The sequence below is a fragment of the Mycobacterium sp. RTGN5 genome (genome assembly GCF_033804465.1).
Lineage (GTDB): Bacteria > Actinomycetota > Actinomycetes > Mycobacteriales > Mycobacteriaceae > Mycobacterium.
The window spans coordinates 1-331,653 of record NZ_JAPZLA010000007.1 but is presented as its reverse complement, the minus strand read 5'-3'; the positions used below and the strand labels follow the sequence as shown (position 1 = coordinate 331,653).

General features: G+C 66.5%; 333 protein-coding genes, 1 pseudogene and 2 riboswitches. Of the genes and pseudogenes, 152 read left to right on the top strand and 182 right to left on the bottom strand.

Annotated elements, in window-relative coordinates; all coding sequences use genetic code 11:
* Window positions 1-127: 127 nt before the first annotated feature.
* On the bottom strand, window positions 128-1,000 hold the full coding sequence (locus SLQ31_RS27305; RefSeq protein WP_319437291.1) for an SDR family oxidoreductase: 873 nt from the start codon (window positions 998-1,000) through the stop codon (window positions 128-130).
* 78 nt (window positions 1,001-1,078) lie between these two features.
* Here SLQ31_RS27305 and SLQ31_RS27300 point away from each other — a divergent pair, with 78 nt between their 5' ends.
* Window positions 1,079-1,630, top strand: a complete 552-nt coding sequence (locus SLQ31_RS27300) for a TetR family transcriptional regulator (RefSeq protein ID WP_319437290.1) — start codon at window positions 1,079-1,081, stop codon at window positions 1,628-1,630.
* Window positions 1,631-1,660: 30 nt separating this feature from the next.
* Here the strand turns inward: SLQ31_RS27300 and SLQ31_RS27295 are convergent, their stop codons facing one another.
* The 3 genes from SLQ31_RS27295 to SLQ31_RS27285 are packed head-to-tail and all read right to left on the bottom strand — an operon-like array spanning window position 1,661 to window position 5,766.
* Window positions 1,661-2,653 carry an o-succinylbenzoate synthase gene (locus tag SLQ31_RS27295; protein ID WP_413643122.1) on the bottom strand — a complete coding sequence of 331 codons (993 nt, stop codon included), beginning with the start codon at window positions 2,651-2,653 and terminating at the stop codon, window positions 1,661-1,663.
* The gene (locus tag SLQ31_RS27290; protein ID WP_319437289.1) at window positions 2,653-4,218 is read right to left on the bottom strand and encodes a long-chain-fatty-acid--CoA ligase; all 1,566 of its coding nucleotides are present in this window, start codon (window positions 4,216-4,218) and stop codon (window positions 2,653-2,655) included. The genes SLQ31_RS27295 and SLQ31_RS27290 overlap by 1 nt, the downstream gene beginning before the upstream one ends.
* 18 nt (window positions 4,219-4,236) lie before the next feature.
* Window positions 4,237-5,766 carry an MFS transporter gene (locus tag SLQ31_RS27285; RefSeq protein ID WP_319437288.1) on the bottom strand — a complete coding sequence of 510 codons (1,530 nt, stop codon included), beginning with the start codon at window positions 5,764-5,766 and terminating at the stop codon, window positions 4,237-4,239.
* Window positions 5,767-5,853: 87 nt separating this feature from the next.
* Between SLQ31_RS27285 and fadD8 the strand changes: the two genes are divergently transcribed.
* Together fadD8 and SLQ31_RS27275 are read left to right on the top strand one after the other, a co-directional pair.
* On the top strand, window positions 5,854-7,455 hold the full coding sequence (gene fadD8, locus SLQ31_RS27280) for a fatty-acid--CoA ligase FadD8 (RefSeq protein WP_319437287.1): 1,602 nt from the start codon (window positions 5,854-5,856) through the stop codon (window positions 7,453-7,455).
* A 22-nt stretch (window positions 7,456-7,477) separates the two neighbouring features.
* A complete protein-coding gene (locus SLQ31_RS27275) occupies window positions 7,478-8,038 on the top strand; it encodes a hypothetical protein (RefSeq protein ID WP_319437286.1) in 561 nt (186 codons plus the stop codon).
* 82 nt (window positions 8,039-8,120) lie between these two features.
* Here SLQ31_RS27275 and SLQ31_RS27270 read toward each other — a convergent pair whose 3' ends face one another.
* Window positions 8,121-8,723, bottom strand: a complete 603-nt coding sequence (locus SLQ31_RS27270; RefSeq protein WP_319437285.1) for a TetR/AcrR family transcriptional regulator — start codon at window positions 8,721-8,723, stop codon at window positions 8,121-8,123.
* Window positions 8,724-8,839: 116 nt separating this feature from the next.
* On the opposite strand from SLQ31_RS27270, the gene SLQ31_RS27265 reads away from it, so the two are divergent.
* The 9 genes from SLQ31_RS27265 to SLQ31_RS27225 all read left to right on the top strand — a co-directional run bounded on the left by SLQ31_RS27265 (window position 8,840) and on the right by SLQ31_RS27225 (window position 17,024).
* Complete coding sequence (locus tag SLQ31_RS27265; RefSeq protein ID WP_319437284.1) at window positions 8,840-9,976, top strand: spirocyclase AveC family protein; 1,137 nt, start codon at window positions 8,840-8,842, stop codon at window positions 9,974-9,976.
* Window position 9,977: 1 nt separating this feature from the next.
* The gene (locus SLQ31_RS27260) at window positions 9,978-10,778 is read left to right on the top strand and encodes a CbbQ/NirQ/NorQ/GpvN family protein (RefSeq protein ID WP_319437283.1); all 801 of its coding nucleotides are present in this window, start codon (window positions 9,978-9,980) and stop codon (window positions 10,776-10,778) included.
* On the top strand, window positions 10,778-12,448 hold the full coding sequence (locus SLQ31_RS27255) for a nitric oxide reductase activation protein NorD (RefSeq protein WP_319437282.1): 1,671 nt from the start codon (window positions 10,778-10,780) through the stop codon (window positions 12,446-12,448). The genes SLQ31_RS27260 and SLQ31_RS27255 overlap by 1 nt, the downstream gene beginning before the upstream one ends.
* Window positions 12,449-12,473: 25 nt before the next feature.
* Window positions 12,474-13,172 (top strand): HAD-IA family hydrolase, encoded by a 699-nt coding sequence (locus tag SLQ31_RS27250; protein ID WP_319437281.1) that lies wholly within the window; start codon window positions 12,474-12,476, stop codon window positions 13,170-13,172.
* A 16-nt stretch (window positions 13,173-13,188) separates the two neighbouring features.
* On the top strand, window positions 13,189-13,671 hold the full coding sequence (locus SLQ31_RS27245; RefSeq protein ID WP_319437280.1) for a nitroreductase/quinone reductase family protein: 483 nt from the start codon (window positions 13,189-13,191) through the stop codon (window positions 13,669-13,671).
* The gene (locus tag SLQ31_RS27240) at window positions 13,668-14,570 is read left to right on the top strand and encodes a 1,4-dihydroxy-2-naphthoyl-CoA synthase (protein WP_319437279.1); all 903 of its coding nucleotides are present in this window, start codon (window positions 13,668-13,670) and stop codon (window positions 14,568-14,570) included. The genes SLQ31_RS27245 and SLQ31_RS27240 overlap by 4 nt, the downstream gene beginning before the upstream one ends.
* Window positions 14,571-14,726: 156 nt before the next feature.
* Window positions 14,727-15,737: a hypothetical protein gene (locus tag SLQ31_RS27235; RefSeq protein ID WP_319437278.1), complete on the top strand. Its 1,011-nt coding sequence runs from the start codon at window positions 14,727-14,729 to the stop codon at window positions 15,735-15,737.
* A gap of 36 nt (window positions 15,738-15,773) precedes the next feature.
* Entirely contained in the window at window positions 15,774-16,622 is an 849-nt protein-coding gene (locus SLQ31_RS27230; protein ID WP_319437277.1) for an SDR family oxidoreductase, read from the top strand.
* Between the two features lie 15 nt (window positions 16,623-16,637).
* Window positions 16,638-17,024, top strand: coding sequence for a VOC family protein (locus SLQ31_RS27225; protein WP_319437276.1), 387 nt, complete (start codon window positions 16,638-16,640; stop codon window positions 17,022-17,024).
* Between the two features lie 51 nt (window positions 17,025-17,075).
* Here SLQ31_RS27225 and SLQ31_RS27220 read toward each other — a convergent pair whose 3' ends face one another.
* Genes SLQ31_RS27220 through SLQ31_RS27210 form a run of 3 tightly spaced genes read right to left on the bottom strand, consistent with a single transcriptional unit; the run spans window position 17,076 to window position 18,961 of the window.
* A complete protein-coding gene (locus tag SLQ31_RS27220) occupies window positions 17,076-17,387 on the bottom strand; it encodes a DUF3349 domain-containing protein (RefSeq protein WP_319437275.1) in 312 nt (103 codons plus the stop codon).
* A 7-nt stretch (window positions 17,388-17,394) separates the two neighbouring features.
* Window positions 17,395-17,676 carry a hypothetical protein gene (locus tag SLQ31_RS27215; protein ID WP_319437274.1) on the bottom strand — a complete coding sequence of 94 codons (282 nt, stop codon included), beginning with the start codon at window positions 17,674-17,676 and terminating at the stop codon, window positions 17,395-17,397.
* A 28-nt stretch (window positions 17,677-17,704) separates the two neighbouring features.
* On the bottom strand, window positions 17,705-18,961 hold the full coding sequence (locus SLQ31_RS27210) for an inorganic phosphate transporter (RefSeq protein WP_319437273.1): 1,257 nt from the start codon (window positions 18,959-18,961) through the stop codon (window positions 17,705-17,707).
* A 229-nt stretch (window positions 18,962-19,190) separates the two neighbouring features.
* Here SLQ31_RS27210 and SLQ31_RS27205 point away from each other — a divergent pair, with 229 nt between their 5' ends.
* Genes SLQ31_RS27205 through SLQ31_RS27185 form a run of 5 tightly spaced genes read left to right on the top strand, consistent with a single transcriptional unit; the run spans window position 19,191 to window position 23,376 of the window.
* Window positions 19,191-19,493, top strand: coding sequence for a DUF3349 domain-containing protein (locus SLQ31_RS27205; RefSeq protein WP_319437272.1), 303 nt, complete (start codon window positions 19,191-19,193; stop codon window positions 19,491-19,493).
* A 50-nt stretch (window positions 19,494-19,543) separates the two neighbouring features.
* Window positions 19,544-20,689, top strand: coding sequence for an o-succinylbenzoate--CoA ligase (gene menE / locus SLQ31_RS27200; RefSeq protein WP_319437271.1), 1,146 nt, complete (start codon window positions 19,544-19,546; stop codon window positions 20,687-20,689).
* Between the two features lie 41 nt (window positions 20,690-20,730).
* Window positions 20,731-21,603, top strand: a complete 873-nt coding sequence (locus SLQ31_RS27195; protein ID WP_319437270.1) for an alpha/beta fold hydrolase — start codon at window positions 20,731-20,733, stop codon at window positions 21,601-21,603.
* The gene (locus SLQ31_RS27190; protein WP_319437269.1) at window positions 21,600-21,998 is read left to right on the top strand and encodes a TIGR03668 family PPOX class F420-dependent oxidoreductase; all 399 of its coding nucleotides are present in this window, start codon (window positions 21,600-21,602) and stop codon (window positions 21,996-21,998) included. The genes SLQ31_RS27195 and SLQ31_RS27190 overlap by 4 nt, the downstream gene beginning before the upstream one ends.
* Before the next feature lie 22 nt (window positions 21,999-22,020).
* The gene (locus tag SLQ31_RS27185; protein WP_319437268.1) at window positions 22,021-23,376 is read left to right on the top strand and encodes a hypothetical protein; all 1,356 of its coding nucleotides are present in this window, start codon (window positions 22,021-22,023) and stop codon (window positions 23,374-23,376) included.
* A gap of 389 nt (window positions 23,377-23,765) precedes the next feature.
* Here the strand turns inward: SLQ31_RS27185 and SLQ31_RS27180 are convergent, their stop codons facing one another.
* Genes SLQ31_RS27180 through SLQ31_RS27165 form a run of 4 tightly spaced genes read right to left on the bottom strand, consistent with a single transcriptional unit; the run spans window position 23,766 to window position 26,851 of the window.
* The gene (locus tag SLQ31_RS27180) at window positions 23,766-24,869 is read right to left on the bottom strand and encodes a molybdopterin-dependent oxidoreductase (RefSeq protein WP_319437267.1); all 1,104 of its coding nucleotides are present in this window, start codon (window positions 24,867-24,869) and stop codon (window positions 23,766-23,768) included.
* 23 nt (window positions 24,870-24,892) lie between these two features.
* Complete coding sequence (locus SLQ31_RS27175; RefSeq protein WP_319437266.1) at window positions 24,893-25,522, bottom strand: class I SAM-dependent methyltransferase; 630 nt, start codon at window positions 25,520-25,522, stop codon at window positions 24,893-24,895.
* Between the two features lies 1 nt (window position 25,523).
* The gene (locus SLQ31_RS27170; protein ID WP_319437265.1) at window positions 25,524-26,198 is read right to left on the bottom strand and encodes a DUF2064 domain-containing protein; all 675 of its coding nucleotides are present in this window, start codon (window positions 26,196-26,198) and stop codon (window positions 25,524-25,526) included.
* Window positions 26,195-26,851, bottom strand: a complete 657-nt coding sequence (locus SLQ31_RS27165; RefSeq protein ID WP_319437264.1) for a glycosyltransferase family 2 protein — start codon at window positions 26,849-26,851, stop codon at window positions 26,195-26,197. The genes SLQ31_RS27170 and SLQ31_RS27165 overlap by 4 nt, the downstream gene beginning before the upstream one ends.
* Before the next feature lie 91 nt (window positions 26,852-26,942).
* Here SLQ31_RS27165 and SLQ31_RS27160 point away from each other — a divergent pair, with 91 nt between their 5' ends.
* The 3 genes from SLQ31_RS27160 to SLQ31_RS27150 are packed head-to-tail and all read left to right on the top strand — an operon-like array spanning window position 26,943 to window position 29,332.
* Window positions 26,943-27,647: a response regulator transcription factor gene (locus SLQ31_RS27160; protein ID WP_319437263.1), complete on the top strand. Its 705-nt coding sequence runs from the start codon at window positions 26,943-26,945 to the stop codon at window positions 27,645-27,647.
* 10 nt (window positions 27,648-27,657) lie between these two features.
* On the top strand, window positions 27,658-28,656 hold the full coding sequence (locus tag SLQ31_RS27155; RefSeq protein ID WP_319437313.1) for a HAMP domain-containing sensor histidine kinase: 999 nt from the start codon (window positions 27,658-27,660) through the stop codon (window positions 28,654-28,656).
* Between the two features lie 55 nt (window positions 28,657-28,711).
* On the top strand, window positions 28,712-29,332 hold the full coding sequence (locus tag SLQ31_RS27150; RefSeq protein WP_319437262.1) for a TIGR03085 family metal-binding protein: 621 nt from the start codon (window positions 28,712-28,714) through the stop codon (window positions 29,330-29,332).
* Here SLQ31_RS27150 and SLQ31_RS27145 read toward each other — a convergent pair whose 3' ends face one another.
* The 7 genes from SLQ31_RS27145 to SLQ31_RS27115 all read right to left on the bottom strand — a co-directional run bounded on the left by SLQ31_RS27145 (window position 29,333) and on the right by SLQ31_RS27115 (window position 36,086).
* Window positions 29,333-30,457: a nitronate monooxygenase gene (locus tag SLQ31_RS27145; protein WP_319437261.1), complete on the bottom strand. Its 1,125-nt coding sequence runs from the start codon at window positions 30,455-30,457 to the stop codon at window positions 29,333-29,335.
* A 60-nt stretch (window positions 30,458-30,517) separates the two neighbouring features.
* The gene (locus SLQ31_RS27140) at window positions 30,518-31,549 is read right to left on the bottom strand and encodes an NAD-dependent epimerase/dehydratase family protein (protein ID WP_319437260.1); all 1,032 of its coding nucleotides are present in this window, start codon (window positions 31,547-31,549) and stop codon (window positions 30,518-30,520) included.
* Window positions 31,546-32,322, bottom strand: a complete 777-nt coding sequence (locus tag SLQ31_RS27135) for an S-methyl-5'-thioadenosine phosphorylase (RefSeq protein WP_319437259.1) — start codon at window positions 32,320-32,322, stop codon at window positions 31,546-31,548. The genes SLQ31_RS27140 and SLQ31_RS27135 overlap by 4 nt, the downstream gene beginning before the upstream one ends.
* A gap of 41 nt (window positions 32,323-32,363) precedes the next feature.
* Window positions 32,364-32,858 (bottom strand): MarR family winged helix-turn-helix transcriptional regulator, encoded by a 495-nt coding sequence (locus tag SLQ31_RS27130; protein WP_319437258.1) that lies wholly within the window; start codon window positions 32,856-32,858, stop codon window positions 32,364-32,366.
* A gap of 90 nt (window positions 32,859-32,948) precedes the next feature.
* Window positions 32,949-34,046: a hypothetical protein gene (locus SLQ31_RS27125; RefSeq protein ID WP_319437257.1), complete on the bottom strand. Its 1,098-nt coding sequence runs from the start codon at window positions 34,044-34,046 to the stop codon at window positions 32,949-32,951.
* Window positions 34,047-34,554: 508 nt separating this feature from the next.
* Window positions 34,555-35,160, bottom strand: a complete 606-nt coding sequence (locus SLQ31_RS27120; RefSeq protein WP_319437256.1) for a MarR family winged helix-turn-helix transcriptional regulator — start codon at window positions 35,158-35,160, stop codon at window positions 34,555-34,557.
* 8 nt (window positions 35,161-35,168) lie between these two features.
* Window positions 35,169-36,086, bottom strand: a complete 918-nt coding sequence (locus tag SLQ31_RS27115; RefSeq protein WP_319437255.1) for a hypothetical protein — start codon at window positions 36,084-36,086, stop codon at window positions 35,169-35,171.
* 124 nt (window positions 36,087-36,210) lie between these two features.
* On the opposite strand from SLQ31_RS27115, the gene SLQ31_RS27110 reads away from it, so the two are divergent.
* Entirely contained in the window at window positions 36,211-36,531 is a 321-nt protein-coding gene (locus tag SLQ31_RS27110) for a hypothetical protein (RefSeq protein WP_319437254.1), read from the top strand.
* 364 nt (window positions 36,532-36,895) lie between these two features.
* Window positions 36,896-37,765: a 1,4-dihydroxy-2-naphthoate polyprenyltransferase gene (locus tag SLQ31_RS27105; RefSeq protein ID WP_319437312.1), complete on the top strand. Its 870-nt coding sequence runs from the start codon at window positions 36,896-36,898 to the stop codon at window positions 37,763-37,765.
* Here the strand turns inward: SLQ31_RS27105 and SLQ31_RS27100 are convergent.
* Window positions 37,762-38,085 (bottom strand): DUF4229 domain-containing protein, encoded by a 324-nt coding sequence (locus SLQ31_RS27100; RefSeq protein ID WP_319437253.1) that lies wholly within the window; start codon window positions 38,083-38,085, stop codon window positions 37,762-37,764. The genes SLQ31_RS27105 and SLQ31_RS27100 overlap by 4 nt on opposite strands.
* A gap of 47 nt (window positions 38,086-38,132) precedes the next feature.
* Here SLQ31_RS27100 and SLQ31_RS27095 point away from each other — a divergent pair, with 47 nt between their 5' ends.
* Entirely contained in the window at window positions 38,133-38,294 is a 162-nt protein-coding gene (locus tag SLQ31_RS27095) for a hypothetical protein (protein ID WP_319437252.1), read from the top strand.
* Here SLQ31_RS27095 and SLQ31_RS27090 read toward each other — a convergent pair.
* From SLQ31_RS27090 to SLQ31_RS27055, 8 genes are all read right to left on the bottom strand, one after another.
* Window positions 38,291-39,466, bottom strand: coding sequence for an AAA family ATPase (locus SLQ31_RS27090; RefSeq protein ID WP_413643109.1), 1,176 nt, complete (start codon window positions 39,464-39,466; stop codon window positions 38,291-38,293). The genes SLQ31_RS27095 and SLQ31_RS27090 overlap by 4 nt on opposite strands.
* A 71-nt stretch (window positions 39,467-39,537) precedes the next feature.
* A complete protein-coding gene (ccsB, locus tag SLQ31_RS27085; protein WP_319437250.1) occupies window positions 39,538-40,512 on the bottom strand; it encodes a c-type cytochrome biogenesis protein CcsB in 975 nt (324 codons plus the stop codon).
* Window positions 40,509-42,035 carry a cytochrome c biogenesis protein ResB gene (locus tag SLQ31_RS27080; protein ID WP_319437311.1) on the bottom strand — a complete coding sequence of 509 codons (1,527 nt, stop codon included), beginning with the start codon at window positions 42,033-42,035 and terminating at the stop codon, window positions 40,509-40,511. The genes ccsB and SLQ31_RS27080 overlap by 4 nt, the downstream gene beginning before the upstream one ends.
* A 47-nt stretch (window positions 42,036-42,082) precedes the next feature.
* Window positions 42,083-42,862, bottom strand: coding sequence for a cytochrome c biogenesis CcdA family protein (locus SLQ31_RS27075; RefSeq protein ID WP_319437249.1), 780 nt, complete (start codon window positions 42,860-42,862; stop codon window positions 42,083-42,085).
* Window positions 42,859-43,455, bottom strand: coding sequence for a TlpA family protein disulfide reductase (locus tag SLQ31_RS27070; RefSeq protein WP_319437248.1), 597 nt, complete (start codon window positions 43,453-43,455; stop codon window positions 42,859-42,861). Before SLQ31_RS27070 ends, SLQ31_RS27075 begins: the two co-directional genes overlap by 4 nt.
* The gene (locus SLQ31_RS27065; protein ID WP_319437247.1) at window positions 43,452-44,093 is read right to left on the bottom strand and encodes a histidine phosphatase family protein; all 642 of its coding nucleotides are present in this window, start codon (window positions 44,091-44,093) and stop codon (window positions 43,452-43,454) included. Before SLQ31_RS27065 ends, SLQ31_RS27070 begins: the two co-directional genes overlap by 4 nt.
* On the bottom strand, window positions 44,090-45,406 hold the full coding sequence (hemL, locus tag SLQ31_RS27060; RefSeq protein ID WP_319437246.1) for a glutamate-1-semialdehyde 2,1-aminomutase: 1,317 nt from the start codon (window positions 45,404-45,406) through the stop codon (window positions 44,090-44,092). Before hemL ends, SLQ31_RS27065 begins: the two co-directional genes overlap by 4 nt.
* A gap of 130 nt (window positions 45,407-45,536) precedes the next feature.
* Complete coding sequence (locus SLQ31_RS27055; RefSeq protein WP_319437245.1) at window positions 45,537-45,932, bottom strand: nitroreductase/quinone reductase family protein; 396 nt, start codon at window positions 45,930-45,932, stop codon at window positions 45,537-45,539.
* A 22-nt stretch (window positions 45,933-45,954) separates the two neighbouring features.
* Here SLQ31_RS27055 and SLQ31_RS27050 point away from each other — a divergent pair, with 22 nt between their 5' ends.
* The gene (locus SLQ31_RS27050; protein WP_319437244.1) at window positions 45,955-46,335 is read left to right on the top strand and encodes a nitroreductase family deazaflavin-dependent oxidoreductase; all 381 of its coding nucleotides are present in this window, start codon (window positions 45,955-45,957) and stop codon (window positions 46,333-46,335) included.
* On the opposite strand, the gene SLQ31_RS27045 is transcribed toward SLQ31_RS27050, so the two are convergent.
* From SLQ31_RS27045 to SLQ31_RS27035, 3 genes are read right to left on the bottom strand one after another with little or no spacing between them, the layout of a single operon-like run.
* Complete coding sequence (locus SLQ31_RS27045; protein WP_319437243.1) at window positions 46,289-46,678, bottom strand: hypothetical protein; 390 nt, start codon at window positions 46,676-46,678, stop codon at window positions 46,289-46,291. The genes SLQ31_RS27050 and SLQ31_RS27045 overlap by 47 nt on opposite strands.
* Window positions 46,675-47,577: a metallophosphoesterase family protein gene (locus SLQ31_RS27040; protein ID WP_319437310.1), complete on the bottom strand. Its 903-nt coding sequence runs from the start codon at window positions 47,575-47,577 to the stop codon at window positions 46,675-46,677. The genes SLQ31_RS27045 and SLQ31_RS27040 overlap by 4 nt, the downstream gene beginning before the upstream one ends.
* Before the next feature lie 17 nt (window positions 47,578-47,594).
* Entirely contained in the window at window positions 47,595-48,062 is a 468-nt protein-coding gene (locus SLQ31_RS27035; protein WP_319437242.1) for a cupredoxin family copper-binding protein, read from the bottom strand.
* Between the two features lie 126 nt (window positions 48,063-48,188).
* Here SLQ31_RS27035 and SLQ31_RS27030 point away from each other — a divergent pair, with 126 nt between their 5' ends.
* From SLQ31_RS27030 to SLQ31_RS27020, 3 genes are all read left to right on the top strand, one after another.
* Window positions 48,189-48,731, top strand: a complete 543-nt coding sequence (locus tag SLQ31_RS27030; protein ID WP_413643134.1) for an RNA polymerase sigma factor — start codon at window positions 48,189-48,191, stop codon at window positions 48,729-48,731.
* Window positions 48,728-49,441 carry a Rieske (2Fe-2S) protein gene (locus SLQ31_RS27025; RefSeq protein WP_319437241.1) on the top strand — a complete coding sequence of 238 codons (714 nt, stop codon included), beginning with the start codon at window positions 48,728-48,730 and terminating at the stop codon, window positions 49,439-49,441. Before SLQ31_RS27030 ends, SLQ31_RS27025 begins: the two co-directional genes overlap by 4 nt.
* A 97-nt stretch (window positions 49,442-49,538) precedes the next feature.
* Complete coding sequence (locus SLQ31_RS27020; RefSeq protein ID WP_319437316.1) at window positions 49,539-49,763, top strand: hypothetical protein; 225 nt, start codon at window positions 49,539-49,541, stop codon at window positions 49,761-49,763.
* Here SLQ31_RS27020 and SLQ31_RS27015 read toward each other — a convergent pair.
* From SLQ31_RS27015 to SLQ31_RS27000, 4 genes are all read right to left on the bottom strand, one after another.
* Window positions 49,760-50,347 carry a helix-turn-helix domain-containing protein gene (locus SLQ31_RS27015; RefSeq protein WP_319437240.1) on the bottom strand — a complete coding sequence of 196 codons (588 nt, stop codon included), beginning with the start codon at window positions 50,345-50,347 and terminating at the stop codon, window positions 49,760-49,762. The two genes, SLQ31_RS27020 and SLQ31_RS27015, sit on opposite strands and share 4 nt — an antisense overlap.
* Window positions 50,340-51,203 (bottom strand): oxygenase MpaB family protein, encoded by an 864-nt coding sequence (locus SLQ31_RS27010; protein ID WP_319437239.1) that lies wholly within the window; start codon window positions 51,201-51,203, stop codon window positions 50,340-50,342. Before SLQ31_RS27010 ends, SLQ31_RS27015 begins: the two co-directional genes overlap by 8 nt.
* Before the next feature lie 53 nt (window positions 51,204-51,256).
* The gene (locus SLQ31_RS27005; RefSeq protein ID WP_319437238.1) at window positions 51,257-53,362 is read right to left on the bottom strand and encodes a heavy metal translocating P-type ATPase; all 2,106 of its coding nucleotides are present in this window, start codon (window positions 53,360-53,362) and stop codon (window positions 51,257-51,259) included.
* Between the two features lie 169 nt (window positions 53,363-53,531).
* A complete protein-coding gene (locus SLQ31_RS27000) occupies window positions 53,532-54,188 on the bottom strand; it encodes a GOLPH3/VPS74 family protein (RefSeq protein ID WP_319437237.1) in 657 nt (218 codons plus the stop codon).
* A 182-nt stretch (window positions 54,189-54,370) separates the two neighbouring features.
* Between SLQ31_RS27000 and SLQ31_RS26995 the strand changes: the two genes are divergently transcribed.
* The gene (locus SLQ31_RS26995; protein ID WP_319437236.1) at window positions 54,371-55,516 is read left to right on the top strand and encodes an amidohydrolase family protein; all 1,146 of its coding nucleotides are present in this window, start codon (window positions 54,371-54,373) and stop codon (window positions 55,514-55,516) included.
* Here the strand turns inward: SLQ31_RS26995 and SLQ31_RS26990 are convergent.
* The 9 genes from SLQ31_RS26990 to SLQ31_RS26950 form a co-directional block, all read right to left on the bottom strand.
* Window positions 55,473-55,760: a hypothetical protein gene (locus tag SLQ31_RS26990; RefSeq protein ID WP_319437235.1), complete on the bottom strand. Its 288-nt coding sequence runs from the start codon at window positions 55,758-55,760 to the stop codon at window positions 55,473-55,475. The two genes, SLQ31_RS26995 and SLQ31_RS26990, sit on opposite strands and share 44 nt — an antisense overlap.
* A complete protein-coding gene (locus SLQ31_RS26985; RefSeq protein ID WP_319437234.1) occupies window positions 55,757-56,263 on the bottom strand; it encodes a DUF3093 domain-containing protein in 507 nt (168 codons plus the stop codon). Before SLQ31_RS26985 ends, SLQ31_RS26990 begins: the two co-directional genes overlap by 4 nt.
* On the bottom strand, window positions 56,256-56,648 hold the full coding sequence (locus SLQ31_RS26980; RefSeq protein WP_319437233.1) for a hypothetical protein: 393 nt from the start codon (window positions 56,646-56,648) through the stop codon (window positions 56,256-56,258). Before SLQ31_RS26980 ends, SLQ31_RS26985 begins: the two co-directional genes overlap by 8 nt.
* 20 nt (window positions 56,649-56,668) lie before the next feature.
* Window positions 56,669-57,091 carry a hypothetical protein gene (locus SLQ31_RS26975; RefSeq protein ID WP_319437232.1) on the bottom strand — a complete coding sequence of 141 codons (423 nt, stop codon included), beginning with the start codon at window positions 57,089-57,091 and terminating at the stop codon, window positions 56,669-56,671.
* A 61-nt stretch (window positions 57,092-57,152) separates the two neighbouring features.
* Window positions 57,153-58,142 carry a porphobilinogen synthase gene (gene hemB, locus SLQ31_RS26970; RefSeq protein WP_319437231.1) on the bottom strand — a complete coding sequence of 330 codons (990 nt, stop codon included), beginning with the start codon at window positions 58,140-58,142 and terminating at the stop codon, window positions 57,153-57,155.
* Between the two features lie 11 nt (window positions 58,143-58,153).
* Window positions 58,154-59,815 (bottom strand): bifunctional uroporphyrinogen-III C-methyltransferase/uroporphyrinogen-III synthase, encoded by a 1,662-nt coding sequence (locus tag SLQ31_RS26965; RefSeq protein ID WP_319437230.1) that lies wholly within the window; start codon window positions 59,813-59,815, stop codon window positions 58,154-58,156.
* Between the two features lie 4 nt (window positions 59,816-59,819).
* Window positions 59,820-60,791, bottom strand: coding sequence for a hydroxymethylbilane synthase (gene hemC / locus SLQ31_RS26960; protein WP_319437229.1), 972 nt, complete (start codon window positions 60,789-60,791; stop codon window positions 59,820-59,822).
* A gap of 5 nt (window positions 60,792-60,796) precedes the next feature.
* Window positions 60,797-62,164 (bottom strand): glutamyl-tRNA reductase, encoded by a 1,368-nt coding sequence (locus SLQ31_RS26955; protein WP_319437228.1) that lies wholly within the window; start codon window positions 62,162-62,164, stop codon window positions 60,797-60,799.
* Between the two features lie 107 nt (window positions 62,165-62,271).
* Window positions 62,272-62,556 carry a glutaredoxin family protein gene (locus SLQ31_RS26950; protein WP_319437227.1) on the bottom strand — a complete coding sequence of 95 codons (285 nt, stop codon included), beginning with the start codon at window positions 62,554-62,556 and terminating at the stop codon, window positions 62,272-62,274.
* A gap of 53 nt (window positions 62,557-62,609) precedes the next feature.
* Between SLQ31_RS26950 and SLQ31_RS26945 the strand changes: the two genes are divergently transcribed.
* Window positions 62,610-63,539: an HAD-IB family hydrolase gene (locus SLQ31_RS26945; protein WP_319437226.1), complete on the top strand. Its 930-nt coding sequence runs from the start codon at window positions 62,610-62,612 to the stop codon at window positions 63,537-63,539.
* Window positions 63,540-63,567: 28 nt separating this feature from the next.
* On the top strand, window positions 63,568-64,080 hold the full coding sequence (locus tag SLQ31_RS26940) for a MaoC family dehydratase N-terminal domain-containing protein (protein ID WP_319437225.1): 513 nt from the start codon (window positions 63,568-63,570) through the stop codon (window positions 64,078-64,080).
* A gap of 10 nt (window positions 64,081-64,090) precedes the next feature.
* On the opposite strand, the gene SLQ31_RS26935 is transcribed toward SLQ31_RS26940, so the two are convergent.
* The 9 genes from SLQ31_RS26935 to SLQ31_RS26895 all read right to left on the bottom strand — a co-directional run bounded on the left by SLQ31_RS26935 (window position 64,091) and on the right by SLQ31_RS26895 (window position 71,587).
* Window positions 64,091-65,155: a lysophospholipid acyltransferase family protein gene (locus SLQ31_RS26935; RefSeq protein WP_319437224.1), complete on the bottom strand. Its 1,065-nt coding sequence runs from the start codon at window positions 65,153-65,155 to the stop codon at window positions 64,091-64,093.
* 30 nt (window positions 65,156-65,185) lie between these two features.
* Complete coding sequence (locus SLQ31_RS26930) at window positions 65,186-66,259, bottom strand: SDR family oxidoreductase (protein WP_319437223.1); 1,074 nt, start codon at window positions 66,257-66,259, stop codon at window positions 65,186-65,188.
* An 83-nt stretch (window positions 66,260-66,342) separates the two neighbouring features.
* Entirely contained in the window at window positions 66,343-66,444 is a 102-nt protein-coding gene (locus SLQ31_RS26925) for a 30S ribosomal protein bS22 (RefSeq protein WP_003402602.1), read from the bottom strand.
* Window positions 66,445-66,578: 134 nt separating this feature from the next.
* Entirely contained in the window at window positions 66,579-66,842 is a 264-nt protein-coding gene (locus SLQ31_RS26920; protein WP_319437200.1) for a helix-turn-helix domain-containing protein, read from the bottom strand.
* 139 nt (window positions 66,843-66,981) lie between these two features.
* A complete protein-coding gene (gene proC, locus SLQ31_RS26915) occupies window positions 66,982-67,845 on the bottom strand; it encodes a pyrroline-5-carboxylate reductase (protein WP_319437199.1) in 864 nt (287 codons plus the stop codon).
* Between the two features lie 31 nt (window positions 67,846-67,876).
* Window positions 67,877-68,674, bottom strand: coding sequence for a thioesterase family protein (locus SLQ31_RS26910; protein WP_319437198.1), 798 nt, complete (start codon window positions 68,672-68,674; stop codon window positions 67,877-67,879).
* Window positions 68,675-68,689: 15 nt separating this feature from the next.
* Entirely contained in the window at window positions 68,690-69,535 is an 846-nt protein-coding gene (locus SLQ31_RS26905) for a sugar phosphate isomerase/epimerase (RefSeq protein WP_319437197.1), read from the bottom strand.
* A 7-nt stretch (window positions 69,536-69,542) separates the two neighbouring features.
* The gene (locus tag SLQ31_RS26900) at window positions 69,543-70,574 is read right to left on the bottom strand and encodes a hypothetical protein (RefSeq protein WP_319437196.1); all 1,032 of its coding nucleotides are present in this window, start codon (window positions 70,572-70,574) and stop codon (window positions 69,543-69,545) included.
* Entirely contained in the window at window positions 70,571-71,587 is a 1,017-nt protein-coding gene (locus tag SLQ31_RS26895; RefSeq protein WP_319437195.1) for a Ppx/GppA phosphatase family protein, read from the bottom strand. The genes SLQ31_RS26900 and SLQ31_RS26895 overlap by 4 nt, the downstream gene beginning before the upstream one ends.
* Before the next feature lie 95 nt (window positions 71,588-71,682).
* On the opposite strand from SLQ31_RS26895, the gene SLQ31_RS26890 reads away from it, so the two are divergent.
* Both SLQ31_RS26890 and SLQ31_RS26885 read left to right on the top strand, forming a co-directional pair.
* Window positions 71,683-72,459, top strand: coding sequence for a hypothetical protein (locus tag SLQ31_RS26890; RefSeq protein ID WP_319437194.1), 777 nt, complete (start codon window positions 71,683-71,685; stop codon window positions 72,457-72,459).
* Window positions 72,460-72,605: 146 nt separating this feature from the next.
* Window positions 72,606-74,198 (top strand): sugar transferase, encoded by a 1,593-nt coding sequence (locus tag SLQ31_RS26885; RefSeq protein WP_319437193.1) that lies wholly within the window; start codon window positions 72,606-72,608, stop codon window positions 74,196-74,198.
* A gap of 29 nt (window positions 74,199-74,227) precedes the next feature.
* Here SLQ31_RS26885 and regX read toward each other — a convergent pair whose 3' ends face one another.
* The 6 genes from regX to SLQ31_RS26855 all read right to left on the bottom strand — a co-directional run bounded on the left by regX (window position 74,228) and on the right by SLQ31_RS26855 (window position 80,194).
* Window positions 74,228-74,914, bottom strand: coding sequence for a two-component sensory transduction protein RegX (gene regX, locus SLQ31_RS26880; protein WP_319437192.1), 687 nt, complete (start codon window positions 74,912-74,914; stop codon window positions 74,228-74,230).
* Window positions 74,911-76,119, bottom strand: coding sequence for a sensor histidine kinase (locus SLQ31_RS26875; RefSeq protein ID WP_319437191.1), 1,209 nt, complete (start codon window positions 76,117-76,119; stop codon window positions 74,911-74,913). The genes regX and SLQ31_RS26875 overlap by 4 nt, the downstream gene beginning before the upstream one ends.
* Window positions 76,120-76,251: 132 nt before the next feature.
* Window positions 76,252-77,001 carry a phosphoglyceromutase gene (locus SLQ31_RS26870; protein WP_319437190.1) on the bottom strand — a complete coding sequence of 250 codons (750 nt, stop codon included), beginning with the start codon at window positions 76,999-77,001 and terminating at the stop codon, window positions 76,252-76,254.
* 25 nt (window positions 77,002-77,026) lie between these two features.
* Window positions 77,027-77,566, bottom strand: a complete 540-nt coding sequence (locus SLQ31_RS26865; RefSeq protein ID WP_319437189.1) for a YbjN domain-containing protein — start codon at window positions 77,564-77,566, stop codon at window positions 77,027-77,029.
* Window positions 77,563-78,858: a D-inositol-3-phosphate glycosyltransferase gene (gene mshA / locus SLQ31_RS26860; protein WP_319437308.1), complete on the bottom strand. Its 1,296-nt coding sequence runs from the start codon at window positions 78,856-78,858 to the stop codon at window positions 77,563-77,565. Before mshA ends, SLQ31_RS26865 begins: the two co-directional genes overlap by 4 nt.
* Before the next feature lie 52 nt (window positions 78,859-78,910).
* On the bottom strand, window positions 78,911-80,194 hold the full coding sequence (locus tag SLQ31_RS26855; RefSeq protein WP_319437188.1) for an ROK family protein: 1,284 nt from the start codon (window positions 80,192-80,194) through the stop codon (window positions 78,911-78,913).
* A 195-nt stretch (window positions 80,195-80,389) separates the two neighbouring features.
* Here SLQ31_RS26855 and SLQ31_RS26850 point away from each other — a divergent pair, with 195 nt between their 5' ends.
* A complete protein-coding gene (locus SLQ31_RS26850) occupies window positions 80,390-81,139 on the top strand; it encodes an SDR family oxidoreductase (protein ID WP_319437187.1) in 750 nt (249 codons plus the stop codon).
* On the opposite strand, the gene SLQ31_RS26845 is transcribed toward SLQ31_RS26850, so the two are convergent.
* The 4 genes from SLQ31_RS26845 to SLQ31_RS26830 all read right to left on the bottom strand — a co-directional run bounded on the left by SLQ31_RS26845 (window position 81,123) and on the right by SLQ31_RS26830 (window position 85,964).
* Window positions 81,123-82,526, bottom strand: coding sequence for a L,D-transpeptidase (locus SLQ31_RS26845; RefSeq protein WP_319437186.1), 1,404 nt, complete (start codon window positions 82,524-82,526; stop codon window positions 81,123-81,125). The genes SLQ31_RS26850 and SLQ31_RS26845 overlap by 17 nt on opposite strands.
* Window positions 82,527-82,621: 95 nt before the next feature.
* A complete protein-coding gene (locus tag SLQ31_RS26840) occupies window positions 82,622-83,575 on the bottom strand; it encodes a hypothetical protein (RefSeq protein WP_319437185.1) in 954 nt (317 codons plus the stop codon).
* Between the two features lie 233 nt (window positions 83,576-83,808).
* Entirely contained in the window at window positions 83,809-84,756 is a 948-nt protein-coding gene (locus SLQ31_RS26835; RefSeq protein ID WP_319437184.1) for a hypothetical protein, read from the bottom strand.
* A 143-nt stretch (window positions 84,757-84,899) separates the two neighbouring features.
* Window positions 84,900-85,964 (bottom strand): UDP-N-acetylmuramate dehydrogenase, encoded by a 1,065-nt coding sequence (locus SLQ31_RS26830; protein ID WP_319437183.1) that lies wholly within the window; start codon window positions 85,962-85,964, stop codon window positions 84,900-84,902.
* A 26-nt stretch (window positions 85,965-85,990) separates the two neighbouring features.
* Here SLQ31_RS26830 and SLQ31_RS26825 point away from each other — a divergent pair, with 26 nt between their 5' ends.
* Genes SLQ31_RS26825 through SLQ31_RS26805 form a run of 5 tightly spaced genes read left to right on the top strand, consistent with a single transcriptional unit; the run spans window position 85,991 to window position 89,573 of the window.
* Complete coding sequence (locus SLQ31_RS26825) at window positions 85,991-86,497, top strand: DUF2505 domain-containing protein (protein ID WP_319437182.1); 507 nt, start codon at window positions 85,991-85,993, stop codon at window positions 86,495-86,497.
* A 21-nt stretch (window positions 86,498-86,518) separates the two neighbouring features.
* Window positions 86,519-87,031, top strand: a complete 513-nt coding sequence (locus tag SLQ31_RS26820) for a DUF2505 domain-containing protein (protein ID WP_319437181.1) — start codon at window positions 86,519-86,521, stop codon at window positions 87,029-87,031.
* Window positions 87,024-87,806: a class I SAM-dependent methyltransferase gene (locus SLQ31_RS26815; RefSeq protein ID WP_319437307.1), complete on the top strand. Its 783-nt coding sequence runs from the start codon at window positions 87,024-87,026 to the stop codon at window positions 87,804-87,806. The genes SLQ31_RS26820 and SLQ31_RS26815 overlap by 8 nt, the downstream gene beginning before the upstream one ends.
* Window positions 87,807-87,810: 4 nt before the next feature.
* Entirely contained in the window at window positions 87,811-88,632 is an 822-nt protein-coding gene (locus tag SLQ31_RS26810; protein WP_319437180.1) for a carbon-nitrogen hydrolase family protein, read from the top strand.
* Window positions 88,629-89,573 (top strand): DUF2993 domain-containing protein, encoded by a 945-nt coding sequence (locus tag SLQ31_RS26805; RefSeq protein ID WP_319437179.1) that lies wholly within the window; start codon window positions 88,629-88,631, stop codon window positions 89,571-89,573. The genes SLQ31_RS26810 and SLQ31_RS26805 overlap by 4 nt, the downstream gene beginning before the upstream one ends.
* On the opposite strand, the gene deoC is transcribed toward SLQ31_RS26805, so the two are convergent.
* From deoC to SLQ31_RS26775, 6 genes are all read right to left on the bottom strand, one after another.
* Window positions 89,570-90,250, bottom strand: coding sequence for a deoxyribose-phosphate aldolase (gene deoC, locus SLQ31_RS26800; protein WP_319437178.1), 681 nt, complete (start codon window positions 90,248-90,250; stop codon window positions 89,570-89,572). The genes SLQ31_RS26805 and deoC overlap by 4 nt on opposite strands.
* Complete coding sequence (locus SLQ31_RS26795; RefSeq protein ID WP_319437177.1) at window positions 90,250-90,642, bottom strand: DUF2599 domain-containing protein; 393 nt, start codon at window positions 90,640-90,642, stop codon at window positions 90,250-90,252. The genes deoC and SLQ31_RS26795 overlap by 1 nt, the downstream gene beginning before the upstream one ends.
* Window positions 90,643-90,665: 23 nt before the next feature.
* Complete coding sequence (locus SLQ31_RS26790; protein ID WP_413643132.1) at window positions 90,666-90,941, bottom strand: DUF2516 family protein; 276 nt, start codon at window positions 90,939-90,941, stop codon at window positions 90,666-90,668.
* 76 nt (window positions 90,942-91,017) lie between these two features.
* On the bottom strand, window positions 91,018-91,623 hold the full coding sequence (locus tag SLQ31_RS26785; protein WP_319437176.1) for a heparin-binding hemagglutinin: 606 nt from the start codon (window positions 91,621-91,623) through the stop codon (window positions 91,018-91,020).
* An 86-nt stretch (window positions 91,624-91,709) separates the two neighbouring features.
* The gene (locus SLQ31_RS26780; protein WP_319437174.1) at window positions 91,710-92,102 is read right to left on the bottom strand and encodes a helix-turn-helix transcriptional regulator; all 393 of its coding nucleotides are present in this window, start codon (window positions 92,100-92,102) and stop codon (window positions 91,710-91,712) included.
* Window positions 92,103-92,192: 90 nt separating this feature from the next.
* Window positions 92,193-93,527 (bottom strand): DUF445 domain-containing protein, encoded by a 1,335-nt coding sequence (locus SLQ31_RS26775; RefSeq protein ID WP_319437173.1) that lies wholly within the window; start codon window positions 93,525-93,527, stop codon window positions 92,193-92,195.
* Window positions 93,528-93,625: 98 nt separating this feature from the next.
* On the opposite strand from SLQ31_RS26775, the gene SLQ31_RS26770 reads away from it, so the two are divergent.
* A complete protein-coding gene (locus SLQ31_RS26770; RefSeq protein ID WP_319437172.1) occupies window positions 93,626-94,327 on the top strand; it encodes a TetR/AcrR family transcriptional regulator in 702 nt (233 codons plus the stop codon).
* Here the strand turns inward: SLQ31_RS26770 and SLQ31_RS26765 are convergent.
* Entirely contained in the window at window positions 94,320-95,213 is an 894-nt protein-coding gene (locus SLQ31_RS26765) for a DUF4344 domain-containing metallopeptidase (protein WP_413643085.1), read from the bottom strand. The genes SLQ31_RS26770 and SLQ31_RS26765 overlap by 8 nt on opposite strands.
* 447 nt (window positions 95,214-95,660) lie before the next feature.
* On the opposite strand from SLQ31_RS26765, the gene SLQ31_RS26760 reads away from it, so the two are divergent.
* From SLQ31_RS26760 to SLQ31_RS26745, 4 genes are all read left to right on the top strand, one after another.
* On the top strand, window positions 95,661-97,016 hold the full coding sequence (locus tag SLQ31_RS26760) for a hypothetical protein (RefSeq protein ID WP_319437170.1): 1,356 nt from the start codon (window positions 95,661-95,663) through the stop codon (window positions 97,014-97,016).
* Between the two features lie 115 nt (window positions 97,017-97,131).
* Window positions 97,132-97,788, top strand: a complete 657-nt coding sequence (locus tag SLQ31_RS26755) for a TetR/AcrR family transcriptional regulator (protein WP_319437169.1) — start codon at window positions 97,132-97,134, stop codon at window positions 97,786-97,788.
* A gap of 59 nt (window positions 97,789-97,847) precedes the next feature.
* Window positions 97,848-98,969, top strand: coding sequence for a transporter substrate-binding domain-containing protein (locus SLQ31_RS26750; RefSeq protein WP_319437168.1), 1,122 nt, complete (start codon window positions 97,848-97,850; stop codon window positions 98,967-98,969).
* Window positions 98,970-99,002: 33 nt separating this feature from the next.
* Complete coding sequence (locus tag SLQ31_RS26745; RefSeq protein WP_319437167.1) at window positions 99,003-99,860, top strand: polyphosphate kinase 2 family protein; 858 nt, start codon at window positions 99,003-99,005, stop codon at window positions 99,858-99,860.
* A gap of 3 nt (window positions 99,861-99,863) precedes the next feature.
* Here the strand turns inward: SLQ31_RS26745 and SLQ31_RS26740 are convergent, their stop codons facing one another.
* The 4 genes from SLQ31_RS26740 to SLQ31_RS26725 form a co-directional block, all read right to left on the bottom strand.
* A complete protein-coding gene (locus tag SLQ31_RS26740; RefSeq protein ID WP_319437166.1) occupies window positions 99,864-100,739 on the bottom strand; it encodes a cyclopropane mycolic acid synthase family methyltransferase in 876 nt (291 codons plus the stop codon).
* Between the two features lie 171 nt (window positions 100,740-100,910).
* Window positions 100,911-101,765, bottom strand: coding sequence for a 3-hydroxybutyryl-CoA dehydrogenase (locus SLQ31_RS26735; RefSeq protein WP_413643081.1), 855 nt, complete (start codon window positions 101,763-101,765; stop codon window positions 100,911-100,913).
* Window positions 101,766-101,856: 91 nt separating this feature from the next.
* Window positions 101,857-103,143, bottom strand: coding sequence for an isocitrate lyase (aceA, locus tag SLQ31_RS26730; protein WP_319437165.1), 1,287 nt, complete (start codon window positions 103,141-103,143; stop codon window positions 101,857-101,859).
* A gap of 260 nt (window positions 103,144-103,403) precedes the next feature.
* Window positions 103,404-104,225 (bottom strand): acyl-[acyl-carrier-protein] thioesterase, encoded by an 822-nt coding sequence (locus SLQ31_RS26725; protein WP_319437164.1) that lies wholly within the window; start codon window positions 104,223-104,225, stop codon window positions 103,404-103,406.
* Between the two features lie 124 nt (window positions 104,226-104,349).
* On the opposite strand from SLQ31_RS26725, the gene ramB reads away from it, so the two are divergent.
* From ramB to SLQ31_RS26710, 3 genes and pseudogenes are all read left to right on the top strand, one after another.
* Complete coding sequence (gene ramB, locus SLQ31_RS26720; protein WP_319437163.1) at window positions 104,350-105,765, top strand: acetate metabolism transcriptional regulator RamB; 1,416 nt, start codon at window positions 104,350-104,352, stop codon at window positions 105,763-105,765.
* Entirely contained in the window at window positions 105,765-106,301 is a 537-nt protein-coding gene (locus SLQ31_RS26715) for a carboxymuconolactone decarboxylase family protein (RefSeq protein WP_319437162.1), read from the top strand. Before ramB ends, SLQ31_RS26715 begins: the two co-directional genes overlap by 1 nt.
* An 18-nt stretch (window positions 106,302-106,319) precedes the next feature.
* Window positions 106,320-106,391: pseudogene (locus SLQ31_RS26710) on the top strand (hypothetical protein); the annotation flags it as partial.
* Window positions 106,392-106,396: 5 nt separating this feature from the next.
* Here the strand turns inward: SLQ31_RS26710 and SLQ31_RS26705 are convergent.
* The 8 genes from SLQ31_RS26705 to adh form a co-directional block, all read right to left on the bottom strand.
* Window positions 106,397-106,600, bottom strand: a complete 204-nt coding sequence (locus tag SLQ31_RS26705) for a hypothetical protein (protein WP_319437315.1) — start codon at window positions 106,598-106,600, stop codon at window positions 106,397-106,399.
* Window positions 106,601-106,622: 22 nt separating this feature from the next.
* Window positions 106,623-106,874 carry a hypothetical protein gene (locus SLQ31_RS26700; protein ID WP_319437161.1) on the bottom strand — a complete coding sequence of 84 codons (252 nt, stop codon included), beginning with the start codon at window positions 106,872-106,874 and terminating at the stop codon, window positions 106,623-106,625.
* Window positions 106,875-106,986: 112 nt separating this feature from the next.
* Window positions 106,987-107,256: a hypothetical protein gene (locus SLQ31_RS26695; RefSeq protein ID WP_319437160.1), complete on the bottom strand. Its 270-nt coding sequence runs from the start codon at window positions 107,254-107,256 to the stop codon at window positions 106,987-106,989.
* Complete coding sequence (gene lpdA, locus SLQ31_RS26690; RefSeq protein ID WP_319437159.1) at window positions 107,253-108,653, bottom strand: dihydrolipoyl dehydrogenase; 1,401 nt, start codon at window positions 108,651-108,653, stop codon at window positions 107,253-107,255. Before lpdA ends, SLQ31_RS26695 begins: the two co-directional genes overlap by 4 nt.
* A gap of 4 nt (window positions 108,654-108,657) precedes the next feature.
* Window positions 108,658-109,212 (bottom strand): hypothetical protein, encoded by a 555-nt coding sequence (locus SLQ31_RS26685; protein WP_319437158.1) that lies wholly within the window; start codon window positions 109,210-109,212, stop codon window positions 108,658-108,660.
* A complete protein-coding gene (locus SLQ31_RS26680) occupies window positions 109,205-109,483 on the bottom strand; it encodes a putative holin (protein ID WP_319437157.1) in 279 nt (92 codons plus the stop codon). The genes SLQ31_RS26685 and SLQ31_RS26680 overlap by 8 nt, the downstream gene beginning before the upstream one ends.
* A gap of 29 nt (window positions 109,484-109,512) precedes the next feature.
* Entirely contained in the window at window positions 109,513-110,016 is a 504-nt protein-coding gene (locus tag SLQ31_RS26675) for a DUF779 domain-containing protein (RefSeq protein WP_319437156.1), read from the bottom strand.
* On the bottom strand, window positions 110,016-111,536 hold the full coding sequence (adh, locus tag SLQ31_RS26670) for an aldehyde dehydrogenase (RefSeq protein WP_319437155.1): 1,521 nt from the start codon (window positions 111,534-111,536) through the stop codon (window positions 110,016-110,018). Before adh ends, SLQ31_RS26675 begins: the two co-directional genes overlap by 1 nt.
* A 66-nt stretch (window positions 111,537-111,602) precedes the next feature.
* Here adh and SLQ31_RS26665 point away from each other — a divergent pair, with 66 nt between their 5' ends.
* From SLQ31_RS26665 to SLQ31_RS26650, 4 genes are all read left to right on the top strand, one after another.
* Window positions 111,603-113,633, top strand: a complete 2,031-nt coding sequence (locus SLQ31_RS26665; RefSeq protein WP_319437154.1) for a prolyl oligopeptidase family serine peptidase — start codon at window positions 111,603-111,605, stop codon at window positions 113,631-113,633.
* 70 nt (window positions 113,634-113,703) lie between these two features.
* Window positions 113,704-114,003, top strand: a complete 300-nt coding sequence (locus tag SLQ31_RS26660; RefSeq protein WP_319437153.1) for a DUF2563 family protein — start codon at window positions 113,704-113,706, stop codon at window positions 114,001-114,003.
* Window positions 114,000-115,523 carry a hypothetical protein gene (locus SLQ31_RS26655; RefSeq protein WP_319437152.1) on the top strand — a complete coding sequence of 508 codons (1,524 nt, stop codon included), beginning with the start codon at window positions 114,000-114,002 and terminating at the stop codon, window positions 115,521-115,523. The genes SLQ31_RS26660 and SLQ31_RS26655 overlap by 4 nt, the downstream gene beginning before the upstream one ends.
* Window positions 115,520-115,867, top strand: a complete 348-nt coding sequence (locus SLQ31_RS26650; RefSeq protein WP_319437151.1) for a hypothetical protein — start codon at window positions 115,520-115,522, stop codon at window positions 115,865-115,867. The genes SLQ31_RS26655 and SLQ31_RS26650 overlap by 4 nt, the downstream gene beginning before the upstream one ends.
* 1 nt (window position 115,868) lies before the next feature.
* On the opposite strand, the gene SLQ31_RS26645 is transcribed toward SLQ31_RS26650, so the two are convergent.
* Entirely contained in the window at window positions 115,869-116,918 is a 1,050-nt protein-coding gene (locus tag SLQ31_RS26645; protein WP_319437150.1) for a dihydrodipicolinate reductase, read from the bottom strand.
* 84 nt (window positions 116,919-117,002) lie between these two features.
* On the opposite strand from SLQ31_RS26645, the gene SLQ31_RS26640 reads away from it, so the two are divergent.
* Complete coding sequence (locus SLQ31_RS26640) at window positions 117,003-117,899, top strand: crotonase/enoyl-CoA hydratase family protein (RefSeq protein WP_319437149.1); 897 nt, start codon at window positions 117,003-117,005, stop codon at window positions 117,897-117,899.
* On the opposite strand, the gene SLQ31_RS26635 is transcribed toward SLQ31_RS26640, so the two are convergent.
* From SLQ31_RS26635 to SLQ31_RS26605, 7 genes are all read right to left on the bottom strand, one after another.
* Window positions 117,896-118,735: a hypothetical protein gene (locus SLQ31_RS26635; RefSeq protein ID WP_319437148.1), complete on the bottom strand. Its 840-nt coding sequence runs from the start codon at window positions 118,733-118,735 to the stop codon at window positions 117,896-117,898. The two genes, SLQ31_RS26640 and SLQ31_RS26635, sit on opposite strands and share 4 nt — an antisense overlap.
* Window positions 118,736-118,763: 28 nt before the next feature.
* The gene (gene ppk2 / locus SLQ31_RS26630; protein ID WP_319437147.1) at window positions 118,764-119,621 is read right to left on the bottom strand and encodes a polyphosphate kinase 2; all 858 of its coding nucleotides are present in this window, start codon (window positions 119,619-119,621) and stop codon (window positions 118,764-118,766) included.
* Between the two features lie 63 nt (window positions 119,622-119,684).
* Window positions 119,685-120,890, bottom strand: a complete 1,206-nt coding sequence (locus SLQ31_RS26625; RefSeq protein ID WP_319437146.1) for a hypothetical protein — start codon at window positions 120,888-120,890, stop codon at window positions 119,685-119,687.
* Window positions 120,891-121,004: 114 nt separating this feature from the next.
* The gene (locus tag SLQ31_RS26620; protein ID WP_319437145.1) at window positions 121,005-122,015 is read right to left on the bottom strand and encodes a hypothetical protein; all 1,011 of its coding nucleotides are present in this window, start codon (window positions 122,013-122,015) and stop codon (window positions 121,005-121,007) included.
* Window positions 122,016-122,267: 252 nt separating this feature from the next.
* Window positions 122,268-122,765, bottom strand: a complete 498-nt coding sequence (locus SLQ31_RS26615; RefSeq protein WP_319437144.1) for a PA-phosphatase — start codon at window positions 122,763-122,765, stop codon at window positions 122,268-122,270.
* Between the two features lie 44 nt (window positions 122,766-122,809).
* On the bottom strand, window positions 122,810-123,334 hold the full coding sequence (locus tag SLQ31_RS26610) for a mycothiol transferase (RefSeq protein ID WP_319437143.1): 525 nt from the start codon (window positions 123,332-123,334) through the stop codon (window positions 122,810-122,812).
* 10 nt (window positions 123,335-123,344) lie between these two features.
* Window positions 123,345-123,722 (bottom strand): VOC family protein, encoded by a 378-nt coding sequence (locus SLQ31_RS26605; protein ID WP_319437142.1) that lies wholly within the window; start codon window positions 123,720-123,722, stop codon window positions 123,345-123,347.
* Window positions 123,723-123,757: 35 nt separating this feature from the next.
* On the opposite strand from SLQ31_RS26605, the gene SLQ31_RS26600 reads away from it, so the two are divergent.
* On the top strand, window positions 123,758-125,494 hold the full coding sequence (locus tag SLQ31_RS26600) for an N-acyl-D-amino-acid deacylase family protein (protein WP_319437141.1): 1,737 nt from the start codon (window positions 123,758-123,760) through the stop codon (window positions 125,492-125,494).
* Window positions 125,491-126,054, top strand: coding sequence for a carboxymuconolactone decarboxylase family protein (locus SLQ31_RS26595; RefSeq protein ID WP_319437140.1), 564 nt, complete (start codon window positions 125,491-125,493; stop codon window positions 126,052-126,054). The genes SLQ31_RS26600 and SLQ31_RS26595 overlap by 4 nt, the downstream gene beginning before the upstream one ends.
* On the opposite strand, the gene SLQ31_RS26590 is transcribed toward SLQ31_RS26595, so the two are convergent.
* Window positions 126,043-126,867 (bottom strand): SDR family oxidoreductase, encoded by an 825-nt coding sequence (locus SLQ31_RS26590; RefSeq protein ID WP_319437139.1) that lies wholly within the window; start codon window positions 126,865-126,867, stop codon window positions 126,043-126,045. The two genes, SLQ31_RS26595 and SLQ31_RS26590, sit on opposite strands and share 12 nt — an antisense overlap.
* A gap of 125 nt (window positions 126,868-126,992) precedes the next feature.
* On the opposite strand from SLQ31_RS26590, the gene SLQ31_RS26585 reads away from it, so the two are divergent.
* Entirely contained in the window at window positions 126,993-127,358 is a 366-nt protein-coding gene (locus SLQ31_RS26585) for a pyridoxamine 5'-phosphate oxidase family protein (protein WP_319437138.1), read from the top strand.
* A gap of 66 nt (window positions 127,359-127,424) precedes the next feature.
* On the opposite strand, the gene SLQ31_RS26580 is transcribed toward SLQ31_RS26585, so the two are convergent.
* The 4 genes from SLQ31_RS26580 to SLQ31_RS26565 form a co-directional block, all read right to left on the bottom strand.
* Window positions 127,425-128,258 carry a DUF559 domain-containing protein gene (locus SLQ31_RS26580; protein WP_319437137.1) on the bottom strand — a complete coding sequence of 278 codons (834 nt, stop codon included), beginning with the start codon at window positions 128,256-128,258 and terminating at the stop codon, window positions 127,425-127,427.
* 140 nt (window positions 128,259-128,398) lie between these two features.
* On the bottom strand, window positions 128,399-130,024 hold the full coding sequence (gene groL / locus SLQ31_RS26575; protein WP_319437135.1) for a chaperonin GroEL: 1,626 nt from the start codon (window positions 130,022-130,024) through the stop codon (window positions 128,399-128,401).
* A 256-nt stretch (window positions 130,025-130,280) separates the two neighbouring features.
* Entirely contained in the window at window positions 130,281-137,012 is a 6,732-nt protein-coding gene (locus SLQ31_RS26570; RefSeq protein WP_319437134.1) for an Ig-like domain-containing protein, read from the bottom strand.
* Window positions 137,013-137,496: 484 nt separating this feature from the next.
* Complete coding sequence (locus SLQ31_RS26565) at window positions 137,497-138,054, bottom strand: helix-turn-helix domain-containing protein (protein ID WP_319437133.1); 558 nt, start codon at window positions 138,052-138,054, stop codon at window positions 137,497-137,499.
* Between the two features lie 101 nt (window positions 138,055-138,155).
* Here SLQ31_RS26565 and SLQ31_RS26560 point away from each other — a divergent pair, with 101 nt between their 5' ends.
* The 4 genes from SLQ31_RS26560 to SLQ31_RS26545 are packed head-to-tail and all read left to right on the top strand — an operon-like array spanning window position 138,156 to window position 142,610.
* Complete coding sequence (locus SLQ31_RS26560; RefSeq protein WP_319437132.1) at window positions 138,156-139,052, top strand: SDR family NAD(P)-dependent oxidoreductase; 897 nt, start codon at window positions 138,156-138,158, stop codon at window positions 139,050-139,052.
* Window positions 139,053-139,069: 17 nt separating this feature from the next.
* Window positions 139,070-139,588 carry a cupin domain-containing protein gene (locus SLQ31_RS26555; protein WP_319437131.1) on the top strand — a complete coding sequence of 173 codons (519 nt, stop codon included), beginning with the start codon at window positions 139,070-139,072 and terminating at the stop codon, window positions 139,586-139,588.
* A 43-nt stretch (window positions 139,589-139,631) separates the two neighbouring features.
* Window positions 139,632-141,329, top strand: a complete 1,698-nt coding sequence (locus SLQ31_RS26550; RefSeq protein ID WP_319437129.1) for a DEAD/DEAH box helicase — start codon at window positions 139,632-139,634, stop codon at window positions 141,327-141,329.
* 42 nt (window positions 141,330-141,371) lie between these two features.
* Complete coding sequence (locus tag SLQ31_RS26545) at window positions 141,372-142,610, top strand: amidohydrolase (protein ID WP_319437128.1); 1,239 nt, start codon at window positions 141,372-141,374, stop codon at window positions 142,608-142,610.
* Between the two features lie 3 nt (window positions 142,611-142,613).
* On the opposite strand, the gene SLQ31_RS26540 is transcribed toward SLQ31_RS26545, so the two are convergent.
* Both SLQ31_RS26540 and SLQ31_RS26535 read right to left on the bottom strand, forming a co-directional pair.
* Window positions 142,614-143,090, bottom strand: a complete 477-nt coding sequence (locus SLQ31_RS26540; RefSeq protein ID WP_319437127.1) for an SRPBCC family protein — start codon at window positions 143,088-143,090, stop codon at window positions 142,614-142,616.
* Window positions 143,091-143,143: 53 nt separating this feature from the next.
* Entirely contained in the window at window positions 143,144-143,959 is an 816-nt protein-coding gene (locus SLQ31_RS26535; protein ID WP_319437126.1) for an HAD-IIA family hydrolase, read from the bottom strand.
* A gap of 58 nt (window positions 143,960-144,017) precedes the next feature.
* Here SLQ31_RS26535 and SLQ31_RS26530 point away from each other — a divergent pair, with 58 nt between their 5' ends.
* The 5 genes from SLQ31_RS26530 to SLQ31_RS26510 are packed head-to-tail and all read left to right on the top strand — an operon-like array spanning window position 144,018 to window position 149,901.
* Entirely contained in the window at window positions 144,018-144,938 is a 921-nt protein-coding gene (locus SLQ31_RS26530) for an SDR family NAD(P)-dependent oxidoreductase (protein WP_319437125.1), read from the top strand.
* Window positions 144,938-146,161, top strand: a complete 1,224-nt coding sequence (gene glp, locus SLQ31_RS26525) for a gephyrin-like molybdotransferase Glp (protein ID WP_319437124.1) — start codon at window positions 144,938-144,940, stop codon at window positions 146,159-146,161. The genes SLQ31_RS26530 and glp overlap by 1 nt, the downstream gene beginning before the upstream one ends.
* A gap of 25 nt (window positions 146,162-146,186) precedes the next feature.
* Window positions 146,187-146,882: a phosphatidylserine decarboxylase gene (locus tag SLQ31_RS26520; RefSeq protein ID WP_319437123.1), complete on the top strand. Its 696-nt coding sequence runs from the start codon at window positions 146,187-146,189 to the stop codon at window positions 146,880-146,882.
* Window positions 146,879-147,724: a phosphatidylcholine/phosphatidylserine synthase gene (locus SLQ31_RS26515; RefSeq protein WP_319437122.1), complete on the top strand. Its 846-nt coding sequence runs from the start codon at window positions 146,879-146,881 to the stop codon at window positions 147,722-147,724. The genes SLQ31_RS26520 and SLQ31_RS26515 overlap by 4 nt, the downstream gene beginning before the upstream one ends.
* A gap of 2 nt (window positions 147,725-147,726) precedes the next feature.
* Window positions 147,727-149,901, top strand: coding sequence for an AAA family ATPase (locus SLQ31_RS26510; protein ID WP_319437121.1), 2,175 nt, complete (start codon window positions 147,727-147,729; stop codon window positions 149,899-149,901).
* Here SLQ31_RS26510 and SLQ31_RS26505 read toward each other — a convergent pair.
* Window positions 149,898-150,347 carry an SRPBCC family protein gene (locus SLQ31_RS26505; protein WP_319437120.1) on the bottom strand — a complete coding sequence of 150 codons (450 nt, stop codon included), beginning with the start codon at window positions 150,345-150,347 and terminating at the stop codon, window positions 149,898-149,900. The genes SLQ31_RS26510 and SLQ31_RS26505 overlap by 4 nt on opposite strands.
* Window positions 150,348-150,406: 59 nt before the next feature.
* On the opposite strand from SLQ31_RS26505, the gene SLQ31_RS26500 reads away from it, so the two are divergent.
* The gene (locus SLQ31_RS26500) at window positions 150,407-150,820 is read left to right on the top strand and encodes a DUF1707 domain-containing protein (protein WP_319437119.1); all 414 of its coding nucleotides are present in this window, start codon (window positions 150,407-150,409) and stop codon (window positions 150,818-150,820) included.
* On the opposite strand, the gene SLQ31_RS26495 is transcribed toward SLQ31_RS26500, so the two are convergent.
* Entirely contained in the window at window positions 150,808-151,389 is a 582-nt protein-coding gene (locus tag SLQ31_RS26495; protein WP_319437118.1) for a TetR/AcrR family transcriptional regulator, read from the bottom strand. The two genes, SLQ31_RS26500 and SLQ31_RS26495, sit on opposite strands and share 13 nt — an antisense overlap.
* A 21-nt stretch (window positions 151,390-151,410) precedes the next feature.
* Here SLQ31_RS26495 and SLQ31_RS26490 point away from each other — a divergent pair, with 21 nt between their 5' ends.
* From SLQ31_RS26490 to SLQ31_RS26455, 8 genes are all read left to right on the top strand, one after another.
* The gene (locus SLQ31_RS26490) at window positions 151,411-151,803 is read left to right on the top strand and encodes a hypothetical protein (RefSeq protein WP_319437117.1); all 393 of its coding nucleotides are present in this window, start codon (window positions 151,411-151,413) and stop codon (window positions 151,801-151,803) included.
* A gap of 117 nt (window positions 151,804-151,920) precedes the next feature.
* Window positions 151,921-154,815, top strand: coding sequence for a Na+/H+ antiporter subunit A (locus SLQ31_RS26485; RefSeq protein WP_319437116.1), 2,895 nt, complete (start codon window positions 151,921-151,923; stop codon window positions 154,813-154,815).
* Window positions 154,812-155,282, top strand: coding sequence for a Na(+)/H(+) antiporter subunit C (locus SLQ31_RS26480; protein ID WP_319437115.1), 471 nt, complete (start codon window positions 154,812-154,814; stop codon window positions 155,280-155,282). Before SLQ31_RS26485 ends, SLQ31_RS26480 begins: the two co-directional genes overlap by 4 nt.
* Window positions 155,279-156,880: a Na+/H+ antiporter subunit D gene (locus SLQ31_RS26475; protein WP_319437114.1), complete on the top strand. Its 1,602-nt coding sequence runs from the start codon at window positions 155,279-155,281 to the stop codon at window positions 156,878-156,880. Before SLQ31_RS26480 ends, SLQ31_RS26475 begins: the two co-directional genes overlap by 4 nt.
* Window positions 156,877-157,416 carry a Na+/H+ antiporter subunit E gene (locus SLQ31_RS26470; RefSeq protein WP_319437113.1) on the top strand — a complete coding sequence of 180 codons (540 nt, stop codon included), beginning with the start codon at window positions 156,877-156,879 and terminating at the stop codon, window positions 157,414-157,416. Before SLQ31_RS26475 ends, SLQ31_RS26470 begins: the two co-directional genes overlap by 4 nt.
* Window positions 157,413-157,700, top strand: a complete 288-nt coding sequence (locus SLQ31_RS26465) for a monovalent cation/H+ antiporter complex subunit F (RefSeq protein WP_319437112.1) — start codon at window positions 157,413-157,415, stop codon at window positions 157,698-157,700. The genes SLQ31_RS26470 and SLQ31_RS26465 overlap by 4 nt, the downstream gene beginning before the upstream one ends.
* Window positions 157,697-158,044 carry a monovalent cation/H(+) antiporter subunit G gene (mnhG, locus tag SLQ31_RS26460; RefSeq protein ID WP_319437111.1) on the top strand — a complete coding sequence of 116 codons (348 nt, stop codon included), beginning with the start codon at window positions 157,697-157,699 and terminating at the stop codon, window positions 158,042-158,044. The genes SLQ31_RS26465 and mnhG overlap by 4 nt, the downstream gene beginning before the upstream one ends.
* Window positions 158,041-158,946 carry an SAM-dependent methyltransferase gene (locus SLQ31_RS26455; RefSeq protein ID WP_319437110.1) on the top strand — a complete coding sequence of 302 codons (906 nt, stop codon included), beginning with the start codon at window positions 158,041-158,043 and terminating at the stop codon, window positions 158,944-158,946. Before mnhG ends, SLQ31_RS26455 begins: the two co-directional genes overlap by 4 nt.
* A gap of 10 nt (window positions 158,947-158,956) precedes the next feature.
* Here SLQ31_RS26455 and SLQ31_RS26450 read toward each other — a convergent pair whose 3' ends face one another.
* From SLQ31_RS26450 to SLQ31_RS26425, 6 genes are read right to left on the bottom strand one after another with little or no spacing between them, the layout of a single operon-like run.
* Window positions 158,957-159,595: an LON peptidase substrate-binding domain-containing protein gene (locus SLQ31_RS26450; protein WP_319437109.1), complete on the bottom strand. Its 639-nt coding sequence runs from the start codon at window positions 159,593-159,595 to the stop codon at window positions 158,957-158,959.
* A 2-nt stretch (window positions 159,596-159,597) separates the two neighbouring features.
* On the bottom strand, window positions 159,598-159,933 hold the full coding sequence (locus SLQ31_RS26445; protein WP_319437108.1) for a hypothetical protein: 336 nt from the start codon (window positions 159,931-159,933) through the stop codon (window positions 159,598-159,600).
* Window positions 159,934-159,948: 15 nt separating this feature from the next.
* Complete coding sequence (locus SLQ31_RS26440) at window positions 159,949-161,097, bottom strand: glutamate--cysteine ligase (protein ID WP_319437304.1); 1,149 nt, start codon at window positions 161,095-161,097, stop codon at window positions 159,949-159,951.
* Window positions 161,078-161,800, bottom strand: coding sequence for a superoxide dismutase[Cu-Zn] (gene sodC, locus SLQ31_RS26435; RefSeq protein WP_319437107.1), 723 nt, complete (start codon window positions 161,798-161,800; stop codon window positions 161,078-161,080). The genes SLQ31_RS26440 and sodC overlap by 20 nt, the downstream gene beginning before the upstream one ends.
* 10 nt (window positions 161,801-161,810) lie before the next feature.
* A complete protein-coding gene (locus tag SLQ31_RS26430) occupies window positions 161,811-162,272 on the bottom strand; it encodes a LytR C-terminal domain-containing protein (RefSeq protein ID WP_319437106.1) in 462 nt (153 codons plus the stop codon).
* A 40-nt stretch (window positions 162,273-162,312) separates the two neighbouring features.
* Window positions 162,313-162,621, bottom strand: a complete 309-nt coding sequence (locus SLQ31_RS26425) for a DUF3263 domain-containing protein (protein ID WP_319437303.1) — start codon at window positions 162,619-162,621, stop codon at window positions 162,313-162,315.
* A gap of 126 nt (window positions 162,622-162,747) precedes the next feature.
* On the opposite strand from SLQ31_RS26425, the gene SLQ31_RS26420 reads away from it, so the two are divergent.
* The 3 genes from SLQ31_RS26420 to SLQ31_RS26410 are packed head-to-tail and all read left to right on the top strand — an operon-like array spanning window position 162,748 to window position 165,085.
* Window positions 162,748-163,341, top strand: coding sequence for a peptide deformylase (locus tag SLQ31_RS26420; protein WP_319437105.1), 594 nt, complete (start codon window positions 162,748-162,750; stop codon window positions 163,339-163,341).
* Between the two features lie 4 nt (window positions 163,342-163,345).
* The gene (locus SLQ31_RS26415; protein WP_319437104.1) at window positions 163,346-164,251 is read left to right on the top strand and encodes a GNAT family N-acetyltransferase; all 906 of its coding nucleotides are present in this window, start codon (window positions 163,346-163,348) and stop codon (window positions 164,249-164,251) included.
* Window positions 164,252-164,269: 18 nt separating this feature from the next.
* The gene (locus tag SLQ31_RS26410) at window positions 164,270-165,085 is read left to right on the top strand and encodes an exodeoxyribonuclease III (protein ID WP_319437302.1); all 816 of its coding nucleotides are present in this window, start codon (window positions 164,270-164,272) and stop codon (window positions 165,083-165,085) included.
* 5 nt (window positions 165,086-165,090) lie between these two features.
* On the opposite strand, the gene SLQ31_RS26405 is transcribed toward SLQ31_RS26410, so the two are convergent.
* A complete protein-coding gene (locus SLQ31_RS26405) occupies window positions 165,091-166,110 on the bottom strand; it encodes an NADP-dependent oxidoreductase (protein ID WP_319437103.1) in 1,020 nt (339 codons plus the stop codon).
* A 175-nt stretch (window positions 166,111-166,285) separates the two neighbouring features.
* Here SLQ31_RS26405 and SLQ31_RS26400 point away from each other — a divergent pair, with 175 nt between their 5' ends.
* The 5 genes from SLQ31_RS26400 (at window position 166,286) to SLQ31_RS26380 (ending at window position 170,408) form a co-directional block, all read left to right on the top strand.
* Window positions 166,286-167,698 carry a hypothetical protein gene (locus SLQ31_RS26400; RefSeq protein WP_319437102.1) on the top strand — a complete coding sequence of 471 codons (1,413 nt, stop codon included), beginning with the start codon at window positions 166,286-166,288 and terminating at the stop codon, window positions 167,696-167,698.
* A 153-nt stretch (window positions 167,699-167,851) separates the two neighbouring features.
* On the top strand, window positions 167,852-168,727 hold the full coding sequence (locus tag SLQ31_RS26395; protein WP_319437101.1) for a DUF6159 family protein: 876 nt from the start codon (window positions 167,852-167,854) through the stop codon (window positions 168,725-168,727).
* A gap of 87 nt (window positions 168,728-168,814) precedes the next feature.
* Window positions 168,815-169,099: a hypothetical protein gene (locus tag SLQ31_RS26390; protein ID WP_319437100.1), complete on the top strand. Its 285-nt coding sequence runs from the start codon at window positions 168,815-168,817 to the stop codon at window positions 169,097-169,099.
* 34 nt (window positions 169,100-169,133) lie between these two features.
* Window positions 169,134-169,532 (top strand): hypothetical protein, encoded by a 399-nt coding sequence (locus tag SLQ31_RS26385; protein WP_319437099.1) that lies wholly within the window; start codon window positions 169,134-169,136, stop codon window positions 169,530-169,532.
* Between the two features lie 90 nt (window positions 169,533-169,622).
* On the top strand, window positions 169,623-170,408 hold the full coding sequence (locus SLQ31_RS26380) for an alpha/beta hydrolase (protein WP_319437098.1): 786 nt from the start codon (window positions 169,623-169,625) through the stop codon (window positions 170,406-170,408).
* Here the strand turns inward: SLQ31_RS26380 and SLQ31_RS26375 are convergent, their stop codons facing one another.
* A complete protein-coding gene (locus SLQ31_RS26375; protein ID WP_319437301.1) occupies window positions 170,409-172,088 on the bottom strand; it encodes an MFS transporter in 1,680 nt (559 codons plus the stop codon).
* Between the two features lie 242 nt (window positions 172,089-172,330).
* Window positions 172,331-172,439: riboswitch (TPP riboswitch) on the top strand.
* Between SLQ31_RS26375 and thiC the strand changes: the two genes are divergently transcribed.
* From thiC to SLQ31_RS26335, 8 genes are all read left to right on the top strand, one after another.
* Window positions 172,429-174,012 (top strand): phosphomethylpyrimidine synthase ThiC, encoded by a 1,584-nt coding sequence (thiC, locus tag SLQ31_RS26370; protein WP_319437097.1) that lies wholly within the window; start codon window positions 172,429-172,431, stop codon window positions 174,010-174,012. It overlaps the preceding riboswitch by 11 nt.
* Window positions 174,009-174,845: a bifunctional hydroxymethylpyrimidine kinase/phosphomethylpyrimidine kinase gene (gene thiD, locus SLQ31_RS26365; protein ID WP_319437096.1), complete on the top strand. Its 837-nt coding sequence runs from the start codon at window positions 174,009-174,011 to the stop codon at window positions 174,843-174,845. Before thiC ends, thiD begins: the two co-directional genes overlap by 4 nt.
* On the top strand, window positions 174,842-175,459 hold the full coding sequence (locus SLQ31_RS26360) for an alpha/beta fold hydrolase (RefSeq protein WP_319437095.1): 618 nt from the start codon (window positions 174,842-174,844) through the stop codon (window positions 175,457-175,459). Before thiD ends, SLQ31_RS26360 begins: the two co-directional genes overlap by 4 nt.
* Window positions 175,460-175,546: 87 nt before the next feature.
* On the top strand, window positions 175,547-177,031 hold the full coding sequence (locus SLQ31_RS26355) for an NAD(P)/FAD-dependent oxidoreductase (protein WP_319437094.1): 1,485 nt from the start codon (window positions 175,547-175,549) through the stop codon (window positions 177,029-177,031).
* A 37-nt stretch (window positions 177,032-177,068) separates the two neighbouring features.
* Window positions 177,069-177,329, top strand: coding sequence for a hypothetical protein (locus SLQ31_RS26350; RefSeq protein WP_319437093.1), 261 nt, complete (start codon window positions 177,069-177,071; stop codon window positions 177,327-177,329).
* A 192-nt stretch (window positions 177,330-177,521) separates the two neighbouring features.
* Complete coding sequence (locus SLQ31_RS26345) at window positions 177,522-178,739, top strand: APC family permease (protein WP_319437300.1); 1,218 nt, start codon at window positions 177,522-177,524, stop codon at window positions 178,737-178,739.
* A gap of 13 nt (window positions 178,740-178,752) precedes the next feature.
* A complete protein-coding gene (locus tag SLQ31_RS26340; protein WP_319437092.1) occupies window positions 178,753-180,003 on the top strand; it encodes a uracil-xanthine permease family protein in 1,251 nt (416 codons plus the stop codon).
* Window positions 180,003-180,644, top strand: coding sequence for a hypothetical protein (locus SLQ31_RS26335; protein WP_319437091.1), 642 nt, complete (start codon window positions 180,003-180,005; stop codon window positions 180,642-180,644). Before SLQ31_RS26340 ends, SLQ31_RS26335 begins: the two co-directional genes overlap by 1 nt.
* Window positions 180,645-180,723: 79 nt before the next feature.
* On the opposite strand, the gene SLQ31_RS26330 is transcribed toward SLQ31_RS26335, so the two are convergent.
* The gene (locus tag SLQ31_RS26330; protein WP_319437090.1) at window positions 180,724-182,217 is read right to left on the bottom strand and encodes a M28 family metallopeptidase; all 1,494 of its coding nucleotides are present in this window, start codon (window positions 182,215-182,217) and stop codon (window positions 180,724-180,726) included.
* 57 nt (window positions 182,218-182,274) lie between these two features.
* Between SLQ31_RS26330 and SLQ31_RS26325 the strand changes: the two genes are divergently transcribed.
* Window positions 182,275-183,252, top strand: coding sequence for a permease (locus tag SLQ31_RS26325; RefSeq protein ID WP_319437089.1), 978 nt, complete (start codon window positions 182,275-182,277; stop codon window positions 183,250-183,252).
* The gene (locus SLQ31_RS26320; protein ID WP_319437088.1) at window positions 183,249-183,950 is read left to right on the top strand and encodes a TIGR03943 family putative permease subunit; all 702 of its coding nucleotides are present in this window, start codon (window positions 183,249-183,251) and stop codon (window positions 183,948-183,950) included. Before SLQ31_RS26325 ends, SLQ31_RS26320 begins: the two co-directional genes overlap by 4 nt.
* Here SLQ31_RS26320 and SLQ31_RS26315 read toward each other — a convergent pair.
* From SLQ31_RS26315 to thiO, 4 genes are all read right to left on the bottom strand, one after another.
* Complete coding sequence (locus SLQ31_RS26315; protein WP_319437087.1) at window positions 183,941-184,708, bottom strand: SGNH/GDSL hydrolase family protein; 768 nt, start codon at window positions 184,706-184,708, stop codon at window positions 183,941-183,943. The two genes, SLQ31_RS26320 and SLQ31_RS26315, sit on opposite strands and share 10 nt — an antisense overlap.
* On the bottom strand, window positions 184,705-185,463 hold the full coding sequence (locus SLQ31_RS26310) for a thiazole synthase (RefSeq protein ID WP_319437086.1): 759 nt from the start codon (window positions 185,461-185,463) through the stop codon (window positions 184,705-184,707). Before SLQ31_RS26310 ends, SLQ31_RS26315 begins: the two co-directional genes overlap by 4 nt.
* Entirely contained in the window at window positions 185,456-185,653 is a 198-nt protein-coding gene (gene thiS, locus SLQ31_RS26305; protein ID WP_319437085.1) for a sulfur carrier protein ThiS, read from the bottom strand. The genes SLQ31_RS26310 and thiS overlap by 8 nt, the downstream gene beginning before the upstream one ends.
* Window positions 185,650-186,657: a glycine oxidase ThiO gene (gene thiO / locus SLQ31_RS26300; protein WP_319437084.1), complete on the bottom strand. Its 1,008-nt coding sequence runs from the start codon at window positions 186,655-186,657 to the stop codon at window positions 185,650-185,652. Before thiO ends, thiS begins: the two co-directional genes overlap by 4 nt.
* A riboswitch (TPP riboswitch) is annotated at window positions 186,652-186,763 on the bottom strand. (Overlaps the previous gene by 6 nt.)
* 24 nt (window positions 186,764-186,787) lie before the next feature.
* Here thiO and thiE point away from each other — a divergent pair.
* The gene (thiE, locus tag SLQ31_RS26295; protein ID WP_319437083.1) at window positions 186,788-187,453 is read left to right on the top strand and encodes a thiamine phosphate synthase; all 666 of its coding nucleotides are present in this window, start codon (window positions 186,788-186,790) and stop codon (window positions 187,451-187,453) included.
* On the opposite strand, the gene SLQ31_RS26290 is transcribed toward thiE, so the two are convergent.
* The gene (locus SLQ31_RS26290) at window positions 187,454-188,035 is read right to left on the bottom strand and encodes an NUDIX hydrolase (protein WP_319437082.1); all 582 of its coding nucleotides are present in this window, start codon (window positions 188,033-188,035) and stop codon (window positions 187,454-187,456) included.
* A gap of 152 nt (window positions 188,036-188,187) precedes the next feature.
* Here SLQ31_RS26290 and glnX point away from each other — a divergent pair, with 152 nt between their 5' ends.
* From glnX to SLQ31_RS26275, 3 genes are read left to right on the top strand one after another with little or no spacing between them, the layout of a single operon-like run.
* A complete protein-coding gene (glnX, locus tag SLQ31_RS26285; protein WP_319437081.1) occupies window positions 188,188-189,507 on the top strand; it encodes a protein kinase G-activating protein GlnX in 1,320 nt (439 codons plus the stop codon).
* Window positions 189,504-190,475, top strand: coding sequence for a glutamate ABC transporter substrate-binding protein (locus SLQ31_RS26280; RefSeq protein ID WP_319437080.1), 972 nt, complete (start codon window positions 189,504-189,506; stop codon window positions 190,473-190,475). Before glnX ends, SLQ31_RS26280 begins: the two co-directional genes overlap by 4 nt.
* Window positions 190,475-192,730 carry a serine/threonine-protein kinase PknG gene (locus SLQ31_RS26275; protein WP_319437299.1) on the top strand — a complete coding sequence of 752 codons (2,256 nt, stop codon included), beginning with the start codon at window positions 190,475-190,477 and terminating at the stop codon, window positions 192,728-192,730. Before SLQ31_RS26280 ends, SLQ31_RS26275 begins: the two co-directional genes overlap by 1 nt.
* Here SLQ31_RS26275 and SLQ31_RS26270 read toward each other — a convergent pair.
* Genes SLQ31_RS26270 through SLQ31_RS26260 form a run of 3 tightly spaced genes read right to left on the bottom strand, consistent with a single transcriptional unit; the run spans window position 192,727 to window position 194,342 of the window.
* Window positions 192,727-193,521: a cytochrome c oxidase assembly protein gene (locus SLQ31_RS26270; RefSeq protein ID WP_413643052.1), complete on the bottom strand. Its 795-nt coding sequence runs from the start codon at window positions 193,519-193,521 to the stop codon at window positions 192,727-192,729. The two genes, SLQ31_RS26275 and SLQ31_RS26270, sit on opposite strands and share 4 nt — an antisense overlap.
* Before the next feature lie 54 nt (window positions 193,522-193,575).
* Window positions 193,576-194,010, bottom strand: coding sequence for an SRPBCC domain-containing protein (locus SLQ31_RS26265; RefSeq protein WP_319437079.1), 435 nt, complete (start codon window positions 194,008-194,010; stop codon window positions 193,576-193,578).
* The gene (locus SLQ31_RS26260; RefSeq protein ID WP_319437078.1) at window positions 194,007-194,342 is read right to left on the bottom strand and encodes a metalloregulator ArsR/SmtB family transcription factor; all 336 of its coding nucleotides are present in this window, start codon (window positions 194,340-194,342) and stop codon (window positions 194,007-194,009) included. The genes SLQ31_RS26265 and SLQ31_RS26260 overlap by 4 nt, the downstream gene beginning before the upstream one ends.
* A gap of 82 nt (window positions 194,343-194,424) precedes the next feature.
* Here SLQ31_RS26260 and SLQ31_RS26255 point away from each other — a divergent pair, with 82 nt between their 5' ends.
* From SLQ31_RS26255 to SLQ31_RS26245, 3 genes are all read left to right on the top strand, one after another.
* On the top strand, window positions 194,425-195,195 hold the full coding sequence (locus tag SLQ31_RS26255; protein WP_319437077.1) for a DUF899 domain-containing protein: 771 nt from the start codon (window positions 194,425-194,427) through the stop codon (window positions 195,193-195,195).
* A gap of 112 nt (window positions 195,196-195,307) precedes the next feature.
* Window positions 195,308-196,534, top strand: a complete 1,227-nt coding sequence (locus tag SLQ31_RS26250) for a lipase family protein (RefSeq protein WP_319437076.1) — start codon at window positions 195,308-195,310, stop codon at window positions 196,532-196,534.
* Entirely contained in the window at window positions 196,531-197,886 is a 1,356-nt protein-coding gene (locus tag SLQ31_RS26245) for an alpha/beta hydrolase (RefSeq protein ID WP_319437075.1), read from the top strand. Before SLQ31_RS26250 ends, SLQ31_RS26245 begins: the two co-directional genes overlap by 4 nt.
* 15 nt (window positions 197,887-197,901) lie before the next feature.
* Here SLQ31_RS26245 and SLQ31_RS26240 read toward each other — a convergent pair whose 3' ends face one another.
* Both SLQ31_RS26240 and pta read right to left on the bottom strand, forming a co-directional pair.
* Window positions 197,902-199,089 (bottom strand): acetate kinase, encoded by a 1,188-nt coding sequence (locus tag SLQ31_RS26240; RefSeq protein WP_319437074.1) that lies wholly within the window; start codon window positions 199,087-199,089, stop codon window positions 197,902-197,904.
* Entirely contained in the window at window positions 199,089-201,158 is a 2,070-nt protein-coding gene (gene pta / locus SLQ31_RS26235; RefSeq protein ID WP_319437073.1) for a phosphate acetyltransferase, read from the bottom strand. Before pta ends, SLQ31_RS26240 begins: the two co-directional genes overlap by 1 nt.
* 242 nt (window positions 201,159-201,400) lie before the next feature.
* Between pta and SLQ31_RS26230 the strand changes: the two genes are divergently transcribed.
* The 4 genes from SLQ31_RS26230 (at window position 201,401) to SLQ31_RS26215 (ending at window position 208,000) form a co-directional block, all read left to right on the top strand.
* The gene (locus tag SLQ31_RS26230; protein ID WP_319437072.1) at window positions 201,401-202,891 is read left to right on the top strand and encodes a hypothetical protein; all 1,491 of its coding nucleotides are present in this window, start codon (window positions 201,401-201,403) and stop codon (window positions 202,889-202,891) included.
* 68 nt (window positions 202,892-202,959) lie between these two features.
* On the top strand, window positions 202,960-204,315 hold the full coding sequence (locus SLQ31_RS26225; protein ID WP_413643128.1) for a glycosyltransferase family 2 protein: 1,356 nt from the start codon (window positions 202,960-202,962) through the stop codon (window positions 204,313-204,315).
* The gene (locus SLQ31_RS26220; protein ID WP_319437070.1) at window positions 204,312-206,267 is read left to right on the top strand and encodes a hypothetical protein; all 1,956 of its coding nucleotides are present in this window, start codon (window positions 204,312-204,314) and stop codon (window positions 206,265-206,267) included. The genes SLQ31_RS26225 and SLQ31_RS26220 overlap by 4 nt, the downstream gene beginning before the upstream one ends.
* Window positions 206,264-208,000: a glycosyltransferase family 39 protein gene (locus tag SLQ31_RS26215; protein ID WP_319437069.1), complete on the top strand. Its 1,737-nt coding sequence runs from the start codon at window positions 206,264-206,266 to the stop codon at window positions 207,998-208,000. The genes SLQ31_RS26220 and SLQ31_RS26215 overlap by 4 nt, the downstream gene beginning before the upstream one ends.
* A gap of 36 nt (window positions 208,001-208,036) precedes the next feature.
* Here SLQ31_RS26215 and SLQ31_RS26210 read toward each other — a convergent pair whose 3' ends face one another.
* The 4 genes from SLQ31_RS26210 to SLQ31_RS26195 form a co-directional block, all read right to left on the bottom strand.
* On the bottom strand, window positions 208,037-209,002 hold the full coding sequence (locus tag SLQ31_RS26210; RefSeq protein ID WP_319437068.1) for an NAD(P)-dependent oxidoreductase: 966 nt from the start codon (window positions 209,000-209,002) through the stop codon (window positions 208,037-208,039).
* Between the two features lie 50 nt (window positions 209,003-209,052).
* The gene (locus SLQ31_RS26205) at window positions 209,053-210,750 is read right to left on the bottom strand and encodes a GMC family oxidoreductase (RefSeq protein WP_319437067.1); all 1,698 of its coding nucleotides are present in this window, start codon (window positions 210,748-210,750) and stop codon (window positions 209,053-209,055) included.
* Window positions 210,747-211,670 carry an aldo/keto reductase family protein gene (locus SLQ31_RS26200; RefSeq protein ID WP_319437297.1) on the bottom strand — a complete coding sequence of 308 codons (924 nt, stop codon included), beginning with the start codon at window positions 211,668-211,670 and terminating at the stop codon, window positions 210,747-210,749. The genes SLQ31_RS26205 and SLQ31_RS26200 overlap by 4 nt, the downstream gene beginning before the upstream one ends.
* A gap of 176 nt (window positions 211,671-211,846) precedes the next feature.
* Window positions 211,847-213,892, bottom strand: coding sequence for a hypothetical protein (locus tag SLQ31_RS26195; protein WP_319437066.1), 2,046 nt, complete (start codon window positions 213,890-213,892; stop codon window positions 211,847-211,849).
* Window positions 213,893-214,379: 487 nt separating this feature from the next.
* Here SLQ31_RS26195 and SLQ31_RS26190 point away from each other — a divergent pair, with 487 nt between their 5' ends.
* The 4 genes from SLQ31_RS26190 to SLQ31_RS26175 all read left to right on the top strand — a co-directional run bounded on the left by SLQ31_RS26190 (window position 214,380) and on the right by SLQ31_RS26175 (window position 218,394).
* Entirely contained in the window at window positions 214,380-215,747 is a 1,368-nt protein-coding gene (locus tag SLQ31_RS26190; protein WP_319437065.1) for a polysaccharide biosynthesis tyrosine autokinase, read from the top strand.
* 52 nt (window positions 215,748-215,799) lie between these two features.
* Window positions 215,800-216,669 carry a DUF6492 family protein gene (locus tag SLQ31_RS26185; RefSeq protein WP_319437064.1) on the top strand — a complete coding sequence of 290 codons (870 nt, stop codon included), beginning with the start codon at window positions 215,800-215,802 and terminating at the stop codon, window positions 216,667-216,669.
* Between the two features lie 229 nt (window positions 216,670-216,898).
* A complete protein-coding gene (locus tag SLQ31_RS26180) occupies window positions 216,899-217,546 on the top strand; it encodes a WecB/TagA/CpsF family glycosyltransferase (protein WP_319437063.1) in 648 nt (215 codons plus the stop codon).
* On the top strand, window positions 217,543-218,394 hold the full coding sequence (locus SLQ31_RS26175) for a glycosyltransferase family 2 protein (RefSeq protein ID WP_319437062.1): 852 nt from the start codon (window positions 217,543-217,545) through the stop codon (window positions 218,392-218,394). Before SLQ31_RS26180 ends, SLQ31_RS26175 begins: the two co-directional genes overlap by 4 nt.
* 4 nt (window positions 218,395-218,398) lie before the next feature.
* On the opposite strand, the gene SLQ31_RS26170 is transcribed toward SLQ31_RS26175, so the two are convergent.
* Window positions 218,399-219,313, bottom strand: coding sequence for a glycosyltransferase family 2 protein (locus SLQ31_RS26170; protein ID WP_319437061.1), 915 nt, complete (start codon window positions 219,311-219,313; stop codon window positions 218,399-218,401).
* A 131-nt stretch (window positions 219,314-219,444) separates the two neighbouring features.
* Here SLQ31_RS26170 and SLQ31_RS26165 point away from each other — a divergent pair, with 131 nt between their 5' ends.
* From SLQ31_RS26165 to SLQ31_RS26145, 5 genes are all read left to right on the top strand, one after another.
* Window positions 219,445-220,728 (top strand): O-antigen ligase family protein, encoded by a 1,284-nt coding sequence (locus tag SLQ31_RS26165; protein WP_319437060.1) that lies wholly within the window; start codon window positions 219,445-219,447, stop codon window positions 220,726-220,728.
* A gap of 61 nt (window positions 220,729-220,789) precedes the next feature.
* Window positions 220,790-221,845 carry a glycoside hydrolase family 6 protein gene (locus SLQ31_RS26160; RefSeq protein WP_319437059.1) on the top strand — a complete coding sequence of 352 codons (1,056 nt, stop codon included), beginning with the start codon at window positions 220,790-220,792 and terminating at the stop codon, window positions 221,843-221,845.
* A 201-nt stretch (window positions 221,846-222,046) separates the two neighbouring features.
* On the top strand, window positions 222,047-223,582 hold the full coding sequence (locus SLQ31_RS26155) for a lipopolysaccharide biosynthesis protein (RefSeq protein ID WP_319437058.1): 1,536 nt from the start codon (window positions 222,047-222,049) through the stop codon (window positions 223,580-223,582).
* Between the two features lie 79 nt (window positions 223,583-223,661).
* Window positions 223,662-224,744, top strand: coding sequence for a Gfo/Idh/MocA family oxidoreductase (locus SLQ31_RS26150; protein WP_319437057.1), 1,083 nt, complete (start codon window positions 223,662-223,664; stop codon window positions 224,742-224,744).
* The gene (locus tag SLQ31_RS26145; RefSeq protein WP_319437056.1) at window positions 224,741-225,823 is read left to right on the top strand and encodes an NAD(P)-dependent oxidoreductase; all 1,083 of its coding nucleotides are present in this window, start codon (window positions 224,741-224,743) and stop codon (window positions 225,821-225,823) included. The genes SLQ31_RS26150 and SLQ31_RS26145 overlap by 4 nt, the downstream gene beginning before the upstream one ends.
* Before the next feature lie 5 nt (window positions 225,824-225,828).
* Here SLQ31_RS26145 and fgd read toward each other — a convergent pair whose 3' ends face one another.
* Window positions 225,829-226,839, bottom strand: a complete 1,011-nt coding sequence (gene fgd / locus SLQ31_RS26140) for a glucose-6-phosphate dehydrogenase (coenzyme-F420) (protein ID WP_319437055.1) — start codon at window positions 226,837-226,839, stop codon at window positions 225,829-225,831.
* A gap of 76 nt (window positions 226,840-226,915) precedes the next feature.
* Between fgd and SLQ31_RS26135 the strand changes: the two genes are divergently transcribed.
* Window positions 226,916-227,650 carry an MBL fold metallo-hydrolase gene (locus SLQ31_RS26135; RefSeq protein ID WP_319437054.1) on the top strand — a complete coding sequence of 245 codons (735 nt, stop codon included), beginning with the start codon at window positions 226,916-226,918 and terminating at the stop codon, window positions 227,648-227,650.
* Here SLQ31_RS26135 and SLQ31_RS26130 read toward each other — a convergent pair.
* The 4 genes from SLQ31_RS26130 to SLQ31_RS26115 form a co-directional block, all read right to left on the bottom strand.
* Complete coding sequence (locus SLQ31_RS26130; RefSeq protein WP_319437053.1) at window positions 227,632-228,999, bottom strand: NtaA/DmoA family FMN-dependent monooxygenase; 1,368 nt, start codon at window positions 228,997-228,999, stop codon at window positions 227,632-227,634. The genes SLQ31_RS26135 and SLQ31_RS26130 overlap by 19 nt on opposite strands.
* Window positions 228,996-230,108, bottom strand: coding sequence for an LLM class flavin-dependent oxidoreductase (locus SLQ31_RS26125; RefSeq protein ID WP_319437052.1), 1,113 nt, complete (start codon window positions 230,106-230,108; stop codon window positions 228,996-228,998). Before SLQ31_RS26125 ends, SLQ31_RS26130 begins: the two co-directional genes overlap by 4 nt.
* Window positions 230,105-231,208 carry an LLM class flavin-dependent oxidoreductase gene (locus SLQ31_RS26120; protein ID WP_319437051.1) on the bottom strand — a complete coding sequence of 368 codons (1,104 nt, stop codon included), beginning with the start codon at window positions 231,206-231,208 and terminating at the stop codon, window positions 230,105-230,107. The genes SLQ31_RS26125 and SLQ31_RS26120 overlap by 4 nt, the downstream gene beginning before the upstream one ends.
* Before the next feature lie 80 nt (window positions 231,209-231,288).
* Window positions 231,289-231,774, bottom strand: a complete 486-nt coding sequence (locus SLQ31_RS26115; RefSeq protein WP_319437049.1) for a GNAT family N-acetyltransferase — start codon at window positions 231,772-231,774, stop codon at window positions 231,289-231,291.
* A 53-nt stretch (window positions 231,775-231,827) separates the two neighbouring features.
* Between SLQ31_RS26115 and SLQ31_RS26110 the strand changes: the two genes are divergently transcribed.
* Window positions 231,828-232,691 (top strand): SDR family oxidoreductase, encoded by an 864-nt coding sequence (locus tag SLQ31_RS26110; RefSeq protein WP_319437048.1) that lies wholly within the window; start codon window positions 231,828-231,830, stop codon window positions 232,689-232,691.
* A gap of 111 nt (window positions 232,692-232,802) precedes the next feature.
* Window positions 232,803-234,143 (top strand): HNH endonuclease signature motif containing protein, encoded by a 1,341-nt coding sequence (locus tag SLQ31_RS26105; RefSeq protein WP_319437047.1) that lies wholly within the window; start codon window positions 232,803-232,805, stop codon window positions 234,141-234,143.
* Here SLQ31_RS26105 and SLQ31_RS26100 read toward each other — a convergent pair.
* From SLQ31_RS26100 to SLQ31_RS26065, 8 genes are all read right to left on the bottom strand, one after another.
* The gene (locus SLQ31_RS26100) at window positions 234,140-234,583 is read right to left on the bottom strand and encodes a hypothetical protein (protein ID WP_319437046.1); all 444 of its coding nucleotides are present in this window, start codon (window positions 234,581-234,583) and stop codon (window positions 234,140-234,142) included. The genes SLQ31_RS26105 and SLQ31_RS26100 overlap by 4 nt on opposite strands.
* Window positions 234,584-234,585: 2 nt before the next feature.
* Window positions 234,586-235,809, bottom strand: coding sequence for an O-succinylhomoserine sulfhydrylase (locus tag SLQ31_RS26095; RefSeq protein ID WP_319437045.1), 1,224 nt, complete (start codon window positions 235,807-235,809; stop codon window positions 234,586-234,588).
* Window positions 235,806-236,219: a rhodanese-like domain-containing protein gene (locus SLQ31_RS26090; RefSeq protein WP_319437044.1), complete on the bottom strand. Its 414-nt coding sequence runs from the start codon at window positions 236,217-236,219 to the stop codon at window positions 235,806-235,808. Before SLQ31_RS26090 ends, SLQ31_RS26095 begins: the two co-directional genes overlap by 4 nt.
* A 44-nt stretch (window positions 236,220-236,263) precedes the next feature.
* On the bottom strand, window positions 236,264-236,704 hold the full coding sequence (locus SLQ31_RS26085; RefSeq protein ID WP_319437043.1) for a lumazine-binding protein: 441 nt from the start codon (window positions 236,702-236,704) through the stop codon (window positions 236,264-236,266).
* Window positions 236,701-237,879 carry a formate-dependent phosphoribosylglycinamide formyltransferase gene (gene purT / locus SLQ31_RS26080; RefSeq protein ID WP_319437042.1) on the bottom strand — a complete coding sequence of 393 codons (1,179 nt, stop codon included), beginning with the start codon at window positions 237,877-237,879 and terminating at the stop codon, window positions 236,701-236,703. The genes SLQ31_RS26085 and purT overlap by 4 nt, the downstream gene beginning before the upstream one ends.
* Before the next feature lie 21 nt (window positions 237,880-237,900).
* The gene (locus SLQ31_RS26075) at window positions 237,901-239,016 is read right to left on the bottom strand and encodes an AAA family ATPase (protein ID WP_319437041.1); all 1,116 of its coding nucleotides are present in this window, start codon (window positions 239,014-239,016) and stop codon (window positions 237,901-237,903) included.
* Between the two features lie 52 nt (window positions 239,017-239,068).
* Window positions 239,069-240,778 (bottom strand): alkaline phosphatase family protein, encoded by a 1,710-nt coding sequence (locus SLQ31_RS26070; RefSeq protein WP_319437040.1) that lies wholly within the window; start codon window positions 240,776-240,778, stop codon window positions 239,069-239,071.
* A 135-nt stretch (window positions 240,779-240,913) separates the two neighbouring features.
* Window positions 240,914-241,387 (bottom strand): MarR family winged helix-turn-helix transcriptional regulator, encoded by a 474-nt coding sequence (locus tag SLQ31_RS26065; RefSeq protein WP_319437039.1) that lies wholly within the window; start codon window positions 241,385-241,387, stop codon window positions 240,914-240,916.
* 60 nt (window positions 241,388-241,447) lie between these two features.
* On the opposite strand from SLQ31_RS26065, the gene SLQ31_RS26060 reads away from it, so the two are divergent.
* On the top strand, window positions 241,448-243,559 hold the full coding sequence (locus SLQ31_RS26060; RefSeq protein ID WP_319437038.1) for an MMPL family transporter: 2,112 nt from the start codon (window positions 241,448-241,450) through the stop codon (window positions 243,557-243,559).
* Window positions 243,556-244,761, top strand: a complete 1,206-nt coding sequence (locus SLQ31_RS26055; protein WP_319437037.1) for a cytochrome P450 — start codon at window positions 243,556-243,558, stop codon at window positions 244,759-244,761. Before SLQ31_RS26060 ends, SLQ31_RS26055 begins: the two co-directional genes overlap by 4 nt.
* A gap of 3 nt (window positions 244,762-244,764) precedes the next feature.
* Here the strand turns inward: SLQ31_RS26055 and SLQ31_RS26050 are convergent, their stop codons facing one another.
* Genes SLQ31_RS26050 through SLQ31_RS26040 form a run of 3 tightly spaced genes read right to left on the bottom strand, consistent with a single transcriptional unit; the run spans window position 244,765 to window position 247,424 of the window.
* Window positions 244,765-245,445: a hypothetical protein gene (locus SLQ31_RS26050; protein WP_319437036.1), complete on the bottom strand. Its 681-nt coding sequence runs from the start codon at window positions 245,443-245,445 to the stop codon at window positions 244,765-244,767.
* 18 nt (window positions 245,446-245,463) lie between these two features.
* Entirely contained in the window at window positions 245,464-246,129 is a 666-nt protein-coding gene (locus SLQ31_RS26045) for a PaaI family thioesterase (RefSeq protein WP_319437035.1), read from the bottom strand.
* On the bottom strand, window positions 246,126-247,424 hold the full coding sequence (locus SLQ31_RS26040; protein ID WP_319437034.1) for an adenylosuccinate synthase: 1,299 nt from the start codon (window positions 247,422-247,424) through the stop codon (window positions 246,126-246,128). The genes SLQ31_RS26045 and SLQ31_RS26040 overlap by 4 nt, the downstream gene beginning before the upstream one ends.
* A 69-nt stretch (window positions 247,425-247,493) precedes the next feature.
* On the opposite strand from SLQ31_RS26040, the gene SLQ31_RS26035 reads away from it, so the two are divergent.
* The 4 genes from SLQ31_RS26035 to SLQ31_RS26020 all read left to right on the top strand — a co-directional run bounded on the left by SLQ31_RS26035 (window position 247,494) and on the right by SLQ31_RS26020 (window position 251,830).
* The gene (locus tag SLQ31_RS26035) at window positions 247,494-248,102 is read left to right on the top strand and encodes a peptidase M50 (RefSeq protein ID WP_319437033.1); all 609 of its coding nucleotides are present in this window, start codon (window positions 247,494-247,496) and stop codon (window positions 248,100-248,102) included.
* A 36-nt stretch (window positions 248,103-248,138) separates the two neighbouring features.
* Window positions 248,139-248,918 carry a site-2 protease family protein gene (locus SLQ31_RS26030; RefSeq protein ID WP_319437032.1) on the top strand — a complete coding sequence of 260 codons (780 nt, stop codon included), beginning with the start codon at window positions 248,139-248,141 and terminating at the stop codon, window positions 248,916-248,918.
* A gap of 243 nt (window positions 248,919-249,161) precedes the next feature.
* A complete protein-coding gene (locus SLQ31_RS26025) occupies window positions 249,162-250,058 on the top strand; it encodes a cation diffusion facilitator family transporter (protein WP_319437031.1) in 897 nt (298 codons plus the stop codon).
* 5 nt (window positions 250,059-250,063) lie between these two features.
* Entirely contained in the window at window positions 250,064-251,830 is a 1,767-nt protein-coding gene (locus tag SLQ31_RS26020; protein ID WP_319437030.1) for an FUSC family protein, read from the top strand.
* On the opposite strand, the gene SLQ31_RS26015 is transcribed toward SLQ31_RS26020, so the two are convergent.
* Window positions 251,827-252,243: a DUF3151 domain-containing protein gene (locus SLQ31_RS26015; RefSeq protein ID WP_319437029.1), complete on the bottom strand. Its 417-nt coding sequence runs from the start codon at window positions 252,241-252,243 to the stop codon at window positions 251,827-251,829. The genes SLQ31_RS26020 and SLQ31_RS26015 overlap by 4 nt on opposite strands.
* 91 nt (window positions 252,244-252,334) lie before the next feature.
* Between SLQ31_RS26015 and SLQ31_RS26010 the strand changes: the two genes are divergently transcribed.
* Window positions 252,335-253,066, top strand: a complete 732-nt coding sequence (locus SLQ31_RS26010; RefSeq protein WP_319437028.1) for a DUF4878 domain-containing protein — start codon at window positions 252,335-252,337, stop codon at window positions 253,064-253,066.
* A 95-nt stretch (window positions 253,067-253,161) separates the two neighbouring features.
* Window positions 253,162-254,022 carry a type IV toxin-antitoxin system AbiEi family antitoxin domain-containing protein gene (locus SLQ31_RS26005; RefSeq protein ID WP_319437027.1) on the top strand — a complete coding sequence of 287 codons (861 nt, stop codon included), beginning with the start codon at window positions 253,162-253,164 and terminating at the stop codon, window positions 254,020-254,022.
* A gap of 34 nt (window positions 254,023-254,056) precedes the next feature.
* On the opposite strand, the gene fbaA is transcribed toward SLQ31_RS26005, so the two are convergent.
* Window positions 254,057-255,091 (bottom strand): class II fructose-bisphosphate aldolase, encoded by a 1,035-nt coding sequence (gene fbaA, locus SLQ31_RS26000; protein WP_319437026.1) that lies wholly within the window; start codon window positions 255,089-255,091, stop codon window positions 254,057-254,059.
* Between the two features lie 123 nt (window positions 255,092-255,214).
* Between fbaA and SLQ31_RS25995 the strand changes: the two genes are divergently transcribed.
* Both SLQ31_RS25995 and SLQ31_RS25990 read left to right on the top strand, forming a co-directional pair.
* Window positions 255,215-255,880: a VTT domain-containing protein gene (locus SLQ31_RS25995; RefSeq protein ID WP_319437296.1), complete on the top strand. Its 666-nt coding sequence runs from the start codon at window positions 255,215-255,217 to the stop codon at window positions 255,878-255,880.
* 132 nt (window positions 255,881-256,012) lie between these two features.
* Complete coding sequence (locus SLQ31_RS25990; RefSeq protein ID WP_319437025.1) at window positions 256,013-256,243, top strand: hypothetical protein; 231 nt, start codon at window positions 256,013-256,015, stop codon at window positions 256,241-256,243.
* Here the strand turns inward: SLQ31_RS25990 and SLQ31_RS25985 are convergent.
* The 7 genes from SLQ31_RS25985 to SLQ31_RS25955 form a co-directional block, all read right to left on the bottom strand.
* Window positions 256,240-256,614, bottom strand: coding sequence for a heme-binding protein (locus SLQ31_RS25985; protein ID WP_319437024.1), 375 nt, complete (start codon window positions 256,612-256,614; stop codon window positions 256,240-256,242). The two genes, SLQ31_RS25990 and SLQ31_RS25985, sit on opposite strands and share 4 nt — an antisense overlap.
* Before the next feature lie 431 nt (window positions 256,615-257,045).
* The gene (locus SLQ31_RS25980) at window positions 257,046-257,738 is read right to left on the bottom strand and encodes an SRPBCC family protein (protein WP_319437023.1); all 693 of its coding nucleotides are present in this window, start codon (window positions 257,736-257,738) and stop codon (window positions 257,046-257,048) included.
* A 63-nt stretch (window positions 257,739-257,801) separates the two neighbouring features.
* Complete coding sequence (locus tag SLQ31_RS25975) at window positions 257,802-258,974, bottom strand: XdhC/CoxI family protein (RefSeq protein ID WP_319437022.1); 1,173 nt, start codon at window positions 258,972-258,974, stop codon at window positions 257,802-257,804.
* A 17-nt stretch (window positions 258,975-258,991) separates the two neighbouring features.
* Window positions 258,992-259,822 (bottom strand): oxidoreductase, encoded by an 831-nt coding sequence (locus SLQ31_RS25970; RefSeq protein WP_319437021.1) that lies wholly within the window; start codon window positions 259,820-259,822, stop codon window positions 258,992-258,994.
* Between the two features lies 1 nt (window position 259,823).
* A complete protein-coding gene (locus tag SLQ31_RS25965; RefSeq protein ID WP_319437020.1) occupies window positions 259,824-261,071 on the bottom strand; it encodes a hypothetical protein in 1,248 nt (415 codons plus the stop codon).
* A complete protein-coding gene (locus SLQ31_RS25960; RefSeq protein ID WP_319437295.1) occupies window positions 261,068-262,219 on the bottom strand; it encodes a sulfotransferase in 1,152 nt (383 codons plus the stop codon). Before SLQ31_RS25960 ends, SLQ31_RS25965 begins: the two co-directional genes overlap by 4 nt.
* Window positions 262,220-262,246: 27 nt before the next feature.
* Window positions 262,247-262,690 carry a nuclear transport factor 2 family protein gene (locus SLQ31_RS25955; RefSeq protein WP_319437019.1) on the bottom strand — a complete coding sequence of 148 codons (444 nt, stop codon included), beginning with the start codon at window positions 262,688-262,690 and terminating at the stop codon, window positions 262,247-262,249.
* A 61-nt stretch (window positions 262,691-262,751) separates the two neighbouring features.
* Here SLQ31_RS25955 and SLQ31_RS25950 point away from each other — a divergent pair, with 61 nt between their 5' ends.
* Window positions 262,752-263,651 (top strand): SDR family NAD(P)-dependent oxidoreductase, encoded by a 900-nt coding sequence (locus tag SLQ31_RS25950; RefSeq protein ID WP_319437018.1) that lies wholly within the window; start codon window positions 262,752-262,754, stop codon window positions 263,649-263,651.
* Between the two features lie 3 nt (window positions 263,652-263,654).
* Here SLQ31_RS25950 and SLQ31_RS25945 read toward each other — a convergent pair whose 3' ends face one another.
* On the bottom strand, window positions 263,655-264,518 hold the full coding sequence (locus tag SLQ31_RS25945; RefSeq protein ID WP_319437017.1) for a class I SAM-dependent methyltransferase: 864 nt from the start codon (window positions 264,516-264,518) through the stop codon (window positions 263,655-263,657).
* A gap of 107 nt (window positions 264,519-264,625) precedes the next feature.
* Between SLQ31_RS25945 and SLQ31_RS25940 the strand changes: the two genes are divergently transcribed.
* The 3 genes from SLQ31_RS25940 to SLQ31_RS25930 are packed head-to-tail and all read left to right on the top strand — an operon-like array spanning window position 264,626 to window position 268,829.
* A complete protein-coding gene (locus tag SLQ31_RS25940; RefSeq protein ID WP_413643030.1) occupies window positions 264,626-265,993 on the top strand; it encodes a cytochrome P450 in 1,368 nt (455 codons plus the stop codon).
* A 3-nt stretch (window positions 265,994-265,996) separates the two neighbouring features.
* On the top strand, window positions 265,997-268,096 hold the full coding sequence (locus SLQ31_RS25935; protein ID WP_319437016.1) for an Rv1355c family protein: 2,100 nt from the start codon (window positions 265,997-265,999) through the stop codon (window positions 268,094-268,096).
* A gap of 52 nt (window positions 268,097-268,148) precedes the next feature.
* Window positions 268,149-268,829: a class I SAM-dependent methyltransferase gene (locus SLQ31_RS25930; protein WP_319437015.1), complete on the top strand. Its 681-nt coding sequence runs from the start codon at window positions 268,149-268,151 to the stop codon at window positions 268,827-268,829.
* On the opposite strand, the gene nhaA is transcribed toward SLQ31_RS25930, so the two are convergent.
* The 4 genes from nhaA to SLQ31_RS25910 are packed head-to-tail and all read right to left on the bottom strand — an operon-like array spanning window position 268,826 to window position 272,643.
* Entirely contained in the window at window positions 268,826-270,670 is a 1,845-nt protein-coding gene (nhaA, locus tag SLQ31_RS25925; protein ID WP_319437014.1) for a Na+/H+ antiporter NhaA, read from the bottom strand. The genes SLQ31_RS25930 and nhaA overlap by 4 nt on opposite strands.
* Window positions 270,667-271,776, bottom strand: a complete 1,110-nt coding sequence (locus SLQ31_RS25920) for a glycoside hydrolase family 76 protein (protein ID WP_319437013.1) — start codon at window positions 271,774-271,776, stop codon at window positions 270,667-270,669. Before SLQ31_RS25920 ends, nhaA begins: the two co-directional genes overlap by 4 nt.
* Window positions 271,777-271,791: 15 nt before the next feature.
* Window positions 271,792-272,436, bottom strand: coding sequence for an RNA methyltransferase (locus SLQ31_RS25915; RefSeq protein WP_319437012.1), 645 nt, complete (start codon window positions 272,434-272,436; stop codon window positions 271,792-271,794).
* Between the two features lie 3 nt (window positions 272,437-272,439).
* Window positions 272,440-272,643 carry a hypothetical protein gene (locus SLQ31_RS25910; RefSeq protein ID WP_319437011.1) on the bottom strand — a complete coding sequence of 68 codons (204 nt, stop codon included), beginning with the start codon at window positions 272,641-272,643 and terminating at the stop codon, window positions 272,440-272,442.
* A gap of 567 nt (window positions 272,644-273,210) precedes the next feature.
* Between SLQ31_RS25910 and SLQ31_RS25905 the strand changes: the two genes are divergently transcribed.
* Entirely contained in the window at window positions 273,211-273,963 is a 753-nt protein-coding gene (locus SLQ31_RS25905) for a hypothetical protein (protein ID WP_319437010.1), read from the top strand.
* Window positions 273,964-274,020: 57 nt separating this feature from the next.
* Window positions 274,021-275,895, top strand: a complete 1,875-nt coding sequence (locus tag SLQ31_RS25900) for a putative bifunctional diguanylate cyclase/phosphodiesterase (protein ID WP_319437009.1) — start codon at window positions 274,021-274,023, stop codon at window positions 275,893-275,895.
* Window position 275,896: 1 nt separating this feature from the next.
* On the opposite strand, the gene SLQ31_RS25895 is transcribed toward SLQ31_RS25900, so the two are convergent.
* Genes SLQ31_RS25895 through ttfA form a run of 4 tightly spaced genes read right to left on the bottom strand, consistent with a single transcriptional unit; the run spans window position 275,897 to window position 278,805 of the window.
* Complete coding sequence (locus SLQ31_RS25895; RefSeq protein WP_319437008.1) at window positions 275,897-276,667, bottom strand: hypothetical protein; 771 nt, start codon at window positions 276,665-276,667, stop codon at window positions 275,897-275,899.
* Between the two features lie 11 nt (window positions 276,668-276,678).
* A complete protein-coding gene (gene pyrE, locus SLQ31_RS25890; RefSeq protein ID WP_319437007.1) occupies window positions 276,679-277,239 on the bottom strand; it encodes an orotate phosphoribosyltransferase in 561 nt (186 codons plus the stop codon).
* Entirely contained in the window at window positions 277,226-278,002 is a 777-nt protein-coding gene (locus tag SLQ31_RS25885; RefSeq protein ID WP_319437006.1) for an SDR family oxidoreductase, read from the bottom strand. Before SLQ31_RS25885 ends, pyrE begins: the two co-directional genes overlap by 14 nt.
* Before the next feature lie 17 nt (window positions 278,003-278,019).
* Complete coding sequence (gene ttfA, locus SLQ31_RS25880; RefSeq protein ID WP_319437005.1) at window positions 278,020-278,805, bottom strand: trehalose monomycolate transport factor TtfA; 786 nt, start codon at window positions 278,803-278,805, stop codon at window positions 278,020-278,022.
* Window positions 278,806-278,882: 77 nt separating this feature from the next.
* Between ttfA and SLQ31_RS25875 the strand changes: the two genes are divergently transcribed.
* Window positions 278,883-279,698: an enoyl-CoA hydratase/isomerase family protein gene (locus SLQ31_RS25875; RefSeq protein WP_319437004.1), complete on the top strand. Its 816-nt coding sequence runs from the start codon at window positions 278,883-278,885 to the stop codon at window positions 279,696-279,698.
* On the opposite strand, the gene SLQ31_RS25870 is transcribed toward SLQ31_RS25875, so the two are convergent.
* Together SLQ31_RS25870 and SLQ31_RS25865 are read right to left on the bottom strand one after the other, a co-directional pair.
* Complete coding sequence (locus SLQ31_RS25870) at window positions 279,695-281,053, bottom strand: alpha/beta hydrolase domain-containing protein (RefSeq protein ID WP_413643125.1); 1,359 nt, start codon at window positions 281,051-281,053, stop codon at window positions 279,695-279,697. The two genes, SLQ31_RS25875 and SLQ31_RS25870, sit on opposite strands and share 4 nt — an antisense overlap.
* 2 nt (window positions 281,054-281,055) lie before the next feature.
* Entirely contained in the window at window positions 281,056-282,273 is a 1,218-nt protein-coding gene (locus tag SLQ31_RS25865; protein ID WP_319437002.1) for an FAD-dependent monooxygenase, read from the bottom strand.
* Window positions 282,274-282,315: 42 nt separating this feature from the next.
* Here SLQ31_RS25865 and SLQ31_RS25860 point away from each other — a divergent pair, with 42 nt between their 5' ends.
* The gene (locus tag SLQ31_RS25860; RefSeq protein ID WP_319437001.1) at window positions 282,316-282,870 is read left to right on the top strand and encodes a TetR/AcrR family transcriptional regulator; all 555 of its coding nucleotides are present in this window, start codon (window positions 282,316-282,318) and stop codon (window positions 282,868-282,870) included.
* Window positions 282,871-282,916: 46 nt separating this feature from the next.
* Here SLQ31_RS25860 and clpB read toward each other — a convergent pair whose 3' ends face one another.
* The gene (gene clpB, locus SLQ31_RS25855; protein WP_319437000.1) at window positions 282,917-285,463 is read right to left on the bottom strand and encodes an ATP-dependent chaperone ClpB; all 2,547 of its coding nucleotides are present in this window, start codon (window positions 285,461-285,463) and stop codon (window positions 282,917-282,919) included.
* Between the two features lie 176 nt (window positions 285,464-285,639).
* Here clpB and SLQ31_RS25850 point away from each other — a divergent pair, with 176 nt between their 5' ends.
* Window positions 285,640-285,942 carry a hypothetical protein gene (locus tag SLQ31_RS25850; RefSeq protein ID WP_319436999.1) on the top strand — a complete coding sequence of 101 codons (303 nt, stop codon included), beginning with the start codon at window positions 285,640-285,642 and terminating at the stop codon, window positions 285,940-285,942.
* Here the strand turns inward: SLQ31_RS25850 and SLQ31_RS25845 are convergent.
* The gene (locus tag SLQ31_RS25845; protein WP_319436998.1) at window positions 285,939-286,883 is read right to left on the bottom strand and encodes an antibiotic biosynthesis monooxygenase; all 945 of its coding nucleotides are present in this window, start codon (window positions 286,881-286,883) and stop codon (window positions 285,939-285,941) included. The two genes, SLQ31_RS25850 and SLQ31_RS25845, sit on opposite strands and share 4 nt — an antisense overlap.
* A 203-nt stretch (window positions 286,884-287,086) precedes the next feature.
* Window positions 287,087-287,446, bottom strand: coding sequence for a hypothetical protein (locus tag SLQ31_RS25840; protein ID WP_319436997.1), 360 nt, complete (start codon window positions 287,444-287,446; stop codon window positions 287,087-287,089).
* Window positions 287,447-287,465: 19 nt separating this feature from the next.
* Here SLQ31_RS25840 and SLQ31_RS25835 point away from each other — a divergent pair, with 19 nt between their 5' ends.
* The gene (locus SLQ31_RS25835; RefSeq protein ID WP_319436996.1) at window positions 287,466-289,079 is read left to right on the top strand and encodes a hypothetical protein; all 1,614 of its coding nucleotides are present in this window, start codon (window positions 287,466-287,468) and stop codon (window positions 289,077-289,079) included.
* Here the strand turns inward: SLQ31_RS25835 and SLQ31_RS25830 are convergent.
* Entirely contained in the window at window positions 289,076-289,492 is a 417-nt protein-coding gene (locus tag SLQ31_RS25830; protein WP_319436995.1) for a hypothetical protein, read from the bottom strand. The genes SLQ31_RS25835 and SLQ31_RS25830 overlap by 4 nt on opposite strands.
* Window positions 289,493-289,554: 62 nt before the next feature.
* Here SLQ31_RS25830 and SLQ31_RS25825 point away from each other — a divergent pair, with 62 nt between their 5' ends.
* The 4 genes from SLQ31_RS25825 to SLQ31_RS25810 all read left to right on the top strand — a co-directional run bounded on the left by SLQ31_RS25825 (window position 289,555) and on the right by SLQ31_RS25810 (window position 292,656).
* Window positions 289,555-290,223, top strand: a complete 669-nt coding sequence (locus tag SLQ31_RS25825) for a GAP family protein (protein WP_319436994.1) — start codon at window positions 289,555-289,557, stop codon at window positions 290,221-290,223.
* 23 nt (window positions 290,224-290,246) lie between these two features.
* Entirely contained in the window at window positions 290,247-291,419 is a 1,173-nt protein-coding gene (locus SLQ31_RS25820) for an FAD-binding oxidoreductase (protein WP_319436993.1), read from the top strand.
* 70 nt (window positions 291,420-291,489) lie between these two features.
* Window positions 291,490-291,744, top strand: a complete 255-nt coding sequence (locus SLQ31_RS25815; protein WP_319436992.1) for a hypothetical protein — start codon at window positions 291,490-291,492, stop codon at window positions 291,742-291,744.
* Window positions 291,745-291,753: 9 nt separating this feature from the next.
* A complete protein-coding gene (locus tag SLQ31_RS25810; protein WP_319436991.1) occupies window positions 291,754-292,656 on the top strand; it encodes an aldose 1-epimerase in 903 nt (300 codons plus the stop codon).
* 73 nt (window positions 292,657-292,729) lie between these two features.
* On the opposite strand, the gene SLQ31_RS25805 is transcribed toward SLQ31_RS25810, so the two are convergent.
* The 4 genes from SLQ31_RS25805 to dnaK are packed head-to-tail and all read right to left on the bottom strand — an operon-like array spanning window position 292,730 to window position 296,811.
* A complete protein-coding gene (locus SLQ31_RS25805) occupies window positions 292,730-293,107 on the bottom strand; it encodes a heat shock protein transcriptional repressor HspR (protein ID WP_319436990.1) in 378 nt (125 codons plus the stop codon).
* Window positions 293,107-294,291, bottom strand: coding sequence for a molecular chaperone DnaJ (gene dnaJ, locus SLQ31_RS25800; RefSeq protein WP_319436989.1), 1,185 nt, complete (start codon window positions 294,289-294,291; stop codon window positions 293,107-293,109). Before dnaJ ends, SLQ31_RS25805 begins: the two co-directional genes overlap by 1 nt.
* Before the next feature lie 34 nt (window positions 294,292-294,325).
* On the bottom strand, window positions 294,326-294,961 hold the full coding sequence (gene grpE / locus SLQ31_RS25795) for a nucleotide exchange factor GrpE (protein WP_319436988.1): 636 nt from the start codon (window positions 294,959-294,961) through the stop codon (window positions 294,326-294,328).
* On the bottom strand, window positions 294,958-296,811 hold the full coding sequence (dnaK, locus tag SLQ31_RS25790) for a molecular chaperone DnaK (RefSeq protein WP_319436987.1): 1,854 nt from the start codon (window positions 296,809-296,811) through the stop codon (window positions 294,958-294,960). The genes grpE and dnaK overlap by 4 nt, the downstream gene beginning before the upstream one ends.
* Window positions 296,812-297,044: 233 nt before the next feature.
* Here dnaK and SLQ31_RS25785 point away from each other — a divergent pair, with 233 nt between their 5' ends.
* Complete coding sequence (locus SLQ31_RS25785; RefSeq protein WP_319436986.1) at window positions 297,045-298,361, top strand: cytochrome P450; 1,317 nt, start codon at window positions 297,045-297,047, stop codon at window positions 298,359-298,361.
* Window positions 298,362-298,365: 4 nt separating this feature from the next.
* Here the strand turns inward: SLQ31_RS25785 and SLQ31_RS25780 are convergent, their stop codons facing one another.
* The 4 genes from SLQ31_RS25780 to SLQ31_RS25765 are packed head-to-tail and all read right to left on the bottom strand — an operon-like array spanning window position 298,366 to window position 302,048.
* A complete protein-coding gene (locus SLQ31_RS25780; protein ID WP_319436985.1) occupies window positions 298,366-299,826 on the bottom strand; it encodes an NAD(P)/FAD-dependent oxidoreductase in 1,461 nt (486 codons plus the stop codon).
* Window positions 299,827-299,857: 31 nt separating this feature from the next.
* Window positions 299,858-300,286, bottom strand: a complete 429-nt coding sequence (locus SLQ31_RS25775; protein WP_319436984.1) for a VOC family protein — start codon at window positions 300,284-300,286, stop codon at window positions 299,858-299,860.
* 9 nt (window positions 300,287-300,295) lie between these two features.
* Window positions 300,296-301,165: a DUF427 domain-containing protein gene (locus tag SLQ31_RS25770; RefSeq protein WP_319436983.1), complete on the bottom strand. Its 870-nt coding sequence runs from the start codon at window positions 301,163-301,165 to the stop codon at window positions 300,296-300,298.
* 1 nt (window position 301,166) lies between these two features.
* Window positions 301,167-302,048: an alpha/beta hydrolase gene (locus SLQ31_RS25765; RefSeq protein ID WP_319436982.1), complete on the bottom strand. Its 882-nt coding sequence runs from the start codon at window positions 302,046-302,048 to the stop codon at window positions 301,167-301,169.
* A gap of 156 nt (window positions 302,049-302,204) precedes the next feature.
* On the opposite strand from SLQ31_RS25765, the gene SLQ31_RS25760 reads away from it, so the two are divergent.
* Window positions 302,205-302,930 carry an SDR family oxidoreductase gene (locus SLQ31_RS25760; RefSeq protein WP_319436981.1) on the top strand — a complete coding sequence of 242 codons (726 nt, stop codon included), beginning with the start codon at window positions 302,205-302,207 and terminating at the stop codon, window positions 302,928-302,930.
* Window positions 302,931-302,940: 10 nt separating this feature from the next.
* Here SLQ31_RS25760 and SLQ31_RS25755 read toward each other — a convergent pair whose 3' ends face one another.
* Window positions 302,941-303,759, bottom strand: coding sequence for an alpha/beta hydrolase (locus tag SLQ31_RS25755; protein ID WP_319436980.1), 819 nt, complete (start codon window positions 303,757-303,759; stop codon window positions 302,941-302,943).
* 181 nt (window positions 303,760-303,940) lie between these two features.
* Here SLQ31_RS25755 and SLQ31_RS25750 point away from each other — a divergent pair, with 181 nt between their 5' ends.
* Window positions 303,941-306,025: an alpha/beta hydrolase gene (locus tag SLQ31_RS25750; protein WP_319436979.1), complete on the top strand. Its 2,085-nt coding sequence runs from the start codon at window positions 303,941-303,943 to the stop codon at window positions 306,023-306,025.
* A gap of 12 nt (window positions 306,026-306,037) precedes the next feature.
* Here the strand turns inward: SLQ31_RS25750 and SLQ31_RS25745 are convergent, their stop codons facing one another.
* Both SLQ31_RS25745 and SLQ31_RS25740 read right to left on the bottom strand, forming a co-directional pair.
* Window positions 306,038-307,255 (bottom strand): MFS transporter, encoded by a 1,218-nt coding sequence (locus tag SLQ31_RS25745; protein WP_319436978.1) that lies wholly within the window; start codon window positions 307,253-307,255, stop codon window positions 306,038-306,040.
* Between the two features lie 4 nt (window positions 307,256-307,259).
* On the bottom strand, window positions 307,260-308,012 hold the full coding sequence (locus SLQ31_RS25740) for a GAP family protein (RefSeq protein ID WP_319436977.1): 753 nt from the start codon (window positions 308,010-308,012) through the stop codon (window positions 307,260-307,262).
* A 157-nt stretch (window positions 308,013-308,169) separates the two neighbouring features.
* On the opposite strand from SLQ31_RS25740, the gene SLQ31_RS25735 reads away from it, so the two are divergent.
* Window positions 308,170-308,895, top strand: coding sequence for a carbonic anhydrase (locus SLQ31_RS25735; protein WP_319436976.1), 726 nt, complete (start codon window positions 308,170-308,172; stop codon window positions 308,893-308,895).
* Here SLQ31_RS25735 and SLQ31_RS25730 read toward each other — a convergent pair.
* Window positions 308,892-309,914: a TIGR03617 family F420-dependent LLM class oxidoreductase gene (locus tag SLQ31_RS25730; RefSeq protein WP_319436975.1), complete on the bottom strand. Its 1,023-nt coding sequence runs from the start codon at window positions 309,912-309,914 to the stop codon at window positions 308,892-308,894. The two genes, SLQ31_RS25735 and SLQ31_RS25730, sit on opposite strands and share 4 nt — an antisense overlap.
* A 53-nt stretch (window positions 309,915-309,967) precedes the next feature.
* Window positions 309,968-310,276, bottom strand: coding sequence for a hypothetical protein (locus SLQ31_RS25725; RefSeq protein WP_319436974.1), 309 nt, complete (start codon window positions 310,274-310,276; stop codon window positions 309,968-309,970).
* Window positions 310,277-310,283: 7 nt separating this feature from the next.
* On the opposite strand from SLQ31_RS25725, the gene SLQ31_RS25720 reads away from it, so the two are divergent.
* From SLQ31_RS25720 to SLQ31_RS25710, 3 genes are read left to right on the top strand one after another with little or no spacing between them, the layout of a single operon-like run.
* Window positions 310,284-311,606, top strand: a complete 1,323-nt coding sequence (locus tag SLQ31_RS25720) for an alkaline phosphatase family protein (RefSeq protein ID WP_319436973.1) — start codon at window positions 310,284-310,286, stop codon at window positions 311,604-311,606.
* Between the two features lie 36 nt (window positions 311,607-311,642).
* The gene (locus tag SLQ31_RS25715) at window positions 311,643-312,500 is read left to right on the top strand and encodes an SDR family oxidoreductase (protein ID WP_319436972.1); all 858 of its coding nucleotides are present in this window, start codon (window positions 311,643-311,645) and stop codon (window positions 312,498-312,500) included.
* Window positions 312,497-312,922 carry a protease inhibitor I42 family protein gene (locus SLQ31_RS25710; protein ID WP_319436971.1) on the top strand — a complete coding sequence of 142 codons (426 nt, stop codon included), beginning with the start codon at window positions 312,497-312,499 and terminating at the stop codon, window positions 312,920-312,922. The genes SLQ31_RS25715 and SLQ31_RS25710 overlap by 4 nt, the downstream gene beginning before the upstream one ends.
* A gap of 7 nt (window positions 312,923-312,929) precedes the next feature.
* Here the strand turns inward: SLQ31_RS25710 and SLQ31_RS25705 are convergent, their stop codons facing one another.
* Window positions 312,930-314,669 carry an acyl-CoA dehydrogenase family protein gene (locus SLQ31_RS25705; RefSeq protein ID WP_319437293.1) on the bottom strand — a complete coding sequence of 580 codons (1,740 nt, stop codon included), beginning with the start codon at window positions 314,667-314,669 and terminating at the stop codon, window positions 312,930-312,932.
* 155 nt (window positions 314,670-314,824) lie between these two features.
* On the opposite strand from SLQ31_RS25705, the gene SLQ31_RS25700 reads away from it, so the two are divergent.
* Genes SLQ31_RS25700 through SLQ31_RS25685 form a run of 4 tightly spaced genes read left to right on the top strand, consistent with a single transcriptional unit; the run spans window position 314,825 to window position 317,645 of the window.
* Window positions 314,825-315,385, top strand: a complete 561-nt coding sequence (locus SLQ31_RS25700; protein ID WP_413643014.1) for a hypothetical protein — start codon at window positions 314,825-314,827, stop codon at window positions 315,383-315,385.
* A 10-nt stretch (window positions 315,386-315,395) separates the two neighbouring features.
* Window positions 315,396-316,328, top strand: a complete 933-nt coding sequence (locus SLQ31_RS25695; protein ID WP_319436970.1) for an LLM class F420-dependent oxidoreductase — start codon at window positions 315,396-315,398, stop codon at window positions 316,326-316,328.
* Window positions 316,329-316,376: 48 nt separating this feature from the next.
* Window positions 316,377-317,027, top strand: a complete 651-nt coding sequence (locus SLQ31_RS25690; protein ID WP_319436969.1) for a hypothetical protein — start codon at window positions 316,377-316,379, stop codon at window positions 317,025-317,027.
* 18 nt (window positions 317,028-317,045) lie between these two features.
* Window positions 317,046-317,645: a hypothetical protein gene (locus SLQ31_RS25685; RefSeq protein WP_319436968.1), complete on the top strand. Its 600-nt coding sequence runs from the start codon at window positions 317,046-317,048 to the stop codon at window positions 317,643-317,645.
* Here the strand turns inward: SLQ31_RS25685 and SLQ31_RS25680 are convergent.
* Window positions 317,629-319,128, bottom strand: coding sequence for a dynamin-like GTPase family protein (locus tag SLQ31_RS25680; RefSeq protein ID WP_319436967.1), 1,500 nt, complete (start codon window positions 319,126-319,128; stop codon window positions 317,629-317,631). The two genes, SLQ31_RS25685 and SLQ31_RS25680, sit on opposite strands and share 17 nt — an antisense overlap.
* A 57-nt stretch (window positions 319,129-319,185) precedes the next feature.
* Here SLQ31_RS25680 and SLQ31_RS25675 point away from each other — a divergent pair, with 57 nt between their 5' ends.
* Complete coding sequence (locus SLQ31_RS25675; protein ID WP_319436966.1) at window positions 319,186-319,626, top strand: hypothetical protein; 441 nt, start codon at window positions 319,186-319,188, stop codon at window positions 319,624-319,626.
* On the opposite strand, the gene SLQ31_RS25670 is transcribed toward SLQ31_RS25675, so the two are convergent.
* The 3 genes from SLQ31_RS25670 to SLQ31_RS25660 form a co-directional block, all read right to left on the bottom strand.
* Entirely contained in the window at window positions 319,598-321,457 is a 1,860-nt protein-coding gene (locus SLQ31_RS25670) for a dynamin-like GTPase family protein (protein ID WP_319436965.1), read from the bottom strand. The genes SLQ31_RS25675 and SLQ31_RS25670 overlap by 29 nt on opposite strands.
* Window positions 321,458-321,549: 92 nt before the next feature.
* On the bottom strand, window positions 321,550-322,539 hold the full coding sequence (locus SLQ31_RS25665; RefSeq protein WP_319436964.1) for an IniB N-terminal domain-containing protein: 990 nt from the start codon (window positions 322,537-322,539) through the stop codon (window positions 321,550-321,552).
* Window positions 322,540-322,756: 217 nt separating this feature from the next.
* The gene (locus SLQ31_RS25660; protein ID WP_319436963.1) at window positions 322,757-323,317 is read right to left on the bottom strand and encodes an Rv0340 family IniB-related protein; all 561 of its coding nucleotides are present in this window, start codon (window positions 323,315-323,317) and stop codon (window positions 322,757-322,759) included.
* 233 nt (window positions 323,318-323,550) lie between these two features.
* On the opposite strand from SLQ31_RS25660, the gene SLQ31_RS25655 reads away from it, so the two are divergent.
* The 3 genes from SLQ31_RS25655 to SLQ31_RS25645 all read left to right on the top strand — a co-directional run bounded on the left by SLQ31_RS25655 (window position 323,551) and on the right by SLQ31_RS25645 (window position 331,137).
* Entirely contained in the window at window positions 323,551-325,455 is a 1,905-nt protein-coding gene (locus SLQ31_RS25655) for an Hsp70 family protein (protein ID WP_319436962.1), read from the top strand.
* A gap of 7 nt (window positions 325,456-325,462) precedes the next feature.
* The gene (iniR, locus tag SLQ31_RS25650; RefSeq protein WP_319436961.1) at window positions 325,463-327,958 is read left to right on the top strand and encodes an isoniazid response ATPase/transcriptional regulator IniR; all 2,496 of its coding nucleotides are present in this window, start codon (window positions 325,463-325,465) and stop codon (window positions 327,956-327,958) included.
* Window positions 327,959-328,107: 149 nt separating this feature from the next.
* Window positions 328,108-331,137, top strand: a complete 3,030-nt coding sequence (locus SLQ31_RS25645; RefSeq protein WP_319436960.1) for a heterodisulfide reductase-related iron-sulfur binding cluster — start codon at window positions 328,108-328,110, stop codon at window positions 331,135-331,137.
* 51 nt (window positions 331,138-331,188) lie between these two features.
* Here SLQ31_RS25645 and SLQ31_RS25640 read toward each other — a convergent pair.
* Window positions 331,189-331,653: IS30 family transposase (locus tag SLQ31_RS25640; RefSeq protein WP_319436959.1), on the bottom strand; the 465-nt coding region annotated here is incomplete at its 5' end.

Genomic DNA, 331,653 nt, shown 5'->3' with positions numbered 1-331,653 from the left:
GTTTTGTTTGACCCCCCGGGGGTTTTGGCGGCCCCCCCCCCACCCCCAACCACCCCCCCCTCGGGCGCGGCAACGGTTTTGGGGGGGTTAACCCCCCCGCGGGGGGGGTTACCCCCCGCCGAAATCGCTAGAAGTAGTGGGCCTTGAGATCCTCGAGCAGGCCGATGCCGGTGGGCTGCCAGCCGAATCGCTCGCGGGTGAGGGCGCTGCTGGCCGGAATGTCGAGGGCGAAGAAGGCGCCGATCCAGCCGAAGTGGTCCATCGCGTTCTCGGGAGCGACGCTGGTGACCGGCACGCCGAGGTGTCGTCCGATGGTTTCGGCGATGTCCCTGGTGGCGACGCCTTCCTCACCGATCGCGTGGACGACGGCACCGGTCGGTGCTTCGACGGCCAGCCGGAACAGCACTGCGGCGTCGTCGCGGTGGACCGCCGACCAACGGTTGGCGCCGTCACCGACGTAGGCCGCCACACCCTTGTCGCGCGCGACATTGATCAGGGTCGGAACGAAGCCGTAGTCGCCGTTGCCGTGCACCGTGGGGGCGAGTCGCACGATGGAGACCCGCACGCCGCGGTCGGCGAAGGCCAGCGCGGCCGACTCGGAGACTCGGGGCGACTGGGGGTTGGCGGGTTGATCCTCGGTCAGCACCTGGCCCACGGCGTGCCCTGCCGTTCCACTCGTGACGACCAGCGGCCGGCCGGAGTCGGCCAACGTCTCGCCCAGTGCGGTGATGGCCTGGCGATCGAGCGCGCCCGCATCGGTGAAGTTGTCGAAGTCGTGGTGGAACGCCAGGTGGATGACGCCGTCGGCCGCTTTGGCGCCACTGCGCAGACTGTCCAGGTCCGCGAGGTCGCCGCGGTGGACGTCGGCCCCCGCTTTCGCGAGCGCTTCGGCGGACGCATCGGAGCGGGCCAGCCCGACCACCTGATGGCCGGCGGCCAGCAGGTCGGGCACCACCGCCGAGCCAACCCAGCCGGACGCTCCGGTGACGAATAGTTTCATGGGACAACCTCCATGTCAGTCGCTGTCATCAGACTCTAACGGTGATGTCAGCAACTGTCATCCCGCTAAAATTCCCCCATGGGTCGCTGGGAGCCGGATGCACAGGGCCGCCTTCAACAGGCGGCCCTGGCGCTGTACACCGAGCGCGGGTTCGACCAGACGACGGTCGCCGAGATCGCCGAGCGGGCCGGGCTGACCGAGCGCACCTTCTTCCGGTACTTCACCGACAAGCGCGAGGTGCTCTTCGCCGGCCAGCGGCCGCTGCTGGAACAGCTGACGAAAGGTGTTGTCGAGGCGCCTGATTCATCTCCGCTCGATACCGCGAGCGCGGCGCTCGAACAGGGCATGGCCTTCCTGGACGGCCGCCGCGAGGCATCGCGGCTACGCCAGGCTGTCATCGACGCCAACCCGGCACTGCAGGAACGCGAGCTCGCCAAGCGCGCCGCGATGGCCGCAGCACTCGCCGAGGGATTGGTGCGCCGCGGTGTGCCCGAGACGACCGCGCGCCTGACCGCTGAAACCGCCGCGGCGGTGTTCGGGCTGGCGTTCGAGCAGTGGCTCGCCGCCGACGACCACGACCTGGCCTACTTCATGCGCAACTCGATCGCCGAACTCAGGGCTGTGCTCTAACCCGCGTCGAGATCGACGTTCTGCCGCGATCTACTCGCGATTGTTCGGCCATTTGTCGGTTTGGGCGTCGGAGAGGAGTGCGAAGCACTCCTTCGTGCGGGCGATCCACCAGTCGCGGCGCTCGGTCGGCGCGGCGAGCGCAGCGAGGCGCGCCGGATCGGGCGCCACGTCGCCGACGGGCAGACCGCCGTCGACGGGCGTGATGTCGGCGACGTCCTCGACGAACAGCCCGCCGGTGCCCAGCCCGCAGGCATGCTCCAGTCGGGGCAGTGCCCCGGCCGCGGCCAGCCCGGCTGCGATGCCGACCGCGGAGTCCAGCGCACTGGAAACCACCACCGGGATGTCGATTTCGGCGGCGATGGCCAACATCGCGGCAACCCCACCCAGGGGGGCGACCTTGAGCACCGCGATGTCAGCCGCCCGCGCCCGCACCACGGCCAGCGGGTCGGCGGCCTTGCGGATGCTCTCGTCGGCGGCGACCGCGACCGCCACCCGTCGGCGCACCTCGGCCAGTTCGTCCACTGTCTTGCAAGGCTGTTCGAGGTATTCCAGCGGGCCGTCGGCACTGAGCGCGGCCGCGGCGGCCACCGCCTCCTCGACCGTCCACCCACCGTTGGCGTCCACCCGCACCGTCGGGATCACCGCGCGCACGGCATTGACCCGGGCGACGTCGTCGGCCAGCGTCTGCCCCGGCTCGGCCACCTTCACCTTGGCGGTGCGCGCCCCCGGGAAGCGCTCCAGCACCTCGAGCACCTGCGCGGCGGGCACCGCCGGGACCGTCGCGTTGATCGGGATGACGGTGCGTACGACGGGCGGCCTTGTGCCGTAAGCAGATTCGATGCCCGATGCCAGCCAATGGGCGGCCTCGGGTGGTTCGTACTCGACGAACGCGCCGAACTCGCCCCAGCCCGTCGGCCCGTCGATCAGCGCCACCTCGCGAATCATGATGCCGCGGAAGCGCACCCGCATCGGCAGCGCGACCACGTGCAGGCGCTCCAGGAGATCGTCCAGCGGTACCGCCATCAGATCGCGCGGCCGCGGTTCTCCCAGTGCGGTGTGCGCAGCTCACGCTTGAGCAGCTTGCCGGTGGGATTGCGCGGCAGCGCCTCGGAGATCTCCACGCTGCGCGGGCACTTGTAGCGCGCCAACCGCTCCTGGCACCAGGCGATCAGCTCAGCCTCGGAAGTCTCACCACCAGCCGACAATTCGACGACCGCCTTGACCGACTCACCCCACTTGTCGTCCGGGATGCCGAACACCGCGGCATCGAGCACCGCGGGGTGATCGGTCAGCACCCGCTCGACCTCGACGGAGTAGATGTTCTCCCCGCCGGAGATGATCATGTCCTTGAGACGGTCCTCGACGAAAATAAAGCCCTCGTCGTCGACGCGGCCGATGTCACCGGTGCGGAACCAGCCGTCCTCGGTGATCGCTGCGGCGGTGGCCTCCGGCTTGTTGTGATAGCCCTTCATCAACTGCGGTGAGCGGAACCACAATTCGCCGGGCTGGCCAATCGGCACCTCAGCAAGCGTCTCGATGTCGACCACCCGCACCTCCGCCTCATGGGCAGGCTTGCCTGCACTGAGCATCCGCTCCGGGCGGGATTCGTCGCGATGGGCCTCCGGTGGGAGATGCGTGATCGCGCCACACACCTCGGTCAGCCCGTACACCTGGATGAAATCGGTGTCCGGCCACGCCTTGAGCGCCGACTTCAGCAGCGCAGGCGGCATCGGCGAGGCGCCGTAGACGAACGTCCGCAGCCCGCCGAACAACTTCACCGCGTCCTCGCCCGATTCCAGCACCTTGCCCAGCACCGCAGGCACCAGGAACGTGCGGTTGGCGCCCTGCAGCAGCGCACCCGCCAGCGACGCGCCGTCGGCCTCGCGCGTCATGATCGTCGGGATGCCGGCGTGAATGCCGTACTGCACATACGCCGATCCCCCGACGTGGAACAGCGGCATCGCCACCATGTTCTTGTCGTCCGGGCCGAACTCGAACGTGGCCGCGTTGATCGTGTGCGCCAACATATTTCGCTGTGACAGCACGACGCCCTTGGGCCGGCCGGTGGTGCCGGAGGAGTACATGATCAGGCAGGTGTCGTCGGGCTCGACGCCGGCGGCACGACCGGTCGGCGAGGCGGCCGCCACCAGCGCCTCGTACTCGTCACCGTCCGCGCCGTCGGGGGTGACCTCGACGACGTGCTCGACGTGGGTCAGCTTTTCGCGGATGTTGTCGACGGCCCCGATCAGCTCGGAGCCGACGATCAGCAGTTTGGCGCCCGAGTCGTTGAGGACGTAGTCCATCTCCTCGGCGGCCAACCGGAAGTTGATGACTGCGGTCGCCGCGCCGATCGAGGCCGCGGCCAGCTGCAACTCGACGCAGGCCGGGTGGTTCTTGTCCAGGAACGCCACCACGTCACCGCGCCCGATGCCGCGCTCCACCAGGGCACCGGCCAACCGTTGGATCCGGTCGTTCCACTGCGCCCAGGTCCAGCTGCGGCCTAGGTAGTTGACCGCTTCGCCATCGGGCTTGTGGTCAGCCCAGTAGGTCGGCCGGTCGTCGAGAAAACGCGGTTCGGGCGCATACATACCGGCCAGAATGCCACGTCAGGTTGACGGCGAGCCAGCCTTGGGTCGCAGCAGCACCCACGCGACCACGATCGCCACAGCGGGCACCACCGCCATGATGAGGCTCAGGTCGTGGATGGCGGTCAACCAACTCTGGGCCGCCTCCGACACCACCCAGCGGGCCTTGTCCGGGTCGAGGACTTCGGCACCCGCCGCCGGCCCCGGCGCACCGCCGTGCGCGACGCGCAGCGCGTCGCGGGCCGCGTCCTCGCTGATCCCTGAGCCCTCCAGCTTGTGCCGCCCGTCACGCAGGAACAACGTGGTGCCCACCAACGCGAAGAGCGCCGGCCCGAGCGAGTAACTGGCTTGTCCGACAGCGGGTTTCACCGCAGAGATAACGCCACCCAGCTCAGCCGGGGCGCTCGACATCATGATGGTGGACTGCGGCGTCTGCACCACCGCGCCGCCGATCGCGTTCAGTGTCACCGCGACGCCGAGCACGAAAATCGGGGTCTGCGCGTCGAGCAGCACCAGCATCACCATCCCTACCAGCAGGATGGCCAGCCCCGTCACCAGCACCGCACGTTCGCCGAACCGGCCAACGGCGCGGCCCGCCGCCATCGCCGCCAGCGACGCCAGCAGCACCGACGGAATGAGCAGCAGGCCGAGCACTTCGGGAGATTGACCGCGGATGGTGACCAGGTAGTAGGCGAACAGGATGGTCGCGCCGCCCTGCAGGAAGTTGAACGTCGCACCGGCGATCACCGCGGCGTTGAACCGACCGGATCCGAAGATCCGCATGTCCAATGCCGGCGCGGCGGTGCGTCGCTCCCAGAACACGAACGCCACCGCCAGCCCGATCCCGACCAGGATCTGCACCAGCGCGGTGACGTGGAACCCGCCCTGCAGCGAAGTGAGCCCCAGGATCAACAGGATCAGCCCGACCGCGATCAGCAGGATCCCGACGATGTCGAGCTTGCGCTGCCAGCGCAGCGTTTCCGGCACATAGCGCATGGTCAGCGCGAGGGTGACCGCGGCAAGCACCGGGGTGACCAGAAAGCAGGCGCGCCAACCGAAGTGGGACACCAGCCAGCCTCCGACCGCCGGCTGAAAGACGCTCAGTGCATGGCCGGCGCCGAGGTACATCGCGATCGCGACCCCTCGTCGTCCCGCCGGGAACACCGCGTTGATGATGGCGAGCGACAGCCCGAGTACGAAGGCGAACGCAATACCGACACCGGCTCGCGCGAACGTCAGGACCGCGACGTTTGGCGCGACAGCGGCCAGCACACCGAATCCGATCGAGCCGTAACAGCCGATCACGAACATCCGCTTCATGCCATAGGCGTCGCCGAGCGCGCCCGCGCCGAGCACCGCCGCGGCAAGCGTGAGCGTGGCCAGGCAGGCCAAGAAGCTGGCGGTGCTGGGGCTGAAGGCCAAACCCTTGCGCACCTCGGCGAGATTGGCCGACAGGATCGTCGGGTCGGCGGCAGTGATGCTGTAGCCGAGCCCCATCGCCACGATCGTCATGGTCGCCGCGCGCCCGGTGACTTCCTGCTGCTGCGGCATTGGCGAATGCTAGCCGCGGCCGGATCGGGCGCGATGAATAACAGCACCCCTTCCATCAAATCTGGAACACGTTCTAGTGTGGACGCCATGAGTGACGAGCTGCTGCGCCATCCGATTCATTCCGGGCACCTGACGGTCGGCGCGCTGAAGCGCAATAAGACCAAGCCGGTGCTGCATCTGGGTGACACCACGCTGACCGGTGGCGAGCTCGCCGACCGCATCAGCCAGTACATTCAGGCGTTCGAGGCGCTCGGCGCGGGATCCGGCGCGACGGCGGGGCTGCTGTCGCTGAACCGGCCCGAGGTGCTGATGATCATCGGCGCCGGCCAGACCCAGGGGTACCGGCGGGTGGCACTACACCCTCTCGGCTCACTCGACGACCACGCGTACGTGCTCAACGACGCCGGGGTGACGTCGCTGATCATCGATCCCAACCCGATGTTCATCGAACGGGCCCAGGGTCTGCTGGAGAAGGTGCCCGGCCTCAAGCAGGTGCTGACGCTCGGCCCGGTTCCCGAGGCGCTGGGCGATTCCGCGGTGGACCTGATCGCCGAGGCCGCCAAGTACTCGCCGAAGCCGTTGGTGGCGGCCAACCTTGCCCCCGACCACGTCGGCGGTATGGCCTACACCGGCGGCACCACCGGCAAGCCCAAGGGTGTGCTGGGTACCGCGCAGTCGATCACCTCGATGACGACCATCCAGCTCGCCGAGTGGGAGTGGCCGGACAACCCGCGGTTCCTGATGTGCACGCCGCTGTCGCATGCCGGGGCTGCGTTCTTCGTGCCGACCGTCGTCAAGGGCGGCGAGCTGGTGGTGCTGACGAAGTTCGACCCGGCCGAGGTGCTGCGGGTGATCGAGGAGCAGAAGATCACCGCGACGATGCTGGTGCCGTCGATGATCTACGCGCTGATGGATCATCCCGATTCGCAGACCCGCGATCTGTCGTCGCTGGAGACGGTCTACTACGGCGCCTCGGCGATGAACCCGGTGCGGCTGGCCGAGGCGATCCGCCGCTTCGGCCCGATCTTCGCCCAGTACTACGGGCAGTCCGAGGCGCCGATGGTGATCTCGTATCTGGCCAAGAAGGATCACGACGAGAAGCGCCTGACCTCCTGCGGGCGGCCCACGCTGTTCGCCCGCACCGCGCTGCTGGATGCCGACGGCAAGGAAGTGGCCCAAGGCGAGGTCGGCGAGATCTGTGTCTCCGGGCCGCTGCTGAGCGGTGGGTACTGGAATCTGCCGGAGGAGACGGCCAAGGCGTTCAAGGACGGCTGGCTGCACACCGGTGACATGGCGCGCGAGGACGAGGACGGCTTCTGGTTCATCGTCGACCGGGTCAAGGACATGATCGTCACCGGCGGGTTCAACGTGTTCCCCCGCGAGGTGGAAGACGTCGTCGCCGAGCATCCGGCCGTCGCGCAGGTGTGTGTGATCGGCACGCCCGACGAGAAGTGGGGTGAGGCCGTCACCGCGGTGGTCGTGCTGCGACCCGACCACCCCAGCGACGACGACGCGGTGGCGAAGCTGACCGCCGAGATCCAGACGGCGGTCAAGGACCGCAAGGGTTCGGTGCAGGCCCCCAAGCAGGTCATCATCGTCGAATCGGTGCCGGTGACCGCGCTGGGCAAGCCGGACAAGAAGGCGGTGCGGGCGCAGTTCTGGGAAGGGTCTTCTCGAGCCATCGGCTAGCTCGGCGGCGCATACTTGGGTGATGCTGTCCAGGGTCATTCCGCTCGAGTACCTCAAAGAGCGCGACCTGATGTTCTGGCTGCCGCCTGGCGGTCAGGACAACGACGTGTGGGCGGACACCTGGGTGATCCTCGCCGAACTCGAATCAGCCGACGCCGCACCGCTTCTCGCGCTGCTGCACGATGCCGACGTCGGCGCTTACATCGCCAGCCCGAGCGGTCGAAAGGGCGCGACCGCCGCGGGCGTGCAGCTCTACGTGGACCGCGAACAGCACAATCGGGCCACCGATGTGGTGATGCAGTTTCTGCGGGGCAAAAACCAGCCCGTCGTGCCGGCGAAGTCGGCAAAGTCGGCGAAGCCCGCCCCGAAGGTGCGCCCCAAAGCCAAGCAGCCGGCCGCCATCCGCGCTGTATTGACGGTGCTCAAGATCGCGGCGGTCGCCGCATTGATCGCGCTGGGTCTCCTCCTGGCCTACTACCGAGGCCCGTCCCTCTTCCCGGGCGTGCATCCTGCGCATCACCCAGCTCCCGCTTCGAACGCGCCCGGCATGACCCAGCCCACCTGGACCGAGCCCCGACCCTGAGCGATCGTTCGTCGAAAGTAACGCCAGGGCGGCAATCGACGCCGGATCCCGCCGTGGCGTTACGGTCGCGGCGCCCCCGGGATCAGGGGAGTTTGATCGCCGACATGTACATCTCGACTATCGGCTTGTAGAGGTCGACGTCGTCGAGCTCACTGCCGAGAACCACCGAATCGCTGGTTGCGATCAGCACGCCCGCGAACGTCTGCGGTGGAATCAGCAGGGTTGCCCCCAGCCGGTCGAGTCCCTCGACGATGAATGTGGTCAAGCTTTCGAGGACCTCGGCGCGTTTGGCCGCGACCCGTTCGCGTGCATCCGGGTTGCGAAGCAGATACAGGGTGAACTCGTGGCCCAACGCGGCGTGTTCGGCCCCACGATCGGCGCTGAGCTGACGCCACCGCTCGGCGATACCCTCGCGTTCGCGGGCGCCGACCTCCGTTGCCTCGCCTAGCACTTCAGCGAAATTGTCGAAGTAGCGGCGCCAATATCGGTCGCTGACGGCGAGGAACAAGTCCTCCTTGGCGGCGAAGTGTTTGTAGATCGCACCCTTGGTGTAGCCGGCCGCGTAGGCGATGTCATCGAGACTGGCTGCGGTGAAGCCCTTTTCGGCGAACACCTGCTCGGCCGCGTCCAACAGCAGTGAACGGGTGTGTTCGAGACGTCTCTCGCGCGTCCAGCGCTCAGCCATCCCCCGATTCTGCCACGGATCGCAGAAACCGCTTCCAGTATCAGATACCAATGGGTATATTTTCGACGATCTAGTCGCTCAAAGCCATAATCCGCGGTCGAGAAGGGCACGAACCCATGAGTGATCTCTCCAGCAAGACCCAACCGCCGGTCGGCACGGAGGTGGAGAAGAAGGTCCGGCCGGTCGTCATCTGGGCTACCGCCGGTGGCTTGGTGCTGGCGCTGCAGATCTACGTGTGGACCCGCTGGGTCACCGGACCGTACTTCGTCCGGGTGCCTCAGGGGCCCAGCGATCCGCCGATGTACATGAAGACGATGCTGATGGTCAACGCCGCCGCGATGGTCGTCCTTCTGCCGCTGACCATCTACTGGTTTCTCATCCGGCCCTGGGTGCGAGAGCGGCGGTTCACCCTCGACGGATTGCTGTTCGTATCGTGTGCCCTGTTCTTCTTCCAGGATCCGTTCCTGAACTACGTCAACACCTGGTGCACCTACAACACCTGGCTGTGGAACCGTGGCTCCTGGTCGTCGCACGTGCCCGGCTGGGTCTCACCCGAAGCGCCGGGTCGCCAGGTCGCCGAGCCCCTGCTGATCAACGCGACCGGGTACGGCATGGTGATGTTCTTCGCCATCGCCGGGTGCTGGCTGATGCGCCGGCTGAAAAACCGCTGGCCCGGTATGAGCAACCTGAAACTGATCCTCGCCACGTACGCCGCCGCGATCGTCCTCGATTTCGTGATGGAGGCCGGCTTCATGCTTCCCTTCGGGCTTTACACGTATCCCGGTGCTATCCGGTCTGTTTCAGTGTTCGCCAACACCTACCATCAATGGCCGATCTACGAGGGCCTGATGTGGGGCGGGGTGATGACCGCGCTGGCCTGCCTCCGGTTCTTCACCGATGACCGTGGCCGAACCATCGTCGAGCGCGGACTCGACCAGGTGGGTGGCGGATTCGCCAAGCAGCAGTTCATTCGCTTTCTGGCGATCTTCGCCTTCACCAGTTCCGCATTCTTCTTCCTGTACAACGTGCCCGCACAGTGGATCGCCCTGCACTCCGACCCGTGGCCGGCGGATCATCTGAAGCGGTCGTACTTCAACGGCGGAATCTGTGGCGACGGGACCGATGTGCCGTGCCCCGACCCGACCCTGCCGATGCCCACCAAGCGTTCCGGCTACATCGACACCGACGGAAAGCTGATCCTGCCCGAGGGCGCGCAGTTGCCGAAGACGGTGCCGTTCGAGCCGGGGAACTGAGGTGCTGACGAACGACCAAGACCACTGCACTGCACCGTTTTACCGCGCCGTCGGCGACGAGGTCGAGGTGTTTCACGCCGCCGCCCGTCGCGGTGTGCCGGTGCTACTGAAGGGGCCGACCGGATGCGGTAAGACCCGGTTCGTCGAGGCGATGGCGTACGAGCTCGGCCGGGAGTTGATCACCGTCGCGGGCCACGAGGACATGACATCGGCTGACCTGGTCGGCCGATTTCTTCTGAAGGGTGGCGAAACCGTCTGGGCGGACGGGCCGTTGACCCGAGCAGTCCGCGAGGGCGCCATCTGCTACCTCGACGAGATCGTCGAAGCGCGCCAGGACACCACGGTGGTGATCCACCCGCTGGCCGACCATCGCCGCGAACTGTCCATCGATCGCTTGGGCACCACACTGCACGCCGCACCGGGATTTCAGTTGGTCATCTCCTACAACCCCGGGTACCAGAGCGTCCTGAAGAACATCAAGGAGTCCACTCGGCAGCGCTTCGTGTCGATCGAACTCGGCTTCCCGCCCGCGGAAGTCGAGACGGAAGTCATTGTGCACGAGGCAGGTATCGCCGTGACGACGGCGGATGCCCTGGTCAGACTCGGCAATGCGATCCGTGGTCTGGAGGGTTCGCCGCTACGGGAGGCGGCCTCCACCCGCCTGTTGATACTCGCGGGCATCCTCACTGCCGAAGGGCTCCCGCTACGCAAGGCCGTCCGCTCGGCGGTGGTACAGACGCTCTCCGACGACCCCGAAGTCGTTCGCGCGCTGGGCGAACTCGCCGACGCCATAATCGGCTGATGACGGACCCGGGACGGTTTCGGCTTCTGGCAAGTCATATCGCGGGCCGAGCCGTCGACGTCACCGCAGCACCGACCCGTGAGCTCGCCTACACCGACGGCCGGGCGATCTTCGTGTCAGCGGACAGCCATGACGATGAACAGCGCCGAGAAGTGGTTCTACAGAGCGCATTACTGGCGTGTGACAGCCTCGACCGCAGCGTCATGATGGTCCTGCGGGCGCGGCCGCGACCGGCCCGACGCTATCTCGCACTGGAGGGACGCCGCGCACTGGCCGAGCTGGCCAAGCGGGTACCGCTTGCGGCCTCATATTCCGTTGGCGACCCTGAATCTTCCAGTCGTGCCGAGTCGCTCGATATCGCCAAGAGCCGGCGGATGCTGCCCGCACCACCGGACTGGTTCGGACAGCTCAGACCCTGGTCGGTGCTAGGAGCTGTTTCCGAACAGGCGAAGTCGCCTACCGGCACCAAGGATCTGCGGTTGTCATTCGACCCGTCGGACGCCGACGAGGTCGACGAGATCGAGGACGACACCGGACCGACTGAGCGAAGTCTGATCCTTAAACTCTTTGAAGCGCCTGCCTTTTCGTCACGCGCATTGTCAGAGTACATTCGCAAACTCCTAGGCAGCTCGCGGTCGTACGGCGACGATTCGGCCGGCGCGGAACTGGACCTCGGTGCACTGAGACGGGGCCGCGGCACGTCCGCGGGTGCCCGGCCGCTGCCCACCCGCATCCACTTCACCGACGCAGGAAGACCGGGTGCAGCGGTCGGTGTCGGGGGCGCCCTTTACCCGGAGTGGAACGTGCACACCGGTCGCTACAGGCCCGAATGGTCGCGTGTCATCGACTTCCCGCTACCCATCGACACCGACGTCAACCCGCTGATCGTGCGCAAGGACGACGTCCTGCGGCGGCGGCTGGCCCGGATCGGGCTGGGCTTCACAGTGTTTCGTGCCCGTCCGGATGGCGAAGACCTGGACACCGAAGCACTGGTCAACCTGTTCGTCGACCTGCGCTCCGGCTATTCACCGCCAGCCGACGTCTATCTCGAGCGCCGCAAGACGGCCCGCGACCTCGCCGTACTGATCCTGCTGGACACCTCCGGGTCTACGACCGACGTCGACCGCGACGGGATGGCGGTGCACGAGCACCAGCGGCACGCCGCCGCCACCATGACCGCCACGTTGACCGAACTCGGTGACCGGGTCGCGTTGTACGGGTTTCGCTCCAACGGCCGGCAGGCTGTCCACCTGCCCGCCATCAAGACATTCGACGAAGGCTTCGGCGTACGGCAACGAACCCGGCTCGCGAAACTGCAGCCGTCGGGGTACACCCGGCTCGGCGCCGCGGTCCGCGGGGCCGGTGAAATCCTCAAACGGCAGGGGGGAACTCCCAATCGGCTCCTCGTCGTATTGTCCGACGGCTACGCCTACGACGATGGCTACGAGGGCACCTACGCAGAAGCTGATGCCGCCAAAGCGCTTGAGGAGTTGCGGTCCGACGGCGTCGCGTGCCTGTGCCTTGCCGTCGGCGCGGACACCGACGCGGCGGCACTGGGCCGGGTCTTCGGTCCCGCCAGCCATGCCGGCGCGGCCACCCTGCGCGAGCTGAGCCCCCGGATGGACGAGTTGTTCATCTCCGCCCTACGCGAACTGTCGGTGTCGACCTAGAACCGTCTCGTGACAGCATGAACCGGTGGCCCCTATCCGCGCCGTCCTCTTCGACTTCTCCGGCACCCTGTTTCGCCTCGAGGAAGACGACAGCTGGTTCACCGACATGGAACTGATCGACGACGACGGCCGTCGCGCGGTCGATGAGCACATGCAGGCCGAGCTGATGGAACGCCTCACCCATCCGACCGGCGGTTCGGTCACCAGGACCGAGGAGGCCCACCACGCGTGGGTCAACCGCGACCTGGCGCCGGCCCTGCACCGTGAGGCCTACCTCCATGCGCTGCGTGACACCGGCCTGCCCGACCACCATGCCGAAGCGCTGTACCGGCAAGCGATCGATCCGACGTCCTGGGTGCCGTACCCGGACACCGTCGAGGTGTTGCGGTCGCTGAAGGCCCACGGCCTGCACACCGCCATCGTCTCCAATATCGCGTTCGACATCCGCCCGGCGTTGCGCACCGCGGGCGCCGACGACGACGTCGACGAGTTCGTCTTGTCCTTCGAAGTCGGTGTGGTCAAACCCGATCCGCGCATCTTCGAGATCGCGCTGCAGCGTCTCGGCGTCGCCGCGGACGAGACCGTGATGGTCGGCGACAGCCAAGAGAACGACGGTGCCGCTCGCGACGTCGGCTGCGATTTCATCCTGGTCGACCCGCTGCCGGTGGCCGAGCGTCCGACCGGGCTGATCGACGGACTGCGCGATCGCGGTATCGGGCTCTAGGCGTACCTTTTTGGGCATGGCCGACACCGAGCGCATCCGACCGCCCTGGTGGCTCAAGCCGATGAACAAGGTCTTCATGCTGGTGATGCGTCTTGGCATCCCGGTCGGCGGCACCGAAAGCCCGATGGTGCTGACCGTTCCGGGCCGTAAGTCGGGCAAGCCCCGCTCTACGCCGATCACCCCGTTCACCGTCGACGGAAAGCGCTATGTCGTCGGCGGATTCCCGGGTGCCGACTGGGTGCTCAACGCCCGCGCCGCCGACGTCGCCGTCCTCACCCAGGGCAAGCGCCGCGAACAGGTGCACATGGTGGAGCTCTCACCCGATGACGCCCGGCCGATGCTGCGGGCCTTCCCCGACCTGGTCCCCACCGGCGTCGGCTTCATGAAGAAGTCCGGCCTGATCACCGAGGGCATACCGGCGGAATTCGAGGCACTGGCCGGCCGGTGCTCGGTGTTCCGCTTCGACCCCATCACCGAGAATGGAGTTCAAACACCTTGAGCGACAATCCCTTTGACCCGGATCAGTGGCGTGTCGTCGCGGGCTTCGAGGACCTGACTGACATCACCTACCACCGCCACGTATCGGACCCAACGGTGCGGGTGGCGTTCGACCGGCCCGAGGTGCGCAACGCCTTTCGTCCGCACACCGTCGACGAGTTGTACCGCGCCCTGGACCACGCGCGGATGTCGCCTGACGTCGGCGTGGTGCTGTTGACCGGCAACGGGCCGTCGGCCAAGGACGGCGGCTGGGCGTTCTGCTCCGGCGGCGATCAGCGCATCCGTGGCCGCAGCGGCTACCAGTACGCCGAGGGTGAAACCGCCGAGACCGTCGATCCGGCGCGCGCCGGACGGTTGCACATTCTGGAGGTGCAGCGCCTCATCCGGTTCATGCCTAAGGTCGTCATCTGCGTGGTCAACGGGTGGGCGGCCGGCGGCGGGCACAGCCTGCACGTGGTCTGCGACCTGACCCTGGCCAGTCGCGAGCACGCCCGGTTCAAGCAAACCGACGCCGACGTCGGCAGCTTCGACGGCGGGTACGGCAGCGCCTATCTGGCGCGCCAGGTCGGCCAGAAATTTGCCCGCGAGGTCTTCTTTCTGGGCCGCCCGTACACCGCAGAGCAGATGCAGCGCATGGGCGCGGTCAACGAAGTCGTCGACCACGCCGAGCTGGAGAACGTGGCCGTGCAGTGGGCCAAGGAGATCAACGGTAAATCGCCCCAGGCCCAGCGCATGCTGAAATTCGCGTTCAACCTCCTCGACGACGGCCTGGTGGGACAGCAACTGTTCGCCGGCGAGGCCACCCGGCTGGCGTACATGACCGACGAGGCCGTCGAAGGCCGCGACGCGTTCCTGGAGAAGCGCGACCCGGACTGGACCCCGTTTCCCCGGTATTTCTGAGGTCACGCACCTCATTCCCGTGCGGCGCAGGCGCCGAAAATCGACACATATTTTCGACGTGCCCTACCGAAATCGCGCGGCCTGTTTCGCTCGCGTCAATGGCCAGCTATTATCGCCTCAGCAAACGCGCGGTCGCGCATGTAACAGGGGGCAATCGTGGTATCAGCACGAGTTGTAGGTCAGGTCGGCGCGCTCGCGTTCGCCGTCGGCGCGGGTTTCTTCATTACTTCGGGGGTCGACGGCGCGGTCGCGTCTGCAGCGCCCGATTCCAGCCACTCAGGAACCGGCTCCGCCTCGCCACACCGCGCCACATCGTCCGGCCCGCGCCACGCCCCCGCCGCCGCAGCCCCGTCGACCAAATCGGCGTCGGCTATCAACGCGGTGCCAGCAAGCGTGACGACCGCGCTGGCGTCGGCCAAGGCCACCCCCAAGGCGCCGCACCTGCCCACACCGGTCGAGGTGCAGCGGGCCGTCGTCGCGCTGGAACACAACGTCGAAGCGGAGCTGAAGCGCGACGTTGCCGGCCTGACCCGGGCGCTCGGCATCAAGCCCCCGGCGCAGCGGATCTACGGAAACCTGGCGAACTCCAAGTACTGGGCAACACAGAGCGCCGAGAACTGCGTCCTGATGGCCAGCGCCTCGGTGATCGGTCAACTCACGGGAAAGATGCCGACCGAGAAGGCCATCGCCGACCAGGCGACGAGCACCCAGAGCGTCGTCGACCCCAGCAGGAAGATGTACCTGGGCCTGGACACCGAAGACCGCGTCGCGATCGGTGACGCCGAAGAGCTGCTGAAGGTGTACTACAACATCGACGCCGTCACCGTCGACACCTACAAGAAGTCGCAGGGCCTCATCGCGCTGCGGGCCCTGGAGAACGACCTCAAGGCCGGCAAGGCAGTCATGGTCGGCGTCAACGCCAACGCGATCTGGAAGGTGACCGGCGCCACCCCGCCGCCCGGGGCTGTTGCCGAAGCAGCGGATCACCAGATCTCGGTGATCGCTATCAATGCCACCACCAGGACCGTCTACATCAACGACAGCGGAATGGACAAGGGCGGAGTCGCCGTGCCGTTGGCAGTCTTCATGCGCGCATGGCAGGCCGACAGCTACGAGACGACCAGCGCGGTGCTCGCCGAGGCGGCCAGCGCAGCAATCGCCGCGTAATCCTCGGCCGGATTGCCCGGCATAGACTCAGCAGCCGTGAATCCCCTGCGCCGCAAACTGACCGATGCCATCGCCCTCACCGGGATGCGCCCGCCGCTGAGCCTTCCGACCGGCGTCAACATCGATCTGCGCGGCAAGCGGGTGCTGGTGACCGGCGCCTCGTCGGGCATCGGCGCGGCCGGTGCCGAGTTGTTCGCCGCGCAGGGCTGCGATGTCGTCGTGGTCGCGCGGCGGGCGGACCTGCTCGGTGAGGTCGTCGACCGCATCACCGCCGCAGGCGGAGCGGCGAGCGCGATCGCGTGCGACCTCGCCGACCTGGACGCCGTCGACGCATTGGCGGACGACGTCGGTGAGGTCGATATCCTGGTGAACAACGCCGGCCGGTCGATCCGCCGGCCGCTCGCCGAGTCGCTGGACCGCTGGCATGACGTCGAGCGCACGATGACGCTGAATTACTTCTCGCCGCTGCGGCTCATCCGCGGGCTGGCGCCGGCGATGATCGAACGCGGCGACGGCCACATCATCAACGTCGCGACGTGGGGGGTCTTCAGCGAAGCCTCCCCGCTGTTCGGCGTCTACAACGCATCGAAGTGCGCACTCAGCGCGGTCAGCCGGGTCATCGAAACCGAATGGTCGAGCCACGGCGTGCATTCGACGACGTTGTACTACCCGCTGGTGGCCACTCCGATGATCGCGCCGACCAAGGCCTACGACGGGCTGGCCGCACTGACCCCCGAAGAGGCCGGGCAATGGATGATCGACGCTGCCCGGCACCGCCCGGTGCGGATCGCGCCCCGCATGTCCATCGCCGCCCGTGCGCTGGACGTTGTCGCCCCCGGAGCGATCAGCCGGGTGATGAAGCGTCAGCGGCTGCAGCCCAACTGAGGTAAACACAACGACATGGAGATCCTCGCGAGCCGGATGTTGCTTCGGCCAGCGGATTACGCGCGCTCGGTGTCCTTCTACCGCGACGCGCTTGGCTTGGCCATCGCCCGCGAATACACCGGCGGCACTGTGTTCTATGCCGGCCAGTCGCTGATCGAGCTCGCCGGCCACGGCGCACCCGAGCATCCCGATGCCCCGCTTGCGGTCTCGTTGTGGCTGCAGGTCCGCGATCTCTACGCCACCCAGCGGGAGCTAACGGACCGCGGTGTGCCGATCGCCCGTGCGGCCCGCCGCGAACCGTGGGGCCTGCATGAGATGCACGTCAACGATCCCGACGGGCTGACGTTGATCTTCGTGCAGGTCCCCGAGGACCACCCGCTTCGCCGCGATACCCGGGCCTGATTGGGCTTCTCCTCCTCAGGCCCTGGGGGCCTGCATCGTCGGCGCCCGCGACTAGTGCGATTCGAGCGGCCAGCCCACCGCGGCCAGCCGGCCCGCAACCTGGTTCAGCTCTTCGGGATTGGGGTCTTTCTCGATGACGTCGCGGACGGCGTCACGGATCTGATCGTCGGTCACCGGGGTGTCGAAATCGGCTTGGCGCAAGATTGATTGGGCCGCCTTGACGACCTCGTCGTCCGACAGCGACCTCTTCAGCAGGGCCAGCAGCGGGTAGTAGTCCTTGGGCGGAACGCCTTCCGGATAACCCTTGTGCAACCAAGCGAGGACGCTCTCGAGGAAGGGGGGCTGCTGCTGATCGACGGTCATCGCACCCTCACTTCTTGAGCATCGGGAAGAGGTCGACACCGAAGTGATGGATGATCGTCGACCTGGTGATCCAGGCCACGGCCGTCACAATCACGAGGGCGACGAAGAGGAACAGCAGAATCCCCAGGAACTTCAGCGCCGGGTTGGGCTTGTGCACCGAATGGTCGGCTTCCTCGCCGCCGGCGCCAGATGAGTAGGCCAGCATGCCGGTCGCGAAGAGTGCAGGGAGGCCGGCACCGAGGACGAGCCCGACCACCAGCACCTTGAAGACGGCTTCGAAGTACGTCATCTACGTGTCCTTTTGCTTGTAGCGGTGATCAGACCGTGGCGGACGGCTCGGCCGACTTCGTGTCCTTGGCGGCCGCCCGGACCTCCGCGGGAACCACGGAGTTGGTCGAGGTGTCCCAATCGGCGTTGACGTTCGACGAGTCGACCTTCTGCTGCTGGGCGCGCCACCACATGTAGCCCGACAGGCCGACAAGGATGACGAAGATGAGGCCATCGCCCATCAGCTGCGAATCGGTGACGTCCTTGACGACGTAGGACAGCCAGTAGGACAGCGCACCGACCAGGGCGGCGGCCGGCAGGGTGACCAGCCAGGCGACCGCCATGCGCCCGGCCACCGCCCAGCGCACCTCGGCACCCGGCTTGCCGACGCCGCTGCCGAGGATCGAGCCGGTGGCGACGTGCGTGGTGGACAGTGCCATACCGGCCGCACTGGAGCTGAGAATGATTGCGGCCGAGGAGGCTTCGGCGGCGAAGCCCTGCGGCGACTCGATCTCCACCAGGCCCTTGCCCAGCGTGCGGATGACCCGCCAGCCGCCGATGTAGGTGCCAAGGCCGATCGCAAGCGCGCAGCTCAGGATGATCCAGAACGGCAGCCCGTCCTTCTTCACGTCACCGGTCAGGTGGCCCGTGGTGATCAGTGCCAGCGCGATGACACCCATGGTCTTCTGCGCGTCGTTGGTGCCGTGCGCTAGCGCAACCAGTGAGGCGGTCGCGATCTGGCCCCAGCGGAAGCCCTCCTCGCGGCGCTTCACCAGCACCTTCCGGGTGATCCGGTACACCAACCAGGTGCCGGCGGCGGCGACGACGCCGGCGATGACCGGGGCAGCAACAGCAGGGACGAGGACCTTCTGGGTGACCCCGGCCCAGTTGACGCCGCTGGTGCCCAGTGCGGCCAGCCCGGCGCCGATCAGGCCGCCGAACAGCGCGTGCGAAGAGCTGGACGGAATGCCGAACAGCCACGTCAGCAGGTTCCACAGGATGCCGCCGATCAGGCCGGCGAAGATGATGGTCAATCCAGTCGAGGCGTCGATTCCCGGCAGTAGGTGACCGGTTTTGCCGTCCTGCACCTTGAGGACCGACGTCGTCACCGTGACGGCGACCTCGACGGAGAGAAACGCTCCAACCAAGTTGAGGATGCCGGCCAGCAGCACGGCGGTCTTGGGCTTCAGCGCGCCCGTGGCGATCGATGTCGCCATGGCGTTGCCCGTGTCGTGGAACCCGTTGGTGAAATCGAAAGCCAGTGCGGTGGCAATCAGCAACACCAGGATGATCATCTCCGTGCTCATAAGTCAGATTGTGGTGGTTGAGGGGACGCTTTGACCAGCGGCCAAAGGTCCCCGAACTGCGGATTTGCGAACGTCCCGCAGCTGTTCATCGGCAGTTAACCTGAAGGCCGTCCGCGGTTCGTGTGCGCCCGGGGATCAGGGGTACAAGGTTGGGCGCGGCGAGCACGCGCCGATTAGGATTCTTTAAGTCCACTGGGCGCCCCAAACGCGCCGTAAGGGAGATGCCGCGGTGACCAAATTCCTCACCAAGATCGTCGCCTGGATCAAAGCCGGCTACCCCGACGGGGTTCCCGACCCCGACCAGGTGCCGTTGTTTGCCCTGTTGCGCAGGCGGCTGAGCGACGACGAGGTCATCCTGGTTGCCAAGGCGCTGCTCGAACGCGGCGACTTCGACCACATCGATATCGCCGTGCTGATCACCGAGATCACCGATGCGCTGCCCACCCCCGAGGACATCGACCGGGTTCATGACACGCTCGCCGCCGCCGGCTGGCCGCTGGACGACCCCCGTGACAGTGAGGACGTCGAATAACCACTCTGCGAGCGCTCGCCATCCCGCCCGGACCGTCCGCGCAGTCGGTGATGGCCGCCTTGGCAGGCGTCCTCGACGGACGCGACGCGCCCCTGGTTCCCATTCCCGCCGGCGACTTGCGTGAAAGTGAGTTGCTGACAACATCTTTGCGGGTCGGCGAGGAGATCGACGACGACGTCGCACTGGTGGTGCCGACGTCGGGAACCACCGGAACGCCCAAGGGGGCGATGCTCACGCCCGCGGCGCTGATCGCCAGCGCCGCGGCCACCCATGATCGCCTCGGCGGCCCGGGGACGTGGCTACTGGCGCTGCCGGCCCACCACATCGCCGGGATACAGGTGCTGGTGCGCAGCCTGCAGGCCGGCACCGTACCGCTGGAGCTGAACATCGCCGACGGCTTCGATGTCACCGAATTGCCAACGGCCGTCGCGCAACTCGGGTCCGGCCGCCGCTACACCGCGCTGGTCGCCACTCAGCTCGCCAAGGCCCTGCTCGACCCCGAGGCCACCGCGGCACTGGTCGAACTCGACGCGGTGCTGCTCGGTGGCGGCCCCGCTCCCCGAGCAGTCCTGGAGAGTGCGGCGGCCGCGGGTATCGCGGTGGTGCGCACGTATGGCTCCAGCGAAACGGCCGGCGGCTGCGTCTACGACGGCGTGCCGCTGGACGGGGTGACGATCCGGCTCGACGACGGTACCGAGCCTGCCGAGGGACGCATCGTCATCGGCGGCCCGACCCTGGCCCTGGGCTACCGCAACCGGCCGGAGCCAGACCCGTTCGACGAACCCGGCTGGTTTCGGACCGACGACCTGGGCGTTTTCAGCGAGGCGGGCAGCCTCACCGTTCTCGGGCGGGTGGATGAGGCGATCAGCACCGGCGGACTGACGGTGATGCCCGCGCCGGTGGAGACCGTGCTCTCGCGGCATCCGGCGGTGGCCGACTGCGCGGTGTTCGGCCTGGAAGACGACCGGCTCGGCGAGCGGGTGGCCGCGGCGGTGGTCCTCGTCCCCGGTGTGCCTGAACCGACACTCGAGGACATCCGGGAGTACCTGTCACAGTCGCTGGACGCCACCGCCGCACCCCGTGAGCTGCACATTGTCGATGAACTGCCCCGCCGCGGCATCGGAAAACTGGACCGAAGCGCGCTGCGCGAGCGGTTCGCCAACGGCGGTGACCTTCCGGGCGGCTACGGCTGGTGAACAATGGTTTGCATCGCCATATATGAGGGGACAGCAAAATCATGGAAGAGCTGAAGTATCTCGACCTCCACGGCAACCGCGTGGCCTACCTGGACGAAGGCCACGGCGAAGAAGTGATCCTGCTGCTGCACGGCATGGCAGGCAGCTCGCAGACCTGGCGCTCGGTATTGGGTCCGCTATCGCGCAAGTACCGGGTGATCGCCCCTGACCTGCTCGGTCACGGCAGCTCGGCCAAACCACGCAGCGACTACTCGCTGGGTGCGTTCGCGGTGTCGCTGCGCGACCTCCTCGACGAACTCGGGGTCACGCACGTCACCGTCGTGGGGCAGTCGCTGGGCGGCGGGATCGCAATGCAATTCGTCTACCAGCACCCCGACTACTGCCGACGGCTGATCCTGATGAACAGCGGCGGACTGGGGCCGGACGTCGGCTGGACGCTACGACTGCTGTCGGCGCCCGGCGCCGAGCTGATCATGCCGCTCATCGCGCCCCGACCGGTGCTGACCGCCGGTGAGAAAGTGCGGTCGCTGTTCGGCAAGCTGGGCGTTCAGTCGCCCCGTGGCTCGGAGATCTGGAATGCCTACAGTTCCTTCGCCGATGCCGAGACGCGGCAGGCGTTCCTGCGCACGCTGCGCTCCGTGGTCGACTACCGCGGGCAGGCCGTCAGCGCGCTGAACCGGCTGAACGTCGCCAATGTGCCGGTCATGGTGATCTGGGGCGATCACGACGCCATCATTCCCGTCGAACACGCGTATGCCGCGTACGAGGCGCGGCCCGACGTGCGGCTCGAGGTGCTGGCTGGCGTCGGGCACTTCCCGCAGGTTGAGCGGCCCACCGAAGTGGTCGACTTGATCGACGACTTCATCTCCACCAGCACCGGTGCCGACATCGAGCAGCCCGCCACCCAGGTGTGAACGCACCCGACCGCTTCGCCACCGCGAAGATCGCCAGGCTGGCGACCGTCACTCCCGACGGTCCCCCGCATCTGGTGCCGATCGTGTTCGCCGTGGCCGAGGCATGCGTGTACACCGCCGTGGACGGCAAGCCGAAAACCAGCCACAAACTGCGGAGGTTGGCCAACATCGAGGCCAACCCCCGGGTGAGCATCCTGGTCGATCACTACGACGACGACTGGTCGCAGCTGTGGTGGGTACGGGCCGACGGAATAGCGGAAATTCATCACAGCGGTTCGTCGTGCGAACGGGGCTATGAGCTGCTGCGTGCGAAATACCCTCAATATCAATATGTTCCGCTAGACGGCCCAGTGATCGCAGTGGACGTCGATCAGTGGTCGTCCTGGGACGGCTGAGCCGCCCGTACGCTGGAGACTTGTGAGCATCGGTCGCAAGGAAGCGGTCGCGGTCTCCGTCGGCGTGCTGCTGGTGGCCGCGGCGTTCGCCGTTCCGCACCTGCACCTCGGCATCGTCACGCCGCTGATCAACAGCACACCGCAGCAGATCAAGGACTTCGCCGGCACCGCGCCGATTTTCGGCTGGTGGAACGCCCATGTCGGCTGGGGCACGATCCCGGCGATCCTGATCGGCACGGCGGCGGTGGTGTGGGGAGCCTCGACCGCGAAGCGGCTGTCCTGGCGGTGGCTGACGCTGACGGTGTGGGCGACGTCGCTGTCGTGGGCGTTCGCCCTGGCGATGATCGACGGCTGGCAACGCGGGTTCGCCGGCCGCCTGACCGCCCGCCACGAGTACCTCAACCAGGTTCCGACGATCACCGACATCCCCGAAGCTGTCCGCACGTTCTCCAGCCGAATTCTTGATTTCCAACCGAATTCGTGGATCACGCATGTGTCCGGGCACCCACCCGGTGCATTGTTGACGTTCGTCTGGCTGGACCGCATCGGGCTGGGCGGCGGCGCGTGGGCAGGTCTGTGGTGCCTGCTGTTCGGGTCGTCGGCCGCCGCCGCGATCCTGGTGGCCGTGCGGGCCCTCAGCGGCGAAGAGACCGCTCGGCTGGCGGCGCCGTTCGTCGCCGTTGCACCGACCGCGATCTGGATCGCAGTGTCGGCCGACGGTTACTTCGCCGGTGTGGCAGCGTGGGGTATTGCGTTGCTGGCGTTGGCAGTTCGCCGAACCGTGCGCTGGCCGGAGCTGGCCGCCGGTGCAGCCGGTCTGGTGCTGGGCTGGGCGATCTTCCTCAACTATGGGCTGGCGCTGATGGCCCTTCCCGCGGTGGCGGTGTTGATCTGCGCGACGTCCTGGCGGGACGCGGTTCGTGCGCTGGTTCCCGCAGCTCTGGCCGCACTGGCGGTGGTTGGCGCTTTCGTCATCGCCGGATTCTGGTGGTTCGACGGATACACCCTTGTCCAGCAGCGCTATTGGCAGGGGATCGCGCTGAATCGACCGTTCCAGTATTGGAGTTGGGCCAACCTCGCGTCGGTGGTGTGCGCGATCGGGTTGGGCAGCGTCGCGGGCGTGGGCCGGGTGTTCGACATCGCGGCGATCAGGCGGCGCTCCGGACTGCACTTGCTGGTGCTGGCCGCGCTGGCCGCGATCGTGTTCGCTGACCTGTCGATGCTGTCCAAGGCCGAGACGGAACGGATCTGGTTACCGTTCGAGGTCTGGCTGACCGCTGCCGGTGCCCTGCTTCCCGTCCGGGCCCAGCGATGGTGGTTGGGCCTCAACGTGATCGGGGCCCTGGTTCTCAACCACGTCATCCTGACCAACTGGTAGCACCCGGTCACCGATCAGGTAGAGCAGCGTGGCGCCCCAGACGACGCCCAGCGCGATCCAGAAACCGGCTTCGTAGTTGCGGTCCAGCACGGTGAGGTTGTCCAGGTGCAGTCCCGGCTTGTCGTAGACCGGAATCGCCAGCAACACCAGAACAACCGTCAGCAGGGCGGCCACCAGAACCGGCGTCCACCACTTACTCGGAAGCAGGCGCCGCCCGGCGAAGCCGAGTGCCAGGCACACCGGCGCGAACACCGCGTCGTGCAGCAACACCCCGATCAACGCCCACACGACGATGCGAAATATGACATCGGGTGAGTTGTCCGCCACCAGCATGACACCGTAGACGCCCACCGCCAGCCCGAGGGCGACCAGAAACACCCGTGTCGACGTCACACCACCACCTCGATTCTGGACAGCCATTTTGTCTGCAGCACACCGGGTCTCGTCGGCGCGATCAGCCTACATGGGTAGCCGTGGTCGAGGTCCAGGATTTCGCCGTTGAGCTTCAGCGCGATCAGCGTCTGCGAATCCCGGGTGTGACGTGCGGGCAGTACGGTCCGGGAGTACGGTCCCGGTGGTTCCAGCGAGATCATCCGGACATCGGAATCCGGTTTACCGCCGACCTGTTTGAGCAGATCGGCCAGCACAACCCCGGTCCAGCTGGCGGTGGCACTCCAGCCCTCGACGCACGCGATGGGCAGCCGGTGGGTGGTTTGCGGCATCGCCGCGAGCTCGTCGACGGTGAACGCCTTCACGGTGGACCCATTGACCACGGTGAGCCGGTAGTCGGATGATCGCGCGCTGCCCAGTACACCCGCCGCGAACGCCGACCGGTTCACCGGGACGCCCTGGGGGCCGTCGCCCGACCGGGGTGCCAGCAGCGAAACGCGGCGCAACCATGGAATCGTCTGTCCGGCAGTCACTATCGTTGCTACGCCAACGGCCAGTCCGGTTCCGACGAGCACGGCACGCCTACTGGGGCCCTTGCGCGGTTCACCGGTCGGGATCTCCTCGAGTGGCTCGCCGAGGGCCCGGCGGATCACCGGCAATTTAACGCCGATATGCACGATCACCGCGCCGGCCGCCACATAGGCCATCGCGTAGTGGCTGGTGGTGAAGAAGAACTTGAACGCGTACCACTGCGCGATGTTCATAACTCCGGTGGAGAGCTGAAAGATCATGGCGCCCACCAGAACCAGGATCGAAGCCCGTTCGATCTGACGGGTCAGTCCACCGATGATGGGCCGCTCGAACAGCTTGGGGTAGACCGACCACAATTTGACGAGCAGCAGCGGAATCGCGGCGATACCCGAGATCACGTGCAGGCCCTGAGTCAGCTGGTACAGCCAGACGGGTCGGGTCGGCCAGAAGAACCACGGCTGCGGGTGTTGGATGAAATGGCTGATCAAACCCGTCGCGAAGCAGACAGACACCGCAACACCGAGGGCTACCCCGACTCGGGCCGTCACCGCCGTCCCACGTAAGGAAGCCATAGTGGATTTCCCTATCTGCGGCGTTACGCCAGCGTGAGTGTAGCCACGACACGTTCGCCGATCGGGTGGAACCCGACCAACGCCAGACCAACCTCCGCGGCCAATGCGGCCGCACAATCGACACCGACTGAGGCCCACCGGAACCAGGGCCCGACAGTGCGGGAGGATTCCAGTCGAACCCAGCTGGTCCGTACTCCCGCTGTGCTCGGATCGAATTCGACGACACAGTGACCGCCCACGCGCAACAACTCACGGGCCCGCCGCAGGACCCGGCGCGGATCGCCGGACAGACCGACGTTGCCGTCCGCGAGCAGCACCGTCTGCCAACGACCGGTGCCGGGCAGTGGGTCGAACACATCGCGCAGCAGCGCGGGGGCGCCACTGCGCCGGGCCAGGCGTACCGCCGTCGCCGACTGATCGACCCCGAGAGCCGGAATGCCGCGCTGAATCAAATGGGCCACCAATCGCCCTGGGCCACAACCTAAGTCGATCGTCGGCCCGTCGCACAGCGCCACCACACCCGCATCGAACACGGCGTCTGCGCCGTGACCACCGAGCCAGCTGTTCACCGGCAGGCGGTGGCGTTGGCCGTCATCGTGGCGCAGCCAACATCGCTCACCGATCAATGCGCGGTCGTACAGCTGTCCCAACATGTCATATCCCCTTGGTGACTTGCGCGAACCGGCTTGATGCCGAACATTCCGCGCGGACCGGCGGGATGTCGTCGACGGTGTCGACGTCGCGCAGCTCTTCAACGAGGCTCACGGAAATACCCGTGTGCTTCAGCGCGGCGAGCGTTAATGCGCCCGTGTCGGGCAGCGACATCGGCACGTTCCGTACGCAGTTGGCGGTCGCGCCGTCGGCGACTCCGAGCACCCACCATCCGCCGTCCCAGGCCAGTCCGAGCAGCGCCGGCGCAGTCAGCAGCTGCCGGGCACACTCGGCGAGTAGTTCGGGGCGCACCTGCGGGGTGTCCATCCCGATCTGCAGCACCGGCTGGCGTGCGGTCGCCGCGGCATCGGCGTGCGCGTTGGCCAGGCGGTCGGCGAAGCCGTCGCCGCGCTGCCCGATCACGGTGAAGGCGGCGAGCCGGTCGCGAATCTCGCCGGCCCGGCAGGCCTGCTCCACGTCACCGGTCATGGCGACCACTCGGTGGGTAACCGGGGTCGCCGCTGCCGCGTCAAGAGTGTCCAGCAGCGCCGCGGCGGCGATGTCAGCGGCGGCCCGCTCCCCCAGCGTGGCGGCCAACCGGGTCTTGGCCAGCCCGGGCACCGGAGCCTTGGCCACCACCAGCACGGTGACAGCTAACCGGTCCGGGCTTGGCGTCACGAGATGACTTTCCAGAAGTCGACGGCGGCGGTCAGACTTCCTCGCACCGACCCACTGACTTTCGACTTGCCGCCGGTACGCGGCCCGTAGTCGACGTCGACCTCCACCACGCTCCATCCCGCGGCCGCGGCGCGGACCAGCAATTCGAGCGGATACCCCGACCGGCGGTCGGTCACTCCGAGCCTCAGCAAAGCGTCACGGTTGGCCACCCGCATCGGGGCGATGTCATGCACCGGAAGCCGGTGCCGGGTGCGCAGCCGCCAGCACACGGCCGCGGTTCCCAACCGTGCATGCCAGGGCCATTTCAGGCCTCGTACCGGCCGGCGGCGACCGGTCACCAGGTCGGCTCCGCGATCCAGCTCGGCGACCAATCGCGGCAGATCGGCCGGATCCAGCGAACCGTCGCCGTCAAGCACGGCGACGATCGGTGTGCGGGCGGCGACCACCCCGGCGTGTACGGCCGATCCGTAACCGGGCCGGGGCTCGTCGACCACGTCGGCGCCGTGCCGTCGGGCGACCTCGGCAGTCTCGTCGGTGCTGTTGTTGTCGACTACCAGAGGGCGATAACCAGCCGGTATCGCGGCCAGCACGGCCGGCAGCGACTCCGCCTCATTCAGGCAAGGGAGCACCACCGTGACTGGACGCTCGGGCATAGGGCTCAACCTAATGCGGATATACGCACGGGCGGATGACAAAACAATGACATCGACGCTGGTGGAGGACGGTGTTCGTTAACCTTCAGCTATGCCGGTCCGGGTTCTCATCGCCGACGACGACACCGTCGTGCGTGATGTGGTGCGTCGCTATCTCGAGCGGGACGGCCTGGAAGTGACGGTCGCCAACGACGGTGGCGAGGCGCTTCGGGTGCTGAGTACCGAGCGCATCGACGTGGCGGTGCTGGATGTGATGATGCCTGGACCGGACGGTTTGTCGTTGTGCCGGACGCTGCGCCAGGGCGGCGACTTCAGCGTGCCGGTGATCCTGCTGACTGCGCTCGGTGAAGAGGACGACCGCATCGCGGGGCTGGAAGCCGGCGCCGACGACTACGTGACCAAGCCGTTCAGCCCGCGGGAGTTGGCGCTGCGGGTGCGTTCGGTGTTGCGGCGCGCGCCGTCGCCCGCGACGCCGCTCCCGCTGGAGATCACCATGGGTGATCTGACGGTGTCGACCGCGTCGCGCGCCGTCCACATCGCAGGCAAGCCGGTGGGACTGACCAACCGCGAATTCGAGCTGCTGCTGTTCTTCCTCACCCATCCCGACACGGTGTTCTCCCGCGAGCAGTTGCTGCAGCTGGTGTGGCACTGGGAATTCGGCGACTTGTCGACGGTCACGGTGCACGTCAAGCGGTTGCGATCCAAGCTCGGCGAGCAACACCGTCTGCAAACCGTCTGGGGACGTGGCTATCTGTGGCGCTCGGCGGCCGACGGCGGTGACCGTGCCACCGCATGACCTGGCCCGGATGGCGGTCCTGGCACTGGCGTGTTCGCTGCCCGTCGTCGTGATCGGTGCACTCGTCATCCGGCTCGCCCGATCCTGGTCGATGACGGTCACCATGGCGGTGCTGGTGCTGATCCCGACACTGGCCACCCTGACCGGCGTGCTGGGCGCCAGCGGATTCATGATCACCAGTACGTTCGCGTCGATCGCTGTCGTGTTGCTCATCGTGGCGATCGTGACAGTGCCCGCGGCGGTGATGCTGTCCCGCTACCAGGCTCGACGGACGGTGTGGGAAAAGGAGATTCGCGAGGCCGAGCGGGTGGCCGAGCAGTCCAGACGGCAGCTGGTTGCGTTCGTCAGCCACGACTTACGCACCCCCCTGGCCAGCATCCAGGCATTGTCCGAGGCGATCGCCGACGGGGTGGTGAGCGGTGACGAAATTGCTCTGCAAGCCAAACATATTGAGCACGAATCGATCCGGCTCTCCGAAATGGTCGACGATCTGTTCGAGATGTCGAAGATCAACGCCGGTGCGGTCCAGACGCCATACGAGAAGGTGGCGCTTGATGAGGTGATCGACGACGTGATGGCGGCCCATAAGATCGCCGCGGAGCGCGCCGGGGTGAGCCTGGTAGCAGCGGTGCCTGCCGACCCGGTGCCCGTTATCGGTAGCGACCGCGCTCTGGTGCGCGTGTTGTCCAACTTAGTGGCCAACGCGATCGCGCATACCCCGTCGGGCGGAACGGTGACGTTGGCGCTGGGTACCGACGCGGACGGTGTGTGGGCGCGGGTGGACGATACCGGAGTCGGCATCCACGAAGCGGATCTTCCGCGGGTCTTCGACATCGCCTACCGCGGCTCGAATAGCCGTATTCCGCGGGAGGATTCGTCGCTGCCGAGCGGCTCCGGCCTGGGCTTGGCGATCGCGGCCGGGCTGGTCGCGGCGCACCGCGGGACACTGTCGGCGCTCAACACCGCGTCCGGTGCTCGTTTCGAGGTCCGGTTGCCGCTGGCCGAGTAGTCGGTCGGTAGCCTGAACGAGTCGGCAGTCGCCGTCAGCGAAAAGGGAGATCGAGATGTCCGTAGCCCAACGCGAACGCGCAGCCCTGGTCGCCGCCCTACGCGACGTCGGACCCGACGCACCCACCTTGTGCGACGGGTGGGACGCCCGAGACCTCGCCGCGCACTTGATGGTTCGCGAATATCGCGTCGACGCCGCACCGGGCATCCTCATCCCTCGGTTCGCGGGCCACACCGCGCGCGTCCAAGATGACGTGGCCGAGCACACCGAATGGGACGACCTGGTGGGCAAGGTGGCCGCGGGCCCGCCGCTCTATTCGCCGCTCAAGCTTGTCGACTCGGTGGCCAACGTCGCCGAAATGTTCATCCACCACGAGGACATTCGCCGCGCCCAGCCGCACTGGGAACCGCGGAGCCTGGAATCCGACCTGACCGGCAAGCTCCGCCGCACCCTGAAGATGATGGCCCGGCTCACCCTGTCGAAGATGCCCGCACGAGTGCAGCTGCGCACCCCGGACGGTGAGACCGTGCTGATCGCCGGCCACGGCCCGGCGGTCACGGTGACCGGCGCGCCCGAGGAGTTACTGCTGTTCTCGACCGGGCGGCTGGCCCGCGTGGACTACACCGGCGATCCGGAGGTCGTCCGCACCGTGCAGGACGCGCCTAAGGGTTTGTGATCAGTCGCCGAGTGATCTGCTCAACCGCTCGGCGGCGGCGAGGTAGTCCTCGATGAACTCCAAGACCACCTCGCGGGCCGGCTTGACCTTGTTCATCAGGCCCACACCCTGGCCGACGAAGTACGTCGCCAACGCCTGAGCCCCCGGATGGCCGCCCTCGGCCAGCTTGTCGATCCGGCGCAGCACCGGCTCGGCAATCATGTTCTGCAGCGGCAGAGGCAATGGCTGGCGACCGCCCTCATGCGGCGCCCAGGCATCGGTCCAATCCGAAACCAGTTGCCGCGACGGCTTTCCCGTGCGTCCTGCAGACCGGACCGTATCCCGCGACGTCGCGGCCAGGAACTTCTGCACAGTGTGCGGGGCGGTCTCGGCCTCCTCGGTGGTCAGCCACACCGAACCCGTCCAGGCACCTGCGGCACCCAGCGCCACCGACGCGGCCATCTGCCGCCCCGTCACGATCCCGCCGGCCGCCAGCACGGGCACTTCACGAATCGGCTTGATGGCCTCGATCACCTCGGGGATGAGCACCAGCGTGGTCACCTCACCGCAGTGCCCACCGGCCTCGGTGCCCTGCGCGACGATCAGGTCCACGCCCGCGTTGACCTGCTTGATGGCATGCTCCTTGGCGCCGACGAGTGCGGCAACCGGGATGCCGGTCTGCTTGCCGGCTTCGATCATGTAGTCCGGTGGTACGCCAAGTGCGTTAGCCATCAACTTGATCGGATGATCCAGTGCGACTTCGAGCAGGCTCGCGCCGGTGTCCCCGCTCAGCGACGACGCGGCCACCCGCGGCTGGTCGCTGATGTCGATGTCATGTGCGGCCAGCAGCTCGTCGATGAACCCACGAAAGTCTGCGGGGATGCGGTCGGTGAGCTGATCGAACGACAGGCTCTCGCCCTTGCCCTCGAACTTGGCCGGCACGATGATGTCGACGCCGTAGGGCCTCCCCTTGACCTGCTCGTCGATCCAGTTCAGCTCCTGGTGGAGTTGATCGGGGCGGTACGCGGTGCCACCCAGGACACCGAAGCCGCCCGCGTTGGTCACCGCCGCAACGACATCGCGGCAGTGACTGAAGGCGAACAAGGGAAACTCGATGCCGAATTGGTCGCAGATCTCGGTCTTCACGAGCCCAGTATGCGCCGGAATCACGTCTCGACCAACCACCGGGTTGGGAAGTGCTGCCCGCTACCCGCGCAGTGGCGCGAAGGCGAAGTCCCGCAACCCCTGATCCGGGTCGATCGCGGCCCGAAAGCCCAGTGTTTCGCTCGCACGGGCGGGATCGGCGACGATGTGGCGAACATCGCCGCTGCGGTATTGGCCGGTGACCACCGGCGCGGGTCCGCCGCGAGCCTCACAGAGGCGGGTGGCCACCGTCATGATCGAGACCGGCCGGCCGGAGCAGACGTTGGCGGCCAGGAACCCGCCCGCCTCATAGCCGACCGCTGCGACATTGGCGGCCGCGATGTCGTCGACGTGGATGAAGTCCCGCATCTGCCCACCGTCCTCGAAAACCTTTGGTGGCTCGCCCTTTTCCAGGGACGACCGGAAGATCGCGGCCACCCCTGAGTACGGGGTGTCGCGTGGCATGCCGGGGCCGTAGACGTTGTGATAGCGCAGCGCGACGACCGAGCCGCCCGTTGACTCCGCCCACGCCAGCGCGTAGTGCTCCTGGGCGGTCTTACTGGCGGCATACAGGCTGCGCGGGCGCAGCGGCGCGTCCTCACCGACCAGCTGCCAGGCCAGCTCCTCCCCGCCGAGCGGACAGCGATGCTCGAACACCCCGGCGTCGAGATCGGCGCGTGTTCGCGGCAGCGGTTCGACCACACCGTGCACCGGGCACTGGTATCCACCCTGGCCGTACACCACCATCGACGAGGCCAGCACCAACCGCTGCACCCCGGCCGCGAACATCTGCGCCAGCAGCACTGCAGTGCCGTAGTCGTTGTGACCGGCATAGGACGGCGCGTCGGCAGCGTTGACCCCGGCGCCCACCACAGCTGCCTGATGGCAGACGATGTCGATACCGGATAGCAAGCGCGCCAACGCATTCGCGTCACGCATATCGACCGGGTGACAATCGTCGGGCACCGCGGCGTCGGGACCGTGCGCGGCGTCGAGCATGATGTCGGCCGCAACCACCTCGTGCCCGTCGGCAACCAGGGCGGCTCGCACCCGGCTCCCGATGAATCCGGCTGCGCCGGTGAGTAACACTCTCACGGCAGGTCAAACGGTAACTCGACACCTTCGTGTGCGAGGCAATGCGTGCAGACGCGCTCGGAGTCGACCTGGTCGATCGCTTCCAGCACCAGCTTCTTGAACGGCCCCATGTTCTTCTCGAATTCGGCGAACACGTCGACCGCCCGCACGCCGGCCCCGACATCGACACCGGCATCCAGGTCGGTCACCAAAGCTATTGCCGCATAACACATTTCCAATTCGCGCGCCAAAACAGTCTCGGGGTATCCGGTCATATTGATCAGGGTGAACCCTTCGCGCGCGAACCACTGACTCTCGGCGCGGGTGGAGAAGCGCGGCCCCTGCACCACCACCATCGTGCCGCCGTCGACCACCCCGGGCAGGCCGGTGGCCGCAGCGCGCAGCGTCGGGCAGTACGGGTCGGCGAACCCGACATGGATACCGCCGGAATCGAAGTAGGTGTCGTCCCTGCCCCGGGTTCGGTCCACCAGCTGATCGGGCACGACGACGGCGCCGGGCCCCAGCTCCGGCGTGAGACTGCCCACGGCACACGGCCCGAACACCCGTCGCACCCCGAGAGCTCGCAGCGCCCACATGTTGGCCCGGTACGGGACAGTGTGCGGCGAGAACTCGTGACTCAGACCGTGCCGCGGCAGGAAGGCCACCTCGTGCTGGCCGACGCGACCCACGGTGATCGGCGCACTCGGCACGCCATACGGGGTGTCGAGGTTCACGCTGCGCGCATCGGATCCGAAGAACGTATAAAAGCCGCTGCCACCGATGACTCCGAGCATCCGACCATTGTGCTGCATCGAGGTCGGCAACCCTTGTCGCGTCAGCTATCCGGCAGGTCGAGGGACGAATCGGTCGCTTTCAACCTGGTGCCGATCCGCCGGCAGCTGTCACCCAGCGCGATCATCTGACGCCTGCTGAATTCACTGAGAAAGTGCTTCCGCACCAGCCGCGCATAGGTCTCGAGGGCATCGGTCGCCGATGTGAAGCCTTCGCGGGTTATCACCGCCATCACCCTGCGCCCATCCTTGTGGCTGGCACACCGCCGGAGCATCCCCCGGCGCTCGAGACGCTGAGCCTGTTGGGTCAGCGCACTGGGCGTGACCATCAGCATCTCGGCGAGACAGCCCATCTGACTGGGGCCATGGCTCTTCAAGTGCGCCAGCAGTTGGACGTCCGCCAGCGTCAGCCGATGGTGCTCCAACAGTTCGCGGTTGACCACCGCGTGCAACGCCCTGGCGACGAAATCGAATTGGAGCCACGCACTCTCCTCGACGTCATCAAGGCCGAGTCTCTGCTCCGGCCGACCTGTCGACACAGACCCCTCCGCGTGTGTCCACCGATGCCAACTGCGGGCCCCCGGCCATCGGCCGAGGGCCCGCAGTTCACGTTGTCCCCACCGAGTCGGCTACTTCGCCGCCGCGGCACCCTTCTTCGCGCCGTGGCCCTTGGCGGTGGCGTGACCGGTTGTGCTCTTTGCCGCGGAGCGGGATGCCGCCGCCTTCGAAGCGCCCGAGCTATGGGCACCGGAGTTCGTCGATTGAGCAGGCCCGACCTTGTTGCCGGTCCGGTTCGACTGCGCCCGTCCCGTGACCGCCTTGGCGGCCGGCGCGTCTCCCGCCGCGGCCTCGGCCTCGGCGGACACTGCGGCCTGCTTCGACGCGGCCGGCGGAGTTGCCGCGGGCGCGCCCAGTGCCGTGGCAATCGCGCGTGGTAGACCAACCGCAAGCGAGTACAAAAGACCGCCCGATTCAGGCGTGAAGATGCCCGCGAAGCTCGCCTGACTCAAGGTTCCCCCGTTGAGGAAAACGTTGATCGCGTTCGGAACAGCGTCGAATAGGGCCCCGATCGCCGCAGCGGTGTCGCCGGTCCCGAGCGCGTCAATGGCGGCCTGGGCACTGTCGCCGAACGACGAGATCACGCCCTCGATCGGCGAGAGGATGCCGACGACGAGGGGCAACACCGTCTGGACGTTAAACAGCGTGGTGGCCACCGCGGCCAGGTTGTTCGCGATCGTCGGGGGCAGATCCAAAAGCGGGAACAGGGGAAGACCGACTTGCAGGAGCGCGAGGCCGATCACCTGATTGATGGTGGTTGCGGCGTCGGCCGGGTTTCCGTCGGCGAGTTGCTGAAACGCCGTCCTGAGCCCGTTTGGCACAGTGGTGCTCAGGTACGTGTAAAGGCCGTTAACGGCACCGCCCGCCGCGGTGGCAATGGTCTGCCCGTAGCCGATCCAGTTGGTGCCGAGTTGTCGCACAACAGGCGCGGGATCGGAGAGCCAATCTTCACCGATCTGGCCGACGTTGCTCGCCGTGGTGGTGAAGATGTTGATCCACGCGGCGAATGGGTTGTAGGCCGCAGCAAGATCGACGCTGGCTGTGGAGATTGTCGGAACATCGACTTTCCACAGTGGCGAAGCGACCGGCTGGATTGGCGACAACGCGATGGCACCGGCTCCCACCAACGCGACACCGGTTGCGACAGATGACCGCACAGCACTGTGCATGATTACTCCCTTAGGTCACTCACTAGGACGCGGCAAACCTAACTGAGGAAAAGCTGTGAACCTTGACCATTGCCGGAAGTGCTTACGGGTCCGTCAGCAGCCGCTGGACCCGCGCAATCGTCGCCACCATTAGAATCCCTGGTGAGCGGGTTATACGACGCGACCAGCAACGCTATTGAGATGATCGAAATAGTTAAGGAAGCAAAAACCCGATTTGCCCACTGGAACGTGTTCTTCTTTGCGATTTCATTAACTATCGCGGCCGAAACCGGTTGTCTAGCAGTAATTTTAGCCGTCTGTAGTTTGCTGCCATCGCACGCCGCCGACAGGTCGTCATAAACTTTGAATTCAATTCGCTGGTCGCAATCCAGTTAACTCGCTGGTCACGCCTGTAGCCAGTTCCACGATGTCGAATCCTGAGGACGGCTAACTTTTACACAGTTACCCGATCGCCTGGCGCGGCGATCGGCGACCACAATGGCGCACACTCACTTAGCAAACACGGGTGCTAGGCATCTGGGAGGTCGGGACCCGCATCGGTGGCTTTCAACCTGGCATCGACCCGACGGCAGCTGTCACCCAGCGCAATCGTTTGACGCCTGCTCAATTGATCCAGAAAATTCGCGCGTACCAACCGGGCATAGGTTTCCAGCGAGGCTGTCGTCGCTCTGATGCCCTCTTTGGTTATCGTCGCCAGCACCCGACGGCCGTCGTCACTGCTTGGGCCTCGGCCGACCAGTCGCCGCTGCTCGAGACGTTGAATCTGTTGGGTCAACGCACTGGGGGCGACCATCAGCATTTCGGCGAGTGTGCCCATCTGGATCGGGCCGCTGCTCTTCAGATGTGCCAACAGCTGAACATCAGTCAAACTCAACTTGTGGTGTTGCAGCAGACCGCGATTGACGATGGAGTGCAAGGACATCGCGACAGATTCGAACTGCAGCCAGGCGCTTGCCTCGAGCTCGTCGAAGCCGAGGCTCAGATACCGCTGATACGCGGACCGGCGACCATTGCCCGCGTTGGGTTTCCACCCATGCCGCGGCAGCGGGTCCTCTACCCCCGGACACAAGGGGTATTCGGCAGAGGACCCGCTATCCGCATCGTCATGATGCATCGAGTGGTCTACTCGGCTGCGCTCCCGCCGCCGCGCTTCGCGCCGGCATGCGGCCGGGCACTCTTGCCGCCGGTCGCCTTCTTGGCGCCCGGCGACCTCTTGGCACCCGGCGACTTCTTGGCACTGGACTTGCCGTTCGCCTGCGAGGCACCAGTGGTCGACGACGACGTGCCGTCGGTCGAGTCAGTGACATCGGTGGCCCCTGCTGCCTCGATGCTGGTGGCGGGCTTTGCGACCCGCGCCGGCGCGGTCGGTACCGGGGCGCCGATCGCGGTGGCGATCGCCCGCGGAATGGTCACCAACAGCGAGTAGGCGAGGCCGCCGTTTTGGCCACCAGCGTCCGGCGGCGACAGGAGGCCCGGATACCCGTTGCCGTCCAACGTCGTGTAGCCGTTGATGACGGCGGTGACCAGACGCGGCGCAAAGTCGAAGACGGCCTGGGCGGCGGCGGAGTAGTCCTGGACGCCGAGCGCGTCGATGAACTGCTGCGAGGTATCGCCGACCGCCAGGATCACCCCGCTCACCGGCCCGATAACACCGATGACCAGATTGAGCAGCGTGCTGATATCGGTGACGGACTTGACCGCGGCGCTCAGGTTATCGGTGATCTGGCCGGGGATCGTCACGAGATCAAAGGCCGGATAACCGATATTGATGACCGCGCCCACGACGAGATCGGTGATGATCTGCGATGCCGCGATCAGGTTTCCATCGCGAATCTGTTGGGCCGCCGCTTGGAGAGCCTGCGGCGTCGTCGTCGTCAGATAGTCAAATCCGGCTTGAGCCACCCCGCTGAGCGCGGTCGCCGTCGCCTGGCCGTATCCGATCCAGTTCTGTGCGGCCTGACGGGCGACGGGTAGCGGGTCGGAGATCAACGCGGTGCCGAGCACGCCCGCGTTGGTCACAGCCTCGGTAAAGACAGTCACCCAGGGGGCGATGGGGTTGGGCAACGCCGCGAGTTCGACCGCAACGTTCGAAACGGCACCGGGGACAGCGACTCCCGACAACGGCAAAGCGATCGAACCGACTGGCTGAATCGGGGACAACGCGATGGCACTGGCTCCCACCAGCGCTATCCCGGTCGTAACGGTGGAACGCACAGCTATGTGCATGTTTACTCCCGTCAAGGCACTCACTTGGACGCGGCAAACACTAACTGAGCAGATGCTGAGAATCGGCTGCATTCACGGAAGTGCTTACGTCTCCGTCAACACTGAGGGCTACCGTGCAATCGCCGTGGTTCACAGAATCGCTGGTGGGCGAATGAATTCATCATTACCGCAAACAGGATCGGACCTGGATATTATTTTAGGACCGCAAGTAATCGGCTCAAGACTGGAACTTGTTATCGGTGTTGATTTGATTAACTGAACACTTTCACAATCTTGTCACCACCCACCTTCTGCCACCCGCTGCGCCATACATCGAGTTTGCTGAATCACCGTGTTGGTGACATGCCGTCGTGTGAATACGGCTATTTCGGCTAATCGACCTTGGCTATCACCTCAGGTGATATGGCGGCAAAGGCGTCCGTCCCCGGTGAAGTGTTTTTAGCAGCGGCCCGCGCCGCGTGGATCGGGACAGACACCTCGCCTGGCTAATCCATGCCGAACCCTCCGCAGGGACTGGCAGCTACGCATCGTGAGCCAACGCCACGCGGATTCAGCAAATGCCACTCCGCATGGTGCCGTGCACCCCGGAGTCACCAATGACCGTGCGTGCGACGATTGCGGTCATGGCGAGCATCGCGCAGTGGGTCGAGGGAGCCAGGCCCAGAACCCTGCCCAACGCGGTGGCGCCGGTGATCGCCGGCACGGGCGCGGCAGCGTGGTTGCAGAGCGCGGTGTGGTGGAAAGCGCTGCTGGCTCTTGCCGTCTCGCTCGCGCTGATCATCGGCGTCAACTTCGCCAACGACTACTCCGACGGCATTCGCGGCACCGACGACGAGCGCGCCGGGCCGTTGCGTCTGGTCGGCTCCAAGCTCGCGACGCCGCGGGCCGTGCTGACCGCCGCGATCGTCAGCCTCGGTGTTGGCGCGGTCGCCGGGCTGGCACTGGCCATCGTCAGCGCCCCGTGGCTGATCGCGGTCGGCGTGGTCTGTATCGCCGGGGCGTGGCTCTACACCGGCGGCTCGCGGCCCTACGGCTATGCCGGCTTCGGTGAGGTCGCGGTGTTCGTGTTCTTCGGACTCGTCGCGGTGCTGGGCACTCAGTACACCCAGGCGCTACGGGTCGACTGGGTCGGCCTGACCCTGGCCGTCGCGACGGGCGCGCTGTCCTCGGCGGTGCTGGTCGCCAACAATCTGCGCGACATCCCGACCGATCGGGTGGCGGGCAAGGTGACCCTGGCGGTCCGCCTCGGCGATGGCCGCACCCGGGTGTTCTACCAGTCGTTGCTCGGGCTGGCCGGCGTGCTGACGCTGATTCTCATGCTCGCCACACCGTGGTGTGCGGTGGGGTTGGTGGCCGCGCCGCTGGCGCTGCGTGCGGCCGGCCCGGTGCGCCGGGGTCTCGGCGGCCGTGAGCTCATCCCGGTGCTGCGCGATACCGGCCTGGCCATGCTGGTCTGGTCCGTGGCCGTCGCACTAGCCCTGGGGTTTGGTTAGTCGCTTTTCTTGTTGCCGCGCAGCCGGGCCTGCAACTGCTCGCGGTCGCTGCGGCGACGCTCGTCGACCAGGGCGATGCTCGCGGTGGCCCGCTTGCGCAGTGGTGCCAGCACCCAGATCCCCAACGGCAACGCGATCACGATCGCGAATAGCAGGGCAACGATGAGTGGGAACTCGCGGATCCCGATCAGCTGCGCGATGTAGTAGATCGCTGCGGCCAGGGCCACCACCAATGCGATCCGCGCCAACGTGTAGACGGCGACGTCACGCGCAAGGCGACCGGTCGAGCCTGAGGTCTGGTTGTCCGAATTGTCCGACACCGCGCTGAGCCTACCGACGCGCGTATATTCGGACAAAGGAGGTTTTCGTGCTGTACCTGCTCTTAGTCCTGATCATTGCCGCTGCCGTCTATGTCGGATTGCGTGCGATTCGCGCTCAGTCGAACCGGGCGAAGACCAGAGTCGTCGGGCCCGACGATGATCCGGACTTCCTGTGGCGACTCAGCCACGGCGACAACAACCCGCGCTAGCCGAACCGCTCGTTGGTCTCGGCGGCGGGGAACCCGTCGGCCACTACCGCGGCCAGCCGGACCAGAGCGTCCCGCGTCTTCGGCTTCAACCGATCTAGCTCGATCTCGGCACCCTCCTCCAGATGCGGATCGAACGGGACGACGCACACGACGCGGCAGCGCCGCGAGAAGTGGTCGACCACCTTTTGCATGTCGACCTTGCCGGACTGCGGCCGCACCGCGTTGATCACGCACACCGACCGGCGCACCAAGTCTTCGTGGCCATGCGCGTCCAGCCAATCCAGCGTCGCCGACGCACTGCGGGCACCGTCCACCGAACCCGAACTGACCACGATCAGAGTGTCGGCCTGCCTCAGCACCGCTGCCATCGCCGAGTGAAGTAGGCCGGGCCCGCAATCGGTGAGCACCAGGCTGTAGAAGCGCATCAGCACCGCCAGCGCGCGGTCGTAGTCCTCGGCGCTGAACGCCTCGGACACCGTGGGATCGTTCTCCGAGGCCAGCACTTCCAGCCGGCTCGGACCCTGTGAGGTGTAGCCGCGCACGTCGCTGTAGCGCTCGATGCCGTCAGCGTCACGCAACAGGTGACGCACCGTGGCCGGCGTTTCCAGCGGCACCTTCTGGCTCAGCGTGCCGCGGTCGGGATTGGCGTCGACGGCCACCACCCGGTCACCCCGGATCGAGGCGAACGTGCCGCCCAGAGTGGCGGTGATCGTCGTCTTGCCGACCCCGCCCTTCAGCGACAGCACAGCGATCTTGTAGCAGCCGGGCAGCGGGCGGTTCACCTGTGCGGTGAGGGTGTGCTGGCGCGCCGCGCGGGGACCCTCACCGACGTTGATCAGCTTGCCCGACAACACATACAGCCACCGGCGCCAGCCGTCCGACGGCGGCGGCTTGACCTGGCGCAGCAGCGCGCTGGTCGACAAGTCCGGGTACGGCGACGAGGGCACAATCGGCCGGTACGAGACTGGTTCGGCGACGTACTGGTTGAACAGCGGAGCCCCGGCCGGCAGCGGATCCATCGGGATGCCGATGGGCGGCGTCGCGGCCAGCCAGTCCGGTTCGGGCTGCGTCGTCGCAGTCGCTGGATCGGTGAACCGCTGTTCGGTGCGGAACACCGTTGTCGCATCAGTCAATTCGTGGCCCTGACGGGGCGCAGGATTGGACACGGGCACTTCCCCCTGACATCTCGTTTCGGGTCGAGTGGTTTCTCGTGGTGTCCTTCCGACCCTAGCGCAATGTCAGATCAGCCCACTCCGGCGTAGGAGTGCAGCCCGGTCACGACCAGGTTGATGAAAAACAGGTTGAAGACCATCGCGACGAAGCCGACGACGTTGATCCAGGCCGCCTTCTTGTCCCGCCAGCCGGCCGTCGAGCGCGCATGCAGATATGCGGCGTAGACCACCCACGCGATGAACGCGACCGTCTCCTTGGGGTCCCAGCCCCAGTAGCGGCCCCACGCCTCCTCGGCCCAGATGGCACCGAAGATGACGCCGAAGCCGAAGATCGGGAACGCGAAAATCGTGGTGCGGTAAGCGATCCGGTCGAGGGTCTGCGCGTCGGGCAAGCGCTGAACGATCCGCGCGAGCGTGCCGTCCTTGTCGGGCGCGGCCAGCGGCGACATCTTCAGCAGGAACAGGATGCTGGCCACGCCCGCCACCAGGAACACACCTGAACCGAGGCTGACGACCGACACGTGGATCGGCAGCCAGTACGACTGCAGCGCGGGCATCACCGGCGCGGCGTTGGTGTACAACCACTTGCCAGAGACGGCCAGCAGGATCAGCACCGGCAGCAGCACGAACGCCCACAGCGCGCGGTACTGCGGCTTGCGCAGCACGATCGCGGCCGCGATCAGACCGGAGAAGCAGGTCAGGTTGATGAACTCGTACATGTTGCCCCACGGCACCCGGGAGGTGGCCAGCCCGCGCAACACGATGCAGGCGAACAACGCCGCGATGCCGACGTAGACCAGCGACAGGCCGGCCTTGCCGATGCGTTCGTCGGCGGAGCGTCGGGGCTTTTCAACGACGACGCCGGGGCGGTCGCTGTCGGCGGTGACTCCGGCGGAGACCAGCTCCCGAGCCTCGACCTTGCGGCCGCGGCTGTAGGCGAGCTCGACCGCGAGCAACAGCAGTGCGCCGACGAGAATGACGATCGACGACGTGAAGGCCCAGTCCGAGTAACGGGACAGCCCGATATCGATGTGCTCGGTGTTCATACGCCTGCGACCTTCTCCTGTGACGGCTCCGGGAGGTCCGCCAACATCCGTTCGGTGAGCTTCTCGAACTCGCCGCCCCACCCGGAATTATCGGTGCGGGCCAGACCGCCCAGCTCGAGGTTTACCGTACCGGCAGCGCCGCCTGGGCGAATCTTCGCCCACACCCGCCGCCGGCGCACGATCAGCGAGACCACCAGCCCGCCCATCATCGACATGGCGAAGACCAAAACCCACAGCTGACCGGGGTCGTGGGAGACCTGCAGATTGACGAACGGGGTCGCCCCGTCGAACCGCACCACCGTGCCGTCTTCGAGCCGCACCTCTTCGCCCTGGCGCAGGTTGGTGCGCTTGACCTTGGTGAGCCGATTTTGCTCGATGAGCCGCGGGTCCAGGGTGAACAGCGACTGCGGACGACCGGTGTCCAGCCCGGTGTCGCCGCGGTAGATGTCGATGGCTACCGCGGGATCGTTGGCCGCCGGAAAGCTCGACGAGAGCAGAGTGCCGTCGAGCTCGGCGGTGGGGGCGAACAGGCCCATGATCGCCAGCTGATGCTTGCGCCGCTCGGAGGGATCGGGATACATGCCGCCGGGCGGGTCGACGCGGATCACGCCAGAAGACAGCAAGGTGCGCGGGTCGTCGGGCCGCCACTGCAGGGTCTGCGTGCGCTGTTGTCCGTTCGGGAAGGTGACGGTGAACGTCGGGGCATAGCCGTGGCCCTGCATGTACACCCGGTCGCCGCCGATGCGCAGCGGATGGTTGACCTCGAGGCGGTAGGGCCGCCAGGTACCGTCCGCCAGATCGGAGCCGGCCTGGTAGTCGATGTCCGACGCGAACGAGAGGGCCTGCCCGCTGGGCAAATAGTGGGCCTGGAAATCCTTGACCCGCACACACATCGGATACAGCGATGTGCCGTCGACACTGTTGCCCGCGCGGAAGGAGTCGAACGCGGCGGGTGAGGCCGAACAGAAGCCGGGTCCGCCGTTGGCGACGACGATGACGTTGCCTTCGTAGCCGAACAGCTTGCCGGCCGCGATCGCCACCAGCAGGCCCAACAGGGAGAAGTGGAAGACGATGTTGCCGAACTCCCGCAGGTAGCCCTTCTCGGCGGCGATCTCGATGCCCTCGTCGGTGTGGCGGGTGACGCGTCGCCAGCCCTTGAGGCGCTCGGAGATCGTGGCCGCCGTTTCTTCCGCTGTCCCCGAGACTTCGGCGGTGGCGTACTTGGGCAGCCGGGACAGGTTGCGAGGGGCCGGAACCGGCACCGCGCGCAGGGTTTTGGCGTGCTCGATCATCCGCGGGGTCAGACAGCCCACCAGCGAGATGAACAGCAGCACATAGATGGCGGTGAACCAGAAGCTGGAAAACACATCGAAAAGCTGCACGCGGTCCAACCACGGCCCGATGATGTTGTGCTCGGCGATGTACTGGTCCACCTTGGCCTCGTTGAGGCTGCGCTGCGGCAGCAGCGCGCCCGGCACCGCCCCCAGTGCGAGCAGGAACAACAGCACCAGCGCGGTGCCCATCGAGGTCAACGCGCGCCAGAGCGTGCGGATCAGTGCGACGACGGATTTCAAATCGGCAGCCTCACGTCGGAGACGAACGCGTCGCGCACCCAGGAGATGAAGTCGTTCCAGGCCCCGGTGACCAGCGCGAGTCCGACGGCGATCAACAGCACTCCGCCGATGATCTGGATGATCCTGGTGTGGCGGCGCAACCAGCCGAATCCGTTGACCGCCCAGCCCGACCCGAGCGCCAGCAGCACGAACGGGATGCCGAGGCCGACGCAGTAGGCGATCACCAGGGCGACACCGCGGGCGACGCTGGCGCCGTCGGTGGCCGAGGCGACGGTGATCACCCCGGTCAGCGTCGGGCCGAGACACGGTGTCCAGCCCAGCCCGAACACCGCGCCGAGCAGCGGTGCACCCGCCACCCCGGCGAGCCGCAGCGGCGTGAAACGCGCCTGGCGCTGCAGTGCCGGAATGAAGCCGATGAACACCAGGCCCATGACGATGGTCAGGGCCCCACCGATACGTTGCAGCACAATCTGATTGGTGATCAGGGTGGTGGTCATGCCGAGCACCGCCACCGTGCCGAGGACGAACACCGCCGTGAATCCGGCGACGAACAGCAGTGCCGACCCGGCCACCCGCCAGCGCTGCGCCTTGAGCGCTACTCGACCCGTGCGTTCGTCGAGGTCGTCCACTCCCACGACCGCCGCGAGGTAGGACAGGTAACCGGGCACCAGGGGCACCACACACGGCGACGCGAACGACACCAAGCCAGCCAGCACGCAGATCCCCAGGGCCAGCAGCAGCGGGCCCGCGGCGGCGGTCTGTGCGAAACCGGTCATGGCGTAGCTGGTTTCGGCTCAGCTGCCAGCCGCTGCACTACCGGCAGCAGGTCCTCGGCGAGCAGTTCGCGCAGGAACACCGCGGCCACCCGGTGTTCACGGTCGAGGACGACGGTCGACGGGATCACCGTGGCGGGGTACTTGCCGCCGAAGGCGATCATGGTGCGCATCGCCGGGTCATAGATCGACGGGAACGTGACCTTGCGGTCGGTGACGAAGTCCTGGGGGGCGGTGATGTCGTTGTCCCGCACATCGATTCCGAGGAACGCCACACCCAGGTCGCGGGTCTGGTCATAGACCTTCTCCAGCTGCGTGATCTCGGAACGGCACGGCCCACACCACTGGCCCCATACGTTGATGACGACGACTTTTCCGTCGAAGTCCTTCAGCGACACCGTCTTCGACGTGTCCATCAGCTCGGGGCCGGACAGCGGGCCCGGCTTGCCGCGGCTGGCCGGCGGGTCGTAGAAGATGTCGGTCTTGCCGCCGGGGGCGACGAACTCGAAGGTGCCCCCCTGCGCGACGGCGTCGTCACCGGTAGCGCAGCCGGCTAACACCGTCGCCGCCACCAGGAGGACCAACAGCCGCTTCACTGCCCGGCTAGCTCCGAGTATCCCCAGCCGACGTAGTCATCCCCATCGAAGTAGAACGAAGTCAGCGATGCCAGGTTGCACAGCCGGCGGGTCGGAAAGTGGTGCAGCTTTGCGCCGGTCATCTCCCGGCGCAGGGTTTCGACGGGCAGCTGGTGGCTGACGCAGACCGCCTCGTGGCCGGCCCCCTTGACCCGCGCGCGCTCCAGCGCCCGCTTCATCCGCGCGGCGATCTCCCGGTACGGCTCGCCCCAGGACGGCGTGCGCGGGTTGCGCAGGTGCCACCAGTTGCGCGGGTCGCGCAGGGCGCCGTCACCCGGAGAGACCCGTTCACCCTGAAAGACGTTGTGCGACTCGATGAGTTCATCGTCGGTGTCGACGGCCAGGCCGTGATGCGCGGCGATCGGCGCGGCGGTCTCCTGGGCCCGTTCCAGCGGTGAGGCGACCACATAGACGATGTCGCGGGCGGCCAGCCAGGTGGCCACCGCTGCGGCCTGGGCACGGCCGCGTTCGGAGAGGTGGAAGTCCGGCAGGCGACCGTAGAGGATGCCGTCCGGGTTGTGCACCTCGCCGTGGCGCATCACGTGCACGACGGTTCGGCCGCTCGCGGCCGGCCCATTCGCTTGGGTGCGTTCGGTCATGGTTTCGCTTCCGCTGCAGCGCGTGCCGCACCCGGCAGGGCGTCGGCGATCCGGTCGAAGGCGGCATCGTCGAGTACGGCCGAGACGAACCAGGTTTCGAAGGCACTCGGCGGCGCGTAGACGCCGGCGTCGAGCAGGGCGTGGAAGAAGGCCGGGAACCGCCAGGTCTCGCTGGCTTTCGCCGCAGCGAAGTCGATGACCGGCGAGTCGGTGAAGAACACCGACAGAAAGTTGCCGGCCCGCGGAACCTGATGGGCCACACCGGCTTGCGTCAGGGCATCGGTGAGCAGGCCGGCCAACCGGTCGGCATTGGCATCGAGTGCGGCGTAGACCGCGTCGTCGGCGTTGCGCAGGGTGGCCAGCCCGGCGGCCACCGCCACCGGATTGCCCGACAGCGTGCCGGCTTGATACACCGGGCCAAGCGGGGCCAGACGTTCCATCACGTCTTTGCGGCCGCCGAACGCGGCGGCGGGCAGTCCGCCGCTCATCACCTTGCCGAAGGTGAACAGGTCGGCGTCGACGGGATCGAGTCCGTACCAACCGCTTCGGCTCATCCGGAAGCCGGTCATCACCTCGTCGACGATCAGCAGGGCGCCATGCTCGGCGGTGATACGCCGCAGGGCGGCGTTGTAGCCGGGCAGCGGCGGAACGGCACCCATGTTGCCCGGGCAGGCCTCGGTGATCACCGCGGCGATGGTGTCACCGAACTTGCCGAAGGACTCTTCGACGGCGGCGATGTCGTTGTAGGGCAATACGATTGTGTCCGCGGCGGTGGCGCCGGTGACTCCCGGCGAGGACGGTAGGCCCAGGGTGGCGACCCCGGAGCCGGCGTCGGCCAGCAGTGCGTCGACGTGGCCGTGGTAGCAGCCGGAGAATTTGATGACCTTCGAGCGGCCGGTGAAGCCGCGGGCCAGGCGCACCGCGCTCATGGTGGCCTCGGTGCCGGAGTTCACCAATCGCACCCGTTCGACCGGCTTCACCCGGGCGATGATCTCGGTGGCCAGCTCGGTCTCCCCTGGCGTGGGCGCGCCGAACGAGAGGCCGTTGACGGCGGCGCGCTGCACCGCGTCGACGACGGCCGGGTGGGCGTGACCCAGGATCATCGGGCCCCACGAGCACACCAGGTCGATGAAGCGGTTGCCGTCGGCGTCGGTGAGCCAGTACCCCTTGGCCGAGGTGATGTAGCGGGGCGTGCCGCCGACGGAGTTGAAGGCGCGGACCGGGGAGTTCACTCCGCCGGGGATGACCGCGCACGCGTCGGCGAACAGCCTGGCCGACTCCGCGGTCGAGGCGGCCTGATCCGTGCTGCTCATGGCCACCAGTGTCCCAGGCACGTGGGGATGCTCAACTACAGGGTGTAGCAGTTAGCCATCTTGATCGTTTGGGCGCGGTTTCGTGCGGTCAGCGCACGAAACCGCGCCGAAGCGCAGCGGGCGGCCCAGATCACACCGGCTCGAGCCGGAAAACCGGGTGGTCGGCGGGGTCGGGCAGCTTGGCGAAGTACCCGTCGACGGTCTTTCCCGCCTTGATCCGGTAGGCCTGCAGCACCGGCGGGCGGTCGGGTGCCGGCACCTCGGCCGCGGTGAACCTCGCCGCACCCACCTTGGTCTCCAGAATCACCACTGGATTCGCCCGCACGTTCTTCACCCACTGCGACTCCCCCCGGGTGGACACCAGGTAGCGGATGCCGTTGACGTCGACGGTGATCACCGGGATCTTCTGTTCCTGCCCAGTGGTGCGGGCCGTCACCGTGAGCGTCTGGCTGCCCGAGACGCCGGTGGCCATCGCGATCTTGTTGAACACCTTGGCGGTGAACCAGGGCGGCTTGAGGTAGGCCATGTCTTCAGAGTTTGATGGTCTGATGCAACTGCCGCAATGGTTGGCCAATTTCAATCGGCATGTCACCAACCCGGTGCAGCGGCTGTGGGCGGGCTTCATTCCGACCATGGGCATCCTCGAACACGTCGGCCGCCGCTCCGGCGCGCAGTACCGCACCCCTCTGACGGTGTTCACCACCGACGAGGGGGTGGCGATCCTGCTGACCTACGGGCCGAACCGGGACTGGCTGAAGAACATCACCGCCAGTGGCGGAGGCCGCCTCAAACGGTATGGCCGCACCTTCACCGTCAGCAATCCCCGGATGATGACCAAAGCAGAAGCCGCCCCTCATGTTTCGGGCCTCTGGCGGCCGATCTTCACGACGCTGCCGTTCGAGTACGCAGTGTTGTTGACGCGCCCCTGAGCAGCGACCAGGCACACAACACCACCGTGATCGCCTCGGCGAGCACGCTGATCGGCCCGTGGGGCGGCTCCCATCCCCGCTCCACGAATCCCAATACCCCGACCGTGCGCGACATGGCGAAGGCGCCGAGCGCACCGAGGGAGACCAGCAGCGCGCCCGCACGCAACCAGCCGGGACCGCCGAGCGCGATAAGGATCGCCAGCGCCACGGAAACGCTTGTCAGGACCAGAAACCCGGGACCCACCGCAGGGATGTAGCGGTAGCCGTGCAGATACAGATAGCCGTGACTGGCGGCGCTGGCCAGCAGCCCGGCCGCGATGCCGAAGTTGACGAACCGTGTCATTGCAGCGTCTCCTCTTTCAGCGCCAGCATGGACTGGCCGCGGGTGTAGCTGACCTCGCGGATGCCGAGCGCGTCGTGCAACTTGCCGGCCGGCAGGGTGAGCGGCTTGGGTGCCGACCCGTCGCCAGGATGCGGCAGCGGGTAGGCGGTGGTGGTGCCGCTGTAGAACGTGACGTTGTCCTCGGTCTTCGAAAACAGCTGGTGGACATGGCCGTTCAGGCATGTCACCGAGGAGAACCGGCGCAGGTAGCTCAGCGCCTGGGTGGCATCGTCGGTCCCCCACCCCCAGGCGGGGTACATCGCGAAGAGCGGGATGTGACTGAACACGATGATCGGGGTGTCCGACGACAACGGCGCCACATCCTTCTCGATGAACTCCAACTGGTCCGTTCCAAGGTGGCCCAAGCTCTTGAGGTTCAGGGTGTTGACCAGCCCGATGACATGAACTCCGGCGATGTCGAAGCTGTACCAGCCGTCGCCGCGGGTGCCCGCTCCGAACACGGCACGGTACTTCTGGCCGGCGTCGTCGACCGAGTCGTGCTCGCCGGGCACCGTGAAGACATGTGGGGTGTTGAGCCGGCCCATCATCTGGTTGACCTGATCGAACTGGGCCGGGGTGGCCAGATGGGTGAGATCGCCGGTGTGAATGACGAAGTCTGGTGTGTAGCCCAGGTTGTTGATCTGCCGGATGGCCCGCTCGAAGGAGCCGACGACGTCGGGATTGGCGGTGCCGTTGAATCCGATGTGGCTGTCGCTGATCTGCGCGAACCGCAGGGTGGGCCGAGTGGGCGTGGCTGCGGGGGCAGCGGCGACATGGGAGAGCACCTCCCCGCCGACGACGGCCAGGCCCACCGCGGCACCGAACCAGGCGCCGTGCCGCATGAGCTGCCGCCGGCTCATCTGCTGCGGATCGCCGTTCACCGGGTCACCACCACAGTGCCGCGCATGAACGGGTGGATGCTGCAGATGTAATCGAAGCTGCCCGGGCTGGTGAACGTGAAGCTGTAGGTGCCGTTGGCGTCCAGCCCCGGCGAATGGAACGAGCCGTCGTTGGCGACGACGGTGTGCGGTTCTTCGTCCTTGTTGGTCCACGTCACGGTGTCACCGACCTTCACGGTCAGGTTGGGCGGGGTGAACGCGAAGTTGGTGATGTCCACGGCCGTGCCGGCGACCGGCGGGGTCGGGGCGGTCGACGTCGCGGCCGACGGGCCGGACGCCGGCATCGGCCCCATGCCGGGCATGCCCGGCATCCCTGGGATGCCGACCGACGTGCCGCCGTTCGGGCCGAAGTCGACCGTGGGCGCAGGCGCTTTCGTCGGCGCGGAGCACGCGGCGACGCCGACTGCGACCGCGACGCACGCGAGCGCGGTACGGGTGTGGTGCATGAATCTGCCTCCTCGGCTGAACCAAGTCCGCGGCGCGGACCGTCTCATCAAGAGGTAGGGCGACGGTTACACCGACGGCTGTGTAACCCCGCCGCCTATCTCTCACTGATGAGCGGAAGGCAAACGATGATGGCGGCGGAGGACGATCAACGCCCGCGACCAGACCTACGTCTGGTCCCCGATGCGCGCTATCCGGATTGGGAAGCCGTCTACGACGACAACGTGACGTGGGTGTACCGGCTGATTCTGGGCCGGGTCGGGAATCGAGCCGACGCCGAGGATCTGACCTCAGAGGTCTTCCTTGCCGCGATGCGGCCGTTGCGACTGACGGCGAGCATCGCGGAGGTGCGCGCCTACCTGCGGGCCACCGCGCGCACCGTGCTGGCCGCGCACTGGCGGGCCACGTTGGGCACCGAGATCACCACCATCGAGGATCTGCCCGCCACCGTCTTTGGTCCTGCGGCGCCGAGCACTGCACCACAGCGCGTCGCCGCCCTGCTGGACGCGCTGCCTGACAACTACCGACGGGTGCTGGAACTGCGCTTCCTGCAAGGCTGTTCGGTGCGGGACGCGGCCAGTACGCTCGGCGTCAGCGTCGCGAACGCGAAGGTACTGCAGCACCGGGCGCTGCGACTGGCCGCGCAGATCAGCGAGGGGGCACTCCCATGACCCGCCGTGAGCTCCGTCGCTACATCGACGACCTGCTGGCCGGCCGCCAGCCCAAGGGTTTCCACCCTGACGATTTCGAAGCCGCGCAGCTGCGCACCGCGATCGACCTGACCGCCGCCCGCGACGACGCCGCCGAGCCCCGCCCGGAGTTCGTGTCCGGGCTCAAGGCGCGGTTGGCCGCCGAGATGTCGTCAGAACCGCGACCGGCCGATGACGTCGTGGCCCCGCCCAAGACCGGACCGTCGGCCACCCGGCGGCAGGTGATCGTCGGTACCACCGCGGCCGCGACGGCAGCGGTGGCTGCGGTATCCGTCGACCGCCTGGTGCTTCGCCCGACTACCAACGAACCGCAGGTCGCCGAGGCCGACATGGTGCCGGTCGACGGGTCCTGGCAGACCGTGGCGTCCAGTTCAGAAGTGTCTGAGGGGACCATGCACGCGTTCGATCTGGGTTCGGTCAACGGATTCGTCCACCGGGTCAACGGCCGGGTGGAAGCGGTTTCAGGTGTGTGCACCCACCAAGGCTGCAAGCTGTGGTTCGACCAAAGCGTCGACCGACTGCGCTGCCCGTGCCACTCGACGTCGTTCTCGCCGGCCGGAATGGTCATCACCCATGCCCTGCCGATAGCCCCGAAGCCCCTGCCGCACTTCGAGGTTCGCGAGAAGGACGGTGTCGTCGAAGTGCTGGCGCCCCCGACCCAACCGACGTGATAGTGATTTCGGCGCGAAAACCGCCGCTGAGCGAACGTTTCCGCGCCGAAATCGCTGGTGGCGCGTGAAACTGTAACCTCCGCGCATATCTAAAGGTATGTACAGCAACATAATTGGAGCAGCACTCATCAGCGTCGCCCACATCGTGTCCTCGTCCGGGACCGGCTCAGCCCCCGACATCATCAGCCAATTGCAGGGCCAGGGGTACCAGGTGCAACTCAACGGCCAGCCAAGCGGCGGGCTGTCGCAGTGCACCGTCACCGACGTCCATCAGGCAATGCCCACCGCGTACGTGGATCTGGACTGCACCAGCAACGACTAGACCGGCACTGCCCGCAACGCTTCGGGCAGGCTGGGCAAGAAGTGTTTTGTGGCGAAAGCCCTTATATCGTCTGCAGTTTCAATCGGGTCGGGGCCGGGAAGTAGGGCCGCCATGAGCGTGTACCGCCAGATGTTGTCGGCCAGTTCATGGACGGCCTGCGGCCCGATCCGCTCGGCGAAGCCGGGCGGGAAGATGACCTGCAATGCCGACTCGATGCGCTGCACCGCCGCGACATAATGCCGGCGAGCCAACTCCAGCGTCAACGCCGGCTCGTCGAGGACCATCCGGTTGAGCACCCGGTGCCTACGGCCGCGCAGCACCGCCTGCGTGAACGCTTCGACGTAGTAATTCGACTGCGGCCGTTTGGTTTTGAGTTCCTCGGCGATATCGGCGAACAGCCGAGCGTTTTCCCGATCCATCACGGCGGACACCAGGTCGTCCTTGTTGGCGAAGCGGCGATAGATCGTCGTCCGGCTCACCCCGGCCCGACGCGCAACGTCGTCAAGCGCGACCCGTCGGATGCCATGCTGATCGAACTCGACGAGCGCGGCGTCGAGTATCGCTTCGGTCGACAGGTCAGGCATGCCCTGCCTGCACGAAACCCGCTGTGGCGTAGCGGTTGTAGCGGACGTGCATCGGCAGACGATCCCACACCCAGTTGACCGGACGCGAACGCCATAGCGCCGCGAAGCGCTGATAGTTGCGTTCCTTGCGTTCGCTCCAGGGCAGGCCGAGCAACTCGCGGGTGCGCGGCGGCATCCCGCCGGTGGTCAGGAACGCCGCGACGGGGTTGAACACCGGTGCCACCAGCCGCCACACAACCGGGTTGACGCCTTTGGGCCGCGGAAATCCCTTGGTGACATAACCGACGCCGTAGCTTGCAGTCCGGTGCGCGACCAGGACCTGGTCGATCATCCGGTCCCAATACTGCTCGAACGCCGCGTAATCAGCGGGCATCGGGCGATCGCTCACACCGTAGCGGCGGTACCAGGTCTTGGATTCCAGGTACATCTGTTCCTTCTCGGCGCGCGAGAGCCGCTTGACGAAGGTGTCGGCGAAGTACAGGGCCTGGTCGAAGAAGGTCGCGTGCGCCCAGAAGTAGGTGTCGGGATCCAGCGCGTGGTAGCGGCTGCCGTCAGGCATATCGCCCTTGATGTTGTGGTGGAAGTCGCGGACGCCGGTGCCGGCGTTGTCGTCGTCGCTGCCGTAGACCGTCATGAAGATCGGTGGCAGCGACCGCTTGATCCTGGCCGCGGTGTCGGCGAACCATACCGAGTGGTCGAGCACACCCTGGCCCAGCTCCGCCAGCATGTTCTGCAGCACCGCAGGACGCGGTCCGATGAGGAACATCCGGTTGTCGCCGAAATAGCGCCAGACCAGTGACTGCGGGCCCAGCGGCAGGGCATCGGTGGCCGACTGGGATTCGGCAAGCTCCGTCATGTGCAACAGTGTTACAGATTTCGAACTTTGTACCAACGGGTTCGTGACGAGCGTCACGTGAAGCGCTTGAGCCGGAGGCTGTTGGTCACCACCAGCACCGAGGAGAACGCCATCGCGGCGCCGGCGATCATCGGGTTCAGCAGGCCCAGCGCGGCCAGCGGGATCGCCGCCACGTTGTAGCCGAACGCCCAGAACAGGTTCTGCTTGATGATCCGCAGAGTGCGCGACGACAGCCGCAGCGCGGTCGGGACGGTTCGCAGGTCGCCGCGGACCAGCGTGATGTCGCCCGCCTCGATCGCGGCATCGGTGCCGGTACCCATCGCCATGCCGACGTCGGCGGTGGCCAGCGCCACCGAGTCGTTGACCCCATCGCCGACCATCGCGACCTTTCGGCCCTCGGCCTGCAGTCGCTTGATCGCGTCCGCCTTCTCCGACGGCAGCACACCCGCGATGACGTTCTCGGCGGCGATGCCGACCTCAGCCGCCACCCGCGCGGCGACTGCCGGATTGTCACCGGTGAGCAGCATCGGGGTGATCCCCATCCGCTTCAGCTCGGCGATCGCCTCGGCGCTGGTGGGCTTGACCGCGTCGACCAGCCGGATCACGCCGCGCTGGGCGCCATCGGCGGTGACGGCCACACTGGTGCGTCCGTCGTCGTCCGCGGCGCGGGCCACCCGCACGGTCACCCCATCCACGACGCCACTGACCCCGGTCCCGGGATCGTTGGCGAAGTCGCTCACCGCGGGCACCCGCAGACCCCGGTCGCGGGCGGCGGCCACGATCGCGGCGGCCACCGGATGTTCAGAAGCGGACTCGACGGCAGCCGCCCACGCCAGCACGGTCTCCGCGTCGGCGCCGGGCTCGGTCTCGACGGCCGCGACCGCCATGGTGCCGGTGGTGACGGTGCCGGTCTTGTCCAGCACGACGGTGTCGATGCCGGTGACGGTCTCGAGCACCTGTGGCTCCCTGATCACCACCCCGAGCTGAGCGCCGCGACCGGTGCCGACCAGGATCGCGGTCGGCGTCGCCAGGCCCAGCGCACACGGGCAGGCGATGATCAAAACGGCCACCGCGGCGGTGAACGCCGCCGTCACCGGTCCACCGGCCAGCAGCCAGGCAACCAACGTGATGACTGCGATCGCCAGCACCACCGGAACAAACACTGCCGACACCCGGTCGGCCAGCCGCTGAATCGACGCCTTCCCGCCCTGCGCATCGGCGACCATCCGAGCCATCCGGGACAGCTGAGTGTCAGCGCCAACACGGCTGGCGCGCACCAGGATTCGCCCATAGGTGTTCACGGCGCCACCCAGCACCTCGGCACCGACTCCCACATCGGCAGGCACCGACTCCCCCGTCATCGCCGAGGTGTCCAGCGCCGAGGCGCCGTCCACCACCACACCGTCGGTGGCCACCCGCTCACCGGGACGCACCACGATCACGTCACCAACCCGCAACTCGCCCACCGGGATTCGCACCTCGGTGTCGTCGCGCACCACCGTGGCATCCTTGGCGCCCAGGGACAGCAACGCGCGCAGCGCAGCGCCGGCCGACCGCTTGGCTTTACCCTCGGCATACTTGCCGGCCAGCAGGAACACCGTCACCGCCGCCGCGACCTCGAAATAGACGTGACCGTGACCGTGCGCAGCCGCCCCGGTCACCACCGCGTACAGCGACCAGAAGTACGCGGCCAAAGTACCGATGGACACCAGGGTGTCCATCGTCGACGACCCGTGCCGCGCACTGTTCAGCGCCGCCTTGTGAAACGGGTAGCCGCCCCAGAACACGATCGGTGTCGTCAGGGCGAGCACCAGCCACAGCCAGCCGGAGAATTGCCACGGCATCACCATCGACAGGGCCACCACCGGCAACGCCAGCACCGCCGAGCCGATGAGCCGGGGGCGAAGCTGCTCGGTGGGGACGTCGTGGTTCATGTGGTCGTGGGCGGAGTGGTCGACAATCGAGGCGTGGTAGCCGGTGGACTCCACCGCGTGAATGAGATCGCGCTCGGAGACCTGCGGCCCGTGTTCGACGTGCGCACTCTCGACGGCGAAGTTCACCGTGGCGCGCACACCGTCCAGGTCGTTGAGGCTGCGCTCGATCTTCGCCGCGCAAGACGCGCAGCTCATGCCGCTCAACTGAAGGTCGGTCGTCGTCATGCTTTGATGATACCCCTAGGGGGTATGTTGTCCAGTGGTCCGCCGTCTCACCACAACAAGACGCGCAGATCCTCGTCCGGGGTCTCTGGATCCTCTGGTTCCGGCGGCTCAGGGTCCTCGTCGGAAGCACTCGGCTGAGGAACCACCCGCAGGTGCCGGCGCTCGCGGTCTACCATGCTGCTCGATTCTGGATCGCTTCGGCCAAGCCGGAAATGGGCGGAATGGCGTCACGCGCCAGTTGTTGTAGGTGCCGAAGATCGGCAGTGGCGACGTAGTCAGCCAGCCCGGGCAGCCGAGCATGGACTGCCAACAATCCGCACGCCAACAGCCATGGCTCGGCCGGCTCTCCCGCGAGCGCGGTCCGGAGCGCACCGGCGACCTGATCGGCCAGAGCGCCGACCCGGCACGGGTCATAAAGTTCCAGCGTCTCGGCGGGCACAGCAAGAACCGCGCGCCCACCAGCGTGTAACCACCCCTCGGCGATCAGCTGCTCCCGGACCGTGGAAATGGCGCACCCGTGGTGCCCGATGATCAACTGTGCCCAGGTCGCTCGATTGTGGACACCGACCTGGGCGAATGCGGAACGCAATAGCTGATCGTCCGGGCTCGCCGCTTTGCCTGGAACGGGGCGGCCGTCGCGCTCCACCAAATAACCAGTCAGGTAGAGATCGGTCAGCATCGCAGCGCCCAATGCCAGCGCGAACAACCCGGAGTCATGGCGAAAGAAGCGACCCCGTTTGGGATCGAAAGCCAGCAGAAACACCTGCCCATGAAGCGTCGACGGCAACTGGGAGACGTCGGATGACAGACCGGGATTGCTCTCCATGCCCCTCCTCGTCTCCCGTTGTGCGTCGATTCGCGTATCAGGCGACGGCACGATCGCTGACCTGCGACAACTCTCTCGCAAGTCCTGCCAGACGACATACGTAGGCCACTACCTCATTTTTCTCGCAGGCCACGTGCGCTTCGGGGTGGGACAATCGATGCAACGACGAGAAGATGACCGGGATGACACTGACGCACATCGAGCAGCGGTCGGCACCGACCGAACACATCGCCGTGCGGTGCGTGGATTCCGATGTGCACCCGGTGCCGCGGCGCGGGGCACTGATCGACTACATCCCCGAGCCATGGCGCTCGAAGTACTTTCTCTCGCACCCCGTCGGCGACACGATCTACTACGACGCCCCCGACTACGCGCACGCCTACGCCATGCGCACCGATACCTTCCCCGCCGACGGCGAGTTCGCCGGCAGCGACCCTGACCTGGCGTTTCGCCAGCTGATCATGGAGGCCGGCGCCGACATCGCCATCCTGGAACCGCTGGCTCCCGGCGCTCGGCTGGCCGAGGCGGCGCAGGCCGTGGCCATCGCGACGAACCTCTGGATGGACGAACACTGGCTGGACAGCCGCAACAACTGGCATAAGCGCTGGCGCGGCTCGATCTCGGTGGCCATCGAGGACCCCGACGGCGCGGCCCGCGAGATCGAGAAATGGGCCGCTCACCCCTACATGTCACAGATCCTGATCAACGCCGAACCCCGGCCGTCATGGGGCGACCCGAAATACGACCCGATCTGGGCGGCCGCCACCAAACACGACATCACGGTCAGCTGCCACCTTGGCCGCGGCAAGTACGAGACCCTGCCGATCCCGCCTGTCGGCCTGCCCAGCTACAACCACGACTTCATGGTCACCTACTCGCTACTGGCGGCCAACCAGGTGATGAGCCTGATCTTCGACGGAGTCTTCGACCGCTACCCCACCCTGCGCATCGTGTTCGTCGAGCACGCCTTCAGCTGGATCCTGCCGCTGATGTGGCGCATGGACGCCATCTACGAGGCCCGCAAATCCTGGCTCGACATCAAGCGCAAACCATCCGAATACGTCAAGGACCACATCAAGTGGACCACCCAGCCGCTGGACTACCCCGAGGACAAGACCGAACTGCTGCGGGCCTTCGAGTGGATGGAATGCGAGAAGATCCTGCTGTTCTCCTCCGACTACCCGCACTGGACGTTCGACGACCCCCGCTGGCTGGTTAAGCACCTGCCCGAGCACGCCCGCGATGCAGTGATGTGGCGCAACGGCGTGCAGACCTACAAGCTGCCTACGTCGGTTCCGGTGCTGGAAGGCCAGACGCGGGTGTTCTGAGCGTCGCGCCACGCGCGCGCCTGGCCCGCACCAGACCCGCCACGCCCAGCACGGCGAGCACGCCGGCGGCAGTAACCAATACCCAGGTCAGCATCATCAGTGGCGGGTCGTAGGCCACCGATGTCGTCGACGGCTGGCCGTCGGCGACCGGCGAGACGAAGACCACGCTGCGGATCTGCAGGCCGACGATCACCCCGCCGGCCAACGCCAGCGCGGCCAGCACGAGCTGGATGACATGCCTCACTGAACGTCCGCCGTCTTGCCCTCGACCAGCTCGGTGAGCGCGGCCCGCAAGCCCCGGTGGTTGCGCGCCCACGCCTGCGCGGTGCGCTTGCCGGCGAGTTCGACGCCGATGCCGGTTCGGCCGCGGGGCACTCCGGACAATTCGCCCAGCGCTCGCGACGTCTGCCACTTCTCCAGGAGTTCACGGGATTTCACGGAATGCTGCGCCGGGGGGAACACGGCCACGATATCGCTCAAGGCGATGACTTCGGCACCCTCGCGCAAGGCATCGCGGGTCAGCTCGACGCTGGTGTGAATCCGCGCGGCCTTGACCTGTAAGCCCAAAAACCCCGTCACCAGCACCAGGAAGATCAGCGGGACCCAGGGCTGGAAGCCGACCCCGCCCTTGTACTGGATCAGCAGCATCGAGACCGCCGCGACCGGCCCGGCAATCAGCCAGTACCAGCTCGCACCGGTCTCGTAGAAGAGCCGTTCCGGCTGTTCGATCGGTAGATCCTCAGGCATTGGGCTCCGGCGAATCAGCGTTCGACCAGCCGGCCGCCGCGGGCCGGCTCAGGAACATCGCGCCCACGATCAGCGGCAAGACCGACAGCAGCGCAAGGATATGGACGACGCCGAACGCGGCGACCAGTGACACCAGCACGACCACCACGAGCGAGAGCGCCAAAGTGGCGCGCCGAAACCGCGCGTCCCCGGTGCTACGAACCCGCCCAGCCAAAAACGCAATCAACGCGCCGGCAACGACGCAGACGATCCCCGCTCCCCGGAAGACCGCCGGGATGCTCGCGGTCGCGGCGATCAGTCCGCCCCCGATGAGCATCACCGCACCGACCAGCAGCAGCCAAAACGCGGTGTTGAGGGCGCGAGGCCTGGGTTCGGTTGCGGTCATGGTCGGGCCAGCCTATCGGTTCACTTGGTGAAGAACCCTTGCGCGTCCTGACGGTGCAACAGAACGGCGCCGCCGATGATCAGCACCGACCCGATGATGCCGGTGACGGCAAAGATCACCGCCTGCGCGGTCTCCCGCTCGGTACCCAACAGACTGGAGACGGTGTAGATGACGCTGGCCAAGCCGCCACCGGTCAGCACCGTGCGAGTCCAGCGATACCCCGACCGCATCAAGAACAGGAAGGTCAGGACCAGCGCGGCCACCATCAGCGCGAACAGCACGGTGATTCCGATGATCACGACTGAGGCGTGCTTGCTCATGGCGAAGTAGGCGTCGGCGAGATAACCGGCCACCATCAACGGCAGCGCGATCAGCCACAGCCAGAAGGCGGTGTCGACATCCTCCGGCCGCGCGGGAGCCTCGGGCGGCGGTTGGTGGGTCACGCCGCCACCTCGCAAGCGAGGGCGCGGCGTGTCCGCCCGTGGTTCGCTCCGCAAGCGTCGCTCACGCCAGCCAGCCCGCGACGTCGGCGGCCCAATAGGTCAGGACGATGTCCGCGCCGGCGCGCCGGATGCTGGTCAGTGACTCCAGCGCGGCCGCTTGACCATCGATCCAGCCGTTGGCTGCGGCCGCGCTGATCATCGCGTACTCCCCCGATACCTGATAGGCGGCTACGGGTACCGGCGAGATATCGGCGGCCGCGCGCACGATGTCCAGGTAAGCCATGGCGGGTTTGACCATGACGATGTCGGCGCCTTCATCGAGGTCAAGGGTGATCTCGCGCAACGCTTCCCGCGCGTTGCCGCTGTCCTGCTGGTAGGTACGCCGATCACCCTGCAGGCTGGAGCCGACCGCGTCGCGGAACGGGCCGTAGAACGCGGACGCGAATTTCGCGGCATACGCCAGAATCAGGACATCGGTGAACCCCGCCGCGTCGAGCCCGTCGCGGATGGCGGCCACCTGACCATCCATCATGCCGCTCGGGCCGACCACCCGTGCGCCCGATTCTGCTTGCACCACAGCAAGTTTGACGTACTGCGCATTGGTGGCGTCATTATCGACGCGGCCGCGGGCGTCGAGCACACCGCAATGCCCGTGGTCGGTGAACTCGTCGAGACAGGTATCGGCCATCAGCACGGTGTCGTCGCCGAGGTCCTTGGCCAGGTCGCGCAGCGCGACGTTGAGGATCCCGTCGGGGTCCACCCCAACGGACCCCATGGCGTCCTTGTCCGCCTCGCGCGGCACGCCGAACAGCATCAGCCCCCCGACACCGGCACTGACGGCCTGCTCGGCGGCGCGGCGCAGCGATTCGCGGGTGTGCTGGTGAACGCCGGGCATGGACGCTATCGGTCGCGGCTCGTCGATCCCGTCGGCGACGAACATCGGGAGCACCAGCTGCCTTGGCTCCAAAGAGGTTTCGGCTACCAACCGGCGCAGCGCAGGAGTTGAGCGCAGCCGGCGCGGGCGCTGTCGCAGATAATCGGGCAAGGTCATGCCTTATCTGCTTAGCGGCGTCGGCTCTTCTTGCGCGGCGGCGGCAACGCACCCTCGGCACGCAGCCGGGCGGCATGCTCGGCCAGCGCATCGACCAGCGGACCCACGGCGGCCGTCTCGGGCTGAACATCGACCCGCAGGCCGAACTCCGCGGCCGTCTCCGCCGTCTTCGGTCCGATGCACGCCACGATCGTGCGGGCGTGTGGCTTGCCCGCGATGCCGACGAGGTTGCGCACCGTCGAGCTCGAGGTGAAGCACACGGCGTCGAATCCGCCGGTCTTGATCATCTCGCGGGTCTCGGCCGGCGGCGGCGCCGCGCGCACGGTGCGGTAGGCGGTGACATCTTCGATCTCCCAGCCACGATCGCGCAGGCCCTCGGCCAAGGTCTCGGTGGCGATGTCGGCGCGCGGCAGCAACACCCGGTTGACCGGATCGAAAATGCTGTCGTACTCCGGGAATTCGTCGAGCAAGCCCAGCGAGGACTGCTCGCCGGACGGCACCAGCTCGGGGCTCACCCCGAAGGCCCGCACCCGATCGGCCGTCGACTCGCCGACGCAGGCGATCTTCACACCGGAGAAGGCCCGCGCGTCCAGGCCGAACTCACCGAACTTCTCCCACACCGCACGCACCGCGTTGGTGGAGGTGAATACCACCCACTGGTAGCGGCCGTCGACCAAACCCTTGACGGCCCTTTCCATTTGGGCTGGGCTGCGCGGCGGCTCGACGGCGATGGTCGGCACCTCGATGGGCAGGGCGCCATGGCCGACCAGCCGGTCACTCATCTCACCGGCCTGATCCTTGGTGCGCGGCACCAGCACGGTCCAGCCGTACAGGGCCCGGCTCTCCCACCAGTTCAGCTTGGCGCGGTGCGCCACGGTCTTGCCGATGGTGGCCACCAGCGTGCCGGTCAACGGGCCGGCAGGATCGCTGTTGCAGGCCAGGGTGGCGCGGTCGGTCAGCCCGTGCAGGGTGGTCTCGACCGACCGCTGCGCACAGGTGGTGCCGTTGGCGGTGACCACGCAGGGAGTGCCGTCGGACAGGCCGTATTCGATCAGCGTGCGGGCGGCCTCGGGCAGGTGCGAGGCGCTCGCGGTCAGGATCAGCGGACCGGGGGCGGCGGCCAGCGCCGCCCAGTCGACCTCGCCGCGCACATCGGCGACGGTGTGCGCGGACCCCAGCGGCAGACCCGCGTAGGTCGGCACCGCACTGGTGGCAGGCAGGCCGGGCACGATCTCGAACTCGGCATGCGCGCGAGCCACCGCGTTCACCTCGGTGATGACCGAGTCGACCGACAGCGGATCGCCTGCGATCAGGCGCACCACGTCGAAGCCGGTCTTGGCCTCGTTGACGAGGGTTTTGGCCACCTCGACCGGATCGCCCAGCGCGGGGCGGATGTCCGGACCGACGGAGACGACCGGCGGCGCGGTCTCGTCATGGCCTTCGGTTGGTGCGCCGTCCGGCGCCGGCGCGGGGCCGGACGCGGGCGGCAGGTCGGTGCCCACCACCGCGAGCACGGCCTGCGGCACGTCCGGGTCGGTGAATACCAGCGCGGCATTGGCCAACACGGTGCGGGCGCGCGTCGTCAGCAGGTTGGGGTCCCCTGGACCCGCGCCGACGAACGTGATGTGTCCCGGCTTCGCCTTACGTCCCCGACCGCTCACATGCCCAGTCATCGCTTCACTCCCGCTCCACCGCTCCATCGCGGAGTTGTACCGACATAACCTCGCGCGCACCGAGTTCGAACAACTCCGCGGCGACCGAGAGCCCCAGCTCTGCGGGCCGGCCGGGATTGCCGATGCCGGACGCACGAATCACGTCGGATCCGTCTGCTGCCGCCACGCATGCGCGCAGTGACAGCTCGTCGAAGACGCGGCCGTCGTCATCGATGGACTCGACCACTTCCGCGATCGCGCCCACCGGTGCGGAACAACCCGCCTCCAGTTCGGCCAGCAGGGTTCGCTCCGCGGTGACCGCGGCGCGGGTGTCGGGATCGTCCCACTCTCCCAACAGCGCCACGAGCTCGGTGTCGCCGGCGCGGCACTCGACCGCAAGCGCACCTTGGGCCGGCGCTGGCAACATCTGCACCGGCTCCAGCGTCTCAGTGACATCGTCGAGTCGTCCGATGCGGGACAGGCCCGCCCGGGCTACCACGATGGCGTCGAGATCACCACTGCTTACCCTGTTCAACCTGGTATCTAGGTTGCCTCTTAGGGGGCGGATTTCCAAACCGAGACCCAGTGCTCTAAGCTGCGCCGCCCGTCGCACAGAGCTCGTGCCGATCACCGAGCCCACCGGCAACTCCCCCAAAACCATCCCGTCGCGGGCCACCAACGCGTCGCGGGCGTCCTCGCGGCGCGGGATGGCGGCAATGACGAACCGGTCGTCGGGAGCCGTCGGCAAATCCTTGTACGAGTGCACGGCCATGTCCACGCGGCCGTCGGCGATGGCTTCGCGCAGCGCGGCGGTGAACACGCCAACCCCGATCTCGGCGACCGGCTTGTCCGATCGGTCGCCCTCGGTGCTGATGATGACCAGCTCGGCGGGATGCCCTCGCTCGATGAGTTGGTCTCTAACGGTCCCGGCCTGCGTGGTCGCCAGCAGACTGCCCCGGGTACCGATCCGGATTACTGCGTCGTTACTGCCGGCCAACCGTACTACCCGGTGCCGTCGGCTCGGCCTTGATCGAATTCCGTTGTCGCCAGGGGCAATTCACCTGCGGCAACGGCGTCGACGGCCTGTGGATTGAGTTCGAAGAGTTCGCGCAACGCCTCGGCGTACGTGTCGCCACCTGGCGCGCTGGCCAGCTGCTTGACCCGCACCGTCGGGGCGTGCAGCAGCTTGTCGACCACGCGGCGGACGGTACGGGCGACCTCGTCGCGCTGGGAGTCGTCCAGGCCGGGCAGCCGGTTGTCCAGCCGCAACAGCTCGGCCTCGACGACGTCGGCGGCGCGCTGGCGAAGTGCGGTGACAGTCGGGGTGACCTCGGACATCCGCTGGCCGGCCAGGTAGCTGGCAACCTCGGCGGCGACGATCTGGCGGGCGGCTTCGGCGTCGGCGGCGGCGGCCCGGGCGGACGGCTCACGCTGCACCCGGTCCATATCGATGACCGAAACACCGGGCAATCCAGCTACGGCGGGGTCGACGTCGCGGGGCATCCCGAGGTCGCACAGCACCAGCGGCGGGGCGGCCTCGTCGCGACGGGTGCTGGCCAGTGCATTGTGCACGTCGGCCAGCGACACCACCGGGCGGACCGCGCCGGTACAGCTGACGACGACATCGGCCGCCGCCAGTGCGGTCGGCAGATGCTCCAGGGTCAGCGCCGCAGCGGTGGCACCCTGTTGGCGGATGCTCTCGGCCAACCGCTCCGCGCGGGGCAGCGAGCGGTTGACGACGTCGATGTGGGTGACCCCGGCCCGCAACAGGTGCGCAACCGACAGCCCGCCCATCGAACCGGCGCCGACGACGGTGGCGGTACAGCCGGCCAACCCGTCCAGGCGCGAGGCGGCGATGTCCAGTGCGACGGACACCACACTGGCGCCCGCGGAGTCGATCGCGGTCTCGGAATGCACCCGCTTGCCCACCGACAGCGCGCGCTGGGCGAGGTCGTGCAGGATCCGGCCGACGGTCTTGTTGGTCTCGGCATTGGCGTAGGCGCGACGGACCTGGCCGAGTACCTGCTGCTCGCCGATGACCGCGCTGTCCAGGCCGCTCGCGACGGCGAAGAGATGCTCGACGGCGGCCTCGCTGTAGCGGACGTAGGCGTACTTGGTCAGATCGCCCATCGACATCCCGGAGTGATCGGCCAACACCTGGCCGATCGCCGACAGGCCGCCGTGGAAGGCGTCGACCACCGCGTAGACCTCGACCCGATTGCAGGTGGACAGCACCATCGCCTCGGTCACCAGCGGCGAGCGCAACAACTCATCGATGATCTTGACCTGATCGGACTCATCCGTGGACAACTGCTCAAGGACGGATACGGGAGCGCTCCGATGCGACACCCCGAACAGCAGCACGCTCACGGCACGATCACCTGGCCCGCTCCCTTGCTGTCCCGGAATGCTCCGTTAGTGAAACTTACTTCCACGGTAAACGCTGCGCAGGCGGCTGGCCAAATTCCGGGCGCAGTTCACCCGTCGTCTTCGACGACCACACGGCCGAGGGCGAGATCCGTTCTTAGCCTGGGCACGTCTACATCCCAGTAGCTGTGCTCGCGGCCGTCGAGCAGGACGACAGGCAGACGGTCGCCGAATTCGGCACGTAATGCGCTGTCGCCGGCGGCGGCCGCGGCGTCGACGTCGGTGGCGGAGAGCTCGAAATCGAGTTCCGTGGCCAGCTCGGTCAACCGGTCGTAGACCTGCTGGCAGATGGTGCACCCGGCCCGGGTCAACAGCTCGACGTGTGCGCGGCTCACCCGAGCCAGTGTCGCAGTTAGGCCAAGGAAGCGTCGCAGCTAGGGTTGGTCGCATGGTGCCCGGGGACCACGACCAGGAACTCGCGGGCGACGCGAGCGCCGAGCGGGCCGTCGACGAGATGGTCGCCGAGCAGGCCAGCGCTGTGGCACGCGACGCCAGCATCGCCGCGCATCGCGAGCCAGGGCCGATGGCCGCCGACCCGGCCATCCCGCCGCCCGCCGACCTCACCGCGGCGGCGTTCTTCGACGTGGACAACACGTTGGTGCAGGGCTCGTCGCTGGTGCATTTCGGTCGCGGCCTGGCCGCCCGCAAGTACTTCACCTACGCCGACATGGCCAAATTCATCTACGCGCAGGCCAAGTTCCAGCTGACCGGCCGGGAGAACAGCGAGGACGTGGCCGAGGGCAGGCGCAAGGCGCTGGCCTTCATCGAGGGGCGCTCAACCGCCGAACTGATCGCGGTCGGCGAGGAGATTTACGACGACATCATCGCCGACAAGATCTGGCCCGGCACCCGAACACTGGCTCAGATGCATCTGGACGCGGGCCAGCAGGTGTGGTTGGTGACCGCCACGCCCTACGAGCTGGCCGACACGATCGCCCGGCGGCTGGGCTTGACCGGTGCGCTGGGCACCGTCGCCGAATCCGAGAACGGGGTGTTCACCGGCCGGCTGGTGGGCGACATCCTGCATGGCGTCGGCAAGGCGCATGCGGTGCGGCAGCTGGCCGTTCGCGAGGGTCTCAACCTCAAGCGCTGCACCGCGTACTCCGACAGCTACAACGACGTGCCCATGCTGTCTCTGGTCGGAACGGCGGTCGCGATCAACCCCGATGCCCACCTGCGCGAGCTGGCTCGCGAACGCGGGTGGGAGATCCGCGATTTCCGGACCGCGCGCAAGGCGGCGCGCATCGGGGTGCCGTCGGCGCTGGCGCTGGGAGCGGCCGGCGGCGCACTGGCGGCAGCGGTATCGCGTAGACGCTGACCCGGTACCCGCTTGATAGGCTCCCCGGGTGTCAATCGCCAGCGACATCATCGGAACCCACTACCGCTACCCGGACTATTACCTGGTCGGCCGGGAGAAGATCCGCGAGTACGCCAACGCGATCCAGTCGGAAAATGAGATGTACTCCAGCGAGGAAGCGGCCAAGGCCGCCGGGTACGCAGACGTGGTGGCCCCGCTGACCTTTATCGCGATCGCGGGACGCCAGGTTCAGTTGGACATCTTCCGCAACTTCGACGTCGGGATCAATATCGCCCGCGTCATTCACCGCGATCAGAAGATCCGTTTCCACCGGCCGATCGTGGCCGGTGACAAATTGTTCTTTGATTCCTGGCTGGACTCGGTGGTCGAATCATTCGGCACCGTCATCACTGAATTGCGCAGTGAAGTCACCGACGAAGACGGCAAACCGGTGATCACGACCATCGTGACAATGATCGGTGAGGCAGAAGGCGACGAACAGACTAATGCTCAGGTGGCGGCGATCGCCGCGGCGGCGATGGGCAAGCAAACCGCGCGCTGACGCCGACCGCTCAGCCCAAGAACATATTGCGACGCTTGGTCAGCAACTGGTACAGCGTCTGCTGGATGGTCTCGCGCACCTGGTCGGTGAGATCGAAGGTGACCATCGGGTCATCGGCCGCGGATTCGTCATAGTCGGCGGTCTCGATCGGCTCACCAAATGTGATGTGCCACTTGGACGGAAGCGGTATCAGCCCGACCGGACCGGCTAGCGGGAACAGCGGCGTGATCGGGAAGTACGGCAATCCCAGCAGCCGCGCTAGGAGCTTCACGTCGGTGATCATCGGGTAGATCTCTTCGGACCCGACGATCGAGCACGGGATGATCGGCGCCTTGGTTCGCAGCGCCGCCGAGACGAACCCGCCGCGGCCGAATCGCTGCAGCTTATAACGATCTTTGAAGGGCTTGCCCAAGCCCTTGTAGCCCTCGGGGAAGACCGCCGTCAGCTCGCCGCCGACCAGCAGCCGGTGCGCATCGACGGTGGACGCCATGGTGTGGCCGGCCTTGCGGGCGATCGGGCCCATCATCGGCATGTCGAACACCATGTCGGCCGCCAGCAAGCGCAGGTCCCGGTTGTTCGGATGGTGGTCGTGCACCGCCACCGACAACATCAACCCGTCGAACGGCAACGTCCCGGCGTGATTGGCGACGAGGAGGCCGGCACCATTCTTCGGGAGGTTCTCAATGCCGCTGACCTCGACCCGGAACCAATTCTGGAAAAAGAAGCGCAGCAAAGGCATGACGAGTGCGTTGTTGAACTGCGGATCGAAACCGAATTCGTCGACCGAATAATCGCCGGACAGCCGCTTGGATACAAAATTGGCGATCGCCGAAATACGTTGTGCCAGTTCATTGGGAGCCTCGGGAGGGCCACCAATTGTGCTGGTTCCGCGCCGCGCATCGATTTCTCTGACAACGGCGGCAATATCGTCCGCCGACGCGCGCGTGCCGGGGTCGGCCAGTAGCGAGGGATGTCGGCGGGCTGCCTCCGCGCGTTGGGCGGCCCGTCTGGCCGCCGCAGCACGCGTCGAATTTGAGTGCAGCGGAATCACTTTCGCCTTGGAATCACCCGCCACGTCGACTACCTTCTCCCCACCATCGGCTCATCAGCCGCCCCATCGCTGCGCAACGGCGACCGCGCGACTCTCCAGAGAGCGTACCCAGTTCGGGTCGATGATCGGGGTCAAACCTCGGCCACGCACGTAATCGTCGAAGGCCTCTATCGTCGTCCATTTCGGCGCAAAGCCCAACTCGGAGCGCATTCTCGCGGTGTCCATGACGCGCCCGTAATTTAGCCAGTCCATGTGGTCACGGTTGAGGTCGGAACTCCGGCCCGTCCTGCGCAACGAATTCAGCGCCCAAAAGCCGGGATTCGGCAACGGAAGCGCAACGCGGCCGGACCGCCGGATTGCCTGCGACATCATGATCACGCCGTCGGCGCCGATGTTGAACGTTCCTGATTTGCCCGCCATCGTGGCGCGCTCCAGCGCCCCCAGCGCGTCCTGCTCGTGCAAGAGCTGCAGCCGCGCGTCGTGGCCGAGCACGGTGGTCACCACCGGGCCGGCCAGATAGCGCGACAACGCGGTATCCATGGCCGGGCCGATCATGTTGGCCAGCCGCAGGATCGTGACGGCGATATCGGGCCTGCGCCGGCCCAACCCACGCACATAGCCCTCGATGTCGATGCTATCGCGGGCGAAGCCCTCGCCCGGCGGCCGACGGCTGCTGCTGTCCTCGGTGTAGACCACCGGGTCGTGGGCATGCGAGCCGTAGACCTCGGAGGTCGACTTCAGGATCACCCGGCGCACCGATGGCGCCTTCTGACAGGCCGCGAACAGCTGCATGGCGCCCATGACGTTGATTTCCTTCAACGTGGCGCGCCCACCCGAGCGCGGGGCATAAGAAGCTGCCGAGGCGTGAACGACAGTGTCGACTTCACCGTTTCGGATGACCTTGGCGATAAACGGGTTTCGAATATCGGCACGAACGAACTCGGCCCGGCCCATCCGGCGCAGCATGTCCTTGCTCGGCGCGACGGCGTCGACGGCGATGACCTTGTTGATCAACGGGTTCTGCGCCAGCCGTGCGGTCAAGTACCCGCCGAGGAACCGGCACGCCCCGGTGACCAGCACGACCTTCGGGTAGTGCGGGGCTTCGGTGTCGGTACCGCCGGAATCCATCAGGACAGCCTATCGGCCGAGCCTGCGCCCGGCATGGCTCACTATCTGCCGGGCTAGATCTGCGCCAGGGCCCGGCAAGAGAACTACTTGCCGAGTTTTCTGCGCTGGACCCGGGTACGACGCAGCAGCTTGCGGTGCTTCTTCTTCGACATGCGCTTGCGCCGCTTCTTAATGACTGAACCCATAAAATCCGCTACCTAAGTCTTTGCAGTGCCTGCACCAGAGCAGGCTTCTCTATGTCCCGGACACCTTACCTAAGCAGGCATACGGAACGGAAAACGGCCTCCGCGCAACGAGCGCCGGCCACCGATCAGGGCGACTAGCCCGCGTCGAAGTAGGACGTCTCCAGCAAGTCGTGGACGGCCTTGGCGTGCACGCGGAACGAACGACCCACCCGCACCGCCGGCAGCTCGCCGTTGTGCACCAAGCGGTAGACCGTCATCTTGCTGACCCGCATCAGCGCAGCTACTTCGGCGACGGTCAGAAATTGCTGCCTGGCGGCCGGCGGGCTATCGGCGCCACCGGCATCCCGCGCCGATTTTCCAGCCGAATCCCGCGCGGATGGCCCGTTCATAGACGTCATCGCAACCCAATCCGTCAGGCACGGGCAGTTCCAGCGGCTTCCCCACCACTGGCACCCAGCCGTGCATACACGAGGAGAATAGCGTGGCCAATGGGGTTACTGCGACGGGTGTGGGTAGATCCATCAGAAAATAGTTGAACTACTCTGATGTAATTCCTAGCTGCTCAGAGCGTGTTTTCGCGGCGTCGATGGCAGCGGCGACGGCCGCCCGCACCCCACCCCTCTCGAGTTCCCGCAGGCCAGCGGCGGTGGTCCCGCCCGGGGACGTCACCATCGCCCGCAGCCGAGCGGCAGATGTGTCCAGCCCGGTGTCTTCGCCGGCCGCACGCTCACTGTCGAGGCGTTCCAGGAGCATTGCCGCCGATCCGGCCATCGTCTGCACCGCAAGGTCGGTCGCGACCGCTCTACTGAGCCCGTTTGCGACCGCCGCATCGACCACTGCCTCGACGAAAAGGAAGAAATATGCGGGCCCCGAGCCGGAGACCGCCGTGACGGTGTCGAGCTGGCTTTCCGGGACGGTCAACACGTCGCCGATGCATCGGAACACCCCCGCGACGTCGGCGAGCTGCTCAGCCGTGGCAAACCGGCCCGCAGCCAGCGCGCTGACGCCCGCACCGACCAAGGCCGGGGCGTTGGGCATCACCCGTACCACCGGCGAGCCAGCGGGCAGCCGGGCCTCGTAGAAGCCGATCGTCACACCGGCCACGACGGTGACGAAGACCTGTTCGATGGTGTCGCTCTCGGCCTGGGCGGCGGATTCGGAGATCTCGGCGACAACCGATTCGACGTCGGCCGGTTTCACGGCGACGATCACGAACGCCGCGGTTTCCACCGCCTCGGAGACGGTCGCCATCCGGACCGAGTACTTCTCGCTCAGCGCGCGGGCCCGCTCCGGCATCCGCTCCGACACCACGAGGTCTTTGACTTGCCGGCCCGCCCGAAGCAGCCCCGCAAGGATCGCCTCGCCCATACTGCCGCCGCCGATGATCGCGATTCTGGCCATGACGGAAAACCCTAGCGGGCTTGAGCAAGCGCTACTGGGCGGGCACCAACGCCAGTTGGCGGGTCTGCACGATGATGCGCCCCGCGCTGTCGACCACGGTGTGGTCCTCGTCGAACCAGTCCTGGCCGATCTGCGTCGTCGTGCTGGCCACCCGCAGCCAGCCGTCATCGGGCATGCCCCGTAGGTAGGCGGTCATCTGCACCGTGGGAGCCCAGCCCCGGCGGTTCACCGCGTAGCAGACCGGCACCGAGATGTCGCCGCACATCAGCGCGAACAACACGTCAACCGGCCCCTCCTTGGGTCGAACCCAGATCTTGAACACCGGGGCGCCCGCCTCGTTGACCGTCTCGGTCAGCTCCGGACGGATGTCGCAGCCGCGGGCCAGGTTGTTGATCGCCGCCGCGGGATGGCCCGGGCCGATCGGCTCGATATGTGCGGGCGGCTCGACGCTCATCAGCGCCGTCACCGGATTGGCCGACAGCAAGGGCTCGACGTGGTGCTCCGGATCACCGAGCGTGACGACGGTGCGCACACAGATGCGCTCGCCCTGGGACAGCGCCACGTCGACCAGGCCGATGCGACGGCCACGCTTGTGCACGGTCGTGCTCAGCCGTACCGGGCCGGGGTCGGGCGCGGACAGAAAATCCGCCGACACCGCAACCGGTTCGAAGTCCTTCTGCCCATACGCCTCGCGAGCGGCCTTGGCGCACAACGCCAGCATCACGCCGCCGTGGATCTTCGGCCCAATTGTCCAGTGCTCGTTGAGGTTTGCCTCGAAGCCGTTGTCAATCGGCTGTAGCAGCATCGCATCGTCGAACCGGGGGTACATGAATACCTTTCTCGCTCAACGCAACAGGTGCGTGCGCGCGAACTGGAGCGATTCGACCAGCAGCGTCTCCCGCTCGGCCTTTGTGCGCGCACCCGAGGTGGTGACCTCGAGGATCACATGCCCGGTGAAGTCGCTGGCCGCCAACATCTGGCACACCTCCACGGTGGGCTGTGTCCCGCGGCCGGGGACCAGGTGTTCATCGGTCGACGCCCCGTTGCCGTCGCACAGGTGCAGGTGCACCAGACCGGAGCCCATCCGCTCGGCCATCTCCAGGGCGTCGGTGCCCGCCGTCGCGGTATGCGACAGGTCCAGGGTGTAGTGGGCGTGGTCGCCATCGAGTGGGTCATACGACGGCGCGAACGCCGAAATCCCAACGCCGGGACGGCCACCGCGCTTGCGCATCCGCTCGATCGACGGATCCCCTGAACCGAAGAACCGGTCGGTCCGGAACGGGAACATGTTCTCCACCGCGACCAGCACATCGCTGCGGCTCTCCAGTTCGGCAACCTGCTCGCTGAATCCGTCGGCGTAGCGGCGCTGCCACCGGAACGGCGGGTGCACCACCACGGTCTGCGCGCCGAGCCGTTCGGCGGCCTGCACGCTGCGGGTCAGCTTCGGGATGGGGTTGGCTCCCCAGACCCGTTGGGAGATCAACAGACAGGGCGCGTGCACCGACAACACCGGCATGTTGTAGCGGCGAGACAGCTTGGCGATGGCCCCGATGTCCTGGCTGACGGTCTCGGCCCACACCATGAGTTCGACACCGTCGTAACCCAATTCAGCCGCGTACTCGAAAGCGGCCTCGGTCCTCAGTGGATAGACCGAGGCCGTCGACAGACCGACCTTGATTGCGGGGCGCACTGATGAATCAGGTCGATTGCAGCAGCGCCAGCGGCCCGAGTGTGACCAGCGCACCGACCGCGACCGCGATCAGAGTGCTGGCGATGTCCTCGGTTTTCCGGACGATTCGAACGGCCACCACGAGGCCAAGGATGACCAGTACCGACAACACGAGCGCGACGATGTTGTTCCACCGCCACAGCTGGTCGAAAGCAATGAACAGCCCGGCGCCGAACGCGACGGCCAGAATCGATTGGCCGACCACCAGAAGGGCCCGCCACAGAGCGGTGAGCTTGCTCTCGCGGGACAACTCCGCGTCGGCCTCGGCTTCCTCCCGGGTGGCCACCGCCACCGCGCCACCGTCGTGCCCGTCGTCTTGGGCGACGCCGCGCCGAGCCAGATCGTCGGCCACCGTCTGGCCGCTGAACAGCGTGCCACCGGAGGACCGCAGATACGACTGCAACTCGGCGGCCTCGTCGACCTGCTCGTCGGGTGCCAGATCCAGTGCCGGCGCCGCTTCATCGAGTGGGTCGAAGGCCATCTGTTCGGCGTCGGATTCCTCAGCGTCGGATTCCTGAGCGGCCGATCCGTCCGTCGCAGGCTGTTGTTCGGGTCGGCGGACGGGGCGTGGGTCGTAGCTGCGCTCAGGGGTGCGGTCACGGCGTGGGAGCGGGCTGTCCGCGCGCACCGGTGGCGCGTCGAAGGGCAGCGCCGGCGACTGATCTTCGTCTTCGACCGCGGCGGCCGATCCGTTGGTGGCGGGCAGTTCGACCGGCTCGGGAGCGGCTGTCTGCTCATCGAGTGTCTCGTCAACTGCCTCGTCGACCGGTTCCTCGATCGCCTCGACATCGGTCACCTCGACATCGCGCGCGATGGGAATCTCACCGGTCCGAATGATCGGGATCTCCCCGGTCAGTTCGGCGACGGTCACCGCGTCACTGTTACCGCGCCGACGGCGGCGCCGACCCCCGACCGGCGGTGAGCCGATCGTTCCATTCTTGGCGAGCAGCTCGGCGACCGAAATGGGCCGGCTGTTCTCGCTGTCATCTGGTGCAGTCATCGTGTGCCTCTCGATCGGGCGCCAGTCGACCGATCAAAACCCTTGTTTCCAGCATCCCCCACGGAGGTTTCCACCAGGGCAGTTCCGTCAGCTTCGCTGTCGAGTCGGCGCAGGATAATGCCCTCGCGCAGCGCCCACGGACAGATGTCGACCGATTCCAAAGACAGTGCTCGCATGCTTGCCTCCGCCACCAGAGCGCCGGCCACGATCTGTGGCGCTCGCTCGGCACTGACCCCTTCCAACTCGGCACGATCTGTCGCCGTCATCCTAGAGATGAAAGATATGAGCTGCCTCAGACCGTTGGCCGTCAGCGTTCGCTTGACCCTGGGCCCGGCACCCGAGGGCGCCGCACCGGTGAGGCGGGCCAGCGAGCGGAACGTCTTCGACGTCGCCACCGCGAGGTCGGGAAGGCCGGCGTCCAGGACGAACGCGCTGGCCTCGGCGAGCTCGTTGTCCAGCCAATCGCGGAGCATGGCGACCCGGCGACGGCCCGGTGGATCATCGGGAAGCCACTCGCGGGTGAGCCGGCCGGCACCCAGCGGCAGCGACAACGCCACCTCGGGCGCCTCGTCGACCCCGTTGGACAGCTCCAGCGACCCGCCGCCGATGTCGAGGTTGATGATCCGCCCCGCGCTCCAGCCGTACCACCGCCGCACGGCCAGGAAGGTCAGCCGGGACTCGTTGGTACCGGACAGGACCTGGAGGTTCACTCCGGTCTCGGCCAGCACGCGGGCCAGCACGTCCTCGGAATTCTTGGCGTCGCGGACCGCCGACGTGGCGAAGGCCATCAGGTCCGCGCAGCCAGAGCTCGCGGCGATCTTGGCGAATTCGTCGACGGTGTCGATCAGCTTGTCGGCGCCGCGGCGGGTGAGCTTGCCAGAGTCGTCGATCGCCTCAGCGAGGCGCAACGCCGACTTTGTCGAACTCATCGGAGTTGGATGCCCGCCACGGTGTGCATCGACCACCAGCAGATGAACCGTATTGCTGCCCACGTCGAGCACGCCTAATCGCACGTCAACAAAACTAGCGTGACGATGACCGGCTTCACGCGCGACATGGACAAAAGCCAACGAGAAGGCGGAGCGCATGTGGACTACCGTTAGGCGCTGTGACAAGTGGGCACCCTGGCGAAGTTGAGTTGGACTTCCCCCGTGAGTGGGTCGAGTTCTACGACCCGGACGATCCAGAACATCTCATCGCCGCGGACATGACCTGGCTGCTGTCCCACTGGACGTGTGTCTTCGGGACTCCGGCCTGCAAGGGCACGGTCGAAGGCCGCCCTGACGACGGCTGCTGCTCACACGGAGCGTTCCTGTCCGACGACGACGACCGCGCCAATCTCGACGACGCCGTCAAGCAGCTGACCGACGCCGATTGGCAGTTCCGGGACAAGGGTCTGGGCCGCAAGGGCTACCTCGAGAAGGACGAGTACGACGACGAGCCCGCCCTGCGCACCCGCAAATACAAGGGCGCCTGCATCTTCCTCAATCGCCCGGGCTTCCCGGGCGGCATCGGCTGCGCCCTGCACACCAAAGCGCTCAAGCTCGGGGTCGAACCGCTGACGATGAAACCCGAGGTGTGCTGGCAGCTGCCCATCCGGCGTACCCAGGACAGAATCACCCGCCCTGACGGCAGCGAGATCCTCAAGACCCTGATCACCGAGTACGACCGGCGTGGCTGGGGCGAGGGCGGCCTGGACCTGCACTGGTACTGCACAGGCGACCCGGCAGCCCACGTCGGAAAAAAGCAGGTCTGGCAGTCCTACGGCCCCGAACTCACCGCGCTGATCGGTGAGAAGGCGTACGCGGAACTGGCGGCCATGTGCAAACGTCGCGCCGGTTTTCCGCTCCTGGCCATCCATCCGGCCACCCGCGCCGCGCAGTAAGCAGATGCATCTCCTCGATCTCGCGGGGTGGACTCGTCAGCAAATCTGCCGAGCTGTTTATTTGCTAAATCTGCATCACGGCGCGCAAAACACGTGACCAATTTCATCTGACGCAGTGGTTGCCTTGGCGCCCACTCGGAGTTACGGTGCAGTCAATAGCAGTTCTCCGATACCGAAGGCATACTTTCGCTGTGTTGGCCGAGCAATCTGATAACCACATCTCAGTTGGTAACAACTGGGATGCAGATCTTCGCCAAAACTCAACCTCAGCGTTATTTGACGAGAACAGCATCCCCCCGCTTTGGCCCCAGACACGGCCATCACGGCGCGAAGCACAACACGTCCGGCATTCCAAGCGAATGGTCCAGTCCGACGCCGTAATTATTTGCCTGATGTTGGCTGTCGCCACGGTCGTCGTGTTTGCCGGCCAGCCGGATGCCTTGCCGACCTACGCCGTCGGCTCGGCCGCCCTGGCCGCACTGTGGATGGCGGCGCTGGGTCTCAACGGATACCGCGCACGCCGGTTGGTCGGCCGCCGGGTCAGCGAGTACACCAGCGTCACTCTTGCCACCCTCCAGCTGTTTGGCCTGATCGCGATCGGTGCGCTGCTGTTGCACATCGACGTCTCGCGTACGTATCTCGCCGTCGCCTTTCCGGCCGGTCTGATCGGACTGCTGCTGAGTCGTCGCCACTGGCGGCAGGTGGCGGCCGCCGAGCTCAGCCGTGCCGAGCATCAGGTGTCGGTACTCGTTGTGGGTAGCTCAAGATCGGCCACCGACGTTGCCGCCACCTTCGTCCGAGATCCCAGCGCCGGGTACCGCGTCGTCGGGATCTGCACGCCCACCGGACCGACATCGCGCAACCCCAGCATCGACGTGGACGGACAGGCCATCCCCATCGTCGGGATCGACCAGGCCATCGCCGATGCCGTGCGCCGCACCGGGGCGCACACCGTCGCGCTGGCGGCCACCGATCACCTACACCCCACCGAGATCCGGCGGTTGATCTGGGAACTCGACTCCCTTGGCGTGGATCTGATGATTGCCCCGGGGCTCGTCGACATCGCCGAGGATCGGTTGCACAGCCGCCCGGTCGCAGGCATGGCCATGTTCGAGGTGACCAAACCTCAGCACGAAGGGGCGAACTCGGCCGCCAAGCGGGCCTTCGACGTCGTGTTGACCACATTCGCGATGGTCGTGGTCGCCCCGCTGTTTATGCTCGCCGCACTGGCCGTGCGGCTGTCGGGCCCCGGACCGGTTTTCTACGTGTCCGAACGGATCGGACTCAAGGGCACCACATTCAGGATGCTCAAGTTCCGCAGCATGGTCGAGGGCGCCGACGCCGGCACGTCGGCGATGATCGCCGCCGACGGCACCAGCCCGATGTTCTGGAAGGCCAAGGACGATCCTCGGATCACCAAGGTCGGCAAGGTCATCCGGAAATACAGCATCGACGAGCTGCCGCAGCTCATCAACGTGCTGCGCGGTGAGATGAGTGTTGTCGGGCCCCGGCCGCAGGTTCGCCGCGAAGTCGACTCGTACGACTACCTGGTTCGCCGGCGATTGAGCGTCAAGCCCGGCTTGACCGGCCTGTGGCAGATCAGCGGGCGCTCTGACCTCCAAGCCGAGGACGCCGTCCGGCTCGACCTGAGCTACATCGAGAACTGGTCGCCGATCAAGGATCTGGTGATCATCGTCAAGACGATCAAGACCGTTCTGAAGGGCGACGGCGCCTACTAAACCCGGTTGGCGCCGCCACCCTCGCCCGGCTAGCCCTCCAGCTTGTAGCCAAGCCCGCGCACCGTGACCAGGTGCACCGGGTTGGCCGGATCGCCCTCGATCTTCGACCGCAGGCGCTTGACGTGGACGTCGAGGGTCTTGGTGTCCCCCACGTAGTCCGCACCCCATACCCGATCGATGAGCTGGCCGCGGGTGAGCACCCGTCCGCTGTTGCGCATCAAGTACTCCAGCAGATCGAATTCCTTGAGCGGCAACGTAATCGGCTCGCCGTTGACCGTGACGACGTGACGCTCGACGTCCATCCGCACCGGGCCTGCCTCGAGGATCGCGTCGCCGATGCCGGAGTCTTCGGTGTCGGTGCCGCGGCGCAGCACGGCCCGGATGCGGGCGATCAGCTCGCGCGCCGAGTACGGCTTGGTGACGTAGTCATCGGCACCGAGCTCAAGACCGACCACCTTGTCGATCTCGCTGTCGCGTGCGGTGACCATGATCACCGGCACGCTGGAGCGCGCGCGCAGCTGCTTACAGACATCGGTGCCGGTCATTCCCGGCAACATGAGATCCAGCAGCACGATGTCGGCGCCGGATCGGTCGAATTCCGCCAGGGCGGACGGTCCGTCACCCACCACGGTGGCTTCGAATCCCTCCTTGCGAAGCAGGAAAGCCAGCGGGTCGGCCAGCGATTCTTCGTCCTCCACGATCAACACATTGGTCATTGGCGTAGTGCCTCCTGGTCAATGGCCGATTGGTCGGCCGGTTCGTCATCGTCTTTGTTGGGATAGGCGGGAATGGACAGGGTGAACGTCGAGCCGGTCCCCGGCTGGCTCCACAGCCGGATACTGCCGTTGTGGTTGGCCGCCACATGCTTGACGATGGCCAACCCCAGACCAGTGCCGCCAGTGGCACGGGAGCGCGCTTTGTCGACCCGGAAGAATCGTTCGAACACCCGCTCCTGATCGGCGCGGGCGATGCCGATTCCCCGGTCGGTGACCGAGATCTCGATGTTGTCGCCGCGACGGCGGCGGCTGATCGAGACCTTCGAACCATCCGGTGAGTATGCGATCGCATTGGAGATCAGGTTCGCCAGCGCGGTGACCAACAACGATTGATCGCCCAGCACCCGGAACCCGTTCGGCGCATCGGTGGTGACCGTGATGTCGGCGTTGTCGGCTGCCACCTTGTGGCGCGAAATAGCCTCACTGACAACGGAATCCACGTCAACTCCGGCCAAATCCGGCAGCGGCTCCGCGCCCTGCAGACGGGACAGTTCGATCAGCTCACGGACCATATTGGCCAACCGCTGGGATTCGGTGAGGATCTTGCGGCTGAAGTGATGCACGGTATCGGGGTCTTCGGCCGACTCCAGCAGTGCCTCGGCCAGCACGCCCATCGCGGCGACCGGTGTCTTGAGTTCGTGGCTGACGTTGGCCACGAAATCGCGCCGGCTGGCCTCCATGCGAGCCTGCTCGGACTGATCGTCGACGTAGACCACGGCGAATCGGGGATCCTGCTTGCTCAACAGCCGAACATGCCCGCGCACCGACAACCCCGAGCGGCCGGGCGCAGCCCGCTGCGGCTGCTGCGACAGATCGACCTCGACGCCCTCCCCGGTGGCCAGCACCCGCTGGGCCGCGCTCCAGGCCCGCTCGTCGAGCTGCCGATCACGCACGAGGCCGAGCTCCATGGCCCGGTCGTTGACGAACACCACGTCGCGATGCGAGTCGACGACCACCATGCCGATCGGGGCCAACGACACCACGTGCTGCAACATCTGCGAGACGGTGATCCCTGCTTCGGTGAGCGCCCGGCGCTGCCTGCGTTCGAGGATGCGTGGGGTGAGTGCGGCCCCGATTCCGAAACCGAGACCGAGCGCTACCAGCGCCGCGACGGTGACCGATAGTGCCACCGAGACAACACTCACACGCAAAGCGTACGCATTGGGTGAACGTCATCCCAGCAGCGTGCGGCTAATTCGGGCCACGTCACACCGTCAGCACGCATGTATTCCGCCGTCGTTTACCCGGCGTTTGCCAAACCGGGGGCGCAGCAGCCGCTATTTGGCGCCCTGACTGGCCACCGCGGCAGCACCTGCGGCGGCGGCCTCGGGATCCAGGTAGGTACCGCCTGCCACCAGCGGTTTCAGGTCCGCGTCCAGGTCGTAACGCAGCGGGATGCCGGTCGGGATGTTCAGGCCAACGACATCGTCGTCGGACATGCCGTCCAGGTACTTCACCAGCGCACGCAGCGAGTTGCCGTGCGCGACCATCAGCACCGTCTTACCGGCCTGCAGATCCGGGACGATCGTCTCGGTGAAGTAGGGCACGAAGCGGGCGACGACGTCGGCCAGGCACTCGGTCAGCGGTCCCCCGCCGATGTCGGCGTAGCGCGGATCGGTGTCCTGGCTGTAGGTGCTGCCCGCCTCGATCGGCGGTGGGGGCGTGTCGTAGCTGCGTCGCCACAGCATGAACTGCTCCTCGCCGTACTTCTCCTTCGTCGCAGCCTTGTCCAGGCCCTGCAGCGCGCCGTAATGGCGCTCGTTGAGCCGCCAGTCGCGGTGCACGGGAATCCAGAGCCGGTCGGCAGCGTCGAGCGCCAGATGCGCGGTGGTGATCGCGCGCCGCAGCAGCGAGGTGTACAGCACGTCGGGCAGCAGGCCCTGCTCGGCCATCAGCTTCCCGCCGCGGGTTGCCTCCTGCCTGCCGAGGTCAGTGAGGTCAACGTCCACCCAGCCGGTGAACTGGTTCGACTTGTTCCATTCGCTCTGGCCATGGCGCAGCAGGACCAGCGTGGCGGTGTCTCCCATGCCCGAAATCCTCTCACGCCCACGGTCAGTGGTCGCGGCCGTTCCCGTCTACGTTCTCGTTCGCCTCGTCGTCGATCAGATGCTCGAAAGCCGCCAGATTCTTCAGCGATTCACCGCGCGATACCCGCCACGCCCACTCCTTCTGGATGGACGACTTGAAGCCCAGCTCCAGCAAGGTGTTGAAGTCGGCGTCGACGGCCTCGAGTACTTGCCCGAGTATCCGGTCGAGCTCGTCTGCGGTCACCGATTCGAGCGCCATCCGCCCGACCAGGTAGATGTCGCCGGTGTTGTCCAGCGTGTAGGCCACACCGTAGAGCCGGCGGTTGCGCTTGAGCAGGAATCGGTAGACCCCCTGGTGGTTCTCGTCGGGCTGACGGCAGACGAACGCCTCGACGCGCACCGAATGCTCACCGATGCTCAACAGCGTGTTGGTCTTGAGCTTGCGCTCCCCCGGCAGCTCGACGATCAGCCCCGCGAGCCCGCCGTTGGCACCTTCGTGGCGGCTGTAGACCAGGCCGTGCTCGGTCAGCGCATCCTCGATGACCTGCTGAACGTTCGAGCTCATGCCCGCACGCCGCGCCGCATCGACCAGCGCCTGCCGTTGCGCCGGGCCAATGCGTCACCCGCCGCGCGGCGGCGCCGGGCACCGGCGTAGTCGGTGATCGCCCGGCCGTAGCTGTCCAGCAGGCCGTCGACGGTGTTGGCCCAGGAGAAGTGCTGCGCGTGTGCCACCGCGGCGGCCCTGAGCTCGTGGGGGTCGCGCCGCAGCAACCCGGCGATCGCGTCGGCCCACTGGGCGGGGTCATGGTTGGACACCAGTGCCCCGCTGACCCCGTCGGCCACCGCGACCGGCAGCCCGCCCACTGCGGCGGCGACCACCGGTGTGCCGCAGGCCTGCGCCTCGACGGCCACCAGTCCGAACGATTCCGAATAGCTGGGCACCGCAACCAGATCGGCTGCCCGGTAGACGTTGACCAGCTGCTCGCGCGACTGCGGGGGAAGGAAGGTCACCCGGTCTGCAATACCCAATTCGGCGGCAAGACCCACCAAGACGTCGGGTGCCGCCAACCCACTGCCGGACGGACCGCCGGCGACCAGCACCCGAACGCCGGGCAGTTGCGCGGCCGCGCGTAAGAGCACATCGGGTGCCTTCAGCGGCTGGATGCGCCCGACGAAAGCGACCACCCGCTCGTCAGCCCGCAAGCCGAGCGCGGCCCGCGCGGCCCCCCGGTCGCCGGGAGTGAACGTTTCGAGATCGACGCCCGGATAGACCACATCGATCCGCCGGGGGTCGGCATTGTGCAGCAAAATCAATTGGTGGGCTTCATCTTCGGTGTTGACGACCAGCCGGTCGGCCTCGTCGACCACTTGCTGTTCGCCCACCGCGCGCAACGGTGGTTCCGGCGCATCGCCGTCGGCCAGTGCGGCGTTCTTCACCGCGGCCAGCGTGTGGGCGGTGTGTACCAGCGGCACGGTCCAGCGGTCGCGGGCCAGCCAGCCGACCTGACCGGACAGCCAATAGTGCGAATGCACGATGTCGTAGTAGCCGGGCTCGTGGTTGGCCTCGGCGCGCAGTACACCGGCGGTGAACGCACACAACTGAGTCGGCAAGTCGTACTTGTCGAGTCCCTCGAAAGGGCCCGCGACCACATTGCGCACAAGGACGCCAGGCGCGACCCGGACCAGCGGCTCGTCCGACGACGACGTCGCGCGGGTGAAGATCTCCACCTCAACCCCGCGCCGCGCCATGTGCAGCGCGGTCTGCAGTACGTAGACGTTCATCCCGCCGGCATCGCCGGTGCCGGGCTGCGCCAGCGGTGAGGTGTGGACCGACAACACCGCCACCCGACGCGGCATGCCATCGATCGAACTGTCAGTCAGTTCCCGGGCGTACCGCACGCCTCCATCTTTACACCGCGGTGTCGCGGCGGTTCTGCGCCCGTCTCAAAGCGCCGATCGGGTCCGCGTACAGCCCGCCCAGTGACACGATGCCGGCCCCGGCTTCCTGCACCCGGTTGCCGAACGCAGTCACCCGAATGTCGCGGGCCGGCAGCACCGAGCGCTCAGCGAACGCCGCCTCGACCGCCGCCATGCCCTCGGGATACTCGGTGAACGCCTGACCGCCGACGACGAGGTCGTCGGGGTTGAGCATGTCGCGCAACAGCGCCACCGCCCCGCCGAGCACGCGGGCCCGCTCGGCCAGCAGCTCCTGGGCGCCGAGCGCGGCGGGGGTATCAGCCTGCCGGGCGGTACGCAGCAGGGTGGCCATCGAGGCACCGGGGCCGGACGCGGGCACGATGCCGCGCTTGCGGGCCGCGGCCAGCACGGCCTCGTCGCTGACCGTCGATTCCAGTTGTCCACTGCCGCCGAGCAATTCGGAGACCACGGGCAGAGCAGCGATCGTGCCCGGGCCGCTGGATGGGCTGTGCACCCGCCCACCGATCACCAGCGCGAAACCGACTGTCTCGCGGGCGTATACGTACAGGCTGCTCGACGTCGGGGCCGGCGGGCGTCGCAGACCGAGCAGGACCTCGGCACCGGCCATCGCGTCCACGTGGGAAGCCACCGACACCGGCAGGCCCAACGCCTCGGCGAGCACCGGGCCGACCGGGGCCTGCGTCCAGCCCAGTCGGCTGTGGTCGACGTGGCCGGTGACGCTGTCGACCACACCACCGATCGCGACGCCGATCCACAGCGGACGGCGGCGATGCCAGCGGCTCAGGTAGCGGCGGGCGCTGCCGGCCAGGGAGGCCAGTGCGGCAGCCTGTCCGCCGCGCGGTGTCGGGGTCTCGACGGCGTCGAGGGTGCGGCCGAGCAAGTCGGTCGCGACGATGTTGGTGGTCCGCGCGCCGATGTGGACACCGAGCGTCAGGAACGGCTCGTGGTTGACCTCGACGGGAACGCGCGGCCGACCGATCGCGCCGGAGACGGCGAGGTCGGCGCGCTCGCGCAGGATGCCCGCGTCCAGCAGGGCGGTGACCTGGCGGTTCACCGTGGCGATCGACAGGTTGGTGACCTGCGCGATCACATCCCGGCCGATGGCGCCCCGCTGACGTACCGCCGCGAACACCGACGCGGCAGCGGCGTCGGGGATCCGCAGTGACGGGGCCACGATGTGGTGGCGGGTCCGCAACGGATGCGGCCGAGCCGCAGTACGGAGCGGGTCATGGGAGGAAAGTGCGACGGTGCGCATAGGGGGTGTCCTTCTCGAGTCGGAGTGGGGGCTTATGCCACACCTGGCGACTTGAGCGGGACTAAAGAAGAAGTGTCCGGGTCTGTCAGGCGCAGCGAATCGCGTGACAACAACACGCGGTGTGCGCGACCAGACAGCTGGTCAGACTCAAACGGATCACGGGAAGAACTTAGCACAGTTACTAGAGTTGGACAGATGACACTTCCAGACGCCCATTCACGCGTAGCGGTGGTCACCGGTGCGAGCAGCGGTATCGGCGAGGCAACGGCCAAAGCCCTTGCCGTCCTTGGTTTTCACGTCGTCGTGGTAGCCCGGCGGGCGGATCGCCTGCAACGGCTGGCCGACGAGATCGGCGGCACCGCCGTTGTGGCCGACGTCACAGACGATGCCGCCGTCGAAGCCTTGGCCGCGACCCTGACTCGAGTCGATGTGTTGGTCAACAATGCCGGCGGCGCCAAAGGACTGGAGCCGATCGCCGAGGCGGACCTCGAGAATTGGCGCTGGATGTGGGAGACCAATGTCGTCGGGACATTGCGGGTGACAAGGGCATTGCTGCCCAAGCTCGTCGAGTCCGGAGATGGGCTGATCGTCACCGTCACGTCGATCGCCGCCCTGGAGGTCTATGACGGCGGCGGCGGGTACGCCGCCGCCAAACATGCCCAAGGCGCGCTGCACCGGACCCTGCGCGGCGAGCTACTCGGAAAACCGGTGCGGCTCACCGAGATTGCGCCCGGCGCGGTGGAGACGGAGTTCTCCCTGGTGCGCTTCGGCGGTGACGAGCAGCGCGCCGAAAAGGTCTACACCGGCATCACGCCGCTGGTGGCGGCCGACGTCGCCGAGGTGATCGGCTTCGTCGCCTCACGCCCGTCGCACGTGAACCTGGACCAGATCGTCATCCGGCCCCGGGATCAGGCCAGCGCCAGCCGATTCAACCGCCGGTCGTAGCCGTCCGCGTTGTCGTCGGGCTCGACGTCGTCCCAGTCGTCGTCGGGCTCGTCGTTGTCGTGGGACTACTCGACGTCGTCGTAGGACTCGTCGTTGTCGTTGTCGTGGTGGGCGTGCCCGACAGCGTCGGCGCATCGGTCGGGGTGGCCGGCGCACTGCTGGGCATGCTGGTCTCCGGCTTTGTGTCGGACAGCGCCGACATGGACTTCCATTCGTTCCAGTCCACCGCCCAGTCCCAGATGTCGCCGTCGGCGTAGGACAGCTGGATGTCGGTGCCGGTCACCTCGACCGGATCGCCGTAGACGGCGGTGCCGAAGTACTGCTCGGCGTCGCCGGTGGACAGGTTGATGCAGCCGTTGGTGACGTTGGTGTTGCCCTGCGCACCCGACGAGGCCGGGTTGGCGTGGATGAACTCACCGTTGTTGGAAATCCGCACGGCCCAGCGCTCGTGCACATTGCTGTAGCCGGCGGCCTGGTTCGTCATATAGAAATCGGCGTACTTCTCGCTGACGACGTGGATACCGCTGCGGGTGACGTTGCGGGGTTTGTCGGCCTCGCCATAGCTGCACGGGAAATCCATGGTGACGCCGTCGTCGGTGATCACCTGGATGCGGTGCGAGGTGGCATCGGCCTTGACGACCTGGCGGCGGCCGATGTCGAAGTCCAGCGTCGAATCGGCCGCGCCGTAGGCGTCCTGGCCGAACTTCACGCCGTAGAGGCGGGCATCCACGTGGACCTTGGTCCCGGCCGGGTAGTACTCCCGGGTCCGCCAGTGCACCCGGGAGCCCCCGGCCTCGTCGGGCAGCCACGCCCAGCTGCCCTCGGCCGGGGGGGTTGTGGTGACGGTCAGCGCCTTTTCCACATCGGGCTTGTGCTCGTCGTCGATCGCGGCGTCGAACTGCAGGATGATCGGCACGGCCACCCCGACGGTCTGCCCGTCAGAGAGCTGGAACTGGCCGTTGACCTTGGTCGTCGGGTCCACGGTCGTGAACGAGGCGGCGACGGGCAGCGCCTTCCCGTCGCGGCCGACCGCCGAACCGGCCCACGTGTACGACACGCCGTAGCCCAGTGGCTCGGTGACGGTGAAGGCGGTGCGGTCACGGTTGAGCACCCCGGCGACGGGATTGCCGTCGGCATTGGTCAGGGTCACATGCTGCAGCCAGCCGTCCTTGATCTGGAGGCTGGGCGCAGCGGTGGGCAGAACGTCCTTGCTGTCGGCCGCGGGGGTGAAGTTCAGCGACGCCTTGGGCGGCGGCCCCGACGCCGCGGTCTGTTTGCCGGGCACCTTGTCACACGCGGCGAGCGCACTGGGGACGGCCACACCAAGGACCAGCGCTGTCAAAGCGCGTCGCCGATTGATCGGCGGCAGTCGGTCGGCTGGGCTCACGTCAATCCAAGATACGGAACCCAGCCGCCGTGCTGCCAATTGAGAGCCTCTGGCTTGCCCTACAGCGTCCTACAGCGCCCTGCAGCGGCCGGGACCTAGGCCAGACCGAACAGTTGCAGCAACGCCTGACCGACACCGCCGAACCGCGTGCCCGCAAACGAGATGTCGACCGGGTCGACGGTGACTTCAGCACCGGTGGATTCGTCCACGTAGCTGTAACCCGCCCAGGTCACCGTCACCGGCTTGAGCGGCGCGAAGAACCCGCCGAACGGAATGCTCAACTGTGCGGTCTGCCCCGTTGCGCCGAGATCGATCGGCAACGTGAGTGACTGCTGGCCGAACAGAAGGGCGTTCGTCAGCTTGGGCCCACCCGTGAGGAAGGCCTGCGCCGCCCCCATGATGTTTCCGCTCTGCAGCGAGGTGAAGAACGAGGTCGCGCTGTTGTAGGCCGAGAGGGCGCCCAGCACCGCGGAGCCCGCAGAACTCACCAGGAAGGCCACCGGGGCGGGCACGACCAGCGTGCCGTCCGTGATCGAGATTTGGGCCTTGGGGGTGGGAGTCGCGGTGAAGGTTTCCAGCCCGGCCAACGAGAACTTCGCGTTACCCAGCGGGGTCCTCGCGTTCAGGGCCAATTCGACCGCGCCGCTCTCACCGGCGTCGGGAACGGTCGCGCTGATCACCACGGTGATCGGGCCAATTGGGGTATTGACCGTCTGAGTGGTCGTGTTGGTTTGCGATGCGGCCGGGACGGCAGCGGCCTTCACGCTGGCCGCGGCAGGCTTGCTCGACGCCTTGGCCGGCGATGCGCTCGCCCGTCTGGTCGAGACCGAGGCCGCGCTGCGCTTCGGCCCGGTGGCTGGCTTGGCCGACGAACTGGACGAGGCCGAACTCGCGGCCTGGTGCCCGCCGGTGTCGGCCTGGGCCACCCCGGAAGCGCCCGCCAGGGCAGCCCCCACGCCCAGCGTCAGAGCGCCCGCACCCAGCCAAGTTTTGACCCCGAGCGTGCGGTTGCGTCCGCGCTGCGCAGTTTTAGTGGTCCCAGAAGCCATTTGCATCCCCCGTAAGTTCTCGAAGCTAACCCGTGAGCGGGCTGATGCCCACCATTTTGCCTATTTTTCATCGCCCGGGTTAATTATCAGGAATCTTATGGGTCGTGTCGCGGCAAGGGTGCGGAATCCGCCGATCAGGTGGCGAGAGGACCGGACCCCAGCGAACAACCGATCGGCAGGGGTCCGGCCATCATCGTGATACTGAACACGTCCCGCAATGACGGCCCAGACCCTTAGCCGAACATTGCGAAGAACGCGGGCACCGCGCCCCCGAACTTCGTGCCGGTGAATTCAATTTCCCCGCCGTTGACCTTGTAGGTGAGCCCCGACTCGTCGACGTAGGTGAAGTCCGTGAAACTCACCGACGCCGGCGCCAGCGGGGCGAACCACCCGCCGACCGGCACATGCAGTTCTACCGATTGGGCGTCGTCATTGATGGAGGAAATAAGAGGCAGCGTGTAGGTGCCACGGCCGAACATGACCGCATTGGCGAAGTTGGGCGCAGCAGACAGCACTGCGGTCAGTGCGCCTATCACGTCGCCCCGCTGTGCCGCGGCAGCGAATGTGCGCGCGCTAAGCGACAACGAATTGCCGCCGACGACGGCCGGCCCCATGGCGCTGACCAGGAACGCGGTCTGCTTGGGCAGAACCAGGGTCCCCTGATTGAGGGTCAGCGTGTTGATTGGCGGGAGCCCTGGCGTCACCGATTGCGATCCGGTCAACGAACCTTGGCCATTACCGAATGGGGTAGTTGCCTTCAGGCTGATTGCCAACGGGCCGTCCGTGAACGGGACCGGAAGCGTCGCACCCACAGATACCGAAATGGGACCGATCGGGGTGTTCACGCTCGCGCCGCCAGAACGGGTGATCGTGAGCGGCGGGAGGATGGCGGCGGGGCTGGCTGCGGCAGGTTTAGCCGTGGCGGAGCTGATCGGGGCGGGCTTGACCGCGGCCCGCGACAGACGCGCCGCTGCAGTCGCCGATGCGCCCGTTGTCTTGCCTGAGGCAGCCGCGGCACGCTTCGTCCCTACCGACGGCCCAGCGTCGGTCTTGTTCGCGGCCGAGCCCGTAGCGGAGTGGCCTCCGGTGTCGGCCTGAGCCACCCCAGCCGCACCCACCACAGCAACGCCCATGCCCGCGGCCAGAACGCCAGCACCGAGCCACGTTCGGACTGCCGGCATCCGGCGCTGACCATATTTTGTGGCGATGACCATCGAGACCCCCGAGTGTTGTGTGGGCAAACTTTCAGACTGCTTGGCGCCCGCCTAGTACCCAAATATAAGCCGGCTTACACCAATTGCTGGAAATTTCTCAGGTCTGCTCGCTACAGCGAACAACCGATCAGCACGGGTTCGGGCAGCAGCGTGATATCGAACACGTCCCGCACGCCGTCGCGGACGGTACGTGCCAGCGCCAGCACGTCGGCGGTGGTCGCGCCGCCACGGTTGGTCACCGCAAGCGCATGCTTGGTCGATAGCCGACACGGCGCGCCGCCGGTGCCGGGGAAGCCTTTGCCGAAGCCGGCGTGCTCGACCAGCCAGCCGGCGGCCAATTTGACGCCGTCGGGTGCCGGATAGTGCGGCACCGGATCGTCACAGCGGGCCTGCAGGTCGTCGAACCGGCCCGCGGGCACAACGGGATTGGTGAAGAACGACCCAACGCTCCAGGTGTCGTGGTCACCGGCGTCGAGCACCATGCCTTTGCGTGCGCGCAACCCCAGCACGGTGGCGCGTACCTCAGCGGGCTGGGCGCGCTCACCCACCGGCACACCAAGGGCCCGGGTCAGCTCCGCGTACCGCAGCGGGGCCGACCGGCCGGTGTCGTCGAGGGCGAACTCCACCTCGAGCACCACCGCATCCGAGGAGTTCTTCAGGTCGCTGTGCCGGTATCCCAGCCCGAGTTCACCGGCGGGCACCCAGCACACCTGCGAACTTCGGCGATCCAGCAGCCGAACTCGCGTCAGATAGTCGGCCACCTCGACGCCGTAAGCACCGACGTTCTGCACCGGGGTCGCACCGGCCGACCCGGGAATCCCGGACAGACACTCCAACCCGCCCAAGCCGGCCGCCACGGCGGCGACCACCACGTCGTCCCAGATGGCGCCGGCTTCGGCGCACAGCAGTCCACCATCGACGCTGATGGACTGGTTGGCCAGCCGGACGACCGTCAGCTCGGTGAGGTCGTCGGCGATCACGACATTGGACCCGCCGGCCAGTACCAGGACCGGGCCGTCTGCGTCGTCGACGGCGCCCAGGGTCGCCACGATCTGCTCAGCGGTGGTGCAGGTGATGACGCGGCGCGCGATCGGGCCGACCCGCAGGGTGGTCAGCGGGGCCAGCGGAACGTTCTCGGCAACCGCCGCGCCGCCGTAGTCCTCCGGGGATGCCACAGGCCGTAACGGTAGCCTCACCAGCTATGCCTCGTTCCTTCGACATGGCCACCGATTACGAGGGCAGCGTCGAGCAGATCCACCAGGCATTCCTCGACGAGCAGTACTGGTTGGCCCGGTTGGCCGATTCCGGTGCCGACGACGCGACACTGAACTCGATCCGATTGACCGCCGACGGTGGCGTCGAGGTGAGCACCACCCAGGTGCTGCGGGCCGACCGGTTGCCTGCCGTCGTCACCCAGTTTCACCACGGCGATCTGGAAATCCGGCGCGCGGAGAGCTGGACCGGGCTGGTGGACGGCCAGGCCGAGGCCACCGTCAGTGGCAGCATCCCCCGCGCACCGGTGACCTTGACCGGTAGCGCCGCACTGACGCCGTCAGAGTTGCGGGCGCACTTGGCTTTCCGGGCCACCGTCGAGGTTCGGATCCCACTGGTCGGCGGCAAGGTGGAGAACTTCATCGGCAATCAGCTCGTTGACCTGCTGATCGCCGAGCAACGGTTCACCACCATGTGGATCGCTGAGAACGGCTGACGCCGCAGGTACGGTTGGCTCATGTCCCGCCGCATGGACTACGTCATCGGACTCGACAAACCCGTGGCCGACCTCTATCAGAGCTTCACCAGCCCCGCGTATTGGGAAGACCTGATCGCCGAACACCAAAAGCACACCGATACCGAGCTCACCGGATTCAATTCCGACGAGAACGGCACCGACATCGCGTTCACCCACACGGTCTCGCGCAGGGACATGCCGTCGTTGGTCGCCGCCGTGGTTCCGTTGCGGCTCACCATCACCCGCGAACAGCACTTCGACCCGTTCGACGCGGCAACGAATTCGGCCGGCGGGCACTACCGGGCGCTGGTGCCCGCGGCCCCGCTGCATTTCGACGGAACCTACGTGCTGCAGCCGACCGGCGAGGGTAGTGAGCTACGGCTGCGCAGCCTGTGCAAGGTCAACGTGCCGCTGGTCGGCGGCAAGATCGAACAGTGGGTGCTCGACGGCCTACGTGGATTGTTCGACAACGAGCGCGATTTCACCCGCGACTGGATCGCCGGCCATTACTAGACCCCGCCCGGTCGGCGTTCCGACCCGTGGCACCACCAACGCCAATCGGCTGCGGCGTGCCGACCGCTGGCTGGTGAACTCCGCGCGGGTGCGCGCCGCGCTGGAATCGGCCGCCGACCCGGTGATCGTCGACCTCGGCTACGGCCGATTGCCCGTCACCACACTGGAACTGGCGTCCCGGCTGCGTGCGGTGCGCCGCGACATCCGGGTGGTCGGCCTGGAGATCGACCCCGCGCGAGTGGTGCCCGGCGTCGATGGCGTCGAATTCGGGGTCGGCGGTTTCGAACTCGCCGGCCTGCATCCGATTCTGGTGCGGGCGTTCAACGTTTTGCGGCAGTACCCCGAAGACGCGGTGGACCAGGCGTGGGCGGAGATGCGGGCGCGGCTGGCACCGGGCGGGCTGATCCTGGACGGCACCTGCGACGAACTCGGCAGGCGCTGCTGCTGGGTGCTGCTGGATCGCGAAGGTCCGGTGAGTCTGACCCTGGCGTGCGACCCGCGGCACATCGAGCGCCCGTCGGATCTGGCCGAGCGGCTACCGAAAGTCCTTATCCACCAAAATGTTCCGGGCCAACCGGTCCACACCCTGTTGTCGTCGGCGGATCGCGCCTGGGCGGCGGCGGCCGGCCACTCGGTGTTCGGCCCCCGCGACCGCTGGCGGGCGATGCTCGCCGAGCTACGCGCCGCCGGAGTTCCGATCGAGGCCCAGCGGCGCAATGCCCGCGATGCGGTGCTGACGGTGCCGTGGTCGACGGTGGCGCCGCACGTAAGCTGACGGCATGCGGATTGCGCTGGCCCAATTGCTCTCGGACGCCGACCCGGCCGTGAACCTCAAGCTGATCGAGGACTACACCCGTCGCGCCGCGGACGCGGGCGCCCGGTTGGTCGCCTTCCCCGAAGGCATGATGTGCCGGTTCGGCGTTCCGCTGGCCCCGGTGGCCGAACCACTGGACGGTCCGTGGGCCGACGAGGTGCGCCGCATCGCTGACAGCTCCGGCATCACGGTGCTGGCCGGCATGTTCACCCCGGTTCCCGACGGCCGGGTCACCAACACGGTGCTGGCCGTCGGCCCGGGCGTCGACGCGCACTACGACAAGATCCACATGTACGACGCATTCGGATTTGCTGAATCCGACGCGGTGGCGCCCGGCCGCGAGCCGGTAGTGATCACCGTCGACGGCGTCCGCGTCGGGCTCACCCTCTGCTACGACATCCGCTTCCCCACCCTCTACACCGAGCTGGCCGATCGCGGCGCACAGCTGATCACCGTCCATGCGTCGTGGGGCGCCGGGCCGGGCAAATTGGAGCAGTGGACCCTGCTGGCTCGCGCTCGTGCCCTGGACTCGACGTGTTTCGTGGCCGCGGTCGACCAGGGTTATCCGGGCGACGAGATGGCCGCGGCGTCCAAGGCGCCGACCGGCGTAGGCGGCAGCCTGGTTGCTTCCCCGCTCGGCGAAGTCGTGGCATCGGCCGGCGATGACCCGCAACTACTGGTGGCCGATATCGACATCGATCGCGTCGCACCGGTGCGGGAAATGCTCGGGGTGCTGCGTAACCGCTCAGAGTTCGCTCAGACGGATAAGGCAGAATCGCCCAGGTGACAAACCCGCCACAAGGTCCGAACCATCCCGTCGGCCCCGGCGACCCGACAACCCCGGCGTGGCAAGCAGCCCCGGGGCAGGGCACACCCACCGAGTACATCCCCCGGCCGGGTGGCCCGGTCGACCCGCCGACTCAGCAGTTCTCGCACGTCCCGCCCCCGGCATCTCCCGCACCGCCGACTGGCTCGGAGGAGCCGGAGGAACCCAAACGGGGGTTCCTGCGCGACCCGCTGACGATCGTCCTGTCGCTGATCATCGTGGTGGCCGTGGTGCTGGCCGGGCTGCTGGGCACCGAGCTCTACGTCCGCCATGTGGCCGACACCGTGGTGTCCAGGGCCGTGTCCTGCGTGGTGCAGGACCAGACCAAGGTCTCGTTCGGTATTCGCCCCTTCCTGCTGCAGCACCTCACCAAGCACTACAACGACATCTCGGTGGAGACGGCGGGCAACCAGATCCGCCAGGCCAAGGGCATGAAGCTCAACCTTCTGCTCGATGATGTCGTGATCAACCAAACCGCCGACTCAGCCGGGACCATGGGTGCGCTGGACGCCGACATCACCTGGTCCAGCGACGGCATCAAGCAGACCGTGCAGGACGCCATCCCGTTCCTGGGCAGTCTGATCAGCGGGGTCACCACCTCGCCATCGGACGGCACCATCGAGCTGCAGGGCGGGCTGGGCAGCGTGATCGTCAAACCGGCGGTGATCAACAACGCGCTGACCCTGCAGGTGGTCAGCCTGACCGGGCTGGGCTTCATGCTGCCGAAGGAATCGGTGCAGCCGGCTCTGGACGCGTTCATGTCCACGCTGACCAAGAATCTGCCGATGGGCATTCACGCGGACAGCGTCTCGGTCACCGACAGCGGCGTCAGCGCGAAGTTCCTCACGCGCAACGCGACGATCCCCAACGGCCAGCAGGATCCCTGCTTCGCCGGCGTTTAAAGCCCGTCTAGAACTGCCCGCGTCCCGGACAACCCGAGCCGGGTCGCGCCCGCGTCGAGCATCGCCACGGCGTGCTCGGCGGTGCGGATACCGCCGCTGGCCTTAACCCCCAGCCGACCGCCGACGGTGCCGGCCATGATCTCGACCGCGACCACCGATGCGCCGCCGGCGGGATGAAATCCGGTGGAGGTCTTGACGAAATCGGCGCCGGAATCCTCGGCGGCCCGGCACACCGCCACCAGCGTCTGTTCGTCGGCGAGGCTGAGCAGCGCCGCCGATTCGACGATGACCTTCAGCACCGCTCCGGGCACCGCAGACCGGACCATCGCGATATCGGCGGCCACCTCGGCGACGTTGCCGGCCAGCGCGGCCCCGACGTCGATGACCATGTCGATCTCGCCGGCGCCGTGTTCGGCGGCCAGCGCGGCCTCCCGGGCTTTGATGGCCGACAGGTGCTTGCCTGACGGGAAGCCGGCGACGGCGGCGATGACGAGGCCTTCGGGATGGGCGCCAGCGGCTTTATGGGCGACGGGAGTCATCGACGGAGATACGCACACCGCGAACACCCCGAGATCGGCAGCCTCGGCGACAAGCGCGGCGACGTCAGCCTCGGTGGCCTCGGGTTTGAGCAGGGTGTGGTCGACGAGCGCGGCGACCTCGCTCCTCGAGAGCACCATCAGAACGGCTCTTCGAGACCGCCGGGATTGCAGCCCGCTTGCGTCATCGTCTCGTCGTCGACCACTGGCCGCCACGGCTCCAGGTTCCAGCTGGTCTTGCCGGGTTGGCCGAACTCCGCGAAGCGGAAGTGGCAGACGAACTGATCCCGCATCCCGGGCAGGTCCGCCTCGGGAGCCAGGGTCAGCACTTCACCCCAGGCCTCGTCGATCTCGGACGGGGGCTTCAGGAGCTGTGCGGCCGCCTCCCGGCCGGCCGGGGTGGGATACACCCGCAGGCTTTTCAAATCTCCCCAGTCCACCCATTTGACGTGATCGATGAACGGCGGCGCGGGATTGGTGTCGGCCGCGGCGGGGGCGGCCAGGCTCAGCCCGGCCGGGACGATGACGAGCATCGCCGCCAGGCGAAAGCGTGCGCTCAGCGCGACTTCCCCTGGACCTCAAGCAGCTTGGGCCGGACATCCACCAGATAGACACCGGCGGCCACGGCCGCGATCGCCACACCCGTGACGCCCAGGAACAGGGACAACAGCCCAGCGACACCGAGGATCACCAGCCATACCGGCTTGGTCAGCTTCTCGGCCGCGGCATAGGCATCCTGCCGCTGCATCGCTGCGTGGACGAACGCGTAGATGGTCACCGCGGTGACCATCCAGAACACGACGTCAAGAACAAGACCCGCCACACCTTGCAGCATCACAGCTACAAGCGTAGGCGGGTCTTGTCTCGATCGTCGACAGGGCCAGGTTCTGGGCCCTGCCTTGGCGAACCTACTTCTGGGTGACCTTCTTGGCCGGGGCCTTCTTGGCCGGAGCCTTCTTGGCGACAGCCTTGGCCGGAGCCGCCTTCTTGGCGGGGGCCTTCTTGGCCGGGGCCTTGGCCGGGGCCTTCTTGGCGGGCAGGTCGACGCCGACCAGCTTGGCGGCACGCTCGCCGACCGCGCGGGTCTGCGACGACACGTTGCCCAGCGCCTCCTGGGTCAGCTCGACCGCTTGGTCGACATAGCCCTCGGCACGGGCGGCAGCGCCCTTGAGCTCAGGCTGGTTGCGCAGGCGCTCGAGGGCGGCCTCGCCGCGCTCGACGAGGCTGTTGTAGGTCGCGGTGGCGGACTCTACGTAGCCCTCCGCAGCCTTACGCAGCTCCTCGGTGGACAGCTTGCCGCGCAATTCCTCGGCACGCTGCGGCAGATCTTCCTGCAGCTTGGTCAGCGCCGCGCGACGCTCCTCGACGCGGGTGCTCGCCTCGGAACGGGCATCCTCGGCGCGGTCGCGCAGGGTCGCCAGGATCTCGTTGACGGTGGCCAGCGCAAGATCGGCGGCACCGACAGCAGCGAGTAGCGGGGCCTTCAGGTCTTCTACGTTGGTGTTGTCAGCCATGATGTGGCTCCTTTCGATGTTTCGATGTTCGATGTTCGAATTCGGTTGTCAGTTAACGGTTTTCGTCAGGTAGCTGGTCGGCGTTGTTACTCAGTCGACAGCTCCTCACGGGCAGCTTCGTTCTGCTGACAGAACGACGTGTAGATGTCGAGCAGAACCTGCTTCTGACGCTCGCTGATCACGGTGTCTCCGATGATCGCGTCGTGCACCTGGCTCGGCTCTCCGGGCTCGAGAATCCCAGCCCGGATATAGAGCACCTCGGCCGACAGACGCAGCGCCTTGGCAATCTGGCTCAGCACCTCCGCAGAGGGTTTCCGTAGGCCTCGTTCAATCTGGCTGAGGTACGGATTGCTGACACCGGCCTTCTCGGCCAACTGTCGCACCGAGACCTGAGCGGCTTCACGCTGCGCTCTGATGAAGCCACCGATATCGTGCGCGGCGGTGGCCACCACAGCTTGAAGATCGCCTTCTTGCGCCATGGTTCACCTCCCGTCGCGTTGGGTATCCGATGCGTACGGTCGCCACACTACGTGGGGGTGCTAACTTTTGCAAGCACCTGCTAGCGCAGGTCAGAACATGAATTGCGCCACAGTGTAGATAATCAGGCCGGCCAGAGCGCCCACCACCGTGCCGTTGATCCGGATGAATTGCAGGTCGCGGCCGACGTGCAATTCGATCCGGCGGCTGGCCTCCTCACCGTCCCAACGCTCGATGGTGTCGGTGATGACGGTGGTGATCTCGGCCCCGTATTGGCTGACCAGATGCTGGGCCCCGCGGACGATCCAGTTGTCCACCTTGTCGCGCAACTCGGCGTCGTCGCGCAGCGACTCCCCGATGCGCACGACCGAGTCGGTGATCCGCGTGCGAAGCGCGCTCGAGGGATCGTCCACACCGTCGAGCACCAAGCGCTTTATCGTCTTCCACGCGGTTTCGGCCGCTCGAGTGACTTCGTCGCGCGCCATCAACTGTTCCTTGACCGATTCCGCGCGCGCGATCGTCGCCTCGTCGTTCTGCAGATCATTGGCAAACTCGAACAGGAAACGCGTAGCCGATTGGCGCAGTTCATGATTCGGGTCGCGGCGCACCTTGTCGGTGAAGTCCATCAGCTCCCGGTGGATTCGGTCTCCCACCAACTGGTCGACGAAGCGCGGCGACCAGGTGGGCGAGTCGCGGGTGACGACCCGTTCGATGGTGTCACCGGCGTTGAGCGCCCATTGGAAGGCCCGGTCGCACAACAGCTGGATCAGCGCCTCCTGGCGGTGCTCGGCCAGGAGCTGGGCAAGCACCCGGCCGACCGGCGGCCCCCACTGCGGCTCGGCAAGCCGTCTGACGATCGTGCGGTCGATCACCTGTTGGATGTCGTCGTCGTTGAGCAGTTCCACGAAGACACGCAACACGGTGCCGGCCTCGCTGCCGACCCGGGCGGCCTTCGAGGGTTCGGACAGCCACTTGCCCAGCCGGCCGGCCACCTCGGCATCCCGGAGCTTGGTCTCCACCACCTCCGGCGAGAGGAAGTTCTCCCGCACGAACATGCCCAGTCCCTCGCCGAGCTGATCCTTCTTGCGCTTGATGATCGCCGTGTGCGGGATCTTGAGCCCCAACGGGTGACGGAACAGCGCCGTGACGGCGAACCAGTCGGCCAGCGCACCGACCATCCCCGCTTCGGCGGCCGCACCCACGTAGCCGATCCACTCCGGTCCGCCGTGGGCCTGACCCCACCGGCAGAACAGGAAGATCACCGTGGCGCCGATCAGAAAACTCAGCGCGACGGCCTTCATCCGGCGCAGCCCACGGCGTCGTTGTGCGTCCGCCTCCGAGTCGGCTCCGGCAAACGACTCCGCCAACGACGTACCCGCGGGGGCTACCTCCGTCGGCAACGCCGGGAGGCGATGTTTGGCTGCCACTCCTCCATCATCCGCTATCCGGCGAGCCAGTTAATGTAACCCTGCCGTTCGAACTGACCGTAGAATCGTTGAGAACGAGGGGAACGGACTCCGCGATAGTGGCACAGCAGATCAACCACGGGCCCGCCAAGACCGATGGTCGCAAGCGACGCTGGCATCAGCACAAGGTAGAACGCCGCACCGAGTTGGTGGACGGTGCGCTCGAAGCAGTGCGCCAGCGTGGCCACGACGTCAGCATGGACGAGATAGCTGCGGAAATCGGCGTGTCCAAGACGGTGCTGTATCGCTACTTCGTGGACAAGAACGATCTGACCACCGCGGTCATGATGCGCTTCGCGCAGACCCTCCTGATCCCCAATATGGCCGCGGCACTGTCGTCGAACATGGACGGTTTCGACCTCACCCGCGAGATCATCCGGGTTTACGTGGACACCGTCGCCAACGAGCCCGAGCCCTACCGATTCGTGATGGCAAACAGTTCGGCCAGCAAAAACAAAGTGATCGCCGACTCGGAGCAAATCATCGCCAGGATGCTCGCGGTGGTGCTGCGCAGGCGCATGTCGCGGGCCGGGATGAACACGGGTGGGGTCGAACCCTGGTCCAACCTGATCGTCGGTGGAGTCCAGTTGGCGACGCACTCGTGGATAACGAATCCGCGGATGACGAGCGACGAGCTGATCGACTACCTGACCATGCTGTGTTGGAACGCCCTGTGCGGCATCGTCGAGGCCGGCGGTTCGTTGGGTATGTTCAACGCCATCCCGCATCCGTCACCCGTGCTGCCGCCCACGCTTACTTGAGATACGGGCCGAGCAAGGTATCCCACGAGCCGCTCAGCCTGGCGTATTCGTCCTCGCAGCCATCGGCGCGGTCCTGGGGCAGCGAGCCGTTCTTGACCAGGTCGGCGTTGCCGACCGGGTCGGCGCCGTAAACCCAGCATTCGAGGTTGTACATGCGGGCGAGATCCAGCGAGTGCGAATCCGCGAGCTGGCCTTCGTCGATCTCGCCGCCCTTTTGGTCGCTGTATCCCTTGAATTCACGCGCGAAGTCCTTGACCGCCTGCACCGACGCCGGGTCGATCTTCCCGTCGGGGCCGGGCGCCAGCAGGATGTACGCGGCCAGCTGATCGGCGACATCCTCTTCCTTGCCGGTCGCCGGCAGGTCGTAGAGGTCGATCACCATGTGGCCGGTCTCGTGGTAGAACGTCGCGATCTCGGAATTGATCGCCGATGCCCTGGGATCGGCGTCGCCGGCCTTGGTGTAGATGTCCAGCGCGTCGGCCGCGTCCTCGTAACAGATGGTGATCGACTTGTCGCTGGGACTCCAATAGGCATTCGCCGAACCGCACTGCTTGCCGATCAACGGGATGTCGTGCGGCAGCCTCATGGAATCGGTGATGCCCTCGGCGAGATCCTCCAACAAGTGGTCGTTCTTGATGATGTCGCGACCGGTGATCGCCTCAGGCGAGGTCGCATCCTGGTAGGTCGCGGTCATCTTGCCCGGCCAGTCCTTGTCATCGGCCGACACGTCCGGCACCCCGTTGGCGTTGACGTCGGGCTGGCCGGATACCGGCGGCGGCGCCTGGGCTCTCGAGGCGACCGCCGGCGCGTCCGACGCCTCCTTCGACGACGTCGATGGGTCGTCATGTCCACAACCGGCGACGAGCGTCAGCGACAGCAACGCCATTCCGATCGAGCAGGTTCGCCCGCGCACTAGTCCCCCAGACTCGTTTATCCAACGCCGGATGATGTTAACTGGAGCACACGCGTGACGCTGAGCGAACGCAGAATCGGTCGCCGAAGGGGTTGGTACAAATGCATACCAATACATGCGGGTTGAGCGGATGTGTTTCCCGGCCAACGACGCTGCCGATTGATAGCGTTCTGTCCACGATCCAGGAATGCATCGTGCCGCCGGTCCGAATGCCGGCAGTGTGGTCGCAGTCCGCAACGATCTTGAGCGACATGCCAATTCAAAGGTGAGTCGGCATGCGCCAACCGAGGCACGATCGGACGAGGCCAGCCGCGCCGGACCGCATTGCGGAACGGCAAACCACGACTGGTAAGCGGCAACACCGTGTATGAAGGTCATTCAGGTTCAGATAGAGAGCGTTTCGATCGAAGGGGAGTCAGGGTGGCAACCGACAGTTCCGCGTATCGCAAGCCGGCAGTGGCGGTTGCCGCAGTAGCCGTGACGTTGTGCACGGTGTTTGCTGGCGCCCCGGTCAGCGCTGCTGATCCGTACGACGGCGACGACGGTGGCGGCAGCAGCTACGACGGCGGTGGAGACAGCGGAGGCGGCGGCGCCGAGGAGCCCTCGGGAGGCGGCGTTGAGGCGCCCTCCGGTGGTGGCGTGGAGGAGCCCAGCGGCGGAGGCGCCGAGGAGCCTGGCGGCACCCACGACGAACCCGGCGGCACCAACGAAGCCCCCGGCGGCACCCACGACGAACCCGGCGGCACCAACGAAGCCCCCGGCGGTACCCACGACGAACCCGGCGGCTCCAACGAAGCCCCCGGCGGGAGCGGCAACGAACCCGGCGGCGGCACGAACGAAGTGCCCGGCGACGAACCCGGTACCGGAAGCCCGACCGGCGACAAGGCCCCCGAGCCGACACCAACGGGTCCGCAAGCCCCGCAACCAGATGTCAAGACCGCGTCGGAGTCGGAGACGACTACGACGACGACGACTGAGATGACGTCGGAAGAAGTCACCAGCTATCAGGAGTCGATCTCGTCGACCGTGAGCGGCTCGTCGCTGACCACCGGACTCAGCTTGAGCAGCCCTGTCGCACTGTGGAATTCGGGCTGGACCTCCTACGACCGGTTCTATCGTCCGGTATTCACCAACCCGTACCGCACACCGCTCAGCGTCGTGTACACCTCGGGCGGCCAACCTCAGGTCTTCACCGTGCCGCCGCTGCAGCGGGCCGCGGTCAACGTCCCCAACGCCGGCGTCTACAACTTCACCGCGATGACACGCCCCGCATCCGGGCCGGCCACCAACCTGTCGGTGGGTAGCTTCTCCGGCGGCGGATTCGAACCGGCCCCCGGGCAGGCGCCCCCTCAGCCGCCGGCGTCGCTGAACACGCAGAAGAACGTGCTCGTCCAGGTGAAGTTCGACCGGGGCACGTCCGCACCGTTCCGGGTGAAGACGCTGACCGACCTCGGTGCCGATCCTGCTGTCAACGGCACCACCAAGGTGTTGCTCGATGAGGAAATCCCGGCGTGGGGGCAGTGGTCGAAGACCGACAAGAACGAAGCACTGTTCGTCATCAACCAAACCCAAACCCTCCCCGGCATCAACCCGCCGGCACAGGAACCGCTGCCCGGCTACAACGTGAAACTGACCGCTGCCGCGACCGCTGAGAAGACGTCCTGGGTCAACAAGCACAAGACGTTGCTGATCAGCGTGGCCGTTGGCGCGGGTGTACTGGCCTTGGCCGGGGTCGGGTTCATCCTGCTGACGAGGCGCCGACGCGGTACGCCGTGACGTCGGCACCCACCCGCCTACCCACCCGGTCTCTTCGCGACGTCCACGCAATGAGCTGATTGGCCCCGGTCAGCTCGGGTTACCATCCACCCACGCATTCATGCTGGGGGACGCCGTGAATTTCGCACCTTCGCCGGACGGCTCCGATGAGACGCCGCGTCAGCGCCTCATCGGTGCCCTCTCGGCCTCGATCGAACAGGTGGGCTACCCCGCCACCACGGTGACCGACATCGTTCGCCGGGCAAAGACGTCGCGCCGCACGTTCTACGACCACTTCGCCGACCGCGAGGCCTGTCTCGTCGCCTTGCTCACGCACATCAATACCCAGGGCATTCGCTCCATCCGCGCGGCCATCGATATCGAAGCGCCGTGGGAGGTTCAGATCGCGCAGGCGGTCCGCGCCTGGATCGAGAACGCCGCACCGCAGTCGGCGGTGATGCTGAGCTGGATTCGTGAGACACCGGGTCTCGGCCACGCGGCACGCCAACACAAGCTCGAGGTGACCGAGGCGTACATCCACCTGATCCAGAGCTTCAGCGATACTCCGTTGCACCGCGCCGCGGGCTACGAGAAGGTCGCCCGGTCGCAGGCGATCATGTTCATCGGTGGGCTGCGCGAACTGACCGCGCTCACGCTGGAACGGGGCGGACGGATACAAGACATGATCGACGACGCCACCATCGCCGCGCTGGCGTTGTTCAGCCCACACCAGGCGCCGGTTCCCGTCGTGCCGGCGCGTGGCCAAAGGCGGGCGCCAAATACGTGGAGCTGAAATAGTTTCGGGGATCGCGCGAGAATTCCGTCCACCGTCACCGTCCCCGGAGGCTCCCTATGAGTAGGCGCTGGTACGCCCTGTTGCTGGTGGCCATCGTGGTCGCACTCTGCGGTGGCGCACCAGCACTGGCGCCGCCGGCCGCCGCGCAGGAACGCACGGTGACGCTGGCCGTGTATCCGATAACGCCGTTCGCCATCGAGAACCAAGGGCAGTGGACCGGATTCTCGATCGAGCTGTGGCAACAGATCGCGCAGCGCCTCGGCTGGCAGACGAACTACGTCACCGTCACCGACGTCAAGAGCCAGTTGCAGGCCGTCGCCGACAGCAAGGCCGACATCGCCGCCGGCGGATTGTCGATCACCGCCGAACGTGAACGGCGCTTTGACTTTTCGCAGCCGACCCTCGATGCCGGCTTGCAGATCATGGTGCCCCAGCACGACCACTCGACCTCCGTACCCGGACTCCGAAGTTTCGTGAACCTGCTGTGGTCCAAGTCCATGCTGGTCTGGTTGTCCGCTGCCGCATTGGTCGCCCTCATCCCGGCCCACATCATGTGGTTGACCGAGCGCCGCCACCCGGAGTCGATGGTCGCCCGATCATATTTTCCGGGCATATTCCAGGCCTTCGCCTGGGGTTTCGGTGCTCTCGCCGCTGTGCCTCCAGGTGAACCGCAGCACTGGGTGGGCCGCTCGCTGGCCATTCTGTGGGGATTCGCCGGCATCATCTTCGTCGCGTTGTACACCGCCAACCTGACGGCCAATCTGACCGTCGAACAAATCGAGAACCGGATCGGCGGGCCGGACGATCTCTATGGCAAATCGGTTGTGACCGTGGCCAATACGACGTCCTCCGACTACCTACAGAACATGGGCATCGGATTCACCCCGATGCCCACGATCGATGATTGCTATCGGGCCATCGAACAGGGCGGCCAGGACGCCATCGTCTTCGACGCGCCGGTCCTGCGCTACTACGCGACCCACCAGGGCGTCGGCAAGGTCGAAGTGACCGGGGCCAGGTTCCACGACGAGGACTACGGTTTGGCATTCCGGCTGGGTAGCGAGCTGCGCAAACCTGTCGATGGAGCGCTGCTGGCCATCCGCGAAGACGGAACGTATCAAACGATCTTTCAGAAGTGGTTCGGCTCCGAAGAACACACATCCGGCGAGCACAGCTGATCTCTCTTCGCTCGCCGACTAATGTCGTCGGCTATGACCGACCTGCCGTCGCAATGGACCCACGAGCCGCGCAAGATCCTGAGGTTCCGTCCGGGAACCACGGTCGCTGACATCGACCCGAACTCCACCCCCGGCTACACCGGCGACAAGAGCGGTTCCGACGAGGTGCAGGCCGAGCGCAACGAGCGCTTCGCCGACCTGCAGGAGATGCTCTACGCCAACGGCAAAGCCGGCGACAACCGCTCCCTGCTATTGGTGCTGCAGGGCATGGATACCGCGGGCAAGGGCGGCATCGTCAAACACGTCGTGGGGGCCGGTGATCCAATGGGCATCCGCTACACCGGATTCGGCGTTCCCACTGAAGAAGAGCGCGCCCACCATTACCTGTGGCGCATCCGCAAGGCGCTACCGCCCGGCGGCCACATCGGGGTATTCGACCGGTCGCACTACGAGGATGTGCTGGTGGTCCGAGTGCACGACCTGGTGCCGCGCGATGTGTGGGAACCGCGCTACGACGAGATCAACGCCTTCGAGAAGGAGCTCGTCGACTCCGGAACCACGATCGTCAAGTGCGCGATGTTCGTCTCCCTCGACGAGCAGAAAGACCGGCTCGCCGAACGCCTCGATCGGCCCGACAAGTACTGGAAGTACAACCCGGGGGACGTCACCGAACGCCTGCTGTGGCCGGCCTACCAAGAGGCCTATCAGGCTGTGCTGGACCAGACTTCGACCGATCACGCGCCGTGGTTCGTCATCCCGTGCGATAAGAAGTGGTACAGCCGCCTTGCCATCAACGAGTTACTGATCGAGGCACTCAAGAGCATGGAACTGTCCTGGCCGCCTGCTGACTTCGACGTCGAGGCTGAGAAGAAGCGGCTGGCGCAGGCCTGACCGTCAGCCCTTGACCAGGGTGAACTGCCCGATGTTGGTGATTCCGCGGCGGAAGAAATCCGCACAGCCGGTCAGGTACTTCATGTAGCGGTCGTAGATCTCCCGCGAGGTGATGGCGATCGCCTCGTCCTGGCTGGCCACCAGCTTCGCGGCCCACATGTCCAGCGTGCGCGCGTAGTGCTGCTGCAGCAGGTGGACGCGCTCGAGGGCGAAGCCGGAATCGGCTGCGAGCACCTCGATGTCCTCGACCGCGGGCAGCTGCCCACCCGGGAAGATCTCGGTGCCGATGAACCGCATGAACTTCAGATCGCTGATAGTCAGCTTGATCCCGTTCTCGAGGAAGAACTTCTGGGTGTGCGCCAGGATCGTGTGCAGCAGCATGCGGCCGTCGGCGGGCAGCAGGTTGTAGGCCTTCTCGAAGAACAGCGGGTACCGCTCGGCCTTGAACGCCTCGAAGGCGCCGATACTCACGATCCGGTCGACCGGTTCGTCGAACTCTTCCCAGCCCTGCAGTCGGACCTCGATCGAGCGGTTGGTGTCGAGTGTGGCCAGGCGCCTGCGGGCGAACTCCGACTGATTTTTACTCAGTGTGATGCCGATGACGTTCACGTCGTACTTCTGCACAGCCATCTCGAGAGCTCCACCCCAACCGCAGCCGACGTCGAGCAGCGTCATGCCGGGTTCCAGGTTGAGCTTGCCCAGCGCGAGGTCGAATTTGGCGGTCTGAGACTCTTCGAGCGTCATATCGTCGCGCTCGTAGTAGCCGCAGGTGTAGCCCATGGTCGGGCCGAGAAACAGCGCGAAGAAGTCGTCAGAGACGTCGTAGATCGATTGGGATTCCTCGTAATAAGGAGTCAAATCCGCGTCTACGTCCACCATTAACAAATACCTTCCAACTTTTAACTACCCGGTCGGATGCCGCGAAAGCAGTGCTGCCACAACAGCCTCTCGAACGACCCCCCCAACCAAATCCAGGAGCCTAGTCACTTCCTCTGTGAAATGCACAAGGCGCGAGACGGCCCCGTGCCTCAGCATGTGTAGCCCCAGGCCTCAGTACGGGTAGAAGCCCTGTCCGGACTTCTTGCCCAACATTCCGGCCTCGACCATGCGCAGCAACAGCGGCGGCGGGGCGTACTGCGCGTCCTTGAGTTCGTCGTACATGGAGTCGGCGATGAGCTTCATGGTGTCCAGGCCGATGAGGTCCGAGAGCCGCAACGGCCCCATCGGATGCGACAGACCCGCAACGATGGCGGTGTCGACGTCCTCGATGGTGGCGATACCCGCCTCGACCATCCGGATGGCCGACAGCAGGTAGGGCACCAGCAGCGCGTTGACGACGAATCCGGAACGGTCGCCGCAGCGCACGACCTTCTTGCCGAGGACCTCACTCGCGAACTGCTCGACCCTGGTGATGGCCCCATCGGACGTGACCAGCGTGTTGATCAGTTCGACAAGGGGCAGCACAGGTACCGGGTTGAAGAAGTGCAAGCCCAGTACCCGGCTCGGATTCTGCGTGGCCGCAGCGATTTTCATGATCGGGATGCTCGAGGTGTTCGACGCCAGCACCGCGTCGGGGTCGGTGATGATCCGGTCGAGTTCGCCGAAGATCTTTGCCTTGACGGTCTCGTCCTCCACCACCGCCTCGATGACGAGCTGGCGATCGGCCATGTCGGCCAGATCGGTGGTGAACGTCAGCCGGGCCAACGCGGCGTCGCGATCGCTCTCGGTGAGCTTGCCCTTGCTCGCCGCCCGCTCGAGTGACCCGGTGAGGCGTTTGCGCCCGCCGTCGAGGAGCGCTTCGGTGGGCTCGAAGACGACGACGTCTGCGCCTGCCTTGGCTGCGACCTCGGCGATGCCGGAGCCCATCTGTCCCGCACCGACCACACCAACTCGTTGAATGCTCACGAAGACACCTTCTACTAGAGGGGCGAACAGACACAAACTCGCACTCTCGGGTGTCCGATCGTGCGAGTTTGCGTCTGCTCAGCGTTCTAGATCAGTGGAACTGACCCTCTTCGGTCGAGCCCGCAAGAGCGGTCGTCGACGAGGTCGGGTCCACGGTGGTGGCGATCCGGTCGAAGTAGCCGGCGCCAACCTCACGCTGGTGCTTGGTCGCGGTGTAACCGCGCTCCTCGGCGGCGAACTCGCGCTCCTGCAGCTCGACGTAGGCGGTCATCTGGTTACGGGCGTAGCCGTAGGCCAGATCGAACATCGAGTAGTTCAGCGCGTGGAAGCCGGCCAGGGTGATGAACTGGAACTTGAAGCCCATGGCGCCGAGTTCCTTCTGGAACCGGGCGATGGTCGAGTCGTCCAGGTGCTTGCGCCAGTTGAACGACGGCGAGCAGTTGTAGGCCAGCATCTGGTCCGGGAACTCGCTCTTGACACCCTCGGCGAAGCGACGGGCCAGATCCAGGTCCGGGGTGCCGGTCTCCATCCAGATGAGGTCGGAGTACGGCGCGTAGGACTTGGCACGCGCGATGCAGGGCTCCAGGCCGTTCTTGACGCGGTAGAAGCCTTCCTTGGTCCGCTCGCCGGTGATGAACGGCTGATCGCGCTCGTCGACGTCGGAGGTGATCAGTGTTGCGGCCTCGGCGTCCGTACGGGCGATGACGACAGTCGGCACGTCGGCGACGTCGGCCGCGAGACGGGCCGAGGTCAGGGTGCGGATGTGCTGCTGGGTCGGGATCAGCACCTTGCCACCGAGGTGGCCACACTTCTTCTCCGAGGCCAGCTGGTCCTCCCAGTGCGAGCCCGCGACACCGGCGGCGATCATCGCCTTCTGCAGCTCGTAGACGTTCAGTGCGCCACCGAAACCGGCCTCGCCGTCGGCCACGATCGGGGCCAGCCAGTTCTCCACCGAGGTGTCGCCCTCGACCTTGGCGATCTCGTCGGCGCGCAGCAGCGCGTTGTTGATGCGGCGCACCACCTGCGGCACCGAGTTGGCCGGGTAGAGGCTCTGATCGGGGTAGGTGTGGCCGGACAGGTTCGCGTCACCGGCGACCTGCCAACCCGACAGGTAGATGGCCTTCAGGCCGGCCCGGACCTGCTGGACGGCCATGTTGCCGGTCAGCGCACCGAGCGAGTTGACGAACTCCATCTCGTGCAGCTGGTTCCACAGCACCTCGGCGCCGCGACGGGCCAGAGTGGCTTCCTCGACGACGCTGCCCTGCAGGGCCACGACGTCGGCCGGGGTGTAGGTACGGGTCAGGCCGTCCCAGCGGGGATTGGTGTCCCAGTCGCGCTGGATTTCTTCGGCGGTTTTCGGCTGGCCAACGTTGGACATCGCCTGCTCCTTCTCGATCGAGGTGGCCACCTTGACGGGAAGTGAACTGTTAACGTCAACGCAGCTTCGCTTATATGCTCACACGAGCATGCCTCGCATCATTGGTGCAGTTCAAGCGGTTGCGAGTGCCAATTTTCGCCAACAGCACCCACAAGCTTGCGAAGGTTGCGAAGGTCTGCAACACCTGAACCGGTTCAGAAGTTACCGCCGAGTAGCACCTTTGCGCAGGTCAGTACGCTTGTACTGTTAAACCGCGTCGCTCAGAGCGGGAAGATCGCGGCGAGAGCTTTGGTCTCCTCGCCGACAACGTATGTGAGCGTTCTAACAGTGCGATCGGTCAGCTCCGGCCCGAACTTGTCGGTGGAGCCGGGCGGATACACGTGGACCAGAATTTCCAGCTTGTCGCCGAGTGCCACCGGCGCATCGTGCTCGATGGTGACCCGCAGCGGGGCCTCGAACAACTCGGGGTGGGGGGCCAAGAACTCCTCGACGACCTTCCAGTACACCGAGTTGTTGACGTGGTCGAACAGGTCGATGTCGCTGACCCGGATCGGAAAGTCGCGGATCTCGGCGGCATCGTGGCGCTCGCCGGCGTTCAGATAGGACTTCCAGCGCAGCCGGCCGACGTCGGTGGTGCGCTTCAGACCGGCCAAGAAGTCCTCGGAGATGCGGGCCGGCCCCTGCGTCTCGCGGTTGATGTTGATCCAGAAGGCTTCCGATTCGATCAACCCGCCCTTGCGCCCATCTACGCGGACTCGCATCTCACACCAGCGATTCGAGGTGCCGGAGCACCAGCGCCGCATCCGCAGCATTTCGTGGAACTCGATGGGGCGGATCAGGTCGACCATCGTGCGCCTGACGATCCACAACGGATGGGTTTCCTCCTGGCCCATCTCGCGCAACTGGTCCTGACCGACGTCCTGGATATGGCGGCACGCCGCATCGAGCCGCAGCCGGCCCACGCGGTCGATATCGCCGACGCGCAGCGGCCATTCCCGGTCGAATACGTCGGGGTGCGGATCAGGGACGGGCATCAGCACCTTCGCCAATCCGGTGCCTGCGGTGCGTTCAACGTCACTCATGTGCGTCGTCCTCTCCCCATCCCCATCCCAGCGCGATCATGCCAAAGGCCCAGTTGAATGCCAACCAGCCTGCGTTGCCAACGCTGCGAAGACGCTCTTCGCAGGCCGTCGGTAGGCTGGGCAGGTGGCCAAGACGTTCGTCGGCTCCCGGATACGACAACTGCGCAGCGAACGCGGATTCAGCCAGGCTGCGCTGGCGCAGATGCTGGAGATCTCACCCAGCTATCTCAACCAGATCGAGCACGACGTCCGTCCGCTGACGGTCGCGGTCCTGCTGCGCATCACCGAAGTATTCGGGGTCGACGCCACCTTCTTCGCATCCCAGGACGACACCCGGCTGGTGGCCGAACTGCGTGAAGTCACGATGGACCGCGACCTGGAGCTCGATGTCGACATCAGCGAGGTGGCCGACATCGTGAACACTCATCCCGCCGTCGCCCGCGCGATCGTCAACCTGCACCGCCGCTATCGGATCACCACCGCACAGCTGGCGGCGGCCACCGAGGACCGATTCAGCGATGGCAGCGGCAGTGGTGCGATCACGATGCCGCACGAGGAAGTCCGCGACTACTTCTACCAACGGCAGAACTACCTGCACGAACTCGATACCGCCGCCGAAGATCTCACCATCCGGATGCGCATGCACCGCGCCGAGTTGCCCCGGGAGCTCTCCGATCGGCTCACCATGGTGCACGGTGTGCACATCATCCGCCGCGTCGATCTGGGCGACACGGTGCTGCATCGCTACGATCCGGCGTCGCGCACTCTGGAGATCAGTAATCATCTGTCGTCCGGTCAGCAAGTCTTCAAGATGGCAACCGAGCTGGCGTATCTGGAGTTCGGCGACCTCATCGACCGGCTGGTGGACGACGGCAAGTTCACCAGCGAGGAATCCCGCAAGCTGGCGCGGCTCGGACTCGCCAACTACTTCGCCGCGGCCACCGTGCTCCCCTACGTGCAGTTTCACCATATGGCCGAGAACTTCCACTACGACATCGAACGGCTCTCGGCCTTCTATCAGGTCAGCTACGAGACGATCTGCCACCGGCTCTCGACCTTGCAACGGCCTTCGATGCGAGGTGTCCCCTTCTCGTTCGTCCGGGTGGACAAGGCCGGCAACATGTCAAAACGCCAGTCCGCCACCGGTTTCCACTTCTCCTCCGCCGGCGGTACCTGCCCGCTGTGGAACGTCTACGAGACGTTCGCCAACCCCGGCAAGATCCTTGTGCAGATGGCCCAGATGCCCGACGGACAGAACTACATGTGGGTGGCACGAACCGTCGAACGGCGAGCCTCCCGATACGGTCAGCCGGTCAAAACCTTCGCGATCGGCCTGGGCTGCGAGGCCCGGCACGCCAGCCGGCTGGTCTACTCGCAGGGTCTCGACTTGTCCTCGGACAGTGCGACACCCATCGGCGCGGGCTGCCGGGTATGCGAACGCGACAACTGCCCCCAGCGCGCCTTCCCGGCCCTGGGCCGGGCGCTGGATCTCGACGAGCACCGCAGCACGGTCTCGCCCTATTTGGTCAAGGAGTCATGATGGGCCAACGTATTCCGCCCGGCGGCCGACGCGAGCTCGGCTTGCTCAACTGGGGTATCGCCCGAGCGGGGGCCCGCTCGATTCGCGCCCCGCAGATGAACCTGTTCAACGTCCTCGGCCAGCACAAGCTGCTGTTCCTGTCGTTTCTGCCGTATTCCGGTGTGCTGCTGAACTGGGGCAAGCTACCCAAACGCGACAAGGAGCTGGTGATTCTGCGGGTGGGGCACCTGCGCAACTCGGAGTACGAATTGCAGCAGCACCGCAGACTGGCCAAGAGCCGAGGCGTCGATTCTGCATTGCAGGACAAGATCTTTGCCGGTCCGACCGCCGAGGGACTGACCGACCGTCAGCGCGCCCTTCTCACCGCGGTCGACGAGTTCGTGCTCAACCGGGACCTCACCGATGACACGTTCGCCGACTTGTCGGCACACCTGACCCGCGAACAAGTGATCGAATTCTGCGCCCTGGCAGGACATTACGATACGATCGCCGCCATCCTGGCCACCTTGCGCGTTCCGATGGACTTCCCGGACTGAATCTTCGAGGTAGATGAGATGTCGCAATCAGCGATGCCACCGGGTTGGTACCCGGACCCGTGGGGCCCACCGGGACAACGCTATTGGGATGGCCGTCAGTGGACGGCGACCGCCGTGCCGGCCGCGCCCAGACGCAGGACGTGGGTGTGGGTGCTGGTTGCCGTGATGGCCGTGGCAATGTTGTTCTTCGGTGGCTGTGCAGCCGTCATTGCATTCGGCTCGAGGAACGCCTCGGACCACCCCGAGGATGAGTATCCGGCCCTTGTACTACGCGACTCGGTGTTGTCGAGCGCAGTCACGGTCGGTCGATAGGAGCGACGGCTATTCGCCGAAGTGCTTGGCCTTGACTGCCGGCCTCGCCTTCGCAGTGGCCAAAGCCGCGGGCGCAATCGTCGTTGTGACGGTGTCGCCCTGCGTCATCGGTCCCGGCAGAATTGGCGCGGCCACCATGGGCGAGTTCGGCAGCGTGTTCTCGTCGAACACAACCGTCAGCCCGGCCATCGCCAGCACAGCGCCGCCACCGGCGACCGCCAAGAGAAACTTGGTGCGCGCAGCACCCGTCCTATCAGCCATTTCCCCCCACTTTCAGCACCGTGCCAGCTCCGGCACAGGTTCTATGGAGAGTGCACCAAGCGATTCTTGAGACAGCCTGTAACCAACCTGGCGAATAGCTGACAGAAGCTGGCTAGAGGTAGGTCACGCCGAGCACGATCAGCGTGAAGATCACCGGCGAGACCGGTACGCAGCCCAGAAACGCCGCCCACACCATCCGCTTGCGCTGGTAGTTGCGCCACGCCAGGTACCCGACGACGGCGGCGAGTGCCACGATCACCGCGGAGAGGATCAGCACCCAGAAGCTGACATCCTCGCCGGCGGTAGCGACGGAAATGCCGATCAGCCACAGGATGTGGCCGACCACAAGTCCGCCGATACCGGCGATCAGCGTCGGTCTCAAAAGTTGATCATGTGGCCGGCGAGACCGTGGAAGCATTCTTGGAGTGCCTCCGACAGCGTCGGGTGGGTGTGCACGTTGCGGGTCAGCTCATTGACCGTCAGATCCCACTTCTGGGCCAGGGTCAGCTCAGGCAGCAGCTCAGAGACGTCGGGCCCGATCAGGTGAGCACCGAGCAACTCGCCGTACTTGGCGTCAGCGACAACCTTGACGAATCCGGTGGGGTCGGCCAGTCCATGCGCCTTGCCGTTAGCGGTGAACGGGAACTTCGCGACCTTCACGTCGTAGCCCTCGTCGCGGGCCTGCTGCTCGGTGAGGCCGAAGCTGGCCACCTGCGGCTGGCAGAACGTGGCCCGCGGCATCATCCGGTAGTCACCGAGGGCCAGCGTCTCGGCGCCGGCGATGGTCTCGGCGGCCACCACGCCCATTGCCTCGGCGACGTGTGCGAGCTGCAGTTTGCCGGTGACGTCACCGATGGCGTAGATGTGCGGCACGTTGGTACGCATGTAGTCGTCGATGTCGATCGCCTTGCGATCGGTCAGCGCCACGCCGGCGGCCTCGAGCCCGAAGCCTTCGACGTTGGGACCAAACCCGATGGCCTGCAACACCTTCTCGGCCTTGAGCTCTTCGGTCTTGCCGTCCTTACTCACCGTCACGACAACGGAACCATCGGCCTCGTTATCAACGATGGACTCGACCTTGGTTCCGGTCAGGATCTTCACGCCGAGCTTCTTGTACTGCTTCTCGATCTCCTTGGAGACCTCGGCGTCCTCGTTGGGCAGCGCACGTGGCAGGAACTCGACGATGGTGACGTCGACCCCGTAGTTCTTCAGCACGTAGGCGAACTCCATGCCGATCGCGCCCGCGCCGGCGATGATGATCGACTTCGGTAGCTCACGCGACAGGATCTGCTTCTCATAGGTGACCACGTTCTCGCTCAGCGAGGTGCCCGGCACCAACCGGGTGCTGCTCCCCGTGGCGATGATCGCGTTGTCGAAGGTCACCTTCTCGGTGTCGCCCTCGTTGAGATTGACGTCGATGCTGTTGGGTCCGGTGAACGTCCCGTAGCCGTGGATCTCGGTGATCTTGTTCTTCTTCATCAGGAAATGCACGCCGGCCACTCGGCCGTCGGCGACCTTGCGGCTGCGGTCGAAGGCGACCCCGTAGTCGAAGGTGGCCTCGCCGCTGATACCGAAGGTCTTGGCTTCCTTGGTGAAGATGTGGGCCAACTCGGCATTGCGCAGCAATGCCTTCGACGGAATGCAACCGACATTGAGGCAGACTCCGCCCCAATACTTGGGTTCGATGATGGCGGTGTTCAGCCCCAGCTGTGCGGCACGGATCGCCGCGACGTACCCGCCAGGACCGGCTCCGAGAACGACGACGTCATAGTGAGTCACGTCGTCAGCCTATCGTCGGGCGCGCAATCCATTCGAAGTAGTAGGCACCGTGCAGCAGCGCTGCGGTGGCCACCGAGGCCAGTGGCGCCGACATCAGGGCGATGGCCAGCGCCGTTACCGACGGCCGGTTCTGCACCATGGAAACGAGCATGCTGCCGACCGAGCAGAAGATCAGGTAGATCAGCACGAAGAACGCCGCCGGAGTCTTGTTCAGCGATGTGTACCACCAGAAGTAGAAGCCCAGGCCGGCGGCCGCTGCCAGCACCCAGACCGCGGCCACGATGAACACGAACTGCCACCGCTTCACCGACTGATATGTGCCCGTCGTCGGCGGCGCCGCGGGCGGCACGACGACCGGTTCGGCGTGCAACGAGCCGTTGACCGGGCGCAGGAACGCATCGGTGTCAAAGCTCTCCAACTCGCTGAACGCGATGGACGGCCCCGAGATCTCCGCTTCGGGTTCATCGGTCAGCGACCGGAGCGCCTCGGGATGCGGTCCGGTGTCGAAGATCGGCGCGTGATGCGGTTCGGTCGACGGAAGGGAAGTCTTTTCAGCCACTGGACACCACCTGAACCAGAACTAATGCCCCCAACCAGCCCGGCGCCATCGCCAGGATGAACGTCCCCGCCGTCGTGATCCAGCGCCGCCTGGAGAACAGGATCAGCAGCATTCCGATCACACTGGGGACCGCCACCACCAAGCCCACCACCAGATCGGGGCGAACCGGCGTCTTGACCAGCACGGTGGCCACCACGGCCGCGACCAGGCCGATCACGGTCCCGACTAGCAACGCGCTTGTGAGCAGCCATGCCCGAGGCAGGGGTATCACCCTTATGAGGGTACTTGCCGAGGAGCCGACTACGGCTGACCGGCTCCGGCGTGCCGACCAGGGATTGCACAGGCATCGGCGGCCTCCGCCACCACCAGATCGGCCCGTTCGGGTAGCCGGGCACCACGCTCGTAGTCGGTGCCGGTCAGCGGCAATGCGCTGGCCAGCAACTCATTTTCGGTCTCAGTGAAGGCCCGGCCCCGGCTGAGGAAGCGCATCCCCTCGGGTGTTTCCAGGCTGAAACCACCGCCGCGGCCGGGGACGACGTCGATCACCAGCTGGGTGTGTTTCCACGTCTCGAACTGGGGGCCGGAAATCCAGATCGGGGCACCCTCGAGGACCCCGAGCAGGACGTCACGGTCGCCGACGATGAATTCCCCGTCGGGGTAGCACATCGGCGACGACCCGTCGCAGCAGCCGCCGGACTGGTGGAACATCACCGGCCCGTGCCGCTCCTGCAGCAGATGCAGAAGCTCGGCGGCCGCCCTGGTGATCAATGCCCGCGGCGGCGCCTGCGCCCCGCGATCGCTCATTAGAAGAATCCTTGGGCCTTGTTGGAGTACGAGACGAGCAGGTTCTTGGTCTGTTGGTAGTGGTCGAGCATCATCTTGTGGTTTTCCCGGCCGATGCCGGATTGCTTGTAGCCGCCGAACGCCGCGTGCGCGGGGTAGGCGTGATAGCAGTTGGTCCACACCCGGCCGGCCTTGATATCGCGGCCCGCGCGGTAGGCGGTGTTGCCGTCGCGGCTCCACACCCCCGCACCCAGTCCGTAGAGGGTGTCGTTGGCGATCCGGATGGCCTCGGCGTAATCGGAGAACGACGTCACCGACACCACCGGTCCGAAGATCTCTTCCTGGAAGATCCGCATGGCGTTGTGGCCGGTGAAGATCGTCGGCTGCACGTAGTAGCCGCCGTTGAGATCCCCACCCAGGTCGGCGCGCTCACCGCCGGTCACGATCTGCGCGCCTTCGCTCTTGCCGATCTCGATGTAGGACAGGATCTTTTCCAGCTGATCGTTGGACGCCTGCGCGCCGATCATGGTCTCGGTATCCAGCGGATCGCCCTGCCGGACGGCCTTGGTGCGGATCGCGGCCATGGCCAGGAACTCGTCGTAGATATCGGCCTGGATCAGCGACCGCGACGGGCAGGTGCACACCTCGCCCTGGTTGAGGGCGAACATCGTGAAGCCCTCCAACGCCTTGTCCTGGTAGTCGTCGTTGGCGGCCATCACATCGGAGAAGAAGATGTTGGGGCTCTTGCCGCCGAGCTCGAGGGTGACCGGGATCAGGTTCTGGCTGGCGTACTGCATGATCAGCCGGCCGGTGGTGGTTTCGCCGGTGAAGGCGATCTTGGCGATCCGGTTCGAGGACGCCAACGGCTTACCCGCTTCCACGCCAAACCCGTTGACCACGTTGAGAACTCCAGCCGGCAGAAGATCGGCGATCAACGAGATCAGGTACAGCACTGATGCCGGGGTTTGCTCGGCGGGCTTGAGCACCACCGCGTTTCCGGCTGCCAGCGCGGGTGCCAGCTTCCAGACCGCCATCAGGATCGGGAAGTTCCACGGGATGATCTGGCCGACCACCCCCAACGGCTCGTGGAAGTGATAAGCGACGGTGTCCTCGTCGATCTGGCTCAGCGCACCTTCCTGAGCGCGGATCGCCGCGGCGAAGTAGCGAAAGTGGTCTATTGCCAACGGAATATCGGCATTGAGGGTTTCCCGGATCGGCTTGCCGTTATCCCAGGACTCGGCCAGCGCGATCGACTCAAGATTGGCCTCGATACGATCAGCGATCCTGTTCAGGATCAGCGCGCGGTCACCCGCGGACGCCTTCCCCCAAGCGGGTGCGGCGGCATGCGCGGCATCCAACGCCAACTCGATGTCGGCGTCAGTGGAACGGGCCACCTCACAGAACACCTCACCGGTCACCGGAGTCGGATTCTCGAAATACCGGCCCCCCACCGGCGCGACCCACTCACCACCGATGAAATTCTCGTAACGGGACTGGAAGGCCATGGTGGACCCCGTACCAGGGCGGGCGTAAACAGTCATCAACGACTCCTAGTCGATCCGCGGTGTAATACAGCTCACATTACCGCTGCCAGCAGAATGGATGACATGGCCGAAGACGACCCCCACCTCTGGCTCGAGGAAATCGCCGGTGATGAGCAGCTGGACTGGGTGCGCAAGCACAACGATCCGACCATCGCCGAATTCAGCGGTGAGACGTTCGAGCAGATGCGCACCGAGGCACTGGAGGTGCTCGACACCGACGCACGCATTCCGTACGTGCGACGGCGCGGCAAGTACCTCTACAACTTCTGGCGCGACGCGGTCAACCCGAGGGGCCTGTGGCGGCGGACCACGCTGGCGAGCTACCTGACCGAAGATCCCGCTTGGGACGTCGTGATCGACCTCGACGAGCTGGCGGCCGCCGACGGCGAAAAGTGGGTGTGGGCCGGGGCCGACGTCATCGAACCCGATCACACCCTGGCGTTGATCAACTTGTCGCCTGGCGGCTCGGATGCCGCGATCGTGCGCGAATTCGACATGGTGAAGCGGGAATTCGTGACCGGCGGATTCGAGCTGCCGGAGGCAAAGTCGCGGTTGTCGTGGGAGAACCACGACACGGTGTTGGTGGGCACCGACTTCGGGCCGGATTCGATGACCGAATCCGGGTACCCGCGGATGGTCAAGCGGTGGCGGCGCGGCCAGCCGCTGGCCGAGGCCGAGACGCTGTTCACCGGGCCCGTCACCGACGTGGCCGTCGGCGCGACGGTGGATCGCACCCCCGGCTACGAGCGCACGCTGCTCAGCCGAGCGGTGGATTTCTTCAACGACCAAGTCTACGAACTTCGTTCGGGCGAATTGGTCCGCATCGACGCGCCGACCGACGCCAGTTTGTCGGTGCATCGCGAGTGGTTGCTGATCGAACTGCGCAGCGACTGGGAGACCGGCACGGCTTCGTATCGGACCGGCTCGCTGCTGGCCGCGAACTATGCGCAATTCCTCGACGGCACAGCAGAATTGAGTGTGGTCTTCGAACCTGACGACCACACCAGCCTGCATCAGTACGCGTGGACCCGCGACCGGCTGCTGTTGGTGACGCTCGTCGACGTCGCGAGCCGGGTGGAGATCGTGACCCCGGGTACCTGGACGCGGGAGCCGGTGCCCGGCCTCGGCAACAACGAAATCCCGGGTCGCTCCGCTCCTGCCCGCCGGAACACCGTGATAGTCGCCACGGACGACGACGGCGACGAGATATTCTTGGATTCCAGCGATTTCATCACCCCGTCGCGGCTGCTGCATGGGACGGCGGGCGGCGAGCTGAGCGAGATCAAACGCGCACCGTCGTTCTTCGACGCCGCCGATCTTGAGGTGTCGCAGCATTTCGCGACCTCCGACGACGGCACCGCGATCCCCTACTTCGTCGTCGGCCACAAGCACTGTCAGGCACCCGGACCGACGCTGCTGGGCGGCTACGGCGGGTTCGAGGTGTCCCGCACGCCGGGCTACGACGGTGTGCTGGGGCGACTGTGGCTATCGCGCGGCGGCACGTACGTGCTGGCCAACATCCGTGGTGGTGGCGAGTACGGGCCGGCCTGGCACACCCAGGCGATGCGGGAGGGTCGGCACAAGGTCGCCGAGGACTTCGCCGCGGTGGCACGCGATCTCGTGGACCGCGGCATCGCAGGCGTCGCGCAACTGGGTGCGCAGGGTGGCAGCAATGGCGGTCTGTTGATGGGCATCATGCTGACGAAGTACCCGGAGTCGTTCGGCGCGTTGGTGTGCCAGGTCCCGCTGCTGGACATGAAGCGCTTCCATCTGCTCTTGGCCGGGGCGTCGTGGGTGGCCGAATACGGCGACCCCGACGATCCCGAGGACTGGGCGTTCATCTCGGAATATTCGCCGTATCAGAACATTTCGGCGGATAAGCGCTATCCCCCGGTGCTGATCACCACGTCGACGCGCGACGACCGGGTGCATCCAGGGCATGCCCGCAAGATGACCGCCGCACTGGAGGAGGCCGGGCATCCGGTCTGGTACTACGAGAACATCGAGGGCGGCCATGCCGGGGCGGCTGACAACGCGCAAACCGCCTTCAAATCGGCGTTGAGCTACTCCTTCCTGCACCGCATGCTGGGCTGATGGAGTGAATTGACCAGGACACATCACGTAGTACCCTCTAGCTAACAGCTAACATGCCAGGGGGTGTGCGGTGCAGGTCGATGTGGATGAGATGCGCTCGGGTGCAAACCGGTCATACAACGCGGCATCGTTTGCCATGGAGGGCGCTGACCAGCTGTCCCGTGCCAGAGTCGGCGCCAGCATCTTCGGTGATTTCCCGGCGGCGGAGTCATTTCACGGCGCCATCTCCGAGGCACACAGCAATCACATTCAGCGGCTTCGCGAGCACGAGAATCACCTCGGAGTGCTCGGCGACAAGGGCCACAAGACCGCGTCGGTGTTCGTCGACATGGAGGAACGCAACGCCGAGGCCCTGCGTTCGGTGCTGTGACCGAGTACCCGAGCCTGACCCACATCAGTATCGGCGCGCTCATCGGTGAGGCCGGCGGCGATCCATGGCAGGTCGACGAGACGCTGCAGAGCGGGGATCCCGGCGAGATCGCCGAGTTGGGCCGCGCCTTCTACAACGCCAGTGCCTGCACAGCTGAGACGTATGCGGAATTCGAACAGGCGCAGGCGCGGTTCCGGGCGTCATGGAATCGGGAGAACGGCGAGCACCCGATCAATGACAGTGCCGAGGTGCAACGCGCGACCACTCGGTTGATGATTCAGCGCGACCAGCTGCCCGCGATCGGGGTGGACCTGTCCAATATCGCTGCGAATCTTGCTGAAACACAGCGCTTTTCCGGCATGCAGGTGGAGAACCTCAACACCCAGTTGCATTACCTCGATGCCTTGATCGACCAGGCACTCGCGAACGATCAGGACACGTCGGCGCTTGAAGACAACGCGATTTCGGTGACATCGAGCGTGCTGCATCAGGTCGAGGGCCTGCGTGACGATTACGGCGCCAAGCTGGAGGCGTCGTTGACTGACCTGCGCGCCGAGCACGGCTACGACCCTGCGCCGATCGAGGATGTCGACGGCGACGGTCAGCCCGGGCCCGAACAGCGTGGGCGAGAGTCGACCGACTACTACGACGCCAACCAGCGCGCCAAGGACGAGGCGCTGGTCAACAGTGGCGGGCCGATGACCCAGGAAAAGGCCGACGCCGCAGCACGTTTGCGCGATTTCGCCACCGCGACCAACCCTGCGGCCGACGCCGATGCGCGACGGCTGGCCGGTGAGCGCCTCGACGATTTCCGGATGGCCAACTTCGTCGGGCCGCTGCCCAAGGACCCCCTCCTTGGCGGGGACGCCCGTACGCGGGCCCGAGGCAGGCTGGAGCTGCAACGGCAGCTGGAGCAAGGACTGCAAGGCCTGCCGCCGATGTCGGCTGACCAGGCGACGCAGGCGCTGGACGACGGTGAGCAATTCGGGCGGGCCACAGCGGTACAGCAGGCCGTCAAGGCTCTCGTCGGTCAGGGTATGTCCGAGGGCGGCGCCAAGGCGGTGATCAACGATTTACTTCACGGCGGAAGCGATCTGGCGGGCTATGGCGGACCGGCCGCCGCGGGCGTCGAGGCGTATGCCAAGGGGATACCTACCGGCGCTCACGCGAAACTGGAAGATCTGTTATCACCGGCCGACGCCGGCAAGTGGGCGCATATTGCCGGCAGAGTCGGCAGGATCGGAGACGTGATTCAACTGGTCACCGCGCTCAACGATCGCGCCCAGGGGGGCAGCAACGAAGAATTGGGGAGTGCTTTGGGTGGCGTGGCGGGTGGTTCAGCTGCCGCGTGGGGTGCGGCGGCGGTCGCGGGATCGTTCACTGGCCCATGGACCACCGCGGCGATCGTCGTTGCGGCCAGCGTGGTCGGCGGTCTTGGTGGCGAACAGCTTGGCGGTGGCATCGGATCGATATTCGACCCGGCCTTCGGGTCGGCCGGTGGCGGCGGAAAGAGTTGGTGAGCATGCAACAAACATTGACGTATGCAGCAATGGGCGCAATCGGAGTCGGGACGATCTTCAGCACTTTCCCGCTGTGGAAGTCGGCAACTCTGTCGCCGGACTCCATTGAACGCAGAGTGTGGTGGACCGGTTGCGCGGCCGCCGTGGTGTTGCTGTTCTTCTCGCAACTGCCCGATTGGAAAAGTGGGCTGTTCGTCTCGATCATGACCGCGGTAGCCCTGTTCTTTGTCGCGGGCCTCTGGACCAACTTCATCAAGATAAACGGCCGGGTCTATGGCGCCTTTAGCCACGGCCGGCCCGACCGGCCGCCGGCATTAGCTCCGGCCGTCGACGAAGACGAGTAAGTCAGCCCAGCACGTGCCGCCCGATGATCATCGGCAGATCCAGGAAGGTCCGGATCCCCGGCGCGGCCGCGCACACCGGTGAAATCGCATGCACCGCATGCATAGCCGTGCCCAGGCAGCCCTGATCCGTCTCATCCTCGCCGTGCGTGGCGATCTTGGATTCGAGCACCATCGACGGCTCCCCCTCGACGGTCACCTTCCACCCTCGCCCGGTCGGCCAATCCGGCGCCTGCTCGTCGCCGAGGCGGGTGATGTGCTCGACCGTCATGGCCGGGCGTCCGTTGACCACGGCCGTATAACCGAAGCGCTGCGCCGCGACGGTGCCCGCCTCTACCCGGCCGGCCTTGATATCGAAAGCCTCAGCGGCCAAAGCGGTCTCGCGGTGGTAGATGAAATCGTCGACCGTCGCACCCAGCCCCTCGGCCAGCAGCATCAGCGGCGCCCGAAATGTCACACCAGCCAGCGCCGCATCGGCCATCGGCACTGGTTCGTCGGGCCGCTTGCCGAATCCCATGATGTCGAAAAGCATCATGGCGCTGTCATAGGTCGTGTAGTCCATCAGCTCCTGCACCAGCAGCGAGTCGATGCGGGCAAACAGGCCCGACATCGTCAGCGGCAGAACCTCAGCGGCCCAGCCCGGCTCGATCCCGGTGCCATGAAACGACGACCGGCCTTCAGCGCAGGCCGCCGTCAATCGCTCGGCCACCTCGGGCCCCATGCTGAGCGGATAGATCAGCGCCGTCACCGCCGTCGAGATCACGTTCTTGCCCGATGCCAACAGCCGGCAGATGTCGTCGACCGCGGCAGGAGGATTCATCTCGCCCTGCGGCATGTACAAAACGCAGTCCGCGTCCAACGCGACGATCTCGTCGACGTCCGTGGTGGTCTGCACGCCGATCGGGCCGATTCCGCACACGTCGCCGACGTCGCGGCCCGCCTTGGCGTCGCTGTAGACCAGCGCACCCACCAATTCGAGGTCGGGATGGCGTTGGACGGCGGCAACGGAATGCTTGCCCACCGAACCGGTGGCCCACTGGATGACTCGCAGCACCAGGCGATCGTACTGTAAGCCATGCGGTAATACCTTCAATTGACAGGCCTTGACCAGCGGGGCGGAAGTCACTTCACTGCGGTTATGCCCGAATTCGAAACCGTCCTGTACACCTCCGACGGACCCGTCGCCACGGTCACGCTCAACCGCCCCGAACACCTCAACACCATCGTCCCGCCCATGCCCGACGAGGTGGAGACCGCCATCGGGCTGGCCGACCGTGATCCGTCGATCAAGGTCATCGTGCTGCGCGGCGCGGGCCGCGCGTTCTGCGGCGGCTACGACTTCGGCGGCGGATTCCAGCACTGGGGCGAGTCGATGATGACCGACGGCCGCTGGGATCCCGGCAAGGACTTCGCGATGGTCAGCGGTCGCGCGACGGGCCCCACTCAGAAATTCATGGCCATCTGGCGAGCCACCAAACCGGTGATCGCGCAGGTACACGGCTGGTGTGTGGGCGGCGCCAGCGACTACGCGCTGTGCGCCGATCTGGTGATCGCCAGCGAGGATGCGGTGATCGGCACGCCCTACAGCCGGATGTGGGGTGCCTACCTGTCCGGGATGTGGCTGTATCGGCTGTCTTTCAGCAAGGCCAAGTGGCATTCGCTGACCGGGCGCCCACTGACGGGCCGGGAGGCGGCCGACATCGAGCTGATCAACGAGGCGGTGCCTTTCGAGCGGCTGGAAGCGCGGGTGGCCGAGATCGCGGCCGATCTGGCACGAATCCCGTTGTCGCAGTTGCAGGCTCAGAAACTGATCGTCAACCAGGCCTACGAGAACATGGGCCTGGCAAGCACCCAGACCCTCGGCGGCATCCTCGACGGGCTCATGCGCAACACCCCGGAAGCACTGGACTTCATCAATGTGGCCGGAACGCAGGGCGTCCGCGCGGCCGTCGAATATCGCGACGGACCCTGGGGTGACTACAGCCAGGCTCCGCCTGAGCTGCGGCCCGACCCGTCACACGTCATCGAGCCCTAGTTCGTCCTCGCCAGACTGACCAGCAGCGACACGATCACCCCGATGATCACCAAGCCGCCGCCGACCACCAGGGTGATGTTGAGCCACTGGTGCATGCTGTTCTGCGCCGTGCCCACCAGAACTTCGGCGATCCGCCTGATGTCGCCGGACGAGTTGTCCAGCACCGCATTCAGCCTCCGCCGGCCGAATTCGATTGCGGCCCAACCGCCCGCCCCTACCAGCAGCGCCGACACACCAAGTCCCACCAGCATCTTGCCGCGCCTCCTGGCGACGAAGAGCGTGAGTAGCGCGAACAATCCGGTCAGCACCGTCAAGCCCACACTGACCCACGGCCCGTAGGCCGCCACCAACCGCAACGAACCGGGCCGCAACACCGAAGGAGCGTTGTCGGTCAACGGAATTGGTACCGCCGTGGGCACGGTGATGTTGTAGTCGCTGAGCGTCTCCTTGAATGCGGCGTCGGAGAGCATCGGCGCGATGTCAATCACCCAGCGGCCCTGCGAGTCGACGCTCGAACGAATCGAGTCGGTGAACAACCACCGGTGCGCAAAGCGGTTCGCCTGGGCGAACTGGCCGGGAAACGACGAACTCGAGGTGTAGGTCGCGGCAACCAGACTCACGGTCCCGGTGTTCACGCTGGTGCCCAACCGGGCCACCTGCGTCGTCAACTGCGATGCCATCGCCGACTGCAGTCCGGGATCGGCGGCAGCCTTCTGCGCAAGTGCCGCATAGCCGTCGTCGTCGACCAGATGCTGTTGCACCCACGCCGCGGGTAGAGCGAGCGCCAGCAAGAGCGTCGTGACGAGCCACAGCTGTAGCGTCGCCACGAACCGCACGCGTCCTCCTCGGCGGGGACGCGCGGGTTTAGTCGGAGTGTGTCGCGCGGCCCACGATCAACGGGTCGGGCTGGCCGACCACCTCATGGTCTTTGTTGTCGTAGTTGAACTTACTCAGCACGTGGCGCATCGCGTTGATCCGCGCGCGTTTCTTGTCGTTGCTTTTGATGACAGTCCATGGCGCGATCTCGGTGTCCGTCCAGGCGAACATGTCTTCCTTGGCCGAGGTGTAGTCGTGCCACTTGTCCAGGGACGCCAGATCGGTCGGCGACAGTTTCCACTGCCGAACGGGGTCGACCTGGCGGATGGTGAACCGGGTGCGCTGCTCGCTCGACGACACCGAGAACCACAGCTTGGTCAGGCTGATGCCGTCGTTGACCAGCATCTGCTCGAACAGCGGCGTTTGCCGAATGAACTCGGCGTGCTGCTTGGGCGTGCAGTACCCCATCACCCGCTCCACGCCGGCGCGGTTGTACCAGGACCGGTCGAACATCACGATCTCGCCTGCCGCAGGCAGATGGTTGACGTAGCGCTGGAAGTACCACTGAGTGCGTTCCTTCTCGGTGGGCTTCTCCAGCGCCACCACCCGCGCGCCCCTCGGGTTGAGATGCTCCATGAAGCGCTTGATGGTGCCGCCCTTGCCTGCGGCGTCGCGTCCCTCGAACACGAAGACGTGCCGCAGCCCGTGGGCCTGGCTCCACTTCTGCAGCTTCAGCAGCTCGATCTGCAGCAGCCGCTTCTGCTCCTCGTACTCGTTGCGCGACATCCGCTCGCCGTACGGATAGTTCTCCCGCCACGTGTCGACGGCCAGCCCGGCTGCGTCGAGCAGCACGGGGTCGTCATCGTCGTCGTCAAATACTGTGAAGCCATTGCTCTCGAGTGACACGCGCGGAAATTATCAGCGCGAGGGAAACCCCGAGTGACGTCTTGGTGAACGCCGGATCCCTAGTCAGGCGGCGCCGTGGCTCTTGTTGGCCCGGGCAGACCCGCCCTTGCTGGTCGAATCGCCCTTGGCCTTCTTGGCACTCGGCTTGGCCGAGTTCGCGTGCCGGTCAGCAGCCGACGATCGAGTGGCCTTCCCGGCGGACTGACCCTGCGAGTCGACTGTCGGAGATTCGGTCGACGACGTCTCCGACGCAGTCGCTTCGGCGCTCTTCGCCGCAGTCGGGGCAGTCGGGGCGGTCGCCGCGGATGGGAACGGGACCGGGACCACAGGAGTCGGCAGCACGCTCAGCAAGCCGGAAACCGCGTTGGCGAAGTTCTGGTACGCGCCGTACGCCAACCCGTCGTGAGCCCCCAGCGAGCTCTCGCCGATCGGGGCAGGCAAGAAGAAGCTCGGCTTGAACAGGTTGTAGGACAAGTTCCCCAGCAATCCGCCGTAAAGGTTGGGATCCAGCGCGTCGTAGACGAGGCTGCTGAGCAGCCCTGGGATGTTGGCTGGATTCCGGATAGCCGCTTCGGCCGTGCCCTCAAGAGTCTCCGGCAGGTAAGCCAGGTAGTACACGACGGCGGTGGCCAGCGTCGCCGGAAGCCCGAGCGCGCTTTGCAGCGCATAGACCATGCGCCCGCCCGTGGTGTTGTACTGGTCCCACATCGACGTGACCGTCGGGGTCGGATCGGGCAGGCTGGCGAACGCGGTGTTGATGGCGTTGGCGAAGTCGTTGATGGCGGTGTTGACCGCGGCGCCCAACTGGACCGGCAACAACCCCACCAGCGGGTCGATGACCGCCGACTTCACGTACCAGGGGTACGAGTAGTAGTAGATGGTGTTGTCGTTGGGGTCGCCATAGATATCCGACGGGTTGAGATAGGTCTGCAGGAAGTAGCTGAGCGCGCTGCCGGGATTCTGCGCCGCGGCGACCGCGAGGAAGACCGGGTTGATGGGCACTCCCCAGCCGTAATCGGAGTCATCCCAGTAGTAATTGAGCCCGAGCGCGAAGTCCGATCCGATCATGAAGGCGTCGGCAGCTGCGCTCACCACATCGCCAAAGGCGTTGAGCCCATCGGTGATGAACGAAGCCGAACGCACGTCGATATTGCTCACCACGGGCAGCGTCTGCGGCCCCGCGCCGACGACCGCGGGTGCGGTAGCCACCATGCCGGCCGTCAGTAGAGCCGCGGCGAGCTTGGTGTGCGTACGCGCTGTCACTGACATGGATCTCCCCGGAATTTGTAGGTGCGGCAATCACCGCTCACGGAGCATCGCATGGCGTTACTACCCCGTCAATAATCGGGATCGGCCTGTCGCGACGTTTGCCAGATCGTCGTTTCAGGCGGCGCCCGCCGCGCTCCGGGCAGAGCGACCACGGCCGGTCGAACCGTTATTGCCCTTCTTGGCGCTGTCGGACTTGGTCGACGACGTTTGCCGGTGAGCATCCGATGAACCGCTGCCGGCCGTTCGACCGGATTGCGCCCGTCCGTGGGCATTCGAAGATACGGCCGTTCGCCCTTCGGAGACGTCGGCTGCCGAATTGGCCGATGCGCTCTTCGCCGCCGAGGCCGCCGCGGCGGCCGGGAATACCCACGGTGTGGGCTCGATCGGCGCGGGGAGGGTGCTCAGGAAACCGTTGGCGGCGTTGCGGATGCCTTGATAGAGGGAGTAGGCGAATCCGTCATGTGCACCGTAAGAGGTTTGACCGATCGGCGCGGGCAGGAACATCAGCGGCTTGAGGAGGTTGTAGGAAAGATTGCCCAGCAATCCTTCAAAAAGGTCAGGGTCCAACGCCCTGTGCACCAGATTGCTCAGCAGTCCCGGGATCTCGGCCGGATCCTGCAACGCCGACTCGACCGTCGCCTCAAGGGTGGCCGGCAGACGGCCCACGTAGTACACGACGGCCGTTGCCAGCGTCACCGGAAGCGCAATCGCGTTTTGCACCGCATAGATCAAGCGCCCGCCCGGGGTGTTGTATTGCTGCCGCACGGAGAGCCAAGCCGGGGTCGGATCGGGCAGGCCACTCAATGCCGCGTTGATGCTGTCGGCCAGGCCATTGACGGCATCACTGAGGGCAGACCTCAGCGGCTGCGGCAACCGGAAGATCACCGAATCCACTACCAGCTCTTTCATGAACCACGGGTAGGTGTAGTTGAAGTTTGCGACGTAGTTGTCCGAGGGGTTGAGGTACAGCTGCACGATGTAGCTCAGCGCACTGCCGGGATTCTGTGCCGCAGCCACAGCCCAGAACAATGGGTTGGTGGGGACACCAACGCCGAAATCGGCATCCTCCCAGTCAAAGTTGAGTCCGAGGGCAAGGTCGGTTTCGAGCATCACGGTGTCGGCCACGGCATTCACGACCTCGGACAGAGTGAGGAGCGTGTTGGTGATCACCGATGCGGGTTGGACGGCAACGTTGCTGATGACGCGAAGCGACTCGGGTCCGGTGCCCATTGGCGCGGGCGCCGCGGGTGCCGTAGCCACAAGACAGGCGGTCAATAGTGCAGCGGCGAGTTTGGTTTGCGGGCGCGCAGTAGCGATCATGATTCCCCCGAATCAATTGTCGCGGCAAAGCCGTAAAGCGAGCATCGCACGGGGTTGCTACCGCGTCAATAAACTCGATCGGCCGACCAACGCGGCGACACACACCAGTGAACTGCCCAACAGCAGGCCGCCGACGGCGTCGGTGAAGTAGTGGTAGGTCACCGCCTGACCGAGGATCCCCAGCAGCGCCCAGACGATCGCGACCAGAACGATCCACAGCCGAGCGCCCGCGACCAGGATCACCATGCCGAGCACGACCACCATCAACGTCGTATGGCCGCTAGGGTAGGCGACCGCGCCACCCTTCTCCCGCCCGAACCAGTCCTTGAACACCCGCGAAAGCCACACGGCCGCAACAGGAGTCACCACGACAAGTGCGGTCAGCAGCCAACGCTGCCGATAAATCGCGAGAGCCAGCGCACCGAGCAGGATCACCGCGATCGTGCGCTGGTCGGTGAAGAACAGCAGCCAGCCGAGCATGCTGCCGCGGGCGCGCTGGAACCAGTCGTCGATCGGTGTCGATCCCGTCCCCACTGCCCAACCGAGCAGCCCCATCGCCGCCAAGCCGATCGGCGGCCACCACCGGACCGCGTTGCTGGTCAGCGGGCGATGCCCCGCACGTAGGCCGCCTGGCCGAGATGCTGAGCGCAGTCGTCGATGATGCTGACCAGCCGCATGCTGGCGGTCACCGGCGGATCCCAATTGGTGTCGACCACCCGGGCGAGCTCATCGGTGGTCACGCTGGCGATGTATTCCAGCGTCACTTTATGGACGGCGTGGTAGTAGCCGGCCAGCAGATCCGCGGGCGCGCGGACCTTCCCCACCTCGTCGGGCGTCTGCCCGTATCCATGCGCGTCGCGCGGCAGGTCCAGTCCGAAGCGGTCCACCCAGCCGCCGGCGAACCACACCTGATCGGTTCCGGCGATATCGGCGAGTTGGGCGTCCTGAATGCGGGCGCTGTGCCAGATCAACCAGGCGATGCTGTTGGCCGTGGCGGTCGGCCGGAAGAACGAGACCTCGTCGGTCAGGGCGTCCGTGAGGTTGTTGACGTGTTCGATGATGCGGGCAAAGGAGTCCCGCAGCAGTTCGCGGGCAGCGTTGGCATCGGACAGCGAGTCAGTCATGGCGCTGACGCTACGCGCCGTGAAAAACGGCCTCGACGTTGTTGCCGTCGGGGTCGCGGACGAAGGCGCCGAAGTAGCCCGGGTGGTATTCGGGCCATATCCGCGGAGCGTGCAGGGACTCGACACCGAATGCCAGCGCGGCATCGTAGAAGGCCTTGACTGCGTCGACGTCGGCCGCCGCGAACGCAAAGTGCACCTCACGGTTGGGGCCGGAAGCATCGCCGGCTGAGGCGTCGGCGATCCAGAAGTCCGGCTTGCCGTCTCGGCCGTAACCGATGGCGACGTCGAAGTCCATCTGACGGGTATAGCCGAGCACCCCCAGCACACCGTCGTAGAACTCCTTCGACTTGGCCCAGTCGCTGCAGTTGATTCCGAAGTGATCGATCACAGCTTCCATTCTGGCAGCCGACGTAATCTGTGCCCATGAGTTACGACTTGGTCATTCGCAACGGCACGATCGTCGACGGTTCGGGCGGCGAGCCTTACGCCGGTGACGTCGCCGTGTCCGACGGCGTCATCGTCGCGGTGGGCACCGTAGACGGATCCGGAGCCCGCGAGATCGACGCCACCGGGCTACTCGTCACGCCGGGATTCGTCGATCTCCACACCCACTACGACGGTCAGGCGATCTGGTCGGAACGCATGACGCCGTCGTCGGCCCACGGCGTGACGACCGCGGTGATGGGCAACTGCGGCGTCGGGTTCGCGCCGTGCCGCCCCGAGGATCACGATGTGCTCGTCGATGTCATGGCCGGCGTCGAGGACATCCCCGGCGTGGTGATGGTCGACGGGCTGCCGTGGACCTGGGAGACCTTCCCGGAGTTCCTCGACGCATTGGACTCGGGCCGGCGGGACATCGACGTCGCCGCGTTCCTGCCGCACTCTCCGCTCCGCGTGTACGTCATGGGCCAGCGCGGCGTCGATCGCGAGCTGCCCACCACCGAGGACCTGGCGTTGATGCGCAAGCTCGCCGAGGAAGCCATTCGCGCGGGCGCGCTGGGCTTCGCATCGTCGCGCCTCACCTTGCACAAAACCGCTGGCGGACAACCGATTCCGAGCTACGAGGCGGAGTATGCGGAGATCGAGGCGATCGCCCGAGGTGTCGACGACGCCGGCGGTGGCCTGCTGCAGTTCGTGCCCGATCTGATGGCCGGCGACTACGAGGGTGCGCTGAGCGCGGTCTTCGACGTCGCTTCGGAAGTGGGGCTGCCCGTGACGTTCACGCTCGCGATCGGCAACGCGGGCCCGCCGATTCACCTCGACGCACTGCGCATGGTCGAGAAGGCCAACGCCAACGGCGGCGACGTCACGGGACAGATCTTCCCGCGGCCGATCGGGCTGGTGCTCGGCCTGGACTTGTCCGGCAACCCCTTCATCCTGTACCCGGCGTACCGGGAGATCGCCGATCTGCCGCTGGCCGAGCGCGTGGCCGAGATGCGCAAACCCGAAGTGCGGGAACGTATTCTGAATGACAAGCCGGCCAGCGACGGGCATCCGCTGATGTTCGCCGCCCAGGCGTGGGACTACATGTACCCGCTCGGCGATCCGCCGAACTACGAACCCGCCGCCGAGGATTCGATCGGCGCTCGGGCCCGCGCCCGCGACGTCAGCCCGCTCGAGGAGGCGTACGACCGGCTGCTCGACGACGACGGTCACGCCATGCTGCTGGTCACGCTGGCCAACTTCCGCGACAACTCGCTGGACACCGTGGCGGAGCTGATCCAGCGCGACGATGTCATCCTCGGCCTCGGCGACGGCGGTGCGCATTACGGAATGATCTGTGACGCAAGCTTTCCCACCTACATGCTGACCCATTGGGCGCGCGATCGGGAGTCGGGCCGGCTGTCGGTGGAGCGGGTCGTCCAGGAGCTGACATCGGCGCCGGCCCGGGTTGCCGGACTGGCCGATCGTGGCCGAATTGCGTTGGGATACAAGGCCGATCTCAACGTGATCGACCAGGCGACGATGACGCTGCACCGGCCGGTGATCGCCCGTGACCTGCCCGGCGGCGGACGCCGGCTCGATCAGAGTGCCGACGGCTACGTGGCGACCGTCGTCGCCGGTGAGGTGATCGCGGAGAACGGCGTGCCCACCGCGGCTCGGCCGGGCAAGTTGATCCGGGGACGTCAACCGGCACCTTCGGGCTCGGTGAACGCATGAGCCGCATCCAGCCACTGGCGCAGCCGTGGAGTCCTGAGGACGAGACCGACATCGGCAGCTGGGGCCACCCCGACCGCACCTACGAGCCGCTGCTGCTGGTGCGCTGTCTGCAACGCCATCCCGACATGGCCCGCAAGCTGCGCAAGATGGGCGAATCGCTTTACCTCGACACCCGGCTGCCACCGCGCACCCGCACGATCGCGATCCTGCGGATCTGCGGGCTGGTGCACTGCGCCTACGAATGGGGCGGGCAGGCCGCGTTCTGGGGGCCCATCGCCGGCGTATCCGGCGATGAGGCTGACGCGTTGGCCGTCGGTGACGCCACCGATCCGCGGTGGAGCGCCGACGATCGCACGCTCATCGTCGCGGTCGACGAACTGGAACGCACCGGCTCATGGTCGACGCAGACCTGGGCCGCTCTCGGCGAGAACTACGACGACGAGCAGCGGATGGAACTGCTGATCGCGGTCGGCTGGTACCGGACGGTGTGCACGCTGTGCAACGGCTTGGACCTGCCGGTCGAGGGCTGGATGCGACCCTGGCCGAGTTCAGCGGCGTGACTTGTCCCGCTTGAGCGCGGGGTGCTGACGCGCAAGTATCGGCAGCAGCACTCTGTTCGGCAGCAGCTGAATGAGGCGGGTGCTGATCACGTTTTGCACGCCGGCGATCACGTCGCCCGCGTCCGCATCGAGTGCGTCGATGCCGATCTTGGCAACCGTCCGCGACGGCATCCACAGGAACTTCGGGAATGCGGCGGCGAAGTCGCGCTCGTCCATCCCGGCCGCGCTGAGGAATTCGGTACGTACCGGCCCGGGATGCAGCACCGCTGCCGTGACGCCGGTGCCGGCGAGTTCCGCGCGTAATCCCGCGGTGAAGGTGCGAACGAAAGCCTTGGTACCGGCGTAGCCCGCCTGGCCGGGGAAGGGTTGGAAACCCGCCGTCGATCCGACGTTGAGGATCGCGCCGCGACCGCGCGGCACCATCTGCTGTACGGCACGGGACGTGAGGTCGATGACGGCCTCCACGTTCACCCGAACCTGGGCGATCTCGTCGGCCACCGGTGCACTGGCCACCGAACCGACGACGCCGATGCCGGCGTTGTTGACCAGGATGTCGACGGTCAGGCCGCGCCTTTCGACCTCGTCGAACAATCCCGCACGGGCGTCGGGGTCGGCGACGTCGCAGGCGATGACTTCGACGCGCACCTGGGAGTCGAGTTCGGCGGCGAGCTCGCGCAGCTTGTCCTCGCGACGGGCGACCAGCGTGACGCCGTGGCCGCGCCCGGCGAGTTCACGGGCGAGGTCGGCGCCGATTCCCGAGGAGGCCCCGGTGACGACGGCGGTGGACGTGGGTGACGGCGTAGGCAGCGACATGTCGTCGACAACCTATGCGCTCGACGGCGATATTCCCAGCGCCTCCATCGACCGTGGGGGTTGTCGTCGAAGATTTGGCCTCTGAACACCGAGAACGCACACGCTCGGAGAAATAGGATCAGCCGATGAGCGTCAAGGTGGACCTCGGCCAGCTCGCCAGGACTCTGGCCGACTATCCCTTTGGCTATCTGATCACCGTCGGCCACGACTACCAGGCCCACACCGTGTCGATCGTCCCGGTACTGCGCAACGGCATCCTCGATCTCGGGGAGGTCGGCAACAGCACGCGCCGCAATATCTGCGTTCACCCCAACGCAACGCTGTTATGGCCGCCGGCCGAACCTGGCGGCTACAGCCTGATCGTCGACGGGCGGGGCGAACTCACCGACGATTCCCTGCGCGTCGTTCCCCACCGCGCCGTACTCCACCGGCCGGCACAGCCGAACATTCCGACAGCGTCGGGCTGCGGTGACGACTGCGTCCCGCTTTAGCCCGCCGACTGTGGGCCTTATGCGCAAGAAATCGCGAAACTCTGTGCAGGAGACCCACACTCGGCCCTAAATGGGACAACCCGCCGCGCGGAGTTTGGCCGCAACACGCTCAACGATGACATTCGGTCGCGACATCATCGCGGCGCTGATGCGGACGACGACCCAGCCGGCGGCTTCCAGCTGCGCGATCCGCTCAAGATCCCAGGCCCGCTGCCGGCCATCAGTCCAGTGCTGGATGCCGTCGTATTCCACCGCGACCTTCCATTCACGCCAGCCCATATCGACACGAATGCGAAGGTCGCGGAATGCGATCTGCGTTTCCGGCGGCGGTAGCCCACCGCCGACGATGAGCAGCCGCAGCTTGGTCTCCTGTGGCGATTCTGCGCCACCGTCGACCAGTTCGAGGATCGAGCGCAGCCGCGAAACCCCGCGCACACCCGGGTACCGGTCCGCGAGCGCCTGCACGGCAGCGGGTTTGATGCCAGTGGCGTTCGCCAGCGCGTCCAGGATCGGAATGGCCCGCGCAGGTGGGGCATACCGGCCGATGTCGAAGGCAGTGCGCGCCGTGGTCGTTACCGTCATGCTCCCGGCCAGGCAAACCTCGTCGGGCGCGAGGTCCCACGAGTGGACGACGATGCCGGGCGGCGCATGTCGGTCGGCGCGGATGATCTCGGCAGGCGCCGACGCATCGAGCCACCTCGTGCCGAACGCCGCCGCGGCCGACAATCCGCACAGCGTCGCCCCGGTCGACAGCCAAGCCGCCCGCGCCCGCAGTAATGCAGTCAACTCGACGTCACGACGCAGGTAAACATCCTTGTAAATGGCTCTGTGATCGCGGGCGAGCGCTCTCCGACTGATGTTGCCGCGGCGCACCGCGGCACTTCCGATGAAGGGTTGCACCCCGCCACAATGTCGGCCAACGCCGCGACTGTGGGTGTCGTGCACCAGTTTTCGACCGAACCTGTGCATGAGGCCCACAGTGGGGATAACGAAAAAGCCCCGGTGCGCTAAGCGCACCGGGGCTTCTTTCGTAAAGGGACTTAGAAGTCCATACCGCCCATGCCACCGGTCGGGTCGCCCGCGGGAGCGGACGCCTTCTCCGGCTTGTCGGCGACGACGGCCTCGGTGGTGAGGAACAGTGCCGCGATGGACGCCGCGTTCTGCAGCGCCGAGCGGGTGACCTTCACCGGGTCGGCAACGCCGGCCTTGAGCAGGTCCTCGTACACACCGGTTGCGGCGTTGAGGCCGGTTCCGGACGGCGAGTTGGTGACCTTCTCGGCGACAACACCGGGCTCGAGGCCCGCGTTGAAGGCGATCTGCTTCAGCGGAGCCGACAGCGCGACACGCACGATGTTGGCACCAGTGGCCTCGTCGCCCTCGAGCTTGAGGTCGTCGAGAGCAGGAGCCGACTGCAGCAGCGCCACGCCACCACCGGCGACGATGCCCTCTTCAACAGCAGCCTTGGCGTTGCGCACGGCATCTTCGATGCGGTGCTTGCGCTCCTTGAGCTCCACCTCGGTGGCAGCTCCGGCCTTGATCACCGCAACACCGCCGGCCAGCTTGGCCAGGCGCTCCTGCAGCTTCTCGCGGTCGTAGTCGGAGTCGCTGTTCTCGATCTCGGCACGGATCTGGGCAACACGGCCCTGGATCGCGTCGGCATCGCCGGCGCCCTCGATGACCGTGGTCTCGTCCTTGGTGACGACGATCTTGCGAGCCTGGCCCAGCAGCGAAACGTCGGCGGTCTCGAGAGACAGACCGACCTCTTCGCTGACGACCTGGCCACCGGTCAGGATCGCGATGTCCTGCAGCATGGCCTTGCGGCGGTCACCGAAGCCCGGAGCCTTGACGGCGACGGACTTGAAGGTGCCACGGATCTTGTTGACCACCAGGGTGGAAAGGGCTTCGCCCTCGACATCCTCGGCGATGATCAGCAGCGGCTTGCCCGACTGAATGACCTTCTCCAGCAAGGGAAGCAGGTCCTTGACCGTCGACACCTTGGACGAGACGAGCAGGATGTACGGATCCTCGAGGATCGCTTCCTGGCGCTCGGCGTCGGTGACGAAGTAGCCCGAGATGTAGCCCTTGTCGAAGCGCATGCCTTCGGTGAGCTCCAGCTGCAGGCCGAAGGTGTTCGACTCTTCGACGGTGATGACACCCTCGTTGCCGACCTTGTCCATGGCCTCGGCGATCAGGTCACCGATGGTCTGGTCACCGGCCGAGATGCCCGCGGTAGCAGCGATCTGCTCCTTGGTCTCGACCTCTTTGGCGCTCTTGAGCAGCGTCTCGGTGATCTTCTCGACGGCCTTCTCGATGCCGCGCTTCAGGCCGAGCGGGTTGGCGCCGGCAGCGACGTTGCGCAGGCCTTCGCGAACCAGGGCCTGAGCCAGAACGGTGGCGGTGGTGGTGCCGTCGCCAGCGACGTCGTCGGTCTTCTTGGCGACCTCTTTGACCAGCTCAGCGCCGATCTTCTCGTAGGGGTCCTCGAGCTCGATCTCCTTGGCGATGGACACACCATCGTTGGTGATCGTGGGGGCGCCCCACTTCTTCTCCAGGACAACGTTGCGACCCTTGGGGCCCAGCGTCACCTTTACCGCATCGGCGAGGGCGTTGAGGCCCCGCTCGAGGCCACGGCGTGCCTCTTCGTCGTAAGCAATGATCTTGGACATTGCGAAGTGAATCCTCCGGTTGGGGGTTACACGTTCTTGGGTCGGACGCAGTGCCCGCGACGGACGACCGCAGCTGTGTTCTGCTTCGGTCTCACCGGCCCGACCTAGCACTCACCGGTCGCGAGTGCCAACCACCTTTTTAGCACTCGCCCATGCCGAGTGCAAGAAATCTGGTCAGGTCGAGATGGCGGTGAGGACGTCGGCGTGAACCACGCCGACACCAACCGCCTCGCGACCACGGTGATCCGCCGATCGGCTAGCTGAAAAGGCCCTCGAGTTTCCGACTGAGTTTTCCGATTGACGCGCCGTAGATGTTCTTCGGTGTGAGTCCAACCGCGGCCTTGGCGTATTTCTTTACCAGGACGATCGTCAGATCCCCGGCCAGATGCAGGAACGCAGCGTGAGAGCGGTCCCCGTCGTTGGTCTTAAACGCAGCGTAGACCTCATCGAGATCATGGGCGATGCTGTCGGCCCCGAGCAACCCGGCGGCACTTCCCAAACCATTCTCGTTGATGAAGTCCTCAATCGGCTGCCGCACGCCCGGCGGGTACTGGTCCCACGAAATACCATCCAGAGCAGGCGATTTCGTTTCAACCTGGTCACGGGAGTCGCCGTGCAGCGGACCGGCCAGGAACCCTTGTCCATAACCGAATAGACCCGACGGATCGGACGCACCGCCCATCATCGTCACGGTACGAGTTGCGCGATCGCTCAAATACACTCTGCCATCGCGTGTTACGGCAATGCCCGTCCAACTGCTCACCCCCTCCGGGACCTCAATCCTACTACCGTCGCTACCGAGCCACACCTCATGGCCAATGACGATGAAAGCGCCGTCGCGCTGGAAGTGGACAAAAGGCGACGCCATCGCCGCTCCCGTGCTGTCGTCGGCGCCCGGGATTGCGACCCACCCGAAATTCAGCAGATCGAGATCTATTGCGCCACCTGGCCACAGCGGGCCCGGACCGGCCGAGTACGCCGTTCTCTCGTCGTTCGTCCATAACGTGCCGATGACTTTGGTGTAGTCAGCGCTCGATGGATCCATGTCGACAACCGACACCAGGGCGCGGCGCCAGTTGCCTCCAGCCCCTAGGGCCTCGTGAACGACGTACGCCCGAGTACCTTCGAGCGCCACGCCGGTCGCAATTCCTCCGCCACTGATGCCGCTCACATCACCGGCGATATTTCTGATGACGATCGGCTTTTCATACCCGTCGCTGGCCGGGTCCGTGTCGATCACCGACAGGTACTCGCCGGCGACCACATAGACCTTCTTGCCGTCCGGGCTGACGCGTACTTCAGCTATCCCACTCGGAGCGTCTGACCCGTCGGGGGTTTTCAGCTCGACTAGCTTGAGAAGCTGGTTGTATCTACCACTGGTCGGGTCGATATCGATGAGGGCCAAACCATCGTTGAGCCCGGCGTAGAGGCGATTTCCGTCGGGACTAACCGCGAGGCTCACGTACCCCCCATGCAGGTCGGTCAGTTCAACCGTATCGACCACCTTGTTGTAGGTGCTGCTGGTCGGATCCGTGTCGATTACGGACAAAACATGCTTGTCGGATCCGGGGTACAACGTGTCGTCGTAACCAACGTAAAGACGCGTGCCGTCGCGATTTAGTGCCATGGTGTACGGACGATCAGAAGACTTTTCGCCCACATCGATGGTCACATCAGGCGGAGCGACGTCCACCGTCACGGTCATCATCGTCGTGTTGCCGTCGACGTCCGTCGCTTTGATGGTGAAGGTGTCGTGGCGATCGGCGTCTGTTGCGTCTGGCGCGGCAGCCCGCACGCGGGCCTCGTCGGATGGTGTGTATTGATAGTGTCCATCCGCGAAGAGGGAAACCTCACCCTTCAAAGGCTCGACGACCTTCTCGTAGTGGACCGGATCGGCCGCCTTCGGGCTGACCGCGACCGTGATGGTGGTCGAGGTCTTCGCCCCAAGCTCGTCGGTCGCGGTCACTGTGAATCGATCCTCGCGATCCGCAGCCGTCGCCGTGGGCGAGGCCGCCTGTACCCGAGACGCGTAGTCCGGCAGATAGTCGTAGGTGCCGTCCTCGTAGATGAATGCCGTCCCGTGCACCGGCCCGTCGGTGATGTCATAGCTGACACCGTGCTGCATACCGACGCCGAGCGAGCCGTGGACGAGGCCGACCAATGCATTGACGGTGTCTTCCCCCGGGTTCGTCACGGGCGGCGTGCCGCCGTTCTGGTTCACCGGAATAGCAATGGTCACTGGGATATTCGCGCCATGCTGATCGGTCACCCACGCCAACACGTAATCGGTGTAGGACAGGGCGGCGGCTTCCTCGGTTGGCGTGTAGAAGAACGTGCCGTCTTGACGGAGGTGGAAGCTGCCGCGATCAGGGCCCCGGATCACCGCGAATGTCAGCGCGTCGTCATCGACGTCCGGTGCAGTGAACGAGCCGACCAGAAGACCGTTGCTGTCCTGATGGACCTCGACGTCAACCACCGGAGCGTTGTTGGCCGGAGCGATAACGACGTTCACTTCCTGGTAGGTGACGAAGCCAGACCCGTCATCGATACCAACGGAGAAGTGATCCCATGTGACTGGCGTGTGGTCATCGTTGAACAAGAGCGTGTAGGCGCCTCCGACCGACGTTCCCAGCCCTAAGGTGGGGCCGGCCGTCAACGCAGCAGCGTGTCGAGCGGCATCGCCAGGGACATAGGTGAATTCACCCGTCTCCGGATCGATCGTGACGGTTCCCAGCGCGGAGTCCCGGGCTACCGAATACGTGAGGGTGTCACCGTCAACGTCGGTGGAGCTCACCGCACCGTGAACCTTCCCGTCGGCGGCCGGCGTCGCCACGCTGACTGCCAACACCTGCGGCTCGTGAGCTTCGCCTGCGCTCGCCACCTCGCGGGCCACGACCCTAGCCGATACCGTCGACTCGCGACCGGCATTGGGAACCCCTGGCACGGTGAAGATCTCGGTGGAGACCGTGCCGTCCTCGCGCTCCGTGCGGACCGAATAGGCGATGACGCCGCCGGCGATCGCCACTGACGACAAGCTGTATCCGTCGCTGGGCGCAGTCAGTACGGGCCTGATTCCCGTGGAGGTGAGCGCTGTCACCGTGAGAACGTTGCTGTTGCTTTGCGAAGTGGCCACATACGCGGTGCCGTCGTCCGCGAATCCCGAGCCCAGAGATCGACCCGGCACCGACGAAGTCAAGGTCGTCCCGTCAGGCGCGAACGCGACGATGTGGGTGGTCGCGTTGTCCCCGAGTGTCGTCGTGACCAGAACGGCGGTGCCGTCCGGACCAACGACAAGACCATCGGCGTCGGTCTCGTCCGAAGCGACGAGCGTTTCGCTGATGGCGCCGGTGGTCAGGTTCTTGATGAAGAATCCCTGCCCACCCGTCGCGTCCGATCCGTCGACTGCAACAGCCACATACACGGTCCCGTCCGGCCCGAACACGACGTCCGAAGCGGCCTCACCCCCGAGCACGATGCTGGACTTCGCGCCGCCGGTGCTGATGACGATGACCTGGCTGGTGCTGGTGTCGTAGTCGGTTATCGTCGAGTAGCCCTTGCCGTCGGGACCGACGACGAAGTCGCGCGCGTTATCCAGGGTGACGGTGGTCGCAGTGCCACCCGGGCTGACCGCCAACACCGTAGTGGGCGACAGCACCATGAACGCCCCACCGTCGGCAGCTACCGTCAGGCCATAGTCGGGGCGGGTGTGGGGGACCTCGATGGTCTGGCCACCGACTTTGGTGACATAGGTGGTCCAATCGCCATCGGGCGTAGACGTGACCTGGTACGCGGTACCGTCCGCCCCGACCACGACTGACGCTCGCTCACCCCCTAGGGATTGCGGAGAACCAACTATGGTCTGGGTGCGGGTGGTGTGACCCGACAGGATCATCACCACAGTTGATTCGTGCTCGCCTCGTTGGTCCATCACGCTGAAGGTCGCGTATGCCGTCCCGTCAGGACTAACCCCAACCGTCCCCACCGGTGTGGCTAGCAATCCGGAGAAGGAGAGCAGATCCGAAAAGTACGCCGAGCCGCTCGCCGGGACGACCATGATGCCCGACCGTGGGACGACAGTGGGGGTAGTGCCGTTGGTTTCAATCACCGCGCCGTTAATGAACTGGTACGCGTTGCCGTCGGCGTCGGTGGCCAAAACACCCTGAGGCAGGGCGTACACAGCGCCACCGGTTAGCGCGCCGGGGCCATGAATGGTGACCGCTCCGTTGGGGTCCATACGCACCACCACGAAGGTGTCCTCGACGATGCTCTGGCCGTTGAAGACGACGCCGGTGTCGACTTGCACCGTCACCACCTGGTAGGCCGTTCCGTCGGCCGCCACCACGAGATCACCTAGTGGCTTGCCGACGATGTCAGTGGTGCTGATGGCCCCCGTCGAAGTGATTCGCGAGATCTGTGTCCGAATGACTGCGAACGGTCCGTCCAACGTGACCGTCGTAGCGACGGCGTCGCCGCCAGGGCGCGCCGACAACGCAAGTTGCCCCTCAGGTTTGTTGGGCGCTCCCGGCAACGCGACCATGGTGCTCGAGCCGGTCGGAGAGACGACGGCGACGGAATAAGAGACGTCCGCGGGGGACGACGGTGGATGTGCAGGATCGTAGGCGGCCACCACTTGGAACACCGTGCCACCGGGCGCGACTACGGGTGAGGACCACGGCACGTATCCGTCGACCACCGTCGGAGGCGGAGTCGGCAGAAGTGGAGCCACCGCGACGGTGATGTCGGTTGTGGTCGTCCCGCCCTGACCGTCACTGACGGTGACAGTGAACGTGTCCGAACGGGGCCCGCCATCGGTGGCGGCCCGCCGCGCAGCAGCGGTGGGGGTGTAGGTGAACCTGGTGACGGTGCCCTGACCTTCGATGGTCACGGTGTCGATGCGCACCTGCTCTGCAGAAGCCGTCTGACTGCTCACGGTATAGGTGAGGGTGTCCCCGTCGGAGTCGCTGGCACTGATGTACCCGGTGACCACGCCGGTGAACGGATCGGAAATACCCGCTGCACCGGTGCTGCCCGGACTCACCGTCACATTGCCCGGCGCATGATTCAGTCCGGTGGGATCCACAACGACGCGCACTGGCACGACGACTTGTCCGCCGTGGTCGTCGAAAACCACGACTTGGAAACCGTCGGTCAGCGCGTAGCCATACTCGACGACATTATTGAAACTGTGGATGCGATCATCGGGATTCGGTGTGTAAGTGAATGTTCCATCGGTGTTGACGACAACGGTGCCGGCTGAGGTCACGTCAGTGGTGAACGTCTCGTGGCAGACGTCACTCCCCACACAACTCGACGCGACGCGGTAACCCGCATAGGTCACCTGGTCGCCGTCGACGTCGCTACCGATCACCGCACCGGCGATCGCGCCGGTCGCAGGATCAGTCGACTTGACGGTGAAATATCCTGCGGGCACGCCGTTTTCAGGAGTAACCGCAACACTGACGGTCAAGGTGGCGACGCCACCGGCACCATCGCTGACCGTGACGACGAAGCTATCGGCCCGGTCGTCAATCGATGCATTGTCGGCCGCGGCAATGTGGCGGCTCTCGCTGTTCGGGATGTATTTGAAGCTGCCGTTCGGCCAGACAACGACCTGCCCCTTATCGGTCTCCGCTGTACCGGTGAAAGTTAGAAGATCGCCGTTAGGGTCAATTGCAGTCACCACACCGCTGACCATGCCGTCTGACCCGGTCGTCGTTATCGTGGCGTGCAGTCCCCGCGGCGCCTGGTTGACCGGCGGTTGCACCGGCGCTACAGCGACGGTCACACTCACGTCGGCGGTGCTGACGCCACCGTGGCCGTCGGTGATGGTTACGGTGAAGACATCTGAGGTGGGTCCGCCCTCCGCCGCGGACTGGCGCGCCGCGTCCGTTGGCGTGTAGCTGAAAGTGCCTGTGGTGCTGTCGAAGTCCAGCTTCTTGACACGACTGGGCTGTGTGCTCACGGTGTAGGTCACGGTGTCACTGTCGGCGTCGGTCGCGTGGACAGAACCTGTCACCACGCCTGTAGTCAGGCTCGGAGTGCCGACCTGCACCACCACCCCGTCGGGCGCAGCGTTGACCGGACTGACGACCACCGACACCGGCACCGTCAGTGTCCCACCCTGGCCGTCGCTGACCGTCACCGTGAAGCCGTCGTGCACCACACCCGCACCGTTGGCGGCGGCATCGTGCCGCGCGTCGACAGTCGGCGTATACGTGAACGACCCGTCAGCATTGACCACCACGGCGCCCTTGCTCGGCGCCGTGGTTCGCGAATAGCTCAGCGAGTCGCCGTCCGGATCGGTGGCGGCCACCGTCCCGGTCACCTTCCCGTCGGCAGCGGGTGAACCCGCATTGGCGGCACCGTTGATCGGAGCGTGGTTGACCGGGACTACGGGTGCTGCCACCGTGACCGTGATGGTGGCGCTGCCCGGCCCGCTGAGGCCGAGCGCACCGGCCAACCCATGGGTGGCGCCGTCGTCGATCTTGATCGTGAAGCTGTCTTTACCACCCGTGGCCGCGATCTGCTCCCCCGGCTTGTAGGTGAAGCTGCCGTCCGACTCCACCGTGACGTCGCCCTCGGTGGCCGGCTTCGACACCGAGTAGGTCAGCGGGTCGCCGTCGAAGTCAGTGGCGTTCACGTTGCCGCGAATCGTGCCGTCGGGGTCCGGCTCGAGCAGGGCGGGGTGGGCGCCGGGCCGTTGGTTGTTGACCGTGCGTTGGAATCCACGGACGGCGAGCCAGAGGCCTTCAAAAAATGGCGGGACCGGCACATTAGGGACCGGCAAAGAGGGCACCAGACTACCCAACCCGATCCAGGTGAGCGCGTCGGTGACGATGCTCTTGAGCGTGATCGGCGCACGCGCAGGCCCGATGGGATCACCATCGCCGCCACCGGGGAGCGCGGCCGCGACCGGATCCTTGACAGCCACCGACGTCGGCGACCCCTCAGCGCCCTCGTCGGTGTTGTCAATCGCCCCCGAAAGCACGCCTTGCCTCTGCTTCGGCGCGGGCGCCACGGACCTCGACCCGCTGGATGTGGAAGGGGGCGAGATCGTGTGATGCTCGGGCCTTTGCACCGCGCTGCCGGACTTGGACACGCCACCGCTCGGCTTGCGCGGCTGTGCCCCCGGTCGCCCGCTGTTCCCCGTGCCGCTCCCACCGCGGGCACTCGACGCTCCCCCGTCGGCGCTCGAGCCGGCTTCAGGCCCGGTGGCGTTGGCGGTGCCACAGGCAAGCGGAGTGCCGAGCCCGACACCCACCCCCAGGGCTACCGCCAGCGCACCTATTCGCCCGACCGATTTCTCGAATCGGAGCTGCCCGCTAACCGCTGATTTTTGCCGGCCTAAACCGTTGAATGACCTCACGCTGTGGCCCCCGCCCCTGATTCGCTACGTGTCGTACGCAGCTAAGGTATAGGCCGAGACCCGATGCACCGATACAGGGGTTTCCCTGACATCTCTCAGCGAGCGATCAGCCAGCGCGTAAGCCGGCCACGATGACGTTAGTGATCCGGTCGGCGACGTCGTCGCCGTATTCCTGGCCGCTCTTGCAGACGACCAGCAGTGCCTTGAGTTCGGCGACGCCGACGTCGGCCCGCGCGGCGCCGGCCTGCTGCGCCGCCACCAGCATCTCGCCAAGCACGCCAAGGAATTCCGCCTCGGCGCCCGGCGCCGCGGAATCCAGGTCGATGCCATAACTCGCCAGCGCCTCGACCATCCCATGGTCGGCCGCACCCGCACGTGCTGTCTCGCGGAGGAATTCGAACACCGCGGTGGAAGGATCGGCGGCCAGCAGCTCGCGCCCCCTGGCCACGACCAAGCGCACCCGCTCACCGATGACGGCCTCGAACAGCGCTTCCTTGGTCGGGAAATGGCGGTAGACGGTGCCCGCGCCGACGCCGGCCCGCCGGGCGATCTCGTCGATCGGCACGGCCAGACCGTGCTCAGCGAAGACGTCGTAGGCAACTTGCAGCACACGAGCGCGGTTGCGCGCGGCATCGGCCCGTAACGGCCGGCAGCTCAGACTCACCTCACACCCCTCACGCGTTGACAAAGCGGGGCGCACGTTCCGTATAGTCGAAGAAACCGGGGCGCGCGCTCCGTTTATCCATCGTAATCGAGGAGTACAGCATGGCCGCCTGGACCACCACCGACATTCCGGACCAGACCGGCCGCACCGCCGTGATCACCGGTGCCAACACCGGGCTCGGCTACGAAACCGCCCGCGCACTCGTCGCCAAAGGTGCCCGCGTCGTGCTCGCCGTCCGCAACCTCGACAAGGGCAAGGCCGCCGCCGATCTGATCGGCCGGCGCTACCCGGGCGCCGACGTCACCGTGCAGGAGCTCGACCTCACCTCGCTGGAGTCCGTTCGGGCCGCCGCCGACCAACTGCGCGCCGGCCACGACCGCATCGACCTGCTGATCAACAACGCCGGCGTGATGATGACCCCGAAGCAGACGACCAAGGACGGGTTCGAGCTGCAGTTCGGCACCAATCACCTAGGTCACTTCGCGCTCACCGGCCTGCTGCTCGACCGCCTGTTTCCCGAACAAGGCTCGCGGGTGGTGACCGTCAGCAGCAACGGCCATCGATTCGGCGGCATCCGGTTCGACGATCTGCAGTCCGAGCGCAGCTACAGCCGCGTGGGCGCCTACGGGCAGTCCAAGCTGGCCAACCTTCTCTTCACTTACGAATTGCAGCGCCGGCTTGCCGGCACGGGCACCATCGCCGTCGCCGCCCACCCGGGCGCATCCAGCTCCGAACTCGGGCGTTACGCCCCTGGGGCGGTCCGACGGATCTCGCCGTTGTTGGAGCAGAGCGCCGAAATGGGCGCACTACCCACGTTGCGCGCCGCGGCCGACCCCACAGTCCGGGGTGGTCAGTACTACGGACCGGGCGGATTCCTTCAGCTGCGGGGATATCCGAAGCTCGTGTCGTCCAACAGCAAGTCCCAGGACGTCGCCGTGCAGAAACGGCTGTGGGCGGTATCCGAAGCATTGACGGGTGTGGTGTATCCGGTCGGCTGACGTGCAGACTAGAGGCGATGTCACTACACGTGCCGCCCTATCCCCCGCCGCGCTACGACGGCAACGGCGAGGTCAGCGCCACCCTGCGCACGGCTGACACCCCGGCCGACTTCGAGGCGTGGGGCGTCAAGTACACCTATCTGGCCACCGAACAATCCACCGGCGGGGAGTTCGGCCTGTACCGAATCGACCTGGGCCCGCAAGCCGGCGGACCCGGTCCGCATTTCCACAAGGCCATGTCGGAATCGTTCTTCGTCCTCTCCGGACAGGTCCGGCTCTACGATGGGCGCGACTGGACGGTCGGCGGGCAGGGCGACTACCTCTACATCCCGCCGGGCGGCGTGCACGGCTTCGGCAACGTGTCCGACGAGCCGGCGTCGCTGCTGATGCTGTTCACTCCCGGGGCGCCTCGGGAGTTCTATTTCGAGGGTCTGCCAAAGCTGGGCGAGCTGTCCGACGACGAGCGTCAACAGTTCTTCGACCGCAATGACAATTTCTTCCCCGAACCGCCCGTCATCAAAGATGCGTATCCGTAATCCGTTGCGCTAAGGTTCTTCTCGACCGAGAGGAGTCCCACGGGTGCGGGCAGTGGATGCGCCCAGCACCCAGGCATTGCGGGGCTGGCAGAGACGGGCGTTGGTCAAGTATCTGACCGCAAAGCCACGCGATTTTCTCGCAGTCGCGACTCCCGGTGCCGGTAAGACGACCTTTGCTCTGCGGATCGTCGCCGAACTTCTGGCCGAGGGCACCGTCGAGGCCGTCACGATCGTCGTCCCCACCGAACACCTCAAGGTCCAGTGGGCACAGGCCGCCGCCCGGCTCGGCATCTCCCTGGATCCCAAGTTCTCCAACTCCAACTCGCAGAACTCTTCGGAGTACCACGGCGTCGTCGTCACCTACGCCCAGGTCGCCAGCCACCCCACCCGGCACCGGGTCCGCACCGAGAACCGCAAGACGCTCGTCATTTTCGACGAGATCCACCACGGCGGTGACGCCAAGACGTGGGGCGACGCCATCCGAGAGGCGTTCGACGACGCGACGCGGCGGCTGGCGCTGACCGGCACCCCGTTCCGCAGCGACGACAGCGCGATCCCGTTCGTCACCTACGAGACCGGGCCTGACGGCTTCGCCCGGTCGCAGGCCGACCACACCTATGGCTATTCCGATGCGCTGGCCGACGGCGTCGTGCGCCCGGTGATGTTCATGGCCTACTCCGGCGAGGCCCGCTGGCGCGACAGTGCCGGTGAAGAGCATGCCGCCCGCTTGGGCGAACCGCTGACCGCCGAGCAGACCGCACGGGCCTGGAAGACCGCGCTGAACCCGGCAGGCGAATGGATGCCCGCGGTGATCGCCGCGGCCGACATCCGGCTGCGTGGGCTTCGCGAACACGTGCCCGACGCCGGCGGCATGATCATCGCCTCCGACCAGACCGCCGCCCGCGCGTACGCCGATCTGCTGATCAAGATCACCGGCGAAGCCCCCACCGTCGTGCTGTCCGACGACAAGGGCTCCTCGGATCGCATCTCACAGTTCTCGACGGGTACCTCGCCCTGGCTGGTGGCCGTGCGCATGGTGTCCGAGGGCGTCGACGTGCCGCGACTGGCCGTCGGGGTCTACGCCACCAGCGCGTCGACGCCGCTGTTCTTCGCCCAGGCCATCGGCCGGTTCGTGCGGTCCCGGCAGCCCGGCGAGAGCGCCTCGATCTTCTTGCCGTCGGTGCCCAACCTGCTGCTGCTCGCCAGCGAGATGGAAGCCCAGCGCAACCATGTGCTCGGCAAGCCACACCGGGAGAACCTCGACGACGATCCGCTCGAGGCCGAGCTGGCCAAGCAGAACCGCGACGAACCCGACGACAGCGAGAACAAGATCGAGTACCTCAGCGCCGACGCCGAGCTCGATCAGGTGATCTTCGACGGGTCGTCGTTCGGGACGGCAACGCCCGCGGGCAGCGACGAGGAGGCCGACTACCTCGGCATCCCCGGCCTACTCGATGCCGCATCGATGCGAGATCTGTTGCGGCGCAGGCAAGAAGAGCAAATCAACAAGCGCACCGCCAGCGGCGAGGTGCCGCGGCTGACCACCCACGGCCAGCTGCAGGGTCTGCGCCGAGAACTCAATGCCCTGGTGTCGCTGGCGCACCACCGCACCGGCAAGACGCACGGACAGATCCACAACGAACTGCGCCGGGTCTGCGGCGGCCCGCCGGTTGCGGCAGCCACCACCGATCAGCTCAAGGCCCGCATCGAAGCGGTCCGCAGCCTTACCTCGTCGCCCTGACTTGGGCCAGCTCCCCAGGCTTCGCGGGTAACGTCGCCGCCTGTGACCGTCGTTGAACTGGACGCCAAGACCACCGACGCCCTCGCGGACCTCTACCGGCAGTTGCACTCCGACCCGGAGCTGTCCTTCGAGGAACATCAGACCGCCGCGCGGATTGTCGACGCGCTCGCAGGCACCGGCTGCGAGATCACCCAGCACGTGGGCGGGACCGGCGTGGTGGCCGTCCTGCGCAACGGCGACGGTCCGGTGGTCATGCTCCGCGCCGATATGGACGCGTTGCCGGTAGCCGAGGACACCGGTCTGCCGTACGCCAGCACCAAAGTGGTCGTCGACTCGACCGGCACATCATTGCCCGTCGCCCATGCGTGCGGTCACGACATGCACGTCGCCGCCCTGGTCGGGGCGGTGGGCGAGCTCTCCCGACTCCGTGACCGCTGGGCGGGCACCGTCGTCGCGGTGTTCCAGCCCGCCGAGGAGCTGACCAGCGGTGCCCAGGCGATGATCAACGACGGGCTGTTCGAGCGTTTCCCGCGCCCGAGCATCGTCCTCGGCCAACATGTCGCGCCACTGCCCGCGGGGGTGATCGGTCACGGGCAGGGACCGGTCATGGCCGCCACCGACTCGGTGCAGGTCACCTTGTTCGGTCGCGGCGGGCACGCGTCGCAGCCGGAGGGCACCATCGACCCCGTCCTGATGGCGGCGGCCACGGTGGTGCGGTTGCAGGGCATCGTGTCGCGCGAGGTCGCGTCAAGTGAACGAGCCGTCGTCACCGTCGGGCGTTTGCAGGCGGGCACCAAGGAGAACATCATCCCGGCGACGGCCGAGCTCGGTATCAACATGCGCAGCTACACACCAGAGGTTCGCGCCCAGGTCAAAGCGGCCATCGAGCGCATCGTCACCGCCGAGGCGGCGGCGAGTAACAGCCCGGAGCCACCGCACTTCAACTGGAATGTCAGCGCGCCGGTGTTGATCAGCGACCCCGCCGCGACGGCGACCACGCTGGCCGCGTTCGAGCGTGCATTCGGCGCCTCCCGACTGCTGCCCTTGCCGCCGGTGGCGGCCAGCGAGGATGTCGGCGTCTTCGGCGACACCCTCGGTGTGCCAACGGTTTTCTGGTTCTGGGGCGGCGTGGCATCTGAGGTGTTCGACGAGGCGGTCAGCCGCGGGCAACTGCCGCCGATGAACCACTCACCGGAGTTCGCGCCGGCACTCGAGCCGACGTTGACGACCGGAGTGCAGGCGATGACGACCGCCGCGCTGACGTGGCTCGGGCCCAAGTAGGCCTTACCCCCTGAGTTGCGCCAGCTTGCCCAGGTTCGCCAGCGAGTTGTCCAGATGCGAGACGGGGAACGCCGGGAACGGGATGTTCTCCCGGATCTCCGGCGGAACCTTGGACCAGTCGTAGGTCAAGGTGACGCGGGTCTGCTCAGGGCCCAGCGATTCGAGGGCGTAGTGCCAGGTCCAGCCGCCCAGCTCCAGGCTGCCGTCCTCGGCCAGCCCGCCAGGGGCCCAGGCGATGACGCGGTCGGGCTCCAGCGCGGTGACCTGGTTGGCCATCTCGTAGTCCTTGTCGGGATGGCCCTCGTGGTACATCGCCATGCGGAAGACCTGACCGACGGCGCTGAGCTGCTGTTCGTCCAGTGGTTCGCGGACCCAGCCGGTGCCGTCGATGTCCTTGTGGGTCGAGGGGTCAGCCAGTACGCCGAAGACGGCTGCGGCGGGTGCATCGACCGTGGCATTCACAATCAGAATTTCAGTCATGTCTAGGTAGACCCGAGCAGCCGCGGAAACTCATCGCGTGCCCCTCGGAGCGGCTAAAACCCAAGTAACTCCGGGAAATCGGCGACCGAGTCGATGACACGGCTGGGTTGCATCGCGAATTCGTCTGCGGCCCAACGGTCCAGGGTGTCCTGGCGGAATTTGCCGGTGCGCACCAGCACGCCGGTCATGCCGACCACCTGAGCGGCCAGCACGTCGTTGTTCAGGTCGTCACCGACCATGTACATCTCATCGGGGTCGACACCGAGCCGGGCCGCCGAGGCCAAGAATCCCGCCGGCGCCGGCTTGCCGACCGCGGTGACCTTGCGTCCGGAGGTCTGCTCCATGCCGATCAGGTACATCCCGGTGTCGATGCGCAGGCCCTCGCTGGTGGTCCAGGCGGTGCTGCGGTGCATCGCCACCACCGGCACGCCCTGCGCCATCCATTCGTAGACCCGGCTCAGCGTGCGGTGGCTGTACTCGGGCCCGGCACCGCCGAGCAGGATGACGTCGGGGACTCCCGGTTCCACGCCCTCGTCGTAGGCCAGCGAGTCGACGATGTCGATGCCCGGCATGTCATCGGTGATGTCGCCGTTGTTGACCAGGAAGCAGCGCGCGTCCGGATAGTTGGCCCGCACGTAGTCCGCGGTCAGCGCAGCCGCGGTGATCACCTCGTCGGGCCGCACCTCGATACCGGCGTGTGAGAGGGCCGCGGCAATCTGCTGACGGGTTCGGGTGGTGGTGTTGGTCAGATAGGAACAGGCGATCTGATGGTCGGCCAGCACCGCGAGCGCCTCGGCCGCACCCGCGATCGGCTTCCACGAGGTCACCAAGACACCATCGATGTCGAACAGCACCCCACCGATAGCCATACCGCGACAGTAAACGGCCACCGGTCGGATGCAACTTGGGCCGACGTATCGTCGTGCCATGAGCAGCAGCAATTGGACTGCGGGCAACGTCCCCGCACAGGACGGGCGCCTCGTCGTCATCACCGGCGCCAACTCCGGCATCGGCTATGAGGCCGCCGCGCTGCTCGCGGCCCGCGGCGCCAGCGTCGTGATGGCGGTGCGCAACCTCGAGAAGGGCGGCGCCGCGCGCGACAAGATCCTGGCGGCTTCGCCCGGCGCCGATGTCTCCGTCAAGCAGCTCGACCTGACGTCACTGGATTCGGTGCGCGCCGCGGCCGACGCACTGCGTTCGGCGCATCCGCGGATCGATCTGCTGATCAACAACGCCGGCGTGATGTGGACGCCGAAGGAGACCACCAAGGACGGCTTCGAGCTGCAGTTCGGCACCAACCATCTCGGCCACTTCGCCTTCACCGGGCTGCTGCTCGACTCGCTGCTGCCGGTGCCGGGATCACGGGTGGTGACGATCAGCAGCCTCGGCCACCGGATGCTGGCCGACATTCACTTCGACGACCTGCAGTGGGAACGTCGCTACAGCCGCATCGCCGCGTACGGCCAGTCCAAGCTGGCCAATCTGCTGTTCACCTATGAGCTGCAGCGCCGGCTCGAGCAGGCCAAGAACGACACCATCGCGGTGGCCGCCCACCCGGGTGGGTCCTATACCGAGCTGGCCCGCAACATCCCGACGATCCTGCACCCGCTCTACCGCATCGTCGGCCCGATGCTCTTTCAGAGCGCGGCCATCGGCGCGCTGCCGACACTGCGCGCCGCGACCGATCCCGATGTGCGCGGTGGGCAGTACTACGGCCCGGACGGCTTCGGTGAGCAGCGCGGCAACCCCAAGCTCGTGCACTCCAGCTCACAATCGCACGACCGCGAACTCCAGCAACGGCTGTGGACGGTGTCCGAAGAACTGACCGGCGTGACCTTTCCGATCTGATGCGCACCGTCGAGGAACACCAGCGGGTCGTCGCTGACCTGATCACCGCGCGGGCGGCGCAGACGGTCGGGCTCGTGGCTGCCGAGGGGCTGGTGCTCGCCGACGATGTGACGGCCCCGCTGTCGCTGCCGGTGTTCGACAACTCCGCGATGGACGGCTACGCAGTGCACGCCGATGATGTCGCCGGCGCCGACACCGATCCGGTGAAACTGCCTGTCGCCGAAGATATTCCGGCTGGTCGCATCGACACGTTGACATTGGCAGCTGGCACCGCGCACCGGATCATGACCGGCGCACCACTACCCGCGGGTGCGACGGCCGTGGTGCCGGTCGAGGCCACCGATGGCGGGGTCGACACCGTCGAGATCCGCTCGGCCCCCAAGGTCGGCCAGCACATCCGCCGCGCCGGCGAGGACGTGACCGCGGGCACGACGGTTCTGCAGACCGGTCACGTCGTCACCCCGGCCGCGCTGGGGCTCGCCGCCGCGCTGGGGCTGGGGTCGCTGACGGTGCGGCCGCGCCAGCGCGTGCTGGTGATGTCGACGGGTACGGAGTTGGTGTCAGCCGGCACCGAACTGCAGCCCGGCCAGATCTACGAGTCCAATGCCATCATGCTGGCCGCCGCGGTCCGCGAGGCCGGCGGCGAGGTGGTGGCCACCCCGACGTCCAGCGATGACGTCGCCCAGTTCAGCACCGTGCTCGAGGGCTATGCCGGGCAAGCCGATCTGATCATCACCACCGGTGGCGTGAGCGCCGGCGCCTACGAGGTGGTCAAGGACGCCTTCGGCGGAGGCGACGGTCGCCGACCCAGCGGCTCCAGTGGGGCGGTCGAATTCGTGAAGGTCGCCATGCAGCCGGGGATGCCGCAGGGTGCGGGTCGAGTCGCCGGTTGTCCGATCATCACGCTGCCCGGAAACCCGGTGAGCGCGCTGGTCTCCTTTGAGGTGTTCGTCCGGCCGGCCCTGCGCTCGGCGATGGGGCTGCCGCATCCGCACCGGCCGCGGCGCACCGCGGTGCTGGCCGACGACCTGACATCGCCGAAGGGCAAACGCCAGTTCCGCCGCGGTGTGTACGACGCGGCAGCAGGCACCGTGACCACCTACGGGCCGCCAGCTTCGCATCACCTGCGCTGGCTGGCCTCGGCCAACTGCCTACTGGAGATCGCCGAGGACGTGACCGAGGTGGCGGCAGGCGAGCAGGTCCAGCTATGGGACCTGTCGTAGGCCCCGGCCGCTAGACTCGTCGCCGATGGCCAGACGCCCCCGAACGTCCGAAGCAACACATCTGCTGGATCTGGTCCGCTCGACCGTGCCACCCATGCACCCGGCGGGCCTGCCGTTCGTCGGCGCCAGCCTGGCTGTCGCTGCCCTGGGGCGGCGGCATCGCTGGGTGCGTACCGCGGGCCTGGCCGCTGCGGGCGCCAACGCCGCGTTCTTCCGCCACCCCCACCGCGTTCCCCCGACCCGGCCCGGTGTGGTCGTCGCCCCGGCCGATGGCCAGGTCTGCCTGGTCGAGACCGCGGTTCCGCCCGCCGAGCTCGGCCTGCCCGCCGAGCCGCTACCGCGGATCAGCATCTTCCTCTCCGTGTTCGACGCGCATGTCCAGCGCGCACCGGTCGGCGGAGAGGTCACCGCGGTGCACTACCGGCCCGGGCAGTTCGTCTCGGCCGACCTGCCCGCCGCCAGCTCAGACAACGAACGCAACAGCATCGTCATCCGCACCCCCGACGGCGCCGAAGTGGTAGCCGTCCAGATCGCCGGCCTGGTGGCACGACGCATCGTGTGCGACGTCCAACCCGGCGACAAGGTGGCCATCGGCGACACCTACGGACTGATCCGGTACGGCTCCCGACTCGACACCTATCTGCCCGAAGGCTCCAGGCTGCTGGTGTCCCCCGGCCAGCGCGCAGTGGCCGGCGAGACCGTGGTGGCCGAGCTCCCATGATCAAACCCGGGCGCCCGGCCGCCATGCGCATCCTGCCCAGTGCGACGACAGTGTTGGCGATCTGCGCGGGGCTGACCTCGATCAAGTTCGCCCTGGACGGACGCCCGCACATCGCCCTCGCGTTGATCGGCGCCGCCGCGGTGCTCGACGGTATAGACGGCGGTATCGCACGCGCCCTGGACGCACAGTCTCGGATGGGCGCCGAGATCGACTCGCTTGCCGACGCGGTGAACTTCGGTGTCGCACCCGCGCTGGTGATGTACGTGTCGTTGCTCCCGACCTCGCCGGTCGGCTGGATCTTCGTGCTGCTCTACGCCGTCTGCGTGGTGTTGCGGCTGGCCCGGTTCAACGCACTGCTCGACGATGACACGCGGCCGGCCTACACGCGGGAGTACTTCACCGGTATGCCTGCGCCGTGCGGCGCAGTTGGCGTGATCGGCCCGCTGGCGGCGATGCTGCAGTTCGGTCACGGCTGGTGGACATCGCCGTGGTTCGTCTGCGTGTGGCTGTCGGCCAACGCGCTGCTATTGATCAGCCGGGTGCCGACGCTGGCGCTCAAGTCGGTGCGGGTGCCGACCAACGCGGCCCCGGTCCTGCTGATCCTGATCGCAGCGGCAGCAGCGGCGTTGCTCTTGTTCCCGTACATCCTGCTCCTGCTGATCATCGTGGGTTACTTGTGCGTCATCCCGTTCACGATCCGCAGCCAGCGCTGGGTCGCCGCCCGGCCGGAGGCCTGGAACGACGAACCCAAACAGCGGCGCGCGGCGCGGCGCGCTGACCGCCGCGGCCAGCCCAACCGCCGTTCGGTGACGCGCCTCGGCCTGCGCAGGCCGGGCGGCTGAGCGTGTCCGCGAACCTGGCGCTGACGGCACGACTGAACACCTCGGCGCTGGATTCCCGTCGCGGTGTGGTGCGACTGCACCCCGAAGCCATCGCCGCCCTTGGCATTCGCGAGTGGGACGCGGTGTCGCTCACCGGTTCTCGCACCACCACCGCCGTTGCCGGGTTGGCATCCCCGGGCACCCCGGCGGGCACGGCGCTCCTCGATGACGTGACGCTGTCCAACGCCGGCCTGCGCGAGGACACCACGGTGCTGGTCGCGCCGGTCACCGTGTACGGCGCGCGTTCGATCACCCTGCGCGGCTCCACCCTGGCAACCCAATCGCTGTCATCGGCGACGTTGCGGCAGGCGCTGTTGGGCAAGGTGATGACGGTCGGTGACACGGTGTCGCTGCTGCCGCGCGACCTCGGTCCCGGCACGTCGACCACCGAGGCCAGCTCCGCCCTGGCGTCATCGGTGGGCATCACCTGGACCTCGGAGCTGCTGACCGTCACCGGCACCGATCCGGCGGGACCGGTGAGCGTGCAACCGAATTCGTCGGTCAGCTGGGGTGACGGGGTGACGGGGTCCAGCGCGCCCGCCCTCCCCGCGGCAATCAGCCCGCCGATGGTGTGGCCGGAAGCGCCGGCGGTGTCGATCGACGACCTCAAGGGCCAGCATGTGCAGGCCGGCCGGCTCACCGAGTGGCTGAAGCTCGCCCTCGACCAGCCTGAACTGCTGGAAAAGCTTGGCGCCAAACCGAATCTGGGTGTCCTGGTCACCGGCCCGGCCGGGGTCGGCAAGGCCACGCTGGTGCGGGCGGTGTGCGCCGGGCGACGGCTTGTCGAGCTCGACGGCCCCGACACCGGCGCGCTCGCAGCCCAGGATCGGCGACGGGCCGTCGCCGACGCGGTCGCCACCGTCGTGGGTGGCGGCGGCGTCCTGCTGATCACCGACATCGACGCGCTGCTGCCCAGCCCGGCCGAACCCGTCTCGGCGCTGATCCTGACCGAGCTACGCAAGGCCGTCGCCGCACCCGGGGTGGCGCTGGTGGCCACCTCCCAGCAGCCCGACGCGGTGGACCCACGGCTGCGCGCACCGGATCTCTGCGACCGCGAACTGGGCGTGAGCCTGCCCGACGGCGCCACCCGTAAGGCACTGCTGGAGGTGCTGCTGCGTGACGTCCCGGCAGATAATCTGGCCCTCGACGAGATTGCCGATCGCACACCGGGATTCGTCCTGGCCGATCTGGCTGCGTTGGTCCGGGAGGCGGCCTTGCGGGCGGCCGCCCGTGCCAGCGAGGACGGCAAGCCGCCGGCCCTGACCCAGGAGGATCTCAAGGGCGCACTGACGGTCATCCGGCCGCTGTCCCGCTCGGCGACCGAGGAGGTGTCTGTCGGTTCGATCACCCTCGACGACGTCGGCGACATGGTCGAGGTCAAGCAGGCACTGACCGAGACGGTGCTGTGGCCGCTCCAACATCCGGACACTTTCGCCCGACTCGGCGTCGAGCCACCCAAAGGCGTGCTGCTCTACGGCCCCCCGGGCTGCGGTAAGACGTTCGTAGTGCGCGCGTTGGCCAGTTCGGGCCGCCTGAGTGTGCACGCGGTCAAGGGCGCCGAGCTCATGGACAAGTGGGTCGGCTCCTCAGAGAAGGCCGTTCGTGAATTGTTCGTCCGGGCAAGGGATTCCGCACCGTCGCTGGTGTTCCTGGACGAGATCGACGCGCTGGCGCCCCGGCGTGGGCAGAGCTTCGACTCCGGGGTCACCGACCGGGTGGTGGCCGCGCTGCTGACCGAGCTCGACGGCATCGAGCCGCTGCGCGACGTGGTCGTAGTGGGCGCCACCAACCGCCCGGATCTGATCGACCCGGCGCTGCTGCGCCCAGGACGACTGGAGAAGCTGGTCTTCGTCGAGCCGCCGGATGCCGACGCGCGTCGCGAAATCCTCCGCACGGCAGGCAAATCGGTGCCGCTATCGCCGGAGGTCGACCTCGACGCACTGGCCGCGGAACTCGACGGGTACAGCGCGGCCGACTGTGTGGCGCTGCTGCGCGAGGCCGCGCTGACCGCGATGCGCCGCTCGATCGACGCGGCCGACGTGACGGCTGACGATGTCGCCAAGGCACGTGCGACGGTGCGGCCGTCGCTGGATCAGGCTCAGGTGGAGTCGCTGCGCGCGTTCGCAGCCAACCGCTAACTCCGTTCGGCGAGCGCGGCGAGCCGGTCGACCGAGGCCTGCAGTTTGTCCGCCGTGGTGGCGCGCGCCCGTTCGAGGCGGGTGGGGTCCGTCAGGTCAGTCCAGTCGTAGGTGTGGGTGACGACCGTGGTGGCATCGTCGACGGGCTCGAGCTGCCAGCGCCACAGATGGCCGAGCGGCGGTGCGCCGACCTCTGATGGGCGCCACGCGATCAGCCGGCCCTCATCGAACTCGACGACGTGATTCTCCCGGTCGACGCGGTAGGTCAGCGTCATCGTGAACACGTCACCCACGCCGTGGACCCGCTGCCCTGGCGCGGCCTCTGCGAGGTTGTCGTTGCCGTCCCACTCGGGCTGGCGGGCCGGGTCGGCGATCAGTTCGAAGATGACTGCCGCGGGTGCGGCGATGCGCCTGCTGGCGCTGACAACACGGTCCGGTTCGGTCATGGGGGTAATTCAACAACATCCGTTGACAGTCCACTAGTGACATGTCAGAGTTGGACGGTATGAGTATCACCACCATCCGAATCGGCGACCACGACCGTCAGACCACCGCTGACCTGCTGTCCCAGGCCCTTGGGCTGGGATACTTCGACCTCGCGGAGTACGAGACTCGCGTCCAAGCAGCATTCGCCGCCGAGACGGCCGAGGAACTGCGCCGCGTCGTCTCCGACCTGCCCGTCGAGCACCTGCGACGCACTGACCCCGGCCGGATCGCGGCCCGCAAGAGCGCCGCCCGCGCTTCGGTGCGATTCCACCTGGCCGGCTACGCGGCGATGGTTGCGATCGTCCTGACGGTCTGGCTGGCTATCGCGCTCACCACTGGTGAGACGGCATATTTCTGGCCGATCTGGCCGATCCTGGGCGGGGCCGTCGGCCTGCTTGGCCACGCACTCCCGGTGCGGACCTACTGCCGGTAAGCCGCCAACAGCGCACGCACCGAATCGGCGAGGTCCCCGGCCAACCACTCGGGAACGTCATCGACGTGGTGGCGCACCGCGGCATACGGCAGATCGACAACCGCACGCTGCAACACGTCCAACGATCGACGGTCGTCCGCGCCGTACAGCTCACGCGCCAACTCTCGCAGCCGCTCGGCTAGAGGGGCATTGCGACTCGTGATCGCGGCGACCAGGTCGCCACCGTCGGCGTCCACCAGATCCTCGGGCCGAACCGTCAGCAACAATCGGGCGTCGCCAGGGAAGCTGCGGGCGAATTCGATCGCCGACAGCGCCATCGCGACGGCCGTCGCCACAGCGGAATCCGCCGTCGCCGCCACGGCTAGGGACTGGAAACGGTCAAGGGCTCGCAACCACGTGGCGGCCAGGATGCCGTCGCGATTGCCGAACCGGTGATACAGCGTGCCCACCGGCGCACCGCTGGCCTTGGCGATCGCCGCGACGCTGGCCGCCCGCGGACCCTCGGCGAGCACCAGGCCGCGCGCCGCATCCAGGATCGCGTCGGTTTCATGCTTCCGCGGTGGTGCCACGATCTAGTACAGTCCTTCTATATGGAACGATTACCCTATATCGATGAGCATGCCATAACCGTCCCCGCGGACCGCGCAACGACGTGGCACGCGGTTCTGCAAACGATGTGCAGCAACCCCGAGGACCCCGAGACCGTCCCGTTCGGGTTCGTCCTCGACGTCGCCGAGCAACCGGATCGCTTCGCGCTCAAGGGACGGCACTGGTTCTCGGTGTACAAACTGATCTTCCTGCTCTCCGACGACGCGGCCGGCGGCACCCGCGTCGCCGCGCAGACCTGGGCCGCCTTTCCCGGTGCCAAGGGCAAGATCTACCGCGCCTTGGTGATCGGATCGGGCGGACACCGGGTCGCCGTGGGGTGCATGCTGAGACGCATTGCCGCTCAAGCTGTTTCGGAGTCGGCACCCAGAGCCTGAGCACCCAGGCGGCGCGGTCGGAAAATCTGCTGTGCCGTCAACCCCGTAGACTGCTGACAGGACATAGCCGAAAACCTTTGGTTGACACCCCGACCGACCGCGCTAGATCGGAGTGCCATGCTCGTCATCCTGATCGCGCACGCGATCGCCGCCGCCGTGGCGCCGGCGCTCGTGCAGCGATGGGGACGGCTGGCCTTCTACCCGCTGGCGCTTGTCCCGGCGGCATCGCTGATCTGGGTAGCACTCAACTGGCCGCACGACGGCCAGCCGGCTGCTGTCGACATCCCGTGGATTCCGCAGCTGTCGATGAACATCACGCTGCGCTTCGACACCCTGACCGCCATCATGAGCGTGCTGGTGCTGGGTATCGGCGCACTGGTGCTGTTCTACTGCGCCGAGTACTTCCACCACCGCGACGGCCACACCGAGAACCGGCTGCCGAGTTTCGCCGCTGAACTCGTCGCGTTCTCCGGGGCCATGTTCGGCCTGGTCATCAGCGACAACATGCTGTTGCTCTACACGTTCTGGGAACTGACCACGGTGTTGTCGTTCCTGCTCGTCGGGCATTACGCCGAGCGCGCGACCAGCCGCCGGGCCGCGATGCAGGCGCTGTTGGTCACCACCGCCGGTGGGCTGGCGATGCTGGCCGGCATCATCATCCTCGGCCACACCGCCGGCACCTACCTGCTCTCGGAACTGGTGGCCAACCCCCCCACCGGCACCGCCGTCGCGGTCGCCGTCGTCCTGGTACTCATCGGCGCGCTGTCCAAGTCCGCGATCGTCCCCTTCCACTTCTGGCTGCCCGGTGCCATGGCCGCCCCGACCCCGGTCAGCGCGTATCTGCATGCCGCCGCGATGGTCAAGGCCGGCGTCTACCTCATCGCCCGGCTGGCCCCCGGGTTCGCCGACTCCCCGGGCTGGCGACCGACCGTCATCACCTTGGGTGTGGTGACCATGCTGCTGGCCGGCTGGCGCGCGGTCCGTGAATACGACCTCAAGCTGATCCTCGCGTTCGGCACGGTCAGCCAGTTGGGCTTCATCACCGTCATGGTTGGCGGCGGGGGGCGGGACCTGATGCTCGCCGGACTGGCGATGCTCTGCGCGCACGCACTGTTCAAGGCGACCCTGTTCATGGTCGTCGGCGTGATCGACCATTCGACCGGCACCCGTGACATCCGCAGGCTGGCCTGGCTGGGACACCGCATGCCCGCGTTGTTCGTCATCGCGGCCGGCGCGACCGCGAGCATGGCCGCGCTGCCACCGTTCCTGGGCTTCGTGGCCAAGGAGGCCGATTTCGAGACCATCGCGCACAGCTCATCACTGGGTGGCTGGGCACCCGTGGTGCTCGCCGGTGTGGTGATCGGCTCGGTGTTCACCACGATCTACAGCCTTCGATTCCTGTGGGGTGCGTTCGCGCGCAAGGGTTCTCACGGCCCGACCAGCCTGGTGGCCAACCTGCACCGCCCGCCGGCCACCTTCCTGGTTGCCCCGGCGATCCTGGCCGCGGCGGGACTGTTCCTCGGCGTGGTGCCCAGTTACCTCGACACCACGTTGGACGGCTACGCCGCGACCTTGCCCGCTGCCGGCGCCGACGACGGCCACTACACGCTGGCGCTCTGGCACGGCGTCAATCTGCCGCTGGTGCTGTCAGCACTGGTGCTGGCGGTCGGTATCACCGCGTTCTTCAGCCGCGAACGGCTGCGCCGCGCGCGGGTGGGCACCTGGAAGCCGCTGGGCAACGCCGACCGGATCTACGACGCGGTCATCCGCGGCGCCGACCTCGCGTCGGTGCGGCTCACCGCGGTCACCCAGCGCGGCTCCATCCCGGTCACCCAGTCGGTGATCCTGTCGACGCTGGTGTTGTTCCCCGTCGCAGTGCTGGCCTTCGGCGCCAGGGACCACCCCCAGTTCCGGCTGTGGGATTCGCTTGTGCAACCGGTGGTGGGTCTGCTCATCGTGGCCGCCGCGGTGGCCGCCACCATCCTGCGCAACCGGTTGGCCGCGGTGCTGCTGGTCGGCATCACCGGATATGGCTGCGGCGCGATCTTCGCCTTCCACGGCGCCCCTGACCTGGCCTTGACGCAGTTCCTGGTAGAGACCCTGACGTTGGTCATCTTCGTGCTGGTGCTGCGCACCCTGCCCGCCGAGGCCGAGGAAGCCAGACGACACCGACTGCCCCGCGTGGCGCTTGCACTGGCCGTCGGCGCCACCGTCACCACCTTGGCGGTGTTCGCGATGGCGGCGCGCACCGGCACCCCGATCGCCGACCTGCTACCGGATGCTGCCTACGACCGCGGCCACGGCGCCAACACCGTCAACGTGCTGCTGGTCGACATCCGGGCCTGGGACACCCTCGGCGAGATCTCGGTCCTGGTGGCCGCCGCCACCGGCGTCGCGTCGCTGGTGTTCCGCAACCGCCGCTTCGGCGCGGCACCGCGGGTGTCCGATGCCGGCCAACCCGATATCGGCCTCTTGCCCGCGACGGCCTACAGCCCGGCCGCCGGCGACACCACCTGGCTGCGGGGAAGCGAATTGCGCGACCCGCGCAACCGCTCCCTGGTGCTCGAGGTCGCCACCCGGCTGATCTTCCCGCTGATCATGGTGCTGTCGGTGTACTTCTTCTTCACCGGTCACAACACCCCCGGCGGCGGCTTCGCCGGAGGGCTGACCGCCGGGCTGGCACTGGTGCTGCGCTACCTCGCGGGCGGGCGCTACGAGCTCGGCGAGACGCTGCCGCTGGACGCCGGGAAGATCCTCGGCGCCGGGCTGGCGCTGTCGGCCGGCACCGCCGTCGGCTCGATGTTGCTCGGCGCGCCCGCACTGTCGTCGGCCGTGATCACCCTGCACCTACCGCTGCTGGGCACGGTGAAATTCGTGACCGCCCTGTTCTTCGACCTCGGGGTCTACCTGATCGTCGTGGGCCTGGTGCTTGACGTGTTGCGCAGCCTCGGCGCGCGGATCGACGAAGAGGTCGCCGGTACCCGCCCCGCAGTGAGGGCGAGGACGTCATGATCGTCTATCTGGTTCCGCTCATCATCATCGGCGCGCTCACCAGTTGCGGTGTGTACCTGTTGCTTTCGCGCAACCTGACCCGGATGCTGCTGGGCCTGCTGTTGGTCGGCAATGCGGTCAACCTGCTGATTCTCACCGTCGGCGGCGAAAGCGGGAACCCGCCCGTCCGCGGGCGCACCAGCGGCACGGAGACCACAACAGCCGACCCGCTGGCCCAAGGCATGATCCTGACCGCGATCGTCATCGCGATGGGGATCGCCGCGTTCGTTCTGGCGTTGACCTATCGCTCGTTCCGGTTGACCACCGAGGAGGAAGTGAGCAACGACCCGGAGGATGCCCGGGTGTCGAAGCTCTCCGACTCCGAGGCGTCTTCGGTCGACGAAGACGCCCCCCACCCCCAGCCCGACCGGGACACCGACGAGCCCGACGAGCTCGACGCACTGCCCGGCCACGAGGGGTCGCGATGAGCCTCGCTGGTGTGTTGATGCCGCTGCCGGTGCTGATCCCGTTGGTGTCGGCGGCGCTGACGTTGATCGCCGGGCGCAGGCCGCGGCTACAACGGCTGATCGCCCTGGCGGCGCTGACCGCCGTGCTGGCGGTGTGCGCGGTGCTGACGTACCTCACCGACCGCGACGGCACCCAGGCGCTGCACGTCGGCGGCTGGGGTCCGACCGACGCGGGGCTCGGGCCGCTGGGCATCACGCTGGTGGCCGATCGGCTTTCGGCGCTGATGCTCGTGGTATCGGCGATCGTGCTGCTGGCGGTGGTGTTCTACGCGATCGGGCAGGGCATCCGAGACGGCGACGAGCAGCAGCCGGTGTCGATCTTCCTGCCCACTTACCTGGTGCTGTCGGCCGGCGTGTGCACCGCGTTCCTGGCCGGTGACCTGTTCAACCTGTACGTCGGTTTCGAAGTGCTGCTGACGGCAAGCTTCGTGCTGTTGACCATCGGGGCCAGCAAGGACCGGGTACGCGCCGGCATCTCCTACGTGATGGTGTCGATGGTCTCGTCGCTCATCTTCCTGATCGGTCTGGCCTTGATCTACGCGGCCACCGGGACGCTGAACATGGCCGAGCTCTCACTGCGGCTGCAGGACATCAGCAGCGGCACCCGAAGCGCGATCTTCGCGGTGCTGCTGGTGGCCTTCGGCATCAAGGCCGCGGTGTTCCCGCTGTCGGCGTGGCTGCCCGACTCCTACCCGACCGCGCCCGCGCCGGTGACCGCCGTGTTCGCCGGCCTGCTGACCAAAGTCGGTGTCTACGCGATCATCCGGGCTCACGCACTACTGTTCCCCGCCGGTGGGCTGGACAACGTGCTGCTGGTCGCCGCACTGCTGACCATGCTGGTGGGCATCCTTGGCGCGATAGCCCAGAGCGACATCAAACGGCTGCTGTCGTTCACCCTCGTCAGCCACATCGGCTACATGGTGTTCGGCATCGCACTGTCCAGCCGGCTCGGCATGTCGGGGGCGATCTACTACGTCGCCCACCACATCATCGTGCAGACCACGCTCTTCCTGGTCGTCGGCCTGATCGAGCGGCAGGCCGGTGCCTCGACGCTGCGCCGCCTGGGCGGGCTGGCCGCCGCGAGCCCGCTGCTTGCGTTCGTATTCCTGGTCCCGGCACTGAATCTCGGTGGTATTCCACCCTTTTCGGGCTTCATCGGCAAGGTCGCACTTTTGGAGGCGGGTACGGCCAGCGGCTCGGTGCTGGCCTGGTTGCTGGTCGCCGGCTCGCTGGTCACCAGCCTGCTGACGCTGTACGTGGTGGCGCGGGTGTGGACCAAGGCGTTCTGGCGGGACCGCGTCGACGCCCCCGAGGGTGAGCTCGCCGACTCCGCACCGTCGGTGCTGCTCGACGACTACTCGGCGGACATCGCCTTCGACGACCGCGGCGACGTCGGCCGGATGCCGATCGGAATGGTCGCTCCCACAATGGCTTTGATCGCAGTAGGAGTGGTGCTGACGGTGGCCGCCGGGCCGATTTTCGGCTACACCGACCGGGCCGCCAACGAGGTGCTCGACCGCGGCCAGTACATCACCGCGGTACTGGGGAGCTACCGATGAGAACGTGGGCGCTGCGGATCTGGACGCTGGTGTGGCTGACCCTGGTGTGGCTGCTGCTGTGGGGCACCGTGTCGGTGGCCAATGTGCTCTCCGGATTGCTCGTGGCGCTCGTGATCACGCTGCTGCTACCGCTGCCGTCGGTTCCGGTGCAGGGCCGGCTGCATCCCCTGTCCCTGCTGTGGCTGGCGCTGCACGTGGCGTGGTGGCTGGCCCAGTCCTCGGTGCAGGTGGCGTGGCTGGCGATTAGGCCGGGCCGGCCACCGCTATCGGCGGTGCTGCGCGGGCATTTTGCGCTGAAGTCCGATCTGGTGCTGGCCCTGGCGGTGAACATCATGAACCTGACCCCGGGCACGATCGTCCTCGAGATCGACCAGGCCCGGCGGCTGGTCTACGTCCACGTGCTCGACGTCGGATCCGAGCGCTCGGTGGAGCAGTTCTACCGGCAGATTACCCAGCTGGAACGTCTCTTGATCGCCGCGTTCGAGCGCGATTCCGAATGGCAGCCTGCGGCAACCGAATCCGAGGAGGTCGCATGACGATCATGTGGGTGCTGTCAGGCGTGATGCTCGTCGCGGCCGCCGCGGTGACGATGATCCGACTGCTGATGGGCCCCAGCACGCTGGACCGCCTGGTCGCGGTTGACACGCTGGTGGCGGTGACGATGTGCGGTGTCGGCACCTGGGCCGCGTTCAGCCTGGACACCACCGTCACCTACAGCCTGGCGGCGCTGTCGTTGATCAGCTTCGTCGGATCCGTCAGTGTGGCCCGGTTCCGGGTGCCCGACCTGACCCGCAGGTCCCCAGGACAGGACACCGTATGAGCATCCTCGAACCGCTGGCCGCCGTGCTGGTACTCCTCGGTTCAGCGCTGGCGCTGACCGCCGCCATCGGTGTGCTGCGCTTTCCGGACACCCTGACCCGCATGCACGCCGCGACCAAACCGCAGGTGTTGGGGCTGTTGCTGGTGCTCGGCGGCGCAACGATCCGGCTCAGCGGCAACGTCGACGTCGGCATGCTCGTGCTCACCGCGATGTTCACCCTCATCACCGCGCCGGTGGTGGCGCACCGGGTCGGACAGCTGGCCTACCGTGAACAGCAGATCAGTGATGATCTGACCGTCGACGAGATGCGCGACGACACCGACAGAACGAAGCCGAATCCGTGAGCCGAACCGAAGACGACACCTGGGATATCACCGAGAGTGTCGGCGCCACCGCACTGAGCGTGGCCCGCGCGCGGGCCGTCGAGACCGACGCCGACCGCCCGCTCTACACCGACCCCTACGCGCACTTCTTCGTCGAAGCGGCCACCGAAGCGGGCTGGCGCTCGCCGTTCCTGGACGGGGACCCGGTGCGCGCCCAGGCCATGGCCGCCTACATCGCGTCACGGACGAAATTCTTCGACGATTTCTTCACCACGGCCGGCGCCAACGGAGTGGACCAGGCGGTGATCCTGGCCGCCGGCCTGGACACCCGCGCCTGGCGGCTGCGGTGGATCGACGCCACGACGGTGTACGAGATCGACCAGCCGAAGGTGCTGGAGTTCAAGGAACGCGTACTCGCCGAGCACCGGGCCCGGCCTGCCGCTCGCTACGCCGCGGTGGCGGTGGACCTGCGCCACGATTGGCCAAAGGCGCTGCGCCAGGCCGGTTTCGATCCGTCCACCCCGACCGCGTGGTCGGCGGAAGGACTGCTGCCGTATCTGCCCGCCGCCGCACAGGACGCGTTGTTCGAGCAGATCGACGCGCTCAGCGCGCGAGGCAGCCATCTCTCGGTCGAGGCATTCGGGGAGGTGTTCTACTCCGCCGAACAGCTGGCCAGGCGTCAGGAACGAATGGCAGAGGCACGCCGCGCGGCCGCCGAGGCCGGCGGTCCGGAGCTCCCCGATGTGACCCGGCTGTGGTACATGGAAGCGCGCACCGACGTCGCACAGTGGCTCAGCGAGCACGGCTGGGAGGTCAGCGCCATCGCGGCGGTCGACCTGATGGCGCACTATCAGCGCCCGGCGCCCGATGGCCTCGAGGACCCCGTGCCCGACACGGTCCTGCTGAGCGCCAGGAAGCTCTGATCCTGCGCAGCTATTCTTCGTCGGCGATCTGGAATTCGACCATGGCCGTGACGGTTTCGATGGCATCGGTGAGCGCATCGACCCGCTTGGCCACCGTGGGTGCGGCCAGCACCGCGTACCGGTCGGCCTGCCCCATCGGGACGCGGGCGGCCAGCGCGTAGATGTGCAGCGACGGATCCTCGGCGATCTCAGGTTCGACGGCGAGGGCATCGGGCCGCAACTGACCGCCGCGGGTGGAGACGATCCGCTCGAACAGCGCCAGGATCTTGTCGACGACCACACCGATCTGTTCGGGGGTCACCGCCGGGCCGGGTTCATCGGGCCAGGGTTCGACGACGGCCCGTGGGTACGGATCGTCGGTCAGCCACTCGAGGACCCGGATTCGATCACCGACAACCGTTTTCAGTTGATATTGACCCATTCCATGGTCGGTGTACTCGGCGATGCGAGCCAGCGCGCCAACCTCGCTGCGAGCGTCCCCGCCGCCGACCTCGCGCCCCTGGGTGATCAGCACGACACCGAACGCCGGGTCGCTCATCGCCAGGCAGTCAGCCACCAGCTGTGAGTACCGCGGTTCAAAGATCCGCAGCGGCAACAACTCCCCCGGCAGCAGCGCCGACTGCAGCGGGAACATCGGTTGCGCGGTCATGACTAGCGGATGCCCTGCCCCATCACCACGTCCTTCACCGGTGCACTGGGGTCGACGAATCCGCACAACGCACCGGCAACACCGGCCCACAGTTCGGGGTTCATGGCGACCAGCTGGTTGCCGCTCTTACCGATGGCCTTGATCACCTCGCGGCGCGTGACGACGTCCATCGTCAGGTACTCACGGCAGGTCGTGGTGAGCAGATCGGCGGGCACCATTCCCTTGCCGGCCTCGCCCGGTGTCGCCACCGGAGTGCCGGTGATCGGCTTGGCACACCCGCCGCCGGCGATGATCACCGCGGCAGCCAGCACCGCCAAACCCAGTCGACGAATCCTCATGGGCGCCTCCAATCGTTAGATATCAAGCTCCCCGACCAACGAGTCAACCACCGCGCGCAGATCGCCGCCGTTGTCCTCGGCCACCTTGTGCTGGCGCTGATACGACGCGCCGCGCCGCGGAATGTCGGCGACAAGTGCCAATTCGTCTGCGCAGTGCAGAGATTCGGCTACCGGCTGCAACCGGGTCAGGAGATCGTCGAGATCCTCGGTGACCAGCCGCTCGTTGCTGTCGGCGTCGAGGATGATGATGGCGTCCAGTCCGTAGCGCGCCGCGCGCCACTTGTTCTCCTGCACATGCCAGGGCGGCATCACCGGCAGTTGCTCACCGGCCTCGAGCCGGCGGTCCAAATCGACCACCAGGCAATGCGTCAGCGCCACCAGCGCCGATAGCTCACGCAGGTTGGACACCCCGTCGAACACCCGTACCTCGATCGTGCCCAGGTGCGGTGAGGGCCTGATGTCCCAACGGATCTCGTTGATGTGATCGATGATGCCGGTCTTCTTCTGATCGTGCACGAACCATTCGAACTGACGCCAGGTCTCGAACTGGAACGGCAGACCGGCGGTCGGCAACTGCTGGAACATCATCGCCCGGTTACTGGCGTACCCGGTGTCGTCACCGGCCCAGAACGGCGAGGACGCCGACAGCGCCAGCAGATGCGGGTAGTGGTTGAGCAAGGAGGAGATGATCGGCATCACCTTGTGCGCCGAGGACACCCCGACGTGCACGTGCACACCCCAGATCAGCATCTGCCGGCCCCACCACTGGGTCCGCTTGATCAGCTCGGCGTAGCGCCGCCCGTCGGTCAGCTGCTGCGCTGACCACGACGCGAACGGATGGGTGCCCGCACAGAACAACTCCATGCCGCGCTCGTGCACGATCTCCCGCGCACCGCGCAGGGTCGACCCGAGATCGGTCATCGCCTCATCGACGGTGTCACAGATACCGGTGACGACCTCAATGGTGTTGCGCAGCAATTCTTTGTGGACGTGCGGGCTCTCGCCGACATCGGCGATCACGGCCGCCGCCTCGTTGCTCAGATCCCGCGTCGCCGTGTCGATGAGAGCGAACTCCCACTCGACACCGAGTGTCGGCCGGGGCGATCCGGCGAAGTCGATGCGGCCGGGTTTGGCCGCTGACGGCTTAGCCGGTGCCGACGACACCGCACGCCACCCGCTTGCCAGCGTCACCGGTGGCCATGGTGGTCTCGTCCGGACCCGGCGCGCCGCCGTTGATCTGCTGGTAGCGCTCCGGCGGGATGTTGGCGAAGTTGTCGGCATCCGCGTGGATGATGATCGCGGTGCCGTTGCCACCGAGCAGGTCCTGCTTGGTGAACCCGGTGGTCGTGGTCACCAGCGTCGCGCTGCCGTCCTCGCGGACCTGCAGCGAGGCCAAGTCACCGCTGGCCGGGTGTCCGGTGTGTCCGCTGGCCTGGAAGTGGCCGCCGGCGGACAGGAAGTCACCGGGCGCGCCGCCGGCCGGTGCGACGGAGTTGGCCTCGCACTTGGCGACCGAATGCAGATGCAGACCGTGGAAGCCCGGCGTCAACTTGCCGGTGCCGGTGGTCTGCACGGTCACCGTGGCGAAGCCGTCCTGGAATTCGAAGGTGGCGGCGGCCACCTGGGTGCCGTCGGCAGTTTTGATCTGCGCGGTGAGGGTGTCGGCGTGGCTGGCGGACGCCGCCTCCGGCGCTCCGTGCGACTCCTCGCCCGAACCGGCCGGCGCGGGGGCGCCGGTCCAGACCGCAGGCGGCGTGCCGGGCTGCGATGCGATCGGCTCATTAGGGCTACAAGCGCTCAGCAGCGCAACGGGAGCAACGAACAAGACAGCGGCGGCAGTTCTCAAGGGGCTCACGGGCTTGACCATGTGCCGAAGCCTATCCGGTCACCAAAACGATGACGCCCGGTGGTTGCTCGGCAATTTCTGGAGTTCTCGGTGCCACCGGGACGTTCAGCACCTTGGCCACCGCCTCGGCGGCGGCCTGCTCCCCGTCGGTCGTGCCGTAGTACACCGTCGTCGCCGGCAGCGGGGGCACTTCGAGGTTGCTGGTCTCGGCGACGTTCCAGCCGGCCTCACGCAGGCGGTCGCCGATCCGGCTGGCCGCGCCTTCGCCTTCACCGACGTTGTAGACCCGCACATCGGCCTTGGGCGCCGGTGCGACCGACGTCTTGCTGGTCGTGGTGGTGACGGTGCGCACCGAGGTGTCGTCACTGCTGCTGTCGCTGCCCGAGCCCATGGCCTGGAAACCGACCAGCAGGAAGATCACGCCGAGGAACAGCAGCACCATCACCATGGCCCGCAGTGGCAGCCCGGAGGAATCAGGTACGCGGTCGTTCATCGCGCCCACTGTAACCAGGAGGGGCCATCAACCCGAAAAATCAGGGAACCTCGAAGCCGAGCCGGCGGGCCGCGCGCGCCTTCTGCCGGCTCGCCCGCAGCCGTCGCAGCCGCTTGACCAGCATTGGATCAGCCGCAAGCGCCTCGGGGCGGTCAACAAGAGCGTTCAACACCTGGTAGTAGCGGGTGGCCGACATGGAGAAGAGGTCCTTGATGGCCTCTTCCTTGGCGCCGGCGTACTTCCACCACTGCCGCTCGAAGGCCAGAACATCGTATTCGCGGCGAGTCAACCCATCGGGAAGGTCGGCGTCGTCATTAGACCGCTCGGCCCGTGCCATGGCGCCGTCCATTTCGATCTGCTGACCCTTTCGAAGACCCTGAGAAGACATCCTTATGCTCGGCGCTCATTCAATCACGGTTGAGCGGGTTGGGACGGCAGCCAACCCCGCGCGTCGGCTGACTTAAGCTTGCCGATCATGGCAGTGAGACCAATTGTGATTCTGGGTGATCCCGTTCTCCACACTCCGACCCAGCCCGTGCAGGTCGGACCCGATGGTTCGCTGCCCGAGGATCTGGCCGATCTGATCAAGGACATGTACGACACGATGGACGCGGCCAACGGAGTCGGGCTGGCGGCCAACCAAATCGGGGTCGGACGGCGGCTATTCGTCTACGACTGCGCCGACGAGCGCGGCAAGACCCCCCGCCACCGCGGCGTGGTGATCAATCCGGTCCTGGAGACCTCGGAGATCCCCGAGACGATGCCCGACCCGGACGACGACGACGAGGGGTGCCTTTCGGTGCCCGGCGAATCGTTTCCGTGTGGCCGGGCGAAGTGGGCCCGGGTGACCGGCCTGGACGCCGACGGCAACGCCGTCACCCTGGAGGGCCACGACCTGTTCGCCCGGATGCTGCAACACGAAACCGGTCACCTCGACGGGTTCCTCTACGTCGACAAGCTGATCGGGCGGCACGCTCGTGCGGCCAAGCGCACCGTGAAGTCGAACGGCTGGGGGGTGCCCGGCCTGTCGTGGACACCCGGTCAGGTGCCCGATCCGTTCGGTCACTGAGCCGATGGCCAGCCTGCCGCCCGTCGGCAGTCGGGTGAGCATCCGCTATCGCCTGTCCACGGGCACGGCGCACTCGATGACTGACGTGATCGGTGAGCTGCTGGCCGTCGACCCCGTGATCGTGCTGCGCACCAAATCCGACGGACTGGTTGAGGTCTCACCAGCCGACGTGGTCGCGGTGCGTGAGCTCAGCGTGGTTCCGGTGCGCGCCTCCGAAATTCGGGCGCTGGAACACGCAGCGGCGCTGGCCTGGCCGGGAACCGAACAGAGCTGGCAGGACGGCTGGCTGCTGCGAGCCGGCGGCGGATACACCAGCAGAGCCAACTCGGCTGTGCCACTGGATTTTTCGGCGACCATCGAGGCGCTACCACCGATCATCGACTGGTATCGGCACCGGGGGCTGCCGCCGTGGCTGGCACTGCCGGAGCGGCTGCTGCCGATTCGCGCAGAGGGCATCAAGCACACCCGGGTGATGGTCGCCGACCTCGCCGAGGCCGAAGCGGATCCGGCGGTGGCGCTGAGCAGCAGTCCAGATGCGGCCTGGCTGACCGGGTATGAGCGCGAGGTTCCGGCCGAGGTGCTCACGGCGGTCGTCGACGGCGAGGTGGTGTTCGCCTCGCTTGCGGACGCCGCAGTGGGTCGCGGCGCAACGACGGATGCCCCGGACGGCACCCGCTGGCTGGGGATCTCGGCGGTCCACGTCGGCGCGGACCAGCGCAGGCAAGGACATGCCCGACGACTGTGCGTGGCCCTGCTGGCCTGGGGCGCACAGCACGGCGCGACCCGGGCGTACGTGCAGGTGCTCAGCGACAACAGCGGTGCGCTCATGCTGTACCACTCGCTCGGTTTCCGGCTGCACCATCACCATCGCTACGTCGATGCGCGGTCATTGACCGCACGTACTCTGTAGCCCATGCCCGACGACGTCCTGCGCCTTGCCACCTGGAACGTGAATTCGATTCGTACCAGGGTGGACCGGGTCGTCAGCTGGCTGCAGCGCGGTGACGTCGACGTGCTGGCGATGCAGGAAACCAAATGCTCTGACGACCAGTTCCCCACCATGCCGTTCCTGGAGGCCGGCTACGAGGTGGTGCACTGCGGGTTCAACCAGTGGAACGGCGTCGCGATCGCCTCCCGGGTCGGCTTCGACGACGTCGAGGTCGGCTTCGACGGCCAGCCGACGTGGAGCAAGGACGGGGTCGACCCCAAGGCCGAGGCCCGCGCGCTGGCCGCCACCTGCGCCGGCGTCCGGGTGTGGAGCCTCTACGTGCCCAACGGCCGCACCCTGGCCGACCCGCACTATCAGTACAAGCTGGAATGGCTTGCCGCCCTTCGTAATACCGCCGAATCCTGGCTGCAGCGCGATCCACAGCAGCCGATCGCCCTGGTCGGCGACTGGAACATCGCACCCACCGACGAGGACGTCTGGGATATCGCGGCGTTCGACGGCGCCACGCATGTGTCGGAGCCGGAACGCAAGGCGTTCAACGCATTCGTCGAGACCAAGTTCACCGACGTGGTGCGCCCGTACACCCCCGGCCCTGGGACCTACACCTATTGGGACTACACCCAGTTGGCTTTCCAGAAGCGCCGCGGCATGCGCATCGACTTCATCCTCGGCTCACCGAGTTTGGCAGCCCGAGTCACGCACGCCGAGATCGTCAAGGACGAACGCCGCCCCGGCAAGAAGGGCGATCCCGCGCCCAGCGACCACGCGCCGGTGCTGGTCGACCTGAGCCGCTAGCGTCCTCAGACGCTGGAGGGCTCGCTGACTTTCACCAGCATCTTGCCGACGTTGGCACCGGTGAAAAGCCCGTTGAGTGCGTCGACACAGGATTCGAGCCCGTCGAAGACGGTCTCGCGGTGCACCAGTTTGCCTTCGGATTCCCAGCGGCGCAGATCGGCGAAGGCTTCGTCGAAGCGACCCCACATGTCCAAGGCGTTGAACCCCTGCATCGTGGCGGTCTTGGCCAGCAGGTTGACGTAGTTCGCCGGCCCGGGATGCTCACCGGTGAGGTAGCTGGAGATCACACCACACAGCACCACCCGGGCCGTGGGGGCCAGCCGGCCCAGTACCGCGTTCAGGATCGGGCCGCCCACGTTGTCGAAGTAGACATTGACGCCCTTGGGGCAGTGCAGTTTGAGGGCGGCGGGGATGTCGTCGTTCTTGTAGTCGATACAGGCGTCGAACCCGAAGTCCTCGACCACCGCCCGGCACTTGTCCGGTCCGCCGGCGATGCCGACGACCCTGGCGCCGGCGATCTTGGCGATCTGCCCGGCCACCGATCCGGTGGCACCGGCGGCCGCCGACACCACCACGGTCTCCCCCTCCTGCGGGCGGCCGATGTCGGTCATCCCGAAATACGCTGTGGCCCCGGTCGGCCCGTACACGCTCATGATCGCCAACTGATTGGTTTCGCCCGGGATGGGCGTGCTGAACAGGTCGTCGCGGATGATCGCGTAGTCCTGGAAGCCGGTGAGGGTGGTGACGATGTCGCCGACGGCGAACGCCTCACAGCGTGATTCGACGACCTCGCCGATCCCGGCGGCGCGGATGACCTCGCCGAGTTGCACGGGCGGCAGGTAGCTCGGCTGGTCATCGAGCCAGGTACGAACGGCCGCGTCAAGGCCTACATAGGTGGTGCGCAGTAACGCCTCACCTTCGGCGAGCGCGGGGGCGGCCGTGGTGACCAGCTCGGTGTCGGTGGGTTGCACCAAGCCCGAAGGGCGGTGGCGCAGCAGGATCTGGCGGTTCGTCGGCGCGGGCACGGACAGGAAGCTACCGAAGACGGCGCCGCTTTGGAGCCCAGATGAGACAGTCCGCGGTAGGGCGGCATGGCAATCCGGTACTGTCCAGCAAACAGTCAAGGGGTTCCAACGTGGCGCCCCGGATGGTTTGATCGCAGTGCCATGGTTGGCCCGTGGCATCTCCGGGGAGGTCTTGGTGCAAAGCGCAACCGCAGCGTTCTATTACAAGCCTGCAGCTTTCGCGGCAGCTGTCGCCCTGTCGTTGTCGGCGTTGTTCACCGGTATCCCGGTGAGTGCTGCCGATCCCGACGACGGTGACGGGGGCAGCAGCTACGACGACGGCGGCAGCTACGACGATGGTGGCAGCTACGACGACGGCGGTAACTACGACGACCCAGGCGTCGAAGACCCGAGCGATGTCGACGACGGCGGTATGGACGACGCGCCCGATACGGACGATCCCGCCGACGAGAATGAACCGGAATCTCCCGGCGCGACCGGAGAAGAGCCCGACAACGCGCCCCAACCCTCTGGTGAGGAACCTGGCGGGCAAGGCGAGGAGCCGGATACCGGCACGCACGAGCCGTCCGAAGCCCCCGACGAACACCCGTCGGCCACCGAAGCACCCGAAGAACACCCGTCCGCCGGCGAAAGCCCAGATGAGCACCCGTCGGCCACTGAAGGCCCCGACGAGGAGCCATCCGGCACCGAGACCCCAGACGACGCGCCCGACGCGGAGCCCAAGCCGGACACCTCCGAGGTCCCACCCGGCGACAGCACCACGGCTCGCCGCGGCAGGGTCGTCGGCCCGAAGACCACTCGAAAAGGGGCCCGCTCCTACGGCCAAAAGGTCAAGTCCGCGGTGTCCCGGCCGGCCGGGTCCAAAGGCGGGCGGCTGAGCAGCCCGGTCAAGAAGTGGAACTCGCGCTGGACCGCGTATGACCGCTACTACCGGCCGGTCTTTGCCAACCCGTATCAAACCCCGCTGCAGGTGGTCTATGACGATGGTGGCTCACCGCGGACATTCACCGTGCCGCCACTGCAACGCGGTGTGATCGATACACCGGGGCCCGGCGTCTACAGCTTCACGGCCTCGACGCAGGGAGCTTCGGGTCCACCCACCAACGTTTCGGTGGGCAGCTTCTCCGGCGGCGGTTTCAAGCCGGCCCCGGGGCAGGCACCCCCGCAGAAGCCGGCACCTCTCAACGTCACCAAGAACGCTCTTGTCCAGATCACGTTCGACCAGGGCACGTCCGTGCCGTTCCGGGTGCGGTCGCTGACCGACCTCGGTAATGATCCCGCCGTCGGCAACACCACGAGAGTCCTTCTCGACGGCGAGATTCCGGCGTGGGGTAAATGGTCGAAGGATGAACACGGCGAAGCGCTCTTCCAGACTTCGCGGACCCAGTTGTTGCCCGGCATCGATCCGCCGGCCCAGGATCCCTTGCCCGGCTACGACATCAAACTTGTCGCCGCCCAACACCCCACGTCCTGGGTTGCGCGGCACCGCACACTCCTGATCGGCGGCGGAATCACGGCCGGTGTGGTGGTCCTGGCAGGTGTCGCCGGCGGATTGGTGATCAGGCGCAGGCGCGCCGGCGGCGGGTAATTCTTTGGCCCCCTAGTCGCTCGGGTCGAATAGCGCGCGAACGCGCTTCAGTGACTATCAAACAGCAAACCTTCCCCTAATTCGCGTTGCAGGTGCTTTGATTCGGGAGCCAAGGCCGTCATGGCCGAACCGCGAATGGCGAGGAGAAGCCGCATGTTTGAGTCATTCAAGCGCGGTTGGAGCATGGCCGGCGCGAGTTGGTCGGTCTTGAAGGCGTACCCGAGACTGGCGCTGTTCCCGGTGATCTCGGGTATCGCCCTAATCGGGGTGAGCGCTGTGTCCATCATTCCCGCGGGAGTGGGTGCGATGGCCGGTGCCGGGATGAACCTCTCCGACAAGGCGGTTGAGTCGATCGCCTACGTCGCCTTGTTCGTCTGGTATTTCCTGTGCACGTTCGTGGTGGTGTTCTGCAACGCCGCGCTGATCTCCTGCGCCATGCAGAGCTTCGCCGGCCAGCCGCCGACGATCGGCTCGGGATTCGCCGCCGCGGGCAAGCGTCTGCCGCAGATCCTCGGCTGGTCGCTGGTCGCCGCCACCGTCGGGGTGATCTTGCAGGCCCTGCAGTCACTGCTGACCGACAAGCTCGGATTCTTCGGGGATCTGCTGGCCGGCATCTTCAGCGCCGTCTGGGGAGTCGCCACCTACTTCGTGGTCCCCGTGCTCGTCACCGAAGGGGTCGGACCGATCAAGGCGGTCAAACGTTCGTCGGGCATCCTGCGCCGTACCTGGGGTGAATCCCTCGCCGGCTCAGGCGGACTCGGCCTGGTCTCATTCTTATTTGTCCTTCCGCTGTTCGCATTCATCGCCCTCGGGGTGATGCTGGCCGGCAGCGCCGGCGGCGGCGTTGTCGGCGGGGCCGCACTGGGCGTGCTCATCGCGGTCGCGGTGATCTACGTCCTGGCGCTGATCGTCGTCTTCACCGCGCTCGGCTCGATTTTCCGCGCGGCGGTGTACGTCTATGCGACCACCGGTGTGACGCCCAGCCATATGGACGCGACCCTGCTGCAGTCCTCGTTCAGGAACAAGTAAGGCCGCACCCCTGCCGATTGTGACCGCCGGGTGAACATTGGGCGATTCGGGTGGCGATCGCCGGCAACCGCAACGACGATCTTCGAGATGGGATCGTTTGTGTCGGTTTATGTCGACTGGGCAGCCACCGTGGAGCACGTCCGTGCCGCCGCGACCACACTGCCGATGCCCGCCGGAGTCCTCGGCGTCGACGTCGTGGAGGCCGGCGACACGTTCGGCTGCCGGATCGCTGTCGACCTGACTGGTGATTTCGACGAACGGCGCGAGGGCCCGCGCATCGCCCGGTCCTATGCCGCCCAACTCTCCGAGACGCTCGCGGTGCCGGCGTTCGCGCTCCACGACCTCATCCTGGCCGGCCGTTCGGATTGGTGAACCCGGGCCGTTCTCGGCTAGTCACGGTCTGTTCGTGCGGACATGGTGGGCTGAGCCGGTGAGTTCGGACATCGACATCCTGATTCCCAAAAGCACGGCACACCAGACGGTGACGTGCATCGACGCACTCATCGAGATCTATCGCCGGGAACGGCCCGCCGACGGTTCCCGGGTAGTCGGCGATCTCATTGAGCTCCGGGAGGTGATGTCGCAGAGCATGCGGGCCTCCCGCGATCGCACCGCCCGCGTGGCAGCTGTCACGCTGGTCCGGGTCTCCGATCGCCTCAAGGCCTGCGCCCAAGACGAATTGGGTCCCGATGAGATGCAGGCCGCGATGTGGCGCACCGCAGGACGGCTACACCGTTGGGTCGCCGAGGGCGCCGCTCCGCCGGTGGGTACTCGGCCGGCCGCGCAGGCCTCACCCCGAGACTGAGGCGCTCCATCCAGCGAATTCGGCAAGGACGGCACAATCGTCTGACAAGATTCACCGAGATGCCGAGCCCGATTCGAAAAGGGTGGCCCAGTGCTTGAAGTGATCGACAAGGGGTCGGCCACCGCCGCGAACCCGACACCGCTGCTTTTTGTTCACGGCGCTTGCAGCACAGCGAGAATCTGGGACGACCACTTTCTGGACTTCTTCGCCGGCAAGGGTTATCGGGCCGTCGCGCTGAGCTTTCGCGGTCACGGTGCCAGCAGCTCGTCCACACCTCTCGAAACTTGTTCTATCGCCGATTATGTGGACGACGTACACGCTGTCGTTGCCGAACTGGGCTCCCCGCCGGTGCTCATCGGGCATTCGATGGGGTGTTGGGTCGTACTGAATTACCTTGCGGTACACGTTGGTTCATCGGCGGTTCTGATGGCACCTGGTACACCACAGGGCTTGCGCCGATGGGCGATCCGCGCGGCGCGTCGCCACCCGTGGCTGGTCCTACGCAGCAATTCGTTCGGCAACCCAGTCGATCTGTTCAACACTCCGGCCTTGGCCCGTGAATTTCTGTTCAGCGCCAACACACCCGAGTCCACTGTGACATCGTGTGCCTCCCGGCTCGAGCCCGAAAGCCCACGCGCTGCGCGAGACACGGTGAAGCAACTTCCCGACGCTCGCGTTATCGCCGCACCGATGCTTGTTCTCGGCGCAGGAAGCGACGGCTCACGAGTCGACGGAGACGCGGCCGCTGTCGCGGAGATTTATCAGGCAGATATCGAGATCTTTCCCGACATGGGACACGTCATGATGCTGGAGCCCCGATGGTCCGACGTCGCCGAACGAATCCACACCTGGTTGGCCGGCCAGCAGCAGCAGTGATCAGGCCTCGTCGTCACTAGTCGTGCCGCCGTAGCGGCCCGCGCTGAACATCGACGCGATCGCGCCGATCACCATCATCAGCGCGGCGGCACCGAACACCACCACCAACCCGGAGTGGAACGGCCCGGTGATCAGGTTCGGGAAGAACGTCTGCCCGGTCAGCACATCGGCATTGACACCAGGCTGGTGCAGCGCGTCGTACGGCGCCAGCAGCTCGGCGATCGGGTTATAGCCCAGGAACGCGGCAAATAGACTGCCGACGGGTGGCAGATTGGCCACGTCGTGGGCCACCGATGCTGAAATGCCTTGTGCCTGTAGTCCCTGACTCATCGCGGCAGGCAGGGTGTTGGCCAGCCCGACGATCATCAGCGAGAAGAAGATGCCGATGGACAGCGAGTTGCCGGCGTTGAAGAAGGTCGACCGCACTCCCGAGGCCGCACCCCGTTGAGAAGCCGGCACGCTGGACATGATGGCCGCGGTGTTGGGCGCGGTGAAGATACCGCCGCCGAGGCCATTGAGGAACACCAGAACCGCGAAGACCCAGTAGTCGAAGTTGACCGGGATCATCAGCAGTGCAACGAATGTCGCCGCCATCAGCAGCATGCCGGCCACGGTGAAAGGCCGTGCGCCGACCCGGTCGGCGAACGATCCGGCGATGGGTGCGGCGGCGAGAAAGCCGAACGTAGCCGGCAGCAAATAGATTCCGGCCCATAGTGGCGTGGACTCGAAACTGTAGCCGTGCAACGGAAGCCAGATGCCCTGCAGCCAGATGATCAACATGAATTGCAAGCCGCCACGGCCCATCGACGACATCAGCCCGGCGAGGTTGCCCATGCCGAAGGCGGCCGACCGGAACAACCGGATGTCGACCATCGGCTGGGCCACCCGCAGTTCGATGAAACAGAACGCCACCAGTAGCAGCAGGCCTCCGATGATGGAGCCCAGCACCAGCGGGTTCGTCCAGCCCGTCGTCGAGTCGCCGTAAGGCTGGATTCCGTAGGTGATTCCGACGAGCAGCACGGTCAGCCCGATACCGAAGGTGAAGGTGCCGGCCCAGTCGACGCGACCGGGACTGCGGACGCCCAGTTCCTTCAGGGAGCGCACGCTCCAGAGCGTGCCGATGATGCCGATCGGCACACCCACCCAGAAGATGGCCTGCCAGTGGATCTCGGAGAGCACGCCGCCGATGAGCAGGCCCAGGAACGAGCCGGCCACCGCCGCGACCATGTTGACCCCCAGCGCCATGCCGCGCTGATTGGCGGGGAACGCATCGGTGAGGATGGCCGACGACGACGACATCAGCATCGCGCCGCCGACGCCCTGGATCACCCGCCAGGCGATCAACCAGATCGCCCCGCCATCGAGATGGAACGGGTCGAATGACAGCGCCACGGCCGCCAGCGTGAACACTACGAAGCCGATGTTGTAGATCTTCACCCGGCCGTACATGTCGCCGAGCCGGCCGAACGGCACCACGAGCACGGCGGTCACGACCAGATAGCCCATCAGCATCCACAGCAAGTAACTGACGTTGCCGGGTGCCAGTGGGTTCAGACCGATGCCCCGGAAGATGGCCGGCAGCGAAATCAGCACAATCGAGGCATTGACCGCCGCCAGCAGGATGCCCAGCGTGGTGTTGGACAGCACCACCCACTTGTAAAACGGGTGATCGTGGTCCATCCGGCGACGGCGACGGTCGGTTTCGGCCAGCGCGGGGTCAAGCTCGGTCGTCACAGGCGAATCTCGTTTCGTATGCAAGCGTCTAGCAAATAGCAATGAGCGCCTGCCGGCGCAATAACACATATGTTAGCTATACAAATCAAGTAGAGCCAATCGTCATTCGTGACTCTGATGTGACGCTCGAGAGCAGGGCGCAACGACCCGGCCGTAGTCAGCAGCCATGGGCTACTGTGACGGCGGAACATAAACCACACGGGAGCGCACGCCGAGTGCGCTGAGAGGACGGCTAGGGCCGTCGACCGTAGAACCTGTCCGGGTAATGCCGGCGTAGGGAGTGAGCATGGCTGATTTGTTTGTCGAACCCACCGTCACCACCGGTCCAATCACCGGCAGCACCAAGATCTACCGCGAACTCGACGGCGGTGCCCGCGTGCCGTTTCGCCGGGTCGGCCTGGCCAATGACGAACACCTGGACCTCTACGACACTTCGGGCCCCTACACCGACGCGGACGCGGCGATCGACCTGAACGCCGGGCTGCCCGCGCGCCACGGCGTGGTGGCCGACCGCGGCACCCAGCTGCAGCGCGCCCGGGCCGGTGAGATCACCGCGGAAATGGCATTCATCGCCGCCCGGGAAGCAGTCCCCGCCGAACTCGTGCGCGACGAGGTGGCCCGTGGGCGGGCCGTGATCCCCGCCAATCACCACCACCCGGAGAGCGAGCCGATGATCATCGGCAAAGCCTTTGCCGTGAAAGTCAATGCCAACATTGGCAATTCGGCGGTCAGCTCCTCAATCGGCGAGGAGGTCGACAAGATGGTGTGGGCCACCCGGTGGGGCGCCGACACCATCATGGACCTGTCCACCGGCGCCGACATCCACACCACCCGGGAGTGGATCCTGCGCAACTCACCGGTGCCGGTCGGCACCGTGCCGATGTATCAGGCGCTGGAAAAGGTCAACGGCGACCCGACCCAGTTGACCTGGGAGATGTACCGCGACACCGTGATCGAGCAGTGCGAGCAGGGTGTGGACTATATGACCGTGCACGCCGGTGTCCTGCTGCGCCACATTCCGCTGACCGTCAATCGGGTCACCGGGATCGTCAGCCGAGGCGGGTCCATCATGGCCGCCTGGTGCCTCGCTCATCACCGAGAGTCGTTTCTGTACAACAACTTCGAGGAACTCTGCACCATCCTCGCCGGCTACGACGTCACGTTCTCGCTGGGCGACGGCCTACGGCCCGGCTCGATCGCCGATGCCAACGACGCGGCCCAGTTCGCCGAGCTGGCCACCCTCGGCGAACTGACGAAGGTCGCGAAAGCCGCTGGGGTGCAAGTGATGATCGAAGGCCCCGGTCACGTGCCCCTGCACAAGATCGTCGAGAACGTGCGGCTCGAAGAAGAGCTCTGCGACGAGGCACCGTTCTACACGCTGGGGCCGTTGACCACCGACATCGCGCCCGGCTACGACCACATCACGTCGGCGATCGGAGCGGCGATCATCGCGCAGGCCGGCACCGCGATGCTGTGTTACGTCACGCCCAAGGAGCACCTCGGGCTGCCCAACCGCAAGGACGTCAAGGACGGCGTGATCGCGTACAAGATCGCGGCCCACGCCGCCGACCTGGCCAAGGGCCACCCGCGCGCACAGGAACGCGACGACGCGCTGTCGCGAGCCCGGTTCGACTTCCGGTGGCACGACCAATTCGCGCTGTCACTGGACCCCGACACCGCGCGGGAGTTCCACGACGAGACGCTGCCGGCCGAACCCGCCAAGACCGCACACTTCTGCTCGATGTGCGGGCCGAAGTTCTGCTCGATGCGCATCACGCAGGACATTCGCGACGCCATGGCCACGAAATCCGAGGAGTTCGCCGCACACGGCAACCGGGTGTACATCCCTCTGGAAAACTCAGTGCCGTGAATTTCCTCCCCCTGACCCCGCCGGGCCAGACCCCGTTGCGGGTCCTGACCATCGCCGGCTCCGACTCCGGAGGCGGCGCGGGCATCCAGGCCGACATGCGCACCTTCGCGCTGCTCGGGGTGCACTCACTGGTCGCCGTCACCGCGGTGACGGTGCAGAACTCATTGGGTGTCAAGGGTTTTCACGAGATACCGACCGACGTGATCGCCGGCCAGATCGAGACGGTGGTCACCGACATCGGCGTGCAGGCCGCCAAAACGGGCATGCTCGCCTCCTCGCAGATCATCGAGACCGTGGCGGGGACCTGGCGCGACCTCGGACTGGCCGGCACCACCCCGTTCGTCGTCGACCCGGTGTGCGCCTCCATGCACGGCGACCCGCTGCTGCATCCATCGGCCCTGGCCACCCTGCGCACCGACCTGTTCCCGCTGGCCAGCCTGGTCACCCCGAACCTCGACGAGGTGAGGCTGCTGGTCGGCATCGACGTGGTCGACGAGCAGACCCAGCGCGATGCCGCCAAGGCGCTGCACGCCTTGGGTCCACAGTGGGCACTGGTGAAGGGCGGCCATCTGCGGGGTTCGACGCACAGTCCCGACCTGCTCTACGACGGCACCGACTTCCACGAGTTCGACGCACCGCGGGTGGACACCACGCACGACCACGGCGCCGGCGACACGCTGGGCGCGGCCACCGCATGCGCACTGGCCCACGGGTATGCGATGCCCGATGCGGTTGCTTTCGGCAAGGCCTGGGTCACCGAATGCCTGCGGGCCGCTTATCCGTTGGGCAGCGGGCACGGCCCGGTGTCGGCGCTGTTCCGGCTGCAGGTATGACCAGCCTCGAACAGATCGCCGGCGTCGCGCACGAGCCAGACGGCACCCCGACCGGGGTGGTCATGCTGACCCATGGGGCCGGCGGCAGCCGGGAATCCCCGCTGTTGATTCGGATCTGTGACGAGTGGGCGGCGCGGGGCTGGCTGGCGGTGCGCTACAACCTGCCGTATCGACGGCGCCGCCCGAAGGGGCCGCCGTCGGGATCCGCGGCCGCCGACAGGGACGGGATCGTCGAGGCCGTCACGCTGGCCCGCACGCTGGCCGACGGCCCGGTCATCGCGGGCGGGCACTCCTATGGCGGCCGGCAGACCTCGATGGTCGTCGCTGAGCACCCTGACCTCGTGGACCGGCTGACCCTGTTCTCGTATCCACTGCATCCGCCGGGCAAGCCCGACCGGTTGCGCACCGAGCACTTCCCCGGCATCACCGTGCCGACGGTGTTCACCCACGGCACCTCCGACCCGTTCGGCGGCATCGAAGAAGTTCGCGACGCGGCCCGAGCGATCCCCGGACCCGTCGAGATCGTCGAAATCACCGGCGCACGCCACGATCTCGGGTCCAAGTCGCTCGATGTGCCCACGCTCGCGGTCGACGCGGCACTGCGGCTGCACTGAGCAGCCCGCGATCGGCGACCTAGGTCCCCGGGACTGGGGCCGAACGGCATTACCTTACTCACGAGTAAGATACGGTATTCTGACTGCATGCCATCGATGCAGCTGGACGCGATCATCGTCGGCGCCGGTTTCGCAGGAATCGGCGCGGCGATACAGCTCAAGCGCCTGGGGTTCGACAATTTCGTCCTGCTGGACCGCGAGGACGATCTGGGCGGCACCTGGCACGTCAACCACTACCCCGGGCTGACTGTCGACGTCCCGACCACCACGTACTCGTATTTCTTCGAACCCAACCCGAACTGGAACCGGCTGTTCTCCGCCGGATCCGAGATCAAGCAGTACGCCGACGACGTCGCCGACAAGTACGACGTGCGCCGCCACATCCGGTTCAACACGACCGTCGAGAGCGCCCGCTGGGATGAGGACGCCAAGCTGTGGCACGTCACACTGGCCGACGGCGAGACACTGACGGCGCGCTACTTGATCACCGCGACCGGATTCCTGTCGCAGCCGTTCACCCCGGACATCCCGGGCATCCACGACTTCGAGGGCACGGTGGTCCACACCGCCGCCTGGGACGACAACTACGAGCCGGCCCACCGGAAGATCGGCATCATCGGCACCGGCGCCACCGCCGTGCAGCTCATTCCCGAGCTGGCCAAGGATGCCGGGCATCTGACCGTGTATCAGCGCACCGCGATCTACGTGGTGCCCAAGCTCGACATCAAGTTCTCGGCCAGGGCCAAGCGGCTGTTCGCCCGGGTGCCACTGACCCAGCGTGTGATCCGAGCCGTCACCGACTTCATCTACGAGGTACTGGTCGACTGGGGCATCCTGCATTACAGCCGCTTCCCGCGGGGCAACGTCGCCGCCGCCGACCTGTCCAAATTGTGGCGGTTCGCGCTGATCCGCGACAAGGAGCTGCGCCGCAAACTCACCCCGGATTACGACTTCGGCTGCAAGCGGCCGACATTCTCGAACAAGTTCTACCGCGCGCTCACCAGACCCAACGTGTCCCTGCAAACCAGCGGCATCGACCACATCGAGGCCGACGGCATCGTCGCCAATGACGGCACCAAAGCGGTCATCGACACTCTGGTGCTGGCAACCGGTTTCGACCTCTGGGAAGCCAACTTCCCCGCCATCGAGGTGATCGGCCGCGATGGCCGCAACCTCGGAAAGTGGTGGCGGGACACGCGATTCCAGGCTTACCAGGGGGTCTCGGTGCCGTACTTCCCGAACTTCCTGAGCCTTGCCAGTCCGTATGCGTTTCTCGGGTTGAACTTCTTCAACTCGATGGAATACCAGATGCGCCACATGGACCGACTCTTCGGCGAGCTGAAGCAACGGGGGGCGACCACATTCGAGATCACCGAGGACGCCAACACCCGATATCTGGACCAGATGACCGAATTACTCGGGGACAGTTTGTTCACCCAAGGAAACTGCGCATCGTCGCGGTCGTACTATTTCAATCCCAGTGGTGAGGCGACCTTGCTGCGGCCGATGACCACGCACGACGCACTACGCGAGGCCTCGACGTATCCGGTGTCCGATTATCACATCAGTTAAACCGAGTGGCACATCAGTTAAACCTGAGAGGACGTCGATGTCTGCAGAGCCGTTGATCAAGGTAACCGGGGTCGTCGTGGCCGCCACCGGACTGTCGCACTTCGTGCGCCCCGAGCTGTTCGAATCCGCCACCAAGTCGGCATTTCCGGACAACACCCTGCAGCACACCTACATCGACGGTGGCATCGAGACCGCGATCGGGTTGGCGTTGGTCTTCCCGAAAACCCGCAAGCTCGCGCTCGCCGGGCTGCTCGCTTACGGCGCCTATCTCGGTGCGAATATCGCCCGCAATCGCTGAGAAGCCAAGGTCACAACTCCGACAAGATTTACGGCTGCGTCAGATTTCTGACTTACATTGACCGGGCACGGCGACGCGTAGTCGTTGGATGTGAGGATGCCAGTCGAAGTATGGGTCGGGGACCGTGCCGGACCGGCCTGAGAGCGGGCAACCGCTCGCAGGCCGGTCCGCATTTCATATTCGCGACATAACATCTCGACGGTGAACAGCCTGCAGCGACGCCTGGGCACAGGCGACGCGGTGATCATCGGGCTGGGTTCCATGGTCGGGGCCGGAATCTTCGTCGCTCTGACCCCCGCAGCCGCTGCCGCAGGGTCATGGCTGTTGGTCGGCCTGGCACTGGCCGGCGCCGTCGCCTACTGCAACGCGATGTCCTCGGCGTGGCTGGCGGCCCGCTACCCGCAATCCGGCGGCACGTACGTCTACGGCCGCGAGCGCCTCGGCGACTTCTGCGGCTATCTGGCGGGCTGGAGCTTCGTGGTCGGCAAGACCGCGTCGTGTGCGGCGATGGCGCTGACGGTCGGGTTCTACGTGTGGCCGGCGCACGCGCACGCCGTGGCGGTGGCCGCGGTGGTGGCGCTGACCGCCGTCAACTACCGCGGTATCCAGAAGTCGGCACTGCTGACCCGGATCATCGTCGCCGTCGTGCTGGCGGTGCTGGCCGCGGTGGTGGTGAGCGTGGCGACCTCGGGGCGGGTCGACGCCGACAACCTGAGGCTCGAAGGTGGCAGTGTCGTCGGGGTACTGCAGGCCGCCGGATTGTTGTTCTTCGCCTTCGCCGGTTATGCGCGCATCGCCACGCTCGGCGAGGAGGTCCGCGACCCGGCCCGGACGATCCCGCGGGCCATCCCCGTCGCGCTGGGCCTTGCCCTCATCGTCTATGCAGCCGTGGCCATATCGGTGCTGGCGGTACTGGGTTCGGACCGATTGGCAACGGCCGCAGCACCATTGGTCGATGCGGTGCGAGCCGCCGGGGCCGGTGGTTTCGAACCGGTGGTGCGCATCGGCGCGGCCGTGGCAGCGCTGGGCTCACTGCTGTCGCTGATTCTGGGGGTGTCGCGGACCACCCTGGCGATGGCGCGAGATCACCACCTGCCAGCCGGGCTGGCCGTCGTGCATCCGCGCTTCGGTGTACCGCACCGCGCCGAGATCGCGGTCGGCGTGGTGGTCGCCGTGGTTGCTGCGACGGCCGATGTCCGTGGGGTGATCGGCTTTTCGTCGTTTGCGGTGTTGGTGTACTACGCGATCGCCAACGCCTCGGCGTGGACGCTCGGCCGCCACGTTGTGCCTGCGCTCGGCCTGATCGGCTGCGTAGTCCTGGCGGTCGCGCTGCCCGTGCAGGCGGTCGTATCCGGCGTGTTAATGCTCATGCTCGGCGCCCTGATTTACGTGGTCCGCCGGTTACGGTAGGACCGTGATTCCGATGAGCTGGACACCGGTGGAAAGCCGCGCCGACGAGACATTCGTCGTCGCCCCGCACGAACGGCTGAGCTGGCCGCGCACGCTGGGCATCGGCGCCCAGCATGTGGTCGCCATGTTCGGCGCCACGTTCCTGGTGCCGGTGCTCACCGGTTTTCCGCCCGCCACCACGCTGTTGTTCTCCGGCATCGGCACGCTGCTGTTCCTGGTGATCACCGGCAACCGGCTACCGAGCTACCTCGGCTCCTGCTTCTCGGTGATCGCACCGGTGACGGCCGCGGTGGCCTCGCACGGTGCCGGTAGCGCGCTGGGTGGATTGATCGCCGTGGGCGTGCTGCTGATCCTCATCGGCGTGGCCGTACACGTGGCAGGCACGCGCTGGATCGATATCGCGCTGCCCCCGGTGGTCACCGGCGCGATCGTCGCGCTCATCGGGTTCAATCTGGCACCGGCCGCCAAGAACAATTTCGAAAAGGGTCCGCTCGTCGGCATTGTCACGCTGGTGCTGCTGGTGGTGGTGCTGGCGTTCTTCCGTGGCATCATCGGCCGGCTGGCGATCTTCTTGGCGGTGGTCGCCGGGTATCTGCTGGCCCTGGCGCTGGGTGAGGTGGACACCTCAGGGATCGCCGCAGCCGGCTGGATCGGGTTGCCGCACTTCCAGACCCCGACGTTGAACCTGTCGGTGCTGCCGCTGTTTTTGCCAGCGGTGATCGCGCTGATCGCCGAGAACATCGGCCACGTCAAATCGGTGGGACAGATGACCGGGGTCGACACCGATCCCCTGACCGGTCGCGCGCTGGCCGCCGACGGCGTCGCGACGGTGCTAGCCGGCCTGGGTGGCGGCACAGCGACCACCACCTACGCCGAGAACATCGGCGTGATGGCCGCGACCCGCGTCTACTCCACCGCGGCCTACTGGGTGGCCGGTGTGACGGCGATCCTTCTGGCGTTGTGCCCCAAGATCGGAGCGACGATCTCGGCGATCCCGCCCGGCGTGCTCGGCGGTGCCACCATCGTGCTCTACGGACTCGTCGGCGTGCTGGGTGTGCGGATCTGGCTGACCAACCACGTGGACTTCGGCTTGCCGATCAACCAGATGACCGCCGCGATCGCCTTGATCATCGGGATCGCCGACTTCACCTGGCACATCGGCAATCTCACGTTCACCGGTATTGCGCTCGGCTCGATCGCCGCGCTGGTCATCTATCACGGCATGCGGGCACTGGGGGTGCTGCGGGGCGCGCGGTCGTCGTAATGCGTGCCGTCGTCGAAGATCTCTACACCCGCTTCGCCCGGTATCCGCTGCCACACGAAGTGGTGGTCTGCGACCAATGCGGGCCGGAGTGGTCGACCGACGACATCCGGTCGACTCCGCTACGGTCGCTGTCGCTGCCGCAGCTGGAAGCCCTGCACGCGATGTCGATGGGCGACAGCGACTTTCGTCACTTCTTTCCGCGGCTCATCGAGCTGCTGATCAACGACAAGTCACCGGTGTTCGCCTTCAACCTAAGTGGGCTGCGAGGCCGTGTGGCGACCTGGCCGGCGCCGGAGGCAAACGCGGTCGGAGACCTCGTTGACAATCTGTGGCGGCATCTGCTGGAAGCCTATCCGGGCGAACTGGGCTACTTCTCCGATAGCCCCACACTCATCGATTTCACCTACTGGTGCGACCAGCCGCTGCAGCCGTTCTTGAACCGCTGGCAGACGATGGACACGACGGCGGCCGCACACCACCTCGGCGACCTTGTGGACTCGGCGTTCACGATGCGAGAGCCATGTGAACCCGCCGTCAAGGACCAGATACTGCGGTGGCTACGCCAGTCAGTGATCGGTGAGCGCCTCGCCTCGGCCAAGCTCGATGCTGCCGAAGAGCTTTGGCGAGTGTGCGGCCGCTGACTCTGCATTCGGAGCGTCGAGTGTGCGCTCAGATCGAAATCCCATGCTCACACACGATCTGTACGCACACTCGATGAGTCTACGGCCCGGTCACGAGGTGGCGGACGCGGTCCTCGCGCAGCGGAATTCCGTTGCGGCCGTCCATGTCCTGGGCATAGAGACCGACCGAGAACACCACTCCCCCGCCGAGGATGCCCAACGCGGTCTTGTCGATGTGCTCGAGGGTGTCGGTGCTCTTGTGATAGTTCGGATCGAACGGTGCGTCCGCGGTGCCGCCCCACAGCTTTTGCTGATCGGCGGTCTTGTTCTCCTCGGCCCCCGAGAACAGCCCACCGGAGGGAACCCCGGCCTTGGTGAAGGCGTCGTAATCCGATCGGCCGTCGAATGATGTGTCCTGAGCGGCCTTTCCAGCCGATTTGAGATAGGCGACCATGGTCCGCTCGATCCCCGCCGACCCCTCCGGCACCCGCGGTATCCGGCCGCCCGGCCCCGGTACCGTGGACTGGTCACCGTCGTAGGTGAAGTAGCCGGGGTTCGGTGAGCCGATCATGTCGTAGTTGAGGTACAGCGCAATGTCCTTGAGCTGCTCGACATTCAGCGACGCGATGTACTTATTGGATCCGATCGTGCCGAGTTCTTCCGCTCCCCAGAACGCAAAGCGCACCGCGTTCTTCACGCCGGGGCTGGGGCCGAGCTGCACGGCGGTCTCCAGTATCGCGGCCACGCCTGAACCGTTGTCGTTGATGCCGGGTCCTTCGGGGACGCTGTCCAGGTGGGCACCGACCATCACGACGTCACTGGTCGAGCCGGTCTTGGTCTGGGCGATGACGTTGCGCGCGTTGACGGATTTGGTGCTGGCTTCGAGTTTGAGCGTGGTCGGACCCGGATTGGCCCGCAGGGTCGCCCCGTCGGCCTTCGTCACCGTGACCACCGGAAGCTTGACGTCGGTGTCCTCGCCGAGGGTGGCGCCCGCTTGTTGGCCGTCGACGTTGTCGGCGACGACCAGCGCAACGGCTCCCAGCTTGGCGGCGATGGCCTGCTTGTCCTTGAACGGGCAGCTCCCCCGGTCCACGAGTACCACCGCGCCCGTGACGGGCAGCCCGGCGTAGTCGGCGGGGGCGCAGCCGGGGGTGTCCTCGGCCGGTGCGACGACCAGCGGTCCGCTGACGCCCTGGGGCGGGGTGGGCAGACTGAATTCCATGGCGCGGGCCGTCACCCCGGTACCGCCGACCCGCAACTCCGGGGTGCCGGACTGGAAGACCCTGGCCTGGAACTCGGGGGTTTGCACGTCGAACCCTTTGCCGCGCAGCACGCCCGCCACGTAGTCGACGCTGGCATCGAACCCGGGGGTGCCAACCGCTCTGGTGGCGTTATTGGCATTCGCGATGTCCTGCAGCTTCTGCAGGTGGCCGAACACGGCGTCGGTGGTGACCTGCTTGCGCAGTCCGTCGGCGAACTGCGCGGCGGGGTTCTGCGCCGTTCCTGGCTGCACGGAGTTGGCCGGGTGGCTGCATCCCGCCACGGCGACCGCCGCGACGGCGAGCGTCGCCACAGCCCGGTGTCTGTACGTCATCGCGCCCAGGTTAGACGCAACCCCCCGCACGCAGGTTCGGGTGGCACCATGTGCTCGATGACCGTGACCGCCCCGCGCCGCCGCCTGGTGACCTCGACCGAGGTCCTGGTGGCGGGGCTGGTGGTGTGTGCGCTGGTGGGCACCTGGATGCGCGACGGCGTCGCCGGCAATCCGCAGCTGGCGACCGCCGGAACGGTGTTCGCCGGGGTGTTTCTGCAGGCCGTGCCGTTTCTGGTGCTCGGTGTGGTGATCAGTGGCCTGATCGCCGCGTTCGTCTCCCCGGAGCGGCTGGCCAGGATGCTGCCCAAGCGGGCCTCCGCGGCGGTGCTGGCCGCCGGGGTGGCCGGCGCGGCCCTGCCGGGCTGTGAGTGCGGGTCGGTTCCGGTGGCCCGGCGGCTGTTCGCCGACGGGACGACGGGCGCGGCGGCGTTGACGTTCATGCTCAGCGCACCGGCGATCAATCCGGTGGTGCTGGTGGCCACCGCGGTCGCCTTCCCCGGCCAGCCGGAGATGGTGGCGGCCCGCTGCCTGGCCTCGCTGGCTACCGCGGTGGTGATGGGGGTGCTGTGGTCACGATGGGGACGGCCCGCCTGGGTGACCCGCACGCTGCCCCGCGCCGACGGTGCCGGCCAGTCGCGCTGGACGGTGTTCACCGAGGCCGCTCGGCACGACTTCCTGCAGGCCGGCTCGTATCTGGTGATCGGCGCCGCGGCGGCCGCCACACTGCGAGTTGTGGTGCCGCCGTGGATGTTCGAACACGTGGCCGGTCACCTGCTGATCGGCGTGGTCACCATGGCGCTGCTGGCGTTCGTGCTGGCGCTGTGCTCGGAGGCCGACGCCTTCGTGGCCGCCAGCCTCACCATGGTGCCGCTGATACCGCGGCTGGTCTTCCTGGTGGTCGGCCCGGCCGTTGACGTGAAACTCGTTGCCATGCAAGCGGGTATGTTCGGGCGGAGTTTCGCGCTGCGCTTCGCCCCGGTCACGTTGGTGGTCGCGACCGTGCTGGCGACGGCGGTGGGCCTGGTGCTGCTGTGAGGCGCGAAACCGAGAACACCCTGCTGCTGATCGTCGGGATCGCCCTGGTGATGGTCACAGTCACGGGGGCGTACACCCGGTACGTCAAACCGGCGATGCTGCCGTGGCTGGCGATGTCGTCGGCGGTTCTCATCGCGCTCGCCCTGGTCGCGATCGCACGGGACATCCGACGCGGCGGTGCGGAACCCGACCACGACCACGCCGGGCATGTGCACCGCAACGGCATCGTCTGGCTGCTGGTGCTGCCGGTGGTGTTGCTGATCTTCGTAGTGCCACCGGCGTTGAGTGCCAGGGCGGCAACGCCGGCCACGGTGACCGGCGCGCGCTCGTTTCCGCCGCTGCCCGCCGGGGCGGCGCCGACGGTATCGCTGCCCGAGGTGCTGATGCGCGTCGCGGTCGGCAAGGTGGGCGGCCTGGACGGTAAGCAGATCACCACGACCGGATTCACCATGCGCGACGGCGATCGGGTCGACCTGGCCAAGATCGTCATCATCTGCTGTGCGGCCGACGCGCAGCTGGCCCGGCTGCATCTGTCCGGGCCCGCAGCGGCGAGCGCGGCCGCGCTGCCGGAGAACACCTGGCTTCGGATCGAAGGCACCGTGCCGGCAGGCCAAACCTATTCGGGCACATCGTCGATCCCGACGCTGGAGGTGTCGAGCATCACGCGCATCGGCCCGCCCGCCAACACCTACGGCTGACGGAACCTCGCCGCGATCAGGTCGGCGACCGCCCGCATGCCGGCGGCGTTGGGATGAAACGGCTTGGGCCGCCACGGCAGCAGTGAGCCGGCGCCAATCGTCCACGGGTCGGCTGACCAGGCGTGGTGATCGCGACTGGCGTCGGCGGCGTGGATGACCTCGCAGCCGGTGGCCTTGGCAGCGTCGGCCGTCTCCTGGGCCAGTCGCGTCGCGACGAGGCGGCCCAGATCGGCGACGTCATCGGACAGCGGCGGGGCAGGCGTTCCCGACGGGGGTAACAGAGTCAGGTAGTCCACGAACATGATTCGCGCCCGCGGTGACCGCTCGCGCAGCGCCTGACCGACTTCCCGCAGTGACGCACCGACCTGGTCCAGCGCGGCGCCGCGGGCCGCGGGATCCAAGAATTCACGCAATCTTTCGCCGAGTATCGGCACGGCCCGCAGCATCGTTGGCAGGGTCGCGGCGAACAGCAAGGGGACGTAGCCGACATCATTGCCGCCGATGGTGACGGTGACCAGTTCCTCAGAGCCGTCAAGGGTGTCGATCTGAGGTAGTGCGCTGTGCTGGCGCTCACGCAGCACATTGGCGGTGGTGGCCCCGGAATAGGTGACGTCGACCAGATCGAGGCCCAGGCGTTCGGCGGCCAGGTGTGGATAGTTGCGGGCCGAGCGCCCGGCGGCCACCGGTGAGCCCGCTGCCCTTGGTCGGATCCCCGGCCCGGCGGCCATCGAACTTCCCAGCGCAACATAACGACTCATACGATGCTCGGGCTCGACGCCTGCGCCCAGAACCGCTTCGGGATGCGCCCGGCGTGCCGCGCGAGCAGCCCGGCGGTGACGGCGGCGGCCATCGCGGCGGCCATCGCCGGCGGATCGGCGGCGCGAGTCACCGCGCTCGCTAAAAGAACGGCGTCACAACCCAATTCCATCGCGAGGGCAGCGTCGCTGGCGGTGCCGATCCCGGCGTCGAGGATCACCGGCACCTCGGCGGCGGCGGTGATCATCTCGATATTGTGCGGATTGGAGATTCCCAGCCCGGTTCCGATCGGCGAGCCCAGCGGCATCACCGCAGCGCAGCCGATGTCCTCGAGCCGCCGGGCCAGCACCGGGTCGTCGTTGGTGTAGGGCAGAACCACGAATCCGTCGTCGACCAGTTGTTCTGCCGCACGGACCAATTCGACCGCGTCGGGCAGCAGCGTCCGCTCGTCGGCGATGACCTCGAGCTTGACCCAGTCGGTGCCCAGCGCCTCGCGCGCCAGTTGCGCGGTCAGCACCGCCTCCGCCGCGCCGCGACAGCCCGCGGTGTTGGGCAGCGGCGTGATCTCCAGCCGGGCCAGCAGGTCCAGCACCCCGGTGCCGCCCTCGGCATCCACCCGGCGCATGGCCACCGTGGTCATCTCGGTACCCGAGGCCACCAATGCCTCTTCCAGCACCGTCAGGTTCGGCGCGCCGCCGGTACCCAGGATCAGCCGCGAGCCGAACGTGCGGCCCGCGATCGTCAGTTGCTCAACCACCTTGCACCGCTGTCACCACTTCGACCCGGGCGCCCTCTGGCAGCGCCGAATTCCATTGCGAGCGAGGCAGAACCGTCCAGTTCACGGCGACAGCGATGCCTCGTTCGGAAAAGCCGAGGGTCTCCAGAAGCCGCGACACCGTGGTGTCGTCGTCGACTTCCAGCTCCTCATCGTTGACCATCACCTTCACGCCCGTGCTCCAATCAACTCGGCGGCGATCCGCTCAGCGGTCCACGGCGCCAACAGGAATCCCGACCGGCCGTGTCCGGTGGCCACCAGTGTGTGCTCGTCGAGCCGGCCCACGATCGGCATATTATCCGGGGTCATCGGCCGCAGCCCGGCCGCACATTCGGCCAGTTCGTACTCGCCCAGCGCCGGCATCACCTCGCAGGCGTCGTCGAGCAGCTCACGCACGCCGGACACCGAAGGGGCGGTGTCACGGCCGTGTTCGTACTGCGTCGCGCCGATCACCACGCCGTCGGCCCTGGGCACCAGGTACACCGAGCGGCCGTGCACCTTGGCCCGAACCACGCGCTGCGGCATCGGCATACAGCCGCGGCGCCAGCGCAGCCGCAGCACTTCACCCTTGACGGGCCGGACCTGCAGGCCGGGCCACAGCGCGGGCGCGTCGATACCGTTGGCGATGACCACGGTGTCCGCGCCGTCGCGTGCGTCGTCGAGCTGCTCCACCGGCGGCGCCCAGCGAACCCCGAGCTGCTCGCAGTGCGCCTCGAGGGCGGCCACCAGTTTGCGGTTGTCCACCGCCAGTTCATCATTGGCGACGAAGCCGTGCCGAATACCTTGAGCCAGAAGCGGTTCGATGTCCCGGGCGCTGGTCGTCACGGTGACCGGGTGGCCCTGAGCCGACAGCCAGTCAGCGACGGTCCGCAGGTCCTGCGCGTCGGCCCGGTCGACACCGACCACCAGTGACGCGCGGGCGGTGACCACGTCGTCGGGCAGGCCGTCGAGGAAACCGGCGTGCCACAGCCGCAGCGATTCCAGGCCCAGCGCCAGCAGCTTCTCCTCGCCGGGCCAGCCCTCGCTGTGCGGGGCCAGCATCCCGCCGGCCACCCAGGACGCACCGAAGGAGGGTGTCCGGTGTACCCGCACCGACAACCCGTCGAGCGCCGCGCGGCGGGCCACCGCGAGACCGATGACGCCGCCCCCGATGACGGCTAGAGATTCGTTCGACATATCCCTTTCGCTTCCTTCGCCGGCATGACCCGGATCAGGTGGTGACGGTCTGGAGGGTTTGCGCTCCACTCTCAGCCCCGCTCCCGGGGCTCCCGTGCCAACCCACCACGCTAGCCGCTACCGTCGCGGTGTGCACGAACCTCAGACCAGGCTCGCGACCGCACGGCTCTACCTGTGCACCGATGCCCGCCGCGAACGCGGTGATCTGGCCGAGTTCGCCGAGGCGGCACTGGCCGGCGGCGTCGATCTCATCCAGCTGCGCGACAAGGGCTCCCCCGGCGAGAAGCAGTTCGGGCCGCTGGAGGCACACGGCGAGCTCGCGGCACTGGAGACCCTGGCCGACGCGGCCCGCCGGCACGGCGCGCTACTGGCGGTCAACGACCGCGCCGACATCGCCCGCGCGGCCGGCGCCGAGGTGCTGCATCTGGGCCAGGACGACCTCCCGCTGGGGGTGGCCCGCGACATCGTCGGCCCGCACACCGTGATCGGCCGGTCCACGCACGCGATCGGCGAGGCCGCCCGCGCGCTGACCGAGGACGTCGACTATTTCTGTGTCGGCCCGTGCTGGCCGACGCCGACGAAGCCGGGTCGCGCCGCGCCCGGCCTGGACCTGGTGCGTGAGGTGGCGGCGCTGGCACCCGACAAGCCATGGTTCGCGATCGGCGGGATCGACGAGGAGCGCCTGCCCGACGTGCTGGCTGCCGGGGCGACCCGAATAGTGGTGGTACGGGCGATCACCGCCGCCGACGACCCCAAGGCCGCCGCGACGCGGTTGCGTGCCGCGCTCGCTAGCTAGCTAGCTGACCTCTGCGGCCGCCGACGTGCACCACGCGAAGACCCCGGACTGGATCTCGACGGTGTGCGGCACCGGCTGCTGGCATTCGTCATGATCACCCGAGCTCAGCATCGCGGTGATGCGCAGCCGTTCCCAGCTGGCGGCGAAGCCGGGGTGCAGCGGCAATTCGACCACCTCGTCCTCGGCCACCCAGCGCAGCTCGGAGCTCTCCCGGTTCGCGATAGTGCTCAGCAATTCGGGGGCGTCGGCGACGACAGTGGTGTAACTCCACTGGGCTCCGCCGGTACCGAAAACCTCGGCCGTCACCACCGTCGCGCGGACCAGCACCTGCTCGGCGAGCAGGCCGGCTTCCTCGTGGGCTTCCCGGACCGCGGCCTGCTCGGGGGTTTCATGGCTGTCGCGGGCACCACCGGGCAACGCCCAGGTGCCGCCCTGATGGCTCCACGGCGCGCGGTGCTGAAGCAGCACGGCGGGGGTACCGTCGGGGCGGGGAGCTCGCAACAACAGTCCGGCGGCACCGTGCCGTCCCCAATAGGACGTGCCGGTATCGGATACCACCCAGCCGTCTCCATCCCCACGCACGCGTTCAGGATAAGCACGCCACGCCGGAGTAGGTCGGTCGATCCCGCCCCATCTGTCACAACACCTCTTAGGATTGTCTCAGGATGCGTGCCGGGTACACCCGGCAAGGGACAGCAGTGGATCCGGGCAATAGGGAATGAGGTCCGCGAGAGGTGACCGTCGAGCTGGCGCACCCGTCGACCGAGCCGTTGGGGCTTCGGACGCCGACCCTGCCCGCTCACCCCCGGTGGTGGTTCCTGCGCACCACCCCGGGACGGATCCTGACCCTGGGTCTCATCCTGGCCATGCTGGGGATCGTCAGTGCCTTCGCCACCTCGACGACGATCACCAATCGGCAGACCCAGCTGACCACCGTCCTCAACCACACCGAGCCGCTGTCGTTCGCTGCCGGCCAGCTCTACACCACGCTGTCGGTGGCCGACGCCGCCGCCGCGACCGCGTTCATCGCCGGCTCCGAGCCGCGCGCCGTGCGGCAGCGCTATGAGCAGGCGATCACCGACGCGGCCGTCGCGGTCACCCGGGCGGCCAGCGGGCTCACCGACGAGCCGCTGATCCAGCTGCTGGGCCGGATCAATGCGCAGCTGGCCGTCTACACCGGCCTGATCGAGACGGCACGGACGAACAACCGCATGGGCAACCCGGTCGGTTCGTCGTACCTCTCGGAGGCCTCGGCGCTGATGCAGCAGCAGATCCTGCCGGACGCGCAGCGGCTCTACGAGGAGACGTCGGCGCGCGTCGATGCCGAGACCACGGCCTCCACCCGGATCCCGGCGCCGGTGCTCATCGTGGTGGCCGCGACCCTGCTGTTCGGGGTGTTCGGGCACCGGTGGCTGGCCGACCGGACCAGGCGTCGGGTCAACGTCGGCCTGATCGCCGGCGGCCTGGCGATCGTGGTGATGATCATCTGGGTGGGTTCGGCGCTGATCATCTCCACCGCCGGCAGCCGCGCTGCCAAGAACACCGCCGCCGAGTCGCTCAAAACCGTCACTAGCCTGGCGATCACCGCCCAGCAGGCCCGCGCCGACGAGACGCTGTCGCTGATCCGGCGGGGCGACGAACTCGTCCGCAAGCGGTCCTACTACCAACGCGTGGAAGCCATGCACACTCAGCTCGCCGACTACCTGGGCCGCAGCGACGCGATCGCCAAGGGCGACTTGGCCAACGCCGACCAGCTGCTGACGAAGTGGCGACAGGCCGACGAGCGCATCAACGCCTATATCTCGGTCGGCAACTACCAGGCGGCCACCCAGGTGGCACTCGGCACCGGCGAGGACGATTCGACGCCGGCGTTCGACAAGCTCGACGCCGCACTGTCGACGGGTATCCGGGAGAGCCGCAACCAGCTGCGCAACGACATCCTGTCCGCCCGCCGGGTGTTGTCGGGGACGACGGTCGGCGGCGTGGTGCTCTCGATCGGCGCGGCGTTGGCGGTGGCGCTGGGATTGTGGCCCAGGCTTAGCGAGTACAGATGATGAAGTCACGACGGCTGATGTGCATCGTGATCGCTGCGGCAATCACGCTGTCCGGCTGCGGCAAAACCGAGTACATCGGGGCGCCGGCGGTACCGACGCTGGCGCCGCCCACGCCGGCCGGCATGCAGGAACTAGCGCCCGAGCCACCCCAGCCGCCGGATCCGACCGAGAACAACTGCGACCGCACCGCCAGCCTGAAGCCCTTCGCCACCAGGGCGGAGGCCGATGCGGCGGTGGCCGGCATCCGAGCCCGCGGCCGGCTGATCGTCGGGCTGGACGTCGGGAGCAACCTGTTCTCCTTCCGGGATCCGATCACCGGGGAGATCACCGGTTTCGACGTCGACATCGCCGGTGAGGTGGCCCGGGACATCTTCGGCACCCCGTCGGCAGTCGAGTACCGCATCCTGTCGTCGGCCGACCGGATCACCGCCCTGCAGAACAACACCGTCGACATCGTGGTGAAGACCATGACGATCACCTGTGACCGCCGCAAGGACGTGAACTTCTCGACCGCGTATTTCACTGCCTATCAACGCATCTTGGCGCCGCGGGAGTCGGCCATCTCGCAGGCATCCGACCTGTCCGGGCGCCGGGTGTGCGTCGCCAGCGGCACCACGTCGTTGGACCGGGTGCGCCAGATCGCCCCGCCGCCGATCATTGTCACGGTGGTCAGCTGGGCCGATTGCCTGGTCGCGCTGCAGCAGCGCGAGGTCGACGCGATCAGCACCGACGACTCGATCCTGGCGGGCCTGGTGGCCCAGGATCCCTACTTGCACATCATCGGACCGAACATGGCTCAGGAGCCGTACGGGATCGGCATCAACCTGACCAACACCGGCCTGGTGCGGTTCGTCAACGGCACGCTGGAACGCATCCGCCGGGACGGCACGTGGAACACGTTGTACCGCAAGTGGTTGACGGTGCTGGGGCCTGCTCCGGCTCCCCCGACACCGAGGTACCTGGACTGATGGACATCCCGGATCAGCCAGATGTCGACGTCGGCACCCAGCCCGCGACCCTCGACGACCTCACCGTGGATACGATGTCGACGATGCGGCCAATGGCCACCCAGGCCATCTTCCGGCCGAATTTCGACGATGACGACGACGACGCGGTCGGCAGCGTGGGCACCGAGCCGGAGGCCATGCACCAGGCGACGGTGGCCCGCAAGCTCTCCCCGACCCGTCGCCTCGGCGGCGGACTGGTGGAGATTCCCCGCTTCCCGGAGATCGACCCGCTGACCGCGTTGATGGTCAATCCGGTTGTCGCGGAGTCGAAGCGATTCTGCTGGAACTGCGGACGCCCGGTGGGACGCTCGACCAAGGACGGCAAGGCGGCCTCGGAAGGCTGGTGCCCGCATTGCGGCAGCGCGTATTCGTTCGTGCCGCAGCTGGTTCCCGGTGACATGGTCGCCGACCAGTACGAGATCAAAGGCTGCGTCGCGCACGGCGGCCTGGGCTGGGTCTACCTGGCCGTCGACCACAACGTCAACGAACGTCCGGTGGTGCTCAAAGGTCTTGTCCATTCCGGGGACGCGGAGGCGCAGGCGATCGCGATGGCCGAGCGGCAATTCCTCGCCGAGGTGGTTCACCCGTCGATCGTGAAGATCTTCAATTTCGTCGAGCATCCCGACTCCCACGGTGAGCCGGTCGGCTACATCGTGATGGAGTACGTCGGCGGTAAGTCGCTCAAAACACCCAAGGGCGAGAAGCTTCCGGTGTCGGAGGCGATCGCCTACGTGCTGGAGATCCTGCCCGCGCTGGGTTATCTGCATTCGATCGGCCTGTGCTACAACGACCTCAAGCCCGAGAACGTGATGGTGACCGAGGAGCAGCTCAAGCTGATCGACCTCGGTGCGGTGTCGCGGATCAACTCGTTCGGCTACCTCTATGGCACGCCTGGGTACCAGGCACCGGAGATCGTGCGCACCGGCCCGACCGTCGCCAGTGACATCTACACGGTGGGTCGTACCCTGGCCGCGTTGACGGTGGAACTGCGAACCCGCAAGGGCCGCTATGTCGATGGCCTGCCCGAAGACGATCCGGTGCTCAAGAAGTACGACTCGTTCGCGCGGCTTCTGCGCCGGGCCATCGACCCCGACCCGCGCCGCCGCTTCGCCAGCTCCGAAGAGATGTCCTCGCAACTGCTGGGTGTGCTGCGTGAGGTGGTCGCCGAAGACACCGGTGTGCCACGGCCAGGTTTGTCGAACGTCTTCACCCGCACTCGCGCCGCCTTCGGGGTGGAATTGTTGGTGGCGCACACCGATGTGTATCTCGACGGACTGGCCCATGCCGAGAAGCTGACGGCGACCGAAATCGTTACCGCGCTGCCGGTTCCACTGGTGGATCCCACCGATATCGCGGCGACGGTGCTGTCTGCGACGGTGCTGTCACAACCCGTGCAGACACTGGACTCGCTGCGCGCGGCCCGGCACGGCGTGCTGGACTCCGAGGGCGTCGATCTGACGGAATCGGTGGAGCTGCCGCTGATGGAGGTGCGCGCACTGCTCGACCTCGGCGATGTCGCCAAGGCCAACCGCAAGCTCGACGAGCTGTCCGAGCGGGTGGGCTGGCGCTGGCGGCTGATCTGGTTCAAGGCGGTCTCCGAGGTCCTCACCGGTGACTATGATTCGGCGACAAAGCATTTCACCGAGGTGCTGGAAATCTTCCCGGGCGAGCTGGCGCCCAAGCTGGCGCTGGCCGCCACCGCCGAGCTGGCCGCAACGTCCGACGAGCTGCCGTTCTACCGAACCGTGTGGCACACCGACAACAACTCGATCTCGGCGGCGTTCGGCCTGGCCCGAGCACAGTCGGTGGAAGGCGACCGCGAAGCCGCAGTGAACACCCTGGACGACGTTCCTGCTGCGTCAAGGCATTTCACCACCGCGCGGCTGACCAGCGCGGTGACGTTACTTTCCGGGCGATCGGCGCACGAGCTCACCGAGGAGCAGATCCGCGACGCCGCGCACCGGGTGGAGGCACTGCCGGATTCCGAGCCGCGGGTGCTGCAGATCCGGGCACTGGTGCTTGGCACGGCGATGGACTGGATGTGCGAGAACACCGCCAGCACCAATCACATCCTCGGCTTCCCGTTCACCGAACATGGTCTGCGCCTGGGCGTTGAGGCCTCGCTGCGCAGCCTGGCCCGGGTAGCCACCAGCCAGGCGCACCGGTATGCGTTGGTTGATATGGCCAACAACGTGCGGCCCACCAGCACGTTCTAGGAACGGAATCGGTCGCGCAGCTGGGGATCGTTCTCCCACCACAGCGTCGACGCGTGGCTCTGCTCCACGGTCGCTTCGTCCAGTTCAGCGTCCACCTCCGCGGCTCGGCGGCGCTCGTGGGATCCGAGCTGGCGCATCAGGACCGCGACGAACGGGATGCTCAGCACGTCGCCGGCGATCCACAGGATGCCCGCGCCGATGGATTGGTCGATCCGCGGACTTGGCCCCCAATTGCGCTGCAATGACGCGTAATAGCCGACAGCGATCAGCGGGCCCAGCCACAGCACAATGCCGAGCAGCCCGTCAGCCAACGACTCCACCACACTGATCCCGAGCGACAGCAGCGGCGAAAACCGTCGCGGCACCGGATCGGTCTGCAGGCGGGCGTAGAAGTACCCGAAGCCAACGAGCACGAGCAGGAGCCGAGTCGCCGACGCCAGCCATCCGGTCATCGAGGCGACATACCAGGGGGTCAAGTAGAGCAGCCACGGTGTGGCCAGCATGACGACGGACGTCGCGAGCGGTGAGCAGGCCACCCGAAGAACTTTCGAGCTCAGTGCCGCCTCCACAACCCGATTCATCGGCGCCGAGGCCGCGCACAGCACCGCCACCGGACGACCAAGTGCCAGCAGGAACGGCGCGACGAGCAACAGCAGTAGGACCTGGACTGAGCGAACCCAGAACAGCACCGGCGCGTATACGCCCACGGCGCTGAATGTGGCCACCCCCCACACCGCGACGCCCGCCATCAAGCACACTGCCTGCCCACGCGTCCACGCTCCGAGCACCACGGCTGCCGACCGTACGCCGATCAGCTTGGAGGTTGCCGTGCGATTGCTGAGCTTTCAGCGGGCCAGCTTGCCGGCGAGTTGGTCGAACGTGGCGATCCAGCCGGTGTGGAAGGACTCGAATTCCGTTGGCGGCAGCAGGGAATGCTCGATGGACATCAGTGTTTCCTCGCTGCCTGCCGGTGCGAACGTCACGGTGACGATGCTGGCTTGCGTCGGGTCCTCCCAGTTGGAATTGCTCCAGGTGAACCGCAGCAGATGCGGACGCTCGATGGCCAGGAACTGCCCGCTGATGAGCACCCGGGTGCCCGAGTCGTCGACGTCGAAGCGCACGGTGCCACCCACCCGGGGGTCGACGGCGACGTCGACCACGCGCACCGGGTGTGGACACATCCACTCCTGCAGCGCTTCCGGGTCGAGCCACTCGTCGAATACTGCCTCCGGAGTGGCGGGCATGACTCGCTGGACGACGACAGTCACCGTGTCGGTCATCGACCCTGCCCCTTCTTGCGCCGCAGTCGTGCCGCAAGGGCGTCGGCGCGCACCGACCAGAATTGCGTCTGCTCGTCGATCCAATGCTGTGCCGCGGTAAGGCCTTCCGGTCGAAGCGATACCCAGTGTTCGCGGCCGCGGACATCCCGTTGAATGAGCCCGGCCGATTCCAGCACGCCGATGTGGCGTGACACACCGGCGAACGTCATCGGCAGCGGGGCGGCGAGATCGGTGATCCGGGCGTCGCCGTTTCGCAGCGCCTCGATCAGGTGGCGCCGCGTCGGGTCGGCCAGTGCGGCGTACGCACGATCCAGAACCTGATCTTCAACCATCTTGTTGACTATAGACCGCCGGGCATGGTTCGCTGGAGTCGGATATTCAACCAATATGTTTAATATTCTGGAGGGAGCACCGATGAAGACGCCCAAGATTGTGTCGGCACAGGAGTGGGACGTCGCCCACCAGCAGCTGCTCGTCAAGGAGAAGGAACTGACCCGGGCCCGCGACGCATTGGCCGCGCTGCGACGGCGAATGCCCTGGACGCGGGTCGACAAGTCTTATGAGTTCGACAGCCCGGACGGCACAGTCAGCCTGCTCGACCTGTTCGCCGGTCGCCGCCAGCTGATCGTGTACCGCGCCTTCCTGGACCCGGGAGTTCACGGCTGGCCCGACCACGGTTGCGTCGGATGCTCGTTGATGGCCGATCACATCGGCAACCTGGCGCACCTGAACGCTCGCGACACCACGCTGGTCTACGCCTCCCGGGGTGCACAGCCCGACGTCCAGAAGATCAAGGCCAGGATGGGCTGGGACATCCCCTGGTACACGATCCTGCCCCGCCCCGACACGGACTTCGACGTCGACCGCGCCGACAGGGCCTTTGACGTCGACTTCGGTGTGGACCAATGGCACGGCACCAATGCGTTCATCCGCGACGGCGACCAGATCTACCGCACCTACTTCATCGACAGCCGCGGTGACGAGATATTCGTCAACACATGGCATTTCCTCGACATGACCGCATTAGGCCGTCAGGAGATCTGGGAGGACTCACCGCAGGACTATCCGCAGAGCAAGCCGTATGAATGGTGGAGCTGGCACGACAACTACCCCGAGCACACGCCGTCACGATGGTTCGGTGATCCCGACCCCGACGATCCGAATGATCCGCGGCCGTCGGGCTAGAGCGCAGCGGAGCAGCGTTATCCCATGTCAGACGGTATAGACGCGAGCCAGCACGACTTCCAGCCACCCAACCCGCGCCGGAACCACACCGGCGACCACTAACATCTGGGACGTGCGACGAATACTGGCGGCCCTGTCCATTCTCATGACCGTCGCCTTCATTGGCACGGCCTGTGGTAGCCGCACATCGCAGGCCCCCACGGAGACCAGTCCATGGCAGAACTACGGCGACGTCTTCAGCAGCGAGGCTGCGCGGGATCTTGACCCGTCGCTGCAGTCCGCGGTCGGCTGGGCGCAGCGCTTCATCTACAACTCCCGATCTGGCGTCAACGACAGCGGCACCCACGTCACTGGAATCCTCCTGGTACCCAAGGGAAGTCCCCCTGACGGAGGATGGCGTGTCGTCGCGTACGGCCATCCCGCGACCGGAACTCAACCTGGATGCGGACCCTCGACGTCGCCGACGCTGCTCAATTCGGCAGCCGTGGTGCAACAACTGCTGCAAGCCGGCTTCCCCGTGGTGATGACGGATTACCAGGGACTTGGCAGCCTCGACAAGATTCAGGACCGGCCAGACCGAGACATCTACCATCCATTCCTCGAATCGACGACGGTCGGATACAACCTGATCGATTCGGTTCGCGCGGCCCGCCAGCTGATCGATCAGGCCGGCGGTAAAGCCTCCACATCGTGGCTGACTCTCGGAATCGGCCAGGGCGGCCAAGCGGCATGGGCGGCCAATGAGCTGGCGGCCAACCAGGGCTGGAGCATGACATTGATTGGCGCGGTCGCGATTTCCCCGGTAGCTGATATCACCGGCCTAGCCGACGCGGCGGAGGCGGGGTCCCTCAACACCCAACAGCAACTCGCTCTCCAGGGGTTTCTCGCCGGCGTGAAGAACTCCTACTTCGATGACTTCCACCTCGACGACTACCGCAGCGGAATCATCGCGCAGAAGTGGGACACCCTGCTGGCCTGCGACGCGGCGGGCCTCCAGGAGCGCACCACGATCGCGGGTCAGATCACACCTGACGATCTCCGGCCCCACTCGCCAGCTGCGACCGCCACACTTCGCGGCTTCCTGAAGAAGACCAGCCTTCCGCAGGCACCGGCGCAGGGCCCGATGCTGGTGATCTACGGGGATAACGATCCGCTGGTCCCCGCGGCATGGACGGATGCCGCGCTGAATCGCGCCTGCGCAATGGGCGACACCATCACGATCCGTCGCCTACCCAGCGATGCCCCGGACCAGCTCGACATGTCCGAGGCGTTGGACTGGATGAACCAGCGGGTCAATTCTGTTCCGGCACCCAATGATTGCGAAGGCCGTATATCGTGACCCTGACGCATGGCTGGCTGCTGATCACAGTTCAGATCATCGCTGGTGCGGTGTTGTTGGCGGCGATCGGGCGGCGACCCCGACGGTGGCTTCAGATCTGGCTACCCGTCGCCGCGGTCACCGGGGCAGCGGCGGCAGCGTTCGTCTACTGGTTCATCCACTATCAAGGGTGGTCGCAGGATCCGGCCCCGGTGATCTTTTGGGTGTGGATCGTCTGCTTTGGGGTCGCGGTCATCGTATTGATCGCCGGCTGGCGCAGCGCAGGATGGCCGCGCAGAAGTGCGGCATTGCTTTCCGTTCCGCTCTGCGTGCTGTGCACTGCCTTGGCGGTCAACTGCTGGGTGTCCTACTTCCCCACTGTGCAGTCGGTCTGGGACCGGGCCACCGGGAGCGAACCGGCACGGTGGATCGACATGTCGACGCTGACCGATATGCAGCGCAACGGGGTCATCCCGACCCAGGGAGTTGTCGTCAAAGTGACGACTCCCGATACAGAGTCGGGATTTTCGCACCGGCAGGAGTATGTGTACCTGCCGCCGGCCTGGTTCAAGAGCTCACCCCCACCCCAGTTGCCGGCGGTGATGATGTTCGGCGGCCAGTTCGGCCGCCCCGACGACTGGCTCCGCTCGGCCGATGCGCTCAAAACACTCGACGATTTCACCGCCAGGCACGGCGGCAATGCTCCAGTGATGGTATTCCCGGACGTCGGCGGAACATTCAGCAACGACACCGAATGCGTCAACGGACCCCGCGGCAACGCCGCCGATCATCTCATCAAAGATGTTGTGCCCTTTGTAGTCTCGACCTTCGGCGTGAGCCCGAAGCCGGCAAACTGGGGGATCGTCGGCTGGTCATCGGGCGGCACCTGCGCCCTGATGCTCGCGGTGATGCATCCCGAGGTGTTCAGTGCGATCGTCGACGTCGACGGTCAGCTCGGCCCTAACGCCGGAACCCGCGACCAGACCATTGCGCGGTTGTTCGGCGGTGACGAATCCGCCTGGGCGGCGTTCGACCCGAGGTCGGCGATAATCCGGCACGGTCCCTACACCGGACTGTCGGCATGGTTCGCGGTGTCCTCCGATACGTCGTCCGAATACCGGCCGGGGAACACCGGTACTCCACCCACGCCCCCCGCTGAATGGGATACCAATTCCGAGGACCACGGCGACATCGCTCAGGCCTTGTGCTCGTTGGTGAGTAGCTACGGCATCGAGTGCGCGGTCGTGAACCACCACGCGTCCCACGATTTCCAGGGAGCGGGTTTTGCCTTCGCCGACGCGCTGCCGTGGCTGGCCGGCAAGATCGGCACCCCGGGCGTCCGCCCGATCCCGATGCGCGGCGCCCCCGGCTAGCGACGCCGCGCGGCCTCAGAGCACCGTCAGGCAGGCCTGGGCGATCGCCAGTTCCTCGTTCGTCGGGATCACCAGCACGGTCGTCGGCGACTTGTCGGCCGAGATCCGCCGCGCACCCTTTGCCGGACTCTCGTTGAGGTGTTCGTCGAGTTCGATACCCAGCGGCGCCAGCCCGGTCAGCGCGTCGCGTCGCACCCGCGCGTCGTTCTCGCCAACCCCAGCGGTGAACGTCACCACATCGGTGTGGCCGAGGACGGCCAGATACGCACCGATGTACTTGCGCAGCCGGTGGATGTAGACGTCGTAGGCCAATTGCGCTGCCTCGTCACCAGATTCGATCCGCTGGTGCACCACCCGGAAGTCGATCTCGCCACTGAGACCGTACATTCCCGCGTGCCGGTTGAGCATGGTCTCGATCTCCTCGACGCCCATATCGGCGGTTCGCCACAGGTAGACCAGCACACCCGGGTCGATATCACCGGATCGTGTTCCCATCACCAGCCCCTCCATCGGGGTCAGGCCCATCGAGGTGTCGACGGGACGCCCGCCGGCGATCGCCGACGCCGACGCACCGTTGCCGAGGTGCAGCACGATCTGGTTGAGCGATTCGAGCGGAGCGCCGAGGAACTGTGCGGCCTGCTGGCTGACGTACTGATGTGACGTGCCGTGAAAGCCGTAGCGGCGAATCTGCCAGCGGCTGGCCAGCTCTCGGTCCATCGCATACGTGGCCGCGGCGGCGGGCAGATCGTGGAAGTAGGCGGTGTCGAACACCGCGACGTGCGGCAGGTCGGGCAGAACCCGGCGGGCGACTTCAATTCCGAGCACCGCGGGCGGATTGTGCAGCGGCGCCAGCGGCGCGAGCTCTTCGAGCTTGGCGATCACCGCATCGTCGATGACGGTGGGGCGGTAGAGGTCCTGGCCGCCGTGTACCACCCGGTGACCGACCGCGACCAGCCCAAGGCCCGCCAAACCCTGACCAGCTTCGGCGAACAGGTCGAAGGCGGTCCGCAGGGCGGCCTCGTGATCGGCGATCCGGCCATCGCGGCGAATCTCGTTGTTGCCCAGTACCAGCGTCGCGGTCGAGGATTCCTCGCCGATTCGCTCCACGATCCCGTGTGCCAGCGATGTTCCCGTATCGGGTTGTACCAATTGGAATTTCAATGACGACGAGCCGGAGTTGAGTACCAGAACGGTAGCCGACATCACATCCCCTGAGCCTGGATCGCGGTGATCGCGACCGTGTTGACGATGTCATCGACGAGCGCCCCACGAGAGAGGTCGTTGACCGGCTTGTTGAGTCCCTGCAGCACCGGGCCGATGGCGATGGCACCCGCGCTGCGTTGCACAGCCTTATACGTGTTGTTGCCGGTGTTGAGGTCGGGGAAGATCAGCACGGTGGCTCGACCGGCCACCGCAGAGCCTGGCATCTTGGCCGCGGCGACCGTTGCGTCGACGGCGGCGTCGTACTGGATCGGCCCCTCCACCAAGAGCTCCGGCGCTCGCTCGCGTACCAATTCGGTTGCGGTCCTGACCTTCTCGACACCGCTTCCGGTGCCGGATTCTCCGGTGGAATAGGACAGCATCGCCACTCGGGGGTCGATGCCGAACTGCGCGGAAGTGCGCGCCGAACTGATGGCGATGTCGGCGAGCTGCTCGGCGGTCGGGTCAGGCACGATCGCGCAGTCGCCGTAGGCAAGGACCCGGTCGGCCAAACACATCAGAAAGATGCTCGACACCGTGGAGACATCGGGCTGGGTCCTGATGATTTCGAGGGCCGGCCGCACGGTATGCGCCGTCGTGTGTGCGGCACCGGACACCATGCCGTCGACGATGCCGTTGTGCACCAACATCGTTCCGAAATACGACACGTCGTGGATGATTTCTCGGGCTTGCTCCAGCGTCACGCCCTTCTTCTTGCGAAGCTCGGCGTATTGCGCGGCGAACTCGTCGCACAGCTCGCTGGTGCGTGGGTTGAGTACGGTGGCCTTGGTCAGGTCGACACCGAGTTCGGCTGCACGGGAACGGACTTGGGACTCGTCGCCCAGGATGGTCAACTCGGCGACACCACGGAGCAGCAGCCGTCCGGCCGCTTGCAGGATGCGGTCTTCCTCCCCTTCCGGAAGGACGATGCGCTTACGGTCGGCCCCCGCGCGTTCCATCAGCTGGTAGGTGAACATCTGCGGCGTTGTCACCGTAGGGATCGGCAGACTGAGCCGGTCCTGCAAATCGTCGATGTCGACGTAGCGCTCCATGAGCGCGATCGCGGTGTCGATCTTGCGCGGCGAGGTGGCGGTGACCCGCCCACGGGTAGCCGCCACCGCCCTGGCCGTCTCGAACGTGCCCAAGTCGGTGGCGATGATCGGCAGCCGCAAGCCCAGCCCGGTGACCAACTCGGCGATCGAGCGGTGCAGCGGCAGCCCACCGTTGAGGATGATCGCGGACAGCGACGGGAAACCCTCTGCGGCGTGCGCACTGGTGACAGCCAGCACCACGTCGGAGCGATCGCCCGGCGTGACGACGGCGACGCCCTCGGTGAGTCGTTCCAGGCAGTGCTCGGCGGTCATGCCCGCCACAAGCACCCCCAGCACCTCGCGGCCGAGCAGCGACGAGTCGCCATGGACCAGGACGCCGTCGACCGCCTGGCTCAGATCCGCGACAGTCGGGGCGACCAGGAGCGGTTCCTCGGGAATGACGTAGACGCGTGGCCCCAGGTTCGCGCAGGCCTCGGCCACCGCGTCCAGCTGGGCCGGGTCGGCGCGGTTGGCCACCACCGCCGCAGTATGGGCGTGCTGGGTGGCCAGTTCGGCCAGGCACAGCTCGATGACCTCGGCGACCTCGCTGGGGGTGCGGTCGCGGGCACGCACCGAGAGCAGCACCGGCGCACCGAGGTTGGCAGCGATGCGGGCGTTCACACTCAGCTCGGTGGGCGTAGCAACGTCGGTGTAGTCCGACCCGACGATCACCACGGCGTCGCAGCGCGCAGCCACTTCGTGATAGCGGTCGACGATGTCGGCGATCGCGCCGTCAGGGTCAGCGTGCAGTCGTTGGTAAGTCACCCCGACGCTTTCGTCATAGGTGAGGCCCGCGTTGCTGTGCGCGAGCAGCAACTCCAGGATGTAGTCGCGGTTCTCCCGCCGGGTGATCGGGCGGAACACCCCCGCCCTCGGCACCATCGCGGTCAACCGGTGCAGGATGCCGAGCGCGACGGTGGATTTCCCGGTGTCACCCTCAGGCGACGCGATGTAGATCGACGTGGTGCGGGCGGCGGTCACCCCACCAGCTTTCCGTATCCACAGCGAATCCGTGCCGCCCGCCCGCGAAGCGCGGCATAACGTGAGTTACACCACATCGATGTGCGATTACAGCCATTTCTCATACGTTTGCTGTATCTGTATATCCTGTGACTTTTGGCAAGTCAGAGGCCATGTTTGAGAAAGAAGCGAACTCCGCTGAATTCGGTTGCGCAAATAATGCTGACTCTCGTGACCGGATGGTGGATGGACCAATGTCAGACATGAACGTGACGGTTAGCGCTGCCCCCCGGCTCGTTGCCGACGACGAACTCCCGGATGATATTCCGACCTCCGCCCAAGACCGGTCGCCCGGTCTCGGCGTGTTGCCGCGTGGCATTTCCGTGGCCCTGCTGTGCCTGGTTGCCTATGCCACCAGCTACGCACATCAGGTAAACGATGCGCTCGCCGGTTCGAGACTCGCGTACCTGGTCGTCGTGCCCGTTCTTGCTGTCTTGATCGCCGCTGGGCATCGCGCCACCTCCCACGGTGTCGGCGACGGCGAAGCGGACTGGATCGTGGCCGCGTTGGTCGGCATTCTCGGGTTGTCGGCCATCTATTTGCTTGTTAGCCGGATGCCGACGCTTTCCGCGTGGTGGCGCCTGGAGTCGCTGTCCGTTCTGGTGTGGGCCGTGTGTTGCGTGATCATCTTGTTCGGAATGCGGCAGGCCCTCCGGATGTGGTCGTTGTGGCTGTTCATCGCGTGCTTCGCGACGCCGGTGCCGTATCAGGCGGTCACAGCGGCCCTCGGCGGGACTGACATAGCCGCAGGACTGGTCGCCGCCGCGATCGGTGCCGTGGCGGTATTTCTCGCGACTCGCACCACTCCGAGGCATCGACGGCTGCTGGCCGCGGCCGTCAGCTTCGCAATAGGCGCTGTACTGGTGATCAGCTGCATCGTCTGGTTTCTGCCAACGGTGATTGTTGCCGCCGGAGTCGTCCCCGTCCTGGTGGTCGTCGGCGCACGACTGGCACCCGATCGCCGGCCCGTTGACCGCGCAAACCGCCCGATCGCCACCGGCATGCCATACCGCTCCGCGCGCACGGTAGGAGTCCTCGGCGTCGCCACCGCAATGTTGGTCGCTGCGGGGCTGATGCAGGACCACGCTGCGATAGCGCGTCCGTCGATCTCTGCGGACTGGGCGGCACGTAGCGGTCTGTCCCCCGTCGAGTCCTATGGTTTCGTCACCAGATTTGCCGGACCCGGCGCCACACTTGTCCGCTATGCCGCGCGAGCCGAGAAGGGCATGCCATCGGCCGCCGTGGACGTCCTGTCGACGCCCAACGGAGCCGTACTCGACGACCTGTCCGATGTGGTCTGGTATCCGACGGCACGGCCGGTGAACTATCGAGCGGTCCCCTCCTCCCCCGGGATCGCAGCGGGCACCAGGTCTTTCCACAGCGACGCCGATGCTGCAGCGGACGCCGGCGGCCGCGACTGGTACGCATTGACCTGGATCCAGCGCGCAGGCCCTGTCGTGCAACGGGTCACGGTTATCGTCAGCCAGTCGCTGGCCGGTGATCAGGCCCCGCCCGCACCTCAGGCGCCCGACTTGGTCGACGCCTCGGTGGGGTCGTGGCTCTGGTTGTCCCGCCAGCAGGCTCAGGGACTCGATCATGTCGATCCACTGGTGAGTAGGCGCGCCACAACGCTGGCGGCCGCGATCAGCGGAGTTTCTGGACATGCCGTCTCTGGAAGGCCAGGGCAGCAGTGACTGACACCTACCAACCCGCGGTCTTGCACCCGCGGTTTTCGGCCAACAATCTGTTCGGTATACGCGCCATGATTGGGTTCGGCCTCGTCGCAGGCATTCTCACCGTCCTGGCTGTGGTGTTTCCGTCAGTGGAGGCACCCATATTGACCGCTCTGGTAGCAGCGTTCTACCTCGCCTCCAGCATCGACCGGAATTATCTTCTGCTGCGCGGGATCCGAGCGTCAGCAATGATCACGATCTCCGACGAAGAGGCCCTGGCACTCACCGACGAAGAGTTGCCGGCCTACACCGTGTTGCTTCCCGTCTATGACGAGCCCTCCATCGTCGCCAATTTGCTCAACGGAGTGGGCCGCCTCGACTACCCCAGAGACAAGCTAGAAATCCTGCTGCTGGTCGAGGAAGACGATCTGCCGACCCAGATGGCGCTGCTCGATGCGAATCTTTCCTCGATCAGGGTCGTCATCGTTCCGCACAGCATGCCGAAGACGAAGCCAAAGGCGTGCAACTACGGCATGTCACTGCCTGGACTGCGCGGTGAGTTGATGACCATCTATGACGCCGAGGACATCCCGGACCCGCTTCAGTTGCGCCGGGCCGTCGCCGCGTTTCGGCAGACCCCCGCCGACGTCGGGTGCCTACAGGCCCGGCTCGGCTACTTCAACGAGCGACAGAATCTCTTGACCCGATTCTTTTCCCTCGAGTACGACCAGTGGTTCGGCGTGGTGTTGCCGGCAGTGGAACGAGCCCGTTGTGTGGTGCCACTCGGCGGAACCTCCAACCACATGCGCACCGAGGTATGGCGCGAGATCGGCGGATGGGACGAGTACAACGTGACCGAAGACGCCGACCTCGGTGTTCGTCTGGCTCGATGCGGCTACCGAACCCGGATCCTGGACTCGGTGACCTTGGAAGAGGCCAATTCCGATGTGGTGAACTGGATCCGGCAACGCTCGCGCTGGTACAAGGGCTACCTACAAACCATGCTGGTACACCTGCGCAATCCCGCGGTGCTGCGCAGGGAGATCGGCGTGAAGGGCACCTGGCGCTTCATCAACATGACCGGTGGTGTGCCTCTCACCGCCGCATGCAATCTGGTGTTCTGGTTCATCCTCGTGACGTGGATGTTGGGCCGGCCCCACGCCGTGGAGGTCGTGTTCCCACCGTTGACCTACTACGTCTGCCTGGTGCTGCTGCTCATCGGCGCCCCGATGTCGATTTTCGTCGGGCTCGTCGTCGCGCAGGCACTGGGTAAACCCCACCTCTGGTGGGCGGCGGCCCTGGTGCCCCTGTATTGGTTCCTGCAGTCGATCGCTGCGGTGAAGGCGATCTACCAGCTGGTGACCAGACCAGACTTCTGGGAGAAGACGGTCCACGGCCTGTCTCACGACCACAACGCCCCCGAGTCGACAGGCCACCTCTCATGAGAGCATTCTTCGCGATGCTCGGCACCATCACCGCCGTGATGGTTCTGCTTGCGACACCGCTGCTGGGCACGACAATCGCACCGGCACAAGCCGATCCAGAAACCGACTTGGTTGCGACTACGGAGCCCGAGCCTCCGCGCCTGATCGGATGGCCACAACTGGGCCTGCCGGACAGGATTGATCTGCTCGGGGCCAATCAAGCGAGTGAGACCGCGATTCCCGTCCCCTCCGGCACCGCTCCCACGGTGCTCACCGGCATGATCGGATCGATCGTCAACGTGATCAACGGACGGGTCGACGTCCTCGACGATCGCGGGATGGTGCTCGGCACCATCCCAGTCCCGCCCGACGCGTCGACGGTACCGTTCCAACTCGACATCTCCCCGGCTCTCGTCGCCAATGGCATGGCCAAGCTGAGCTTCGTCATTCGCGACGGCAATCAAAACGTCAACAATTGCACTCAGATCCCGGCACTTTCGATCAGTCAGCTCGCCAGCTCCTTCGCCGGGCTGCCGAGTGGTCCGACGTCGGTCGCCGACTACCTGCCCAACTACCTCGACAAAATCCTGATCAACGTCGGCACAAACCCGACCTTTGTACAGCAGCAGGCGGCGCTGGACTTGGTGGCGAGGTTGACGAAGAGGTATCGGCCGATGCCGGTCCGCATCGACGTCACCACCGCAGAGATAGCACCCGCACCGGAACCCAACGTCAGGGTCATCGACGTCCGCGACAACAGCCTGCCAGGGGTGGTCGTCGAGAACCCAGACACGCCGGCAGCCATACTGGCGATCAGCGGCACCGGGCAATCGCTGGCACGCCAGGTCGAGTTGTTCGCCGACGACAGAATGTTTTTGGCCCAGGCGCCGGCCGCAGTCGTGCTCTCGGCCAAGGACGACACCACCCTCTCGAGCAACACCAAAACCTTTGACCAGCTTGGTGTCACCGGTCAAACGTCAGTCCTCGGCGTCACCACCATGTACGCCGGCTTCGACGTGAGCGCATTCGGCGCGGGTTCGATCAGCAGCGCCAAGGTACACCTGTTGGCCAAGTACACACCGGTCGGCAGCGGGCAGGCATCTCTGCTGATCCGTTCGGGCTCAACCATTCTCGTCAGCCAAAAGCTGGACAATTCGGGAACGGTGGACATCACCGGCGTGATCCCTCCTGAGGAGATCGCGTCCAACGTCGGCCTCGCGCTGGAGCTTCGCTACATTCCGCAACAGGAGTGCGCTCCCCTGAATGATCGGATGACGTTCGCGTTGGACGGGCACTCGACCGTCACCGTCACACCGGGCACCAACAACCGCGGTGGATTTCCCGTACTCCCGATGGCGTTCACCCCCGACTTCAACGTGGCGCTCGACAACCCCGAATACATCAGGTTCGCCGCGCAGGCGATCAATCTGATGGCGCAGCAGACGTCGGTGACCCTGCGCCCGAAAGTGACGACCTTCGGTCAGGCGGCCAATTCCCGTACCGGGTTGTTGGCCGTCACCAACGGTGCCGCCCTGACCAAAGCCGGCATGAAGCCACCGCTCGTGCCAAACGGCGCGAGCGATGTCGGCGTCAATGGTGACCCGGCCACCGACCTCAACATCAACGGTTCGCTCGGCGCAATCCAGGCGTTCACCAACAATGACCGAACGGTACTGGCCATCTCTGCCACCGGCGATTGGTCTTTGGTCGATGCGTCGTTCGATTACATTCGCGGCCTACCCAGTCGTTGGGCGTCGGTCGTCGGTGACGTGGTGGCGACGGGTCCGGCAGTCCACACGGTCAACATGTCGGTCAATGAGGGCGGCCCGATGGCCCACCAGCCCAATCCCAGCACCGTCTGGAAATGGTGGGGGTGGCTCAGTCTGGGCGTCGGCGCCGCCGCGCTCGTCATCGCCGCGACACTTTTGGTGATACGCCGGCGGCGGCGCGCCACCACCACCCCTGATCCGTGAACACGGTCCTAACACCACCGATTGAGATCGACGCCGAACGGTCCGCCAAGGGCCGCTCGCGTTGGCCAGGACTGCTGCTCTTTTCTGCCCTGGCAGCACTCTATTGCGCAATCGGAATCATTCTCGTGTTGCGGTACAACATCTTTGAACCGGACGCACCCAACCGGGTGGCCAATGCCGGCTTTACGATATTTGCCCGCGACCCACACCTGTCGGCCATCGGATTCGTCTGGAATCCGCTACCCAGCATGGTCGAAATACCGTTCGTTGCACTGAGCCACTGGTGGCCAGCGCTGAAGTACTACGGCATCGCCGGAGTCATTCAGAGTTCACTGTTCATGGCCGGCACGGCACTCATGGTTCGCGGCATCGCACTCGACCGAGGACTACCCAGAGGATGGCGATGGGTCGCGGTGGGCGCAGTGGCCCTGCATCCGATGATCATTCTGTACGGCGCCTCCGGACTCAGCGAGGCTGCCGAGATGTTCTGCCTCGTCTGGTCGGTGCGTCACCTGATGCGGTGGTGCGAGAGCGAGCGCGTCGGCGACCTTGCCTGGGCCGGCATAGCTTTGGGGACTGGATATCTCACCCGCTACGAGGTGGTCCCGGCCGCCGCCGGAGCTGTGCTGCTGGTTGGGGTGGTCAGCTGGCACCGTTCACGATATGCCGACCGGGTGCAGGCAACTGTCCTCAACGCGGCCATTGTCGGATTTCCCGTCGCTGTCACCATCGTCATCTGGGCGGTCACCGGGTGGATCATCAACGGGGAACTGTTCGCCACCTTCTCCTCTCAGTACGGGAACAGCAGCCAGGTCGCCCAACGGTTGGCGCACGTCGGTCACATCGACCCGGGCTCAGGGTGGCTGGTCATTGCGGCACGGCTCTTCGGCATGCAACCTCTGACCGGGTTTGCTGTCGCAATGGCGGTGTTGATCGCTGTACTCCGACGACAAGTCAGCGCTCTGGTACCGGTCGCGATCCTCGGCGCGACCTTGACGTTTGCCGCAGTGGCACAGCACTTTTCAATGACATTCGGCTGGTGGCGGTTCTACCTGCTGGCCATTCCGATGGTGGTCTGCATCGCCGTCGCCTGTTGGCCATCGACACGGGCGCGGCCTGCCCGCGGGACAGTGGATCGGCACTCCGCCCGTGCCGCCGCCGCATTGCTCACCGCCTCGGTGCTGGTGGCAATCCCGGTGACCACACCGCTGATCATCAACGAAGACATCGCGTATGGGCAGCTGGAATCGAGCTTTGTGTCCCTCGTCGACCCGGTCGGCCATCCTCCCGAGAAGCAACCGGCACGTCGGCGGTTGATCAGCGAGCGGCAACTCGCCAACTGGCTCGACGCGAAGAATCTCCAGGATGGCACGGTCTTGATGGACACCTTCCTGGCGTGGGGTGTCTGGCTGTCCACAGACCACCCCAAGCAATTCGTGATCACCAGCGATTACGACTTCTCGGCGGCATTGAACCGCCCCTGGGACATGGGAATCCGCTACATCGTGGCGACAAATCCGCGGCTGAATATCCCTGACGCGGTCAACCGTCGATATCCGACCTTGTGGTCCGACGGTGCGGGCATCGCCAGACTCATCTACTCGGCGGACGGCGCGACCAGCGACGAGATGTTCCGGGTGTACGAGGTGATAGGCAAGCCAGTCGACCCGGTCACCCCAGCCGGCGCACCGACCCCGGCACCGGCCGTCGAGCCTGCGAGGCCACCGCGTTGACGGCGTACCCGGACACCGAAAGGCGCCCGGCACCGCTCACTGCGGCAACCCACCACCGCATTCCCGGCGCCAATCAGCAAAGGCCTCGCGAAGCGAGTACTGCTGGGTGAAACCGATATCGGCGAGACGCTCGGAACTGATGTTGGTGTCGAATTGCAATTTCTGGATACGCCGAGGATGCAGGCCGAAACGTGCACCCTTCGGATCGACCACCGCAAACGGTGTCGCCGCGGCCAGCGCAAGACGGTAGGGAACGGTCGGCGGCCGGCGGTCCCAACCCCAGGCCGCGTTGATGGCATCGACGTGGTCGTGAATCGTCGTCGGCTGCGGGTAGACAGCATGGTAGGTGTCGTGCGGCCCGTCGTCATCGATGAGCCGGATCAGCAGGCGCACCATATCTTTCAGGTAGATACAGCTTTTCACCGTGTCGTCGCGGCCGATGTACGCAAAGCGCCCCCGGCTCAGGCCGAGGATCAGGCGGCGCATATTGCCGGTGTCGCCGGGGCCGAACACCACACCAGGGCGCACGATGCGTATGCGGCGCCCGGGTTTCTCGGCCCGCCACGTCCGCAAGATCTCCTCGGCTTGCAGCTTGCTGGCGCCGTACGCCGTGTCGGCATCGCCGAAGTCGCTCTCGCTGCGACGCCACGGGCCCGGAGCGAAGGCCATCATCGAACTGGTGAAGACGATGTTCTGCACTCCCGCGTCGTCGGCGGCCCGGCAGAGACGGCGCGTCGCCTCGGCGTTGTTGGCGAAGTAGTCCCGCCAGGGAAAACCAGGCTCCTTGGACAGGGCGGCGAGGTGGACGATCGTCGATGGGCAGGGCGAAGGCAAATCGGCCCCGGTGATGGTCGTCAGATCAAGGCCCAACGAGTCGACGGCCGGCGTGGCGACCCGGTCGATCCCCACCACAGGACGGCCGATCTCGCGAAGGTGCGACACCAGCGCGCCGCCGATGAAACCCGCACTGCCCGTGACTATTACCGCATCATTGTCGGCCATCACGGCACCAGCCCGATCTGCGTCGCCATGGATCGCCTTTCAATCACGGTTCACGACCCCGAATCCGGGGACGAATGAGCACGGAGGTCGCTGAGATGGTCAGCCAGCCGAACTCCCATCGCGATCCCGACGAGCGTCGGGTTGGCCTGACTCGACGTGGGAAGCACAGCGGTGCTCGCGACGTACAGTCCGCGCACCCCGTGGACTTGAAGGTTCGGATCCACGACACCGCCTTCCGCGGTCTCGGACATTCGCGTGGTCCCAGCCTGATGGAAACCGGCATACCCGTGCATGAACGTCTCTACCGATGCCCCGACATCGTCGGTCAACAACTCCACACTTCCGGCACCGTTGTCGCGTAAGTAGGTGTCGATGAGTTCGACTGCCTTGTGGGCACTCTCGTAGTCGACGTCCGAGAAGTGCAGATGCGTCCGGACTTTTCGCATGCCGAGCGCGTCGCACTCATCGGTGAGTTCGATTCGACTCTCCCAATGCGGAAGTTGCTCGCCGTGGTAGTGAAGCAGGTACCGGTTGTCGGCGCTCTTGACGAAGAAGCCCGGCGCCTTGCGACCCTTGCGGATGAGACGGGCATAGGAGAACGTGACCGCGAACCGGATCGACGGAATCAGATCCCGCACGATATTGCGCAGGTGCGCTGTGATCTGCGGCGGGCCGTCCGTCTTGGTATGCGCTTCACGAATCGCGGGCGCGAGCAAAAAACGACCGACCGGGGAAATCACCGTCAGATACACCGCCGACAGAATCCCGCTTCCGTGCGCGGGGTCGCTGATCGGCGGATTGACCAGCCAGATCGCGACATTGGGCATATTCAGCTCGCGCTGCACCTCTGGACTGAGGGTGAACCGCCGACGGACATAGACTCCGTCGTTGTCACGCTCGTGCTGGTGGATCACCTTGTCGGTGTTGAATTTCACGCGGGCGAACCGGCCCTCGACGTGAGTCATGTACCACCGTCCGAGGTGCCCGCCGGCGTTTCCCAGCCCCGTCGGATGATGGCGGTCTGACGCCAGCAGCAGCCGGGTTGCCTCGATGCCGCCCGTCGCGATCACGTAATCGGTTGCGACAACTCTGCCTTCACGGCCGTCAAGTGACTTGACCACCAGATAATCAACGGAATCGCCGCCCGCGGCGGTCACGATCTCTGTGCACGTCAGGCCCGTCCACAATGACAGGGACGGAGCATCATTCAGGGCGGCCCGGTATTCGCGCCCGAAACGCGTTGGCAGCGCCCAGCGCTCGAGGTCAGTCGTACGAACGTCACCGTCAGGAAGCCCGGCGACCATATCGAGTTGCGCGAGCTCCGGAACCTCCCGCGCGTTGAACGTCGCCTGCCCGCACTGCGCCCAATCGCAGGCTCGTTGAAGGTACGGCTGAACATCCTCGTAGCGGATCGGCCATGGCGACTGAGCGGTGAGCCGCCGGTCCTCGAAGTCGATCGGGTCGAACGCGACACAACGCCCACCCCAGAGTGCGGATGCACCCCCAATTGCCCGACGGAGCGCCAATTCACTGCGGGTATGGAAGTAATCGTCCTGCCGTGAGTCGAACGCGCCGAGCTCCTGTGCCGTGTGGTCAGTCCGCTCGAGACCGCTCTCGATGAGCGCCACCCGGACGCCTGACTTCGCGAGTTCCAACGCCGTGGAGATACCGATCGGGCCAGCGCCGACGATCACGACGTCGGTCTCAATCGTCAAGCCCGTGGTGAACTCCTCAGGACGCCGGATCACGTGGCACCCTGTCGAAACTCCTCGGCGAGTTCGAGGAACCGTGCCAACGTCTCGCCGTCGAGCGGCGACGAGACGGCGCTGGCCGCTTCGGCGATGCGTTGCGGTTTGGTAGTGCTGTACAGAATCGCGCGGGAATCCGTTGCCCTGGCGGCTGATCCGAGAATCAGCTTCGCCAGTACACCGGGAGCCAGTGGGTCGAGATGGAGGGCGTCGCGCCATCGGCTCGTCAACTGGGCATCGGACCGCAGTGCGGTGGCGAGGATCCCATACGGCCGGTTCAGCACGCCGAACGTGAGGTCCGCCGAGCGCGGTGACGGATGGAGCACGTCACTGCGAAGCTGGTCGACTCCCTCGGGTCCGAATGGCTTGGCAAAATCCACGTCCAGGCCCTCGTCCTGGGACACTCCCCAGGCTCGGATCTTGCCCTGCTGACGGGAAGTCTCGAAGAATTGGCGGAGCGCGTCGAATTCCACGGTGTCTGACGGCTGCGGGCCGTGCACGAACAGGATGTCGATGTAATCAACCCCGAGCGCGGTGAGACTCTGGTCGAGACTGCGCGCCGCGATGGTGGCGTCGTACAACCGCGCGGTCGCCGCCGGCTCGTTGCGCCGCTTGACGGCGGACCGCAAGGCCGGCGCCTTGCGAAGGAGTGCCCGCGCCGGAGCCTGAAACCGGGCCAGCCGCTGGGCCATGCCCCCGACCTCGATGCCGAACTTGGTGGCGATCGTCACGCTGCCGCGGTCGACCGTGCGCACGAAAGCACCCAGCTCGGCCTCCGCCATCCCGAGCCCGTACATACGCGCGGTGTCGAAGTGGGTCATCCCGTGGTCAACGGCACTGCCGAGGACCGCCATCCGCTCCTTGCGGGAGGGCGACTGCATCAAACCACCGCAGCCGAACCCGACCGCGCTCACGCTCAGCTGCGGCCCCGGAAGTTCAATCCGCCCCAGCACCGCAGCCCTCATGCCGTTCCGCGTCGCTCATCTACCGGCCCCCCATTTCCGTAGGTTATGAGCAACCTTCGTCTGACGCAATGTCCCTCGGGCCGGAAAGCCGCCGCAACGCCGCAATACCGTCGGTGCCCGGCCGGGTTCTATCAAACCGAATCGTCTGGGCTGGGGGTATCGGCCAGTCGACGAGTTTCGCGGGCTCGGCGCCGAAGCAAGAACACGATCACCGCGACGACCGCGATGGCTGCGAGCACGCCCCCCGCAATGTAGGCGTAGAGCGCCAAATTGGAAGCGGCCGAACGTGTCGGCGCATCCGCAGTGGCGGTGGGTCGGACCGCGGCGTTGACCGGAGTGCCGGCCGCGCCTGCGGCAAGCACGTCACCGGTCAGTTGTGACCAGTCGCCGGTCGTCCCGTCGATATAGGTGAACAGCGGATCCAGCAGCGTCCAATCTGCAGTCGTCGTGACGAGAACGACAGAACGGTTGTGTTGCGGATCGGCGAAGGCCTGAATGGATCCCAGGCCTTTGTCGATGTTGAGCTGCAACTCCGACGAGAGCGCGAAGTTAACGTTCGAGCCGTTGCCGCTCACAGGTGGCTTCAGCGACGTTTGTTGAATTGCTTTGGAATCGGCCACAATCAGCGCGCCTGAAGTGCTTTCGACGGCCTTTTGGAGATCGACAACCTGTGGCGTGAGTTGGCTCTGGGAGAGACGCGCAATCGCGGCCAGGACCCGGGCGGCGTAGCTGAGCTGATTAGGGCCATTTCCGTCAAGCGCTACCAGAAATTTGGGGCTGAACTCGGACGGAAATGCATTGAAGCCGCCGGGCGGAGGGCCGCCACGGTGCATCGTGAGCGTTGATCGTGGGTCGACCTGGAATGTCATAGGCGCGACTAATGGCCCACACGGTTGATCGGGGGTATAGGTGAGCGCGAATTCCAGGTTGATGCTTTGTTCGTCGAGTGCCGGGCTGTCCAGATTGAACGTTGCGTCCAGACGTCCTGATTGATCGAGTGCGGCTCGATAGACAACAAGTTTTTGAGAGCGAATTGTGACAGATGCGGCATCGCGTGCGGGGAAAGGCGTGTAGTCGGCGAGCAGATGCACCTGAACATTGTCAGATCTGGCCCCCAGCGCTGCCCGCTGAATTGCGACCTGCAGGTTGCCCGTCCCGAAGACATCTGTTCTTTCGCCACCGATATTCAACTGCTTGAACGTCAGTGTGTCTCCGCCGAGGACAGCATCCGCTCCCGCCTTGTCGACGCGGGCCGTGGTCGACTGCGCCAGTGGCTGCAGTTCAGTGGCGATCAACGACACCTGCTTCGAGATCCCGTCGCCGTCGCCCGAGACCCGTAGGTAAGCGTCGGGTGCCCCGGGGTTTTCGACCGTGAGACCAGGATCGCCAGTCTCTACGACAACCGCACGATCTAGCCCGGAAGCCGGCGGCGGTACCGCGCCACGCGGTTGGTTGACGACCGTGATGGCCGTCAGCCGGGCCCCATAGATTCGCGCCAGCGCCGAGGTCAACGTCAGCACCGCCTGCTGTTCGGCGGCATTGGCGTCGGTCGCCGCATAGATCGTGACCTTGCCGAGCACGGGTGCAAAGAAGTTCGCGACCGTCGTCACGGGAAGCAGTGTCCCGGCGAACACCGTTGCCAGATTACTGATCTCCACTCGCGGGAGCGGGCCACAGATGCGGTCACGGTCATCGCGTGCGTGAAGTGTGAGCGTCAGGTCCGCCGATGAATCCCTCACACGCGCCGCTGATATATCGACATCGAACGGGGTCATTACCGAGCCGGGAGCCAAGACGGGCAGATCGACCGACGCCAGGAAATTGCCTTTGCTGTCGTCAATCTCGAGATAGCCGGCAGTAACATTGATCGGCGTGTGAATCATGCCCTGCAACCGCATAGCGGTCAGTCCGGCAAGTGTCGGCACCGAGTAACTGTTGCCACCCTCGCCGTACAAATTCACCGTGGATTGCAAACCAAGGGCAGACCACGGCAACGTAATGCCCCCGGGATTCGGTCCGGTATCCACGACGAGCGTGGGGTCGCCGGGTTCCGCATACGCCGAGCCGGCGAATGACCCCACAAACAGCGTGGGCATGACGAGGACCATCACCCAGACGAGCGCGCGCGTCACAACGCGACGCGAAGCCGGAAGCCGGACTGAACCGATCGAATTCACGCAGTTCCACTTTCGAGAGTTTTCGCCCCTGACAACCCGCCGCGGCTTAGCACTCTAGCAGGATCGGTGTGGCAAATCCGTTGGTCTTAACCATGACCGGGCGACGATTTGGTCAACGTGATCAATCAACCGGAGCCACATCGCCGCGACTGTGAAACCTTCTCGCGGCGGTCAGGCGGGCCGTGAGTGCTACCGTCATCGACAGGCACGGACTCCGGTGGCAGTCCCGCTCTCCCCTCCGGCGCCCACGTCGCTACCACTGATCTGCGCAACGATTTCCGGAGAAGGAGAGCCTGTGAGATTCCACGCCACGGCGACGGCCAATTGGACAAAGCGAGCGAATAGCAATCGCGGCAAACGGCGTGCGTGACACTCGTGTTGTCCTTGCCCCCCGGCGGGGATTCATCGCGCTATTGTCCATTCAAGGAGCAGGCCACCACTAACGTGCAGGATTCGCGATTTCTGGTGCCGACAAGTTTGGTGGAGTATGGACCTTCGTAGCTACCTCCGTATGCTGGCGCGACGCTGGCTTGTACTCGTGTCCGTGTTCGTCGTGGTCGGCGCAGCGCTAGTGGGTGCAACATTGCTCATCCCGTCGACCTACACCACCGACGTTCGGATTGTGTTCGCGCCCAACCTGTCCGCAGCTACCGAGATCGAAACCCGCAACACGACTGAGACGTATCTCGGGAATCGTATGAAGACTTACGCACAGCTGGTCACGACAGACCAAGTGCTCCAGCCCGTCATCGATTCGCTCAGCCTGGGTGTCACGGTGCCCGATCTGATCAGTCGGACAGAAGTAGCGATCCCGGCGGGCACTTCGGTGGTCAGCCTGACGGTGTCGGCGCCGACAGGTCCGGAGGCCGCCGCCACCGCCAATCGCATCGCCAGTCAGCTGCCGTGGGCCGTCGCCAGCCTCGAGGGCTCCGACACGATCGCTGACTCGCCAATCCGGGTCACCGTGCTTCAGCCCGCCGAGATTCCCTCGCACCCCTCATCTCCGAAGACCATGCTCAACCTGATCGTGGCGCTTGGGTTGGCGTTTGTCGCCGCGGTATTCGCGGCGGTGATCGTCGACAACTTCGATACCCGGGTGCGCAAGCGCCGTGATGTCACCGCGTTGGGCGTTCCGTACCTCGGCGGGATAACGACCGTACGTGGCGTCAAGGCCCGGGAGCTCTTGCAGTTCAAGGAGCTCGCACCGGCACTGAAGGCGATATTTCATCGCATCGCCATCGACGTTCTGTACGCGGCCGGTGAAACGCCGCCATTCATCGTCGTCACCTCAGCCCGGGCCGATGCCGGCAAGACAATGGTGGCCGCCAATATCGCAGGTGCGCTCGCCGATGCCGGGAACCACGTCGTCTTCATCGACGCCGATATTCGGGGAAGTCGGCTGGCTGCTCAGGTCGGCATCCCGCAGTCGCAGGGGATCACCGACCTGGTTTCCGGCCGCATGGAGCTCGACGAATCGCTGTTCCAGTGGAAGTGGGGCGGTTTCACCGTCATCCCGTGCGGTGCGAGCGCCATTGACGCCGGCGAGATGCTCGCCGGCGAGAAGTTCGGTGAGCTGATGCGAGAACTTGCCGGCTACTGCGACGTGATCATCGTCGACGCTCCGTCGATCACGAACTTGAGCGAGGCAGCGCTCTACACCCAGAACATTTCCAACGTCGTCGTTGTCGCCGAAGCGTCGCATACGCGACGCAAAGAGTTGGTACAGGTCACCAGCTCATTGCGGCACGCCGGCGCCAAGATGCTCGGTGTTGTGTTGACGCGAGTTCGCAAGGACGAGCCGTCGGCGCCGGCCGACGAAGAGCGTCAAATCGATGATGAAACACCGGTTCAATAATTCGTTGCACGACTAGCGTCGGGGTCGGTGGGAGAGCCCATATACTTCGCCGATGAACACCCCGGCCGCGAAGCCTCTCTCGTATGCGTTGGTAACGCCGAGCTTTCGCACGGATGTGGACCGCTGCGCATTGCTGGTCGAGAGCGTCGAGCGTTGGGCTGCACCGTATTTGCGGCACTATCTGGTCATCGACCGCCGAGACGTACCGATGTTCAAACGCTTCGAGTCGGCACGGACACAGATACTGATCGTCGAGGACATTGTTCCGAGCTGGCTGGTGCGGATTCCCGGCGTACGTAAATTCTGGTTCAGCTTTCGCACGCGGCCGGTCAAAAACTGGATCCTGCAGCAGATCGTCAAACTATCCATCCCCAACGCGGTCAATGACGACGTCCTGCTCTATACCGATTCCGATGTTTTTTACGTTGCGCCTTATGACCCCCGCGCGTACGAGCGCGACGGCAAGGTGCCGTTGTTTATCGAAACCGGGCAGCGCGGCAAAATCGCCGACAACGATTATTGGCAGGCCGTCAGTTCGCGGTTGCTCGGAATACCGGCGGAAGCGGAGGCTGATACCAACTACGTCGGCAACGCGATCTGCTGGCGGCGCGACAACGTGTTGGAGATGCAGCGCCGGATGGAAAGCGTCGCCCATCGGAGATGGGAACGTACCGTGGCGCCGCTGAGCCGATTTTCCGAGTATGTCCTCTACGGCCTGTACGTGACACGGGTGCTGGGCGAAGATTCGGGACATTGGAACGACGGCACGATCCGAACCCTGAGCCACTGGAATCCTGCCCCTCTGGATGTGGCTGGACTGCAGCAGCTGAAAGCGCAGCTGACGCCGCAATATCATTCGGTGATGGTGTCGGCGAAATCGAGGACTCCGGTCGAGGATATTCGCAAGGTGTTTTTCCAATAGGCGCCTGCGCATGCGCGTCGAGGGCGACCGGCCACTGGCCATCCACGGTCAAGATATAGTGGCCCGAAGCGTCGACCGAGAAATGGGGTGGCGGGTGTCGCGACCGATTGTCACACGCCATGCTCGCTTCAACATCTCCCAGATAAGCGAACCAGAGGTTATCGACGCCCTCTTGACGCGCAGCGCGCCGCTAGCCGCGGGAGCACCACACCTTGTCGTGACTCCGAACATGAATCATGTTGCGAGGCTTCAATCTTCAGCCGAGTTGGCATCGATCTACGAACGAGCCGAGCTCATTCTCGCGGACGGCTGGCCGGTTGTGCGCCTCGCGAAAAGTCTGGGTGCTGGGATTTCGGGCCGGTCCACCGGAAGTGGCATCACGCAGACCCTGGCCCATACGCGCGGCGAAGGACGCCGCATTTTTCTCGTCGGTGGCTCGACGCCATCGTCGCTCGCAGCTGCGTCGGCGGTCTTCCGTGAAAATGGTTGGCTCGTCGAGTCGGAACAAGCTCCCGTGGGGTGGCTCGGTTCAGCCGACAACGTCCGTGCGCTCGCTCAACGTGTGGCCGCATTCGAAGCCGACGTCGTGCTGGTAGGTGTCGGTTCTCCGTTACAGGAGCGGGTGGCCGTATGCCTGCTGGATGCGGAGGGTGTGACCGCTGTGCTGATGGGCGTCGGCGCTTCCATCGACTTCGTCGCCGGCGAGGAGGCCCGCCGCGCGCCGAAATGGATGCAGCGCCTCGGGATCGAGTGGCTCCACCGAATCCTGACCGATCCCGCCCGACTCTTGAAGCGCTACGTCGGTGACGTGGTTCCATTTGTGCAGGTTGTTCGGCAGTCTCACGCCGGTTCGAGAAAATGGGGGGAAGACCTATGACTCTGCTCATCGTCACGCCGATGTACAACGAGATCGACAACGTGGCGGGTCTCCTCGCCTGCCTCCAGGCGCAGCGATTCCGGGACTTTGACTGGGTAGTGGTCGACGACGGCAGCACCGATGGCACCGCCGACCGTCTCGCTCAAGTTGATACCGAGAAGTTCGCCACGCTGCTGTCGAAGACCAACGACGGCGGACTGCTCTCCGGGTCGGAGTTCAGGTCATGGCGTTTCGGCGTGGAGAGAGCGCTAGGGCAGAAACCGTATTCGCACGTGATGAAGTTGGACGCCGACGCGCGCCTGGCTCCGGACTACCTCGAACGGATCGTGGCGCTTGCCAGCGGTCCCGTCGGCGTAGCGGGCGGCGTCATCGCCACGAGGGGCATGGCCGAGCAGAAGTTCCACGTGCCCGGTGCGGTCAAGCTGTACACGATCGATGCGTACCGGGCGACAGAGTCGCTGGCGACGGCACACGGCTTCGATGCGATCGACGAGATCGCGGTCAACTACCACACGGGTTTGGAAACCCGCGTGGACACTGCCGCTCATTTCGAGTTGACGCGAGCTATCGGCGCAAGCGCAGGAGAGATCCAGGGGCGATACCGCAATGGCCGGACGAGTCGGTGGATCGGCTACGACTTCACTTACTTCCTCGTGCATTGCGCCCGCTACATTGCCCGACGTCCTTACGTGATCGGAGCGTTCGCGCTGCTGTGGGGCTACCTCACCGCGGGCCCCGGCCCGTTCGCACCGGAATTGAAGAAGGCGCACGCCCGGATGCAGCGAGCCAAGCTCGGGCGAGCCATCCGCAACCCGTTGGGCTTCTGGCGCGAGGCCTACAAAGTCTGACCCGCTAGCGGCTTCGCTTCGCCTTCCCGGATTGCGAATATTCTTCGATCTGGTAGTTGAAGAGCGCCGCAAATTGCCCGCACGCAAAGAACAGACTGAAATACGGTCTCGCCTGGAGGCCACGGCGTCTGGCCAACCCAATGGCGAGAAAGATGATTCCGTATCCGGCGCTCCGCACGCCTTTTCCCAACCCTGTCAACAACGAATCATGATGCTTGCGCCGCACTCGGATCTCGATGGCACCCTCGCGGATCGCTCGCCGGCGCACCCAACGCAACGACTGCCGGTCGAGCGGCACCTCTTCGTAAGCCACCGCGTCCGCGCAGAAGAGTATGGCGCCGCCTGACTTTCGGATCCCGCGGAAAAAGTCAGTGTCCTCACCGCCCGTCGCCCCGAACGAAGGGTCGAATCGGGGCGAGCCGGCACGAACCCACGCATCCCGGGCCAGCAAGGTGTTGCCCGCCGGTGCGGTAGGGAGAAGATCACCGTGCGCGGGAAAACGGCCGGCAAAGAAACCACCGCGTTGCACCCATTCCGGTGCGGGCTCAAGGAAGACGCTCTTGGTCGGACCTGGTACCACGGCCGCCTGTGTCTGTTCCGCATAGGCCGTCAGAGTGGTCAGCCAATCTGGGGACACCCACTCGTCGTCATCAACGAAGATGATCGCCCTGTATTGATCACTGAAGTGTTGAAGGGCCCGGTTGCGGGCAGCCGAGATACCCGGCTCTGGCTCCACCACATATATGGGGGCAAGCGGATGGTTGACCGCGACCGAACGCCCCGATCCCTCGGCATCATTGTCGACGACGACGACATCCACGTCCGACGACGCGATGGCCGCTTGCAGACTGTCGAGTATTCGCTGTAGTCCCGCTGGTCGGTGGTACGTAGCGATAGCGATCAGGTAACGGTCGGCCACTCCACGATTGTTGCATCGGCCGCTCCGGACCAGGAGCGCGTTGGCGCTCGCGGTGCGCACCGGCCGGTAACATCCAGGGGTCCCGCGTGCCGCCACCTCGGCATGGCCCGGGCAGTGCCAGTGGAGGGCCAATGCAACTGAGAGGCCGGCTGTACATCACCCCTGATGCCGCAGCCGTTCTGCTCATCGTCCTCCTGTGGTCCCGGGCAGTCGGCGCGCGCATCGCGCTATCGCTGACTGCGGACAAGGTGTTCGTCCCGGTCGGCCAAGAACCCATTTGGCCGCGCGCCGCCAGCTTGGTCTCGAGCCTGTCCTTCCTGCTGACCGCGGTTGTCAGCGTCGCCATCATCCTGTTCCGCATCAACCAGGTCACCCGACCGGGCCCGTGGCGCATCGTTGTGCTGTTGGCGCCCTGGGTGGTGATCCTGATTCGGAACCTGTATTCCGGCTCGCCGCCCGCCGAAAGCGTTCTCTACCTGCTCGTGGTGTTGGCCCTGGCCGCGTTGCGGCCAAGCCCTCGTGTGCTCGTCGCGCTGGGTGTACTCGTGGTGCTCACGGCGGTCATCGCGATTGCGTTCGGTTTCCTGATGCCGGACGCCGGCCGGGTGCGTGACGCAGACGGGACAGTGCGCGAGCGCATCGACAAGGCGGTGTTCCCCTCACTTGGCTTGCTGCAGGGCATGTTTACCGCGGAAAACATTCTGGGCCTGTATCTTTCGATCGGCGTCCCAGCGGTGGTCATGCTCCCCCGGTGGAGGTGGCGGCTGCCTTCGCTAGCGATCGTCGGGTTCGCCATCAGTTGGTCCTCCAGTCGCAATGCCATGCTTGCGACGGCGTTGATGCTCGTGGTGGGTGCCGCGGTCTGGGCGCTTGCGGAGTACGGACGGCGCCGTGCAGCATCAGCGGTGGCACGTGTTGCCGCCGTCGCGGCCGTCGTCATGATGAGTGTGCTGCCGTTGAGCGGATGGCTTTCCGGCGGGTGGGACGACGATGCTTACACAGCCCGTGGCGTCATCTGGAACGGCTCGCTGACGGAGTGGTGGTCGCGGGGGTTTGTGTTCGGTGTCGGCAGAGACTGGTATGCGCAAATCGCGGGGAGCGACTTGTCCCCGCTACCCAATGGGGCCTTCTCTGGCCACAATCAGTTCGTTCACTGGCTTACCACCGGCGGGGTCGTGCTCGCGTTCTTCGCTGTCGTATCGCTTCTCGTGCAGGCGTATGCCATCACGGTGCCGAGCAGCCGCTACCTCGCGGTCGCCGCAATGCTGGTCACCGGAACGTTCATCAGCGGTTGCTTCGAGGTGCCGCTGGGCTTCGTCGACAACGCGGTGTTCTGGACCGTGACGGTAATCCCGCTTGCGGTGTTGTTCTTGGCGCGACCCGAAGACACGCGGTACGAGATCGACACTCGATGAGCAGCGGGTGAAGCAACGAGCAAGGCGCGCCGTTCGCCCGACGGCATTGGCAGCAGCGGTCGTGATTATTCTGCTGGTGGTAATCGTCGCCCTCATCGATTCGCGGCGACCGCACGACTCCCCCGGTTCGGGGACGGTAGCGGGCAGCACGCCGGTCAACACGAGGTTGTATGCCGATCCCGATCTGCTGGCGATCGCCGCCGCGCGGGAGGATTCCCGTTTCGAGCTGATCGCGAAAACGCCGCAAGCCAAGTGGTTCAGCGATTGGTCCACCACCGCGACGGTCCGCAGTGACATCGGCGACTACCTCGCCGGCGCGGCGGCCGCGAATGCGGTCCCGGCGATCGTGCTCTACCGGATCCCTGCGCTCAATTGCACCCCCTGGCCAAGCGCGGGTGCGCGGAATGAGCAGGAGTACAAGGACTGGGTGGACGGCGCTGCCGCAGCGTTGAAGGGGCATCGCGACGCGATCGTCATCCTCGAACCCGATGCACTTCCGCAGCTGGGGCAGTGCGGGCAGGGCGACCGCCTTGGCATGCTGCGTTATGCGGTCGACGCGCTTTCGACCACGGGCGCTCGGGTTTATATCGACGCGGGACATGAGGAATGGTGGAGCGCAGCGGAAACCGCAGAACGGTTGAAAAGTGTTGGCGTCGATAAGGTTACGGGGTTCAGCCTCAATGTCTCGAACTACAACACGACGGACGGCGAGGTGCAGTTCGCCGAGAGCGTGCGGTCCGAACTCAGCAAGCTCGGTATCACCGACTCGCACTATGTGATCGACATCGGCCGGAACGGCGCGGGTCCGCAGGACGACACCTGCAACGCGCCGGGAGCTCGATTAGGAAATCCACCGCGGCTGTTCCGCGGCGGCGCACTCGATGGCCTTCTGTGGGTGAAGAATCCAGGAGAGACCGACGGAGCGTGCCGGGGTGGCCCGACAATCGGGTTTTGGCCGGATGCCGCCCTTGGTCTGCTCGGGCTGCACGGCGCTCCTCGGACTGATGAAAAATGGATCGCGGCGCTGTTGCTCACGGCCTGTGGCATTGCAACGGCGGCGCTGCTGGGTTGGGCTTCTGTGAAGAGGCGCCGCGACGGCGGTTCAGACCGCGTTTAGTCGCTGATGGTTCGGCGCATCCCAAATCTGCCCATCATCCAAGTGCCATGAGCATCCCAGCGATATGTTGTGGGCAGCGGTCATCGGAGGGGGCATCTACGACATCGCGGACGAATCAATCTTTCCTGCTCCGAATCGTGGAGGTAGCACCATGATCGCCGCGCATCGACCGGGACGCGGCCGTCTCAACGAAGGACGTTGATGGCGCAAAATTTTGCCCGCAACACGCTTTTTGGCTTCATTTCCGGCGCCGCTGTCACGCTGTCCGGATTCGTCGGCAGCGCGATTGCGGCACGACTGCTGGGGCCTGAAGATTTCGGCGTCGTTGCGTACGTCACGTGGTGCGTGACAGTCGCTGCGGCGGCCTCAACCTTGGGCAGCGACGTTGTGCAGCAGCGATTCATTCCGAACCTGCGTGCTGCCGGCAAAAACGACCAGGTAGATGGCCTTGTCGGAACAATCGTACGGCTGTCCGTGGTGGCTGCGGTCGCGGTCGGGGCGCTGTTGTTCGCCTTCCTTGACGGGCCGGGGAGAGGAGCGCTGCAAGGAGGTTCTCCACATTCACAGATCGTCGTGATCACGGTCGCCCTGATCTGGTTCCTCTGCTGGCGACTGTCCGACTTGTATCTGTTCAATCTGAGAGGCGAGCAACAATTCGACAAGGTCGCTCGCGTGTCCGGCGCCTCGGCCTTGATGAGGGTTGCCACGACTGTGGTGGGCGCCTGGCTGTTCGGGATTCCTGGCGCGCTGGCCGGCGGTATCGCCGCAACCTTCCTGCCGGCAAGCCGACTCTTTCCGCTGCTACGCCACAAGCCCCGCGTTGATCAGTCACTCAGGCGAGAACTCGTAGGGTTCGCGCTGGTGAGCTGGACGATCAGTCTGGTCGGCAATCTCCTGTTCGGCAGAACGCAGGTCGTCTTCCTCGAGCACTACGCCAGTATCAGTGCCGTCGGCATATTCGCGGTGGCGCTGACAGTGGCCGAAATGGCGGCGCAGCTGCCGCCCCTGTTTCTGTCGGCCCTGTTACCGCGTTTCAGCGAGCAGAGCGGCCGGGGCGCACACGAAGACATGCGGCGCCTCTACCGGACGATGACGTCGCTCATGGCGCTGGTGATGTTCCCGCTCTGCCTCGGCCTCGCGGCAATCACGCCGGTTTTGATACCGCTGGTTTTCGGTGCCGATTTCGCCGACGCCGTCCCGGTCGCGTCACTATTGCTGGTCGTCATCGCGATCAACAGTCTTGGCGGAACCGCTCTCCAGCTCACCTTGAGCCTGGGGAAGACTCGCATCCTGTTGATATCCAACGCTGTCGGCCTGGTGGGCGTGATCCTGCTGGGATTTCTCTTGATACCGCAATACGGCTTGATGGGCGCAGCCTGGTCACGCGGGATCATCCAGATCCTGGTCATAGCAATCGAAATGGTCTATGCGGCAACGAAACTAGGATTTTACCTACCGTTTCGCGCGCTGGGAGCGATCGCGCTTGCCGCTCTGGCACAGGGCGGGGCCGCCTATGCCATCGTCCAAAACATCGGCGGCCCAGTATCGTTGGTGCTTGCTATACCCGCTGCGATCCTTGTTTTCCTGGTCGCCGTCCGCGTGCTGAAAGTCATGCCGCTGGTGGACCCCGAGCTGACAAGTCGAATCATTTCGCACGCCCCGACCCGAGTGAAGCCGCTGGTTTCCCGCGTCCTGCGGCTGCTGTCACCGACAACGGGGCACGCTGAGCAGGATTGACCATTTTGCCAACCCCCGACGTATTAGGCTCGACCTGTTCATGAACCAGTGGGCCAGGCGCCGCGCAGAGAGGCTGTCGATGATCCGTGTCCTCGTGATCGGCGCAGGAGCAGTGGTCGAGGAGCACTACGTGCCCCCGCTACGCCGGCTGGAGAAAGCCAAGGCCATCCAGGTTGTGGGCGTCGTTGATCCCAACGAATCACGGGGACGACAGATCGCAGATCGGTTCAAGCAAGCACGTTCCTACCCGGACTGCCAGGCAGCGTTTCAGGACGGCTCGTACGAGCTGTCAATTGTTGCCTCGCCGGCCGGTTTCCACGCCGAGAATGCCTGTGCGGCATTCGAGCACGGTAGCCACGTGCTGTGCGAAAAGCCCATGACGACAACAGTGGCCGACGCGGATCGGATGAACGCCGCGGCCGCGAAAGCCGACCGCGTGCTGGGAGTGGCGTATCCACGGCGGTTCTATGCGAATTTTGCCGACGTCGCACGGCTTGTCGCGAGTGGCGAGCTCGGCGATGAACTCGAGTTCACCTACCGCGAAGGCAACACCTACGGCTGGCCGACTGCCACCGATGCGGTATTCCGCCGCGAGCGATCGGGTGGTGGTGCGCTGTTGGACATCGGCGTACACATGCTGGACCAGTTGACCTGGATCTTCGGTGATCCAGTGGTCAGCCGCTCTTACGATGACAGCTTCGACGGTGGCGTCGAGACGAATTCGCTTTTGGCGCTGACGTTTCCGCGGGCCCGCGGCATCATGCAAGTCAGCTGGGAGTACCCGTTGAACAATGGGCTGTGGATACGTGGCGCCCTAGGCGAAGTGATGCTCGATGGTGCCGACATCCGCACCTACCGCCGCAAAACGCCGCAGGGCTGGTCGCTGGTACCGGCGGAGACATCGTGGCCCGCGGACCTCAGCCCGACAGCCGAAAAACGGATACGCCCCGGCAACATCCGCCCGTGCTTTGATGCCGAATTGGTCGCGATGCTCAGGTGCATTCGCTATGGCGAAGCCTTGCCGGTGACCGGCGTCCAGGCCGCAAGCGTGCAAGCCGCCATCGAGCAGGCCTACGAGCGCGCTGAGCCACTGAGTTGCCCATGGCTGTCCGAAGAAGAACAGGTAGCCGCGCGAGCTAAGCACTGGAAGGCCGGCCCGTGACAAAGCCCATCGCAATCATCGGCGCCGGAGGCTTCGTCGGTGCGCGATTCATCGAGCGTGCCGAACTTCTCGGGGACATATCCCTGGTGCCCATCGTCCGATCCTCGCGCAGTCAAGGACGATTGGCGCGGTTCGGCAAGCGCACCGTGGTCGGTGACGCCGGCGATCCGGCATCCCTGGTTCCACTGATACAGGGATGCGGCATGGTGGTGAACCTGACGACGGGGGACGACCAGCGCGCAGTCAGCGACGCCCAGTCCATTCACACCGCCTGCCAGCAGGCTGACGTACCCCTCTTCGTACATACGAGTTCCGCCGAGGTTTTCGGAAGAGCGGAAGCACCAGATCTGACCGACGATTCCTTCCCCGGCGACGAGCATTGGATGGTCTACGCCCAAGCGAAAACAGCTGCCGAAGCGTGGTTGCGATCCCAGTCGGACGGGCCCGTGAAGGTTGTCATCCTGCGGCCGGGACTGATCTGGGGCCCCGGGTCTGGATGGTTGGTCAATCCGGCCAGGGAGTTGATCAACGGCACTGCCTACCTGTTCGACGACGGGCGCGGGATCTGCAACCTGATCCACGTGGACAACCTCATCGAGCACCTCGTTCAACTGGGGAAGTCGCCCCATCCCGAGTCCGGTGTCTTCAACGTCGCCGACAGCGAGACGATTTCCTGGGCGGATTTCTATGGCGCCATTGCTCGGGAAGTGGGCGTTGATCCCTCGACGATATGGCAGCTCGAACCAATGGAGTTCCGGGACAGCCGCATGCGCGCGATCCTCAACATCGCGCCGGCCCGCGCTCTCAAACGCCGGATGAGTGGTGACACCAAAGGCCGGCTCAAGCAGCAGTTGAACGACTGGCTCTCACCGCCGATTTCCGAAGCTCAACCCATTGTTCCCAAACCTACTGTGGATAAGCAGATTTGGTGGCTTCAGGGCACGCCGAAGAAACTACCGTCAACAGCATTCGCCGAACGCTATCCGGACTTGCAGCTTCGGCCGTTCGAGGACCTGATATCCGCCGCCGGTCAATGGCTGCGTTATGCGGGCTTCGAGCATCCGGACGCCCGCGGGTAAAGCACCTACCCCAGCCGCCGCAACCGCGGCTCCAGGTCCCTCTGGAAGAGATCGAGGAACCGGCGCTGGTCGTGGCCGGGGGCGTGGAAGACGAGGTGGTTGAGACCCCAGCCGACGTAGTCCTTGACCTTGTCGACGGCTTCGTCGGGATCCGAGGCGACGATCCAGCGCTTGGCCACCTGCTCGATGGGCAGCTCGTCGGCGGCCTTCTCCATCTCGAGCGGGTCGTGAATGTTGGTCTTCTGCTCGGCCGTCAGTGACAGCGGCGCCCAGAACCGGGTGTTCTCCAACGCCAGTTCGGGATCGGTGTCATACGAGATCTTGATCTCGATCATCCGGTCGATGTCGTCGGGGTTCTTCCCGGCCGCCTCGGCGCCCTCGCGCATCGCGGGGATGAGCTTGTCCTTGTAGAGCTCCTCGCCCTTGCCAGAGGTGCAGATGAAGCCGTCACCGGCCCGGCCGGCGTACTTGGCCACCTGGGGTCCGCCCGCGGCGATGTAGATCGGGATACCGCCTTCGGGGACGTCGTAGATCGAGGCGCCCTTGGTCTTGTAGTACTCACCCTCGAAATCGACGCGGTCGCCGAGCCAGAGTTCGCGCATCAGGCGGACGGATTCACGCAGCCGCGCGTAGCGCTCCTTGAACTCGGGCCACTCACCTTCGTAGCCGGTGGCGATCTCGTTCAGGGACTCACCGGTGCCGACGCCGAGGAAGATCCGGTCCGGATACAGGCACCCCATCGTCGCGAAGGCCTGCGCGATGACCGCCGGGTTGTACCGGAACGTGGGGGTCAGCACCGAGGTGCCGAGGACCAGCCGCTTAGTGCGCTCACCCACCGCCGTCATCCACGCCAGAGAGAACGGCGCGTGCCCGCCCTCGTGACGCCAGGGCTGAAAGTGGTCGCTGACCGTCGCACTGTCCATCCCGTGCGCCTCGGCGAGCACCGCCAGCTCGACCAACTCACGTGGCGCGAACTGCTCCGCCGACGCCTTGTATCCCAGTTTCAGTTCAGCCACGCCCTCGTTTCTACTCTCTTCGCTCGCGCAGTGAGCGACGAGGTCCTGCTCGCGCGCGGGGTTCTAAACTCGCGGCATGGCCGTGGCCCTGACAGCAATCACCGAACGCGTCCACATGGCGCAAACACCACTGGTCAACTGGACGGTGGTCACCGACGACGCCGGCGTCATGTTGATCGACGCCGGTTTCCCCGGTCACCGCGACGATGTCCTGGCATCGCTGGCCCAGCTCGGATTCGGCCCGGCGGATGTCACGGCGATCCTGCTGACCCACGCCCACGTCGACCATTTCGGCTCGGCCATCTGGTTCGCCAAGACCCACGGCACCCCGGTCTACTGCCACGCCGACGAGGTGGGCCACGCCAAACGCGAATACCTGCAGCAGGCTTCGCCGGTCGACCTGATGTTGCACGCCTGGCAGCCGCGGTGGGTGAAGTGGTCGCTGGACATCGCCCGCAAGGGCGCCCTCGTGCACGAGGGCATCCCGTCGACCGGCGCACTCACCGAAGATGTTGCCGAACGCCTGCCCGGCCGGCCGCTGGCCATACCGACCCCGGGGCATACCGGCGGCCACTGCTCCTACATCGTCGACGGCGTGCTGGTCAGCGGCGACGCCCTGGTGACCGGGCATCCGCTGTCGCGGGGCAACGGTCCCCAGCTACTGCACCGGGTCTTCAACCACGACGAGCCGGGCTGCGTGCGCAGCCTGTCCGCGCTGGCGATGCTGGAAACCGATGTGCTGATTCCCGGCCACGGCGACCTGTGGGTCGGGCCGATCCGCGAGGCCGCGCGTCAGGCCACGCCGCGCTGAGTCGCGCTGTCCGACGAGCCGAGCCCTAGATTTTCCCGCAGCGTGGCGCCGCGATACTCGGTGCGGAACACGCCGCGCTCCTGCAGCAACGGCACCACGGTGTCGATGAACTCGTCCAGCCCGTGCGGAGTCAGGTGCGGCACCAGGATGAACCCGTCGCAGGCGTCGGCCTGCACATGCTCGTCGATCTCGGCAGCGACATGCTCCGCGGTTCCGACGAACTGTTGACGGCTGGTGACCGCGATGACGAGTTCGCGAATCGACAGCTTGTCGGCTTCAGCCCGCTCCCGCCAGGATGCGGCAAGCGCCTTGGGGTCGCCGTGGCGCACCCGGCCCTGGGTGATGCTCGGGTCATCGACGGGTTCGACATCGGGTAGCGGACCGTCCGGGTCGTAGCCCGACAGGTCGCGCTGCCAGACCTGTTCGAGCATCGCGATCGCGGTCTGCGGGGTGACCTGCTGGCGGCGGATGAACCGCGCTCTCTCCTCGGCGTCGGCGGCGCTGTCGCCGAGAACGAATGTCGCGGCGGGAAAGACCTTGAGGTCATCCGGATTTCGGCCATGCGCCACGGCGCGGGCCTTCACGTCCGCGTAGTAGCGCTGGCCGTCGTCCAGCGCGCCGTGCCCGGTGAACAGGGCGTCGGCGTGTTTGGCGCCGAAGTCTCGGCCTTCGCTGGAGTCACCGGCCTGCAGGAGGATCGGATGACCCTGCGGTCCGGCGGGCAGCGTGGCCACGCCGCGGACGTTGAACTGCGGCCCGCGATGGGACACCGTCTGGATGCGATCCGGGTCGACGTAGATGCCGGAGTCCGGATCGGCGATCACGGCGTCGGCGGCCCAGCTGTCCCAGAGATCGCGGGCGACGGTGATGAACTCCTCGGCCCGCCGGTAGCGATCGGCGTGGTCGAGAAAGCCACCGCGCCTGAAGTTTTCGCCGGTGAACGCATCTGATGAGGTCACCATGTTCCACGCGGCGCGGCCCTCGGACAAGTGATCGAGGCTGGCGAACTGCCGGGACACCTCGAACGGTTCGTTGAACGTGGTGTTGATGGTGCCGGCCAGGCCGACGTGCTCGGTGACCGCCGCAAGCGCCGCGAGCACGGTGAAGGTGTCCGGGCGGCCGACGACATCCAGATCGTGGATCCGCCCGCGGTGCTCGCGCAGCCGCAATCCCTCGGCGAGGAAGAAGAAGTCGAACAGCCCCTGCTCGGCCTTGCGGGCGAGGTGGACGAACGAGTCGAATTCGACCTGGCTGCCGGATTCCGGGTCAGACCACACCGTGGTGTTGTTCACCCCGGGGAAATGTGCGCCAAGGTGAATCTGCTTGCGTTGCTTTCCTTCTCGTATCATCCCGTCACGCCCCAACGTTTGGCCAGCAGTTCGAATGAGCGCAGCCGGTCGGCGTGGCGGTGGGTGGCCGTCGTCACCACCAGCTCGTCGGCACCGGTAACGCGTTGCAGGGCAATGAGTTTCTCGGACACCTCGTCGGCGTCGCCGACGAATTGGGTGGCGAGTCGATCCTCGACGACGGCGCGCTGATCGTCGGCCAGCGGTACCACCGTGTCGGGATCCGGATACGGTTCCGCCCCGCCCTGTGCCCGAATGGAATACACCCACTGACCGAATGGCGCGGCGAGATGCCGTGCGGTGGCGGAGTCGTCGGCGACGAGGACGTCGGCCGAGACCACCACGTGTGGCTTCGATAGCTGCGGCGACGGGGTGAACGCCGCCCGGTATGCGTCGACGGCGTCCAATGCCGAGCTCGGGGTGATGTGGTAGCTCGCCACGAATGGCAGGCCCCGCGCGCCGGCGACCTCGGCACTCTGGCCCTTGCTGCTGCCGAAGACCCACGGGGTCAGGCCTGAGCCCTCCCCTGGCACCGCGTGCACCGGGTATCCGTCCACGGTGTGGCTGCCGTCCAGCAGCGCCAGGATGTCACCGACCTGTTCGGCGAAGTCCGGCGGGACGGCCTCGGGCTGGGTGAGAACCGTTGACAGCGCCCGCATCCTGGGGCTGGCCAGCAGCGCCCGCACGTCGAATGGTGCCGGCACCACCACCCCGTCGATCTCGCGCCACGGCACGTCGGGCCGGGGCGTCAGATCGCCCCGCTCGACTTCCTTGCGCCGCTGACCAGAGCGACCGAGCCCCAGGTCGATGCGCCCGGGGTGGAACTGCTCGAGCATGCCGAAGCTTTCCACCACGGCCAGTGCCGTGGTGTAGCCGAGTTGGACCGCCGCGGCGCCGACCCTGATCCGTTCGGTGGCCGCGGCGATCTGGCCGATCAACACCGCGGGCGCCGAGCTCGCGACGGCGACGAAGTGGTGCTCGGCGACCCAGTAGCGCCGATACCCCCACTGCTCGGCATGGCGAGCCAGGTCGACGGTGTTGCGGAGCGCGGACGCCGCGTCACACCCGGCGCTGATCGGCGACAGGTCCAGGATCGACAGCGGGACGCTCACGACAGCCCGGCCTTGGCATAGCGGTTGACCACTGCCGGCAACCCGAACCGTTCGCGCAGAGTTTCATCGTCGCGGTAACCGGTGCGGAATCGCCCGGCTCGCTGCAGCAGCGGAACCACCTCGTCGGCGATCACGGGTAGGTCGGTGGCATGGACCGCGGGGCGCAGCCGGAACCCGGCCAGGCCGAGATCATGCCAGCCCAGCAGCAACTCGGCCAGTTGCGCCGCACTTCCTGCGAATACCAGTGCATCGGAACGGAACTCACCGTCGCCGCCGAAGCTGACCACCACGTCGGCGATCACCCTGGGGTGGCCACCCGCGGCGTCGACCTGACCCAAGATCTCCAGGAGCGACGCCTCGTCGGTCGGTGTGACAAAGACCAGATCGGCAGCGGCGGCGGCGAATTCGTAGACAGGCTGGGCGTGCGCGAGTGCGGCGATCACGGGTTGACCCTGGGGCGGACGCGGCGTGATCGACGGGCCCTTCACCGAAAAGTGCGGTCCGGTGAAATCGATGTAGTGCAGCTTCTCGCGGTCGACGTAACGGCCGGTGGCGACGTCGCGAATGACGGCGTCGTCCTCCCAGCTGTCCCACAACCGTCGTACCACCTCGACGAAATCAGCTGCCTCGTCGAATAATTCACCACCCTCGGGCGCAGTCCGCCGCCCGAACGAGGCCGCCTCGTAGGCCGCCGGACTGACCCGGGCCTGCCAGCCGGCGCGGCCGTGCGAGAGGAAATCCAGTGTCGCGATCGCTTTGGAGACGTGAAACGGCTCGGTGTGGGTCACGGTGGCCACCGGAATGAGCCCGATGTGGTGGGTCAGCGGGGCGATCCTGGCCGCCACCAGGACGGCGTCGGCGCGGCCGGCCAGCCGGCGCGGGTCGATTTCTTCCCGGCGCCCCGGCTGGGCACTGAAGCTGTCGTCGACGGTGAGGAAGTCCAGCAGGCCGCGTTCGGCGGTGGCGGCAAGCTGAGCCCAGTGCCGTCCCGAGGTCACCGACGCAGCGGAAGCATCAGCGGCCAGGGCGTGCCGCCACGCCTGCGGATGCCAGCCGTACCCGTCGAGTGCGACGCCGAGATGAAGAAGGTTTTGCGCCATCACACAACTGTCTAACGCGCGGCGGCAGAACGCATTCCGGAACCCGGGGTTGTACTCACCCTGATTTCAAATTCGCCCAGCTAAGCCTTCGATAGCGCCTTGACGAAGGCCACCGGAAACACGTCCCCCTGGCTGGGCAGCGGCTCGGCGAGCCGGGCGTAGCCGGCGCTGTCGTAGAGCGCTTCGGCTTCAGGCTGCCGGTTGCCGGTGGTCAGGTAGATCCGGCGATATCCGCGATCGGCGATCTCGGCCTCCAGCGCGGCGAGAAGCATCGTGGCATACCCCCGGCGCCGGCTTCGGCTGTCGGTCCAGATCCGCTTGAGTTCGGCGGTGTCGTCATCGAAACGGCAGAACGCCCCGCCGGTCACCGGTTTGTCGTCGAGCAATCCCATGAGCATGCCGCCGCCGGGCGGGTCGAACGTTCCGGCCGGATGGCTGCGCAGCCACCTCGCGACGCCCGCTTCGGTGCCGTCGTAGCGGCTGGCGTACTCAATGGCGAGCTCGGCCAGCAGCGGTTGAGCCAGCTCGTCGTCGGTGTGAACTGGGACGAAGCGCAATCCGGTCACCGGGCCATTCTGCCCCTTTCACCCCAAAGTTGACACCTGTAAAGTCGCTGTTCATGGACAACATCCGTGGCAAGACGATCGCCATCACCGGTGCTGCCCGGGGAATCGGTTTCGCCACCGCCCGGGCGCTGCTGCAGCGCGGCGCGCGCGTGGTGATCGGCGACCGGGACGTGGCGCTGGAAGAGTCGGCCGTCGCCCAGCTGACCAAGCTCGGCCCGGTCTCGGGCTACCCGCTCGACGTCAGCGATCCCGAATCGTTCGCGACCTTCCTGGACAAGGCCCGCGCCGACGGCGGTGGCCACATCGACGTGCTGATCAACAACGCCGGCGTCATGCCCGTCGGCCCATTCCTCTCTCACTCCGAACAGGCGGTCCGCACCGCAGTCGAGGTCAACCTCTACGGCGTGATCACCGGCTGCCGGCTGGTCTTGCCGGAGATGGTCCGGCGCCGCGGCGGCCACATCGTCAACATCGCCTCGATGGCCGGCATGCTGGCCGTGCCCGGGCAGGCGCTCTACGCCGGAACCAAATTCGCGGTCGTCGGCCTGTCGACCGGACTGGCCGACGAATACGCGCCGCAGGGCGTCCACATCAGTTGTGTCATGCCGACATTCACCAACACCGAGCTGATCTCGGGTACGCACACCACCGCCGCCACCAAACCGGTGCAGCCCGAGGACATCGCCGCCGCGGTGGTCAAGGCACTGGACAAGCCGACAACCGCGATCTCGGTGCCCAACTATTCGCGCTTCCTGGCCGCCGCGGTGATGTTCCTGCCGCCGCGTGGGCGGCGCTGGCTGTCCAACAAGATGGGTACTGACCGGGTCTTCCTCGACTTCGACACCACCGCCCGCGCCGCCTACGAGAAGCGGGCCCAGACCGCCACCGGCGTGGTGGAGACCCCGGATAAGGATTAGCCCACTGCCGCTGAGTTCTGTTGTGAGCATTGACTTATCCACAGTTCGGGATTGATCCCCAGATTGCTTTTGGACGCAGTTTTTGTCGGCGGGTGGGCATAGTATTCGAACATGAGTTCGATCGACTCTGTGTTGGACGCTCTCGACGATGTCGTCGGGGAGCTGGCCACGATCGATCTCTTGACGCTGCCCCCGCCGAAGCGGTTCGCGGTATTGGACCGGATGGAAACCGCCCAGCGGCTGCAGGCGGCGATCTCTCACGCCGGGGTCGCCCGGTTGGAGCAATTCGAAGGCTGCCCACCGGTCGGGATCGCCTTGGCTGATGCGTTGCGGATCAGTCCCCCCGAAGCACGACGCCGGATCCGCGACGCCGAACAGCTCGCGCCGCGCACCACGCTGACCGGGGAACCGCTGCCGCCGCTGCTGCCCGAAACGTCGGTGGCCTGGCACCGCGGGGAGTTGGATCGCGAGCACCTGCGGGTGATCCAGAAGTTCTTCCACGACCTGCCCGACCACGTGCCGGCGGTGGAGGTCGAGAAGGCCGAGAAATCGTTGGCGGGGCATGCGGTGAATCTGCGTCCGGATCAGTTGGCGAAGGTCGCCTACCGGTTGGCGCTGCATCTCAATCCCGACGGGACGTTCTCCGATGAAGACCGCGCCCGCAAACGCGGATTCGTATGGTGTGGCGGGCAACACGTCGATGGCATGAGCGTCGGCAAGCTGATCGCCGACCCGGAGTTGCGCTCAGAGCTCGACGCCTGGATGGCCAAATTCGCCGCACCGGGCATGGGCAATCCCGCCGACGACAACCCCACCGTCAACCCCTCCGATGAGATCGTCGAGCGGGATGCGCGCAGTCATGGCCAACGTCAGCATGACGCCCTCAAAGCCCTGGTGCGCGGACAACTCGGGGACCCGAAATTCGGACAACACAACGGGTTACCCGTCACGGTGATCGTGACCGCCACCCTGCAAGACCTCCAAAACAAAACCGGCTACGGCATCACCGCCAGCGGCGCCGTGGTCGCGATCTCAGACGTGATCCGGGTGAGCGCCCACGCCTACCACTACCTCGCCCTGTTCGACGGAGTCACCGGCAGAGCGTTGTGGCTCGGGCGCACCAAACGCATCGCTTCTGCCGACCAACGAATCATCCTGCACGCCAAGGACCGTGGCTGCACCCGACCCGGCTGCGACGCCCCCGGCTACCACTCCGTTGTCCACCACGCCGCAAAAGACTGGAAAAACGGCGGCAACACCGACATCAACGACCTCACCCTGGCCTGCCCGCCCGACAACCAACTCGTCGAAACCGGCGGCTGGGACACCCAAATACTTCCCAACGGCCAAACCCAATGGCTCCCACCCCCAGGACTCCCCATGCTCAAAGGCGGCACCAACGACTACCACCACCCCGAACGGCTACTCCCCAAAGACGACGAAAAGGATTAGCCCAGCACGGGTACGGCGTCGCCGGGCCGGTAGTTCTCGACCGCCGCGATGTGCGCCAGCAGGACTTCCGGCTCGACGGTGTAGAGCGCGCCCTCGTCCTCACCGGCCGTGCCGACGAGGATGGCCGTGACCCGTTCGGGAAAGTCGTCGTCGGCCCCCGATGCCGTGATCCAGATTCGAGTGACCGGCTCGTGTGCGTCATCGGCGACGGCGGCGGCCGACGGCTCGTAGAACCAGCTGATCAAGGTCTCGGTGGAGAACTCGGCGTCGAATGTCCAGCCGCGGGCGGTCAGCCACTCGTCGAAGGTCTCGACCGCCTGTGCGAGTTCGACATCCACGTCGTCGAGAGAGTCCTTGACCTCGTCGGGCAGCCACCGCACGTCGCGGGCGCCCTGCCGCTTTTTGCGGCGGGCCTTCTTCGCGTCGGAGTTGCGTGACACTGCTAGCTCAGCGCGCGATCCAGGTCGGCGATCAAATCCTCGGTGCCTTCCAGCCCCACCGAGATTCGCACCACCCCGTCGCCGAGCCCGATCGAGGCGCGGCCCTCGGGGCCCATCGCGCGGTGGGTGGTGGTCGCCGGATGCGTGATCAGCGACTTGGCGTCACCGAGGTTGTTCGAGATGTCGATCACCTGCAGCTTGTCGAGCACCTCGAACGCCCGTTGCTTGCCGCCATCCAGTTCGAAGGTCACGACGGTGCCTCCGCCGCGCATCTGCCGCTTGGCCAGATCGAACTGAGGATGCGATTCCAGGAACGGGTATTTCACCCAGTTCACGCCGGTCTGTGCTTCCAGGAACTCGGCGATGAGCTGGGCGGAGCGGTTCGAATAATCCACCCGCACCGACATGGTCTCCAGGCCCTTGAGTAGCACCCAGGCATTGAAGGCGGACAGCGCAGGCCCGGTGTGTCGCATCAGCTTCTGCACGGGACCGTCGATGTATTCCTTGTCGCCCAGGATCGCCCCGCCGAGCACCCGGCCCTGACCGTCGATGTGCTTGGTGCCCGAGTACACCACCACGTCCACCCCGAGCGGAAAGCCCTGCTGCAGCAGCGGAGTGGCAAAGACGTTGTCCAGCACCACTTTTGCCCCTGCGGCGTGCGCCATCTCCGATACCGCGGCGATGTCGACCAGCGACTGCATCGGGTTGGACGGCGTCTCGAAGAACACCGCCTGCGTCGGCTTGGAGAGCGCCTCCTCCCACTGGGAGAGGTCTTCGCCGTCGACGAAGACGGTCTCGACGCCCCAGCGCGGCAGGATCTCGTTGCACACCACGAAGCACGAGCCGAACAGGCTGCGCGCGGCCACCAGTCGATCGCCCGCGCCCAGCAGCGCGCCTAACGAGGTGAACACCGCCGACATCCCCGATGCCGTCGCGAAGCAGGCCGGTGCCCCCTCGACCAGCCGAAGCCGTTCCTCGAACATCGAGATCGTCGGGTTGCCGTAGCGGGAGTAGACGTAGCGGTCGATATCGCCGGTGAACGACTTCTCCGCCTCGGCGGCCGAGGAGTAGACGTACCCGGACGTCAGGTACATCGCCTCAGCGGTCTCCTCGAAGCCCGAGCGCAGCAGCCCACCCCGCACCCCGATGGTCGCCTGGCTGACCCCGTCGGGCAACGGCGCGGGAATCCGCACCGACGGCACAGTCGGTTCGGTCGGTTCGGTCATGACTGCTTCCAGGGCAGGCCGAGCGCACGCCAGCCGTTGCTGCCACGATGGCCGTCCCCGTCAAGCTGGCCTTCGAAGCCGTCAAGCATGTTGTAGGACGGCGCAATTCCGGCGGCGGTGGCCGTCTGGGCCGCGGGGATGGAGCGATTACCGGAGCGACAGATGAAGACGACCGGCCGTTCTCCGGGAGTGACGCCGGCGGCGATCAGGTCGGCGACGAAGTCGTCGTTGCGCTGACCGGTGCCGCGATTCCACTCCACGAACACCACCTTGCGGCCGAGGCTGGACAGATCGGGTACCCCGACCCACCGCCATTCGGCGTCGGTGCGGCAGTCCACCAGGACCGCCTCGGGGTTGTCGCTGAGCAGTTTCCAGCTCGCCTCAGGGGTGATATCTCCTGCGTAACTCACCCGCCCGAGTCTTCCACATCATCCTGGGACGGACGGAATGCTCCCTAGACCGGACCGGGCGAACAGACGGTCCACTCGCCGTTCTCACGCACGAAGTTCATCGGCACCTTGATCTTGTTGTCCGGCGCGTGGTCGAAGTGGTAGACAACGGTGCCGGTGGCCCGATCACCGTCGATTTTCACCTCGCTGATGTCGTCGACGTAGCGCGCACCCTGTGCCGCCTTCGACTTCTGTTGGCGGTCAAGAACTTCGGCTTCGACACCCTGCTGCGCGGTGCAGGTGTACTTGCGGAAGTCCCCGTAGCTGTCCCGCTGCAGGGCATCGTTCTGGCCGACGGCGGCGCGGCCGACTTTCAGGTCCTCGCTCAGCGGCTTGTTGTCATTGAACAGCCAGACGGCCCCGATCACGCCAAGCACCAGCAGGGCAACACCCAGCGCGATCAAAATAGGCATCGGGCTCGCGCCGTCGTCCTCCGGTTCGGTCACGGCTGCCACACCCGGTGCAGCACCGTCGAGACCTGCCGCACCCGATCGCGGGCCACGGTGACGTCGGACCCGGTGGCCAGCGCCACCCCGAGCCGCGACCGTGCCGAGCCGTCGTGGCGGCCCAACAGCCGCACGTCGCTCTCCGGCACCACCAGGGCCTCGGCCAACACCGCGGGGTCGATCTCCGGGGTGTTCGCGCTCTCGTCGGCACCGCCGTAGGTGACCTCCGCGGCGCCCGGCGACACCATGATGGTGTCCACCGGCAGGCCCAGCACGGCCCGGGCGTGCAGCTCGAACTCGGACAGCCGCTGGGTGCGCAGCGTGACCAGCCCGCTGTCGTACGGACGCACGCTGACGTCGGAGAAATACACTTCGTCGCCGCGAACCAGCAGCTCCACCCCGAAGACCCCGCGGCCGCCCAGCGCCCGCACGATCCGCGCGGCCACCGACTTCGCCGCACCAAGCGCCGCCACGGTCATCTGCTGCGGCTGCCAGGACTCCAGGACACCGCCGTCGAGCTGGCGGTGCCCGATCGGCTCGCAGAAGTGCAGGGCGGGACCTGCGGGTCCATCGGTGCGCACGGTCAGCAAGGTGACCGCGTAGTCGATCTCGACGACGGTCTCGGCCAGCACGCGGTTGTGCGGGACCCGGCCGCCGGCCGCAACGGCGCGCTGCCAGGCGGGCTCGACGTCCTCAGGACGCAGCAGCACCGACTGACCCTGACCGGGCGTCCCGATCACCGGCTTGACCACCAGCGGGAACCCGGCGTGCTCGGCAACGGCGGTCAGCTCATCGACGGACCCGGCGAACCAGAACGGCGCGGTCGGCAGACCCAGTTCGTCGGCGGCCAGCCGGCGCATCCCCTCCCGGTCCAGGCTCAGCTGGGTGGCATAGACACCGGGCACGACCTGGGTGGTTCCGCCGTCCGCGGCGGCCCGCAGCGCGTCGATGGCCACCTCGTTGGTGTCGACGACGACGTAGGCCGGCTCGACTCGGGCGATGGCGGCGGTCAGTTCCTCGGGGTCGGTGATCTTGACGACGAGCGCCTCGTCGGCGACGTCGTGGGCCGGCGCCTCGGCGTACCGATCGACGGCGACCACCTCGGCCCCGAGCCGCTGGAAAGCCAGCACCAGCTCGCGGCTCAGCTCACCAGACCCGACCAGCATCACACGCATGATGCCCAAGGATAGGTGGGCTCATCCCCGGGCAGGCCAGTGCCAGGACGGCTCGTCGAGCAGACCCTGGCCGACGATCGCCGTCTGACCCGATTCCTTGACGAGCTCGATGGCGTTCACCTCGCGCTGCTGGCGACGCAGCGCCTCGACCAACGCGTCGGCGTGAGTGACGACCAAGACCTGGGATCGCTCCGAGGACCGGGCGATCAGCGCGGCCAGCGCGGGCAGCAGGTCGGGGTGCAGGCTGGCCTCCGGCTCGTTGAGCACGGTCAGCTCGGCCGGCCTCGGGGTGAGCAACGCGGCAACCCACAGCAGATACCGCAGCGTGCCGTCGGAGAGTTCGGCCGCCGTCAGTGCCCGCAGCATCCCGGGCTGGCGCAGGGTGACCTCGAAGCGGCCGTCGCTGTTGCGGATCTCCACCCGGCTGCCGGCAAACGCGTCGTCGACCGCCTCGGCCAGCGCGCGAGAATCGCCCACCTCGGCGATGGTCTGCAGTGCCGCGGCGAGATCAGCGCCGTCATGACTCAAAACCATTGTCCGCGTGCCGATCTGGGGCCGTCGGGCGGGCGCGGCATTGTCGGTCCTGACATGGTCGTAGAACCGCCAGGACCGCACCCGTTCGCGCAGTGCCAAAAGTTCGGGTGCCGCCTGCGGGTCGGCGACCTCGCTGAGCATGCTGTCGAACGGCCGCAGAGTGGCCGCGGTGCGCCACTCACCTTCGGCGTCGCGGAGCAGAACCACCGGACCGGATCGCTGCGCCAGCAGCGCCGACGGCCGCAACACCGGGCCGGCCCACACGGCTTCCGACTTGATCTCCGGATCCAGGTTGAACTCGGATTTGCCGGGGACGGGCATCCCGAAATCCACCGCGTAGCCGAAATCCTCGCCCGCGAAGCCCAGCTTGAGGCTCACCGGACCCTTTTCGCCCTGCCCGGCCCACATCGTCGAACTCAGCCCACCTTCGCGCGCCAGCGCGTTGACCGAGCCGTTGCGCGCCGAGTCGGCCAGCAGCCGCAGCGCCCGGTACAGGCTGGACTTGCCCGAGCCGTTGGGGCCGGTGACGACATTGCAGCCGCGCAGCGGCACGACCAGCCGGCGTAGCGAGCGGTAGTTCTCCACGGCCACGGTGTCGAGCACGGTCCCACCTAACCAGGAGGGGCCGACAGTCTCACTGTGGCTCTAGACGGCTCTAGACCGCCAGGGCCTCGAGGCTCGGCACCGCAGGCGCTGGCGGCGCGGGCGGCAAGGGCTGAACGCCCGGCACCGTCGTGTACGGCCACAGGTCCGGCGGGATGATCTGGTTGCCCGTCACGCCCGTCAGCCGCGCGATGATCTGCGCCGGGATGTTCACCGCCTGGTAGAGCAGGGCGCCGATGAACTGGATCGGCAGCTTCAGTGGTCCGGACATGTCCGCGGTGAGGCCGTTGAAGACGGTGTACACGAAATAGGGCACGAACCCGACGATGGTCCGGAGGTCCAGCGCGATGTTGGTGACGACGTTGGGATAGCCGTACATGTTGATGGCGTCGGTGAGCGCCTGGTTGATCCCGTCGAAGCCGGGCACGACGGGCTTGTAATTGCTTGCGCTGAGGTCCATCAGCGGGTTGCCCGCCGAATAGGACGGGGGCGTCAACCCGAACAATGCGTCCACGGTGGGGGTGATGTCGATGTTGGAATAGGTGTTGTTGATCGCCCCCGGCTCGAAGCCCGGTCCGTTGGCGATCACGAAAGTGGTTGTTTCCCAGGGCGTCTGGAAGCCATGGGCCCGCATATCGGAGCCCAGCCTGATGGTCGGCCACGGCACCTGGCCATGGTCGGTGGTCACCAGCACCGTCCACTTTTCGGTGGGGTGCAAGGTGTTCCAGTCGTCGACTGCTTGCATGATGTCGCCGACGTTCTGGTCGACATTGGTCAGCGCCGCGGCGTACTGCGGCGACCCGGCGTCGGACTCGTGCCCGGTGTCGTCGACCCCGACGAAGTAGGTGAAATTGAAGCTGGAGACCCCGGCGGTGGTGCCGTTGATCGCGTCGACGCTCGCCTGACCGACGAGGTCGTCGGTGTCCAGCCAGCTGTTGTTGTACTTGGGGAAGAACTTGATCACGTCGGCCGGTAACGCACCGGCGCCGGCGATCTGAGCGATGTTCTCCCAGTCGGCGATCGCCGTGGTTTGGATGGACGGGTCATAGGCCTCGAGCTGATTGAAGACCGTCGGCCACTTGTCGTAGGTCCACGGCGTGAAGACGTTGTTGAACAGACCCGTCTTCTCGCTCCACACACCCGTCAAGATCCCCGTCCACGACGGGTTGGACATCGTGGTGTGCCCGACCATCGTCGACGCGGCGGTGGTGCCGGTGCTCATCAGGGCCTGCAGGTTCACGTTGTCGGGGTTGGACAGGATCGCACTGAGATTCGTGCCGTCGATCCCGATCACCAGCACGTGCGTCGGCGTACCCGCCGCCAGGGTGCTGACCGATCCCCCTTTGTTCGCCGCGGCCACGCGGGTTGCGGTCATCACCACGCCGCGGCGACTGTTCCCCACCGCCGGGGACGCCGTCGAGGAGGCCGCTGCGGACGACGACGGCGGAACGATGCCCAGTGTCGACAGGGCCAGCGAGAGTGCCGCTGCCGCAGGCGATGTCGTCGTACGTCCGGAGGACGTGGTCTTGCCGCTCGTCGCCGAGGACTTAGCCGGTTGGCTCACCGCGCCGGTGGTGCGCTGCGGCTGGGTGCGGGTGCGGACTTTCGGTCCGGCGCTGGCGGAGCTGGCCTTGGCGGCCCCTGCCGACGGACCGGCATCGCTGCCGGTATCGGCGTAGGCGACTGCCGTCGCAACCGACGTTCCCAGGCCGAAGAGGCCCGCCGCCGCGACACCAACGCACAGTTGTTTGGCTCGACTCATTGCCCGCTCCCGACCTCGTTCGAAACGACCCACGGCGACAGGTGCGGGCAACCACCTGGACGCTCAAGACCCGTTCGCCTGCAATATCTTCACCCCTGGTGGGCGAAGTCCGCAGCCAAGTTCGCAAACCTGGCGTCAGGAACCCAGATCGGCGCGGAAGTCGGTCATCGCGCCCAGCACGGCGGTGAACACCCGGTGGGCGGCAGCGAGATCCTCGTCGGGTAGGTCGGCCAGCACGCGGTGGGTGTGGGTGGCCAGCGGAGTGAAGAACGCCCGGCCCACTTCGATGCCGTGGTCGGCGTATCGCAAGATCACCTTGCGGCGGTCGGCCGGGTCGGAGTCGCGGCGCAGATGCCCCGATTCGATCATCCGCTCGACGAGGTAGGTGATGCCGGCACCGGACAGCCCCATCCGGGTGCGCAGTTCCCCAGAAGTCAGCGGTGTGCCGGCGTTCTCGGCGACCATGATGTGCACCAGCGCCCGGAAATCATTCGCAGACAGCCGGTGGACGCCGGCGAACGCCCGGCCGATCTGGTCGGATTCGGCCGACAGTGCCTGAACGTCGGCGACCACGGCCGACTCCAGCTCGGTTCGGCCAGCGTCATCCATCCCACCAGGCTATCCGTTAAGTAGATGAACTGTTAAGAAAATGAAGCTATGTTGGACAATATGCACCGAGGACCCGAGGGCAGGCGACCGCTGTGGGATCGCATCGGCGAACTGGTCAGCAACCGGCATTCCTGGCTGCTGGCGCTGATCGTCGCGGTCATCGGCGGCGGCCTGATGGGCGCCATCGGGCAGAGCGCCTCGGCCGAGCAATCTCCGGTGTCCCTGCCGCCCGGCGCGGAGTCGGCCAAGGTCGCGGCATTACTGAAGGAGTTTCCCGGCGGCGAGTCGGCGCCGGTGATCCTGGTGGTCACCCGCACCGACGGCGGGTCGCTGACGCCGGCCGACCTGGACGCTGCCGAGGCGGCGCGCGGGCGCGTCGTCGCCGCGGCCGGCGCTGCGGGTCCGCCGATCCCGGTAGCCGCCTCGGACGACGGCAAGGCCGCGCTCGCCCCCGTGCCGATCGCCACCAATTTGTCCGGCTTCGCGCTCAGCGACAAGGTCAAGGCACTGCGGCAGGCCGGCAAAGCCGGGCTGCCCGGCGATCTGGCGGTCAGTGTCACCGGTGGGCCGGCGTTCGGCGCGGACATCGCCAATGCGTTCGCCGGGGCCAACATCACCCTGCTGGCGGTCACCGGCGCGGTGGTCGCGCTGCTGCTGATCGTCACCTACCGGTCGCCGGTGCTGTGGCTGGTGCCGCTGCTGGTGATCGCGTTGGCCGACCGGGTGGCCGCCGTACTGGGTTCGGCCATTGCCGAGGCCACCGGTCTGGCCGCTGACGGTTCGACGTCGGGCATCACCAGCGTGCTGGTGTTCGGCGCGGGCACCAACTATGCGCTGCTGCTGATCTCGCGCTACCGGGAGGAGTTGCGGCACACACCCCGCCACCGCGAGGCGCTGCGCACGGCGGTCCGGTTCGCCGGCCCGGCGATCGCCGCCAGCAATGCCACCGTGGTGCTGGCCCTGCTGACGCTGCTGTTCGCGTCGTCGCCCAGTACCCGCAGCCTCGGGGTGCAAGCCGCGTCGGGTCTGCTGATCGCCGCGGTGTTCGTGCTGCTGATGCTGCCGCCACTTTTGGCATTGTTCGGCCCGAAGTTGTTCTGGCCGTTCATCCCTCGCCACAGCACCGAGGAGATCACCGACACCGGGGCCTGGCATCGGGTCGCGGACTGGGTCTCCCACCATGCCGGGCGGGTCACCGTCGTGGCCACCGCGGTGCTGGCCGTGCTGGCCACCGGCCTGGTGGCAACCCCGGTGGGGCTCAACCAGATCGATCAGTTCCGGGTCAGCGCGGACTCGGTGGCCGGCTACCGGACGCTGGCCGCGCACTTCCCCAGCGGGCTCACCGACCCGACCCGCGTGATCGGCAGCACTGACGGGAGTGCGGCGGTCAACCAGGCGATCCTGGCCACCCCTGGCGTCGTCTCGGCCAACCCGGCGGGTCAAACCGCCACCGGGCTGACCCAATGGCAGGTCGTCGTCAACGCCGAACCGGCGTCGGCGGCTTCCTTCGATACCATTGCTGCCCTTCGGGATTCGGTACACCGGGTCGACCCCGGCGGATTGGTGGGCGGCTCAGATGCCCAGGCGTTGGACGCCAGGAACGCCGCGGTCCACGATCGCTGGATGGTGATCCCCGCCATCCTGATCGTGGTGCTCGCGGTGCTGTACATCCTCCTTCGGGCCGCGCTGGCGCCCTTGGTGCTGGTGGCGGCCACCGTGCTGTCCACGATGGCTGCCATCGGGTTGGGCGGGTGGGTCGGTGTGCACGTGCTCGGATTTGCGGCACTGGACAACACCACGCCGCTGTTCGCATTCCTGTTCCTGGTCGCGCTCGGGGTGGACTACACGATCTTCCTGGTCACTCGCGCCCGTGAGGAGACACCGCAATTCGGCACCCGCGGTGGGATCGTGCGAGCGGTGTCGGCGACCGGAGCGGTGATCACCAGCGCGGGCATCGTGCTGGCCGCGGTGTTCGCCGTGCTCGGCGTGCTGCCGCTGATCGTGATGACCCAACTGGGCATCATCGTGGGCCTTGGCATCCTGCTGGACACCTTCGTGGTGCGCACGGTCGTGATCCCGGCGTTGTTCACCCTGATCGGGCCGGCGATCTGGTGGCCGGCGTTCACTCGATCCGAAATCGACCCCGCCGAGGGGCGTAACGTCGTGGGATGACCCACGCCGCCGCGCTGCCGCCACTACATATGCGGCGCAACGGGTTCGACCCGACACCCGAACTGCGCGACATCCGCGACAGCAGCGGTGTGGTCACCGCCGTCAACGCGTTCGGCATGCAGGTGTACCTGATCACCCGCTATGACGACATCAAGGCGGTGCTCTCCGATCACGAGCACTTCTCCAACGCCAGGCCACCCGGTTTCGTGGTGCCCGGCGCGCCGCAATTGGCCGAGGACGACCAGGCCGCCGCGCGGGCCGGCAACCTGCTGGCCCTCGACCCGCCCCAGCACAACAGGCTGCGCCGGATGCTCACCGGCGAGTTCACCGTGCGCAGGATGAAGGCGCTCGAGCCGCGCATCGTCGAGATCGTCACCGCCCGCCTCGACGCGATCGAACAAGCAGGCGCCCCAGCCGATCTGGTGGCCGACTTCGCCCTGCCGATCCCCTCTTTGGTGATCTGCGAGCTGCTCGGCGTCCCGTACGCCGATCGCGACGATTTCCAGCGCCGCAGCGCGCGCCAGCTCGACCTGTCCATTCCGATCCCCGAACGCCTGGAGTTGGTGCGGGCCGGCCGCGAGTACATGGGTTCGTTGGTGGCCTCGGCTCGCCGTGCGCCCCGCGAGGACATGCTCGGCATGCTGGTGCGCGAGCACGGCGATGAACTCAGCGACGACGAGCTGATCGGGATTTCCGCGCTGCTGCTGCTCGCCGGGCACGAGACGACGTCGAACATGCTGGGGCTGGGCACGCTGGCGCTGCTGCGGCACCCCGAGCAGCTCGCGGCCGTGCGCGACGACCCGGACGCGGTGGCCCCGGCCGTCGAGGAACTCCTGCGCTGGCTGTCGATCGTGCACAGCAGCATCCCGCGGATCACCACCGCGGACGTCGCGATCGCCGGGGTCGACATCGCGGCCGGCAGCCTGGTGCTGGCGGCACTGGTGTCGGGCAACCGGGATGCGGCGTTCGTCGATGACCCGGATGTGCTGGACATCAAGCGAGAACTGTTAAGCCACTTGGCCTTCGGTCATGGTGTGCATCACTGCCTTGGCGCGCCACTGGCCCGCATGGAGATGCGGATCGCGTTTCCGGCTCTGCTGCGCCGCTTTCCGCGGCTGGCCTGCGCCGAGTCGTTCGAGGAGATCGAGTTCAAACCGTTCCACTTCATCTACGGCCTGCGGTCACTGCCGGTGACCTGGTGATCCTCAGGGCTCCTCATCGTCATGGAGCCCCTCGAACACACCCGCACGGGTGAGCAGCAGCAGGCTGACGGCCAGCACCCAGATCGGGAACCCCAACGTCAACCACATGCTGATATCGCCGACGATCAACAGCGAAATCGCGAGCAGATAGCTGGCATAAACCAGCCAGCGCGGCATCAATCCGGTGCGCAGCCAGATCGTCGCCAACGACATCATGAACACCGCACCCATCCGCAGGGCATAGGTCTTCGACAGCGCCAGCACGGTCATTTGCCCGAACAGCGCAACCTCCGCGTGACCGGGCTGGTCATGTCCCACCACACCGTTGCTGGCCGCCAGCCCCGCCCCGATCGCGCTCGTCACGAACATCATTGCCAGGAACAGCAATCCGCTGCCCAGGAACACGGTGGAGAAGAACCGGTCTTCGAGCCGGCCCAGGTTGTCGCGCACGACGGCGATGAACCACAGGAAGCTGATCCCCGCGAACGGCATCAGCATCGCGGCGATCTTCATCTTGCCGTCCGCGGCATTGAGCCACTCCGAGCCGGGCTCGGCGCCTTCCGGCAACGACGAGCGGATCAGGATCAGGCTGGCGCCGAACAACAACGCGAACGCCACACCGGCCGCGGCGGCTGCCCGCGGGGTGGTCAGGGTTTTCAGTGTTGACGAGCGGTTTTCTTGCACGTCGTCATGGTGACAGACTCAGGGCTGTCCGGGCAGCAATCGCACCATCAAGCCGTGCGATTCGGCACAGAGTGTGCCGTCCGGATCTCTCAGCTCGGCATTGACGAAGGCCTTGCGCCCCTCGGCTTCCCGCAGCCAGCCACGCACCGTCAGGTCGGTGTCGATCGGGGTGACGTTGCGGTAGTCGACGTGCAGGAAGGCGGTCCGGCTGATCGGGCGCCCGGTCGCGTGGATCACCATCCCGAATACCGAGTCGAACATCAGCGGCAGCACACCACCGTGCACGGCGTAGTTGCCGCCGACGTGAAACCGGCTGAAACGCACCGTCAACTCGACAGCCTCGGCATCGAACTTGGTCACGCGGTATGGCGCCATCAGCAGGCTGCCCGCGCCGGGCAGGCTGGGCACCCGGTTGGCCGGGCCGATACCTTCCGCGGCTTCGGACGGGGCCAGCAGCGCCACCAGTTCCTCCACCCGGTCGGCGGCCGCGGTCCAGGTCTCCGGGTCCGGATTGGCCGACACGGCCAGGTCCTGTGCCCGGCGCATCGCGGTCAGGAACCGGCCGAACCCCTCGCCGGGTTGGGCGACTTCGAATTTCGGGAAGCCGCCGTGCTTGTAATAGTCGGGGTCGAGGTCGTGTTCTTCACTTCTGGTCGGCTCTTCGCGCGAGCGCTCATCACTCATCCCCGTGGCGCCAGGATGTCACGGCGCACGATCGTCTGATCCCGCCCCGGGCCCACACCGATGCACGAAACATAGGCTCCGGCAAGCTCTTCCAGCCGCAGCACGTAGTCACGCGCCTTGACCGGCAGGTCCTCGAACTCGCGGGCGGTGGAGATGTCCTCCCACCAGCCGGGCATCTCCTCGTAGATCGGCTCGGCGCGGGCGATATCGCTCTGGGTCATCGGCATCTCGCTGGTGCGCTTGCCATCGACGGTGTAGCCGACGCAGACCGGCACGGTCTCCAGACTGGACAGCACGTCCAGTTTGGTCAGGAAGTAGTCGGTGATGCCGTTGACCCGGGTGGCGTAGCGCGCGATGACCGCGTCGAACCAGCCGCAGCGACGCGGGCGGCCCGTCGTCACGCCGACCTCGCCGCCGGTCTTGGCCAGGTAAGCGCCGTTCTCGTCGAACAGCTCGGTGGGGAACGGGCCCGAGCCGACCCGGGTGGTGTACGCCTTCAGGATGCCGAGCACAGTGGTGATCCGGGTCGGGCCGATCCCCGAACCGACGGCGGCACCGCCGGCTGTCGGATTGGACGACGTGACGTACGGATAGGTGCCGTGGTCGACGTCGAGCAGCGTGCCCTGCGAGCCCTCCAGCAGCACGGTCTCGCCACCCTCCAGCGCGGTGTTGAGGATCAGGCGGGTATCGGCGATGCGGTGCTTGAAGCCTTCAGCCTGGGCCAGCAGCGCCTCGAGGACCTCGTCGGCGTCCAGCGCCTTGCGGTTGTAGATCTTGACCAGCACCTGGTTCTTGAGCTCCAGCGAGGCGCCGATCTTGGCGGCTAGCAGGTCGTGGTCGAGGACGTCGGCGACGCGGATGCCCATCCGGGCGATCTTGTCCTGGTAGCAGGGACCGATGCCGCGGCCGGTGGTGCCGATCTTCTTGCTGCCCATATAGCGCTCGGTGACCTTGTCGATGGCCACGTGATAGGGCATCAGCAGGTGCGCGTCGGCCGAGATCAGCAGCCCCGAGGTGTCGACGCCGCGATCCTCCAGTCCCGCCAGCTCACCGAGCAGCACACCGGGGTCGACGACGACACCGTTGCCGATGACGTTGGTGACCCCGGGCGTCAAGATGCCTGATGGGATGAGGTGAAGTGCGAAGTTCTCGCCTGTCGGCAAGACCACGGTGTGCCCGGCGTTGTTACCGCCTTGGTAGCGCACCACCCATTGGACGCGTCCACCGAGTAGATCGGTGGCTTTTCCTTTGCCCTCGTCACCCCATTGGGCGCCGATGAGGACGATTGCCGGCATCGCGTTTCTCCTGCTTATTGTGGTGCAGCCGGTGACCTACCCTATCGGAGCACAGCACCAGGAGTGTCGTTGACCAACACCGAGATCGCCGTGTTGCGTTTCGGAGGCCGTCGACTGCCCCGCGCGCTGGCCTCGTTGCCCTGTCACGACAGCCCCGATGCGACCGTTATCGACGCTGTCATCGAGGGTGCGTCCCGGGTGGTCGTCGTCGGCTCGGCGGCCGATCTCGCGGCGGTGCTGACCCGGCTGATGCGCACCGAACGCCTTGATGTCGAGGTGGCGTGCGCGTCCCGATGGCGTGGTGCCAGGAGAGCGTTGACCGGTGTGGCGCAACGTATTCCGTTGATACGCGACGAGACGGGCACGGCTCTGGCGGACGCCGCGTTCTGGCTTCCTCCCGCCGACGATCGAGTCATCCACGGTGAGGCCGTCGTCGACGACGACCTGTTGTTCGACGGCAAGGCGACGGCCGTGCGGATCGAGCCGATGGCCGCGATGCCGGGGCTGCGGGCGGCGGTAGTGTCCGGCCGGATGCGTCCGCGACGCTGGCTGACCGGTCGGGCCGTTCAGCTCGGCAGCACCGGCGCCCGCGTCGTACGCGACGGAGTGGCGCTCCCCCGCGAGGCGAAACGCTCGGCGTTCTACCGGCACACCACGGGCTGGCTGCGGGTCTCGTGACCCCAGGTCAGGCGGCATGTCCGGTAGTTTCGTGAGGTGAACATCCGTCCGCTGCACCAGTCAGTGCGGCCCAGCCCCATCTTCCTGGCGATCGTGGCGATCACCGCTGCCGGCGGGGTGCTGGCCTGGCTGGCTGCCGCATCCGTGCGCCCACTGGCCTACGTCGGGGTGTTCATCTTCGTGGTCGCCGGCTGGCTGGTGTCGCTGTGCCTGCACGAGTTCGGCCACGCGTACACGGCCTGGCGGTTCGGCGACCACGACGTCGCGATACGCGGCTATCTGACGCTCAACCCGCTGAAGTACTCCAGCCCGTTGCTGTCGCTGGGCTTGCCGCTGCTGTTCATCGCGCTGGGCGGCATCGGGCTGCCCGGCGGCGCGGTGTATCTCCGCACCGCGTTCATGACCCCGCGTCAGCGCACGCTGGTGAGCCTGGCAGGCCCGGCGGCCAACCTGGTGCTGGCCGTCGTCCTGCTCGCGGTCACCCGGGCGTTCTACGACCCCGACCACGGGGTGTTCTGGTCGGCGGTCGCGTTTCTGGGATTCCTGCAGATCACCGGGCTGCTGCTGAACCTGCTGCCGATCCCCGGACTGGACGGCTACGGGGCGCTGGAACCGCACCTGAGCCCCGAGACGCAGCGCGCGGTGGCACCGGCCAAACAGTTCGGGTTCTTGTTCCTGATCGTCCTGCTGCTGGCCCCGGCATTGAACCAATGGTTCTTCTCGCTGGTGTTCTGGTTCTTCGACCTGTCCGGGGTGCCCGCGCCGCTGGCATCCATCGGATCTCAGCTCACTCGCTTCTGGTCCGCCTGGGTCTGATCGACGCCGGGGCCCTGATTTAACACCGAGACAGGGGGCAGCGATCCCCTCCGTCGTTGCCCCCCGGCTCGGTTCCATCCCCCGGTTGGCAAACTTCAACCTAGCGAGCCGTGAGCCGACTGGGAGCGACTTCGCACTTTTGGTCACAAAGCTTTGGTTCTGAGATTGGTCTGGGACCCACGTCACAGGAACAGTCCGCGCTAACCCTTGCGACATATGCGTCTTTGCGCATATATTTCGGGCATGGGTTCAGGACACGACCACAGCCACGGTGGTGACACGCGGGTGAGCCGGATGCTCATCGCCGCGGGCATCTTGACCGTGTTCTTCGTCATCGAGCTGACCACCGCGCTGATGATCAATTCGATCGCCCTGCTGGCCGACGCCGGCCACATGCTGACCGACCTGGTCGCCATGTTCATGGGGCTGACCGCCGTGCTGCTCGCCCGCCACGGTCCGGCATCGGCGGCCCGCACCTACGGCTGGCATCGCGCCGAGGTGTTCACCGCCGTGGCCAACGCCGTCCTGCTGCTCGGGGTCGCGACGTTCATCCTCTACGAGGCGATCGACCGGCTCGGCGATGCGCCGGCGATCCCCGGCGTCCCGATGATCGTGGTGGCTCTCGCCGGCCTGATCGCCAACTTCGCCGTCATGCTGCTGCTGCGCTCGCAATCCCAGGACAGCCTGGCCGTCAAGGGCGCCTACATGGAGGTCGTGGCCGACACCGTCGGCAGCATCGGCGTGCTGATCGCCGGCATCGTGAACGTGACGACTCACTGGCCCTACGCCGACGTGGTGGTCGCGGTGTTCGTCGCCCTGTGGGTGCTGCCGCGAGCGTTCGGGCTGGCCCGCGCTGCGCTGCGGATCCTGTCCGAATCCTCACCGCAGCACATCGACGTCGACGAGCTGCGCTCCGCACTGGCCGCCGTCGAGGGCGTCAGCGAAGTGCACGATCTACACGTGTGGACGCTGGTGCCCGGCAAGGACATGTGCACCGCTCACCTGACCAGTACCGGGAACTCCGCCCAAGTGCTCGACGACGCGAGAGCGGTGCTCGCCGCTCGCGGCCTGGACCACGCGACCGTGCAGGTCGAGCCGCCCGGATGCGCCGACGGTTGCCCCGAAAAGACCGATTGGTGAGCTAGTTGAGCACTCCGTCGCGCTGGCCCATCGGCCTGCGCGCGGCCATCAGCACGGCCATTCCCGTCACCGCCGGCTGGGCCGCCGGGGCGATGAGTTCCGGGCTGATCGCCACCCTGGGCGCGTTCACCTCGCGCTTCGGCGGCGACCGCCCCTACGCCAACCGCGCGATCGAGCTGGCGATGGTGACGGTGTCACTCGCGGCGGCCGTCGCGCTGGGCGACTGGTCGGCGCAGGTGCCGTGGGTCGGGGTCGCGACGGTGTCGCTGGTCGCGGTGGCGGCGGTATGGCTGTGCAACGCGCTGGCCGTCGGACCGCCAGGGGCGTACGTGTTTGTGGTGGCCTGCGCGGCCGGTATCGGCGTATCGGCGGCTCACCTGACGCCCTGGACGATCGGGGTGCTGGTGCTCGCCGGCGGGGCGGTGGCCTGGCTGGTGCAGATGACCGGCGCGCTGTTCGGCTTCCGACGGCCCGAGCGTGCCGCGGTCGCCGCGGCGGCTGAGGCCGTCGCCGGTTACATCGAGGCCGCCAACTCCCCGCAGGAACGAGCGGCCCGCCACCGCGCTGCCAGCGCGCTGCACAGGTCGTGGAGCGTGCTGGTCAACTATCAGCCGCTGCCGGCGCCGCAGACCAGCGTCCTGCACCGGCTGCGCGCCGCCAACCACGCAGTGCATGTCCTGTTCACCACGGCAGTCACCGCCGCCGCGCAGGGCGACGCCCCGGCCGCGGGGTCGGCCGAGGTGGCCCGTCGAATCGGCGCGCTGCAGCTGGCACCGGAAACCGTCGCGACCCGGGCGGCCGACCGGATCCCGTTGGGCAGCCCGCCCGTGGTGACCGTGCTACGCCGCGCCGTCAGCCCCGGCTCGCACGTCCGCCACATCATGCAGCGGGTCGCCATCGGAGTTCCGCTGGCCGGTGCCGCGGCGATGGCGCTGGGCGTCGACCACGCGTACTGGGCGATGGCGGCCGCGGTGCTGATCCTGCATCAGGGCACCGACCGCAGCCGGACCTTGCGCCGCGGTGCAGAGCGGTTGTTGGGGACCTGGGTGGGCCTCGGGCTGGCCGGGGTGATCCTGTTGCTGCATCCGCACGACCTATGGCTGGTGGTGCTGCTGGCGCTACTGAATTTCATCATCGAGCTACTGGTGGTCCGAAACTACGCGCTGGCAACGGTTTTCATCACGGCGACCGCGCTGACGATCTCGTCGGGAACCCACGCTGTCGACATCGGCCATCTGCTCCTGGCGCGCGGTATCGACACGTTGATCGGCTGCGCGGTCGGAGTGGCGGTCTATCTGGTGGCGGCGCGCCGCCAAGAGTTCACCCGGCTGACCGATGCGATCGGACGCACGCTCGAGGCGGCCGCCGACGTCTTCCCCTACATCGCGGCCGGCGACACCGCCGGGCTAGCGGCCCGCGCGGCCCGGCGGGACCTGCAGATCGCTGCCATCGGGTTGATGGAAGCCGACGAGGCAATGCTGGCCGGCTCGCAGCGGAACCGGGCGATCGCCGAACAGCTGTTACCGGCGGTCGCGGCGAGTGAGCAGCTGGCCTACCGGACGATCGCGGCCTGCTGGACCGTTGAGCACCGCAGCGACGCCGTCGAGTTCGGCCGGTCGCTGTTCGACGAAGGCTCCGCCCAGCCGGATGTCCAGGCACTGCGGGCGCTGGCCGCCGCGGTACGCCGCGGCGATGCACCGCCCGCGCCCGGTGATCCCCCGCCGTTCTTGTCCGACGTCATCACCCAGCTACGCCAGGCACTGGACCGCTAGGCCAGCCCGAGTTCGACCCGAGCAGCCGGGTCGCAGTCGTCGAGCAGATCGATGCAGCGGGCGAACTCCTCGGTCTCCCCGATCGTGTCGGCCGCGCGTGCCAGCGCCGCCACACAGCGCAGGAAGCCGCGGTTCGGTTCGTGGCGGTAGGGCACGGGGCCGAAGCCCTTCCAACCGTTGCGGCGCAGCTGGTCCAGTCCGCGGTGATACCCGGTCCGGGCGTAGGCGTACGCGGTGATCGCCTTGTCGTCGGCCAGCGCGTCCTCCGCCAGCTGCGCCCACGCCACGGAGGCGGACGGGTGAGCGGCGGCCACGATCGCCGGCGTCTCACCGGCCTCGAGTTCAGCTTCGGCCTCGATATCACCGGGCAGCAGCACGGGCTGGGGGCCCAGAAGATCACCAAACGATGTCATTGGCCCATTGTGCCGGTGCCACCGTCAGCGGTTGGTCGCACCCAACCGTTAGGGTCGAAGCACCAGCACTTCAGGAGGACGGCAGCACCCCATGTCGAACCCACCCGGGCCCGACCACGACGACGCGACCAATCCCGTCGTCGGACGAGACGACGAGCAGCCAACCCAGGAAACCGACGCGGCCACCGAGGCGATCGGGGCTAACGACGAACCACCCGAACGTCGTTACACCGCACCGGGATTCGATGCGGGATCGACGCAGATCATCCACCGCACGCCGGACCCGGAAACCGAGATCTTCTCCACGCCGACCGAGGTTTTCGCGGTCTCCGGGCCGCCGCGGACGGGTCCACAGGCCATCCCGGCGCGCCCGGTCGCGACACGCCGGCGCAGCTGGGCCCTGGTGCTCGCGGTGATCGCCGTCATCGCGGCGCTGGCGGCGGTGGCGGTACTGGCCACCTTCCTGCTCACCCGCGACGATTCCGCCAAGGCGTCGCGGGAAGACATGGTCCGCACGACCATCCAGAGCTTCGACGCGGCCGTGCAAACCGGTGACCTGGCCGCCCTGCGGGGCATCACCTGTGGCCAGACCAGGGACAGCTACGTCAAGTACGACGATCAGGCCTGGTCGGACACCCACGCGCGGGTGGCAGCGGCGCGGCAGTACCCGGTGGTGGCCAGCATCGACGAGGTCGTCGTCAACGGCGACCATGCCGAGGCCAACGTCACCTCGTTCATGGCCTTCGATCCGGCCACCCGGTCGACCCGCAGTTTCGACCTGCAGTTCCGCGACAACCAGTGGAAGATCTGCCAGGCGTCCTGAGCGATTTCGGCGCGCTTTCGTTCGCCTAGCGGCGGTTTGCGCGCCGAAATCACAGAGGGTGGAACCGTTCGGGGCGTGGCGAGCGTCGAACTCAGGTGCTCGACGATCTGCTGCGCCGCCATGACGGCGTCATCACGTTGGCCCAGGCGAACGACGCCGGCCTCACCGAACAAGCGGTACGGCGGCGCGCCCGCGCGGGGCACTGGCGGCGGTGTTCAGCGGGGGTCTATTTCGTGGCCGATCGCGAGTTCACCCACTCGGCACGCGTCCGCGCGGCGGTATGGAGCTACGGACACTCCGCCTGTGCGAGTGGTCTGGCGGCAGCATGGTGGCTCGAACTGACCCGGTTCGCGCCCGACGTCGTCGAAGTGACGGTGCCGCGGGACAGCCATGGCCGTTGCCACGACGGATCGCGAGTACGACGGCGCAACCTCTCGGACCTCGACATCGTCGAGCGTCGGGGACTGCGCGTCACCGCCCTTCCGCTCACGGCGATCGAGGCCGCAGTACGCCGCGGAGGCGGACCAAAGCTGATGGACGAAGCCCTGCAGCGCCACACGGAACTCCGTCACCTGTGGGCAGCCCACCTCCGCAACACGGGCAGGTACGGGTCCCCCGGTGCGCGCCGGCTCCTGCAGGCGGCCGACGACGGCACGAAGTCTCAGGCCGAACGATTGTTCACGCGGCTGCTGGCCACATCCGGCATCTCCGGGTGGAAGGCGAACCAGCAGGTAATCGGGTACGAGGTCGACGTCCTGTTCCGCGCCGCGAAGGTGGTCGTCGAGGTCGACGGGTTCGCGTTCCATACCGATCCGGAGGCGTTCGAGCGAGACCGCAGGAAACAGAACGCGCTCGTCCTCGCGGGTTACCAGGTGCTGCGCTTCACCTGGCTGGACCTGACCGAGTATCCCGAACGCGTACTCGCCCTCGTCCAACGAGCGATTTCGGCGCGTTAACCGCCGCTGAGCGAACGAAAACGCGCCGAAATCGCTAGCCCGAGACCGAACGGCCCGCGCTGTGCAGGTCGTTGCAGGCCTCGATGACACGCTCGGTCATGGACGCCTCGGCCTTCTTCAGGTAGCTGCGAGGGTCGTAGGCCTTCTTGTTGCCGACCTCGCCGTCCACCTTCAGCACGCCGTCGTAGTTGGTGAACATGTGCGCGGCGAGCGGGCGGGTGAACGCGTACTGGGTGTCGGTGTCGACGTTCATCTTCACCACGCCGTACTTCAGGGAGTCCTCGATCTCGGACTTCAACGAGCCCGAGCCGCCGTGGAACACGAAGTCGAACGGCTTCGATCCCTCGGGCAGCCCTAGCTTCGCGACGGCGACCCGCTGACCTTCGGCCAGCACCTCGGGCTTGAGCTTGACGTTGCCCGGCTTGTAGACGCCGTGCACGTTGCCGAATGTCGCGGCCAGCAGGTACTTGCCGTGCTCGCCGACGCCCAGCGCGTCGATGGTCTTCTCGAAGTCCTCGGGCGTGGTGTAGAGCTTGTCGTTGATCTCGGCCTCGACGCCGTCCTCTTCGCCGCCGACCACGCCGATCTCGATCTCCAGGATGATCTTGGCGGCCGCGGCCTGCTTCAGCAGTTCCTGAGCGATCGAGAGGTTCTCGTCGATCGGCACCGCCGAGCCGTCCCACATGTGCGACTGGAACAGCGGGTTCTGCCCCTTCGCGACACGCTCGGCCGAGATGGCCAGCAGCGGGCGTACCAAGCCGTCCAGCTTGTCCTTCGGGCAGTGATCGGTGTGCAGTGCAACGGTGATGTCGTACTTGGCGGCGATCACGTGCGCGAATTCGGCGAGCGCAACGGCACCGGTGACCATCTCCTTGATGCCGAGGCCTGACGCGAATTCCGCACCGCCGGTGGAGAACTGGATGATGCCGTCAGACCCGGCGTCGGCGAAACCCTTGATGGCGGCGTTGACGCTCTCCGAGCCGACGCAGTTGATCGCCGGGAATGCGAACGAGTGCTCCTTGGCGCGGCCCAGCATCTCCGCGTAGACCTCGGGCGTTGCGATGGGCATGGCACTTCCTCTCGACTCTGGCGCTGAACGCAGTCAGTATGACAAGAAGCCCGTCGACTGGCACGGGGCGCTCAACCTGCACCGGTACCCTTGGGCCTCGTGACCACCACCACCCTGGCGCTCATGCCGGACTTTCTCGACCCGCTCAAGCTGATCGAGCAGTTCGGCACCTGGGCCTTGGTCGGCATCCTGGTCGTCGTCTTCATCGAGTCCGGCGTGCTGTTTCCGGTGCTGCCCGGTGACACCCTTCTCTTCGTCTCGGGCATGCTCGCCGCGGGAACCGCCGCACGCGGCGCCGACGTGAACGCCAACTTCCAGCTGTGGCAGCTGCTGGTGCTCATCCCGATCGCCGCGATCCTCGGTGGGCAGGTGGGCTACTTCATGGGCCGCTTCCTCGGGACCGCGATGTTCAAACCGAACGCGCGGATCCTCAAACAGCGCTACCTGGACGAGGCGCACCTCTTCTTCGAGCAGCGCGGGCCCTTTGCGATCGTGCTCGCCCGATTCATCCCGATCGTGCGGACGTTGGCCCCGCTCACCGCGGGTGCGGCGAAGATGAAGTACGGGGTTTTCACGCTGTACAACGTCATCGGCGCGATCCTGTGGGGTGTCGGCCTGACACTGCTCGGCTACGGGCTGGGTCAGTTCGAAATCATCCAGAAGCTGCTCGAGCCGATCTTCATCCTCATCGCCGTCGCGTCCATCGCCCCGATGCTCTGGGAGTGGTACAAGCGCCGCAAAGCCGCCAAGGCCGCCAAGGCCGCGAGCGAACCCGTAACCGAGTCTTAACAAAGGTTGCTCGCGACGTCGACGCGAGCCACGAATCGGTCGACCGGGCGCCACGCTTGACAGTAAATCCACAGCGGTACTCACAGGAACCGCGAGTAGTTTTCGCTGATCAAGCGAAAGGACTCGGGGGCTATGAAGCTAATTCTCAAGGGTGTCGTGGTGGTAGCCGGTATCGGACTGGCGACCGCGCTCGGCCCGACCGTGGTTGCTGTGGCTAGCCCGTCGACAACGTTTGCCGTCCAGGACGGCGACAGTGGCGTCAACGGTGCGGCAATCGATTCCGACGGCACACAGGGCGACTACAAGTCGGCCGTCGACGGGTCGATGACCGGCCCGCAGATGGTCGCAACGCCGCAAAGCTAAGACGGCGGCGGTACCCCACAGCGTTGACGGAAGTCGACCGAGGGTTGCCGGATGGCCTGGAGCTCGTCCCGAATCTGGGGATTGGCGGCCAGATAGGTCTGCACCTGATCGCGGGCCTGATCCCTCGGTTGCCCCTTCAGGCTGGTGAAGAAGTCATTCACGTCAGGGTGCAGGGTGAGGTAGTTCGACGTGTCGAACGTGACGCCTGACATCACGAGCGCCATTTCGGCCGCCGTGCACGGCGGTGGAACCGGGGGTGGCGGGTCGGCCGCCGCGGTGGCGGCCCCACCGAACAACATCGCACCGGCGATCGCGCCCGTGCCGATCGCGCAATTGACCGCGCGGCGCGCGGGACGTGCTGAGGGCAACATGGCTGGCTCCTTCACGACGTGATCAAACCGCCGTGACCGGTGCCGGTTGGCGGCAAAACACACTACGCAGAATCTACCGCGAGTACTGTCGCAATACAGCTGTAATCTGCGGCTTTACCTCGATCGAGGGAAGGATTAGCGATGCGGATTAGGCAAACTCCACTCACCGCAATGCTCGCGGCATCCGCGACCCTGGCCTTTACTCTGGCCGCCACTCTCGCCGCCGCCCCGCCGGCTGCGGCCGACTGTATTTCAGCGGCGGCGCCCGACCTCGTCACCCTGTGCACGCAAGGTGACGCCCGGAAGAGCAATACGTCACCCGTCCCGAGGTCCACTCCCTACATCCCACTTGACTGTGATGCCGGGGACTGGCTGTGCGACCAGGGGCTCGGCCTCGCGCTTAGTGACTGAGCGCCGCTGATACAGCCGAGTCACTCGCCGCGTCGCCGGCCCAGGATCGCGATCAGGATCAGCAGTGCCAGCGCCGCGACGCCCGCCGCCGCGTACTTCGTGACCGAGGTGCCGCCGGCCAGCTGAAGCAGGTCGATCGGCTCCGGCTCGGCAACGGGAACGACTCGGGGCGCAGCGGTGGCCGCCGGTGTGCCGAGGGCCTCGGCCCCGGGTGTCGCCGGGGTGGCCACGACGTCAACCGGGGCAGGGTCCGACGGGGCAGGCTCTTTGCCTGCGGCCAACTTGGCCTCCAGCGCGTCGACGAACTGTCCGAGGAGCTTCTCGGAGACCTGCTGCAGCATGCTGCTGCCGAACTGGGCCAGCTTGCCAACGATCTTCAGGTCGGTTTCGACAGAGACGCGAGTCTGGTCGCCGGCCTCGTGCAGCTGCAGGGTGACGACGGCCGCGGCGTTACCCGCGCCCCGGGCCTCCTTGCCCCGACCGTCGACGATCGCCCGGTGAGTCGCCTCGTCGCGCTCCACGAAGTGCGCCTTGCCGGCGAACTCGGTGGTGACCGGGCCCACCTTGATCTTGACCTTGCCCAGGAAATCGTCGCCTTCCTGACCGGTCAGCTGCGCACCGGGCATCAACGGGACCACCTGCTCCATATCGCTGAGGACTGCCCAGGCCTGCGCGATCGGGACACTGACGGTGAACTCGTTGTCGATCTTCATGGGCTCAAGCCTGCCAGGACTCCGGCGGCCAAACGCGCCGGGCCCCGATGTGATAGAGCGACGTCAATAGCGAATCAGATGATCGTTCAATTGCCCTGGCGCCGAGGCGCTGTCGCGGTCGTCGTCGTGGTGAATTCGTCCGTCGAGAGCCGACAACGGGAGGCCGCGGCCGCCCCAACGGCGGGCGATGATCTCGGCGGCGATCGAGACCGCCGTCTCCTCCGGCGTACGGGCGCCCAGGTCCAGCCCTACCGGACTGGCGAGCTTACCCAGCTCGGCCTCGGTCAGGCCCGCCTCGCGCAGCCGGGACAGCCGATCGTCGTGGGTGCGACGCGATCCCATCGCACCGATGTAACCGAGGTCCAGCCGCAACGCGACCTCCAGCAGCGGCACGTCGAACTTGGCATCGTGGGTGAGCACGCAGACGACCGTGCGGGCGTCGATGGCTCCGATCGCGGCCTGCGCGGCCAGATAACGGTGCGGCCAGTCGACCACGACCTCGTCGGCCGTGGGGAACCGAGCGGGGGTGGCGAACACGCCGCGGGCGTCGCACACCGTGACGCGATAGCCGAGGAACGAGCCCTGCTGGGCGACCGCGGCCGCAAAGTCGATGGCCCCGAAGACCAGCATCCGCGGGCGCGGCGCGTGGCTGGCGACGAACACCTCCATGCCCTCGCCGCGGCGCTGCCCATCGGGGCCGTACGTAAGCACCTCGCTGCGGCCGGCAGCCAGCAGACCGCGGGCGTCGTCGGTCACCGCGGCGTCGGCGCGGGCCGACCCCAGCGTGCCCTCGACGAGGTCTGGCCCGAGGACCAGCCGGCGGCCCAGCCGGTGCGAGTCGGGATGGGTGATGACGGTGGCGATCGCCACCGGCCGGTGCCCGGCGATGGCGTCGATGACCTGGTCGAGGTGCGGAAAGCTGCCCTGCGAGACGGGCTCGATGAAGATGTCGAGGATTCCCCCGCAGGTCAGCCCGACGGCGAACGCGTCGTCGTCACTAACCCCGTAGCGCTCGAGGCGGGGCACCCCGGTGGCGACGACGTCGGTGGCCGATTCGTAGACCGCACCCTCCACGCAACCGCCCGACACCGAGCCGCTGACCGAGCCGTCGGGTGCGACGACCATGGCCGCGCCCGGCTGGCGTGGCGCCGACCGGAAGGTTCGCACCACGGTGCCCAACCCGGCCGTTTCACCGGTTCGCCAGATCGCGGCTAGTTCCGCGAGAACGTCCTGCACGCCCTCAAACGTAAGCCCTAACTCGGGAAGTTCACATCCTTGGTGACGGCTTCCCACTCGTCGATCGACGCCGACAGCGTGGCGATCTTGTCCCGGACCGCCTTGAGGACGTCGCGACCGAGCAACAAGCGCAGCGGCGGCTCGTCGAGGCCTGAGACCATCAGCACTGCCTCCGCGACCTTGCGTGGATCCCCGGGCAGGTGGTCGGCGAAATCCTTGATCAGAGATTTACGGGTGCCGACGCTGTCGTCGTAATCGCCGATCGGCGTGGATGATTCCCACATCGACCGTTTGGCCCAGTCGGTGCGGAATGCGCCGGGCTCGATGGCGGTCACCTTGATTCCCAGTGGCTTGACCTCCTGGGCAAGCGCCTCGGTGAGCGCTTCGAGCGCGAACTTCGTCGACGAGTAGTACGCGTTGGGCGGGTTGGCCACCAGTCCCGTCATCGACGAGATGTTGATGATGTGGCCGGCCCCGCGTTCCCGCATCGACGGCAGCACCGCCTTGATGGTGTCGACGACACCGAAGTAGTTGGTGTCGAACAAGAGTCGGACCTGAGCGTCCTCACCTTCCTCCACCGCGGACAGGTACCCGTTGCCTGCGTTGTTCACCAGCACGTCGATCCCGCCGAACGTGGCATCGGCCGCAGCCACCGCGTCGGCGATCAGGTCCTTGTCGGTGACGTCCAGCGCAATGGCCAGGGCACGATCGCCGAACTCGTCGGCCAGATCCTGCACCGACTCGATCCGCCGAGCCGTCACCACCACATTGTTTCCGGCTTCCAATGCGGCCCGGGCGATCTCGCGCCCGATGCCGGTCGAGCATCCGGTAACCAGCCAGCAACCCATCTCAGATCGTCCCTTCCGGCAGGCGGCGTAGATACGCGGCGCGGCGCCGCGCCAGTTCGGCCGTGCGTTCGTCAGCAGTGACCCGGCGCAGCGTTGGCACCTCGGCGTCGAGACGGTCGAGTGCGACGACGCGACCGTGCGCACCGAGATCCGGTCGCGGGCCACCCTCGTCGAACTCGGCCATCCGCAGTGTCAGGATGCCTTCCCGCAGGCCGGCCGAGTCGATCCAGTTCGCCACTCCGGGATCAACGGGCGAGATCACGTAGGTGTAGCTGCCGTCGTCGTTGGGGACCGACTGGGCCTTGTTCAGGCTGCCCGTCCGGTCGACGATATCCAGCGTGGTGCCCCAGATGTTGCTCAGTGGCACGGTGAAGTATTCCGCGCCACCGTCTTTGACGTCGACGACGAATGTCTCGTCGGGACCGAGATCAAACCGGCCCATCACGTAGACCTGGTTCTTCATGGCGCCGACTTTGTCCGCCGACCAGGCCAGGTTGAAGTTGTTGGCCGGCATTTTGTAGATGCCGTGACTGAGCTTGCCGGTGAAGTTCGCGAAGTAGGCCATCATCTCCGCGGTGGCCTCGGCTTGTTCATCGACGGTGCGGGCCGGCGTGGCCGGCGCCCCGCCGAGTCGCTCCACGGTGATGTGGTTGGGATCGTCGTTGCCCCAGTCCAACAGGACATCACGGATATAGAACTCGTGCGCCTCCGCCGTGGTCTGCACGTGGTTGGTCCGCCCACCGGCCGGCTCGGAATCCACTGTGATGGTGTAACTTCCATCGCTGTCGACCGCCATGGTCTTGCCGTTCAGCACGGCAACGGTGCCCATGTTGGGGTCCCAGAGGGTGAAGTAATTCTCCGTCATCCGGTTCTGACCGACGCGGCCGCGGATCTCGTAGCGTTCGTCACCCGAGATTGGGATCACCCGGTAGACGGTGTCGGGATTGTCGATGCCCCACCGTGATCCGGGGATCTGCCGATCGCCCACCGGATGCGCCAGCCGGGTGATGCAACTGACCTTCGGCCGCAGCTTGTCCTGGTTGGAGGACCACACCGCCGCGGAGAACATCACCTCGGCGAACGCCTCGTCGAACCGCTCCCGCATGGCGTCGGAGGCCTTGGCGCGACTCAGCCAGTTTTCCGCGACGGTCGCATACGCCGCCTTGACCGTCGGGTGCTCGGTCAGCTCGAGTGCGGCCAGCTCCTGCTCGTGCTGCGATGCTGTCGCCACCGCATCGTCGGCAATCATTGCTTGTCCTTTCGAAAGCGTTTGTTATACAAGGAAAATCGTTCGTCTACTTGCGCATCGGCCAGGCCATAGAAGGACAGGTCGTACGGTGGTCGGGCGACTTCGCGCGGCCGATTGGCCAGCCAGTCGGTCATCGCGGTGACCGCGGTGTCCGTCAGCGGCAGACCGATCGCGTCGTATACCCGGCCCACCTGGGCGATCGGATCGCCGACTGCTTCGTCGAAGTGGATGTCGGTGACGCGCTGCGATTCGTCGGCCCAGCTGTCCCGCACGGCCATGGCCCGGTCGTTGGTCCAGCCCATCCGCTCGAGCCACTGAGCGCCCACCCGGTGGATGTCCACCTTGTCGGCATGCATGGCGTGCAGGGTCGCGTTGAGACTGGCACCAGACGACACCGTCGTGCGAGGGTTGCGGTGCATGTGCACGACGTGCACGTCGGGGAACTGGTTGCGCAGCGCGTCGAGATACCCCAGGTGGGCCGGCGACTTCAGTACCCAGCGTCCGGCCGTGATCCCGCGCTGGCGTTTCTGCCACTGCAGGAACCGCAACATCCGGTGCACGTAGTCGTACGCCGGCGTGAAATCCTGTGTGTTCAGCCATGATCGGTAGTTGGGCAGGTGGGCGCCGGACTCGGGAACATGGGACAGGAACGCGTCGGCCAGGAAGACGATCTCCTCCTCGGCCTCCCGCGCGTACATCGGGTGGATGGCGAACAGCTCCGGTGCCAGCTCCCGTGACTTGTTCTCCCGCGCTTCGCTGATCGCGATCCGTGGGTCGGTGCCGGCGAAGTCGTAGTCCAACTTGGGAGCGGCCTCCACCACCTCCCAGCCGCGCGCGCAGTGCAGCCGCGTGTCAGCGGCGAGCAGGCGCTGCAGCAGGGTCGTACCGCTGCGCATCATCCCGACCACCACGATGGGCGCTTCGACTTCTTCGTCCAGGATCTCGGGGTGGCGGCGGATCCATTCCTCGGCGCGAAGCCGCATCCGCAGGCTGTGCACGAGGCCCGACCGCAGGATGTGCTCGCCGATGACGTTGAGCCCGGCGCCGGGATAGTCGTCGAGCAGCACCGCCAGGGGCTCCTGGAAGTCGCCGGGGCCCCACTCGGTGAGGCCTTCCTTGGCGACCGCGGCGGCCAGGACCGCATCCATCGCGAAGGCTCCCTCGGCGGCCACGGGTCAGAACTTCAGATGCTGGCTGACGTCGCCGACCTGGTCGACGAACATGGTGCGCGAGTCGAACCACCATTGGCCGTCGACCCGGTGAAAGGTGTCGTGGTAGTGGCCCGTGACGATCACCTGCAACGGAAGGTCGGGCGTCGCCTGGGTGACGCAGTAGTAGGCCTTGCCGCGTGCGGTGCCCGCCTCATCGTCGACGTAGAGCTGCACGTTGCTGGTGTTGTGCTTGGTCTTCGGCGTTCCGTCCTCGTAGAGGCGGGTCGCCATCTCGTACATCTGCCGCACCCGCTCCGGCCCGGCGAACACCGTCTCGGGGGGACCGTTCTCCACCCCGCAGATCCGGCCGTGCGTGAACAACGCGGCGACCCCGTCGAGGTCGCCGGCATCCAGCAGGTCGGCATAAGTGTAGATGAGGTTGCTGATCGCCTGCGCACTGTCACTCATAACAATGGGCATGATCGCAGAGCGATTGCTTAGATGGTCTTGTTTGTCCAGATTCCCCGTTATGCTCGCCGACGTGACGCAGTGGTCGCCGAGTCGACTCGGCAATCTGACCGGTAAACGGATCATCGTGACGGGCGCGACCAACGGTGTCGGGCTCGGCACCACGCGGGCGCTGGCCCGGGCTGGCGCGCACGTCATCCTGGCGGTCCGCAACACGACGCTGGGGGCCCAGCGCGCCGCTGAGATCAGCGGGTCCACCGAGGTGCTCGAAGTCGATCTGGGCGACCTGGCTTCGGTGCGGGCCTTTGCCGAGCGGCTCGACGGCGACGTCGACATCCTCATCAACAACGCCGGTGTGCTGAACGACCGGCGTCACGAGACCGTCGATGGTTTCGAGGCGACGTTGGGCGTCAACATGCTCGGTCCGTTCGCGCTGACGAATCTGTTGTTCTCGCGGGTGCGCTCGCACATCATCAACGTCGCCTCCGACGGCCACCGCATGGCGATGCTCCGGCTCGACGATATGCATCTGCGCCGAACCAAATGGACCGCGCTCAACTCCTACGGGCACTCGAAACTCGCGATGATGTTGTGGGGCCTCGAGCTCGACCGGCGCCTGCGGGCGGCCGACTCCGGCGTCATCACCCACCTGATTCATCCGGGCTGGGTCGCGTCCAACCTGGCACAGACCTCCGATTCGCCGTTGATGTCGGCGGCGTACAAGGTCGTCGACGGACTGGCCCAGCGGTTTGCCAACGACGTCGACCAAGGCGCGGTGCCCACGCTGTACAGCATCAGTGAACCGATACCGCCGGGCAGCTACGTCGGGCCTGTCGGCCGGTTTGGTCTGCGGGGCGCCCCGGCACTGCTCGGCCGATCACCAGGGGCGTGCGATTACGACGCCGCAGCTCGGGTCGTGCAGTTCGCCGAACAGGAAACCGGCACAACGCTTCCCGTCTAGGACTTAAAAGGGCTTGGCCGTGAAGCCCCAGCGCAGCAACGCCGCCTCCCGGCGCGTTTGGCCGTGCAGGGCGCTGCCTTGCTGACCGCTGGGAGCGGGCTTGCCGTTCGCCCCGAACATCCAATAGGCCTGCAGGTACGGCAACGGCGTGGCGTGCCCCGAGCTCAATCCCCCAAGTCCCGCGGCCGCAAGTTCTGCTGACAATTCGTCGCGGGTGAATGCCGCCGCCTCGCTGGCAATTGCGTCCTGCCGCAGGCCCATCGGCGAATCCGGATCGACACACTGCAACATGGACGGGCACGCTGACGGGTCCTTCAGTCGAGCGAAGTCGGAGATCCACAAGGCGGATCCGCTGCCGCATTGAACGGCGGCGATCTGCCGCAGGGCGGCGCGCAGCACCGCCACATCCGGCAGCTGGTGCAAAGTCCACATGCACGACACCGCATCCCAAGGCCCCGCAGCAAGCGCTTCGGGCAGCGCGGTGATGTCCGCCTGCACCAGCTCTGCTCGTGCGTCGAGGCCCTCGGAGGTAAACAGTTCCCGCGCGGTGTCGAGCATGTTCGGCGCCAGATCGACACCGATGGCATGCACGTCCGGGCGCCGACGCAGGACCGCGCTCAGCGCGCGCCCGGAGCCGATACCGAGATCCAGAAGACGGCCGCCGGGCGGCAGCAATGCATCGATCGCTCGGGCACACAGGTCGTACACAGCTTGCATTCCCGGATTGGCTGCGCCACCGGCGTGGAAGTGGGCGACGGAGTCGGCATCGTCCATCACCATCGGTTCGGGAATGCGTTCGCGCCCCGGCGAATGCATCCGCTCGCGCACGACGATGCCCGGCACCCGCCACAGCGGTCGAATCCCCATACCTGACACCCTTCTGCCCGCGCCCACTCGCGCCCCATCATTAAACCTGGGACCACTCGGTACACTGCGGTCCTCATTGAAATAGCGGGGGACCCCAGGAGGTTCGAGTGTCGCAGGCCCCTCCACGCGGTGGCCTCGAATCGTTGCCGCTGGCACCGGTGAACCCGATGCCATTGCGCGAGCGGCTCAAAGCTGTGAAGGAATTCAGCACCGGCACCGAGAGACTGCGCGACGCCGGCGGACCCGTCACACGATTCACCGTAGGTCCCCGCTGGCTGATGCCCCCGATGGTGCTCGTGACCTCCCCGGCCGCACTCCGCGACGTACTCAGCATCAAGGATGGTTCGGTCGACAAGACGAGCCCGGTGTTCGACGAGATGCGCCGGATCATCGGCGCCAACTTGGCGGACCTTCCGTTCGAACCGTGGCGACCACGGCGGCGCACATTACAGCCCGTCTTCACCAAACAGCGTGTCCGCGAATTCGGCGGTCATATGGCGCAGGCTGCTGAATCGGTCTGCGCAGCCTGGCCGGACGGCGGCGAGGTGGACCTCGACGCGCAATCGCGTGCGCTCACGCTGCGCGCCCTGGGCCGTTCAGTGCTCGGCATGGATCTCGAAGCACGCGCGGACGACGTCGCCGAGCCCCTTCGTGTCGCCCTGTCCTACGCCATCTCTCGCGCCACCCGTCCGGTGCGCGCACCACGATGGCTGCCCACGCCCGCGCGGCACCGAGCTCGGGCGGCCAGCGCCACATTGCATCGCCTCGCCGGTGACATCGTGAGCGAATGCCGGCGCGACCCTGACCTGGTCGCACCGCTTGTGCATGCACTCATCGCAGCCGAAGACCCGGAGACCGGAAAAAGGCTGTCCGACACCGAGATCTGCGACGAGATCATCATCTTCCTTTTTGCCGGCTATGACACCACCGCGACCACATTGGCCTACGCGTTGTGGTCTCTGGGACGCGACCCGGAGTGCCAAAGCCGTGTAGTCGCCGAGGTCGAGGCGCTGCCGGATCGGCCGCTGACGCCCGACGATTTACCCAACCTCGAATACACCACTCAGGTGGTGCGCGAATCGCTGCGGCTGTGCCCCCCGGCCCCCACCGGAACCCGGATGGCTTGCCAGGACTTGGAAGTCGGCGGCTATCGGGTAGAGGCGGGCACCATGGTGGTGCTCGGCAGGATGGCCGTACAACGCGATCCGGCACTCTGGGACGAGCCACTCCGCTTCAACCCCGACCGGTTCCACCCGGACACCATGAAGAAACGTGAGCGTTGGCAGTACATCCCGTTCGGGGGTGGGCCCCGCTCGTGCATCGGCGACCACTTCGCCATACTGGAAGTGACCCTCGCCCTCGCCACGATCACCCGGCGAGCCGAAATCACTTCCTCCGAAGCGGATTTCCCACTTGCCCTGCATTTCACAATGATCGCCGGCGCGCCAATTCGCGCCCAAATCCGAAAGCGCTAGCCGATGGCCGTTGACGAAACAGCGAGCTTTGCCGCCCACATCCTCAACGACGGGGATCCCGAACTGGATCGGCTCCGCAATGACCCGGCCGTCGAGTTCATCGACCACCGCGCCGCACTTCTCGACAATCTGCGGGGGCTGCACCCCGCCCCCGGTGCCGAATTGCTCGACGAACCGACCAGGTGGGCCCATTACCCGTGGCGACGTGTCATCGTTGCCATACTCGGGCCCAATGGATTTCGCGCGGTCCGCACCGACCGCAACCGAAACCTCATCACCACCGAAGAACAGCGCCGGCTCTCGGGCATCAGAATCGGGATCGCCGGACTCAGCGTCGGCCACGTCATCGCACACACCCTTGCCGCGGAAGGACTCTGCGGCGCACTGCGACTCGCCGATTTCGATCACCTGGAGCTATCCAACCTCAACCGGGTTCCGGCGACAATCCTCGACATCGGGATCAATAAAGCGGTCGTGACAGCGCGACGTATCGCCGAGCTCGATCCGTATCTGCACGTCGAAGTGATGACCTCGGGCGTGCAGGCCGATTCCCTCGACGACTTCCTCGGCGACCTCGATATCGTTGTCGAGGAATGCGATTCGCTGGACATGAAGGTCCGGATCCGCGAGGCGGCCCGGGAACGACGACTGCCGGTGGTCATGGCCACCAGCGACCGCGGGCTGATCGACGTGGAACGCTTCGACCTGGAGCCGCAGCGTCCAGTCATGCACGGGGTGCTCGGCGGAGTGGACTCTGCGCAACTATCCGCATTGTCGCAGCAGGACCGAATTCCCTACATGCTGCGCCATCTCGACGCCAGCCGCTCGTCCGCCCGGTTGACCGCATCACTGGTCGAGGTCGGCCATACCCTGTCCACCTGGCCTCAGCTGGCCGGCGAAGTCACTCTCGGTGCCACCATCGTCGCCGAGGCCGTCCGGCGCATCGGACTGGGTGAAGCACTGGAGTCCGGCCAAGTCCGCATCGACATCGGCCAGGCGCTCGACGACATCAGTGAGCCTGCGCTCGGCGATGAGCGACCGGTGGACACCGATGCGCCACCGAGCGTCGAGGAGCCGAATGACCCGGTGACCGCGATCGCCCTCGCCGCGGTCCGCGCCCCGTCAGGGGGTAATGCTCAACCCTGGGACATCGAAACCAGTGCGGAGGCAGTGCGCATTCGGCTTGCGCCGCAGTACACCTCGATGATGGACGTCGCGTTCCGGGGCAGTGCGGTGGCCGTCGGTGCGGCCGCCTTCAACGCACGGGTCGCTGCGGCCAAGTCGGGCGTGTTGGGTCCGGTCGAGTGGGCAGCGGACGGACCTGCGCTGCTGGAGGTGACGTTGCGTCTGGGCAGCGATGCCGACCCCGACTTCGCCGAGTTGTATGAGCCCATGCTGCGGCGAGAAACCAATCGCCATCAGGGCACTCCTTCACCCATCACCGCCAATACCATTGACTCGCTACACACTTGGGCAGCCCGGGAGGGCGCTGGGCTTCACCTCATCACCGATCGCGACGACATCGCCAGCGCGGCAAAGATTCTCGCCACCACCGACCGGCTTCGTTTCCTGACTCCCCGCCTGCACCGGGAGATGATCTCCGAGATGCGCTGGCCCGGCGACCAGCCCACGGACAGCGGCATCGACGTCCGTGGTTTGGAACTCGACCCGGGTGACTTCGCGGTCATGGAGATCTTGCGACGCCCCGATGTGATGTCGCTCCTCGCGCAGTGGGACGCGGGCGACGCACTCGGCGACGACGTCGCTGACCGTGTTCAGGCGACTTCCGCGCTCGCCGTGATCACGACGAGCGGAGATCAACTCCTCGACTATGCCCACTGCGGCTCGGCCGCAGAGGCGATCTGGATCGTCGCCCAGCAACACGGATTAGCGGTGCACCCCATCTCGCCGGTGTTCCTGCACGCCGTCCACCGCCACGAACTCTCGGAAATGTCACCATTTTTCACGCCGGAGCTCACCGATCTTCAGTCACGGTTCACCCAGCTGGCCGGCATGAGTTCCGATGAATCACTGGTCCTGGTGCTGCGGCTTGCCCACGCCGGTCCGGCCTCCACGCGCAGTAGAAGACGCCCGCTCAGCTAGCACACCTGGTTGGTACCATCAGCCCACTCGGATGCGAACAGAGGAGTAGTCCATGGTTGTTGCGCCGTTCGACAAGATCACCACTACCTACACGGGCGCGCACGCCTGGATGTACGAGACCGTCGTCGCCCCAGCGGTCTTTGAATCACGCCACGCCGTCGACGACCACTTCCTGCCACAGGTCCCCCAAGGCGGCTACGTCCTGGATGTGGGCTGTGGCGGTGGCCTCTTCACCAAATACCTCGCCGATCAGCGCCCCGATCTTCGCATCGTCGGTATCGATCTCTCGCAGCCCCAGATCGACCGCGTCACCAAGCGAATGGCCGCGTACTCCGATCGCGTTACCTTCCAGATCGGCGACGCCACCAATCTGAACTTCCCCGACGAGACCTTCGACGGCGTGCTGAGCTACGGCTCTATCAAGCACTGGACATCGCAGAGCGGCGGCATCGGCGAATGCATCCGCGTGCTCAAACGGGGTGGTCCGCTGTTCGTCACCGAGGCGGATCGCAGCGCCACCTTCGAAGACGCGGAACGGTTCATCACCTTTTACAAGGCACCGCGATTCCTGGACCGGTTCAACCTTGCCATCTTCCGGACCTGGATCGCAGGGCGTGCGATCGACCTCGATGACGGGCGGGCGCTTGCCGATCGACCCGATCTGGTCGACATCAATGTCAGCCGGATACCCGGTTCACCGATCATGATGATCGCCGGGCGTCGCGCACCCTAATCCGAAGGCCGGGTGGCCTCTGCGACATCGGTCGGCCGGGTGGCCTCCAGGGCACGGATCAGACTCGCCGAATCCCACGGCCCGCGATGACGAATGCCGTTGACGAAGAACGTCGGTGTCGCGTTGAGGTCCATCAGCTCGGCGTCCTGCGCGTCGTCGTCGACCCGGTGCAGCACTCGCGGTGAGTGCAGGTCGTCGTCGAACCGGGTGATGTCACAGCCCACCTGGTCGGCGTAGCGGTAGATGTGCTGCCATTCCAGGTAGTCCTGGAACTCGAACATCATCGTCCCCATCTCGAAGAACTTGCCCTGCAGGGCAGCCGCTTCGCTGGCCCGGGCGGCGTCCATGGCTCTCGGGTGCACCCGTTCCAGGGGCAGATGCCGCCACACGTAGCGCAATTGGTCACCGAAGTGGGCACGGACTTCGTCGATCCCGCCGGTCGCGCGGCTGCAGAACGGGCACTCGTAGTCGCCGTATTCGACCAGGGTCAGCGGCGCGTCGACCGGCCCGCGTATGTGATCGCGGTCCGGCTCGATGTCGCGGACCAGCTTGTGCCCGACCGCGACCGGCGGGCTGAACCGGTCAGTGAGCCGGAAGACCGCCCACCCCAACGTGAATGCGATGACCGACGCCGCCAGGACGCCGACGCGGGCCATATCGGCTGAGTGCGGATCGGCGACCGCCAGATCGATGATGAACAGCGAGATGGTGAATCCGATACCGGACAGTGCCGCGCCGCCGGCGACCCGCCGCAACGTGAGCCCCGGGGAGAGCCGGCCGAGTCCGGTGCGCTGCACAAGCCAGGTGGCCCCGGTGATGCCGATCAGCTTGCCGACCACGAGACCGGCGACCACACCCCAGGTCAGCGGTGAACGCATGGCGGCCATCACGGTGTCGGCGTCCAGCCGCACACCGGCATTGGCCAACGCGAACAGCGGTAGCACCCCGAAGGACACATATGGCCCGAACCCGGTAACCAGTCGCTCGTTGATCGAGATCGAGTCCCGCAGGCTGCGGGTGGCCGCACGGGCGTACTCCGAGTTCGGCGACTGGCGGAACGCCTGGATCACATCGACTGCCGCCTCCACCCGCTGGCGCTCCGGGGTGAACACCGGGATCACCAGTGCCACCGCCACGCCGGCGAGCGTCGGGTGCACACCACCGTTGAACAGGGCCAACCACAAGGCCACGGCCAGAACGGAATACGTCACACCGCGCATGGCCTCAGGCAGGTAGCGCACGCCGACCAGGGCGACCAGCAGCAGGACCGCGATCAGCAGCGGCACGATCCGGATGTGCTCCGAATAGAAAAGGGCGATGGCGGCCAGGGCTCCGACGTCGTCGACCACAGCCAACGTCAGCAGGAAGGTCCGCAACCGGGCGGGGTACTTGGGTGCGATGATCGCCAACGCGCCGACCAGGAACGCGGTGTCGGTCGAGATGACCACCCCCCACGCGCTGGCGTCGTCGCCGGATGGGTTGAACAGCAGGAAGATCAGCGCGGGCACGGTCAGCCCGGCGATCGCGGCCACCACCGGGACCAAAGCGCGCGAGCGCTCCGTCAGTTCGCCGATGGTGAACTGCGCCTTGACTTCCAGGCCCACGATGAAGAAGAAGAACGCCATCAGCGCGTCGTTGACGATCGCCTTGACCGTCAGCGCGCCATGGACATCGCCGAAGCTCAACCCGACGTGCGTTGCCCAGAACTCGGAATAGGTGTGCGCCCATGGCGAATTCGCCCACAGGATGGCCACCAGGGTGAATGTCAGCAGTAGTGCTGCGGCGGCGTTCTCGCCGAAACGCTTCGCTGTCGGGTCGCGACCCAGCCGGCTGCCTCTCACGCTGTCACCGTATGTGCAGCCTCCATCAACATCCAACCCGACAGCTGCACCGAGAGATCACGCTCGGGTGTCTGCGACGAGTTGACCGCGCCCTCGACGAACTGCGCCTGCCCGCCGGCGGCGGCCGGGACCTCGGCGGTGCTGTCCCAGGAGTGTGCGAACAACGGCAGACCGTCCACGCTTTGGCGATTGTCCCAGGCGGCCTCGGCCGAGGTGAGCACGATCGTGCGGGCGGTGTCTCTGGCGGAAGTATTCTCGGCGGACTCGGCGTCCCCGGCGGGGAGGTCAGTCGCCGCGAGCGCCAGATACCGGGCGGTGATCCCGGAGAACAGCCCGCCGTCGCCGCCGCCCGCCCCCTTCAGAATCCCGCCGGGTGCCATGTGCTCGCCGATCGCCGCGATGAGCCGCCGCACCCGCGCCGGGTGCCGATCGTCGCGAGTGCGCACCGCCAGCTCGGTCTCCAATCCCAGCACGACGCCCTGGCAGTAGGTGTACTGCGCACGCACCACCGAACCGGCCATGATGCCGTCGAACACCAGATGGGTTTCGGGGTCGATCAACGTTTCGTCGATCCAGTCGGCCATCTGCTGGGCTCGTCGCAGCCGGTCGCCATGGCGGGCCAGGAAGATCCCGGCCGGACCGTTGGCCGGCGCGTTGAAGAACTGATCCTGTTTGCGCCAAGGAATTCCGCCACCGTCCTCGGGCACCCACGACTTGACGAACTGTTCGCCGAGCGTCGCCAGGGCGCGCGGGCGATCGACGCCAGCCAGCCGCTCAGCACGCTCCAAGGCCAATGCCAGCCAGGCCATGTCGTCGTAATAGCTGTTGGTCCAGCGGCCGTTGTTGCGCAGCCGATGGCCGCGGATCTGCCGCGTGATCATGCCCAGCCGGTCGGCCTGCGGGTCGCGCAGCTGCGCGTCGATCAGACAGTCCAGCAGGTGCGCCTGCCACCAGTAGTGCCACGTTCCGAACCACCGGTCACGGCGCGCGGGCGGCCAGCTGACGACGCCGAGCTGTGTTCCCGGCAGTTTCCAGAGCGCGCGCAGATGGCGCTTCGCGATCGCGGCCTCGGCGCTGGCGGCGCGGTTCGCCCACAGCTGGTCCATGCGGCCAATCCTGCCCTACCAAGCCTCAGAGAAATCGGCCCATTGCTTGATCCAGGCGTGCATGGCAATGCCCGCGGCGACGGCGGCATTGATGCTGCGGGTCGAGCCGAATTGCGCGATCGACACCGTGATCGCGGCGCCGGCCTGAGCCGCCTCGGAGATGCCGGGCCCCTCCTGACCGAACACCATCAGGCACTCACGCGGCAATGTGGTGGTTTCCACCGGCACGGCCCCCGGGATGTTGTCGACGGCAACGACGGTCAGTCCGGCGCCTGCCGCGAAGGTCAGCAACTCGGCGGTGCTGTCGTGGTGGCTCAGCCGTTGATAGCGGTCGGTGACCATGGCGCCGCGCCGGTTCCAGCGCCGGCGCCCGACGATGTGCACAGTGTCGACGGCGAAGGCGTTGGCCGTGCGGACCACCGCGCCGATGTTGGCGTCGTTGCCGAAGTTCTCGATCGCGATGTGCAGCCCGTGCCTGCGGTGGTCGATGTCGGCGATGATCGCCTCCCGCGTCCAGTAACGGTAGGCGTCGACGACATTACGAGTATCGCCCTGGCGCAACAGTTCTGGGTCGTAGCGCGGGTCGTCGGGTAGCTCGCCGACCCAGGGCCCGACGCCGGGCGCGCCGGTGCTCCACTCGGTGGGACCGGCGTCAGTCACGGGTCACCCAGACCATCCAAGCCGCATGTACCCATTGCCGGTGAACACCGTCGGCAGCGCGCCGACCGGAAAGGCCGAATCGGATGTCTTCGGGCTTGGCGTGGGGTGCCACAGCTGGAGCAGCCGGGCCGGCGACATCAGGCACAGCAGTGGGCGCAGCATCGGTGTCGACGACGACGAAATCACCTCTCCATCGAAAATCAGCAACCGACACGTTCCTGCCCAGCAGGGCCAACGACTCCCCGATGCGAGCGTGAGCAGCTCCATAACTGGATTTGCTGGGCGATTCTGAGCACCCGCCGGCGCAGATGACGCTAACTGCGGCCGGCACCACCGCCGTCCGGCGAGCGAATTTTCGTTCTGGCACGCCGCCGTGAAGGGACCGCCACGCCGATGCGATACAGGTCACCCAACGGCCTTTCTGACGCCTAGTTCACACGCCGGACGTACCATCCGGCATTCAACGCATCGGTAATAACAATTCGGTCTCCGACGATGACGAGTGTAGGGGCCTTCGTTCAGTCGACAGCGATGCCGCCCTTGACCTGGAATGTTGTGCGCACAGGTGTTCACGGAGCCGGTCTTTTCAATCGGCCCTCGCCGCCGATCGCGGCGGCTACCCCCCGGTAACCAGGGCTTTTCCAGCTAACGGCTGGAGTCTTTGCGCCTTTCGGCGAGATACTGATATTTGCAAGTTCGAATAAATAGCACCCGCGCACCCTCGGCATCTGCTGCGGAAACCCTATCCGCAGGCCGCCCGAAAGATGGGAAACGATGAACGCGTCAGTCCTGGACTTTCCTGCTCAGAAGCTCTACCACCTGCCCGAGACGATTAGCTGGCGCGACACCGATACGGGCTGCACCATTACGTGCGCTCAACCCGACAGCGAACCTGAGCTATGGGATGACTACCTGCAGGGTGCCTTGCGTAGCTACGAAAAACACGGAGTCGAAGGGGCGCTGGACCTCGGCTCGTTCGCCGACGGGCGCGACACGACTCTGTTCTACACCGCCGTCGACGACGACGGCCGGATGCTGGGCGGCCTTCGGGCCAAGGGCCCCTACTTCGGCGCCGACGAGTCGCACGCGATCGTCGAATGGGCAGGCCAGCCCGGCCAGGACATGGTCCGCAAGATGATCACCGACCGCCTGCCGTTTGGCGTGGTGGAGATGAAGTCGGCCTGGGTGAGTGACGACCCTGCCCGCAGCGGCGAGCTGACCCGCACCTTTGCCCGCACCGCGTTCCCGACCATGGAGCTGTTGGGCGCCCAGTTCATCCTGGCTACCGCCGCCGCGCACGTGCTCGACAGGTGGAGCACCTCGGGCGGTGTGGTCGCCACCAAGATTCCGGCCGCCGCCTATCCCAGTGAGCGCTACCGCACCAAGATGATGTGGTGGGATAGGCGCACCTTCGCTAACCACGCCGAGCCTCGGCAGCTAGCCAAAATCGTCAAGGAGATGCGCATGCTGGCAACCATCTCCGACGAGTTCAGCGGCTTCGGCATGCAGTACGGGAGTGGAAGCTAACCTGCACAGCTCAAACCGATACCATCTCTTAAGCTCCACTAATCACGAGATGGCACGATGACCACACATTCCGAGACCGGGACTGCTGACAGCCTGGAGAATCTCGTCACACTTGTCGCCACTCAACTGATGGCTGCCGACGCCGCGACCTCGGCGAAAGTCAGTCAAGAGGTCCTCGGACAACTCGTGACATCCTTCGGTGTCGACGTCAGTTTCTTGCGTTACAACGATCACACGATCCGGGCGACCAAGCTGATCGCCGAATGGCCTGTGCGGCCCGTGATCCCCGATCCCGATCCGCTGGGGATCGTCTACTTCGCTGATGCCGACCCGGTCTTTGCTACCGCCGAGACCGCCAAGGAGCCGGTGTTCTTCAGGCCCGACCCAATACCTGAAGACGACTACCAGCGGCTGGTCGAGGAGGGCACCGGCATGGCCCTGACCTCGATGGCATCGGTTCCGCTGATATCCGGCGACACGACGACCGGCTGCCTGGGATTCATCAAGTTCGGCATCAAGGACTGGTCACCCGAAGAACTGAACGCGCTCAAGGCGATCGCCTCGTTGTTCGCCCAGGTGCAGGCACGCGTTGTCGCCGAGGACCAGCTGCGTTATCTCGCCGAGCATGACGACCTAACCGGATTGCACAACCGTCGGGCACTGCTGGCCCACCTCGACGACCGGCTGCGGGCTGGTCAGGCAGGGCCGGTCTCGGCGCTGTTCCTCGACCTCGACCGGCTCAAGGCGATCAACGACTACCTGGGTCACCACGCCGGTGACTGGTTCATCCAGGCGTTCGCCGAACGGCTGAGCGAGGAGACCGGCGAAGGCGATGTGATCGCTCGCCTCGGTGGCGACGAGTTCGTGGTCGTCCCTGCCGGGCCAATGGACGCGGACGCCGCCCTGGCGCTGGCTCATCGGTTGCAGGCGGTGCTACGCGACCGGGTGACGATCGGCGGTGAGACGCTCACCCGTACCGTCAGTGCCGGTGTCGCACTGGGCGTTCCGGGTCGGGACACGACATCTGACTTGCTGCGGCGCGCCGACCAGGCGGTGCTGAACGCGAAGAATGCCGGCGGCAACAAGATCGCGGTGTTCACCGACGAGATGTCACTGAAGAGCGAGTTTCGCAACGACATCGAGCTGCACCTGCAGAGCGTGATCGACGCCGGGACGCTGATTTTGCACTACCTGCCCGAAGTCGACATGCGCACCGGGGAGATCCTGGCGACCGAGGCGTTGGTGCGCTGGCAGCATCCGACTCGCGGCCTGCTGCTGCCGGACTCGTTCATCAACGTCGCCGAATCGATCAATCTGGCAGGCGAATTGGGACGCTGGGTGATGCGCGCCGCCTGCTCGGAATTCAGCGGCTGGCATGCCCGCGGCATCGCCAAGAACGCGATTATCCGGATCAACGTCTCTCCGGTGCAGCTGGTCACCGACGGCTTCGTCGAGTCGGTGGCCGACACGATCGCCGAGTTCAACCTCGACGCCAAATCGGTGTGTTTGGAGATCACCGAAAGCGTTGTGGTGCAGGATATCGAGACGACCCGCATCACGCTGGCCGGTCTCAAGGACGTCGGGGTACAGGTGGCGATCGACGACTTCGGCACCGGCTACAGCGTGCTGACACATCTGAAATCGCTTCCGGTGGATACCCTCAAGATCGACAAGGGTTTTGTATTCGATCTCGGCACGAACCCGGAGGACCTGGCGATCGTGCGCGCGATCATCGCTCTGGCCGAGGCGTTCAACCTCGAATTGGTGGCCGAAGGTGTCGAGTCACCGACTGCGGCAATGACCCTGCTCCAGCACGGCTGCCATCGCGCTCAAGGATTCCTGCTGTCGCGGCCGGTGCCCGGCGAGGCGATGGCCGAACTCTTCGCCAAAAAGTTTATCCCGGTGGATTTTTCCGCATCCGACAAGGGCTGAATCAGGAGCTGTACAGCAGTTCGACGAGGCCGAACCGGCTGGCAGTGCGGCTCACAACCGCAACTTGCGCTGTGCCGCTGGGCAATTCGGATTGCACAGGCCAATCTGCTTCGTCGGGCACGGGCCCGATCGTCAACGCGACGCCCATCGTCGCGCGCACCAGTCGCATCCCGTCCGACGTGGATAACTCCGCGCCGGCAACGCGCCCCTCCTCGAAGACCAGCCGGTGCAACGCGGTGCCGGGGTAGTCGAGAAGACCCCGCTCATCGGCCTGCGCACGTAACCACTCAGCCAATTCCAAACCGGGGCGGTCAGTTTCAGGTCGATAGTCACCCAGCACGGCCGCCCGGATCGTCTCCCCACCGGAGCGCAGCGCGGTCATGTCGTCGGGTATCTGGCTGTAGACGACGCCGAACGGCGATGCGACGCAGCGCGCCGAGAAGTCCCGCAGCCGCGAGCCGAAGAACGGCTCGATCGTGGCGCGACGATCCGTGCTGATGACGACCGGTTGAGCGTGAACGACGGCCAGTTCCACGTCCCGATCCACCGGCGGGTCCAGATCGTCGGTCATCGATTGCAGGTAGGCGGCGGTGTCGGGATCAGAAGGCTCAGAAGACAACTCCGCATCGGCGAACTCGACGTCGAAGTCGAGGTCCGCGCACCAGATGGCATGAGCCAGCGCGCCAGGACCAGCACCGACGCAGATCACGTCGACGACGTCGTCCCACTGCCATTCCGAAGCCTCGATGGGCTCCTCGTGTATGCGCGCCATTGTCTTCGGTGTCAGGACGCCGGCAGGCCGAGGTCGGCCAGACCCAGCACGCTGCGGTAGGGCACGCCTTCGGCCTCGATAGCCTCGGCCGCCCCGGTAGCCCGGTCCACCACCGTCACGACACCCACCACCGTCGCGCCCGCCTCCCGCACCGCGTGCACGGCGGTCAGCGCCGAACCTCCGGTCGTGCTGGTGTCCTCGACCACCAGAACCCGCTGGCCTGCCACGTCGGCACCTTCGATGAGCCGTTGCATCCCATGGCTTTTCAGCGCCTTGCGCACAACGAAGGCGTCGATCGGGCGGCCAGGCGCGTGCATGATCGCGCCAGCCACCGGGTCAGCACCCATGGTCAATCCGCCGACGGCCGCGTAGTCCCAGTCGGCGGTGAGCTCGCGTACCAGCCGGCCGATCAGCGGTGCGGCCTCGTGGTGCAGGGTGGCCCGCCGCAGGTCGACGTAATAGTCGGCCTCCTTGCCGGAGGACAGGGTGACGCGGCCGAACACCACCGACAGCCGGCGGACCAGGTCGGCGAGTTCGGCACGATCGGTGGCATTGAGATCAGGTGCGCCCACGGCTTCGTCCTATTCCGTTGTTGACCGCGCGGACCACTCCGCGCGGAACCAGCCGGCCGGCTGTGGTCAGCAGCTTGTACTGCAGGCCGGGAATGCTGATGATCTTTCCTTTGGCCACATCGGCCAGGCTCTCGGCGACCACGTCATCGACGTTGAGCCACATGATGTTCGGGATCGACGTCATGTCGATGCCGGCGCGCTCGTGGAATTCGGTGTGGACGAATCCCGGGCACACCGCGTGGATGCTGACGCCGCTGCCTGCCAGACCGTTGGCCAGCCCGTCGGTGAACGATACGACCCAGGCCTTCGACGCCGAGTAGGTCGACCCTCGCCCCGACAGCAGCCCGGCGACACTGGCGATGTTGATCACCGTGCCCGCACCGGCCGCGATCATCGACGGCAGGGCCGCGCGGGTGAACTGCATGACCGCGGTGACGTTGACGTCGAGCTGGGCCTGTAACTGGGCGGGCTCGGCGGTCCAGAACTCACCGGCGGTGCCGAATCCGGCGTTGTTGACCAGCACCTGCACTCCGGCCGTCAGCCGATCGGCCACGGTGGCCCGGTCGGCGGCCTCGGTCAGATCGGCAGGTAACACCTCGACGTCGATGCCGTTGGCGGCCCTCAGTTCGGCGGCCAGGTCGTCGAGGCGCTCCACGTTGCGGGCGACCAGGACCAGGTTGTAGCCGTCACGCGCGTAGCGGCGGGCATAGCCGGCCCCCAGACCGGCGGTGGGGCCGGTGACGAGCGCGACGGGACGGGACACGCCGAGACCCTACCGGCTCAGCGCTGGTAGTTGGGAGCCTGTGTGCCAGCCGGGCTGGAATTGCGCGGCTGCTGCGGACGCAGCGGCGGCGGGACCTCGGCCCGTCCCGGCGGCAACTCGCGGCGGCCGGCGGGCGCCAGCGGGCGCCCCGGGGAGGCATTGCGGCGCCCGGCGGACTGGGGCAGTGCCGGCTGGGCGGTCGGGGGCAGCACCCGCAGCAGATCGTTGAACTGCCGCACGGTGCGCAGTCCCTCGTCCCACTGGGCACGGGACGAGGAGATCGGCATGGACACCAGCGTCCAGTTCTGTTCGTTCCACATGATCTCGGCGCAGTCCGGCGCGGTGTGGGCGAAGGTGACCATTCGGCGGTCGCATGCCCGGCGGGCGGCGTCGAGGTTGGTCGAGTAGACCATCCGCGGGCCGATGGCGCCCAGCAACCAGACGTCGGCCTCGCGCGGCTCGGCGATGCCCTTGAGCCGCAGGTCCATGACGACGTTGGTGCCGACCTTGCGGTGCAGCGCGATCACGGTGGCGACGTCCTCGAGGTCGAAGATGTACACCGCCTCGCCGCGGATCTGACCGAGCACCACGTTGCGTGCGGTGACATCGCCGACGGTCGACATCACGCCGCGCTTCCAGCGGTCGATGATCTCGCCGGACTCGGGTTCGAAGTCGAACCCGTGCGACCGCGCCCAGGACTTACGGCGGCGGCCCAAGCCACGTCGACGGCCGATGTCGACGTACAACAGCACCGCCGCACCCACGAAGCAGAGCGCGGACAGCGTGAACCAGAACGGAACCATTACACGTAGCGTATCTGTTCACCCGCCCGAAGCGAGAACTCCAGCAGGTCACAAGCCCGTCACATAGCCTCGCCGCCATGGCTTACGACGACTACCAGCTGATCCGGATCACCGTCGACCGCGGGATCTGCCGGGCCACGCTCGACAATCCGCCGATCAACCTCCTCGATGTGCCCCTGCTCACCGAGATCGATCGCCTCGCGCGGGAGGTCACGGCAGACGATCAGGTCCGGGTGCTGGTGGTCGACTCCGCCGACCCGGCGATCTTCATTGCGCACGCCGATGTGGCGCTGATCCTGGACTTGCCGGCCGATGACATCGGCCTTCACGACGAGCTGTCGCTCTTCCACGCGACGACGGAGTTGGTCCGGACCCTGCCCAAGCCCACGATCGCCGTCATCGAGGGCGTGTGCCGCGGCGGCGGCTGCGAGTTCGCGATGGCATTCGACATGCGCTACGCCGCGCTGGGCGCCACCGTTCTCGGCCATCCCGAGGTGGCGGTCGGCATCATCCCCGGCGGCGGTGGCACCCAGCGGCTGCCGCGGCTGATCGGCCGTGGGCGTGCCCTCGAAACGATCCTTGGCGGGATGGACGTCGATGCCGCGACGGCCGAAGCCTGGGGATACATCGACCGGGCGTTGCCACCGGAGCAGCTGCGCCGGTTCGTCGACAGACTGGCCGCCCGCATCGCGGGATACGCGCCGGCGGCGATCGCCGCCGCCAAGCGGGCGGTCGACACCGCGCTGGACGCCGACGTCGATCGGGTCACCGGTTTGCGCATCGAGGACCAACTGTTTCGCGAAACCCTGGCCCAGCCGGCCGCTCGTCAACTGCTCCAGGCGGTCATCGACGCCGGGGCGCAGACCAGGGAATTCGAACTGGGCAGCGGCTAGTCCCCGGCCGGGAACGTCGCCGCCGCGAGGTCGAGGATTTCCGAGCGGTCCGCAGCCAGCAGGTAGCCGCCGCCGATCGCCTCGTCCAGCGCCGCGGTGAACCGCGCCAGGTACTCGGCCCGCCCACCGGGATACAGCCCGGCCAGCGTCTCGGCGTCGAAGGGCTCCCCCGAGCCGAAGATCGCGAGCAGCACGTTGTCGTCGGCGCTGGCGCCGGAGGTCCGTGCGGTCGGGACGTCCACCCACGGGGTTCGCAGGCCTCCGGTCGCGACGCCGCTGGTGTCGACGGCGATCGCGGGCGGATCGGTGTCGGTGAGGTCGATCTGCGGCGCGCTCGGCGCGGGCCGCCCGGTGCGCACCCAGTGGTGCAGCCCGGCGATCGCGGCCTGCAGGACGTAGTGGTGCTGGGGAGCGAAGTTGATGAAGTGCGGCAGTTGCTGACCCATCAGGTCGTTGGTCGGCGCGTAGGCCGCGACGATCTGGTCCAGCGGTACCGCTCCGTTGTCGATGAACCCGACCCGGATCGTGTAGTTGTCGGCGTGCGCCGAGCCGGGGATCTCCCAGACCCGCAGGTGGTCGGTGTCCGGCACGCGGGCGTGGACGTAACCGAGCAGCCGCGCGCCGAGCAGGTCGGTTTCGGTGATCACGGTGAGCACCGGAACCCGCAGATCGGCGCGGAACGGCACCGGCACGGTGTGGAAGGCACCGGATTCGTCGAGCAGTGACGTCCCGTCCAGCGGCGCCGCCGACCCGAACCGGGAGTGGATCAGGAAACCGTCGTAGACACCGGCGTCGGAATCGACCTCGTTGACGTAGGTGGTCAGGAAGGTGGCCGACTGCGACTCCCCCGCCGCCAGCACGAACTGCGGTGCGAGACCGTCGATCACGCCGTTGCGCACCGCCCGGCCGACCTGGGTGAAGATGTCGTAGGCGAAGCTGTCGCCGGGATGATTCAAGTCTGAATATCGTTGCGGATCAAGCTTTTTCAGCGATGCATCGCCAACAAGACTTTGACCGCCCTCGATCCCGACGCGCTGGGCGGAGACCACGACGTAGGCGTACCCGGCCCGGGCGATCTCCCGGTGGGCCATGAACCACACGGCTGCCGCGTCGATGCCGCCGCTGACGTTGAGCCATTCGACGATCACCGTTCCGTTCCAGGCGGCCTCGTCGAGCGGGCGCAGGACCACGATGCGGGTGGTGTAGTCGGCGGATTGGTCGTGCACGTAGGAGGCGGCGGTGCCCGCGACGAAGAACTCGTCGGCGCGATAGCCGACGGTGGCCAGGTCGTAGGCCCCGATCAGGAGGTTCGGCTTACCGGGGACGGCGGTGATGACGGGATCGGTAGTCGGCACCATCAATCAATAGCAGAGGCGCCAAGCGGGTAGTCGGGGTAGCCCATGGCGTCGTACAACCGGACACCCTTGTTGTTGAGCCGCGCGATTGCCCTGGTCAATCCTCCCGGCAACGCCGAGAGTGTGCGGCCGGCCGTGACCAGTGCCCATACCCCCAGCTCCGATTGCGGCACCAGGGACTTGGCCACGGTGCGGGCGAACGCGCGGCTGTGGCGCACCGGGTCGGCCATCACCCGCTCGTAGGCGGCGAATGCCGCGGCATGGTCGCCGCCGGCCCGTTCGAGTTCACCGGCCAGCACGTAGGCGCCCAGCACCGCCAGGCTGGTACTGCCGCCGACGGCAGGCCCCGGGCAGTAGCCCGCATCGCCGACGAGCGTGACGCGACCGCGCGACCAGCTGGTCAGCTCCAGCTGCGTGATCGAGTCGAAGTAGAACGTGCTCGGAGCGTCGAGTTCGGCCAGCCAGCGATCAACGGTCGCATTCAGGCCGGCGAACGCCGAGCGCAGCAGCAGACGCTGCCGGGCTTCGTCACGATGGTGGTAGTCCAGCGGCGCCTCGGGGCGGAAGAGGAACACCGCGCGGGCGTCGTCGAGATGGTCCGCGGTGTAGATCATCGCCCACCGGCCGGTGTCCAGGAAGTTCGTCGATTCACCATCGCGGGCAAGCTCTTTGGGCACCGACAACACGGCCAGATAGCCACCGAGGAATCGGCTTTGACCGGCGTCGGGACCGAAGACCAGCTGCCGCACGCCCGAATGCAGGCCGTCGGCGCCGACGACGACGTCATAGCGGCGAGGGGCGGTCCGCGCGAAGTCCACCGTGCCGTCCTCGGCGATCGCGGTGATCTGGTCATCGAAGAGGTACTCGATGTGGTCGCGGCCGGCGTCGTAGTAGATCTGGCTGAGGTCGTCGCGCATGATCTCGACGTGCCGGTCCGACATCACCGAGGCCAGCTTCACGTAGTCGACATCCACCGGCCGCCGTCCTCCGGTGCGCTGCAGAATCAGCCGGGTGGTGCCGGTTGCTCGGGCCTGGATCTGCTCGATCACGCCCATCTCCTCGGAGATGTTCATCGCCGGGCGGAACAGATCGACGGCGTGGCCGCCCGTCTTTCGCAGTGCCGGAGCACGTTCGACGACCGTCACGTCGAATCCGCGACGGGTCAGCCAGTAGGCCAGCACCGGTCCGGCGATGCTGGCACCCGAAACAAGAATGCGCATGGCCGGCAGTTTACTTAACGGTCGGTCAGTTAGGGTGGCTACGTGAGCAGGCCAAGGTCAGGTACCCGACAACGGATTCAGGACGTCGCCCGCGAGTTGTTCGGCCAGAAGGGTGTGCACCGCACGAGCTTGCAGGACATCGCCGATCGGCTTGGCATCACCAAACCTGCGCTCTACTACCACTTCACGTCGCGGGAAGAGTTGGTGCGCAGCATTCTTCACCCACTCATCGACGAAGGCGAACTGTTCATCGTCGAACTCGAGAAACGGGCATCGACCAACCCCGCCGGCCCTCGCGAACTGCTCGAGGGCTACTTCGATTTCCTCTTCCGGCACCGCGCGGATCTGGTGCTGGCGGTCACCGAGCTGGCCACGCTGGCCGATCTCGGTTTGGTCGACAAGATCTTGGCGTGGCAGAAACGGCTGTGCAAGTTGGTGTTCGGGTCACGCCCGACACTCGAGCAGTCGACCCGCGGCGTGATCGCGTTCGGCGGGATGCAGGACTGTTGCCTGCAGTTCCCCGACAGCCCGCCAAAGCGGCTGCGGCAGGCGACGATCGCCGGCGCGCTCGCCGCACTGGGTCTGCCCGACGCCTGACGCAAAAGGTCCCCGCACGATCGTGCGGGGACCCTTGCGTCGAAACTCAGCCCAGGACCAGCGATTCGCCGTCCGGAGTCACGTCTACCGTCACGACGTCACCGTCGTGCACTTCACCGGCGAGCAGCAGCTTGGCCAACTGGTCACCGATTGCCTGCTGAATGAGCCGCCGCAGTGGACGAGCGCCGTACATCGGGTCGAACCCACGCTCGGCCAGCCACTGCTTGGCAGGCAATGACACCTCGAGGATGAGCCGCCGCTGCGCCAACCGCTTCTGCAGCTGAGCAAGCTGGATGTCGACGATCGACACCAATTCGTCGGGCTGCAGGCTGTCGAAGACGATGACGTCGTCGAGCCGGTTGATGAACTCGGGCTTGAACGCCGAGCGCACCGCCGCCATCACCTGCTCCTCGGTGCCACCGGCGCCGAGATTGCTGGTCAGGATCAGGATGGTGTTGCGGAAGTCGACCGTGCGGCCTTGACCGTCGGTCAGCCGGCCCTCGTCGAGCACGGCCAGCAGCACATCAAACACGTCGGGGTGCGCCTTCTCGACCTCGTCGAACAGCACCACCGAGTACGGCCGCCTGCGCACCGCTTCGGTCAGCTGACCGCCCTGGTCGTAGCCGATGTACCCGGGAGGCGCACCGACAAGCCTTGCGACGGAATGCTTTTCGCCGTACTCACTCATGTCGATGCGGATCATCGCCCGCTCGTCGTCGAACAGGAACTCCGCCAAGGCTTTTGCCAGCTCGGTCTTACCGACACCGGTCGGCCCGAGGAACATGAACGACCCGGTCGGCCGGTTCGGGTCCGCGACACCGGCCCGGGTGCGGCGCACCGCATCAGAGACGGCCTGCACGGCCTTGGTCTGCCCGACGACGCGCTTGCCCAGCTCGGATTCCATCCGAAGCAGCTTGGCGGTCTCGCCTTCGAGCATCCGGCCGGCGGGGATGCCGGTCCACGCCGACACCACGTCGGCGATGTCGTCAGGTCCGACCTCCTCCTTGAGCATCACGTTCTCCCGGGCCTCGGCCACCGGCAGCGCCGCGTCGAGCTTCTTCTCGAGCTCGGGGATACGGCCGTACCGCAGTTCGGAGGCCTTGGCCAGGTCGCCGTCGCGCTCGGCACGGTCGGCCTCACCGCGCAGCTTGTCGAGCTGCTCGGTGTAGTCGCGCACGATGTCGATCGCGCCCTTCTCGTTCTGCCAACGGGTGGTCAGCTCGGCCAATTGCTCTTTCTTATCGGCCAATTCGGCGCGCAGCTTGTCCAGCCTGTCGACGGATGCTTCATCCGTTTCTTTGGCCAGCGCCATCTCCTCGATCTCGAGGCGACGGACGATCCGCTCGACCTCATCGACCTCGACCGGCCGCGAGTCGATCTCCATGCGCAACCGCGACGCGGCCTCGTCGACCAGGTCGATAGCCTTGTCGGGCAGGAAGCGCGACGTGATGTAGCGGTCGGACAGGGTGGCCGCCGCGACCAGCGCCGAATCGGTGATCCGCACGCCGTGGTGCACCTCGTAGCGGTCCTTGAGGCCGCGCAGGATGCCGACGGTGTCCTCGACCGACGGTTCGCCGACCAGCACCTGCTGGAACCGGCGCTCCAGGGCGGCGTCCTTCTCGATGTACTTGCGGTACTCGTCGAGGGTTGTCGCACCGACCAGCCGCAGCTCGCCGCGGGCCAGCATCGGCTTGATCATGTTGCCGGCATCCATCGCACCTTCGCCGGTGGCACCGGCGCCGACGATGGTGTGCAACTCGTCGATGAACGTGATGATCTGCCCGGCCGAGTTCTTGATGTCGTCGAGGACGGCCTTGAGCCGCTCCTCGAACTCGCCGCGGTACTTCGCACCGGCGACCATCGACCCGAGATCCAGTGAGACCACGGTCTTGTCACGCAGGCTCTCCGGCACGTCGCCGGCGATGATCCGCTGGGCCAGACCCTCGACGATCGCGGTCTTGCCGACGCCGGGCTCACCGATGAGTACGGGGTTGTTCTTGGTGCGCCGGCTCAACACCTGGATGACGCGACGAATCTCGTTGTCGCGCCCGATAACCGGGTCGAGTTCGCCTTCCCGGGCCCGGGCGGTCAGATCGGTGGAGTACTTCTCCAGCGCCTGATAGCTGGCCTCGGGGTCCGCGCTGGTCACCCGGGCACTGCCGCGGACCTTTACGAACGCGTCGCGCAGCGCCTGCGGCGACGCGCCGTGGCCGGAGAGCAGCTTGGCCGTGTCGGAGTCACCGGTGGCCAGGCCGACCATCAGATGCTCGGTGGAGACGTATTCGTCATCCATCTCTGTTGCGAGCTGCTGGGCGGCGGTGATCGCCGCCAGCGACTCCCGGGAGAGCTGGGGTTGCGAGGTCGCGCCGCTGCTCGTCGGCAGCCGGTCGACCAGTCGTTGCGCCTCGGTGCGGATCGTGGCTGGATCGACACCGACAGCCTCGAGCAACGGCGCAGCAATGCCGTCGGCCTGCGTGAGCAGCGCCAACAGCAGATGGGCAGGCCTGATCTCCGGGTTGCCGGCCGCACTCGCGGCCTGCAACGCAGCGGTCAGCGCCGCCTGAGTCTTGGTTGTCGGGTTGAAAGAATCCACGACACCTCACTTTCAGTCAGGCCGTGCCCGCGCGCAGTCGGCAGGGCACGGCAAAATGCTTGTCGTCTTCTTCAACATCGTCAAGGTTGAGTCTGTTCCGCTCAACTTTAACTTTCCGGATTAATTTTCGCGACGACTGGCGATCGCCCTGGATCATTCGAACATATGATCGAATGATGGTGGAGCGGGTATCGATCGGCTACACCGGGCAACCCGTCCGGGACCCGTTCCGGTTGGTCCGCCCACCGATCCCGGTGCTGATCGACCTCACGGTACTGTTCCCCCGCCAACCGCACCGGTCAGGGCGCTATCACCCGCACGGTCTGCAGATGCACAAGGTCGTCAAGGGCGCGCTGTCCTGCTGGGGGCTGTGCGAGCAGGGCGATTGGTGGGGCCTGGTCACCTACGACATCGCCCACGGCGCCCACCACAAGGCGGTGACGCACTGGGTCCCGGCCTGGACGCTGCGGCGCATCTAGGTATGCGAGAAATCCCAGTACTGCAGCCACCGCACGGCCGCAAACACAGCCAAGGTCACCAGGTAGCCGACGACGAGCACGCCTGCCCCCATGACGCTGATGCGAATTCCCGCGCCGTCGATCGGGTCGAGCCAGCGCCGGAACCACCGGCCAGCCCACGGCATCAGCGCCCACTGCAACGCAATGACGCTGACGACCTGGCTCAGCCACATCGTCAGCCAGGGTGGGGCCCCAACGTTGTCGAGGACCGGGCCAAGGAACCGCGACAGCAGCATCACCGTCGGATAGAGCACCAACAGGATCAGCATCGCGGTCTTCCAGTTCGGCGTGACCGCGGTGTGGCCGTTCTCGGTACGCACCGTGCTACCGAACGTCGTCGTCGAGGACACCAGCGAGAACTCACGGATCAGGCTCGATCGAAGAGGCCCGAGCGCCTCCAACCGCTCCGGGGACTCCAGCCACGTCCCGAGTTGGCGTTCGGTGCGAAACCGCAGCACCGCGAACGCCTCACCGCCGGTGGCCGGCGCGAAGGTGCAGCACCCTTCGAAGCCGCTGAACTCCACGCTCACCTCGGCCAGCCGTGCCTCCGCCGCCACGAATTCGTCCGCGCGACCCGGCGCTACTGCGTGCCGGAAGAACCCCACCCCCGACGGCACACCGCCGTCTTCGCCGATCACCATATCTGCTGTGGCACAGAGTATTCCACTCTGCCGACCGGCACTCAGTGACCGTTGGCGCGCGGCGCTGTCCAGCCACTGATGCAGGGCCCGCGCGTTGGCGAAGGTCACCGCGATTCCCCAATCCAGGTGCGGATCATGCAGCACGGAGATCCGGAAATCGGTCGACTCGGGGGCGGTCGCGCGCAACTCGCCGGCCCATACCGTGAAGTCCCCGGGGTGATCGGACGGATGAAAGATCGTGACGACGGTCGCTGCGCTCATGAGTCCTAGGTTCGTCCGGTATTCGGTGGCGACGTCATGCCAGCAAATGCCAGCGGCGCAGGTCGCATGGGTTCAGTGTCCCACCCGCCGTTGCTACCCAACTTCAGCCACCCGGCCCTAGTCAATTCAACGGACCACCAGCTAACATCCGATGCGCTTTAGCACTTTCGTACACGCCAAGACCGGGGGGCGGCCGTGATGGATTACCGCGACGAATTCGATCGATGTGACAGTGCCGCGAGTCGGCGTGCGCCCAGCCCACGGATATGGCTCGGCGCCGGAGTGATGACCCTGGGCATGGGCGCGGCGATGATCGGCGGAGCCGCCGTCGCGGCCGCCGATACCGCTGGCAGCCACGGCGCGTCCTCGACCAGCAGTTCGGCGTCGGATGGGTCGCGCCCGTCGGCATCGTCAAGCGTCAAAGCGTCGTCGACCAAGTCCACCGGCGCGCGCAGCCGCGCCGCCTCGTCCACCACGAAGCCGAACCGGCCGCGCAAGACCAACTCGTCGGACACCCTCAGCACCTCGAGCGCCGTCTCGGCGAGCCAGAGTCGCGAAAGCATCGCTACCACAACACCATCGGTGGCCGCCGAAAACACGACGACTCCGGTCGTCGCACGGCGGGCCATCGCGGCGGCCGCACCAGTCGTGCCGACGCCGGACCAGATCCTGCGCGACCTCCAGCAATTCGTCTACAACATTCAGGTGACCGTGACCAACCAGGTCCACGGGGTTCGAGACAGTCTCGAGGTGTTGGGCGCCGACGTCGAGCACATCCTGGGCTTCTCGCGTGAGGTCATCACCAAGGCGCTGCCGTACGGCAACCCGACGCTCAACAAGCAGTTCTTCGTGCCCGCCGAGGCCTACGTCACGTCGTCAATCACCACCGTCGCAATGGCATACGCGCAACTCTCCGGGACCGTACCCAACTTCCAAGAGTTCCTCGACCTGGCCAAGGTCACCCCAAGCGTGTCGAACCCCGGCAAGATGATCTACGTCGGTCCCTCCACGTTCGTCCAGTTCGCCGACAGCTTCGAACTGCTGCAGGACAAGAACGTTCGGGTCATCATCCGCAAGTACGGCAGCGATCAGTGGAGCTTCGCGTTCAACGCCCTCACCAACGGGTTGCAGGATCCGTCCAAGGTGATGATTGCGACCATCAACGGACCCATCGACGGCAGAACCGATCCGAACGGCAAGACAGTCATCGTGATCGGCGTCGACAACGTCAACGGCACGGTGACCGTCAACGATCCGACCCGGGCAGCTGACGGGCAAGCCTTGACGATGAGCATCGACGACTTCAAGGCGGCGTGGGGCACCTGGAGTTACCAGCTCGTCACCGCCCAGCTGGCGAGTTCCCCCTCGACCCCTCCGCCGCCACCGAGCACGACCCGGCTGGTGTGGTCACTTCCCACTTCCCAACAGTTCTTCGGCGGCATCTCGCAAGCCTTCATCAACCAGCTCGACGTGGCGCAGGACAACCTCTCCGACCTGACCTTCGATCTGGCCCGCGTCCTCGGCGTCGCCAGGCCCGATGTCATCGAGCCGCCGACGCCCGCAGACAACCAGTACGGCGACTACACCGCCAATTTCCCGTACTGGACTCAACAGAGCTATTTCTACCAACGGGGCTTCAAGGGCACGTGCACGCTGATGGCCAGCACCGCCGCCATCAGCCAGCTCAAGGGCATCACCGCGCCGGAGGACATCCGCGCCCTGGCACAGCAGTTGGTCGACCGCGCGTCCACCACTCCCAGCGGGGTCTCGTACGGGAAAAACATGTACAACCCGGCAGTGGGCGGTGTCAGCCTCGTGGACGCCGTCACCCTGCTGAACGAGAACGGCGTCAACGCCGACTACACGAAATACCTCAAGGGCCAGGACGAGGTGGCCAAGCAAGCCCTGTTCACGGCGCTGCAACAGGGCCAGGCCGTCATCGTCGCCGCCAATGCCGATGTCATGTGGAACGCCTACCAGCGGCGCTATTTCAACAAGTCGCCCGCGAACCTTGAGGCGGCCACCGCCGACCATGCCCTCCTCGTGATCAGCGTCGACCTGGCTAAGAACGCCATCTACGTCAACGACAGCAGCGTGCAGAACGGACAGGGGTTCCCGATGCCGCTCGACGACTTCATGAAGGCCTGGCAGACCGGCGGCTTCGACATGGTCACTGCGGAACTGAAAAACCCCTAGGTATGGCCCGCATTCGGGGCCGACGTGGTGGCATACGGGTTGGTCATCGTCACCGTCGTCGTGGGCGTGGGCGTGGAGGAATCCGTTTCGGGCGGAACCGTGAGCTCGCCCGCGGTCTCTGAAGGCGACGGCGGCGGCCCGGAGGTGGGGTTCAGTTCGGTGGTCGAGACCCGTGTCGACCTCGTCGTGGTGGTCCTCGTCGACGTACGCGAGGTGGTCGTCGACGTGGTGCTGATCGCCGGTGCATATGACACCGGGCCGTCGTGCCGCTGCGAGCTGTCCGCGGTGTCCATGACCGCGTAGACCAGCATCACGAGCAGCACGAGTGCCGCTACCCCGGAGACGTAGATCAAGGTGTTCTGCTGGCCGTCGCGGCCGTCGTCACCCGTTTCCTCGTCGGCATCCATGCCCACGGGCAGAGATAGTACGGTCAGCCGTGGGCCGCACGTTGTCCGACTAGCGCCGGGAGGCACCTGTGACGACCGGTCTTGGCTCGGAACTGACCGAACTGATCCCACTGGCACTCGTCATCACACTGTCGCCGCTGACGATCATCCCGGGCATTCTGATGCTGCACACGCCCTCGCCGCGGCCCACCAGCATGGCGTTCCTGCTGGGCTGGGTGCTGGGCATCGGCGGACTCACCGCCGGGTTCGTGCTGGTGTCCAACGCTCTGGGCGGCCTCAACACACAGCCGACGTGGGCACCGTACGTACGCATCGCGATCGGCGCGGGCCTGATCGTGTTCGGGCTCTACCGGTGGTTCACCCGCAAGCGCTCGGAACACACTCCTGGCTGGCTGACATCGATGACCACCATCGGCCCCGCGCGCGCCTTCGGCACCGCCCTCGTCCTGGTGGTCATCAACCCCAAGGTCCTGTTCATGTGTGCCGCAGCGGGTTTGGCGATCGGGTCAGCGGGCCTGGGCACCACCGGTGCGTGGACGGCCGACGCGGTGTTCACCGCCGTCGCGGCGTCCTCGGTGGCGCTGCCGGTGCTGGCCTACCTGATCGCCGGCGACCGACTCGATGAACCGCTGACCAAGCTGAAGAACTGGATGGAGGCCCAGCACGCGACGCTGGTCGCCGTGATCCTGGTCGTCATCGGTGTCATGGTGCTCTACAAGGGCATCCACGGCCTGTAGCCGACGGGCCTAAGATCGCGGCCGTGGGCCTCGAGGATCGTGACGCGCTTCGGGTGCTGCAGGCTGCCTTCGAGCATTCCGGCGCACCCGAGGCCGACGCCGAGGAATTGCTGCGCCGCATCTACACCCGGTGGTTCGCCCTCGACGCCGAAGTGCGCGACCTGTTCCCGCCCGAGCTCGCACCCCAGCGGACGGCGTTCGGCCAGGCCATGCACTGGGTGTTCGGCGAGTTCGTGGCCCAGCGCGCCCAGGCCCCGGTCGCCTTCCTCGCGCAGCTCGGCCGCGACCACCGCAAATACGGTGTCACCGAACGGCATTACGACAGCATGCGGCGGGCCTGGTATTCCACGATGCGCAGCCATCTGATCGACAGCTGGACCAGCGAGGTCGACGACGCCGCCACCCAGGCCATCAACCTGATCACCGGCATCATGTCCGGCGCGGCCGATGCCGAGGACGGGCCGGCATGGTGGGACGGCACCGTCGTGGAACACCACCGGGTCTCGCGCGATATCGCCGTCGTCCGCCTGCACCTGGACCGGCCGATGCCCTACCACCCGGGCCAGTACGTCACCGTCCAGGCTCCGCAATGGCCGCGACGCTGGCGGTTCCTCTCGCCCGCCATGCCTGCCGACCCGGACGGCTTCATCGAGTTCCACGTGCGCGCGGTGTCCGGTGGCATGGTCAGCAATTCGATGGTGGCCGAAACCCGGCCCGGCGACCGGTGGCGGCTGTCCAGTCCGCACGGCGCGATGGAGGTGGACCGCGACGGCGAGGACGTGCTGATGGTGGCGGGCAGCACCGGGCTGGCGCCGCTGCGCGCGCTGATCATGGACCTGTGCCGGTTCGGCGAGAACCCCAGGGTTCACCTGTTCTTCGGCGCCCGCTATCCCTGCGAGCTGTACGACCTGCGGACCCTGTGGGAGATCGCTGCCTCCAACCCGTGGCTGTCGGTGTCACCGGTGTCGGAGTACGCCGGTGACCCGCCCTGGGCGGCCGACTATCCCGACGTCCAGCCACCTCGCGGCCTGCATGTGCGCCAGACCGGACGACTCCCCGATGTGGTGACCAAATACGGGGCATGGGGCGATCGCCAGATCCTGATCTGCGGCGGCCCCGCCATGGTCCGCGCCACTTACGACGCGCTGGTCGCCAAAGGCGCACCGCCCGAGCGCATCCAGCACGACCCAATCTGAATTTGCCCCTTCCCATCGGTCGCGATTGGGACCAATATTGCTCGAGGGGGTGGCAGTGAGGGGCGCAGAGATGACGTCTGCTGGTCTGGCCAAGACCGACGTCCACGAACTCGACGCCATCGCGTGGGAGTTTCTCTGCTCGCCCTATACCGGACGGACCTACTGGGACTGGACGCTGGAGCGGCGCCTCGACACCTACCTGCGCCATCAAGGTCGTGACGACATCCTGAACAACGGTGCCGCCTACGCAACGGTGGTGGACCGCGTGATGGCCAATCTGGAACGGGCCCATCGCGAGGGCGTTCTGTCCCCACCGCGCCGATAGACTCCGACGATGGCCCCGCTGCCGTCCGTTGTCCTACGCGATCCGTCCTCACCCCTGACCGCCACGTATGTGCCGTCGGCGGGGATGGTCTGCACGTCGCTATCCGACGACGGTGTGGAACTGCTTGGGCAGCGCCGCGGGCTGGGCGCCTACCTGTCGGACGCCAAGACGTTCGGCATCCCCATCCTGTATCCGTGGGCTAATCGACTGAGCGCCAACGGATATGACGTCGACGGTGGAGCCGTGACGCTGACGACCGGGGTTGGCGGTGTGCGCACCGACACGAACGGATTGCCGATGCACGGCGTGCTCGCGGCCTACCCGAGCTGGCTGGTCACCGAACAATCCGAGAACCGGCTGACCGCCGACGTGAACTTCGGCAACCACCCGGGCTTGCTGGCCAGCTTCCCGTTCCCGCACGTGCTCACCCTCGATGTCACGCTGGCCGACCGCGCGCTCACGGTGCAGACGACGGTGACGCCGACGACTGCGGTGGCGGTGCCGCTGTGCTACGGATTCCACCCGTATTTCACCATTGCCGGAGTCCCACGGTCGGAGTGGACACTGCACACTCCGCGGCTGCAGCATCTCGCGCTGGACGACCGAGGCATCCCGACCGGTGGGACTCAGGAATGGCCGGCGTACTCGGAGAAGCTGGGCGACAAGACCTTTGACGACGGCTTCGACGAAGTGCCGCAGGGCGCGGTGTTCACCCTCGCCGGCGGTGACCGCCGCATCGAGGTGGTCTACGACCAGGGATTCTCGGCGGCACAGATCTTCGCCCCCGCCAACGACGATCTCGTCGCCATCGAGCCGATGACCGCACCGGCCAACTCACTGCGCACCGGTGCCTACCGAACGGCGACACAGGGCCAGCCTGCCACCGCGGTATTCACCATCCGCGTGGATTGATTGCGCCCAAACCGACAAACGGGCGCGAAAGTGCGAGTAATTCGCACCATTTCGTCGATCTCGGCGCAGAGAGTTAGCGGCTCGCGCGCGGCTTCCAGACCACCAGCGCCGTGCTCTTCGGCACGACCGCCAGATCACGACGCTGGTTGGCGCGCAACAACTCCACCTCGCGCATCATCTCCTCGACCCGCGACTGCAGCGCCTCGACCTGATTGGTCAGTTCGATGATCCGCTTGATGCCGGCCAGGTTGACGCCCTCGTCCTGGGAAAGCCGCTGCACCTCGCGCAGCAGCTCGACGTCACGTTCCGAATACCGCCGTCCGCCACCGGAACTGCGCCGGGGGCTGACCAGACCGAGCCGGTCGTAGGTGCGCAGCGTCTGCGCATGCATACCGGCCAGCTCGGCGGCCACCGAAATCAAAAACGTTCGAGTCTCTTCTGACGAAGCCATCACCGATTACCCGCCCATCCAGCACGGGGGTCGAAGCCACTCACCCGCTCCGCGGTTGCATAGGCCTCCAGCGCCTCGAGCGCCTGGCCCTCGAGGTTGGGTGGCACCGCGACCTTGACGGTGACCAACAGGTCGCCATGGCCGCCGTCGCGCTTGGACACGCCGCGCCCGCGCACCCGCAGGATCCGGCCGTCGGAGGTGCCCTTGGGCACCCGCACACCGACCTTGCCCTCCAGAGTGGGAACGGAAAGCGTTGTGCCCAAGGCCAGTTCGGTGAAACTCACCGGAACCGTCACGGTCAGGTCGTCGCCGTCACGGCCGAACACCTTGTCCGGCCGCACGTGCACGGTGACATACAGGTCACCTGACGGCGCACCGCGCAGCCCGGCTTCACCCTGACCGGCCAGCCGAATGCGCTGACCATCCTCGACGCCCGGTGGGATCCGGACATTGATCGTGCGAGTCCGGGTGGTCACCCCGGTGCCGTGGCACTCGTCGCAGGGGTGCTCGATGATCGAGCCGCTCCCCCGGCAGTCGGTGCACGGCTCGGAGAACCCGAACGCACCCTGGTTACGGTTGATCACCCCGGAGCCGTTGCAGTTCGGACACACCTTCGGGCTGGTGCCCGGACGTGCGCCGCTGCCATGGCAATTCGTGCACGGGGCAGGGCTGGTCAGGCGCAGCGGCATGGCGACACCCTTGGTCGCCTCCAGGAAGTCGAGATCGGTCTCGGTCTCCAGGTCCTTGCCGCGCCGCGGCCGGCTGGGTCGCGGCGGGGCGCCGCGCCCGAACAGACCACCGAACAGGTCGCCGATGTTCGTGCCGCCGGTCTGGCCGGCGGTGTCGAACAGATCGTTCAGGTTGAACTCGCCGCCGTCGGCGCCGTAGCTACTGAATCCGCCGAACCCACCGCCGCCGCCGTTGCCGCGACGGCCGAAGCCGCCGCCGGCGAACATCCGCCGGGTTTCGTCGTATTCCTTGCGCTTGGCCGGATCGGTCAGCACATCCCTGGCCTCGCCGACCTCCTTGTAGCGGTCGTCGGCTGTGGCGTTGTCCGGGTTGCGGTCCGGGTGATTCTCCGCGAGCAGCTTGCGGGCCACCCGCTTGATCTCGTCCTCGCTGGCGTCGGAGGAGACGCCGAGCACCTTGTAGAAATCCTTCTCAACCCATTCTCGTTGAACCATGCCGCGTCACCTCCTCTCACCGTTCGTCATCGTGTTAGTTCGATTCTGCGTTCTGTGCGCCGCTCTGCCCGCCGTTGACGGGCGTGTCGGCCGTCCCGGCTTGTGCCGCGGACCCATCGTCGACGGTGTCGACCACCCCGACGAGCGCGTGCCGCAGCACGAGGTCGCCGAGCTTGTAGCCCTGCCGCATCACCGTGCCGATGACCGGCTTGGAGCCCTCGCCCTCGTGCTGCACTGCCTCGTGCAGGGACGGGTCGAACTCGTCACCCTCGGCACCGAAGGCCGTCAGGCCCAGTCCGGCCAAGGCGGCCGTCAGCTTGTCGGCGACCGATTTCAGCGGACCGGTTTCCAGGTCGCCGTGGCTGCGGGCGCGGTCGAAGTCGTCGAGCACTGGGAGCAGCTGGTTCACCACCGTGGCCTTGGCACGTTCACCGGCCACCTGCTGATCGCGCAGTGCGCGCTTGCGGTAGTTGGCGAAGTCGGCCTGTACCCGCTGGAGATCAGCGGTGAGCTCGGCAACCTTGTCGGCCTGCTCCCCACCGGCGCTCGGAGCCTCCGGCACCGACCCACTGGGGGCCGGGCCGGAGGGCTCGCGAACTTCTCCGGTCTGGGGGTCGATTCGGCGCTTGTCGGTGACAGTTACCGGTTCGTCCTCGCGACCTTCGCTCACTTGTTCTCCTGGACATCGTCGTCGTCAACGACCTCGGCGTCCACGACGTCGTCGTCAGACGGGCGGCCTGAGGCATCCGCGGCCTGGTCAGCCTGAGTGTTCTCATAGATCGCCGAAGCAAGAGCCTGAGACTCCTGGCCCAACTTCTCCATCGCCGACTTGATCGCACCGATGTCGGTGCCGGCCAATGCCGTCTTAGCCTCGGTGACCGCGGCTTCGACCTTGGTCAAGGTGTCCTCGGGAACCTTCGACCCACCTTCGGCGGAACGCTGCTCAGAGACGAACTTCTCCGTCTGGTAGACCAGCGACTCGGCCTGGTTGCGGACGTCGGCCTCTTCGCGACGCTTCCGATCCTCGTCGGCGTGCGCTTCGGCGTCCTTGATCATCCGGTCGATCTCTTCCTTGGACAGGCCGGAGCCCTCCTGGATTTTGATCGTGTTTTCCTTGCCGGTGCCCTTGTCCTTGGCGGTGACGTGCACGATGCCGTTGGCGTCGATGTCGAAGATGACCTCGATCTGGGGCACACCGCGCGGGGCCGGCGGGATGCCGGTCAGCTCGAAGCTGCCGAGCAGCTTGTTGTGCGCCGCGATCTCGCGCTCGCCTTGGAACACCTGGATCTGCACCGACGGCTGGTTGTCGTCGGCCGTGGTGAAGGTCTCCGACCGCTTGGTCGGGATCGTGGTGTTGCGCTCGATCAGCTTGGTCATCACGCCACCCTTGGTTTCGATACCAAGGCTCAGCGGAGTGACGTCAAGCAGCAGAACGTCTTTCACCTCACCCTTGAGCACGCCGGCCTGCAGGGCTGCGCCCACGGCGACGACCTCGTCGGGGTTGACGCCCTTGTTGGGGTCCTGGCCGCCGGTCATCTCCTTGACGAGCTCGGAGACTGCGGGCATACGGGTGGAACCACCCACCAGCACCACGTGGTCGATATCGCCCACCGAGATGCCGGCGTCCTTGATCACCTGCTGGAACGGCGCACGCGTGCGGTCGAGCAGATCCTGGGTGATCTTCTGGAACTCCGAGCGGGTCAGCTGCTCATCGAGGAACAGCGGATTCTTGTCGGCGTCGACAGTGATGTAGGGCAGGTTGATCGAGGTGCTTCCGCTGGAACTCAGCTCGATCTTGGCCTTCTCGGCGGCTTCACGAAGCCGCTGCATGGCCATCTTGTCCTTGGTCAGGTCGATGCCGCTGGTGGCCTTGAACTTGTCCACGAGCCATTCGACGATCCGGTCATCCCAGTCGTCGCCACCGAGGTGGTTGTCACCCGAGGTCGCGCGGACCTCGACGACGCCGTCGCCGATCTCCAGCAACGAAACGTCGAAGGTACCGCCACCGAGGTCGAAGACCAGGATGGTTTGTTCCTTGCTGCCCTTGTCCAGGCCGTAGGCCAGGGCGGCGGCAGTCGGCTCGTTGACGATGCGCAGCACGTTCAGGCCGGCGATCTGGCCGGCCTCCTTGGTGGCCTGACGCTGGGCGTCGTTGAAGTACGCGGGCACAGTGATGACCGCGTCGGTGATGTCCTCGCCGAGGTAGCTTTCGGCGTCCCGCTTCAGCTTCATCAGCACACGGGCGCTGATCTCCTGAGCGGTGTAGTCCTTGCCGTCGATCTCGACGGACCAGTCGGTGCCCATGTGTCGCTTCACCGAACGGATGGTCCGGTCGACGTTGGTCACCGCCTGGTTCTTGGCGGGCTGGCCGACCAGCACTTCGCCGTTGCGCGCAAAGGCGACCACGGACGGCGTGGTACGGGCTCCTTCGGAGTTGGCGACGACGACAGGGTCGCCACCCTCCAGTACCGCCACGACGGAGTTGGTGGTCCCGAGGTCGATGCCGACCGCACGAGCCATGATGAATCCTCCTGATAGTTACGTCTTTGGATCTGAGCGAACCAGGCTCAAGACTGCCCCCGCTGATGCGTGGTTGTCAAGCCAGAGTTGAGTCGGGCTCACTCAAGTTGTCAGGACGGTCAACGGCGGTGATTCCGGATTTGTTCCCGACCCCGTTCCAACCGCATCGTTGACGGCTATACCGCCCGCTCCACTGCTAGCGTCGTGCTCACTGACCGACAGGGGCCGAGCTCATGAGATCAGGCATCAGAGAGCGTTCGCATTGGCTGATGGGGTACGGCATCCCCCGCGCCACGCTGAAATTGCTCGCACGCACGGGCGATCCGTTTGCCCAGTTGGTCATCGACAGCAGACACCCCGAGAACGCCAACCGGCTCATTGAGCAGATACGTCAGCGGGGGCGCATCTCACCGGTCCTCGGCGGAAGCGGGTGGGCCACCGCCGATGCCCAGATCGTGCGTGAGGTGTTTCGTGACGGCAGGTTCCGGACCGTCAAGCAGCGGGACCGGTCGCCGTTCCGGGCTATCCAGTGGATCGTCGCCAAAACCGATCCACAGGTCATGAATCCTGTCGAACCGCCATCGATCCTCGTCCTCGATCCACCCGAGCATTCCCGCTTGCGGCGCCTGGTGTCGCGGGCATTCAAGCCGCGGGCGATCGACGACCTTCACGATCGCATCCAGGAAATCACCGACGAGGCACTCAATGGTCTTGACGGGCAAGGCGACTGCGATCTGGTCGCCGATTTCGCCATGAGAATTCCGATCGCGGTGATCGCCGAGATGCTCGGGGTTCCGCACAGCGAGCTTGAGCACCTCTACCGGTTCGCGGATCCTGGCACCAAACTGATCAGCAGCACCTCGCCGTCCTGGCGCGACTTTCGGACCGCAGCCGAGGCGTTGGACGAGTTCGAGGACTACCTCGGCATGCATATCGAGCGGCTCCGCCGAAGCGACACGGACGACAGCATCCTGTCGATGGTGTTGGAGGACGGTGATCTGACCGACATGGAGATCAAGATGTTCGCGGGTCTGCTGCTGGGTGCCGGGTTCATCACCACCGCCCACGCATTCGGCAACGCGGTCGTAGCCCTCGTCCGTCATCCCGAGCAGCTGGCTCGTCTGCAGGCAGATCCTGAGGGCTGGCCCAACGCGGTTGAGGAAGTGCTGCGCTACGACTCGGTCCTGCAGATGACCGTCAGGGTTGCCACCGAACCACTGCGCATCGACGGCCACCTGATCAAGAAGGGTGAGGCGATTTTTCTTCTCGCCGGTGGCGCGAACCGCGATCCAGGCCTTTTCGATCGGCCCGACGACTTCGTCGCCTCGCGCAGCAACGCCCGCGAACATCTCGGCTTCGGCAACGGGATTCACGTATGTCTTGGCGCAGCGCTGGCGCGCATGGAACTCCAGATCGGTCTCCGCGCCCTGTTCGACCGATTCCCCGAGCTGACCCTCGCCGGCACACCGACGCTCAACAACAGCACGCTGCTGCACGGAGTGAAACATCTTCCCGTCAGCCTGGGGCCGGCCCGAGTGAGCACCAGCTGATCGCCTAGTCGGCGCGGGTGTCGCGGAACTTCTCCAGTAGGCGCAACCACACTTCGCTGATCGTGGGGAAGCACGGAACGGAGTGCCACAACCGATCGATCGGAACCTGCGCGGCGACGGCGATCGTCGCGGAATGCAGCAGCTCGGAGACGCCCGGGCCGACGAATGTCACTCCGAGCAGATAATCCCGGTCGAGATCGACCACCATGCGGGCCCGGCCGGCGTAGCCGTCGGCGTACAGCTTGGCGCCCATCACCACCTCGCCGATCTCGATGTCGACAACCTGGATCCGATGCCCGGCCTGTTCGGCTTGCGCGGCGGTGATCCCGACGGCTGCCGCCTCCGGGTCGGTGAAGAACACCTGCGGCACCGCATGGTGGTCGGCAGTGGTTGCGTGCGCACCCCATGGCCTTTCGTCCACGGGCGCTCCGGCGGCGCGGGTCCCGATCACCGCGCCGGCGATCCGCGCCTGGTACTTGCCCTCATGAGTCAGCAGCGCCCGGTGATTCGCATCGCCTGCGGCGTACAGCCACCCCTCCTCGATGTCGCGCACCCGGCAGGTGTCGTCGACGTCCAGCCAGCTGCCCGGGGTCAGGCCGACGGAGTCCAAGCCGATGTCGTCGGTCAGCGGCCTGCGACCGGTGGCGAACAGAACCTCGTCGACCTCGATGCTGTCGCCGTCATCGAGGACCAGGGTCACCGGTCCGGCGCCGCCCGGCCTGCGCAGCGTGGCGACTTCGACGCCGACCCGCACGTCCACACCGGCCTCGGCGAGTCCGCGGCCGACAAGCTCGCCGACAAAGGGCTCCATTCGCGGCAGCAGGCCCGAGCCGCGCACGAGCATGGTGACCGACGAGCCGAGGCCGTGCCATGCCGTCGCCAGCTCCACCGCCACCCCTCCCCCGCCGACCACCGCGAGCCGGCCGGGCACCGCGCTGCTGTCGGTGCCCTCGCGGTTGGTCCACGGAAGTGCCTCGGCGATGCCGGGGATGACGGGCAGAACGGCGCCACTGCCGATGCAGATCGCCACCGCATGGCGGGCGGTGAGCGTCACCGCCTCACCGTCGGCTCTGGCGACGGCGACCCGGCGCGGTCCGGCCAGCCTGCCGTGGCCCCGCACCAACTCGGCACCGATTCCCGTCACATACGCATCGGCCTGTCCGGTGTCGTCCCAATCGGTCACGTAGCGGTTGCGGCGGCCGAAAACCCCTGCAGGATCGATGGATCCACTGACCGCAGCGCGAGCACCGTCTACCCGACGGGCATCCGACACCGCGAGCACCGGGCGCAGCAAGGCCTTACTCGGCACACACCCCCAGTACGAACACTCCCCTCCGACCAGTTCCCGTTCGACGACCGCCACCGAGAGCCCGGCAGAGCGAGCGCGCGCGGCCAACGTCTGGCCGACCGGGCCTGCCCCGATCACGATCACGTCCAACTCGCGTCCGTCCGATTGCATACTCATTCGCTCCGATTCATTTGGTACGTCATGGTTTTCAATGGTGGTGACCGCGTTCCTGTAAGACCCACTCGTTGCCGTCCGGGTCCCGAAAGTCGGCGAAGCTGGCGTAGTCGGCACGGCGTGGGTCGACGCCGGGGCTGAACCCGCCGCGCCATCCACCATCGGTGCGCTTGTGCCGGATCTCACTGACGGCAACGCCGCGATCGATCAATTCCGTTCGGGCCGCTTCGATGTCGACTACCACCAGATACAGGCCGCGAACAGAGCCGTGCGGCGCGTCGGTCAGCCCGACGCCGAATTGGATTGAGGCGGTGGCGCCTTCGGGTGTCAACTGAACGACCCGGAATTCGGGTGCAGGTGCATAGTCGACGTCGAGGCCGAAGCCGACCTGGTCACGGTAGAACCGCAGCGACTCGTCCGGGCTGGCTACGGGCAGTATGACGACTTCGAACTGCGCCTTCACCCCATCCCCCTAAGCCGGTGTTGTGCGCAGGATTTCATCAGGATCGAGCCCGCGGTCGACGCCGTGCGGAAGGACGTTCTGCCCGGGCTCGAGATGCAGTTGTTTGCCGTCCAGGTAGACGTCGATCTTGTCGGGCTCGAAGGACACCAGGTTGCGCACCCGTCCAACCTCGGGCCAGGCGTCGGGGTACGACCACGCAGCACGCCCGCGGTCGCCGACGGTGTAGTAGCTCGCCAGGCCTTTGTACGGGCAGAACGTCTGTCCGTCAGCGGGTTCCAGTGCGGATTCGGTCACGTCGTCGCGCGAGACATACCAGCGCGGCGCAAAACCCGACTCGTACAAGACAACAGGGCTTCGGGTGTCGGCAATCACGCGATCACCGTCGCGCACGACGAGGTGGCGGGACGTCGAGCGGATGTCGATGCGATGGTAGGCGTCGGCTGCGTGCCCGACGATACGTTCGTCCTCTTCATAGAAGGCATCCATCGCGCGCCAGGCGAAGGCCACCCGGCCCGCGAGGACGCTGGCATAGTCCGGCAGCGCGGTGTGCTCCCATGCCGCATTGCGGGCCTCGCGCTCACCCGACCCGACGGTGAACCACCGCATATCGCCCAGTTCACCGTGCTGGGTGACCCGATCGATGGGATCGAGCACGCCGGGCTGGATATCACCCTGCGGGAAGTAGGCCACCGGATACCGGCCCGGTTCGTGAAGCAGCAGCACATCTTCGCTGTCGGCAATCCACTGGTCGCCGAACTGCACCCGCATGCGTCTGCGCAGCGGCTCGGCGAACAACACATGCTCGGGCATGGGTTGCGGGGTGAGGAAGTGACCCACCGACCCTGCGCCCAATGGCCCTTGCTGCCAAGCCAATCCCATATCAGACGCCTCCGCTGGTGGGTAAGTGTCGGTCGAGCAAACCCCGCATCAGCCCGGCCACCTCCTCCAGTGCCGACTCCAGCAGGAAATGCCCACCGTCGAGAAGGTGGATCTCGGAGTCGGGTAAATCGTCGGCAAACGCCTGCGCACCTGCCGGGCCGAAGATCTCGTCGCCGCGGCCCCACACCGCGAGCAAGGGCACCCCGCTCGCACGGAAGTAGTCATGCAGCCGCGGGTACAAGGGTGAATTCGTCGCATAGTCGCCGAACAGTTTGAGCTGTACCAGGTCATTGCCGGGCCGCGAGATCAGTGCGTAATCGTGATACCAGGATTCCGGGTCGACCAGTGTCTCGTCAGGTACACCGGTGACGTATTGCCATCGTGTGGCGTCCAGAGTGAAGAACTGCCTCACCGCCGCCTCGGTCTCGGCCGTTTGTGCGGCGTGGTAGTCCCACAACGTCTTCCAGAAGCTCTCCACGAAGCCCGCGTCGTAGCCGTTACCGCTCTGCGTGACGATCGCCGTGATCGCGTCCGGCCGGTCCAGCGCCAAGCGCCAGCCGATCGGCGCGCCGTAGTCCTGCACATACATCGCGTAACGATCGACACCGAGGGTGCGCAACAGGCCCGCGGTCAACGTGCTCAATGCGTCGAATGTGTAGTCGAAATCGTCAACGGGTGGTGCGTCTGAGAGTCCGAAGCCCAGATGGTCGGGAGCGATCACGTGATAGCGGTCGGCCAGAGTGGGGATCAAGTGACGGAACATGTACGAACTGGACGGAAACCCGTGCAACAGAACGACCGCAGGCGCCTGTGGGTCCCCTGCTTCACGGAAGAACAGCCGATGTCCGTCGACAACGGCATACCGATGATGAACAGCCGCCATGAGCAATTCCTCCTGAGCTGTTTTGGGTTGTATATCCCATTATGCATCGATATCGCCATCCGATCCAGACGTTGACCCTGTGGTCGGGCTGTGCATATTCTGGGTTGTTCATCCCAGTATCGCGATGACGCCGGGCAGCCACCTAAGATCCCAGGAGTGACTTCAGTGGGTAACCTGTTGCAACACAAGACAGTTGTCGTGGTCGGTCGGGGCAGTGGGATTGCGCGCGCAATCACACTGCGGGCGCGATCAGAAGGCGCACGGGTCGTGGTGGCAGGCCGCGACAGGGACAAGCTTGCCGGCACCTACTCCGATCCGGATATCAGCGCCGAGACGGTCGATGTCACCGACGACGCATCGATCGCCGCCCTGGCAGAGCGAGTCGGCCCCGTTGATCATGTGGTGTCGACGGCGTCTGCGCGCGCCAGAGGAAAGCTCGTCGACCTGCAGCGCACGGATCTGCAGCTGTCGTTCGATACCAAGGTGATCGGGCCAACCATGTTGGCCAAATACTTTGCCCCGCATATGAATCCGGGCGGATCGTTTGCGTTGTTCTCCGGCGTCAACGCGTTCAAGGTCAACGTCGGCTACCTGGGGGTGGCGATCACCAACGGCGCCGTCGACTTCCTCACCCGCTCGCTGGCAGTCGAATTGGCGCCGTTACGGGTGAACTCGATCTCACCAGGTGTCATCGATACCGGGGCCTGGGACTCGCTCGGTGACGAGGGAAAGCGCGACTATTTCGACCACGTCAGTGCCAGTAATCCCGCCCGCCGGATCGGAACACCCGAGGACGTCGCTGATGCAGTGTTGTTCGCGATGACCAACACCTTCATGACCGGTGTGACGTTGAAGATCGACGGCGGCGAACCGCTGACCTGAGGGCCTCCGGTCAGGACTCGATGAACGCCAGCAGGTCGGGGTTGAGGACGTCCGCGTGCGTGGTCAGCATGCCGTGTGGGTAGCCGGGGTAGGTCTTCAACGAACCGTTCGTGAGTAGGTCGACGGCGCGGGGCACGGAGCTGGCAAACGGGACGATCTGATCGTCGTCGCCGTGCATCACCAGAACGGGAACGGTGATGTTCCGCAGGTCCTCGCTGTAGTCCTCCAGCCAGGAGAACACCGTCTCGTAGTGGGCCTGGGCGCTGCCGGCCATGCCCTGCCGCCACCAGTTCGCGATGACCGCCTCGGACGGCTCGGCACCCGGGCGATTGAAGCCGTAGAACGGACCCTCCGGCACCGCCCGGTAGAACTCCGCCCGGTTACCCAACACACCCGCCTGAACCGAGTCGAAGAATTCCTGCGGCTGACCGCCGGGGTTGGACTCGCTGCGCACCATGTTCGGTGTCAGTGAGGCGACCAGCACCGCCTTGGCGACCCGATCCTGGTAGCGAGCGACGTAGCGGGCGACTTCGCCGCCGCCGGTGGAGTGCCCGATATGCACGGCGTCGCGCAAGTCGAGATGCTCGGTCAGCGCGGCGAGGTCGGCCACCCAGTGCCCCATACCGTTGCCGGTGCCGACCTGATCGGAGCGGCCGTGTCCGCGCCGGTCGTGGGCGATCACCCGGTAGCCCTTCTGGAGGAAGAACGTCATCTGGGCGTCCCAGTCGTCGGCCGTCAGTGGCCAGCCGTGGCTGAAGACGATGGGCTGGCCGGAACCCCAGTCCTTGTAGAAGATCTCGACGCCGTCCGATGTGGTGACGGTGGGCATTACGGGCTCCCTCGCGGCGTGTGGTGCGGGCTCCCACCCGCGGATGAAAAGCAGTAAACGCCCGATGACCGGGAATCGCAGCCCAAACGTGGGTGTCATTTTTTGACGGAACCGTCAGAGTTGGGCGCGACTTGGACGAACTGCCAGACACACCGGGGCAGGTCAGGCTACCTATAGACGAATGGGTGCAGCGGCGTATGTGGGTCGGGTCGGTGGTTTGGCGGTAGCGCTGGGGATCGGGGTGGCGATCGCCTCCGGAGCCGGAGAGGCCACGGCCGCGCCGTCCAACTCATCGGATTCCTCTTCTTCCTCGTCCGGGGCCCATCACGCCGCCGCGGCGCGCCCGTCCTCGGCCGCCCGCTCCACGACCGATACCGCCACGGCGAGCAAGGCCACGCGGGCGGCATCGGTTCGAGCCGTGGCCCGCGACGGCGCGACGGGGTCGGTCACCAAAGCGCGCACCACGGAGGACAATCCGGCGGCACCGGTCGATAACCCGGTGACGCTGGCGCTGGCCGCGGCAACACGGCGGGAGTCGGTGGCCACGACCCAGCGCACCCTCACTGCGGCCGCGGCTCCGGTCACCGCCGCCGCCGATCCCGCCATTCCGACCGGCGTCGTCGCGATCCCGCAGACACCACCCCTGGCCTTCCTGCAGCACATCCCCGTACTCGGGCCGCTCCTGTTCACCCCGGTCGTGGCGTTCATCCACCAGATCCCGGTCTTCGGCGACATCCTGCATCCGCTGCTCGGTTACCCCGTGCAACCCGGCGCATCGCCGAACGCCGCGCAGCCGCGCGACGTCAAGATCGTGTCGTTCGACGGCCACCAGATTTACGTCCACTTCATGCCTGCCACCGGACTGCAGAACGGCGTCCCGGCCCCGACCATCCTGGACGGGCCCGGACTGGGAATGCCCGGTATGACCAGCATCGACGGCAGCTTCCTGGACGGCGTGCTCACCAACGCGCTTGGCATGCCCAGCATCCTGGCCCTGCGCAATGCCGGCTACAACGTGGTGACGTGGGACCCGCGCGGTGAATACAGCTCGGGTGGCACCCTGCAGATCGACTCACCGGACTACGAGGCACGCGACATGTCGGCGATCATCAGCTGGCTCGCCACCCAGCCGGAGGTCGCGCTCGACGGCGATCCCGCCGACCTCGATCCCAAAATCGGCATGGTGGGCGCGTCCTACGGCGGTGGCATCCAATTGGTCACCGCCGCAATCGATCACCGCGTCGACGCGATCGTGCCCACCATCGCGTGGAACAGCCTGAACACCGCGCTGTACAAGTCCCAGTCGTTCAAGAGCGGCTGGGGAACGATCCTCGCCGGCGTATTGGTGGCCACACTGGCCCGCGTGAACCCGAAGGTCATTCCCGCCACCATCTACGGCGACCTGACCGGAATGCTGACGCAGGCAGACCAGGACCTGCTGGGTGAGCGCGGCCCCGACTACCTACTGAGCCAGATCACCACTCCCACACTGCTGATCGAAGGCACCGTCGACACCCTGTTCACCCTGGCCGAAGCCAACGCCAATGCGCAGGTGCTGATGGGTAACGTCCCGACCAAGGTGCTGTGGTTCTGCGGCGGGCACGGCGTGTGCACCAACGATCTGTTCAACACCGGCGGCACGCTGATCGAGAAGCGCACCCTCGAGTGGCTCGACCGGTACGTCAAGGGCGACACCTCGGTGTCGACCGGCCCGCAGTTCGAGTGGGTTGACCAACGGGGCCAACATCTTTCGTCGGCGTCCTACGACCTCACGCCCGCCACCCCGGTCGTCGCAACCAGCACCAAAACCCGGGTGCTGCACCTGGTGCCCTTCCTCGGAGCCGGCGGCCTGCTCGGGGTGCTGCCCATCGGGTCGTCGCCGGCGATCAATTCGCTGAACCTCACGACGCCGGCCGTCACGACGACCACCTACGTCGTCGGCGCCCCGCACCTCACCTTCACGTATTCAGGCACCGGCAGCGGGAACCACCTCTACGCCCAGCTCGTCGACGACTCCACCGGCCAGGTACTGGGCAACCAGGTCACGCCGATCCTGGTGACGCTGGACGGCACCGAGCAGATCGCAAGCATCGACCTGGAGATGGTCGCGCAGACGCTCAAGCCCGGCCAGAAGGTGACCGTGCAGTTGTTCGGGTCGTCAGCCTCGTACCGAGCAGTCGGGGCGCTGGGTCAGGTCACCGTGACGAACATGGAACTCACACTGCCGACGGTGGATCCCGCGACCGTAACGATCGACGCGGCGTAGATTTACAGCGACCTACAGCTGCGGGTTTCCCTTGCGCGCGTAGACCCGGGCCAGCGCCAACTGTGCGACGGCGAAGACCCCCAACATGCCGCCCACGATCCCGAACGCGCCGTAGACGCTGGCGCCCGACGAAAATGCCCCGCCCACAGCACTATTGACGCCCACTGAGACAGCCGTCCGGCCGAACTCCGACGCGGCCGTGACACCGCCGGCGTGTTCGAGCGGAGTCAGTTCCTGTCGCCACCGGGTCAGCACCAGTCGGGCACACACATTGCTGACACCGAACAGGAACACCGCAACGACCATGATGGGCAGGTTCACCGGTATCCAGCCCACCGCGAGCACCAGCGTTCCCACCGCGCCGCCGACCACCCAGCCGATTCCCGTTTTCTTGTGCCGCGTCATCGCGTACAGCAGTGCACCGGCCACCCCGCCGAGCGCGAACGCCGACCCGATGTGACCGACCGCGGCGGGATGGTGAAGCAGCCCCTTGGCGAAGAACGCACTGAGGATCTTGCGTAGTTCGTAGAGATGGAACACCATCAGCCCGACCACAACGAGCAGCAGATACGGATGGGCGAGAACGTATTTCAGGCCCGCCCACGATCCGCCGTGGGCCTTGGTGTCGGCCGCGGCCGCCGCCGCCGTCGTTTTCGGGATCAGCAGATAGCACGCCGCCGAGACGGCGAAGCCGATCGGGATCACGATATGCGGGACGATGCCGTCCGCCCACACCATGAGACCGCCGAGCATCAACGGCCCGGCCACCGCGCCTACCTCGAACGCCACTTCGTAGCGAGAGTTGATCCGGTCCAGCAGATCTCGACGATGGCCGACCAAGTCGAGGGGAACGGTGTGCACGGCGGTGTCCACATATCCGCGGACCAGCGCCTCGAGCGTGTAGCACCCCATCACCACGGGCAGGGTGGCGAACCCGAACGCCATGGCGAGCGGAATGCCGGCGAGCACGACACCCCGCAGAAGCGTCGAGAACACCAGGACCAGCCGGGCGCCCCACCGATCGGTCGGCCAACCGCCCAGAAAGGTGCCGAGCATGTGGACCCCGGTGCCGAAGGCGGCGAAGAACGCGGCACTGCCCAACGATCCGGACAGGTCGGCGACCAGGAGCGGCTGCGCCAGATGCACGGCGCTGTTGACGATCTGGGTCAGCAGCACACCGCTGAGCAACCCGCCCAGACGGACCGAATCGGTGTCGGTCGGGTGGCTCACGCGGTCAGCGTCCCGGCATATGGTCGAACGCATTGTGGGCCACGAAGGCGGCGGCAGCCAGGAGGAGCACCGCGACGATCCAGCGCCCATGCACCTTCATGATGCGCTCGTAGCCGTCCTTGATTTTTCCGGCGGCCCCCGGTCGCACAATCTCGATGACCGTCGGCGCCAGCGCGGGAATGACGGCGATCACCGCGAACACCACAGCGCCGAGCGTGCGTTCGCCACGAGCACCGATCTCCAGAATCTGATGACCGGCGGCAATGGCGATCGGGAAGACCTTCGGGTGCAGCCCACACACGGTGAAGCCGGCCAATCCGGCTCGGGTAATCCGTTGGCGCGCTGGCAGATCGGCTTTGGGATCCAGCCCGGGGAAGCGTTCGACGAGCCGGGTCCGCAACTTGCTCGGCGGGCGCTCGGGTTTGGACACGTCGGCGATCGGTTTGTGCCGGATGGCGCCGAGCGCTCGTCTGACCCCGATTGCCAGCAGCGCGGCGGCGATCAGCAGTCGTACGACGAAGCCGGGCCAGGACGCGTGGTGAGCACTCGACGCGTCAGGGTCGCCGGTCAGGGCCGCGATGCCCACACCGATGCCGGTGGCGAACGCGATGCCGGCGATCGCGCCCGCGGCGAAGGCGAACGTCGCCTGCCGCGGCACCACCTTGTCGCTGGCGACGACGAGTCCCAGGACCAGCGTCTCGGGACTGAACAGCAACGCGAGCGCCAGGGTCGCGATAACGGCGATGTGTGTGCTCACAGGCGCCGCCGGGCGGGCCGTCGGTGAACGCCTCTGCGCATGGCCCGCAGGTTACTCCCGCCGACTGCGGAGAGCTCATTGGCACGACCAACGCAATCCTCGGTTGTTCGCGACCTGCGCCTGCTTGGATCAGTCATCTGCCGATGATCGGAGTCCCGTGACCGAGCACCCGCCCCGTGAGACCACCCGGTGGTCCCGCCGCGCCGCCATGGCTGCGCTTCCTGCCTTGGCTCTGACCGCCGCGGCGTGCAGCTCAGCCGAGCCGAGCCGTTCGGTCGACGAGGTCCGCCACGACGCCGGGCCCCCGCCCAAGGCGGCGACACCTGACCAGGCGATCGACGTGTTGATGCAGGGCAATGCCCGGTTCGCCTCCCATCAGCCGCAGATTCGTGACACCGCGGATATCGAGGTTCTGTGGACGGAGATCGTCAACGGCCAAGAGCCGTTCGCGATCGTCCTCGGATGCGCCGACAGCCGGCTGGCGCCGGAGCTCATCTTCGACCAGTTCGTCGGCGACATCTTCGTGGTTCGCGAAGCCGGCAACATCGCCGTATCGCCGACCAACCTGGGTAGCCTCGAGTACGGGCATGCGGTCTTGAAAGCGAAAGCCTTGCTGGTACTGGGTCATTCGTCATGCGGGGCGGTCAAGGCCGCGTACGAGAACCAGTCCCCCGGTGCGAACATCCAGGCAATCGTCGACGCCATCAAGCCCGGCATCGCCGGCGCGCGAGACGAGAGCGACGCAATCGCCCGCAATGTCAGTTCGGCGATCGCCCACGTGCGCAGCGCCAGCACGCTGCTCAATGACGCCGAGAAATCGGGTGCGTTCAAGATCGTCGGGGCTGTCTACGACATCAGGGCCGCCACCGTGCGCCTTCTCTAGCGGGTGCCCTGGGTGAGCTGGCGTGCCACCTCGCCGTAGCGCTCGAAACGCTCGTCGTCACCGAGCGCGTTGTACAGCACGATGCGGCTGGCCGTTTCCTGGTATTTCTCCGCCAGCGCGGCGGCCAGCCCGTCCCAGGTCGATTCGGTGGCGAACGTGGCGATGTGGTCGTCGGTGATCTGAGCAGCCATCCCTGGCAGGTCGCCGGCCTTCTGCTTCTCCCGGATGCGCGCCGTGGTGCCCTCGAAGCCCGCCTCGTCCCAGATGAACGCGTAGTTGGGCGTGCTGCCGTAAAAGCTCATGGAAAACCTCAACCGCTCACGCTCGGCCGCGCGTTCCTCGTCAGTGTCGCCGGCGATCGTCATCACCGGCACGATCAGCGCGATATCGGCCGGCGACCGCCCCGACTTCGCCGCTCCCTCAGCCACTTTCGGCACCACATGACGTGCGATATAGCCTGGCTCGCCGATCGGATGGACGTGGACGCCGTCGGCCACCTCACCGGCCATCCGCAGCATCCACGGGTTCACCGCGGCGATGTCGACCTTGGGATCGGGTGCATCGATGGGGCCGGCGCTCCACTGCGGGGTGATGAAGTCGAGGTTGTAGAACTCGCCGTGGTGATCGAGCGTGCCGGTACGAAATGCGGAGAAGCAGGCCTTGACGGCCAGCACGTAGTCCCGCAGCCGCGGACCAGGGCGTTCGAACGGCACGCCGTAGCGCCGCGTCACGTGGGTGCGCACCTGGGTGCCGAGTCCGAGCCGGAAATGTCCGTCGGTCGCCTCCTGAAGTTCCCACGCGGTGGCCGCCGTGATGAACGGGCTGCGCGGAAATGCAACGGCGACACCGGTCGACAGCTCGAGGCCCGGGGCGGCCTGCCCGGCCACCGCGGCGTTGAGGTAAGGAGTTCGGCCGGTCTCGGTGAACAACATTCCCGAGAATCCGGCGGCCCGCGTGCGCTGAGCCAGACCGCCGATCTGTCCGAGCGGAAGGGCGGTGGTCATGACGTCGACGTCCACCGAACGAATCGTAGCGGGCATGTGGAAACGCCATCCGTGGGCTCGTCACCGTTCTAGTCTGTGAGACAGCTGTGCAATAACTGGAAACAGATCGGGGACGACGACGTGACGACGATCAAGCAGGTATGTCTGGGAGTTGCGATCACCGGCGCGCTCGCCGGCGCCGGTTCGGCGGTCGCGACCGCCGTAGCCTCCGCCGATACGGGTTCCCCGAATTCACCGGGTCCAGCCAAGGCGTCGAGTTCGCCGGCATCGCCGTCGTCGTCGTCATCGACCGCCCGGTCGCGCAAGCCGGCGCCGAAGGCCGGTCGCACCCCGACGGCCGCGGCATCGATAGCCAAACCGACAACAAGCCGAACCATCAAACCGATGAGACTCGCAGCGGCAACGCCCCTTTCGGCGCCGATTCCCGCGACCGGCAACGCGCGTGCCGGCAGCGCCAGCACCACGGTCATCTCCGTCACCAACGACGTCGCCGACCCGACCAACGTCCATGTGCTGGTGATCGGCGTCGACGGCACCAACCTGCGCCGAATCCTGGCCGGCGAGAACCCGAATTTCGACGCGTTGATGGGCGACAGTGTCACCGGGGTCGCCAGCATCGTCGGCCACACCACGATCTCCAACCCGTCCTGGACGGCCATCCTGACCGGGGCATGGGACAACCAGACCGGCGTCATCAACAACATCTTCACGCCTGGCACCTATATGAAGTGGCCGACGGTGTTCAACCAGCTCGAGTACTTCAACTCCGAGATCGACACGATGGCGATCGCCGACTGGGATGTCATCACCGATATCGCCCAGGCCGGGCAGTACCCCGTCGACACGTACTCGCTCGTCCCGCAGGTCCCCGGCGACGCCAACTGGTCACTGACCGACGCCGAGGTCACCACGCAGACGGTCGCGGCGATCGAAAGCGGCGATCCGCCGAACTTTCTGTTCTCCTACCTGGTGCAGGTCGACGAGGCCGGACACCAATACGGCGGCGCGTCACCGCAATACGAGGCGGCCATCAACCGGACCGACACCAACATCGGCGCCATCATGGAGGCGGTCAACAACTCCGGGGAGAACTGGACGGTCATCGTCGTCACCGACCACGGCCACCAGCCGCAGCTGGGCTTCGGGCACGGATTCCAGTCTCCCGATGAGACCTCGACGTGGGTCATCGCCAACGGCGCCGGCTTCGACCCCGGCCGGGTAAACCTGGCGTATTCGATCGTCGACGTCACGCCCACCGTCTTGTCCTTGTTCGGCGCACCGCCGCCTGCGGGCTCCAAAGGCGTTTCCCTGACCACCCTCGGAAACAGCGATGTGCTTCCGGTGGACCTGGACCAGGCGCTCAACGACGCCATCGCGCGCAACGGCTGGCCCGACATCCAGACCAATGTGGCGCTGAGCGTGCGCACCATCTTCGCCAGCATCCCGTACTTCCTGAACGGCGGCATCGACAGCATCGTCGCCGCGTTGCAGGGGGTCGCCAACGACAACATCTTCCTGATCAGCCAGCTGGCCGCGGTCTCCGCGGTGGTGGTGCAGGTCCTCGGCGACGTCGGGGTCACGGCCACCTCGGTGCTGGCCGAACTGATCGCCTGGATGACCGGAGTGGACATCTTCCCGCAAGGCCATCCGCTGCCCCCGCCGACGGCGGCGACGAAGCCTTCGGTGCCGTCCGTGCTGGTGGCCTGACACCTCGCACGACATCGGTAGGCCATAATCGCTCCGATGGGTATCTACGCCGTCACCGGCTCGGCATCGGGCATGGGCAAGGCCGTCGCGGCGCGGCTGCGGGCCAACGGCCACACCGTGATCGGGGTCGACATCCAGCCGGCCGATGTGGTGGCCGACCTCGCGACACCCGCCGGTCGCCGAGCCGCGGCCGACGCCGTGCGGAGCATCTGCGGCGGGCGACTGGACGGCGCGGTACTGGCGGCCGGGCTCGGGCCGACGCCGGGGCGTGACCAGCCGGCGCTGATCACTGCGGTCAACTACTTCGGTGTCGTGGAGCTGCTGCAGGCGTGGCGGCCCGCCCTGGCCGCCGGCGAGCGCGCGAAAGTTGTGGTGTTCTCCAGCAATTCGACCACGACCATACCGGTCATCCCAGGGCGTGCCATCCGTGCGCTGCTGGCCGGCGACGGGGAGAAGGCGGTGCGGACGTTAAAGCTGTTCGGCCGTGGCGCATCGTCGATGGCTTACGGAGCGTCGAAGGTCGCGGTGAGCCGGTGGGTTCGGCGCCACGCGGTGACCCGCGAGTGGGCGGGGGCAGGCATCCGTCTCAACGCCATCGCCCCGGGTGCGATCCTGACCCCGCTGCTGGAAAAGCAGCTGTCCACTCCGGCGGAGGCCAAGGCCATCGACTCGTTCCCGGTGCCGATCGGCGGTTTCGGCGACGCCGGGAAACTGGCCGACTGGGTGGTGTTCATGCTGTCCGACGCGGCTGATTTCCTCTGTGGCAGCGTCATTTTCGTCGACGGTGGGTCCGATGCGTACTTCCGGGCCGACGACTGGCCGGGTTCAGTGCCGGCCCGGCGGCTGGTGCCCTACCTGCGCCGGTTCAAGCGATTCAAGAAGTTCTCGCCATGATCCGGCTGATCGCGCTGCTGGCGCTCGCGCTGACATTGGCCGGGTGCGGCGACATCAAGAAGCCGCCGGGAACCACCACCATCGACGTGTCCTACGACGATCTGCTGAACAAGAAGCAGATCCGCCTCAACGTCTCGCTCGGCGTCGGTGACACGTTGCGGGTCAACCTGGCGGCCAACCCATCCACCGGCTACCAGTGGGACGCGCAGGCCCAGATCAGCGATGAGGGCGTGATCGCGCAGCGCGACCACTACGACTCCGGGCCCTCCGGCGTCCATCTGCCGGGTGCCCCTGGTACGGCAACCTGGACCTTCCAGGCCTTGGCGGCCGGGAGTACCACCGTATCCACCAGCTATGGCCAGCTGTGGCCGGGCGGCACCAAGAACGCGTGGTCGTTCACCGCCGCGGTGACGGTCCGCTGATCGCGGCTCAGGGACGCATCGCGTATGCGCCGTCGTAGGCCCGCACCTGCTGCCACATTCGATCGAAGCGGTCGGTGTCGGTCACCGGTTTACGCACTGCGGATAGCGCCCACTCCTGTTGCGCCGGAGTTGAACTCGCCTTTCCGTGCAGGGCCACCGCGTAGCCGGAGAAGTCCCTGACCGCAATGTCGAAGATCTGGTCGACCACATCGTGGTCGAGTCCGCGCAATTCGGCCTGTTCGAGGATCAACTGACCGTAGACCACCAGGGTGAACAGGTGACCGACCACAAGCATGAAGTCGAGGTCGCGCTGCTGATCGGCGTCGGGTGCCGCGGTGGACAGAAGCGCCTGAAGGGCGCGCACCTGTTCGGTGAAGCGGGCGACATTCGGTATGCCCGAGGCCTTCTCGAAGACCGGAACCCAATCGGCGAACTGCACCTTCGACGCCCCCTTGGCGGGGCCCTGCCCCCAGAAGAACACGTCGTCGGCCGGGTCGTCGCGGGTGCCGACCTGCGGGTAGGAGCCCGGGTTGAATAGGAAATTGGGCATGAACTTCAGGATCTGCGCCACGTTGACGTGCACGGTCCCCTCCAGTCGGGGCAGGGCGCCAATCAGATCTTTGACTTCGGCGAAGTAGGTGGTGCGTTCGAAGCCCTTGGCGGCCAGCACATCCCACAGCAATCTCACCACCGTCTCGCCCTCCGAGGTCACCTTGGCCTTGGTTACCGGATTGAACAGCAGGTAGCGGCGATCGTCGAGGCTCGCGCTGCGGAAGTAGTCGATCGCGCGGTCGCTGAACAGTTTCATCGCGATCAGCCGGGCATAGGCGTCGACGAAACTGGCCCGCACATGCGGGAAATCGGTGACCGGATTGCCGTACAGGATGCGGTTGTTGGCATGGGTTATCGACTCGTAGAAGGCGTGCTCGCACATCCCGATCGAGGCGGTGCACAGGTTGAACTTGCCGACGTTCACCGTGTTGAGCGCCGCCGAGAAGGCCTCGGGCCCGGTGCACAGGATATCCTCCTCGTGAACCGGATAGTCCTGCAGCGCAAAGTTACTCACATACATCTGGCCGTGTACGACGTTGCCGATCAGTTGGTAGGCGGGGTGCGTACTGTCGGCGACGAACCAGACGTAACCGTCGGGGCCGTCGATGTCGGCCCGGCGGGAAAACACCGACACCATGCCCGCCACGTTGCCGTTGCCGATGTAGTACTTCTGGCCCGTCGCACGAAAGACAACGCCTTCGTCGTCGCCCTCGGTGGGCGTCAGGATCATGTCCGTGTTGTAGATGTCGGCACCGTGTTCACGTTCGGAGAGCGCAAAGGCCATCACTCCGCCCGCTTCGAGCTGCTCGGCGGCGCGTTGCTTGGCCTTGATGTTGTCGCTCTGCCAGATCGGGCCGAGCCCGAGGATGGTGACCTGCTCGGCGTACCAGTACGAGAGCCCGTAGAAGCCGAGGATCTCACTGAGCGCGGCATTTCGGGAGGTGTCCCACCGCTTGTTGTCGTCGCCGAGACCGAATTCCGACGGGGTCAGAAACGTCGCGAAGATCCGCTCCCGCTTGATGAAATCCAGGAAGTCCGACACCCACACCGCGTCCAGATCGTCTTGCAACAGCCGGGTCTTGCCGCGCTCCTCGAACCAGTCGATCAGTGCCCGCAGCTGGCGCCGCGTGCCGGGGTCAAACTGTCCTGGGTCATAGGTGTTCGGATTGAACAACAGCCCACCGGTGCTCGCCATGGCGTGCCCTCCCGTCATCGAGGCGTCGAATCTAACGCGATCGTCGTCACCGAATCCACCGTTCGAGCGATGCCCGTCGGCCTCGACCCCGCGAGTCACTCAAGTCACTTCCGTCACTACTGCGTACCCTGACATCCGACGGCAGGAGTTCTTCAGTGCGGATATCCAACGGCATGCGAGCCGCTGTGGCGGTGGTATGGCTGACGACCGCCGTAGCCGCCGCCGGGTGCAGCACCACCACCGACGGTGCGGCAAGGTGCCCCGGCTGCGGGCCCGGCGGTGAGCCGAGCTTTCCGACCAGCAGGCCGACCGTCGCACCGCCGACGTCGGCCAGCCCGACGCCCACCCCGACCCAGTCGCCGCCGTTCGGCGGCGGCCAGACGCTGGCACCCAGCGACAGCGGCTACGTCTACATCGAAACCAAGTCGGGCCTGACCCGCTGCCAGATCAACGCACAGACGGTCGGCTGCGAATCGGACTTCACCAATCCGCCCGTCGTCAACGGCGAGCCGGCCAACGGTATCGAGTTGACCGCCGGCGGCAGTGTGCGCTGGATCGCCGGCAATCTCGGCGACATCCCCACCACCCCGCTCGACTACGCGATCTATCACGCGGTCGGCTGGACCATCGATGCCAGCTCCGATGGAACCCGGTTCACCAACGACGGCACCAGCCACGGAATGTTCATCAGTACCGAAGGGGTCAAGGTTTTCTAAGCTGGACGGCATGGACTTCCGTGTCTTCGTCGAACCCCAGCAGGGCGCCAGCTACGCCGACCAGCTCGCGGTGGCTCAGGCCGCCGAATCCCTGGGCTACTCCGCGTTTTTCCGCTCCGACCACTATGTCGCGATGAGCGGTGACGGGCTGCCCGGGCCCACCGACTCCTGGGTGACCCTGGCCGGCATCGCCCGCGAGACGTCCACGATCCGGCTCGGCACGCTGGTGACCTCCGCGACATTCCGCTATCCGGGACCGTTGGCGATCTCGGTCGCTCAGGTGGACGCGATGAGTTCGGGCCGGGTCGACTTCGGGATCGGCGCGGGCTGGTTCGACGAAGAACACCTGGCCTACGCGATCCCGTTCCCTCCGCTGGGTGACCGATTCGACCGGCTGCACGAGCAGCTCGACATCATCACCGGACTGTGGACCACTCCGTCGGGCCAGACGTTCGATTACGACGGCATGTACTACACCGTCAAGGACTCCCCCGCGCTGCCCAAGCCGGTGCAGGATCCGCATCCGCCGATCATCATCGGCGGCAGCGGCGCCAAGCGCACCCCGGCGCTGGCCGCGCAGTTCGCCGCGGAATACAACCTTGCGTTCCCAAAGCTCGACTTCGTCGAACCCCAGTACGGCAGGGTGCGCGCCGCCCTGCAGGCGGCCGGCCGCGCGCCCGACGACTTCGTCTACTCGGCCGCATTCGTGGTTTGCGCCGGGCGCAACGACGCCGAGATCAGCCGCCGGGCGCAGGCGATATCGCGGGAGGTCGACGAGCTGCGGGGCAACACCCCGCTGGTCGGCACACCGGCCGAAATCGTCGACCAGCTAGGGCCTTTCATCGAAGCGGGCGTGCAGCGGGTGTACCTCCAGCTGCTGGATATGTCCGACCTCGACCACGTGGAATTGTTCGCCACCGAGGTGGTGCCCCAACTCGCCTGATTGCGGAAAGCTGCGTCTGGCCTGGCAAGCCAATTAGCATTGGTAGCTATGCGCAAGGGGGACCCTGCAGGGGATATCGACGAGGCAGTAACGCCCGTCGCCTACGGGGATCCGTTCGGCCCCTATCCGGAACAGCCGTATCCAGGATCGGTCCCGTCGGCGGAGGCGCAGGCACCTGCGACCGACACGACCACTGCCCGCGGTGACGACCCGGACCCACCGACCGACCCGGCCCTGCCCGCGATCGCCGTCGACGAAGGTTTCGACCCGTTCGCGCCCGACGCGTTCTGGTTCCCGGAGCGGCCCTGGTACCGCAAGAAGCAGGCAAGCCTCGCGGTGGGCGCCATCGGCGTGGCGGTGGTGGCGATCGTGGTGGCGGCGGTGCTGCTGGTATCGCTCGACTCCGGTGATTCCGGGCGCTCCGACAACTCCCCCTCGGCGACAGTGCCCAGCGAGCCCACCACCACGGGCCTGACCAGCTCAGAAGCGCCCGAACCACCGCCACCGCCACCACCTCCGCCACCCCCGGAATCCCCGCCCTCGGCGGAGACGCAGGGCACCTGGCGGCCGCAGTACCCGCAGTACCCGCAGAACGGCGGCGACCGGCCCCACGCGACCACGCCGCAGACCCGGCCACCGCAGATCAGCGTCCGTCCCACCCATCGCCCGGCATTCCCCAACCAGTCCGGCGGCGGCTGACCGTTACTATCGGAACCCGTGGCACGTGACGGTTCAGACGACTCGAGCAACTACTCCGAGAGTGACCCGACGCAGTACGCGAACTACGGCGGTACCGGCGGCGAGGCCTACAGCGAGTATCAGCAGGCCAGCCCCGGGGTGCCGACCGGTTACGGCGACTACCCGCCGCCGCCCGAGCCCACCCCGTGGTACCGCAAGCCGGCCGCACTCGTCGGCCTTGGCGTACTGACCGCGGTCATCCTGGCCCTGCTGGTCTACGCGATCGTCAAGTTCACCGGCAGCGGTGGCTCCAGTCCAGCGACTACGACGACGACCTCCCCGGCGACCTCCACCTCGGCGGCGACGTCGGCGTCGGTCGCCCCGGAGCCGGGCGTCACGCAGACGGTGACCGAGTCCCCGACCGCGACTTCTGAGGCCCCGGCCACCACGACGACGGAGGCGCCGACCACCACGACGACCACCGAGGCCCCGTCAACCAGCACCAGCACCAGTACGAGTACGAGTACGAGCACCACGGTGTCCACCTCGGTGAGCACGGTGACCGAGACGGTCACCCCGACGACGCGGGAGCGCATCCTGCCGACGTTGCCGTTGCCGCGCCTTAACGGCGGTCAGTAGCCGCGTACATCGCGACCAGCGCCTCGGCGCTGCGCACCGCGGCTCGGCACACCCGGGTAGTGAACGGGTCGTTGAGTGGATGCTCCGAACGGCGGCGCCAGCGTTGGGCCGTGGCAAAGGCGGCGCGCGGCCCGTCGTCCGGTGCTTCTGGGGTGAGGCCCAGCCGGCTCGCGGCATCGGTCCCCGAGCCGCCGATGATGCGGCGCAGGGAAACCATCTCGTCTTCGGTCAAACTCGTTGGGCGCGAACGAAGTTGACTGAGCAGCCGGAGCTCCTCGAACGCGTGGGTGTCGGCCAGCAGCGGGTCGATGTCGGCGATGATGTGCGGCGTCGCGGTGATCGGGTGTAGTTCGACGAACCGGCGCAACGAGACCAGCGCGGTATGTGCCTTGAGTAGTTCGGATCGCTGCGCGAACTGCTGGTCGATCACGTCCCGCAGTGCGACCAGCCCACTGCGTTCCAGTAGCTCGTCGGCAAGCCTGACGGAATCGCTTATCCCCGAACGTATTACCGCGATGGAAATCCGAATGCCGAACATGCCGAACCGGTCAAGCAGCTGAGCCCGGGCCGGCGCGTCGACCGGCAGTGCACTGTCCTCGCGGACGAAGCGATCCACACTGAGCATCGCCTTGTTCAACTCATTGGTGTCGACGGCCGCCAGCTTCTCCAGTGCGGCGAACTCGCTTTGGCGCAGTGTGCGGGCGGTCAGCGCCAACAGGCCCGAGACGGGAACCACCGCCTGGCAGATGCCGGTCCGGTCCAGCTCGCCGGTGAACCGCGTCGCGACGTCCTTGGCCGACAGCATCGCGTCGAGGCGGCCCGCGCCGATCTCGTCGGCCCGGGAGGCCACCCCGATGACACCGAGCGCGCCCGACGACCCGCCGACCAGCTCGCCGATCTGCTTGAGCAGCGCGATATCGGCGGCGTTCAGCGTGCGCAGCAGGAACACCACCGCATCGACCCTGGGCACGCCGTCCTCGGGCACCAGCAGGCGAAGCGTGCGTTCGGAGACATCCCGCGACAGCGACGACGTGCCGGGCGTGTCGATGATGGTGGCGTCGATCAGCTCGGCGGCCGGCCACTCGACGTCGAGGTCGATGATGTCGTTGGCGTCGAGGCGACCGAAGTCGAAGGTCAGGCCGGCCCACCCCGCTGAGCCGCGGGCGATCGGCACGTTGGAACGCCGCCCGCCGACGTGATTGGCGGTCACCTTCGGGGTCGGGCCGTTGCGGAACCAGGTGACGATGCGGGTGGCCTCAGTGGCATCGGTGGGTGCGATGTTCTCCCCCACCAGGGCATTGACCAGAGTGGACTTGCCAGCCTTGAGTGTGCCGGCGAGTGCGATGCGAATCGGCTGGTTCAGCCGTCCGGAGATGCGGTCCAACTCGTTGAACACGTCGGGCCGCTCGCGGTACGCGGGCTCACCCTGGTAGGCGCGACGGGTGCCGCCCAGGATCGCGCGAACCTGATCGCTGGTGCTCATCGAACGACGAGTCTACGGTTCGGCGGCCCCGGCGCATCGCAGCTAGGATCAGCCGCCATGCCCCAGCAGACGACGCCGTGGTACCGCACGGCGGCCGCCACCTCCGCCGCGGGGCTGCTCGGGCTGGCACTGATCGCGATTCTCGTCTACGCCGTAGTGACGATGTCGAGCAAGTGGAGCACCGAAGAGACCGACACTGTCGTGCCGCCCGGCACCTATGTGCCCGAGGCTCCGCACATCGCGGGCAGCTCCAAATCCTCGACCACCACGTCGTACCCACAGGTGCGGCTATCCACCACCGACATCGGGGTGCCCAGCGGGAGCACGACCAGCGGCACGACATCGTCGAGTGCCGAGTCCACGTCGGAGACCCCGCCGGCCGAACGGACCGCTCCGACGTTCCCTGGCACGTTCCCGACCCGCGTCACCAACCCACCAGGAACACGCAATACCCGCCCCGGCCCCCGGCTCAACGAGACTCGGTCGGCCTCGCCCTAGCTGATAGCGCTGCGGGAGAAAGCTTTTCGGCGTTGTCGATCACCTGGGTGAGGATGTTGGCCTGACGCTCGAGTTCGCGGATGCGGTTGTTGCGGTCGGTCTCCTCCATCCGCGCGGCGGCGATGGTGGACTGCAGCGACTCGTTGAGCGAGCGGGTGGTCTGGTTGGCGATCCCGCGGTAATGGTCGCGCAGCTGGCGCTGGACGTTCTTGAGCCGGTCGCGAGACTCCTTGGACACCACGAACAGCACGTCATCGACGAACCGGCGCAGATTGGTCTTCGCCTCGTTGCGCACCCGCAGCATGCGGTTCTCCATGTCCTCTTTGTAGGCCTTGCGCCCGAGGAGTAGACCGGCACCTAGTGACAGCGGGTTGAACATGCCAAGGCCGGCCACCGAGGTGAGCATGCCGAACATCAGCACGCCACCATAGGAGCCACGCATGCTGGTAATCGCCTTGTGCCCCTTGCCGATCGGCTTGGACTCCAGACGCGCCAGCGATTTGAGCCGGCCCACACCGGCACCCATCTCGGCCGCGTTCACCTCCGGCATGTCGACGGCGTCCAGGCCTGCTTCGACGAAGGTCCTGCCGACGTCCTCCGCCAGCGCCTCGGCCCGCTGATAGGCCCACACGAAGTTGTCGCCGACCGCGTTGGCGACGCTGTCCTCCACCTCCGCACCGATCTCCGCCCAGTGCTGGGTGGGGTCGCAGTCGTCGATGACGCTCTCGATGTGCGTGGTGATGGCCCGGAACCGAGCCCGCAGGTCGTGCTCGACATCGGCGGTCAGGTCGGCGATGCCGTCGTTGAGCACCTGCTGCCACAGCGCGGTCTGCTGCAGCGCGTCCTGGGCTTCCAGCTTGCGCCGTTCCAGGTCCTCGGTGAGCCGGCGCGCCTGGTCCGGGTCGCCAAGCGCGGACAATTCGGAGTTCACCGACATGCTGAGATGTTCTGCGGCCGCGCGTATTTCGGCGACCACATGGTCACGCACCAGATCGCTCTCCCGGGACAACACCTTCTCGGAGAGGAAGGCGACGATCGCCGGGAAGTTCGACTCCTCGTTGAGTTCCTTGTCGTTCATCTCGATCGCGTGGCTGCGCAGCAGCGACGACGCCGGGATCAGTGGCAGCGCAAGGCCGGCCCGCTGCAGATGCGCGGTATTGGCGGCGACGATCTCGCGCCAGAACGGGTACAGGTCGGTCTTGGTGGCCACGATCGCGCCGGCCGGGCAGATCTCGTGCGCCTGGCGGATGAACCGCATCTCCGGTTCGGTGAATTCCTGGCTGGTGTCGCTGATCATGAGCATCGCGTCGGCGTCGGGCAGCAGCCCGAGCGTCGACGACAGATGCGGCTGGCCGTGCCCGCCGACGCCGGGTGTGTCGATGAACGTCAGGCCGCCCTTGAGCAACGGACTGGGCGCACCGACCTCGACCCGCAATACCTCCGCGCCCTGCGCCTGCGGCGCGCGGCGGAGATCATGGCGGATGTCGTCGATCGGGATGTCGATCTCCTGCGGTGGCACACCGTCGCCCACCGAGACGATCAACCGGGCAGACGGCTGCTCGGCGTAGCTGATCACGGTGACCAGCGCGGTCGTCTCGTCGTCACCGACTCGGGCCACCGGCATGTTGAGCAGCGAGTTGAGCAGCTGGCTCTTGCCCTGCTTGAGCTGGCCCGCGATCACCACCCGGATCTGCGGGTCGGTGATGCGCTCCTTGGCGACGGCCAGCCGGGCCACCAAGTCGCCACGTTCGTTGAGGTCGGCGATCGCGCTGGTGTGATCGATCAGCTCGACGATCACATTGACCCGGCGCGGGTCCTGCGGTTGCGTCACGTGCCCTCCCAGTACTCGCGGTTACACCGTATGCGCACGAACCGGCGGGGACCTCCAGGACATCCTGGAGACCCCCGCCGTCGCCGGATTGCTCAGAAACCCAACAGGTGATTGCCAGACGCCAGCGCCATGTCGTGGCTGGCGTCGAGGTGGCTGTTGACCAGCGTGGTGTCGTGGCTGGCGTCCAGCGACGTGTGGCTGGACGCGTCGTGCGTCGAGCTGTCGCTGATCGTGGCCTGGTGCACCGAGTTGTCGCTGTGGTCGGTGACCGTGGTCGTGGTGTGCGTGTCGGTCTGGGTGTAGGCCGGCGAGCTGGCGTGGTTGCCGCTGTTCGTCGACGTCTGACTGTCGATGATGGTGATTCCGCCACCACCGGCGTTGCCACCCGAGGCGTGACCGCCACCGAGGCCGATCAGGCTGCCGCCTGCGGACGCTCCGCCGCCGTTGCCGCCGCTGGCGTCGACGTTGTGGAAGACGGGGCCGCCGTTGTCCTTGATCACGGTGCTGCCGCCGGTGGCGGTGGTGCCGTTGTCGTCGATGTGGCTGTGTCCCACCGCGACGTTGGATCCGGTTCCGGCCAGCACATCGCCGTTGTTGACGTCGTTGCCGTTGCCCAGCACCGCGCCGTCACCGCTGACGATGTCGCCGTGGTTGTGGCCGTCGACGACCACGCCGCCGTTGGTAGCGGTGTTGGTGGTCTTGTTGCCGAAGGTGATATCGCCGAAGCCGAGGTTGAAGGCACCCTGCTGGGCGTTGGCACCGGCGTCCTGGTGCGGGCTCAGCAGCGAGGTGTCGGTCTGCGGGGCGAACGTCGGCGACGGCGCGTAGACCGGCTGGAAGGTCGGCTCGTAGGCCGGGGCGAAGCCGTACTGGTTGGACACCGCGCGCTGCAGGCCGACGATCGGGTCGCCGCCGCCGAGCACCAGACCCGGAACCGCCGTGGCGGCGATGCTCGAGACCTGAGCGGCCGACACACCGGCGAACCCGGCGTCGCGCATGGTCTGATCCGGTGCGGCGACGAACGCACGTGCGGCGTCTTCGTTGCGGAACAGGTCGATGATCCAGTCGAGGAGAGTAAGCATTGTCGGGCCTTTCGGTGTGTTCGCCGGTGTCTCCGGCGATCTGGAGATGACGTTATGGACGCCGGCGTCAACCGAAAACGGGGTCGCAACCCCTCTTCGTCGACCCCCCACTAGGGCTCGCTAGGGGTGATTTCCTAGGGGATTAGGGGATCCCTAGGGATGTGCTCAGACATAGAGAAACCCCACGTCACACGGACGTGGGGTTTCCTGGCGGAGATCAGAACAGGTCGAAACCAGAGTGGTCGGCGGCATCGGACGCCGCACCATGGGTGTCATCGATGTGGGTGTGGTTCCAGGCGGTGTGGTCCACCCAGTCCGGTCCGGCGTCGGTGCCCGCGTCATGCTCGAAGCCGACGTCGGTGACCTGCGTCGAAGGATCCGGCAGCGAGGCGTCGATAACGCCGGGATCGACGCCGGGATCGGTGATCAAACCCGGATCCGGGCCGAAATGCTGGGCAGCATCGGTGATCACCGAGTGAGCGTCGGGCACGGCCGCGGAGGGCAGGTGAGCGTCGAACGCGTCGAAGGCGGCCGTCGCGGCCCCGCTCGCCCACACGTTGCCGTCCCCACCGGCACCTGCGCCTGGGCCGAATGTGCCCGCCGAGAGCGGACCGGACAGTGAGTCGGCGACCATCGGAATCAGATTATTGACGTCGGCGCTGGTCACGTCCGGAAGATGCGCATCAGCGATGGCGCCGGCCGGATCCGCGGCATACCGCGCGGCGGCATCGGGATCCCGCACGAGCGACATCACGAAGTCGAGCAACGAGTTTGCCATGGAACGCCTTTCCCCCTAGCTGCGATAGTCACAGTGGAACTTCAGGTACTGCCCAGAATGCTATCGGGCAGCAGGTCCGCCGTGATCGGTGTCGAACCCACCCGATGGGCAGCGGCATTAGGGGGTCTGACCTTAGGGGTTTCGGCGACGTTAGGGGATTGCTGCCGGGTTTTGGCATGGGCAGCACTTAAGGTGAACACGGCCGCCGACGCGGCGGCGAAGGGATGTGTGAATTGAGCGAATCGCTGGGGTTGTCGATCGGCGCGACCAACCTGGGGGCAGCGCGCCCGGGCCGGCAGCCGGTGACCCGCCGATCGGTGCTCACGTTGTGGGCCAATCGGCCCGCCGAGGTCGGTGTCCCTTCCCAGAATCCGGAGTTGACGAGCCCGAACCTCACCGAGGCCGGCCAGGTGTTCCGCGGGTTCGTGGAACGGGTGGGCGATCCGGTGCCACTGGTGGCGGCCGACGGTTCGCCGCATCGCAGCGACGATCTGATCGCCGAGGCGCTCGAGGCGATGACCCGGGCGGTCGACGATGGCTCACCCCCGTCCAGCCTGGTGATCGCGGTTCCGGCGTACTGGGGTCCGGGAGCGGTCGGATCGCTGCGCGCTGCGCTGCGCACCAGGCCCACCCTGTCGCCCAACGGTGTACCGCCGGCGCTGATCTCCGACTCGGCGGCCGCGCTGGCCGCCCTCCACGCTGACCCGGGGTTGCCCGACCGTGGCGTGATCGCACTGTGCGACTTCGGCGGCAGCGGCGCCAACATCACCCTCGCCGACGCCGGAGCCAACCTCCAGCAGATCGGCGAGACGGTGCGTTTCGCCGAGTTCTCCGGCGACCAGATTGACCAGGCCCTGCTGACGCATGTGCTCGCGGGCATTCGCGACTCCGCCAACCTCGACCCGGCCAGCACCAACGCGGTCGGCGCGCTGACCAGGTTGCGTGACGAATGTCGGCAGGCCAAGGAGCGGCTGTCGTCTGAGACCGCGACCGTGGTGCCGGTCGAACTGCCCGGCTTCCGCTCCGACATCCGGGTCACCCGTCCGGAATTGGAAGCCCTGATCGCCGAGCCGCTCGCCGGATTCCTCGATGCGCTCGGAGACGCGCTGGAACACAACAGGATTCCGGCTGTCAACCTGTCCGCGGTCGCCACCGTCGGCGGTGGCGCGGCGATACCGCTTCTCACCCAACGACTTTCCGAAGAGCTACGCGTTCCGGTCATCACCACACCCCTGGCGGGTCTCAACGCTGCCATCGGCGCCGCGGTGATCGGCGCGAGCGATGGCGCCCCGGATGCGCCGACGGGCATGGCGGTCGCCGCCGCCGACGCACCGACCGGCCTGGCTCCGGCGGCCTGGGCGGTGGGCACCGCGGGAGCGGCCGCCACCGAGTCGGCGACCGACGGCTCACCGTCGGCGACGTTCCGCGCGCTGGCCTGGTCGCAGGACGATGAGCCCGGGTCGGAGCCGGTGCCCTATTCGGGCGAGGACTACACCTTCGACTACGCCCAGCAGGCACAGGGCGCGAGCGGTCCCCGCCCGATGATCGAGTTCGAGCAGGAGGACGCCAAGACCGAGCTGGTCGACGCGCCGGTGCCGTGGTACCGGCGCCCGCCGTTGTTGTTCGGTATCGCCGCGGTTCTCGCGTCGGTTGCGGTCGGCGGGCTGGCGATCACCTTGACCAGTTCCGACAGCACCCCCACCACCACGACCACCCGGGTCACCAAACCCGGCGAGCAGCCCGCCGACGTGCCGGCCACGAGTGTCATACCGGAGCAGACGGTTACCGTCACCGGCTCGGATGGAAACCCGACCGAGTCGACGATCCCGGCGACCACCGTCGTGCCGACGACCACGACGACGACTGAGCCGACCACGACGACCACGACCACCTCGCCGACGACAACGACGACCACCACCACCACCACGACGACGACAACCACCACGACCACCACACCCCCGACGACGACCACGACAACGCCACCACCGACCACCACGACGCAGCCGCCCACGACCACCACGCAGCCGCCCACGACGACGGTGGCCCCGCCGACCACCACCGTCGCGCCGCCGACGACCACCGTCGCCCCGCCGACGCGCGAGATCATCACCGGCGTGACGCCACCTCCGACGAACTAATCCGATGGTGGCCGATCCGACTGCGGTGCACAGCATTTCGCCGATCGCCAGGGACGCGGTCAGCGGACTGGGATCGGTTCCGGTCAAGCTGTTGGTGACCGGCGGCATCGGCACGGGCAAGAGCACGCTTCTGGTCGCCGCCCGTGATGCCTTGCGCGACGCCGGTGTTGCCGTCCTGACCCGGCCACCCGCGCCCGGCGATCCCGCGGATGCGGCCGTGGTCGTCGACGATGCCCATCTGCTGAGCGGCGCGGAATTACGTCAGCTCACCGAGCTGGCCGGCGACCCGTCCTCGACGGTGGTGGTGGCGGTACAGCCGCGCGACCACGACGAGGACCTGCAAGCGCTGATCACCACGATCGAGCGCGAACAGCCACGAATCACGTTGGCGCCGATGTCACCTGGTGAGCTGTCCCGGACGATGACCGATCCGTCCGGGCATCCACCCCGCACCGAGTTGGTCACCAACATTCTCGTCGCGACGGCGGGAATCCCGTTTCTGGTCGATGCCGCGCTGGCGTCGGCTCGCCCCTATTCGGCCGGATCGATCGCGCAGGCCGCGGTGTTCGCACTCATCGACCGGTTACGCAGGCTCGGCGAACCTGAACTCGACGCGTTGCTGATCGCATCGCTCAGCCGTGACCTCGGTGCTGCTGATCTGGCTGCGGCACTGGATATTCCGGGCGACGAGGCTCGGCTTCTGATCGACCGAGCCCGAGCCACCTGGCTGGTCGAGCCCGCGCACAGTCCGCACTTCCTGCGTTCGGTGCACCGCGCGACCGCACAGATCCTCGGCAACGCCCGCCATCACGACATCGAGACGGCGCTGCTTCGCTCGCAGATCGCGATGTCCACGCTCTCACCGGATCTCGCGCTTCGACTGGCCGAGCACGGCGTGCGCGACGAGCAACTGGCCGACGTCCTGCGACGGCAGGCCAGCGGCGGGCGCACCGACCCCGCCTCGGCCGCTCAGCTCTACCGCGCCGCGGTCGACGCCGGTGCGGTGGAACTGCGTGCGCAACTGGCCGATTCGCTGGCACTGGCCGGCGAGTGTTCGGATGCCGCCAGCGAGGCGGACGATCTGCTCACCTCCGAGGACCCCGCCGAACGGGCGGCGGCCGTGCGGGTGGCCGCCAGCGTGGCCATGCACAACGGCAACTCCGCACAGTCCGCTGATCTGTTCGGCTGGCTGGGGCCCTACCCCGACGCGTCCGTGAGCGCCGCGGCGGCGATCGTGCTGGCCGCGACCGGCGATGCCGCCGCGGCCGAACGCGCGCTGGCCGTGGACAGTTCCGGCCCGCCGACCGCGGCATCTCGCGGCGCCCGCAGCCTGGCGGAGGGCCTGCTGTCGACACTGCGGGCGCCGTACTCGACTGCGGCGGTCAAACTCGGTGCGGCCATGGCTGCGGAATATTCGGCGGCTCAGGTGCTGCCGGACAGCCCCGCGGCGTTGGTCACGCTGGCGGCATTGCACGGCGGTGATCCGGTCCGCGCGCGCAGCGTCATCGCCAGGGCGGTGCGCACCGATCGGGACACCGACGACCCGCTGTACGGACACCGGCACCGGCTTCTGTTGGCCTGGACGAAGATGCAGGACGGTCAGCTGGCCGCCGCGGCCTCCGACATCACCGGCATCGACGGTTCGTACCGCCGCGACGCGCTGTGGTCGGCGGCTCTGCGCACCGCGTTGGCGCGCCGCGGTGGCGACGCCGGCGCACTGCACAAGCATTGGTATGCGGCGATGGAGGTGCTGGTCGAGTATTCGGTCGATCTGTTCTCCCTGCTGCCGCTGGGTGAACTGTGGGTGGCGTCGGCCCGGATCGGCCAGCAAGACCGGCTGATGCCCGCGCTCGAGCAGGCCTTCGCGCTGCTCGATTCGCTGGGCAATCCGCTCACCTGGTCAGTGCCGCTGCGCTGGGCGGGCGTGCACGCCGGGATCCTGGCCAACGATCCCGCGGCGGTGGCCCCGCACGGGCAGGCCCTGACTGCGGCCGCCGCGCACAGCCCGTTCGCCAAGGCGCTGGCCGTGGCCGGGCGGACGTGGCTTCGGGTGCTGGCCGGGCAGGTCGACGCCGACGAAGTCGCCGTCGCCGCTCGAGGGCTGGCCCAGTTCGGCCTCACCGCGGACGCCACCCGTCTGGCCGGGCAGGCGGCGCTGCAGACCTCCGACCCCAAGGTGTCCGGGTTGATGTTGCAGGTGGCCCGGGATTTGAAACTGTCGGTGGGCGACAGCACGAGCGACGACGGGCAGCCCCAGACACCCGAGCCCGGCGGGCCGGCGGCGGCCGGCGGTCGGGCGATGTCGTCGCCGCTGTCCGACCGAGAGCGCGAGGTGGCCGAGCTTCTGTTGCTGGGCATGCCGTACCGCGATATCGGCGCGCAACTGTTTATCTCGGCCAAGACCGTTGAGCATCACGTCGCACGCATTCGGCGTCGACTCGGTGCGGAATCCCGGTCGGAAATGCTGTCGATGTTGCGGGCGATCTTGACGCCTGAAAGCTGAGACGTCGACCACTCATGACCCTAGTTAGGTCAGCCTTTGTAGCGCCGTTAATAGCCGGGATGCAACTATGAGCTGGATTTGGAGTCAAGTTACTGGTCGGTAACTTGTACTAAGTTACCATTGGGTAACTTACGACAGGGAGGCAGTCCGTGAGCGCTCTCGACTGGGGCAGGCTGGTAGTCGGCCTGCTGGCCACCGCCATCGTGTTGGTCTTCGCCGCACGCCGCGTGCAGTTCTTGACCAACCTGATCCGGTCGGGTCAGCCGATCAGCGACGAGAGCGGCCGCAAGGACGACATCCCCGCTCGGATCAAAGCGCAATTCACCGAAGTCTTCGGGCAGAAGAAGCTGCTGAAATGGTCGATCCCGGGCCTCGCGCATTTCTTCACCATGTGGGGCTTTTTCATCCTCGGCTCGGTCTACCTCGAGGCCTATGGCGTTCTGTTCAATCCGGAATTCCATATTCCGCTGGTCGGCCAATGGAATGCGCTCGGGTTCCTGCAGGACTTCTTCGCTGTCGCCGTGCTGCTCGGCATCATCGTCTTCTCGATCATCCGGCTGCGCTCCGAGCCCAAGGACTACGGCCGCGATTCGCGGTTCTACGGTTCACACACCGGCGGCGCCTGGCTGATCCTGTTCATGATCTTCCTGGTCATCCTGACCTTCGCATTCTTCCGCGGCGCCTCGGTCAACGCTCTCGGCGAGGACTTCCCCTACGGCTGGGGCGCGTTCTTCTCGCACGGCATGGGCGTGCTGCTGGCCCCGCTGGGCCACACCGCCAACGTGTGGATCGAGACCATCTCGCTGATGGGTCACATCGGCGTCATGCTGGCGTTCCTGCTGATCGTGCTGCACTCCAAGCACCTGCACATCGGCCTGGCCCCGATCAACGTCACTTTCAAGCGGCTGCCGAACGGCCTGGGCCCACTGCTCCCGGTCGAATTCAAGGGTGAGCCGATCGACTTCGAGGATCCCGCCGAGGACGCCATCTTGGGCCGCGGCAAGATCGAGGACTTCACCTGGAAGGGCTACCTCGACTTCACCACCTGTACCGAGTGCGGTCGCTGCCAGTCCCAGTGCCCGGCGTGGAACACCGGAAAACCGTTGTCTCCCAAGCTCGTCATCATGAACCTGCGCGACCACCTGTTCGCGAAGGCGCCCTACATCATCGGCGGTAAGCCGATGCCCGATGGCGAGAACGAAGCCGAGCAGATCGTCTCCACCGAGGGTGGTTTCGTCGAGTCCAAGCACGACGAGCACGAGCACGTGCCGGAGTCAGGCTTCGAGCGCGTCATGGGGTCGGGCCCCGAGCAGGCCATTCGCCCGTTGGTCGGCACCCTCGAACAGCTCGGCGTGATCGACCCCGACGTCCTGTGGTCCTGCACCACCTGCGGTGCCTGCGTCGAGCAGTGCCCGGTGGATATCGAGCACATCGACCACATCGTCGACATGCGCCGCTACCAGGTGATGATGGAGTCCGAGTTCCCGTCCGAGCTCGGTGTCCTGTTCAAGAACCTGGAGAACAAGGGCAACCCGTGGGGGCAGAACGCCTCCGACCGCACCAACTGGATCGACGAGGTCGAGTTCGACGTCCCGGTGTTCGGCCAGGACGTGGACAGCTTCGTCGGCTACGAATACCTGTTCTGGGTCGGCTGCGCCGGCGCCTACGAGGATCGCGCCAAGAAGACCACGAAGGCCGTCGCCGAACTGCTGTCCGTCGCGGGCGTGAAGTTCCTGGTCCTGGGCACCGGCGAGACCTGCACCGGCGACTCGGCACGGCGCTCGGGCAACGAGTTCCTGTTCCAGCAGCTGGCCTCGCAGAACGTCGAGACGCTCAACGACCTGTTCGAGGGAGTCGAGCGGGTCGACCGCAAGATCGTGGTGACCTGCCCGCACTGCTTCAACACCCTGGGCCGCGAATACCCGCAAGTGGGCGGCAATTTCACGGTTCTGCACCACACCCAGCTGCTCAACCGCCTGGTGCGGGACAAGAAGCTGGTCTCGGTCAAGCCGGTCGGTCAGGACATCACCTACCACGACCCGTGCTACCTGGGCCGGCACAACAAGGTCTACGACGCACCCCGTGAACTGATCGGCGCGTCCGGCGCGAAGCTGACCGAGATGCCCCGCCACGCCGACCGTGGCCTGTGCTGCGGCGCAGGCGGTGCGCGGATGTGGATGGAAGAGCACATCGGCAAGCGCGTCAACACCGAGCGCACCGAGGAAGCCATCGACACCGGCGCCTCCAAGGTCGCCACCGGCTGCCCCTTCTGCCGCGTGATGATCTCCGACGGTGTCGACGACGTCGCCGCCGCGCGCGACATCGAGAAGATCGAAGTGCTCGACGTCGCGCAGCTTCTGCTGAGCTCGCTCGACCTGAGCACGGTCACGCTGCCGGAGAAGGGCACCGCTGCCCGCGAGGCTGAAGCTGCCGCGGCGGCAGCACCGGCCGAAGCACCCCCCGCGCCCAAGGCGGAGCCCGAGCCGGCTCCCGCCGCCGAAACCGCCACGGCCGCTGCTGCGGCTCCCGCCGCCGAGGCACCCGCGGCCCAGCCCGTCAAGGGGCTCGGTATCGCGGGTGGGGCCAAGCGTCCCGGCGCGAAGAAGGCCGAAGCGCCTGCTGCCGAAGCCCCGGCTGCTGCGGCTCCTGCTGTCGAGGCTCCCGCTGCTCAGCCGGTCAAGGGACTCGGTATCGCGGGCGGGGCCAAGCGACCCGGCGCGAAGAAGGCCGCTGCTCCTGCCGCGGCAGCACCTGCCGCTGAGGCACCCGCCGCGGAAGCTCCTGCTGCCGAGGCACCGACTGCCGCCGAACCCGTCAAGGGCCTGGGCATCGCCGCGGGCGCCAAGCGACCCGGCGCCAAGAAGGCTGCCGCTCCGGCGGCCGCCGCACCTGCCGAGGCACCTGCAGCTGAAGCGCCGGCCAAGGCTGAGCCCGTCGCGGAACCGCCGGTCAAGGGTCTCGGCATCGCTGCCGGCGCCCGTCGTCCGGGCGCCAAGAAGGCTCCGGCTGCGGCACCCGCTGCCGAAGCCGCCGCACCCGCTGCTGAGGCTGAAGCCGAAGCTGAGCCGGAAGCCGCAGCGACGCCTGAGCCTGCCGCGGCGCCCGAACCGAAGGCCGAGGAGCCGCCGGTGAAGGGTCTAGGGATCGCCAGGGGCGCACGCCCACCCGGTAAGCGCTAGGCAGCAGCTGCCCGCGAGCCTGTAGTTAGCGACACCGCTACTCGGGCGGATTCAAGGAATGATTGCAACAGTGGACTCTGTCGGGGGTGACAGTAGTCTGTCGAGGACTTCGGCGGGGTTGTCCCAATCGAAGCGTTTGCGTGGTCGTTCGTTGAGTTCGTCGGCGACTTCAGCGAGGTAAGCCGCGGAGTGCACGGATAGGTCAGTGCCTTTCGGAAAGTATTGCCGTGCCAGGCCGTTGGTGTTCTCGTTGCTCCCGCGTTGCCACGGAGAATGCGGATCGCAGAAGAAGACGTCGATGTCGGCGTCGATGCTGACCCGGCTGTGGTGATGCATTTCGATGCCTTGATCCCACGTCAGTGATCGGCGCAGCGCGTCGGGCAGTGTCTGGATCACTGCGGTCAAAGCGTCAGCGACGGTGGCGGCGTCGCGACGTTGGGGCAGGTGCACGAATTGGACGAATCCGCTGGAGCGCTCCACGAGGGTGCCGATCTGAGATGCCTGGTTTTTACCGAT

Coding starts and splice junctions, on each gene's coding strand:
- SLQ31_RS26835 (WP_319437184.1), bottom strand. CDS start 84,756: ATGCCGGCAGTCCGAACGTGGCTCGGTGCTGGCGTTCTGGCCGCGGGC.
- SLQ31_RS26425 (WP_319437303.1), bottom strand. CDS start 162,621: ATGGACGGCGCCATGGCACGGGCCGAGCGGTCTAATGACGACGCCGAC.
- SLQ31_RS27220 (WP_319437275.1), bottom strand. CDS start 17,387: ATGACCGTCGATCAGCAGCAGCCCCCCTTCCTCGAGAGCGTCCTCGCT.
- SLQ31_RS27270 (WP_319437285.1), bottom strand. CDS start 8,723: ATGGCTGAGCGCTGGACGCGCGAGAGACGTCTCGAACACACCCGTTCA.
- SLQ31_RS25990 (WP_319437025.1), top strand. CDS start 256,013: ATGAAGCTAATTCTCAAGGGTGTCGTGGTGGTAGCCGGTATCGGACTG.
- SLQ31_RS26315 (WP_319437087.1), bottom strand. CDS start 184,708: ATGAGTCGTTATGTTGCGCTGGGAAGTTCGATGGCCGCCGGGCCGGGG.
- SLQ31_RS26325 (WP_319437089.1), top strand. CDS start 182,275: ATGACCGTGACCGCCCCGCGCCGCCGCCTGGTGACCTCGACCGAGGTC.
- SLQ31_RS25665 (WP_319436964.1), bottom strand. CDS start 322,539: ATGCTTACTCTCCTCGACTGGATCATCGACCTGTTCCGCAACGAAGAC.
- SLQ31_RS26130 (WP_319437053.1), bottom strand. CDS start 228,999: ATGATACGAGAAGGAAAGCAACGCAAGCAGATTCACCTTGGCGCACAT.
- SLQ31_RS26415 (WP_319437104.1), top strand. CDS start 163,346: ATGGCCAGCCTGCCGCCCGTCGGCAGTCGGGTGAGCATCCGCTATCGC.
- SLQ31_RS26335 (WP_319437091.1), top strand. CDS start 180,003: ATGCGTGCCGTCGTCGAAGATCTCTACACCCGCTTCGCCCGGTATCCG.
- SLQ31_RS26040 (WP_319437034.1), bottom strand. CDS start 247,424: ATGCCGGCAATCGTCCTCATCGGCGCCCAATGGGGTGACGAGGGCAAA.
- SLQ31_RS27245 (WP_319437280.1), top strand. CDS start 13,189: ATGGCCGACACCGAGCGCATCCGACCGCCCTGGTGGCTCAAGCCGATG.
- fadD8 (WP_319437287.1), top strand. CDS start 5,854: ATGAGTGACGAGCTGCTGCGCCATCCGATTCATTCCGGGCACCTGACG.
- SLQ31_RS26330 (WP_319437090.1), bottom strand. CDS start 182,217: ATGACGTACAGACACCGGGCTGTGGCGACGCTCGCCGTCGCGGCGGTC.
- SLQ31_RS27040 (WP_319437310.1), bottom strand. CDS start 47,577: ATGAGCCGGCGGCAGCTCATGCGGCACGGCGCCTGGTTCGGTGCCGCG.
- aceA (WP_319437165.1), bottom strand. CDS start 103,143: ATGTCCAACGTTGGCCAGCCGAAAACCGCCGAAGAAATCCAGCGCGAC.
- SLQ31_RS26740 (WP_319437166.1), bottom strand. CDS start 100,739: ATGGTGGACGTAGACGCGGATTTGACTCCTTATTACGAGGAATCCCAA.
- SLQ31_RS26810 (WP_319437180.1), top strand. CDS start 87,811: ATGCGGATTGCGCTGGCCCAATTGCTCTCGGACGCCGACCCGGCCGTG.
- SLQ31_RS27105 (WP_319437312.1), top strand. CDS start 36,896: ATGGCGAGCATCGCGCAGTGGGTCGAGGGAGCCAGGCCCAGAACCCTG.
- SLQ31_RS26505 (WP_319437120.1), bottom strand. CDS start 150,347: ATGACCGAACCGGACCGTGTTGTCAGCGCCAGCAGGCGCATCGCCGCA.
- SLQ31_RS26980 (WP_319437233.1), bottom strand. CDS start 56,648: ATGACCGCAACCGAACCCAGGCCTCGCGCCCTCAACACCGCGTTTTGG.
- SLQ31_RS26150 (WP_319437057.1), top strand. CDS start 223,662: ATGATCCGTGTCCTCGTGATCGGCGCAGGAGCAGTGGTCGAGGAGCAC.
- SLQ31_RS26485 (WP_319437116.1), top strand. CDS start 151,921: ATGCTCGTCATCCTGATCGCGCACGCGATCGCCGCCGCCGTGGCGCCG.
- SLQ31_RS27195 (WP_319437270.1), top strand. CDS start 20,731: ATGGAAGAGCTGAAGTATCTCGACCTCCACGGCAACCGCGTGGCCTAC.
- regX (WP_319437192.1), bottom strand. CDS start 74,914: ATGACCAATGTGTTGATCGTGGAGGACGAAGAATCGCTGGCCGACCCG.
- SLQ31_RS26850 (WP_319437187.1), top strand. CDS start 80,390: ATGACACTTCCAGACGCCCATTCACGCGTAGCGGTGGTCACCGGTGCG.
- SLQ31_RS27175 (WP_319437266.1), bottom strand. CDS start 25,522: ATGTTGGGACAGCTGTACGACCGCGCATTGATCGGTGAGCGATGTTGG.
- SLQ31_RS27290 (WP_319437289.1), bottom strand. CDS start 4,218: ATGTATGCGCCCGAACCGCGTTTTCTCGACGACCGGCCGACCTACTGG.
- SLQ31_RS25850 (WP_319436999.1), top strand. CDS start 285,640: ATGGTGGAGCGGGTATCGATCGGCTACACCGGGCAACCCGTCCGGGAC.
- SLQ31_RS25690 (WP_319436969.1), top strand. CDS start 316,377: ATGCGCAAGGGGGACCCTGCAGGGGATATCGACGAGGCAGTAACGCCC.
- SLQ31_RS27030 (WP_413643134.1), top strand. CDS start 48,189: ATGATGGCGGCGGAGGACGATCAACGCCCGCGACCAGACCTACGTCTG.
- SLQ31_RS26220 (WP_319437070.1), top strand. CDS start 204,312: ATGAGAGCATTCTTCGCGATGCTCGGCACCATCACCGCCGTGATGGTT.
- SLQ31_RS26165 (WP_319437060.1), top strand. CDS start 219,445: ATGCAACTGAGAGGCCGGCTGTACATCACCCCTGATGCCGCAGCCGTT.
- SLQ31_RS27015 (WP_319437240.1), bottom strand. CDS start 50,347: ATGCCTGACCTGTCGACCGAAGCGATACTCGACGCCGCGCTCGTCGAG.
- SLQ31_RS26965 (WP_319437230.1), bottom strand. CDS start 59,815: ATGACTGGGCATGTGAGCGGTCGGGGACGTAAGGCGAAGCCGGGACAC.
- SLQ31_RS26015 (WP_319437029.1), bottom strand. CDS start 252,243: ATGACATCGTTTGGTGATCTTCTGGGCCCCCAGCCCGTGCTGCTGCCC.
- mnhG (WP_319437111.1), top strand. CDS start 157,697: ATGAGCATCCTCGAACCGCTGGCCGCCGTGCTGGTACTCCTCGGTTCA.
- SLQ31_RS26780 (WP_319437174.1), bottom strand. CDS start 92,102: ATGGCGCAAGAAGGCGATCTTCAAGCTGTGGTGGCCACCGCCGCGCAC.
- SLQ31_RS26540 (WP_319437127.1), bottom strand. CDS start 143,090: ATGACTGAAATTCTGATTGTGAATGCCACGGTCGATGCACCCGCCGCA.
- SLQ31_RS26105 (WP_319437047.1), top strand. CDS start 232,803: ATGAGTTCGATCGACTCTGTGTTGGACGCTCTCGACGATGTCGTCGGG.
- SLQ31_RS26260 (WP_319437078.1), bottom strand. CDS start 194,342: ATGGTTGAAGATCAGGTTCTGGATCGTGCGTACGCCGCACTGGCCGAC.
- SLQ31_RS26750 (WP_319437168.1), top strand. CDS start 97,848: ATGAGTAGGCGCTGGTACGCCCTGTTGCTGGTGGCCATCGTGGTCGCA.
- SLQ31_RS26725 (WP_319437164.1), bottom strand. CDS start 104,225: ATGAGTGACGTTGAACGCACCGCAGGCACCGGATTGGCGAAGGTGCTG.
- SLQ31_RS26490 (WP_319437117.1), top strand. CDS start 151,411: ATGGAACGATTACCCTATATCGATGAGCATGCCATAACCGTCCCCGCG.
- SLQ31_RS27210 (WP_319437273.1), bottom strand. CDS start 18,961: ATGAGCACGGAGATGATCATCCTGGTGTTGCTGATTGCCACCGCACTG.
- SLQ31_RS27275 (WP_319437286.1), top strand. CDS start 7,478: ATGCTGTCCAGGGTCATTCCGCTCGAGTACCTCAAAGAGCGCGACCTG.
- SLQ31_RS27120 (WP_319437256.1), bottom strand. CDS start 35,160: ATGCATCATGACGATGCGGATAGCGGGTCCTCTGCCGAATACCCCTTG.
- SLQ31_RS26715 (WP_319437162.1), top strand. CDS start 105,765: ATGGGCCAACGTATTCCGCCCGGCGGCCGACGCGAGCTCGGCTTGCTC.
- SLQ31_RS26095 (WP_319437045.1), bottom strand. CDS start 235,809: ATGACCGAACCGACCGAACCGACTGTGCCGTCGGTGCGGATTCCCGCG.
- SLQ31_RS27215 (WP_319437274.1), bottom strand. CDS start 17,676: ATGACGTACTTCGAAGCCGTCTTCAAGGTGCTGGTGGTCGGGCTCGTC.
- SLQ31_RS26225 (WP_413643128.1), top strand. CDS start 202,960: ATGATTGGGTTCGGCCTCGTCGCAGGCATTCTCACCGTCCTGGCTGTG.
- SLQ31_RS26820 (WP_319437181.1), top strand. CDS start 86,519: ATGTCCCGCCGCATGGACTACGTCATCGGACTCGACAAACCCGTGGCC.
- SLQ31_RS26120 (WP_319437051.1), bottom strand. CDS start 231,208: ATGGCGCAAAACCTTCTTCATCTCGGCGTCGCACTCGACGGGTACGGC.
- SLQ31_RS27300 (WP_319437290.1), top strand. CDS start 1,079: ATGGGTCGCTGGGAGCCGGATGCACAGGGCCGCCTTCAACAGGCGGCC.
- SLQ31_RS25995 (WP_319437296.1), top strand. CDS start 255,215: ATGCCGGACTTTCTCGACCCGCTCAAGCTGATCGAGCAGTTCGGCACC.
- SLQ31_RS26585 (WP_319437138.1), top strand. CDS start 126,993: ATGAGCGTCAAGGTGGACCTCGGCCAGCTCGCCAGGACTCTGGCCGAC.
- SLQ31_RS26985 (WP_319437234.1), bottom strand. CDS start 56,263: ATGCCTGAGGATCTACCGATCGAACAGCCGGAACGGCTCTTCTACGAG.
- SLQ31_RS26500 (WP_319437119.1), top strand. CDS start 150,407: ATGAGTATCACCACCATCCGAATCGGCGACCACGACCGTCAGACCACC.
- SLQ31_RS26190 (WP_319437065.1), top strand. CDS start 214,380: ATGGACCTTCGTAGCTACCTCCGTATGCTGGCGCGACGCTGGCTTGTA.
- SLQ31_RS26615 (WP_319437144.1), bottom strand. CDS start 122,765: ATGGGGCTGCTCGGTTGGGCAGTGGGGACGGGATCGACACCGATCGAC.
- SLQ31_RS27020 (WP_319437316.1), top strand. CDS start 49,539: ATGTACAGCAACATAATTGGAGCAGCACTCATCAGCGTCGCCCACATC.
- SLQ31_RS27035 (WP_319437242.1), bottom strand. CDS start 48,062: ATGCACCACACCCGTACCGCGCTCGCGTGCGTCGCGGTCGCAGTCGGC.
- SLQ31_RS26185 (WP_319437064.1), top strand. CDS start 215,800: ATGAACACCCCGGCCGCGAAGCCTCTCTCGTATGCGTTGGTAACGCCG.
- SLQ31_RS26745 (WP_319437167.1), top strand. CDS start 99,003: ATGACCGACCTGCCGTCGCAATGGACCCACGAGCCGCGCAAGATCCTG.
- SLQ31_RS26515 (WP_319437122.1), top strand. CDS start 146,879: ATGATCAAACCCGGGCGCCCGGCCGCCATGCGCATCCTGCCCAGTGCG.
- SLQ31_RS27295 (WP_413643122.1), bottom strand. CDS start 2,653: ATGGCGGTACCGCTGGACGATCTCCTGGAGCGCCTGCACGTGGTCGCG.
- SLQ31_RS26535 (WP_319437126.1), bottom strand. CDS start 143,959: ATGGCTATCGGTGGGGTGCTGTTCGACATCGATGGTGTCTTGGTGACC.
- dnaJ (WP_319436989.1), bottom strand. CDS start 294,291: ATGGTTCAACGAGAATGGGTTGAGAAGGATTTCTACAAGGTGCTCGGC.
- proC (WP_319437199.1), bottom strand. CDS start 67,845: ATGGCCAGAATCGCGATCATCGGCGGCGGCAGTATGGGCGAGGCGATC.
- fbaA (WP_319437026.1), bottom strand. CDS start 255,091: ATGCCCATCGCAACGCCCGAGGTCTACGCGGAGATGCTGGGCCGCGCC.
- SLQ31_RS26360 (WP_319437095.1), top strand. CDS start 174,842: ATGACCAGCCTCGAACAGATCGCCGGCGTCGCGCACGAGCCAGACGGC.
- SLQ31_RS26480 (WP_319437115.1), top strand. CDS start 154,812: ATGATCGTCTATCTGGTTCCGCTCATCATCATCGGCGCGCTCACCAGT.
- mshA (WP_319437308.1), bottom strand. CDS start 78,858: ATGCCGCGTCGGGTGGCGGTGTTGTCGGTCCACACCTCACCGCTGGCG.
- SLQ31_RS25780 (WP_319436985.1), bottom strand. CDS start 299,826: ATGAGTATGCAATCGGACGGACGCGAGTTGGACGTGATCGTGATCGGG.
- SLQ31_RS25875 (WP_319437004.1), top strand. CDS start 278,883: ATGGCTTACGACGACTACCAGCTGATCCGGATCACCGTCGACCGCGGG.
- deoC (WP_319437178.1), bottom strand. CDS start 90,250: ATGGTGCTCTCGAGGAGCGAGGTCGCCGCGCTCGTCGACCACACCCTG.
- ccsB (WP_319437250.1), bottom strand. CDS start 40,512: ATGAACACCGAGCACATCGATATCGGGCTGTCCCGTTACTCGGACTGG.
- SLQ31_RS26840 (WP_319437185.1), bottom strand. CDS start 83,575: ATGGCTTCTGGGACCACTAAAACTGCGCAGCGCGGACGCAACCGCACG.
- thiC (WP_319437097.1), top strand. CDS start 172,429: ATGGCTGATTTGTTTGTCGAACCCACCGTCACCACCGGTCCAATCACC.
- SLQ31_RS27305 (WP_319437291.1), bottom strand. CDS start 1,000: ATGAAACTATTCGTCACCGGAGCGTCCGGCTGGGTTGGCTCGGCGGTG.
- SLQ31_RS25905 (WP_319437010.1), top strand. CDS start 273,211: ATGAACGCGTCAGTCCTGGACTTTCCTGCTCAGAAGCTCTACCACCTG.
- SLQ31_RS26070 (WP_319437040.1), bottom strand. CDS start 240,778: ATGAGTCGAGCCAAACAACTGTGCGTTGGTGTCGCGGCGGCGGGCCTC.
- SLQ31_RS26825 (WP_319437182.1), top strand. CDS start 85,991: ATGCCTCGTTCCTTCGACATGGCCACCGATTACGAGGGCAGCGTCGAG.
- SLQ31_RS27005 (WP_319437238.1), bottom strand. CDS start 53,362: ATGACGACGACCGACCTTCAGTTGAGCGGCATGAGCTGCGCGTCTTGC.
- SLQ31_RS26265 (WP_319437079.1), bottom strand. CDS start 194,010: ATGACCGACACGGTGACTGTCGTCGTCCAGCGAGTCATGCCCGCCACT.
- SLQ31_RS26110 (WP_319437048.1), top strand. CDS start 231,828: ATGGACAACATCCGTGGCAAGACGATCGCCATCACCGGTGCTGCCCGG.
- SLQ31_RS27080 (WP_319437311.1), bottom strand. CDS start 42,035: ATGGGCACCGCGCTGGTGCTGTTGTTCCTGCTCGCACTGGGGGCGGTG.
- SLQ31_RS25705 (WP_319437293.1), bottom strand. CDS start 314,669: ATGGCGAGCACCGGTGGGCTGTTGTTCAATCCGAACACCTATGACCCA.
- SLQ31_RS25960 (WP_319437295.1), bottom strand. CDS start 262,219: ATGGATGCGGTCCTGGCCGCCGCGGTCGCCAAGGAAGGCCTCACCGAG.
- SLQ31_RS26055 (WP_319437037.1), top strand. CDS start 243,556: ATGACCCACGCCGCCGCGCTGCCGCCACTACATATGCGGCGCAACGGG.
- SLQ31_RS26475 (WP_319437114.1), top strand. CDS start 155,279: ATGAGCCTCGCTGGTGTGTTGATGCCGCTGCCGGTGCTGATCCCGTTG.
- SLQ31_RS26430 (WP_319437106.1), bottom strand. CDS start 162,272: ATGAACGACCGCGTACCTGATTCCTCCGGGCTGCCACTGCGGGCCATG.
- SLQ31_RS26900 (WP_319437196.1), bottom strand. CDS start 70,574: ATGACTGCACCAGATGACAGCGAGAACAGCCGGCCCATTTCGGTCGCC.
- ttfA (WP_319437005.1), bottom strand. CDS start 278,805: ATGGTTCCGTTCTGGTTCACGCTGTCCGCGCTCTGCTTCGTGGGTGCG.
- SLQ31_RS26865 (WP_319437189.1), bottom strand. CDS start 77,566: ATGAGCTCGAACGTTCAGCAGGTCATCGAGGATGCGCTGACCGAGCAC.
- SLQ31_RS26230 (WP_319437072.1), top strand. CDS start 201,401: ATGAACGTGACGGTTAGCGCTGCCCCCCGGCTCGTTGCCGACGACGAA.
- SLQ31_RS26135 (WP_319437054.1), top strand. CDS start 226,916: ATGGCCGTGGCCCTGACAGCAATCACCGAACGCGTCCACATGGCGCAA.
- SLQ31_RS27025 (WP_319437241.1), top strand. CDS start 48,728: ATGACCCGCCGTGAGCTCCGTCGCTACATCGACGACCTGCTGGCCGGC.
- SLQ31_RS26375 (WP_319437301.1), bottom strand. CDS start 172,088: ATGGACCACGATCACCCGTTTTACAAGTGGGTGGTGCTGTCCAACACC.
- SLQ31_RS27125 (WP_319437257.1), bottom strand. CDS start 34,046: ATGCACAGTGCTGTGCGGTCATCTGTCGCAACCGGTGTCGCGTTGGTG.
- SLQ31_RS26520 (WP_319437123.1), top strand. CDS start 146,187: ATGGCCAGACGCCCCCGAACGTCCGAAGCAACACATCTGCTGGATCTG.
- SLQ31_RS26530 (WP_319437125.1), top strand. CDS start 144,018: ATGAGCAGCAGCAATTGGACTGCGGGCAACGTCCCCGCACAGGACGGG.
- groL (WP_319437135.1), bottom strand. CDS start 130,024: ATGTCCAAGATCATTGCTTACGACGAAGAGGCACGCCGTGGCCTCGAG.
- SLQ31_RS26280 (WP_319437080.1), top strand. CDS start 189,504: ATGATGAAGTCACGACGGCTGATGTGCATCGTGATCGCTGCGGCAATC.
- SLQ31_RS26600 (WP_319437141.1), top strand. CDS start 123,758: ATGAGTTACGACTTGGTCATTCGCAACGGCACGATCGTCGACGGTTCG.
- SLQ31_RS27150 (WP_319437262.1), top strand. CDS start 28,712: ATGTCCGTAGCCCAACGCGAACGCGCAGCCCTGGTCGCCGCCCTACGC.
- SLQ31_RS25785 (WP_319436986.1), top strand. CDS start 297,045: ATGAGATCAGGCATCAGAGAGCGTTCGCATTGGCTGATGGGGTACGGC.
- SLQ31_RS25985 (WP_319437024.1), bottom strand. CDS start 256,614: ATGTTGCCCTCAGCACGTCCCGCGCGCCGCGCGGTCAATTGCGCGATC.
- SLQ31_RS25900 (WP_319437009.1), top strand. CDS start 274,021: ATGACCACACATTCCGAGACCGGGACTGCTGACAGCCTGGAGAATCTC.
- SLQ31_RS26910 (WP_319437198.1), bottom strand. CDS start 68,674: ATGTACCCCCGGTTCGACGATGCGATGCTGCTACAGCCGATTGACAAC.
- dnaK (WP_319436987.1), bottom strand. CDS start 296,811: ATGGCTCGTGCGGTCGGCATCGACCTCGGGACCACCAACTCCGTCGTG.
- SLQ31_RS25695 (WP_319436970.1), top strand. CDS start 315,396: ATGGACTTCCGTGTCTTCGTCGAACCCCAGCAGGGCGCCAGCTACGCC.
- SLQ31_RS26025 (WP_319437031.1), top strand. CDS start 249,162: ATGGGTTCAGGACACGACCACAGCCACGGTGGTGACACGCGGGTGAGC.
- purT (WP_319437042.1), bottom strand. CDS start 237,879: ATGCGTGTGATGCTGGTCGGGTCTGGTGAGCTGAGCCGCGAGCTGGTG.
- SLQ31_RS27285 (WP_319437288.1), bottom strand. CDS start 5,766: ATGCCGCAGCAGCAGGAAGTCACCGGGCGCGCGGCGACCATGACGATC.
- SLQ31_RS26470 (WP_319437113.1), top strand. CDS start 156,877: ATGAGAACGTGGGCGCTGCGGATCTGGACGCTGGTGTGGCTGACCCTG.
- SLQ31_RS26340 (WP_319437092.1), top strand. CDS start 178,753: ATGAGCTGGACACCGGTGGAAAGCCGCGCCGACGAGACATTCGTCGTC.
- SLQ31_RS26945 (WP_319437226.1), top strand. CDS start 62,610: ATGGTGCCCGGGGACCACGACCAGGAACTCGCGGGCGACGCGAGCGCC.
- SLQ31_RS25810 (WP_319436991.1), top strand. CDS start 291,754: ATGGCCCCGCTGCCGTCCGTTGTCCTACGCGATCCGTCCTCACCCCTG.
- SLQ31_RS26210 (WP_319437068.1), bottom strand. CDS start 209,002: ATGGCCGACAATGATGCGGTAATAGTCACGGGCAGTGCGGGTTTCATC.
- SLQ31_RS27225 (WP_319437276.1), top strand. CDS start 16,638: ATGGAGATCCTCGCGAGCCGGATGTTGCTTCGGCCAGCGGATTACGCG.
- SLQ31_RS26175 (WP_319437062.1), top strand. CDS start 217,543: ATGACTCTGCTCATCGTCACGCCGATGTACAACGAGATCGACAACGTG.
- SLQ31_RS25955 (WP_319437019.1), bottom strand. CDS start 262,690: ATGAGTGACAGTGCGCAGGCGATCAGCAACCTCATCTACACTTATGCC.
- SLQ31_RS26395 (WP_319437101.1), top strand. CDS start 167,852: ATGTTTGAGTCATTCAAGCGCGGTTGGAGCATGGCCGGCGCGAGTTGG.
- SLQ31_RS27050 (WP_319437244.1), top strand. CDS start 45,955: ATGCAACTGCCGCAATGGTTGGCCAATTTCAATCGGCATGTCACCAAC.
- SLQ31_RS25970 (WP_319437021.1), bottom strand. CDS start 259,822: ATGGGTTGCTGGCTGGTTACCGGATGCTCGACCGGCATCGGGCGCGAG.
- SLQ31_RS25815 (WP_319436992.1), top strand. CDS start 291,490: ATGACGTCTGCTGGTCTGGCCAAGACCGACGTCCACGAACTCGACGCC.
- SLQ31_RS27135 (WP_319437259.1), bottom strand. CDS start 32,322: ATGCTCGGAGTCATCGGTGGCAGCGGCTTTTATACGTTCTTCGGATCC.
- SLQ31_RS26450 (WP_319437109.1), bottom strand. CDS start 159,595: ATGACCGCGCAACCGATGTTCCCGCTGCAGTCGGCGCTGCTGCCGGGG.
- SLQ31_RS27010 (WP_319437239.1), bottom strand. CDS start 51,203: ATGACGGAGCTTGCCGAATCCCAGTCGGCCACCGATGCCCTGCCGCTG.
- SLQ31_RS25710 (WP_319436971.1), top strand. CDS start 312,497: ATGATCCGGCTGATCGCGCTGCTGGCGCTCGCGCTGACATTGGCCGGG.
- SLQ31_RS25865 (WP_319437002.1), bottom strand. CDS start 282,273: ATGCGCATTCTTGTTTCGGGTGCCAGCATCGCCGGACCGGTGCTGGCC.
- SLQ31_RS25845 (WP_319436998.1), bottom strand. CDS start 286,883: ATGAGCGCAGCGACCGTCGTCACGATCTTTCATCCGTCCGATCACCCC.
- SLQ31_RS26920 (WP_319437200.1), bottom strand. CDS start 66,842: ATGACGTCTATGAACGGGCCATCCGCGCGGGATTCGGCTGGAAAATCG.
- SLQ31_RS25720 (WP_319436973.1), top strand. CDS start 310,284: ATGAGACTCGCAGCGGCAACGCCCCTTTCGGCGCCGATTCCCGCGACC.
- SLQ31_RS26420 (WP_319437105.1), top strand. CDS start 162,748: ATGGCAGTGAGACCAATTGTGATTCTGGGTGATCCCGTTCTCCACACT.
- SLQ31_RS25755 (WP_319436980.1), bottom strand. CDS start 303,759: ATGCCCACCGTCACCACATCGGACGGCGTCGAGATCTTCTACAAGGAC.
- SLQ31_RS26590 (WP_319437139.1), bottom strand. CDS start 126,867: ATGTCGCTGCCTACGCCGTCACCCACGTCCACCGCCGTCGTCACCGGG.
- SLQ31_RS26625 (WP_319437146.1), bottom strand. CDS start 120,890: ATGTCAGTGACAGCGCGTACGCACACCAAGCTCGCCGCGGCTCTACTG.
- SLQ31_RS25750 (WP_319436979.1), top strand. CDS start 303,941: ATGGGTGCAGCGGCGTATGTGGGTCGGGTCGGTGGTTTGGCGGTAGCG.
- SLQ31_RS25770 (WP_319436983.1), bottom strand. CDS start 301,165: ATGGGATTGGCTTGGCAGCAAGGGCCATTGGGCGCAGGGTCGGTGGGT.
- SLQ31_RS27055 (WP_319437245.1), bottom strand. CDS start 45,932: ATGGCCTACCTCAAGCCGCCCTGGTTCACCGCCAAGGTGTTCAACAAG.
- SLQ31_RS26445 (WP_319437108.1), bottom strand. CDS start 159,933: ATGAGGATTCGTCGACTGGGTTTGGCGGTGCTGGCTGCCGCGGTGATC.
- SLQ31_RS26065 (WP_319437039.1), bottom strand. CDS start 241,387: ATGGATGACGCTGGCCGAACCGAGCTGGAGTCGGCCGTGGTCGCCGAC.
- SLQ31_RS26665 (WP_319437154.1), top strand. CDS start 111,603: ATGGCCGAAGACGACCCCCACCTCTGGCTCGAGGAAATCGCCGGTGAT.
- SLQ31_RS26765 (WP_413643085.1), bottom strand. CDS start 95,213: ATGGCGTTGCTGTCGCTGACGCTCGTCGCCGGTTGTGGACATGACGAC.
- SLQ31_RS25725 (WP_319436974.1), bottom strand. CDS start 310,276: ATGGTTCGGCTTGTTGTCGGTTTGGCTATCGATGCCGCGGCCGTCGGG.
- SLQ31_RS25950 (WP_319437018.1), top strand. CDS start 262,752: ATGCTCGCCGACGTGACGCAGTGGTCGCCGAGTCGACTCGGCAATCTG.
- SLQ31_RS27065 (WP_319437247.1), bottom strand. CDS start 44,093: ATGACCGAACGCACCCAAGCGAATGGGCCGGCCGCGAGCGGCCGAACC.
- SLQ31_RS26560 (WP_319437132.1), top strand. CDS start 138,156: ATGGCCGCCTGGACCACCACCGACATTCCGGACCAGACCGGCCGCACC.
- SLQ31_RS25715 (WP_319436972.1), top strand. CDS start 311,643: ATGGGTATCTACGCCGTCACCGGCTCGGCATCGGGCATGGGCAAGGCC.
- SLQ31_RS26390 (WP_319437100.1), top strand. CDS start 168,815: ATGGGATCGTTTGTGTCGGTTTATGTCGACTGGGCAGCCACCGTGGAG.
- glp (WP_319437124.1), top strand. CDS start 144,938: ATGCGCACCGTCGAGGAACACCAGCGGGTCGTCGCTGACCTGATCACC.
- thiO (WP_319437084.1), bottom strand. CDS start 186,657: ATGTCGAACGAATCTCTAGCCGTCATCGGGGGCGGCGTCATCGGTCTC.
- SLQ31_RS25920 (WP_319437013.1), bottom strand. CDS start 271,776: ATGGACCAGCTGTGGGCGAACCGCGCCGCCAGCGCCGAGGCCGCGATC.
- SLQ31_RS26180 (WP_319437063.1), top strand. CDS start 216,899: ATGAATCATGTTGCGAGGCTTCAATCTTCAGCCGAGTTGGCATCGATC.
- SLQ31_RS26595 (WP_319437140.1), top strand. CDS start 125,491: ATGAGCCGCATCCAGCCACTGGCGCAGCCGTGGAGTCCTGAGGACGAG.
- SLQ31_RS25980 (WP_319437023.1), bottom strand. CDS start 257,738: ATGAAGATCGACAACGAGTTCACCGTCAGTGTCCCGATCGCGCAGGCC.
- SLQ31_RS25765 (WP_319436982.1), bottom strand. CDS start 302,048: ATGGCGGCTGTTCATCATCGGTATGCCGTTGTCGACGGACATCGGCTG.
- SLQ31_RS26350 (WP_319437093.1), top strand. CDS start 177,069: ATGTCTGCAGAGCCGTTGATCAAGGTAACCGGGGTCGTCGTGGCCGCC.
- SLQ31_RS27155 (WP_319437313.1), top strand. CDS start 27,658: ATGGCGGTCCTGGCACTGGCGTGTTCGCTGCCCGTCGTCGTGATCGGT.
- SLQ31_RS25945 (WP_319437017.1), bottom strand. CDS start 264,518: ATGGGGATTCGACCGCTGTGGCGGGTGCCGGGCATCGTCGTGCGCGAG.
- SLQ31_RS27165 (WP_319437264.1), bottom strand. CDS start 26,851: ATGCCCGAGCGTCCAGTCACGGTGGTGCTCCCTTGCCTGAATGAGGCG.
- SLQ31_RS26995 (WP_319437236.1), top strand. CDS start 54,371: ATGACACTGACGCACATCGAGCAGCGGTCGGCACCGACCGAACACATC.
- SLQ31_RS26795 (WP_319437177.1), bottom strand. CDS start 90,642: ATGCTCGTCATCGTCCCGGCCGGGCTGAGCCTGGCCGCCCCCGCCGCG.
- SLQ31_RS27255 (WP_319437282.1), top strand. CDS start 10,778: ATGACGGACCCGGGACGGTTTCGGCTTCTGGCAAGTCATATCGCGGGC.
- SLQ31_RS27180 (WP_319437267.1), bottom strand. CDS start 24,869: ATGGCTTCCTTACGTGGGACGGCGGTGACGGCCCGAGTCGGGGTAGCC.
- SLQ31_RS25805 (WP_319436990.1), bottom strand. CDS start 293,107: ATGGCTTCGTCAGAAGAGACTCGAACGTTTTTGATTTCGGTGGCCGCC.
- hemB (WP_319437231.1), bottom strand. CDS start 58,142: ATGACCTTGCCCGATTATCTGCGACAGCGCCCGCGCCGGCTGCGCTCA.
- SLQ31_RS27110 (WP_319437254.1), top strand. CDS start 36,211: ATGGCACTGGCTCCCACCAGCGCTATCCCGGTCGTAACGGTGGAACGC.
- SLQ31_RS26870 (WP_319437190.1), bottom strand. CDS start 77,001: ATGGGAGACACCGCCACGCTGGTCCTGCTGCGCCATGGCCAGAGCGAA.
- SLQ31_RS26785 (WP_319437176.1), bottom strand. CDS start 91,623: ATGGCTGACAACACCAACGTAGAAGACCTGAAGGCCCCGCTACTCGCT.
- SLQ31_RS27075 (WP_319437249.1), bottom strand. CDS start 42,862: ATGACCGGTTTCGCACAGACCGCCGCCGCGGGCCCGCTGCTGCTGGCC.
- adh (WP_319437155.1), bottom strand. CDS start 111,536: ATGACTGTTTACGCCCGCCCTGGTACGGGGTCCACCATGGCCTTCCAG.
- SLQ31_RS26060 (WP_319437038.1), top strand. CDS start 241,448: ATGCACCGAGGACCCGAGGGCAGGCGACCGCTGTGGGATCGCATCGGC.
- SLQ31_RS26255 (WP_319437077.1), top strand. CDS start 194,425: ATGAAGACGCCCAAGATTGTGTCGGCACAGGAGTGGGACGTCGCCCAC.
- SLQ31_RS25935 (WP_319437016.1), top strand. CDS start 265,997: ATGGCCGTTGACGAAACAGCGAGCTTTGCCGCCCACATCCTCAACGAC.
- SLQ31_RS26465 (WP_319437112.1), top strand. CDS start 157,413: ATGACGATCATGTGGGTGCTGTCAGGCGTGATGCTCGTCGCGGCCGCC.
- SLQ31_RS25965 (WP_319437020.1), bottom strand. CDS start 261,071: ATGATTGCCGACGATGCGGTGGCGACAGCATCGCAGCACGAGCAGGAG.
- SLQ31_RS25680 (WP_319436967.1), bottom strand. CDS start 319,128: ATGAGCACCAGCGATCAGGTTCGCGCGATCCTGGGCGGCACCCGTCGC.
- SLQ31_RS25675 (WP_319436966.1), top strand. CDS start 319,186: ATGCCCCAGCAGACGACGCCGTGGTACCGCACGGCGGCCGCCACCTCC.
- SLQ31_RS26640 (WP_319437149.1), top strand. CDS start 117,003: ATGCCCGAATTCGAAACCGTCCTGTACACCTCCGACGGACCCGTCGCC.
- menE (WP_319437271.1), top strand. CDS start 19,544: ATGGCCGCCTTGGCAGGCGTCCTCGACGGACGCGACGCGCCCCTGGTT.
- SLQ31_RS26925 (WP_003402602.1), bottom strand. CDS start 66,444: ATGGGTTCAGTCATTAAGAAGCGGCGCAAGCGCATGTCGAAGAAGAAG.
- SLQ31_RS26275 (WP_319437299.1), top strand. CDS start 190,475: ATGGACATCCCGGATCAGCCAGATGTCGACGTCGGCACCCAGCCCGCG.
- SLQ31_RS26045 (WP_319437035.1), bottom strand. CDS start 246,129: ATGAGTGATGAGCGCTCGCGCGAAGAGCCGACCAGAAGTGAAGAACAC.
- SLQ31_RS25840 (WP_319436997.1), bottom strand. CDS start 287,446: ATGCTTTCGCGACTCTGGCTCGCCGAGACGGCGCTCGAGGTGCTGAGG.
- SLQ31_RS27000 (WP_319437237.1), bottom strand. CDS start 54,188: ATGGAGAGCAATCCCGGTCTGTCATCCGACGTCTCCCAGTTGCCGTCG.
- SLQ31_RS27160 (WP_319437263.1), top strand. CDS start 26,943: ATGCCGGTCCGGGTTCTCATCGCCGACGACGACACCGTCGTGCGTGAT.
- SLQ31_RS26240 (WP_319437074.1), bottom strand. CDS start 199,089: ATGTCGGCTACCGTTCTGGTACTCAACTCCGGCTCGTCGTCATTGAAA.
- SLQ31_RS26010 (WP_319437028.1), top strand. CDS start 252,335: ATGTCGAACCCACCCGGGCCCGACCACGACGACGCGACCAATCCCGTC.
- SLQ31_RS26700 (WP_319437161.1), bottom strand. CDS start 106,874: ATGGCTGATAGGACGGGTGCTGCGCGCACCAAGTTTCTCTTGGCGGTC.
- sodC (WP_319437107.1), bottom strand. CDS start 161,800: ATGGTCAAGCCCGTGAGCCCCTTGAGAACTGCCGCCGCTGTCTTGTTC.
- SLQ31_RS26155 (WP_319437058.1), top strand. CDS start 222,047: ATGGCGCAAAATTTTGCCCGCAACACGCTTTTTGGCTTCATTTCCGGC.
- hemL (WP_319437246.1), bottom strand. CDS start 45,406: ATGAGCAGCACGGATCAGGCCGCCTCGACCGCGGAGTCGGCCAGGCTG.
- SLQ31_RS26675 (WP_319437156.1), bottom strand. CDS start 110,016: ATGAGCGATCGCGGGGCGCAGGCGCCGCCGCGGGCATTGATCACCAGG.
- SLQ31_RS25895 (WP_319437008.1), bottom strand. CDS start 276,667: ATGGCGCGCATACACGAGGAGCCCATCGAGGCTTCGGAATGGCAGTGG.
- SLQ31_RS26555 (WP_319437131.1), top strand. CDS start 139,070: ATGTCACTACACGTGCCGCCCTATCCCCCGCCGCGCTACGACGGCAAC.
- SLQ31_RS27045 (WP_319437243.1), bottom strand. CDS start 46,678: ATGACACGGTTCGTCAACTTCGGCATCGCGGCCGGGCTGCTGGCCAGC.
- SLQ31_RS27265 (WP_319437284.1), top strand. CDS start 8,840: ATGAGTGATCTCTCCAGCAAGACCCAACCGCCGGTCGGCACGGAGGTG.
- SLQ31_RS26355 (WP_319437094.1), top strand. CDS start 175,547: ATGCCATCGATGCAGCTGGACGCGATCATCGTCGGCGCCGGTTTCGCA.
- SLQ31_RS25930 (WP_319437015.1), top strand. CDS start 268,149: ATGGTTGTTGCGCCGTTCGACAAGATCACCACTACCTACACGGGCGCG.
- SLQ31_RS26930 (WP_319437223.1), bottom strand. CDS start 66,259: ATGGATTCCGGCGGTACCGACACCGAAGCCCCGCACTACCCGAAGGTC.
- SLQ31_RS25660 (WP_319436963.1), bottom strand. CDS start 323,317: ATGGCAAACTCGTTGCTCGACTTCGTGATGTCGCTCGTGCGGGATCCC.
- SLQ31_RS26855 (WP_319437188.1), bottom strand. CDS start 80,194: ATGCGCACCGTCGCACTTTCCTCCCATGACCCGCTCCGTACTGCGGCT.
- SLQ31_RS26610 (WP_319437143.1), bottom strand. CDS start 123,334: ATGACTGACTCGCTGTCCGATGCCAACGCTGCCCGCGAACTGCTGCGG.